The following is a 461,373-nucleotide window of genomic DNA, read 5'->3' as shown; positions in this document are numbered from 1 at the left end:
GTAATCTACACCATGAATGACGACTTTAAGAATTTCTTGAAAAGAAAGGGTAAAAGAAAAGCAACCCCAGAACCCAGTGAAACCGTCACAGCCTAGGTGAATGAATAATGGGTGAATAATGAGGACAGGTTCCTTGATTCACCCAAGTTAGCAAATTAAAGAGGAGGGCAAAGCGCCCTCCTCTTTAATTTGCCTATTTAAGCATTATTCTTCATCTTCCCGATACTTACCAAGTTCCAGCTCCACCTTGCGCAGGTGTTCATAAGTCAACTTACGGGCCATGTCTGCATTTTGGTCCCGTATCATTTCATAGATACTTCGGTGATCTTCAAAAAGCCGGGACGACGTCCCTTCGGTAGTTGCCGACATCCAGAGGGCCCGGGTTACTTGCAAAGTCTGTCCCATAATTTCCTGGACGGTATTCATCATACGGTCAAGGAGCGGATTCTCACTGGCCTTGGCCAAAGTCAGATGGAATTTTAGATCCAGGGTCTCACTGTTTTTAGCACCCGGCAAATCTTCTTCCATCTGCTCGATGAGCTCTTTAAGCGTTGCCAGTTCTTCCTCATTGCGGCGAAGTGCGGCTAAGCCCGCAGCCTCTACCTCCAAAGCCTTGCGGACCTCAAGAATATTTTGAAGTTTATCCTTTTCCAACAGGAGGATAAAAGTTAATGGTTCAATAATAGCGTTGGAGGGATTAGCCTTGACATAGATACCTCCCCCTTGGCGAATCTCCAAAATCCCCGTCAAGCTTAAAGCGGCTAAGGCCTCCCGGACCGAAGTTCTTGAGACCTGGAAACGTTCCGCTAATTCATTTTCTGTAAGGAGCTTATCTCCTTGAGAAAGTTCACCTTTCACGATAAGCCCCTTAATTTGATCTAAGATAATTTCGGTGGTTCGCTTGCTTTTAATTGGTCGAATATCCATATTTTCTACCTCACAAATTCAGATCGTTTGTTCGATATCATTGCTCGATTTTGTTTAATAATTCTTACTTGTGTAAAAATTATATCATATTGCATGGGGAAGAGGGTAGTTAATTAATCTTTATAATTCCGGAGGACCACGTTTCATCCTCTGCCGATGCCGCTTGCGGCATGGGGGGGCTACCCTGAAAAAGACCTGAAAGCTGATTCTCCAAGATTTTGCTTTCGGCGCTCACTCCATAAGCTGCGCGGAGCAATCTAATCGCTCAAGACCTCCACTGCGTCGGGTTCCCGGCTAAATCGGCTCCTCGAAAGCACTGCTTTCGCACTTGTTCTCATAGCCGGTTGGAAACGTCCTGTTTCCAACCCGACTCCGCTGCAGTCTTTTAGCGAAGATTGCTTACCTGCTCGCTTAAATTCGTTCCCTACCTTAAAGCAAAATCCTTGGGCTGTCTTTCGGGTCTGAGCGGTGCTGCTACCCGATCCAAACAAGCTTTTTCATCCTCTGCTGGTGCTAAAGCCCGAAAACAGAGCTGAAAAAGACCCGCAAGCGTAGCTTTACGCACAAAAGTGAACGGATTTCACTGTGTATAAGGCAGCTAAGTCTTCTGCTTCGCTTCACTCACCATAAGCCAAGCTTTCTTTAAGCGGAGGGGCGGTCGGGTTAACGAAAGCTTTCTTAACGTAGCGCAGCCACCGGTTCACATACAGAAAGCAGCGGGGTTTGGCGTAGCTGTTAAGAAAGCGAGTTGACCAGCCCCGGAGCTATAGAGTAAACGTTGTGCGTAAAGCTACGTGACCCGAGCCGTTTTTTATTCCTCTGCCGGTGCCGCCAGCGGCATGAATAGCTATCCTAAAACTTATAAGAAACTTAAAACCCTAAATGCTAATCTGAAAATGCTAATAAATGGGGTAAAATCAGAAAGTTTTTTTTAGTCACAAAGTTCTTTTTTTCCCAATGTAGGAATTTATCGAAGGATACCGAATAATATATAAAATAATACAACGTATCATAGGATGGTCAGACCAATGAATTTTTACTATTATAATCTCATTAGTTTAATTCCACATAAGGAGGATTTATTGTTATGTTAAAAGCGGAAGCTTTGAATGAACTCATCCAAGTCCTGGGCAAGGAGAATGTGGTCACGGAGCATGAAGAACTCCTGTCTTACTCTTATGACGCCACCGCAGCGATGCCTCGCCAAACCCCGGATGTCTTTATTACTCCAAAGACCACAGAACAAGTCTCTGAAGTCATGAAGATTGCAACTAAGTATGATCTTCCCGTTTATCCACGGGGATCAGCCACTAACCTCAGCGGCGGGACTATTCCTATCGAAAAAGGAATTGTCATGTCCATGCTTCACATGAACCAAATCATTGAGGTGGACGCTGAGAACCTGACGGCTACCGTCCAACCCGGTGTCATCATTCAAGACTTAAACGATGCGGCATTAGAGCATGGTCTTTTCTATCCTCCCGATCCCGGTACAGTAAAAACCGCGACCATGGGCGGTTCTGTTTCAGAATCCTCTGGTGGCCTTCGTGGACTGAAATACGGTGTGACCAAGCACTATGTTATGGGCATGAAGCTGGTTCGCGCTAATGGGGATATCATCAAATGGGGCGGCAAAACAGTGAAGAATGTTACCGGTTATGATCTGACCGCTTTATTCACTGGTTCAGAAGGAACTCTGGGTATCATCACCGAGATCCTTGTTAAACTTAACCCCGTACCCGAAGCCAGAAAAGCACTCCTCGGAGTATTTGATGATATCGATAAAGCAGGAAATGCGATCGCAGCCATTATCCGTAACAAGGTTATTCCCGCGACCCTGGAAATCATGGACAACATCACCATCCGCACAGTAGAAAACTTCACCCATGCCGGACTTCCTGTGGATGCAGAAGCAATTCTTCTTTGCGAAGTAGACGGATATAAGGAAGCAGTAGAACGTGAAGCAGCCCTGGTTGAAAAGATTCTTAAAGAACAAGGCGCTGTGGGAGTAAATGTGGCGAAGACCGACGAAGAGCGGGATAAAATCTGGCTTGCCCGCCGGAATGCTCTTCCTGCCCTGGCTCAACGGAGACCCACCACTGTACTGGAGGATGCTACCGTACCCCGCAGCAACATTCCCCATATGCTCAAAGCCATTCGTCAAATCGCCGACAAATACGATCTCCTCATTGGCACCTTCGGTCATGCCGGCGATGGTAATCTCCATCCCACGATTCTGACCGATGAAAACAATAAGGAAGAAATGGAGCGCGTCGATAAGGCTGTCGAGGAAATCTTCCAAGTCGCCGTATCCTTGGGCGGAACTCTTTCCGGTGAGCATGGTATCGGCATGGCTAAAGCCAAGTTCTTACCCTTGGAATTCGGTGAGGCCGGTGTAAAGCTTCTGAAAGATATCAAAGAAGCATGTGACCCTGATTATCGCATTAACCCTGGTAAAATGGTGAGGAGGGACTAAGGTGAGTATTTACAGTTCACTTGACTCCATCCAAGACGAATTAAATAAATGTATGAAATGCGGAAACTGCCAAGAAGTTTGCCCCATCTACAAAGAGAACCGCCGGGAGGTCTCGGTGGCACGGGGGAAAATCAGCTTGGTTCAGATGGTCATGAATGGTGAGGTAGAGATGACAGAAGGCATTGCCGACCGTCTATCCCTCTGTACCACCTGTATGGCCTGCAATAAGATTTGTCCTTGTGGAGTTCGCTTTGATAAAATTATTCTGGCAGCCCGGGCCGAAGCCGTTCGTAAAAAAGGCCTCCATCCAGTCAAAAAGATCGCCTTTACTGCCCTTAAAGCCAACCGTCTCTTTGACTTTGGCATGAAGATAGGAAGTACTTTCCAAGGGCTGGCCATGAAACGTGTTCATGGCAGTGATAAAGGAGCTCGTCTCCGTATTGATATCGGGATTGGCAAGGAAAAGATCCTCCCCAATCTTGCTCCCCGCCCCTTAAAGGATGAGCTTCCTGAAGTCACTAAAGTAAAAACGCCCAAAATACGGGTGGGCTACTATATCGGTTGTATGACCAACTATTTCTATACCGACATGGGTAAAGCTGTCGTCGATGTCTTAAAAGAAAACGACTGTGAAATTGTCGTTCCTAAAGACCAAGGCTGTTGCGGTACTCCCGCAGCCGTCAATGGGGATGTGGAATCTGCCAAAGCTTGCGCTCGCCGCAATCTGATGGCTTTTGAAAAGCTGAACCCTGATGTGATCATTTCTAACTGTTCCTCCTGTGGAGAAGCGTGGAAGCACACCTTCCCTCAGATTTACGAAGAGGATCCGGAAATGAAAGCTTTAGCAGACAAATGGGCAGCTCGAACCTATGATATAGCGGAATTCCTCATTCATAAGGTTCCCTATAAAAAAGAGGGCCTGGGACCTGTTAAACGCAAAGTAACCTATCACGATCCCTGCCACCTAAACCGTGGTCAAGGGGTCAACAAAGAACCGCGTGAGATCCTCAACTCCATTCCCGGTCTTGAATTTATCGAAATGAAAAAACCCGATCGTTGCTGCGGAATGGCAGGATCCTTCTACTTGGTTCATCCTGATCTGTCCAGTCAGATCGGCGAAAAGAAAATTGCGGACATTGCTCAAACCGGCACCGATACAGTGGTCACCGGCTGCCCGGCCTGCCGTTTACAACTGACCAGTGGTGTTATGAATGCCGGCTTGCATGAAAATGTTATGCACACTGTTCAAATTCTCGCTGAATCCTACAAAGCAGGTAAAAAAGGAGCAAAGCAAGCAGCCCGTTAAGGGCTCCCGGCCTTTGCCCTCCATAAAATATTCAATGAGCTGAAGACAATTCAGAGGAAAAAGTCGGAATTTAAGCAGTGCAAACTTCGGTTTGCACTGCTCTTTCGCTTGGCTGGAAAGTTATCAAACAGAACTGGACACAAACCCGAAAATATATTTAATTCGATAACAAAAAAGGAATATATAGAGTGTATCAAGAACTCTTTGACAAGAACTCTTTGAATAGAGTTCTCCATATGCTGGAATATACTTTAGAATATTCTTTATAACATGCATCAAGATCAGATGAAGGGGTGCAACGATGGAATTAACCTCGGCTATAGCCAATAAAATTGTAGATTTTATTTATGAACAAAGTGGATACCATAGTATAGTGTGCGATCCCTCCGCCCGCATTATTGCAGACTCAGCCAAAACCCGGCTGGGTGTGGTGCACGGAGGAAGCCAAAAGATTTTAACCGGTAATCAGGATACTGCAGTCGTTACTGCAGTAGATGCTGAACAGTCGGGAGGAAGCCTGAAGGAAGGATTCAGCCTGGCCATAAAGCTCAATGGAGCCAAGATTGGGAGCTTTGGCATTGCCGGACCTTTAGCTATTGTTACACCCATTGCCAAAGTGGCCACCGGTATGGTCATTACCACTATTCGTGATGAAGAAATAAAGGACACCATTCGGGATCAGGTCCAGAATCTTACGGCCTCAATTGATCAAGCAGCTGCAGCTATAGAAGAAATGGTCGCTTCCTCCCAGGAGGTAGCCTCGATTGGGATGTCGGTGGCAGAGGAAGCCCAGAGGGGCCATGAACAGGTTAAAGCGACGGAAGAAATTCTTGATTTTATTCGACGGGTCGCCAACCAAACCAATTTACTGGGGCTCAATGCCGCCATCGAAGCCGCGCGGGCGGGGGAGCAGGGACGGGGTTTCCAAGTGGTGGCAGGAGAGGTGCGAAAGCTTGCTGAGGACAGCAGCCGCTCAGCTAATGACATCCAGGTCATTCTGAAGAATTTTCGTGATACCATCGAAGCCGTCGCCGCAGGCGTGAGCCAAAGCGGCAAAATCAATCTGGAACAAGCCAGCAATACTCAGGATATTGCCGAAATGGTAGAAGGAGTAAAAAAAGTCGGGCATTATCTAAGTAAGCTTGCCGATGAGCTATAATTTTGTCGCTAATTTATATTTGACCTTTATTGACCTTTGTACTAAAATAAGAGTATCGGGAAAGGATATAGTGAGAACAACTAAAGAATACTGGTTAAAGAATTAGACAAGGGGGATTCTTAATGGGCTATTTAGTACCAATGGTCATTGAACAAACCAATCGTGGAGAACGTTCCTATGATATTTATTCAAGACTTCTTAAAGACCGAATTATTTTCTTAGGGGGACCGGTTACCGATGACGTAGCCAACCTAATCGTCGCCCAGATGCTCTTCCTGGAAGCTGAAGATCCTGAGAAGGATATTTTCTTATACATCAATAGTCCAGGAGGATCCATTTCTGCCGGTATGGCTATTTATGATACCATGCAATACATTCGTTCAGATGTCCACACCATCTGTGTCGGTTTGGCAGCAAGCATGGGGGCCTTCCTCTTGACTGCTGGGGCTAAAGGAAAGCGTTCCGCTCTTCCCAATGCCGAGATCCTCATTCACCAGCCCTTAATTGGCGGGGGAGGGATTTCCGGTCAAGCCACAGAGATCGAAATCCATGCCAAGCATTTACTCCGGGTCAAAGAACGTATGAACCGCATTCTCGCTGAACGTACAGGCCAAACCATCGAACGCATCGAAGCGGATACAGATCGGGATCGCTATATGACAGCAGAGGAAGCTAAGGAATACGGTCTTATTGATGAAGTCTTTGAAAAAGCCAACAAACCCGAAAAATAAAGACCACAGTAAAGCAAGGGAATAGTTCCCTTGCTTTACTTTTTTCGATCTTCTTGATGTTATTGGGTAAGATATTGGATAATATATACAAGATATCTAAACCTAGCTATAATTTACATAGACATAGCTGTTTATAATCATAGACAACTAAATCTGAAAAGGAGTAGAGGAATTGAGCAGACGACAGATCAGAAAAGCCATTATCCCGGCAGCAGGCTTGGGAACACGGTTTTTGCCCGCCACCAAAGCCCAACCCAAAGAGATGCTCCCCATTGTGGATAAACCCACCATTCAATACATCGTCGAAGAAGCCGTTAACTCTGGAATCGAAGATATCATCATCGTTACCGGACGCAATAAACGGGCTATTGAAGACCACTTTGACCGCTCCATAGAATTAGAGACCTTTCTTCAGAAGAATGAAAAGGAAGAACTTCTCGACATGGTTCAAGACATAGCGCGAATGGTGGATATTTATTATGTGCGGCAAAAAGAGGCTTTAGGCCTGGGCCATGCTATCTATTGTGCCAGAAAATTCATAGGAAACGAACCCTTTGCAGTCCTCCTGGGAGATGATATCATTCATTCCGAAGTACCCTGTCTCGGTCAGATGATGCATATCTATGAACGGCATGGTGCCAGTATCGTCGGCGTTAAACAGGTGCCTCTGGAAGATACTTCGAAATATGGAATCGTGGATGCAGTCCCCCTCGATGATTCTTTATACAGGGCTCAGGACCTGGTAGAGAAACCACAGCCCGAGGATGCTCCCAGCACCCGATTAGCCATTATGGGCCGCTATATTCTTAATCCTGAAATCTTTGGCACCCTGGAAAATATCCCTCCCGGCAAAGGGGGAGAAATCCAACTTACAGATGGCTTAAAGGAATTGGCTAAGTTCCAGGAGATTCTCGCTTACGAATTCGATGGCCAGCGCTATGATGTAGGGGATAAGCTAGGCTTTGTACAAGCCACCATCGAATACGCCCTGCGTCGAGAGGACCTTTCTGAGCCCCTTATGCAATACCTTAAACAACTGGTCAAGTAATATAGAATTTGCTGTTCTTTTTTCGCGAAAGCTTGTACCCCTAGGTAAACTCATGACAAATCGGACAAGCTGAGGGCGGAAAAAAGGTCGGGACTTTCAGGAAAAGCGACAGGTTTTACTCCTAAAAATTGGTAATATGATTAAGAACTATATTCCATTTTAAAGGAGGGAGATTCATGGAGTTCGACAAAAAGAAGGTCCTTACTCTGGCGGGAACCCTCGTATTGGCCGGTGCGGTGGTTGTCGGCGGAATCTATGGACCGAGTGCCTGGAAGGTCTTTATGAATAAGGCAGCGCCCGAAAAAGATTCTGTCGTTATTCAGACTCCTCCTGTTGAAGGCGCGAACCCTCAGGATCCTAATGTCACCGAAAGTCCGCCTGGACAATCCTCTGGGGTTAGCCCTGCTGTGACAGTGACTGAACCGCCAGGGATTAATGCCACTCCACAGGGAGATGTCTCAGGGCCAAAGAAATATAAAGAGCCCGATACAAAAGACATCAGCTTAGCCCCATCTGTCGCCGGCTTTTTTGGCGAGAATGGCTTGAGCCAAGATGCCCAGAACCTGGTTTTTGGTGCGGCTTGGAATGTCCATCAGTATGTGGATGGATATTTATTTGGACCTAATGCAGGTCCTCAGATGAATGAAGAAGATATCAAGCGCTACATCGTATTCCACAAATCCCTGTGGGATCAACGCTTAAAGAGTGAGACCAATCCAATGGCACAATTTAGTGAATACTTTAGTGCCTTGCTGAATCGTGGAGCCGATGCTTTTAATGCGAAGGACAAAGTTCGCATCGAGCAGTTCCATCAGGAGCTTCATGATTTGGACACCCATCTCATGCGTGATGATCAGAGTTCGAAGATTTACGGGGCCACTCCATTTGCCACGAAACGGTAAAGGATTCGACTTTTTACATGGACTATAGGAAGGAAATACACTATGGAAAAAGTAAAGAGTATGTCAAACACTGCGGCTGATTCTTCACGAAAGATCGAATGCAATACCGTGACGGGCAGAGGACCGTTCGACGTAACGATGAGCAAAAGCATTGAGATAGAGTTCAAATCAAGGGGACAACTGAATATGGCATGGGAAGAACGCTTTGTCGCGTGAAGAAAAGCCCTAAGGGGTTTTGGTCTGCAGCAGGATTCTGATTAAATCGATGCTGCAGGTATCTGGAAAAGCAACGAAAGTGCGCACCAGCCGGCGTAACAATAGGCTGCATCACTTAAGAAAGGATCTATGCTAAGTGAGAAGATCTTCTCCATGGGGCAAGACGGCTTTAAGCGCTTAAGACCGGAATGCTCACAATGGTTAGAGAGGTTGAAGCGGTGAAGTAGATTCGCTTCAGGGTGAATACAATGGAAATAATGCGCGCTTTAAAAAAAGAAGATCTGACCGACGGGTCAGGTCTTTTTTCTATTGAGAAGAATAGTGCTATAGTGGACCTTGTATTGACTTATACACGGTAATACTATATATTTAGATTTAGATATTTAGATAATTATCTAAATATCTAAATCTAAATATCTGAGGCAAGGGGGGATAATATGTCTCCACTCAACGAAACCTTCAAAGCTCTCTCAGACAAAACACGCCGTCAGATTCTTAAACTCTTGCGAGCAGAGGATTTAACAGCCGGAGAAATTGCCGATCACTTTGATATGACCAAGCCGAGCATTTCTCATCATTTAAATATACTGAAGCAGTCTGATTTGATCAGCGATCGCAGGCAAGGGCAGAATATCTATTACTCTCTTAATACTTCAGTTTTTGAAGGCATTATGAGTTGGATTCTGGAATTTACGGTCAAACAACCTGAGGAACCGGGGTTTCAGCATGATGAACATGACTTTGCAGAAACACCCAAAACATCCGAGACCAAGAAGTAGAGCATTCAAATCAAAGCCATAGGGGGAAAATGTATGGAAAATACAAACACCAATCACCAAGGAAGCCTTTCCAAAATCATTTCCGGCATACTTGTTATCATCAATATCATTGTTGGCATATGGGCCTATCCCCAACTCCCTGAGCAAGTTCCGTCCCATTGGAACTTTGCAGGACAAGTGGATGGTTATTCCGGTCCTTTTGCAGGGGCATTTCTTTTACCGCTGATCATATTAGGAGTCTACATTATATTTTGGATCATTCCCCGGATCGATCCCAAAAGGGCGAATTATCTTAAGATGGGAAGAGTTTTCTGGATTGTCAGCACCACCTTGGTCGTGTTCTTGTCCCTCATGTATTGGGGAACCATAGCCGTAGCAATAGGCTATTTTGAGACCTTGCCTCGCTGGTATTTCTCAGGAATAGGCATCATCTTTATTCTACTGGGCAACTATTTTGGAAAAATCAAATTCAATTATACTTTTGGTATCCGGACTCCCTGGACCTTGGCCAATGAAGAGGTCTGGGCAAAGACCCATCGTTTTGCCGGACCTATCTGGATAGTCGGAGGAATACTCATGGCTTTGACCGGACTTCTCCCCGCGGCGTGGACGGTCCCCCTTTTTGTCATCGTAATGTGTCTCATCGCTGTGGTTCCTATGGCCTATTCCTATCTCGTCTATCGCAAGCTTAACTTCTAAAATATTTTAGTGCTTGTGTCTAAAATCTCTTTTCCCTGGTCAAGCTATGAATAGAATCCAGGAAAAGGAGATTTTTGTTATGCGTAAGATGTATTTACTCATTGGATCTGTAGCCCTTGGAGTAGGCTTAGTCATCGGAATCGTAGGCTATGCCCTGGCAACAACACCGACGGATGGAAATTCACGACTGACTTTTTGGAATAAGGAGAACGGTTTGTATACTTCTGAATTAGGGGAGGGGGCTCCCCGGACTGGATTGGATGTACTATATCCCCATAGTCCGGAAGAAGAAGCCTTAGATCCCACAGAAGCAGGGTCAGAAGAGGTGACCATTCCCAGCACTGCCTCAAACAATGTATCTGAAGACTTAGCACAAGAAATCCTGGCCGACTACAAACTCAATGTAGCCGCATTGTTTGAAGCATGGAAATCCTCGGATATGGTCGCTTTCCGTAAACAACTGGAAGAGGCTTATACAGGAGAACTTTTTGAAAAGCATGCTCGCCAGGCAGAACCATTCATTGTCCAAGGAGTGGGGATGGAAGTCAGCTCTATCCTCTTTGATGAGGTAAAAGTGGATACCGCTACGATGACCTCCGCCACACTAACAGCCACTTACAATTATGTCGCCCATGACTATGATATCGGCAATCAAATGGCCATAGGTGAAAGCACCAAACATCAGGTCAAGGTACGAGTTAATATGGTAAAGAAAGATACCCGTTGGCTCATTACAGGGGAGACTGTTTTAGAGTCATAAACCTCTCTTACCTATAGAGAATAAGAGTTTAGCCCAGGCATCGATTTCTAAATTTAGGAATCGATGTCTGGGTCTGTTTCATTCGTTACAGGAATTTGCTAAAATAGAACTGAAAGACCACGAAATGTTAGGATGATGGGGAGGGCTTAAGGTTGGAAGAGAAAATCTTAAGCATCTTAGGTGAACTGCTTAAAGGCCAAGAGGAATTAAGAAGCGATGTAACAGCCTTAAAAGACGGGCAAGAGGAATTAAGGAGCGATGTAGCGGCCTTAATAGTTGGACAAGCGACTTTGAGGTCGGAAGTGACTCAAATTAAACTAACGTTAGAACATAAGACTAATGTTAAGATCCAAGCCTTATTTGATGCGCGAGAAGTCCAGAAGGATGTCAATCAACAAATTTTTGCCGAATTGGATGAGATTAAAGGAAAGATTGACCGTTTGCAGATAGAAACAGCACATGTAAGAGTTGCTAAATAATAAGTATGAAGGCTTAAATAATAAAGCATGCCATTTAATCGCATGGTTTTGTTCCCCGATTGAACAGAACCATGCGTTATTATTTTCCGCGAATCTCCGGCCCCGAGGAAGGAAACAAGGGGAAAATGTTGAAATAAGTACAAATCGACACGAATTAGGAGGAGTCGCTGTGATCCGACGCTATGCCATAACCGGTGTTATGATGTGTGCTTTATTAACTACTCAAACATTTGGTCAGCCTGTTGTTCTTTATGCTGCTACGGAAAGCACGGGGAGCTTATCCCAAGCAACGAGCACTACCTATGTCAATCCATCCTATGAGGACATCAATCAAATCATCGAAAACATTGCCAAGGAAAAAGAAATTCCCAGCATTATACTCAAAGCGATCGCCTTTAAAGAAAGCTCCTGGCGCCAATTTGATAAAGAAGGTAACCCCATACTTTCCAGGCTGGAGCATCCCGCCATTGGGATAATGCAGGTGGCAACCTATAATGATAATGACCAAGAAACCATCGATAAGCTTAAAACAGACCTTGAGTTCAATATCCGCATGGGTGCCGACCTTCTCAATGAAAAATGGCGCTTTACTCCAACCATCGGGGATGGGGATCGCAATAAACTGGAGAATTGGTATTTCGCCCTTTGGGCCTATAATATCTGGACGGACAAAAACAACCCCAATACTCTCGCAGCAACAAGTCCCGGCACCTTGACTTATCAAGAGAAGGTCTTTAGCATTCTGGCTCAGCCGGAAGGTTTCTTTGCTCAATACATCGAGCCTGTGGTAGTTACCCCCATTCCCACAGAGCTGCTTCCCGTTGCGGGAGTTCCGGCTAAGGATAGTGTTTGGGCCACCCCAGAACCTATCCATTACGGAGATCTCAATACTTCAGGAAACCCCGGCGATGAATCCACCGACCCTAATAATTCCGACAATACGGAAGAACCCCCCGGCGAAGAAGAAGTACCCGACCCACCTCAAACACCTGAATCTCTGGAGTTTATCCGTTTAGCTGGTGAAAACCGGATTGATACAGCTATTGAACAAGCGTTAAGCGGGTGGCCGGCCGGAGCGGCAACTGTCGTCCTGGCTCGGGCCGACCATTTTCCCGACGCCTTAGCCGGTGTTCCTTTGGCAGCTCACTATGATGCGCCTATTCTCCTGACTTCAAGTCAAACCCTTGAAACCCGGGTGGAAGAAACCATCATGGCCTTAGACCCGGAAAAAGTGATCCTGCTTGGCGGAGAAGGAGCCTTGAGCCAGGGCATATCAGACAAACTGAAAGACTTAGGCTGGGGCAGTGACCGACAAATACGGGTCAGCGGACTCAACCGCTATGGGACTGCGGCCGACATTGCCCTGGCTACAGTGGAAGTATCCCAGGACCGGTCGGCAGGTTCAATAGAAGCGGTGGCTATTGCCACCGGAGAAAACTTTCCCGATGCGCTCAGTATTGCTTCCATCGCCGGCATCAAACAAATGCCCATCCTCCTTACAGAAGGAAAGACCCTGCCCAAGGAAACCCTGGAAGCCCTAAGGACCTTAAACCCTCAAAAGGTGTACTTGATTGGGGGCGAAGGGGCTATTAACTCATCGATTCAAGATAAAATCCAGGAGCAGCTCAGTCTTTCCTCCTCACAGCTGGTTCGTTTATACGGAAATTCCCGGTATGATACGATGGCAGCAGTAACGGAGGCTTTTGCGGCCGAAAGTCAGGGCTTATGCTTTGCCACAGGGCAGGAATTCCCGGATGCTTTAGCCGGTGCTGCTTTAGCTGCCCGCCTGAAAGCCACGGTCATTCTTCTGCCCAAAAGCTCCATCGAGGATTATCCCCGACTCAAAAATGCTATCGCCCGGCACCCCCGTAACATAGAAGCCCAACCGTATATCTTTGGGGGAGATGGCGCAGTATCCCCTGAGCGGATTGAAGAGCTTAAAGAGCTATTAGGGAATACTTATTTAGCCGGTAATCTACTCGAAAAACCATAAAAATCGCCATGTGGAAGCCTTACGGAAGCTTGTACTCACCCCTTGATATCAGGGGTAATCTCTCGCCCGCATAGACAGGGGTATGTCATGTTGTAAAATGGCAGAAACTATAGTAAACTGAAGAACGGTGCAAATAGTTTGCAGGGAAGGGATTATTTTTACCATGAGATTGCGCAAAAGGACTCTACTACTAATGGCTATAGACGCTGTGTTAGTTAACCTCGCAGCGTTTTTAAGCTTTTATATTCGTTTTGCTGTTGATGGGGATGGAACTATACCTGAGGAGTATCTGCTCACACTGACTCACTCTGCGTGGACAGCCACCCTGATTTATTTAGCCGTGTTTTATGTCTTTGGCTTATATAACAAGCTCTGGCAGTATGCCAGCATCGGGGAGCTACTATCCATTATCTTTGCGGTCACTGTCGCTACAGCAGGGACGGTCACCATGGTGTATTTTATTGCTCCCATGCGTTTTCCCCATACGGTATCCGCCCTTATGTGGTTCAGCACCCTCTTCTTAATCGGCGGCTCCCGCTTCATCTGGAGAATTCTTCAGGATAATATTTTTACTCCCCATGTACCCGGTTCTCAGAATCAAGTCTTGATCATCGGAGCAGGGGATGCGGGAGTGATGGCAGCCCGGGAGCTAAAAAACAAAAACTACCGCGAAGGCCGTCCTGTGGGCTATATAGACGATGCAGCCACAAAGCAAAGACTCCAGCTCATGGGGATTCCCGTCTTGGGTACCCGCAAGGATATTCCTCGAGTCGTTAAAAACCATAATATTGATAAAATCATTATCGCCATGCCTTCGGTCTCAGGGGAGATTATCCGGGAGATCGTAGGAATCTGCGAAAAAACCGGTGTGGATCTAAAGATCATGCCTGGAGTGTTCGACGTGGTCAGCGGTAAGGTGGATACCACCGAAATCCGCCAGGTTCAGGTGGAGGATTTACTGGGACGTGAACCCGTTACCGTAGACCTGGAGGATGTAGCAGGTTATCTCACCGGTGAAGTGGTCCTGATTACCGGTGGGGGCGGGTCCATCGGCTCCGAACTCTGCCGGCAGGTCACCCGCTTCAACCCAGCCAAACTGGTGATCGTAGGTCATGGAGAAAACAGCGTCTTTGACATAGAGCAGGAGCTGCGCTCGGAAAACCCAAGTCTGGATGTAGTCACGGAGATTTTGGATATCAAGGACCAGGAAAAGGTCCATATCGTCTTCCAACGCTATAAACCGGGTGTGGTGTTCCACGCCGCTGCCCATAAACATGTCCCTCTCATGGAAAAGAACCCGGAAGAGGCTCTGAAGAATAATGTGATGGGTACCAGCAATCTGGCCGAGGCGGCTGACGCCGTCAAGGTCAAGACCTTCGTCCTGATCTCCACCGATAAAGCGGTCAATCCCACCAGCATTATGGGGGCTACCAAGCGGGTGGCAGAGATGGTGATACAGAGCATGGACAGGCGTTCCGACACGAAGTACGTTGCGGTACGCTTTGGTAATGTGCTGGGCAGCCGGGGAAGCGTTATTCCCACCTTTAAGCGTCAGATTGCCAAAGGGGGGCCGGTCACAGTAACCCATCCCGATATGGTTCGCTATTTTATGACCATCCCTGAAGCTTCCCAGCTGGTGATTCAAGCCGGTTCCATGGCTCAAGGGGGAGAGATCTTTATTCTTGATATGGGTCAACCGGTTAAAATTCTGGATCTTGCCCGAGATCTCATCCGTCTCTCGGGGTTTGAGCCGGAAGTTGATATCAAAATTAAATTCACAGGGATGCGCCCTGGTGAGAAACTCTTTGAAGAACTCCTTACCGCAGAAGAAGGGACTTCAGCGACGAAACATAAACGGATTTTTGTGGCTAAACCCAATAACATTAATGTTTCGCAGCTTGAGGAACTCATTCACCTCATCCGTGAGCGGGGCTCCTATCTCACCCGGGAAGAAGTTATCGGACAGTTACAAGCCATCGTGCCTACATTCAAAAAACAAGCTTCCAAGGCAGTTGCCAATCAATAAGGGGGAAAAATTTCATGTTGCGTATGAAAGAAGTTATTACCAGTGAAGATGTTTTAGCAAAAAACCTGAAAGAAAAAATCCAGGATCATTCCGCAACGGTGGGTGTCATCGGTCTTGGTTACGTAGGACTCCCCTTAGCCGTAGAAAAGGGAAAAGTAGGCTTTTCAGTCATCGGGTTTGATATTAATCCTGCTCGCGTAGCCAAAGTCAACGCTGGAGATAATTATATCGGCGATGTCAAGGACGAAGAACTCCGGGAACTGACCCAGAAGGGAGCCATTACTGCTACCACAGATTACGCAAGACTGTCCGAGTGCGATGTTGTCGTCATCTGCGTTCCTACCCCTCTAACCGTTACCCGGGATCCGGACATCTCCTATATTCAGGCCTCTTCCGAACAGATTGCTAAATACCTCAAGCCCGGACAACTGGTGACCTTAGAAAGCACCACCTATCCCGGCACCACTGAGGAAATCATTCTACCCATGCTCGAAAAAAGCGGTCTTAAGGTCGGTAAGGATTTCTTCCTGGCCTTTTCCCCGGAGCGGGTTGACCCGGGGAACAAACGCTTTACCACCAACAATACCTCCAAAGTTGTAGGAGGGATGACCCCAGTCTGCCTGGAAGTCGCTTATACCTTCTATGCTCAGACCATTGTCAACGTGGTTCCCGTATCCTCACCCGCCGCAGCGGAACTCACCAAAGTCTTTGAAAATACTTACCGTGCCGTTAACATCGCTTTAGTCAATGAGCTCATGCTCCTTTGCGATCGCATGGGGATCGACATCTGGGAAGTGGTGGAAGCCGCAGGAACCAAACCTTTTGGGATTCAAACCTTCTGGCCCGGCCCAGGGGTGGGCGGACACTGCATCCCCATTGACCCCTTCTACCTTACCTGGAAAGCCCGTGAGTACGACTTCCACACCCGCTTTATTGAGCTGGCCGGAGAGATTAATGTTGAAGTCTCCTACCATGTCATCAATAAAGTCATTCGTGCCCTCAACCAGGAAAACAAAAGTCTCAAAGATGCCAAAGTCCTCATCCTCGGGGTAGCCTACAAAAAAGACATTGATGATGTCCGTGAGTCCCCAGCCCTTAAGATAATGGAACTGCTTCGGAAAAATGGAGCCAATATTTCCTACCATGACCCCTATATCCCCGTCATCGAGCCCCACGGCGGCTCCACAGTTCATCTCGAAAACACTGACCTAACCGACGAAGCCTTGGCTTCCGCAGACTGCGTTCTCATCCTTACCGACCATAGCGCTATAGACTATGAGCGAGTCGCTGAAAAAACTGCCCTCATCGTCGACACCCGCAACGCCACCAGAGACGTAGAGAACAACAGAGAAAAGATCGTTAAAATATAAGCAGGTGCAGGGGAATCGTAAGATTCCCCTTTTAATACAAGCAGACTGCACTCTGGGAGTGCTATAATAGATAGAGTCAAACAGTAAGGAGTGAGATTATGGATAAGAAAATGCGTTTTGCCATTATCGGTTGTGGAAGAATCGCCCCCAAGCATGCTGAGTCCATCGTGGCCCTGGAAGAGGCTGAGTTAGTGGCAGTCTGTGATAGTGTCCCGGAAAAAGCTCAAGCTTTTGCCGATAAATATGGAGCCAAGCCCTATACCTCTTACCAGGAAATGCTGGAGAAAGAAGAACTTCATGTGGTGACTATTGCTACAGAGTCGGATCTTCACGCCCCCATCGGCATCACTTGTGCCAAAGCAGGTAAGCATGTCATGGTAGAAAAGCCTATGGCCATGACCTTAGAAAGTGCCGATGAGCTGATACGCATCTGTCATGAAGAAGGGGTCAAACTGTCGGTTATCCATCAAAATCGTTATAACAAATCCATCAAGCTTATGCGCAAAGCGCTGGAAGAAGGTCGTTTCGGAAAACTGACCCACGGACAAGCTACGGTGCGCTGGAACCGTAACGATGAATACTATGCTCAAGCCCCTTGGCGTGGGACCAAGCTCCAGGATGGGGGCGTTCTCATGAATCAATCCATCCATAATATTGACCTTCTCCAATGGACCTTTGGCCCCGTAGAGTCCGTCTTTGGCTTTACCCGCACTGCTCTGCGCAAAATCGAGATGGAGGATGTAGGAGTCGCTGTCCTTAAGTTTAAAAACGGTGCTCTGGGTGTCATCGAAGCCGCATCTACTATCTATCCCAAAAATATCGAAGAGACTCTGAATATCTTCGGGGAAACCGGCTCCGTCATGGTGGGCGGAATCGCTGTCAACCGCATCGAGACTTGGGAGTTCCCTGACAGTGAAGAGGAGAAAAAGCAGATCTTTGCCGGCCAGGAAAATGATCCCCCCAATGTCTACGGGTTTGGCCATCGGGAAGTTATGAAGGATATGATTGCTGCCATCCGCGAGGACAGGGCACCGGCTATTCCCGGGGAAGAGGGACGGAAAGCCTTGGAGATTATCCTGGCTATCTATAAATGCCAGGAGACGAAGGAGCCTGTGGTATTCCCCTTGTGTGAGTAGGGTTTATATAGTCATGGTTGGGTCGTGTAGCTTCTCTCATAACGCTCTCTCAGTAGCTCCGGGGCTGGCGTACTCGCTTCAGAAGCAGGATGCGCCAAACCTCAGGGTAGTACCTGATGTGAACCAGTGGCGATCCTAAGCTACTGAAGCATTGTTTGCCAGACCGCCCCTCTGCGAAAATCGTTCGCTTTTATGTGAGAAGCTACGCTCACGGGCCCAGATGGGATTGCTTTTAAAGACTCTGGAAATGAGGTCGTTTACATATGTCGGATCAAGATATAAGAGATGATGATAACAGATTATGCCCCCAAAGCCCTTTTGCCTCCATCGATCCTACAGCTACTATTCCTTCCGGTGTAACGGTTTCTCCCTTTTGCGTGATTCAGGCTAATGTTACATTGGGAGACCATGTCACCTTGGGTGTGGGCTGTGTTATCGAAGAGGGGGCTGTCATCGGTGCAGGTACTTCTCTCGGCCATCATGTTACGGTTGCCGCCGGAGCGACCGTGGGAGAAGGATGCCAGATAGCCGCTCATGTGAGCATCGGCTCCGGGGCTTCCATCGGAGCACGGACTCGCATCGGGGAGCATACTGCAATCTATCCTCGAGCAGAGTTGGGCGAAGAGGGGTTTATTGGGAGCAGTGCTTCCATCGGTCGTTTTCCTAAAGCGGCAGCTACCAGTACAGTGAAGGCACAGGCGGATCTGCCTCCCCTAAAGATGGGGAACGGTTACACTATAGGATGCTCGGCAGTCCTCTATGCCGGAACGGCCTATGGGGATCAGGTCTTTTTGGGAGACGGGGCTTTGGTTCGGGAACGCTGCACCATCGGCAGGAACGTAGTTATCGGCAGCGGTGCGGCAGTAGAGAACGATACTCGCATCGGAGATTATACCAAGATTCAGACCGGTTCTTACATAACCGCCTATATGGAGCTGGAAGAGCGGGTCTTCATCGCCCCTATGGTGACCACCACCAATGACAATTATATGGGTAGGACGGAAAAGCGGTTTGAATCCATCAAAGGAGCAAGCATCGGCCGCGGTGCCCGGGTGGGTGGCGGATCTATCCTTTTACCGGGAATCAGGGTCGCCCCTGAGACCTTTGTGGCAGCAGGAGCATTGGTGACCAAGGATACCGAGGCCAAGCGCGTGGTCAAAGGATTCCCGGCCAAGGATTTGCGGGAAGTGTCCGAGGACGAGCTTCTTCCGGAAGACTAGTATATCAATAAATAAAAAGTCAAGGGTTCTCACTTGATGAGGTGACACCCTTGACTTTTTTTAGTAGGCATTCTTTCCTAAAAGCACCACAAAAATGGTCTTCCAGAGAATCTTGATATCTGACCATAGGGACCAGTTCTTCACATACTGGACATCATAGTTTAAGGTCTCAGAGAGGGTCAGGGCACTGCGGCCATTGATTTGGGCCAGGCCGGTGACTCCGGGAGGCATATTCAGCCTTTGGCGCTGTTCAGAAGTGTATTGCTCCACGATCTCCGGCACCTCAGGACGAGGGCCTACCAAACTCATGGTACCATTGACAATATTGAGCAGCTGGGGAAGTTCATCCAGACTGGTCATACGCAAAAAGCGGCCACTTCCCGTAATCCTGGGATCATCTTTTTCTTGGAAGACGAATTCATCCGCGTTGAATTTGCCTTCCTTTTTTAATTGCTCAATCTTAGCTTTCATCACCCGATCCGCATCCGGTACCATGGTACGGAATTTATAAATAGTAAAGTGCTCTCCCTTAAGGCCCACCCGCTGTTGGCGAAAGATCGCCGGGCCCGGCGAATCAACCTTAATCCAAATCACAATGAAAAGCCAAAGTGGGGAGATGAGAATGAGCAACGGTATGGCTATGATGAGGTCTAAAAGGCGTTTAAAGCCCATCAATATGCCTCCTAACATCTATGATAATTCAGTTCTTTCCAGCTGCTTAAGCCAATTGCGAATGAGGCTGTCCCAGGAATAATGCTCTACCACATAGGCTCTGCCTTTGAGGGCGAGTTCCTGGCATAGGGAAGGATTATTCTTCAGCTCGAGGATGGTGCGGGCCAGAAGCTCAGGATTCTCGGGCTCCAGAACCACTCCGCCCCCGCTTTCCTTAACGATCTCAGCACCTTCTCCTTCGCCCACATAGATGAGAGGCTGCCCACTGGCCAGAGCAGGGAAGACCTTCGAGGGGCGTACCCCCTCAGAGAGCTTGTACCGTCTTAAGGTGGAGAGATTAATGCTGCTTAAGGAATAATAGCGGGGTATGACCTCCAAGGGCTGAAAGTCGATAAAGCGTACATTAGGCAGCTTTTTCTCCTGGGCTATGGCTTCCAGCTTGGGACGTTCCGATCCATCCCCCACGAAAAGAAAGAAGACCTCCTCATCATTGCGTAAGATGTCTGCCGCTTCCAAAGCCGTCTCTATCCCGTGGGCGTAGCCCATGGTTCCGGCATAGAGTATTACGGTCTTGCCTTCAAGTCCCAGACTCTTCTCCAGCTCCCGATCCTTTTCACGTGATTGAAAAAGCTCCGTATCCACGCCATTGGGGAGAAAGAGGATATCCTCGGGGGGGACGTTTTTGCGCCTCAGCCCCTGCACAATCCCTTGGGTTTGTGCAGATAGCTTATACGCTTTTTTGTAGAAATATCCTTCCAGCCATTCGGTGGCCCGGATGATGGTTTTATTGGTGACCAGACCCAGCTGCACAGCGGATTCCGGCCAAAGATCAGAGACATTGAAGATATAGGGGGCCTTTTTCAGCCAGGAGGCAGTCATCGCTGAGAAGCCGATAAAAAGAGGGGGGGACTCCACAATAATTAAATCCTGTTTTCCTGAGCGGACAATGCCATAGAGAGAAGAAAAGACAAAGGAAAAATAGTTGAGGAGACGCAGCCAGAACCGGCCCCTCCGCACCGGATAGATCCAGGTCCGGAGCACCTTGACCCCTTCCATCTCCTCCCGCATGAACCTCTTCCCTTGGTATTCTTCAGGGATGATTCCGGTGGGATGATTAGGGAAGGCAGTGACGACGGTGACCTCATGGCCTTGATTATGCAAGCCTTTAGCCAGTTCCCAAAGGCGTACTTGAGCGGCTCCTTTTTCCGGGGGGAAGTATTGGGTTAGCAGTAGAATGCGCATGGTGGGTATCTCCTAGATTCTTAAATTCGGGGGATAAGTACTTCTCCAGGATTTTGCTTTCGGCGTTCACTCCATAAGCTGCGCGGAGCAATCTAATCGCTCAAGACCTTCGCTTCGTCGGGTTCCCGGCTAAATCGGCTCCTGCCTCATAGCCGGTTGGAAACGTCCTGTTTCCAACCCGACTCCGCTGCAGTCTTTTCGCGAAGATTGCTTACCTGCTCGCTTAAAATTCGTTCTCTGCCTTAAAGCAAAATCCTTGGTGGTTTTTCAAGTATCTGTTTAAGTATTCTTTTCAAGATGTTTAAGTTAAAGAGACCCTTAAGCGTAGCTTTACGCACAAAAACGAACGATTTTCACTGTGTATAAGGCAGCTAAGGCTTCTGATTAGCTTCACTCACCATAAGCCAAGCTTTCTTTAAGCGGAAGGGCGGTCGGGTCAACGAGGTTTTCTTAACATAGCGCAGCCACGGTTGACATGCAGAAAGCAGCGGGGTCTGGCGACGAAAGTGTCCGGTGGACAGTTTCGCTCAAGGCGGTATTCCCCAAAGCATACTCATCCGCCGCAGATGCAGTTAAGAAAGCGAGTTGACCAGCCCTGGAGCTGATGGAGAGCGTTGTGCGTAAAGCTACACGACCTGAACGATCCTTTTCATCCTGCCGCTGCTCTCTTACTCACCGATACCCATACCGATAGCTTTCCTGCCGTAAGCGCAGGAAGACCAGTCCTGCACAGCTGAGCCAGAGGATGGGATCTTCGAAGAAGCGGCCTTCTCCTTGGGAGCTGATGAATACGGTCATGGCCCAGAGGAAGTAACCGGCGGCCACAGAGTATTTTTCGTTGGTTTCACTGAATACGCTGAGGTGGGCCCGATTTTGATTATATAAGGTATAAAGGCGGCCTAAGATGGCTACCCATATGGCACTTAAGACAAGAAGCCCCAGGATTCCCAGCTCAGAGGCTATGGTCAAGATGGTGGTATGGGATAAGGTCGCTCCATCCGGGATATTCTTCAGATGGATGTAATCCTGGAGAAAGACCGTTTGGAAACTCCCTAAGCCTGTTCCGATCCACGGATGGTCCGTAAAGATGGCGATACCGGCTTGCCACAGGTATAAGCGCTGCGGACTGGACACCGTAAGATCCTGAGTAAGCAAAAGCATTCGCTCCCAGATCTCAGGGCGAATCAGGAGAAGAACCCCGGCGCCTAAGGCACAGACACCCAAGAAGCCCAGAATGCTCTTTTTATTGGGCAAGAAGAAAAGGGCTAAGACCAACACCATTCCCAAGGTCAGGATACCTCCCCGGGAACCAGTCAAGAGAAGCTGGATGAGTAAAAGGGGGAAGCAAGCCCAATAAATAAGCTTAACCCGTCGGTTATGGGTAAAGATCTGAAGGACAAAGTTAGCCACGATGCCTAAAACGAGAAAACGGGCATAAATATTGGGATCGATAAAGGTGGTGTTAACCCGTAAGGTATGTTCTTTTAATAAGTTCTCTCCTTGCCAGATGAGATTTCCGGAGATTCCTTCATAAAGAGCCAGTGGCAGCAGGGCCAAGGCTGTGAGATGAATTCCGTGGAAAGGCAAAAGAATAGTGTCTTGATCCAGAAGCAGGGCAATCGAGAGAAACACGGCGAAAAGCACCAGGAGACGCAGGGTCTCTTTTACAGTATTGCCCATATCTGCCGAATATACTAAGCTCAAGGCCCCGCAGGCTATATAGAGCAACAGAAGCAGGGTTACCGGGTCCTTGAAGATGGTAGCAAGCCTTGCCCGTATCTCCACTTCAAAAAACAAGCGTAAAACAGCCGCCAGAATGATGCTGATGCTGGTAAAGCGCGTCAGAGAGACTTCCCCCAATACCTTTTCCAGGATACCGAGATCCGGATACCAGGTGCTGGAGATCTCCAGAGCCACTGCCGCACCCAGTAAGGGAATCAGCCAAAGGGGCTTTTTCACAATGAGAATACCAAGAGAGAGGAGGGTTAACAGCAGCACTGCCCACTGAATCATTGGTTATCGACCTCCTGTCACACGTCTTACAATGTACAAACCGATTCTTCGAAAATCCTTATCCAGGATGGCGATGGCTAGGCAAAACACGACTCCAGCCACGGAAGCGGAGAGCAAAGGGTGAAAATCAATCAAGAGCCAAGCAGTTCCTGCCATAAGCATAGAAGAGATCAAAGTGCCGGGCAGCTGCCGCCAGATGCGAATCTTATAGACATTCTTCCTGATCAGGTAATAATAGGCGAAGAAGATAAAGACTTCAGCAATGATGACAGCATAAGCAGCCCCATAAATCCCCAGCAGAGGGTTCAAAGCGTAGGTTAGAACCGTAAGAAGCAGCAAAGCTAACCCCTGGACCACTGTTCTTTGCATTTGGCGGCTGGTGGTGGTGAGAATATCCCCCAGAGAAAAGCTCATACACTCTAAAGCCAGAAGCCAAGCTACAATCATGAGGATAGGAATGGCTTCATTGAACTTCCCGTCATATAACCATTCCATGAGGGGGCCTGCCAGAACAAACATCAGCATACTACCGGCAATCCCCACAGCGGAGAGAACCTTAAAGACCTTTTCGATCACACCCTGATGTTGACTCCGGTCCGAATCCCCCAATTGATAGAGGATGGGGTAGAGAGCGCTGGTCATGAGACTGGGAATAAAAATCAAAATAAGAACCAGCTTATAGGCTGCCGAGAAAATCCCTACTTCTACATTGCTGACGGTTAAGGAGAGGATAAGAATACTAAACTGGGTAAAAAGATAATAGAAAATCCGATGAACACCGAAAGGAAGCCCATCCCGAACCATTCCAGTCAGGTTGGGGATATCCGTCCGGGGTCTGATTTCTTTCCTGAGAGCCAGATAAAGGAGTATTGTAATGATGATGTAACTGAACAGATGGGTAAAGGTAATGGATACCACACCTAATCCCGCTACAAGAACGATGATGGTAAAAAGGGCTATCAATACCGTGGTCAGGAATTGAAAGGACGCGGAGAGGTAGATTTTTTGCACGGCCTGATAATAATTATAGATGGATTGATTGACGGAGTTAAAGCATACGGCAATTCCCACAAAGACAATCATCAGTCTTACGGTTTCATTGTACCCTGCCGGAAACATAAAGACCAGCATGGCCAGGTAACATAAGATGCAGAGCAGGGTCTTCAGAAAAAGGGTGTTGCCGAAATACCGGGGCAGAACAGAAGGATTCTTGGCTCCTTCCTGAACCATCAGCTGGCTGATTCCCAACTCGGAAAAGAGGATGAAGGTTCCTACATAGGCATAGGCTGTGGAGTACTCCCCGTAAGATTCCGGGCCTAAATAGCGGGTAACCAGGATACCCAGGACAGCGGCGATGGATTTGGCCAGAATACTGGAAATTCCTAAAGCGGTAGCATTTTTAGCAATGAGGCGAGTATCCATTAATTTCACTTCCTCACTTCAAGACGAGCGTAGAGCTTAAGGAGCCGTTCCTCCATCTTCCCCCAGTTATAGGCTTCTCTAACGGCCTTGAGACCATTAGCTCCCATGTCATGACAAAGCTTGGGGTCGGAAAGCAAGGTGTTAAAGGCCTGGGCAATCTCCTCCGGTTGGGTAGGATCCACGATCATGCCGCTGTTATAACTGGTAAGGAATCGGGTGATAGGCGGCAGATTGCTGCCCACCACAGGGATTCCGCAGCTCATGTACTCAAATTGCTTGATAGGGATATTCTTGTAATACTTCGGTAAGGGGAGAAGGGTTACGGCACCGATACGGGATTTGCGAACATAATCTTCCACTTCCACATGGGGTACCTTACCAGTAAAGAGTATATTATTCTCCAGGTGATGTTTTTTGATATAGTCATCCACCAGTCTTTGGCCTTCCGGATCGTTAAAAGGACCGACGAAAATCATCTTGATTTCGGGGTAATCTCCTTTGAGGAGGTGAATGGCCTGAACCAGATGATAGGCACCGCGTTCTAAGGTGATGCCCCCTTGGTAAATGACATCATATTCCTTTTCCAGCTGGATGTCTTTTGGCTCAAATTCTGAGAAATTATAAATCACATCCACATGGGAGTTATAAGGATCAAAGCGTTCCTTTACCGCATCATCCGCCGTAATGATCTGATCGAACTTTTTGGCTAAAACGATCTCGCTTTTATCCACGACAAAGGTGGCTAAAGGTCGCAGCAGCCGGGGGACCTTCTTGGACATGCTCATCATATCAGGATAATGCTCGTGGACATCATAGATAAGCTTGCAGTGAGGAAGGGTCTTTTTAATCTTATTTACTTTATAAATTAATTCAAAATCATGAAAATGATAGATATCGGCTTTAACTTCAATGGCCTTTGCCACTACCGTATCTCCCAGTTGGAATCTGCCGTAGAGGGAATTGGCCCGTTTCACGCCCAGAATGCGAATTCCCTGTTCCATATACTCTTCGCGCTCATCCGGAACGATTAAGGTGATATCATCATACTTTTTTCTCAGGGTCAGGGCTTGCTTGTAGAATATCCTGTTATCCAGGGCTTGGTGCCCTGTGGTGAGAATACATAGTTTCAAAGGTGCTTACCTCCGTTTGTTTGGGGTCGTTAGTTCGGGTCGCGTAGCTTTACGCACAACGCTCACTCCATAGCTCCAGGGCTGGTGAACTCGCTTTCTTAACAGCATCTGCGGCGGATAAGTATGCTTTATAGCTTGCCGCCTTGAGCGAAACTGTCCACCGGACACTTTCGACACCAAACCTCAGAGTAATACCTGATGTGAACCAGTGGTTCCGCTATGTTAAGAAAGCCTCGTTCACCCGACCGCCCCTCCGCTAAATCCGTTCGCTCATGTGCGTAAAGCTACGCTTGCGGGTCCTTTTTCAGAGCTTTTCCCGGAGTAGCCGACCCTGCCGCTCAAGCGGCGTCGGTAAAGACGGAACAAGCGGCCCAGGTCAGGCGACTTGCCCCACACTTCCACAACGCCCCGCTTGCTCAGCCCCAAAAAGTAGCCCAAGGATTTTGCTTTAAGGCAGAGAACGGATTCTAAGCGAGCAGGTAAGCAATCTTCGCGAAAAGACTACAGCGGAGTCGGGTTGGAAACAGGACGTTTACAACCGGCCATTGAGCAGGAGCGATTTGGCCGGGAACCCGATGGAGCGGAGGTCTTGAGCGATTAGATTGCTCCGCGCAGCTTATGGAGTGAACGCCGAAAGCAAAATCCTGGAGAATCAGCTTCCTAAAAGACCTACTCCAACAGCCCTCTATATAGATCCAGTGTCCTCGCTGCATTATGCTCCCAAGTGAATCCTGCCAAGACCGTAGATTTACCGGCTAGAGCCAATTTCCGGGCATAGTCGGGAGACTTCAAGAGGGAGTCCAAGGCTTCCACCAGGTCACTCACTTCATGAGGGCGGACGAGAAGTCCGTTTGTTCCATGCTGGATGACATCTTCGATCCCTTCTCCTTTGACCCCTATGACCGGAATGCCTGAGGCCATGGCTTCGATATAGACAACGCCGAAGCCTTCCTGCCAGCTGGGCAGGCAGAAGATATCTGCCTGGACCATCTCTTGGAGAGCTTCCTGGTGAGGGAGCTTGCCAAGGAAGAGAACATTGCTTCCCAGATGAAGGCTTTCCGCCAAGGCTTCGAGACTCTTTCGCTCCTCCCCATCTCCCACGATCCTGTAGGTTAAGTTGGGATAGGTTTTCACCAAAGAAGCCAGGGCTCGGAGGTTTAGGTCGATTCCCTTGGTCTTTTTGAGATTAGAGACACTGAGGATGGTAAGTTTATCACGAGCTCCATTATCATGGGCTCCCAGTCTCACTTCGGCCTGGTTAAGTTCAGCAAGATGGATTCCATTGTTAATGATCTGAATTTTAGGGTAGTAAGGTTCATCCTTAACCAGGTTTTTCAATTTCGTGCTGACGGTAATCACTCTGTCCGTACCCTGCAAGACTTCCTCCAGCCTCTTCCGGGAGGGTTTTCCTCTATGCAAAGTGGATTGAAAGTCCTGCCCATGAATGGTAACTACTGTGGGAACAGGTATTTCTTTTTTCAGGCAATAAGCAGCATACCCATCAGGTAAAGCCACATGGGCATGGACCAGGTCGAATCTAAAGTCTTTATAAATAGTCTTAACCAAATCCCGCAGGCCCAGATACATAAAATATCCGGAATGCTCTAAGAGATAAGAACGGGGAAATTCTATATATCTAGGATAGAATACCTCAATCCCATCCACCCTGTCCTTTGACGGAATGGAGGCGTAAGCCTGCCACTTTTTTTTCAAAACAGGGAGAGGCCAAGGGGCATAGGGGACAGGAGAAATGACTTTGACCTCACAGCCTCCTGCTACTAAAGCCTTGACCTGCTCGTGGACGAAAATTCCGTAGGTGGGATTCTGGGTTGAAGGATACATATGAGAAAGTACTAAGATCTTCATAATGGAACCTCAGGCTTCTTTAGAATAATCCTCGTTGTTTCTTAAGGGAATTGTAGACCAGTCCGATCGTGATGCAAAAGAGAGTCATGAGCTGAAGATTGTAAAAAATACCTGCCATAAAATTATAGACAAAGATGGAAGGTAAGACGGCTACATAGGCAGCGATCAGCTTTGAGGGCAGGTCGAAGGATCGCCCTTGTGCCAGTAGGTGGCGTTGATCTCTAAGATAGATAAACCCTTTGATAAAGGGCAGAAGGAAGAAGCTCAGATAAACTGCCAACCCTACAAAACCATAGCGTCGGGAAAAGAGGGCATATTCATTATCCACCAGGGTGGTCATAACATATTTCTGGGTACCCCAGCCCAAAATAGGAGATTGGGTCATGGTTCCCACAGCTGTTCCCCAGCGGTCCATATGCCCTTGGAAAGAGGTGCTGTTGGAGAAGTTCAGTCCCTCTGTGAGCCGGTAGAAGAAATCTCCGGAGGCCGTTGTAAAGAGGATCATGGTCAGGAGAAACAAGGCCCCTATTTTAATGAGGACCTCTTTACTGTGTTGGTGATAGACAAAGGCCCAAGCACAAAGAACGATAAAAAGCAAAGCGATACCAAAGAGAGCCGTTCGGGAGATGGTGAGAAACTCCAGCTTGATGACCAAGCCGATGAGAATAAAGAGCAGCCAAGGGAATCTGCCCCTATGTTCCCCGAAGAAATAGTGAACCGTGAGATAAGACAGAGTGATCACTGTAAAGATACCGAAAACATTGGGGTTATCGAAAGTTCCCAGAACCCGGGCCGGGTTACCCAGGATGAGGGTATCCCAGTGGAGGGGATTGAAGAAAGGAGATATCCAGGTATTCATATTAAATAGGTTGAAATGTTGTCCCCAGCCAAACAGGATCAGAAAACCCAAAGCTCCTAAGAAGACATTCTTTAGAAAAGCGAATTCGCCTCTCTGTAAGTCAATGGACAGAACGAGAGTGATAATCAAGAAATGTTTGAAAAAGGTCACCAATTCCATCACATCTCTTAAACCATAGTAGCCGGCTCCCAGAATCACCACGCCATAAACATTGGAAATGGTATAGGAAAGGGTAAGAAGCCCCAAAAGTATCATAACCCATTTGAGTACCGGCTGCTGTGCCTGAATCTCTTCCCGGGCATCGGGGGAGAAACGAAAACCCCTAACCATAAAGGCTAAGAGATTGAAGCCGAAGATTCCAAACAAGAGTACTTCATCCACGCGAATATTGGGTAGAGCAGGGTGAACCTCAAAGGAAGGGAGAAGCATAGCAGATAACATAACCAGTACCAGTACAATCAAACGACTCTCATTTCGCCGGGTCAGTCCATTATTCCAAAACATAGGGCCTCCTCAATCATGTTACTTATTTTTTCTAATGTTAATTTACCCTAAATAAAAAATATCATGAAAATTAGCCTAACACCTCAAAAAGTATTGCGGCAATCTCCTCTTGCTGTCCTGAGGTCAACTCCGGATAACAGGGAATAGCCAGGGCTTGCTGACAAGCTTCCTCCGCTATGGGGAAGTCTCCGGCTTGATAGCCCAGATAAGCTAAGGCGTTCTGCAGATGAAGAGGGACCGGATAATAAATGGCGTTGGCCACGCCTTTCGACTTTAAAGCAGCCATGAGTTTTTCCCGCTGAGCAGTTCTCAGCACATAAAGATGAAAGACATGCTTCTTCTCCGCATCGGTATGAGGGAGGATGATCCTATGAGCGTCCGCCAAAGGAGCCAACAGTTGATGATAGAGAGCGGCCTTTTCAGCCCGGGCATTATTCCACTGATCGATGTACCGGAACTTAACTCGGAGGATGGCTGCCTGCAGCTCATCGAGACGGCTGTTGTACCCGATCTGATCATGATAATACTTGGTCTTGCAGCCATGAAAACGCAGCATGCGAACTTCCTCGGCCAAGGCATCGTCGTTGGTGACGATCATCCCGCCATCTCCATAACCTCCCAAGTTCTTGGTGGGGAAAAAGCTAAAGGTCCCCGCATCCCCAAGAGAACCGGCTTTCCGTCCTTGATATTCTGCCCCTATGGCTTGTGCCGCATCCTCGATTACTTTTAAATCGTACTTTTGAGCCAGAGCCAGGATGAGATCCATATCCGCCATCTGGCCAAAGACATGGACAGGGATAATTCCCTTGGTCCGTGGGGTAATCTTCTCTTCCAGCTTAGCCGCATCCATATTCAAGGTATGAGGTTCTACGTCTACAAACACCGGTGTAGCACCCACCAGAGCGATGGATTCCGCGGAAGCAAAAAAGGTGAAAGGACTTGTAATCACCTCATCCCCAGGGCCTATGCCACAGGCTTTTAAAGCAATTACCAAAGCATCCGTCCCATTGCCCACAGCTACGGCATGCTTGGTTCCGCAGTAAGCGGCCATCTCTTCTTCAAAGGTCTTCATCTCCGGACCAAAAATAAATTTACTCGAATCCAGAACCGCCAAGACAGCCTGGTCCATTTCCTCTTTAATAGAAAGATATTGTGCTTTCAAATCTAACAGGGGAATAGACATAGTATTCTTCCTTTCATCGTATAATGTATAATACGTCCAAAATTCTACACTTAAGGGTACAACGAATAAGAGCACATTTCAAGGCGTGAGCCAGGATTTTTAGACCAGAAAAGATGCTGGGTCGGTGTAGCTTTACGCACAACGAACCTTCGGGCGTGAGCTCCTGAAACCCTCCACCGGAGGCTTTCTTCATCGGAGCTCACGTACTCAATAGCTCCAGGGCTGGTCAACTCGCTTTCTTAACAGCTACGCCAAACCTCCGGGTAATACCTGATGTGAACCGTGGCTATGCTACGTTAAGAAAGCTTTGGTGACCCAGCCGCCCTTCCGCTAAAGCCGTTCGCTCTTGTGCGTAAAGCTACCTTTCAGGTCTTTTCTGGGCTATTCAGGATTGCAACGATTATTGACAAACGGCCCTGGAATGTAATACCGTTGTATTACAAAAGGGGGCAGCCTGATGATTATTTTTATAAGACTTAGTCCTGCTGAAGCCAAGCTTATTAAGGGATATGCAAAAAAGAAAAATCAAAGTGTATCAGATGTGATGAGAAAGGCGATCCTTGAACAGATAGAAGACGAATATGATCTTGAGTTGTATGAAAAAGCAATGACAGAATACCGAAAAGATCCTGTGACCTATTCCCTCGATGAAGTGGAAAAAGAATTAAAGTTTTTATAGAAAGCAATAGTATAAAGGGAGTGTCCAACTACTTGTGAAGTAGCCAATGACACTCCCTTATCTGTTTGAGTTATCCTTCTAGCGCAGATGCTGATGGAGCAGTGGATATAGCTCTTTCGCCGTATTCTCATCGACCCAGCCCATAGCCCAAGGCCCTACTCCGGCCAGTCCAAATTCATTGATGATGGAGAGCTTAGCATTCCAGCTGGTATAATCATCGAAAAATACGGTATGTTCCACACCCTTCCCATCAGTGTACTTAAAGGTCGGTGTCCCTACAGGATCCTGATCATTGTATTTGGAGTAAGTGATGGTCGCTCCATAAGAGTCAGCGATCTCTAGTGCCTTGGAATAACCAAAGGCTGTGGAATCATAGGTGGGATTGCCGTTGGCATCTTTTCCGGAAACCACCCAATCCCGTCCATAATAGGGAACTCCCATCAGGACCTTGCTCATGTCCACTCCTTGACCTTGGATATAGGTCAGAACCTGCTTAATCCAGGGATAAGGGGCGATGGGTCCGGGTGCGGAGGTCCGATAATGATGATCATAGGTCATTACATGCATATAATCCACGGCATGGGAGAGCGCTTTATAATCATAGACATCCAACCAATATTGAGAAGAAGACATGCGGGGCATGACGGCCATAACCACAAGTTTATTCATAGGATGTAACTCTGAGTAGAGGGATTCCATAAAGGCGGTCAAATCATTTCTTACGCCATCATAGGGATCCTTTGCATCCCCATAATCCAAAGGAGTCTCAAAATCGATGACCACTCCATCCGCGTTCGTGTTCTTAAGAAGGGTCACAATCTCTCCGATCAACTTTTCCCGGGCGGATGTGCTTTTCAGGAGAGTGTTTAAGGTTGCTCCGCTGCCATTAACCAAAGGGAGCACTTTCATGCCCAGTCCATGAGCCATATTGGTCAGCTGTTTATAATTGCTGGACCCTTCATCCCAGACCAGCTTCAGACTTCCATCCGTACCGATGGACCCGCGCCAGTTAGGAGAGACATAGTCTACATAGTCCGTGGCCTTATTGGGAATCAATGAGAGCTGGCGAAGATAGGTCTCATAGCTGGCATAACCATCCCAGTACTGCAGGGAAATCTTCGGATTCACATTCCCTGTACGAATGATGCTTTCCATCCCATAGCTGATAGCTCCCCAGCCCCCCAGGAGAGTGAAGGATGATCCTTCGTTACGGCGGGTACCTAGGTAGCTCATGCCCTCTTCGCTAAAGGCCTTTTGAGGAGCCAGGACGATAGGGTTATTGTTCTTTGCTGCCAAGGCTGCTCCCGCCAGGGCATCGGGGAATTTGGTCCCAGTAGCTACATAGACAACCTCTGTACTGAAGCTTAAGTTGTTGAGGATTTCCATATTGGTTTCGTAACGGTCGGCACCGGACAAACGGTCAACGGTGTAGCCCAAGCCCTTCAGTTGCGCTTCCACTTCGGGAAGGATGACTCCCTCTCCGCCGATTAAAGTCACTTTGGAGACGCCGAGGGTTTGCAGCGTTTCCAGAGTCACTTCAGGAACGGTTTTCTTCTCCGTTAAAAGAAGAGGAATCCCTTGAGCAGCAGCATAAGAGGAGATACTTAATGCATCGGGAAAATCACTGCCCGAAGCTAAGAAAACCTTTTCAGCCTGGGGAACGACTGCTTTAGCGATCTCGCCGGCAGTCCCATAACGATTCAGCCCTTCAAGGCGTTCCACCGTTAAGCCCTGATCAGTTAAGGTGTTCTCTACTTTCTTGGATACAGCCCCCGGGCTGCCCAGAATAGTGACCTTGCTTGCTCCCAGACGCTGGATCTCTCCCAGCACACCTTCTGTTAACTGAGCCGTCTCAGTCAGGAGAAGGGGGCCATTGACCAAGGAACTCTTCGCCAAGACCACACCGGACAGGGCATCGGGAAAATCATCTCCCCGGGCCAGAACCACCGCATCGGCATACTCCCAACCTGATTGGGAAACTTGAATGGCTGTATCATAACGGGAAGTCCCCGCAAGACGTAAAGGCTGAGTCATGATGGTCTCCGCTTTAACTTCCTCAGGTGCTTTGGGAGGTATCATTGGACTTGTGAATAAAAGGGTGAATGCCGTCAGAGTCACAACGGCTATCTTGATTTTCTTTTTCATCTTTCTCTCCTTCCATACTTCTCATCTCGTAAACTTAGCATCATATAAACTTGCGAACCCCAGTTGCCATCACTTCATCAGCGTACTCAATTAATGAGTGATGTTCTTAACATAGACTACAGCAGAACACAAAATCTGACAGGCACTTTAGTCCTTGCAAGTAATTCGTTATAAAAGGACAAATACCTTGTAGAAATAACAGGGAAATCACAAAGTTAATAAATTCTTAACATCTAAAAGAGGAAGAAAATCTTAATTTTTTCTGTCTATTACTTTATGGTAGACTGAGTCTATTGGTCGAGATTTCCAAGAGGATTAAAGTGAAACCTGTCGAAAGTCCCAAGGATACTTAGTCAAATAAGGAGGGTTTTTCTGTGTGGCCACGACGAAAAAAATGGAGCCTGGTACTGGGTGCCGCCTTCAGCCTCTGGCTGATGGGGCAGGCCAGTGTTGATGCGGCTCCTTTAACGGCAGATGTAACACGCATCTATGGAACAACACGTATCGAGACCGCCATACGGATTTCCCAAGAAGGTTGGAATGAGGCGAATACCGTCCTCTTAGCCCGCTACGATGATTTTCCCGATTCCTTAGTCGCGGTTCCTCTTTCCAAGCGCTATGACGCCCCCATACTCCTGACACCGTCCCGAGGTCTGGATGAAGGAGTTCTGGCAGAAATCAAGCGGCTCAACGCTCAGCATGTGATCCTTTTGGGAGGGACGGGAGTCATGGGAAATCCCGTAACAAAGGCCTTGGAAAAAGAGGGATTGACCTGGGAGAGAATCGGGGGTGCAGATCGTTATGAGACCGCCGTGATGGTAGCGGAGCGCTTAGGCGGGAACGGTCAAGTGATTCTCACCAGCGGGGAGAACTTTCCCGATGCTCTCGCTATCGGTCCTTACGCAGGGATGACAGAGACGCCCTTGCTGCTGACTAAGGCCAAAGGCCTCCCCGAGGCCACCCGGCTGAAGCTGGAGGAATTGGGAGCTTATCGGCTGAATCAGGAAGCAGAATCCGTGACCAGGACCACAGTAATCGGGGGAGAAAAAGCGGTTTCTTCGGAAGTGGTGGCAGGGCTGACGGGAATGACCCGTATCTCAGGGGACAATCGCTATGATACAGCGGCCAAAGTGTTCTGGTTTACCCAGGAGGAGTTTGGGCAGGACTTTGCTTCCGAGAATCAGAGAAGTTTTTTGGTGACAGGGGAAAATTTCCCCGATGCTCTGGTGACAGGGGCTTTAGCGGTTAAACAAAATGCCTACTTATTTATGTCTTACAAGGAAGATCTGCCGGCAGTGACTTACTCGGCGCTGGGCAATGCTGCAGCCGCTCAGCTCTTGGTGACCATCATCGGCGGGGATACAGTGCTTTCAGAACGGGTCAAGGGAATCGTGGAAGGGACCATACAACCCCCCTATCTCCTGGCGGGTCTCACCATCGTGGTCGATCCGGGCCATGGCGGCAAGGATGTGGGAGCGGTAGGCGCCAGCGGCTCTTATGAAAAGAACTCCACTCTGCCCGTGGGGCTTAACTTAGCGGATCTTTTACGGCAAGCAGGGGCTAAAGTAGTGATGACCAGGACGGGAGATACCTCGCCTGCCGGCGCCGATTATACGGAATTAAAAGATTTACAAGCCAGAGTAAAAATAGCGAATCAGATTCCGGCCGATCTCTACGTCTCTATACATAACGATGCCTTTTCCAACCCCGAAGCCGGTGGGGTGACCACCTATATCTCTGCAGATAATCCCAAAGCCGAGGAGGGAAGAAAGCTTGCTTCTGCTGTTCAGCAAGAATTGATCAAGCAGGTTGGGCTTCAGGATCGCAAGGTTAAAACCGCTAATTTTTACGTGATCAAGAATACCACCATGCCGGCCATCCTTGTTGAACTGGGCTTTATCTCCAATCCGGTAGAAGAGAAACTTATCACAGACCCGGAATTTCAGAAAAAATCTGCTCTGGGGATATACCGGGGAATTCTCATTCACAGGGGATATTAGCTTAATCAGAATGGGAATTAAGAAAAAGTTAATAAAAATATTTACAAAGGGTATGGAAAAAAACTTCGTTTTTAGTTAGAATTTAAACATGCGCTCGTAAAATGAACTTCTCCAAGATTTTCTAAGAAATTTTTTTGGAGAGATGCAGGAATATTAAATCCGGCATCGAATAGTTTATTACGAGTGTAGAAACTGTGAAAGGTTTCTTCATTAGGTTTGTCTAAAGGGTAAGCCACCCGCGAGGCGTAAGCTTCTCAGGGGGGACGCCCCCATTAAGGGGTGGGATGCCTTTAGATATTGCGCAATGTCTAAAGATTTGCGGCTTATTTAAGGGGGTGAGTGACGACCACTGATCAGCAAAGGTGAGGAGTCTGGCACATAGCTTCTTAGATTAAAAAACGTACATGAGCGCCGCGACTCCGGAAGACAAGAAAAACGTTACCACAAGAATGAGAGGAGAAATTCACTACATGAAGAAGACAAAAAAGGCTTTAGCCTCCTTAGCTATCGCCGGTATGGTACTGTCAATGGCTCCAGCCAGCGTATTCGCTGCTGACGATTTTGTTCGTCTTGCTGGTTCCGACAGATACCAAACCTCGATCAAAATTGCAGAAAAAGCGTATGCCTCTGCAGATACCGCAGTTGTTGCTGCTGGTAACCCCAATAACCTCGTTGACGCTCTTGCTGCAGCTCCCCTTGCAGCTCAAGAAGACGCTCCGATCTACCTGACCGACAAAGCTGACATGAATGACGATGTCGTCAAATCCATGAAAGCTCTCGGTGTTAAGAAAGTTGTTGTAGTTGGTGCTGCTGCTAGCAAAGCTGTCGTTGACGAACTGAAAGCTGCCGGCTTCGCAGTTGACGAAGTTAAAGGTGCTGACCGCATCGCTACTGCTAAAGCTATCAATGCTAAGTTGACTGCTCCTGAAGGAACCTTCGTTGTAGGTTATGACGGCGTTGCTGACGCTATGTCCGTTGCTTCCTACGCAGCTGCTAACAACTTTGCTATCGTTGTTGCTAACCAAAGCGGTACTGTAGACGCTGGTGTTAAAGCTGACTACATCGTTGGCGGAACCACTCGCGTTAAAGACATTGCCGGTGCAAAACGCTTAGCAGGTGCTGACCGTTATGACACCAACAAACAAGTTATCGCTGAACTCGATTTCGATTTCGGTACTGTCTATGTTGGTAACGGCCTCAGTTTGGCTGACGCCCTCGTAGGTTCTGTGCTTGCTGCACAAACCGATTCCCCGATTGCTTTGACTGATGGAAAAACTGTAAAAGCTGATATCGCTTCCAACCTGGAGAAAGACAGCGTTTTGGTTGCTCTGGGCGGAACTGCAGCTGTCAGCAATGCAGTAATGGATGCTGTGAAGAATCCTCCTTCCACTGGAGAGTTCAAAGTTGAGAGCATCACGGCATCTGCAGCTAATGCTGTAAAAGTAAAATTCAGCAAGGCTCCCGCTGACACCGCAAAAATTAATTTTGAAGTAAAACAAGGACAGTCATCTTCTGCGGTGGCAGTAAACGTTACCTGGAATGAAGCTAAGACAGAAGCTGTTCTGTCTAAGTCTTCCAACTTTGTATCCGGAACTTATACTGTCGGCGTTAAAGAAGACACTAAGGAACTCGCTTCCAAAGAAGTTACCTATACCGAGCAAAAAGTTGCTAAGATTGAGATTACATCCACTAAGCTGGGTGTGGTAACAAGCACGGTGAACAACCAGCAGGTACAAACCGGATATGCAACCTATAAGATCCTGGATCAATACGGAGTGGATATCACCAACTCCGCACTGGCCAATAATGTTGACTTCAAAACTGGTGTAGGTACGATTGAGGCCCGTAAAGGTTTAATCAAACTGGCTGCATCTAATAATCTGAACCTTCTCAGTTTTGCAGGTGGGATTGTGATTACAGCCAATGATATGACTTCTGGTGTATCCACCACCGCTACTCTGGCTGCTACTTCCCAAATCGGTACCTTAAGCGATATCACGCTCAACAAGCTGGTCAGCGCTGATGGAACAGAAAAGGAATTGACCGCAGCAAGCCTCACTGATGTATTCTATGTAGACTATACTGCTACGGATATCAGCGGCAATGCCACCAATAATTTTGAGCTTGTTAAAGAAGGCTTGATTTTGAGCGGCCAAGACAAAGATGAAATAACTACTTCCAACCCCGATGTAACAGTCAAAGTCGTCCAAGATCCCAAGGATTCCAATAAAGCGATGATTGAACTGAGAACTACCGATAAGACGATTACTGTGGACACACCTGTGATTATCACAGCCATGACTTGGACGGGCAAAACCTCTCAGCTTAACCTCACCCTGAAAAAGCAAGCCGAAGTCGCTAAGATTACCTTGCTTGCTCCGAACGAAGCGGTAGCTTCTAACGAGTCCGCAACCATCCCCTTTGTGGCTTATGATCAAAACGGCAAAGAAGTAACCAAGTTCGCTGATCTGAAACCTTATGTTCAACTCAATACAGATGCAGCCTACTGGGATGAGCAGATTGACGGTACTGCCGTAATCAAAACTGTAAAAAAAGAAAACAAAACCTCGAATCCTATTCCTCAGGTCATCACGGCTACCGTGAGCAGAACCGGTCACTACAGCACACTCACAATTAACATCCAAAAAGCAGCTGTAGCTGACGCTTTGGCACTGGATACCACTGTGCTTAAACCTCTGATGCAATCAGCCCAAATGACAACCAATGGCTCAATTGATGTTCCTAATGGAGCAGTGCAAAAGATTGACTTTGGTTACGATGCTGGCGGTTTAGCAGTGAAAGATCAATATGGTAGAGACATTGATATGACAACTGCTGATGCTGATAATGTCGCTAAAAATTACTATGTTAAAGCCGAAATAGCAAACAAAGACATTGTTACGGTAGTTAATGTTAATGATGATAAGCAGCTTGAGAATAGTACAGCTAATCCGGATGCTACTGTTGATGCCAACGGTAACTACACAGATGGTAGCTATATTGCAAAGCCAGGTGAAAATCAGATTGTATTAAGAGCTAAAAAACCTGGAACCGTCACTGTTCGTTTTGCGCTGTATGGTAAAGATATGAAGGTAAATGCGGATGGCTCTAAAGAAGATCTCCTCATTGACACCAAATCACAAACCATGACAGTGGTAGCAGATTCAGACATCAAGGGCTATACTATCGACAGTGTACCGAATGCTATCTATGCAGCTAATAATGTCATAGATACCACTGCTAATACAGCTCGGGTAGAAGCATTTGCAGCTAATCCGAAGATCTATGGTACAACAGCATCGGGTGCTAAGGTTGTTCTGAAAGGAACACCGATAATTGGTGCAACTGTAAACAGTCCTTACTTCACAGTAATAAAAGGTGAGAACGGCGGTGTAGGTTATAAAGGTGTCAAGGTCGTTGGTTCCAAACTGCCTGATACCATGACAGAAGCAAGTGCAACCCTTTCTGTTACTGTAAAGGGTGTAGATGGTGCGATTAAATCCGTATCAACCGATGTGAAATCCTCTAAGGTAGCTCCAGTTGCCAAAGACATTGTCTTTGTAGCTCCTACCGAATTACCTGGTGTCACACTTGATGGTGATACCCTCACTATTGATACTTCTAAGGGTACTACCTTAGCCACTCTGTTCGGAACTACTGGCACTGCACCTGTCAAGACACTGGCAAAATACGATAACGACGGCAAAGCAACTACCTCTAAGATCCATTTCTATGCTGTAGACCAATACGGCAAGAAAGGCATGAAGCTTTCACAAGTTCTTGTGACAGCGAATGACGATGGTGTAGTTACTAACCCAAGAAATGATGGCAGCTTCGATAGTGCCAGTGGCACAGGATCCTTTAAAGTTAGTGCTGTAGTCGGCGGTCTTGTCAAGACCATTAAGATCGTAGTTAGGTAAGCATTAACCTTAGCAAAACTCTAGTATTTTAATCTATGGAAAAGGGAACCTTGAATGCAGTAATGCGTTCAAGGTTCCTCTTTTAATGTGTATTTGCCCTGTTTGACAGATGACAAAATCTGATACATGTTCTTGCCAACCGGTTAGTAATTTTGTTTTTTAAATCGCCATTAAGCATTATTTCCATTACATATTTCATGTTTTCTGCCGCTGGATTTGTTTTTCTGCTATAATGAATTGAGTAGAGAATGATGGTATCTGTCATCAGGGGAGGAAAGCTGTGAAAACTCAAAAAAATACTAAACCAAGTGTGCAATGGTATTATCTGCTGCCCCTTATTTTCGTGATGGCTGCAGTTCCTTTAATCGTTCACTTGAAAGTTATCCCTCTGTCGGGAGTCAGCCTTGCCTATTGGAACGGTAGTGCGGAGAATTATGATTTTTTTTCTTACTATAAGGGAATCGGAGTAATTATTGCAGCGCTCTCAGGGGCTTTTCTGGTGATCGTACGGGTTTTTCAGAATACCCCCCGTTTAGTGAAAAAATCCCTTAGACCCTATTACACAGCAGCCGTACTGTATTTTCTTCTCATCACAGCTTCCGCTGTGGTTTCGGATTTCCGCAGTGTGGCCTTGAGTGGCTTTCCCGATCGTTATGAAGGAATGTATGTCTTAGCGGCCTATCTGCTGATCTTTCTGGTAACCACGGCGTTGGTATCCGATGAGAAGCAGGTCAAGCTGATTCTCGGCGGCTTGCTGGCGGGGGCTTTAGTGATCGGCTTGATCGGATTGTTTCAATACATAGGGTATGATGTTTTAAAGTCTGATATTGCGAAGAGCTTGTTTCTATCTGGAGAGCATAAACAGATTGGGGAGCAGTTGACTTTCAAATTCGACAAGAATGTTATTTACGCTACCTTATATCATTATAATTATGTGGGCAGCTATATAGCGATGCTCTTTCCTCTGTGCTTCGCCTTGTTGGTCTTAGTCAAAGATAAGCGCGCTAAGGCTGGCTTAAGTCTTATGACTGTTTTAATGGGTATTGTTTGGTTGGGGTGCAATGCCCGTTCAGGGATTGTGGGCGGTGGACTGGCCTTGCTGGTCTTTTTAATAGCTATCAACAAGATGATCAGGAAGCACTGGAAATATTTCGGAGCCGGCTTGCTGGTGATGATTGCTTTGGCCATAGGATTGAATCAGCTGTCAGGAGGGTATTTAAGCACCAGGGCCATGTCCCTATATACCGATACCAGGGCTTTGATCGGTCTGGCCGGGAACGCGGAGTCCCAGGAGGATAGTATCCCTTTAAAGGCTGTGAACATTAATGGGAAACAGGGAACGATAGTGACGGACTCCGAAACACTTAATTTTACATATGATGAGGACCGGCTTGTGTTTATGGATAGTGAAAACAAGCCTATCCTTTACACTTATGACCGGGATCAGGGTACAATGATGTTCAGTGACCCGAAGTATACAGATTATCTTCTGACTGTTGGGCAGTTGAATGGCAAAGGGGCTTTGAAAATTCAAAAGGGGGATATTCAACTCTTTTTCGGCTTAGAACCGGAGAAGCTCACTTTCCTCGGTCCAAATGGCAGGGAAATCAGCCTGGAGCCGATTGAATCCTGGGGCTTTACCGGCTATGAACGCATCGGTTCTTCCCGGGGTTATATTTGGTCTCGCTCCCTGCCTTTATTAAAAAATACACTATTTCTTGGCTATGGGCCGGATACATTTGCCATAGTTTTCCCTCAACACGATATTTTGGGGAAAATGTATGCCTATCATGGGGATATGTGGCAAATTGTAGACAAACCCCATAATCAATACTTACAGATTGCCATCAATACTGGCATTATTTCCCTTTTGGCCTTTCTCTTTATTGTAGTATACTACCTATATCAGAGTTTTCGCTTATATGTCTCTAATCCGTTTCGGGATTTCCTCTCCCAGGCGGGAGTTGCCGTTTTTATCGCTATTGTGGGCTATCTTGGTGCAGCATTTTTTAATGACAGTGTGGTTTCCGTCGCCCCGGTCTTTTGGTGCCTGCTGGGCTTAGGGGTAAGTATTAATCATATGCTCAAGGCAAAGCCAAGTGAAGGAGCCATGAGCTGGGAGGATGTGAAAAAGGTGATTAACATGAAGATTCTATCCAGAAAAATAACCGGCATTTTGCTTGGTGCGGTATTGCTCATATTTTCTTTAGACCAACAGGCCTATGCTTCCACAACGGTGTCCAGATTATCCGGCAGCGACCGTTATCAGACTGCGGTGGCTATCAGCCAGAGCGGCTGGCCCGATGGCGCTGATAATGTGGTTATAACGACCGGCCAAAACTTTCCCGATGCTTTAAGTGCGGCTACCTTGGCCGGTAAAAATGGGGCACCGATCCTTCTGGCCGGGCCCAAAGGATTTAGCCCGGAGACCTTGAGGGAGATCAAACGCTTAAGCCCGAAGAAAGCTTACATCGTGGGCGGATTAAGTGCGGTTCCCAACAGTGTAGAAAGTCAGCTATCTGCTAATGGGATTACTTCTACCCGTTTATCCGGTAAGGACAGGTATGATACGGCTATGGCGGTAGCACGATCGGTAGGTATGTCTAAGGGAATAATTATTGTTCCAGGGGAGAGCTTTGCCGATGCTTTGTCGGCGGCACCCCTTGCCGCTGCCGAAGGGATGCCGATTATTCCGGTTCCTTCAGACGATATGACCAAAAATCAAAAGAGTTACTTTGCCCGGGCTAAGCTTAGCAGAGTCATCATTCTTGGCACCGCAAAGGAAATTCCACAAGTCATCCGGAGCCAATTTGCCGCTGCTGAGAACATCACAGGAGCTGATCCCTATACTAGAAATATTGCTCTGCTGCAGAAATTCAGCGAGAGCCTGAGCAAGGATCGGGTCTTTATCGCCACCGGACAGGCTTACCCGGATGCTCTGGCTGCGGCGGCCTATGCACAGATGAACAATAATCCCGTTATACTGTTGAATGGCAATCAAATAAGTGCGGCTGCGGACAAATATTTTTCGACGCAGGTGATCGATGAAATTACAGTATTGGGAGGGGAGGGGGTCATTGCTTCAAGCACTGTCCAGCGCTTAGCTAACCTAACCCCGACTGTTAGCGAAGTAAAGAGTATCGATGTTGCCGTCAAGGAAAATCAAAGCTATACCTTGCCTAAAACGATTGAAGCTAAAACCAGCCAGGGAAATTGGGCACAGGTCCCGGTCACATGGAACTTAACGAATGTATCCACAGCCAAGACAGGAACTTATTATTATACTGGTTCCGTAAAGGGTTATGATGGTACCGTTGAGTTGGTCCTCACTGTTGAGGCAGGTCCGGTTAAAGTAGATACCTTCGGTGCCGAGGTCATTCGCGGTAGCGATTATTCCCTTCCGGAGACAGTAACGGTGAGCATGAGTGATCATAGTATCAAAAAGTTGCCAGTACAATGGAGCAGCACACCTACAGCAACGATCCTCAATAAAGCCGGTACATACACATTTCAGGGGACAGTAGAGGGAACTGATCTGACGACGACTTTAAGCTTGAAGGTTTCTGAGGATAAGGCGATTGAATTTAAAGACGGAAGTCTGGAGTGGGCCGTAAAATACACATTAGGCAAGCAATCTTCTCCACAGCCGGCCTATCTGAGCGAAGTACTGGAGCTTACCAGCTTGAACCTTGATGGCTATGGGATTAGAGACCTTACTGGACTGGAGGCATGCTCGAACTTGCGCACTCTGGATCTAAGAAATAATTTTCTAAAAGGGTCTAATTTATCTACCCTGCAGAGACTCCCTGATTTGGAGTACTTGAATCTGCGCAACAATGACCTGGAGCAAGTAGATACCGTAAGAAATCTGACTAAATTAACTTATTTGGATATAAGCCTTAACAAAATTAAAGATTTTGCACCTATCAGAGATTTAACCCGTTTGACGTCATTATTTCTGAAAAGCAATGAAACCCAGGACTTTAGCGCGACTCGCTCATACTACCCTATGCTTAAGGAGAAAGATTTCACATTATAAGTTTTTAACTAGCGAACTTCGCCCAGTGTGAAAAGACAGGATGAGAAGAGAGGAGATCATTGTGAGAAGGATTAAAAAAATAGGACTTCTGTGCTTGGTTCTTGCCCTGCTCATTTTCCCCGGGCAAGCGCTGGCGGCGAGTAATCCTGCTGTACCTACAGCGCTGAAAGCAGTGGTAATCAGTTCGAGTCAAATCAACTTATCGTGGGAGCCAGTCAGCTCGGCAGCCCAGTATTACATCTATCGGGCCAATTCCTCTTCGGGAACCTATACTTACATAGGAGCCAGCGATACCCCCAGCTATATCAGTGCGGGACTCAAAGCCAATACCCGTTACTACTATAAGGTTCAGGCCATTACAAACAGCGGATCCAGTGACTACTCTGCTGAAGCTTGGGCGGTAACGCATTCAGAGTCAGGACGTATCGCTCCGGTAGAAAATAATCGTCTTTCAGGAAGTGATCGCTATACGACCGCTGCTGAAATCGCTGAAGCAGGCTGGAACACTTCTTCTTATGCTATCATTGCCGGCGGCGAGAATTTTCCCGATGCTATCTGTGCTTCCCCTCTAGCGGCCAAATATAAGGCCCCCATTCTGTTGACACCTAAGAATAGTTTACATGTAGAAACAAAGAAACAATTATTGGCTCTTGATGTAAAGGATGCCATTATTATTGGCGGCACTGCTGTAGTCTCTGAAAAAGCAGCTGACGCTATCAGGGACTTAGGAATTAAGGTGACCCGGTTGGCAGGAGTGGACCGCTATGAGACCTCGCTCAAAGTGGCTGAGGCCATAGGTGATTTCGATGAAGCGGTTATTGCTTCCGGTTTGAATTTTCAGGATGTTTTATCTATAGCACCTATCGCGGCAAAAGAAGGCATGCCTATTCTCTTGACACCTAAAGATAGCCTGGGGAGTGATCTAAAGAAGCTTTTAGATAGACATTGCGAAAACACTTACGTTTTAGGTGACTCCGGGAGCATCAGTAATAATGTATATAGGCAGCTGCCCTCTCCGCAACGCTTGACAGGGACGAACTGGTACGACATGAATATCAATATCATTGAATTCTTCAGGGATAGGTTGGATTTGCACACTTGTTATTTAACGACAGGGGCAGCCTATCCGGACGCCTTAACCGGCTCAGCATTAGCCTCTTTACAGGGTTCTCCGGTTATCTTAGTGGGTAGCTCTTTAACTAAAGATGCCGCTGCTTTTTTCCAGGATTACTCCTCTGCGATCCAAAATGTCGTAGCTTTCGGTGGGGCGGAGGCTGTATCCGAGAAGCTTTTGGATACGATCAGCTCGGAGATTGGTACGGTCACAACAAGCAATCAACTGATTACCAATCTATCGGCGACACCCCAGAGCGCAAGCCAAATCTACCTAACTTGGAATAAGGTAAATGATGCTGTTGCTTACCATGTCTACAGGTCATCTTCCTTTTCCGGAACCTATACTAAGATTACTGCCACGACCACGCCTTACTACTTTGACACCTATCTTTCCACAGGGACCACTTATTACTATAAAGTACAGGCAGTCTATAATGGGGAAACCGGACCCTATTCGGATGCTGTCCCGGCCACCACTCTAACAACTAGCGCTGTCTTGATGCAGCCCACCAATGTCAAAGCGGAAATCAGGGATACGAATCAGGTTTACCTTACCTGGGATGTCGTAAGCAGTGCGCTCCATTATAATGTCTACAGGGCCACATCGCCGACTGGAAGCTATACAAAGTTAGTTTCAGTGAGTACACCCTTCTATACCGACTTGAATTTGGCCTCAGGGATCACTTATTATTATAAGATTCAGGCGGTAAATAATACTTCATCAAGCCTTTACTCCAATAGTGTTCAGGCTCAGACCTGGCTTGACCATAATGTCTTAACTGCGGCAACCAATGTGTCTGCGACGGGTTTGAGCCCGAGTCAGATCCATGTTAAATGGGATGCTGTGGACAACGCCACGTTTTATCATGTTTACCGTTCCACCTCCTTGACTGGGGCCTATGACCTTGTGGCCACTGTGGGAAGTCCTTTCCATGTCGATACCAACCTTACTTCGGGTACTGCTTATTTTTATAAAATTCAATCTGGGAATACAGTAGGAGTAGGTTATTACTCAGAGGCAGCCTATGCTTCGACGATGTACGGCTTCAGCACCCTGGGGGTGCCTGGGAATATCAAGGCGACGCCCTTGAGCTCTGAGCAGATCTTCCTGACCTGGGACAGCGTTGCCAATGCCAGTTATTACAATATTTACCGAGCCGCCTCAAGTACAGGAGCTTACAATTTGGTGGGCACAACAGATTCCCCCCATTTTACAGATACGCATTTAACAACTCAAACGACCTATTATTATAAGATTCAACCATGTAACAGTACCACCACCGGGGATCGCTCCGGCCCGGTGTCTGGAACGACGAAATAGCACCTTGATAAGGAGGAAATTACTTGAAGAAGGTCATAGCATCGATTGCCCTGGTCACATTGGTTCTGGCCAGCACGACTCAAGTCGCCTTTGCTGCTGCGGAAGAGAGCTTGAATATTGAAAAGGCGGCTATAAAAGCCGTTGAAAATTCTCAGCCCCTTAAAACCGTTAACCAGCAAGCCGAAGTCATCCAAAAGAATTATGTCAGCGTCAAAGGACAGATGAATCAAACCAAGTATCTTTTACCGTACAGCAATTCCTACTCCCTGGTGAAAGCGATTATCCTCTACCCCTTGCAATTGAAAAGTGCCCTTGAGCAGGTTAACAACACTCAAGTGGTCGTAACCAATGCCATACGCATGGGTGCCTATAGCGGGTATATCGAGCTTCTTAAGGCCGATTATGCCTTGAACACCCAAAGTGAGCTGATGAATTCCCTTTACGAAGATTACAAAAAAGCTCGTCTTCAAAAGGAACAGAGTATGCTTACGGATGCTCAGCTAAGGTTAGCGGAGATTGCTTACGAACAAACACGGTATAACTACCTGAACGCTCAAAACAGCAAAGATTCTGCCAAGATGGCTTTGAACAATATGATGAAAGAAGATATTGCCAAACAGTATGCTGTATTGCAGGACAATAACATCAAGCCATCGGCACAGGTGAGAGCGCTTGATGACTATGTTCAGCAAGCCCGGACGAATCGAGCCGAAGTCCTTAATGCCCAAAGCACCCTGGATATTTTAGAAGAGCAATACCGCCTCGGTATAGCTGAAATCCCGACGGATTATGAGTTCTATAAGCAACAGCAAGAATATGAGATAGCCAAAGCTGGAAACGATCTTGAGCTTGCCCGGATCAGTGTTCAGCAAAATGTCACCGACCTTTACGCCGGACTGGAAAGCTCTATGAAGAAGATGGAAGCAATGAGCTATCTTGCCGATCAAGCCGAGCAGAACTATCAAGCTGCCCAAATCCGCTATGAGAATTCGGAGATCACCTTTATTGAATTAAATAAGATAAAAGTAGCAAAGGCTCAGGCTGATATCAATTTAAAGAACGCTGAACTGGACGCCTGGCTTATGCAAGCCATGATGGAGTCAGCCTGCGGTGCGGGATTTCAACCTTAAACATTAGGACAACAAGGAATTAAACACGGGGGTGCCAAATTGAAAAAAATTAATAAAAAAACAATAGCCGCAATTTTAACGGCTTCAATGGTCTTTGCGGCCAGCAACGTAATTGCCAGTACCAATACTTCATCCAATAAGATCCTCCTGGCTGAGGCCGGTGAACCGGCTCAGACAACCCAAGAGCCCGATAAAAGCGGGGAAACAAACACAGTCCCCCCCAAAGCTGAGGATACTTCCACCCTAAAGCTTTCTCTGGAAGACGCCCTAAAATTGGTTGAGACAGGGAACAGCACCTGGAAGTTGACGAAGGACAAAATTGCTATCTACGAAAGACAATACGAACAAGCACTGGGGCTGCATAACGCCAATTATGATGAAGTGGATGAGGATTCAGCCAAAAGGAAATGGTTAAATCATAAAAAAGCTCTTTGGACCTTAGAAAATGCCAAACATGACCAGGAAGAACAATTGAAGGATCTTAAAGTACAGATCACGAATCAGTATCAGAATACTTTAGCCTCTCAACAGCAAGTGAAAACTTTAAAAGCCCAATTAGATAATGTGGATACCCTTATCGGGCAAGTCAAGCTGCAAGTGGATCTAGGGATGGGCATCCAATCTCAACTATCGACTTTGAGCGCTCAGAGAAGCTCGCTGGAAGCAGGTCTGAAAGCGGTTCAAAATAGCATAAACAGTTCTATGATAGCTTTGAAACGGGATCTGGGAATTAACGTCGACCGCGACGTTGTGCTGACCTCAGATCTGTCTCCCTACAGTAAATTCGACGATTCCAAACTTAAAGACCGAATTGCGAAAACGATTGAAAACGACTATGACAAAAAACGATATGAACAAGATATAGAATTGACCGAGATCGAGTATAAGATCGCCTTCCGCTACTCCAATATGACGGCAGCCGATCAGTTTCAAATCAGTATAGAAGACAAGAAAGCGACTCTGGAAGCTCTGCCTGTTACCAAGGAAGTCTCTTTGCGAACGGCGTATAATAATTTGAAGTCTCTGGAGAATACGATTCAAGCGGCTCAACTGACAGTTGAAGCGGATCAAATCGAGATGGATATCCTCCAGAAGAAAATTGAGGTAGGGACTGCCAGCCCCCTCGAAATAATTGAACCCCAAAACAAGCTGCTTAATGACCAGTATACATTGCTGCAAAATATCAACTCGTACATGACCGCAGCAGCCAGCTTTGAAAATAGTCTGAAAAAGTAGGACATATAATAACAGCCCCCTTGATAGATGCTTTTCCATCTATCAAGGGGGCTGATTATGTGAATTTGACAATTCCAAAGCGCTATTAAATTGTATAAATTATTTGCCAAATAGCTTATTTACCACAGTGTCACTGACAACCCCTTGGAGTCCAAACACGTAAACATCATTGGTTTGTTGAAGGGATTGAGTTACGTATTGAGTGGTTACAGATTTTAAACTATTATTATCCACCAGTACGATAGCGGAGGAAAGGTTCGCCGCAAGCGCTGAGCCGGAGAGAGCATCAGGAAAATCAGCTCCTGTGGCTATGCAGATTTTTTCCAGATCCAGGCTATCTTCAAACTTCTTGAGGATATTGATATTTCTTTCATATTTGTTAGTGCCGTCGATTCGCTCTGAACCGGGAAGTTGGTTTTTCACTTGATTGCTGATGAGGTCCGTTCCACCTAAGACATAGGTTGTATAAAAATTATTTGAGTTAACAAATGATTTGACAGAGTCGGGGAAAGCATTTTTATCCGTCAATAAGATAGGGATGCCTTTTTTGGCGGCAATGGGAGAGACAGATAAGGCATCGGACCACTCATAGCCGTTAACAAGGACTAATTCTCCTGACCCAGAGCCTAATTTCTTAGCGATCGCGACAGAAGTCTCATAGCGGTCTTTGCCTTCCAGTCTTTCCGTGAGGATTCCCATACCATTGAGTTGATTTTCGATAGTTTTAGATATCGCACCGGTACCGCCGCAGATAAAGATTTGGGTGGGTTTCAAACGGGTAATTTCATTTAAGGTCACCTGGGGAAGTGTTTTATCTGTAAGCAAAATAGGTGCATTATACTTCTGAGCTAATGGGGCAGCGCTCAAGGCATCAGGATAATTGTTTCCCGTTGCTAAAACTAGATAAGCTGAGCCGTTTGGCCACCCTTGTTTGGCGATTTGAACCGAAGTTTCATACCTGTTGGCTCCGCCCAGTCTGATGGGGTTGACACCGCTGGCGGTCACAGTAACTTTACAGGTGGCACTGCTTGAACCATCGGAAGCAATAGCCGTAATGACGGCAGTTCCCAGACTCACTCCAGTTATTACTCCTCCTGATACGGATACGATACCGGGATTAGAGGACTGCCACATTAAATAGGCATTGGTGGGGAGGGCTGGTGAAATGTTAGCGGTTAACGTTGTAGACTTGCCAATACCTAAAGTAGCCGTGCTTTTATTTAAAGTGATCGAGGTCGGGGCATCATTGATCGTCACAGTGCACGTCACGCTGCGCGAACCATCGGCAGCTGTCGCTGTAATCACTGCTGTGCCGAGTTTTTGAGCCATCAATACCCCATTGAACACTTGCACAATCTCGGGATTTGAGGATGTCCAATGGACGGCTTGACTGGGTGAAACAGTGACGGTTAAGGTCTCTGTAGAACCGACACTAAGCACAGCCGATGATTTATTGATTTCCATGGTTGAATCAGGTTTTTTGACAATAACATAACATGAAGCGTAGCTACTATTTCCGGAAGGATTCATAACGTTGATATAAGCTGTCCCTTCATTGAGAGCCATTAGAAGCCCATTAAAGACCTTGACTACATTCGGATTAGAAGATATCCAAGTTAAGTTTTGATTCGTGGTACCGGAGGGAAGGACAGTCGCAGTTATGGTATCGGTTTGGCCAACGGTAAGCACTATCGTACTTTTATCCAGACTTATTGACGTAGATGGAGTATCTGCTGATACAGGAATACTCATAGATAGAAGTGAAAAAACCAGCAAGAAACAGAGTAAAGACATTGAACATTTTTTCTTCATATAAATCCTCCTTGAATTGGGTGAGTGATATTTATCCATATCGTTGATTTGGCATGATATGGGTATTAAGAATTAAGCACTTCGATTTTTTGTCATAAGTTCGCCTCATCATAAAAGTCTTTCTAAGTATACTCGTAATTCCCCTCCTTGCGCTTAAGTTTATTTAGGCAATGGTTCTTGGCTCTTGCAAAATAATGATACAGTGTATGTTCTACGTAAAAAAGTTAAATCCTTCAAAAATCGACACATTTACTCTACCTAATATTTGCTACATAGAAAATTCAATATATATGAATAAAAATACATTTTAAAGTTGATCGTTTATTTTTGATGGCTTCCATAGTTTTCGTTTATTCCGACAGCAGAAGAATTCAGCAAACGGATAACCCACAGCTTTCAGAGAGTTCCAGATTTTTGAGTCTCTTGAGATGGTAATACAAACGAAAAAGAAAAGGACTTTTTATGTAATTGTCGAATAGGAAAGAAGTGTTGCTAAATGAAGAGGTATTAAAGACAATTATCGGAGAGAAGTAAATGATCAGGGAAAACCAGAAAACACTGAATAAGATTCAAGTCATTCTTGATCTGAGTATGGTAGTCATTGCCTTAGTTCTAGCTTATTGGCTTAGGTTTTTGAATTATGAAGGAGACCATCTGGAATTTGAAAGCTATATCCCTACTCTGGCCCTTCTGGTTCCGCTCCATTTCTTTCTTTATTACTTTTTGGGCCTTTATGAAGCAAGGCGTCGGAAGAGCTTGTCCTTTGAAGTAGGGAAGATCATACAGGCTAACTTCCTGAGCACCATGATTCTCTTTACACTTCTCTATATTATCAAAGAGATTCACTATTCCCGCCAGGTTCTTATCTATTTTGTAATTCTTACAAGTATCTTTACCGTAGCAGAGCGGGTGACGCTTAGAGCAATACTCAATAATATCCGTGAAAAAGGGTATAACAAAAAACACGTTTTAATTGTCGGTACGGGAAGATTGGCTAGAAGGCTTGCTAATGCCCTCAAAGAAAATCGATATCTTGGCTATGAGATTATTGGAATTGTTGATGAGACTACATCAGTAGGTAAAAAACTGGCTGGAGTCACAGTAATTGGTGGAATCAGCGATCTGGAAAATATTATTATAGAAAGCAAGATCGATGAAATCTTTATAACAATCAGTACAAAGGATTATGTCATCTTTAGAAATATTATTAAAATCTGTGAAAAAAGTGGTGTTCGTACCCAAATCGTTCCGGATTATGCCCGCTTTATCCCGGCAAAACCTCAGATAGATGAGGTGGATGGTATTCCTCTCATCAATATACGACATGTTCCCTTGGACAATTTTTTGAAGGCATTAGCTAAGAGATTTTTTGATATTGCCGTATCCTTTGTAGGATTAGTCATTTGCTTACCCGTATTTCTAATTATAATCATCGGTATTAAGGTCGATTCTCCCGGGTCTGTCATTTTCTCTCAGGAGAGGGTTGGGTTAAATAAGAAGAATTTTATGATGTACAAATTCCGTACGATGAGAGTGCAGACTATTGAGGAATCGGACAAGGAATGGACTACAAAGGAAGACAATCGCAAAACAAGGCTGGGAAATGTATTGCGCAAAACCAGTCTTGATGAACTGCCACAGCTTTGGAACGTCCTTAAAGGGGATATGAGTCTGGTGGGACCTAGGCCGGAGCGCCCTTTTTTTGTAGAGCAATTCAAGGAGAAGATCCCCCGATACATGATTAAGCATCATGTACGGCCGGGTATAACCGGCTGGGCGCAGGTTAACGGCTGGCGGGGAGATACTTCGATTCGCAAGAGGATTGAATGTGATATCTACTATATTGAGAATTGGACGTTTATGTTTGATTTAAAGATATTAGTTGTGACGGTATTTAAAGGGTTTGCGAATGAGAATGCGTATTAAAGAAAGCGAGAGATCAATGGTAAACGAACCGATTCGGATAGCGCAGGTCATCGGCAAGGCTAACTTAAGCGGAGTCGATACTGTTGTAATGGAATACTATCGACATATCAACCGCGAGAGGATTCAGTTTGATTTTATTATAGATGGATATGACGAGACCCCAGTCGATGAAGAAATCCTCCAATTGGGCGGATGTATCTATAAAGTAGCTCCTTATGAACAGAATGTGTTTGAAAGCGTAAACCAATGGTCTAAAATATTTAAGGAAAACCGCTACCAGATGGTCCATGCCCATTTGAATACTTTAAACGTGTTTCCGCTCTATGCGGCATGGAGAGCAGGTGTTCCTGTTAGAATAACTCATAACCACAGCACCGCTGCGTCGGGTGAAGGAAAAAAGACGAAAATGAAATACGTCTTGCGTCTGTTGGCCAGACTTTTTGCCACGCACTATTGCGCTTGCTCAGCTTTTGCTGGGAAATGGCTGTTCGGGGAGAGCTTTTATGACTCAGGGAAAGTGCGTTTGATTAAGAATGCTATTGATATAGAAAAGTTCTCGTACAATGAACAGGTGCGTAACCGAATACGGCGAGAGTTCCATCTTGATGGAAAACTTGTCGTTGGGCATGTAGGAAGATTTGTTTACCAGAAGAACCATGATTTTCTGATTGATATATTTAGTGAAATACATAAAGAAAATGCGGATGCAGTTCTGGTCATGGTTGGCTCTGGGGAGTTGGAACAAGAAATCCGACAAAAGGCTGAATCCTTCGGCTTGACAGGTTCAGCCTTATTCCTGGGAATACGAAACAATGTCAATGACATCCTGCAAGCCATGGATGTCTTTCTCTTCCCATCTCACTATGAAGGCCTTGGAATGGCGGTTATCGAAGCTCAGGCAGCCGGGCTACTGACAATTGTATCCGAAGCTGTGCCGAGAGAAGCGAAGATTACAGACCTGATGGAGTATTGCAATTTGTCTCAGCCTGCTTCTGTGTGGGCGGAGAAGGTGTTGGCGCTGATCAAAGCTGGATCTTATGAGAGACAGACACAGAACGAAGAACTGGAACAGGCGGGGTATGATATAATAGAAGAGGCAAACAGGCTGCAAGGTTGGTATGAAGCAGTTTCTATAAAACAGAATATATAGAGATTGGACGTGTTAGAGATTTGGGGTCAAAATTGAAATATATTGCAATATGGTCCATTTTAACGGCTTTACTATTGTTTATTTTCATTTACAATACATGGCTGGTTTTTGAGAATGAGACAGACCTGCACTGGAAAAGTATGCGGCTATTTACAATCAGTGGGTTTATGTCCTTGACAATTATTATTATTGTTTCGGCGATTTATAAATGGAAAGCCATAACACCGTATTTAGCTAAGCTATTTAAGTATCAACCTTTGCTTTATCAATTGGTCAGGAGGGACTTTAAGGCTAAGTACAAGCGTTCTGTCCTTGGAATATTGTGGACGATTCTTAATCCACTGTTTACCATGATCATCTTGACTATTGTATTCTCGACTCTGTTCCGATTTGATATTGAAAATTACCCAGTCTATTTATTAAGCGGGCAGATTGTTTTTTCTTTTTTTAGCGAGTCTACCAATATGGCGATGACTTCGGTCCTGAACGGGGCAAGTATGATAAAGAAGGTAAATATGCCGAAATATATTTTTCCGCTTTCACGATTATTGTCCAGCTTGGTGAACTTTACTTTATCGCTGGTGGCTTTGATACTAGTCATGGTACTCACGCAAAGCTCTTTTCATCTAACGATGCTTCTTATGATTGTTCCAATTATCTATATTTTTATCTTTTCTTTGGGAGTTGGGTTGATATTGTCAGCGGCAGTTGTTTTTTTTCGCGATATGATGTATTTATACGGAATTTTGATTACAGCTCTCACATATTTAACGCCGATATTCTATCCTATCAGTATTATTCCTGAACATTTCCGGCTGGTAATATCCTTGAACCCCATGTATCATTTTGTAGAGTATTTTCGAACAGTATCCATTTATGGCGGAATGCCTACTATCTGGCAGAATATTGTCTGCTTGACTCTTGCTTTTGTATCTGTCGCTGTTGGGCTTTTCGTTTTTTATAAAAAACAAGATCAATTTATTTTGCATATTTAGGGTGAACTTATGAGTAATGATATAGCTATAAAAATAGAAAACATATCTATGCGTTTTAACTTAAGCAGAGAACGTGTTGACAGTCTAAAAGAATATTTTATTCGTATGCTGAAAAGGCAACTGTTCTTTGATGAGTTCTGGGCACTGCGGGATGTATCGCTGGAGATAAAAAAAGGTGAGGTCTTCGGACTGGTTGGCTTAAACGGAGCTGGGAAATCAACCTTGCTTAAATTGGTAGCCGGGGTATTGAAACCTACGTTGGGAAATATAAAAATTGAAGGGACAGTCGCACCGCTTATTGAGCTGGGAGCTGGCTTTGATGCCGATCTTACTGCTAAAGAAAATGTTTTTATGAATGGTGCAGTAATGGGATACAGTGGGAAATATATGCAGAAACGATATAAGGAAATTATGAACTTTGCAGAGCTGTGGGAGTTTGAAGATGTTCCTCTTAAGAATTTTTCATCCGGTATGTATGCACGTCTTGGATTCTCAGTCGCTACAATGGTAAATCCGGAAATCCTAATTGTGGACGAGATTCTAGGTGTCGGGGATTATAAGTTCCAAGAGAAATGCAATCAACGTATCAATGAACTCATGAGTGGTGGGACAACAGTGTTGATGGTATCACATTCCAACGATATACTCAAAAAGTACTGCGCTAGGGTTGCCTGGTTGGAAAAAGGTATATTGAAGGAAGTGGGCCCGTCAGAAGAAGTCTGCAGTAAATATGAGGCGATGTGATTGAATGGGAAGTAGAGAAAGAGTTTTTACATTGGCTTGGGAGTTTCCCCCGATGATGTCTGGCGAAAGCGTGGTATGTTTCCGTACGCTGAAACATTCGAGACATACTTTTGATGTGTGCTGCGGCCAGGTACCCGGATTGGAAGAGGGGAAGATAACTGAAAATATTCAAGCTTACCCTATCAAAGGAAAATATTTTTTTTGGCCTATACGAACTGCAGTGCTCTTTAAAAAACTGGACAAAGAGAATGACTACCAGGTTATACTGTCCAGGGTAATGCCCCCCAATGGCCATCTTGCAGGCTTAATAATTAAATTGTTAAAACCTAAAATTAAATGGGCGGTATATTTTTCTGATCCTGTTTGGAATTCGCCGTTTATCCAGTTTCCTATTCCATGGAAAAAGGACAATAGGCATAGGCCAAGTTATTGGCTTATGAAACTATATGGAATACCAGCAAAGATAGCTGTGACAATGTCCGATTTGCTTGTTTTTAATAATGAGAGGCTTGCAAAGTATATCACTGGAGCTCAGTATGAAAAATACCGTTCTAAAATATGTATTGCTCCTTATGGACATGAGGGCGTTCGGCAAAAGCCACCTAGGAAACCGGACGGAACATTTGTGATAGCTCATGTGGGACAAGTTTACGGCAACCGCACATTAGCGCCCTTTGTAGCGGCTTTAGAGCTGCTTTTAGTGAAACACCCCAAGCTGTTCTCACGGCTAACCGTCCGCCAGATCGGTTTCCTCTGTAAGGCCGAAGCGCAATGCATTCGTAATTCTGCGGCAGCTTCCGCCTTTCAGATTGTGGGCCAGATTCCCTATGAAGAAAGTTTAGAGGAGATGTACCGAGCGGATTGTCTGCTGGCCGTCGACCCACTGTTTGACAGTCCGGAGAAAAACATATATATACCGTCCAAACTATACGACTATATGTCTACGGGAAAGCCTATTTTTGCCATCGGTGATGAGGATAGTGCGACGGGGGATATAATGAAACAGATCGGCGGGCGGTGTGTACGCTGTCAAACGAATGATATTTACTCACATTTGTTGCAGATTCTTCGAAACGGCTGCGAAAGCGGCGCGGAAAGATATGGCCGATTTCGGCTCGGGGATCGTGCCGCAGAGATGGACGGACGGATTCAAGATTTATTTTTGTAAATGGGGGGAACGAATTGAAGCTTCCGCAAAAAGATGCTGCACCTTTGTCAGAGGTAGAAGCGTTCGAGCAAACCTGTTGCGAGTTTACACGGTTGTTATATGAATATTCACAGGAAGAATATCGGCTCCACCAGGCTGAAGTGAAGGTGTACCAAAACCGTATCGCTGAGATGGAAACCCGGTGTCGTGAATATGAATCGCGATTGTTCGAAGGGGGAGCCTACAGGGGAGAGTTGGAGAAGAAATTCGCTAAGCAGGACCGCAAAAGGCAAAGATGTGCCTCCAGAAAAGAGCGCATTAGAAAATTTTTTTTTCAAATTGCTCAGTCAGTATTTAGACTCGGACGCAGGCTTAGCGGCCAGTGGGGAATAAAGGACCGCTTGAAAGGAACCACGCTGTTTAAAAGGCTTTACTTAAAAGGCACTATTGATAGACTGAGAGGGTAAGAATACCAGAGGAGAGATGCTATGAAGATTATGCTTTTTACGGATATACCTCCCTGCAAGAACTACACTGCAGGAATTGTGTTGGATATCCTATGTGGTTTTCTGCTTGACGCAGGGCATCAATTGTGCTGTTTTGTTGTTAAAAATCCCGGTGTTGATGCACGAATCCCCTCCGACAAGCTGGATAGAATGGACTTTGTCATCGTAGACAAACCGCGCGAAGATTGGGGAAACACTTCCTCAGATCCGGAGGTATCCCGCCAGGGAAATAGCCATGTAACTCATTTTGAGTTGCCTCCTATTGCTGAGAGGGCGGCAAATTTTGCAAAAGCCCAGGGGGTCGAGTTGATTTGGAGCGTCATACAAGGGCAGGTTATGATCCAGCTGGCGCAGCCCGTGTCAAAGTTGTCAGGCATACCATATGTATTTCAGACATGGGATCCGCCTGAATGGTGGCTCAGTGCCAATAAAGTAGATCCGGAAACCTCATGCATAACCATGGAAGCCTTCGCTAATGCTATTCGGGATTCAGAATGTTTCATCGCCGCATCTTGGGCCATGGGGGAAGCTTATCAACAACGCTATGGCTGCAAAAAGAGCATACCAGTCATCTTGGGATTTACGCCGGAAAAGGTTGTCCCTGCGGGTATGAAAAAAAAAGATGACTTTGTCATCGCTCTAAGCGGTCAGATCTATGCTACTGCGGAGTACGAAGCCTTAGTCGAAGGGCTGAATCGTCTGCGTTGGTCTTATCAAGGAAAGAAAATCGTACTTCGTCTTTATGGCAGGTACTTTCACTTACATTTCCAAAAGGGAACAAATATTGAAGTCCGGGGTTGGATGGAACAGGATGAATTGTTGCCGGAGTTGGCTGACACCGATCTGCTCTACTGTCCCTATTGGTTCAGCGAGGATTTCAGGGAAGCGAGCAGCCTGTCTTTCCCGAGTAAACTGTCCACTTATCTGAAGACTGGTGTCCCGGTGCTGATGCACGGGCCGGAGTATGCATCTCCTCGTCGCTTTTTAGAACGCTATGATGCAGGCTATATCTGCACAACACTCGACCCGGACGGAATTGCAGAACAGATAAGAACTATCATGGATGCCGGCGATCGAGATTTGGTGGCGCAGAGGGGATATCAGGCATTTCTTGATAATCTGACCTTAGATATTATGCGGCGAAATTTCTTTGAGGCTCTGGGTTTAGTATCGGCGGCTCCAGAATTTCACGTTCTTTTTTCGCGAAAGAGGCTTTCTTCCGTCGTGCATGTTAATAATATTGATTTGCTAGGAAATCGCTTTAATGGTTATGACATGATGCAGGTCATAAATCGTCTTCCCGGCATTTCTTGCCGCCAATTTGTTATGGAAAAAGAAAGCGAGAACAACAATGTCATTTCTCTTTGTGATCGCCCGGCGGATGTCTGGCTGAGAAATAGGATCCGCCTTAGTGAAAAAACGCTCAGTCTACGCGGCGTGCTGTATCCGTTCCTTTATAAAATGATGGACCATAGTGCTTTTCAGGATGCCGATATTGTCCACTACCATCTTATGCACAACGATATGGGCGCGCTACCGATCTGGACAGAGATAACGGCCAAGAAACCGTCAGTTCTTACAGTTCATGACGCATGGCTATTGAGCGGCCACTGCATTTATTCTATGGGGTGCGATAAATGGCTGACAGGTTGCGGTGGTTGCGAGAAACTCGACATTAATTTTTCTATGGAAAATGATAATACAGCGTTGATGTGGAAATTGAAAAAACTAACTATGGAGAAAGCTGATCTGGATATTGTCGTTGCATCCGATTATATGCTCGACCTGGTCAAAAGGAGTCCGATCACCCGTCATTTTAAGCATATCCATAAGATACCATTCGGTATCAATACTGATCTATTCTCTCCTGTCGATAATAAAGAGAACCTCCAGAAAATGTTCGGTGTGAAGAAAGATCATTTCGTTATTTCCTTTAGAGAAGACACTTCTCCTTACAAAGGATTGGAATGCATCAAAAAAGCACTTCGTCGTCTCAAACCACAAAAACCTATTACATTGCTTACGGTGGGCAATAAGAATCTTCTGGCCGAATTTAAATCCCAATATCAAATCATCGAGTATGGCTGGCTTAAAGATGATAGCTTGATGGCGCAGATCTATAAGGCGAGCGATTTGTTCCTTATGCCATCTGAGGCTGAAGCGTTCGGGATGATGGCAATTGAGGCCATGGCCAGTGGAATTCCAATTGTGGTATGCGACGGGACTTCACTACCAGGCGTAGCGTTTGCTCCGGAATGCGGCATCAGCATCCCTCAGGGTGATAGCGATGCCTTGTGCCGGAATATTGAGCGCCTGATTGCATCGCCTCAGGAATGTGAGGAAAGAGGTATGCTTGGCAGAAAGCTAGCACTAGAATATTATCGTTTTGAAGACTATGTGGAGCGGCATTTGAATCTTTATGAGGAAATTTTGGAACGAAAAAGCATGAAACAATAAGGTTAATAGAGGAGATGCCTATCGTGAATAAAGAAAAAGAGTATCTTGCGTTGAAAAAATGGGATGGTAAAGAAAATCTAAACTACCCTATACATGTAATGATAGAAGTAAGTAATGCATGTAACATCAGATGCGCCATGTGCAATATCTTTTCGCCGTTTTCCAGCTGTGATATTTATCCTTCAAAAGATGATGCATTCATCGATGTTTCATTGATAAAGAAAAACTTTAGCTTTATTAAGCATGCGTATTATATCTCTTTGTTTGGATACGGAGAACCATTAATTCATCCACATTTTACTGAAATACTGAACATATTGAGCAAAAGTAAAGCATTTATGACGTTTTTTACAAATGGCCAACTTTTGTCACCTGAAATGGCAAAATTATTAGTCGATAAAAATATAGGTAAGATTACTATTAGTTTTTCAGGGACAGATAAAGAAACATACGAGAATATTTATATAGGCGCAAGATTCGAAAAGACATTAGAGAACATAAAGTATTTATCTACCTATAAAAAAAGAGAAGGTAAGCTTTATCCAATTATAGAAGTGAGCAGTGTGGGCTTCCAAAAACATGTAGAGAAGTTGGATGAATTTGTAATTTTGATGAATGAGGCTGGAGTTAATCATATTAGATTAAACCCCCTGTATGAATATTCTGACTCTATTCCTGAATTATACCGCCAATCTTGTGTCGTGACGCCGAAAGAAAAATCGATAATCGATAAAGCAAAACAATTTTGCCAAGATCATAATATTTTTTTTGAGGATAATTTATCTGGATATTATAGCAGTATAAATAATACTTTTACTGAAGAAGAATTAAGGGATATTTTATCGGGCAGTACGAATGAGGACAAGGAAAAAACTGACCTATATTCATTTAAGAACAGCTTAAATCTGAGGATAAAGAAAAATACTATGCCGTTTCACGAATATTACAAGAGAGAAACACATTTTTCCTATTGCGATCCAGATGGTTGTTATACTGATTATAACTTTAAATGTTATGCTGAAGAAGAGTTACGGTGTACACAGCCCCATACGGTCATGTATATCAGACAAGATGGTTCTATAAAGCCTTGTTGCAATTTTCCGGTTCCGGAAAAAAGCGACAAGTATAAATTATTAGGAAGTTTAAAAAGCGAAAAGGCAAATAAGGTATGGCGAGGAAATAGTTTTAAGATATTAAGAAATAATGCGGATCATTTTTGCTATCCAGAGGCCTGTATGAATTGCATTAAAGTTAAGGCTCAGCCGCCTGAGAATGCATACGAAGATATACTTGCAACATGGAATGCTTATTATTCTTGTGTATATAAATCCAATTAAATGGACTGTACGAGATAACAATTTAGGTTATAGAGAGGTATAAAAATGTTTAGGAAAAAGACCTTGAATAATAAGCAAAAAGCTGCGATGGTGCTCCCAAATTCAGCAATTGAGAATTCTGCATGGTATAGCCACTACCTAAATTTAAAAGATAATATTATAAGGTTTCAACAACTTGGGCTCTTTTCAACATCTGATTTTGAAGGAAAAAGGGTTCTGGATTTTGGTGGATCAGCCGGCCAATTCGCCGTAGCACTCCTTGAGCAAGGGGCTTCGTCAGCAATAGTTGTGGATACAAGTTTACCCCTTGATATTTATCAAAAAACATTAAAGTCAATGAAAAATCTCAAAGCTTACAATATAACCATTGAGGATCTCGCGATAACTCAGCCAGCTTCAGTAGATTTTGTAGTTGCCCATACAGTCACTGAACATATCAGTAATCTGCCTTCAGTATTTACATCAATTAGGAAAATAATGGCCCCAGGAGCAGTTTTTCTTATCGTACATGATAATTATTACCATCCCTCTGGTGCGCATGATAATTTTATGCTCAATGTTGGGAGGAATGGACTTTATGAGTATTTGGGGCCTAAATGTTGGGATACTGAGGTCCGTTGTTCTTCTTCTTTGAGTTGGAGACAAAAGATGAGAGAACAATTACCTTGGGTATGGAATGATGAGAATGAAGCTTCTTTAGACCCGAGTGCCTGTGAAAAGTGTTCTTTTTATAGAAGGTCTCACCCATGGAGTCATTTGCTTTGGCAAAACGAGTTTCTCAATGTATTTCGTGAACCAGGTTTTTCAAGCGGAAAAGAAGAGTCAATTATCAATAAAGTTACGCCATTTCAATTAACCCAATACTTGATAGAATCAGGATTTATCATCGAAATATCGCAACGTATATATCATAATAATGAACCCCCCGAAGTATTGCTTAAAGAGCCTTACTGTTTTAGCTATCAAGATTTGAAGACCCTTAATTTACTCATAAGAGCTAAATAAAAACTATAATGGATTGGTTTTTTAAGCTGAGTACTTTTAGTACGTATTGCACTGAAGGAATTTTGCTGATTTATAAGCAGGGTATCTCGGTTATTGCAATAAAAAGCCGGCGGGATCAGTATAAGCTTCACATGTGGTATGAAAAGACACTAATACCGGGAATAAAGTGTGTGTAGGAGGTTCTTTTTTGTGGATAACCGAAAAGCTCGGATCGACAGTATTATCGCCGATAAACACAGCAGAGTCCTTGAAATTGGTCCATTAAACTGGCCACTAGTGACTAAGGACATATATCCGAACAGTTTTTATTGTGACATCCGCAGTACGCAGCAGGTCAAAGCGCTGTACTCAGGTAATGACTATCTGAATATCACGGGAATTCATGTGGACATAGACAGCATTGTCGATATTGATTACGTCCTTAAGGATAGCTACCGGGAAACGTTTGCGGGTGAAGAGAAGTTTGACTATATTGTAGCATCCCATGTTATTGAGCATGTTGAGGATATCCTCTCTTTTTTCCAGGACATTACTTCTGTGATTAAACCCGGGGGTAGCATCTGCATCTATTATCCGGACCTGCGCTACTGCTTCGATCATTTTCGGCAAAGCGCGTCTTTCAGAGATGCATACGATGTTTATATGCGAGGGTGCCAGGAAACATCGCGGATGGTTTTAGACTTTTATTTTAAATCTATTGCTGAAAATGATCCCGCCGTGTTTTGGAGGGCGGAAAATCTAGAAGAGTTGCTACCTGCGAACAGTGCCGTCGATGCCATAGAGGCATATCGCAAATCCCTTGCTGGCGTGCGCCCGGACGACGTGCATTTTTGGCCTTTTACAGACCAAGGTTTTTTATACTTTTTATGTGATTGCATCCGTGCGGGGCTCATGCCCTTTACCTGCGTGCAGTTTTCTCCCACACAGGAAAATACACAGGAATTTTTTATTGAGCTAAGGCTTGATACAGATCCAAAGAAAGATCGTGGACACGAAATCGCTGCGTTAAAAGCATGGATCGCTTCACTTCCTCCGGACTTTCAAAATTCAAAACAGCTGACCCTAAGTCGAGAAAATCCTGTACTAATAGCGCAGAACCAGGAGCTTTCCTCAACAAACGAGGCTTTGAGGAAACAGAATTTTGAGCTAGCTGCACAAAACCAGGAGCTTTCCTCAACAAACGAGGCTTTGAGGAAACAGAATTTTGAGCTAGCTGTACAAAACCAGGAGCAAGAGAGCAATATCGGATGGATCACAATCCAAATGCGTGAACAGGCGGCAAGAAACGATGAACTTGTCTCCTTACTTGAGGAAGAACGTGAACAGGGTTGCAGACTTTTACAGGAGCTCCAATCCGTTAGAAGTTCGTTCCATTCAATTGAAAACAGTACAATATGGCGTGTCACAAGACCGGCCCGCATAGTGTTAGACTTTATTAAGAAGCTTTTTAATAGAAATAAAGGTGAGTGATAATGATGTTTGAAAGGAAAACCTTATTGATAACAGGAGGCACTGGTTCCTTCGGTGAAGCGGTACTTCGCAGATTTTTGGATACTGATATTGGTGAAATTAGAGTTTTCAGTCGCGATGAAAAAAAGCAGGATGATATGCGCAATAGATATAAGAACTCTAAGCTTAAGTTCTTTATTGGGGATGTGCGGAATTACAACAGTATATCCCAAGCTATGGTCGGAGTTGACTATGTTTTTCATGCTGCGGCACTCAAGCAGGTTCCTTCCTGCGAATACTTCCCATTGGAGGCGGTTGACACTAATGTAATCGGAACTGAAAATGTTTTGAACGCTGCTATCAATAAGCAAGTAAAAAATGTTATCTGTCTTTCTACAGATAAAGCGGTATATCCCATTAATGCCATGGGGATTTCCAAAGCCCTTATGGAAAAAATCGTTGTTGCCAAAAATAGGATTGCCTCAAGTAGTAATACAGTTATTTCAGTAACACGCTATGGTAATGTCATGTGCTCAAGGGGATCTGTTATACCATTATTTATTAATCAGATTAAGTCCGGTCAGTTGATTACGATAACTGATCCGAATATGACTCGCTTTATGATGTCTCTGGACGATGCGGTTAATTTAGTTCTCTTTGCTTTTGAGAACGCTAAAGGCGGGGAGATATTCATCCAAAAGGCACCGGCCTGCACCATAGAGATACTTGCCCAGGCAGTTGGGGAGTTGTTTGATTACTCTGGGCAGCCACAAATTATCGGCACCCGTCATGGCGAAAAACTTTATGAGTCTCTGCTTACGCGGGAAGAGATGGCTAGAGCGGCTGATCTGGGAGATTACTATATGATCCCGCCGGATGACCGCGATTTGAATTACAACCAATATTTTACCGCAGGGAAAACGGAATTTTCCTTGGCGGATGATTATACATCCCACAATACAATAAGGCTTTCCAAACCCGAAATGATGGACATGCTGCTGGGATTGGATTATGTCAAACACGCAATAAAAGGCGAGCTTAACGAGGAAGGGTATTAAAATGAAGGTAATGACCATCGTGGGCACACGCCCCGAGATAATTAAATTAAGCTGTGTTATAGAAGAGTTAGATAAATATACGGAGCATATCCTTGTCCATACCGGTCAAAATTATGATTATGAACTTAATGAAATTTTCTTTGCAGGAATGGGTATCCGCAAGCCAGATGTTTTTCTTAATGCAGCAGGAGAAATGGCTGCAGAAACTATTGGGAATGTTATTATCAAATCTGATGAGATTATAAAAGAAATGCAGCCTGATGCCCTTTTGCTGTATGGGGATACCAATTCCTGTTTAGCTGTGATATCAGCCAAGAGAAACAAAATTCCCGTGTTCCATATGGAAGCCGGCAACCGTTGCTTTGACCAAAGAGTTCCGGAAGAGTTGAACCGCAAGATTGTGGACCACCTTTCCGATATAAATATGACGATCACAGAACATGCTCGGCGCTACCTGCTGGCGGAAGGGCTTAGCCCGGAAACGGTGATCAAAATCGGTTCCAGCATGAAAGAAGTCATCCAGCGCCAGAACGCGTCTATTCAGGCATCCACTGTACTTGAGGATTTATCTTTGAGCAAAGGGGAATATTTTGTTTTGTCTGCCCATCGGGAAGAGAATGTGGACTCCAGGGTGAATTTCCGCAATCTGGTTGATTCTGTTAATGCTGTAGCTGAGAAATATCAGAAGAGGGTGATTGTATCACTTCACCCTCGAACCAGAAAACTGTTGGAAAAAGAAGACTTTCAGTTCTCTCATCTGATTGAATTAATGAAACCCCTTGGTTTTGCTGATTATATCACCTTGCAGACCAATGCCTTCTGTGTCCTAAGTGACAGCGGGACAATTACTGAAGAATCTTCTTTGCTTAAATTCCCCGCGATTACAATCCGTCAGGTTCACGAAAGGCCGGAGGGAATGGATGAGGGAACGCTCATCATGAGTGGCCTGGAAAAGAATAATATTCTGAACGCGATTGAGGTGGTAACTTCGCAATATTCCTCAGGTATGCAAAATTTTCACATTGTTCCGGATTATGATACCGATAATGTCTCAAAAAAAGTGGTCCGCATCATTTTAAGCTATACCGACTATATTAACCGAACTGTCTGGGGAAGGGGATGACTGGAAATTGAAAAAAGTAGCGGTACTTGGTTCCACAGGAATGGCAGGCCATGTAATTGCCTTATACTTGGAAGAACAAGGTTTTGATGTCTATCGTATGTCACGCAGCGAAAAAAACTCCGATAAAAGTATTTCACTTGACGCCAATAATATTCCCGCGCTCAGCCATTGGCTGGATGTAATTTCACCGCAAATTATTGTCAACTGTATAGGTCTTTTGCAAAAGGAATGTGATAAATATCCGGAGAAAGCAGTTCTAATTAACTCCTATCTGCCTAGGTTTCTGGAAAGTAAATATCTCTCCACAGCAGTTCGCATAATCCACCTCTCTACGGACTGCGTTTTCTCTGGTAAGCGTGGCAATTATATAGAAAACGATTTTACGGACGGCCCAACGATGTATGACCGCAGTAAAGCTATGGGAGAAATCAATAATTCCAAAGACCTAACTTTCAGAATGTCTATTATCGGTCCGGATAATGATATTAATGGCGCAGGCCTGTTCAATTGGTTTATGAAACAAACAGGTACAATTAACGGATACGGCAAAGCAATCTGGAACGGTGTGACCACTATTGAATTGGCTAGAGGTATTGTCGCGGCAATAGGGCAGGGTCTCTCTGGTCTTTATCAACTGGTTCCGGAAGAGCCGATAGATAAATATAATCTTTTATTGCTTGTCAAGGAAGCTTTTCAAAAAGAAGACATTGCTATCGCTTGCACTGAGGATGTAAGAATAAACAAAAGCTTAATTAACACCCGGTCAGATTTTGATTTTTACGTAAGTAGTTATCCCGATCAGATTATGGACATGAAGGAATGGATTATGGCACATCAGCATTTGTATCCCCATTATGAGAGATATTTATATGGAAAGAAATAGCTTGGAGAAAAGGAATTTTATTAGTATAGCTATTGTAATGCCGGATATGGAACTTGGGGGGGCGGAAAAATCTTTTTTAACTTTTATTGAGATGTTTAAAGGAAAAAGTGTTTCTGTCTCTCTTCTTTTGTTTCATCGCACAGGCGCATTGCTTTCCCATGTGCCGGATTGGGTAAAGGTGATCGAGTTACCAGGAGCGGGAAGACTGGATAGATTAAGGAAAAAAGGTTCCAATTTCCTGGCTAGGTGTGGATTAACTCGTTTTTATGATATATTTAAACATTTTTACCATTTATTTGGCAGCGGAGCCAATTTTGGAAAGAAGTATAAGAACATTGATTATGATGTAGTAATTGCTTATAAGGATGGCACAGCCACCTGGTTTGCTAGAAATATTATCGCAAGGGTAAAGATTGCATTTTTCCACACTGATTTCGTAAGAGCAGGATATAATCCAATAAAAGAAAAAAAAGTTTATGATAGTTTTGATCAGATTTACTGTGTTTCATCTGCTGCCAAGAAAAGTTTCGTTCAAGCCTTACCAGCCCTTGCAGAAAAAACATCTGTTTTTTATACAATTATTGATCAGAAGAAATTACATAGCTCAGTAAAATTTGGCCCTTCCTTTTTAGATGATTTCAACGGTATAAGAATATTGACAGTAGGACGATTAAGTCACGAAAAAGGGTTGGACAAAGCGATAAAAGCTCTTTCTCTGCTAAAGGTAAATGGCTATTATGTAAGATGGTATATTGTAGGAGAAGGTTGTGAAAAAAGCAATCTATCCAAATTAATTGCTGCTAATCATTTACAGGATGACTTTATTTTTTTGGGTGAAGTAGAGAACCCTTATCGCCTAATGGCAGACTGCGATATTTATGTACAACCGTCAAACTATGAGGGGTACTGTCTTGCAATAGCTGAAGCACGTGCTTTATATTGTCCAATTGTTGCGTGTGATTTTTCAGGTGCTAAGGAGCAGATAGTAAATAGAGAAACTGGTATTATAACCGGAATGTCAGCCGAAAATCTATATGAGGGAATTTCTCAATTAATTAGAGACAATGACTTAAGGGAAAAGATAAAAAACAATTTGAAAAAACCTATAAGTCAAGACGCAAAACAGTTTGACGAGCTGTATGATTTTATAACTCGAAAATTAGGACTTTAAGACAAACCGTATAAATAGGCAAGCGAGCCAATCATTAAAGAAATTATCTTGGCCCCAGCTGCTAGGAAAACTCGAGTAGGTCAAGCCAAATTGCCGGTATTAGGCCATACCCGTGAGCAGCGATATCTGGCACAGGTAATCAAGGCAGGCGGAGCTGATATCATGGTGGTAGCCTGCATTTCGTCACTCTGCTTAGGACAACGTAGTAGTGGCACTGGTGAAAGGCGGGATACGTGCATATGCCTGACATGGAACAACGGATGAGGAATATAATTCATATATCAATCTGGTCTGGGCTGTAAATCAGATTTATATTATTGATGACGGTGGAGACATTGTATCGAAGCTTCGTACAAGTGAAAAATCAATGGATAAATATGAGCCTTTTTAGTTTTCTATGTTTACAATGACGTTCAAAAATCCTCTATTATAATCACTTAATTAACAAAATTATGGGGCGTTGCGCGATTAGTAGGCTGTGTTTTTTTAAAGTTAGATAATTGAATTAATAGGAGTGTATAGATTGAACAAAAAACTATTTACATCAGAATCCGTTACTGAAGGACATCCCGATAAAATCTGCGATCAAATATCGGATGCTATACTGGATGAAATCCTTAGGAATGACCCTATGGCAAGAGTTGCGTGTGAAACGTCAGTAACTACCGGCTTGGTTTTGGTCACCGGTGAAATTACAACGGCTTGTTATGTAGACATTCCCAGTATTGTGCGCAAGACGATAAAAGAGATCGGCTATACCAGAGCAAAGTATGGTTTTGATGCCGATACATGTGCCGTTTTAACGTCGGTCAGTGAACAATCGGCTGATATTGCTCTTGGCGTGGATAAGTCTTTGGAAGCAAAAACTGGAAAAATGAGCGATCATGACATTGAGGCGATTGGGGCCGGAGACCAAGGAATGATGTTTGGTTATGCCACCAATGAGACTTCTAGTCTAATGCCCTTGCCCATCGATTTGGCACATCGATTAGCTCTACAGCTAAGTTCGGTGCGTAAATCTGGACTTCTCGACTATCTCCGCCCGGATGGCAAGACTCAGGTTACTGTCGAATATGTAGATGACAGGCCTGTACGGGTGGATACGATTGTTATCTCTACACAGCATCATCCTGACGTAGCGCAGGAGCGGATTCGTAAGGATTTGCTTGAGCATGTAATTTATCCTGTGGTGGACCGTGATTTATTGGATGAGGGAACTCGATACTTTATTAACCCTACAGGTCGCTTTGTAATTGGTGGCCCTCAAGGAGATGCAGGTTTAACCGGACGTAAAATCATCGTCGATACCTATGGTGGAATGGCTCGTCATGGGGGAGGGGCTTTTTCCGGAAAAGATGCCACAAAAGTTGACCGCTCAGGGGCCTATGCAGCGAGATATGTGGCCAAGAATATAGTGGCTGCTGGGATTGCCGACCGCTGTGAGATTCAATTAGCTTATGCTATTGGTGTAGCTCAGCCGATTTCGATTATGGTGGACACTTTTGGAACGGGGAAAATCTCCAATAATGATATTATTACGTTAATTAGAGATAAGTTTGATTTGCGTCCAGCGGGTATTATCAACAGTCTGGGCTTAAGACGCCCCATCTATCGTCAAACGGCAGCCTATGGTCATTTTGGTCGGGCGGATATTGATTTGCCTTGGGAAAATACGGATAAAGCTAAAACACTATGCCAACAGATAACGTTGGATTAATGAAGCTTTTAGGGAAACACATTTCATTAGACTGAGGAGGTGTCCCGACGATGTCGGGAGAAATTATGGAATCATTAATTCGTGATATTTCCCTAGCTCCAATGGGGCAAATGAAAATTGATTGGGTTGCGGCGCATATGCCTGTTTTAAATGCATTAAAAAAAGAATTTGAAAGGGATCTGCCATTTACCAATCAACGGGTGGTAATTTGTTTGCATCTTGAGGCCAAGACGGCTTATCTTGCGAAGGTAATTCAAGCCGGAGGGGCTGAAGTAGCTGTGGTAGCCAGCAATCCCTTATCGACTCAGGATGATGTGGTAGCCGCTCTGGTTGCGGGTGGGATAAAGGCTTTTGCGTGGTATGGTGCGACGGATGAAGAATATCATAATCACTTGAATCGGGCACTGGATTTTGGACCAGATTTTATAATTGATGACGGTGGGGATCTTGTTTCTACCATTCACACCAAGCGCCGAGAATTATTGAGTAAAGTACGTGGTGGAGCAGAGGAGACAACCACTGGAATTTTACGTCTTCGGGCTATGGAAAGTGCCGGGGATTTGAGCTTTCCAATGATAGCTGTCAATGATGCTCAATGCAAATATTTATTTGATAACCGCTATGGAACGGGACAATCCGTATGGGATGGAATTATGCGGACGACCAATTTAGTGGTAGCAGGGAAGACAGTTGTAGTTGCGGGGTATGGCTGGTGTGGTAAGGGTGTAGCCATGCGTGCGAAAGGATTAGGAGCAAGAGTCATCGTTTGTGAGGTTAATTCAATCAAGGCGAATGAAGCATGGATGGATGGATTCGAGGTTATGCCGATGGTTGAGGCTGCCCCTTATGGAGATGTTTTTATTACTGTGACAGGAAATAAAGATGTGATAGTAGAGGAACACTTTCAAGTGATGAAACCTGGGGCGATTATGTGTAATGCCGGTCATTTTGATGTTGAAATCAATAAAGTGCATTTGAGCAGTATGTCAAAGTCTGTTCAGGTAGTTCGGCCTAATATCGAAGAATTTACCTTACAAGATGGGAAACGCTTGTATTTGCTTGCGGAAGGAAGATTGGTTAACCTTGCGGCAGGGGATGGTCATCCGGCCGAGGTAATGGATATGACATTTGCTTTACAGGCCCTTTCGCTTAAGTATGCAGCACAAAATGCGAACATATTAGCACATGTCGTTCACAATGTTCCGGAAGAGATTGATCAGAGAGTAGCCGAGCTAAGGTTGGAATCCCTTGGACTTAAGATTGATCATTTATCTGAAGGGCAAAAAGCTTATTTAGAGGCTTGGCATGATTAAATAGCGGGTCAAGAGTTGCGATCCAGTAACCATGAGAATTTGAGGTAGTTCGTAGAGCCTCAAATGGTGGGAGGAGTGGAGTTCAAAAGAAGAGTTTTTGAACTCCACTTTTGTTGTTAAGGATAGTATTTTCATCAAAAAGTACTTTTAGTGCCCTTGGTCTCTTTCTCTATAGCAAGACTTGATATGAGGGCAACGGATGCTACCCTATTGCTTGAGGATGTGTGCGATTTTGGGTGAGTTGTGAAGTAGATATCTCACTTGCCAAAGCATCCAAAATGAGTTACCCTAAAAAGGACTCGAAACCTAGTAAAGGATGTGAGTGGTACTATGCTAAAAAAACTATCGATGGGTTTAATTATCCTTGCCCTAATTTTTGGGATCGGCGGATGTGGCAAGTCTAATGTTGAAAATCAACCCCAAAATCCCGCCGCCGGGCAGACCCAGCAAAACGAGCCAGTGAAACCAGAGTATTTGACCCCCATTCCGGAAGGGACACCTCTTGGTGAATCCAATATGAAGCTATCGGAACAGATTATGGCTCAGAAAGATGTGTTGGGTACACAAATCTATGAACAACAGGAAACCGTCTTTGGGGATATTACCTTTAATGCTGGAGTGGACAAGGCCTATGCCAATCAGTTGATCAAAGAGCTTCTGACTCAGATGAAGACCAATTATCCGGGAAGGCCCATCATAGCTCAAGCGATCACTGACGGTCAGGTCATAGATTCTGTCAGTTTCAAACCATAATAATAGACCATAATGTTTATACACAAAAATTACCCAGCCACCTTGTGGTTGGGTTTTGAATATTTTTCTGAGGTGGAATATGAAAAAGATCTTAGTCTCAGGTGGTGCAGGGTATATCGGCAGCCACACGGTTCGGGCTTTATCCGAAGTAGGGTATGGGCCTGTGGTGCTCGATAGCTTAATCACCGGCCATAGAGAAGCTGTTCCCGGGAATATTCCCTTTTATCTTGGTAATATAGCTGATGAAGATCTTGTTTCAGATATTATAATGAAAGAAAAAGTTAGTGCAGTGATTCATTTTGCCGCACGGAGCCTGGTGGGGGAATCGGTACAGAAGCCGGATCTCTATTTTGAAGAGAATACGGCGAAAACCCATCGCTTTGTGAGTACTGTGCTTCAATGCGGCGTGAACAACATTGTTTTTTCTTCCACGGCTGCCACTTACGGCAATCCTGAAAAGGTTCCAATTCCGGAAGAGTCGAAAACAGAGCCTATTAACCCTTATGGGGCTTCCAAGCTTATGATTGAGCAGTCTTTTTATTGGCTGGAGCAGGCTTATGGCTTAAAGTGGATTGCGCTGCGCTATTTTAATGCGGCAGGCGCGGCTTTGGACGGCTCTCTGGGGGAGGATCATGCGACAGAGACCCATCTGATTCCTCTGGTTCTAAAAACAGCCCTGGGACAAAGAGAGGCGATCTCTATTTTCGGTACTGATTATGATACCCTCGATGGAACTTGTATCCGGGATTACATCCATGTTTTAGATCTTGCAGAAGCCCATATCCGAGCTTTGGAAGCTTTGGAACAAGGGGTGCCCTGTGGTGCTTATAATGTGGGAACAGGAACAGGGTATTCCGTGCGGGAAGTGATCGCTATGGCCAGGAGAGTTACCGGTATAGATATTCCTGTTCTGGAGGCTCCCCGAAGAGAGGGAGATCCGGATAGTTTGGTGGCCAAAGTAGGGAAGATTCAAAAAATACTGGGGTGGCAGGCTCGCTATAGCGATCTGGAGACGATTATAAAGTCAGCCTGGCAATGGCATCAAAAACATCCTCATGGATATGGAATTTGATCTTGGAGATAAAATTAAATGAAAGATAGAAAAACGAAAAGTAAATTGATTCTTATAGTATCATGGGCAGCGGTCTTATTTTGGATGGGCCTGATCTTTTATCTGTCGGCTCAAGTGGCATCACAGTCCGATGAGCTGAGTCAAGGGATTGCCGAGAGGCTTTTTGGTGTTATCGCTAAGATTATTCCAGGGGTGAATGGGGATTTTCTCCTATCGAATTTCGTCGTTCGAAAATCGGCTCATTTCCTGTCTTATCTGATGCTGGGTCTGTTGACCACAAATGCTTTAAGAAGAAGTGGAGTCAAGGGGGTAAGGCATCTTGTTATAGCTATAGGGATCTGTGTGCTCTATGCTATCAGTGACGAAGTGCATCAACTCTTTGTTCCGGGGCGCAGCGGTCAGATTAAGGATGTGCTTCTCGATAGCGGGGGAGCCATTGTGGGCACTGCCCTGCATAGGTTGTTCGAGAGGAGAGAATAAGGCATGTTCTTTAATTGGGGATTTATGAAAAAAAAAGTAAAGGAATTAAGGAAAAATCAGTACCTCACTGCCAAGGAGCTGGCCGATAAACTTCATATTGATACAATTGATGTCCTCAACATGGATGATAAGAGGCTCAAGGATATTGAGGAACCCCTTAAGTCGGAGATGATTCCCATCCTTAGAGGGGACTATATGGATAGGCTACCCAATTAAGGGTTTTTAGAATACTTAGCTAGGATATCGCCCCTTATGCAAAGAAACAAGCCTTTTGGCTTGCTTCTTACAACGATGGACTGTCACCATTCGTAGGTGGAATAGGTTTGGACACCTTTCATATTGGTAGTGACGACAGGGGGCCAGTCTTTGAGCCGTTCCACCATATATGAGGCCAGCTGTCCGGCGTTCTGGCTGCATTTCTCCTTAGTCTGGGGGTCAATTCTGGCGAGTTGCTTCAGAGCGTTCAGCAGCTCCTGGAAGGCGTCAGCGATGGTTTGGCAGCAGGCGGTGCATTTTTCCTCATAATTCGTGACGAGGGAGGGTGCGGTTGCGGGCGCAGGTGTAGGTGCAGATTCGTTTTTAGTACTGCTTTCCCACCGGGGCTTGACGGTTCTGGTGACATATTGGATTTGGATATCCCCTGAATTTTGGGGCGTGGGCCGGGCTGGGGATTCAACTTGGAGCTCAGACTGGGGTTCTGCCTGAGACTGGGGCTGTTCTTTGGCCGGAGTAGGTGCTCTCTGTTCTTTGACGGCCTGACTCAGCTGTCGGGCTGTCATATTGCCCACATCATTCTGCACTGCAAATTCTTCCCGCTCTTCTTCAGGGAGACCCAGGAGTAAGAGCGCTTGAGAGTAAGTCAAATTCCCAAACGTGGGTCTGTTGACAAAAGCACAGATGCTTGTCAGCCAACATCGAGATATGACAAGTAAGTTTAAGATTAGATCATTTCGAAATTACTCATCTAGATGACTCGTCTCAAAACCGGCGTTTTTTCACCATCACTCCCCTTGGACCCTGGAAAATCAAAGGGTATCTCCTTCGACATGGTATAATGGTGTAGGGGGTGGCGCCAATGATGAAAGAGGAAAAACAGAAACAAAACCGGATGCTTTGTGTCTTTATGGAGGACCTCGTGCCGAAAGGGCACTTTCTGCGCAAGCTGGACGCAGCCATAGATTTCAGCTTTGTCTATGACATCATGAGACCGTTATACAGCGATAAAGGACGACCCTCCATTGATCCGGTTGTTCTTGTAAAAATGCTCTTGATCGGCTACCTCTACGGAATAGACTCCGAACGGAAGCTGGAACAAGAGATCCTCGTCAATATCGCCTATCGTTGGTTTCTAGGTCTTGACTTAGAAGATAAGGTTCCGGATCACTCTGTCTTTTCTCAAAACCGCAGACGCCGGTTCAAAGATACGGAAGTGTTTCGGGAGATCTTTAACACCGTGGTTGAGCGTTGCGCCGAAGCAGGACTCATCGGCGGTGAATGCGTTGTCATGGATTCCACCCATATTAAAGCCAATGCCGCTAACGGACATGCAGAGAAAGTCCTTCTTGTGGAAGGTCCCAATGACTACTGGCTCAAGCTCAACGACGAGCATGGCGGTCATATCCGGCAAAAAACAGAAGAGGCAGACATGACCCTGACCGTTAAAAAAAAGTCTCTCTCTGATCCTGAAGCCGGGTGGATGCACAGACATCCCAAGCCGGCAGGCTTTCACTACCTGTGCCATCAAAGTTCGGACATCCGCTATGGTATCGTAACCGACGTCCATGTCACGCCGGGGGATGTGACCGACGCCCCCTATTGTGTGGAACGGATAGCTTACCAAAAGAAAGAATGTCGACTTCCTTTCCGCTATGCGGGATTGGATAGCGGCTATGATACAGTGGCAGTTCATCATGGATTACATCAGCTTGGAATAAGAGCCTATATCCCTGTCAATCCCGGTCATACAGCCCATTGGCGTAAAGAAAGAGGACTATTTACCATTGAGGATTTTCACTATGACGTTCAGAATGACCGTTATATCTGTCCTAACGACTGCACACTGCGTTACATAGGTGTAAGAAAAGCACATTACAGAGTGGGTAAAAACTATGTCACACGATCAGAAGATTGTAAAAACTGTCCTTTGAAAAGCCAATGTATTGCCGGGAAGGCGAATTACAAAGAAGTCAGACGGGATTTCTATCAAGAAGATCAGGAACGCCATCACGCCTTAGTTGGAACAGCCTTATACCGCTACGTCATGCGCAAGCGGCAGGTAATATGTGAAGGGAATTTTGCTCTTCAAAAGCGATGTCACAATCTAAGGTTCACTCGCAAGCGAGGCATTGAGAAAGTCCAGGAACAATGCCTCTTTTCGGCAATAGCCCTGAACCTGAAAAGATTGGTGAAGTATGGGACAGCACCGCTCAGGCCAGCTGTCTCCTATCCGCAAATTAAGCTGAGGATAGTAAGTCTGCAGAGAAATCTCTCAGTTAATTATTGTTGATGGTCCTTAATCGCTATGATTTACCCTATTTGTCAACAGACCCACGTTTGGGAATTTAAGTCGTCATCTGCTAGGGAGAGAAGTTTAGGTCCATATTCTTTATATAGGTTCATCAGATTTTCAGCCGTGCTCTTAGAATAATTGACCGACTCCTTAAGCCATTTCAGCCATTCCCCATGGTTGAGCAATTCTTTGGCTTCTTTCAGACGCCGGCCCACCTCGATGGCATTCTTCAGCAGCATTTTTCTGGACTCCTGGTTAATGGCGTTGATTTCCATCGCGATGACAAGGGGTGTGCGTTCAGTGCTTGAAGCATTCATGAGTCGGCCCGTCCTTTCCTTTGTGAATCTACTTATAAGGTATGTGGACGGGGTGGGAATGGTGAGGAATTTCAGTTTGTCCATCTTTTAAAACAGGAGAAACCATGATATACTTTTGCCTAGAAAGTAAAGCAACAAGGAATGCATGTTGCATGTTGTAGGCCTGCGAAGGGCAAAAGGGGGAAATATCGGATGTCGGATGAGGAGCTTGAGTCCTTTGTACGAAAGGAGCTAAGCGACATTAGACGGGATATAGCCCATATGCAGCAAATGACGACAGACTTGATTCGGATTGTAGGCAATACCAACGGGATGCTGGAAGAAGTTCAGCAGGATGTCAATGTGATGAAGCAGGATATTGATGTAATGAAGCAGGATATCGAAGCAATCAAGCAGGAGCAGAAGAGAATGAGCGATACCCAGGAGCAGCGGGGAAGAGTCTTGGAAATGCTGTCCTACCGTTCCTTAGCTCATGATGCGGATATCAGGGATTTGCGCAGGGTAAGGTAAATACCGACGCAGCCGACTTATTTTAAAAGGACAATTTGGGGCTTAACCTCCAAATTGTCCTTTTGCTCATTAAGAATCCTCTTTCACTAAGAGGAGATTAGCAGAAGTGTATAGAATATTCAGGCTTAGGAAATTTGTCAAATCTGACATAAACGCAGAATCGAAGGGAGTCTAGCAACTTTGATCTTTATACTGGATAATTTTGATTCCTTCACTTTTAACCTGTATCAATACTTCGGGGAATTGGGAGAAGAGGTTTTGGCACTGCGCCGTGATCAGTGCACCATTGAAGACATTGAAGACCTCAGGCCGGAGCTGATCGTTATTTCCCCTGGGCCGTGTGCACCCCGGGATGCGCAGTTTACTTTGACAGTGATTGATTACTTTAAGGGAAAGGTCCCTATCTTGGGAGTCTGTCTGGGGCATCAGGCTATCGGAGAGATTTTTGGGGGGGAGGTTATTCGAGCGAAAGCACCGGTTCATGGCAAAGTGTCTCAGATTCACCACGACGGACAAGGTGTGTTTTTCCAGCTTCCGAATCCTTTGACGGTTACCCGTTATCATTCCCTGGCTCTGCATCGGGAGAGCTTGCCTGAAGAACTCCTTATCACCGCAGAGACGGCTGATGGTGAGATCATGGGGATTCGCCATCGGGAGTCGCCCATTGAAGGAGTTCAATTCCATCCGGAAGCTATTCTGACGGAGAAGGGGCATGACCTTCTGGAAAATGCGGTCAAAAATGCCCGATCCTGGTGGAAGGCACAGCACAATTCACCATGGATCATTCAAGAGCTGGATATAGACCTTCAGCCTATTGAATTATTAGAGGCCTTTGAAGAAAGTGAGTATCCCTTTTTCCTGGATAGCGGGAAAAACTATGCCGGACTGGGGCGGTATTCCTTTATGGGAGCGTTTCCTTTCCTGCAAGCCAGTGCTTACGGGGATGCAGTAGAGGTGAAGCGCTTCGATACCGAAGGGGGAGGCGGCAAGGAAGGCCCAAGCCCCCTTATTTGGCAGGAATGGCTCGCCTACCCTGAGGGAGAGTCCTTAAAGATTCTGGATGATTTGGTGGAACGCTATCAGGTATCCAATCCCACAGAATTTCCTTTTGTGGGGGGAGCGGTAGGCTTTTGGACCTATGATTTAAAAGATGAGCTGGAAGAAATGCCCCAAAGTGGGGTCAATGATCTGGACCTGCCCTTATGGCGGTTTAGCTGGTATGACGGGATACTGGCTTATGATCATGAGAGCCATCGTTATACCTTACTTGCCTGCGGGATGACGGGGTCTGGAGAGTGCCGGAGGCCGGTGGCCCAGGCAAGGATGGATCGGCTCTTTAGAGTGATTGAAGGATTCCTGGAAGAGCGTGAATGGCAGGAAGGCAAGGAAGAGGCCATAGGAAATTATCAAGGATATGGTGGAAGCAAGGATATGGGGCAGCTGCATGATAGGGTTCATCACACGGTGAGTAAGGAACAGTATCTGCTGGATTTGCAGCGGGTTATCGATTATATCTATGCCGGAGATATTTATCAGGCCAATTTGACCCAGCGTTTTCAGATTCCTTACACCAGGGAGCCCTTAGAATTATATAAAGCCCTCCATGCCCATAATCCCGCTCCCTTTGCGGCCTTTTTACCTTATGAGGATTTCCAGATACTCAGCAGTTCCCCGGAGCGCTTTGTGCAGATTAACGCCCGGGGGGAGATTGAGACCCGTCCTATTAAAGGGACCCGTCCTCGGGGCAAGACTCCTGAAGAGGATGAAGCTTATGCCAGGGAACTAACAGAAAGCACGAAAGACCGGGCTGAGCTGACCATGATTATCGATCTCCAGCGCAATGATTTGGGCCGGATCTGCCGCTACGGTTCTGTAAAGGTTACGGATTTGATACGTCTGGAGCAATACCCTACCGTGTGGCATTTGGTCTCGACTATTGTAGGTAAGCTAAAGCCCAATCTGAAGGTCAGTGAGATTCTGAAAGCAATTTTCCCTGGAGGCTCCATCACCGGAGCACCGAAGATTCGGGCCATGGAGATCATTGATGAGCTGGAGCCTTATAAACGGGGGCTTTATACAGGAAGCATCGGCTATATCGGTTTTGATGGGGCCTGGGATACCAATATCGTGATCCGGACGATTCTTTTGAAGGATGGTCAGGCTTACTTTAATGGCGGCGGGGGCATTGTGGCTGATTCCGTCCCTGAGGAGGAGTATGAGGAGTCCTTGCAAAAGGTCAAGGCTTTGATAAAGGTATTATCGGGAGGATGTTAACTTGCTGGATAAAGATGATCGGCTGGCTCTCTTTGGTTATGGTATTTTTGAAACCCTAAGGGTCGATGGCCCACATATAGAAGTTCCCCGGCTCCATTATGAACGAATGAGCAGGGGAGCAGAACAGTTGGGGCTTAGTATGCCGGGTTATGAGGTTTGGCTGGCAGGGCTGGAGGAAAATGTACAAAAGAATACTCGAATAGCCGGCACTACCTTTGCTCTGAGAGTAACCCTAAGCGGGGGAGCGGGACAGGAAGTGCCTCCTCGGTGGCTTTATCATACTCGTCCTCTTCCCTATACGGAAAGGGATTATGATGAAGGAATACCTATCACCATTTTGAGTCATCCCTGCAATGAATATTCCCCTCTGGTACAGCTTAAAAGCACCAATTATATGGAGAATATCCTGGCCAAGAAGGAAGCTGAGGAGAAAGGAGCCAGAGAGGGGATTTGGCTTAATACCAAGGGTTACTTAGCGGAAGGGACCATGAGCAACTTGTTTTTCATCAGAGAAGGTATTCTCCACACTCCTTCTCCGGATTGTGGCTGCTTGCCGGGGACTCGCCGCCAAATGATCCTTGAATGTGCTCAGACGCTGGGAATTCCATGTGTGGAGGGGGAGTTTCCTCTGGAGTTCCTAGAAGATGCTGAGGAGGTTTTTTTGACGAATGCCCTAATGGGAATAATGCCCGTCAATCAAGTGGACAAACGAAGGCTTCCCTTGAAAAATTCAGTTGAAGAATCCCTAAGAATGCGGATCGGCGAGTTCTACCAGGAGATAAGATATGAATACAGAGTGTAAAGCGAAGAGCTCCTCTTGTCGAAGAGGAGCTCTATTTTCATTTCCTTATTCGGAGGATCACATCAATCAGTTCATTTAACAATTCAGGAGTCAGTCCAGCCTCCTTGGCCTTCCGGAGAGTCTGCAGATAGGCAAGATCCCCTTCTTTGAAGTAGAGGGAGGATTCCTGATTGCCATGTTTGGCTGCGTATGACGTAGTGACAGGCGTCTCTGCCAAAAGCGAAGCGACAGGAACATCCAAGGCTTTGGCTAAGCGGTAAACGGTATCTATGCTGGTAGATTGGCGCTTGCCGGATTCGAGCTGGCTGATCAGACTACGGGCGACACCGGATTGTTGGGACAACTCGGCAGCACTCAGGTTTTTGCTTTTTCGTATTTCTTTAAGTCTTTTTCCTAGTTCAAGCACAAGCTACCCCTCTTTAAATCACGGTAATGAGTAAAGATCAATGATACGCTTCCATTCTTGCTGAGGGTTCAATATCCTCTTATTATTTACAAGATTGAACATAGTGTGCTATACTATTCGCAAGATTATACATCGTGGAGGAGATATCATTTATGCAGAGGGATAACAACTTGCGGGAATGGCGTTTAGTCAATGGTATGACGTTGAAGGATCTGGCGAAGAGAACCGGCCTTGATTATGGGTATTTAAGCCAACTGGAAAAGGGATTGCGTAAGGGGACCCCCAATACCTGGATTAAAATCGCGAATGAACTCAAGGTGCCTGCTAAAGCCTTCTTTCCTGATGAAGTTAAGGAAGCCGGAGCTAAGTATTCCTGCTTTGGTTAATGAAGTTACAGAATGCCGTAAGCATTGTAATATCAATTTAAATCAGCAATAATGTATCCAATTTTAAAATGAAAAATAAGATTAAAAGGAAAGAATCCGACGACCTAGTGTATCGGATTCTTTCCTTTTAAAATATTGGCTTTATAGTATATTATACTTCCGCGTCCGCTTCAGTTCCTGATCCACTTTCAGGTTCATGGGGTTCGGGTTGGGGAGGTGTTTCCGTTCCCTGCGGAGTCTCAGGTGCCGGCTGCTCCGGGGTTGGGTCCGGTTTAGGGTCTGGTTTAGGGTCTGGTTTAGGCTGTACAGGCAGTGCCGGTCCTTTGACGATGATCTGGTTGGAGGGGATATAGGAACTTTTGCCCAGGCTTTGGGTCTCCACTACTTGTCCGTTGACCTTGACCGTGCGAGTAGCAGTAGCGATATAGCCATTCTGGCCGTTTTGCTTGATGATTTGGGTTCCGGGGGCCAGAGTCGGGTCCTGGATAATTTCGGTTTCAAAGGGAATCACTTTTTCCACTTGATTGGTGATGACGACTTCCTGCCCTGAGGTTTTTTTACCATAGAACTCAATGGTCACGGAGCCGTTGGTCAGTTTGGTTCGGAGGAGGAGATATCCGCCGGTATTATTCCTCATCTTTAGATCTATGGCCCCATAGACTACGGTGGCATCCTGGCCAAGGGGAACATAAGCCACAGCTAAACCATGGTTGACTCTTTCTTCGATCTTCAGATTGGCTAAAAGTCCAGTATTATAGAGAGTGCTGGAGACTTGGCAGATGCCGCCCCCCAGGCCGGGGACGAATTCACCGTTGACCACGATAAGGGCGTCCTGATAGCCTTTATCCCCGGTTCGTTCTCCGACGATTTCGTTAAAGGATATGATTTCCCCGGGTTCTATAAGGGCTCCATCCAAAGCCTCAGCAGCAAGACGAACATTGGCGGTACGCTCGGTATTGGAGGCATCAAACCAGGTAGTATGGCTGGCAATAAGCCCATCGATTTTGTTAGCTTCCAGATCCGCTGCCCTGAGGGCAGGGGCCACTTCTTGAAGTTCTACTTTGATAGGTGCGGGATCTTGCAAGATTTCCAGCTCTTTAATCTGGTTTAAGATGACATCTGTTTGGACGGCCTGTCCTGGCTGCTCGGGCTGAATCTCCATGAGATTTTTTTCGTTAATTCTAAAGGAAGCGTCCACGGGTTCTTTATTGAATACGGCAAGGCTTCCGGAGATGGTTTCAGAGAGGGTTTGCTCATCCCATTGCAGCCCCAGTTCAAAGCGGGAACCCTGAGCAGCGTTTACCTTTTGAGTTCTGGCAAAAAGGGAAGCTTTTCGACCAATCTTGTAGGCTTCATTAAGTGGAGTGTCCAGATCTACCTTAGGGTTCAGAGTGGCCAGGGGAAGGGAAGTGACTTCTCCACCTACTTGGAACTCTAAGGGTTCTCCTAACCACCTTTCGACAGTATCATTGATCTTGTTCTGGGCCTGTTCTTTGGTGAGGTTGCCCACGTCGATCCCTGAGATAGTGATTCCTTCACTAAAACGGTGATCATCCTTGGCATAGAGCATAAAGTTAATACCGAAAGTAATGGCCAGGGTGAGGCTGATAAACAGCAGGGCTAATACTACATATTTCTTGGTTTTCAAGTTTTTTCCCCCAAATTAGTTATAATTACTCCTCTATAATAATTCCACGCAAAAAAAGAATTTCCTCCATGCAAGTAATTCATGGGCTGCCTATTTTTGTAATGAATCATTCTGAGTTTCCGCACTATTATACTACCATGCAAAAGAGGAGTGTCACCAGACTAGCTTTAAAAGTAGTTGGTGACACTCACTTTACCTTCGACGGGATCTCGATTTTCCATAAGCAAGATTTTTGCTGAGGGAGCTGTTATCCGAGGAGGACTCAGTTTGCTCTTCCTCAAGGGGATCTAAGGGCTTCAAAATATCATCCATATCCATATCTGTTTCTGCTTCTTTGTCAGGACTTGCCGCAGCCGAGGCTTCTTCGGCGGCATGTGTGATTTGCTTTGCATCCTCTAAGAGGCGGCTTGTCCCAATAAACTGGGCCCCTTGGTCGATCTTAAGCTGCTTGCTGAAGATATTTCCTTTCATGCGGGCGCTGGAACAAAGTTCCAAGGTCTCCTGAGCGACGATATCTCCCCGGACCTCTCCTGAGATGCTGATAGCGCTGGCCTTTATATTGGCATCGATGACAGCACTGGGACCGATGATCAGGTCTCCGTTCAGGACAATGTGTCCTTCGATTTTTCCGTCGATGCGGGCATTTCCTTTTAAGGTCAGTTTGCCATTAAACTCTGCATCGGCGGCGATATAGGTGGTCTCACTTGAACTGGCTTGAAAAGTACTGGAACTGCGTTTCGGACTTTCTGGTTTACCCCACATGCGTTCATTGCTCCTTTGTAAAATCAGTAAATTGTAGAGGATCTACGGTCTTGCCATTGATCCGGGCACCATAATGAAGATGAGCGCCGGTGCTGCGACCGGAGTTTCCACTATAGGCGATAAGGTCGCCTTTTTCTACTTTTTCTCCCACTTTAAACAGCAAACGGGAGTTATGGCCATAGATGGTTTCGATTCCATCCCCGTGATCGATTTCGATTAAGTAACCGTAAACCCGATCATAACCGGACACTGAGACCACTCCGGAAGCCGTCGCATAGACCTCAGTACCGTAGTTACAGGGAAGATCCACCCCATTATGAAACTCTTTGGAATATCCGCCAAAAGGATTGCGGCGATAACCGAACTCTGAGGCTACGGCGGCTTCAATCTTTAAGGGAAAGATGCTGGGAGTGTGCTTGATTTCCTCTTGGTTGTCCAAGGCCAGGTTATAGTAATCCTGAAGCAGGCTCAATTCCCGGGAGATTTGTTCCGGATCACTGATGAAGGTCTGAGAAGCAAAAGGAGATGCCGTTCCCCGGCTTAATTCCGCGGATGCCGTAGTCTTCGTCCCGGTGGTGGAAAAGGAAGGGGTCTTACTGGGATCCAGATTCAAAATGGACATCAGCTTGAGCTCCAAATCTTGGATTCGGGAAATATCCTGAGTCACCTGGAGAGACTCCTCCTTAAGGCGGGCGATCTCTTGGTCCTTGGTCTTATTTTCTTGTTGTAACTGCTCCAGAGCGGCCAGTTGGGCTTGCTGGGACTGTACGGTATGCGAAAGGTAGAGATTATAGGAGAATAAGCCAACCATGAGCAGAGCAAAGGAGCACAATCCGGAGATGACGAGGCGTTTGCCCTTAAGGGTAATTTGAAATTGTCGAGCAGGGCCATGGTCTGGGGGTATCATTAAAAAGGTATACTTGTTCTTCACGAATACAGACTCCTCCATAACATGATAGTGAGACAAGGAACCTATCCTCTTGTCTCACCCTTGTTTCCTTGTCAACTCGGGGGAAGGGTTGTGTCTTCCCTGTCTGTGTGGATATTTTCTGAGGGGACCATATCCTTTGGTACGTTATGATCTTGAGGTTCGCTTTTGGCTTTGGCTTCTTCTTTAGCCTTGGCCTTAACTGTTCCTTTTAAGCGGAATTCACGCCAGATAGCCATGAAGAAGACGATGAGGGCCCCGGCTAAAGCCGACCCTAATATAATAAGTACTAAGGGAACCTCGGCTACATACCAAAATAAGTTTATGGCTACGGGGGCTGCATTCTGTACTGCAAAGATGGCGACCAATAAAGCAACCAGCAGGGTGAATATCAGGAAGATCATTTAAGCACCCCTTTCTTTAGTCTTATTCAGCATTCTATATAAAATTAGGAAACCATCCTTCATTTTCGACCTTATCCTTTGAGAATCCTGCCATAAGACGGAAAACCTGCAAATTTTTCTTCGATTCTGCTTAGTATGGCCTGGTTTTGGCTAAGAAATCAACTTAATAATAATTTACGAAATATTTCCCATGTTTTAATAAAGTGTGCAGGAATAACTATAAATTAGCGAGAAGATATAAGGTCAATAGCTATAGCTGACTTTTAATATAGAAGGCAGCCCAGTAAGGGAACACCGTTGGCTGCCCCTACGCTGTCTACCGATAAAAACCAATAGTTAATAACGTTATAGATAAGAAGTGGTACTGTGAGGAGTTTAGAGTGAAAGAGGAGAAGAAGCGAAGACCCTTGTCTTGGAACTGGACCTTGAATGTGATGGACTATGATGAATCCACCCGGCATATTTTTGCTCAAGTCTTTGAGTTTGCTCAGGAAGGTATTTGTATCACCAATCCTCAAGGAGATATCATCTACGTCAATCCTGCTTTTACGAAAACCACAGGCTACACCTTGGAAGAGGTTCTGGGGAATAATCCGCGAATACTCAAATCAGGACGTCATCCCCGCGAATTCTATACGGAGATGTGGAGGGATTTGACGGAGAAAGGTCAATGGCAAAGAGAGATTTGGAATAAGCGGAAGAATGGGGAGATCTACCCGGAATGGCTGAACATCCATGCGGTTCGCAATGACGAGGCTGTGCTCACCCACTATGTAGCTATTTTCCGGGATATCACCGAGGATATGCTGATTCGCAAAGAGGTTCAATTAGCGGGAAAGATTCAGAAAAACATTTTGAGGTCGGATTTCTCCAACGATAACCTTAAAATGAAGAGCATCTATCTCCCCTACCACCATCTGAGCGGAGATTATTACGATTATCGTTGGGATGAGAAGAACCAGATTCTTAAGGGGTTCCTCTTTGATGTCATGGGTCATGGAGTAGCCGCAGCGTTACAGGTGACCGCATTAAGAGTTCTCTTTCGCCAGGTGGTAGGACGCAAAATCCCTCTTGCAGAGAAGGTGGAATGGGTGAATCATGAGGCGAAAAGCATTCTCCCGGAAGATAGTTTTGCTGCTGCTATCTTTTTCGACATCGATATCGCTCAGGGTAAGCTCAGTTATGTCATGGCCGGGATCAATCATCTGCTATATTATTCTTCGGAGAATGGACAACCGGGTATCAGGGTTTTAAGTCAACCGGGCCTCTTCTTGGGAATTTCAGAGCATGCTGAGTTTGAAGAGCATGTATGTCCCCTTAAGATAGGGGATGGAGTGATTTTTCTTACGGATGGTTTTTATGATTTGGTTCAAGAGAAAGAATGCCCTCTTCAAGTGATGACCATAGAAAGCACCATGCATTGGCTGGATTCCTTATCCTTAAGAAATGAACTTAACGACGATGCCACTGCCTTAGGGTTTATGGTTAATGCCGGGTGCTGTCTAGAAGCATAAAGAAGATAAAAGGTGGGTGAGGGATATGCGGCATAAGCTTATGCGCAAGACCTTTCATTCAGAGCAGGAGTTTCGCCATTATCGGGGACAGTTGCATCAATGTTTGGAAGAGGCCTTAGGGTGTAGGGGTGAAAGGGCAACACTGTCTGAAAATGAAATAACCATGCTGGAGGTTGCACTGAATGAAGCAGTGAACAATGGGTTTAAGTACGCCCTGGACAAAGTCTCTGCCCCTGCAGTAACCCTAAGCATCTATGTGCTCCACTCCAAATTTCTTGTCATTCGGGTCAAGGATAATGGGAGCGGGTTCCGAGCGGATCAAGTGATGGCTAAAGTCTGGGCCTTAGAGGAAAATGAGGAAGAAGAATGGGAATGGGGAGAGTCCGGCCGGGGGATTTTTATCATGGAAGCGGTTATGGATAAAGTTCGTTATAATGCCAAGGGCAACTCAGTCATGCTTTTAAAAACACTGGCTTAAATGGGGAGGAAGGATCATGTCAATAGATATCCGGGTGGATAAGCAAGAGGTTTTTGTGGAACTAGAAGGTAAGATTTATGTAGAAGACGCTGCCGTCATGAGAGAGAAGCTTCTCCCCCTGATTGAACAGGGGAAGTCTCATTTTGTCTTTGACACTCACAGGCTGAACTATATTGACAGTTCAGGTCTGGGTGTATTGGTGGCAATTCATAAGCGGGCTATTGAGCGCGGCGGCGGGATTATTGTTCAAGGACTCCAAGGTGCAGTTAAGGAGCTTTTTCATTTAACCCGCCTGAATAAGGTGTTTGAGATACGCTAAGGGGTATAATGGCAGAATGAGGTGATAGCATGAAAATTGGGGTCCGGTTTCGCGTTTTGGGAGCATTTATTGGAATTATCTCCATCTTTTTAATATCCATCGTGATCACCAATTATTTGCAGATTAAGGTGAATGACGAGGTGGATGATATCTTCGGCCATACCACGTTGATGATCTCAGCTCAATCCATGAAGACTGAGGTTAGCCGTGCCCGGAATGAAAGTGAATTCATGGCTGCCAAGACATGGCTTGAAAAGATGAGGGAGAACGAGCATTTATCTACTGAGGATCAGCAGGATTTAGAGAGAATCGAAGCCATGCTGCTTACCTATGAGATCACACCTCTTACCCAAGCTTTGGATACCTTGATCGAGAGACAAGCGGAAGTTTTGAACACGAATGAAGAATTGATTCATAAGAATATGAATACGATGACTTTGGTAAGCTGGGGCGGGACCCTGGTTGCAGTCCTGGCGGCTTTGTTCCTGGCCTACTTAATAACTCGCTACATTTTAAGGTCGATTAACGAATTGCAAGAGACCATGAGCAAGGCAGGATTAGGAGATTTGACAGTTTTTGCTCCTGTGCACTCCAGTGATGAATTCGGGGATTTGAGTGCAGCCTTTAATGTGATGATTACCCGTCTATCCGATGTGGTGAAGAATGTCCGGGAACTGGCGGAGAACCTGGCGGCGACCTCAGAGGAATTAGCTGCCACCAGCGAAGAGGCGACGGTAGCCGTAGCTGAAGTCAGTGAAAGCATGCAAAGTGTCGCCGATGAATCCGATACGGGGGCTAAGTCCATCGTGGAAGCCTCTCAGGTACTGTTAGAGCTTTCATCCCTGACCCAGATCGCCAAAACCCAAAGTCAATCTGCGGCAGTGAATTCCCAGCAGACTATGGATACGGCTGAGCAGGGCAAAAGCACGGTGGATGATGCAATAAGCCGGATGCATACCATTCATTCCAAGACCTCGGAGACGGAAGAATTAATGCAACAACTCAGTGAACTTTCCAAACAGATCGATTCCATTACGGTAACCATTACTGGGCTTGCGGATCAGACCAATCTGCTGGCTTTAAATGCAGCTATCGAGGCTGCCCGGGCAGGGGAGTCCGGTCGTGGCTTTGCCGTGGTGGCGGAGGAGGTCCGGAAACTCGCCGAGCAGTCCACTCAAGGAGCCAAAGATGTGGCAGGTTTAGTCCAAAAGGTCCTGGTTGGAGTGGGTGATGTGGTCCAGGCTACAAATTTGACCCGCCAAGAGGTAGAAAATGGGGTTCAGATTATGAATCAAGCCGGTGATGCCCTGAATGATATCTATGGCGCCGTCCAAAAGACTGCTGCGGATGTTCACTCCAGTGTGGAAGTTACGGATTCTGAAGTGGCCAGCTCGGAAAGAATCGTGGCTTTGATTAACTCGGTGGCAACCGTTATTGAGAATACATCCTCTCATGCCCAACAAGTAGCCGCATCTTCTGAAGAGATTAATGCTTCACTGGAGACGGTGGCCACAAGTATCCAGGGTACCGCTTATATGGCTCAGGATTTGAATCAGAAGGTGGAACATTTTAAGCTGGCTGATTCCAACCTAACCACGGTGGAGATCTTGGAAAAAGCCAAAACCGACCACTTGCTGTGGAAATCCCGGATTGTCAACATGCTTAAAGGAATTGAAGAGGTGGCTCCTGAAGAGGTTACCTCTCATCAGCATTGTCGATTAGGGAAATGGTATTTCAAAGAGGACAATGCTCTAAAGGATTATCCGGAATTTAAGGCCTTAGATGAACCTCATCATCAAGTACATAAAATGGCCCAGGAGGCGGCTAAGGCCTACCATGAAGGCGACCTTAAGCTGGCTCAAGCCTGTCTGAAGAAGCTGGATAAGCACTCTGACAAGGTGATCAAATGCATCAATAGCCTGATTGAAAAGGAAAAAGCCAAAGGAAAATAAGGCCGTGCAAATGAGACAAGGAAAAAGTGCCTTGTCTCATTTTGATGAATAAGATAGGCTCATTTAGAAAAGGCTCAAGTGTGAAAGATAAAGTCGGAATTTTGAGCAATCATCCCCTGACGAGTCTTCTCTAAGCTTATTAATCTACAAATATCCTACGAAATGCGGCCTAATAACCGATAATCAGTGATTAGACATCGACAATATTTTCGATATTTATTTTCATATTTGGATTAAAATAGGTTTCAGCACTTGCGACTCCGCTCCAGGAAAAGGGATTCGCTCATAGGATAGGATTAAGAATTTGCCAATGCCAGTGTGACGAAAATTACTCTCATAATATGCATTGCATCAACATTCGTGCTTCTCCTATCTTGTAAACTGATTGTAAGAGAAAGGAGTGGTTCAGGTATGATGGCCAAAATAATTAGAGAGAGATGCATTGGTTGCGGAGCTTGTGCAAGTGTATGCCCCAAGGTTTTTGATATGGACGACGAAGGGTTGGCTATTGTCATAGCGACTCCTGTCCCTGAGGATGAGGAGATCAGCGCACAAGAAGCAGCAGATAGGTGTCCCGTAGAAGCTATTACCATCGGGTAGAAAGTGGTCGAATGCTATGGAACATACAAACTTACTCAATGAAATTGAAGATCTCAGACGTCAACTTTATGCCTTATCCTACGATAAGGAGCTGGCGGACCCTGCGGTGGTCCGGATGAGCCAGGAATTGGACGGTTTATTAAATCTATATTATCGAACCTGCCTTTCACGAGACTATCGGAAAGTTGGATGAAGGAATGATTGACTAGCCCCAGAGCATCGTGTGCTTTGGGGTTTTTTGTTTGCCTGATTGATTTTTGTAACAAGATACTTTTGATTTCCATATAGGTGAAAGAAGGATTGTTTCGGTTTTCCTAGAACTATTTTTCCTAGAACTATCTAGTATTTTACTGTGAAGAATAAGGAGACGATGAAGTATGTCAGATTATCCGGGAATCGCTTGGGTGAATGGTAAATTTTCCAGCTTGCAAGAGGCACAAATCCCCTTTTTGGATCGCGGGTATTTTTTTGGTGATGGAGTCTATGAGGCGGTCAAGGTCTGTGAGGGTAAGCTCTTTGCTTTAAAGGAGCATTTGGAGCGTTTCGAAAGGAGCATGAAAGAGATTCGTATCACCCCCCCTAAGACTACTGAGGAATTCGCGGCCCTAGTCTTAGAGAGTGTGGAAAAGGCAGGAATCCCCAATGCCATGGTGTATCTGCAAGTTACGCGAGGAGTGGGACCCAGAATGCATGCTTTTTTGCCGGAAAGTGAGCCCATGGTTACCTTATTTGTGGCCCCTATGGCCTCTGCCGAAGAAAAGGTCCGTGAGGATGGAGTAAGCTGCATTATAGTACCTGATGAGCGATGGGCTCATCCTCATATTAAAACCCTTAACCTTCTGCCCAATGTATTGGCCAAGCAGGCCGCTGCAGAGCAGGGTGCTTATGAAGCGATTTTAGTGCTGGGAACAGAACCGGGCGGAGGGCTGATTACTGAGGCCTCCAGCAGCAATGTGGCTGCAGTCATCGGGGGTAAGGTTGTGACACCACCTCTTAATGGGCGGATCCTACCCGGGGTAAGTCGGGCGATTATGCTCGAGACTGCCCGTGAAGCTGGAATCGAAGTGGAGGAAAGGGAGATTACTCTTGAAGAATTGCGTAGTGCTGAAGAGATTATGCTCACAAGCACAGGGTGTGAGGTCTTAGGGGTAGGGAAATTGGATGGTGTGACAGTAGGGAAAGGAGGAGCCGGTCCTATAACCAGAAGATTATACGAGATCTTTATGGCTGGATGGGAGAAAAGATTAACTTAAGAAAATGCCACCATTGATGTAAAGAGCCGTGAGAAGGGCACAACCTTTAGGGTTGTTTTTTCATCAAACAAGCTATAGACTAGGTCCCGGGGGTTAACCCTCGGGATTTCTTTTTGTACTGTCAGAAAGTATAACTTCGTTGTATACTTTCCTCCAGCATAAGTGCAACCAACGACTTCGCCTTTCTGGATGCATGTTTAAAAAGCACGGCGAAGCCGGGTTTTCTTTAAAAATAGAATGACAAAGAAGAGGGGATAGAGTGAGTGGAATAAACTCTTCAAAGCTGATCCAATGGTTCAATCAAGTCAAGAGGGATTTGCCTTGGCGGAAGACAAAAGAGCCCTATGCTATTTGGGTATCTGAGGTAATGCTCCAGCAGACTCAGGTAATTACAGTTATTCCATACTACTTACGGTTTATGAAACGGTTTCCCGATCTTTTTGCTCTGGCTGAAGCAGAGCAGGAGGAGGTGCTGGAGCTATGGCGGGGTTTGGGGTATTATTCACGGGCCAGACGCTTGTGGGAGGGCGCCCGCTATGTGGTGCAAATGACGGAGGGAAGAATGCCCGAGAACTATGATGCGCTCCTCACGATTAAAGGTGTAGGTGAGTATACCGCGGCAGCCATTGCCAGCATTGCTTATGAAGAGCGGGTTCCGGTGATGGATGGGAATGTAAAGCGAGTGCTGAGCCGCATTCTCCGTTGGGAGGAAGATGTGGAGAAGGCTAGGTCAAGGCGCTTTTTTCTTGAATATCTTAAGGAAGTGATACCCGGAGATTGTCCAGGAGATTTTAATCAAGGAATGATGGAGTTGGGAGCAACGGTATGCACTCCTAAGAATCCACGATGTGAGCAATGTCCCCTCCAAGAGGATTGTGAGAGCTTTGCCCTGGGTGACCCTCAAGTGTACCCTGTGAAAAAAAGCAAAGAGAAACCTACGGAAGCTTTTCGTCCCACCCTAATCCTTCTTCACCGAGGGCAGGTTCTTCTGAAAAAGAGGCCCACCACAGGGCTTTTGGCCAATCTATGGGAGTTCCCTGGAGAAGAGATGATGATACCCTCACTGGAAAAATTCAGAGAAGGTAAGGAATGGTATGGACTTTATAAAAATCAGATATCTGATCCAACCTATGATGAGATCGTCAAAGAACTGCTTAGCCGTAACCCAAGCGTGAAAGGTCCTTTAGTTCATACCTTCAGTCATCGACGCTGGCAGATGGTTTGGGTGGTTCTCGATCTTGACGATGTAATAGATAAGTCATCAGAGGTCAGGGCGGGTAAGGATTCCCAGCTGAAGGAAGATGGCTTGTGTTGGATGGATGTAAAGGAACTGGATAGAATCGCCTTACCCGTGGCTTTTCAAAAAATCTGGACTAAACTACAGGAAAGATGATGTGGAGGATATTTTTAGAGGAGACCCTCTTAGCTGACAGGATTCACAGAAGGTACGTCGAATTCTAGTTGAGATAAGGGGGATAAAGTGATGACTAAATTCAATATCTTTTGCAGCAAATTGAGTCAATCCAAAGCCAAAGTACGGAGAATGCTTACAGCTTCCGCTTTGGCGCTGATCTTAAGTATATCTGCTCCGGCTGTAGCTTTGGGGAGCCCTATAGACGATGTGCGCTACTTATTGGAGAATCAGTATGTTGATCCGGTGGATCCCTGGGTGCTCAACGCCACCAGTATTGAAGAGATGCTTAAGCGCTTAGATGATCCTCATACGGTCTTTTTTACGCAAAAGGAATACCAAAAATTCCTTGATTCCATGGAATTGAGTTTTACGGGGATCGGAGTATATATTCAGCTGGAGCCAAGGGGTTTGGAGATTGTCGGTGTCATTGAGGGATCACCGGCTAAGGAAGCCAGGCTCAAAACAGGGGATATTATTGTTGAAGCAGGAGGACAGAATCTGGCAGGACTTTCTCAGGATGCGGCTACCGGTTTTATCCGGGGGCCAGAGGGGAGTACTGTGGATATCGTGGTACTGCGGGGAGAAGAGCGCCTTAGTTTAAAGGTAGCCCGCAGGGCGGTTGAAGTCCCTACCGTGAGCGGAGAGATGCTCGGTGAGGATATCGGCTATGTGGCCATAGAGTCCTTCGGCGAGTCCACGGAGGTACTATTCGGACAGGTTGTCAAGGAACTGGATAAGCAAGGGGCGGATGCCTGGGTCGTGGATCTGCGCAATAATCCGGGAGGGTATTTGGACTCAGCCTTAAGTCTGGCAGGGTATTTTATTGGTGAGCAGACAGCCTTGCAGACGAAGGATCGCTCCCAGGAGTTTACTCCTTACAAGGCTGAAAAGCATGAATTTATCTTTACTGAACCGGTGATCTTTTTAACCGATGAGAATAGTGCCAGCGCCTCAGAGATATTAACGGCAGTAGTTAAGGACTACCAAAAGGCAGCGGTAGTAGGAACCAATACCTATGGTAAGGGTTCTGTACAGACGTTGTATCAGCTCTCCAATGGAGATGTTCTCAAGATCACGGTGGCTAAATTCTATTCTCCTTATGGAAAGGAAATCAATGGGGTAGGAATTCGTCCTGATGTGGAGATTCAGGAAAATGAGCCCCTGAAGATGGCGGTATTGATGTTGGACGGAGCTACCCAAGTGGATGCAGAAGGAAAGCAAGTTACGGACCTTATTCAATTCACTGCCGGGGGCAAGGATTGGAACCTCTCCCTCGAGCAAGCAAGAGAGCCTGAATACTGGTCAACTTATCGGGAGTTCATCCAAAACAACGCTTTCCCCGGAGGGTTTTCCTGGCGGAATAGCTCAGTGTGGACAACTTTTTCCCAAGGTGAACAGGATGCCTTATGGCCTTTATTTTATCCAGACTATCAGGGGATGAATGAACTTAAGGATCTTTCCGTGGATAAGACCTTTACTGTGCGGTTTACCGCTCCCCTAGATTTTAAGAGTGTGACCAAGAATGCCTTCGAACTGATTGAGAGCGAAAGCGGCAAGCGTATTCCCGTGAAATTCGAGAAAGTGGATGAACGCTCGGTTAAAGTGATTCCGGAAGGCCTTCTCGAACCTGAAAAAACCTACTGGCTTCTTACTCATCAGGGAATTGCCGCTCAGGATGGCTCCATTCTGAAAGAAGGAGTACTAACCGTCGGAACCACTGGAAAGGCTCATTAGGTTCCGGGTTATTGGTTATGATCGACAGGTGTGTTAACGGAGGAGTGAGTGGATGGAAAAGAGTCGTGGTAACGCAGGGGTGTGCAGCTCAAAAACGGTGACCTTACCCCGTTTAAACCGACTTAACCCCTCTTTAGAAAGTACGGCTCTGAAGATTATGGAGGAGTCGGGAGAACTGGCTCAGGCCATTGGGAAGTTTCGCGGACTCAATGGAGAGCGGTTGAGGGTCGAGGAGACTGAGGCGATGCATATGGTCGCTCAGGAGCTTATCGATGTGGCCCAGACGGCGGTAACGATGATGTTTGTTTTAGAGGAACAGTACGCTATCGATATTGAAAAGATTTTAAAAGAGCATGTGGAAAAGTTAAAGCAAAAAGGCTATTGTGATTAAAAAAAGAAACCGGATATCCTGACTACTGGTAGGTAACAGGAACATCCGGTTTCTTTTATTTTTAGCAGTGTTTTTGAGGTTTTTGGGCTGGTGTTATAAAAAACGTCCTTCTTGGGAAAGACTAGAAATAATTCATGAACTCAAGAGGTGATTTTGTTTGCCACACCGAAGATGCCGAAAAACCACGGCAATTTTCCTATGCTGGGTAATGACATTATTCTGGTGTCAGGGAATGGTGTATCCAGTCAATGGAGAATTAGGTACGAATACTTTTGAAATAGTCGATATTGAAGTTTTGGATGCGGCCCAAAAGGACATTGTGACAGTGCATTCCGGGGAGGAAGATAGTAAGGTTCAAAGCATTGATTTTCAAAGGGTTGGTGTCAACCAAGACGAAGCAAAAAATACTACTTTAGAAAATAATGATAGTCCAGCAATTGAAGAAACTGTAACAGCCCAGGAGACAACTGCTTCCAGTGATGAGTCAGCTCTCCAGGGAGATGCTCAGGTAATCGTAGTACAGAGTGGAGAGACGTTATCAGGAGTCGCTCATAGGTATGAGACAACGATTGCCGAGATCATGAAACTCAACAAGATCAGTGAACCCAATAGTATTATCGCAGGTCAAAAATTGCAGATTCCCGTCAAGGGAGGTGCAATTGCCAACATAACCACGGAACCATCCCGTGGGAAAACTCAAGTCACTCAAGAAGAGCTGGAGCTTCTTGCTCGTGTGATTCATGCTGAGGCAAGGGGGGAGGATTTTGAGGGTCAAGTGGCAGTAGGAGCAGTGGTGCTCAATCGTGTTAAAGATCATCGTTTCCCCAATACGATTCACGATGTGGTGTACCAGCCGGGTGCCTTTACAGCTGTCATTGATAAGCAAATCCATCTTACCCCCAACCAAAGTGCTTATCTTGCAGCAGAGGCCGCTTTAAATGGCGAGGATCCGACGGAGGGCGCGATTTATTATTATAACCCCAGGACAGCCACGGACCGTTGGATTAAGACCAGACCTGTGGTGAAAACCATCGGTAACCATACATTTAGTATCTAGGCGAGTAAAACAAAGGGTCATATACCTTGTCTCAATGGTTTAAAGTTAATGCAATCAAAAAAGACACTGTTGCAGAGAGGGTGTCGCAAAACTACTTTATTTTAAAGTAGCAGGCGACGCCCTCTTTTTATGTGTATTCGGGAATGGGGATTTTATATCTAACACCAAATATCAAGGTGGAACATATTCTAAAGGGAGAAGTTTGTCGTCGGGAGGGAGAAATGTGAGATTTACCTGGGATCAGGGAAATGGCTCTTATGGACAGACAGACCCCAGAGTACCCCGTCGGCTTGATACCTATCAGGGAATGCCTATGGGAGGGATGCCCGGACAGAGTTCAGGCTGGGGCCGAGGCGTTAGTCCAACAACTACGGCTGGGGGAGGGTATAATTATGGGGCGGCCCCGAGTGGGATGACTCCAGGTGGAATCGCTCCCAGGGGAATGCCTTCTGCCGGGATGCCTGGGGGAATTCCGCCGATGGGTACGCCGTCTGCTGGGATGCAAGGCATTGGTCCAATGGGTCCTGCGCCGGGAGGAAGCATTCGCAATAATTTGGGGGCGGGGTTAAAACAACGGGGCTTTTTCCAAAAGGATGGCCAAATCAATAACTTACGTGGAGGATTTTTTGGTGCCAAACCTTACAAACCAGTGACACAATCCCAAGGAGGAGGAAATATGGCAGGTCCTTTTGCATTCTTAGGCAGTGGGAATGGAGCAGGGGCTTCCGGGCAGCATCGGCAACTGGTTTTGGAGGCTGCCCAGGCGGGAATGAACGCTAATGGCATTGCTTCTATTTCGAGCGATAATGTATTTTCGTGTATAGCTAATTTGCCTTCGCCAAATGACTTGGTAGGACGCGGCGGCACGTATGCAGCGTATCTCGTGGATAACAAAGGCCAAACTGGATTCCTGGCCGGTGTCTTAAGACCCGTGGGCAATGGAGTATATCAGGCCCAGTTTCGCAGTCAAGTCCCTCTCCATCACTATAGCCGGGTTATTATTACAGCAGAAAACTCTCAGCAACTAGGCCATGTTCCGCAAGGGCCCATTGTCTTGCAGGTAAGACAAGCACCGGGACCGGTCCGTTTCCTGGCCCCGATTAAGAAAGCAGGAGGGTCCGTATGGAATAAGGTTACCGGGTTGGTTCAGAGGCGTTCCGCAGCTCCGGGGATTGTGGAGGGGGGTATCTCTCAAGGAGAAATGACTTCTTCCGGGGCAGAGTTTTCCGCCGGCATTCCGGAAGCCATTGGCGGAGGCAGTCCATTAGGAGATTCCATCATAGAACCCCTGCAGTAACGGGCAGCAAGATTAAAAGCTTATGTAGGATACCGCGGAGATGTAATTCCTGGCTTTTGGGTTAGTGGGGAGCTCGGTTATGCCTGAGCTCCTTTTTTGCGTATATGAACAATTCATAGGAAAAATGAGATCATAATGATCATGAGCAGAAAACCTATACTGCTTAAGCTGATGATTATCCCTAAAGTTCTAAAACTAGTTGAGGATAATATGGGGTTTGCGGAAAAAATAATGAGAAAAAAGAGGGAAAAGGCAATAAAGCTGGCTCCCGCTGCCGGTGTGTTGAAAACAAGACGAAGATTTCCTCCATTACTCATAAACTTTCCCCTCTATTGTTATTGATATTGGCTTGTTCGGTTAAGAACTGGGCTATTATAGTGATGAGAGCGATGATTAAATTACCTGGGACCCCGGGGATTTCAAATAAAGGAACGTTGAATACCGAATCCGGTGTGCCCTCGAAGTTTCCGAAAGGACCGCTTATGGAAAGGGAAAAGCTCAAATTGTCGGGGAAAAGGGGCTCACCCACCCCGGACGCCGCCGGGGGGGAGACTTGAGAGGCGTCACCGGGACGTATAACCTGACCTTGAGATGTCTTCTGGACGAGATCTGCCAGCTGTGCCAGAGTCAGGGTGATGGTATGGGACTCTTCCGGCGCCTTATGGGGGGAGGGGGGGTTAACCAAGGAACGCTTAACCAGGAAATTCATAAGAATATCTAAGCCTGCTACGACCAAACCAGCATAGGGCAGCCTTACTCTGCCTAGGGGGAAAAGGGCAGCGGTGATTGGAAGAAAGGGGAGATTTCTCTGTATAGGGCTAGTGACGAGCAGGGAGAAGGAGAGGGGAGTGACAGGCAAGGGGCGGATGGATTCATTTCCTAAGGCCAAATCACTCACCTCCTTTTCATGAATTGAGAGCTTAGAAGAACCAGGTGTTGAGGATAAGAAACCCCCCGAGGGCTATGACAATCAAAAATGCTAGGAGGGTGATGGGATGAACGATCTGGATTTCGAATTTGGGACCGCAATAATCTGGAGGCCGCATAAGTGAGGTCCCCTATTATTATTCGGACAGACCGGGAATTTTTAGTCCCGGGGGAAGCTTTAACCCTGGAGGCAGCTTCATATCCTTGGGAATTTCCAAGGTCTTGGACTGCTTACCCCCCCCTATGGATTCCAAGACCTTTTGAGCCATGTTCTTGATTTCGTCAGGTAGGGGGAGCTGATCAGCACTGGGCATACCATGGATGGTCGTGGTTATGGTGAGATTAACCATGGCCATAACCCGTTCAAAGCTTTGTTGGGCTTGGAAATAGGTGCGAATCAGGGAGTGTTTGTTCATGAGGCGGACTTTGAGGTCGATAAGGGCCAGGGCATCTTTTTCTGGAATTACTTTACTTATCATCTGAGTCGTAACGATTTGGCTTTCTTTTTCTTGATATTGGATAAATGCTTCGTTGGCTTCAGGGTCAGCTTTGATGGCTGCTTCTGCAGCGAGAATAGCTTGTACTTCGGGGGTTTGTTTGAGTGCTTCTCCAAGTTCCCTAGCCTTGTCAATGTAGCTCATTAATAGGGCACCTCCTTCGATTCCTTATACTAAAGTATGCTTTATAGGGAGTGAAGGTGAGAAGGAAGAATTTATCAACTAATTCGTGAAAAAACTCTTTATTACATATTGACAGATCAAAAGGAATCATATAAACTGAGCTCAGTGGTAACACCACATACAACATACCACCGAGACGAGTGGTAAAAAGTAAAAAGGAGGAAACGTGATGAGCAGCCATAAATTCTTATTGCATGAGGCTCAAGACGATGTTGGCGTCGCCGTGCAGGATATTAAGGCCGGCGAGGAAGTCATGGGTGTGGACATTCATAGTGGGAAAGAATGTCATGTCAAAGCAAACCATGACATCCAACTAGGACACAAGATTGCCCTAAAGGGCAAGAAACAGGGTGAAAGCTTAATAAAGTATGGTGAAAATGTGGGCAAAGTAACCCAGGATATTAAGGTAGGGGATTGGGTACATACCCATAACTTAAAGACTGCGAGGTGGGATTATGGAAACTAAGATCTTAGGCTATCGTCGGGACAATGGGCGTATCGGTATTCGTAACTATGTTCTTATTCTACCGGTCGATGATTTGTCCAATGCTGCTTGTGAAGCAGTTGCCAACAATATTGCCGGAACCCTGGCACTTCCTCATCCCTATGGCCGTATTCAATTCGGAGCCGACCTTGAGCTGCATTTCAAAACCATTATCGGAGCGGGACGTAATCCCAACGTAGCGGCTGTCGTCGTCATTGGTATTGAGCAAAATTGGGCGAAACGAGTCGCCGATGGCATTGCCGAAACCGGTAAACCCGTAACATACTTCGGTATTGAGGGTCATGGTGACTTAAAAACCATCGAAATGGCTTCCCGCAAGGCCCATGAATATGTAAAATACGCTACATCCTTGGAAAAAGTAGAGTGTGAATTGAAAGATCTGGTGGTGAGCTTCAAGTGTGGTGAATCCGATACCACAACCGGTCTCGCTGGAAACCCAACGGCAGGTGTAGTGGGTGATCGTTTGGTAGAAATGGGCGGAACGGTTATCTTTGGTGAAACGCCTGAAACAACGGGAGGAGAGCATATTCTTGCCAAGCATTTCGCAACACCTGAACTTGCTCAGGAATTTTTAAGAGTCCATAAGGATTACCTGGATATGATCGAATCCAAAGGAGCCGATCTTTTAGGAACACAGCCAACCCAAGGGAATATTGCCGGGGGTTTGACAACGATCGAAGAAAAAGCCATGGGCAATATCCAAAAGGCCGGCAAGGCCCCGATTATCGGTCTTTTGGAAATGGCAGAAGAGCCGACAAAACCAGGGCGTTATTTCATGAATACATCAGCAGCGGCAGCTGAATGTGTCACACTCATGATGGCGGCAGGAGCAACCCTCCATATTTTCATAACGGGTCAGGGCAATATTGTGGGCAACCCGATTGAGCCTGTGGTTAAAATGTCAGCAAATCCTAAGACTTGTGAATTTATGTCCGAGCATATCGATGTGAATATCAGTGGGGTGCTCAGCAGAGAGCTGACTCTGGATCAAGCGGCAGATAAAGTGATGGAATGTGTAGTGAAAACGGCACGTGGCTGCTTAACTGATGCCGAAGTGCTCAATCACAAGGAGTTTGTGCTTACCCGTCTCTATCCCAGCGCTTAAAAATATGGGTCATTTGTTCGAGAATGGAAAAGGGGAAATTTAACTCTGAGTGAGGCAGGGGTGAAAGTGTGAAAACAATTGAATTGCCTTATGGGCATGGGACACAATCTTGCTCGATACCGGATGATATTGACTGTGTCTATGGTAGATTAAAATCGGTAGAGCCTAGTGTTGAAGCCGGCGAACAGATTTCTGCAGCTTTACTAAATTTAATAGGAGATATCAATTTTGATAAACTAAGAAACGCGAAGTCAGTGGCTATCGCTGTGAGTGATATGACACGTCCTGTGCCCTCTCGCCTCATTGTGGAGAAGCTGTTACCCTGGTTAGCCGAATTTGGAATCTATGAAGACCAAATTACGGTGCTTGTGGGTGGCGGATTGCATCATCCTGCAACTCAGGAAGAGATGAATTATATATTGGGTGAGGAATTGTCAAAAAGAGTGGGGCAGGTTCTTCCTCACGATGCAGATGATAGGGCCGGTCTAACTTTTTTGGGCACATCTCCCTTAGGAACTCCTGTATATGTCAATAAACATTTTGCTCAGGCGGATTTTAAAATTGTTACCGGTATGGTTGATGCCCATCAATTTATGGGATTCACAGCAGGCGTTAAAGGTGCGGTCATTGGCTTAGGCGGGAGAGAGACGATTACAGGAAATCATGTCCGGCTTTTTCAACCCGGTGCTGAACTGGGGGAAATGAAAGGAAATCCTGCGCGAATCGATTTAGAGGATTGTGGCCGGATTATTGGTGTTGATATGATTGTCAATGTCGTACTCAATACTCAAAAAAAGGTCGTTAAAGCTGTCGCCGGTCATCCAAGAGCAGCCCATGGTGTTGCAGTTGAATTTGCTAAGAGTATTTTTGGTGTATCGATGAGTTCAGCTGACATTGTCATTGCATCCCCGGGAGGGTTTCCGAAAGATATCAATGCCTACCAGGCTCAGAAAGCCTTAACGCCTGCCTTACAGCTGGTTAAGCCGGGAGGAACCATCATATTAGTGGCTCAATGTATTGAAGGGGCTGGAGAAGAAAGCTTTGAAAAGACCATGTCCTTATATGATGATCCGTCAGACCTTGTGACCTCCTTTAAAGAAAAAGAGTTTGTTATTGGTCCCCATAAAGCCTATCTTTGGTCCAGAACGTTCCTAAAAGCGAAAACAATCCTGGTATCTGACAAAGTATCCCCGGAATTAGCCAAAACGCTCATGGTGAAGGTTACTAAGAGCCTGCAAGAGGCCATTGATGATGTTATCCCGGATTATACAGCTGATTTGAAAATAACGGTATTACCGAATGCCAACTCTGTCATTCCTATAAAGGCATGAGGTTTCATAGACTAAGTGCTTCATTCGGAGAAGCACTTAGTACTAAACTGTGGGCACTTTGTTTTAAGTAACGTGAAAGATAGTATTAGAACAAGTGCCTAAATAGGTAAGACTAAAAGGAGGAAGGGAATGGGTGAGAATAGTATCGCCGAATTTGACGACAAGAAGATGACTGGAAAGATTCCGTTTGCCAAAAAGACAGATTTTAAAGTAGGAATTACTTTTCTGATTTTATCAATCTTTATTATTGTCCAAGCGAGACAAATGCCTAAGAGCATGCCGGGTGTGGATTTCGGACCGGGGATCCTCCCCCTGGGGTTAGGTGTTGTTCTTACCGTTCTTAGCATTATCTTGCTTATTCAGTCCTTTGGTGAGAAGAATACGACAACTTCAGTGCTTCGGCGGAAGGATGTGCTTCCTGTTGCAGGATTGTTTTTGGTCTTGGTTCTTTACCTGGGGTTGATGGAGATCCTTGGATTTGGTATAGCTACATTTTTGCTTGTCACGTATCTGGCACATAAACTTGGCAAATATGCTTTATGGAAATGTGCCCTATTGGGTGCGCTTACAGGGATGCTTATCGTTTACCTGTTTCGGACTTTGCTGGACCTTCCTCTACCCATTGGCTTTTTAGGATTCTAAGGTTCAATCATAATAAAATGACTGCTTACGCGAATTTCACACAAGTGAGGTGAGTCTGTGGACTTTTCAATGTTAATCAATGGCTTTCTTACTGCTTTAACACCTGAAAACTTATTGTTTGGTTTCATAGGTTGCTTAGCCGGAACATTAATCGGGGTATTACCCGGATTAGGGCCTACATCAGGAATTGCCATTTTGCTGCCGTTAACAACAATTTTGCCACCGATTCCTGCGATTATCATGTTATCAGGGATTTACTACGGGGCAATGTATGGAGGGTCTACGACAGCTATCCTGGTTAACATTCCCGGCGAGGTAGGTTCTGTGGCAACGGCCCTGGATGGTTACCAACTGGCTAAGCAAGGGAAGGCTGGTCCGGCCCTGGCGACCGCGGCAATTTCGTCTTTTGTTGCGGGAACACTCGGACTGGTTGGACTGACTTTTTTCGCACCGACTTTAGCAAATGTGGCTCTTCGATTTGGTCCTCCGGAGTATTTCGCGTTGATGATTCTGGCTTTGAGTGTGGTCATTAATCTTACCGGTAAATCGCTGGTTAAAGGCTTGATTTCGGCTTTAATCGGGTTCCTGATTGCTATGGTCGGCATGGAATCTGTGACTGGCTATTCGCGCTTCACTTTTGGCAATATCAACCTCATGTCGGGGATCGATTTTATAAGCGTGATCATTGGTTTGTTTGCGGTAGGAGAAATATTTTCTAACCTTGAGCATATCGGTGCTCCTGTCTACAATGCAAAGCTGCAAAAGCTCTACTTAACGGCAAAAGAGTTCCTTTATATTTTACCGACAATGATTCGTTCAGCGGTTGTTGGGTTTTTCTTGGGATTATTGCCGGGATGCAGTCCGGGGGTTACCTCTTTCATGTCCTATGACATTGAAAAACGTTTCTCGAAGCATCCGGAGACCTTTGGTAAAGGTGACCTGAGAGGGGTGGCAGCTCCCGAGGGGGCAAACAATGCGACAACCAGCGGTGGCTTTGTACCATTGCTATCCTTTGGCATTCCTTCCGGGCCGGCCTTGGCTGTTCTTTTAGGCGGGTTCATGATGTATGGACTGCAGCCGGGTCCCACGCTTTTCGAGAAGAATGCTGATCTGGTCTGGGCTGTCATTGCTTCTATGTATATCGGCAATGTTATCTTGATTATCCTGAATCTTCCCTTGGTCCCGTTATGGGCCAAGCTTGTCAAGGTACCCTATGGGATCTTAGCGCCGATGGTCTTGGTCTTCTCTTTTATTGGTGCTTACAGTGTAAGATTCAAGCTGTTTGATGTCGGTGTGGCCATCCTCTTCGGTCTGGTTGGCTGGTTATTTAAGAAAATAGAGATACCCACAACGCCTTTGATTCTATGTTTGATTTTAGGAACGATTTTTGAAACCTCCCTTCGTCAATCGTTGAACATGTCTCATGGCAGCCTGGCAATCTTTTTCACGAGACCTATTTCTCTGGCTCTGCTTGCTGTTGCTGCGGTTTTACTGGCAGCCTCATTGTATACTCGCATTAAAAACCCGGAGGCCGTTCAAGACGCTTTGGCTGAGGAGTCTGAGTAATCATTATGCGGTTAAATAAATTAAGATATGGGGGTAAAAAGATGAAAAGATGGACCAAGTTGACAGCTGCCCTGATTACAATCGGTGCCTTGCTTCTATCAGGTTGCGGAGGTGGTACCCCGGTAACAACTACTGAAGAGAAGAAAGCAGACTTTCCCAAGAAACCTGTAAACATGATTATTGCCTTTACAGCTGGTGGCTCAAGTGATGTCCAGGCTCGCATCGTCGACAAGTATTGGAAAGAAAATTTCAATAATCAGCCCTTAACCTTCGATTATCAGGTGGGTGCCGGTGGACAAGTTGGTTTCACAGCGATTACGAAAGGGAGGCCGGATGGATACACCATTGGCGGGATCAATGTTCCCCACATCAATTTGCAGGCGTTAAGTCCTCAAGGCACCTATAAGATTGAAGACTTCGCCTTCATTTGCCAAGTTGTTAATGATCCGAATCTTTTGGTTGTTCAAGCCAATAGCCCGATGAATACTATTGCCGATTTCGTAGCTGAAGCCAAGAAAAAGGATGGCAAAATGACCATTGGAGTGGTGGGAACCTTTACCGCGCACCATATCGCAGCATTGCAGCTCATGGATTTGCTCGACATCAAATTAACCCTTGTTCCTTTCACCGGCGCTGCTGATGAGAATGTAGCGCTGATGGGCGGCCATGTGGACGCTATGATCGGAAACCTCAATGATGTGATGAGAGATGTGAGCAAGTATAAATTCTTGGCCATTGCCTCCGAAGAACGTCATCCATGGCTGAAAGATGTTGCCACTTTCAAAGAACAGGATGTTGACTTCATTTCCGATATTCGCCGTGGCTTTGCAGCACCGAAAGATATCGATCCGGCCGTATTAAAGGTGCTACGAGATGGTTTTGAAAAAATCTGTACGAACCCGGAATACATTGCAGAAATGGAGAAAATCGGACAACCCCATGAGTATCTGAATGGTAACGAATTCGCAGAAATTGTCAATACCTATACGGAGACAGTCACACCTCTTGTAGAAAAATATGGACTTAAATAAAAGCAATTAAACAATTATTGTTAATGAGAATGGATTATTGGGCAAAAATCCATTCTCATTCCTTTTGATCGTTACCCATGAAGTACGGCATTATTGAGAATTTAACCGTAAAGAATGGTTTAATGCTACTGTAATTTGGAAAAGAAAGTGGGATTAGTAGAGATGGGATGGTTTATTAATTTAAAAACAAGTAGAAAACTTTTTATCTGCTTTTTACTTATGGCCCTATTAATCCTGACTGTTGGCATAACCGGGCTGATTAACCTGGGTAAAGTCAACGATAACCTCAAAAGAATTACCCAGGATGGCATCCAGCCTATTCTAATTTTGGAAGACTTGAATAAGAGCTTTGCCAAAGGGGCTGCGGAGATGGTCAGCGTAGTCTGGGAGAGCCAGGTTTCGGAAGATCCTGCAGTGATCGGCGATTCCCGAAGGGTTATTGCCCAGTCCATCGAAGATAACGAACATAACGACCTGTTGATCCAGCAGTATCAAATGCTTAACTTAACCGAAGAAGAAAAAGAACTGTTAGCGGAATTCAAAAGTGAGGTAACTGTTTACCGGGACTTGAGAGAAAAGGCGATGACAGCAGTTGAACTGAAAAACTATGCCTTAGCCGGTGACTTTAATCAGCAAGCCGGTCTGCAGCAGGCTAAGGTGGAAGGAATCATCGAAAGCATGATTCGTTGTTCCTTGGCATACAACGAAGATCTTCAGCGTGCTTCGGAACAGGACTTTGCTGAAGCCAGAATGATTATTATGATACTGACGGCTTGCGGTTTTGCTTTGGCCTTGTTGCTCAGCCTGATCCTAGGCAGGATGATCAGCCGTCCGATTCTAGCTGCAGTTGAGCAAGCCAAATTATTTGCCCAAGGTGATTTTTCTACGGATCAACAAAAAAGTTTAATCAGGAGGAAGGATGAAATTGGCCGATTAGCCCGAGCCTATGATGATATTGACAGTAACATGAGCCGCCTCCTGGAACATGTTAAGGAAGCTGCCGAAGACCTTAAGACAGTGGGAGCGGAATTATCGGTTTCGGCTGAGGAACTGAACGCTCAGGGACAAAACATCAATGCCGGGGCAGAACAGATTGCGGCAGGAATGGAGGAGACGGCTGCCTCTGCGGAAGAAATGCTGGCCTCGGGGACGGAGATCAGCAAAGGTGCCGGTATGCTTGCCGGGAAAGCCTCTGAGGGCAGCAGAATCGTCCAGGAAATCGAGAAGAAGGCCCAGATGATGCGTGAAAATGCTGAAGCTTCAAGAGGAGCGACCCTGAGCATTTATCAGCAAAAACAAGCAGAAATCATCGCAGCGATTAAAAACGGTGAAGTGGTTCAGGAAATCAGGATCATGGCTGAAACCATCGACGGTATTGCTGAGCAGACCAATCTCCTGGCTTTGAACGCCGCTATTGAAGCAGCCCGGGCCGGAGAGCAGGGAAGGGGCTTTGCGGTTGTCGCAGAGGAGGTACGGAAGCTGGCCGAACAATCGGCACAGACTGTGGCTGGAATTCATGCAGTGATCAGTAAAGTAACCGAAGCATTTGGCCATCTTTCCCGAAATTCCTCGGAAGTTTTAAAGTTTATTGAGGAAAAGGTCATTCCTGATTATGAGATGCTTGTGGAGGCGGAAGGACAGCACGCTAAAGATGCCCATAAGGTAGGAACGCTGGTGGAAGACTTTGCTGCGACTTCAGAACAAATGCTTACCGCCATCGAACAAATGAGTAACGCCATCCAAACTGTTTCGGCTTCAGTCCAGGAAGCCACCGGCAGTTCCCAGGAAATCGCTCAAAATATGGGCCAGATGGCCAAAGTTATGGAGCACGTGGCCAAGGCCGCCCAGATTCAGGCCGAACACGCTATAAACTTGAATACCATGGTGGAGAAGTTCAAAATTTAATAATCTATTATGTCCATCATGGCCCAATAAAGCCCCTCGTTTGATTGATAGCTATAGCTTATCAATCCTCCTTAATCGTTAACTATCACATCAGATTAACTATAGTATATAATTTTTTTAAAATAGAATTTAAGGGGCAATAAACTCAAAAGTAAATCGTTTATTGCCCTTTTGTTGCGGGAAGTGGTATTATATATTACCAGAGAGTATTGTAAGGGTGGTATAGGTAGTGTTTGAACCAGTTAAAACACATGGTAATTTATCCGAGGAAATTGTGAAACAAGTTGTCCAGAGTATCAGTAATGGTGAACTTAAGCCAGGGGATAAGCTGCCTGCTGAACGCGAAATGTGCAATGTGTTTTCAGTAAGCAGAACAGTAGTTCGTGATGCCTTGAAAACTTTGGCAGGGCTGGGAATGGTTACGATCCGTCATGGCTTAGGGGCTTATGTTAATGAGGTGGACGAACAAGTCGAAGATGTATCACGGTTAGCAGCACTGCTTCAGATAACCCAGGGTACCTTTGATGAGATTTTTCAGGTTCGGGTAATATTGGAAGGGTATGCAGCGTTATGGTGTGCTCAAAATGCTGATGACAAGGATATCGAAGAGCTTGGGAAAATTGTCAAGAGGGGAAAAGAGCTGGGCTCTGCAAGTGGTGGCAAACTTGCTTTACTTGATGCAGAATTCCATCTTAAGATCGCTGAAGCATCGGGCAATAAAGTCCTCAAGCGTTTGATGATTAACATCCTAGACTTAACCGGAGAAATCAGAGACAGTAGCTTTAAGATTCCCGGACGTCAATATTTATCTGTTTTAGAGCATGAAACGATTTATGAGGCGATTAAACAGCGTAATCCGGATTTGGCGTTTCAGGAAATGATCAAACATATTGAAGCTGTAAAAGAAGATATCCATTCCAGCGCACAGATGAAGGAGAATGTCGGGAAGGAATAACAAGGATAGGATGATGGATCATGAGGCGGTTGCGGGAACTTAATGGGCTGGCTGAAAAATGGGGAATCTCTATACTAAAGTAACCCCTAAGGAACCCCCTCAACCGGAGGATAATTTGCTCACATGTACATGAGAGAAATTCTCTATGAATGGAGGGATTGGGGGAAGATTCGTAGAATACTGCCTTATTGAAACTTTACTAAAGGGGGATGACCACACGGTATGCGGACGTATCGGATTGAAATTCGTTTAATTCAATTCTCGGTGTTTTTGAGTGTGCTTATTGTGATTGCCGGCTTTTTGGGATTATGGAACGGTAAGGCCAATGAGCAGGCTTCCACTCCCCCCCAGCAGGAAGAGCCGGCCCCCACTTTGGAGAATACTAAGATTGTGGCCATAGGAGATTCCTTTACCTTTGGTTATCCTGGTAATGCAGAAAGTGCTTGGCCGGTGGTTTTAGGCCAAGCACTGCAGGTTGAAGTGGTGAACAAGGGGAAAACAAATCAGACCGCCCAGGACCTCTACTCCCGTTTTGATGCGGATGTGCTCAATGAAAAGCCGGGCCGGGTGATCATTTTTGTGGGGAACGGCGATGCCCTTCGGGACATACCGCTTGAGACCTTCCAACAATATATTCAGGCCATGGTGGAAAAGGCTGAGAGCAATCACATTATTCCGATTCTCGCCTTGCCCTTACCTTATACAGGGGTTCAAAACACGATTAAGGAATTCAGAGAATGGGAATCAAGCTATGCCCGAGAGAAGGATATCCTCGTTTTAGATTTTGCTTCGGTACTCATGGATACCGATAATACTTACCTGGAAGGCTTATCTCAGGACGGCAAATACCCTACCAAAGAAGGATATAAGCGTATGGGAGAATACGCCTCGCGAGTACTCCATTAGGGGGAACGAGGGGATAGGTAATCGTCCCGCAAAGAAAAGCTTCCGTCAGCTAGAACTGATGGAAGCTTTTTTAGTGAAGAAAGCTTATCCCTGCAAAGAAGAGGTACCCCAGGACTCCTCCCAAAAGAGCGTAGCGGGGATGGCGTTCACGGGAAAGAGGCCAGAGCTCTGCAAAGACCAGGAAGGTCATAGCCCCTCCTGCCAAAGCGAGAAAAAAAGATATGGAATTTTGCACTCTGTCAATGGCCAACAAACCGATAAGAGCACCTAGAGGGGTGAAAAAAGCGATACCAAAATTCAAAAGGAGTATTTTCCAGCTTTTCATTTCAGCCATTTTTAGGGGAGCTGTGGTGGCCATGCCTTCCGGCAGGTTGTGTAAGGTAATGGCAATTGCAATGAGAAATCCCAATTCCCCTGTGGCCTCTTGCCCGATGGCGATGGCCATACCTTCGGGGAGATCGTGAAGGGCAATCCCTGCAGCTACTAAGAGTCCGATGCGCTTTAGCCGTTGGCGTCGCGGAAGGGGTAAGGAGGGGGAGGAAGAGTTAAGTTGTTTATCGGCCAGCTTCATAAAAGCTAAACCGATGATAAAGCCAAGAATGACTTGTCTTAGAGGACCAATTTGCCAGGCGGTAGGGAGAAGGTCTAAAGAAACGACAGCAAGCATCACACCTCCGGCCCCGGCAAGTAAAGTTGCCAATACCTGCTCTTTAGGGCGCCCGAACATTAACACCAGAAGGCTTCCTAAAGTTGTGGCAAGTCCGGCAATGGTACTGACCCAGAGAATAGGGAGCCAATCCTCCATGATCTATTCCTCCTAAAAAAGTAAGAACCTAAGTCTACTTTATGAAAAAAGGGACTAAACTATGTCTAAACCCATACTCACCTTGGACATAATGGACATTAGAAGGATTTTGTTTAAAGAGGAGCGAGGGTTTTGAGTGTGAAAGGTTTTAATCATGCTGATGATCCGAAAATGGTAGAAATACTACTTATTGTTTTCCTGGCGGTTCTTTTTCAGGTGGAGGTTTTTCAATCGTCCTTTGCCTATGCCCGATCTGTCGAACAGTCCAAGGATTTGCTGGAGATAGCTCAGATGGCAGGGAGTGGAGAAGACCTTATTCGTTTTCATGTGGTAGCAAACTCAGATTCAGAGGAAGACCAGGCTCTTAAGCGGGCAGTACGGGATGCGATTCTTAAGAAGATATCCCCGCAGCTTGCCCAATCCCAATCCCTGGAGCAATCCCGCCGGATCTTGACGGAATTGCGTCCGCTTATGGAAGAAATCAGCCGAAAGGTTATTGGCGCTTGGGGCAGGGATTATGCAGTAAAAACGGAATATGGAAATTTTATTTTTCCGACGAAGTCCTACGGTTCTTTGATTCTTCCCTCAGGTGAGTATGAGGCAGTACGAGTGGTCATAGGTGAAGGAAAAGGTTCCAATTGGTGGTGCGTGCTTTTTCCTCCTCTATGCTTTGTGGATATCGATCATTCGACAGCACAGCCAGTGGATGGGAGACCTGGGATACCTTATGAGGAGCCAAAGGTAAGGTTCTGGATCGTGGAAAAGCTTGGTCAGCTCTTCAAGTCCATAAGGTTCTAAAAAAGAGGGCTAATTTACGCGTGTTGGCGTAATTAGCCCTCTTTTCCGTGCATTCCAGGCTTCTATGCAGCTTGGTCTATTGCCCTGTCCTCCTGGCCCCTCAGAGGCCGAGAATTTCTTTGAGTTTGCGGGATTGGGTACGGCTGACGGGAACTTCGCTGCGCTCATGGTCGTCCACCACGATAGAGTAGGTTCCGTTAAAATAGGGGATGAGTTCTCGCATGCGTTTAATATTGACCAAGTAACAACGGTGGGTACGGAAAAACATATTCGGGTTAAGACGAGCTTCCAATTCTCTCAGGGTAAAACGGGTGAGATAGGATTCTTTTTGGGTTTTGGCAAAGACATTGTCTTTATCTGTATAGATATAAATAATTTCCTCAGGACGGAGGAGAATAGTTTTACCCCGTTGCTCGACCGGGATGACTTCCAGAGGACGGGTGGCGCTATTTTCTTGAAGATGTTTGGGAGGATGGTTGTTGGTGGCGGGTTCGTCAGGATCTGACAGGGGTGATGAAACAGATGTATTAGCAGTACCATGTTGAATGAACAGTTTTTTGATGGCTTGATCAAGGCGTTTGGGATTAATGGGTTTTAATAAGTAATCCAGGGCGTTTACACAGAAGGCATCTACGGCGAATTCTTCATGGGCTGTGATAAAGATGATGGCTGGGGAATTCTCTTTCTCTTTGAGCTGTCGGGCAAGGTCGATTCCTTTAAGTCCAGGCATATCAATATCTAGAAAAACTACCGAATACTCCAGGTTATTGATCAGTTCCAGAGCCTCGATGGCGTTGGCGGCTTCTCCGATAACCTGAAGCTCCGCATAGTCTTGGAGTAAATAACGGAGCTCTTTGCGGGCGGGGGATTCATCGTCGACAAGTAATGCACGTAACTTCAAGAGTCCCACTCCTTTCTGAGGTGGTATAGGTAAAAACAGTTCTTTCTTTTTCATACTATTCTGATAATATTTCGAGATTCCTTCTTTCACTATGAAAATTAAAATAGGAAATTTGCTAGATGACGTGTACTATTTTTTGGGACAAAGCATAGCATTAAGTAGAAGAAGCCTATATCTAGTGAGCGCCATAGGGATCCATGAAGTCAGATAGGAGGAAAAAGAATGAAAAAATATTTTCTCTACTTAGGAGTGCTTTTAATAACGGCTCTGCTTGGAGGGTGCGGAACCCTGCAAACTCTGGTAAAAGAAAACAGTGAAACCACTTCTTTTGCTGATTGGATTGGTAATGCAAATGAAGAAGTAAATGTCCCGGCGACCAGTAATCTTGGGGATGGTAAAATGATCAGTCTTTATTTCCCTGATTCGACGGGCAAGCAACTTATTAAGGAAGAACGGAGTATTCCGAAAACCTTAAGTTTAGCCCGGGAAACGGTGAATCAATGGTTGATGGGACCTGCAGTTCAAGGAGAGGCTCAGGCAGCAGTGGATTCCGCCACAACCTTACTGGATATCGCCATAAAGGATGAAGTGGCCATCGTAGATTTGAGCCGGGAATTCACTCAAATCCACGGTAATGTCAATCAGGAGGTCGCGGTGTATGGCTTAGTGAATACTCTCACTCAATTTCCTACGGTTCGGGAGGTCACCTTCAGAATCGAAGGCAAATCCTTGACTCAGCTGGGCAGTCTTGATGTGACCCGATTATCTTACCGCGAGGGATTGGTCAAAGGCGGAGGAACTCTCTCGGGAAGCAGCAGTAATGTAGTATCTCCTGCACTACCCTCCAATACCGTAGATTCCCCCAGTGGGATCAATATTTTCTCTTCTCAGCTTAAGACCAGTTAAATACCTTAGAAGATGTTTCGGTATATAAAACCACGTTTCATTATTTTGGCAAAAAAGAAGAAATCGATAATTTAGTTTGAAAAATATTATAATACAAATTTTCCTTTTTGGGTAGTGCTAAAAGAAAATATTCTACTTATCCAGGCTTTAGGCGGCCTGGATTATTCTATATAGCCAATGATTTTTATAATCAGTAAAAGTGTAAAATTTCTTAAAAAGGGGCTTGGGGGCATGTTTTTTTTCTCCGATCTATGCTAGAATGAAGAAAATAAAAAGATTGAAAATTATAAATATTTGTACTAGGGGGTAGGGGAATGGAAGTTAATGAGGAGTTAAGTAGAGAACTTGAGGAGGCCATACGCCGTTCGAATACTGTCATCTATCGTAGAGGGCAAGCTCTTCTTGCCGAAATGGGAATTTCAAATCCTCAATTCAATACTTTGTTAGCCCTTTATGAATTTGGGCCATTAACCATGGGGGATTTGGGAAAGCATTTGTTTACTGCCTGTAGCACTGCCACGGATTTGGCTGATCGTTTAGAGCGGGATGGCTTAGTAGAAAGGATTCGCGATTCTAAGGATCGCCGTATTGTCAGGATGCATTTGCTTTCCAAGGGCAGAAAGATTGTTGAAGTGGTTATGAATGAACGCTATCGTTTCTTAGAAGAAGTATTAGCGGAATATGCCTTTGAGGAGCATCGCCTGATCCTTGCAAGCCTCAAACGCTTGATTGATAGGGTGGAAAGAACGGATAAGACCCATCCCGTAGAGCTTGAAGCAGTCCAGAATATGAAGAAAAAGTTAATTTTAAGTCCGTCCTAAAGGTTTTTTATAATTAGGTGTCGAATACTCCGATTCATGTAGTTTTCTCATGTAATTTTGAGATTGAACAACCATTCATTAAACAACCATTCGCAGAGAGCATCGTGTAACATACGGAGGAAATCGGCATGACAAGCTGGGACATCATCAAGTACATTGAATGGATTGAGAAGAAGGATCCTCTAACCTGCAGTCATTGCAATAAATCGGCTGAGTATGCAGTATTTCTGGGCAAGACCATAGCTCTCGCAGCTGATGAATTGGCGGTATTAAGTATTGCTGCACCCCTTCATGATTTAGGTAAGATTAAAGTCCCCGATGAAATTCTAGGGAAGCCGGCTTCTCTGACCCAGGAGGAATACAAGGTTATCCAATGTCATCCCCTTTGGGGCGCCGAGATGATCTTAGACAATGCGGGGAAGAATCTTGACTGGCTGCGTGTGGCTGAAGTTATCCTTAATCATCATGAACGATTTGATGGATGTGGATATCCGGCGGGTATAGGCGGAAAGCAGATTCCTTTTCTGGCTCAGATTGTTTCCATCGCCGATGCCTATGATGCGATGATATCAAATCGTCCCTATCGCAACGCCATGTCTGAGGAACAGGCTAAAAGGATTTTGCAGTATGAGAGCGGCAAACAGTTCCACCCCGACTTAGTGGAAGAATTTGTAAAGTTAATTGCATGAATTGAGTGAAAGCGAGGATGTAATCCTCGTTTTTATTTCGCTATCAGACTTTTATGCAGTGGTTTTTTAGATAAAAAGAGAGTAGCATATTAATGGAAGTTAAGCAGATAATTAGAATGAGACCAAGGGGAGGAATTGAATTGGGACAGCGTATGATTGGGATGTTTGATTCGGGAGTGGGCGGCTTGACGGTCATGAAGGAGATATTGGCCCAACTTCCGGATGTTCAGATCATTTACTTTGGAGATACGGCTCGTGTACCTTATGGGAATCGGAGTAGGGAAGAGCTGATTCATTTCGGAGAAGAAATTATATCGTTTTTGATTCACCAGGGAGCTGAAGCTATTGTGGTGGCATGTAATACCAGTTCGGCCAATGCGGTGCCGGTGTTAAAGGAATATTATAATTTGCCCTTGATTGGGACGATCGAACCGGGGGCGAGAGCAGCGGTTCAAGCAACTGCAACGGGGAACATCGGACTCATTGCCACGGAAGCTACAGTTCGCAGTAAAGCTTATTCCTCAGCAGTGAGACGGGTATTGACTAAGGGTATTTTACCTAAAAAGACTGAATTACGAGAGGCTTGGCAAAAGGGCGGACATTCCATTGAACTAGTGAAGGCCCAGGCTTGCCCTCTTTTTGTCCCTTTAGTGGAGGCCGGACTTTCCCATTCACCGGAAGCAAGAGGGATTGCCCGTACTTATCTGGCTCCTATTCAGGAAGCTCAGGTGGATGCGTTGATTTTAGGCTGCACCCATTATCCTTTCCTTGCACCTGTTATCCGGGAAATTCTCGGGGAAGAAATAACTTTAGTAGATCCGGCTCAGGCCATGGTGGAGGAGTTAAAGGAAGTTCTCGAACAGTTGGGACATAACCAAGAAAAAGGACAAGAGATGAATAAAACTTCTAACCATCATCGCTTTTTTGTAAGCGGAGATCCGGTGTTGTTTGAGCAGGTGGGGAATACTCTGCTTCCTGGTCAGATTCACAGTGTAAAACAGGTGAGCTGGCACCAATAGACCATCGGCCGCTCATAGGAGGGATGGAAAGTGGAACGGAAAACATTAGTTCTTGGGGTTATTGGAGCAGATGTCCATGCGGTAGGGAATAGAATCTTGGATTATGCCTTCACCCAAGCAGGATTTAAGGTTATTAATATTGGGGTGCTGGCATCTCAAGAAGAGTTTATCCGGGCAGCCATTGAGACAGCTGCATCGGTGATTATGGTGTCTTCCCTTTATGGACACGGAGAGTTGGATTGTCGGGGACTCCGGGAAAAGTGCCAGGAGTCAGGCATCGGAGATATTCTCCTCTATGTGGGAGGGAATCTCGTAGTAGGGAAGCAAGAATTTAATAAGGTTGAAAAGCGCTTTTTAGAGATGGGATTTAATCGCGTGTATCCCCCTGGGACTATGCCTGAGGTAGCTATTGAGGATCTGCGCAAGGACTTGGGGCTATAGGGGGGGATAAATATGCCTGAGATCCTTCTGATCGATTTTGGGAGCACGTATACTAAAGTCACCATCGTGAACCTGGAGAAAGAGGAAATCATCGGGACGGCGGCGGCTGGAACCACCATCGAAAGTAATATTATGGAAGGGCTCAACCATGCTTTAGCTCAGATCCCCGAACCTCCAGAGGGATGGAATTTTATTCGGAAGCTGGCCTGCAGCAGCGCTGCCGGTGGATTAAAGATGATAGCCAGTGGGTTGGTCAAGGAATTAACTGCCGAAGCCGCCCGGCGGGCTGCCCTGGGAGCAGGGGCCCGGGTGCTGGAGGTTTTTAGCTATGAATTAACTTCTGAGGATATCGGAAAAATTGCTCAGGCTCGACCAGATATCCTTCTCTTAGCAGGAGGGATAGATGGAGGCAATAAAGAAATTCTTTTAAAAAATGCGGAAAAGCTTCTGGAACTGCCTTTTTCACTACCTGTAGTGGTGGCTGGAAATAAGGCCGTCTCTTCCCAGGCGGCGGAGATACTGCGCTGTAAACACGATCCGGTGGTTGTGGCGGGAAATGTTATGCCGGAACTTAATGTGCTGGAGGTAGAATCCGCACGGGATGCTATTCGGGGGATTTTTCTGGATCGGATTATCCATGCTAAAGGACTGGACAAAGCGGAGGAACTTATTGAACGGGTGATGATGCCCACTCCTGCGGCTGTTCTTTCCGCTGCGGAACTGTTGTCTCAGGGCTATGGTGATGAAAAAGGTTTGGGTGAGCTTTTGATCATTGACGTGGGGGGAGCCACTACAGATATTCATTCCATTGCCGCCGGAGATCCCAGCAAGCCAGGAGTGATGCTTAAGGGGCTGCCGGAGCCATTTGCAAAGCGTACGGTGGAAGGGGATCTGGGGATGCGCTATAGTGCAGAAGCCTTAGTGGCAGCCTCAGGAAAACGGTTGAATCAGATTTTGGGTTGGAGGGATGAGGAGATACAAGAACAATTGGAGTTGTTCCAAGCTGATCCTTGGCGAGTTCCTCAGAATGAACGGGAAGCCTCTTTTGATACGGCTTTGGGAAGGATGGCGGTGGAACTGTCCATGAAGCGTCATGCAGGGACCCTTGAGGTAGTTTATACTCCCTTTGGCGCCACTTATGTTCAGCAAGGGAAGGATTTGACTCCTTTGCCGGTGGTAGTAGGAACCGGCGGAGTTCTTCTGCATCATTCTGAACCGTTAGAAGTCTTGCGCGGAGCCCTTTTTAATTCTATGGAACCTACTTTTCTTAAACCTCATAACCCGGATTTCTATCTGGATCAAGACTATATATTAGCTTCCATGGGGCTGTTGCGGGAGGTTAACCCCCTCGTTGCCTTGCGTATGCTGAAGAAATATTGTGTGAGACTCTAAGGACAGAGGAGGTTATACCGGTGGATTTAGCTAATCGAACTATAGACCCGGAAGAGTTTTTCCGTCAGCGTCAGGAGGTGCTGAACCAATGGACCACTGGGAAGGATGTGGATTTCGAAGAAGCGGTAGCTTACCATAAAAGCTTGCCCCAAAGTAAGGTCTTTGGCCACAAGCTGGCGGAGGGTAAAGCTAAGGGAATCACCTTTGCTCAGCCTCGGGCCGGAGTGGCCCTTCTCAATGAACATTTGGAGCTGCTGCGGTTTTTAGAAGAGGAAGGGGAGGCGGATTTTCTCCCTACCACGATCGATTCCTACACTCGGCAGAACCGATATGCTGAGGCTCAGACAGGAATTGATGAGAGTCGTATGGTGGGGCGTTCCATGCTCAATGGTTTCCCGGCAGTGAATCATGGGGTGGCCGCCTGCCGCCGGTTGATTGAACATCTCAAAGTGCCGGTACAGGTCCGTCATGGCACCCCGGATGCTCGCCTATTGGCGGAGATTACTTTAGCGGGAGGGTTCACCGCTTACGAAGGCGGAGGGATCTCCTATAATATTCCTTATGCTAAAGAGGTTTCTATCGAGAATACTATTAAATATTGGCAGTATGTAGATCGTTTGGTTGGGATGTATGAGGAAAAAGGTGTCAGTATTAACCGGGAGCCCTTTGGTCCCTTGACCGGTACCCTTGTGCCCCCTTCTGTATCTCATGGGGTGGCAGTGATTGAAGGAATCTTAGCGGTTGCCCAGGGAGTGCGGAGTCTGACCTTAGGATACGGTCAATGCGGTAATCTCCTCCAGGATGTGGCGGCGATTCGGACTTTACCCTTATTGGCAGCCGAATATCTCAATAAGCTGGGATATTCTGATTTTGATATTACTACTGTATTTCATCAATGGATGGGAGGCTTTCCTCAGGACGAGGCTAAGGCTTATGGGGTCATCTCTTGGGGGGCTGCAGCTGCAGCCTTAGGGAAAGCCACGAAGGTTATTGTCAAATCTCCTCATGAAGCCTTTGGTATCCCCACGAAGGAGGCTAATGCAGCAGGACTCCGAACGACGAAGCAAATTTTGAACATGCTGAAGGACCAGAGCTTGCCTATGACTGAGGATTTAGCCTTAGAGGAAAAGATGATTATGGAAGAGACCCGAGCTATTCTGGATCGAACTCTTGATTTGGGAGAAGGGGACATTGCTGTAGGTACGGTTCGTGCCTTCCAAGCGGGAGTTATCGATGTACCTTTCGCACCCAGCCGTTATAATGCTGGGAGGATCCTGCCGGCCCGGGATTCCCAAGGAGCTGTACGGATACTGGATTTTGGGAATCTGCCTTTCCATGAGGATATCAAGGAGTTCCACCGGGAGCGGATCGCCCTGCGTGGACGGGATGAGGGTAGGGATCCGTCCTTCCAGATGGTTATTGATGATATCTATGCCATTGGGAAGGGAATGCTGGTGGGGAGGCCAAAGATATGAAAATAGTTGAGGTTATCGCTTCGCCGGGTCTGACGGGGTTTTACTTTGATGATCAGAAGGCGATTAAAGCCGGGGCGGGTCATGATGGGTTTGCTTATAAGGGGGATCCGATGACCCCTGGGTTTAGCGCTGTTCGTCAACGTGGAGAATCGATTTCAGTGATGCTCATCCTGGAGGATGGGCAGGTGGCTTTTGGGGATTGTGCTGCGGTCCAGTACTCAGGAGCTGGGGGGCGTGATCCGCTCTTTTTGGCTAATGATTTTATCCCGATTATTATGGAAGAGCTTCGTCCCAAGCTTGTGGGGCAGGAATTGGATTCTTTCCGGAAGCTGGCGGACAGCATAGAATATTCTCAGCGGCCTAATGGGGAACGCTATCATAGTGCTATTCGTTATGGGGTAAGCCAGGCGATTCTGGATGGGGTGGCTAAGGCGAAAAAAGTGACGATGACGGAAGTGATTCTCGAGGAGTATCATCTGCCTTTGGTGGTGGAGCCGGTGCCTATATTTACACAGACCGGGGATGAGCGGTATGAAAATGCGGACAAAGCCATACTCAAACGAGCAGGGGTGCTGCCTCATGCTCTCATCAATAATGTGGAAACTAAACTGGGTAAGAATGGCGAGTTATTGCTGGAGTATGTGAATTGGCTAAGGGATCGGGTGATTGGTTTAGGGGACGGATCTTATCGGCCCATTCTGCATATTGATGTTTATGGAACCATTGGGATGGCTTTTGAGGATGATGTGAAGCGAATGGTGGAGTATTTTGTGGATCTGGAAAAAGCTGCGGAGCCCCTTCATTTGCGCATTGAAGGTCCCATGGATGCAGGAAGCAAAGAAGGACAGCTTAAGCAGCTTAAGGAATTACGTGAAGCCCTTAAAGGGGCGGGAGTAAAGGTCGAGGTGGTTGCCGATGAATGGTGTAACACCTATGAGGATATTGTGGAATTTGTGGATACTCAGGCGGCGGATATGGTTCAGATTAAGACTCCGGATCTGGGAGGGATTCAGAATACCATCGAGGCTGTGCTTTATGCCAAAAAGCTTGGGATAGGTGCTTATGTGGGGGGGTCCTGCAATGAGACGGATGCGGGTGGTCGAACTGCCGTCCATGTAGCGTTGGCGACCCGCCCCGATCAGATGCTGGCTAAACCTGGAATGGGTGTGGATGAAGGGTATATGATTGTGCATAATGAGATGAAGCGGACGTTGGAGCTTTTGCGGTATAAAACCGGATTGAAATCTTAAGACTAAGCAAAATCCTTGGTATTTCTTCCTGATAGTTATAAGATAATAATATAGGGCTTTATAGACTGTAGTTCATGAGGAGAGGCTTGGAATTAAATGAATAAAATTGGGTTGACCACGACAGTGCCGGTCGAGGTGATTTATGCAGCCGGAGATACGCCGGTGGATTTGAATAATATTTTTATCTCGGATACTAGGGAAGCCATGGCTCGGATTGCGGAGGCCGAGCTGGCCGGGTATCCGCGGAATGTGTGCGGATGGATTAAGGGCTTGTATGCGACGGCTCTGAAGAGTCCGGAGATTAAGAAGATCGTGGCGGTAACCCAGGGGGATTGCAGCAACACCCATGCCTTGATGGAGACTTGGTCGGAAGAGGGAATAGAGATTATTCCTTTTGCTTTTCCTTATGATCGGGATGGGGACATGCTTAGGCTCCAATTAGAGAAGCTGATAAAGACTCTTGGGACCACTTGGGATAAGGTGAAAGTGCAAAAGGTTCGTTTAGATAAGGTTCGTCGGCTGGCTTGGGAGATTGATCGATTGACTTGGGAAGAGAATAAGGTCAGAGGCTTTGAAAATCATCTCTACCTGGTTTCTTGTTCAGATTTTAATGGGAATCCGGAAGGCTTTGCCCGGGATATGGAGGGATTCATTGCCGAGGCAAAGGAACGGGAGCCCCTTAACCTTAAATACAAAGGACGTAAGAAAAGAGAATTACGGATCGGGTTCATGGGGGTCCCGCCGATTATGCCGGACCTCTATAATTTCTTGGAGGATCATGGGGCGCGGGTCGTCTTTAATGAAGTGCAAAGGCAATTCAGTATGCCCTTTGTAACAGAGGATATAGTAGAGCAATATCAACTTTATACCTATCCTTATAATGTCTTTGGACGTATCGAGGATGTGGCGCAAGAGGCAGAACGGCGGCAATTAGACGGGCTTATCCACTATACTCAGAGCTTCTGCTATCGTCAGATTGAGGATTTGATTGTCCGCAGACGTTTGGATTATCCGATTCTCAATCTTGAAGGTGAGAATCCTACGGGTTTGGATGCCCGGAGCAAAATGAGGTTGGAATCCTTTTTGCAAATGCTCCGCGACTAGTTCTTCTCTGGTGGTAAAAATTGTTATATAATTTAGGAGTAAGATCATGGCAACAGTATGTGGAACTGATCTGGGAAGTCGAAGTGTTAAGATTGCGGTGATGGAAAATTCTTTAGAGGGGTTGCCACCGCGGATTAAGCGCTTGGAACGACTGGATACCATTGGGTTTTATAGGGAATATGGCCGGAAGGTTCAGGAGAAACTGGCCGTTGACTTTAAAGCCTTGGGCCTTCCCGAGGTGGATTTTTTGGTCTCTACAGGCTATGGACGCAATACCTTGGAGGTAGCCGGTGGAGAAACTATACCGGAATTAAAGGCTCATGTGAAAGGGGCAATCTTTCAGACAGGGCTAAAGGATTTCACTTTAGTGGATCTGGGAGGCCAGGACAGTAAGATTATTGCCGTAAAAAAAGGCCGGATGCTGGATTTTCAGACCAATGATAAATGTGCGGCTTCCTCAGGGAGATATCTTGAGAACATGGCCAATGTTCTGGGGATGACTCTTGAGGAGCTGGGTGAGTATGCAGCAGATCCGGTGGAATTAAGCTCTACCTGTGCAGTCTTTGGGGAAAGTGAATTAATCGGAAAGATTGTCGAGGGAGAGCCTATGTCCCGCCTGGCGGCGGGAGTCAATGAGACCATTGTCAAACGTATCCTTCCCCTTCTTCGTTCTTATACCAGCGATGTCATCGTGTTCACCGGAGGAGTGGCTTATAATAAAGCTGTCCGCGAGCTCTTGCAGGAGGGGTCCGGTAAGGAGATCGTAGTTCCTCAGGAGCCTCAGTTCAATGGAGCGATTGGGTGTGCGGTCTATGGGATTGAGGAGCTAGAGGAAGAAGAGGAATAAAAGGGAAGTTTGTTTTAAAGAAGCGATGAAAAGGGGCAAAGAAGAAAGAGGATATGCGGGGGGCATAGGGGGAAGGAGTAAAAAAGGAGGTTACTAGGAAGATGCCAAAGGTTATCCATGTGGAGCAAATCACTGAGGCGGTGGAAAAGCTTTGTATCGAAGCCAACTATGATCTTGGGGACGATATGATGCTGAGGTTCAAGGAAGCTTTGAAGACTGAAGAATCTCCCTTGGGCTGTGAAGTGTTCGAGAGGTTAATCGAAAATGCCACTATTGCTCATGAGGAGAGGGTTCCCATGTGCCAGGATACGGGCATGACGGTGATCTTTGTGGAGTTGGGACAGGAGGTTATGGTCACCGGTGGAGCTTTAAAGGATGCTTTGAATGAAGGTGTCCGGCGTGGGTATGAAAAGGGATACCTGCGTAAATCCATGGTGAAGGATCCTTTTGAACGGGTGAATACCGGAGATAATACACCGGCTATTATCCATTATGAAATCCTACCTGGAGACCAGTTGAAGATTACTGTCGCACCCAAAGGGGCAGGCAGTGAGAATATGGGTGCTCTAAAAATGTGTAAGCCCTCAGAAGGGTTGGAGGGGGTTATACAATTTGTGGTGGATACTGTGGAGAAGGCCGGTGGGAATCCCTGCCCTCCCATTATCGTAGGTGTAGGTGTGGGTGGAAGCATGGAGAAAGCGACCTATTTGGCTAAAAAATCCCTCCTGCGCAAAGTGGGAGAACCCAATGAAGAAAAGCGCCTAGCAGATATCGAGCAAGAGATACTCAAAAGGGTGAACAAATTGGGCATTGGCCCTCAGGGATTTGGGGGTACGAATACTGCTCTTGGGGTTCATTTGGAAGTCTATCCTACCCATATTGCTTCTCTGCCTGTTGCGGTGAATATCCAATGTCATGCGGCCCGTCATAAAGAAATTGTCCTAATGGGCAGACAGGAAGGGGAGGAATGAAAATGAGTGAAACACTTTATTTAGAACTTCCACTAACCCAGGATAAAGTGGCTCAACTCAAAGTGGGTGATAGTTTGCTGCTTAGCGGTATAATCTATACCGGTCGTGACGCAGCCCACAAAAAGATGGTGGAGGCTTTATCCCGAGGAGAGGAACTCCCCTTTGACGTACGCAATCAGGTCCTCTATTTTGTGGGGCCCACTCCACCTAAACCGGGTCAAGTCATTGGTTCGGCAGGTCCCACCACCAGTGGCCGGATGGATGCTTACTCCCCTAAGCTGATTGAACGAGGACTGACCGGCATGATTGGCAAGGGATTGCGCTCTGAGGAAGTTATTGAGGCCATGAGGAAGCATGGAGCGGTTTATTTCGGAGCCATCGGCGGGTCAGGGGCTTTGTTAGCGAAACGAATTGTATCGGCAGAAGTTATCGCTTATCCGGAACTGGGAACGGAGGCCGTCCGCAGGCTGGTGGTCAAGGATTTCCCGGTGATGGTGGTCATTGATAAGGATGGCAATAATCTTTACGAGTCTGGAAAGGCACAGTATCGAAAAGAGTAAGTTGAGTTTGAATAAGTGGGAAATATGAATGCCCCAGGATTTGCTCCTGGGGCATTCCACTTAATTTTTTTCAGCATTATTGGAGTCGAAAAGAGAGCATTGCCGGCTATCTGGAGAGATTCTCCAGGATTTTGCTTTCGGCGTTCACTCCATAAGCTGCGCGGAGCAATCTAATCGCTCAAGACCTCCGCTGCGTCGAGTCCACCTGCGCCGCTAAGCAGCTTTCTATGGCATGGCGGCTTGGGCGAAACCCTCATCCGGCTTTCGTGCCCAAATCGCTCCTGCTCAATGGGCGGTTGGAAACGTCCTGTTTCCAACCCGACTCCGCTGCAGTCTTTTCGCAAAGATTGCTTACCTGCTCGCTTAGAATCCGTTCTCTGCCTTAAAGCAAAATCCTTGGGCTGCCTTTCGGGCTGAAGCGGCGCTGTGTGGGATAAGCTACACGACCCAGACAAGCTCCTTCATCCTTTGCCAGCGTCATCCGCGGCATGGGGATCAGGTCAACAGCCCGGATGGATGGTTCCATCCCTATGCTGTTCCTCGCTGTGATGTCCCTCTGATTCATGGGACCCTGCTTCAAGCTTTCTATACCACAGGACATGGCGGTGTTTCGCGTAGCCGCGGTCGATATAGCCTGTGAACATTCCAGGAAGGAGGGCGCGATTTTCCTTAAATATAAAGGCGGCTAGGTGACCGATTATACCAAGGATAAGCAATACGGTGCCAATATTGTGCAGCATGGTATTCCAAAAAAGAAAGGAATGAGGCAGATCTACACCCGGAACATTTTTATACATCTTAATCAAGCCGGTGATGATGAGCAAGAGTACATTAAAACCAATAAAAAAGTAGGCTAATCTCTGTTCGGCCAGGTATTTGTCGGAAGGAGGTTCCTGGCCTTTGGTAAACATGGCTTTAATGATCAGGTAGGATTCCTTGATATCACCACGGCGGGGGAAGATATCGAATTGCTTACGAATAAAGGCATTAACGATGTGGAAAAAGACGACAAAGATAAGGAGAACAGCTGCCAGGTAGTGAAGGCTGATGGTAATGAAGTAGTCACCCAGCCATTCTGCTCCGGGAAGCTTCGTGACATTATAGCGGTTATAGAGAGGCATTTGACCAAAGCCTGTCAGAATCAGCAAGAAGATTGCAAGAGCAGTTGTCCAGTGGACAAAGCGGTTAATCAAGCTTTGTCTCAAGATCGTTTCTCTTTTTGACTTACGGGTTGTTGTGGTCATGTTTTTCCTCCTCTCCTGGGTTGACAGGGTTTGGGGATGAGCTTTTGGCGCTATCACCGTTCAAAGTACGATAGGCAGTGATACCGGCTGCAGCTGCTCCGGCAAAAGGTGCCAGGAGTGCACTGTAGAATAATCCCTTTTCGCTTTCGAGATAATTATCGACCTTGACGGGCATGCCTGGCCGGCCAGGAGAATTGTCTTCCTTTTGTTTTTTATCGGCCTTTATGGCTTGGTCAATTTTTTCAAAGGGAACGCTGGAAATGTATAGGGTGGAGGTTCCTCCATTCTCCAGATCGCCATACACATAGCCGCCAATATCTTGAGCTTTCTTGCGGGCCAGGGCTTGTATCTCCTCACGAGGTCCGATGGTCAAGGCTTCCCGGGGACAGGCCTGGATGCAAGCGGGTTTCTTCCCTACGGCTAAAAGATCGCTGCAGAGATCGCATTTATACATGACCCCGCCCCCTGCCAAATCAGGAGCAACCTGGAGGTATAGTCCCACTCCCGCTTGGCGCTGGGGGATACCCCAGGGGCAGACATCACGGCATTTTGCCCCACCAAAGCAAACCCCATCATCGATGGAAACAGCCCCGGTGCTTTCCTTGGAAATAGCGCTAAAGGGGCAAAGTTTCATGCAGGTGGGGTTATCGCAATGCATGCAGCGCCTGGGCACATGGACCTCGTGTTGGATACCGTTATGCTCCACTTTGACTTTATCGACGAAGGTCCAATTATAGGGGGTGAGGCGGGTGGTGAGATCTCTTTTGTCAGACCAATCCTCCACCTTTTTTTGGGGCCAATAATACTTAAGCGGTTTTTGAGGTTCGGGGAATCGCTCTTGGTTGTGTTGACGACAAGCGGTCACACAAAGAGGGGTTGAACTGCCTGGACAGCCATCACACCGGGTTAGATCGATTAAGGTTCCAAGCTTTTCTCCATGAAGCTCTGCAGCTTTAGCTGGATTGCTCATCCCGGTTGCTGTCAATGCCCCCAGTAAGCCGGCCGCGGTAGCCCGCTTGAGAAAAGTTCGGCGGGAGAAATTGTTTTTCATACAGATACCCCCTATAGGTATATATTATCATTGTTTACTTTTTATCATACTTCAGGCAATATTACAAGGAAAAATTTAAAAACTGCCTGTCCTTTTTGACGGCTCTTATGACAAGAAGTTTGCCTTGCGGAAAGTCATAAATCAAATAAAGTGGATAAAATTTAATATTCAATAGATAAAAATAGCGCCTCGGATTTCTGCCGAAGTGCTATTTTTCTTCATAATAAAGTCATAAATCCAGATGATCTGCCATAGATATACACCAGTTGTGGAAATTTTAATTCCTCAACTGATGAAAAAGGCATTATTAAAAAGAGGTGTGTTTATGTTGTGCCAAAAAAATCTTGATCATGTGGATAGTGGGGTAATCCATGTCGAAGACAGTCGAGGGCTAAATTGGAGTAAAGATGCCGAGAGTATCATTATGGTGACCCAGGATAATACTGAACAAAAGTTTATCAGTGAAACGATGAAAAGAATGGAAGAACTGCATATAGTGGGTCAGCTGGCGGCCAGCTTAGGTCATGAGATACGTAACCCCATAAGCGTAGTTAAAGGTTTTTTGCAGATTCTAAGGGGGAAAAATGAACTATTCCGCTATACGGAATATCTTGATATGATGATTTCTGAGGTGGACCGGGTGGATTCAATGATGAATGAGTTCCTGGCCTTTGGGCGGTTGGGCGGAGGCGATCCAGCCCATTGTAACCTGAATGATATCATTCGATCCATTCTGCCCTTGCTGCGGGCTTACGCCAGTGAACTGGGTAAACGAATTTTAATAGAGTTGGAAGAGATTCCTGATCTTGAACTCAATGAGAAGGAAATTCGACAAATGGTTATGAACTTGGTGCGTAATGGCTTGGAAGCTATGGCTGTGGGAGGAGTACTCACGATTCGCACCTTTTACGCGGATAAGCAGGTTGTTTTGGCTGTTCAGGATCAAGGGGAAGGAATACCGCCCTATATTCTAGAGAAATTGGGGACTCCTTTTTTAACGACGAAGGACAATGGGACAGGACTTGGCCTTTCTGTGTGTCTGCATATTGTGGCTAAGCATCGGGGAAGTATTGATGTTCAAACAGGCGAAAATGGAACCGCATTCTTCGTGAGGTTTCCCTACAAATCTTAAAGAATTCGACCAAATACTCTAATTTGTTCACGAAAACTTCACACTTTCTTAAGAAGAAGTTAAGAAATGTTTGCTATACTTTTACTAATGATTGGATTCTGGGCAAATCAGGCTTAGAAGGGGCCGGAATGAGAGGAGATGGCTGGTTTGAATGTCTGCCCAATGTGTAATTCGAGAGAGATTGGTAAAATAAATCGGGGAAGATTTTTTTGTGGTGAATGTTGCCATGAGTGGACTATTGAGACTGAAGGACATATAACGGTATATAGAATCACCAGTGATGGAACCATCGTACGCTTGCGTAAGGGAAATAACCCTACCAATCTATCAACAGCTGCATGCTGATTAGCTTTTTGTTTTTTAAATGCTATTTGTTGTTATTGGTAAATTATAATAACAATCCTTTTAGAAAAAATCCTGTAGACTATATGTTCTGCAGGATTTTGGTTTTTTGAACAGAATGTTATATACCATAGTGCTGAACTGTTCGCACTCGAAAAATAAGATGCATGAAAGTTATAGGATAAGACTAAATTTTGAATGAAGAGGGGAAATATACATGATTAACCTCCATCAATTTGACCTGAATGAGTCCATAAAGCTCTTAAAATTAGAACAGGACCAATTGCAGTTGTTGAGAGAATTTAAGCCTATTATGGAGCAGGATGTGGACCAAATCGTAGAGCAATTCTATGCCCATATCACTAAGATTCCTCAACTCAATGGGATAATCAATGAGTTCTCTACTGTGGAACGGCTCAGAGGCTTACAGAGAAACTATCTCCTTTCAATTTTTCCCGATACCGTCGATGAGGAATATATCATGAGTCGGGTAAGAATTGGAAATGTACATAAACGTATTAATTTGCCACCCTTTGTCTATTTAAGCTCTTATCAGACATTTTTTGATTTGATTCTACCAAGGATTTTTGCTCATTATCGGAAAAAGCCGGATCAAGCTTTGCGGCTAAGCCTAGCCATTCTGCGTATCTTCAGCTTTGACCAGCAAGTGGTTATGGCCAGTTACATCCAGTCCTATATAGCGGATATTGATAAGAAAGAGGAATTGGAAAAAGCCTATGAGGAGATTGACCTTTTGCAGCGTCGGGTCAGTGAAGCAAGCCAGGCCCTAGCAGCCACTTCAGAACAGACGGCTGCTTCGGCAGCTCAGATGCATGAGGCTACTGAGCAGATTTCACAAAATGCCGGAGACGCAGCAGACTTTTCTCGTAAAGTGGATAGCTTGGCTGAGGAAGGGGCTCAAAAGATTCAACAGATTTCCGAGCGTATTTTGGGGTTAGCAGGGATGTCGGAAAAGATGCAAGAAAAGATGTCGGAGCTTGACCGCAGTTCAGCTCGGATCGCCAATATTACGGATGTCATTAAAGAAATTGCTTCTCAGACCAACCTCTTAGCCCTTAATGCAGCCATTGAAGCAGCCCGGGCAGGAGAGTCCGGCAGGGGTTTTGGAGTGGTAGCAGAGGAAGTGAAGAAGCTTGCCAATAATTCTGAGCAATCGGTTAAAGAAATCAGCAGCATGATTACTGTAACTCGGCAAAATACTACGGCGGTGAGCAAGGTAATTGAAGATACGACGAAGGCTATGCATGAAGCAGCTGCTGAAGCTCAGGAAGTAGTTGCTCGTTTTGGGGACATCATGACCGCCATTCAATCCAGTATTCAGCAAGTTCGTGAGATCGCCACCCAGATCGATGCATTGACCATGACTGCCGGTCAGATTGGGGCTGCTTCCGAAGATGTGGCGAATTCAGCAACTTCTCTGGCTCAGATGGGGTTAAGGGAATAAGGGGTAATAGAGGTTAAACTAAGCAATAAATGAGATATAAGGGCACTCAACTGGGAAAGAGGGATAGTGTGCGATCAGAGGCATTATATATTCGTAGAATGTGGAATTTTTCTAAAGCATTGGATCTTGCCTTGATTGACGAGGAGGTTGAGAAAGGGTTAAATATCCCCATTGGCTTAAGGCATGGGGAAAGAGTCGGATATATCTCTTTAAAGATTGGGATTGCTTTGGGGCTGTCCCACAAAGAGTTGATTCAACTTCTCATTGCGGGTTTGATGCATGATATTGGCGCTGTGGGAGGGTTTCATAAATTTCATGGTACTCCTTTTTGGGTGAGGGAACATACCCTTTTGGGGGCAGAGATTGTCCATCGTTTTCCGGACGGGGATGTTTTATCTGAAATTGTCCGCCATCATCATGAGGCTCCTCACTCAAACTATGGTGTGTTGAAGACTGAACCTTCTCAGGTCAGCATTAACTCTAAGATTATTTCTCTCGCTGATAAGGTAGACGTGAAGCTAAGTCGCAAGGTATTGAACCGTGAAGAACGTGAAAAGTTGATTCAGTGGGTCAAAGAGTATGAAGGAAAACTGTTTTATTCGGAAGTTATCCCTGCTTTTTTGGGAGTGGCAGCTACCGAGGCTTTTTGGCTTGATCTGGAGCATCAAGATCTGCTGCAGGTCTCCCTGGATCTTCTCTTTGATGAGTGGGATGTCTGGTCAACTCCTAAAGTGTGCAATCAGGATACCCGTGTCCTGGCCTCAACCTTTGCGGATTTGATTGACCAAAAAAGTTCGTTCACAGCCCGTCATTCCCGCTCAGTGGCCGACACAGCCAAAAAACTGGCAGAAGGTCTCGGATGGGAGAAAAAGGCCCTGAAAGAGATTTGGATTGCAGGTATGGTTCATGATTTGGGCAAGCTGGCTATACCAAAAAAAGTACTTGATAAACCGGGTCCGCTGGATTCCCATGAGATTGAGCTCGTCAGGACCCATACCTATCACACCTATCACCTTTTGGCTGGGGCAGGCTTCCCTCATCATGTGACTCAATGGGCCGCCTACCATCATGAACGTTTGGATGGGAAGGGGTATCCCTTTGGCATTGGTGCTGACAAATTGGACACAGGCGCCCGTTTGATGACCATAGCGGATATGTTTACAGCCTTAACTGAGGATCGGCCCTATCGGCAGGCACTCAGTCCAGACGAAGCCCTCGCCATTATCCAACGAGGGTCTGGGACTGCAGTGGATCCGGTTCTTGTAGAGCATGCCCGAAGGATGTTAACCTAAAATCAGTGGGACAAGGGAGGGACCCTTGTCCTATTTTTATTATGAAGATCGTCCCTTGTTGTGAATTGTTATTTTGCTAAATCCGGGTTATGATACCCATTGAGGAGTAATTTCTAGTGCGTATCCGTATGGCGAACTCCCAGTGATGAAGAAGGTGTCAATGTGTTTTATGCTTTTGAATTAGAGCAATTTCTCGGTGATCTGTTGCCTATGCGGGATGAATTATTCCTGGAGATGGAAGATCAGGCGCTCAAGGAGACGATTCCGGTGGTAACTCCCCCTGTGGGGAATTTTTTGTCCTGGCTAGTTAAGGTCAGCGGAGCATCCCAAATCCTTGAAGTGGGAACAGCCATCGGCTATTCTACCCTGTGGCTGGCTAAGGGGTTGGAGGGGCGAGAAGGAAAGATTGTAACCCTTGATATGAACATGGATCGGGCCACTCGGGCTATGGAGTATTTTAGGCGTGGAGGGGTAGCGGAGAAGATTCAGGTGGTCATGGGAGATGCACGAAAGATTTTGAAGGATTTTCCAAAAGGCGAATTTAATTTTATTTTTGTGGATGCGGCCAAAGGAGAATACCTTGATTATTTAGAGCTGGTAACTCCCTTGTTAGGTAATGGGGGTATTATGGTAGTGGATAATGTCCTGTTTCGGGGTTGGGTGGTACCCGGTTCCGAATATGCTCCGAAATATGAGCGTATGGTCAGCCATTTGCGGGAATTTTTAAAGCTGTTAACCCAGAATCCGGAATTGCAAACCAGCATTCTGCCTTTAGGGGATGGACTCGCCGTAAGCGTTCGCAAATCTCCTTAATGCGAAAACTATGCTTTTCAAATAGATGCTTCCTGTCTACAATAGAAGAGTAAGTATTGGTCTTGAGGGGTGGTGGCGAAAATTTCCAAACTTTTTGTCCATGACCATTTAATGCAGGCAGTATATTTTGCTCCGCGGGGGAAAAAGCGTTTGCTATTTTTGGGGATGAATCTCCAGCAAAGGTATCTAAGCCCTGAGGATCGATTGATTGGTTTTCTCGGTGATGCAGGGGCGGGAAAGTCTTTGCTCATTCGCGGTATGTTTCCTGGCTTGGAATTGACCAATGATGACAATGGAATTAACATACGTCCCCTCCCCTTGATGGATGATGCAGATCGCGGTCATTTTCGCGGTCACACTTACCATTTGGATGTGCGGTTTGAATCGGCTTTTACCCAGCCGTGGAAAATAGCCGAGGCTGTCAAGGCAGCCCTCGATAAGGGACGAAGGGTGGTTGTGGAGCATTTCGATTTGATCTATCCTTTTTTAGATATTAATGCAGAGGTGCTTATTGGGGTGGGGGAAGAGGTTATTGTAACCCGTCCCACGGTTTTTGGTCCGGAGCCTGCCAGTATAGCAGAGATTGTTTTTGAATCGATTAAATACCGACGCATGGCCCATAGTGCTGAAGATATTACTTCGATGATACTTGAGGAAATGGGTCTGGAGCGCCCTGAGGTTCATAGCGATATTAAGCATGGCTTTGTTTTGGAGTTTCCCGAAAAACCGGACATCGATTTGGATATTGTCGAGCGACGGGTGTTGGAGCTGATTGATGCGGATTGGCCCATTAGTTATTTTGATGATGAACACATCCGGGTAGGCGAGATGCTCTACCCTTGCACGGGGCCGCGGATTCATATTAAAAGAACATCAGAAATCAAGGGATTTCACTTGCTCAAGGAATTTCGCTTCGATCCGGTGGAACATCTCTATACCATAGCTGGAATTGTGGGGGAGGCTGAAGGCCCTAACCGTTCTCTCCTAACCTTATGAATTGAACGTTTAAATTTCTGTTAAAATAATTAGGATTTACCAATAGGTTTGTCATGATAGGTTAAAGCTATGGTGTCGGATAACGAATGAAAAGAGGACGAATGAATGAAGCGTTTTAATGGCCGGGAGGCCTTTGAACTAAGACCGGTTAAGCTGACCCGGGGGTTTACTCATATTCCCGAAGGCTCTGTGCTTATAGAGGTTGGTCAGACAAGAGTGATTTGTACCGCTACCGTTGAAGAGAAGGTGCCGCCTTTTAAAAAAGGCACGGGTACGGGCTGGGTTACGGCAGAATATTCCATGCTTCCCCGAGCTACTCAGACTCGGAATCCCCGTGAGTCCAGCAAGGGTAAGTTGACCGGCCGGACTATGGAGATTCAGCGTTTAATCGGGAGAGCCTTACGTTCGGTGGTGGATCTTAAAAAACTTGGGGAAAGAACCATTTGGCTGGATTGTGATGTGATTCAGGCTGATGGAGGGACCAGGACTGCTTCCATTACCGGAGCCTATGTGGCCTTAGTGGATGCGGTGAATCATCTGTTAGCAAAAGGAGTGCTCAAAGAAGACCCCATTCTTGATTCTCTGGCTGCGGTTTCTGTGGGAAAAGTTAATGGCATGGCCCTTCTGGATCTTGCCTATGAGGAAGACTCTAAGGCAGAGGTGGACATGAATGTGGTGATGACAGGGCAAGGGAAATTTGTGGAGATTCAAGGAACTGCTGAGGATATTCCCTTTGGCCGGGAGGAATTAAATCAGTTTTTAGAGTTGGCGGAGAAGGGTATTCAAGAACTAATGGAAATACAAAAGGCTGCTTTGCAAGTGCTTTAATCGCTGCTCTATCACTCTTTGATATTCATTGAGGAAGGGACCGTCCCTTGCTCAAAATTGAAAGCAGGTTTGTTTTATGAAAGTTTTGTTAGCGACACAAAATAGAGGGAAGGTCAAGGAACTTCAGGATTTACTTTCCGGAGAAGAAATTGAAGTGCTTTCCTTAGAGGATCTTGATCATTGGGAAGAGGTTGAGGAAACGGGGTCGACCTTTGCGGAGAATGCAGCCATGAAGGCAAGGATAGCTGCCCAACGTACGGGACTGGTATCTCTTGCCGATGATTCCGGTTTAGAAGTGGATGCTCTCCAAGGGGCGCCAGGGGTCTATTCGGCTCGTTATGCCGGAGAGCCCAAAGACGATGACAAAAATAATGATAGGCTCCTTCAAGAACTTGAGGGGGTGCCGGAAGAACAACGGACGGGGCGTTTCCGCTGCGCTTTGGTGATTGCCGCTCCGACAGGGGAAGAGTACTTGACGGAGGGAACGGTGGAAGGACGTATTTTAAACGAGCGTCGTGGGAAAGAGGGCTTTGGCTATGATCCACTCTTTTATTTGCCTGATTTTGGCCGGACCATGGCACAATTGAATCTAAGCCAAAAGAATAAAATCAGTCATCGGGCTGAGGCATTTCGTCAGGCTGTTCCCATACTTAAAGAGTTTGCACAGCGAAATGAAAAAGCTTAAGCTATCTTTTTTATCCTGAAGTTACATATTTTACAGCACTGCATGATGTTGACTTTTTTAAGATTGTGATATAAGATTATTCCTCAGTCAATGATTTCTTAGTGATTTGAAATTTAGAGTAAGCTATTGAAGCACTTAAAAACTTTAAAAAATGCTTGACTATGAAGAACGAATCGGATAGAATAATCATTGTCACGAAAACGGGGTATAGCGCAGTTTGGTAGCGCGCCTGCCTTGGGAGCAGGAGGCCGGGGGTTCAAATCCCTCTGCCCCGACCATTTTAATTTATGTTCGAGGTTCTAAGATCGAGGTTCGCAGGATGTTGGTTTGAGCCTTGACAGTTCGTATTCTTGGGCTTCGGAGAGTATCCCATTTTTGGGCGCCTGTAGCTCAGTTGGATAGAGCATCTGCCTTCTAAGCAGGTTGTCGGGAGTTCGAATCTCTCCAGGCGCGCCATTTTAATTTTGACATGGTGGTTGTGGCGAAGTGGTTAACGCACCGGATTGTGGCTCCGGCACTCGGGGGTTCAAGTCCCCTCATCCACCCCATATGATTATTCAGCACTGGAGGAATCCGGTGCTTTTTTGTATGAAATTATCTATTTAAATAATCATTACTTGACTTAAGTTTTTAAAAAAGTCATACTAAGCAATAGGTGGTAATTCGAAACGGAGTTTCGATTGATGAAACTTTAGCAGCTGATTGGAGGATTTTGCTGTGGCAGAAAAATATGTACAAACTTTAGAACGTTCGTTGGATATACTCGAGGTTCTTGCCCATACTGAGGAGCCTTTAGGGGTTACCGAGATTGGTAACCGTATTAGTCTCCATAAAAGTACGGTACATCGGATTTTGCAGACCTTGTGTTATCGGGGATATGTTGAGAAAGAAAAAAACAGTGAACGCTATAAGCTGGGGATTAAAATCGTGGAACTGGGGATTCGCTTCTTTAATGATCTGGAGATTCGTAAGGTGGCCGGACCTATCCTGGAAGATTTAGCGAAATCGCTGGATGAAGTGGTTCACTTAGTTCTTCACGATGACGGTGAAGTGGTCTATATCGACAAAAGAGAAAGTTCCCATGTGGTAAGTATGCGCTCTAAGGTCGGACGTAGAGCCCCTATGCATTGTACAGCTGTAGGGAAGGCACTTCTTTCGACAATGTCTGAGGAAGAAGTCATGAGAATTCTAGAGACTAAGGGAATGCCTGGCTTTACTCCCAATACCCTGATAGAGTCTGCAAAGCTCTTGGAAAATCTGGAAGAAATCCGCAACACTCAGATTTCGGTTGAGTTTGAAGAAAATGAGATCGGGATTATTTGCTTGGGTACTCCTGTCTACGATTTTTCGGGACGGGCCATTGGGGCTATTAGTGTCTCCGGTCCGGCAGCGAGAATGAGAGAAAAAGGCATTGAGCATATAGGACAAGAACTGAAACGTAGCGGGGAAATTGTGTCCGCAAAATTAGGATACAGCTACTATAAAAAGTAGTTATGACAGAATCCTCACGCGGGTCGGCGTCATTCGGCGAATACTGCCTCGTCAATATATCGTCGAATGCTTCGGCGCCCAATTTTCTTAAAATGTTTAGAAAATTTACTCTTGACGTTTAAGGGCATAGATGATAATATAACCACAAGAATTATTGAAACATTGTTTTGCATAATGAAACAAATTCAATAATTCTTACCACTATTTTTCTACACCCATTTTCTTTTTTTTAATGTATTTATGAAACGATGTTTCATAATGCGGGACAAAATAAAATAGGATTGAAAAGATTGAAAAAGAGGAGAGTGACGGAATGAATGCTATGAGATTACCTTTACCAAGCTATAACCCAGTGAAGCAATGCCAAGGATGTTCCCAATACGACGAGAATAAGGTAGCGGCACAGATTCTGTCCTACCAGCTTGCTTATTACTTGCTGAAGCGCTACTCGGGAACTTGGCAGGTTAAGAAAGATGAGATTCTCCTGCAATTAGAGGGTGCGGATTCCCCCATGCATTTTGAACTGCATACAGGCGTCTTAAGATATAAAACTCTGCGGACCTCCATCGTTTCAAGGTACAGCGTAGATCATGGTCTGAATGAATTAGCTGAAGACATTATCAAAGATTTTGCTTTGCCAAACAGCCATGGTGACGTTCAGGATTCTTTATTCGGTCTTTTCGTCAAATTGATTGAGATCTTTCACGCCCGCTGCGGTCTGAGAATAGCCCAATGTGAAAAGGGGCAGAATCTGGCGGGTTGGGAGTTAACTCTAGGTGATGAAACTCTCCGTGGTTGGATTAGCGCCGATGGGGTAGCGGAGAATCGTTTCGGAGAACGGTATAACCTCAAAGAATGGTTCAATCTGCGTCCTGAAAAAATGGCAGCTTATGCCTTTGGCTTCTATCGTTTCTGCGAAAATTATCCCTCACCCATCAAACATATAAAGTAATGATGTCAAAACGAGACAGGTGTATCCTTGTCTCGTTTTTTTGTTACACCAACTATGGGTTTTTCTAATAATACGACTAAATACAACAAAGCTTCTAAAATAAATAAACTTTTTCACAATGGGTTGAAAGAAAATACGGATGAGTTATAATAGTCTCAGTAACTTGAATTGTTACGCAATTTTAACTATTTGATTCGGTGGTCTGACCATCTAACAGTGAAGGGGGAAATTAAAAGTGGGGGTTTTAGCAGAAGTCTATGAAATGCTAAACACGTGTAACAGATGTGGTTTCTGCCATACTGCTTGTAAAACATACAAAGTGGATGGTGCTGAAACTATGGTTTCACGGGGAAGAGTCCAACTGATCAAAGCAGTCGCTGATGGTGTAATTGAGCCTGACGCAGATTATGAAGATTCCATCAACAGTTGCTTGCTTTGCGGAGAATGTGCAGTTGCTTGCCCAAGTGGCGTCAGTGCCAAAGAATTGGTCATGGCGGCCCGGCGTGATTTGAAACTTAAACATGGCGTTAAACCTTTCGTTAAGTCCTATGCACTTAAGACCTTAGCAAACCCGAATAAGCTGGAACGAGCCTTTAAACTCTTTGGTGGTCTTGGTAAAAATGTCCTTAATAAAGTCGACGGAATGGATTATTTCCGTGGTGTGGATATTAAAGGCATGAATGTGGCTAAAGTCCCATTTTTAAATCAAGTCCCCGAAAGAATTCTCGTAGCTCAACCCAAACATAAAGTTGCCTTTTATGTGGGTTGCTTCTTAAACTTTTCACTTGATGATACCGCTCATTCGGTAGTTAAAGTTTTAACTAAAAATGACTGTGAAGTCATTATTCCTAAAGAACAGGTCTGCTGCGGATTGCCCCAGTATGCTTATGGGGATTTTGAGACTGCAAAGGTGAATGCCCGCAAGACCATTGACACATTTATGGCCAAAAATGTGGATGCTATCATTACAGCCTGTGGTTCCTGTGCAGCAATGCTCAAGGAAGACTATCTTAAACTCTTTGCCGATGATGCGGCTTATCTCCCCAAGGTAAAGAGTTTCTGCGCTAAAGTCAAAGAATTCTCCGAGTATATGGCGGAAATCGGTGTTGATGAAAGCAAATTCCATAACTCTACTCCGGTTAAGGTAACTTACCACGATCCCTGCCATATGGTTCGGGGAATTAAAGTTACAGCACAGCCTCGTCAGATGTTAAAGAGCCTGCCAAGAGTAGAATATATCGAGATGTTTGAAGCCAACCGCTGCTGTGGAGCTTCCGGATTAGTTCAGGCATTCTACCATGAAATGTCCACCAAGGTTACTCGAGAGAAGGCCAAGAACATTCAAGACAGCGGAGCGGAAGTGGTGGCTACCAGCTGTCCAGCATGTATCATGAGATTGCAAGGCGGAGTCAGCATGGCCGGTCAAAGACAAAAAGTAATGCATGTAGCTGATTTGATGGCTAAAGCTTACGAGGACTAGAATCTTGAAGATAAGTCTGCTTCTAATGTAAATGAGTGGAAGGGCGGGTAGTCATGAGCAATACAATTAGTGAGTTAAAAGGGATTGTGGGCGATAATTACGTCTTGGACAATCCTGCAGATATGGCACAATATCTTAAGGGGGACGGTAAGCCGGTGGCTGTTGTTTTCCCTGGAGATGCCAATGAAGTATCGAAAGTTGTAAAATATGCTAACACACAAAATCTTAAGATCTCAGTTGCCGGACTGGTAGCTGATACGAAGGATTTAGAGGGCGGAATTGCTCTTATCATGAATCGCATGAATAAGATTCTGGAGATCGATAAGAAGAACTTCGTCGTCACGGTAGAACCCGGTATGCTTCATCAGGATTTTATCCAAAAGCTTGAGGCTGACGGATATTTGTTCCCGGTTGAGCCCTATGCTTTGGATACCAGTTCCGTGGGCGGCTGCTTTGCCATCGGGGATTCAGATTCCAAATCTTTTAACTACGGACCGACAAGAACATTTATGATGGGCTTTGAGATGGTTATGCCTACCGGTGAAATAATGTTTATCGGCAATAAATGCATTAAAAATGTTTCCGGTTATGATTTTATTCACTTTGCTGTCGGCAGCCAAGGGACCTTTGGTATCTTTACTAAAATTTTAATTAAGCTTTTACCCCAACCTGCTGCCAAGAGAGCCATTGTGGCCCGGTTTGATTGTCTTCAAAAAGCCAATGCCACCTTCAATACCCTGATTAAACGCCACATCCATCCGGATCGGATGAATCTTTTGAGCAAGGATCTGGCCCAAGAGGTTCTTCCGGGAGAAGGGCACCTGGTCCTCATCGATTTGGAAGGATTCAATAAATCCGGCACCAATTTAGCGAATGAAATCGTGGCTATCCTCACCCTAGGCGGTGGTACCGATGTCTCGATCATCGAGGATAAAGAAGCTTATGAGAAGGTTATTTGTGGCTGGCTTAAGGTTCGTCAAGCGTTGAACAACGCTCCGGAGAATGTACTGGAATTTGCTGTTGGTCCTATGAAAATGCCTCAGGCTTTGGCACAATTAAAGGGAATTCAAGGGGACCTGAACAGCGGAGTCGTGGTGGAGGGGCTCTTGGGAGTTGCACGTTTGGTTCTGCCAAAAGATGCCGACAAAATGGCTTTAGCTGCAAGTGTCAACAAAATGGCCATGTCCTTAGGTGGCAATGTTACCGGCCTCCTTGGTCATAAACTGATGTGTGAAATGTTCAATGACGGAGAGATGTGGTCGGAAACAACTGGTCTCCTCAGTGAACTTCGCAGAAAATTCGACCCCAACGGGATTCTTAATCCAGGTGTCAATCTGTTGGCTTAATAGAGAAGGAGGGCTGAAAATGTTATCTCAAACGATTGTTGATCGACTGAAAGAGATTGTCGGAGAGAAAAACGTGGTGACCAAACCAACAGAACTCTTCGCTTATGGTTATGATGGTACATTGCTCAGCGGCGATGCAATGGGCGCAGTTTTTCCGGAAACTACGGATCAAGTGGTTGAGCTCGTTAACTATATGAATGAGCAGGATATCAAGCTAGTTCCGCGGGGTGCCGGTACCAACGTCAGCGGCGGTACTATTCCCTCGGAAAAATCCATAGTCATTAACTTTACCCGCATGACCAAAGTTCTGGAGATCGATACGGAGAACTTCGTCGCCGTGGTTGAACCCGGGGTCGTTAACTTTGACCTTCAGCAAGAACTGGAGAAGGTCGGATTTTACTATCCCCCCGATCCGTCTTCTTGGAAAGCTTCGACTCTCGGAGGAAATATCGGGGAGTGCTCCGGCGGACCTCGTTGCTTCAAATATGGGGTAACCCGTGATTCTATTTTGGGATTGGAAGTGGTCCTTCCTAACGGAAAGGTGATTCGGACCGGCGGACGGAACTTCAAAAGCGAGCCGGGTTATGATTTGACTCGCATCATTGTAGGTTCTGAGGGTACTTTAGGATTGGTCACTAAGGCTTATCTTCGTATCTTACCGAAACCCATCACCAAGAAAACCATGCTGGCCATTTATAATAAAGTCGAAGATGCTTCGCAAACGGTTGCCGATATCGTAGCAGCCGGAATTATCCCTACGACTTTGGAAATGATGGATAATCTTCTGATCAATACGACTGAAGATTACTGCCATGCAGGACTTCCCCGGGATGCGGGAGCTATTCTGATTATAGAGATTGACGGATATCCGGAAGATATGGATGAGCAAATCGAAACCATCCGTGAAGTTACGAAGAAGGCCAACGCCAGAGACTTTAAGATTGCTCAAACTGCAGCTGAAGTGGATCAAATCTGGCTTTCCCGCCGGGTTGCTTTCGGTTCGGTGGCTCGTGTTAAACCTTGCTATTCGATTCAAGATATCACGGTACCTAGAAGTGAGTTCCCACAAGCTATTGAAGGAATCCTTAAGATCGCCAAAGATTACGATATGATCATCGGTCTGGTAGCTCACGCCGGAGACGGTAACCTCCATCCTTTGGTGCTCTTCGATCAACGGAATGCCGACGAGGTTGAACGGGTTCATGGTGCAGAAGAAGCCCTGAGTAAGCTGGCTGTTTCTCTGGGTGGAACCATGAGTGGTGAACATGGCATCGGTGTGGTCAAGAAAAAATATCTTGATGTTGAATTCACTCCGGAAGCCATGGAGGCTTTCCGTAAACTTAAGAGAACCTTTGACCCAGCCAACCGCTTTAATCCCGATAAGATTATTTCCATATAAATTAAGATCTCAAGGGAGCTGTCCCTCGATCCGGAAAGGATAACAAGGGCAGCTCCCTTTATTTCCCGAACATCTTAAAAATAAATTTTGTCTATCTTCTCTAAAGGATCTTTTACAAGAAGAGGAATGTGATAAAATACTCATAGAAGTATAGACACATCCTAAAGGCAGGAAAAATTCATCATGTAGGAGTTGATTATTATGGAAAAAAGACTGTATGATTTAACAAAATTAGCTAAGTTTGATCCTAACGTGCCTCAGAAAGTTGTTGTTTATCAATCGGAAAAAACTCTCGCGGCCATGTGGTGCCTGGAGCCTGAGCAAGAAGTGTTTCTACATATGCATCCCAATGCTGATGATGTGTGGATTTGCCTGGAAGGGGAGTCCGGCGTGTATTTTGCCGGGGATGGCAAAGAAGTTCCCATCTCGAAAGGTATGGCCGTTCTCGCTGAACCGGGACAAACTCACGGCATGAGGAACACCGGCAAGGATCGTTTTGTCTTTATCGGTGTGGCAGCTCCCGTTCCTGTTCAAACGGAAAGATTGGATAAGTAAAGAAAGAATATATTTGGTTTCGATGAAAGTGTCCATGATATTTATGCTCTCGGTGAGTGGATTAGGTAATCCATATACTCATCCGGGAGCATTTTTGCTTTTTGTGCCTGAGTGTGGTGGTAAGGATAAAGATTTGCATAGTTGTCCCCCTAAAAAAGCTATTAGGTTCCCGTAATATAAAATGAAAGCGCTGATACCGAATTCGGAAAAACAAATTAAATAGTAGGAGAGGGAAAAATGAAAAAACCAATAGCACTTGTCTTAGCAGCCGCCCTTTTGGCGCTGCCGGTGTCTCCGGCAGTGGCCTTTGCAGATACAGCTACAGAGAGCACTATAAAAGAAGATACTACTATCGTCGATTCCGATGGTAAAGAGATAGGGCCTGGAATTCTTCCGGACTCGCCTTTCTATTGGTTGGATGAACTTGTGGAAAAAGTACAGGTTGCCTTGACCTTTAATCCGGAAAAGAAAGTCAAGCTTATTGATAAACACGCTTGTGAGCGATTAGCAGAGATTTCGGCCTTGGCTAAAAAGGCAAGTGTTGAAGAGGTAAAGGATACTGCTTCGCAAGTAGAAAGCGAGACGGCTACTTCCGATGAATCAACTACCAAAGAGGATGGCGGATCAGTATCAGAAGACTCCGGTGAGGGAACCGCTGATTCAGCGAAGGAGTCGAATAATACTACAGATAAGGGTCAAGAGACCAAGGAAGAACAGACTGCCACAAACCCGAAACTTGAGAAGAAAATCAAGGCCTGCGAAAAAGCGCTGGATCGCTATAATAAAAAAATCGCGGATGCCCAAGGATTCTTGGAGCAGCTTGAAAATCCGGAATCAGAAGAGTATCAAAAACTTCAGGAAGCCCTGGCTAAAGTTAATGCTAACAATGTACTGGTCTTAGGCAGTCTCCTGGATAAACTTCCTCCCCATGCGGCACAAAGATTGGCCGTAAATATTGTCCGCTCCATGGAAAAGGCAGTGGAGAAGATGGAAAAAATGGAGGAAAAAAATCAAGAACCTGTGATGGAAAAGGATAATCAGGATGGAGAACCGTCCAATAATGATTCTGCTACCCCCGCGTCTAAGGAAAAAGCCACTCCAGTGGTGCCTACAACCGTTTTTCAAAATAAAGAGGATATCAAGAAAGCTGATAAAATAACCAAAAAAGAATATAAAGCACTGGCTAAGGAAGCCAAACAAGCTTTGAAGCAGTTTCAGGAAGAATTGGGTCTGCAAGGTCCGGATAAAGCAAAGACCAAGGATCACGACTTGAAGCAAGAACAAAAAAATGCTGTCAAAGATAAGACCAAGGAGAACACTAAAGATAAAGATACCAGCATAAAGTCTAAAGATAACGCCCCAAAAGATACCATACAGCCAGTAAAGATCCAATATCACAAGAATAACAACCCCTACGATCAAAAAAATCATAAGGATTGGCAAGACCACGGCCGTGACGACGGCTGGGGTAATGGAAAAAGAAATCTGAATCGGAATTAGGTGGTTCTTGTATGACTTTTTCCATAAGGTATATGCCAAACAAAATATAAGCTGTACAAATTAGACAAAAAGCGCAAAGTAAGCTGTCACAGCAAGATAGCTTGGAAAGTAACAAAGACGGCTTCCGGCAGATCAGGATCTGCCGGAAGCCGTCTTTTGTCCCTTTACGCAGAGCATAATGCATAGGAATAGAGGAGTTATAGTTCCTCTATAAAATAGTGCAATAGACTAAACTGAAAAGTAGCTGAACAAATGCTGATTACTTAATAACTAAAAACAACCATAGTATATACTATGGTTGTCAGATTTCAATATGGTGCGAGAGAAGGGACTTGAACCCCCACGGTTTCCCGCTGGAACCTAAATCCAGTGCGTCTGCCAGTTCCGCCACTCTCGCATTGAGTATTACTGTCTGATTATAGCTTAGTTTTTTCTAAATGACAAGCTTTTTCAAATCAATAATTAAAATTGCTAGAATATGGATTAAGAAAAACTTAAGTTTGAGATTTGCTGTTTATGAGTTAAAATGGGAATGTAAGTTAACCCAAAGGAGGATTTTGCGTGGGGGAGTTAAGGGTCTTAGTGTTTTCGGCAACCTTTGGAGCTGGTCATCTTCGGGCCGCCGAAGCGCTGATCGAAGCTATACGTGAAAAATCACCGAAAGCGGAGATTACTCATTTGGATTTTGGGGCATTTATCAGCAAAACATTAAATGCGATTGTCAAGAATACTTACATTGAGCTTATTAAGCATACACCAAAACTCTATGGCATGTTTTATTACCGAACCTCCAAGATACGGCCCCATTCCCTTATCCAGCGTCTTATAAATATATTAGGTCGCAAAGAATTTCTGGACTATATCAAGGAACTTAATCCTGATGTGATCATCTGTACCTATCCGGTGATCGCTGGTGTCTTGGGTGAGCTTCGTTTTAAGGGCGTGATTCATGCTCCAGTGGTCTCTGTGGTCACGGATTATGGGGTCCATAGTCAATATATCCAGCGGGGAGTGGACCTTTATATTGCAGGGTGCAAGGATGTCTATGAGGATTTGATCGCCGGGGGAATTGCTCCGGAACGGATCCGGATTACAGGAATCCCTGTCAACCCAAAGTTCGAGAAAGAACTTGACCGTTCAGAGATAACGGAGAGACTTAACCTCAAATGCATACGTCCGACCATCCTTGTGATGGGAGGAGCCTATGGAGTGCTGGGAGGCTCTAAGCACATCTGCAAGTTCTTACTGGATTCGTCATCTCCACTGCAAATTCTTGTGGTTTGTGGCCGTGACGAAAAGCTTTACCGCTCCTTGGAAAGTTTACAAGGGCGCAATCCCATGGTTTGTTATGGATATATTAATAATGTAGAGGAGCTTATGAGCGTTTCCGATTTGATTATCACCAAAGCGGGAGGGCTCACTGTATCGGAATCCTTGACGAAGAAATTACCCATGGTTATTTATAAGCCGATCCCAGGTCAAGAAGAGGAAAATGCACACTTCTTAGAGAGGATTGGAGCGGCCAAACTGGCAAAGACTGAGGAAGAGCTGGAAGAAACGATTCAATATCTTCTTAGTCATCCTGAGGAGATTGAGAGAATGCGTCGATCAGCGGCCAAGGCTTTGCCCGGTCACGCTGCAGATAGGGCTGTGGACGCGATCTTAGCTCTCGTCCAATAATCTCTGGGAACTGCCTTATAAGCCTTGATTTATCTTTCGCTGTCTGGTAGAATGGTCAGGTAAATTTGCTAATTTAAACCTTTGGAAAAATTCTCTCATGAAATGGATAACCCAATCTTTAGGTGTCTTTAGGTGTCTTTAGGTGGAGTAAACTTCATCGGAAGAAGTTTCCTTTATGGAAATACTTTGAGGGGGAACGCAAAGTTCCCCTTTTAGGTCATGTTCTAAAGGAACAGGGTGGGCATAAATGACGAAAAATGTCAAGTTTGCCTCAAGGGAATTTCGGACAAACTAGCTTCATCATATGTTTTCGGGAACGCAATTAGATTTTCCTTATACCATATATCTTATTCCAAAGGAAGTATTAAGGGGGAGCACATATGACAGTCAAAATGGAGAAAATAGAGAAGAATACTGTTGAACTCGAAGTTACCGTCGATGCGAAGGTATTCAGCGCTGCGGTAACAAAAGCGGCCAAAGCTTTGGCTAACAAAGTAAATATCCCTGGTTTCCGCAAAGGAAAAGCTCCTCGGAGCATGGTTGAACGTTACGTGGGAGCTGCTGCACTCTACAATGATGCAGTGGATGATATCCTTGGTGTCGAGTACATGAAGGCTGTTAATGAAGCTGGGATTGAACCGGTGGATCGCCCGGACGTGGATCTCGTTCAAATGGAAGACGGCAAAGATCTTATTTTCAAGGCCAAGGTCACTGTGAAGCCTGAAGTCGAGCTGGGGACCTATAAAGGTTTGGAAGTTGAGAAGACTGCGGCTACCGTTACTGATGAAGAACTTGAACAAGAGCTTAACCGCAAGCAAGAACAACATGCTAAAGTGCTTAACCTTGAAGAAGGCGCGGCTCAGGCTCAAGATACCGTGAACATCGATTTCGCCGGTTCTGTGGATGGTGTAGCTTTCGAAGGTGGAACGGCTGAGGGGTATGATTTGGTCATCGGATCCGGCTCGTTTATCCCGGGATTCGAAGAACAATTAATTGGCGCACAAATCGGACAGGAAGTTGATGTCAACGTTCGCTTCCCAGATGAATATCATGTTGCAGACCTACAAGGTAAGGATGCTTTGTTCAAAGTTAAGCTTAATAAGCTTAAGAGAAAAGAATGTGCAGCTTTGGATGATGAATTCGCAAAAGATATTAGCGAATTTGAGACACTTGATGAATTGAAAGCTGACTTGAGAGACAAACTTATGACAGCGGCAGAACAACGTGCAGAAATGGAATACAAAAATGCAATCGTTGCGAAGGCTGTAGAAAATGCAAGTGTTGAGATTCCGGAAGCCATGGTCAACAACCGAATCGATATGATGCTTGATGACGTGGCGCAAAATCTTTCTTATCAAGGACTGGATTTAGAAACCTATTGCCACTATACAGGAACCAGTATTGATACCATGAAAGAAGAACTTCGTCCTCGTGCTTCTGAAAACCTTAAAACCGAACTTGTTTTGGAAGCTATCGCTAAAGCAGAAGGAATTACAGTATCTGAGGAAGAATTAAACAGTGAGTTGACAAAACTTGCAGAACGTTATCAAACCAGTCCGGAAAATTTTAAACAGGCCCTCATGGCACGTGGTGAAATGGGCATGTATCGTCAGAGCTTAGTTTCCGAAAAAACGGTAAACTTCCTCGTCGAGCAGGCATAGCCTATGTGCAGAGGTATTCTGTGCTAAAGAGGTGAGAGGATGGCAAAGTACAACGACGAAAAGAACCAGCTTAAATGTTCGTTCTGTGGAAAGACTCAGGATCAAGTAAAAAAGTTGGTTGCTGGCCCCGGAGTTTATATCTGCGATGAGTGTATTGAACTCTGCAATGAAATCATTGAGGAAGAGCTCAATGAAGACTTGGGGATGGAGATAGGGGATATTCCAAAGCCTAAAGAAATTCGGGCAATTCTCGACCAGTACGTGATCGGGCAGGACGAAGCGAAGAAAGCGTTGTCTGTAGCCGTGTATAACCACTATAAACGAATTAACCTGGGTATGAAAATTGATGATGTGGAACTGCAAAAGTCTAACATCGTAATGCTGGGACCCACTGGATCCGGTAAAACTTTGCTGGCTTCAACCCTAGCCAAAGTTTTGAATGTGCCCTTTGCTATTGCGGATGCAACCTCCTTAACTGAGGCCGGTTATGTGGGTGAAGACGTTGAAAATATCCTCCTCAAGCTCATTCAAGCCGCAGATTATGACGTGGAAAAAGCTGAAAAAGGAATTGTCTATATCGATGAGATTGACAAGATAGCCCGCAAATCGGAGAATCCTTCTATTACTCGTGACGTTTCAGGAGAAGGTGTCCAACAGGCCCTTCTCAAAATCCTCGAAGGAACTGTAGCCAGTGTTCCCCCTCAAGGTGGTCGTAAACATCCCCATCAAGAGTTCATCCAACTGGATACCACGAATATCTTGTTTATCGTGGGAGGAGCTTTTGACGGGATTGATAAGATCATCCAGAATCGCATCGGGAAAAAGGTTATGGGCTTTGGGGCTGAGATTAAGAAGAAGAGTGAGCAAAACATCGGAGAGACCCTTAAGGAGCTTCTCCCTGCGGACCTCCTCAAATTTGGTCTCATTCCGGAGTTCGTAGGACGTCTGCCGGTCATGGTCAAACTGGATGCTCTGGATGAAGAAGCTCTGGTGCGCATCCTGACAGAACCCAAGAATGCTTTGGTCAAGCAGTATGAAAAGCTTCTGGAGCTGGACGGAGTAGCCCTCGAATTTAAAGAGGAGGCTCTGAAAGCCATCGCGGAGGAAGCGATCCGACGCAATACGGGAGCCCGCGGTTTAAGAGCTATCGTGGAAGAGATCATGCAGAATGTGATGTATGATTTGCCTTCCCGCAACGATGTGACCAAATGCGTGGTTACCAAGGATGTCATTCTGAAGAAGGAAGAACCTCTTCTGGTGACTATCGATAAAAGCAAGAAAAACAAAAAAGAAGAATCAGCATAATGCAGTGAGGCAAGGAGTTATCCTTGCCTCATTTTCATTTGAAGAGCAAAGTGGATAGATACTTGCTAGCTGTAAATCTGGGCGAGGAAGGAACGCAGGATATGTGGTCCTTCCGGGGTTAGGATACTCTCCGGGTGAAATTGTATCCCATAAAAGGGGTAATAGCGATGGCGAATCCCCATAATAAGATTGTTTTCAGTGCGGGCAGTGACGATGAAGAGGGGGCTCAGACCAAGGGGATCAATCATGAGTGAATGATATCTTCCTGCCAAAAACCCTTGTGAGCATTCCGAGAAAAGGGCTGCTTGATCATGATAAATGGGGGATTGCTTGCCATGAATAACTTCGGGAGCGACGGTTATTTCAGATCCAAAGGCCTGGGCAAGAGCCTGGTGTCCGAGACAAACTCCCAGCAAAGGGATGGGCCAACCTTTTTGGGCATGTTCATTGAGGAGGCGGATGACCTCGAGAGAGATTCCGGCTTCATTGGGAGTGCAGGGTCCTGGTGAGATGACCACCCCGTCAGGACTTGCGGAGAGAAATTCCGCCCCGGATAATTCATCGTTTTTATAGACTATGATTTTTTCCCCCAATTCGCCGAAGGCTTGAACCAGATTATAGGTGAAGGAGTCGTAGTTATCTATGATGGCCAGCATAAGGGGCCTCCTTTCCTAGATGACTGCGGATTTTACAAATCTTCCACGACCTTGAACAAGACTCTCGCCTTATGTAGGGTCTCCTCGTATTCCCGTTCGGGAATGGAGTCAAAAACAATTCCAGCCCCGCTTTGAACGCTGACTTGATCATCCTTGACAGTCAATGTTCGTATGGTGATACAGAAATCCAGATCCCCATTCCAGCGGTAGATGCCGAGGGCCCCGCCGTAGGGGCCCCGGCGGGTAGGCTCCAATTCCTGAAGGATTTCCATAGCCCGGACTTTAGGAGCACCGCTTAGGGTACCTGCAGGCAGAACCGCTTGCAAGGCGTCCAAAGAATCATAAGCGGCCCCCAGCCGGCCCTCAACAGTGGAAACGATGTGCATGACGTGAGAGAAGCGCTGGATGCTACAGAATTGACTGAGGCAAATGCTCCCATATTCAGAGACCCGGCCCAGGTCATTTCGCCCCAGGTCGACAAGCATGGCGTGTTCGGCCATTTCTTTAGCATCTTCCCGAAGTTCTTGTTCGAGCTGCTCATCTTCCAGAGGATCTTTTCCCCGGGGCCGTGTCCCGGCAATGGGACGGGTTTGAATTTGGGATCCCACCGAGGAGAGCATAAGCTCCGGGGAACTGCCTACCAAGGTTTCCTTTTCTCCGAACAGGCAAAAGAGCCAAGGGGAAGGATTGAGAATCCGCAGCTTTTGATAGGCAGACCAGGGATCGATACGCCTTTTCAGGGTAAAACACTGGGAGAGTACAGCTTGGAAAATGTCTCCGGAACGGATATACTCTTTGATCTTTTCCACATGGGATAGAAACTCCGAAGGTTTGAAATTGGCATGCCATTGGATCGGATCGGTCAGGGGATTGTGCGGTTGTTCCATGGAGATTTCCAGTGCCGTAACCTTCGACGGGGTGGTTTCCTGAAAGTGATTTTGGCTTAGATAGTGATTTTGAGAAATCCAGCGGTCAAGGTTTTTCGACCAATGATCATAGAGCTTGATCAGTTCCGAGTCATCTTTGGAGAATATCTCAAGGATGACTTTTTGTGAACCGGGAAGGAGGACCAGATTAATGGGACAAAGGCGAAAAAAGTAGTTGGGTTTCGCGGTAGTAGCTTTGGGCTTTTGCCAGAGAAGCCCCCACTCATAATCCAGGTAACCGATGATGCCGCTTTCACAGGTTTTTTCCGGGAAGCTTTTTCGGCAAAAATCCCTAAGGTGGTCTAGAGGATCGGGGGGGAGACCAGGTTCCCAGGTCTCGGGGGATAAAATCCAGCCCTCACCGAATCCATAATAGGTCCGTTGATGATCTTCCTCATTTCCTTCCAGGAGGGCATAGCATTTTTCGCCCAGGGTCTCTGAGAATTGGCGGAGATTCATTACCCAATCAGACCTTGTTGAAGGAAAGGGGTCGAGGATCCATTCTTTTTGGATCATTCGCATGCAATTTCCTCCTTAACCGGTGTCTTTCTCAGTGAACCAATCCAGGTGTAAATATCTTGTTCACGGCATCTTAACTCTTGCTCAGGGAGAGGGCGGGAATCAAGTTCAGCAAACTTTTTGACCAGAGCACTGCCTACAATGACTCCTTGGCAGGCTTGGCTCAATTTATGCACTTGGGCTGAAGATTGGATTCCGAATCCCACATAGCACGGGGTGGAAAGAACGGTCTGGAGAGAGTGAATGAATTGCAGGGTCTGCAATGGAATTTCCGCATCCCCTCCGGTTATCCCGTTACGGGATAGGACGTAGACAAAGCCCTTTTGTTCCTGGGCAAGGTCATGAATGTGGTTGGGCCGGCTGGTCTGGGCAATCATAGGGATAAAGGCCAATCGGTCTTGCAGAAGTTCATAGGCTCTTTGCCGGAAAGGTGTGCTTTCCCGCCAAGGCAGATCGGGCAGTATCAAACCATCGACCCCGGCTGTGAAAGCGTCATTGAGGAAACGGTCATAGCCGTAATGGAGCAGGGGATTGAGGTAGCTCATTAAAAGCAGGGGAGTGTCCTGATTTTCTTTGCGGAACCGGGCCACGAGGTTTAGGACCTTTTTAAGATTTATCCCCTGCTGAAGGGCTCGTAAGCCGGCAGATTGAATTACAGAGCCATCGGCGATGGGGTCACTGAAAGGAACGCCCAGTTCAAGGATATCGACCCCCACCTCCCCCAGGCCGGTTAACCGGCGCAGGGTTGTTTCGGAATCAGGGTCCCCGGCCATAAGATAAGTGATTAATCCCATGCCCATAGGGTTCATAGGTGTTTTAAGACGAGCTCTGGCAAGGGATGTTTCTAAGCGATCAGACACGGCATTCCCTCCTTAGTTAATCGTGAATGTATTGAGCAAAAGTTTCCATGTCTTTGTCCCCCCGACCGGATAAATTGACGATGATGTGTTTTTCGGGGGAAAGGGTGGGGGCGATTTTAATGGCGTAGGCAAGGGCGTGGGCGCTTTCGAGGGCGGGCAGGATTCCCTCTGTGCGGGCAAGGAGATGGCTGGCCTCCAGGGTTTCGGCATCTGTTACACTGACATAGTGGACGCGTCCAGTGTCTTTCAGGTAGCTGTGCTCAGGCCCGACGCCAGGGTAATCGAGACCGGCTGAAATGGAGTGGGTGTCGGGAATCTGACCATCCTCATCTTGCAAAAGATAGCTATAAGCCCCGTGAAGGATGCCGGGACGGCCTAAAGACAAGGTGGCTGCATGTTCTCCTATGCCCGGGCCTATTCCCCCGGCTTCAACCCCAACCAGTCCGACACTTTTGTCGACCAAAAAGGGATGGAAAAAACCGATGGCATTGCTCCCCCCGCCCACACAGGCGATGAGCAGATCAGGAAGGCGTCCCTGGAGATTTAGGAATTGAGAGCGGGTTTCTTCACCGATAATCCGCTGAAGATCCCGGACGATGGTGGGATAGGGATGGGGACCGGCGGCAGTCCCAAAACAGTAGAAAGTGCCCTGGGGGTGAGCAACCCAGTCTCTTAAGGCTTCATTGATGGCGTCCTTTAAGGTTTTTGATCCTGTAGTGACCGAGTGGACTTCGCTGCCCAACATTTTCATGCGCAAGACATTTAAATGCTGTCGTCCTACATCCTCCTCCCCCATGTAGATCGCACAATTCAAGCCCATAAGGGCACAGGCGGTAGCAGTGGCTACACCGTGCTGACCAGCCCCTGTCTCTGCGATGACTCGGGTTTTTCCCATTCGTTTGGCCAAGAGAATTTGCCCCATGGTGTTGTTGATTTTATGAGCACCGGTATGATTAAGATCTTCCCGTTTGAGATAAATCCTGGCCCCGCCCAGGGATTTACTGAGCCCTTGGGCATAGTAGAGGAGGGAAGGGCGCCCTACATAGTTGGCTAAGAGCTCTTCCAACTCTTTCTGAAAGCCGGGATCTTCCCGGGCTTCATAATAAGCCTGTTCCAGTTCATCCAAAACAGGGATGAGGGTCTCGGGGACATAAGCCCCCCCATAGCTGCCGAAACGGTTTGGTTGAGGTATAAAGTCTTGGTCCTTCAGAATCATGATTAAACCCTCCCTTTAGCTAAGCAGATGCTCTGAGTTTTTCCAGTATGCTTAGGGCTTTCCCGGAATCCAGACTCTCGGCAGCCAGGACAATCCCTTCTTGGATGCCGGTCACTTTGTTGGCGGCGTAGAGAGCGGTTCCGGCGTTAAGCAAAACAATATCCCGCTGGGGCCCTTTCTCCCCATGGAGAATGCGGAGGGTAATCTCCCTGTTTTCTGCGGGTGAACCCCCTTGAAGGTCACGAAGGGAACAGAGGTCGAGACCATATTCTTCAGGCCGGATAATAAAGGGCCGTATTTCCCCGCCATCAATGAGTATGGCTTGAGTAGCCCCTGTCAGAGTCACTTCATCCAGACCGTCCTCACCGACAGCCACGACAGCCCGTTTGATGCCGAGAATTTGGAGGGCTTTGGCCATTTTAGGGAGTAGAGAGGGAGAGGAAACCCCGAGCAATTGGTAAGAGGCACCGGCGGGATTGAGCAGGGGACCCAAGAGATTAAAAATAGTTCGGACACCGAGTTCGCGGCGTTCGGCGGCGACTTTTGCCATAGCGGGATGATAAATCTGAGCAAAAAGGAAGGTCATGCCGATGTGCTGGAGATGGCGTTCACTGGATTCCGGGGTGGTTTTGAGAGAAATGCCTAGCTGCTCTAACACATCGGCACTGCCGCAACGGCCGGAGGCAAAGCGGTTTCCGTGTTTGGCTACCGGAACTCCGGCCCCGGCGATGACAAAAGCTGTGGTTGTGGAGATATTAAAGGTACCGCTGCGGTCTCCTCCGGTTCCACAGGTATCCAGGGTCCCTTCAGGAGCTTTTATCTTAAGGCCGGCATCCCTTAGGGTTTGAGCAAAGGCCGCGATTTCTCCAGGGGTTTCTCCTTTAAGACTTAGCCCCAGGAGCAGTCCCCCAATCTGAGCCGGGGTTAGTTTCCCGGCCAAAAGGTCCTGGACTACGGTAAAAGCTAACTCTGCAGGGAGATCCTGCTTCAGGGATAGGAGGTTTAGGGATTGACGAATCGCCTGGGTCATAGTGGTGGCTCCTTTCTTATTCGTGAGATAAAGTGTTGGATTTTTTCACGATTTTTGCGACCATCTCGCTCTACTCCGGAGCTGACATCCACCCCGTAAGGCTGGGTTAAACGGATGGCCTCCAGGACGTTGTCAGGGCTGAGCCCCCCGGCTAGAATCAGAGGATAACCAAGGTTCTTGACTCTGCGTAGAAGATCCTGGAACTCTGGGGTATGCCAGGGGAGGGGGGCCCCTGTTCCACCTGCCATCCCCTGGAGGGCCGAGTCCAAGAGAATCCCATGGAGGGAGGCCGGGGGGAGCCCCCTGAACTGGGCAAGAAAAGATTGGGAGGTGGGATCCGCATCCGAGGCAGAATCAGGTACGGGGGGAAGAGAGAGTGCTTTGATCTTTATTACGGGCAGGTGGTGATAGAGTCTAGGATCCTCATTCCCATGCAATTGAAGGGTATCTAAGGGGCACCCGCGGATAATTTGGCTGACATTTTTGGGAGATTCCTGGGCGAAAACTCCAACTTTGCCTATCCAGGGGGGTAAGCGAAGGATAATCTCCCGAGCGGTCTCAGGTTTGATATAACGTTTGCTGTAGGGGACGAAGATGAATCCCAGGGCATCTGCACCGGCTTCAACTGCCCAACGGGCTTCTTCAAAAGTACGGATTCCACAGATTTTTATCCTGGGCATGTCCTCACCCCCAGACCTGCTTCACGCAGGGAGCGGATATGCAGGGCAGGATCAGGGGACAGGAGGCAGGATTCGCCTACGAGGACTGCCTGAGCGCCATACTTGGAGACGAATGCAGCATCTTCGGGAGTATGAATTCCACTTTCGCTAACCAGGATGCAATTAGGTGGAATCAGGGGGCTAAGGGTTTGGGTGCGTTCAAGATTTATCCGGAAAGTTCGCAGGTCCCGGTTGTTGATGCCGATGATCTTCGCTCCAGCTTTAAGTGCCTGGGAAATATCCTCTTCATCACGGCATTCTACCAGGGCTCTCAATCCCAGTTCGTGGGTCAGGTGAAGGAGATTGGATAGTGCGGCAGCGTCCAGAATCCCGGCAATGAGAAGAATTATATCCGCTCCCATGACACTGCTTTCGATAACCTGATATTCAGAGAAGATAAAATCTTTACGCAGGAGCGGAAGGGAGGTTAAGGAGCGGATTTTTTGAAAGTCCTCAGGTCCCCCAAAGAAGAAATTTTCCTCGGTGAGTATGGAGATAAGAGAGGCTCCACCGGATTCATAAGCCTGAAGAGTTTCTTCGAGGGAGAGACGCCAAGGTATAATCCCCTGGCTTGGGGAGGCGCGCTTGATTTCGGCAATGACATGGAAGGAATTGGGGGTAAGCCCTTGCTTTTCGGGACAGATGGCAGGGACTTTGTCCTTTAATTGCCGTTTAAGCTCTGAAAGGGGAGTTTGTTTTTCAAGATTCCGGAGCCTTTTTCTTTTCTCATTGAGAATTCTTTCGAGAATGTCCATGGGCAATCACCTCCGCAGGGGAATTTTTATACCAAAAAAAGCCTTCTATCCCAAAGGACAGAAAGCTTCTGTGGTGCCACCTTAATTTGTACTTGTGTGTCCACAAGTACCTCTATCAAGTACGGAGAAACATTGTCTTCATCTGGCCGCAAAGATAACGGACATGCAAGTTACCGTTATTCATCCAGAGGAGGGCAGCACTTTGTTTTAGGTAATAAAAAAACTTTCCGTCCTATGAAAAGGACAGAAAGTACTTCTGTGTTGCCACCTTAATTTATATGGGTCAGCGAAATCGACTGGAGTAAAAAAAGTTGTCCCATACCTCTAACCGGATGCGGAGAGAATTATCAATGCTCTCGATACCCGTGTTTCTGTAACGGGAAACCCCCGGCTTACCTACTGGACATCTCTATCCTGAGATTCAAGATAAAAAGTCGTTCAGCTTGCGCTTCAAAGACCCATTCCACCAAACAGTCTGTATCAGCTCCCACCAACGCTGACTCTCTTGGACATTCCGGCTAAGGTGTACTCTTTCTTGTCATTAGCATTTACTGGATAAATTTACTGTTATTATAGAGTGCTCAAAAATAAATGTCAAATAGTATTTTAAAAAGTTTTCAAAAACTATTCTCTGGCAATACTACCAAAGGTAAAGTATTTGCTTCAGGAGGGAATAGAAAGTATGGTTGGATTGACTGGAATTGTTATGATGGTGCAGCTGATCTTTGCTGTTATTATTGGCTTATATTTTTGGGGATTGCTTAAATCCCAGCAGGGGAACAAGGTCTCCATTGAGCGGGAGTCCAAAAAGGAACTGGAAAAGTTAGAAAAGATGCGCAAAATTGCTCTTACCACCCCCTTGGCGGAAAAGACCCGGCCGGCTCATTTTGAAGAGATTGTGGGTCAGATAGAGGGGATTAAGGCTCTCAGGGCAGCTCTATGCGGGCCCAATCCTCAACATGTTCTGATCTATGGTCCTCCGGGTGTGGGAAAGACGGCGGCTGCCCGCCTGGTTCTTGAGGAAGCGAAGAAAAACCCCATGTCCCCTTTTAAAGAGGATGCAAAGTTTATAGAAATCGATGGAGCCACCGCTCGTTTTGATGAGCGGGGAATCGCCGATCCTTTGATCGGTTCGGTTCATGACCCTATTTATCAAGGAGCGGGTGCCATGGGCATGGCCGGGATTCCCCAGCCAAAGGCGGGAGCTGTGACCAAGGCTCATGGCGGTGTTCTTTTTATCGATGAGATCGGGGAACTGCATCCGATTCAAATCAACAAACTGCTTAAAGTTCTTGAGGATCGAAAGGTCATCCTGGAGAGTGCCTATTATAGCTCAGAAGACACGAATATTCCGGTTCATATTCATGATATTTTCCAAAACGGGCTGCCGGCAGATTTTCGCATGGTGGGAGCGACCACACGGAGTCCGGAGGAGATTCCCCCGGCTATACGTTCCCGGTGTATGGAAGTTTTCTTTCGTTCTTTGCTTCCCGAAGAAATCGCTCAAATTGCCCGAGGTGCTGCGGCGAAAATGGAAACACCCATTACTCCCAGTGCTTTGAACGTAGCTAAGCAGTATGCTACCAATGGGCGGGAGGCAGTAAATATCGTTCAATTGGCAGCCGGTGTAGCCCAGACAGAAAAGAAATTGGAGATCAATGCGGCGACAGTGGAGTGGGTTGTTACTTCAGGTCAGTATGCACCCAGGCCGGAACGTAAAGCGCCCTTGGTGGCGGAAATCGGATTGGTCAATGGTTTGGCTGTTTATGGCCCTAATATGGGAATGCTTATCGAACTGGAAGTTACAGCTCATCCCGTAACTCCTGGCACCGGGGAGCTTTTGGTTACAGGAATCGTTGAAGAAGAGGAACAAGGAAGCAGCTTTAGGAAGACACGCCGTAAAAGTATGGCCAAAAGCTCTGTGGAAAATGTGCTTACAGTGATTCGGCGGCAATTAGGAATACATCCCCATAACTATGATATCCATGTCAATTTCCCAGGGGGAGTACCTATTGATGGGCCTTCCGCAGGGATTGCCATTGCCACAGCTGTGGTATCCGCTATTCGCAAAGAGAGGGTGGATAATTACTTAGCCATGACAGGGGAATTATCCATTCGAGGGGGAGTTAAGCCTGTAGGTGGAATCGCGGCTAAGATTGAAGCGGCCCATCAGGCGGGATGCCGCAGAGTATTTATTCCGAAGGAGAATTGGCAGGAGCGCTTCAAGAATTATGCCGAAGGGTTTGAAGTGATTCCTGTGGAGGCCCTTAATGAAGTGTTGGCAGGTGCTCTTTTAGTTGAGCAAGGCAACGAAAAACCAGAGAAGCATGCAGCGATCGATGAGATTTTATCTCGTCTGGATATTAATCCTAAAACCCCTTCCAACTCTGTTAATTTGCCTGACCAAGGGCACTCATGCTAGAATATATCTAAGGGAGAATGGCACACTAACGATAGTGTGCTTTTTTCGCACTACCAGAATGAATGAAGCTTTGCCTAAACGTATCATCGGGTAAAATAATAAAAGCAGGGTTTTCTTTAGGGAGGAAATTATATGAGCAAAGAGAGAGAATTACCATTGCTCCCCTTGAGGGGGATTTTAGTCTTTCCATATATGGTCATTCATTTAGATGTGGGGCGGGAGCGGTCTATGGCAGCCATTGAACAAGCCATGATGGATGAGCGGCTCATTTTGTTGTCTGCTCAGAAAGAGACTGAGATTGATTCTCCTAATCCTGACGACATCCATACCATCGGTACTTTAGCTGAGATTAAGCAGCTTTTGAAGCTGCCTGGGGGAACCATGCGTATCCTCGTGGAAGGAAAGAACCGGGGAAAAATTCTTGAGTTCATAACGGATGAACCTTATTTTAAAGTTCGGGTCGAAGAAGCGGAAGAGGGGGTCCAAGAGATCACCCCGGAAATCGATGCTCTGACCCATGGGGTGATACACCAGTTTGAAGAGTATGCCAAGCTCAGTAAAAAAGTTCCCCAGGAAACTCTGGGAACGGTTCTGGGGGTCAATGATCCTGGGCGTTTGGCGGATATTGTGGCAAGCCATCTGAATCTTAAGCTGGGAGATAAGCAGGCTATCCTGGAATCTCTGGAGGTTGCTGAACGGCTGGAGCGATTGGCAGAAATCATCATGCGGGAAAATGAGATTCTGGAACTGGAGCGCCGCATTGGTCTGCGGGTGCGCAAGCAGATGGAAAAAACTCAGAAGGAATACTATCTCCGGGAGCAGATGAAGGCTATTCAGAAGGAATTGGGAGATAAGGATGAAAAGCAGGCCGAAGTCGAGGAATACCGGGAAAAGGTCGCTCAGGCCAAGCTTCCGGAAGAAGTGGAAGAGCGGGCTTTAAAGGAAATCGATCGACTGGAAAAAATGCCCCAGGCTTCCTCGGAAGGGACAGTAGTACGTACCTATTTGGATTGGATTCTGGCTCTTCCCTGGACGAACATGAGCAAGGATAAAACAGATATTAAGCGGGCGGAAAAAATACTGAATGAGGACCATTATGGTCTGGAAAAGATCAAGGAGCGGATTCTCGAGTTCTTAGCCATTCGCAAGCTGACGCCCAAGATGAAAAGCCCAATTATTTGTTTTGTGGGACCGCCGGGAGTAGGGAAAACTTCCCTGGCTAAATCCGTAGCCCGTGCTTTGGATCGGAAATTTGTGCGTATGTCTTTGGGCGGTGTCCGGGATGAAGCAGAGATTCGTGGACACAGACGGACTTATATTGGTGCTCTTCCCGGACGGATTATTCAGGGAATGAGAACGGCGGGGACTGCCAATCCAGTCTTTCTGCTGGACGAAATCGATAAGATGGCTTCGGATTTCCGGGGCGATCCGGCGGCGGCATTGCTGGAGGTTCTAGACCCTGAGCAGAATTTCAGTTTCTCCGATCATTATTTGGATTTACCTTATGATTTATCTCATACTTTGTTTATCATGACGGCCAATTCTTTATACACTATTCCCAGGCCCCTTTTGGACCGGATGGAGGTTATCTCCTTAAGTGGTTATACAGAGGATGAGAAGGTCAACATCGCCAAACGATATCTTGTACCTAAGCAGATGAAAGCCCACGGCTTAAAAGCTAGCCAACTTGAGCTTGGTGACAGGGTTATCTTAAAGATTGTTCAAGGCTATACGCGGGAATCGGGAGTGCGTAACCTTGAGCGTCAAATCGCCAACCTGTGCCGTAAAGTAGCGACCCGGGTCGTGAAAAAGGAATGGAAGGCGGTGGAACTGACGGAGGAGATACTGGAAGAGCTTCTGGGAGCATCCCGTTATCAGTTCGAAAAAGCCAGGCTTAAACCGGAAATTGGCGCAGCCACAGGGCTGGCCTATACGGAAGTGGGCGGAGATGTTTTAACCATCGAGGTGATTCCTCTGCCCGGAAAAGGTCAGCTGACCTTAACCGGTAAGCTAGGGGATGTGATGAAGGAATCGGCTTATGCAGGCCGGACCTTTGTCCGCTCCCATTCCCGCGAGCTGGGTATTCCGGATGATTTCTATGAAAAGACCGATCTTCATATTCACGTTCCTGAAGGAGCGATTCCTAAGGATGGTCCATCCGCAGGAATTACAATGGCTACGGCTATGGCTTCAGCTTTAGCCAAACGAGCAGTGCCTTCCGATTTAGCCATGACCGGTGAAATCACCCTGAGGGGCAATGTTCTCCCTATCGGTGGAGTGAAGGAAAAAGTTCTTGCCGCTCACCGGGCAGGAATCAAACAGGTTATCTTGCCTGAGCAAAATAGCAAGGACTTAGAAGAAGTCCCGGAAAATGTGCGCAAGGAGCTGGAATTCCATTTTGTCAGTCGGATGGAGGATGTTATCAAGATCGCCCTTCTCCCGGTAGCGGAATCTGAAGAATACTTAAGCTCCATGAATCGCTTCCCGATGTTTGGGCAGGGAGATATTCCTCCCGACCCTACTCCTGAGGACCGCCCTATCTCCTAGTGTGGAGCATGGGGAGAGATTGAGGCCTTGTTTTATCTAAGGTCACAAAGAAAAATTGATAAAAATTATAAGGCAAAAAGGGTGGGACAAGGGAGTGAGCCCTTGTCTCATTTCCCTGACTGCTGTTGTGTGTGAATATAAAGCGGGACCTTTTGACCTGACCCCTTGGTCCCGGAAGGAGTATGTGTGTGATTACTATTCGCAAGGCGGAATTTGTTACTTCTGCAGTGGATATTAAAGGGTACCCGGAGTTGACCGGACCTGAGATTGCTTTAGCAGGTCGCTCTAATGTGGGCAAGTCTTCATTGATTAATAAATTTATCAACCGGAGGAATCTCGCTCGTACGGGGAACACTCCGGGCAAGACCCAAATGCTTAATTTTTACCGCATCAATGATGAGTGGTCCTTTGTGGATTTACCGGGGTACGGATATGCCAAAGTCTCCAAAGAAATCAAAGCGAATTGGGGCAAGATGATGGAAGAGTACTTCTCCCGACGGGAGAATCTGAGAGCCGTAATTCAAGTGGTGGATATTCGTCACGTCCCCAGTGTTGAAGATCAGGAGATGCATGCATTTTTACGGAATCGGGGTATTCCGGTGCTCGTGGTGGCCACCAAAGCGGACAAAATCTCCAAAGGACAATGGGGAAAGCACCTGAGTCAAATTGCTAAAGCGTTGCATATTCCTGATTGGCATATGATCATTACCTACTCTGCTGAGACAGGCCTGGGAGTTCCTGAGCTTCATGAAGCAGTCGAAGAGATTCTCTCTATGGATGATGGAACAGAAGAGTATGACGAGGCAGAAGACCGGCAACAAGATATCTAAAAATGTTTTATAGTATATGAGTGTTATTGATAATGAGAAGGCTTCTCTCCGAATATACATTATTGGGATCGATTACCCTCCACGGTAATCCCAAAAGCGTATGTAAGGAGCGGAAGCCTTTTGAGTGATTTAGTGATGTTATTAATCGGTCTGGGGATTATCTTAATGTCGGCCGAAGTGTTTACCAATGGTGTGGAGTGGTTGGGAAAACGTCTCCATCTCGGGGCAGGGGCGGTAGGGAGTGTGCTGGCTGCTGTAGGGACTGCTTTGCCGGAGACTATGGTTCCCATCATCGCTTTTTTGGGAATGGGAGGAGGAGATGCTGCTGAAGTGGGTATCGGAGCCATTTTAGGTGCTCCTTTCATGTTGATCACCCTGGCTTTTTTCATTTCAGGTGCAGCGGTTCTTATTTTTCGACGTAATAACAAGCCCTTGTTCATTAATACAGCGGTTATTAAACGGGATCTTTCTTTTTTTCTTTTGGTCTATAGTTTGGCTATATTCGCCTCTTTCTTGCCCGCCAGAGAGCTGAAGCTTGCTGTAGCCGCCCTTTTACTTCTGCTTTATATCAGCTATGTCATAAAAACTGTGCGCAACAGTCTCGGAACTGAAGACCACGGCCATTTGGCACCTCTTTACTTTGCCCAACGCAAGACGAACCCTTCCCTGGTCATTATTTTAACCCAACTGATGTTTGCCCTTTCAGGGATGGTGGCAGGGGCTCATGCTTTTGTGGATGCGGTTCAATCGGTTGCTCAAGCTACGGGAATTCCTGCCCTTGTGCTATCCTTAATCATTACTCCTGTCGCTACTGAGCTGCCTGAGAAATTTAATAGTGTCATCTGGTTAAAGAGAGGAAAAGATACTTTGGCCTTAGGAAATATCACCGGAGCCATGGTTTTTCAAAGCTCCACTATTCCAGCCTTAGGTATTGCCTTAACAACCTGGCAGCTGGAGCCTTTAGCTTTATGGAGCGCCATCCTGGCCCTTGGTTCTGGATTGTTTATCTACACCACCTTGCGTCGGCGGGGTACGCTTTGTCCTCTCCATCTTATGATGGGAGGCGGGTTTTATTTACTCTTTATCATAACGCTTCTCCGCTTCCCCCTTCATTGAAGGGAAGGGTTTGTGAAGACTCACACCCGCAGAACTGCATTTTTGCTTGGGCTAAACACTGATAGTGGCGTTCTTCGTCCGCAGCTAATTGAAGGAGGATAGTTTGGATTTCAGGCAGGGGGATTTTTCGTGCCAAATCTGTGTAATGCTTTACGGCAGCAGCTTCGTCCTTCATGTTATAGTCTAGAATATCACAAAGCTCTGTGGAGTAATTAAGATAACGGGAACGCCAGTCAAACCAACGTCCTTTGCTGAAGGATCCATAACGGGGATCCACCCCTAAAAAGCGAATGCACCAAGCCAACTGCTCAAGGTGGCGGAGTTCGTCATAGGCAATGGGGCGTAGGAGCTCATCAAACTCGGGCCGATCCAGGATGGCAGCTTGATATAGGTAAGTCGTAACTGCCGAGAGTTCAGAATCTTTTCCGGCATAGATATCGAATAACCACATAGCATAAGTAAAGTTGGGCTCAGATATTTCTCCAGGCACTGTATCCTTAAACTCATAAGTGGGGAGTAGAAGGACTTGACCGGGATAGATGCGATCAGGATGTTTAAGATGGTTGAGATTGATGATATCGGACATTTCGATTTTATAGGCATTAGCGATTTTATAGATACTGTCCCCAGGTTGTACAACATAACGGGTATAGTCCATGGAGATTCCCCCTTTCTGTTAATCACTATATTCTTAAGGAGGATTGGATGGGAGAAAAAGTTGATGACAAAAAACACCAATAATTTCTCTGGATGGTGTATTCAGGTATAAAGAGGACAGGTCCATCATAGATATGATGTAAACGAAGAGAAGGGAGCGAAAGGCTCATGGGCAATTCGATTCTCAAAGGAATTAGTGCCGCTCTGGGTGTGACCGTTATAACTTTATTTGCGGGGTTGATTTGGACAGCCCTGGAGGTCGGTGGATTATCCACAGGGACTTTGGTGGACATTGGATTGGTAGCAAGCTGTATCGCTGCAGGATATGTGACGGGAAGAGAAAGTGGACAATGGGTCCTTGGCGGAGTTTCTGGTTTAGGGTATGTCTTGTTTTGCGTGATTTTGGTGGCCCTTTTTTTGGAGTTAAGGGCCTGGGGAGTTATTCAGGTATTGGCTGAAGGAGGGTTGATCGGTATTCTTTCGGGTGCTTTCGGAGCGGGCAGTGGAGGTAAGTCCTCTCGCCCGGCCGGTTGGAGGAACCCGAATGTATCTTCATGGGGTAATAGTTACAGCAGCAGAGGAGCTTATAGCAGCGGTGAGATTTACAGAGGCTCTTATGATTATTCCCGGACTTATAGAGATGAGGATGACCATGGAAATGATTGGGATGATTTGCTTGGGGAAGATTGGGAGGCGTCTTATGAGGAACCGATTGTCAAGGGGAATAGAGCCAGGAAAGAGAGTCGATGGGGAGAAAAGCAAAAACCGGATATGGATTTGTGGGAAGAGGAGCAAGAGCGGAGTAGGAAAGGCAAACTTCCCAAACAGCTAGGATTAAGCTTTGACAGGGAAGCCGGTTCAGATGAGGATGAGTGGGAAGATTGGCTGCGGGGAGAAAAAAATAAATCTTCTTCCAGTTGCCGTAAAGCATGGTGGGAAGAAGAGGTTCTTTAGTATAGAATCTGACAAGGGTAATAAACTATAGATTATTAGAAACTGTGCGGTAAGGATAGTCTTTGAGATGGAGTACCGGCATGAGTAGAGGAATGGTCTTGTGGAAAATACCCTTTTCTTTTTTACCCTTGGGCTAGCGGTCAGCTTTTTAGGTTGGCTGCTTTTAGGATTTATTTTTTTCTTCTTAGGAAAGCGTTTTTTTCGAACTGGGGTGCAGAGAATTTTTGACCTCATCGTTAGGCGTTTGATGGAGGACAAATATTCTGAGAATCTTATGGAACTCTGGAGCGCTGTGCGGAGGACATCAGTCCAAAATATCCTTGAAATCGCTCTTAGAGCGGAGGAAGGAAAATTGATCGGCCGTCCTCTGGGAAGTCCTAAACCCTATAATAATTTTGATAACCTAATGTTTATACCGGCTCAATTGGTCAGACTGCCTGTGGAAAGCGATGTTCCCATTGATTCGGCGGTTACCCTGGGACCCAGGGCGGAAAAACCTATGCATTTGTCCATTCCTTTGTTAATTGGGGGAATGGGCTATGGTGTCGCCTTAAGTGAAGAGGCAAAAGTTGCTTTGGCTAAAGCGGCTAATGAGTGTGGCACAGCCACCAATTCCGGAGAAGGTCCCTTTCTTGTTGAGGAAAGAAAGGCTGCGGGTAAATTCATTTGGCAGATAAGCCGCTATGACTACGGCAGAAATCCCCAGGGGATAGCTGAAGCAGATATGATTGAGGTGCAAATGGGTCAAGGTTCACGACTCGGAGCTCATACCCTGTCTCCCCAGGAAATCAAGGGAAAAGCTCAGAAGCTCATGAAAGTATCACCGGTTGCTTCCCTAAAGGGATATGCCAATCTGCCGGGGATTAGCTCTCCGTCGGATTGGCCGCGCTATGTTCAGGAACTGCGCAATGAGGTCGGTGGTAAACCCATCGGAATCAAAATTATGGGTGGAGGAAGATTGGAGGCGGATCTGGCTGTAGCTATTGAGGCCGGCTTTGATGTGATTTGTATCGGTGGGGCGCAAGGTGGGACTGCGGCGTCTTCTCCTACGATCACCGACGATTTTGGTATGCCCAGTATTTACAATCTTGTACGGGCTCAACGCTATCTTATGGAGCAGGGGGTAAGGGGGGAGGTCAGCCTGATTGCATCAGGAGGATATGATACTCCGGGTAAATGCTTGAAGGCGATTGCTTTAGGTGCAGATGCTGTCAACCTGGGCACAGTCCCATTGTTTGCGTTGGTGCATAGACAAATCGGCAAAGTTATGCCTTGGGAGCCTTTGACACAGCTTGTTTATTATAACTCCAAATATAAGGAACAATTGAATGTGGATTTAGCTGCTCAAAGTGTAGTGAATGTTATTCAGTCGTTTATGCTTGAGATGGAAGAGGGAGTCAGGGCTCTGGGTAAGAAGTCCATACATGATCTTGGGCCTAATGATCTGGTGGCGTTGGATGATTGGACAGCAGAGATAACCGGAGTTCCAAGAGCGTGGTGAGCAAAATAAAAAACTGAGACAAGGAATCCCTTGTCTCAGTTAGTCTTTGGTGTTAATTTAGGATGAATTTGCGAGCTGCATGTTGGAGCTCTTGAGCCGTCTTTGAAAGTTCTTGAGCAGAAGCGTTGATCTCTTGCATGGCTAGCATTTGCTCAGAGCTGCTGCTGGCTACTTCCTCTGTCTGAGCGGTGGTCTCTTGACAGATAGCGGCAACTTGGGTTACCTCATGGGCGATGATATCTGAACTTTGAGTTATGCCACTGGATAGGGCAGAAATCTCTTGGATCTGCTCACTCAGGATTTGAGTGCTTTCCTTAATCCGTGTGAAGGCCTGTTGTGCATTTTGAATGGCATTGGCTCCGCTTTGAACCACTTCTTTTTCCGAATTCATACTGGTGATAGCTTCGTCAAGGCTGGTCTTGATATCGAAAATGATGGTTTCGATTTGGGCACTGGATAGGGTGGATTGTTCAGCTAGCTTCCGAACCTCTTCAGCGACAACACTGAAGCCCCGACCGTGTTCTCCGGCCCGTGCAGCCTCGATGGCTGCATTCAGTGCTAAAAGGTTGGTTTGATCCGATATGGCTTTGATAGTTTCCACGATGGAGCCTATGACGGTGGATTTTTCACCAAGGGCGGTGATGATCTGTCCTGTGTTATCCACAGAGTCGTGAATATGTCCCATCTGAAGATTGACCATGGTCATGGCGGTATCTCCGTCCTGAGCAAGCTGTAAAGACTGTCTTGAAGATTGATCCGCAAGATTAATATGCTCTTCAATCTGACGAATGCCATGGGCCATGGATTGGATGGAGCTCATGATATTTTGGACGCTATTGGCTTGTGTCTGAGATCCGGATGCCACTTGATGGATGGAGGATGAAACTAGTTGAGCTGATTCACTGGTCCCTCCCGATTGAGTGGACAGAACCTGAGAAGATTCGGCAAAAACGTCGGCGCTATGGGTGATGTCTCCGACCAAGGAACGAAAATTCTCAGCCATTTGATTCAGAGATTTACAGAGGGCCCCCAGTTCATCTTCCTGTCCCATGCTGTATAGGGTTGCAGTAAGGTCTCCTTGAGCCATTTTTTCAGCGAATTGTACACCGTGGCGTAGTGGAGTTGCTATTAAGTAAGATATGTAAAGTCCGTAAACAAAGATTATAAGTCCTGCTATAACAAGTAGAACTAGATATATAGTGATGTTTTGCTCCAGGTTGGCCCCTGTCTTAACCATAAAGTACACAACCCCGCCGGCTAAAAGAGTAATCAAAGCATTAATGCCGAAGGCCAGGCTGAGCTTTGCCGATACGGATAAGTTAAACCACCAGCGTACTATGCTGGAATGCTTAAAGAAGAACTCGCTTATTCTGTCTAAAAAACTGTTCATTTAATGCCTCCTTTACATGAATTTTGCCACGAAAAATTCAGGAATTATTACAATAAAATACAAGTGCCGAAGGTACTGCCAAAAATGATATGAAAGGAATTGAGAAGATGTAGGATTCTTTCACTATTAGTATACAGCGAGGTTATAGAAAAGAGAAAGGGAAAAAGTGGATTGGAATTATTGGAAAATTTAATCGTCTCTATTGTATCATAGGTTTTTGTAATTGTGGAGTACTGGTTTTGTTAATAGTTAATGACTTTTAGCACATAGGTATCTAGATTCGTAATGCAGAGTGCATCCGGAGAGTTTTAAGATGTATAATCTTAGCTGTGAGACAAGCGCGAACGCCGTACTTTTGGGGTTTTCTTTGACATGAGTGCTTCTGATGGATATAATAAATTATATTATAATTGAGTGTAATGAAACCCTAAGAGTGTGAGGAAAAGTTAACCAACGGTTCAGAGAGAAAGACACTTGCTGAGAGTCTTTTCCGCTTGGAGACTTGGGTCGTACAGGAGGGGCAAGGATGAACAGAGTAGTCCTTGACGGTTTGCCCGTTATAGCATTAAAGTGCAAGAACTTTGCTTGGAAGGCAGGGCTTCTTGAAAAAAGGTGGTACCGCGAGTCTTTCGTCCTTTATGGGATGAAGGGCTTTTTTGGTTGTATGGCTATGAATGCTGCTAAGGAATAAGTGGGATAGTCTGTCTTCAACCGTGGCAACCGGTGGGGCGGCAGTGTCTTCGGGAGTCTGTATATTTGAAAGGAGCGCTTACACATGTCGGAGGATTTCAAAATGGAAAAGGTATATGATCCAAGTCGGGTTGAGGGAAAATGGTATCCCTATTGGGAGGAGAAAGGGTATTTCCACGCGGACGTGGATAATACGAAGAAGCCTTTTAGTATCGTCATGCCCCCGCCGAATGTAACTGGGGCCCTTCATCTTGGACATGCCATCGATAGTACTATTCAGGATATCCTTACCCGTTTCAAACGAATGCAGGGCTACGATACCTTATGGCTTCCTGGTACGGACCATGCGGGTATTGCCACTCAGGCAAAGGTGGAAGAACAGCTGGCCAAGGAAGGGACCAACCGGCATGCCCTTGGCCGTGAAAAATTCCTGGATAGGGTGTGGGACTGGAAGAAAGAATATGGAGGACGAATTACTCAGCAGCTTCGCCGGCTGGGTGCCTCCTGTGATTGGTCGCGGGAGCGGTTTACTATGGATGAAGGATGCTCTAAGGCTGTACGTGAAGTCTTCGTGGATCTTTATCATAAGGGCTTGATATACCGGGGGAATTATATCGTCAACTGGTGTCCTCATTGCCATACCACTATTTCTGATATTGAAGTGGAGCATGTGGATCGAGAAGGACATCTTTGGCACCTTCGCTATCCTATTAAAGACAGTGACGAGTATTTAGTCGTAGCCACCACACGTCCGGAAACCATGCTGGGAGATACTGCGGTGGCAGTTCATCCGGAGGATGAGAGATATCGGCATCTCCTGGGCAAAACCATCATCCTGCCTTTGGCTAACCGGGAAATCCCCATTATTGCCGATGACTATGTGGATCGGGAATTTGGGACGGGTGCGGTAAAGATCACGCCGGCCCATGACCCTAACGACTTTGAAATGGGCTTGCGTCATCAGCTTCCTTCCATCGCCGTCATGGATCGGGAAGCCAAGATGAATGAACAGGCCGGCAAATATAAAGGAATGGAACGCTATGCTGCCCGGAAAGAGATTGTCAAGGATCTTGAGGCACAGGGTGTGCTGGTCAAGGTAGACAGCCATCAGCATGCCGTAGGGGAATGCTATCGCTGCTCCACGGTGGTGGAGCCCATGGTCAGCAAACAATGGTTTGTTAAGATGGAACCCTTGGCCAAACCGGCTATGGAAGCGGTACGGGAAGGGATCATGGAATTTGTGCCCGAGCGTTTTGCCAAAATCTATCTGGGTTGGCTGGAAAATATCCGGGATTGGTGTATATCTCGTCAGCTTTGGTGGGGGCATCGGATTCCTGTCTGGTACTGTGAAGATTGCGGGGCGGAGATTTGTGCTAAAGAAGATCCAGAGACCTGTCCGCAATGCGGATCCAAGCATATTGTTCAGGATCCCGATGTTTTGGATACTTGGTTCTCTTCAGGGTTATGGCCTTTCTCAACCATGGGGTGGCCAGAGAAAACTCCCGAGCTTAAGCAGTTCTATCCCACTTCCGTTCTCGTAACCGGACGGGACATCATCTTTTTCTGGGTTGCCCGTATGGTCTTCATGGGTCTGGAATTTATGAAGGATGTGCCTTTCCAAAAAGTCATGATTCATGGCCTGGTTCTAGATGCTCAAGGCAGGAAGATGAGCAAATCCTTAGGCAATGGGGTGGACCCTCTGGAGGTCATTGACCAATACGGTGCGGATACCCTGCGTTTCATGCTGATTACAGGCAACACTCCGGGCAATGATTTGCGTTTTCATCCGGAACGCTTGGAGGCGACCCGGAACTTTGCTAATAAGATTTGGAATGCTTCTCGTTTTGTTCTTCTTAATCTTCAGGATTATGAGGAAAGCCCCCGTGGCCAGCTGAAACTTGAGGACCGCTGGATTCTTTCCCGTTATGAAAAGACTGTAGGTCAAGTAACGGATGCCTTAGAACAGTTTGATCTGGGTGAAGCAGCCCGTCTTCTCTATGAGTTTATTTGGAATGAGTTCTGTGATTGGTATATTGAACTGGCTAAAGGCCGCCTCTATGATAAGGAGCACCCAGAAGCCCGTCATACGGTTCAATCCATACTTCTGGAAGTTCTGGAAGGTACCATGAGACTGCTCCATCCCTATATGCCCTTCGTCACGGAGGAAATCTGGCACAATCTTCCTACCTCAGGGGAGAGCATTATGATCCAGTCCTGGCCAAAGGTAGAAGGCTATCGGGAGGATGACATTGAGAAACAGATGAACCAAATTATGGATGTGATCAAAGCGGTTCGGAATATCCGGGCGGAGATGAGTGTTCAGCCGGGTAAAAAAGCCGAAATCATCTTGGTCGCACCTGAGAAGGCTGCTTTTGAGGTTCTGGAATTAGGCCGGGAAAGTATTCGGCTGTTAGCAGGTGGTTCTACTGTGGATGTAGTCCCAAGTCTGGAAGTCAAGCCTGCTCAGGCTGCCAGTGCTGTTCTTGAGGGAGTAGAAGTTTATCTTCCCTTGCGCGGACTATTGGATCTGGACAAAGAAATCGCCCGGGTTGAAAAGGAAATTGCCCAGGCCCAGCAAGAGCAAAGTCGTTTGGAAGGAAAGCTCAACAACCAGGGCTTTGTAGCGAAAGCGCCGGAGCAAGTCGTTGCTAAGGAGCGGGAGAAGCTGGAAGGGATCAATGGGCGGATCGCTGCATTGAGGGTTCGCCTGGTGGAGTTGAAAGAGGCGTAAGGCTCGGTTGGTGTTCCTTTGAGGAGCTTTAAGCGGGGCGAATAGTGAGATGAAAGTGAAGGCATGCTGGCTTCTAGTGAGGTTGGCATGCCTTTTTCATGGATGCTTGCTTGGACGTTCAGTAATCAAAGGGTCTCCAGGATTTTACTTTGCACCGGTCACTCAGTAAGCTGCGCGCAGCTGTTCTAACGCTCAAGTTTCCAACCGCCCATTGAGCAGGAGCGATTTGGGCGGGCACCCGACGGAGCGGAGGACTTGAGCGATTAGATTCCTCCGCGCAGCTTATAGAGTGAACGCTGAAAGCAGAATCCTGGAGACAACCTCTTACAAAGCCACCGCCAACTCTTGAAAATCTTCTGCAAAAATTGCAGGAAAACCATCCTTTATAGGGAATTACCGCATAGCAGAGATGTGCATAATAACCATGTACCCCTGTGTTTAAGATGAATGGAGAAGGACATATCAGCAATAGAAAGATTCAAAGGAGGACATAGAAGTGGGGAATAAGGAGATGACCGAGATAACTGAATATGAATTAAAGGGAGACCAGAAAGAGGTGTCCCCCTTAGATCTTGAATACCAGGAAGCTAAGGATTATCTGGTTAACCTCACGAAATTTGGTATGAACTTTGGATTGGGCCGGATTGAGGAGCTGCTGAAACGTGTGGGTAATCCGGAAGAACGCCTCAAGGTCGTTCATATCGGAGGTACCAATGGAAAAGGATCTACCACCATGATGATAGCTGAGATCCTCGAAGATGCCGGATATCGGGTCGGGGTGTTTACATCTCCTCATCTTCATGATTATAGAGAACGGATAACTATTAATGGTGAGATGATTCCTAAAGGTGAAGTCACCCGCCTGGTTCAGACTCTTCGCCCTCATCTGGAAGAACTTGTGCAAAAGGGTGTGGAACATCCTACGGAGTTTGAAGTGAATACGGCTATGGCATTGATGTATTTTGCAGACCAAAAAGTGGACTTAGTTCTCTTAGAGGTCGGTTTAGGTGGCGCCATTGATTCTACGAATGTGGTCAAGCCCCTGATTTCTGTGATAACCAATGTGGGTATGGACCATATGGATTATCTGGGTGAAACCTATGAGGAAATTGCCCGTGTGAAGGCCGGAATTATCAAAGCGGGTGCTATTACCGTAACGGCGGCTAATCGTTCTGAGGCTTTGAAAGTCATTCGTGAGAAGGCACAAGAGGTAAACTCTCCCTTATGGGTGGTGGGCGATGATGTACGTTGGGAGATCCGCTGGAGCGGGGAATTGGAGCAAGAATTTGATTTGATTGGGCTCCGAGGAGCTTATAAGAAACTGCGTTTACGTCTTGTCGGAGAGCATCAAGTGGTCAATGCTGCTACTGCTGTTACAGTCTGTGAGCTTTTGAAGTTCGAATGTGGAATGAACCTAGAGCGAAGAAATATTTATGAGGGACTTCGTACAGCAGTTTGGCCTGGTCGCTTGGAGTTGCTTTCCCTGAAGCCGAAGGTACTTATTGATGGAGCACACAATGTGGATGGAGCTAATGCTTTGGCAAAGGCATTGGAAGTTTTTCAGCGCCGGCGCTTAGTTCTTTGCCTTGGGATGCTGGGAGATAAGGAGCGGGAAAAAGTTGTGGATATCCTCGTCCCTTTGGCAGATGAGGTAATCATTACCAAGCCCAATTCTCCGAGATCCGGAAATTGGGAGTATCTCCATGAGTTAGTCAAAGAAAGAGGGAAGCCTGTCCTGACCATTGAAGAGCCTCGTCTAGCAGTCGAAGAAGCTTTCCAGCGACTGGATAAAGAGGATATGTTATGTGTCACGGGATCCCTCTATATGATTGCGGAAGCAAGGCAGGCTTTACTGGATGTTTTGCACAAAGTATAGAAAGAACTTATACAAGTAATAGTCAAGTTTTATTACGATTATGTAAAAAATTTAACAGAAACTTAACAATGGCGGTTAAAAAATTTGCTACAATACTACAGGAATTCCATGCAAAACGACTGGAGGAAAGAACATGTTTGGCTTATCTTCAAAAGAAGACAAATTTTACGCCTTGTTCAGGGAAAGTGCAGAAGTAGCCTGCATCACGACAAAAAAGCTTGAAGGGCTGATTTGTCAGAATTCTGTCTCTGATGCAGAGGCTGAAATGATGCATGATCTTGAGCATCGAGCGGACAAGATTACCACAGAGATTGTGGACCGTTTGAATTCGACCCTTATCACCCCATTGGATCGTGAAGATATCTATACCTTAGCCCAAAACCTTGACGATATCGTGGACTTAAGTCAAGGCGCAGTAGAGCGCATGGTTCTTTACCATACGAAAAAGCCCTCCATCGGAGCCCAGGAAATTGTTCGTACTATTGTTAAAGCCACAGAACAGCTGAAGACCGCTTTTTGCTGTTTGAACAGTATTCACTTTAAAAAGAGCGAAATTCTGGCGGCTACAGAAGAAGTTTATCGTCTTGAATCAGTAGGGGACAGCTTATATCGCCAAGAAGTGGCCCGGCTGTTTGAGCAAGAGAAGGACGCTATTGAGATCATTAAGTGGAAAGAAATCCTTGAACACTTAGAGGATACACTGGATCAGTGTGAGGAAATCGCAGACCTCCTCAAAGGAGTTGTATTGAAGTATGATTAGTTCCAGTGCGTTACTCATTGTTGTCGTATTTTTCGCGCTGGCTTTTGATTACATTAACGGTTTCCACGATACGGCTAACGCTATTGCGACAAGTGTGTCTACTCGTGCTCTCACTCCAAAAAGGGCAATAATAATTGCGGCAATACTCAATTTTGTTGGAGCATTAGTTAGTACAGGAGTAGCTCAGACCATTGCCAAAGATATTGTAAATCCTGAATTTGTTACTCAGGAAATTGTAATCGCAGCTCTCATAGGAGCGATATTTTGGAACTTAGCCACCTGGTATTTTGGAATCCCCAGCAGTTCCTCGCATGCTATTATCGGAGGAATGATTGGAGCCGCTGTATCTAAAGTAGGCTTCGGAGTGCTGCAGGTTCAAGGGATAATGAAGATAGTTGCAGCCTTATTGATTTCCCCCATTTTTGGTATTATTTTAGGTTTTATTATTATGAAAACTTTATATCTTATTTTCGGTAAGGTCGCACCTTCTAAAGTCAACCAGGGGTTTCGCAAGATGCAGGTGCTTTCTGCCGGGTTGCTGGCGTTTAATCATGGTTCCAATGACGCTCAAAAGTCCATGGGTATTATTACCATGGCCCTTATAGCGTCAGGTCTACAAGATCCATCCAATCTTAATCCGGCTTTATGGGTAAAATTTGCTTGTGCTTTGGCGATGGCTTTAGGTACTGCTGCAGGGGGATGGAAGATTATTCGGACCATGGGCGGAAAGATATTTAAGCTGGAGCCTATCAACGGATTTGCTGCAGACTTGACATCCTCTATTGTTATCTGGACTGCTACAGCCTTTCCGGGTTTGCATTTACCTGTGTCGACTACTCATGTTGTTTCCGGCTCAATCATGGGCGTAGGGAGTGCTAAGCGTATATCAGCCGTGCGTTGGGGAGTAGCCCAGCAAATGCTCATTGCCTGGGTGGTAACGATTCCTACAGCGGCTATAACCTCATTTTTGTGCTACAAACTTATAACATTAGTGCTATAGAAATATTATTATTCTATAGATTTTTAAAGGGACCGTAAGGTTCCTTTTATTATTAATTATTATTAATTGTTAATAAAATATTAATAAATTGCTAATCTATATAGCACGACGGTTTTTGATTTTTGAGTGCAGGTCTCTTTAATAGGCATGATAAGCGCTTTTTGTACATAAAGTGATACTAGCTTAGGTTGTCCGAAAGAATATGAAGTTTTTGTTAAATGTTATTGAATCGGGTGCTTTTGTGAAGCGGAGAAGTTGACAGCTATTATGGAGGATGATAGTATGTATAAATATAATCCCTGGATTAATAAGGGAATAGGACTAATTGGTTGTGCTGTCATTGTATGGATGACCTGGTTTTTTGGGTATACTTATGTTAAGTTAGTCACACAACCCAGGGGTCCAGACATACCTTCCCCGAGTCCTGTGGATCAGAACGAGTTTTTTCTAACTTTGGACACAATAGAGTTTTGGACATGTCAAACGGGGGTATTTAACTCCGAAAGCAATGCTCTCAGGGAAAAGGAGGAATTGCAGCAATTAGGCTGGGATGCCCAAATTATCTCGAGAGATCCATTTATTGTCGGAGTAGGTTTTGCCTACTCTAAGGAGGAAGTGCTTCCTATTCAAGAATTGTTGAAAGAGGGTGGAGTTGTTTCTATTCCTAAATCAGTTACCAGCCCTGAACGTGCTTTTCGTATTCGTGGTACAGGAGCAATTCAGACGGCCAAGGTTCTTGAGGGAGTCAATACCTTTTTGAAGACACCTTATACTGACCGGGAAAGCAGGCTTTCAGAGTTTGAGAACCTTATGGTTTTGACACCTCGTGCTTTAATTAATCTATACGAGGTTTCAAGATTATCGATTAAGGCCGAAAGAACTTTACCGGTGGACCTGCGAAAAATGATGTCATTGAACCTCTATGGTGAGTATCTTAATACCTTAGAGATGCTTCAAAAATAAATATATTTTTTGTTTTAAATAGTTTATAAAATCCATTTGTTAACATTAAAGCCTAGTGATATAATGTACTTACGCTAATTATTATTATCATTTAAAATTTAAGGAAATTGAAACGGGGGATTAGCTTGAAAACACTTAAAATCCCAGAGGCAACGATTATACGTCTTTCAGTCTATTCACGTCATTTAACAGATGTGGATCGTAAAGGAATCGTTACGATATCTTCTGGTGATATTGCAGAGGGAGTTGGAGTTAGTCCAGCTCAAGTTCGAAAGGATTTAGCATACTTTGGTGAATTCGGAACTCGTGGTGTGGGTTATAATGTTAAGGACTTGCACCGCCATATTTTGAAAATCCTTGGCTTAAGCCAGGATTGGAGTGTATGTCTGGTTGGTATGGGTAACTTAGGTTTAGCGCTGACTACATACAAAGGCTTCCGTGAGCGTGGATTTATTATCACTAGTATTTTTGATAATGATCCCCAAAAAATCGGGACCACGGTCAATGGCGTAGAAGTGTTGCCGGTGGATAGACTCGAGGAAGTAGCTAAAGCTAATAAGACTCAGATTGGCATCATTTCCGTACCGTCTCCCTATGCCCAGGAAATCGCTGATAAGCTTATTAGTGCCGGGGTTCAAGCCATTCTTAACTTTGCCCCTGTGGTACTCAATGTCCCACCGGAAGTTGAACTTAGAAATGTGGACTTAGCTGTGAATTTGGAAGTGCTGACATTTAATGTGGGAACCCGCCGCTCTTAAGAAGAATTGTCCCAATCTTATGGATATTTGTGCATAGGAAACTTTGTAGATGAGAATATAAAATGTAGATTCCCGAAAAGTAAGGCAGCAGTGTCTTACTTTTTCCTTATCATGATGATTATGTTTCTCATAAATCAATCCGTAAAAGAGGAGATATTATGTTACGTAAGGAAAAAGACCTGCTTGGAATTATGGAAGTACCGGAAGATGTTTATTATGGAATTCAAACGTTAAGAGCTATTGAGAACTTCCCTATTACGGGATATCGGGCTCACCATGAATTAATACGCGCCTTAGGTCTGGTTAAGGCTGCAGCTGCCCAGGCCAATATGGACATCGGTTCTTTGAACCGTGTGGTCGGCGAGTCCGTAATCAAAGCTTCGATGGAAGTTGCAGAAGGTGTCTTTAATGATCATTTTGTGGTGGATGTCATTCAGGGGGGAGCAGGGACTTCCATCAATATGAATGCCAATGAAGTGATCGCTAATCGGGCTATAGAGATTTTGGGAGGACAAAAAGGGGACTATTCCCGGGTTCATCCCAATGTCCATGTCAATATGGCTCAAAGTACCAATGATGTTTTCCCTACGGCCATCCGTATTGCTTGCCTTAATGTGGCCGATGATCTTCTTTATGCTTTAAACGAGTTAAAGGGTGCTTTCCAAGAGAAGGCCAAGGAGTTTGACGGAGTCATCAAGATGGGGAGAACCCATCTTCAAGATGCGGTTCCCATTCGCTTAGGACAGGAATTTGCAGCCTATGCACAAATGCTGAAGAGAGATATTCGCCGGATCGATGAAGCGTCGAGGTCCTTGCACATTGTCAATATGGGCGCAACAGCCGTGGGTACTGGGCTGAATGCTGATCCGGTTTATATAGAGAGAGTCTCCGAGAATCTGAAGAAGATTACGGGATTGCCTCTTTTACGAGCGGATAATCTAGTGGATGCTACACAGAACACCGATGCATTTTTAGAGGTATCCGGTGCACTTAAAACCTTGGCGGTCAACCTCTCTAAGATTGCCAATGACTTACGGCTGATGGCTTCTGGTCCTAGAACAGGTTTTGGAGAGATTAATCTTCCTGCCATGCAGCCGGGTTCTTCCATTATGCCAGGAAAAGTCAATCCCGTTATGGCTGAGGTGGTCAATCAGGTATCTTTCCAAGTTCAAGGAAATGATTTTACAATAGCTTTAGCCTGTGGTGCCGGACAACTGGAGCTCAACGTGATGGAGCCCGTAGTGGTCTTCAATCTGCTCCAATCCCTGGATATACTCCGAAATGTTATCAAAGTCTTTAAAGAGCGCTGTGTGGATGGGATAACCGCCAATGTGGAGCGTTGCCGTGACCTGGTTGAAAACAGTGTGGGTGTAGTCACTGCAATCAATCCTCATGTAGGATACGAGGTTGCCTCCCGGATCGCCAAGGAAGCCATCGTGACCGGTCGCCCGGTGAGAGAGATTGTCCTTGAAAGAGGACTTTTGACCCCTGAGGAGCTGGATATTATTTTGAATCCTTACGAAATGACCGAACCAGGTATTAGTGGCTCAGAGTTACTTAGAGGAATGCTTCCTCGTGGTCATTAATGGTAAATTATTAATATTAAGTTAATATTTTTGCCCGCCCGTCCCCTTGCGTATTATTAGTCGAAATGCTAAACTAAAAAGTGTCGAAAAATCAGCCAGGAGCAACAGTGCCCTGGCTACATTTCTATGGGTGAAAGGGGGCAAACTATGCCGGCAGGTCGAACTAATTCGGGGGCAGGCCGTACCATACTTCTTATTTTGTCAGGGGCGGCCATTGGAACATTAATAGGCTATGGGTTCGAAAAAATAGCTTTCTTAGCACCTTTTCTGCGCCCAGCCGTCATCGATTTCCCTTCTCATACCTATTTAGACTTCTTTTTTATCACCTTTTCATTTGGATTCCGTCTGAATATCACCTTTGCTACGGTTATAGGGGCATTGGGTGGTTACTATCTAGCTAGGAAGTGGTAGAATGCTCGTACTGGCTTCAGCCTCTCCCCGCAGGGGAATGCTCCTGAAAGAAGGGGGTTTTTCCTTTGTGCGAGTGGAAGCAGATGTTTCAGAAGTACTTTCCCAAGGTGTTTCTCCTGAATCAGCGGTAAAGGAGCTGGCTTTGCGTAAAGCTCTGGCTGGGTTGAATCATTGGCTGGATCGTGGCGGAAGTATGGAGGATATAATTCTTGGAGCCGATACGATTGTTGTCCTAGACCATCAGATTCTTGGCAAACCCAAGGATGCAGAAGAGGCGGAAGATATGCTGACAGCATTAAGCGGACGGGCTCATGATGTATACACTGGAGTGGCATTGATCAATGGAGCAGGCCGTCAAGAATGTGGTGCGGTACGCACAGCAGTTGCTTTTCGTTCACTGACCCATGAGGAGATACTGGAGTATATTGCCACGGGGGAGCCTATGGATAAGGCGGGATCTTATGGGATTCAAGGCTTGGGAGCCCGTTTAGTGGATAATTATCAAGGATCTTTAAGCAATGTGATTGGATTACCCATGGAGTATGTTAAAGAGCGGCTGAGTGTGTGGGGGATGGGACTTGGAGATATCGCCCTGCATGAGGTGAAGGATGGATTATCGCCGGTTGAAGGATCTTCCCGAGGAATTACTACCTCGTGAACGGTTGTTTCAATATGGACCAGATGCCCTCTCTAATCGAGAGATTCTGGCAATTTTGCTGAGGACAGGGGTCAAGGGCGAGAATGTCCTGGATTTTGCTGAACGTCTTTTAACTGAGACTGGAGGATTATCAGGATTAGCTCGCTTAACAGTTCATGAGTTGACCCGGTATCGTGGTATGGGAACTGCCAAAGCCGCTGAACTTAAGGCGGCGTTGGAATTAGGACGGCGTTCGGTATCTTCTGATCCTATGGTGCGTCCTGTTATCAATTCTCCTCAAGACATAGCCTATCTGGTCATGGAAGAAATGCGCTATCTGGATCGGGAGCATTTCCGAGTAGTGAGCCTATCGACCAAGAACCATGTGCTGGGGATTAGCTCCATTTCTGTGGGCTCTTTGAACTCTTCTTTGGTACATCCTAGGGAGTGTTTTAAAGAGGCTATCCGGCGTAATTCCAATGCGATTATTCTTTTGCATAATCACCCCAGTGGGGATCCAACCCCCAGTCGTGAAGATATTGATGTAACCCGTAGATTATCCGATGGGGGGCAGATCCTGGGCATCGAAGTCCTTGATCATGTAATTATCGGGGACAATCGGTACATAAGCTTGAAAGAACGAGGAATATTATAAAGGAAACTTAGGATTGAGGTAAGAAAATTTTGGATGGGCCGAAGGCCCCCGAAAGAATAGAATGCACCTCGTATTATTTGAATAGCAGATAGTATTTGCCCAGCGGGCGCAAAGGCCACGGTACTTTGCTTTCGGGCAGGTACAAATGCAAAGGCAGTACATGATATTGTTATAACGGAAGGGGATTAACCATGTTTTTTGGTAAGGATTTAGGCATTGATTTGGGAACCGCAAATACGCTGGTTCATATGAAAGGGAAAGGCATAGTTTGTAATGAGCCTTCTGTAGTTGCGATTGATATTGAAAAGAAGACCCCGCTGGCTGTGGGGGATAAAGCAAAAGAAATGATTGGCAGGACACCGGGCAATATTGTAGCTATTCGGCCTTTAAAGGATGGCGTTATCTCGGATTTTAATGTTACTCAGAAAATGCTGAAGTATTTTATTACGAGGGCCTTAGGTACTGAGTCCCCTTTTGCTCGTCCCAGGGTTGTAATTTGTGTGCCTTCAGGGGTAACTCCTGTGGAAGAACGTGCTGTCAAAGAAGCTGCGTTGGCTGCGGGAGCGAAGGATCCGGTTATTATGGAGGAGCCTATGGCAGCGGCTATCGGAGCGGGTCTTCCCGTAAGTGAACCCACAGGCAATATGATTGTGGATATCGGCGGGGGAACAACAGAAGTTGCGGTGATTTCTTTGGGTGGCATCGTTACCAGTCGTTCTATCCGCGTTGCTGGGGACGAAATGGATGATTCTATTGTCGCACATATTAAGCGCCGCTATAATTTAATGGTAGGGTATCGGACTGCAGAGGATATCAAGATGGAAATTGGCTATGCTTATCAAGCAGAGAAGGGTAAGACTTATCAAGTCAGAGGACGAGATTTGCTGACAGGACTGCCCAAAACCGTGGAAGTTACCGCTGAAGAAATCCAGGAGGCCCTGCAGGAACCTGTGGTGGCCATTGTCGAAGGGGTAAAGTCCTGTTTGGAAAAAACTCCTCCCGAGTTAGCCGCTGACATTATGGATCGAGGTATTGTCATGGCCGGAGGGGGATCCCTTCTCCGCAATCTGGACAAGCTTATCGCTGATGAGACGGGAATGCCGGTGCATCTCGCTGAGGATCCCCTGTCTTGTGTCGCCCTTGGTACAGGAAAAGTATTGGAAAATGCGGAAATTTTCCGCAGGATTGCTGCTTTGCAAAAAAGCTAGAGTTTGAAGCGGGGAGGAAGTCTTGGTGCGGAAAAGAGTGACTGGAACGGGAATTATGGTTCTCGTTTTCTTCCTCGTGTTAGGCGTCTTAGTAAGTATTCGGCTAACTGGACTAGGAAGCCAATTTCCTAACCCCATAGGCGGGGTGTTGCAGCGAGTTCTAAGCCCTGTAGAGGGTGTTATCCTGAGAGTGGGCAATAGCTTAAAGGAGAACACACGAGTTTTTTGGAATTTTGATGAAGTTCAAAAAGAGAATGAGGAACTAAAGACCAGAGTTGAACAGCTTACAGGAGATAATCTGAAGCTTAAAGAGCAGGTTTTAGCAGGGCTTCGCTATAATGAACTGGATTCGAAAATGTTCAGGGGTCCTAATGTGGATAAGTATCAAAAGATTGGTGCCAGTATTATTAATCGCAATCCTAATGCCTGGTATCAAACCATTACAATTAATCGGGGAATTGAAGACGGTGTATCGGTGAATGACCCGGTAATCGTTGCGTTAGGTTTGGTCGGAAAGATTGTGTCCGTGACCCCTACTACTTCAGAAGTTCTTTTAATCACAGATAGCGAAGGCCAAGTCAGTGCCTTGGTTCGGGGAAGTACCGGTTCGCCGACTTTTGGGATTGTTGAAGGGACGTACAAACGAACTTCGCGTTTAGAAGCGGAAGGAAATCTCCAGATGCTTTTACGTCGTGATGATAATGTCAATGTTGGCGACTTGGTGCTCACTTCGGGCTTGGGTGGGGTTTATCCAAAAGACATTCCTATTGGTAAGGTAGAGCAGATTCAATTGGACGGTTCGGGTTTGTTGAAAACAGCATATATATCGCCTTTGGTGAATTTTGATTCCCTGGAGGAAGTTTATATTGTAGAAAAGTCAGGGGGGCAGTGACGATGCGGCGAAATATCCTCATTATCGTTATGCTCCTTTTCAGCTTAATTCTTCCAGGAACTGTTTTTTATTTTTGGTCCTGGGGCGGGATAAAGCCTGACTTGGTGTTGTTATTTACCATTTACATGGCCCTCCATCATCGTACTTTATCGGGAGCACTTTGGGGGGGGGGAGCAGGAATGATCGCGGATTTTTATCTGGGCAGACATTTTGGTATGTATGCTTTAACCCTAACTGTGGTGGCCTTATTAACGGATTGGCTTTCCCAGCGCTGGTATCGAGAAAATTACTTTTTGATCGCTTTGTTGGTTTTTTTGGTTACCTTTGTGGGAGAAGGGGTTATTGCCTTTTTGAATATCCTGGCAGGAGCCCGATGGTCTTTAGGTGATGCGTTCCGTTTAGTTATTGGCGTTTCTGTGTATAACGCTGTTCTGGTGCCTCTTACCTATCCGTGGATTCATCGGTCATTTACACGGGGGTGGCTGAAGTACAGGCCGAAGTATGATCGGTAAGGGTTTGTATAAAATCCTAGAGACTGCTCTGGAAACTAATATTCAAGTAATTAAAGAGATTTCTTAAGGAGGCGAAAAAGATGGAAGAAGATAAAGAACGCAAACCCTATACGCGCCGTCTCTGGTGCCTTAGCGCCGTCGTGTTTCTCGTGTTTCTGATTCTCGGCTTTAATCTTTGGCGCTTACAAATCGCAAAAGCTTCCTATTACGAGACGAAAGCCCAGGGCAATATCATGAAGCTTGTATCCATTCCTTCCAATCGCGGAGACATTGTGGATCGTAATGGGGAGTTGCTGGTTACGAGTGTTCCTCAGTTTGCCCTGACCATTGATTGGATGGACCTGCAAACAGCTCCGATAGATAATTGGAAGGAAGTGGTTGCTCGTCTGGCAGGCTATATCAAGCCCTATTGGCCTATCAAAGAGCAAGGTGTGGAGAATATTACGGAAGATATTCTGGTCATGATGCAAAACCAGCAATGGGAGCGTTATCGATCGGTTACGGTTTTGAGCGATGTGCCGGATCCACTGAAGGCTATTATCGCTGAGCATAAGGATGAGCTTCCTGGTGTTAATATTGAAGCACTGCCTGTACGCGATTATCGCAAAGCTACCCTGGCCGGTCATATCCTGGGTTATGTTCGTGAAGTAAGCAGTGAGGAAGAAATTGCTTCATTTAACAAAAATCCGCAAGCTCAAGAGGATGGATTTAAATACACTCAAGGTGACCAGGTCGGAAAAATGGGCGTGGAGAAAAGTTATGATTACTGGCTTCGCGGCAAAGAAGGGGTCCAGCAGGTCATCGTGGACAATAATGCCCGCCCTATTGCCAAAGAAGTCATTCACCCTTCTGAGCCCGGCAAGACTCTTCAACTGACCATAGATGCCGGGCTGCAAGCTGTGGTAGAGAAGACCTTAGATGATGTCTTCAGAGAGTATGTGCATCCAGAGCATCCTGATTCTAATCAAGGTGCCGCAGTGGTCATAGAAGTTAAGACGGGAAAGATCCTGGCGATGACTTCCCATCCTAATATGGATCCTAATGATCTGACCGGGATTATCTCTGAGGAAATTGCCGAAAAATATTTCCAAGCGAAAGATGCGGCCTCTTATGACCGGGCTTTAGCCGGAACCTATGCGCCGGGTTCAACCTTTAAAATGATTACAGCAATGGCCGGTTTGCAATCCGGCGTGGTTACTCCCTATGAACAGTTTAACAGCTCCAATGTGGCAGCCACTTTAGGGACACAGCATGGTATTCAGGAGTGGTCTCCAGGGGGATTCGGATTAGTGAATTTGAATCGAGCCATGGCAAAGTCCTCCAATACTTATTTCCAAGCGGTTGGGCAAAGAGTATTTAATAAAAATGGAGAGTTGCTGAAGCAGATTGCCAACGAATTTGGGCTCGGTGTCTATTTGGGTGTAGATATCCCTGGTGAATCCAAAGGGAATGCTCCCTCACCTGAATGGAAAAAGGCAACCTTCGGGCCCCAATATGAAAAGAAAAGGGATAATGACATTGCTAAAATCGAAGAGGAATATAAGGTAAAGCTTGCGGAGGCTAAGGATGAGGCTGAACGGAAGAAGTTAGAAAGCCAGAAGAAGAGCAAGATCAATCAAGTAGAAGCGGATTATGCCTATAATATCCGCTGGTTTGTAGATTGGCAATATTTCGAGACCTTTAACACCGCTATCGGACAAGGGGATAATGCTTATACACCCCTGCAACTGGCTAATTTTGTGGCGACCATAGTCAATGGTGGAAAACGGATGCAGCCCTATGTTGTGGAAAAGATCCTGGATCCTGTGACAGGTGAAATAGTGTATCAGAACGAACCTATAGTTAGAAACACAGTCTCGGTTTCCCCGGAAGTATTGCAGTCGGTTAAAGAGGCAATGAGCAAAGTCACCAGTGGAGAAGGAACTGCAAACTGGCTTTTTGCTGATGTTCCGGAGTTCAGTGGTGGGGGTAAAACGGGTACGGCCCAGCTTGGCTCTAAAAACACAGTAGCCGGGGAGCTTTTTAATGGAGTCTTTGTGGCCTTTGCTCCTTATGATGATCCGCAAATAGCCTTCGCCGGGGTTGTTGAATACGGAGGTCATGGAGGGGAAACTGCCGGAGCTGTAGCTAAAGCTGCTTTTATGGAGTATTTTGGATGGAAATCTAACAAGTGAGATGAATTTGGAAGTAATATAACGAAACTATGGAAAAAAACGAGGAAATTCGCCTTCGTTTTTTTTCTTTAGGCGAGAGGGAAAACGGGAAGCACTGTAGAATTAGTATGAGCGTCAATAAATGGCGTGATTTTTCAATGCCCTTAAACTTTGGACAGGCTTTCAACAAGGCAGGGTGCCGGAGGCCTCAAAACATGGAACAATTGGGGGATTAACTGTTGACACGGACAGAGCATATTGCCTTAAAAGGCACTCGGGAAGGCCTCATTTTATATCTGGATCCCGAGGCGGATTTTTCGGTTTTGATGGATGAACTTAAAAAGCTGCTGGAGAACTCCGACCAATTCCTTCAAGGAGCAACGGTTCGATGCTACGGAGGGGAGAAGGAGTATTCTCCAGAACAACAGGAAGAGTTAACCTTTTGCTTGGCCGAGCATAGTCTTACTCTTAAAGGGTGGCTTACGGCCGCAGAAGTTTATTCTAGTGTCCGAAGGGCGCCGGCCGTTCAGGAAGAGCCTCAACGGGTTCTGGAAGAGGGTATGGAAGAAGGTCCAAGCTTATTTGTGGAGCGTACGCTACGTTCAGGGGCTAGCATTCAGTATGAGGGTCATGTAATCGTTATAGGTGATGTTAATCCAGGTGCTGAAATTGTGGCAAGTGGGAATATTGTTGTGATCGGTTCCCTAAAGGGAGTCGCCCATGCAGGTGCTAAGGGTAATCGAAATTCCACGGTGACTGCTTATCATTTAGTGCCAACTCAGCTTAGAATTGCGGACCTGGTGACTCGTTCTCCAGAAGGCGAACAGGAATGGAGGGGCCCAGAATGTGCTCGGATTAAAGATGGTCGTCTTGTCGTCGAAGGGATTCAGCTCAATGGACTCAGGGGAAAAGGAATTATTCGTTAATCATATTGATATGAGACTCCATTAATTTTAAGAAAATATGAAGGAAATATTGGAAAGGTAGGTTGAAATATGGGTGAAGTCATTGTAGTAACCTCAGGAAAAGGTGGAGTCGGCAAAACTACCACTTCTGCAAATATCGGAACAGGGCTTGCCGCACAAGGACTTAAAGTGGTTTTAGTGGATACAGATATCGGTCTGCGTAATCTGGATGTGGTCATGGGCCTTGAGAACCGCATTGTTTATGATATTGTGGATGTAACCAGTGGGACATGTCGATTAAAGCAAGCCTTGATTAAAGACAAGCGTTTTGAGAATTTATATCTCCTTCCGGCTGCCCAGACCAAGGATAAGACTTCAGTAAGTCTTGAACAGATGAAGGAGCTTTGTGACGAATTAAAGAGAGAATTTGACTATGCCATTATTGACTGTCCTGCAGGTATTGAGCAAGGATTCCGTAATGCCATAGTTGGTGCTGACCGTGCCGTAGTAGTTACAACACCTGAGGTTAGTGCCGTTCGTGATGCGGATAGGATTATTGGCCTTCTGGAGGCAGCCGATTTACGCAGTCCGCGCTTAATTATTAACCGGATCCGCCCCCATATGGTGAAACGTGGCGATATGATGGATATTTCCGATATCATTGATATCTTAGCTATTGAGCTTCTGGGAGTTATTCCTGATGATGAAAGCATCGTCATTTCTACAAACCGTGGCGAGCCAGCGGTCACGGATCATTCCTCACGTGCTGGAGAAGCGTACCGACGGATTACACGAAGAATCCAAGGGGAAGAGGTCCCATTGATGAATCTCGATGCACCTGATGGATTCATGGATAAGGTAAAAAAGTTCTTCGGTATGAAATAAGTGCTTGGCACTCAAGAGGAGGAATAGGCCATGTTAGAGTTTATTAGTCGAATATTAGGAAAGGAACCCGCTTCGAAAAACGTTGCAAAAGAACGCTTAAGGCTTGTCCTCGTACATGACCGGGCTACTATCTCACCTCACATGCTTAATCAGTTGAAGGAAGACTTGATCAAAGTCATTTCAAATTATATGGAGATAGACGAAGGCGCTTTAGAAGTCAACCTTAACCAAGATGACCGTGAGGTGGCCTTAATCGCCAATATTCCCGTTATAAAAATGAAACGGGATTATTCTGTTAAGGGGTAAGAGATTCCTGGCTGATAATAGAGAAAGTGCCGTAAGACAGTGGTCTTACGGCACTTTTTAATGCGTGCTGATCCCTCTTATCGTAAAGTTTGTGGCCAAGACTTTGGCATAGCTGCCCCTTGTGTTATAATGTAAGTTGTAATTTTGTGGTGAAAAAGGGGTACTTTATTTATGCTTGACCGTCGAATGTTGAAGAATATCGACTTTCTTTTTATCCTGTTTGTTTTTTTGCTCTTAGGTTCGAGTCTCCTCATTCAAAGTACAGCTTCGTATAATATCTACGAATCGCGGCCTTTCTACCTCCTGAAGATCCAATCAGTGTGGATTGCCACTGGACTTGTTTTATGTACAGCCATTGCTTTATTTGATTATCAAAAGCTAAGGCGTTTTTCCTGGTGGATTTATGCCTTTAATATTGTATTGCTATTAGCGGTTTTTGCTTTCGGAGAGGAAGCGAAAGGGGCTCAACGCTGGATTCCGATTACGTCTACTCAAAATATTCAGCCCTCGGAATTTGCCAAACTGTTTATTATTGTGACGTTTGCTGATTTTTTGTCTAAGCGTCAGGGAAAGCTCAATCGGTTCCGGGATTTCATTCCGCCCTTTTTGTATATGCTTGTTCCGATGCTCCTTATCTTAAAGCAGCCCGATTTAGGAACAACCTTGGTATTTGTGGCGATTTTTATTGGAATGATGTTTGTAGCGGGAGCCAATCCGTGGAAGTTTGGGGGATTAATCGCAGGTGGAGCAATTGTTGCAGCGGTTGCGCTATGGATTCATTTTTCCGACAATCTGCCCGGCTGGCTGCAGTTTGCCAAGGGATTCTCTTTACCCCTTCAAGATTATCAGTTGAAACGTCTTATGGTCTTTCTCGATCCGGCGGCCGATATCAGCGGGGATGGCTACCAAATTATTCAGTCCATATGGGCTATCGGGTCAGGAGGATTTTGGGGGAAGGGCTATCGACAAGGGACACAGGCTCAACTTGATTTCTTACCTGAGCATCACACAGACTTTATTTTCTCTGTAGTCGGTGAAGAATTCGGTTTCATCGGCACCATTACCCTGTTGTTTTGCTTCCTCATCTTTTTACTTAGGGCAATTAATATTGGGATGAAGGCAAAGGATGTTTATGGAACGCTGATTTCAGCCGGGGTAGTGTCCATGTTTACCTTTCATATTCTCGTCAATGTGGGTATGACCTCGGGAATTATGCCGGTGACAGGGATTCCTCTTCCTTTTATCAGCTACGGAGGTAGTGCCATGTGGACCAATCTTATGGCCATAGGCTTTTTGCTCAGCATCAATATCAGGCGACAGCGACTTATGTTTTAGAAAAAAGGTACTGACGGCTTATGGCTGGTCGGTACCTTTTTTGGTGCTCTGGGGGGCTGCGCCAGCAGAGGATGGAGGCTTTTGCCGGGCTGTGCCGTTTAGTTGGTCTGGGTCGCTTAACTTTAGTCGGCCCGGGTCGCGTAGCTTTACGCACAACGCGTACTCCATAGCTCCGGGGCTGGTTCACTCGCTCTCTTAACAGCCGAGCCAAACCCCGCTGTTTTCTGCATGTGAACTGTGGCTCGTCTAAGTTAAGAAAGCCTCGTTCACCTGACCGCCCCTCCGCTAAACCCGTCCGCTTTTGTACGTAAAGCTACGTCTTGCGGGTCTTGCGTTAGCTTTTCGTTAGGGCCCAGGGTTGCCGACCATGCCGCTCAAGCGGCTCTGGTCGGGCAACTTGCCCCGCATTTCCACAAAGCCCCGCTCGCTCAAACCCAAGAAGCAGCCCAAGGATTTTGCTTTACAAAAGGGAGCGAATTTAAGCGAGCGGAAACAAAACTTCGCGAAAAGCACGCAGTGGAGAAAGGTTGGAAACAGGACGTTTCCAACCCGCCATTGAGCAGGAGCGATTTGGCGGGGCACCTTTCGGAGCAGAGGGCTTGAGCGTTAGTTTTGTCCGCGCAGCTTATGGAGTAAACGGTGTAAAGCAAAATCCTGGAGAATCAGCTTTCAGGTCTTTTTCAAAATAGTTCTATGACGGGCCTTTACTGCATAGATTTAAGCAAGTGTACGAGCATGATTTTGGATAAGGCGGGGGAAAAGCATGAATCCATATGAGCGCTGGGATGATTGGGAATGGGAAAAGGCGGCTCGGGAGGTGGGCCGGGAAAAGGGATTTAACTACGGGGAGTGGCCTCGGAAGCGATCCTATACAACCAAAAAGAAGCGTTTGGGTCCCTTGTATCAATGGACCGACTTACAGAAAAAAGCGACTCTTTCTGTGGTGCTCTTCTTAATGATCTTCTTCGCTTCCAAGGGAGAAGATATATTATCTCAAGTGGTTTATTCCGCTTACCAGGGAACGGTGCAAAGCAGCAATTATTACGCATCCCTTAATGGGATGGCCTTACAGGTTTTAGGGATGAGCATGGGCAATAAGAGCACTCCCGTGGATGCAGCTATGCAGGGGAAATTCATCCCTCCCGTGTCAGGCAAAGTCATGGCCGGTTTTGGAGGAGGAGGGGAAGGGCAAGCCGGTCTGCACAATGGGATTGATGTGGCCAGCGCTTTAGGTATCCCCGTGGTAGCTCCTTATCAAGGAGTGGTCACCCATGTAGGGGAAGATCCGCAGCTGGGAAGGGTGGTTAAGCTCGATTTTGGCAATGGTTGGACTGGAGTGCTTGGCAATTTCGGAGATATTGCAGTGAATGAGGGGCAGAAGGTGGATATAGGGCAGGTGTTGGGCACAGTGGGGCTGTCAGCTCCCCTAAAGAAGACATGGTTGCATATAGAACTTCGTAAGGATGGAGTACCTGTAGATCCCTTGCCCTACTTAGTTCCCGCTAACTAGAAGTCGTGGAAGCTGAAAAAGAGATGCCGTGAGGGAAATGGAAAAGAGAAGGAAGAGAAAGTAATGGAGATTGCTCGTATTCAAGGGCTTAGCATAAAAGTACATCCGACATTTTGGTTGGTCCTGCTTGCTTACGGAGTCCTGGGATTGTTTACTCAGGCTCTTCTTATCTTCCTTCTGGTCATGGGGCATGAATTGGCTCATTTACTGACTGCCAAGGCCTATGGCTTTCAGGTTAATGGGTTGGAACTCTATCCCTTTGGTGGAGCAGCCCATTGCGAGGACCTCTTTGAGGGAAGGAAATTCGAAGAAAGCATGATCGCTTTAGCCGGACCCGTCTTTAACCTCCTTCTCCTTTTTGGGGCGCAGGCCTTGCGCTGGGAAGGAATCTGGACAGGGCCTGTAGCAGAAAATTTTGTCCAGTTTAATTTTTGGCTGGCTGTCTTTAATCTTACGCCGATTCTCCCTCTGGATGGGGGAAGAGTGATTCGCGCCCTATTCAGCGATGCCTTTGGATTTGTTCAAACCACGAAGTTCTTGGCACGGGCAGGTCAATTCTTTGGAATGATTCTTGCCATTTCAGGTTTGACCATGCTTGGGAAGGGGGCTTATGAGGGAATTGCCACTTGCTTCCTTTTGGCGGGCTTCTTTTGGGTATCCGGACAGAAGGAAATCTCCTCGGCCCGAATTACCTTCCTGCGTCAAATTACCCATAAAAAAGAGGAGCTTCTCCATAAAGGAATGATGAAAGGCAAAGCTGTCACCGTGACAGTAGAAACCCCCCTCATTCGTATTGTTGAAGAATTAACCCCTGACCGTTATGCCTTGATCCATCTGCCCGGAGGTGAAGCTTTTGGAATTGAGCGGACTTTAACGGAAACTCAAGTGGTGGAAGGAATGCTAAAGAAAGGCATACATTGTCCTGTGGGGAAGCTGTAGAAAGTAATTTTTATCCACGGTAAGGATAAGTCAATTAAACTTCAGGTTGAGTCAAAACTCCATCTGAACTTTCCTATATTGGTAGATAGTATAACTCTAAGATGTCCTGGTTTGTGCAAATCCTCCAACCTTGTGATATAATAAATAATTACCAACTAACTCGCAAAACAAGGAGGACTAGCTTTTATCATGACCGATTATAATGCGGCGGATATTCGTAAGCAGGTAGAACGCTTCCTGACGAAGGTATTAAAGCCGAGCAGATATCTTGGAACGGAGTGGAATGCGATTCATAAAGATTGGGATCAAGCCAAGGTTCGGATGGCTTTTGCTTTCCCAGACGTCTATGAAGTGGGAATGTCCCATCTTGGTCTGAGGATTCTCTATCATTTGGTAAACTCCGATGAGGATTTTCTTTGTGAACGAGTCTTTGCGCCTTGGGTAGATATGGAAGAGAAGATGAGGGAGGGTAATATTCCCCTCTACGCTTTGGAATCCTATCGTCCCTTGCAGGAATTTGATGTAGTAGGATTTACCTTACAATATGAGATGAGCTTTTCTAATATCCTCAATATGCTGGATTTGGCCGGGATCCCCATGCGGGCAAAGGACCGGGGACCGGAGCATCCATGGATTATTGCCGGTGGTCCTTGTGCCTATAATCCGGAGCCTATCGCACCATTTATCGATTTCTTCATGATCGGTGAGGCGGAGGAGACTCTGCCCCAACTCCTTCATCTAATTCAAAAGCAGAAGGAAAATCCAGTCTCCCGGGAAGAGTTTCTCTTAAAAGTAGCTCAAGTGGAAGGGGCTTATGTTCCGGAATTTTATGAGATTCATTACAAAGAGGACGGACGAATCCGGTCCATAGAAGCGGATATCCGTGTACCAAAGATTGTACAGAAGGCTATCGTTCGGGATTTGGATCAAAGCTATTTCCCCACCAGCCCCATCGTCCCTTATATGGAAATCGTGCATGATCGCATGATGCTTGAGGTCATGCGTGGATGTTCAAGAGGCTGCCGTTTTTGTCAAGCGGGAATGCTCTACCGCCCGGTGCGTGAGCGTTCGCCGGAAACTCTACTGAGGCATGCGGAAGAGCTGGTTAAGTCCACAGGCTATGAGGAAATCTCTTTAACCTCCCTTTCCACCGGGGACTATAGCTGTATTCAACCGGTTATTCGGGGAATTCTAGATAAATATAGCGAGGATAAAGTTAGTGTATCCCTACCTTCTCTTCGTTTGGATTCCTTCGATGTGAAACTGGCAGAAGAAGTTCAAAAGGTGAGAAAATCCGGACTTACCTTTGCTCCGGAAGCGGGAACCCAACGCTTGAGAGATGTGATCAATAAAGGGGTCACGGAAGAGAATCTCTTTGATGCGGCGGAATCCGCCTTCAAAGCGGGATGGTCCAGTATCAAGCTCTACTTTATGATTGGTTTGCCTTCGGAGACTCAAGAGGATCTGGACGGGATTGTGGCCATGGCCAAAAAGGTAGTAGAGCTGGGAACACGTTTAGGCCGGCGGAATGTGAATGTCACGGTGTCCACAAGTTCTTTTGTCCCCAAAAGCCATACTCCTTTTCAATGGGAACCTCAAGAAGGAACGGCTTCATTGGAACAAAAGCAAAAATATTTGCGTCAAAAGTTGCGAGATCACCGCATTAAGTATAATTACCATGATGTAGAAACAAGCTATTTGGAAGCAGTTTTTGCCAAAGGAGACCGACGTCTTGCCGATGTGCTGGAATTGGCCGTCCGGAAAGGCTGTAAGTTCGATGGTTGGAATGAGCATTTCAAATATGAAACTTGGCTGGAATGCATTGAAGATTTAGGGCTAAATCCTCATTTTTATGCTCATCGGGCTATGGATTATGATGATGTGCTTCCTTGGGATCATATTGAGAGCGGTGTGAACAAACGTTTCCTCATGAATGAACATCATAAAGCGCTGAAAGAGTCAAGGACACTGGATTGCCGGTATGTGGATTGCACAGGGTGCGGTATCTGTCCTGAACGAGGGTTACAGATTGATTTGAAAGGGTGAGGACCTTGAGGGTAAGAATCGCCTATACTAAAATTGAAGAAGCAAAATATATTGCACATTTGGACTTGGCCAGAGTTTTTGAGCGGGCTTTGCGCAGAGCAGGTGTCCGCTTGGCTTATTCGGAGGGGTTTAATCCTCACCCGAAGATCGCCTTCGGGTCCGCTCTTGCAGTGGGTGTTGAAGGTGAACAAGAGTATGTGGATATTGAATTAGCGCAGGAAATTGATTTAAAAGAACTCTTGGGTCGCTTGCAGGAACAGCTCCCCTCGGGTATCCGTCTCATTGAAGGCAGATATGTGACCCAGGCAGCCAAAGCTTTAATGGCGGTATTAAATTCGGCCAGTTATCAGGTCATTGTCTCCTTGGGACTGCCGGTGAGCGAAGAACGGCTGCAAGAGAGCATTGGGGCTTGGTTGGCAAGACAGCAAGTACCTTATATACGGTATAGCAAGAAGGGCAGAGTCGAAAAGGATATAAGACCTTGGGTTAAGGTGTTGACAGGCAAGATCCAAGGAGATGAAGCTATCTTTGATATAGAAGTTGAAGTGGGGAACCAAGGCAGTGTCCGACCGGAGGAGGTTCTGGGCAGTCTTTGTGATTTGGAAAACCTTCCCCTGGATTTGGAGCATCTGCGCATTAAGCGGACTGGAATTTATGTAAGCTATGAAGGACAAAAGTTCTCCCCTTTGGACGAGGCTTTCGGGAAGTGAGGAACCACCTGTGAAAGAGATTGTTCTGCAGGGCCAGGCCCAAAGGATGCGGGCGGCGGTGCTAGAGGATAGAGAACTGGTTGAGGTTCATGAAGAGGAAGGTTCGGTTTCCCGATTGGTCGGAAATATCTACCGGGGACGGGTCATTAATGTATTGCCAGGCATGCAGGCGGCATTTGTCGATATAGGTTTGGAGAAGAATGCCTTTCTCTATGTGGGAGATGCTGTCCCGTTTCAGTATGAGGAGGATGAGAAACTTCCCCTACCTCATGAGTTGCGGGTGGAACAGGTGCTTAAGCCCCGCCAAGAGATGTTGGTTCAAATTACTAAAGAACCGGTAGGCTCCAAAGGGGCAAGAATCACGACAAATCTCACCATCCCCGGCCGCTATGCCGTCCTGATGCCTAACACTGAATACGTGGGTGTCTCGCGGAAGATTACGGAAGAAGAAGAGAGAGAACGTCTACGGGAGATTGCCCGTGAAGCTTGTCCGGAGGGGAAAGGAATCATCGTTCGGACTTTGGCCAAAGGAATCGAAGGTAAGGAGCTGGCCGATGATTTCAGCGAGCTTGTGGCCTTATGGGAGCGCCTAGAGAAGAAAATTCCCCACGTCGCTATACCAGGTTTGGTTCATCAGGATGTGGATTTGGTTTCCCGGGCGATTCGCGATTGGGTGGATCAAGAGGTAAAAATCATTACGGTCAATCAACCCGACGTTGCAGTTGGGATGCACAACGCTTTACTAGAATTGGGCCATCCAGCTGCGAACCATGTGCAATTGGTTTATAAAGAGGATATCTTCTCTGATTACGGCATTGATGATAAAATCCGCCAGGCTCTTCGCCCTAAGGTATGGCTGAAAAGCGGCGGGTATTTAGTTATTCAGCAAACGGAAGCCTTGACGGTTATCGATGTGAATACCGGCAAATATGTCGGGGATAAATCACTTCAAGATACGATCTTGCACATCAATCAGGAGGCAGCCCTTGAGATTGCCAGACAACTGCGTTTGCGCAATTTGGGTGGGATTATTGTTATCGATTTTATCGATATGACTTCTGAGGAAGATAAAGAACAGCTTTTGAATGTGCTCGAAAAGGCAGTAGCACGGGATAAATTAAAATGCCAGGTTATGGGTCTGACTCAATTGGGATTGGTGGAAATGACACGCAAGAAAGTTGGACAAACCCTTGAGGTAAGGTATGGACATCCCTGCTCTCATTGTGATGGTTCTGGGAGGATATAGATGGTGCCTCGGATTAAAAAGTTAATTGCCCAAAAATAAGCATAGGAAAACTTAGAAGCGATTGACAGCAAAGACCATTTGGTGCTAAAATATCTAAATGTGGTGACTTCTCACCGCAACCGCACGAAACAGGCATTTTAACAGGTTTTTGTGTCAAGATTTCTTTTTTATAGAGAAATTGAAGCAGACCGGCCTGACAAGGCGAGTCTAGGCATGGGAGGTGTAAATAATGTACGCAGTGATTGAAACAGGGGGTAAGCAATTCCGTGTTGAAGAAGGCAAATTCCTCTTCGTGGAAAAGCTTAACGCAAATGTGGGAGATACCGTGACCATCGATAAAGTTCTCTTAGTAGAGAAAGACGGTGCTGTCAAAGTGGGTACTCCGGTTGTAGATGGTGCCAAAGCTCTTCTCAAAGTTGTTGAGCATGGTAAAGGCGAGAAGATAGTTGTTTTCAAGTATAAAGCTAAAAAGAACTATCGTCGCAAACAAGGACATCGCCAACCCTACACTAAGGTAGTGGTTGAAGCTATCCAAGCTTAAGATGAAACATCAGGGTATTACTTTGAATCTATGGTTGGACGACAATCAACAGATTCACAAGTTTGAATTGTGTGGGCACGCAGGATATGCCGAGTACGGATTGGATATTGTCTGTGCCGCCGTATCTGCGCTTGGTATCTCAGCGGTCAACGGCTTGGAGTTTTATCTTCCTTGTAAACCGGAGATTGAAGTGGACGACCCGCAAGGGTTTTTAAGCTGTACTCTCCCTGAATTAGAGCCTGGGACACTGGAACATGCCCAATGGATTTTAGGTACCATGGTTTTAGGTGTTGAAGGAATTCGACAAAGCTATGGTGAGCAATATGTAAAAATTAATCGGAGGAGGTGGACTCCATGTTAAAAATGAATCTGCAATTATTTGCCCATAAAAAAGGGGTAGGTAGTTCTCGAAATGGTCGTGATAGTGCTGCTCAACGTCTGGGCGTGAAGCGTGGAGACGGTCAATTCGTTACCGCAGGGAACATTATCGTTCGTCAACGGGGAACGAAATTTCACCCTGGAAAGAACTGTGGTTTGGGTAAGGATGACACCCTCTTTGCAACGATCGATGGTTATGTAAAATTCGAGCGTAAAGATCGTAGCCGCAAACAAGTTAGCATTTATCCTGAGCGCCAGGCTGCTCAAGCTTAACTTCGGAAATCACAATCGCACCCCTGGGAAAATCCCGGGGGTTTTTTGTTACATAGAAGCTGTTTTGAAAGTGGAGCTGGCAAGTAGAGTTACGTTACAGACGCTCGGAAATTACGTTCGCAGAGCAAACTAAGGGCGAGGCCAAGAGAACTAACCTGAGGATTTTGCTTTATAGCAGAGAACGGATTTAAGCGATTAGATTCCTCCAGCGCAGCTTATAGAGTGAACGCTGAAAGCAAGCCCTGGAGATACAAGCTCGACATACATAATAAACTTAGAAAGGATTGAAGATAGTGCCTGGTAAATCCTCCTTAGAACGAACCCTTCTGGCTGAACAATTGGACCACTACCGGCTGCAGCGCCACGACTTTCTCAACCATTGGCAGGTCATTATGGGATATCTGCAGTTAGGCAAGGCGGACCGGGCTTTGCTCTATATGCAGGAGGGAGTCTACGGGCTGGAAGCTGAGCAAAACATCGGGCAGATCCCTCAAGAGATTGTCGGCGCTATCTTGCTGGGCTTTGTTATAGAACTGCGCAAGGAAGGCCTTTGGGTTGAAGTTCAGCTCGATAGTGCTTTGAAAAAGAATGACTTTTGGCAAGGCTTTTGGCAAGAGGAATATGAAGAAGTCTTATACGGGTACACTAAGGAATGCTTAGCTGCAATTTTTCAGCGTTATAAAGGGTCAGAAGAGCCTGTCGTTGAGATCAAATTAGGGACCGGGGAAATATTTTGCAGGATTTCTTTGCTGGATGATGATAAAGTAGTATGGGAACAGAGCTGCTGCCATGAAAACTCTCAACTGGAATTTGTGGCACAATAGTATTACATAAGCTTAGGGATCAGAAGGGGATATAGCATGTTTTACGATCAGGCAAAAATCTATGTTAAAGGTGGAGACGGCGGAGCCGGAGCTGTGGCGTTTCGCCGCGAAAAATACGTTCCTGAAGGAGGTCCTAGTGGCGGCGATGGGGGTCGGGGCGGCAAGGTTATATTTGTTGCTGACGAGGGACTCAGGACTTTGGTGGATTTCCGCTATAAACGCCATTATAAGGCCGATCGGGGGGAGCATGGACAGGGGAAAAATATGCACGGGAAAAGCGGGGAGGATATGAGTGTTCGCATCCCTGTGGGTACCGTTATTAAGGATGCAGACACGGGGGAAATCCTCGCCGACTTGATTGAGCATGGGCAAAAAGTTGTCGTTGCCAATGGGGGAAGAGGCGGTCGAGGTAATGCTCGTTTTATGAGCAATACCAATAAAGCTCCCACCGTAGCTGAAAATGGGGAACCTGGAGAGGAACGGAATCTACTTCTGGAACTGAAGCTTTTGGCTGATGTAGGGCTTGTAGGATTTCCGAATGTAGGCAAGTCCACGATTATTTCCCGAATATCTGCGGCTAAGCCCAAGATTGCGGATTATCACTTCACTACCTTGGTACCTAACCTTGGAGTAGTTGAATTGGAGGATGGGGAAAGCTTCGTTGTGGCTGATATTCCCGGACTGATTGAAGGAGCTCACACAGGAGCCGGATTGGGCCATGAGTTTCTCAGGCATACTGAAAGAACTCGTCTGATTTTTCATGTCCTGGATATTGCAGGTTCTGAGGAGCGGGATCCACTGGAAGATTTTCGAATCATTACAGAAGAGCTTCGCCGATACAGCCAGGAGTTGGCCAGTCGCCCTATGTTGATCGTGGCTAATAAAATGGATATTCCCGGTGCTGAGGAAAATCTGCAGCGCTTGGAAGAGAAGCTGGGGGAAGACTACCGTATTTTCCCGGTATCTGCAGCTACAGGAGAAGGACTAAAGGAATTAATTTATGCAGCCGCTCAGATTCTGCCTGAAGTTCCTGCACCCCAGATTTTTGTGCGGGATGAGGAACAACATAAGGTGACCTATGCCGAGGCTCCTCATCGCTTCGAACTGACCCGCGAAGGGGATTTCTTTGTTGTTTCCGGTAAGGAGATTGAAAAGCATGTACAGATGACCATGTTCGATAGAGAGGATGGACTTTATCGCTTCCAAAATATTCTCAAGGCTATAGGAATTGAACGTGCTTTGTTGGATGAAGGAATAAAAGTTGGGGATAAGGTTCAGATTGCCGGAATAGAGTTCGAGTGGGAAGAATAAGACAAGATAAGTTAGGAGGTTTTGCAGTGTTAACCGGAAAGCAAAAAGGTTTTTTACGCTCCATGGGCAATGAGATGGATCCCATCTTACAGATTGGTAAGGGAGGAGTTACTGAGGCTGTCATTACACAAGCCGATGAGACCCTGGAGGCTAGAGAATTAATTAAAGGGAGAGTGCTCCCCAATAGTGTAGAAGATGTACAAAGGGCTGCTGAAGAATTGGCGGAACGCACCTCTGCGGAGTTGGTTCAAGTTATCGGGAGAAATTTTTTGCTCTATCGTGAGTCGAAAAAGAAACCCCTGATCGAGTTACCGCGGTAAAGGAAAGTCCAGGTGGAGTTTTAATTTCATCTGAAGTTTAGTTAACTTATCCTCCCAGAGGATAAAGTGCTATAATGGGGATAAAAGCAGTAGGCAGTCGAGGAAGCAGATGAACATGAATGTTAATGTTCAAACCAAAAGAATAGGAATTATGGGGGGGACCTTTGACCCTTTGCATTATGGTCATCTGGTGGCTGCTGAAATGGCTCGCCATGAATTTGCCCTGGGGAAAGTGATTTTTATCCCCACGGGTAATCCTCCCCATAAAATCGGTCGTAAGGTAACCTCTTCCGGGGATCGCTATGAAATGGTCAGACGTGCTATCATGGACAATGAATTTTTCGAAGTCTCTGATATAGAAATCCGGCGTGAAGGTTATTCCTATACGGTGGATACCCTCGAGGCTATGCATGGACTCTATCCGCAACATGAGCTTTATTTTATTACGGGAGCAGATGCATTTCGTGAAATTTTTACTTGGAGAGAAGTACAGTCCGTTTTATCTCTTTGTCATTTCATCGGGGCTTCCCGGCCTGGATTTGACCCCCATGACTTTCTTGAAGAATTGAAACGGGGTTATCCGGAATTTCTGTCCCGTATGCACCTTTTTGATGTACCTGCTTTAGCCATATCATCAACCGATATCCGTTCCCGGGTAAAAGAGGGGAAATCCATTCGTTATTTGCTTCCTGAATCCGTTCGTCTTTATATTGAAGAAGTAGGTTTGTATGGTGGTTAATTGCTGGATTACAAAATCAGGCAAGTATAGTTCTGAAGCTTTTGCTCATACTAAATTCGAATCCAATAAGCAAGAGGTGACAGCAAATATGGCAACCCTTTATGTCGGAAATTTACCCTGGAACACTACATCTGAAGATCTCAGCTCTTTCTTTGGCCAGTATGGTCAAGTGATAAGCAGTCGTATCATTACGGATCGCGAGACAGGGCGCTCACGAGGTTTTGGCTTTGTTGAGGTTGAAGATGAGGATGCAACACGCATGGCAGAAGACCTTAATGGGAAAGATTTCGGCGGCCGTCCTTTAACGGTCAATGAGGCACGTCCTAAGCAACAGATGTAAAAAATCATAGTTCTGGAAGACCCTCCTGCCCAAAAAGTCAGAAGGGTCTTCTCGCCGTATATTTATCTTGAAAGCGGGTTTTGGGAATTTGGATATTCAGGAAGCCTACAATCTAGCTTACAGTTCTATGTCGGAGAGACGGTTTAGCCATACCTTGGGTGTTGCCCAGTGGGCTCAAGAACTGGCCCTAAGGCATCAGGTGGATGGGCAGAGGGCTCAAATTGCTGCCTATTTGCATGATCTCAAAAAAGAAATGGATTTTGCCCAACAGATTGCTATGGCGAAAGAATGGAACTTGATTAACTATCCTGAGGATGAAGGCAATCCTCATATTCTTCATGGTCCCCTGGCAGCCTATTGGCTGGAGCATGAATATGGCTACAAGGATTTGGAAGTATTAGCGGCTATAGCTCATCACACTTTAGGAACCCCGGAAATGGGAAGCCTGGAGATGTTGATTTATAGCGCTGATTTAACGGAACCTCAGCGTTCCTTCCCCGGTGTAGACAAACTACGTCAATCCTTGTATGATAATCTTGAGAATGGAACACTGATGTGTGTTGAACATACCTTAAATTATTTAAGAAAGTGTAAGCGGGGCATACATCCTCAGACACAGCTTACCTATGAAGATTTAAAAAGGAGGCAAAAATTTGCTGACAGATAAGCAATTGCATGGCGCTGTAAACATTGTTGAAGAAAAAAAAGGCCGGGAGGCCATCCTGCTTGACCTCAAAGGGATATCCATGGTCACAGATTATTTCCTTATCGTAACCGGGAATTCCACCACTCAGATCAAAGCGATCACAGATAACCTCTCGGAGAAGCTTCCCGAATTGGGAGTGACTATTTTAAGGGTAGAGGGGCTGCAAGAGGCTAAATGGGTTCTTGTGGATTGCGGAGATTTAGTGATTCATGTTATGACTCCGGACCAGCGGGAATTTTACAATCTAGAGCGGCTCTGGGGAGATGCGAAAGTTGTCACCTTTAACTAGGAACACAGGTAGGGACCGCGGGGACGAAAACTTGACATTATGCCGAATTTTGGATTATTATATAGGAAACTTCCTTCAGGTGGATTTTTTACACCGTCTGAGGGCTTTAGTTGAGTTCCAGAAGGTTTGTGAAAGAACATAACCTGTTATACTATATTTAGTTCTAATTTTAATAGGTTTTTAAAAGCGATGAAGGGGAGCAAGCCCAAACTACCTCATTTTAGAGAGGCAACGGTCGGTGAGAGTTGCCGTGAGACTTTGGTAAGCACTCGCCCTGGAGCTGTACTCAGGTAATAATGAGTGCCGGTGCGAACCGTTACGATCGATAAAGTGCAGTTGAAATTGGGTGGTACCGCGGGAAGTTACTCTCGTCCCTTTAGGGATGGGAGTTTTTTATATCTTTATTTTCATCTCTATCATGCAAGTTCGGAATTTTTAAGGGGGAAAATGACAATGCAAGAGAAGTATCTTTTTTCAGAGATTGAACCCAAATGGCAAAAAAAATGGGTGGACAGAAAAGACTATAAAGCTGAAGATCATTCGGATAAACCCAAATACTATGCGTTAGCTATGTTTCCTTACCCTTCAGGAAATCTTCATATGGGACATGTCAGGAACTATTCTATCGTGGATGTCATCGCTCGCTTTAAACGGATGAGCGGTTTTAATGTTCTGCATCCCATCGGCTGGGATTCTTTTGGTTTACCGGCAGAAAATGCGGCCATTAAGAATCAGACCCCGCCAGCTGAGTGGACTTGGAAAAATATCGCCAATATGAAGGGGCAGCTTCAGGAAATGGGAATCTCCTATGATTGGGATCGGGAGGTTACCACCTGTCATCCCGACTACTATAAATTCACTCAATGGGTCTTTTTAGAGTTTTACAAACATGGCTTAGTCTATAAGAAAAAAGCTGGAGTCAACTGGTGTCCTTCTTGTGCCACCGTTCTTGCCAACGAGCAAGTGGTGGATGGAGCCTGTGAACGTTGTGACACCGCCGTTACCAAAAAAGATCTGGAACAATGGTTCTTTAAGATTACGGACTATGCTCAAGTGCTCCTGGACGATCTGGAAAAGCTCCCCGGTTGGCCTGAGAAAGTGAAAACCATGCAAAAGAACTGGATTGGCCGTTCCGAAGGAACCGAAGTGGAATTTTCAGTGGAGAACCACCCGGATAAAATTCGGGTCTATACCACCCGGGTGGATACGATTTTCGGTGTAAGCTATGTGGTCTTGGCACCGGAACATCCTTTAGTTCAAAGGCTGGTTGCAGGTACGGAATACGAAAAAGACGTTCAAGCCTTCATCAATCGGATGAAAGGGCTTAATGAAATCGCCCGGACCTCCACGGAAACAGAAAAGGAAGGCCTGTTTACCGGAGCCTACTGCATTAACCCTTATAGCGGGGAGAAAGTACCCATCTGGATTGCTAATTATGTACTTTTTGAATATGGAACCGGAGCAGTCATGGGTGTACCTGCCCATGATGAAAGGGACTTCGAATTCGCTAAAAAATATAAGTTTCCCATTAAGACGGTGATCCTTCCCGAGGGAACTCCTGTGGAGGAAAAGGATACCCCTCTTCAAGCAGCTTTTGTGGAAGAGGGAGTTATGGTTAATTCAGGGGAGTATAATGGTCTTAAGAATATGGATGCCTGGGGGAAGATGTGTGACAAAGCTGAGCAGAATGGCTTTGGGGAGCGGAAAGTGAATTTCCGCCTGCGTGACTGGCTTATTTCTCGTCAGCGCTATTGGGGAGCGCCCATTCCCATGATCTATTGCGACCATTGCGGAATTGTTCCCGTACCTCAAGATCAACTCCCTGTCCTGCTCCCGGATGATGTGGTCTTTAAAGCTGGGGAAAATCCCCTGACCACCTCGGAGAGCTTTAAACAAACCACTTGTCCCACCTGTGGCGGTAAGGCCCATCGTGAGACGGATACCATGGACACCTTTATGTGCTCCTCTTGGTACTTCCTCCGCTATACTGATCCTCAAAATGATGAGCTGCCTTTCGCTAAGGAAGCTGCGGATCATTGGATGAATGTGGATCAATATGTAGGCGGAGTGGAGCATGCTATTCTCCACTTGCTGTACTCACGTTTCTTTACTAAGGCATTGCGGGATTTTGGCTATCTTAAAGTCGATGAGCCCTTTGAAAATCTCCTCACCCAGGGCATGGTTTGTCTGGGCGGAGCAAAAATGTCTAAATCCAAGGGCAATGTGGTAAGTCCTGAGGAAATTATCTCTAAGTATGGTGCCGATACGGCCCGTCTCTTCATCCTTTTCGCAGCTCCGCCTGAGCGGGATCTGGAATGGAGTGATCAAGGGGTAGAAGGATGCTATCGCTTCCTCAATCGGGTTTGGCGCTTAGCGTCTCAATACGAAGAAGTCTTAAAAGAAAAGAACTCAGGGGCAGGGGATAACGGCTCCGTCTATGATTTTGGAGAGCTGGACAAGGCTGCCAAAGACATGCGCCGTCAAACTCACCAAACCATTCAAAGAGTTACTTCTGATGTCGGAGCGCGCTTCAACTTCAACACGGCCGTCAGCTCCATTATGGAACTGGTCAATGCTCTTTACCTCTACAAAGAGCAACCCAATATGAATTTCGCTGTGGCTCAGGAAGCATTGGAAAGCATTCTCATCTTGCTTGGTCCTTTTGCCCCCCATATTACGGAAGAAATCTGGAGCGAGTTGGGCCATGAGGAGAGCATTCACAGTCGGGAGTGGCCGAAAGTGGATGAAGGGGCTCTCGTCCAGGAAGAGGTCACCGTAGTCCTTCAGATCAACGGCAAGCTTAAGGACCGGATTCAGGTACCGGCCCAAATCTCCGCGGCGGAATTGGAAGCTCAGGTTCGGCAGCTGCCCAGGCTTGGAGAATGGACTCAAGGAAAGCAGATCGTTAAGATCGTAACTGTGCCGGGCAAGCTGGTTAATGTGGTTGTGAAGTAGGCTCAGAGGCCTGTTGGAAGCGTAACAGGGCATTATTTCAGGTGGATTACTGAAATAATGCCCTGTTTTTCTTTTTTTTAAAAATATAGCTTGTCTTCTTTCCTATGCCCAATTTTGTGCAGAAAGGAACAAGAAAGGGTGTTACTCTTAAGCTGTAATTGTGAATTGGGTTACAATTTGGAAGGAGGAAAACGATGAAAAAGTATGGAAAAGGATTTGCCTTGAAGACTGTAAAAATTACCCGGCGTACGTTCATTAAAGGGGTAGGGGCAGTCACGGTAACCAGCTCCTTGGGAATGTCCGGCGCCCTGAGAGGTGACACCCGGCGGGCAAAGGCCACGGAGGCAGATGAGTCGGTTAAGTATATCCATAGCTGCTGTACCGTGAACTGTACCTCTCGTTGCCATCTGAAAGGTCATGTGAAAAACGGCCGCATTGTTGCTGTAACTCCCGGGCTTTTACCGGGGCGGGATGATTATCCCAATGCCTGCCTTCGTTCCATGAGCTATGCCCAGCGTTTACAGGACCCTACGCAACGAGTACTCTACCCCATGAAGAGGGTTGGGGAGCGGGGAGAAGGAAAATTCAAACAAATTAGCTGGGATGAGGCATTTGAACTGATTGCATCTAAACTGCTGGAGACCAAAGAGAAGCACGGTGCCCATGCCGCATCCTTCTTTACGATGTCGGGAAATCTGGCGAAACTGGCCTGGGAATCCACAACCCGCTTAGGTGCTACCTTCGGAGGAACAACTTATATCACGGAAGGGTTAATGGGGGACCATGGTGCCAGTATGGGGATGAACTTGGTCTTCGGGCAAGCACGCGGAGGGCACGATACCCGGGATTATATGAATTCTAAGTTGATTATTTTGTGGGGACGAAATATAGCTGATACTCATACCAGTGAAATGCGTTATATTATCAAAGCCCGGGAAAATGGGGCAAAGGTCATTGTCATTGACCCCCGTCAATGCAGCAGTGCGGCTGTTGCCGATCAATGGATACCCATTCGTCCTCAGACAGACCCTGCTTTGGCTTTAGGGATGATGAATTATATGATTTCCCGAGACTTACATGACAAGGCCTGGTTGAAAGCCAATAGCTGCGGACCCTTGCTGGTACGGGAGGATGACGGTCAATATCTGCGGGTTAACGATGGCTATGCGGTATGGGATGAAAAGACTAAACGTGTTGTTCCGGCGGGAACAGCGGATGCTGAGCCAGCTTTGACAGGAGAATACGTCACAGCCGAGGGTGTGAAATGTCACCCTGCCTTTGTGGATCTGGCAAAAGAAGCGGCCAAGTATACGATCCCTGTTACTGCTGAGATTTGCGGGTTGGAAGAAGCAATGGTCGAACAATTGGCCTATGAATACGCTACCATGAAACCGGCAGGAATCCGTATGGGGCAAGGAATGCAGAGGGTATATAACTCATTTGCTCCTTTTCGCACGGTAGCCACTTTAGCGGCCGTAGCAGGTTATATCGGTATTTCAGGCGGAGGAGCTTCTCATATGGGTGGCACGGCTTCGATCAATCCTATTCCCGGGGTAACTGTTCCCGACTTTAATTTCGCAGAATGGTCCAATACCGGGGGTGCTCCTTTTATCGAGAAGAACAGTTCCCAACTTTATAATATGATTGAAAATGAGGAGGTAAAATTCCTCTGGATTGGAGTATCTAACTTTATTAATCAATCACCGGATGCCAATCGGGTGATCGGAGAAATTCTCCCGAAGGTTCCCTTCATCGTCAATGTGGATCCTTTCTGGACCTGGACTACGAAATATGCGGATCTCGTGTTGCCCGGTAAAACTCACTGGGAGGTTTGGGATATCCTGGTTCGTTCCCCGTGGGTCATGGTGGATCAACCGGCCATCGAAACTATGGGCGAAAGCAAATCCGATTGTGAAATTTGTTCTGAGGTAGCCAAACGGGTTGGTCTCGGTCATCTCTGGAACAAAACCGATGAAGAATGGATCCGTTCCTTTATGACCTCTGAGCATCCTGCCTTTGCCGATTTTGACTGGGATACCTGGGTGAAAGAGGGTATTTTTGCAAGGCCGGATGGGATATATGATGCAGTGTTTGCCTTTGAAGATCAAAAATATAAAACGCCTACAGGCAAATTCGAGTTTTATACAGAACGGTTGAAGAAATACGGTCAGGAGGTTCCCGCTTATACCAGGATGTTGGAAGATCCCCAGGGAGAATTGGGAAAAAAATACCCCTTAGTGTGCATCAACTACCACGACCGGGTAAATGTTCATACTCAGCAAATGCTCTACCCCGCTCTGAAGATTGTCGCCTCTGAACCAGAAATTCAGATCAATACTGTGGACGCTGAGGCCAGGGGAATTAAACATGGAGACATCGTCAAGGTCTTCAATGACCGGGGCTACTGTATGATCAAGGCCTTTGTAATGGAAGGGATTGCTCCAGGAATTACAGCTATCCCTAATGGATGGACACCGGATCAATATATCGAGGGAAATATGCAGAATCTGACTCATTTCACTATTAACCCTGTGGAAGAATTTATCAGCCAGACCAATTCAGCTTTTTACGACGTGTTAGTTGAAGTAGAGAAAGTATAAGGAGGAGTGAGACATGTCAGAAAAACAATATGGAATGGTTATAAACACAACCCGGTGCATTGGGTGCCAAACCTGCGTCGTAAGTTGTAAAATCAATCATCAGATTCCCGGCGAAGTCTATTGGAACAGTGTTGAGACGATTGGGAGTAAGAATATGTATCAACCGACGGGGAAATATCCCAACCCCGTATTAGCTTTCCGACCACGTATATGCAATCACTGTTCAGAGCCTGCCTGTGTCAAAAACTGTCCCACCGGGGCCATGCATAAAGACCAGGATGGTATTGTTTCTGTTAATCGGGATGTGTGTATCGGTTGCGGATATTGCAGTTGGGTATGCGGATATAATGCCCCGCAGTTGGATCCGGAGAAGAAAGTGATGAGCAAATGCACTTTCTGTTCTGAACGGCTGGAGAAAGGGGAGAAACCTTATTGTGTGGAAGCCTGTCCGGCAGAAGCACGTATTTTTGGGGTAATCAGTGATCCCCATAGCGAAATCTCCCGGCTTATTGCATCGAAGCATGCTCAACCCTTGTTACCCAATCTGGGGACAGTTCCTTCCATCTATTATATATAGGAGGTGTAAACATGGCAGAACTGAATTTTTCTTTGGTGATTTTCACCTTATTGATCGGCTTGTGCACAGGAACCTTCCTTATCTACGGTCTTGGGCGGCTTCGCAATAATAGCGCCCTGGCGGCTGTGGAAAAATCATCCCTACTGCTGATGGTTGTGCTTTTGATCTGTCTGGGGGTTGCTCTGTTAGCCTCTGCTACCCATCTGGGGAAACCCTTCCGCTTTATGAATGCGTTCCATAATCCAGGCTCGATGATTGCTCAAGAGGGGCTTTGGTCCATGGCTCTAGGGGTAACGCTACTCATTGCTGCCCTCATGGCCTTCAAGGGAAAAATCATACCTAAAGGGCTTTATCCTGTAGGAAGTTTGGTGTCTTGCGGCCTTCTGCTGGTTTGTTCTATGGTCTATGTCAAGGCCGTTGGGTTCCCTGCCTGGAGTAGTGGTGTGACCATCATCTATTATTTTGGCAGCGCAATCTTACTGGGAGCAGCCGTTGTGTTTTTGTTCAGTATGCTTCACGGCGAAGAAGGCACGGAAAAGAACTTAGCTTTCACGGCTCTCACCGCTGTATTTCTGCAGATGATTGTATCAGTGGCCTTTTTCGTCCATCTGAAGTTTGGAGTGATGGATGTCACTTTGCCCACAACTTTGGGTATGGATCTTCTGCGCTGGGGAATTGGCCTCATTGCCCCTGCAGTCATTGCTTACCTGACATGGAGCGGTAAGCTCAAAGGAAAAAGTGTAGCTTGGTCCTTTTTAGCTTGCGTGCTGGTTGGGGAGGCGATCTCCCGCGTCATCTTTTTTATGCAAGGAATACATCTGTGAAGAGATAGTCTACTTTTAATTAGAATGTGGAAGCAGGGACCTTTTTGGTCCTCTGTTTCCACATCCAGGATACTATTTTATCTTTAGTTGCATTAGGGCTTATCGCCTGGCTATGGCAAGAAATATGGTATAATCAAAGCAGCTAATGGTTTCTTTTTTGCATCAACTGCAATGTCTCAGCTGATGAGGCCGATAAGGAGGCAAGGATATGGCTAAGATTATGCGGCAGTTTCTTAAAGATGGAGATCTATGTCCAAGTATTCGTGGAATATTCTCGAATAAATTAATACCTTGTTCTGTCCGCCAATTAAGAGAAGGAGAAATTCTTTGGCATGATAATGAACCTCATCCCTATTGTTATCTTATTGAGAGGGGCATGATCAAGCTCCATGTGATTAACCGCGACGGAAAGGAAAAGGTCTTATTCTACTATACCAACGGCTCTCTTTTGGGATTCCAAAGTCTTTCCAAAGAAAAGATGACCATGACCACAGCAACGGCAATACTGCCTACGAGACTTTATGTCACTGAATTTGCTCTCTTTTATAATTTTATCTTGGAAAACCCTGAGTATTTGTCTGCTCTCACAAGTTATATTTTTCACCATATGGCTATAGAAGCGGAGGAAATTGTTAATATTTCAATCTATAGTGCAGCAGAACGGCTGGCAGCACTTTTTGTTCTTTTAGCGGAAGAGTACCCTGAAAATTCGAGAGGAGAAGTGGTCATCCCTTTTAAAAATGAGGATTTGGCAGCTATGATCGGTGCCTGCCGCAATAGTGTAAGCAATGCCTTATCAGCATTTAATAAAGATGAATTGATTGTCAGGCAAAGAGGGAGTGTTACCATCACAGATCTGAAGAGGTTGAAAGAGTACGCTCTATAGCCGTTCGGCATCAGAATGTACTGTAGGGCCATAAAAGGGGAGATGGCATGAGGACAGAAAGGGGAGGGGGAGGGTTCAAGGATTTCTTAATCCTTTTAGCTTCCGCTTTTCTTATATACACCTTCAATATTGTATTTATGGTTGTAACCCCGCTTCTTTTAACAGATTTGGGAGGGTCGGAGGCACTGGCAGGGCTTCAAGGGACCCTTTTTCTAGGTATGGCGATCTTGTTGCGCTTCTTTTGCGGTCCCTTGGCCGACACTTACGGCAGACGTATGGTTATGGTTTTGGGAAGTGGTGCCTTTTTCATTGGTGCAGTTTTGCTTATGCATGCTGTAGAGATATGGCAGGTGGTTGCCCTACGCCTGGTTCAAGCCTTTGGATTGGCAGCTTATTTTCCTGCCGCTTCAGCAACAGCTGCCGCTTGTGCCGGTGAAGAACGCAAAGGAACTTATATCGGTGTATTACGCATGGTATCCTCTTTGTCTATGATGGTGGGGCCGGCTTTTGGTATTATGCTTATCCAAAGATATAGCTATGACGGCTTTTTGAAAAGCATGGCTGTCTTTGCTCTATTGGGTATGGGAGCACTTTTTTTTATTTCAACAAATTTAATTGAACCACAGAAAAATATTTCTCAGAAGGACATCCAGTATAAAAAGAATCGAAGCTTCGGAACATGGTTCCAGGTTCTTTCGATACTTAGAAAATCTCCTTTGACCATAGCTTTGACTTTTGCCGCAGCTCTAAGCTATGGAATTTATATGACCTTCGCTGTTCCTTTTGTGATAATCCATACAACGATAGCTAATGGGGGCTTCTTTTTTACTCTTTTTTCTTTAGGGGGCCTTATGGCAAATGGAGTTTTTGGCTGGTTTTCAGACCGATTAGGACATTTTCGGTTGACTGTCAGTGCTTTTTTAGCTATGGGGAGTGGTATGATTTTATTTGCATTATTGCCATATGTCTCTTTATTTGTTTATCCGGCTGCCTTGTTAGGAGGGGTGGGTTATTATGGCTGCATCGCAGTTTTGATGGCTTGGTTTGCTGAAGAGGTAGATCAGGATAAACATACCACAGCTTTCTCGTTGCAACAGAACGCTTTGGACTTTGGGATCGCTGCGGGAAGCGGTGTATTTGGGATTTTATTGAGGGTTATAGGAAATACAAGCATCCTTTATGGTGCTTTAGGGGTCCTCTATTTGTTTTTGGGCTGGTTCCAGGCAGGAAAGAAAACAAGAAAAATCCATATCACTTAGGAGATGGTTAGTAATTCCGAGGATTGGGGTGTTTTTGTTGGAACGGAAAATCGCCGTTTACGTGTCTGGGGCGGTAGAGAGCCGGCCATCATGGAGCTGGCCAATGTAGTTGTGAAGTAATTTCAATTTCATCGGTGGTGCTGCTTAAGCTGCATCAGAGTCTGATAAGGGAAAAAGCTGTTGCAAAATGAACCGTAAGTTCGTTAAACAACAGCTTTTTTTTCTTCAATCTCTAGTTGGTGATTATGATAGGATAGCGTCAAAATAAGCAGAAATGCATTATTTATTAAATTCCTTATTTCTGTTATATTCAAGACATCAGAATTATTAGAATAGACGGAAAACAAGGAGGGCCAAGCAGCACACTATTTTGACAAAATCATAACACATTTTGCATAGGAGGAAGTCAGATGTTCAAATTTACTGCTCAACAACATGTTTATGACATCAACGGGGTTAAAGTTGGTGGTCAGCCGGGGGAATACCCAACAGTACTCATTGGTAGTATTTTTTATCGGGGTCATAAGATCGTCTCAGATGGTCAAAAGGGGGTTTTCGACAAAGAGGCAGCCAAAGCTTTGCTGGATCAGGAAGCCGAACTAAGTGCAGAAACAGGTAATCCATTTATCATTGATGTATTGGGAGAATCTGTTGAAGCACTTACGAAATACGTAGAATTTATTTTAAAAAATACTACTGCTCCCTTCCTCTTAGATAGTATTAGCCCAGAGGTTCGGGTAGGAACCTTGAAAAACCTGGGCAAGGATCCCGAGATTCAGAAAAGGTTGATCTATAACTCCATCGAAGAACATTATACCGAAGAAGAACTTGCCGCCATCAAAGATGCGGGAATCAAGACAGCCGTCATCCTGGCTTTTAGCAAGAAGGCTTTAAAACCCAACGCCAGAATCGATCTTCTCCAGGGCAAGGACGATAAAGAGGGACTGATTGCGGCGGCTAAACGGGCCGGCGTAGAGCAATTCCTGGTCGATCCGGGAGTGTTGGATGTGGCCAGTTCAAGCTGGACGACGGAAGCGATCAATGTGGTCAAAGAGCAGTTCGGCTATCCCGGTGGCTGCGCACCATCCAATGCAGTCTATCTCTGGAAGAAGATGCGTTCCAAAGGAACACCCTTCTTTGAAGTGGCTGGGGCTGCGGTCTTCACTTACCCGATCACACAGGGTGCGGATTTCATTCTCTATGGTCCTATGATGAACGCGCCTTGGGTTTATCGTGCTATAGCAACCACAGATGCCATGATTGCCTATAACAACAAGCTGACCGGGGTTAAGATGGGAACGACAGAGCATCCTTTGCTCAAAATTTTCTAAAACTTATTTTCTTGACTTAACTTGACTTAAAAATTTCAAAAAAGGGGTGGGTCAATTGTTACCTAAGTACAATATCCTGACCGAGGACCAAGTTCAAAAAATCCACGAAAATACCATGAAGATCCTTGAAGAAATCGGTATCGAGTTTGAATACGAACCGGCTTTGGAGGTTTTTCGCCGGGAGGGACAAAAGGTCGAAGGCAAGAGAGTCTATTTGACCCGTGAATTCGTGGAGTCCAAGCTCAAATCTGCACCTGCAGAGTTCATCCTTCACGCTCGCAACCCCGAAAACAATGTGGTAATCGGCGGAGATAATATTGTCTTCATGCCTGGTTATGGAGCACCCTTCATTTACGAATTGGATGGCAGCCGGCGTAAAACCACATTGCAGGATTATGAGAATTTCGCCAAACTAGCCGGGGCTAGCAAAAATATGCATCTCTCCGGCGGCACCATGGCAGAGCCCCAGGACATTCCAGATGGCATTCGCCATTTGAAGATGCTTTACAGTTCGATTAAAAACTCGGATAAATGCTTCATGGGAAGCGCTGAAGGAAGAAAAAGAGCAGAAGATTCCATTGAAATGGCAGCCATTCTTTTCGGCGGTAAAGATGTAATTAAAGAAAAACCGGTTTTAGTCTCCTTGATTAACTCCTTAACACCGTTGAAATATGATGAAAGAATGCTGGGGGCCTTGATGGCTTATGCAGAAGCAGGTCAAGCCGTGGTCATTGCTTCACTGGTTATGGCAGGATCTACCGGGCCTGCATCTTTAGCAGGCACCTTATCCTTGCAAAATGCCGAGGTCTTAGCTGGAATCTCTTTAGCCCAAAGCATTAACCCGGGAACCCCTGTTATTTATGGTTCTACTTCTGCTTTAAGCGATATGCGCAGCGGTAGTCTTTCCATCGGTAGCCCCGAATGCGCTCTCTTTATCTCGGCAAGTGCTCAATTGGCTCGTTATTATGGAGTACCCAGCCGTTCCGGAGGGGGGTTGAATGACTCCAAGGCCGTGGATGCCCAAGCCGGTTACGAGTCTATGATGACACTGATGGCAACGACTCTGACAGGTATCAATTTTGTTCTTCATACGGCAGGAATTCTCCAATATTTCATGGCTATGTCCTATGAGAAATTCATCATGGATGATGAATTAGCGGGTATGCTTCTCCATTATATGAAAGGCTATACCTTTGATGAAGATGGCATGGCCTATGACGTTATAGCCAAAGTAGGCCCTGGGGGACATTTCCTGACCCAGAAGCATACGCGCAAAAACCATAAGAGAGAGTTCTATACCCCAACTCTCAGCGATCGAAATGCCTATGATGGTTGGGCAAAAGATAAGTTAGAAGCGAAGCAGCGCGCTCATGCCCGCTGGCAGCAAATTCTGGCGAACTATGTGCCCCCTGCCTTGGACCAGGAGATAGATGCAAAACTTCAAGCCTTCATTGCCCAACGGAGTGAGGTCCTTGGAGGAGAATAAACAAGTCCGAAAAAATGAAAGATGACGGGAGGAATTATCATGAGTTTATTGGATGATCTGAAGCAAGCGATTATTGACGGAGATGAAGATATCGTAGCAGAACTTTCCCAAAAGGCTATTGATGAAGATCTTGACTTAGTGGATACAGTTCAGTCGGGCCTGGTTAAGGGAATTGAGGTTGTTGGCACAGCGTGGAAAGAAGGGGAGATGTTCTTACCGGATGTCATGATGTCGGCCGAAGCGATGAAAGTTGGTTTGGCTATCCTTGAACCGGAAATTGCTAAGAAAGGAGTGAGTGAAGGGGAATCTAAGGGTAAAATCGTCCTTGGCACTGTCGAGGGGGACATTCACGATATCGGTAAAAATATAACAGGAGCTATGTTCACAGCCGCAGGGTATAAGGTGATTGACCTTGGTACAGACATTAAAGCGGAAGGCTTTGTTGATAAGGCTCAGGAAGTAGGAGCTGATATCATCGGAGCCAGCGCCTTGCTGACCACCACCATGATCAAGCAAAAGGAGCTGATTGAATACCTGAAAGAGAAGAATTTAAGAGATAGCTATAAAGTGTTCGTAGGCGGCGGCCCCACCAGCCAGGTATGGGCAGATGAGATCGGTGCGGATGGATGGGCGGAGACAGCGGACGATGCAGTTGAGCTTGCCAATAGAATTTTAGGCAAATAGAGAGAGGGCATGGGTCAATATTCGTTGCTTCGATATCCGTTAGAACAAGGTAATCAGCGGCGTTGACTACACATCTGCCGCTGATTTTCTCTCAATAGCAAGTTTTTGCACATGTTGAGGAATTTGGAGAGGTGAGTGAATATGGGAGTTGACAAGAAGCAAAATACCGTATTATATATTTCTTCAGCCATTGCTCTGTTGTTTGTACTGTGGGGTGTACTTTTACCTGATAACATGGCGAATGTGGTCAATAAAGTATTTGGCTTATTAACCACGAATTTCGGTTGGCTTTATCTTTTAGCTGTTGCAATTTTTATTATCTTTGTTTTTGGTATAGCCATCAGCCGTTACGGAAGAATTAAGCTGGGTGCTGATGACGATAAACCGGAATTCAGTAATTTCCAATGGTTTGCCATGCTTTTTGGCGGGGGTATGGGCATTGGTTTGGTCTTTTGGTCCGTTGCGGAACCCATTATGCATTTTAACAGTCCGCCTTTCGGAGAACCTGGAACTGTAGAGGCTATGCAAACTTCCATGCGGGTCGTTTTCTTTCACTGGGGTATTCATGCCTGGGTTAATTTTGCAATCGCCGGTTTGGCCCTGGCTTACTTCCAATTCCGCAAAGGACTGCCCTTCCTGATTAGCTCGGCTTTCTATCCGCTCATTGGCGATCGGATTTATGGACCTATTGGTAAGGCTATCGATATTCTGGCAGTATTCGCTACTATTTTTGGTATTGCTACCAGTTTAGGTTTGGGTTCCAGTCAGATAGCCACAGGAATAGAGTATATTTGGGGAATCCCGGCAAGCTCCCTGACCATTTCACTTGTCATTGCCGTGATCACAGGTATCTTTACCTTGGCAACGGTTTCCGGCCTGCATAAAGCCATGCAGTCCATCGCTAATATCAAAGTCTGGTTATCCGTCGTATTTATGATTTTTATCTTCTACTTTGGCGGCAAAGTCTTTATCCTCAATACCTTTACGCAAAGTTTGGGGGATTATTTACAGAACTTCGTCGGTCAAACCTTCTGGATGACTAATACGGATTGGGTAGGCGGCTGGACGATCTTTTATTGGGCGTGGTGGATTGCCTGGGCACCTTTTGTCGGCCAGTTTGTGGCACGGGTTTCGAAAGGGCGGACCATTCGGGAGTTTGTCTTTGCCGTAACCTTACTGCCGGTTGGTTTCTCCTTTATCTGGCTGGGCATTTACGGCGGAGCGGCCTTTAACCTTGATCAGATTTCCGGAGGATTTATTCAGGCTGCTGTAAATGCCGATTATACCACTGCTTTGTTTGCCCTACTGCAACAGATGCCCCTTTATGCCATAACCGGTCCCTTGGCCATCCTGCTTATCGTGACTTGCTTTGTGGGTGCTGCCGACTCAGCTACCTACGTTCTGGCTATGCTGACATCCAACGGGGATATGGATCCCAGCAAGAAGCTGCGCAGTTTCTGGGGGATTATGCAAGGCGCTATGACGATTGTGCTCATTATTGTGGGCGGTACAGCTGCCTTGAAAGCTCTTCAGACCGCCTCGATTGCTTCGGCCTTTCCTTTTATGCTCATCATGCTGGTTATGTGTTATAGTATTCTTAAAGCTCTCAGGAGCGATCATCCTTAATGCTCCAAGGTAATAGAGCTTAAACCAAAGGTAAAACACTCAGATTTTGTATCTGGGTGTTTTACCTCATCAGGAGAATCACTATGAAAATTAAACTGATCGGCTGTCATTCCACAATGAACGAGGTCAAAGCTTTAAAGAACGATGGGTTGATGGATTGTGAATTTCTTGATTTTAATTATCATGCTCAACCGGCTGAACTCCATAGGAAAATTCAAGAGATTATTCACGCCAGCCAGGATTATGATCTTATTGTCCTGACCTACGGCCGCTGCTCCAATACCTTGGTAGGCTTAATTTCTCCGGCCGTTCCTATGCTGATACCGACTACTCATGATTGTATTGGCCTTTTGATGGGTTCCAATGCTCGTTATCTGGAGCTTTTCTGCAAAAATACCAGAACCTATTTCTTTAGCCAGGGGTGGCTGGACTATGGCCGTACTCCCTATGACGAGTACCTTGAATATGTGGAAAGGTATGGAGAGAAAAAGGCCGGGAAGATCATCCAGGCCCTTTATGGACACTACAATAAAGCTATGCTGATTAAATCGGTAGGTATGAAAATGCCGGATTCCTATTACGGAAAGCTTCAAAAAATAGCTGATTTCTTCGGCTGGGAGATTGAGGAGATGGAAGGTGATGCCGGTCTGCTGAACGCTTTGGTTCGGGGTGAGAAGCTTGAGGATGTCGTGTTCATTGAACCGGATCAGCCTGTGACCCTAAAACATTTTGCTGAGGGTGAGCCGAAGTAAGCAAAAAGCAGGGGAGGGAGACTGGTGATTATCAGGATAAAGAATTACGGAGAGGTAGAGATAGAGGACAGCAAGACTTTGTTGCTTAATTTGATAGAAAACCACATAAGAATCGATAATATTTGCAATGGTAAAGGAACATGCGGCAAGTGCAAGGTTCGCTTTATTCAAGGGGTGCCTGAAGCAACTCCCGCCGATTTAAGATATTTATCCACAGAGGAGCTTGAGGAGGGCATCCGCCTTGCTTGTCAGGTCAAGCCCCAAAAAGGGATGGAAATCAATGTGAATCTGCCTAACTCATTCGATCGGAAGAACACTGTGTTGCGTAGGGATGACCAAATTACTTTGGATCCCGGATTAAAAGGGATTTTCCTGACGATACCGCAGCCGAGTCTGGAAGATGAGCGAGGGGATTGGGATAGGATAGTTGATGAATATAGAAAGGTGATGCCGGAGCAGAGCTTAGCTCTTCCCTCTCTAGGAGTTCTGGAGAGACTTCCCAGGATTTTAAGGGAACAAAACTATAGGATAACCGTGGTCACTTGGCAAAATAGGGTGATCGATATTCAATCGGGAGATGGGGCGGCTCTGCATGGTCTGGCTATCGACATCGGTACCACCAGTGTCGCCGTGGCTTTGATTAACTTGAAGACAGCCGAAGTTTTGGGAAGTGTATCTACTGAAAATGGGCAAACGGCCTTTGGGGGCGATGTCATTTCCAGAATAGCCTATGCCGGAGAAGGGGTGAAGAACCGCCTTCAGCTCACCGAAGCAGTCCGCAGTACCATCAACACCCTGATCGATGGGCTGGTGCATCAACATAAGATTGCCCGTAAATCCATCTATAAAATGACGATTGTTTCCAACACAACCATGAGTCATCTCTTTTTGGGGCTCGATGTGTCCAATCTTGCTGTGTCACCTTATGTTTCTGTCTATAATCAGGCTCTCGAATTTTTTGCTCAGGATTTGGGCCTGGGAAGCAATCCGGAAGCTGTCGTTCAGATACTGCCCAACATTGGGAGCTTTGTGGGCGGGGATACCGTAGGAGCCCTCATTGGTGCGCCTGAAGTGCTGGCTCAGGGAAATCATCTCTTGCTCGACCTGGGCACCAATTGCGAATTGGTTCTAAAAACCGAAAAAATGATGCTGGCTTGCTCTACCGCAGCAGGTCCGGCCTTTGAAGGAGCAGGCATTTTCCATGGCATGAGGGCAAAGCCCGGTGCTATTGAAGGAATAAAGATCAGCGAAGAGGGTGTGGAGCTCAGAGTCATCGGGGATGAGGAGGCCCTCGGAATTTGTGGTTCAGGCTTGATCGATGGAATCGCCCAAATGCGCCAAGCCGGTATCATCAATAGAAAAGGAGCTTTCGTTGATCCTGCCCATAAGGATTGTAGCTTATCGGATGAGTTAAAGTCGCGAATATGCAAGAAAGAGGATTACTGGGAATTTGTGTTTGCTTTTGGCCAACAAAATAAAAAAGATATTTCTTTAGGTCAAAGAGATATCGAAGCCTTACAACTGGCTAAAGGTGCAGTATGTGCCGGGATCAAAACGCTGGTCAGCCTGGCCGGCATTTCGCTCCAGGATTTGGATTCCATCGTTATGGCGGGAACCTTTGCTACTTATCTTAAGAAAGAATCCATTCTCAGCATTGGGCTGACTCCCCATACGGATCCTGAGAAGATTAAGATGGCAGGAAATGCAGCCCACCTGGGAGCTATTTGCGCTCTTCTCAATCAGGGAACCTTTGCCGAGGGGGCAGAGCTTGCCCGCCGGATTCGACATGTCGAACTTGGCGGGGACAAAACCTTTACGAGTTTTTTCATGAGAAGTATGTATTTGGAACCAACCCTTCCTTAGTCTTTTCTAAGGAAGAGTTTATCATAATTTTCCTTGAGATAATCCCTTATCTCAAAGGCATTTTCAAAATAATAGTCTGCAGCAATTTCTTTGGCAAATTCCTCAGTAACCGGAGCACCGCCTACAAAGACCCTTACGCTGGGACTTTGTTTCCGTACCTCCTCTATGACACTCTTCATAACGCCCATAGTTGTTGTCAGCAGGGCAGAAATCATAACGATTTCGGGTTTTTCTTTGCGAACAGCATCGGCAAACCTTTTGGGAGTAACATCAACCCCAAGATCTATGACCTTAATTCTGAGGGACATGACCATGGTCTTAACGAGTGTCTTGCCAATGTCGTGCAAATCTCCGGCCACAGTCCCGACGATGACCTTGCCAGGCTTATTGGGGCTGCTGGAAATGAGATACGGCTCCAATAGACTTAGCCCGGCGTGCATGGAACGGGTCGCCATGAGGACCTCGGGGATGATCACGTTGCGCTCACGAAACTTATCTGCGATTTCGTTCATACCGGCAATCAATCCTTTTTCCAGGATGACTTGGGCTGGGTAGCCCATGGATAAGGCTTTATGAGTTAAATCGTAAGCCGTTTCAGCTTCTCCTTCCAGAATGGAATGCTTCAATTCATTAAGGATCATCGTTTACTTCCTTTCACCTCTTAGAATAGGCTGTTCCTATAGATTAAGGGCGTAACTCCTATATATTTGCGGAAAACTTTTGCAAAATGGCTCTGGTTTTGAAAACCGACGGCCAATGCTACATCTTTAACGCTGAATTCGGGTTTTTTCAAGAGTTCCACGGCTTTCTCCACACGGACGCGGGTTAAGTAATCATTAAATGTACAATCCAATTGCTGCCGAAAGAGCCTTGAAAGGTGAGAAGGACTGATAAAGAGGTGCTCGGCTGCATCCGTAATCGTTAAGGGCTTGGCATGATTGTGAAGAATGAAGGAACGAGCATCCTTGACCAGGCTTAAGTGTTTTTTATCGGCTAAGATAAAGATGTTTTCCAGAAATTCATTAACAATCTGCTTAATGAAGTAGATAATCTCCTCTACCCGCTCCACATTCTCAAGTTTTTTGTAGAATGAACTAAGAATGGTCACGGCTTGTTCAGCGTCGGTACCTCCCTCCACGGCGGCCCGGGATGTTAAAGCAGCTAACTCAATGATTCTGTCTTTGGTTAATTGGGGCTTACCTGTGGATTTCGTGTAGATTTTAATAATTAAGTTCTCCAAAGTAGAAAAGGCTCTTGATTTATCCCCGAGCCGAATGTATTGAAGAAATCTCCTTTCGTCTTTTAAGATGGATTCATAAGAAATATCCGTTCTCCCGGGGCCCTTTTTTCGCTTTAGTATTTGGTCATGGAGCTGTTGTTGTAAGACCTTGTAGGCCTTCTCTTCCTCTAAGGCACGAAGATTATTTTTGAGTATATGACTGACCACTACAAAGAGAAGGTTAGCAGCGGCTTGGGCCTGGTCAGCGGATATGATGGGGAGATTGGGAACAGCCTGATTTAATTCCTCTGGGTCGATTTTAATACCCTTGCTGATATCCTGTAATTCCTGAATAAAAAAGCGATCCGGCTTCCAGAGGAGAACTTGACCACAAATAATGCTTCCCAAAGTAATGTCTTTACTAAGGATGGGAACAGCCCAGATAACAAGGCCCGCATGGCAGCGGAAGAAATAGGGTTCATCCCATTTGACGGCTTCACTGGTTGCCCGTTTATAGGAATCGATACAGCGCTTATTGCCCCGGGGATTGTTACGGATGCATTGGCAGAAAGGGGACCTGTCTAAGCTCCCTGGAATGGAAAAGGTCTCGCCGCGATAGTTGACAGCCTCGATTCTAAGGCCTGTGGCCTGTGTAAAATTACCCAATATATTTTCCAGGTATGAAGGATCAAAGAAGCCTTCCAGACTTGACCGATTCATCTTGATCACCTATGTTTCTTGAAATTTCAAAATAGAATGACAACAGGTGTCTATAACATACTATAGGCTAGTTCAAGAGAAAAATCCAGAGATAGAGGGGAGAATTGATATGGAAACCGAAGCAAATCCTAAAAACAATAAGGTTCTCAATAGGCAGCCCAAAACCTCCAATTGGGCGCTATTGGGGAATATCGATCCCTATGTGTTTATCATTTCAGCTCTGTTAGCGGTGGGTTTTCTCCTTTGGGGTGTGGTTGATTCTGAAGGACTGAGCCATGTCTCGAATACCATTCTTGATTACATCATTCAGCAGTGGGGCTGGTTGTTCATTGTGGGCATTCTTTTTTTCTTGCTTTTTTGCCTTTACTTAGCCTTCAGCCGCTATGGCGATATCAAACTGGGAGGCCAGGATACATTACCGGAGTACAGCACCTTCTCCTGGTTTGCCATGCTTTTCGGTTGTGGCATGGGAGTAGGGTTGGTATTTTGGTCCATTGCTGAACCCATTAATCATTTTCTCAATCCTCCGGCTTATGTGAATGCCCTTAGCCCATCCCAATCAGCGGAATGGTCCTTAGCCATCTCTTTTTTTCACTGGGGACTCAGTGCCTGGGCTTCCTTTGTCCTAATCGGGCTTGCCATGGGGGTCATCATTTTCCGGAATAAGATGCCGATGCTCTTGAGCAGCTGCTTTTATCCACTGTTAGGGGATAGAATCTATGGTCCTCTCGGCAAACTGATTGATATTATTACCCTTTGGGCGTCGCTTTTTGGTATGACAACCACCATAGGCCTGGGTACCAAACAGCTTGCGGCAGGAATTACCTATAATTATGGCATTCCTCAGGGTATTCCCTTGTTGTTAGGGATATTAGCTATCGTCATTATCTGTTATCTGATTTCGGCTTGTACTCCCAACCTGAAAGGAATAAAAATAGGTTCGGATCTTAGTTTAATAGCTACCGGGGGTCTTCTTCTCTTTGTCTTTCTGTTCGGCCCCACGAAATTTATCATGGATATGTTTGTCAACAGTATGGGAGTTTATATCCAGAACTTTTTTTCGATGAGCCTCTGGACGGATCCCGTGGAGCAGAGCGGCTGGCTGGGGAGCTGGACAATATTCTATTGGGCTTGGTGGATTGCCTGGGCCCCCTTTGTAGGCATGTTCATCGCCAAGATCTCGAAGGGGCGCACTATCAAAGAATTTGTCTTAGGCGCTTTGATTGCCCCGACCCTTCTGGATATGATCTTTTTCGGTATTTTCGGAGGGACTTCCCTGCACTTTGAGCTTAATCAAGGGTCCCAGGGCATTTTAGCCAACGCCATTAGTGTGGATATTTCCAGTGCGGTATTCGTCTTATTCGAACAGTTTCCCTTCCGGGATATCACCTCAATCATTTTGATCTTTGTCATCTTTACCTTCTTTGTCGTATCTGCTGATTCATGTACCATTGTTCTGGGTATGCTCTCCAGCGGAGGGAACGAAAACCCAAGGATTCCCTTAAAGCTGTTTTGGGGAATAGCTATGGGAGCCGCTGCAGGGCTTCTGCTGATGCTCGGGGATGGAGGATTGGATGCCCTGCAAATGGCCTCGATCCTTGGCGGATTTCCCTTCTTGTTCATTATGTTTGCCATTTGCTACAGTATCATTAAAAGTTTAAAAAGGGAAAAATCGACAAACCTTGTCGGAATTCGAGAGAGGAATTGAAGTGAAATGTGGAGAAAAACCCCATATTACCTAGGAGATGGTGAGTAACTCCGAAGATTATGGGGTGATTTTGTTGGAGCGGAAGATCCGTTACATTTGGTGGGGAGTCTTAGGTCTTTTGATCGTGGCAGCGGCCTGGAAGTTTATCCTGCCTCACAACTCGACCGTAATTGCTGAGAAGGCTGGAGAAAATCGGGAAATCGTCGTTTACGTGTCCGGGGCGGTAGAGAAGCCGGGGTTGGTTCATTTGCCGGTTAATGCCCGATTAAATGACGCTTTGAAGCAGGTATGCCCTTTGCCTGAAGCGAACGTAGATCAGATCAATCCGGCTGAGAAGCTAAAGGACGGTCAGAAAATCATTGTGCCTTATAAACCGGTGCCGCAGCCTGTTGCTCCACCAGTGGCTGTGTCCCAGGGGCAGATGGCTGAGAGTAATCCCAATGCAAGTGACCTATCAAGCTCTACTGCGACAGCGAACTCCATGCAACCTGGGACCAATCAAAGCGGAAATACTCAATATGTCACACAAACGTCTTCCAACCTAATCAATATCAATACAGCGGATATTACAGAATTGGATAAATTACCAGGGATCGGACCTGTGTTGGCGGAACGAATTATTCAATATAGGACGGAGCACGGTCCCTTTCTTCAACCTGAGGATTTGAAAAAGGTTTCCGGTATTGGAAATAAGACCTATGCAAAGATGGCCGACCTGGTTACGGTGGGACCATGAGGGATCCGTGGATAAAAAAATTAACCGCCTCACTGATAGGCGGTTTAATAGGAGTTTACACCCCAGAACCCATGTGGTGGATGGTTCTGGGGATTTTTCTATGGGTGCTGCTTCGAATCGTCTTCTGGAGACCGCGGGATTTCTTTGGACCTGAGCTGTGGCCTGAAATACTAATCCTTTGTGCAAGTATCCTGGTGGGTTTTGGATTTGGGCAGACGGGAAAATTTGAATTGGCTCCCCCTCTTACCTTGAGTCCTGTTCAGGTTGTGGGGGAGTTGAAAGATTGGTCTCTTCATGAGGAAGGAGCGGCAGGGTTATTTGAAGTTCTGGAACCTATCACTGTCCAGGAGTCCGCCCTTGCACAAAAAAGTTATAGTCTTCGCGTGTATTTTGATTCCGAGGGGAATCTTCCTGAAGGGTGGGATCTTGTCCGACCGGGGGATACGTTGGAATTTACGGCGAAAATTGAGCAGCCCAAACCTCCGGGAACGCAGGGACAATTTGATTATCCTCTGTATAATGCTGTTCGTGGTCTCTCGGGATGGATTACAGCCCAAGGCGAGGCAGATATATTAAGGCCTGGGAATCCTGGCTTAAGCTGGCGGGTTCGGAACCATGTACAGGAACTTTTAGCACTCTATCCTCAAGACCAAACCGGGCTGTTAGAAGGAATTGTGTTTGGGGATACAAGCAGGATACCTGAGGAAGCCTTGGAAAGCTATCGGATTACGGGTGTATACCATGTCTTTTCAGCATCCGGTTCTAATGTGGCCTTTTTGCTTCTCCTTTGCTGGAACTTTATGTTCTTTCTGCCCCGCTCCTTGCGAGTGGGAATAACTATTGCCGTATTGGCTTTTTATGCCCTGATCTGTGGAGGTAACCCACCGATTCTGCGGGCAACGATCATGTCGGTTTTTGTTTTGTTAGGAAGATTAGGAAAGGGAAGAGAAACTGGAAGGGCAAATGGTTACCGGGGTCTCTTGATCGCGGCTTTTCTGCTCTTTATTTGGCAACCATTAATCCTTAAGGACATTGGGTTTCAACTTTCATTTATGGCCACCTGGGGAATTCTTGTCTTAAGTAATAAATTGGAAAAAGGGCAATGGGTTAAGGGCTGGCCCAAGTCTGTAAGGAGTGCTTTTTCCATGACCTGTGCCGCCCAAATTGCCACCTTGCCCTTGATGATTAGCGTTTTTCACCGATTATCCCTTATCGGCATCCTAGCCAATCTCCTGGCCTTATTTGTCCTGGGGAGTATCTTTGAACTGGGAATCCTCGCTGTTTTTCTATCCTTCATCCCTCAGATTGCACTGCCCCTATTTCAGGTCAGTCTTTGGCTGTTGAATGGAGTAAGTGAATTTCTTATTCAATTGGCCCGGCTTCCCTGGGCGGATGTATGGGTGGTGAATCCCGGTACTCTCTTTTGGGTATGCTGGTACGGCTGGCTTCTCGTGCTTCTTGTCGGGAAGGCAAAAATTGGCTTTATGCTCAGAGTACAGCTAGGGAATTTGTATCGGGACAGCCTGCCTTGGGTTGCACGAGGGCTTATTTTTATAAGGCCTCTTGTGGTAGCCATGCAAAAGGTAATGCCCCCTGGCTTGGTTAGAGTATTTGTCGCATTTAGAGAAAGAGCACAATTTGCAAGACTGGGGATCAAAGGGGAAAGGATCCTGGCAGTGCTTCTCCTGCTCCTTTTCTTATGGAGTCCCTGGAATGCGCCGGATGTTCTTCAAGTAACTTTTATTGATGTGGGTCAGGGTGATTGCATTCTCATTGAGACACCGGGAGAAACTCGAATTATGGTGGATACAGGGCCCAAGACCGGCACCTTTGATGCAGGGGAGCGGGTTATTGTACCCTATCTCCTTCAGCGAGGAATTAAACAATTAGATGCCCTTATCCTGACTCATCCTCATGCCGATCATGTGGGTGGGGCTGGTGCTATTTTTGAGACCATTCCCGTAGGTTGGGTCGGAATTCCTGAGGACGGGTTAGAATGGCTCAGCTATGAATCCTTTGAGGAGGATGGGGCAGGGGATAACCTGCGGAATGGTTGGGGAGAAGGCGGATTGGACTGGGATCTAATCAGGATGCTGGAGAAGATGACCATTAAAAGGTTGTCCCGTGGAGATAAAATGGCCTTGGATTCTAATATCACCCTTACCGTGATCGCACCCGGCAAGGTATTGAGGGGGACCAAATCGGATGAGAACAATAATTCTCTCGTTTTGCACTTGGAAAATTCAGCCGGACAGAGTGTGCTCTTGACGGGGGATATGGAAGAAGAACAGATGGAAGAAATTTGTAGATCGGGACAGAACTTTGAAGCGGATTTGCTTAAAATTCCCCACCATGGCAGCCGCTATTCCTTAATGACAGAGATGCTGGATCGGATTAATCCCCGGGCCGTGGTGATTCCCGTGGGGAAGAATTCTTTCGGACATCCCAGTCCCCAAGTTCTCGAATACTGGGGAGAGCGGCAGGTCCCCGTTTATAGGACGGATGAGGATGGGACCATTCAGATAAGATTCGATGAGATATCCATGGAGTTTATCATCGGAAGAGATTAACTTTGAACTCTTTGGTTTTTACAAGCTCTGACTAAGTTATTTAATAGAATGGCTGTCGTAACTGAACCGACCCCTCCCGGCACAGGAGTAATCCCTTTGACCCTGTCCCCAACAGCATCATAGTCAACGTCACCGCAAATCTTGCCATCCCCGGCATCATTAATTCCTACATCGATCACAATGCTGTTTTCTGAAACATACTTCTCATCAATCATTCTGGCCCTGCCCATGGCAGCAATGACAATATCCGCATTTTTAGCCACTTCTGGCATGCTTTTGGTCTTGGAATGGCAGATGGTTACGGTTGCATTTTCCTGTAAAAGCATCATACTCAAGGGTTTTCCGACAACTAAGCTTCTCCCCATCACCACTGCATTGGCACCTTTCAGCTCAATTTCATAATGACGCAGGATTTCCATGACGGCTGCCGGTGTACAGGGTAAAAGACCGCTCATATCCCCCTCAAAGACCTTTTCCAGATTGAGGGGGCTCATGCAATCGATGTCTTTTTCCGCAGAAATGAGATGTTTAATGACTTCTTCATCTAATTGTTGGGGCAGTGGCCGGAAAAGCATAATCCCATGAAGGTCAGAATCATGATTAACCTGAGTCATAACAGCAGTAAAATCGTTCATGCTGATATTCAGATCGAGAGGGTAGGTCTTAGTTGCAATTCCTACAGCTTCACAATTTTTAATGATGTTATTTTCGTAGTACACATCATCAGGACGGCTGCCGACCCGGATAATTCCAAGAGTCGGCTCGCTTCCTTTAGCTTTTAATGCCGCAACTTCCTGCCGGAGATTCTCCTTCATAGCCTGAACAACCGGCTTGGCATTAAGAATCTGGGTCATGACGATTTACCTCCCGTAATCGAATTTTGAACTTCAGCAAATATCCGGTCTGCTTTGGCTATATAGATCGCACAAAGATCAATCAGTTCTGTTTCAACTTTGCGTTTAAATTCCTGATCTTTCATGATTTGGGTATTGATCAGAACATTGAGTTTAGCCCCTTCCAAAGCCGCTTTCAAAAAGGCTACCCCCACACCTACATCACTGATGGCAATTCTTGTGCCCTTTTGAGCAAATTCCTCCTGAAGATCGATTCCCTCTGCACAGCAACGGGCGATCTCTAAAGGAACCAGGGTGGCATTGACTAAGGCTTTCTGCAGGGTTTCCTCTTTCCGGCGAATTTCTTCCTCGGTATTTTTAGGCATCCCATAAGCCTGAGATAATGGGTAAAAGGCTGCGGCATCTTCTGTGACGAGGGATTGGAATCTGGCGATGACTTTTTCTCCTTTTTCCATTAAGACCTTAACATCCGCTTCAACGTCAGCGTATTTCTTCTTACCCACTGTCAAGTTCCCGACCATTACCCCCAAAGCCATTCCCATGGAACCCACATAGGCCGACGCTCCGCCCCCTCCCGGTATAGGTTCCTTTGATGAAAGGGCCGATACAAATTCTTTAGCGCTTGACTCAAGCATCCCGCTCATCTCCTCTCCACAATATCTGTCTCAAAACATCATTTGTTTTTATTATCTCTACCTTTTTCACCCGGGTATTTCCTTAAAATCCTCTACCCTTTTGCCCAGGTCTCGTAGAACCCTCTTCCCTATACCCTGAGAGACCGAGACGGCAGGTTGACCGCCATCTCAGCCTAATCTAACAATGAAATAATCCAGATGGATATCGTATTAGAACAATCCGGAAATCTTACCCGTGTTGTCCACATCAATGCTTTCAGCTGCCGGAACTTTGGGCAATCCAGGCATGGTCATGATATCACCTGTCAGCGCAACAGCAAAACCGGCACCTGCCGACACTTTTACACTGCGGATGGATATTCTGAAACCTGTCGGACGTCCCAGCTTTTTCTGATCATCTGATAGAGAGTACTGAGTTTTGGCCATACAAACCGGGATGTTGCGATAACCAATGCTTTCAATATTCTCGATATCCTTGGCGCTGGAACCAATAAAGTCTACTCCGTCAGCACCGTAGATTTTGGTGGCAATGGCTGTAATCTTTTCTTTAAGGCCCAGATTGATGTCATATGCGAAAGTGAAGTTTTTGGATTCATCGACGAGCTTGAGAACTTCTTCAGCTAATTTTACGCCGCCGGCTCCGCCTTTTTCCCAGACCTCCGATAGGGCCACGTTGACACCCAGTTTCTTGCATTCTTCTTCGATAAGTTGAACCTCAGCTAAGGTATCGGTCGGGAAACGGTTAATGGCTACGACAGCAGGAAGTCCGAAATGAACGGTAATGTTCTCCACATGTTTCAGTAAGTTGGGGAGACCTTGCTTGAGGGCTTCCAGATTTTCTTGATTCAGATCTGCTTTGGCAACGCCTCCATGGGATTTAAGGGCACGGACAGTTGCGACGATGACCACAGCATCCGGTTCCAAGCCACTTAAGCGGCATTTAATGTCAAGGAATTTTTCGGCGCCAAGATCTGCACCGAAGCCTGCTTCCGTTACGACATAATCTCCGAGTTTTAAGGCCATCTTGGTAGCCATGACACTATTACAGCCATGGGCAATATTAGCAAAGGGGCCGCCATGAATAAAGGATGGGGTATGCTCGAGGGTTTGCACAAGGTTGGGTTTTAAAGCATCTTTTAAGAGGGCGGCAACTGCTCCTTGAGCCTTCAGCTGACCGGCAGTTACCGGTTCACCGTTTCGATTATAGCCAACGATGATTCTCTCTACTCGTTTCTTCAGATCGTCTAAGTCACTGGAGAGGCAGAGAATGGCCATAATCTCCGAAGCCACGGTAATATCGAAACCATCTTCCCGGGGCATGCCATTGGTTTTGCCGCCAAGACCATCATTAATGTATCGGAGCTGACGATCATTCATATCCATACATCTTTTCCAGGTGATTCGTCTCACATCAATGTCCAAGGCATTTCCTTGATAGATATGGTTGTCCAGCAAAGCTGCAATTAAGTTGTTGGCAGCGCCGATAGCATGAAGGTCACCCGTAAAATGAAGGTTGATATCTTCCATGGGGACGACTTGTGCATAACCACCGCCGGCGGCTCCGCCTTTAACCCCAAATACAGGTCCCAGTGAGGGTTCGCGTAAAGCAATGACGGTTTTTTTGCCCAGATAAGTGAGGGCATCCCCCAAACCAACGGTGGTTGTTGTTTTTCCTTCTCCGGCCGGTGTGGGATTAATGGCTGTCACCAAAATCAGTTTGCCATCGGGTGTGCTTTCTTTTTCTTTCAAGAGATTGTAGTTGATTTTTGCTTTGTACTTCCCATAGGATTCTACATAGTCCCCAGAAATCTCAAGTTTTTCGGCGAGCTCCAAGACAGGCAGCATTGTGGATTCTTGGGCAATCTCGATATCACTTTTAAAAGCCATGTTGATTTTCCTCCCTTGATTATTTAGGTCTATTTATTTAGATTTTGCAAAGGCGTTATCCAATTTTCCGGGCAGGAGGTGATCTGCTTTTTTAGCAGATGCCGTTCTTCCTTTGTACATGGTGCCCAGCCAATAAAATACGCCAACAAAAAGACCGCCGCCGATAATGTTACCCAAGGTTACCGGAATAAGATTATTGACAATAAAGCTTTCCCAATTAAGGTGGGCCAGCTTTGCCGCAGTAACACCTAAGGCCTCTGCCTGTTTAACCCATACTGGATTCATTTTGGCGATAATTCCAGCGGGAATATAATACATATTGGCGATACTGTGTTCAAAACCGGAGGTAATAAAGAGCATAATCGGAAAAAATATGGCCAAAACTTTTCCCGCGATATCCTTGGCGGCAGCCGCCATCCAGACTGCCAGACATACCAGCCAATTACACATAATCCCCATTAAAAGTGCTTGGCTGAAGGTTAATCCGGTCTTATAAACAGCCGTTTTGATAGTAAATCCTCCGAGGAGCCCTCCGGAAAAGTTCAATTGGCCTGAATAGATAATAAATAAAACAATGGTTATCGCTCCAATAAAATTACCGATATAGACGATCGACCAGTTCCTTAACATATCTACCCAGCGGGCTTCCTTTTCAATACACGAAATGACGATGAGGGTATTGCCTGTGAACAGCTCTGCGCCGGTAATGACAACCATCATAAGGCCTGTCCCAAAGATGATTCCAGCCAGCATTTTGCCTAAACCAACGGAATCCAAGGTGTGAATGGCAACATTTGAACCTTCTGACGCAAAAGCGATAAGGGCTCCGGCCAGTATTCCCAGAATAAACAGCTTGTAAGCCGGTGAACTTGCCTTCTTTTTTCCGATCGCTACATACTCCTCTGTTATCTCCTTGGGACTCAAGTACATATTAGCCATCCTTTGCCACTCCTTCCCCCAAAAGATCCGATATCCTATCTTCCCGTTCAGGATAGCACTTTTTAATTAAAGCGTCATTGTTCATAACTGACAGTCTTTTTTATGATTTTTCGATATTTTTCTACAAGTTTGATAGTTTAAAATTCTTAAACTCCGCTGAAGAAGTAATCGAGATTTGCTATTTTATTTGGAATCTTCTTTAAAATAGAGATATAATAACTCTATCGAACTTATGGGGAGGCATGAAATTGAATATAAATATGCATGTTCTACTGGACGAGCTAAGGGATCTGAACCCTCAATCTTATCTCAATGATTCAATTGACCTCACCATTCGCTCCATAGCGGTTTTTGACAAGACATCCGACGACTTTTCAGCTGACACGCTGTATTTAGCCACTACATCTGCCCTGGCTGCCTGTGAGGGAAAACTGGAAAACGTAAATCTGATCGCCGTTGGCTTATTCGATCCTGATTTTGCCAAACGCAACCGGTGCAATATAATCTGTTTCAATGATTCCCTTACACCCGTTGAGATCGCCGGTCATATTTTCGGTATTCAAAAGAAGTATGATGATTGGAACAACAAATTGCTTTCGGCGATGATAGCTAAGAAACCCATGAAAAATCTCTTTGATATTGCCTTGGAGGAGATTCACAACCCCATGATGTTGATAGGCCCTCTTAATACCTTGATCCTGGCAGCCGGGGTAATCCCGGAAAGTTGTACAGATACCATTTGGCGGGAACTGTTAGCTGAAGGCTATCTTTCCTATGAACACCCTTTATACAGTGAATTTCTCAAAATGGTAGAAAAAAAATATTCTGAACAGCAGCCTTTTATCGTTAAATTTCCTATGCACAATTATACTTATCTGATAGGAAATATCTTTCAGTCCGGAAAAAGATGTGGGGCTCTACAGCTTATTGAAGTCAATCAACCTTTTTCTTTAGGCCAGATCACTCTTGTGGCTCATTTTAAAAGCATTCTCGAGCAAGCAATAAAGACTATTCCAGATCTCCAAATCCTCTCATCCAATTCCAATGCCTTTGTTTACCAGTTATTAAATCACATCTATGTAAGAGAGAGTATTATCATCAATTGTCTTCAATCCAAAGGATGGAAGGTCTTTGATGAATTTTTCTGCTTGAATTTCATGCAAAATAAAATGCAGAAGGATGACATCTTCTTAAAAATTATTATGCAGGAGCTGAGCAGGGTTTTTCCTGCAGCTATAATTTTGGATTATAAAGATGGCGTGGTCGTGATCTTGCGTCATACCGATTTTGCCTTTGACCGTGAACATCTAAAAGGCAAACTATCCTTATTTGTTAAAAAGTTTTTCTTAACGATCGGCGTAAGTTCGGTATTCTATGATTTTAAAAACTTGAAACGGCATTATGATGAGTGCAGTTTGGCTATAAAATATGGTCTGGACCAAGATCATACTGTATCTATTCATTTCTTTAACGATCATGTGTTCAGACATCTCAGCCGATTTATATTTGTTGAGAATGGGAAGAATCAATTTATTCATACCAAGGTTGAATTACTGCATCAGTACGATCTGAAGAATGACACTGAGCTTGCTAAAACATTACTCACCTATTTTCAGTTCGGACAAAATAAATCTCTGGCAGCTGAAAAAATGCATCTTCATCGGAATACCTTGACCTACCGGCTAAATATCATAAAAAATCTCGTTGACATTGACTGCAGCAACCGGAATATGGATGAAAATGAGATTTTCCACATCATGTTGTCATGTAAATTCCTTGAATATATGTTATAAGATATAAAAAAATTATACATTCAAATGTATAAAAACATGGGGAGTGGAAAGAATAGGAAGGAACATCTCTTTTCTCCTCCTCTTTCTTTTGCCCCTTCAGTTTTTGGAGGGGTCTTTTCTTTTGCTTTCTTACTTCACCTTGGTTAAAATAGGAGGGTAGGAGGGGCAATTATGTGGGAAGTGGATAAAGTTCGGCAAGGGATTGCTAAAAATCAAATTCCTCCCGTCAGCCTTTGGTATGGTGAGGAACGTTTTTTTATTCAAGAAGCTCTTCATTTATTAAAGAACAGTTATCTCGCCCAAGATCCTTCGGGCAGTGGGATAGAAGTTCTATCCGGGAAAACCACCAACCCGGAACAGATTGTGGAAATCGCCAATATGGTCTCTTTTTTTGGCGGTAAGCTGATTATTGTAGAAGACATTCCGTATTTTCAGGATGGGCAGGGGGACGCTTTGGAGCCCTTCTATACCTATTTTGAAGATCCTAACCCAGGTACTTGTCTTGTTTTTCTTGCCCAAAATGTGAATCGTGGGCGTAAGTTCTTTAAAGCTATAGAGAAAAAGGGGGCGGTTCTGGAATTCGGCAGCCCTAAGCGGCAGCAGGAATGGATGACTTGGCTGGATCGGGAATTGGCCGCTCGGGAAAAAACCATGAAGCCTCAAGTCAAGGCTCTCCTTCTGGAATGGGGAGGACATCAAGTAGGGATCCTAAGTCAAGAGCTGGACAAACTTGCCTTATATGTGGAGGGCAAAGAAATTCGGGCTGAAGATATAAAGCTGCTGGTACCTCAGGCTGTGGAGGCTACTGTGTTTGAACTTCTGGATGCTGTAGCGGCCCGTTCCACAAAGGTGGCGGTCCAAAAACTTCATCAAGTGCTGCGGCAGGAACATTCTTTAAAAGTATTGACTCTGTTATCCCGCCAGGTTCGCTTACTCCTGGGAGCAAGTGCCATGCGCCGGCAAGGCCGGGGCGCTGAGGAAGCACCCCATCTTCTCGGTATAAAACCCTTCGAAGCTCAGAAAATATGGCAAAAATCAGCACTTCTGACTTGGGAGCAATTATCCGGGGCCTTACAAGCCTGTCTGGAGACTGATGTAGCCATCAAGACAGGAAAAGGGGAACCCGAGTTTTTGCTGGAGTTGATGATTACTGAGTTCTGTACAACATAAATGTATTTATCCACCCCTACTCTGATACAATCTGAAAAAATTAAAACTTGTCCTAGAATGGACAACGTTGTCTATTCTGGGACAAGTTTTGGGATGTAAAAAAAGAGCAGTCAATCTGCTCTCTTTCTATGTCGTTTTAGTTTATTCGTATTTGGAATAGAACGACTTAGCCCACTTGCGCAAAATGCTTCGCATAACGTTTGGTTAAGCGAGATTTTTTACGGGAAGCCGTATTTTTGTGCACTAAACCTTTGGAAGAAGCTTTATCCAAAGCGCGGGTAGCTTTATTTAACGCGATTTTAGCGGTTTCGGCGTCCGTGCTTAAAGACTCTTCAAAACGACGAATCGTTGTGCGTAAAGTTGATTTTGCAGCCGCATTTTTAATGGTGCGAGCTTTAGCAATTTCAACTCTTTTGATTGCGGACTTAATATTCGGCACTTATGGTCACCCCCTTTGGATCGAATCTTTCCATCAGAATACGCAAAGATTATTTTATCATTGAATCCTAAAATTTACAAGGATTAATGCGGGATAAATAATATTTATAAAAGTTGTTCAGACTATAAAGGATGCATTTAGGCTAAATGCCTAAAATTCAATTTGAAATGGAGGAACAACATATGTTAGGAATGATCGTCCGCTTTCTTGTTTCAGCCGTGGTCCTTCTCCTAGTCAGCTACATAGTACCCGGTCTTAAAGTCGCCGGCTTTACTGGGGCACTCATTGCAGCCGTTGTCATTGCTGTATTGGGATATGTAGTAGAGCTTGCTTTTGGACGGGATAAAGTTACCCGGGTGCATCGGGGAGTTGTTGGCTTCTTGGTATCTGCCGTAGTGATTTACGTCAGCCAGTTTATTGTACCCGGCTCGATCCAAGTCAGTATTATTGGGGCTCTCCTGGCATCCTTAGTCATCGGAATCGTTGATGCTTTTGTACCCACAGAATTACGCTAATTCAATACACAAAAGGTTCTAACAAAAACTTGTCCCTCATATTCCTTAAGTAAAGAAGGAAAGGGGGACAAGTTTTTTGTTGAAGGACGATATGTTTTCTCCGAAGAAGTGGCGATGGAGTTTTTGGCCCTCTACCCGATGGGCTCGCGGTTTCCTGCTTGTTTTACTGACCCTTCTTTTCCTGAGCTCATTTTTTTATGCTTTAGAAAAAGGAACCTCCCGCCAATTGGTTCGGGTCATGGCCCAGCAAAGTTTCCCTTTTGAAGCGATTATTTTGGAAGGAATCCCTGGCTATTCGCAGCCCGAGAGGGAGTATCTTAATCAGGTCAGAACTCAAGGGGTCTCCTTGGGAACTTTTTTATTGACTGGTGTCAATGTGGCCGATGCGCGTACCTATTTTTTCAGCTACTTCACGCCGCCGCCTGGGGGGCCGGCTTGGATTGGTTGGGCTTATAACCCAGGAGACCCTGAGTATGAAGGAGAAATCCCTGAGTTAGAGGAGATACAGCTAAACCCATCCAAGGGGCAAGCAGAAACCCAACCGGTTCTCCCCCTGGATGATAAGGTGCTTATTGGTATTTATCATACTCACAACTCGGAAAGTTACGCCGGTGACGGGGGAGAGGAACGGGATGATGGGGGGAACGGAGAGATAGTCAGTGTCGGAAAAACGTTGAAGGAATCTTTAGGTAAGCATGGTATTCGAGCTGTTCAAGCATTGGAACTTCATGATGTTGAAGATTTCAATAAAGCCTACAGTAAGTCAGTATATACTGCCGCAGCCTTGGTCAGGAATTATCCTTCTATAAAACTCCTCTTGGATCTTCATCGGGATGGGCTGCCTCCAGGGGTCAATAAGTCCACGGTTATGATCCAGGGCAAAGAAGTTGGACGGGTAATGATCGTCATCGGCCAAAAAAATCCTCATTGGGAAAAGAATGACGCCCTGGCCAAAGAGATTATTGCTTTTGCGGAGGAGAAATATCCGGGATTATTTATTCCCCGAATAACCTATGCCTCGGATGCCCGCTATAATCAGCATTTGCTGGATGGAGCTATTCTGTTTGAAATCGGTAGTCAACTGAATACCTATGAAGAGGCGGAAGGGACTGCAGAAATCTTGGGAAGCTTATTGGCGGATTGGTTGAAAGAATGATATAATTCCATATTAGAGAATTTTGGCATCAAGATGAGAGGCAAAAGGGGACGAAATTATGTCAGGTACGCGGACGGTAGCTATGGCGGCCGGACTCTTAATGCTTACACAGCTTGCTTCAAGGATTCTGGGCTTCTTAAGAGAATCCTTGATGGCGAATTTCTATGGAAAAACGGGAGTGACCGATGCTTATCAAACGGCATTTATTCTTCCGGATTTAATTTATTGGCTTTTAGTAGGCGGAGTTTTGAGCTCTGCCTTTATTCCTGTATTCTCGGAATATATCCATAAAGGAAAGGAAGAGGAAGGGTGGCGGGTAGCCAGTTCCTTCATTAATCTAATCCTCTTGCTTTTAAGTGTTTTAGTTATCATAGCCCTGATCTTTACTCCCCATTTTATTCGCTTGCAGGTACCCGGATTTACGGCGGAAAACCAAGCTCTAACGGTCCTTCTCACCCGAATTATCTTGATTCAACCCCTGCTCCTGGCTTTAAGCGGAATTACCATGGGAATCTTAAACTCCTATAAAATCTTTTGGCCCAGTGCCTTGGGTACGGTTCTATATAATGCCAGCGTCATTGTCTTCGGTGTGATTCTGGCACGACCCGATGATCCGGAATCCATCTCAGGCTTTGCTATCGGGGTCGTGGTGGGAGCCTTGCTTAACTTTGTGGTACAGATACCTGCTCTGCGCCGTCAAGGTCTTCGTTATTACCCTATCATTGATTGGCGGCATCCCGGAGTTCGCAAAATAGCGGTTCTAGCCGTTCCCATCATTCTCAGCTATTCCTTGAACCAAATCCAAGTGGTGGTAAACTCAAACTTAGGGTCCCACCTTATCGAAGGCAGCTTGACGGCAGTGTGGTACTCTTACCGTTTATACCAACTGCCGGTGGGTATTTTTGCCTTGGCTATTGCCGTAGCTGTGTTTCCAACCTTAAACGAACATGCTACACTGAATAAGTGGAAAGAATTTGTTCTGACTTCATCTCTTGCTGTGCGTATGGTAATTTTTATTACCTTACCCATTTCTGTGGGAATGATTGTTTTACGCTATCCCTTGATTCGGGTACTCTTTGAGCATGGTGCCTTTACCCCTGTAGATACTTTCGCTACGGCTATTCCTCTTTTGTACTTTGCTGTAGGGATCTCCGCTCAATCCGTGATTCAAATCCTGCCTCGGATGTTTTATGCTCTTCAGGATACCTGGACTCCGGTCATCATCGGCATTATCTCCATGTTAGCCAATGTGGCTTTCATGTTTCTCTTGGTCAAACCCCTGCAAAGCGGCGGTCTGGCTTTTGCTACTTCCTTAGCCGCCCTGCTTAATATGATCCTGCTCCTTTATCTCTTGCGCAAGCGGTTGAAATCTATCGACGGCTGGAGAATGCTCACAACCACCCTGAAGACGTTGCTGGCCTCCGGTGTGATGGGGATTGCAGTCTGGTTTGGGGGGCAGTGGCTGACCTCCCTTGTAGGAGTGGGAAAATTTGCTTCCGTCTTTGTCTTGCTGGTGGGAACCTTTATAGGCGCACTTATTTTTGCCGGTATAACAAAGATTATGGGGATGGAGGAATTTGACCAGACCCTAGGATTGTTCCAGAAACGCTTCAAGAGAGGGTAAGTCGGCACAATGAAAAAACCTAGGAATTATCTCAGCCTGGAAAAAACAATACTAATATTAATCTGCTTAGTGGTGGCTTTATCTTTATTGGTTACGAATGTTTTGGTAAGCGAAGAAGTAGCCACCGTTACGGAGAAAAATATTGCCAGTCGGGCAGTGAATATATCCCGGATCGTGGCCCATTCACCTATCGTTATTGAAGGCCTCGGTGATCGGCGGGATAAAAGCGAGATTCAAACCTATGCCAGTGAATTGATGGACTTGACTAAAGTAAATTTCATTGTGGTCATGGACATGGAAGGTATTCGTGTATCCCATCCCAATATTAATGAACTGGGAAAACCATTTATGGGAGGAGATGAAGGAGCGGTTCTGCAGGGCAAGGAACATATTTCCACAGCTGAAGGAACCTTAGGTTTGTCCATGCGGGCCTTCTCTCCCGTTTTTGATGAAGAGGGTAAGCAAGTGGGCGCCGTCGCTGTGGGTATTCTTATGAATACTGTTGAAGAGGCTGTGAAAGAAAGCCGGTCAAAAACATATTTCGGTATGGGCTTAGGGCTTATTGTGGGAATCCTGGGGGCGATCTTTTTGGCCAAGCGCATCAAGAAAATTATGTTTGGGCTGGAACCCTTTGAGATCGCTCGGATTCTTCAGGAACGGAGCGCTATGCTGGAGTCGGTGAGAGAAGGGATCGTAGCTATCGATGCTGAGGGAGAGGTCACGTTAACCAACGCTGAAGCGACGCGCCTCATGAGCCTGGCAGGAATCGGTGATGTAAAAGAAGTTGATATGGAGATGATTCCTAATCCAGTATTTAAACACGTCCTTGATAAGGGTGAGCCGGTGCTGGATTTAGAATATGATGTTCGGGGAGTTACTCTTCTTACTAATACGGTGCCTTTAAAAGTGAATGGGGAAATTGTGGGTGCTGTCTCAACCTTTCGGGACAAAACAGAAATTAAGCAATTAGGGGAAGAGCTATCCGGGGTAAAGATTTATGCGGAGGCATTAAGAGCTCAGGCCCATGAATTTATGAATAAAATCCATGTGATTCTGGGTTTGGTTCATATGAAGAATTATGATCAATTAGGACCTTATGTAAGTCAGATCGCCAATCAATATCAAACCAAGGGCGGACCAATTGTCCGTAATATCCGAGATCCTATCCTTGCAGGGTTTATCCAAGCTAAAATGAGTTATGCCCGGGAAAATGGCGGTGAACTGGTGCTCGACGAAGAGAGTTATTGTCCCCAGGCCAAAGATTCATCCATGGTTCATGACCTGGTAACTATTATCGGAAATCTTTTAACCAATTCCTTTGAGGCCGTAAAAGAGAAAGATTATAAAGAGGTAGAGCTCAGCCTTATATACAGTGAAGGGGAATTGGTCATCCGGGTTTCTGACCAGGGATCAGGAATTCCCACTCCTGTCATGAAAGATATCTTTGTTAAAGGCTATTCTACTAAATCCAATGGCCGCGGTTTTGGATTGTTTTTGGTTCAGAAAAGTGTGGAACAACGAAAAGGGCGAATTCATATTGATTCAGGAGATAATAAAGGTACCACCTTTAAAATTTTCCTACCTTACGACCCTTTGGAGGAGACGCTATGATTAAAGCACTAATTATAGAAGATGACCCGATGGTCGCTGAACTCAATCGTCTTTATCTGGAACAAGTCGGAGGATTTCAACTGGTTGCTAGTGCTGGATCGGCAGCTGAAGCTATGAAGGTGTTAAAAAAGAAAAAGGTTGATTTAATTCTTCTCGATATTTTTATGCCCGGCATTAATGGTCTGGAATTTCTCACTCAACTTCGAAAAAGCGAGATAGAATCTGATGTCATTATTGTGTCAGCATCCACGGATAGCCAAAGCATTCGCAAGGCTCTTCAGCATGGCGCGGTGGATTATCTAATTAAGCCTTTTGAGTATGAGCGTTTTCGGGATGCACTTAATGCTTACAAAAAAAGAGAACTGCTTATGAAAAACAAGGAAAAGCTCAGCCAAAAGGATCTGGATGAGCAGATTTTTAATAAGGAAGAGGAAGAGATTGTCGAGAAAAAACCTGATCTGCCAAAGGGCATTAGCCGAGACACCTTAAAATTGGTCTGGGATCATATCCTGGTAACTTGTGATACATCCTTCACCACAGAGGAAATGGCTCAGAGGGTAGGAATTTCTCGCGTTTCCATGAGTAAATATATAAGCTTTTTACGCGGGCAAGAGGTTTTGAATACAGAGATCAGTTATGGAGCTGTAGGTAGGCCGGTTAATTATCATCGAATCAATCAGTTGAAAGTAAAGGACTTCAAACAGTATTTAAAAGAAATTCAGTAGAATTAGCTATTTATCAGGAAAGAAAGTACTGGGGTGAATGCTCCGATACTTTCCTTTTTTTAGGCTTAATTGGACTATGTTCACTTTCATAAATTACATAACTCTTTTTAAACTTACTTAAACTGTTTAATATTTTGTGAAAGATTTATTATGGACAAAAGGAAGGTTAAATAGTCGGCAAAGGGCTTATTAAGCCTTCTAGACAAAAATTGAAAAGGAGAGGAAAAGGAGTATGAAAAAGATTAGCGTGTTGATTCTTGCCCTTTTAATGGTCGTTGGTCCTATCACAGGCTGTAGCACGGAATCTGCAACCAATGAAACTCCTGGAACGAGTACACTTGTCGTACAAGACAAAAGTGCGGATATCGTAGTTATCGGTGCCGGCGGAGCAGGAATGACTGCAGCTATTCAAGCGGTACAAGATGGTGCGAAGAATGTGGTTCTTGTGGAAAAGATGCCCATTACAGGCGGAAACAGTGTTCGTTCCACAGGTGGTTTAAATGCAGCTCCTACTAAGTATCAAGAAAGAGATGGGATTGAAGACTCCATCGAGCTTTTTGTGGAGGATACCATGAAGGGCGGACATAACCTCAATGATGAAGCACTGGTTAGAACTCTGGCTGAACACTCTGCCGCTGCGGTAGACTGGGTCAATGAAATCGGCGGCGATTTAAGCGTGGTCGGTATGTTTGGCGGAGCCAGTGTAAAACGGATTCACCGTCCCTCAGATACAAGTGCTGTTGGTCCTATGCTCGTTACTACCTTAAACAATAAAGTTAAAGAGCTAGGCATTCCCATTCTCCTTAATACCAAAGCCGAAGAAATTCTTGTCGATGTTAATGGAGCAGTAACCGGAGTTAAAGTAACAGGTGAAGAAGGAACCTATACCATTAATGCCAAAGCTGTGGTTTTGGCTACCGGTGGTTTCGGAGCCAATGCAGATATGGTGACCAAGTACAAATCGTCCCTGAAAGGTTTTGCAACAACCAATCATAAAGGGGCTACAGGGGACGGAATCGTCATGGCCGAAAAAATCGGTGCTGATTTCGTCGATATGGATCAAATTCAAACCCATCCCACTGTAAATCCTACTGACCAAACCATGTACACTGAAGGTGTTCGTGGTAATGGGGCAATTCTCGTGAATAAAGAAGGAAAGCGCTTCATCAATGAATTAGAAACTCGTGATGTGGTTTCAGAAGCCATCTTGAAACAAACGGGTGGTCAAGCTTATCTATTATTCGATCAAGAAGTCCGTGAAAGCTTAAAAGCTATCGAATCCTATATCAAGGGTGGAATCATTTTTGAAGCCGATACTATTGAAGGTCTGGCTGAACAAATCGGTGTCGACCCAGCTAATTTGAAAGAAACCATGGAAAAGTACGCCGGATATCAAGCATCTGGCAGCGACCCGGATTTTGGACGGGCTAGTATGGAGTTCCCTCTTACCCAATCTAAATACTATGCCGGATTATGTGCTCCTGCAATTCACCATACTATGGGTGGGGTGAAGATCAATACAGAGGCTCAAGTACTCAACACAGAGGGCAATCCCATTCCGGGACTCTTTGCCGGTGGTGAAATTACCGGTGGGGTTCATGGTGGAAACCGTCTTGGTGGCAATGCGGTTGCCGATATTGTAATCTTTGGTCGTATCGCCGGATCTGGTGCTCATGCTTATGTGATGGAGAACGGTGGAATCACTGAACCCACTATCCAAGCTGCTGCTAAACCTGCTGAGGCGAAACCGGAAGTCGAAGCTAACTACAAAGACGGCACCTACACTGGTGTTGGCCAAGGTAAAGGTGGCGAGATTAAGGTAGAAGTCGTGGTTAAAGACGGTCAAGTTATTAAAGTAACGCTGAAGGAGCATGCCGAAACCCCCGGTATATTCGAGAACGCTGAAGAGGGCGTGGTTGGTGAAATCATCAGAAAGCAAGTCACTGAAGTGGATGTCGTCGGTGGTGCCACTATGACCAGTAAAGGTATTATGGAAGCTGTAGCCCAAGCTTTAGAAGGAGCAAAATAAAGTTCCGTGTTATTCTGTTGATTAAACCTCATAGAAAATAAGAAGGAGCAAGTAATTGCTTCTTCTTTTTATATCGTAGGGGTGTTGAAAATCAGAGCAGAATGTGAAATGGAGCGAAATTTTCCTTGCCCTTCTCTTTCAATTCTTGCTCAAATAAGTAATTGGCAGTATAATATTAGTTTAGAATATATCTTAAAAATCGTTTTTTCTAATACAAAACTGGATTTTGTTGAAATGAGGGGTAAAAACTTGGCACAGGCCTCACAACGTATACGCAACTTTTCAATCATTGCTCATATTGACCATGGAAAATCCACACTTGCCGACCGTTTGATCGAATATACGGGAGCTCTCAGTAAGCGGGAAATGGAAGCCCAGGTCTTGGATAATATGGATCTGGAGCGGGAACGGGGGATTACCATTAAACTGCAGACCGTTCGTTTGCAATACCCAGCTAAGGATGGAGAAACCTATGAATTGAATTTGATTGATACGCCGGGTCATGTTGACTTCACTTATGAAGTATCCCGTAGTTTGGCAGCCTGTGAAGGAGCCTTATTGATTGTGGACGCTGCTCAAGGGATTGAAGCTCAGACCTTAGCCAATGTCTATTTGGCCTTGGAAAACAATCTGGAGATTATTCCTGTCATTAATAAGATAGATCTACCCAGTGCCGAACCGGAGCGGGTTAAGCAGGAGATCGAGGATGTTATTGGCTTAGATGCCGGTGAAGCCATCCTGGCTTCTGCCAAAGCCGGAATTGGAATTGAAGATATCCTGGAAGCCGTCGTCGCCAAGGTTCCACCGCCCCAAGGGGATGATAATGCACCTTTAAAGGCTTTGATTTTTGACTCGTATTTCGACGCTTATAAAGGAGCCATTTCCTATGTCCGAGTCATGGAAGGTCGTGTGGCTAAAGGAACCCAGATTAAGATGATGTCTTCAGGGAAAGTTTTTGATGTTACAGAAGTAGGGATGTTTACCCCGGCCTTAAGGATCGTTAATGAAATTAAAGCGGGTCAAGTAGGCTATATTGCTGCTAGTATCAAGAACGTAAGAGATACCCAGGTGGGGGATACCATTACCGATGCGGAAAATCCGGCACTTTATCCTCTGCCGGGGTATCGCAAGGCTACACCCATGGTCTTCTGTGGTCTTTATCCTGTGGATTCCAGTGACTATGGTCGGTTGAAGGACGCTTTGGAGAAGCTACACCTCAATGATTCCAGCTTAGTCTTTGAGCCGGAGACCTCCAGCGCTCTGGGTTTCGGTTACCGTTGCGGCTTCTTGGGACTTTTGCATATGGATGTCATTCAGGAGCGTTTGGAGCGGGAATACGATTTGAATTTGATCACAACTGCACCCAGTGTGGTCTATAAAGTGTATAAAACCGACGGAGAGGTTTTAAATATTGATAATCCCTCCAACCTTCCTAAAGTCGATGAGATAGAGACCATTGAAGAGCCTATCGTCAAAGCAAATATTATGGTGCCTTCGGATTTTGTGGGAGCTATCATGGAGCTGAATCAGGAAAAGCGGGGTAATTTCCTCAATATGGATTATCTGTCGGCTAACAGGGTCAGCTTAATCTACGAACTTCCCTTAAGTGAGATTGTCTATGACTATTTTGATCAGCTTAAATCCCGAACCAAAGGATATGCTTCCCTGGATTATGAATTAGCCGGATACAAAGCGGCTTCCCTGGTTAAGCTGGATGTTCTCCTCAACGGTGAGCTGGTGGATGCTCTTTCTTTTATTGTTCATAAGGAAAAGTCCTATGCCCGTGGCCGTCGCTTAGTGGAAAAGTTACGGGAGATCATCCCCCGTCAGATGTTTGAGGTGCCTATTCAAGCGGTTATTGGGCAAAAGGTTGTCGCCAGAGAGACCGTCAAAGCCATGCGCAAGGATGTCCTGGCCAAGTGCTACGGAGGGGACATCTCCCGTAAGCGGAAGCTCCTGGAGAAGCAAAAAGAAGGTAAAAAGCGCATGAAACAAGTGGGAAGCGTTGAGATTCCCCAGGACGCCTTTATGGCAGTGCTGAAGATCGACGACTAGTGAATCATGGGGACAGGTACTTGTGACATGTGCCTTAAGTCAAATGCCGTTCACATGCTGAAATTCGAATACTTGATAAGACATGGCGAACTGTCTGCCCTTTGAGGGCATGGAGTTCGCTGCCTCTTTATAATGAGGAATTTGGGGAGAGCCCCCCATGAAAGGGGTGAAGGTATGCCTTCTCTTTATGTCCATGTTCCTTTTTGTGTGAAGAAATGCAATTATTGTGCTTTTTATTCGGAACCTTTGCAACGATCTAAGGTTGAGGGTTATTTGACAAGCTTAAACCGCGAGGCTGACTTAAGGCAACAGAAGGTTCAAGAGGGGATGTCTACCCTTTTTATTGGGGGCGGGACTCCTACGGCTTTAAATGAGGAGGAATTAGATACTCTCTTAAGTATCATCAACAGTAATTTTAAGTTTAAAGATTCGGCGGAAAAAACAATGGAGGCCAATCCGGGTACCCTGACGACTGAGAAGCTCCAGACGCTCCGCAAACAAGGTATCAATAGAGTGTCTTTAGGTGTTCAATCCCTAAATGATGACTTATTGAGACAGATCGGCAGAATCCATCGATCCGAAGAGGTTAAGGATGCGGTACGCTTGATCAGGGAGGCGGGCTTTAAGAACCTTAATCTGGATTTGATGTTCGGGTTGCCAGGGCAGAACCTGGCGGACTGGCGGGATACTTTGGAAGAGACTCTTAGGATCCGGCCTGAGCATATTTCTGTTTATGGACTAATGGTCGAAGAGGGTACGCCTATTGCCCTAAATAAAGAGCTGATTGCTAATCTTCCTGATGATGATACCCAAGCCGAGTTGTACCACTTGACTAGAGAGATTCTGGGCAAGGCGGGATACCAACATTACGAAATTTCTAATTATGCACTTCCAGGCTATGAATGTCAGCATAATCTTGGCTACTGGCGAAGGATGGAGTATTTAGGGATAGGGCCAGGTGCCGTATCTTGTCTAAAAAACCGCCGTTTTAAAAACTTTGAAGATATTTTTTTATATGAGAAAATGCTATCCAAATGGGAACTTCCGGTGGATAGTAAAGAGAATGAATTTCTTTCAAAACGTGAGCAAATGGTAGAACTTTTAATACTGGGTCTGCGTCTTAAAGATGGGATTAATTTGCCTCAGTTCAAAAATGAATATGGTGCAGATCTTTTTGAGCTCTATCCTGCTGTTCTGGAGCGTTACCTTAAGGCTGGTGTCTTAAGGATCGAAGACGGCTCCCTTCTCTTAAAACCAGAGTATTGGTTTGTCGCTAATGGAGTGTTGCAAGAATTTGTGTGAAATTGTATCTTGCTCAGGGGAGAAAAACAATGAAAATCTCAGATAATGGCAAGTTGTTCATCCTCTTTCTTTTTATTCCTATTGTTGTTTTTCCAATTTTATTTGGTGCTTTAAATCAAGAATTTATGAAAAGGTCTTCTCCTATGGCCGAGAAGGGAATTCTTGATCTTTCGGCTTGGGATTTTTCGGATGATGGAATCATTGAACTCAATGGGGAATGGGAATTTTATTGGGGGCAGTTGCTTTCTCCCGATGATTTTAAACATTCCAACTATCCTGCCATGACCGGGTATTTGAATGTTTTGTCCGATTGGATAGGAAATCTGGATCAAACCCAATTAGCCGCAATGGGATCAGGAACCTATCGTCTATTAGTGAAAAATGTACCAAGTGAGGAAGTCCTCGCTATCAAAAAATCGAATATCAGAACGTCAAGCGCCGTATTCGTCAATGGAGAAAAAATAATACAAGATGGCCGGCCTGCCCTCTTAGAAAACGAGTATCTCTTTAGTAATATTCCTCGCGTGGGGTTCTTTGATCTGCACTCCTCGGATATTGAAATCCTCGTACAAGTGTCTAATTATGACTATATGTATGGAGGGATTGTTGCCCCCCTTCTCTTAGGGGAAACTCAGGATATTTTAGAGCTGAGCAACCGTAGGTCCATGGTAGAATTGATTATAGTAGGGATCATTTTTACAATCGGATGGATCTGTTTTCTATCCTACTTCTTTCTTTTTAGGCATAAAAAAAATAAAATGTTTATGAGTATGGCTGTATTTTGTTTTTTTCACGCATTGACCAATTCCATGTATGGGGAAAGAACTCTTTTATTTTTATTTCCCCACATCCCCTTTGATGCCGCCTATAAACTCCTTCAGCTTTCGCTGATTATAACCATTATGAGTTTGGCTGTGTTTCTTAAACAGCTGGATAAAAATTTTATTCCGATAAAAGTTTATCATATAATTTTAGGACTGTATGCTCTATTCGCCGTGGCCCTACTTCTTCTTCCTTTAAGCATATACGCTTATCTTTGTATCCTCGTCGGCATAATCGAGCTTATTATTTATATTGGAATATTCATAAGAGCGGTCTATATCTATAACATAGTAAAGGAGAATGAACAGGAAAGGACTAAATTTGGCTTCTTGGCTTGTGCCTTAGGGGTACTCAGTTTATACGTGGTGAATCTGGCATTTTTCAGCTTCGGATTAATAGAGGATATGTTTTTCGGGTTTATGCTTAGTTTGATTCTTGCACTCAAGTTAATGGTCTATTTAGCTGTCCAACTATCCGATCTCTATGTGAAGAATAGGGAGATATCTTTAAAATTAGCACTGCAAGAGAAAGAAAATATCGAAAAAGAGTATGCTTTCCTGCGTTCCCAGATTAAGCCCCATTTTCTTTATAATGCCTTAAACACCATCATCTCGTATTGTTATTCGGATAGCCATAAGGCGGGAGAGCTTTTAAGAAGCTTTAGCAATTATCTTCGGGGATCTTTTGATTTTGAGCATTCCAATGGCCTTATAAGCATTGAGCAAGAAATGATGATGGTTTATGGGTATGTGGATATCCAAAAGGCACGTTTTGGAGACAAAGTGGAAGTCCTCTTCGATATCGACCCTAAGCTGCTGCAATGTCAGGTTCCGGCTCTTTCCATACAGCCTTTGGTGGAGAACGCTATAAGACATGGCATAATCAAAAAAGAAGCAGGGGGAACCGTCCAAATCAAAATCAGTAAGAAATCAAGTCACATTATGATCCAGGTATCCGATGATGGTATAGGGATTCACAATCAGCGGAGAATGCAAATCCTTAATCATGGAAAAGGAGACACAGGTAAAGAGTCTTTAGGAGGGGTCGGTCTGTATAGTGTTCAAAAACGGTTGAAACATTCCTTGGGCAGTATCTTAAAGATTGAGAGTACCGAAGGTATGGGCACAAAGGTTTATTTTGAAATTGACGAGAGTGAGTAAGGCCTGATTAGGATTAGCCGGTAATTATGATATGGATTCTAGTGTTAAGGGGAGATTTAATGCTGAGAGTGATCTTGGTGGATGATGAGAAACCAGCCCTTGATCTCATGGAGCGAATGTTCAGCAAGAGGAAGGATGTAGAAATTGTCGGGAAGTTTCTGAAGCCTTCTGAAGTGTTGCTGAATGTTGAGAAATTGAAACCTGATGTGGTATATTTGGATATCGATATGCCTGGTACAAATGGAATTGAACTGGCAATGCAAATTGCCGAGATAAATGATCAAGTGGCTTTTGTCTTTGTGACTGCTTATGATCGATTTGCCCTTAATGCCTTTAATGTCAATACCCTGGACTATATACTGAAGCCCGTTGTCGAGGAAAAGCTGGATCGTTCTATAAACAGAGTATACAAACTAAAGGGGATAGGAAAAAGTAAACACAAGACTGAAAGCAATTCAATCGATATAAGGATGTTTGGTGGTTTTGAAGTAAAGATCGGGAGTCAAATGCCCATACGCTGGACGACCGCGAAGGCAGAAGAGCTATTTGCTTATTTATTGCTTAATGATTGTTCCGTGTCTAAATGGGTCCTGATGGATAGGCTATGGCCTAATACTGAAACTCATAAAGCTGAACAAAGTCTATATACAACAATATTTCGGTTGAAGCAATCCTTTAAAGAAAATAATTTAGGCTTTGAGATTCAAGCAGTAAAAAAGACCTATCGACTTATCTCTCTAACAGAATTGCATTGGGATGTAAAGGAGCTGCTTAATTCCCTATCCTTTGACGATGAAGGCTCTATGCAAAGAGCTATGAAAATCTATAAAGGGGATTTGCTGGCAGGAAAAGACTATTTCTGGTGTTATCAGATGAGAGTGGAAATGTTGGCGATCTACCAGAAGCTGGCATTAAAGCTTTTCTACTATTATTTTCAAGAAAAACGCTATCGTGAAGGTTTGGACGTTGTAGAAAGTGTTTTAAGACATACTCCCCTTAACGATGAATTCATGGAGAAGCTTGAATCTTTATTGGATACTAAACTGGATAAACGGATAGTCAGACGGATTTCCGCGATCATAGAAAAAGTGACAATGGAAGAATTGATCTACAAGCACGATTTAGATTCAAATTGATAACATTTTAACTATGATTTTAGAAAAATTATTTTGTGATAGAAGATAAAAGATAAGAATTATAAAGATGGTATTTAAGTATGAGAACCGATGCATGGCTGTTTTAGCAAGCCTTGCGGCGGTTTTTTTTTATATGGGGATGTAAGTTTTTTGTAAGGTAGCTCTCTTTATTATATAGAATACCCGTATTAATAGGTCTGTCTTATTAAACGAAATAGGTGGTGAGAGAAATGAGATGCTTAAATTCTGAATAAGTTAAAATGTATTCCTCAGATGATTTGCTTTTTTGGCTACATTAGGAAATGGCTGCTGGGAATTTAGACTGACCATTAGTATGGTGAGCTCATATGGAGCGAAAGGAGGCTTTACTATTAGTGAACAATAGATCTAACATGAAATTCAGGAGGAATGACCTGAAAAGCAGATTCAAGTTTTTAATAACTTGGTTATTAACCGCTTGCCTACTGGTGTATAGTCCATTTGGAGCTGTCTCAGTTGCCGCAGAATCTGATGGGGTTATCATGAACGATATACTGGATGACAACAATAGTCTCGAAGAACCATTCTTTCAAATCCAGTCGACTACTCCTTCAGGTATTACTGTGACTACCCCATCAGCAATCAACTACATAGAAGGTATTAGCGATAGAGTAATAGTCACAGATTTACTGCCCGGAGATATTGTAAAAGTATATGATCAGGCAACAGGGGGCGACATCCTTGGACAGGGCACAGTAGCTTCAGGTGAAACTTCAGTAACAATAGAGATTCCTCAGCTTGGTAAAGGGAAGGGAACGGTCTACGTTTCGGTTACCTCCAGCGGAATAGAGAGTGACAGGGTAGAAGTGGATTATGTAAGTGAGCCGATACCCTGGCAGATTTATGGTCACACGGGGAACTGGGGTGAAGATGTTAAGTTACCAAGAACGCCATTCAAGAAAGATAATGCCTCACCGCCCGCTTATCCTAAAGATGAGAACGGTGTTAGCGACGATAGTCCTCTGGGGCTTTATTATAATCAACATATTATAATAAAGGGAAGTGGAACCAGGGTTACGTTTTATGGTTACGCTACAAATGCATATAAGGACTTTGTTTTGTTACCCAGTGTATCCACGTCAAAGAAAACAATTACATTTGATATGGATCTATCCAAGGTTAACTATCACAGCATGGAAGGCGCAGGCATTTTGCTTAATAGCAAAATAGAGGCGGGAAAGCTATATGGGTATGCGATTCTCTTTACAGGTGCAGTGAAAAGTGATGATAGCGAAGATATAAGCAAAAGAAAAATCAGATTATTCCAGATAAATGGTGTAGACATAAATAGTTTCTACAATAAGACAGGTACCAGTGGTGGAGAATTAACTTCCTTCAGTGAGATCAAAGAGATTGTTGGGGCCGCAGTGACCCCTGCTTCTGGTGATCAACACTCACTGGAACTTGAAATAACTTCTGATAATGTTAAGTTAACTGATCAGGTAGAAGGTCAGCCCTCGGTTGTATTGGAACAAACGTTAAATCAGGTAAATAATGCTGGTAATGGGTTTGGCTTTATTGCTAGTCATATTGGACATCAATGCCACATGCTTTCTTACTTTACGATTACTGATGTGTCCATATCCGATGCTGATAAAACTCCCTATACTTGGCCTTTACTTGATTTGACGGCCAAACTTTCTAGCGAGGACCCCTATGGCTCCGTTGAGTTGAACTATACGGCACCGGAGAATGCTGAAGTAGTAATTCTTCAATATTCAACTGACAGTAACTTCCCGGAAGAGAGTACAGCTAGTATGCCCCTCGATCCGGAATCAGCTCAGACAACGGTCAATGGCTTGAAGGATAATACAAAATACTATTTTAGACTTTTGATAGGCGGAGGGGGAAATGGAGGGATTTCCAATACCGCCGATGCGACAACCCAGGAAAATCCCAACACAGCTCCGACTGCAACATCTGTAAGCATTACCGGCAAGCTTGAAGTCGGTCAAACCCTGACCGGTAATTATACTTACTCTGATGCGAACGGTGACCTGGAGGAGAAGGGGAAAGGGGGAACTACCTTCAAGTGGTACCGGGGCCAAAATCAGGATGGAACTGGCAAAGTTCCCATTGATGGGGCAACCTCCCAGACCTACACCTTAGGCATTGAGGATCAGGGCCAATACATTTTCTTTGAAGTCACCCCGGTTGCCCAAACCGGAGTTCTAAAGGGCTCACCAGTGGTCAGCCAAGGGCAAGGCCCGGTGCAGCTGCCCTCATCCATGAATCTGGATGGGATTGTGACTGATCAGAAGACAGATGAAAAAATAGCAGAGGCCACTGTTATCCTTAAGGACCTCAGCGGCAATGAAATCGACAGAACAAAGACTGACAAAGACGGAAAGTACTCTTTTAACAAAGTAAAATTGGGCAAATATAAGATCGTCGTGGAAAATCCCCAATACAGCACCAAGACTACAGATATTGATGTTATGCCCAATAGTTCCAATGGTACTGTCAGAGTAGATGCTTCCGGCAACTTAACCTTAACTAAAGATGTTGAATTGGTGGATTTTATTATCACCCTGGTTGCCGATCCCAGCAGTATTGTTGGAGACGGGAAGCAGACTACCACCCTCCATGCTCTGATTACTGATAAGGATAATAATCCGATTCCAGGTATTAAAGTAGACTTCAGCGCCCTTGATGGGAATTCCGCCATTGGAAGTTTCCCAGGTGGTTCTGAGGCAACTACGGATCATGAAGGAAAATGCTCTGTAGTTTATAAGTCAGCGAATTTGTCCGGAATTGAAAGCAAAACTGTTATTGTTCGGGCAGAGGTCGACGATGATATAAAGAATCTTCATGCTGCCAGTGAAATTATAGTAACCTTTGAGCCCAGCAGCATCCAAGGCATTGTTATGGATAATGCAACAGGAAAGCCTGTAGCAGGGGCTATCGTAGAGGTAGCAGAGGATTTTGATGGAGATGGCATCGTCGACTTCTACGCTAAAATGATTACCGGGTCTGACGGAAAATACAAAATTGCCGTACCCAAGGGAAATATGCCTTATAATGTGAACATTGCAAAACCTGTGATTGTAGATGGTGTACCATTGGGGGAAGTAACCTTTACTCACACCTGTATTGTCGGTGAGATTACAGGGGCAGCGAAAGAGAGCTTTGATTCTTCCAAAACCATTACCGGGGTAGCGTTGATGAAAGCCCCTGATGGCAGTGCTCATAGATTAAGTGGAAATAGCTATGAAATAGAGCTTGTCGACAGCAATCAAAACCCGGTTTCCCTTCCACCCGGTTCCAGTGCGCTAACGAGCGAGGGAATTTTCAAGGCTGATAACCTCCCACCTGGAACCTACACTATCAATTTGAAACATAATGTTGGCGGTACCGGCCAAAAGCTCACCATAGGAAAGGCCGTAGCCACTGTAACCGCTGATGGTGAGATCGTGATCAGCACAATCCTTATCGACCCTTATGGCACGGTCACGGATCGTGATACGGGGCTGCCCATCAGCGGGGTAACTATGGAACTCTACTGGGCGGATACTAAACTGAATAAGGATAACGGTCGTACCCCGGGGACATTGGTCGCTTTGCCGGCTGACCCGGCTGCAACCAATAATAATGCCAATCCCCAGCCTACATCAAGCACTGGATACTATGCCTGGATGGTCATCCCTGACGGGGATTATTACATCATTGCTAAAAAATCCGGCTATTACACCTACGATAGCCGTCGGGATAAGCGCCAGGAAACCATTGGGGACAGCTGGATCAAAGATGGTATAATCCATGTGGGAACCGACATTGTCCTTTATGATCTACAGATGGAATCGCGGGACAGGGATAGAGACGATGGCGGTGGTGGCGGTTCTGCTCCGATAGGCCCTGTTACTCCTCCAATCACTCCTCCTGCAGAGAATACTTCCAACCTTGTCAATCCTCAAAATCCGGCGCTGGTTGTTCCTGCTGATCGATTGACCAAAAAGGAGATTTTGATTGCGGCGATAAACCAATACAATGAGCGGGAAAAAGCCAATGCTCAAAAAGAAAACCGTACGCCCCGGTTGATTAGTGTAGGTCATCTAAATGAAAGTGCTTACGCAATCAGCAGCAGCAACTCTTCAATTGCCGATTTTGACACCAATGGCCTTCTCAATATTTCCGGAAAAGGGTTATTTGTGATCAGGATCAGTGAAAAGGGTACCAAAAATGTTTATGAATACCAAATGGTAGCCTCTCAAGGGCTGCAAAGACTTGCCGGAGCGAACCGGGTTGATACTGCTTTAGCCATTGCCCGGGGCAGCTATTACGGTAAAGTGAAAAGTGTGGTTGTAGCCAGATCGGATGAGTTTCCTGACGCCTTAACCGGAAGTGTGCTGGCCTATAAAAAAGAAGCGCCTGTCCTGCTGGTTGGACACAGTGAAACCGATTGTCAAAAGCTTATAGAATACCTAAAAGGCTATCTGGAGCCCCAGGGAACGGTGTATATCCTGGGAGGAACCAGGGCGGTAAGCCAATATGTGGAAGACAGTGTAAAAGACAATGGCTTCAGCAATATCATACGCTTGGGCGGGGCGGATCGCTATGGAACGGCTGCCAGGATCTCCGAGCATCTGGACGTTACCCAAGGCAGACCGGTGGTCATTGCTTCAGGGCAAAGCTTCCCGGATTCCCTGTCCGTAAGCAGTATTGCTGCGGCACAACAATTCCCTCTTCTTATCGTTAACCCCAATTCTATACCGGATGAGATCAGGGAAGAATTACTCCAGCGGAACCCCAGTAAGGTGTATATCATTGGCCTGCAAGGGGCGGTCAGCGATGGAGTCAGAGATGAAGTGGCACAGCTTACCGGGCTGGGACAAGAGAACATCGTTCGGATTGGCGGACAGGATCGTTATGCAAGTACCCTGGCCGTTGCCCAATACTTCGACCCAAGCGGACGGGGAGTAAGCATAGCAACTGGTCGGGATTTCCCGGATGCTTTGGCCGGAAGTGTTTATTCAGCCAAATTGAAAGATCCTCTAATCTTGGTAGGGGAGACCCTAAGTACCGATCTCAAAAATTATCTAAAGGTAAGAAAACCTTCTGATATTGTAATTTTTGGTGGACAGGGGGCTGTCAGTCCTGCTATAGAGGAGCAACTCAAGAGTTTGGTAGAGTAGTGCCTTAGAAAAAACGATTCGTATTGATTCCCAGCAAATAAATAGTCATGTGAGATGGGCATCATAAATAGGAATTACTATTTATGATGCTTTCTTTTTTAGTGCAATTTGGACGGCCTTTTTTAGCTTGCCTGATACTTGACAATCAAGAATGAGAGCGGTACTATAATATCATAAATCGTTAGCACTCATTGAGGTCGAGTGCTAACAAAGGAAAAACGAAGGTGGAAAGGTGGTTATGTTGATGCAGATGGACGAGCGAAAAAAGAAGATCCTGCGGGCTATCGTTCAGGATTATGTAAATACTGCTGAGCCGGTTGGTTCAAGGACCATCGCTCGGAAATTTGATTTAGGCATCTCGCCGGCCACCATTCGTAACGAAATGTCCGATATGGAAGAGCTGGGTCTTATCGAACAGCCTCATACTTCAGCAGGCCGCATTCCTTCGGATGCGGGTTATCGGTATTATGTGGATTGCCTCATGGAGAAATCCAATGTTACTGATGATGTAAAGGATGTTATCGAAAAGGAGACCACGAAGAGGATTGCGGAGATTCAGACTGTCATTGCTCATTCCAGCAAACTGCTTTCCGAGCTCACTCACTTGACCAGTATCGTGATAGGGCCGGACAAGGGGAAGAGTGCTTTTAATCAGATACACTTCCTTCCTTATGAACCCAGCAAAGCCATCATGGTAGTGGTCAAGGAAAATGGTGTGGTGGAGAATCAAATTGTAGATATTGGAGAAAATGTAACGGCCGAGGAACTTCAGAGAATTGCCAACGTATTTAACCATAAGATGCGTGGGCATTCTATGGAAGAAGTGAAAAGGGATATGCTTCACGAGATATATAGCGAACTGACTCGTCAACGCTTCCTGATCGACAATGCTTTGGAGCTTCTTTCCGCTATTCTGAGCAATGGCCCTGAAGAATCCAATAAGGTCTATCTGGGTGGAACTCTGAACATGTTGAACCAACCTGAATTCCGGGATGTGGAAAAGATCAAAAACCTTTTCCAGATTTTTGAAGAGGGAGATCAGATCATAAAAGTGCTCCATCCCCAGAAAGAGGGTCTGGCAGTTACCATTGGTGGAGAAAATAAACTAAAGGAACTTCGGGACTGTAGTATTATTACAGGGACCTATTGGATTGACGGAGAGCCTTTGGGTACCATCGGTTTGATTGGACCTACCCGTATGGATTATGGGAAGGCTATAGCCATGGTGGATTATATGACAAGAACGCTCACTGAGCTTCTTACTATACGACGAAGGAACTAGGAGAGGTGGTTTCAGAAATGATGAATTGGGGCGGGAAAACCCCTCCATCGGGTCATACCGAATGGGAAAATAAGAATGCTCAAGAGTCTAAGGAAAATTTAACGGATACCGTTGAAGAAATCCTAGAAGAAGTTGCCCAGGAGGACGAAATGAGTAATGAATCTTCCCGGGAGCAGGATGTTTCTTTAGAAGAAAAAGTGCTCACCCTTCAGGCGGAGCTTGACCAGACCAAGAACCAAGCGGATGAATACTATGCTCATCTTCAGCGGTTACAAGCCGAGTTCGACAACTATCGCAAGCGGACACAAAAAGAGAAAGAGGATTTTGCCAAATATGCATCGGAACGTGTCATGGAAGGGCTGCTGCCTGTATTGGACAACTTTGAACGAGCGATAGAGGCATCTAAGACCACTCAAGATATAAAGTCCTTTTCCCAAGGAGTGGAGATGATTTTCAAGCAGATGCAAAGCATTCTCGCCAAAGAAGGACTGGCGGCTATTGAGGCGGTGGGGCAGCCCTTTGACCCTAATATACACGAGGCAGTACTCCAAGTGGATTCAGAGGAACACCCGGAGAACACCGTTGTAGAGGAACTCCAAAAAGGTTATTATCTTAAAGAAAAAGTAATACGTCCTAGTATGGTTAAAGTGTCCCGCTAGGTGCGATAAGGAGGAAGTATTGAACATGGGTAAAGTGATTGGAATTGACTTAGGAACCACCAACTCTTGTGTAGCAGTTATGGAAGGCGGCGAAGCCGTCGTTATTACCAACGCGGAAGGGAATCGGACCACTCCATCTGTGGTTGGATTTTCCAAGACAGGAGAACGTTTAGCAGGTCAAGTGGCTAAGCGTCAAGCTGTTTCTAATCCGGATAAAACTGTGCTCTCTATTAAGAGACATATGGGAACGGATTACAAAGTGAAAATTGATGATAAAAACTACTCTCCCCAAGAGATTTCTGCAATGATTCTACAAAAATTGAAAGCAGATGCTGAAGCTTATCTGGGACAGACGGTCACCGAGGCCGTTATTACCGTCCCCGCTTATTTCACCGACGCCCAACGGCAAGCTACCAAAGATGCCGGAACCATCGCCGGCCTGGAGGTTAAGCGGATTATCAACGAGCCTACGGCTGCAGCTTTAGCCTATGGTTTAGACAAGCAAGAGGATCAGACCGTTCTGGTCTTTGACTTAGGGGGGGGAACCTTCGACGTGTCCCTTCTTGAGCTTTCTCAGGGAATGGTTGAGGTTAAAGCCACCAGCGGGAACAACAAGCTCGGTGGGGACGATTTTGACCAACGTCTGATTGACTATATGGCAGCTGAATTTAAAAAAGATCAAGGTGTGGATCTGACTAAAGACCGTGTTGCCCTCCAACGCTTAAAAGAAGCTGCAGAGAAAGCCAAAGTGGAGCTTTCCGGAGTGAGCACCACCAATGTGAATCTGCCCTTTATCACCATGACGGCCGAAGGACCCGCCCACTTAGATATGAATGTTTCACGGGCTAAGTTCGAGGAATTGACTGCGGATTTGGTAGAAGCGACCCTTGGACCTACTCGTCAAGCTTTAGCCGATGCTAAGCTGTCCTGGAGTGATGTGAATCAAGTCATTCTCGTAGGCGGATCCACCCGGATTCCCGCTGTACAGGAAGCCATTAAAAAGCTAAGCGGCAAGGATCCCCATAAGGGTGTTAACCCGGATGAAGTGGTATCCTTAGGTGCGGCGATTCAAGGTGGAGTTCTGGCCGGTGAAGTGAAGGATATTATTCTCGTGGACGTCACTCCATTGTCCCTGGGAATTGAAACCTTGGGCGGAGTATTTACCCGGATTATTGATCGCAACACCACAGTTCCGACCACAAAGAGCCAAGTCTTCTCTACTGCGGCAGATAGCCAGACCTCTGTGGATATCCACGTCCTCCAAGGAGAGCGTGAAATGGCGGCATATAATAAAACCTTAGGCCGGTTCCAACTTTCCGGAATCCCGCCTGCTCCCCGCGGCATCCCTCAAATCGAAGTAAAATTTGATATTGATGCCAATGGTATCGTCCATGTTTCTGCTAGAGATATGGCTACAGGTAATGAACAAAAGGTTACCATTACCGCTTCTACAGGTTTAAGTCAAGAAGAAATCGAGAAAATGAAAAAAGACGCTGAAGCCCATGCCGACGAAGATAAGAAACGCAAAGAATTGATTGATGCCAAGAACCAAGCAGACTCTATGGTTTACCAAACCGAAAAGACCCTGAAGGACTTTGAAGGTAAGATTCCTGAAAATGAAGTAGAGCCGATCAAGAAAGCTCTTGAAGAATTAAAGACCGCTGCTGCCGGAGAGAACGTGGAGCTGATCAAAGAAAAGACCGAAGGAGTAACCAAGGTGCTTTATCCCATCATTGAAAAAATGTATCAACAAACCGGTGGGACAGCACCGGGACCGGATATGGGAGCAGACCCCGGAATGGGTAGTGCAAAAGCAGATGACAACGTAGTCGATGCCGAATATACTGAAGTAGATAAGGATCAGAAATAATCGGAATGAAGGAAAAAGTTGGGTGCAGGTGTTTTCCCCTGTGCCCAATCATCATGTACTGAAGACGGATAAGGCTTCAAGAGGGAGAATCAGGAGTGATGGAGGAACAACATGAAACGGGATTATTATGAAGTACTCGGAGTCTCTAAGAACGCTGACGAACAAGAAATCAAAAAGGCCTATCGAAAACTAGCCCGCCAATATCATCCCGATGTTAATCCGGGAAATAAAGAGGCAGAGGAAAAATTCAAAGAGGCAACCGAAGCCTATGATGTCTTAAGCGATTCTGAAAAACGTACTCGATATGATCAAATGGGCCATTCCGCCTTCGATCCCAACCAGCAAGGTTTTGGCGGAGATTTTGGCGGCTTTGGGGATATCTTCGATATGTTTTTTGGCGGCGGTGGTGGTCAGCGTCGGCAAGGCCCCACTCGAGGGAATGACCTTCGTTATGACTTAACCATTACTTTCGAGGAGGCTGCTTTTGGTACCGAGAAAGAAATTCAAGTTCCTCGTCAAGAGGCCTGCACGGAATGTCATGGCTCTGGTTCAGCCCCTGGAACTCATCCTACCACCTGTACACATTGTCATGGAACAGGGCAGGTTAAGGCTACCCAACGAACCCCCTTTGGAGCGATTCAAACTGCAAGAACTTGTCCAAACTGTAATGGTTCAGGTCAATTTATATCTTCCCCATGTAAAGAATGCAGCGGAAAAGGAACCACACGGAAAGTCAAAACCATTAAAGTCAATGTCCCCGCAGGATCAGAGGATGGTCTTAACCTTCGTTTCAGCGGCAGCGGGGAAGCGGGACTGCGGGGGGGACCATACGGAGACCTTTATGTGGTCCTCAATGTCAAAGCCCATAAATTCTTTGAAAGAGAAGGGAACGACGTGTATTGCGAGATTCCCATAACCTTTGTACAGGCTGCCCTTGGGTCGGAGATCGATATTCCGACCCTGGATGGCAAAGTCAAAATGAAGATCCCCGAAGGAACTCAGACCGCCACGGTGTTCCGTCTAAGAGGTCATGGTATTCCTTATCGCCGTGGCAACGGGAGAGGGGATCAGCATGTGCGGGTGGTCGTAGCCACTCCGACTAAACTCACCGACCGCCAAAAGGAACTGCTTCGTGAGTTCGGAGAGGTTACCAGCGATCAACAACAAATGGGTAAAAAGTCCTTCTTCGAAAAGGTCAAAGAAAATATACGGGATGCCATCGATTTATAATTAAAAGGAGTTCTGAAGCATGAATTGGCGCGAAATTGCGGTAACTGTTTCATCGGCAGGAGAGGAAGCTGTTGCCGATCTTTTTTATCAGCTTGGCTGCCCTGGAGTAAGTGTGGAAGATCCGGAACTTCTGCGAAGTTATGTGGAATCCGGGAACTGGGATTACCATGATTTTGGAGAGATTGCATTAACCGGAACCTCTGTGGTAAAAGGATATTTCTGTGAAGATCACGAGCTTCAGTCCAAGCTTCAGCGACTTGATGAGGGACTGAAGGAGGTGCTTCATTGCTTTCCTGAATGGGTTCTTCAAGTGAAAGGCTTGACCGTACAAGAGGAAGATTGGGCCACCTCCTGGAAGGCTTATTTTAAGCCAGTTCGAATCGGTGAGCGTTTTTTGATCAAGCCCTCTTGGGAAGAGGTAACTCCTCAGCCTCAGGATATTGTCCTGGAGCTGGATCCTGGAATGGCCTTTGGTACGGGAACCCATGCCACGACATCTTTGTGTCTGGGGACCCTGGAAGAGAGGGTGAGACCGGATATGCGGGTCTTTGATTTGGGAACAGGATCGGGGATTCTCGCCATTGCAGCAGCAAAACTAGGCGCTCAAGTAGAGGCTATCGATTTAGACTCCGTTGCCGTTAAAGTAGCTCAAGAAAATGTGGAACTCAATCAGGTGGCCGGACGGGTCCGGGTACAGCAAGGGGATTTGGGGACGGTATTGCATGGACAAGCCGATTTAGTGGTAGCCAATATCATTGCCGATGTCATCCTGATGCTTATCCCCGACCTAAAGCGGATCATGAGAGAGGATGGAGAATTCCTCGCTTCAGGTATTATCGAACACCGTTCTCCAGATGTGGAAGCAGGACTGCGTGAGCACGGGTTGGAAGTTCTGGAAAAGAAAGAGGATTCGGGATGGGTCCTCTTACGAGCGGGGTGGCAGGGTGCATCGCTTTAAAATATCGGAACTGGGTAGAAATGTTTTCTGGCTTAAGGGTCCCGAAAGAGAACACCTTGTCCGGGTCTTGCGTCTTGCGGTGGGTGATCAGATCATCGGCTTTGATAACTCGGGAGCAGAGTACAAAGCAGTTATCAATAAAATAGAGGACCAAAGCGTGACCTGTGGAATCATGGAACAGGATTACCCGGAAGTAGAAGCCCGAACCCAGGTCTACCTGGCAGCCGGTCTCTCTAAAGGGGAAAAGATGGAGTGGGTCATACAAAAGGGAACGGAATTAGGAATGGCCGGTTTGATTCCCCTGCGCACGAAACGGGCTGTCATGAAGCTGGAAGGGAGCAAGGCCAAAGACCGGGTGGAACGTTGGCAGAAGATCTCCAGTGAGGCATCCAAGCAATCTCATCGGGTCCGGGAACCAAAGCTCTTCCCAGTCTCTGATTGGAAAGAGCTTAAGACTCTCCTCCCGTCAACCACTCAGTGGCTTATTCCTTATGAAAGCGAGAAAACCAAGACCCTCCAATCTGTGCTCAGGAATTTCAGCCCACAGGAACCTATAGCACTCTTAATCGGGCCTGAAGGAGGCTTCGATGAATCGGAAGTACTTTGGGCCCAGGAGAATCTCCAGGCTCAAAGTGTGTCCCTGGGGCCAAGGATTCTGCGGGCAGAGACTGCGGCCATTGCGACCCTTACTCTTGTGCTGGGGCATTATGGGGATCTGGGATAACCGTTCTTCTGCTAAATCGTCAATCAATTCCTAACGGGGGTGCCAAAATGGCAGATTCCATACAGCAAAGAAATCCGTCGTCTTTAGCCGGATGCAGCGGTGATCATTTAGAGCCGCGGGCCCTCGGGGTTTGTTTTGTTACCCTTGGGTGTAAAGTGAATCAGACCGAGAGTGAAGCCTTAGGGCAACTGTTTCGGAATAATGGATATCATGTGGTGTCTTCCACGGAGAAGGCGGATGTGGTCGTGGTCAATACATGTACCGTAACCAATACGGGGGATGCTAAGTCACGGCAAACCATTCGGCGTATGGTAAAGGCTCATCCGGATGCTTTTGTGGTGGTCATGGGGTGCTATGCCCAGACTGCTCCGGGGGAGATTCTTGATATTGAAGGGGTTGACCTGGTCTTGGGAACTCAGGATCGGGGGAGAATCCTGGAGCTTATTGCTCAAGTGAAGCAGGAGCAGCAGCCGAAGAACAGTGTACATGCTATTTGGGATGCTAAGGCCTTTGAAGAACTGCCTCTGATCGAAGAGGAAAGCAGGACAAGGGCGACTTTAAAAATTCAGGAGGGGTGTAACAAATTTTGCACCTATTGCATTATCCCTTACGCCCGAGGGCCCGTCAGAAGCAGAATCCCTGAGAACGCCGTCACAGAAGCGGAAAAGCTGGTTGCGGCAGGTTATAAGGAGATCGTATTGACAGGAATTCATACGGGCTCTTATGGAGAAGATCTGGGAGAGAATTGGGATTTGGCCCGGTTGGTCAAAGTGCTTGCTCAGGTTAAAGGGTTGCACCGCCTGCGCTTGAGCTCTATTGAACCCATGGAATTTACCCCTGAGCTCATCGATGTGATTATCAATCATCCTACGGTCTGCCCTCATCTTCATATTCCTTTGCAATGCGGCAGTGACGCCATTTTAACTCGAATGAAAAGACCCTATGCTGTCAAGGAATTTAAAGAGCTCATTCTACGGCTGAATGCTCTGCTGCCGGGGATCGCCATTACCACGGATGTGATCGTCGGCTTTCCGGGGGAGACGGAACAAAACTTCCGGGAGTCTCTGGAGACCGTTCGTTCCTGCGGCTTTTCCGGAGTTCATGTGTTTCCTTACTCCAAGCGCAAAGGAACACCCGCTGCTAAATACCCTGATCAGATTCCCAACAAAATCAAAGAGCAGCGAGTGAAGGATCTTATGCAGGTAGCCAGAAAAAGCCAGGAAGACTATGTCCGCAGATTTATCGGGCAGACGGTGGAAGTCCTGATTGAGCGGGTCAGCCCAGAGGGAGTAGCTGCAGGTCATACGCGAAATTATATTCAGGTTCACTTACCCCCTCGGGAAGGAAAAACCTGGACAAACGGCGAATTGGTGAATTGTGTGCTTGAAGAAAGTTTTGTGAATTAATTTAAATAAACTTCATAGTATTGGCCGATTTTTTAAGGACTCCGGCAATAATAGAGGCAGAAAGAAAACCTGGCGAAGGGGAGGTTCAATAAAGAACCATATGAAAAAGGATGGCTTTTTTTTAAAAGGACGGTTTTTTAAGGCAAAGCGGTGGAAGATAGCAGGTTTTCTTTTAGTTCTCGTTATCTTGCTGGGCATTGGCTCCTTTTTAATGATGCCCGCTGTGACATTTCATGCCCCCCGCACCGTGTTCAACCGACACACTATTCCCCCCTTCGTCGCGATGGTTGAATCAGGCGGAAAGGTTGCCACCTGGAATAAGTCCAAGGGTGAAATGACGATCGAAAAGGTTGGCGACAGTATAAAGCTTCATATCGATACTGAGCAGAGTCAGGGGATTCCAATTTATATCAATGGTAGCTATGTGGGCAAATCGCCATTGAATAAGCGTCTTTTTCCTGGAAAATATGAAATTGTAGCTAAACCTCCCGGATATTTGGGATCTATCCGGTATTTGAAACTGAGCACTGAATATCCGAAAGACAAACAGGTTATCTTGCCTGTGGACCGGCACCGTTATCAGGATTATTTGGATGAAATCCTCCGTCTCGGCTATACTCCCATAAAAGTGATGGATTATTATAACAATGTTCCCATAACGGACAAAACCCTCATCTTAAGACACGATGTGGATGAATCGGCGGATTATGCCTTAGAAATGGCGGAACTGGAAAAAGCCCGGGGAATCAAAAGTTCCTACTATTTCCGGTGGCGCACCGCTGATCCGGAAGTGATCCGAAAAGTGAGGGCAATGGGCCACGAAGTGGGTCTGCACTATGAGACCCTGGCTTTTTACGCTCAGGAAATGGGCTTAAAATCGGCCGAGGACATAACTCCCACTGTCCGACAAGAACTGAGGCGACGCCTGAAATTTGAAATAGCCGAATTTGAACGGCTCCATGGAGATATATATACGATTGCCTCTCATGGAGCGGAGGAGAATAGACGGCTGAGGCTTACCAATTACCAGGCCGTTATGGAAGGGGAAAATCCCTTGGATTATGGAATTATCGGGACCGCTTATGGACCGATAATAGAAAAATTCTCTTATATGAGTGATGTCGGCGGTATCTGGGAACCGTTCCCCTATCCGGAATTAGAAAATAATAAAGGACCGTTCTACTTCCTCATCCATCCTATTCATTGGGTCTCTAGTTTCACTGAATAAAATATAGGATAAAAGAAGTAACTCAATCATTAGCGAAGTGAGTAGCTTTTGCATATAAACATAAAGGGAGGGTTTTTATGTCGGAGTGCATCTTTTGTAAAATAATCAATAAGGAGATTCCCAGCCAGGTTGTTTTCGAGGATGAGTATGTGTTGGCGTTTAAGGATATTAATCCTGTAGCTCCGGTACATTTGCTTATAATTCCAAAGAAACATATGGAAAGCCTAAATGATATTGAAGTTGTGGATGAGGCCTTAATCGGGCATATTTTGATGGTGGCTAAAAAACTGGCTCAAGAGTCTGGTATAGCTGATTCAGGTTATCGTGTGGTTAACAATTGTGGTGACGATGGGGGCCAGGTGGTTAAGCATTTGCATTTCCACCTGATTGGCGGTCAGCCTTTAGGCATAAAAATTTGTTGATAAAGAAAACCCCTTAAAACATAGCCAAAACGACCTGTATGTCCGTCAGGAACTTGACGCACGCCATCTCATCCAGTATAATTATCTAGTATATCTGTACATGATCCAGTGGAGGGAGGGATAAGATAATGAGCGAAATTAAAGTCGGTAAAAACGAATCCCTGGATAGCGCACTCCGCCGGTTCAAGCGTACTTGTCAGCGTGCAGGCGTATTATCAGAGGCTCGTAAACATGAGCATTATGAAAAGCCTAGTGTTAAGCGGAAGAAGAAATCCGAAGCAGCACGTAAACGTAAGTTTAAATAAGGAGTTGCACTGAATTGTCCCTGAAAGATCGCCTCGTTGAGGATATGAAGGTTGCCATGAAGGCCAAAGAGGAGGGGAAGGTTAGACTTTCCGTCATCCGAATGACCCGGGCCGCCATTAAAAATGCTGAAATAGATAAGCAAGTGGAATTTAACGATGATCAAGTCATCGAAGTCTTAGCTAAAGAAGTCAAAATGCGTCGTGATTCGATTGAAGAGTTTTCTAAGGCGAATCGTCCCGATACAGTGAAAGCCCTGGAGGAGGAAATCTCCGTTCTCATGGAATACCTTCCTCAGCAGCTTTCTGAAGGGGAAATACGCCAGTTAGCCCAAGAGACTATTGCCGAAGTCGGTGCTCAAGGACCGAAAGATCTGGGTAAAGTCATGGGCAAGATTACTCCGAAGACAAAAGGACGCGCTGACGGCAAACTGGTTAACCAGATCGTGCGTGAACTTCTAGGATCTTAGCTCACTAAAAACCTGATTGCAAGCTTAGCAATCAGGTTTTTAACATTTTAAGGAGGTCACATGTCAGTTGAAACGGTGAAGAATTTTTTCCATATGAAGGGGAAAACAGTACCTATTCTGAAATTTGAAGATACCAGTACTGTTGCTAAAGCCGCAGAGTCCTTGGGTGTTACCCCAGGGGAAATTGCCAAGTCTCTCTTTTTACAGGTTCAGGGAGATTTTGTCATGGTGCTTATGGCAGGGGATAAAAGACTGGATAACCGAAAATTCAAGGATGCCTTCAACGGAAAACCCAAAATGCCTGAAGTAGAGCAGGTTTTGGAATTGACCGGACATCCGGTGGGAGGGGTCTGCCCTTTCGGATTAAGGCAGGAAATTCCTGTTTATTTAGATGAATCATTAAAGAAATACTCTGTAGTCTATCCGGCAGCAGGTGCCCCTGATGCAGCAGTAAAGCTGACAGTGGTAGAATTGGAAGAGCTTGTGGCAACAGGCTGGGTGAATGTGGCTCAGGATTAATCATTACCATATCGGACGCTTGATGCATAATTTATGTAAGAAGCATATGAAAGGTGGTAGCAAACCGTATGAATGGTATATACCTGGCATTAGGTGACTCATTAACGACAGGTTATGGAGTGGGGCTCAATTGTTCGTTTGCTACCTTGTATTATTCAACCTTGTTGTCCGGTTGTCCGAATCTAAGATACGAGAACCTTGGGGTTAATGGTCTGACAAGCAGCCAGTTGGTTGATGTGGTTGGACAGACTAATGTACAGCGTTTAATTTCTCAAGCCGGAATCATTACAGTGACCATAGGCTCAAACGATCTTCTTGCCCTTGGCAAAGGTTTGGTATCAGGTCGGTTGGTCAATCCGGAGCTGACTCTGCGAGACTTCCACCAAAATCTTATGTCACTGGGAGATAGGATAAGAAGTGTTAATTGTTCAGCAGTCCTCAAGATAGCAAGTATCTATAATCCCTTACCTCCCCTAGATAAACAAACCGATGCTCTCGCGTATACTTTGCTGAAAAGTGCCAACCATACGGTCACTCAAATGGCCAGACATTATAGAGGAATCGTGGTGCCGGTTGCCAAAGCATTTAAAGGCCAAGAAATGCTCCTTCTTAGCTCTGACCATATTCATCCTAATATTGCTGGACATCAAGTTATGGCTGAGCTCTTCGCACGATATTAAACTCTAATGTTAGAATTCCCTGACTAAATGGTTAGGGAATTTTTTTGTATAAAAAAATGTTTTACCCTCTGAGCATGGCACGGTTTTTACAATTATTGTGTTATCGAGCCTACAACCTCGAAAAGTCTGTGAAAAAACTTCACTTCCCTTTTGCTTTTAACGCATTTTAAAGGATTTGTTCCTTATAAACTTAAAGACTTTTGAAGAGAATTCTTGTTTTTTATTGTCAATAATGAGAATTGGAGGGGTTAAAGGCAAAAAGAAGGGCTAGTGAACGAAAGTATGGGGTAAATAAGGGTTAACTAGAAATCAGGCTAAATGAGGGAAAAAATGCATACTTATGCAACTTGTTTATAGAGGCAAAAAGGAGGTAAGATTAAAGAACGTGTTATAGAACAATTAGATACAGATTCCTAAAATAAACATAAGATTGCTTGTGTTATAGTACAATTATTTTCTGGGCTGGAAAGGATGAGACGATGATGGTGGGTATGGAGCGAGGTGTTAGGATAGGAACAATGAGCCTAACGCTAGTGATGGCAATCCTCGGAATTTTCTTTCTGGGCTGGAATTTTCCGGTTGGTGATCCTTCGGGTCAATGGAATGTGGCCGGTTTTTCTTTCGATGGATTGACCGCATTCTTCCTTTTTTTGCTTTTTCTTGGGCAAGGAGTGGCATCTCTTTACGGCCTGGGCTATATGAAGGAATATGAGGGAAAAAAATCTCTTATATCCTTTTCCTTATCCTGGGTGGCCTTTCTGGGTAGTATGGCTGGGGTTTTACTTGTCAATAACGGCTTTTATTTTCTCTTCCTTTGGGAACTTATGTCTCTTTTCTCATTTTTTTTGGTGGTCTATGAACATGAGGAGACTTCCAATCGCAAAGCGGCCTTCATTTATTTTGTTATGACCCATGTGGGAACGGTCTTTTTGATTGCGGCCGTTCTGTACCTCTACAGCAAGACCGGAAGCTTTCTTTATGGGGATTGGGCCGCCATAGCCTCAGAATTAAGCCCAGGAGAAAAAAATAGTCTCTTTCTATGTTTTTTGGTGGGTTTTGGAACGAAAGCAGGGCTGGTGCCATTTCATATCTGGCTGCCCTATGCTCATCCTGTTGCCCCCTCTCCGGTATCTGCATTAATGTCCGGGGTGATGGTAAAGATCGCGCTCTATATGATCATGAGGCTGGTTTGGTTAACTCTGGCCCCCATGGAGCTATGGTGGGGCGGGCTAATGCTGGCGCTTGGGGTGCTTTCGGCTTTTATCGGGATTCTCTACGCCTGTGTGGAACGGAATGTAAAACGCTTGCTAGCCTACTCGACAGTGGAGAATATGGGTATTCTGACTATGGCCTTAGGGACGGCTATGATCGCCCAAACCTTGGGTTATACGGAATTAGTGGTCCTTGCCCTGGCTGCCTTTTTCTGGCATGGGGTTCATCATCTCCTTTTTAAGTCCAATATGTTTATGGCCGCGGGAAATATTATTCAAGCAACCCATACAAAAAAGCTTGATCAGATGGGTGGTTTACTCAAGAAAATGCCCAGAACTGGCTTATGGGCAATGGTTGGCGCTGTCGGACTTGCCGCACTCCCGCCCTTGGGAGGTTTTTGGGGGGAATGGCTGTTATTTCATGCCTTATGGAAGACTTCCATTCAAGTGGGAGGGGGACTGCTCAAGCTGATGTTGCCTTTAATTCTGACAGCTTTGGCTTTTGTCTCTGCCTTGGCTTTGGCAACCATGGTGAAATGGTTCTCCGGGGCTTTTTTGGGGCAGGCACGGACGGCAAATGCTGAAAAGGCTCAAGAGCTGCCCTGGTCACAGACAGTATCCATGGGAAGTTCAATGATGCTAACCCTACTCATTCTGCTTTGGCCGCAAGGCCTTTTGAAACTCATGAGTGTCCCCATTCAAGTGCTAAGCTATCAAAGCTCTTCTTCATTAACCGACAGCTTAATTTCTCCGTTTTTTTCCGATTTCCTTAGCCTGATTACTCCTTATATTTTACTTCTGGGTCTTTTCTCCGGAACGCTCTATTTGTTATCAGGAGGAAAACGGAGGAGGGTAAGCGGAACCTGGAACTGCGGTGTTCCTTTAACCCCTCGTATGCAATACACAAGTTTAGGGATAACCATGCCTTTGCGGATTGTCCTGAAACGGATTTTGGCCTTTCATTCCATTATCGATAAAAAGTTTGGGGAAAACCCCTATGTATTACAGTCTTTAAAATATCGTGGCCGAACCCGTGAAATGGTGGAGGAAGCGTTCTATCGGCCTTCCATGAAACTGGTTTTGTGGTGTGCGGATCGGATTCGCATTCTGCAAACCGGCAGTATCCACACTTATCTGGCTTATATTCTGTTGACCTTAGTGGTTGTATTGATTTGGACTATGTAGGGGGGAAAGAGGATGCTGAACTTTGGAGAATGGAATGGGGGAGTAATCTTCTTTTCCATTGTGCACTTGCTCATATTTTTGCTCGCTGCTCCCTTGTTGCAGGGATGGATAAAAAAAGTAAAAGCCTTTTGGCAGATGCGTCAGGGACCATCTCTTCTCCAGCCCTATCGGGACCTTCGGAAGTATATGGGGAAAGAAGAAGTTATCTCAGAGCATGCTTCATGGATCTTCCTGGTTACTCCTTCCCTTGTCTTAGGTAGTACCTTCCTTGCCTGTTTTGTTGTTCCCGGTCCCTGGGGATGGGCACCCATCCACTCTCTGGGATCCCTTTTTTGGCTGGCGGCCAGCCTTGGTCTGGCTCGGTTTTTTCTTGCACTTGCCGGCTTGGATGCCGGAGGAACCTTTGGCGGTATGGGAAGCAGCCGTGAGGTTTTTGTAGCGGCCTTAGCCGAACCCGGATTTATTCTGAGTTTGGTCGTTCTGGCTCTGATGACGGAGACCACTTCACTCATGGGAATGATCACTGGGCTGCAGGGGATGTCCATCTTTGAGACGCCCCGAGTTCTTGCGTTATTGGCCCTTTTTATTATCGTCATCGCTGAGATGGGGAGGATTCCGGTGGATAATCCCGACACTCATCTGGAGTTGACTATGATTCATGAAGGTATGCTTCTGGACTACTCAGGTCGTTCTTTAGGCTTTTTACTTTGGGCAGAACAGCTGAAACAGCTGCTTCTGCTTCAGCTTCTGACTGTCTTGATTTTACCTGCCAATATAAATCTTATGAATCCCTCAGGCCAGGGCATCCCACTCGAGACGTTACTTATCCAGGGAATCCTCCAGATCGGCCTTATAGTTTTACTGGGTGCTTTCTTTGCCACCCTTGAAAGCATTAATGTTAAGGTTCGGCTTTTTCGGATTCCCAATATTCTAGCTATGGGTTTGGCTTCTGCTGTCCTGGCTCTGATAACTCTTTGGATTATGAAAGGAGGGATATGACATGGAAGGAACCTTGGAAAATCTTCAGCAGTTGGTGCTCTTTGCTCTTTTGGCTGTCGGTTTGTATATCGTTGGTTGTGTCAAACTGAAGAAAGTACTCGTGGGTTGGACTTGGCAGGCAGTATTTCTCGCGGCGCTTATTTTCTTGGAAGGGGTGAAGGAATCTGAGCTTGAGCTCCTTGCCATTGCTCTTCTCTCCTTATTGGTCAAAGGAGGAGTGATCCCCTGGGTGCTTAAGCGTACCGCAGATCTATCCCATACCCAATGGGTAGGTGAAGTGTTTCTGCACCGGCCCTCTTCTTTAGTGGTGGCTGCGGCCTTAACTATCCTTGCTTATGCCGTAACCCAACCGCTGCTGTCTTTAGTAGAGCCTGCTCTGCGCAATGGATTGGCTATTGCTTTTTCTTTGCTCTTTTATGGGCTGTTGCTTATGGTGATTCGCAAAGTAGCCTTGGTTCAAATGGTGGGGATTTTACTGATCGATAATGGTATCTTCCTGGTAGGTTTCCTTCTCACTAGCGGTATGCCTCTTTTAGTAGAAGTAGGAGTGATCTTCGATATTCTCATTGGGGTTTTGATCCTGGGGATCCTGGCCAAACGGATGATTCAGAAGTTCGATTCGCTGAATGTAGAGAGACTTAATTCTTTGAAAGGGTAGGAAAGCTGAATGTTTGTCCTTGTAGCTTTTATGGCAGCTCTTTGTATGCTCATCTCTTCAAGCAACCGGGTGTTGAGACTATGCAATAGTCTGGCTCTCATAGCGTTGCTTGTCTTGGTTGGAGAAATGGTCCTGCGGGTGTTCAGTCAAGGTCCTCAAAGTCTGTGGGGAGGTTTTTTTTCCTGGGATGCGTTAAGTGCCTTGCTTCTCGGAGTGATTGCGGTTATTGCTGCTTATGTGATTGTGTATTCCTTTTCATATATGGAGAAAGAGGTGGAAGAAGGAAAGATCCCCCAAAGCCGGCTGCCCTGGTATTACTTCTGGATTTGGATGTTTATCGCTACCATGCTTTGGGTGGTGAGTACTCCGAATCTGGGGCTATTGTGGGTAGGGATAGAAGGAACCACTTTGGCTACGGCCCTCCTCGTGGGGTTCTACCGGGAAAAAGCCGCTGTTGAAGCCGCTTGGAAATATATTGTTCTTTGTACGGTGGGTATCAGCTTTGCTTTATTAGGGACTATGATTCTCTATGCGGCGTCTGGGCGGATTAATGGTTATAGCCTGGCTGCTCTGGACTGGAGATGTTTAGTGGGGATGGCATCTCAGTTGGATCCAGCCTTAGTTAAGCTGGGCTGTGTCTTTGCTTTTATCGGGTATGGGGCTAAGGTTGGCTTTGTTCCCATGCATCCATGGCTGCCGGATGCCCATAGTCAGGCTCCTTCTCCGGTCAGTGCTTTATTATCCGGGGTTTTGCTTAATTGTGCTTTATATGCCATTCTGCGCTGGCATATCCTGGTCCGTCAAACAAGCCTGGGCCCGGGTTTTTCCGGGAAGCTGCTCCTTGTCTTTGGGTTGATTTCCTTAGGAGCCATGGTTGCTTTTATTCTTTTACAAAAAGATATTAAACGCCTCCTGGCTTACTCCAGTGTGGAGCATATGGGAATTATTGCTTTGGGCTTTGGACTGGATACCCCTCTTGCTGTATGGGGAGCCTCATTTCATCTCATTCTTCATGCTTTGACTAAGGCTAATCTTTTTGTGGCAGTTGGTCATCTCGTCCAGATGACGGGTACTCGTCAGATTCCCAAAATTCGGGGCGTTATGAGTTTATGGCCCTATACCGGTGGAATTCTCCTCATGGGTTTGCTGGCCATTACAGGAACACCGCCCTTTGGAACCTTCCGCTCTGAAATCAACATCATGGCCGGGCTTTTCCAGAACAATCATCCTATCTTAGGCTTTTTAACGGCCTTGTTCTTATCGGTTATCTTTGCGGGGTTCCTTTATCATTTTCTGGGGATGCTTTTTGGTACACCGGGTGAACGTCACCTGGAGGATAAGGGGGAAGGTAAGGAAGTGCTTTGGTTAGCCGTTCCCATGGTTCTGGTCCTGATTTTGGGAGTGTTTGTTCCGGAGTCTCTTGACCAGGCTTTGGGTCAGGTTGTGGAGCTAATTCTGGGAGGGGGTGGAGAGTATGGAGAATTCATTGAAATTACGCGAGTATTTTGAAGGGCGGGTACTTAAGCAACCGGAGGATTTTTCTTTGGATCTTTGGACCAAAAATGAGGGACTGGTTTGGCTGAAGTCCAATTACCTGCCCGAGGTGGTGGAGCACTTTTGGCTGGATGCCCAATCCCGTCCCGTGCTGATGACTCATATAGGAAATGATGAACGGGGCTTAGGTTATGGTTTTGTACTTTATCTACTCTTCCATTTTTCCAGCGATTTCACCCTAACTTTAGGGGTCCGGGGAATCGAAGAGAGCTTTCCTTCCCTGACCATAGTGTGCCCGGCCCTGAACTGGCCGGAACGCGAGGTAAGAGATCTGTTGGGACTTCGCCCCGAGGGACATCCCGATGATCGACCTTTGGTTCTTCATCCTGGCTGGCCCGAAGGTTTTTATCCATTGCGAAAGCTTGAGCCGGAATTATCATCAATGTCTGAGGAAAGATCCCCCGGATTCGATCCTCAACCCCTCTCTTTTACGGAGGCTAAAGGTGAAGGGACCTTCGAAATTCCGGTAGGACCTATTCATGCAGGGATTATTGAACCGGGTCATTTTCGTTTTCAAACGATCGGAGAAACCATTCTTCACCTTGATGCTCAGCTTTTTTATACTCATAAAGGGATTGAGAAACTTCTGGAAGGAAAAAGTCCTGAAGAAGGATTGGAAATCGTAGAGCGGGTCTGTGGAGTGTGTACGGTCAGTCACGCTCTTGCCTATTGTGAAGCGGTAGAGAAGCTTAAAGGGGTGCAGGTTTCCCGCCGAATATTAGGCTGGCGGACCGTGCTTGCAGAGCTGGAAAGGCTCTATAATCATGTAGGGGATATCGGCAATCTCTGCGCCGGAGTGGGCTTTGCCCTAGGTAGTGGAAATGCCTTACAGAGTAAGGAACAGCTCCAACGTCTCAACCATAAACTGTTCGGGCACCGTTTCCTGCGGGGAAATATCACTCTTGGTGGAGTTAGAAGGATCCCTGAGCAGGAGGAAACCGCCTGGCTGCAAAGGCGTCTGGCTGGGCTGGAGCGGGATTTTGAGGAATGGATTCCTTTGATTCTGGAGCATGATGGATTTCGTCAGAGAGCTATTGCCACCGGAGTACTAAGTAAACAAAGTGCTCTGGACTTAGGAGTTACCGGTCCGGCGGCTCGTGCCTCAGGAATCTCACAGGACTGGAGGGAACGTCACGCTCATCTTTTGTATGGGGAGCTGAAGGTGGAGCCTCAGGTGGAGCAGGAGGGGGATGTCTGGGCCCGACTTATGGTCCGGGTACGGGAAGTGAAACAAAGCTTTGCTTTGCTTGCCAAGCTTCTGGAAGGAGATTATTTACACGATTCTTTAGAACCATGTTTACCGCCGGCCGCTTATTCTTTCGCTTGGGGCTGTGCTGAATCTCCCCGGGGAACGGATGTCGTCTGGCTGATGCTGGATGACGAAGGGAAAATTTATCGCTGTCGGATTCGCTCCGCTTCCTATGCCAATTGGCCTGCTGTTCCTCTGGCTGTTCTGGGGAATATTGTTCCGGATTTTCCGTTGATTAATAAGAGTTTTGAACTATGCTACAGCTGCTGTGACCGTTAGGATGGAGGAGTAGAACTATGTTGAATTTACTAAAACGAAGCATGAAGATGGGACGCTTAACAGAAAAAAAGTTAGAGCAGAATGAAGCCTATCTCCGTTCCCTCCATCAATCCTGGCATATCCGGCATCTGGATTGCGGTTCATGTAATGGCTGTGACTGGGAAATGTCTGCTCTCCTCAACCCCATCTATGACCTGCAGCGTTTTGGTTTTGATTTTGTAGCCTCCCCGCGCCATGCGGATATTCTAATGTGTACCGGCCCCATGTCCGCTCATCTGATTCAGGCAGCGCTGGCGACCCAGGAAGGGACCCCAAATCCCAAACGGATTATTGCGGTAGGGGATTGTGCCATCGATGGGGGTGTGTTTAAAGGAGCCTATGCAGCTCATGATGGGGTGGGAGAGGTTTTAACCATGGATATCAGTGTTCCGGGATGCCCGCCTTCCCCTGACGATCTGTTGAAGGTCTTGTTTCAGTTAAGGAGAAAAGATTGAGATGTCTTAACCTAATCGGTCATGAACTTTTGCCTGCTTTGTCCTTCAAGCTTGGACTATTTGGCCTCCTTCCTTCATAAACATGGTTTAGAAGGGAGGAGGTTATTTATGTTGGATAAACTCACTAAAAATATAGGGGAAGCGCTGGATTTTCCCCCGGATGTTGCCGGAAATGGACCGCGTATTACCGTTACCGGTCGTCAGGAAGTTCTTGTGGAAAATTACATGGAAATCGTCGAGTTTACTCCAGAAGAGATTCTTTTACATACAACAGAAGGTCAATTAAGGATTACCGGAAAAGAACTCGTTCTCAAGACGGTGTTAGCAACGGAACTGCGGATTGTCGGAGAATTTATAGCTTTGGCCTATTTGGGAGTTTAAATTCTTTTTACACTATAGAGGAGGGGACTCCAAATGATTTCCAGATTCCAAGAATTTTTGCAAGGTCGTGTTCTTTTTGTAGCCCGGGGAGACCACCTTCCCCGATTTATTAATGAAGGGATACGTCAGGGAATCGTGTTTTTTAAGACTCAGCGCTCAGAAAAGGGCGTGAGAGCCCAAGTGAAAATTCAGGACTTTCATCGCCTAAGACGCCCTGCTCGAATGACTCATACCCGAGTGCGTATTGTGGCAAAATACGGGTGGCCTTTTATAGCTGCACGATGGTGGCGCCGGAAGTTTTTATTAGCCGGTATAATGGCCATTGGCATAGCGCTGGCTATTTTTTCCCAGATGATTCTTTCTATTTCCGTGTCAGGGAATACGACGATTTCCAGCCAAGAAATCTTTGACCGCGCCGAAAAGTATGGACTGAAAACGTGGACATGGCAGGATTCGGTGGATTTGAATGAGGTTGCCAAACTGTTGGTCGAAGAATTCCCGGATGCCGCCTGGGTTGGAATCAGCAGACATGGTACCCGTGTGGAGATTAAAGTGGTACAAAAGGTCCGCCCTCAGGTTCCGGGTGAAGCTGGGAATTTGGTGGCAAGCAAGGCAGGACTCGTCCAGCAAGTCATGGTAATCCAGGGGACTCCGCTGGTTCATGAAGGAGAAATTGTTAAGCCGGGGCAAGTGTTGATTCAAGCACCGAAAATTATTCAGAATCCCAGTGCTAAACCGCGGACGGATCGCCAGCTTCAACAAAAGGATTATATTCCTGAAACGGTTCCTGCGGCCAAAGGTTTTGTACGTGGTAGGGTTTGGTATAGTGCCGAAGCTGTGGTACCTTATTATGAAGAACGAATCATCGAGAGCGGAAATGCTGCCAAGGGATGGGGTATAAAATTCGGTGCACGAGTCATAATGGTAACAACACCGGAATCACCTTTTCCCCTAGTCAAAGAGGAAGTTCAATATCATGGAATAACCTTATGGAGGAATTGGCGGCTTCCTGTCGAAATAGTATCCGTACAGTATAATGAACTGCAAAAGAAGCAGATTGAACGAAATGAAGCTGAAGCTCGCCAAGCTGCAGAGGAATTGGCACGGACGGAAGTCCATAAGAAGATTTCTCCAGGGGCCCATATTCTGGAGGAAAAAGTTCGTGTCTTGGAAAATGCCGATGGCGAGTGCGTGCGCATTGAAGTAGAGTCGTATGAAGATTTAGCGGTTTACCCAGAGGAATAATTGATGTAAGGAGTTTTAGCACCAGGGGGCGAAAAATTGACGAAAGAATCAAAGATGTATTTGCAAAATGCCTCCGAAGCAATGAACTTGCTCGGAGCGGAAGATGCTCATTTGAAAGTATTGGAGAAACACTTGGGGACACGGCTGGTGGTGCGAGGAGAAGAAATGACCATTACCGGAAGTGCCGATGAGGTTGAAAAGACGGAGGTTGTGATTAAGGAGTTGCTGGACATGGTCCGGCAAGGGCACCTTTTGACTCCTGCAGGGGTTTCTTATGTTATTTCCCAAGTGGAAGAAGGCCATGGAAAAGGAATGGCCGATGCTCTCTCTAAGGTCATCGCCACCACTCACAGGGGGCGTCCCATCAAGGCAAAGACGTTGGGTCAGGCAAAGTATCTTGAAGCATTAGAAAAACAATCCATTGTCTTCGGAATCGGGCCAGCGGGTACGGGAAAGACCTATTTAGCTGTAGTGATGGCAGTGCTAGCCCTGCGTGCCAAGGAGATTAACCGCATCGTCCTGACGCGGCCAGCGGTTGAGGCCGGGGAAAAACTTGGTTTTTTGCCCGGTGATCTGCAGGAAAAAGTGGATCCTTATTTAAGGCCTCTCTATGATGCTCTTTATGACTTGCTTGGACCGGAGACGACCCAACGCTATGTTGAGAAGGGAACTATTGAAATTGCTCCTTTAGCCTATATGCGGGGCCGCACTCTGGATGATTCTTTTATGATTTTGGACGAAGCTCAGAACACTACTCCTGAACAGATGAAGATGTTCCTGACCCGTCTGGGGTATGGATCCCACGCCGTGGTGACAGGGGATGTGACTCAAGTGGATTTGCCCCGGGGTCATTATTCCGGCTTAAAAGAGGTCCAAAATATCCTCAAAGGTATACCGGATATTTCTTTTCATTACTTTACGGCTGCTGATGTAGTACGCAATCCTCTCGTTCAGAAAATCATTCAGGCTTATGAAAAGGCCGAAGAAAATTTGGAACCAGGTCAGTGAAAGAAGGATGCGTTTGAACATTCGTAGATTAGGCTCCTTAAAGCTTTTTTCTAATATAAGCACCACTTGGCGATATATCATTGCACTGGTGGTGTGCTTTGTGCTGTTTATAGGAATTTTATCTTCAGGGCTCTTTGTCTCCAAGCTCAATCTTGAGCTGGGGGATCCCAGCCCTCAGCTGGTGACGGCTCCTTATGAAAAAAATATCGAGGATTTGAAAAAGTACTACCAAGACCAAGAAGAGGCAGCCAATGCAGTTAAGCCGGTCTATAAGCACGATGAGGAATATCTGACAAGCATTGCTCGTGATTTAAGCACTGCCTTTATCGCTTTGGAGGAAGCAATAACCAGCAATGAGGATGAGGCGAGCATACTGAAAACATTGCGTCAGACGGCTCCTTTTAACACTTTGTCTCAGGAAGTGCTCCAAGGGCTTTTAAATTCTTCCTCTGAGCTTTTAGACGAAAAAGAACAAAGAGCCACGGAGATTATTTTTGGTAATGCCCGTAAAGATGAAACTGGAGCACGCAATCCTGAGGATGTTCCAACCTTGCGTCAACATATTAAGCGGGATATTGATGATGCTCCTTTTCCTAACGAGTTTAAGCTTTTTCTTAAAGAGTTCGTGGATGTAAAGATCACTCAGCCGACTTTAGAGGAGGATAGCGAAGCTACAGAGAGTTTAAGACAGAATGCGCGGGCTTCGGTGCGGCTGGAAGTGCACCGTTATAAAGCCCAGCAGAAGATCGTCGGACCGGGAGAAATCGTAGATGAGAAAATAATGCAAGTGCTTGCGGCCTACGGATTGGTTGAAAATCGGTCTCCTTGGCGCTCCGTCGCCGGTATCGCCCTGATTGTCTTGGCCGGTATGGCGACCATGATCTTCTATGCTTATCAATATCGCAAAAATGTCTCGGATATGACCAAGAAATTAGTGCTCATTGGCTTAATGATGTTCCTGGTCCTGGCTATGGGGAAGGGTGTAATCTCCCTGAATCTCGGGGATGCAGAATATAATGCCATGACCGGTATCTTGATCCCCGTGGCTTGGGCAACCATGACTATTGCTATTTTAGTGGATGTGGAGATTGCCTATCTTTCGGCAGCACTTTTGTCTGTGTTTGTCGGTTTGCTGGCTGACCCCACTATGTCGTCCGCCACGGGCTGGCAGATTTCTCTTATTGCCTTGTTTGGGGGCTTCATAGGTGTTCATAGTGTCTCCCTGTTAAGCCAGCGTTCCGATTTGGCTCGGGCAGGGCTTTATATCGCAGCCTTCAATGTGATTACGGCAAGTTGTATTGCCTTAGTGTCAGGTACGCGAATATCTACTTGGCTGGTCAGCATAGGTTTGGGGATTGTGAATGGGGTCTTTTCTTCAGTGCTTGCGGTAGGAACTCTTCATTGGTTTGAGACCGGGTTTGGAATTACCTCGGCAGTACGCTTACTGGAGCTTTCGAACCCCAATCGTCCCTTGTTAAAGCGGCTTTTGATGGAGGCTCCAGGTACCTATCATCATAGTGTGCTGGTGGGTAACCTCGCAGAAGCCGCAGCAGAAGAGGTTCAGGCCAACGCTATCCTGGTTCGGGTAGGAGCCTTATATCACGATATCGGCAAGCTGAAACGGCCCTATTTCTTTATTGAGAATCAATTCGCTCAAGATAACCCTCATGATAAAATAGCCCCGACTCTCAGTGCTTTGATCATCACTTCCCATATCAAAGATGGGCTGGAGATGGCCAAGGAAGAAAATCTACCTCAGGTCCTGCAGGACATTATCGCTCAACACCATGGGGATAGCGTGGTCAGCTTTTTCTACCATAAAGCTATGGAGGATAACGCCAATGTTCCCGAAGAGGCCTTCCACTACGAAGGGCCAAAGCCCCAGACCAAAGAGGCTGCTCTGGTTCTTCTGGCAGATAGTGTGGAAGCGGCAGTTCGTGCTATGAAACAGCCCACACCGGGACGGGTTGAAGGATTGGTTCGCAAGATTATCAAGGACAAGCTTAACGATGATCAGCTCAGTCAATGTAACTTGACCTTCCAGGATTTAGATAAGATCGCCACATCCTTTGTCCGGGTTCTGAGCGGCATCTTCCATTCCCGGGTAGAGTATCCCGATATGCAACCCAGACAACTGCCGGAGACTGATAAGATCGGGGAAGTCGGGGGCAGGGAGGAAGGTGAACTTCCTGCAGAAAAAGGACACGCTGCGAAAGAAATCGAAAAAACGGATAATTCGTAACGGAAGGGGGTGAGGGGTCGCTTATGCGGCTCCACACCAATGAATTTGGATATTAATTGGGAGGAAGAATCCATTCCTGAAGATGATCGCGGGGAACTTATAGGTCTTTTGGAGCAAGGAATTGAAAAGGCCATCCGCTTATCCAATGGGCCGGAAGAGGCTGAAGTCAGCCTGACCTTAGTGAATGATGCCAGAATCCATGAACTGAATAGGGATTACCGTGGAGTGGATCGGCCAACAGATGTTTTGTCCTTTGCCCTACAAGAGGAAACGGAAGATGAACCGGATATCCTGGATTACGAGGACGATCTTCTTGGAGATATTATCATTTCGGTGGAGCGGGCAAGAAATCAGGCTACTGATTATGGACACTCCTTTGAACGGGAGCTGGTCTATTTAGCGGTCCATGGAACTCTTCATCTCCTGGGCTATGATCATATGGAAGAAGAGGAAAAAGGGAAAATGCGTCAGCAAGAAGAAGCCGTAATGAGCCAAATCGGTCTTCTACGTTAAGCTGGTAAAGGAAGATGACTATGGGCCAATATCATAAGAAGCATTCTAACTGGGAAAGCTTTGGCAATGCTTTTAACGGGATTCTTTATAACTGCAAAACTCAGAGACATTTTCGCTTTCATCTATTCGCCGGAGCTTTAGTCCTTCTGGCCGCCGCTTGGCTGGGACTGGACCGCTGGGAATGGGGGATTTTATTGCTGACCATCAGCAGTGTCATGGCAGCAGAAGCTTTTAATACAGCTGTGGAACTTGCGGTTGATTTGGCCGAACCTAACTTCAACCCCCAGGCCGGCTTGGCCAAGGATGTAGCGGCCGGTGCGGTCTTGATCACGGCTATCGTGGCGGTTGCTGTCGGGATCGTTATTTTTGGGCCTCGTTTGGTTGGCTTTCTTGGGCTGAGTTGAAAAAGCTGTCAGAAGCGGGGGCTTTGGGGATTTTCGGGATTCACCGGATGTCTCCAGGATTTTGCTTTACACCGGTCGCTCAATAAGCTGCGCGGACAAAACTAACGCGAAAAGCCCTCCGCTCCGTCGGGACGCCGCCCAAATCGCTCCTGCTCAATGGGCGGTTGGAAACATCCTGTTTCCAACCCGACTCCGCTGCATGCTTTTCGCGAAGTTTTGTTTCCGCTCGCTTAAATTCGCTCCCTTTTGTAAAGCAAAATCCTTGGGCTGCTTTTCGGGTCTGAGCAAGTGGGGCGTTGTGGGAGCTGTTGTGGGGCAAGCGTCTTATCCGAGCCGCTTTTTCCGCCTTTGCCGACGCCGCTTGAGCGGCATGGTCAGCTACTCCAGGAAAGGCGCTGAAGTTTACATCAGGAATTCCTTAAGGGCCTGGAACCTTAAGAAAAAACTTAAAGAGCCCCAAGAGCAGGGCTGAAGGAGCCCTGAAAGTTGAGCTGAAAAGGCCCCAAGAGCTGGGCTGAAAAGAGTCCTGTAAGCAGTAGCTTTACGCACAAAAGGGAACGGCTTTAGTGGAGGGGCGGCTAGGTGAACGAGGCTTTCTTAACGTAGCGGAGCCATGGTTAACATGCAGAAAGCAGCGGGGTTTGGCGGGAGCTGTTAAGAAAGCGAGTGAACCAGCCCCGGAGCTACAGAGTGACCGTTGTGCGTAAAGCTACGCGACCCGGACAAGATCCAAGATCCAAGCAAACGAAAGGAGACCCTATGGACTTACTACAACAAATTCCTCCAGAGCTCATCGAAGAGCTAATTCGCCGGGCCCAAGAAGCCTATAAAAACGCCTATGTTCCTTATTCCCACTATCCCGTAGGAGCTGCTACCCTGTGGGAATCCGGGCGTATCATAGCCGGATGTAATGTGGAGAATGCCAGCTATGGCTTGACCATCTGCGCTGAGCGCAATTCTGTTTTCCATGCTGCCTATCATGGGGAGCGCCGCTTGAGGGCAGTGGCAGTTGCGGTGCCGACGGACGTATTTCCTTCCCCCTGCGGTGCCTGCCGTCAGGTATTACGGGAGTTTTCTCAAGATTGTTTGGTTATTTTAGTCAATGGAAAAGGACAAACTAAGATGACTCGCTTGAACACTTTACTTCCCGATTCCTTTGGCCCCGAATTTTTAGGTTAAGCGTTTGCTTGGCCTTTTCTAATACCTTTGCCAAGTTAGTTATAAGCCTATTAAGGCTATCGAATAGTGAACATTGAGGAAGTGAGCAAATTTGCACGGTGCTGAACCCAATAAAGATTTTCGCTCGGGATTTGTCACAGTGGTTGGCCGTCCTAACGCTGGAAAATCTACATTACTTAACCAACTTTTAGGACAGAAGATCTTAATCATGTCCGATAAGCCTCAAACTACTCGGAACAAGATTCACTGTATCCTGACGGAAGAAAGAGGACAGATCGTTTTTCTGGATACACCCGGAATCCACAAGCCTAAGCACAAATTAGGAGAGTTTATGGTGGATTCGGCTCTGGAATCTCTTCGGGAAGTGGATCTTATCTTGTACATGGTGGATACGACTGCTGATTTCGGTGCCGGTGAGGAATATATATTAGAAAATCTCAAGCAAGTAAAAACGCCCTGCATTCTGTTGTTGAATAAAATTGATCTGATTGAAAAAGATAAATTATTAAAGCTTATTAAAGACTATTCTGCCCTAAAAGATTTTCTGGCGATTATTCCTATTTCGGCTAAAACAGGGGAGAATAAGGACGAATTATTGAAGGTAATTTTCAAAGAAATGCCTCAAGGGCCTATGTATTACCCCGAAGATGAAGTCACCGACCAACCGGAACGCTTTATCATGGCGGAGCTTGTGAGGGAAAAGGTGCTTCAGCTTACACGAGACGAAGTTCCTCATTCCATTGCTGTAGTGGTGGAGAGTGTGGAAGAAAAGAAAACCTTAATCAAGGTCCGTGCCCTTATCGTGGTAGAGCGGGACTCCCAAAAAGGAATTATCATCGGTCAAGGGGGAAGCCTCCTCAAAGAAATCGGGCGATTAGCTCGCCAAGATATTGAGACTTTGCTGGGCAGTAAGGTTTTTCTGGAACTCTTTGTCAAGGTTGAGAAAGATTGGCGTAATCGGGGAAGAAGCCTTCGCGAATTCGGATATTCGGATCGGAGTTAGAACGAGGCTGATAATGATATGTGTTTTGGGAGACAATTGGAAAGGATGAGGACAATGAACTTAGCAGGTATGATTGATCATACACTTCTCAAACCGGAGGCTACTGAAAAAGACATCGTAAACCTATGCCATGAAGCCAAGCAGCACAAATTTGCGACAGTATGCATTAATCCGGCCTATATCTGTACTGCCGCCAAGCTTTTGCACGGCAGCGGCGTAGGAGTGGCCACAGTTATCGGCTTTCCTCTTGGAGCAACCATGACGGAGATTAAAGTTCAAGAGATTTTCGCGGCCAAAGCTCATGGTGCCCGGGAAGTGGATATAGTGATGAATATAGGCTGGGCAAAATCCGGAAATTGGGAAGCCGTGGAAAAGGATATAACACTGACTGTCGAAGGGGCCCATTCCTGTGGTGTCATAACAAAGATCATTATCGAGACTTCTTTGCTTACTGAAGATGAGAAACAAAAAGCTGCTGAGATCGTTAAAGCATCAGGGGCAGATTATATCAAAACTTCCACAGGCTTTGCCGGTGGCGGAGCCACCGTGGAAGATGTACGCAATCTAAAAGCCTGGGTGGGTCAATCCGTTAAAGTGAAGGCTTCAGGCGGAATACGTTCCCGTGATATTGCTTTAAAGATGGTGGAGGCCGGAGCTGATCGCTTGGGGACAAGTTCCGGAGTACAAATAATCAGCGGCTGATATGATAATGGCTTCCTTTCACTTTTGTATAAGAACAGGATATTTACAAAGACTATGAGGTGAAGATGTGGGAGTTTACCACGCCGATGCTTTGGTGATTCGAAGCCGGGAGTATGGAGAATCGGACCGTCTACTCACTTTGTTTTCAAGAGAATACGGGAAAATCCAGGCTGTTGCAAAAGGGGTGCGTAAACCTAAAAGCCGCCAAAGAGCTGGGGCTCAGTTGTTTACCTATGCGGAATACCTGCTACATAAGGGAAAATCACTGGATACCGTCAATCAGGCCAGCCCCAAGGAGAGCTTTCCTCATTTGTGGACGGACTTAGAAATGAGTATGGCAGCTACGGCAATGGCAGAGCTTCTTGATCTGGCAACCCTTCCCGGGCAACCCCATCCGGAACTCTTCACCCTCACTTTTTCTAGTTTATTCCTTGTGGAAAGCTGTGAACCGTCTTTAGTGCAGTGTGCCTATGCTTTAAAACTAATGAATTATCTCGGTTATCGCCCTCGCTTTATGGAATGTGCCGAGTGTGGGCAAAGGGTTCAAGGGGAGCGGTTATTATTTAGCCCAGATGCTGGCGGAGTGGTTTGTCGACAATGCCAAACTCAAGGAAGTCCCTCCATCATCGGAAGATGGGTTAGTGGGGGAAGTCTTGGGCTAATGCGTCAACTTCTTCAAGGAGAGCTGGAAAAATTGAACCGACTGCGCTGGAACCAATGGAGCAAAAAAGAAATTCTTGATACCTCACAATATTTTTGCGAACAAACCTTAGATAAACAATTGAGGTCTTGGAGTATGGGGAGCCGCTTGGTCAACGTGGGACAAAACCCAAGCGGAAAGGATGATTTAGATGAGCGAAGAGATGTGGACGGAACTTGAGAAAGTTGACATTCTATGTGATCGGTTAAATCTAAGCTATGAAGAAGCGCGCCGCGCTTTGCTAAGGTCCAACGGGGATGTGATTCAAGCTCTGGCGGATTGCGAAAGAGAGAAGGCCCTCGAAGATGGAACGGTAGGGAAGATGTGGAATGGCACAAAGAATCGATTCAACAAGCTATGGCAAACCCAGGTTAAGCTTAAGCATAATGACCGTACAGTATTCAGTATTTCCGCCCCTCTTGGTATTGCCATAGGGTATATGGTATGGAAACGGCCGACTTTGCGGGTACTCGGCTTGGCGGGAGCGGCAATGGCGGCTGTGCAAAATTATGAACTGGAACTGGAGTCCATGATGGATGATAACGAGTTTGAACCCTATTATCATGCATCCTATTCCATGAACTTTCATGAAAATGAAGCAGGCCTCCAATAAGAAAAAGACTTCGGAGAAAGATACTTTCCGAAGTCTTTTCTATATCCTAATTCCTATTTATCTAACCTGGAAAGGCCCCAAGAAGGGGAAGAAACAGAAGAGTTACTGAAAGTTCTCACTTTCTTTATTGTCTAAATTATTTGACAATTCACAAATGCTATGGCAGAATAGAAAATATATTTTTTCGTTATTAAAAATAAATCTAAATTTTCACAGGAGTGATGTTTAAAAATTCACATAAAGCTTTCTTTTTTAGCGATAAAGATTCTACCTTAGTGAGAGAAATTAATATACAGCTAAAGTAGGGTCTTACGTAATTTTTTGTTTCGGCAAAAGCCGGAACAATTGTAATAATAAGAGGGGGAGAGTAAATGGAAGTAACTCGTCGTGGGTTCCTTAAGCTTTCTGGGGCATCTCTATTTGCTTTGGCTTCCGGTCTTGGATTTGATCCACAGATCGCCCAAGCCCAGGGATTCAGCCTTAGAATTGAAGGAACTACAAAAATTCCAAGCATCTGCCATTTCTGTTCCGGCGGATGCGGCTTGCTGCTTCATATTAAAGATGAGAAGCTCGTTTATCTGGATGGAGACCCAGATAATCCGGTGAACTCCGGTACCCTGTGCCCGAAAGGTGCCAGTCTGGGTCATGTCGCCAACGCGACGGACCGGGTCACAAAGCCGAGATACAGAGCTCCTGGAACCAACGATTGGCAGGAAATTTCCTGGGATGACGCGATTAATAAGATTGCCTCAAAGATCAAAGAAGTTCGTGACACGACCTGGATGGCTACGGAAGAAATCGGCGGTACGACTTATGCCGTAAATCGCGCCGAGGGCATTGCCGTTTTAGGCTCAGCGGAAGTGGATAATGAAGAGTCTTACCTGATCAAGAAGCTGTCCGAGCTCATCGGAACACCCTATAACGAACACCAGGCTCGGATATGACACGCTCCCACGGTGGCAAGTTTGTCACCTTCATTTGGCCGCGGAGCTATGACCAACTCATGGACGGATATGCAAAACACGAAATGCTTCCTGATTGCGGGCAGCAACTGTGCAGAGAACCATCCCATAGCCATGCGTTGGATCAATAAGGCAAAAGAAAACGGCGCCAAGGTGATCGTGGTGGATCCACGGTTTACCCGTACCGCCTCACAAGCAGATATTTTTGCCCAGGTTCGTCCCGGAGCAGATATTGCTTATTTAAATGCAATTATCAATTATATTTTAGAGAACAAACTCTATGATGAAGACTATGTACTCAACCATACCAATGCGCTGTACAAGATCAGCAAAGACTTTAAATTTGCCGATGGACTGTTTTCCGGATTTGATCCCGAGACCAAAAAGTACAATTTTGATAGCTGGGCTTATGAGCTCAATGCTGAAAATAAACCGGTGATAGCCGAAAGTCTGGATGATCCTGATTGCGTATTTGGCAAACTTAAAGAGCATTTTTCTCGTTATACTCTGGAAGTAGGAGCTGATATCAGCGGTATACCTGCTGAAAAAATTAAAGAAATCGCTGATACCTTCTGCAATACCAGACCGGGTAGTATTCTTTATGCACTGGGCATGACCCAACACACCACCGGTGTTCAGGGAATCCGCAGCTACGCGATCATCCAGTTGCTTTTGGGTAACGTAGGTAAAGCGGGCAGCGGCATCCAAGCCTTGCGTGGTGAGCCCAATGTTCAAGGCTCTACCGATATGGCCAATCTCTTTAATAACCTGCCGGGTTATCTGGGGGCTCCAGTTCATACGGATAAAGATCTGCGCAGTTATCTGGTTCGCAACGGATCGGCTTTTGAAAGGCATATTGTCTCTCAACTCAAAGCTTGGTTTGGTGAAAATGCTACCAAAGAAAATGATTATTGCTTTAATTATCTGCCTAAGTACAACTCGGGCAAGAATTACAGCATGGTGAAACTTTGGGAGGCTATCAATGGCGGACAGTTTAAGATGCTGCTTAATTTTGGCTCGAACTCCATGGTATCCATCCCTAACCGGCAAATCGTCCGTGAGGGTTTGGCTAAGCTGGATATGCTGGTTGTGGCGGATGTTTACGAGATTGAAACCGCCCAATTCTGGCGTGAAAAGGATCCGACAACAGGTGAGCTTTTAGTCGATCCTGCTAAAATCAATACAGAAGTCATACTCCTTCCGGCAGCTTTTGTTTATGAAAAAGGGGGTACTTTATCCAACTCCGGTCGCTGGATCCAGTGGAAGGATGCGGCTCTGAAGCCTCCTGGCGAAGCTAAACCCGACTTGGATATACTGGACCATATCTACCACAAACTCAAGGAGCTCTATGCCGGCAGTACCGATCCTAAAGATGAACCCATTCTCAAGGCTCGTTGGGACTATGGTCATGAAGCGGATCCATTGAAAGTTCTCCAGGAAATCAGTGGTTATGATGAAACAACCGGTAAAGTGCTGCCTACTTTGGCTGATTATTTAAAAGCTCCCATCGGATCAGTCTCATCAGGCTGCTGGATTTATGCAGGTGTTACAGGTAACGGCAATCTTGCTGCCCGTCGTGATAACAGCGATCCTTCCGGGCTCGGATTATACCGCAACTGGAGTTTCTCCTGGCCGGGTAACATCCGAATCCTCTATAACCGTGCTTCCTGCGATATGAATGGTCAACCCCTTGATGAGAATCTCAAGCTGATTTGGTGGGATTCCGCCAAGAATTCCTGGGAAGGCCATGACGGTCCTGATGTACCTGACAAAACCAAAGGGCCGGATACCCCGGAAGGAAAACAGGTTTTTCGCATGAATCCAGAAGGAATAGGCCGCTTATTCACTGCGAAATATTTCAGTGGAATTCCTGCCACACCCTCTGTGGATGGTTTGCCGCACATTGGTGTCAGACCAGCCGGTCAATGTAACGATGGTCCGTTGCCGGAGTTCTATGAGCCGGTGGAAAGTCCGACGGTCAATGTTCTTCATCCGGAGGTAAGCTCTAATCCCACAGTGCCGATCCCGAACTTCCTTCCCGGTGTCACGAACCATGGAACCAAAGAGGATTACCCCTATGTTTTGACAACCTACGCCTTAGTTGAACATTTCTGCGCCGGCGGGATCACTAGAAATATTCCGATGCTCAACGAGCTGATGCCACAACCTTTCGCAGAGATCAGCAAAAATCTGGCCCAAAAGATTGGGGTTAAAGAAGGGGACATGGTAGAAGTTTCTTCTGCCCGGGGTAAAGTCCAAGTTGTTGCTCTGGTAACGGACAGAATTCAGACCTTAAAGATCAACGGCCAGGATTCCGAAACCATTGGTATGCCTTGGAGTTGGGGTTTTGCGACACTTAGTCCTGGACCAAGTGCCAACAACCTGACCATTGGCGCCATCGATCCTACTGCAGGCACACCGGAATATAAGTGCTGTCTGGTCAACATAAGGAGGGCGTAGACAAATGAGTAAAAAAATGATTTTAGTCGACACCTCTAAGTGTACGGGCTGTAAAGCCTGTTCCGCGGCCTGCAAGGAATGGAATGAGCTGCCGGCTGTTAAAACATCACTGGTTAAAAGTTATCAGTCAACCAAAGATTTTGATTATAACACTTACACCTATATTGCCTTCGATGAAAAGTACGAAAACAATAAAATGCTTTGGATGATGCGTAAAGCTCAATGTTTCCATTGTGCCGATGCAGCCTGTTTGAAGGCATGTTCTTCTGAAGCTATATCCAAAACAGAGACCGGATTTACGGTCATTGACAAGGACAAATGCATCGGCTGTGGATACTGTGTGACCAACTGCCCCTTCGACATTCCCAGAGTGGACCAGGCGACGCAAAAAGCTTCGAAATGTACCGGTTGTTGGGAACGTGTAGAAAATGGCCTTGAGCCTGCCTGCGTTGCCATTTGCCAGCCGGGAACCCTTACTTTTGGGGATGATGCCGAGATGATGCAAAAGGCTGAACAGCGTTTGGCTGAGTTAAAGCAGAATTATCCCAAGGCTAATATCTATGGCAAGGATATCGTAGGAGGAACGCTTTACAAATATATTCTCCTGGATAGTCCGGAGTCCTATGGCTTGCCGGTAAATCCTACGGTTCCCTTTACCCTGACCCTTTGGAAAGATATCGCCCGCCCATTGGGTGCGATTGCTTGCGGAGGTGCAGCTGCAGCCGTTCTTGTTGGAACTTTGGTCAATGTGGCTAAAGGCAATTACAGCAAAGAACATTTTGCAGATGATGACCGCCACGGGAAAGGAGGGGCACTATAATGGCACAAAACTCCAAACAAGTCCCTGAGGGAAAAGTTCTGAGATTCACCGGGGGGGAGCGATTCAGTCACTGGGTTCACGCGTCTTCCTTCCTGATTCTTCTCTTTACAGGTTTAGCCGTTCTGTCTGTGACGTTTCGGCCGGTTATGGCAATTGTTGGAGGTATCGAAAACGCACGCATGATTCATCGCGTCGTTGCCGTAATTTTTGTGGTCGTTGTAGGGCTGAAGTTCTTTATCGGTGACACGAAACATCACTGGCAATGGATTCGTTCCGTCTTTACCTGGACTAAGGCCGATGTTATGCACGTAAAGGCTTTTGCAACTGAATTCTTCGGCGGGCATGGTAATTACCCGCCCCAGGCAAAGTATAATGGCGGTGAAAAAATCAATTCTCTATTTACAATTTTCGGATCCATCTTTATTGCCATAAGCGGGTTTATTATGTGGTTCCCCCAGTTCTTCCCCATTTCTCTGGTGCGTATAGCCTATCCTGTTCATGACCTGGCCATGATTTTTATGACTACTGCTTTAATTGGGCATCTCTATCTTGCCTTGTTGCACCCGGAATCACGGGTTGCTTTGCAGGGTATGCTTAAGGGTTATGTACCCAAAGGTTTTGCTAAGTCCCATCATGGCGCTTGGTATGAGGAAATTCAAAAACAAGAAAAAGCCGGAAAATAGACCGGTCAAACTATAATTCCAATTATTGAAATTAATGATTCTAGTCTGTTGTAAACCTGATTCCTGGTTTTGGGTTAAGGGTTTGCAACAGACTTCCTTTAGGAGGAGAAATTGTGCAGACAAATAATCTGAATACTGAATTGGAAGAACAGCATTTGGCTGCAGTAAAAGACAACTATCTGAAATTACAGGCGGAAATAAAGCTTTGGCAGCGAGAGCAGGCTCCCGGAGCAGTGGCTGAGTTCCAGCTTGCCTCTGCCTCGCCGTTTTTTACTTTGGATAGTTTGCCCGAAGAAAGCATCATCGATTTGTGGCAAAGACTCAATCGAGTTGCAGACGAACCACAGGAAAAAGCTGACTTGCGCATCCTCCTGGATAAATTTAAGAATGGCGAGCCGCTGGTTAATCCAGCTGCTGCCCGATTGCAACTAGCCCTGGCAGGTGTTGCCCGGATGATCTGCCAACACTTAGTTCCGAACCCCGGAGAAGCGAATCAACCCTTTGGAACCTGTCCGGTCTGCGGAGAAAAACATTTTATGACCCTTTTGGCTCCGCCTGTAGGGAAGCGCTACCAGCAATGCCTCGTCTGTGGTTATCAGAGACCTGTTAATGCTTCCGGCTGTGCATGCTGCGGCAGCATGGAGGCCAAAAAACAGACATACCTTAAATCCGAACAGTATCCTGGGATTGAGGTGGCCGTCTGTTCTGACTGCGGCTCGTATTTCAAACAGGTGGATCTGAGAGAATTAAGTGTCGAAGATCTGGTCTGGGAGGATATACGGACGATGCCTCTCAACTATGCTGCTGAAAAATGGCTTGCCGGACAGAATGGATGGAATTAGAAAGATTTATAAGAATTTAAATTGCCTATTTGAAAATCATACCATGTATGATATATAATACAGTATGGGAATGGATGGATCCCGGTGGGTTCCGCGGACTTCAAATCCGTTGTCGGGTGGGTGATCCGGCCGAGGTAGGTTCGACTCCTACACATTCCCGCCATGTAATTTAACCAAGAATAGATAAATAGCCCGGAATACTATAGTTGCGATTTGCGGACATGATAAATGCAGTGTGCTTTCTGCTCAATTCATGTCCCTTTCCTATGAGGAGGCACTGTTTTTGGAGAATGATTTAGAATTATTAAAGGCGCTGAGAACCATCGCTCCCATGAATGAAATCATGGATGACCTTGAAGTTGCGGCTTTGACGGACAGGATTGGAAAAACCGTGCTCAGCGAAACACTAAAGCAGGTAATCGACGACTATCGAAAACAGTTGCTTGAGGACAAATTCTTCATGACATCCATGTCTCTTCTACCTCGGCAGGAACTCACATCATATTTGATTCAGAAGCTCAAAGAAAAGCTCAGCGAACAGAGAAACACAGGCTTACAAAAGTTGATTAATGCCACAGGAATTGTGCTTCATACCAATTTGGGCAGAGCCCCCCTGCCTGGTTCCGCTATTGGCTTAATTCAAGAAGTCAATGAAGGTTACAGCAACCTGGAGTTCGATCTTGAAACCGGCAGCAGAGGCTCCCGTCACGCACATATTGAGTCCCTGATTACCCGTTTAACCGGCGCTGAAAGTGCTATGGTAGTCAACAATAATGCTGCTGCAGTATTTATAAGTCTCCATACCTTGGCAAGCCGGCGGGAAGTCATTATTTCCAGAGGCCAACTGGTGGAAATCGGCGGAAGCTTCCGCATACCGGATATTATCGCCTCCAGCGGCTGTGCCATGATCGAAGTTGGCACAACGAACAAAACAAAAGTGCATGATTATGCCGAGGCTGTTTCCGAAAATACGGCTGTATTGTTAAAAGTTCACACCAGCAATTATAAAATCTCCGGCTTCACTGAAGAAGTTCCTCTTCAGGATTTAGTACAGTTGGGCAGAGAAAAAAATGTACTGGTGTTGGAGGATTTGGGCAGCGGCTGCCTTTATGATCTGACCAAAATCGGACTGCATCATGAACCGACCGTGCAGGAAGTCATCGCCGGCGGCGTGGATCTCGTCACGTTTAGCGGGGATAAATTGCTGGGCGGTCCTCAGATTGGTGTCATTGCCGGCAAAAAGGCATTGATTGATAAAATTAAGAAGAATCCTTTTGCCCGCATTGTCCGCTGCGATAAAAGTTCCATCGCGGCCTTGGCTGAGGTGCTGAGACTCTATATGAATCCTGAAAAAGCGATTGAGCAGATCCCGGCTTTAAACATGCTGGCATTAAAAGAAGAAGAGTTACTGCTCAGAGCACAGGAGTTGGAGCGACAGCTCCATGCTGCGCTGAATGAGCGATGCCAAACGGATATCGTAGATGTTTATGATGAAGCAGGGGGCGGTTCTTTGCCGGATGTCCTGTTAAAAGGCAAGGCGGTATCCTTAACAATTGACGATTTATCTGCAAACCAGCTGCAGGATCTTCTCAGAAAAGGGTCGACCCCGATTATTTGCAGGATTATTAAGGACAAAGTCCTGCTGAATGTTCGAACGATATCAGAAAAGGAATTTCCCCTTATTACGCAAACCTTGCAGAGCATCGTGGGGTGAATCAATGAAAAAGATTGTATTAGGAACTGCTGGGCATATCGACCACGGCAAAACATCCTTAGTGAGAAAACTGACCGGTATTGATACAGATCGTCTCGATGAAGAGAAACGCCGGGGCATGACCATTGAACTGGGCTTTGCCTCATTGACTTTGCCCTCAGGCCAGAATGTCTCCATTATTGATGTTCCTGGGCATGAGAAATTCGTGAAGACGATGGTGGCTGGTGCTACGGGTATCGATCTCGTCATGCTGGTCATTGCTGCTGATGAGGGAATTATGCCACAAACTAAGGAACATCTTGATATTTTAAACCTGCTCAATGTTAAGACCGGTGTTATCGCCTTAACAAAAACGGATCTTGTCGACGATGAGTGGTTGGAAATGATCCTTGAAGATATTCAAAACACACTGCAGGGGACAACTCTGGAAGAAAGCCCTATTGTCCATGTATCCTCCGTAACCGGCGAAGGGATTCCTCAACTGATGGAAACCTTGGATCAGCTCGCTCTTAAGGTACAGGTAAAAGAAGGTCAAGAACTATTTCGGCTGCCTATTGACAGGATATTTTCTATGGCAGGTCATGGGACTGTCGTAACTGGAACGATAACCAGCGGAATTGTCAACAAAGGAGAGACTCTGGCAGTCTATCCTTCAGGATTCACCGCAAGGGTCAAGGGAATTCAAGTCCATAATAGCGGTGTGGATGAAGCGATCGCCGGAGATCGGTGTGCCCTGAATCTCACCGGGATCGAAAAATCAGAAATCCAGCGAGGCGACACCATTGCCCGTGAAGGAACACTGAACCCGATCTGGATTGTGGACGCTCTGATTTATATTGTTAAAGGCAAAGGTAGTTTGGTACATAATCAAAGGGTCCATGTTCACACGGGAACCAAGGAGGTTCTGGCCAGGGTCAGACTCTTGGGAACGGATGAAATCGCTGAGGGGAGCAAAGGCTATGGTCAGCTGCGTTTCGAAGAACCGGTAGTCGTACTGCGTAAAGATCGGTTTATTATCCGCAGTTATTCACCGGCAGTTACCATTGGTGGTGGCTGGATCTTGTATCATGCCACGAAGAACAGACAGCGGTTTTCCCAAGAAAGCATGAATGCCATGGCCATCGGTGAAAATGGCACCTTGGAGGAGTTAATCTCCTTAGTATTAAATTCCTCGGAAAAACCTCTCAGCTCAGAGGAGCTATGGCGAGGGCTGAATACAGATCGGATTAAATTACAGGAAACCCTGGATAGGGAAGTTGTATCGGGAAAATTAATTATATTAAAAGAAACTCATAAATATTTAAGCCTTAACCAATATGAAAAATACTTCAATAAAATAACATCTGCATTTAGGAAAATGTATCAAAAATATCCCTATCGCTATCAAATCGATAAAGAAGAACTAAAAAGCGGAGCTTTTTCCGGGATAGATCCCAAAGATTTTGCCGCATTGCTAAATTATTTTGTTTTCAATCATCGTTTACTCACGGATGGAAATTATCTGTCTGAACTTGACGGAAAAGCCTTGGCAAGAATCCGGGCATCAAAGGAAGTAGCCCTGATTGAAACGACGTTTTTGAACTATGGCATTAATGCCGGAAGTATTCTGCAGGTTTCAAAAGATGGTAGTATAAAAATAGGCGACATTGAGGAAATAGTGAAATTCCTGCAAAAATCAGGTAGACTTTTTGATCTGGGGCAAGGAATCTTTGTCCATAAAGAGGCCTTCCAAAAGGTCTACCAAACCGTTCGCTCCTTAATGGATGTCAAAGGGAGCGTCAGTGTGATCGAAGTCAGGGATTCATTGAATATTGGCAGAAAAGCCGTCATTGCTTATTTGGAGTATTTCGATAGTGTTAAAATTACACTAAGAAAAGAAGATCAGCGCATACCGGGAATTCATTATCATGACTTCTTAGGTTAGGGCTCATGAAATTCAAAAGACTTCGAAGAGATGTTCTCCTCGAAGTCTTTTAATTCTATAAAACTATATGACTGAATTTGTCACAAGAGCTTTGTATTGCTCTTCGGTCAGGTCACAATGATAGAAAAGTTTATAGTATCTGGCTGTTTCTTTGTAAAGATCATATTGAGCTTGTTCAGGATAGAGCAGCTGAGTTATCCAAATCATGCCAATATAGCGATTGACTGAAGGGGGATTACCCATCCAATTATAGGGGCCCAGTGGAACCTGATAATACTTGCCGTTTTTAATGGCTTTTAATTCCTGCCAGGTTTTATCCTCAGACACTTTACTGTATATACTGTTCGGCGCAAAAACGATCACATCAGGATCCCATAAGATGATTTGCTCCATATCCACGGGGTTGCCGTCGCCTTTACTGGAGATATCATCGACAACGGCTACATTATTGCTTACTTGATCGAGGATTTCAGCGTGAAAAGAGCCCTTTGCCAGGACATTCAGGCCATTTTCGCCGACACAATAGACCAAATCGGCCTTTTCTTCTTCCCCAACCTTGGCCATAATATCCTGAGTTTCCTTAAACACTTCTTCACAATACTGGGCAAGAATTTCAGCCTCTGCCTCTTTATTGAGCAGCTTGCCTAAAGTCCTGTAGGCCTCGGGCATCGTTTCTGTTGTGGCTTCGATATGGACCGTGGGAATCCCCACTTGGTTCATTATATTGTCCATATCTTCGACAATGCTTGACTTGGATTCGCCGATGTCGATAATGATCTGAGGATCGGCCTTAGCGATTTCTTCAAGGTTAAGGTCGCCTTTGCCATAAAACTGCCCCAGTACAGGAAGGTTGAAATATTTTGGGTCCAGATATTGCTTGGCCGAAGGATCCCACTTGCCGGCTAAGCCTACAAACTGGTCGGCGGCTAAAGGAAAGAGCACGATTTGAGCCAGGGTGCCTGAGGCCGCAACTCGGGTAATGTTGGCAGGAATTTCGACAGTCCGTCCGGCAGAATCAGTAAAGCTGATCAATTCACCTTTGGGAAGTTCTGCCGGATTTGAGGTTGCAGGAACAGATGGGTTGTTGTTAGGGGTGTTTGCGTTCGTGCCGCAAGCGGTGGTAAACGTTAATAGAAGTGAAATGGCCAAGAGCATTGAGATGAGTTTTTTTCTCATAATGTGAAGTAATGCCTCCTTTTTTTAAATAGTTTAAGAGCAGTGCTCACGGAGATGATCCGTTTTAACGATGCCCTTAGGAATACAGACCCTTACCTGATCTTCATAGAAACTTTGAATCTCTACATCCACCCCGTAAAGGGTTTTGATCAGGTTTTCCGAATATATTTTATTAGGTTGTCCATAGGCGAGAACTTTGCCTTCCTTCATAGCTAATACCTTGTCGGAAAAGAGAAAGGTCTGATCGGGATTGTGGGTCGATTGAACAACAGTGTATCCGTCCTTTGCCAGAGCCTTTATCTGGTTTTGAACCCGGATTTGATTACCAAAATCCAAGTTTGCAGTCGGTTCGTCAAGAATAAGTATTTTAGCTTCCTGGACCAATGCACGGGCAATGAGCACAAGCTGTCTTTCCCCGCCGCTTATCTGGGTATAGCCTCTATGTTTAAGATGGGTGATTTCTAGCCTATCCAGAGCTGCCTCAGCAAGCTGAATTTGTCTTTTTCCAGGTTTGGAAAGGGTGGATATCTGTATGGTAGTTCCCATAAGCACCATGTCAAACACGCTGTAATTAAATAAGGGGTAATGAGATTGAGGGATATAGGCTACATATTTTGCCATTTCCTTTATCCCCATTTTTTTTATATCCAGGTTATTCAGAGAAACCTGCCCCTTGTACCCATGAAGCAAACCGAGTATGCAGCGAAAAAGCGTGCTTTTCCCTACTCCGTTTGGGCCTAAAATTGATAACAGCTCATTGTCCTCTGCTGAGAAACTAATATCATTGAGGATGAGCTGTTCATCATAGCCAAAACTAAGGTTGGATACTTCGATACTCAATAGCTCTCCCCCTTTCGGGTGATAAGGTAGATGAAGAAGGGAGCTCCGATAAAAGCGGTAAGAATCCCCAGAGGAATTTCAGTGGTGAGAAGGTTTCGGGAAAAGTTGTCGACGATAAGGAGAAAGATTGCTCCCAAAAGCATAGAGGCAGGCATTAATATAGTATAGTTATTCCCCACAAGTTTTCTGGTAAGATGGGGAATGACCAAACCTACCCAACCGATCATACCGCTTACAGAAACGCTGGCCGCCGTAACAAAAGTAGTACAGATGATGACAAGCAAGCGAATTTGTTTGGCATTGACTCCTATTGTCTTAGCCTCATCATCACCAAGGGTAAGAATGTTTAACCGCCAGCGGAGGAGAAGCAAAGGAGTTAATCCGATGGCCATAGGAATAATAGCAAAAGTAATATCACTCAATTTCGCCCCGGATAAGCTGCCCATAAGCCAATATGTAATTGCCGGAAGTTGATCGTTAGGGTCAGCGACTAACTTAATAAAAGATGTACCTGCCGAAAAAAGCGAGCTCACCATAATTCCTGCCAAGATCAGGCCAAGTATGTTTTTTCCTTTGGCGCGCTTACTGATAAAATAAACTATGGCCACCGTAAGGAGGCTGAAAGAAAATGCACTCAGGGCGATTAGGGTGCTGCTTGAATGATTAAGAATAGCTAGGGCAGCACCAAAGGCTGCTCCTGCTGAGGCTCCCAGAATATCCGGAGAGGCCATAGGGTTTTGGAAAACGCCCTGATAGGCAGCGCCGGCAGCAGATAGACAGCACCCCACTAAACAAGCCAAAAGAATCCGGGGTAAACGAATGTTTATTAATACAATCTCCAGACGGTCGGCCCAAAATTGTTCGATAGGAAAGACCTTGGAAAATAGAATCCCAAACAATTCCTTTGGCGGAATGGGGTAACGGCCAAGCTGAAAAGAGATAAGTATAGTAATCAGAAGAATCATACCAAGACCCATGACGATAGAGATGCCTTGTCCTGCTTGCTTCATTTCTTTACCGCCTTTAAATATGCTAAGATTTAGTGTTTAATAATTTGATTTAAATATTTCGGCGTTTAGTAAAATTATACAAGTATAAATAATTTAAGTCAATGAATATAAATGGACTTAAACTTATACAAACAAATTGGAAAAGGTAGAAATTGAATTTAGTTAGTTGTAAAATATAAGCAAGATTTATTTATGTATATTTCTCTTTGGTGATATCTAGTTATGTTTGGTTGTGTTGGTTACAACCTTTTTATTACGGTTATGCCCATGATTGAGGAGGTAATTCTGTGAAACTAATTAATGTGGCAGGGCCCCCGTCTTCGGGAAAGACTTCGGTCATCTTAAGGCTGGTTGAGTCTATGAAAGAAAAAGGGAGAGTCGGAGTCGTAAAATTTGACTGTTTAACTTCTTTTGATAACTTGAGCTATGAAGAAGCAGGGATCCCCGTGCAGATCGGCTTTTCAGGAAAAATCTGCCCGGATCATTTCTTTGTCAGCAATATTGAAGATGCTGTTCAATGGGGGATGCAATCGGGTTTCGAGATGCTTATAACGGAAAGTGCGGGGTTATGCAACCGTTGTTCACCATATATAAAGGGTATCCTATCCGTTTGTGTTATTGATAATCTCTCGGGTATCAATACCCCTCGCAAAATAGGGCCTATGCTGAAGTACGCAGATATTGTGGTGGTAACCAAAGGAGATATTGTCTCTCAGGCAGAGCGGGAGGTTTTTGCTTTTAATATCACTCAGGTTAATCCCACGGCGCAGATTGTATTTGTTAATGGAATCACTGGACAAGGGGCGTTTATACTTTCCAAGCATCTGCAACAGGCACGGGACATTGGAACTACACGGGATATGAAATTACGATTCACGACACCAGCAGCAGTCTGCTCCTATTGCACAGGTGAGACAAGGATCGGGGAATCCTATCAGATGGGAATGATGAAGAAAATGGAGTTTGGAAAACGATGAAAAGTAATGATTTTGTTCAACTGGTCCACAGCAAAAGCCTGGGGGATGTGCTGATGGAGTACCCTATTGGGGCTGACTTTCTGGTCAATCTGCGTTTGGACGGTATTGCCAAAGAACTCCCCTTGCTTGAAGCATTACAGGAGGCAGATGAGGAAATTCTTGTGGAATTCGGGTTGGAATCTTTTGAAGTCGTGCAAAGCTTTTGCCAATTTCTCGAGACATTTTCACTGAGGGGAAGTGCCCGGGAGGCCATTTCATCATTGACAATTCACGGAGGATACAACAAATTAAAAGAACCTGAAGCAATTAGTCTCACCATTTATCCCGGAGAAATTATCAGTATTGTGGGTCCCACCGGATCGGGAAAAAGCAGGCTGCTCAATGATATTGAATGCCTGGCTCAAGGGGATACCCCTACAGGCAGAATAATTCGGATCAATGGGTCTGAGCTGGATGATTCTCAACGCTTTGAGATGGAGGGGAAACTGGTGGCCCAGCTGTCTCAGAACATGAACTTCGTTATGGATTTAACGGTCCGTGAGTTTTTAGTAATGCATGCGAAGAGCAGGATGACACCCCATGCGGAGGATGTGATTCGGAGATGCTTTCAGTGTGCTAATGATCTGGCGGGGGAGAAGTTTTCAGAGGAAACAAAGGTAACTCAACTCAGTGGGGGTCAGTCAAGGGCGCTGATGATTGCTGATACTGCTTTTATCAGCGAGTCTCCCATTGTACTGATTGACGAAATTGAAAACGCAGGAATCGATAGGAAGCAGGCAATTACCCTTTTGGCTAACCGGGAAAAAGTTATTTTAGTATCCACCCATGATCCCCTCTTAGCCTTGAGTGCGGATAAACGCATTGTCATTAAAGACGGTGGAATCGCTAAAATCATCGATACCACGGAGGAAGAAAGGGAGAGTCTCAAAACCATAGAGAAACTGGATAATGTTTTGGGCGAATTAAGAAACCGCTTGCGTTCAGGAGATTATATTGCTGAGTTGCCGGCTTGGACTGTTAACTGATAAAAGATGAGACCATTGTGAAAGGAAGGCAGACTATGTGGGAAATCTATGATGCCATGATTAACGGGATTCCGGAGGACTACCTGGTCGATGAGCTGATATGCGGAACGACCCATTCCATGATTCGCAGCGGGGATGGTGGGGGGCTCGGTCCCAATCGTCTCTATGAAACGAGAATGCCTATGCTTACGCAAAACTTATTAGGCCTTCCTCTGCGAGAGGTAGCTGCTTGTGTTAAGTCATGGAATTATATTGAAGCTTCTATTGGTTTGGCGGCGATCAACGCTTATTACAATAATCCTCAAGTGGCCAGAGAAAATGGTGTAGTATTCTCGGAAGCCAAAAGAGTTGAGGATCGCATGAATGACCCATTTATTATGTCTCAGAATGAAGTGAAGGGCAAAAAGGTTGGAGTGGTGGGGCATTTCCCCCATCTGGAAAGCCTTCTGGAGCCGATCTGCGATCTTTCTATTTTGGAGTGGAGTCCGGAGGAAGGGGATTATCCCATGCCGGCAAGTGAATTTATTCTTCCGGAGTGTGACTATGTCTACATTACTTGTGCTTCTGTAGTGGATAAGACGTTGCCGAGGCTTCTTGAATTGTCAAAAAACGCAAAACGAACCACTTTGGTAGGGCCGGGGACCCCTCTGGCACCGATACTCTTTGATTATGGGCTTCAAGAACTTTCGGGATTTATGATTAAAGATAATGCCCGGGCTTTTAGAATCGTAGCCGGGGCTGAAAAAGTGAAGATATATACTACGGGACAGAAAGTGGCGATAAAAAAATAAGCAGGGAGGGGCAGGGGTGAATTTCGAATGGAATGAAAATACAGTAAGATGGTATGAAGATGCTGAAAGGCATACCGGCTTTTTCAAGAATATCGCTGAGTTGGTGGGGCCTAAATTGGCAGAGTACTCTACTTTATGTGATATTGGCTGTGGAATAGGGATGGTCGATTTAGAACTGAGCAGATACATTGACCGCATTACCTGCATAGACATTCATCCTTATGCTATTGAGACCCTTAAGAAAAGCATTCAGACAAGAAATCTTACCAACATTACCCCTTTAACGATGGATTGCAACTCCATTGAGGAGTGCTGGGATGTTATTTTCATCAGCTTCTTTGGCAGCCGTGAGCTGGAACAATTTTTGTCACACTGCAAAAAGCTCATTGCGGTGGTGGGTAGAAAGAGTCAAGCTGAGCTCTATCCCGAAAAGTATCGGAGATTCCAGAAAAACACGGCTAAAGAGGTTGAGGAAGGATTAATCCGCAAAGGAATACCCTATTCTCTCACCGAAACCGTCTTTGAGTTTGGCCAGCCCTTTCGGTCTGAAGAAGAGGCCCGGAATTTTGTTAGGACCCAATCCCATAATATCAGTCCTCATGATTTGGAGAATTTTATAACAGAGCGCCTTGTTGCAATAGGAAAAGGAGAATTTTCCCTCTATCTTCCGCGCCAAAAGCCCATAGGGGTATTTGAAATTGAAGGGAAACTATAAAGGCTATGCACATCTTTTTGATCGGTGAGATTCAAGTGGGTAAAAGTACGATCATTGATAAAACACTGAGGATTTGCAATGTAGCGTACGACGGTTTCAGAACCTACTTTGGCCCCGACAGAGGTTCTCCGAACCAGCGGCTTTATATGACTTCTGCTTCGGGAGAGAAGGTTTATCAGGAAGAGAATGTTATAGTCCGTTTTCGGGAAGAGGGTCTTCCACAAGTCCTTACGGAGCGGTTCGATGGTTATGGTGTTGAGCTTATTCATTTGGCTAGAATCAAAGCTCAACTCATTGTGATGGATGAATGCGGCAGCCAGGAACGCAATGCTTTTGCCTTTCAAGAGGAAATTTTGGAGGCTATAGCAGGCTCTATTCCTATACTTGGTGTGATAAAGCAGGCTAGCAACGGTTGGACAGATCAGATAAGGTATCATCAAAACGTAAAGCTGATTTCTGTGAACGAGGAAAACCGAGATGCCTTGCCGGAATACATAGCTTCACATTTGCTTCGGTACTTTTAATTCAATCTATCTCTTCAATAATTTGAAGCCTATTGAGACGTGACTAAAATCAATATATAATAAATCATAATATGGAGTAGTGTGTTCTAGTTAGTTTTGATCGAGAAGAAGTTTATAATTGTCTCCGAGCCGAAGCGACCTAAAGAGTAATCCATGGTTGGTCGGCCAGGGCGATATGCCCTCGGGTATACCCAGAAATGGATATGCCTTCACGTTTGAAAAGGAGGTGGATTCCCAATGAAGATAGCGATTATAGGCGGATATAATTTCGAGAGACATAGCAAATCCATAGGCAAGTTAAATAACATAGAATTGCGCTTCCATGATGGTGTGCCGAGAAGGAACAACAAAAAACTGTTGGAAAACATCATAAAAGGCGCAGATTGTGTGATTATCGTGCAAATGGTTTGCTCCCATCTCAGCATGTGGGATGCAAAAGATGTAGCTAGAAAGTGTAATAAGAAAGTATATTACTCCCAAGCTAAGGGGCTTGCCTCAGTTTTGAGTTTGATTGAAAAAGAAAATGAGATCAATACAGCATAGATTGACAAAACGATTAAGCCGTACTATAATTATTTCCAAATTAAATTTTTTCGTGCGATGATGAGAGGAAGATCCGTGTATCCCTTAAGCGAGTTTGGAAGAGGTGGAAGCCAAACGGGTAAGCGAATCAGGGCACTTGGAGTGCGTGTTAAAGAAGGAGGATCTCTTGGCTTTCCATGAGATCAAACAGGGTGGAACCGCGGGAAGAATACTCTCGTCCCTGTAGCAGAAGTGCTACGGGGGCGAGAGTTTTTTGACATATTAGCTGCCATGTCTCTTTTATGGGGCAGCTTATCCTTCATCTTCAACCCTCGGGCGCTTCCAATGCGGCTTCAGTTTAATAAAGTCCAAAAAAATTAAAACAGGAGGTTAATCATGAAATTTCAGGACATGATTCTTTCCCTGAACCAATTTTGGGGGGAGCAAGGATGCATCATTGCCCAGCCTTATGATATGGAAAAAGGTGCCGGAACATTTAATCCCAACACTTTTTTGCGTGCCTTAGGGCCTGAGCCCTGGAAAGTGGCTTATATCGAGCCTTCCCGTCGTCCTACAGATGGACGTTATGGAGAAAATCCCAACCGTTTACAGCATTATTTTCAATACCAAGTCATTATTAAACCTTCACCGGATAATATTCAAGAGCTCTATCTGCAAAGTCTGGAACGCTTGGGAATTAACCCCAAGGAGCATGATATTCGCTTTGTCGAAGATAACTGGGAATCCCCTACTCTTGGGGCTTGGGGGTTAGGTTGGGAAGTCTGGCTGGATGGCATGGAAGTCACTCAGTTCACCTACTTTCAACAATGCGGGGGGATTGACTGCAAACCGGTTTGCGCTGAGATTACCTATGGTCTTGAGCGTTTAGCTATGACTATTCAAAACAAAGAGAGTGTTTATGATATTGAGTATGTGGGAGATATCACCTATGGAGATATCTATCTTCAAAATGAAATCGATTATTCCCATTACAATTTTGAGGCAGCCGATGTGGAAGCCCTTCAAACTTGGTTTGATATGTATGAGAAGGAAGCCGTTCAGATCGTAGAGAAAGGGCTGGTTCTTCCTGCTTACGATTATGTCCTCAAATGCTCCCACACTTTCAACCTCCTGGATGCTCGCGGGGCCATCAGTGTGACGGAGCGGACGGGCTATATTGCCAGGGTGCGGAATTTAGCTCGTCTTTGCGCTCATGCCTACGTCGAGCAACGTGAAAAATTAGGATACCCCTTACTCAAAGTACAATCTGGAAAGGAGGCCGAATAAGATGGCTAAAGATTTTCTGCTAGAGATCGGTACGGAAGAAATCCCGGCGAAATTCGCCCCCGGTGTGCGGAACCAACTTCGGGAGCAAGTTCAGAAATATTGTCAGGAGCTGCGCCTGGATTATCAAGATCTGAAGGTCTACACTACACCCCGGCGTTTTGCTGTGCTTATTCAAGGCCTGGCCGAAAAACAAACAGACTTTACGGCAGAAGTCAAAGGGCCTGCAGTCAAGGCAGCTTATGATGCCGCAGGAAATCCCACTAAAGCGGCTCAAGGCTTTGCCCGTGGGCAAGGGGTGGAAACCAAGGATCTTTTTGTACTGGAATTAAACGGAGTGCCCTATGTCTATGCCCGGAAATCTGAGATTGGCCGGCCCACCTTTCAATTACTCCCCAAGCTTTGCTCAGATCTGATCACCGGACTTCATTTTCCCAAGCCTATGCGCTGGGCCGACCTGGAGTTCCGTTTTGCCCGTCCGATCCGTTGGATTGTCGCTTTATTTGGGAGTGAGGTCATTCCCTTTGAGTTTGTGGGATTGGAATCCGGAAAAGTCTCCCGGGGGCATCGTACTTTAGGGGGGGCTGTAACCCCGAACACCCCGGCAGAATATGTGGAAAAAATGCAACAAGCCTTTGTTATGGCGGATCCGGAGCAGCGTCGTCAATCCGTATTGGAACAAATCCATGCCCTCGCCGAAAAAGTAGGCGGAGAAGTAGAAAAGGATGAAGATCTTTTAGATGAAGTAACCCATATCATTGAATATCCGACCGCCCTGCTCGGTGAAGTGGCTCAGAACTATATGCATCTTCCGGAGCCTGTTATCACCACTCCTATGAAAGAACATCAACGCTATTTTCCCATCCGGGATAAGGAAGGGAAGTTGCTCCCCTATTTCATTACCGTACGCAATGGGGATGATTATGCCCTGGAGAAAGTAAAGGTCGGGAATGAGAAAGTTCTCAAAGCCCGCTTGGAAGACGCAGCCTTCTATTATCGTGAAGACCAAAAAACACCTCTTGCCGAGTTAGTCGAAAAGCTGGATAAGGTCACCTACCATGAGAAATTAGGCAGTGTCCGCCAGCGGGTCGACCGGGTTCGTGCTCTTTCCAGGGAGATTGCAGCACTATTAGGCATGGAAGAAGAAAAACAAGCTTTGGCTGAACGGACCGCTCTTCTGGCCAAAGCGGACCTGGTAACGTTGATGGTCTATGATTTCCCTGAGCTCCAGGGTATCATGGGAGCGGATTATGCTCGCATCAGCGGTGAAAAGCCTGAAATCTGCACAGGGATTCTCGAACATTATCAGCCGCGTTTTGCCGGGGATGAATTGCCGAAATCCTACACCGGGCAAATCGTCAGTGTGGCAGATAAGCTGGATGCTATCGTGGGCGCCTTTGGAATCGGGATTCAGCCTACCGGATCTCAGGACCCCTATGCCTTGAGGCGCCAAGCTCAAGGGGTAGTAGGGATCATTCTGGAAGCAGGTTGGGATATTCCATTGGAACGGCTTATTACTACCTCTTATGTGAGCTTTGTTTATCAAGGAATACATCTTCTCCCTTTGGTCGACCTTCAAAGCGCTCTGCAGGATTTCTTCCAACAACGGCTACGTTTTGTTCTTCAGGAGCAAGGGGTGCGCTACGATACTCTTGATGCTGTCCTTGCTCATGGCAGTAATCATATAACAAGAGCGGCAAAGAAGGTCCAGGTTCTGGCAGAAAAACGGGAAACAGCGGGATTTGTTCCCTACTCCCAAGCCTATATTCGCTGCTTAAACCTCAGCAAAAAGGCTCAAACCCAGCCTTTGGATACTAAGGCTCTTGTCGATCCTACAGAAATTGCCCTGGCTGCAGGTCTCGCCCAGAGAAAGGAAGCCTTCGCCGCTCTGATTGAAAAAGGTGAATATGAACAAGCCTATGCTCTGGCCTCCGAACTCATCCCTATGATTGAAGCACTATTTAACGCCGTCATGATCATGGTGGATGATGAAGCCCTCAAGCAAGCTCGTTTAGCCCTCCTCAGCCAATGCGTCACCATTCTCGGTTGCCTGGGGGATCTCAGCCTCTTAGCTTAATTGAATAAATCATCTTCGGCGTTTTTGCATAATTCCAGCAGAGCGCCGTTATTTTTTTTTCAATTGGATAATATAAGTTGAAGGAAATAGAAAAAATGTGTGGAATATTTATCTGTATTATGTGAATTAGTATGTCACATTCGACCTGTATAACGAATATATGGTTACACGAGTGAGAGATGAAGAGGTGAAAAGGGTTGGAGTTTACGGAACGTCAAGCAAGAATTGTAGAAATCGTAAAGAATTCAAGCCCAATTACCGGGGAACAAATCGCTGCAAAGCTTGATTTGACACGAGCGACCCTGCGTCCTGACCTGACAATTTTAACGATGGCAGGTGTTCTCGAAGCCCGACCGAGGGTGGGATATTTTTATAAAGACAAAAAGAAAACATCGCCCTATATGGAACGACTTCGCCAGCTTCGGGTGGGAGACTTCAAATCCCTTCCTATATCTATCCGGGAAAACATCAGTATTTATGATGCTATAGTGACGATGTTTACACAGAATGTAGGAAGTCTAACCGTTGTTGGGGAAGGCCAAACTTTAAGAGGAATGGTGTCCCGGAAAGATTTGCTTAAGTCTGCCTTAGGTAAAACTGATCTTCAACAGGTTCCCGTGAGTATCATTATGACCCGGATGCCCAATATTATTATGACCACAGCGGATGAACCGGTACTAGAAGCAGCGAGGAAGTTAACTCTGCACCAGATTGACACATTGCCTGTTGTGGAAGCCTTTATAGACGAAAAAGGCGAGGAGCGCTATGAAGTCATCGGCCGTTTTACCAAGACGAACGTCACGAAATTATTTGTACAGATTGGGTCATTAGGTGCTCAATAAAGCTCCTTTTTGACCTAAATAATTGACCTTGGAGGTGTGAAGTGGCTAAGGAAATGCCTGTTATATACATAATCTCAGATGCTTTGGGTGAGACAGCTGAATACGTCAGCCGGGCAGCGGCAGCTCAATTTTCAGGGATTCGAACCAAAATTCGCAAGGTACCCTATGTGCAGGATGAAGTTCATGTGGACGAAATCCTCGAAGAAGCTATGAAAGAGCAAGCGATTATTGCTTATACCCTTGTAGTAAAAAAACTTCGGAATTATTTAGAAGAAAAAGCCAAAGACTATGGATTGCATACAGTGGACATTCTCGGTCCCTTAATTAAAATCCTTGCCGATCAGACCGGCCTTTTGCCAAGCTATACCCCCAATGTGACTCATATATTGGATGAACAGTATTTCCGTAAAGTCGATGCCATTGAATTTGCGGTGAAATATGATGATGGCAAGGATCCGCGGGGAGTGCTCTTAGCAGATGTGGTACTTATCGGAGTTTCCCGGACATCAAAAACTCCCTTAAGCATGTATCTGGCCCATAAAGGAATCAAGGCAGCTAATATACCTCTGGTTCCTGAAGTTTCTCCTCCGCAGGAGCTTTTCAGAATTCCATCCCAAAAAGTAATCGGTTTGACCTTGAAGCCTGATCTATTGAATCAGATTCGAACGGAACGGCTGAGAACCTTAGGATTAGGATCTGGTGCGGATTATGCGAATTATGAACGTATCGTGGAAGAATTGGAATATGCCCGGGGAATTATGCGTAAAGTAGGTTGCCCGGTCATTGATGCCACCGGCAAGGCTATTGAAGAGACGGCATCAAGAATATTAGAGATATTGTATAAGGGGGAGCGAAATGTCTAAGAAGTTTGTTTATTTATTCCGTGAAGGCCAGGCTTCCATGCGAGATTTATTAGGAGGTAAGGGTGCTAATCTTGCAGAGATGACCAATATTGGGTTGCCCGTACCTCCAGGGTTTACCATTACTACAGAAGCATGCAATGATTACTATGCTGGAGGCCGCAACTTTCCGGAAGGGCTGTGGGAACAGATTGGTCCGGCCTTAGCGGATATCGAAAATGCCACAGGCAAGACATTCGGAGATAAAGACAATCCTCTCTTGGTCTCCGTTCGTTCCGGAGCAAAATTCTCTATGCCCGGTATGATGGATACTATTCTTAACCTCGGACTTAATGATGATACAGTAGAGGGTCTTGCTACTTCCACCCAGAATGAACGCTTTGCTTATGATAGCTATCGGCGTTTTATTCAAATGTTCGGAGATGTTGTTCTTGAAGTGGAGCATCATGAATTTGAGAAAATTTTGGAAGATGCCAAGGAAAAGCAAAGCGTACATTATGACTCGGAGCTTACGGCAGAGAGTCTTAAAGGAGTTGTGGCAGGGTATAAAAAGCTCATACAACGCCGTACAGGAAGTCCTTTTCCTTTAGATCCCATGAAACAGCTGGAACAGGCTATTTTAGCCGTATTCCGTTCCTGGAACAATGATCGTGCCAATGTGTATCGGCGAATCAATGGGATTCCAGATGACATTGGTACCGCAGTCAATGTGCAATCCATGGTCTTCGGAAACATGGGCAATGACTCAGGTACAGGAGTAGCTTTCACCCGCAACCCATCCACGGGAGAGAGAGCCCTTTATGGAGAATATCTTATGAATGCTCAGGGTGAGGATGTGGTAGCAGGTATCCGTACTCCTCAACCTATCAAAAGCCTCGAAGATGAGAACAAAGCGATCTATGCCCAATTTGTAGAGACTTCCAATAGCCTGGAAGCCCATTACCGGGATATGCAGGATATTGAATTTACCATTGAACGGGGACGGCTCTATATCCTCCAGACACGGAATGGGAAACGTACTGCTCCTGCAGCTATCCGCGTTGCTGTGGAGCTTTGTTGGGAAGGGGTTATCTCTAAGGAAGAAGCCATTGCCCGGATTGAGCCTGGTCAATTAGGCCAATTGCTCCATCGCCGCATGGACAGTGAGGCCAAATTAGAGGTTATCGCCAAAGGGCTTCCTGCTTCGCCGGGGGCAGCATCCGGCAAAATCATTTTTGATGCCGATGATGCTGAGCGTCTGGGTCACGCAGGGGAAAAGGTCCTCTTGGTTCGGACAGAGACTACACCGGACGATATCCATGGGATCCTGGCAGCTCAAGGGATTTTGACCAGCCGGGGGGGCATGACTAGCCATGCCGCAGTGGTTGCCCGTCATATGGGTAAACCTGCAGTATGTGGCTGTGAGGCACTAAGGATTGATTATACTCATAATACGGTAACCATTGATGGTGTCACTTACCCGGAAGGAACTTTGTTCTCTATTGATGGGGCAACAGGTCGTGTTATTAAGGGAGAGGTCCCCATGATTGACCCTGAGCTCAGCGAAGAGTTCAAGGAATTATTGGGCTGGGCTGATGAGATTCGCACACTTAAGGTCCTGGCCAACGCGGATAACCCCCGTGATGCACAAAAAGCCCGGGATTTCGGAGCACAGGGCATCGGACTTTGTCGGACTGAGCATATGTTTATGGACCCGGCCCGCATACCCATTGTTCAAGATATGATTCTCGCCCAGACCCTACCGGAAAGAGAGGAAGCTTTAGCTAAACTCCTTCCTATGCAGGAAGAAGATTTCTATGGGATTCTAAAAGTCATGGCAGGATTCCCGGTAACCATCCGTCTTCTTGATCCTCCCCTCCATGAGTTTCTCCCCAATGTAGAAGAGTTGGTGGTGGATATCACCAAGCTGAAAATGAAGGGAGATCATGAAGAAGAGCTTTATGAAAAAGAAGCCCTCTTAAGAAAAGTTCGTGCTCTATCCGAAATGAACCCCATGCTGGGGCATCGGGGCTGCCGTCTGGGAATCACCTTCCCTGAGATCTATGCCATGCAGGCACGGGCGATTTTCCAAGCATCTGCACATCTTGTCAAAGAAGGCTATGAGATTTATCCTGAGGTTATGATTCCTCTTGTTATCCATGTCAAGGAACTTGCGAAGCTCCGCAAGGTCACCGAGGAGGCGGCCCAAGCCGTCATGGCGGAACAAGGAGTAACCTTCTCTTACACAATTGGCACCATGATTGAAGTGCCCCGGGCTGCCCTAACCGCAGATGAAGTGGCCACAGCTGCCGACTTCTTCTCCTTCGGTACCAATGACCTGACACAGACTACCCTGGGCTTCTCCCGGGATGATGCCGAAGGTAAATTCCTTCCGGCTTATCTGGAGCAGAATATCCTCGAGAACAACCCCTTTGCCGTTCTCGATCGCAATGGAGTAGGCAAGCTCATGAAAATGGGAGTAAAACTTGGCCGGGAGGCCAATCCTGACCTAAAAGTGGGAATCTGCGGTGAGCATGGGGGAGATCCCTCATCCATCGAATTCTGCCATCAAATCGGTCTGAACTATGTGTCTTGTTCTCCCTTCCGGGTGCCCATTGCCCGTTTGGCCGCCGCACAGGCCGCTGTAATCAACAAAGACTAATCGAAGTAGGCTGAAAATAGGCTGGTCAAAGATAGAAAAGCCTTTTCTACCAAGGATTGAGAGACTTATTATAAAATAAGCAAGGGTATTATTTCTTATGATTTTAAGAAATAATACCCTGTTTTTGTTATCAACTGCATTGTAATTATTCTTTTTTTAGGAATTTAGTATTCGATCCGCTTGGTTGACAATGAAGTGCCCCGTATTGGGCAATAACTCGATCTTAGCTTGCTTTGAAAACGTTTGAAGCCGCTAATTCAAAAACCATCTTTCAGCTTCTTCTTTACTTTCATACATTCTAAAATGATTGCCTTTATTTGTTTCCATGACCATCTCTTTAAATCTGCCTTTTTGAATTGTCTCCTGAGGGATAATAACAGCAGCTTTTATACCATAGTTTATAAATTTTTGAATAATATTACCAGCTGCTTTGGTTTTAAGTTTGAAGAAGTCTTCTGATAAGGCTGCATAGTGTATCATAAGCACATGTGTCTCATGCTCCCAGCATAAAGCCACCAGATTAAGTGCATCATTCTCAGTACTTAATGGTTCAGTAGTAGAAATCAGTTCAATATATTTTTTATTCTCTATTTCTCTAATTTGATAGTTCATTTTATCTTTTTCCTCCACAGTTTCATTTTCAAACAACTTCTGACGGGTTCCACGGATCCAATTAAGTTCATTATTATAGGTTGAAATAATGTTCTCTGAAATCATCTCCCATATTAAACTTTCCCTAGTGTTTCTATTAGGAGAATGAATTGAACGTCTGTATTTCTCCTGCTGCATAATCAATTGCGATTTGATTTCATTTTCATATTTTGTGAGAATTTCACTTAATTCCTGATTACTTAACATGTCTGACCAGGCAAGTTGTACCAAGAACGTTTTTTTAATTTCAGGAGCCTCCGGTGATGATATAACCCACTCTTTTAGTTCTTTAAGTCCTTCTTCAGTTATGGTATATATTTTTTTTGAAGGAGAGTTATCCTGATGAATCACTTTACTTGTAACAAGCTCCTCATCTTCCATACTAATAAGAGCTTTGTAAACTTGATTATTATTACCAGACCAGTACATGAAGGAGGAATCCTCAAAAATCTTTTTTAGTTCATATCCTGTTGAAGGCTTCCAACTAAGTATACCTAATATTGCTGATTTAATTGACATTGAGCGCACCTCTTTTAATAATAACATAGGTTAACGATAACATATGTTATTACAGTTGTCAATTTAGGAAATTTATTTGCCATGTTGTTGATATCAATGATTACAAAAGTGCTCAGTGATGTGAAAAAGGAGATTAGTCTATTTAGATAGCTGTGGCCTAGGCCCTCTTGTTATTGTCAAATGGTTATAATAGTTTTGGATAATGGCGATAATGTTCAATTAGTTGAATCGGGAGGGCCTGTTGGTTGTGCAGCAATAGGACATATCAGTTATAATTGATGACAAAGGGGGTGCTGTAATGTCAAAAGAATCTGCTCAAACAGGTTCTGCTTTATACATTTGGGCAATATTCATTCGATGATTAAGACCTTAGGTCGTGGTGGTCTTAAATGGAGAGGAACCTTTTATTCTTTAGAAGAATTGAAAAAATAACCTTTTATAAATGATCAAAAATATAAAGAAACTATATGATGAATTTACAGTAGGCGTGCTCAACCCCAGCTCTGACTGGCATGATTCCGACAAAGTCCCTCCACCCGATACACAGGATGTTGAAAAGGAGAAAGAATGATGAGCGACGGAGCGGTTTTTTGGCTGATTGCTCTTGCTTTGTTTGGATTTCCTGCCATTGTACAGCTGCTGCTGTGCGTACTAGCAAAATCGAGAATAATAAAGATGGCACCTTCTGTTTTCGTCGGCATCACATGGATTGTTTGTGTGTTGGGTTCGTATAATGTCATTGATTTGCCGCAAACTTCAACACTAGCGAACGGTGGCTTTATAGCTTTTTATGACTATACAGTGATTGCGATGATAGGAATTGCCGTACTTCTTGGAATCGGGTTCGCGTGGCTTTCGTATGGCGTAATTATGTGGGCGAAAAAGAAGGCTTAGCTCGATTTAAAGTAATAAGGTATTGGAACTTGTTTCAAGTTAAAGTTCCAGTACCTTATTTTTATAACTTTTATTGCACACCGGTTCCGCCAAGGACAACTATTTTTCCAAGCGATTCTCTTTGTTAAGAATATGTTAATAAATTGTGATGAATTTGTTAATTGGTTTAATGGTCTATATTTTTTATAATTTTAATGAAGAGGTCCAGGCAGAATAGGACACCACGAGAGACTTTGAGAAAGGAGGTAAGCTATGAATAGCGGAGTGGAGCAAGAAAAAACCGGTGTCCCAAGCGGAAAAACTAAAAGAATATCCAAACTATCTCTAATCGTAGGTCTTTTTATAGGATTGTTCTCAATAGTCATTATTGGAGTTCAAGGAGTGCATGCTGTTACAAAAGATTCAAGTTTTTGTGTCTCTTGTCATGTTATGGAGCCTGTTTATGGGACTTGGAGCCATTCATCCCACCGGGAAATAGCCGGTTGTAACGAGTGTCATACGGATCAAACCAACTATGTGACCAAGACCTATACAAAGGTTACGGCAGGAGTTCAGCACCTTTACCACAATACATTCAGTGACCTGCCGGACAGTATTCGCATCGCAGAAAAGAATACGGAAATGGTACAGAATAACTGCTTAAGATGCCATCAAGACGTGGTAAGGAATGTTAATATGGATTCCAGTCGACGATGTTTTGATTGTCACCGCTATACCCCTCATAGCAACTATCGATAGAGAAAGGAAGGTAAAATTGTGAGAAAAGGTAAAATACTCATAGGATTGCTGGCTGCAATGGCCATCAGCATAGCCGCGGTTGGTTGTTCATCGAAAACCACGCAGCCTGTTGCTTTTCGGGCTGATATCGCTCCTGGAACCTTATCTGTAGACGAGTATGCCAAGTATTATCCTAAACAATATGATACATTCGTCAAAACAAAAGAAATGTCCAATGAAGGCAGTAAGTATGGCGGCTCCGAAGAATTTGACAAGCTGACCCAGTGGCCTTTCTTAAAAGAGATTTTTGCTGGGTATGGGTTTGCTATTGAATACAATGAAGATCGTGGCCATGCCTACACCATTGAAGACGTCACCAAAATCAAACGTATTAATGAAAAAAGTATTGCTTCTTGCTGGACCTGTAAATCTGCCAATGTAGCCGGTATCGTAGAAGAAATGGGTGATGCCTATTATGGAGCCAATTTCCATGATTTGAAGGGTAAAATGACGGAAGGCATTACTTGTGCCAATTGTCATGATCCTCAGACCATGAATTTGGTCATTGTCCAGCCCCCTTTACGGGACGCTCTTACTCGTTTGGGCAAGGATCCTGATAACCTGACTACCCAAGAACTTCGCACCATGGTATGTGCACAATGTCACGTTGAATATTATTTCGCAGGAGATAAGAAAATTGTCACCTTCCCTTGGGATAAAGGTCTTACCCCCAATGATGTCTTGGCTTATTATGAAGAAATAGGTTTCTCCGACTGGAAACATCCGAAAGCCGGTGTCGGTGAAATCAAGGCCCAGCACCCTGAATACGAAACCTTCATGGGCAGCACTCACGCTGAAGCCGGTTTATCCTGCGCGGATTGCCATATGCCTTACACCATGAACGGCGGAGAGAAAATCTCTTCGCACTGGTGGACCAGCCCTCTTAAGCATATGAACGAGAGCTGCATGACTTGTCATCGAGAAGGCGAAGAAAAACTCAAAGAAAGAGTATTCTATACTCAGGACAAAGTCGCCGATATGATGGGTAAAGTAGGAAATATCAATGTCGAAGCGATTGAAGCCATTGCTGAAGCTGATGCTAAGGGCGCTAATCAGGATGTTCTCAACGAGGCCCGTGCATTGCAACGTAAGGGTCAATTCTTAGTGGATTGGGTCGGAGCGGAGAACTCCATGGGCTTCCATAATCCTCAGTTAACCATGGAAACTCTGAATACATCCATGGACTATGCTTACCAGGCCATCAGCAAGGCTACAGAAGCTGTAACCGGTGTCGCAACTCCTAAGTGGGATGTCGAGGCACCTAAAACCAACACAGAAACAATGAAAATAATGCATGAGAAGGAAAGTGCTCCTAAGTCATAAGCAGAATCACTGGATACCCTTTAGAAAATGCCTTCGCTACCCAAAATGTGGTAGCGAAGGTTTTTGTTTATTTTTACACATTGAATATTTTCGCTATCGTTATTATAATTAAGCGTAGTTATACATCTCGTCTATGAAAACTTAAATAAGAATATTGAGATTCTGAGCCAAAAGGGTTACAATCTATATAGATAAAGATATCGATAATTCAAAATTATTGTGCATCAAAATGTTGAGGCCCTTAAAGGTGGTGATAATTTTGCTTGACGAAGAAAAAGGCCTTTACAGCATTGGTACCGTAGCGGAGCTAATTGAGGAGCATCCTGAAACCTTAAGAGTGTGGGAGAGAAATGGTTTAATTCACCCTAACCGGGATAAGTATCAAAGAAAATATTCAAATAACGATCTCTTGCGTTTAAAATTCATTAAGTTTCTTATGAATGAAAAGGGGTTGAATATTGCTGGAGTAAAGCAGATCACGTCTATGTATTCCTGTTGGTACAATCGAAATTGCAAAGGTGGAGGGATGAGAAGCAGTTCCACACCCATTAATGAATCCAAACCTTGTTGGAAGGTTGAAGGGACTTATTGTTTTATAGCTAGTGATAAAAGTGAGCTTTGCAGTACTTGTGAAATGTTAAAGACTTGCGCCAGCTCTTCAGATGGCAAATAGCTTGAAGAGCAGATTGCTTTTTGCCCGGAATCTCAATAAGAACATTGAATTTATATAAATAATAATAATTAGAAATTGAGCTTGCTCTTTTTTCTTTGAGAACCGTACCAGGGTTCTCTTTTTTTACGTCCGGTATTATCCCTTCAATTCAAGGCAAAATGATGATATAATGTATGCAGAATTTTCAGACTTCTAATGAGGCAGGTCTGTATTTGAATGAAATTTACTTAATAAGGAGTGATAGAATATGCTCCTCGAGGAAGGTACTAATACGCGGTTTGCTTATTTGAAGCTGGGCGATACTATAGCCAAGGCAGTGCGAATTTTTCTTGATTTAAAGATCGCCATAATTCCGGTGCTAGATCAAAACGGAAGACTGCTGAGCATTTTCAGCAGAAGCAGTCTCTACCGTGCTGTCCTAAACGGCGCAACATCCAAGGACGTTGTAGACCCTTATCTCATTACCAATGTGATTAGTATTTCTGACGATCTTTCCGATGAGCAGTTGGCGAGTTTTGTAAAAGTGAGTTCCGTAGGTTCAGTTCCGGTCCTGGATAGAGAAGGAAAGGTTATTGGACTCTTATGTAAGGCCAACATGGTGGTGACTTTATTTAAACATTCCGAACTTCTTAATGTTCAATTAAAAGCTATCTTGGATTCAATGCATAATGGTGTCATTGCCGTAGACGGTAGAGGCTTTATCACCCATATCAGTATAGGTGCGAGGCGGATCCTGGGTATAGATTCCGCTTCTTTGATGGGAAAGCCATTCCACGGTTTATTGCCCAATTTGGATATTACCCCTTCCCTTGTCCATGGTGTCGTTCAAATCGGGAAAAAATATAGATGCCGCAATGTGACTATGGTGGTGAATATGACCCCGCTGAATATTGAAGGAAGTATCGAAGGGGCCATCGTGATCTTCCAGGATCTCACGGATTTAGAGCATACGGCAAAGGAGTTAGAAACCGTTAAAGCTTTGAATAAAACCTTTGATACGGTACTCAACATCATTCGTGACGGCATCGTTGTGATTGACGAAAGAGGAAAAACAACCCTTGTCAATCAAGCTATGGCCAATTTTTTAACCCTTCCTCCGGATAAAATCATAGGAAGGCCTATTACGGAGATTTTGGCGTCAAGCCGTTTGCATCATGTAGCCAGTACCGGATTATCCGAATCCAGTGAAGTTCTGACTATACAAGGAAAGCCAATCATTGTTTCCAGTTCACCCATCATAAAAGAAGGAAATGTGGTCGGCGCTGTAGGGAAAGCTGTATTTCCTCACCTTGCCGAGGCCCAGGAGTTGGCGGAAAAGGTACGCTGTTTAGAACATAAAGTCTCGTTTTTTCAGGAAGAATTGCAAAAGAATATGACCGCTCAAACAATCATGAAAGATATGATAGCTGAAAGCCCGCAAATGAAAAGGCTTAAAGATGAAATATCCATTGTTGCTTCCAGCAGCTCAACGGTTTTAATTACTGGTGAAAGTGGAACTGGCAAAGAAGTTGTAGCCCATGCAGTCCATCTTTGCAGTGAACGTTACCAAGGCCCTTTTATTAAAGTAAATTGCGCAGCTATTCCAGAGAGTCTTATGGAAGCAGAGATGTTTGGTTATGAGGGGGGGGCCTTTACAGGTGCCTCCAGGAGTGGTAAGCCCGGACGAATTGAGCGGGCTGATGGAGGGACCCTTTTCTTGGATGAGATTGGGGAAATGCCCCTGGCTCTGCAAGCTAAGTTATTACGAGTATTGCAGGATCGCGAAGTGGAACGATTAGGAAGTACTGAAAGTATAAAAGTCAATGTACGGATTTTAGCAGCCACGAATAAAAAGCTAATTAATGCTATTGCTAATGCTGAGTTCCGATCGGATCTCTACTATCGGTTAAATGTCATTAATCTACATATACCTCCCCTCAGGGAACGTCTTGAGGATATTAAACCCTTAACTCATTTTTTCATTACCAAATTCAACACTATACTGAAAGCTAATGTAATGGGTATAACCAATAACGCTATGGCTGCATTACTTAACTACTCCTGGCCGGGAAACATTCGTGAATTGGAAAATGTGGTGGAACGGGCAGTCAATTACGCTCCCAGCGGTTTAATTGAGCTGCTGCATCTGCCCCATAATATAATTAGCTGTAATCCGCCTATGATCCATGCTGAGAATGACGGAATACGGCATCAGGATAAAATTGGCCAGATTGAGCGGGAGATGATTATGGCGGCGCTTGAAAAAGCAGGGGGCAATAAGACGAAAGCTGCAAAGCTTCTAAACCTTAGTCGGTCGAGACTTTATGATAAATTAAATAAATATAACCTGAGGCCTTAGATGCGTGTTCAACCTGCAGAAGCGTCCTGAAAGCGGTCAATTTTCCGACAGATATGTCCGCTTTCAGGACGCTTTGTGGTCTGGTGCCCTTGATGCCTTTCATATTACTAACATAATTTTGAACTCTTATTTGAAATAAAGCCTGAGTATTAAACTTCTTAGCCAGCCATTGGCACAGAAATTGCTACAATAATCAGAATATTATAAATACCATTCAAAGGAGGGCAGTGAGGTAGTATGACCCGAAAGGGTTGATTTGAGGGGGAGATATAAAAAATGTTAAGAAGTAAGGAAGACTTAACCCATCAACAAGCGTTGGATTTGCTTGGGGATTTTGCCAAGCGCTGGTTGGCTCATGACGGACTTTGGTTTCAGTCCATAGAACGAGAAAGAGGGATTGGAGAAGCAATCCATCATGACATTGAGGCTTGGCGGCATTTCACAGTAGTCGAAGCAAAGCGTATTCAGGAGTTCTTGAAACTGCCTCCTCAGGGTGGGCTTGACGCTCTTGAGCGGGCCTTAGCTTTTCGGCTGTACGCATTTCTTAATCAACAGACGATAGAGCGGCCGGATGAAAAAACATTGATTTTTAAAATGACGGATTGTCGGGTTCAAAGTGCTCGAAGAAGAAAACAGTTGCCTGATTTTCCGTGTAAGCCAGTGGGTGAGGTAGAGTACTCCTTATTTGCCGCCACCATCGACCCGCGAATCTCAACCCGTTGTTTAGCTTGCCCTCCAGATCAGGATTCTCGGGACTATTACTGTGGTTGGGAATTTACCCTGGTGGAAAATGAATGAGATCATCACAGGAAGAAGGTGAGAGAATATGAAAGGGCTTTTGCTGGCCTATACCGGTAATGGCAAAGGGAAGACCACAGCGGCTTTAGGGCTGAGTCTCAGGGCCTTGGGGCACGATCAGAAGGTGGGCTTTTTACAATTTATGAAAGGAAGCAAAAATTACGGAGAGGTGAAGATCTCTGAGAAGCTCCCCAACTTAACCTTGGTACAGACCGGTAGGGATTGTTTTGTTTCCTATGAAAATCCCGATCCGGTGGATATTGCCATGGCCCATGAAGGGCTAGAAATTTTATCCCAATGGTTTAAAGAGGATCGCTTTGACCTGATTGTTGCGGATGAACTTTTGGTCGCCTTAGACTTTAAGTTGGTCACAGTTCAAGAAGTCATGGAACTCTTGGAAAAGCGTCCCCCGCGTTTGCACCTCGTCTTAACCGGACGCTATGCGCCGGATGAAATTCTAGCCATTGCCGATACAGTAACAGTCATGCAGGAGCATCGGCATGCATATCAACAAGGGGTTGAGGCAAAGGAAGGGATGGAATTTTGAAAACCCACGATTATGAGCTTTGGTTGGAACGCCTTTGGAAAGGGGAGCGGCGTGCTGCAGCCCGGCTTATTTCTCAAGTCGAGAATAACCGGGGACGAATCGAAATTATGTGTCAAATCCTTCCGAGGACTGGCCAACGCATGATACTTGGTATAACCGGGCCGCCGGGTGCCGGTAAAAGTTCCTTAGTCGGAGCCATGACCCATCTCTATCGGGATCAAAAGGAGAAAGTCGGCATTGTTGCGGTTGATCCAAGCAGCCCCTATTCGGGAGGAGCCATTCTGGGGGATCGGATTCGTATGCAATCCCATAGCACAGACCCCGGGGTGTTCATACGAAGTATGGGTACCCGGGGACATTTAGGCGGCGTGGCCCGCTCCACGGGGGATGTCTTAAGAATATTGGAAGCTGCCGGATATGAACGCCTTCTTCTGGAGACTGTGGGCGTTGGACAATCAGAATTAGAAATTATGGAACTGGCGGATACGGTCATTGTGGTCTTGAATCCAGGAACGGGAGATGGAATCCAGGCTATCAAAGCCGGGATTATGGAAATTGCGGATATTTTTGTCGTCAATAAAGCCGATTTACCGGGAGCTGAACACCTTAAAAATGATATTGAAATGGTTCTGGGCCTCAATGGAGAAAAACCCTGGCGTCCCCCTGTCATCCTGACCAGTGTCCTTGACCAGCGGGGACTCTCCGAACTTCGCGATCAAATCGCGCTTCACCAGAACTACCTGATCCAATCCGGGAAAAATCTCTTGCGCCGTAAACAAGCCTTTGCACAAGAAGTTTGGTATCATTGGGAAGAACTTGCCAGGCAGTCCTTTGCTATAGCTTGGGAGAATTTACGAGATGCTGAGAAGGACCTGGAACAGGAAAATCCGTATCGGCTGGCCGAGAAAGTTTGGGCATCTATAGTTACTGAAGAAACAGTAAAGCATGTTTCCTTTTCAAAATAGGTTGATAGAGATAAGGGTGGAAGGGTTAAGGAGTGATTCTGAAAAAGGTTAGGTGAATCAATATGAACGATGATTTTTTGCGTTGGCAAAAATCCTACCAAGAGCAGAAAGAGCGTAAAGGACCTTTTATGACCGTATCCAGTGTCCCTATCGATCCTCTTTATACTCCAGATAACACTCCGGAAATTGCTTTTATGAAAGATATTGGTTACCCGGGTGAGTACCCCTATACCCGTGGCGTTCGCACCAATATGTATCGGGGAAGACTTTGGACTATGCGGCAATTCGCCGGTTTTGCCACAGCGGTTGAATCCAATCAGCGTTATAAATTCCTGCTCAGCCAGGGTCAAACGGGTTTAAGTGTTGCTTTTGATATGCCAACGATTATGGGCTACGATTCCGATCATCCCCGGGCTTATGGTGAAGTGGGCAGGGTCGGAGTAGCCATCGACTCCCTTCAGGACATGGAAACCTTATTTAAGGATATTCCCCTGGATAAAGTCAGCACTTCCATGACAACCAATGCTCCGGCATCCATCTTATGGTCCATGTATATTGTGGCCGCAGAAAAACAAGGGGTTCCTGCGCACAAACTTACCGGAACAATCCAGAATGATATCTTAAAAGAATATATCGCACAAAAATCCTGGATTTTTCCACCTGAACCGTCCCTCCGTTTGATCACGGATATTTTTGCCTTTGCCCGTGACTATGTTCCAAAATGGAATACCATTAGTATCAGCGGATACCACATCCGGGAAGCCGGTGCCACAGCTCTCCAGGAACTGGCCTTTACGTTGGCGGATGGCTTCGCTTATGTGGAAGCAGGTATTAAAGCGGGGCTGAATGTTGATGATTTTGCACCCCGACTCTCCTTCTTTTTTAATTCCCACACTGACTTTTTTGAAGAAATAGCGAAGTATCGGGCTGCCCGGCGAATTTGGGCCCGGCATATGAAAGAAAAATATAAAGCTGAAAAAGAGGAAAGCCTTCTTCTTCGTTTTCATACCCAGACTGCAGGGTGCTCCCTCACAGCACAACAACCCGAGAATAATATTATTCGTACAGCTTATCAAGCAATGGCGGCGGTCCTGGGAGGGACCCAGTCCCTGCATACCAACTCTATGGATGAAGTGCTTGCCCTGCCTACGGAAAAAGCCGTGCAGATCGCTTTGCGGACTCAACAGGTTCTGGCTTATGAGACAGGTATCGTCAATACCATTGATCCCTTAGCAGGCTCCTATTTTGTTGAAGCTTTAACCAATCAAATGGAAGAGGGAGCTGAGGAATACTTCCGAAAGATTGAAGAACGGGGAGGAGTGCTCGCAGCCATTGGGCAGAACTTCTTCCAGCAGGAAATAGCAGATGCGGCCTATCGCTATCAAAAAGAAATTGAAAATAAGTCTCGGATCATCGTCGGTGTCAACGAGTTCCAAATTCAAGAAAACCATGAGATGGAACTCTTAAAAATTGATCCGGAAATAGAAAGAAGTCAGGCACAGCGGGTTAAGGAATTGAGGGCGGGCCGTGATAATCTACATGTTATGAATACTCTTGATGCCTTAAAAGAATCGGCTCAGGGTTCGGATAATCTTATACCGAAAATTATTGATGCCGTTCGTGCTTATGCTACGGAAGGGGAAATTGTCGCCGTTCTCAAGGAGGTTTTTGGAGAGTACAAAGAGCAGTCCGTATTTTAGGAGAATAAGGGAGGGTCAATCGTGGAACAAGCGCGTATTCGTGTTTTGGTGGGTAAACCAGGTTTAGATGGTCATGACCGGGGGGCGAAAGTCATCGCCCGGGCTTTACGTGATGGGGGGATGGAAGTCATCTATTCCGGGCTCCATCAAACCTCAGAAGAAATCGTGGAGGCAGCGATTCAAGAAGATGTGGATGTCATCGGACTGAGTATACTATCCGGATCCCATATGACAGTCTTTCCTAGAGTTAAAGAGCTTCTCAAAGAACAAAATGCTGAAGATATTATAGTCATGGGTGGAGGGACCCTGCCTGAAGAAGATATTGAAGCTTTAATTAAGGGAGGATATGCCGAAGCCCTTTTCACCCCCGGTACACCGACAACAGATATTATCCAGTGGATAAAAAATAGAGTCTACTCTAAAGGAATATAATATAAATCCCGGTCAACTATGAATTTAGAAACTGTCCCGAAAGCAGACACATTCGAACACATCTGTCTGCTTTCGGGACGTTTTTTTCATGCTGCTCTTACAACTTTTATTAATTCTTATCCTTCTGAAGTATTGTGAATAAATATTTTAGCTGGCTGACCTTTTGGCGCAATCCTTGATCTTATCTTTATCTGCTAAATAGTGTGGTGCATGTCTTTTTAATTAAGAACAAATAAAGATAAGTCTTGGCATGTTATTTGCTAAATATTCAAAATATTTGAACGCATTAATGCTGAAAGACAATAAAGGAGGGATTTGTAAATCAGCACATTTGCTTAACAAATTACCAGGCACACCTTTGCAATAAGTGCGCAAAAATGGAGGGTAAAAATGAAAACGATCATGGTCATTGGTGCTGGACAGATGGGTGGCGGGATAGCCCAGGTGGCTGCCCAGGCCGGCTATTCCGTAATTCTTAATGACATTAAGGAAGAATTCGTAACCCGCGGGTTGAGCATTATTGAGAAAAACCTCAAGCGAAGTGTTGAAAAAGGAAAGCTTGAGGTTACGGAATCCAGGGCAATTTTAGAACGCTTATCAAAATCTACCTCTCTGCAGGATGCTGCTTCCGCTGACCTGGTCATTGAGGCAGCAGTAGAAAATGTGGCGATCAAAAGTCAAATCTTTACCCAGCTCGATGGCATTTGTCCGGAGCATACCATTCTGGCAACGAATACCTCATCTCTTCCGATTACGGAGATTGCCGCTTTTACTCAACGTCCGGATCGAGTCATCGGAATGCATTTTATGAACCCGGTCCCGGTGATGAAGCTGGTTGAAATTATCCGTGGTCTAGCCACAAGTGATGAGGTCTATACAACCATTGAAGGCTTAAGCCTGGAAATGGGGAAAACCCCTGTGGAAGTAAACGACGCTCCGGGTTTTGTCGCCAACCGAATCCTGATTCCTATGATCAATGAGGCTGTCTACACACTCTATGAAGGGATAGCTACTGTTGAAGATATTGATCAGGTGATGAAGTTGGGTATGAATCACCCCATGGGCCCCTTGGCCTTAGCCGATTTAATCGGACTGGACACGGTGTTGTCCATCGCGGAGGTTCTTCATGAAGGGTTAGGGGACAAATATCGTCCATGTCCTCTTCTTCGCAAATACGTAAAAGCCGGTTGGTATGGCCGGAAATCGGGTCGTGGTTTTTACACATACCAATAAAAAGAAAAGATTCAGTTTAAGCCGGTGGCAGGGGAGGAGTAAATCATGTCGGCCAAAGTCGTTCAAAGCCTGGAATTGATCAGGAAAAAATATTACAAAGACGCCAAAATTAGTGCTTATGGAGAAAGAAAACCGGATTATTCAACCATGGGAAGGAAAATTGAGAACACCTATGCCAAACAGCGGGAAGTCGTATGTGTAGAAGCGTCAAGAACACCTTACGGCAAATTATCGGGAGCCCTGGAGGAGTATGATGCAGCTCAATTAGGGGCCCTTGCCATCAAGGAGGTTCTCCGCCGGACGGAGGGAAAAGTTGCCCCCGGGGATGTGGATTACGTCATTATGGGGCATGTGGTGCAGGCAGGGAGCGGTCAGGTACCCAGCCGTCAGGCGACACTTTTGGCCGGATTGCCGGAGCATGTCCCTTCGATTACGGTCAATAAGGTATGTTCTTCAGGTGTTAAAACCATCGACCTGGGTGCTCAAATGATTGCCTTAGGAAGGGCGGAGATTGTCATTGCCGGCGGGCAGGAGAGTATGAGCAATATCCCTTTCGCATTGCCGGATATGCGCAAAGGGAAGAAGATGGGTTTGCCCAAGGCAGACTGTGTGGATTTAATGGTCCATGACGGGCTCTGGGATTCCTTTTATGATCGTCATATGGCCATTCACGGCTCCGAAGTGGCCGACGAATTCGGCTACAGCCGTGAAGATCAAGATGAATGGGCACTGCATTCCCAACAAGCGGCCTCGGAGGCGATTGCATCCGGAAAACTGGATGAGGAGATTTTCCCGGTGGCTATTAAGAGAGGTAGGGAAATCTTGGAAAAGGATGAAGGACCCCGTGCCAATACCACAAGGGAAGGGTTAGCCAAACTTGGCCCTGTCTTTGACCATATTAGTGCCGTAACCGGAAAACCAGGCAGCGTAACCGCCGGCAATGCACCCGGAACCAATGACGGCGGAGATGTGTGTCTCCTGATGAGCCGGGCTAAAGCGGAGGAACTTGGCCTCAAACCCCTGTTCACCATCGTCGACTATGCTGAAGTATCACAGCCGACCAAAGATATCGCTACGGTACCGGGCCTTTCCATAAAGAAAGTGCTGGAGCAAAATAATCTGACCCTGGATGATATGAAGCTCATAGAGATCAATGAAGCTTTTGCCGCAGTGGCTTTGGTAAGCGCCCGCAGTATTCTTGGTATGACCAAGGAGGAAATGTTTGCCAAGGTTAATGTCAATGGGGGGGCAATTGCCTACGGCCATCCTATTGGTGCCACAGGAGCCCGGATTGTGATGACCTTAGCCTATGAACTGAAGCGCCGGGGCGGGGGCTACGGGGTATGCGGTATCTGTGCGGGCAATGCCCAAGGGGATGCTATGCTTATCCGTGTCGATCCCGATTAAGGTCAAGATGGAAAACACTTGGAGTAAGGGAATAAAGATCAGATAAATTGAGGGATGGAGCCGATGAGAAATGGAATTTGAATTAAGCAGTGAAACCTTGATGCTCAGAGATATGGTCAGGAAATTTGCGCAGAACCAACTGGCGCCACTTGCCCCTGAATTGGATAAATCTCATGAATTTCCGACGGATACATGGAATAAAATGAGGGAATTAGGACTTACGGGCTTTCCAGTTCCGGAGGAGTGGGGCGGCGGCGGGGGTTCTTATTTAGACTTCGCCATTATCGTTGAAGAACTCGCCAAGGCATGTGCTTCAACTGCAGTTATTACAAGTGTTCATACTGGATTGGGCTGTATGAGTATGTACCTTTATGGCAGTCAGACCTTAAAAGAAAAGTATCTATCAAGACTGGCTGCAGGGGAGATTATCGGCGCTTATGCACTGACCGAGGCCAATGCCGGATCCGATGCCGGGGCTTTAAAATGCAGAGCGGAAGATAAGGGCGATCATTTTCTAGTCAATGGCAGCAAAATTTTTATTACCAATGGAAGTGTAGCAACAACTTTTTGTACTTTCGTCAAGACGGATCCGACTCAGCCTAAGGGCAAAGGGATTACCTGTCTAATTATTGAGAGGGATACTCCGGGATTCACCATGAGTAAGCCTGTAGATAAAATGGGGATGCATGGTTCACCGACAGTGGAGTTGAACTTCGATAATGTAAAAGTTCCCAAGGAAAATGTCTTGGGTGAAATTGATAATGGGTTTGCTGTAGCCATGGGACTGCTGGCCGGAGGGCGGATCACCATTGGTGCTCAGGGATTAGGGATCGCTGAAGGCGCTCTTGACTATACCATCAATTACATCAAGGAGAGAGAACAATTTGATAAACCTCTTGCCGCCAATCAAGGAGTCCAGTTTATGATTGCGGATATGGCAACAAAAATTGATGCGGCTAAACTCCTTATCTATAGGGCTGCCTGGCTCAAAGATCAGAAAGAACCTCATAACAAAGAGGCATCTATGGCCAAACTCTTTGCCACAGACGTTGCTATGGAAGTCACAACCAACTGCGTGCAATTGCTTGGCGGATATGGTTACTGTTCCGAATACCCAGTTGAACGAATGATGAGAGATGCCAAGATTACGCAAATTTATGAGGGATCCAATCAAATCCAACGGATGATTATCGGTCGTGAAGTCATCGGCCGTTTTTGAGGAATAGAAAGATAAGAATAATAAGGGGGGTATTCTTCTATGGCAAGGCCAAAAATTGTCAGCCTGGCGGAAGCCATCGGACAAATCAATGATGGGGATATGTTAACCTTTGGGGGCTTTACGGTTTGGCGTCGCCCTATGGCGGCCATCTATGAGCTGATCCGTCAGAAAAAAAGGAACCTTCATCTGATGGAGGTCAACGGCGGAACCCATGATGACATGCTGGTTGGGGCAGGATGCGTCGGTGTATGGGAGTCCAGTTGGTGCGGTCATGAACTCTATGGTAAATTTGGCGGCAATCTGGCCCGGAAAATTGAAAATAAGGAAATATTCTACGAAGACTGGGCCCATATTCATGCTTTATATCGCTTGGCCGCCGGCGCAAAGGGAGTTCCCTTTTTGCCCACCTATTCGGCAATGGGCAGCGATATACTCAATCCTGAGAATGATAATCTCGGGAAAGCCGGTCTCCGGGATGGGTCTAACCGCCATATCGGAAAACACAAAGTTATTACTTATAACGAGCCCTTTAATAACTCGGAAATCCTCCTAATCCCCGCGGCACATCCGGACTGGTGTATTACCCATGTTCAGATGGTGGGGCAGGAAGGAACCGTTCGGGTTGATGGATTGCGATTCAGTGACGAAGAAGCGATCAAGGCGTCGAAGCACAATATTATTATCGCTGAGCAAGTGGTTCCTGAGGAATATTTACGGCGTGAGCCGACCCGCAATATGCTCCCGGGCTATTTCGTGGATTATATCGTCGAATTGCCATGGGGTGCTCATCCCACAGGACTATACGGCGCCTATGAACCCGATGGTCCCTTCATCAGCAATTTCTTTAAATCCACCCGTACCCAGGAAGGGTTCGACCAATGGGCCGAGGAATGGGTCTTCGGGATAAAAGATCACCAGGAATATCTAAGTAAACTGGGGATTACACGTCTCGAAGCCCTACGGGCTAATCCTGCTTTGGGTTATTCCTCAACACTGAAAAGGGGGTAAGATCATGGAGAGCAAGAAAAGTTATTCGAAAATCGGGGAGTTCAAGCCTATGGATCTTTTGGCTTGCGCGGCAGCCCGTGAGGTTAAAGATGGTGAAGTTGTTTTTGCGGGAACAGGGTTGCCTATGTTAGCCATCATGTTAGCTCAAAAAACCCAGGCACCTACTTCGGTCTGTATTTATGAATCCGGTTCCATCGATGGTCGTCCCATCGACTTACCCACTTCGGTCGCCGATGCCCGCTGCAGTTATCAGGCTGCTGTGGCCGATGGCCTGATGGACGCCTTCGGGCAGCTTCAATCGGGAAGAACCGATCTGGCTTACCTGGGGGGAGCGGAGGTTGATATGTACGGCAATGTGAATACCACCTTTATGGGCGGCCCCACGGGGAAACGCCTTACAGGGAGTGGCGGCAACACGGATATTCATTCCTTAGCCAAAAGAAGTGTATTGATTATGCCCCAGATCAATCAGAAGCGCCGCTTTGTGGAAAAGGTGAGTTATATTACTTCTCCTGGATGGAGATTTCCCCATGGGCCCAATCGAGAGTGGGTTCATAAAAAAGAAGTGTATGGATCTGCTTTTCGAGGCGGACCGGCTGCGGTTATCTCCGACATGGGAGTGTATCGTTTTGATGAAGAGGGTGTGATGTATCTGGATACCGTTCACCCTGGTTTTACCCCTGAGGATTGCCGTGATAATTGTTGTTTCGAGCTGAACATCTCCAGGGTTAGTGGGGAGACCCTTACTCCCACTTATGAAGAGCTGGACCTTCTGCACAAGGTAATCGACCCCGAAGGAATTATCATAAAATAACAGCTGAAAAGTGCACCCCAAATGTCAGTATCGCATTTGGCGGTGCACTTTTTTGCATAATTTTTTTGACCATATAGTCATTTTGACAATATAAAATTTTTAATTTAATTAATAGATTATTTTACTTTCATCTAATAGATACTCGTTGATTTTTTTTGAATTATAGACATAGATATGTGTCTTGGTTTTTTTGATAATTTTTTCTTTTTCTAACCCGGTAATAAGCCGATTGCATGTGGTGAGATGGATGAAGAGCAAGTCGGCAATTTGCTGCTGAGTTAAATCGCATTCAATAATGTGATGACCATTCCTATCGGGAGTATTGATGCGGCATAATTTGTCCAGCCAAGTAAGGAATCTTTGACTGGAGGATAAACAAGCGGTGTTCATCAGGCGATGGCATAACGTGGCGTAAAACATGTGGACTACATATAAAAGGTCATCCATGATTTGCCGATCTTGTTCCATGAGGTCAAATAGCTGTTTTTTCGTAAAAGAAATAATGACAGAGTTTTCCACAGCGATAAATCTTAGCCTATCTCCCGCTATAGAAGCAAATCCGCGGTATTCCGATTGAAAGACGTTGCCTGCCTCGCGGGTGGCGATGACTAATGAAGAACCATCAGTGCGTAGAAAGCAGATATTGATTTTACCACTTAAAATATAGTAAAGATAGGGATCCTCTTCATTATTGCAGATGCTATTGATGAATTCACCCTGAAATAGCTTATGGCTTTTACCGAGATGAAGGTATTGATTAAAATTCAGCGGTCGTATGGAATAACTCGGCATTAAAATTGAACTATAATCCCTGGGTGTGCCCAATTCAATCGACTTCCTTTCATTCAGTCTATGAAAATAATCGGATGCCTAAAGGTTTTTTTAGTATAGGATAAACGCGCTATATAGCCATCTTGTAAATTCCGGATTGTTCCTTACCTATATATTAGCACAGAATATATTGTTATAGTTAACTCAATCACAAACTTCCGAGTTATTGAAAGGAGGGCAGAAACATTAAAAAGTAAGAGTAGATAAAAGTGGCTAAAGGGAGGGAAAAATCTTGGCAAACCTTGCAATGCTGTTAGACATGACTCGATGTGCAGGCTGTTATGGATGTGTGGTATCGTGCAAAATGGAAAATGGCTCAAGACCAGGAGTCAACTATAATGGAGTTCAGCCCTTAGAATGGGGCGAATATCCCAATGCGAATCAAAGATTTCTCTTAACTTTGTGTAATCATTGTGAGGATCCGGAATGTGTTTCTGTGTGTCCTGCAGGGGCAACGACCAAGTCAGATAACGGAGCGGTTCTGGTCGACCACGAAAAATGTATCGGATGTGGAATGTGCGTCAGCGCTTGTCCCTATGGACAACGGCATCTCGTGAAAAAAGACGAGACCAGTTTTCCAGGGGAAATTGCCCCGTATGAAGAGGAAAGTGTAAAACGGTTAAATGTAGTAGAAAAATGTACCTACTGTAACCAGCGGGTATCACAAGGCCTGATGCCCGCTTGTGTGCAAAACTGTCCGGGCAAATGCCGGATTTTCGGTGATGTGGCAGACCCGGAAAGTGAAATATCGAAATACATTACAACCCATAATGCCATCAAAGTTAAGGGGACCAGCACTTATTACGTGATACCGGAGAATATGGATGAAGCTCTGTTGCCAGCGGCTTATATCGCAAGTGCCAATGCACCGGTAGCGCCTCCTGAAGAGGATAAGTCTTCTTCCAGTGGTATTATAACCGGCGTGGCAGTTGCTACTGTAGCAGCGGTGGCCGTCGGAGTCGGAGTTGGTGTTGCGAAGTCAAGATCAGGCAAAGGAGGAGATGATAATAATGGCTAAGAATATTTCGAGACGTACGTTCCTGAAAGGGAGTGCTGCCCTAACCGGTGCAGCTGCTTTGGGAAGTGCTTTTAATATTTATCATCCTGAAGGAGCCTTTGCTGCTGAAGATAGTCCCTTATCCTATGGATACTCTTATTGTGATATGTGTAATCACACCCCCAAATGCGGTATCAAGGCTACGCTAAAGGAAGGTAAGATAATCCGCATAGAGTCCCGGGAAAATTACCCGAATGGGCGGCTTTGCGCCAAAGGGGTCTCAAGCATACAGGAGCTATACGATCCGGAGCGCTTACTCCACCCGGTGATCCGTACCAATCCTAAAGGATCCCCTGATCCCGGCTGGAAGCAGATCAGCTGGGAAGAAGCTTATGAGACCATTGCTAAGAAGTTTAACGGGATCAAGGCCCAGGATGGTGCGGATAAAGTCATGTTTTATTGTGGAGATCCCAAGGAGCCCCGCTCGGCTGTGCAGAGATTGGCCTATACTTTTGGCTCACCCAACTATGGAAATGAAAGCTCCACCTGTTTCAGAGCGGAGGCGATGGCCGGATTCCTCACCATGGGCAAAGTTTCTATGGGAACAGACCCCGGTCCCAAGACTAAGACATGTTTAATCTGGTCGTTAAACCCTGCCTGGTCTTTGCCCACTCGGTTCGGTAAGCTCTGTGATGCCAAAGCCAATGGAACCCAATTTATCGTCGTGGATCCCCGGGTGACCCCGACGGTCAGCAGCCTTGCGGATATACATTTACAGTTGCGTCCCGGGACCGACGGAGCCCTGGCTCTGGGGATTGCGCATGTGATGCTGAGGGATGGCTATTATGATCAAGGATTTGTAGAAAAATGGACTCACGGCTTTACGGAATTCGCTGAGTATGTCAAAGAATTTACTCCGGAAAAAACCGAAGAAATCACTTGGGTACCCAAAGAAAAGATTGAAGCGGCAGCGAAGATGTTTGGCCAGGAAACCCCAGGTACCTGGATAGGGAGTGCTTCTCCCACGGTTCATAGCACAAACGGAACTCAAAATACCAGAGCCATTCTTTCGGTGGTTGCTCTTTCGGGGAATATCGATGCTGAGGGCGGCCTGGAAATGCCCGATGGACTTCCTTTTGACTTATTTGCAGGCAATCCGGCATTTAATCGGGAAACGGATTTATTCCAACAGATCAAAGAGAAGAGAGCAGACAAGGAAGATTTTCCAGTGTGGGCTCACTTTGTGAATGATATGCAAGTGAATCGTTTCCCGGAATACGTGGACCAAGGTAAAATTAAAGCCATGTTCATGGTCGGAGGTAACGCCATGATGTGGCCGCAGACAAAACTTTACCAGCAGGCCCTGGAAAAGATGGAATTTACCGTAGCAGCAGACTACTATATCCGTCCCATGACCCATAATACTATGGATATGGTTCTGCCGGCGGCCATGTGTTTTGAAAGAATGGCCCCCTTTGCCATCTTCGGCCGTACAATCTATTTCCGGGAGCCCATTGTTAAACCTATGGGAGAATCTCGTTCCGACTGGCAGATCTGTTTTGAATTAGGTACCAAGCTGGGTTATGGGAAAGAGTTCTTTAATGGAAGTGAAGAAGAAGGCCTGGAGGAACTGCTGAGAATTACTAAGTTGGGCATCACCTTGAAGGATTTGCGGGCGAATCCGGAGGGTTTAACCATTCCTCCTAAGGAACCAAATTCCTTTAAAAAATATGAAAGTGGGAAATTCCGGCCCGATGGAAAAACCGGGTTTCCTACGACCAGCGGGAAGTTTGAATTTACTTCAGAAATCCTTAGAAAATATCAATTCGATACCTTACCCACATATAAGGAACCGGTGGACAGTCCGAACAGCAACCCTGAATTGGCAAAAGAATTTCCCCTTATTCTTAACACAGGCTCACGCATTCCCTACTACACCCACTCCAAGTTAAGGCATATGCCTTGGTTGAATCAGTTCATGCCGGAGCCCATCGTGCGTATGAATAAAGTGGACGCAACGGCTCGGGGTCTTAAAGATGGGGATGATGTGAAACTTTCCACCAAGTTTGGTGAGCTGCAATTCAAGCTTGAAGTGACCAATATTATTCTGCCTGGAATGATTGATGTATTCCATGGGTGGGAAAAAGCCGATATCAATCTCTTGATTGCCCGTGATTTTGACCCGATTTCAGGATTCCCTCCCTATAAAGAAGGATTATGTCAGGTTTCCAAAGGATAAAGAGCAATATACTAGAAAAACTGCCGACCAAGTCATTGGGCGGCAGTTTTTTTTAGTCTGTTCTGAATTAAGCTGTTTAGCGCCAGAATATTAAGTGATAATTGGCGATAAAAATGATTTTAGCCATATATGTATGGTAATATGACAGAAAGAAGGAGACGCTGGAAGTTTTTATTCTATTGATGAGGGGGAAGGGATCTTGATCGAAACAATGATAAAGGCGGCGCAATCCCTAGAGAATACTCTTATAGCCACACGAAGAGAGCTTCATAGGTATCCGGAATTGGCCTTACAGGAATATAAAACAGCACGATACATTGCGGAAAAACTCCGATCATTTGGTTGTGAAGTGACTGAAAATGTAGCGAAAACCGGAGTTGTGGGACTTCTTAAAGGAGGACAACCAGGAAAGACCTTAGCCATTCGCGCGGATATGGATGCCTTGCCCATAGAAGAGGAAACAGGTCATGAGTTCTGCTCTATGACTAAAGGAGTTATGCATGCCTGCGGTCATGATGCCCATGTAGCCGTTGTTTTGGGAGCCGCAGAGATCCTTTCAAGCATGAGAAACTCGTTTAAGGGCAATATCAAGTTGATTTTTCAGCCCAGTGAAGAATCTCCCAGCGGAGGAGCAGATGTGATGATCCATGAAGGAGTGATGGAAGCTCCTCAAGTCGATGCGGCAATATCCCTTCATGTTTATCCTGGGCTGACCACGGGTCAGATTGGATACAAAGAAGGGCCCTTCTTTGCCTCGGTGGCCTTCTTTGATATCGAAATTATCGGTAAAGGCGGCCATGGGGCTATGCCTCACCACTCCGTCAATCCTATCCTTATAGCCGCAGAGTGCATACAAGCTCTGCAGACCATTTCCTCAGCAAGAGTGGATCCCATCGAGCCTTTTGTGTTAACTATTGGATCCATACATGGGGGTCAGAAGTCCAATATTATCCCTGAGAGAGTACGCATGGAAGGGAGTGTTCGCTGTTTTGGGGATGAATTGATGGACAAGACAGCCAAGACCATGGAAAATATGCTTCGTTCGATTACGACAGCTCATGGAGCCACTTTTACGCTGGAGTTCCGTGCAGAAGTCCAGACGTTGATAAACGATAAAGGAATGATCGAGCTCATCAAGGAAGCCAGTGAAGAAATCGTCGGAAAAGAGAATACGATAGCTGTCCCTCCGGTTTTATTAGGTGATGATTTTGCTTCTTTCAGCCAGCTTGTGCCCTCTGCGTACGTGTATTTGGGTGTTGGCTTTCCAGGGCAGCAGAACTACCCCCTTCACCACCCGAAATTTAATTTAGCTGAGCAGGCTTTGCCTATAGGGGCAGCCTTGCTCAGCTGCACTGCTCTTAAATTTATGAGTAAGTAAGATAAGGGATAAAGTTGATATGAATATAAAGGAAGCAGGCCGAAAATAGAGTGTACTGAAAGCAAAGTGACACAGGACAATGATAATTGTTTCTGTGTCACTTTTTGTAGATATCTTTCATAGCCCGGGCTACAGTAATCCGGCTGACCCCTGTAATGAGTGCCAAATCTTCTTGGGTGATGAGATTCATGTCCACATCTAATTTCTGAAGGGACTTATAGATAAAGGCGACTTTCTCCGGCCCGCTTTTAGAGCGAAGAAATGCCCAGTGGGAAAGATTGTTGGTATGGTCCAAAGTAAGATTCTTCATCAAAGCTTGGGCGAATTCCCGGTTTTCGTTAAAAAGTTTCTCAATGAAATGAATAGGAAAATTGCATCGTATGACATCCGTCAGCGAAAGAGTATGAGTTACTGGAAATTGAAGCCTTTCAAATAAGAGATGAGTACCTAAGATCTCTCCTTTTTTGACTAATTGTATGCCTTCTTGAGAACCGTCTTCCGAAATAGTAAAGGTAAAGAGAACTCCTTTGACAATAATCTCAAGATTGGCATTCTCAGGATTAACCACTTGAATTTGTTTGGCCTTCTGATAGGTGATTGTAGCATGAGCACATAGGCGCTCCCGGGTTTTGAGATCCAAGGATTGACAGAAGGGGTTATTTATGCATTCTTTCATGATGAGCTCCTTGTTAAGGATTAAAGTACATTGACTCAGCTTGAGGAAGTTAGATTCATTTATGTGAAAAAAATTACTTTAAGCTATTATATCATAAGGTATTTGCTCGTTTTGTATCAAATGAGATAGGACATTGTATCATTTGATATGTATCTGGTATCAAATGAGATAGAAGTCAGAAGCACGGACCTGTTACAATCAAAATGCATTCGTGATAAAAAGTTTAAATACAAAGTATTCTGCGCTTTAATAAATAAGGGGGTAAGCACATGGACACAAAGGGAAATTCCAGACTGAATCCGAAACTGTCACGCCGCACTTTTGTTAAGGCTTCTGCAGCTACTGCTGTAACTGTAGGAGCGGTGGCAGGAAGCCCTTGGGGACCCGCTATGACAGCCTTGGCTGAAGGAGAGAAGGTTAGTACCACTGAAAGCAGTGAGGAGAGAATCTTCAGTGGGGCTTGTCGGGGCAACTGTGCCGGGGGCTGCTTTTTAAATATTCACGTACGTAATGGGAAGGTTGTACGGACCTCAATGCGGGAAATGCCCAATCCGGATTACAATCGGATCTGCGTTAAAGGGTTGACCCATCTCCAAAGAATCTATCATAAGGACCGCTTGAAATATCCCATGAAGCGGGTCGGTGAACGAGGTGCCGGTCAATGGGAGCGTATTACATGGGATGAAGCGATCACGACGATAGCGGATAAGTGGAAAGAGTATCAAGAAGAGTATGGTAAAGAAGCTTTTGCGATTTACTGGGGCTCAGGAAATTACGGAGTTTTGAGCGGTCAAGGGATGGGGTGTACCACCAATCGCTTGCTTAATGTTACGGGTGCATCCAATATCTCTATGACTGTTGATGCTGCCCATGGCCATAGTGCGGGTAACGCCCTTGGGTGGGGACCGAACTTCACCCTTAATGAACTGGCCGACCTTAAGAATGCTAAAACCATCCTTTGCTGGGGTGCTAATCCGGTCATTTCACAGCAGCAAAGTGCCCATTTTTTGATGGAAGCCAAGGAAAACGGAACGACGTTCATCGTTATTGATCCGATCTACAATATTACTGCCTCCAAGGCGGATAAGTTCGTCCCGGTGCGCCCTGGCACAGACGGAGCATTGGCTTTGGGTATGATGAATATCGTGATAAGAGAAAACTGGATTGATGTCCCCTTTTTGAAAGCTTCCACTGTAGCTCCTTTCCTGGTTAAAGAAGCTGATGGTCAATATTTGCGCCTTAGCGATTTAGGCCCGCTCGCTGAAGGGCAAACGGACGCTATTGTCGTGCGTAGTGCCGATGGAAAGGTGGGACTTCCTCAAGAGATTACCGATCCGGTTATTGAAGGCTCCTTTGAGATCAATGGTCATAAAGTCAATACGGCCTATACTTTGCTTCTTCAGCGTGTTGCGGAATACCCTCCTGAGAAAGCCGCAGAGATCTGTAATATTTCCGTCAACCAAATTGAAGAAATCACTAATATTTACGCCACCAACAAGCCTTCAACAATTTATCAATATTTCGGTATTGATCACTATGTTAACGGTCACTATAGTATCTTTGATATTTACGCTCTTGCCATGATTACAGGAAATTTGGGTAAACCCGGAGCCGCCTGCGGCATGGGCGAAACCTTGGGGATTAATTTTACCAATCTGGCAGGTACTCTTTTTCCCGCCGGCGCCACAGGTCCATCCCTGACTATGTCAGCCACGCAAATGGATTTGGTAATGAATGAGCATAAGTATGGTAACAAGGATGTTAATGTGAAAGGCATCTATATTACCAATGCCAATGTAGTTTCTAACAGTGCTGAGAGAAAATACACCTTGGATTGGCTCAATAAAATGGAGTTCATCGCTGTGGCAGATATGAACATGAATGAAACTGCTCAGTATGCAGATATCTTATTGCCTGTGTCCCATTGGTTTGAGCAAGAGGAAGCATTTTGCAACTACAGCACTCACCCTTATGTGATCTTTCAGGAAAAGGCTATTGATCCTTTATATGAATGTAAATCGGATTTCGAAATCAACAAACTTATTGCACAAAAGCTGGGGTATGGAGAGCAGTTTAATATGACTGAGATGGAATACCTGGATTTGTGGCTTAATAACGATGAAGCCAGAAGATTAGGAATTACTCTGAAGAACCTTAAGGAAAAGAAAATTCTTAAGTGCCTGCCTGGTGAAATGTATATTAATGGTGAAAACGGCGTGTTTGGCACTCCCACGGGCCGTGCCCAGTTCTATGTGGAAAGTCCTGCCCCAAATATGAACTATGATCAGGAATGGGATATAGAAAAAGAACGCTTACCCTATTGGGAGCCGCCTAATGAAGTATGGCATGAGAACCCATTGGTTAAAAAATATCCCTTTACGATGATTTCTGATCATGTCCGTTTCCGCACCCATACCCAATGGTGGGATGTACCCGTATTGCTGGAACTTGATCCTGAGCCTATCCTTAAAATTAATTCGGAAGATGCCGCACACTATGGCATTAGGACTAATGATATAGTTAAGATCTATAATGACCGGGGCTATGTCGTTATGAAAGCGGCAATCAATGATGGGTTGCCCAAAGGGGTCCTGACAGCACCAAAGGGCTGGGAAAAAGATCAATTCATCGAAGGACATTTTGCTGACTTAAGCTCTCGGGTGGTCAATAAAGTCTGTGCCAACAGTGCCTTCTTTGACGTCTTAGTTGCCATTGAAAAGTTATAGAGGAGGAATGAGATAATGCGTTATGCCATGGCAATCGATTTAAAACGCTGCGTAGGCTGTCATACCTGTTCCGTAGCATGTAAAATGGCCAACAATTTGCCCAACGAAATTTGGTGGAACCGGATCCTCACCGTGGGTGGGGAGGCTATGGATACGGCAGCCGGTACCTTTCCCAATAATACCCTGGAATATCTGCCGGTGAATTGCCAGCACTGTGACAACCCGGCCTGTGTGAAAGCCTGCCCAGTTGGTGCTACCTATAAACGGAAAGAAGATGGACTGGTCATTCAAGACTATGATAAATGCATTGGCTGCCGTTACTGTATGGTGGCTTGCCCTTATAGCGGCGTTCGTCAATTTAACTGGAAAAAGCCGGACTATTACGTGGACTTTGCGATAGGGGATGCCAACATCACCCCCCATCAATACAATACCGTATCCAAATGCACCTTCTGTGTTCATCGACTGGCTGAAGGGAAAAGACCGGCCTGCATGGAGCTATGCATCGGTCGAGCCCGCTACTTTGGGGACCTTGATGATCCGGAAAGTGAAGTAAGCAAAGCGCTCCAAGGTCGCAGTTATTTCCACTTGCTCGAAGAAAAGGGTACCAAGCCCAATATTTACTATTTAACTTAAGGGGGTGCGAATATGGCACTTGTAACCAATACCAAGAAATCGACTTCAATAAATCGATGGAATATTATTTTCGCTGCCTTAGCTGCCCTGGGGGGCGTATGCTGGGGACTCCAGCTTACCAAAGGATTGCAGATGACTAACCTGGGCGTAAACACTATGTGGGGTCTTTATATCGTTGGCTTCATGATCTTCACGGGAGTTGCGGCGGGAAGTCTGCTCTTTGCTGCTGTGCCTTATCTGTTTAAACTGGATGAGTTTAAGCCGTATACCCCAATTGCTTCATACCTGGGGGCGGTGTCCAGTATCGTCGCCGCATCCCTCTTTATCGTCGTGGACATCGGAAATCCAGAGCGGGCCTGGCTCTTTGTCACCAGCGGGAACCTCACTTCCCCCATGTTTTGGGACTTTCTCATGCTGGCTTCCTATATGGTGATTTCAATAATCTTCACTCGTCAGCTCATTCAGGTTAAGGAAGGCAAGAAAGAGGAAGCCGGAGTTAAGCTCATCGCCTGGATCGCCTTCGCCGCAGGGATTCTGGTCACGGTAACCTCTTTTGTCTTCTGCTTCCAAATCGCTCGCCCTTTATGGAACACCCCGGTTCAACCCTTATCTTTTCTTGCTGCAGCTTTAGTAGCGGCTCTATCGGTACTGATGATCTTAGCCACTCTCTTAAATAGAAGCGGTTATTTGCAAATGCCGGTGAACTTATTGGGCAAAATGGGTAAAGCAGCTGCAGTGCTTTTGTGTATCGAACTTATCATTGTGGTAGGGGAGGCTCTCATTGGTCTCTACCCTGGCGGTGGAGAAGAGTATGCCGCCTTCAGCTGGCTGGTTTTCGGCAAGGGAGCCATAGGTTTCTGGCTAGAGTTAGTGGCTTTGGCGGCTGCCATCCTGCTTTTGGTCAAGCAAGGTGACGCAGGGAAAGCAGGCGGTATCGTTGCAGGAGCAGTCATTGCCTTAATCGCTATCTATCTGATCAAATCCAACCTGTTACAGGCCCAATTGTTCAATCCTCTGCTGACTTATGCCGGACCGCCGGTTTATGGGGGAACATCAGGACCTTATGTTCCTAGTTTGATCGAAATCGGATTGTCATTAGGTATTGTTTCCTTAGGGGCTCTGCTCATGAATTTGGGATTAAGTAAATTAAAGCTGTAAGCTCTTGAAATTCTTTGGATAAAAGTATAGAATTCATATATAAATACTATTTTTTATTCTTTTGGAATTTAAGAGAAAGCTGAAGGTGCACAAGGGCAACCAAGGACTTCGCCGCTCTGGGATGTATAGGTAAGGATGGGTGGGTCGGGCTTTCTGTATGTAATTAAAGGAGTTATGCATATGGCCTACAACTTTGATGAATACATCAATCGCTCCGGAACTGAAAGCCTCAAATGGGACGGTTTTGAGAATCGTTTTCCTGGCCTGGATGCCAAGGGCTGTATCCCAATGTGGGTTGCTGATACGGATTTTCGAGTTCCTCAAGAAGTGATTGACGCCATCGTAACGAAAGCCCAATTTGGCATCTTTGGTTATCCGAAAGCCAAGGGAGCGTCCTTCGATAATGCCGTAATAAATTGGATTTACAAGCGCCATGACTGGCAGCTTATGCCGGAGTGGATTGTCCCTACGGCTGGGATCGTTCCGGCAGTTACCTACGCCATTCAAGCTTTGACCGATGAAGGAGAGGGAGTTTTGATCCAACCGCCGGTCTATTATCCCTTCAAGCAAACCATAGAGTTAAATAAACGGAAAACCATAGAAAACCCTTTGCGTTTAAATAAAGAAACCGGCCAATATGGAATTGATTTTGAAGATTTGGAGATGAAGCTTAAAGATCCTAATACCAAGATATTTATCCTCTGTAATCCTCACAATCCCGTGGGCAGAGTTTGGTCTGTAGAGGATCTGACCAAAATAGGCGAACTATGCCTTGAGTACGGAGTTATAATATTCTCCGATGAGATCCACTCGGATCTTGTTTTAAAAGATAACAAGCATATTCCCCTGGGCATGCAGGATCCTCATATTAATCAGAATGTGATTACAGCCTATTCCCCGAGTAAAACATTTAATCTGGCGGGCCTGCAAGCCTCAGCCATCATTCTCCCCAATAAGGAGATACGCAAAAAATACCTCAGGCAATTGGACCTTAATCAAGTGAATGGCTTGAATGCTTTCGCTGGTATTGCCTTAGAAGCTGCCTACAATTATGGGGAAGGGTATCGGAGAGAATTCCTTGCTCATGTGGAGAGTAATATTGATTATGCTTTGGATTATGTGGATAAGCATCTGAACGGAGTTCGGATCATTAAACCCCAGGGGACCTATCTGGTCTGGTTTGACTTCCGTGGCACAGGCATGTCTGCTGATGAGATCGATGCCTTCATTATTGAAAAAGCTAAGGTTGCTGTGGACTTAGGCCGTTGGTTTGGAGAAGAGGGAGCCGGTTTCCTGCGTTTCAATTTTGCCTGTCACCGTTCCATATTGGCCAAAGCCCTTGAACAGATCAAAGACGCCCTTTAAATCAAAAAGACATGAGCCAGAGGCTTCGGCCTCTGGCTTATATATTAAGAAATAAGTGTGCTTTCAATGGGGTGACACTGCTAGACACACTGTTATTTATAGGGGTATATCAGTGGCAGAGATGGACAAAGATTACGCAGTGAGTTGGTTCGGAATATGAAATACTCAACAGGTGTTGTATTGATATCTTTTTATATTTAAAGGGGGGCTTAAAAATGTGTGAACAACCATTGTATTTGCGTCCGATAGAAGACGGGGACATTGCTTTACTGGAAAAATGGCTGAATAAACCATATATTCTGCGCTGGTACGAAGATCCGGCAGCATGGATTGATGAGATTGAGCAAAGAAACGGTTCCTTCGCTTTTATCAATCATTTTATTGTGATGGATGGCAGCAGGTCAATTGGCTTCTGCCATATTATGACTGCTATAAAGCGGGAGAAGAGTGGTATTCTGTCAGCAACCCTAATCAAACATACAGCATCGATTATTTGATTGGCGAAGAAGCCTATCTTCGGAAAGGATACGGGAAACGCGTGATCAATTTGCTAATGGAGCATATTCACGCAAATACACAGGCAAAAGAGATCATCGTGAAGCCAGATGAAGATAATCCGGCCTCCTATAAGGCGCTGACTTCGTGCGGTTTTCAATATGATAAAGCTGCCGCTTACTACAAACGGGGATTTGAGAAAGACTATATTTAAACCCCAAACAGGTCTGTCCCAAATACGAAGGCGCATTCGTATTTGGGACAGGTTCGCACTATAGTTTATATTTCTTCAGTTTAACATCAAGCTCTTGGGTGATTTTATCCAATTTACGGGTAACTTCATTCATCTCCTCCAATATGGATAGCTGGCTGCTGGCTGCGGCAGCTATCTCCTCACTTGAAGCAGCAGCCTCTTTCGTAACGGCGGAAATATTCTCAATAACATTCAGGACTTCATTGCGATGATTCTGAATAGAGATCATTCCTTGATGGATCATTTCAATTTTTGAACTTATTGATTCAGTTGCCTCAGTTATATTTTGAAAAGCATCATTCGTATGTAAGACAGCTTCATTCTGTTCCTGGGAGACGGCCTGAACCCGCTGCATGGAAGCTATAGTCAGTGTTGACTGATTTTGAATGGTGTGTACCAAGCTGCCAATTTCTACAGTGGACACCTTGCTCTGTTCGGCTAATTTCCTGATTTCCTCGGCCACTACGGCAAACCCCCGCCCGGATTCACCTGCTCGGGCTGCTTCAATCGCTGCATTTAAGGCCAGCAAGTTGGTTTGTTCAGCAATACCTTCCACGGACTCCAGAAGCTGTTCAATATTCTTAGTGGAGTCCGTCAGACTCTCGATGGTTTGATAAATCTGTGCCAGCGCCTCATTGGTTTCCAGGGATTTTTTCTGAAGAAGGCTGACAGACCGAAGCCCAATCCCGTTCAGTTCATTGATGTCTTTCGTATCATTGCTTACTCCGCTGAAACGATCCGATAATAATTCGATTTCCTGGGAGAGGTTTTCCATTTTCTCTACTCCATGCTGAACCTCATCCGCCTGCATAGAGGCACCCTTGGCAATTTCTTCAATGGATTCGGAAATCTGTCCGACTGAGCATAAGGCTTCTTCAGCTTTGTCTCTGGTTTCTTTCGAAATTTGAATGATAGAAAGAAAAACCTCTACAAAACTCCGAATCAAATTCCGAATGTCTTCAATAATATCATTAAAAGATGAAGAGATTTTGCCGATAAAGCCAAGATCCTTAAATTCCGCCAGGCTGGAATAATCCCCTTCTTTGAACTGGAGGATTTGTTTTTCAAATTTGACTAACAATTTTTTGTTGGCAAAGCTTGTGAAAATGGAAATGATGCCGTAACCCACTATACCTATCAGCAGAAGCAAAGGGATCATGTACCAAATACCAAGAATTCTCCAAAGGATAAGCCCTAAACTTAGGCTCAATAAGAGGTTGACAATGAATGAGATGAATTTAAAATTTCCTATCAATTTTTTGTAATTCAATTTTAAATCCCCTTTCATATTTCCTTACTTAATAAACACCTGTATCGCAGATAATGAACCTACGGCATCTTCCTGATTTTTTGCCAACATAATATGAATGGAAGTGCCAAATAAAGCACCCAGGGTAATTCTGGATAATATTGACGGCGAATAGTTGTCTCTATCCCTCGTTTGAGAGAAATCCTTCATAATGTATTCTTCAATTAAGGCCGTTGAGTCATCGAAAAGCTGACGAAGGGGTTCCTTAAAGGTATCGGACCAAAGGGCCATGCTGGTCATATCAAAGAGCATCTTGATCAATCCCGGATTCTTTAAAAGCGCGTCCTGAAAATACTCTATCAGGTATGCTGTTTTCTCATCCGCTGATTTGCCCTGCTTTAATTTATCTTCTATTTCCTGCAAATAGTGCTGTGCTAAAACCCTAATAACCTCGATGAATAAGCCCTCTTTATTTTTATAGTAATAATTGACCTGACTTAACACAACACCTGCCTCATCAGCTATATCCCGCAGGGAAACACTGGCATAGCCCTTTGTGGATATACATTGAATTGCTGCATTGAGTATTTTTTCAGACTGACCAATTTCTTTTTTATCATTCATAGCTTTCGCTCCTCAGATTAAACTTTAGTTCGGACGTTCGTACGAATTCATATTACCATGAAGCTATCAGTGAGTCAATTCGGCAAAAAACGGGTGTCGGGGCTTAAAATTAAGTCCAGACACCCGTTTTTAAATTCAACTTTTTAAGTGTTCCGTCTGTATACAGGCTTAGTGCAAGTCAATTTTTCTTATAGATATCCTTCATGGCTCTGGCGACAGTGATTCTGCTGACTCCGGCGATGAGGGCCAAATCATCCTGAGTAATCATAGTCATATCGATATCCAAGTCCTGGAGCAATTCATAAACTTGCTGAACCTTTTCCGTGCCATTCTTGGAACGCATACTGACCCAACGAGTGAGATTATTCATCATATCGAGAAGGTTTTCCGTCAGAGCTTGGGCAAAGTCCCTGTTTTCGTGGTAAAGCTTCTCCGCAACCTTAATGGGAATGCTGCATTTATGCACCTCAGTGAGAGTCATTAAATTATATTCGGGAATGGCCAGTCGATCAAAGAAATGGCGAGTGCCCAGAACATCGCCCTTTTTGATAAGATGTATAAATTCCTGGCTCCCGTCTTCCAATAAATTAAAAGTAAAGAGCACTCCCTTATGGATAATCTCTAAACGCGGATTTCCCAAATCCGTAGATTGGATTTGCCGAGGCATTTGCACAATAAAAGTGGAGTTTTCACAGAGGTAAGCTCGGGTACCCGAATCCAAAGCATCACAGAAAGGATTGCCTTCACACTGTTTTTTCATCCCAACACCTGCATTGCTTTAATATTAGGCAGATGAATCTGCTATCGAAGAATAAATAGAGGAACGGTCTGTGGCAAAGCTCTTATGGACTGGAAATAGCTTTGTGAAATCAGTGTTTTACATGACGATGTTAATCTGTAGTATGCACCCAGTTTGAACTTATCATAACATATCCTTAATCCAATTAATCAATCAAATGATACAATTCCGTGTATCATTTGAAATAGTAAGATATAGCAAATGAAAAGTCAGAAACTATCAGATGGTATCGAAGGCTATTTCCTTCCTTGATAAAATATACACAAACAATCATTTTATGTGGGAGGGAGCAAAATGGCTCAAGAAAAGAGTAGACTTAACCCTGATCTGTCCCGCCGTACATTTCTTAAAGCTTCGGCAGCAACTGCGGCAACGGTCAGTGTTGTGGCAGCCAATCCCTGGAGTTCGGCCATGACTGCTTTAGCGGAAGAGGAAAACACCGATAGGGCCACCATCAATGATGAGCAAATCTTTAGCGGTGCCTGCCGCGGCAATTGTGCCGGCGGATGCTTTTTGAACATTCATGTCCGCAACGGTAAAGTGGTAAGAACTTCTGCCAGGGAAATGCCCAATCCGGAGTACAACCGGATCTGTGTTAAAGGCTTAACCCATGTGCAACGAATCTATAGTAAAGACCGCCTCAAATATCCCATGAAACGTGCCGGGGAGCGCGGAGAAGGGAAATGGGAACAGATCACCTGGGATGAAGCGATCAATACCATCACCGAGAAATGGAAAAGGTACCAGGACCAGTATGGCAAATATGCTTTTGGCGTGATGTGGAGCTCAGGAAGCTACGCCACATTAAGCGGTGCAGGGATTGGCAGTGCTATGAATCGTCTGCAAAATGCCAATGGAGCCCTGAATATTACGGCGGCGGTGGACATGGCACGGGGACAAGGGACAAAACCGGCTCTCGGTCAAGGAACCTTTGTTACGGCGAATGAACCGGCAGACCTGAAGAATTCCAAAACCATTTTCTGTTGGGGAGCGAACCCTGTGGGAGCTCAGCAACAAAGCACGCACTTTTTCCTGGAAGCCAAAGAAAAAGGGGCAAAGATTGTAGTCATTGACCCCAATTTCAATGCTTTGGCTGCCAAAGCGGACATCTTTGTCCCCGTACGACCTGGTTCCGATGCCGCTTTAGCGCTGGGTATGATGAATATTGTGGTCAGAGAAAATTGGGTGGATGAGCCCTTTTTGAAGAAATCTTCAGGAGCACCTTTCCTGGTTAAGAAATCCGATGGGAAGTTCCTTCATCAAAGTGATTTAGGCATTACCCTTGCTGAAGGGCAAAAAGATCAGCCCATCGTTTGGGATGCCCTGACCAACTCTTATGGGGCAGTCAATGCCGTTGAAGACCCGGCCCTGCGGGGAACCTATACAATCAATGGTATTAAAGTAACCACCGCTTATGAATTGCTTTTGACGCGCATTGCGGAATACCCACCGGAAAAAGCGGCAGAAATCTGCAATATTCCCGTGGAGCAGATCGAGGAAATCACGAAACTCTACGCGACCAATAAACCTTCTGCAATCTATGAATTTTTCGGCATAGACCACTATGTCAATGGCCATTACGGTTATTTTGCCATGGCTGTGTTGGCTATTCTCACAGGGAACCTGGGCAAATCCGGAGCGTTCTGCGGCATGGGTGAAAACCTGGCCACCGACTGGATCAATATGGCGGGCACCATGTTCCCGAACGGGGCAAAGCCTTCCCTTTCCGTACCGGTGAATATGCTAACTGAGGTATTGGAGACTAAAATGTACGGTGAAACTCCCATCGATCTCAAAGGGATATACTTTACCCATGTCAATCAAGTGGGTAATGGTGCTGAGCGGAAAGCCACCCTGGAAGTCATGAAAAAGCTGGAATTCATCGTCGTTGCCGATATGAACATGAACGAAACGGCACAGTACGCGGATATATTATTGCCGGTAGCCCATTGGTTTGAAGTGGATGATGTCTTTGTTAACTATAGCACCCATCCTTATGCCATTTTGCAGGAGAAGGCCATCGACCCCCTCTATGAATGTAAATCTGATTATGAAATCTACAAATTGCTGGCCGATAAGCTGGGCTGCGGTGATGCCTTTGACATGGATGAAGAGGGCTATATGAAGCTCTGGATGGATACTGACGGAGCAAGGAAATTAGGAATAACTTTAGAAAATCTTAAAAAGGAGAAAATTCTCAGAGCTTTACCTGGAGATCCCTATATTTATGCTGAAGGAGGGGTTTTTGCTACTCCTTCCGGAAGAGCGCAGATTTACAACGAAAGCCCGGCCCCCAATAATAACTATGGTCAGACTTTTGATGTGACTAAAGAACAGCTTCCCTATTTTGAGCCTCCTCACGAAGCATGGCATGAAAACCCTCTCCATGAAAAATATCCTTTCTCGGTGATTCAGGATAAGGGAAGATGGCGGACTCACTCCCAATGGTGGGATGTCCCCATCTTAAAGGAATTAAGCCCGGAACCTTTTGTCAGAATCAATCCTTCCGATGCTGCCGCCCGGAATATTAAGACCGGCGACATCGTCAAGCTCTATAATGACCGGGGCTATGTCAAAATCAAAGCCGTTGTGGACCGGGGGATTCAACCGGGAGTGTTGAGCCTGCCTAAAGGTCGGGAAAAGCATGAATTCATTGAGGGACATTATCAGGATCTGACATCCAGAGTCATGAATAGTGTCTGTGCCAACAGTGCCTTTTTTGATGTATTGGTTCAAGTGGAGAAAGCTTAAGAGGAGGAATGAAATATGCATTATGCCATGGCAATTGATTTGAAACGCTGCGTAGGCTGTCATACCTGCTCGGTAGCATGTAAAATGGCTAACAACCTGCCCAATGAGATCTGGTGGAACCGCATCCTTACCGTCGGTGGGGAGGCCATGGATACAGCGGCAGGCACTTACCCCAACAATACCTTGGAATACCTGCCGGTGAATTGCCAACACTGTGATAATCCAGCTTGTGTTAAAGCCTGTCCGGTAGGAGCCACCTATAAGCGGGAGGAAGACGGAATCGTCATCCAGGACTATGATAAATGTATCGGCTGCCGGTATTGCATGGTAGCTTGCCCCTATAGCGGAGTGCGTCAGTTCAACTGGAAAAAACCAGAGTACCGTGTGGATTTTGCTGTGGGTGATGTCAATACAACCCCACATCAATATAATACAGTCTCCAAGTGCACTTTTTGCGTCCACCGACTGGCGGAAGGGAAAAAACCGGCCTGTATGGAGTTATGTATTGGACGTGCCCGCTACTTTGGGGATATCGACGACCCGGAAAGCGATGTCAGCAAGGCGATTAAGGGCCGGAGCTATTTCCACTTGCTCGAAGAAAAAGGCACCAAGCCGAATGTCTATTATTTAACTTAAGGGGGTGTGAAGTATGGCAGTGCAAACAAATACCACCGTAAAAAACACCAAACAGACCTCGTCAAATCTGTGGAACATTATCTTCGCAGTCTTTGCCGTCCTCGGTTCAGTCTGCTGGGGACTGCAGCTGACCCAAGGTCTACAAGTGACCAACCTTGGTGTGAACACTATGTGGGGCCTCTATATCGTGGGCTTTATGATCTTCACAGGGGTTGCTGCCGGAAGCCTGCTCTTCGCAGCAGTACCTTATCTCTTTAAGTTCATTGAATTCAAACCCTATACCCGGATTGCTTCCTATCTGGGAGCAGTCTCCAGTATCGTAGCCGCCTCCTTGTTCATCATCGTGGACATCGGTAACCCGGAACGGGCCTGGCTGTTCATTACCAGCGGCAACTTGACCTCTCCCATGTTCTGGGACTTCCTCATGCTGGCCTCTTATATGGTCCTTTCCATCATCTTTACCCGTCAGCTGATACTGGTCCATGAAGGGAAAAAGGATGAAGCCTCAGTGAAGCCTGTTGCCGTAATTTCCTTTATCGCCGGAATTTTGGTCACGGTGACCTCCTTCGTCTTCTGTTTCCAAATTGCCCGTCCTCTCTGGAATACCCCGGTACAGCCCCTATCCTTCCTGATCGCCGCCTTAGTGGCAGCCCTGTCTGTGCAAATGATTCTGGCCACCCTTTTAAAAAGAAGTGGTTACATCCAAATGCCGGTGAAACTACTGGGCAAGATGGGGAAAGTGGCTGCCGTGCTCTTATGTATCGAACTCATCGTAGTGGTGGGGGAAGTCTTCATTGGCCTTTACCCCGGCGGCGGAGAAGAATATGCTGCCTTCCATTGGCTGGTGTTTGGTGAAGGAGCTTTAGGCTTCTGGGTGGAGTTGGTGGCTCTAATCGCAGCCATCGTGCTCCTGTCTAAACCAGGAACATCAGGGAAGGCAGGGAGCATTGTTGCAGGTGCAGTACTCGCCCTGGTTGCCATCTACCTTATTAAGTCGAATCTCCTCCAGGCCCAATTATTTAACCCTCTCATCACTTATGCCGGACCACCGGTATATGGCGGAACAACAGGTCCCTATGTACCCAGTTTGATCGAAATAGGTTTATCTTTGGGCATCGTCGCACTGGGAGCATTGCTTCTGAATTTGGGTTTGAGCAAGTTGAACCTCGGGGTAAATGCCCGGAAGTAGGAATAGGGGAGATGCATTTAACTAAAGCTCGGGAGCAATCCCGAGCTTCAAATATCTAGTTAATCGGAAAGCATAAACCAGCAGGCATAAGGCGACTATGGCTACTGCTTCGCATAAGCCAATCTTCTCTGTAGTGTTTTTTCGGGACAAAACTCCATAAGTATTCCTGACAGCTTTATCGGGAGCCTTATTATAAAATTATTGAGAGCTAGATAAAAATGAATAACACTAAATCAGAAGAGAATGAAATGTGAAACGTATATCAAATGATATAGAAGAATCCATTAGAGCTTTGTTAAAATGAAACTAAGTAGAGGTCAAGAAAAAGGAGAAAAAAATGAGTAATAACGTTCAGGTACAAGATGTTATGACTGCTTTTGCAATTTCAGATTTTTATCAAATGCTCTCTATTTCCCTGCGGCTTCCCAATCATGAACTGGCTGAGGCCATGCTGGATGGGAGCTATGGACAAGATGCGGTAAACATTCTTGAGGAACTTTCCTGCAGTCAGGAAGATATAGCGAAGATGAGAGAGGCCTTAAACGCCCTTATCTCTGCAGAGGAAGATGCTACAACCCTTTTAATCCGGATGAGGAGAGAGTATACAAGACTGTTTGATGATCCGAAGAAACCTGCACTTAGCATTTATGAAACCCTTTTTCTCCATAATCCCGAAGAAGCCAATGGGGGAGTCATGCTCTTTATGAGTCCGGCAGCTCTTGACGCGGAACGCTGTTACCGGGAAGCCGGAGTCAGAGTGGTAAAGCAGTCTGCAGAACCGGCAGATCATATGGCCACAGAGCTGGAATTTATGATGTATCTCTATGCCAGGAAGGGTAAGGCCCTCCAAGAGCAAAACGCTGAAGAAATAACCCAAATTGAAAAGCAGATCAAAGGGTTTGAAGAGCTCCATCTTAAAAAGTGGGGCCAGGAATTTTTTGAGATGTTACAAACTGAGACAAATGAGGCAACTTATCTCGCAGTGGCTCAATTGGCTTTGCTGGGGTTAACAAAAATTATACAGGTGTAAAGAAGAAGTTGTTCCGAATTTTGTGATGAGGAGTGGGAGGCATGCTTTTTAATCACGGTGCTCATGTGCAAGTTGACACAAAGCGATGTTTGAATCAGCGGCACAATGGTGTGGAATGCAACCATTGTGTTTCCCATTGTCCAGGACAAGCATTAATTTTATCTGATCACCAAATTTATCTCATTCAAGATCAATGCCTGGGTTGCGGGCTGTGCTTCTCGGATTGCCCTACTCAGGTCTTTGGTTCCACGCAATGGGATGAGACGACGATAAGCTCAGACGTGAAAGAGCAAGGGGCAAAATCCACCCAGATTTTCTGCGGTTATCATCCCGCCCCCTATCTTAGTAAAGAGGAAAAAAACAAAGGGGCGGTGCAGGTTCACACCTGCTTAAGTGCAATTTCCAAAGGAATGTGGTATGAATTGGGGTTACTCACCGGGGTGGAGCTGCGCCTGGATGAATGCCAGAATTGCCCCATGAAAGATTGCCTGGAGCGCATGAAGTTTGCTGTAGAAACGGCTATGGAATGGTTGTCAGCTTCCGGGCATACCCCCGACTTCTCCCTGATTTACACGGCAGAGAAGGCGAAGAAGAAAAAGAAACTCCAAGCTGTATCCTCAGGCTTGAAAGTAACTTCCCGCCGTGATCTTTTTCTAACCTTGATGGGCCGGAAACCTGGGAGCGAGCTCATGGCCAAAGAGAAAAAAGCACCCCCCGGCAGTGATGAAAGGGCGAAAAGGGCCAGAATCAATGTCCTGCCTGATTGGCAGAAGCGTCTGGAAGATAGTTACTCTAGTCACTTTCAAGAGGGGGGAAGCCCAGCCTATTGGCCATCTATCCAAATGAGTATGGAATGTGTTAACTGTGGGATGTGTGCCCGGTATTGTCCTACGCAAGCCTTGAAGATTCGAGTGGAAGTGAAGGAATGTATTCATGACTTTACCAGTGGGCACTGCTTAGATTGCCGCATATGCATGCTGTCTTGTCCCACGCGCTCTATTCTCCGGGATCGACAACCCAATGCTCAACCTTACAAGGAGCAGTCCATATTTAAAGCTCCGGTCGGAAAATGTAGGATTTGTGAAGCGGAAACCATCACTAGTCAGGATGATCTGTGTTACTGGTGTAAGGAAGAGCCTTCTGAAGAGGATATACTCTCAGATGTTCGCAAAAAACTATTCGGAAAGTTAGTGTAAAACAATGTTTAATACTCAATTCAATAAAGCAAAAGGGAAGACAGGCGTCATTGTTTTCGCCTGCCTTCTCTTGCTCATGACATTTATTTATCAACAGAGTACCAATAAGCAGGATCTCTTGGGTCTTTTGCAGCAAGGAGAACCGTCGGCAAGCCAGTTTAAAGAGGTGGAGGGCGCCTATAAGAGCTATGCCTTATATAACCAGGAGGGGACATTTTTAAGTTATGGGGTGATTTCCAGCGCTTCCGGTTATGGCGGGCCGATCACTATGCTAACCATAGTGAGTGAGGAAGGAAAGATTGCCAATGCAGTACTATTGGATGATTCCGAAACTCCTCTTTATCTAAAGAAGGTCCTGGTAGCCGGTTATCCGGAAAATTTTCTGGGGAAAACGGTCTCCGAACCCTTAGAAGCCCATGAAGATATCGATATTGTCAGTGGAGCCACACGAACTGCTAAAGGGATGATGCTGGCCGTTGAAAAAGGGATGTACCAAGTGGGAGAAAATCACCTGGGATTAAAGGTTCCCCCGTTAAAAACCTTCCATTTTCAATGGCAGGATGGTCTCGTCGTTCTTATGCTGGCTCTTGCCATTCTCGCTTCCTCCCGCAATATGAAGAAGCTTAGACTCTGGATATTGGTAGCAGCGGTCTTTGTTTTAGGGTTCATGGAGAACGTTTCCTTGACCATCGGCAATTATATGAGTATTATCGCTCTCAAGATGCCGACTTTTTCGGAACGTCCCATCTGGTATGTGATGGTCATCGGGGTGTTCCTGATTACGTTGTTTTGGGGCAGAAATTTTTACTGTTCCTGGCTCTGCCCCTTCGGAGCTGTTCAAGAAGGAATCTATAGGGCCTTGAACTTAGCCAACTATCATCCGCATCCCAGGCTCGTTACGATAGCCCGAAAAAGCCGCTGGTTCTTTCTCTGGCTGGCTGCATTATTGGCTTTATTGTTAAACAACCCGGGGATAGCCAGCTATGAACCGTTTTCAGTGTTCTTTGATGCTGACGGCAACACTTCTCAGTGGATTATTATGGGGATCATCTTGCTCTTCTCCATTTTTATCCTCCGCTTTTGGTGTCGTTGCTTTTGTCCTGTAGGCGCATTTTTGGATTTCACAGCCCTGTGCAAACGAAAGGCCAGCGCTATTTTAGGACGGAAATCTATCCCCCCCAAATCAGATAAAAGGGAAGAGGGGTGCCCAGGACAGTGTGCCGGCTGCCTAAAAGAAGAAGCGCAGCAAACGTCTCTGTTGATTTCATCGGATAAGATCCTGGCTGCCGGAATTGGCGTCTTATGGATACTGATTATTGGAGCTTTGTTGCAAAACATCGGATTATTTTAAAAGATAGATGTTTCCTTGCGTAATAAATTACACGGATTTTTTATAGGTTATATTTATGTCCAGACCTCATGCTATAATATAAGAGATTGACCCAGCCTCAAAGGAGGAGTGAGTATGGTGGAAAATATTCGGATCCGTACAGAAAGAGAAGAATGGGAGCGACTTTCACCTCATGCTGCTAAAAGCAGTGAGGCTAAACGATCGCGGGAAGAAGCGGAGTGTGACATTCGGACCAAGTTCCAAAGGGATCGGGATCGTATTTTGCACAGTAAGCCTTTTCGCCGGCTTAAGCATAAGACGCAAGTTTATATTGCACCTGCGGGGGATCATTACCGGACGCGGATGACCCACAGCCTGGAAGTCTCACAGATTTCCCGCACCATTGGCAGAGGTTTGCGCTTAAATGAAGACCTCATCGAAGCCATTTCCCTCGGGCATGATGTGGGGCATACTCCCTTTGGCCATGTGGGAGAGGAGGCCATCGTCAAACTTATCGGAGGTTTTGAGCATAATGAGCAATCCGTTCGCATCCTCACAGTTCTCTCTGGGGAGGGAAAAGGGCTGAATCTGACCCAGGAAGTTCTGGATGGGGTGCTTCATCATACAGGAAAAGGAATCCCCTATACCCTCGAGGGGCAGATCGTCAAGACAGGGGATCGTATTGCCTATCTTTGTCACGATTATGATGATGCCTTGCGGGCAGAGCTCATTCACAAAGGAGAGCTCCCCGAGAAGGTGGTGTCTACTTTGGGGGATAATCCCAGCCGCATGATCACCACTATGGTGGTGGACATGATCGAAAGTTCACAGAATCAAACCTCTATCCAACAATCTCGCCCTGTTACAGAGGCTATGCAGGAGTTTCGACTGTTTATGTTTGAACGAGTCTATAACAGCGAGGCCCTCCGTGAAGAGCGGCGTAAAGGTGAATACGTTGTCCAGGCTTTATTCCATTATTATATGAAAAACTTACAGTTTCTCCCTCAGGAATACCTTGTTTGGGCTGATGGAGATGCGGTCAAAGCCGTGGTGGACTATATCTCCGGGCTAACCGATAATTATGCCATTGATCTCTTTCAAAACTTCCTAGTTCCCAGACATTAAGAATTTATGCAAAAATAATCAAGGGTCTGTCGCCGTAAGACGGACCTTTTTTTATAAAAAAGAGTATCGCCAACTACTTTAAAAAAGTAGTTTATGCGACACTCCCTTAAACATTCTTTAATATGTCTTTGTTGATGGATAATAGTAAGAACCTTTTATTTTAGGATTAAACTCTCATTGGCCGTTACAGGGGTTGAAGTATCCAAACCGCCGAGAATAGCAGCCTTCAGTTCCCCTTCCAAAAGGAATTCTACAGAGTCCACATCCTTAAGGGTGGTTAAGGAGTTGACGATGCTGTAAAGGACCATCTGTTCTCCTGTGGCGCCCCCCTCAAAGTTTTCTCTGAAGGAATTGGACAGATTAATGGTGGCGACACCGTCTTTAATCTTAACATCCAGAAGTTTTGTTTCCTTGGGGAGGGGAGCCACCAAACCCGAAGGGGGATTCGCGAACTCTTTGAACATCTCAGCAATGACTTCCTCGCTCGATTTTTTTGCAACGTTTACCGTCCGGTCAGTTGGGACCAGCCCTGTCGCATCCGATGTAGGGAAATACATCGTAACCTCCACAGTCTCCGTAGGAGCCGGTTCAACTGGGTCAGGGTTTTGGGGATCTGTTACATTGGCAGGAGGGGGAGATGGAGGCGTATTTTTCGTGGTGTCATCGGATCCACAGCCTACTAAGCCAAAGGTTAAAAAGAATATGGAAAATGCGATAATCAAAGAGCGGAATTTAGCGTTACACATAGGATCGTCCACCTTTCTGAGTCATTTTTTAGTTTAGCATAATGTTGTGACTTGACTCATCTATGTATAAAAATTAGCCATTAATTCATTTTAGCACGAAAAGAAGAGGAGGAAAAGCGATCAGCCGCGGCTGGCGGTAAGAAGGAAAGAAAAAGTCGAAATGAAGGAGGAAATAGTTAAGGAAGGTAGAATAATATTTATAGACCCTAAATATATCTAGAATATATATTGTACACCAAAAAAGTCTGATTTTAAAGAAAGATTTTATAGAAAACTTGGCTGGTGGCAAGCCTCTGGCGCAGACAGCTGCCTAGTTGCACTTATTCAGGAGGAAAGTATGCAACGAAGTTATGCTTTACGAAAGTGAAAAAGAGGATTCTTGAGTTTTTTGGCGAAACAATAAATGTATTATTATCTTGACAATCTGTCAAAAATATGGCATAGGGGTGGCGAATTACAATCAGTGGACTATAGAATTCCTGAGGAAATCGTTGAAGAAGTCAGATTGCGTTCCGATATCGTGGATACAATTTCCGAATATGTACGACTTCAACGGAAAGGGAAGAATTACCTAGGCCTCTGTCCGTTTCATTCGGAAAAGACCCCGAGTTTTACGGTAACCCCGGATAAACAGATTTTTTATTGCTTCGGTTGCCATACGGGTGGTAATGTATTTTCTTTTTTAATGAAAAAAGAAAACTGGAATTTTGTCGAAACGGTGGAGCATTTAGCTCAAAAACACGGTATTGTTCTCCCGGAGAAAGAGCTTTCACCCCGTGAGAAAGAACAACAAACCCGTCGACGTCGTTGGGAAGAGATTCACGATTGGGCAACGGGTTATTTTCATGAAGTCCTATTGCATAAACCTGAAGGAGAGCCTGGAAGGCTGTACTTTAAGCAGCGAGGGATAGATGAAGAGACCATAAAGCAATTTCGTTTAGGGTATGCTCCCGAACGATGGGACGGACTGATTGAGGCACTCAGTGCCCGGGGAGTAAACCCCCAGGAGTTGGCTCAAGCCGGACTTGCCTTGGAACGAGACCATTCGGAAGGGAAATCCCGCGGCTTCTATGACCGTTTCCGGAAAAGGGTAATCTTTGCAATACTTGACTCGCGTCAAAAGACCATTGGCTTTGGAGGGCGAGTTTTAGATAATTCTACACCAAAATATCTGAATTCACCAGAGACTGCTTTTTTTAACAAGGGACATCATTTATATGGAATGCACCGAGCTCACCAGGGGATCCGGGAACACGGATTCGCTCTTCTGGCAGAAGGTTACATGGATGTTATCGCCTTACAAAAAGCAGGCTTCAAAAACGCAGTAGCCTCTTTGGGAACAGCCTTAACCCGGGAGCAGGCAAAATTGATCCATCGCTACACTGGGCGGGTAGTGATCGTTTATGATTCGGATCAGGCTGGAACTCAAGCAACACTTCGAGCGGGTGAACTATTGCGGGATATGGGTTTTCGGGTAGATATCTTAAGTCTGTCCGGAGCTAAGGACCCGGATGAATACCTAAAAACCTTCGGAGTGGAAGAATTTAATAAAGCGTTAGCTCAGGCAGAGCCCTATATTCAGTTTAAATATCAGATCCATGTCAAGACGAAACCAACTCTATCGGCTCCGGAGAAAGCAGAATTGGTCCGTGAATTAGCCTCGGATATTATAAAAGTGCAAAGTCCTGTGGAGCGGGAAGGGTATGAGCGGTTTCTGAGTCTGGAGTTGGGTTTAACTTTAGATAGGGTTCAAGCGGAAATTGCAGGATTTGACCGAAAACCTTCGAAAAGGGCCTCTGAAGAGGAATTATTTCCTAACAAACAGGATATTTCTGTAAAAAAAAGGGATAATATCAATAGGTGTGCAAATCCGACTCAAACTGGAGCATCAGTACCTGATGGAGTGATTCGAGCTGAGCAAGTTCTGTTACGTCTTTTGCTTGAACAATTGATTCCTGTCTCAGAATTCAAGGAACAATTCGAAGAGGGATTTTGGAAGGTAGCTTATCATCAGCAGATATTTGATTATATTGAAAAAGCACGCTGTATTGGAAAAGGAGCTATGCCCAGTATGGAATCCGACGCTTTGCAAAGCAAGGTAGCCCAACTCATGCTGGAAGATATGGAGCTATCCAATCCAGAACGACTTTTCCATGATTGTATTAAACAGATTCGTTCGATAAATGAAGAAGAAACTGTGGAAGAGCTTCAGGCTCGAATGGTTGAATTAGAAAAATCCGGCGATTTGACAGGTGCTTTAGCCCTGTTAAAAGAGATAGGAGAGCGGTTGAGAAGTGGCGAAAAGTAAGGTCATGAGCACACAGAAAAATGAAACCAAGAAGGGAGGGGAATCTATGAATGATGACCAACTAAAGGTCGATGCGGTGAAAGAGCTGATACAAAAAGGCCAGAAAAAAGGTTCTTTAACCTACCGGGAGATCATGGATACCCTCCAAGGAATTGAGCTCACAGCCGAACAGATTGACGAAGTGTATGAACAGATCGGCCGGATGGGGATTGATATCATCCCTGAAGCGGGTGAAGTGGAAGCATTGGAAAAGGCCACTGATGAAATCCCCGACGATGTGGATGACCCTGATGCTGAGGAAGAGGTGGATGTGGATGTGGATCTTTCCATTCCCGAAGGGGTAGGGATTGATGATCCTGTCCGTATGTACCTTAAAGAGATTGGTCGAGTTCCCCTTCTTACGGCAGAAGAGGAGATTGAACTGGCCAAACGCATGGAACAAGGGGACGAAAGTGCTAAACGCCGTTTGGCAGAAGCCAATTTGCGTCTTGTTGTCAGCATCGCCAAACGTTATGTAGGCCGGGGGATGCTTTTCCTGGATTTGATTCAGGAAGGTAACCTGGGACTGATTAAGGCTGTGGAAAAATTTGATTATGTAAAAGGCTTTAAGTTCTCAACCTATGCCACATGGTGGATTCGCCAGGCTATTACTCGAGCTATTGCCGATCAGGCAAGAACTATTCGAATTCCTGTGCATATGGTGGAAACCATCAATAAGCTGATTCGGGTATCACGCCAGCTCCTGCAGGAATTAGGACGTGAACCAACCCCCGAGGAAATTGCTGTTCAAATGGATATTTCAGTAGAACGGGTCCGGGAAATTATGAAGATTGCCCAAGAGCCGGTATCCTTAGAGACGCCCATTGGAGAAGAAGAAGATTCCCATTTAGGGGACTTCATTCCTGATGAGGATGCCCCGGCGCCCTCGGAGGCGGCTTCCTTTATCCTGTTAAAAGAACAGCTGGAGGAAGTATTAGAGACTCTGACTCCCCGGGAAGAGAAGGTTCTGCGTTTGCGTTTTGGTCTTGATGACGGTCGTACCCGGACTTTGGAGGAAGTAGGCCAGGAATTCGGCGTAACTCGGGAACGGATTCGTCAGATTGAGGCCAAAGCCCTGCGGAAACTTCGTCATCCCAGCCGCAGCAAGAAGCTTAAGGATTACCTTGAATAAGAACCAAGGGGATAGGTCAAAGGCTTCTCACTATTTAGAACAAAAAAACATCAAATATAAGCTTGACTAGCTAATACGAATCTCGTATAATAAACTCTGCAAAGGGCATTCCTCGATAGCTCAATGGTGGAGCAACCGGCTGTTAACCGGTAGGTTGCAGGTTCGAGTCCTGCTCGGGGAGCCATTTTTTTATTGGGCCTATAGCTCAGCGGTAGAGCGGCCGGCTCATAACCGGTTGGTCCCAGGTTCGAATCCTGGTGGGCCCACCACTATAACAATGGCCCGTTGGTCAAGCGGCCTAAGACACCGCCCTTTCACGGCGGTAACACGGGTTCGAATCCCGTACGGGTCACCACTTAAGAACGAATGTAGCGAGATGTATTAAGCATCTCGCTATTTTTGTTGAAAGGAGTTAACCTATGGCTGTTTCCGTAAATTTGGGACCACGCCTTCAACGTGTGGCGGCATTTGTTCCTGAAGGTTCCCGGCTGGGGGATATCGGGACCGATCATGCTTATTTACCGATTTTCCTATGGGAGAATAAAAAGATTATAAAGGCTGTGGCAGTGGATGTTCATGAGGGACCTTATCGCTCCGCTTGCTCAGCTATCGAAAGCCGAGGGTTGCAATCGGTCATTGATGTCCGGTATGGGGATGGATTAAAGCCCATTCAGGTAGGGGAAGTGGATACTCTCACTTTAGCCGGAATGGGCGGGAATACGATGCTGGAGATTTTTGCCGCCCGGCCGGAAGTTTTGTCTCAGGTTAATGACCTCATTCTCCAGCCTCAAGGAGCTGAGGGGAAAGTGCGCCTGACCTTGCTGCAAGCAGGCTGGCAGATGAAGCAGGAAGAGTATGTAGCTGAAGAAGGCCGAATCTATGGGGTGATGCATTTCTCGCGTCGGGAAGGATATGCCTTGGAGGAGCTGCAGCGCAAAGTACAAAAGTGGCAGGATCTGGTTTGGGGGGCGTTAGGTGATTCCCAGTGGAGTGAAAGCCTTCTTACAAAGTGGATCTGGGAATTTGGTCCCCTTGCTTTAGATTCTCCCAGTGAAGAACTTAGAGTGCTGATACTGGAGCAGATACAAACACTGCGGAGAACTAACCATGAAATGCAAAAGTCCAACCAGGAGAAGGTGCAAAAGCGCATTCAGGAGTACGTCATGTCCATCAAAGTATTGGAGGAGTTGGAAAAATGCCTGTTTCCGTTGGTTTAATTGCTCAAACCATTGAAAAGATTGCCCCCAAGGCTTGGGCCGAGGAATGGGACAATGTAGGGCTGTTGGTGGGGGATTTTGCTGCCCCTGTAGAGCGAATTCTGGTAACCCTGGATGCTACTCCGGAAGTCCTGCAGGAAGCCCGGGAAAAGGATGTACAACTGATCATAGCCCATCATCCCATCCTGTTTAGAGCCCTGAAAAATCTCCGCTCTGACAATCAAGGAGCAAGATTACCTATCCAAATGATTCAATCGGGAATCGCCTACTATGCAGCCCATACTAATTTGGACCAATCTTCCTTGTCTTCCAGCTGGAGTCTGGGAAGGGCTTTAGAACTGGAAAAGATGGAGCATTTTAAAATATCACATACAGAAAAGCTTGTTAAATTGGTTGCCTTCATTCCTAAAGACCATGCCGAGGAGGTTCGCCAGGCTCTCGTGAAAGCAGGGGTTGGGGAAGGGATCACAGACGGCCCCCATGCTTCTGAGTATGCCGAGTGCTTCTTTGCCGGAGAAGGAACGGGAATGTTCCGGCCTCTAGGAGAGGCTCAGCCCATCATCGGTGAGATTGGCGAACTGACGCGAGTAGAGGAGATAAGGCTGGAGAGCATTATCCCTGAGCACCGCATAGACCGCGTGGTGAAAGCTTTGAAAAAAGCACACCCTTACGAGGAGCCCGCTTATGATTTAATCCCTCTCTATAACACGGGAGCAAGCCGGGGCTATGGTATTATGGGTTATTTAAAAGAGCCCGAGAGTCTGGGTAGTTTTTCTCTTAAACTCTCTGCGAGTTTAAAAAAACTTGCTCCTATCTCCTTGGCAGAGGAACCTACCGTACGCATTTCTGGAAGTCCTGAGCAGACTCTTCGCAAAATAGCCATTGTCAATGGGAGCGGAGGGAGCTTTATCTCCAAAGCACTATTCAAAGGGGTCGACCTCTTGATCACCGGAGATGTGAGTCATCATGAAGCGTTAGATGCTCTTGAAGCAGGACTGTCCATCATGGATATGGGGCACTTCTGGGGCGAAATCCCTATGGTGAAGGCCTTGGCAGAGTATTTAAAAGGGGAAAAAGCTTTGGCAGAGGTTGAAGTGATCATCAGTGAAAAAATGAAAAATCCATGGAGAACGCTGAATACTTAGATTTTGTAAAGGCATTTCTATTGTTAAATAGAAGTGCTTTTTTTAACTCTAAAATCTTCTGTAATTGCTAATAACTAAAAAGAAATAAATAGCAAAATGCGAAGCATTCTATTAGCAAGAAAAGAGGGATTATTCTGAATATAAATTATTGACACACAAAGTCTTTTGTTGTAGAATAATGTCGTAAGGAAGTTGAAATTATTCCAAATGTTATAAAAAGAAAAGCAGTATTGTCTGGGTATTTTTAATAGAGTGATTGGAATCACGGATTTAAATACGAAAGCATGCTAAAGTGTAATTACTGAAAATTTCCTTTAATAACAATTCATTGTTTTCACTGCATTAAGTATATGGAATGGAAATATAAGGGGGACTACATTATGAGCCGTACAGAATTTTTACGTCTAGAACGGGACCGCATTTTGAAACAACTCTCTCAAGGTCCCGAGAATAAAGCAAAGTTGCTTACATCTCTGATGGATATTGATGCTGAAATGGAACAAATTCGTCAACCACAGAAGAGTTTTGCCAAAAGCTAAGTAGGTTGGAAATCAATCCATTTAAATCTATTTGACCAAAAGGTCAGAATCAAGTAAGATAGTTAAGCAAAGCCAATTGGATGGTCGCGGAAGTAAGAACCGAAAGGTTGCTTCTGAGGAAAGTCCGGGCTCCATAGGGCAAGGTGCTGGGTAACACCCAGTGGGAGAAATCCTAAGGACAGTGCAACAGAGATATACCGCCGATAGCGGAAGTTAGTCCTGAGACTGACTTTTCGAGTAGGTAAGGGTGGAAAGGTGAGGTAAGAGCTCACCGGCAGCCTGGTGACAGGCTGGCCCTGCAAACCCCACTTGGAGCAAGACCGAATAGGGAGACTATGAAACGGCCCGTTTTTGTCTCCGGGTAAGGTCGCTTGAGGCCGTTGGTAACAACGGTCCTAGATAGATGATCATCACCTTCTGAAAGGAAGGTACAGAACCCGGCTTACAGATTGGCTTTGCACTGCATTTTACCGATGAGTTTAAAAACTTTCGAAAATAGTCCTCTTCGTGAGATTTCACGCTGGAGGGCTTTTTTGTATTGGAATGCTTGATTGGCATGCTTAATTGGTATGGGTATAAATATTAAGGCGCAGAAGTTTAGGTCTTGAATAGATCCACGCCAGCGGGAGAAAGCTATGTGCAACTATCTTTCTGGAAGGTGTAATTAATATGAAAGCAATCGTCTATGAAGGAGTTCGAGATGTGAAGGTCAAGAATGTTGGGGACCCGGAAATACAAAAACCCGACGACATCATTGTCAAGGTTACATCCACAGCCATATGCGGCTCGGATCTCCATCTTATTCATGGTATGGTCCCTAATATGCCTGAGGGATTTGTCCTTGGCCATGAGACCATGGGTATCGTGGAAGAGGTAGGCAAGGATGTCTATAAGGTCAAAAAAGGAGAACGGGTCATCGTTCCTTTTCCTATCGCATGCGGGCATTGTTGGTACTGTGAGCATGACCTATGGAGTCAATGTGATAACGCGAACCCGGAAGTGGAATCGGGAGCGTATTTTGGCTATAGCAGCACCTTTGGGGGTTATGATGGAGGACAGGCAGAGTATCTGAGAGTTCCTTATGCTAACGTGGGACCCAGGGTGGTTCCGGAGGAGTTAACCGATGAGCAGGTCCTCTTCTTAACAGATATCCTACCGACCTCTTACTGGGGAGTGGAAATCGGTGGGGTAAAAAAGGGTGATACAGTGGTAGTTCTGGGGTGTGGACCGGTAGGTCTATTGACTATCAAATGGGCCATTTTCCAGGGGGCCAAACGAGTCATTGCTGTAGATCACATTAGCTACCGGTTGGATCATGCCTATAGGCATTACGGGGTGGAGACTATTAACTTTGAGGACCACGACAACACTGGAGAGTATATTAAGGAGATAACTCACGGAGGTGCGGATGTGGTTATCGACTGTGTGGGTATGGATGGAAAAGCATCCACCCTAGAGAAAATCGAGACCTTGCTTAAACTCCAGGGGGGATCTAAATCTGCCATTGAGATTGCCACTCAAGCGGTAAGAAAAGGCGGGACCGTAGCTTTGGTAGGTGTCTATGGGTCAAAATACAATCTATTTCCTCTAGGGGATTTCTTCTCCAGGAATATCACCTTGAAGATGGGGCAATGTCCGGCTCACTCCTATGTGGATTCTATCTTGGGATTAATCAAAACAGGCCGATTCGATGCAACGGATATCATTACTCATCGGCTTTCTTTGGATAAAGGAGAACATGCTTATGAGATTTTTGATGAGAAAAAGGATAACTGTATTAAAGTTGTGTTGAAACCATAGGAATGGAGATTTAACTCAAAAGTTAATATAAAAAGGGACGGACCAAAGTTTTTTTGCTTTGAGCCGTCCTTGATTTTTACTTAACCTCAATCTTATCTACATCCACGGCATGGTCAGCGACCACGACTAAACCTGCATTGCCTTTAAGGCTGGGATCATTGACCACAGTATAAGGCTTGCTGTGCTTGCGAGCGATTTTTATATATTTATCACGATATCTATAAGCCAAATCCCCGTTAAGGAGAAGGCGTATGGCACGAGGGTCCTTAAGCGCTTCCTCGATTTCGGGATAGACATGATTATCCTCCACTTGGTTTTTCGTCAGCAACCGTATTATCCGTTCGCGGAACTGACCAAGGTGCTGCACTTTCTCATGATGTTTGAGTTCAGGCGTTCCGTGCAGGCCCACCATAAGACGTTGTTCGAGTTCGCTTTGCTTCTCACTCATACATAGATCCCCCCTTACACAGGATAAATAACCTTCTATAGAGTGCCCTGATTATCCTTCTTCTATAGGAAATCTAAATGATGGATTCAGAAATCTTGCGATGGACTTTAGCCAGACGGCTATTGCGAAGGTAGAGAAGAAAGTCTGCCGAGACCATAAGAAGGTTCAGTATATAAAGGTAGATTACCAGATCATACTGGTAAAAGAGCTTGTGCAGGATGCCTGCGATATAACCGAAGATGATGATAACGAGAAAGAAAGGGCTTTTTCCTTCCATGGACCGGGATATATAGGATTTGTAAATGGAAAAAGGCCATGCGGCTCCAAAACTAAGGAGCATAAGGGCTTCAAAGATACTCACACAAACGCCTCCTAGGGGAATAGTATGCAGTTCATGCTTATTTTCATAGAACTCATTCTTAAATTATACACTTGTTCCAGAGAACTGTCTCCGGAATTTAGATATTCGAAATATTGCGAACCTTCCTGAAAACCTATATTCTATTGTCAAAGTGGGAATGACAGGTTTACACTTAAAAAAGATAGTGCGCACATATTGCATAAATGATGGCAAGAGCATGCAATACTTAAGAGGTGTAAGGAGGGAATTTCTATGAAGATCAGCACTACTGCACAGGCAGGGGCACTGGAATCCAACGATGTACTGGTGACAGTGATGCCCAATGACCAAGGTGGAGTTCAAATTCAATTAGAAACCAAACGAGTCATCTTCAAGCAATTCGGTAAACAAATCGAGGAAGTTGTGCGAGGCAAGGTGTCTGAAATGGATGTGGATGATGTCATCATTAAAGTCCAGGACAAAGGCGCTTTGAACTATACCATTCGGGCACGAGTTCAGACGGCTTTGGAAAGGGCGCTTGCTTCTGGAACGCGTGATTAATTTTTATAGCCTGATTTTGAAACGATGTTTAGCTTAGCTTTTTAGGGTTTTCTTATGAAGGGAGACGCTTTTAATGATGAAGAGAAGAAGAAGCCTTTTGATACTATCCGGAAACAGTCCGAAAAGCATGCAGGATGCACCTGTGTTTGAACCTGATGTGGTTTTGTTCGATTTGGAAGAAAGAGTCCTTCCCCAAGAAAAGGATAGTGCCCGTCATCTGGTCAGAGAAGCACTCAGCTTCTTGGACTACTCTAAGGTCGAGGTCATGGTCCGGATCAATCCTCTGGACACAGAAGAAGGGCAAAAGGATATGGAGAGTATCCCCCGGGTAAAGCCGGGGGCGCTGGTTATCCCTAAGGCCAATCCGGAAATCATCCGACAAGTGGATAGTATACTTGCGGCTATAGAAAGTGAAGAGGGATTTCTTAAGGGCGGTATTGAATTGATTCCTGTCCTGGAAACGGCTCTTGGTATAGAGACTATGAACACCCTTATCAGGATTTCTCCCCGGGTTACCGGGGTATGGCTTAATGCCGAGGGTCTCATGGCCGAGTTTGGAGCAAAACGCACAAAAGAAGGGGATGAACTTCTTTATGTCCGTGGCCGAGTGGGCATCGCCTGCCGGGCAGCTGGTATCCATGCCATCGATACCTGTTTTACTGATAGCAATGATAACGAGGGTTTGGAGAAGGATGCCTTAACGGCGAAAAGACTGGGCTTTACAGGCAAATTAGCCCTGGATGGCCGCCAGATTGATACCCTGAATACCATCTTCTGATACAAAAGGATCTAGAGAAGGGAAGAAAATGCTATGAAGAATAACCTTGGAAGAGAGATCCCGGATTACATAGAAGGCTACGGAACAGTCAGACCATTCATGGGGGCCTTTGCCAATTATGGTGAACGGGCTAAGGCTTCAGTGACTCTGCGCTCGGTTAAACCTGGCGAGAAGAAGCTGCTGGCCACTATTGAAGAAGCTCTGGATAAAGTGGGAATCCAGGATGGGATGACTGTATCCTTTCATCATCATTTAAGGAATGGAGATTATGTCCTTAACCAGGTGATGGCTGCTATCGCCAAACGTGGGGTCAAAGATATCCATGTGGCGGCAACAGGGATTTTCCCCATTCACGAGCCCCTTGTGGAGTATATAAAAAAGGGAATCGTGACTAAGATTTCCGTCAACTATATTTCCCCTGGGCCTGTGGCTAAAGCTATTTCCCAGGGTTTCCTGCAAAAGCCCGCCGTGTTTATGAGCCATGGAGGACGTCCTCGGGCGATTGAAAGCGGGGACCTTCATATTGATGTAGCCTTTATTGCAGCTCCCACAGCCGACGCCTATGGAAATATCAATGGAGTGGGCGGACCTGCCGCTTGTGGTACCTTATCCTACGCTGTGGCCGATGCCTTCTTTGCGGATAAGGTCGTGGCGGTTACCGATCATTTAGCTCCATACCCGGCCTGTCCTATTGAGATTACCCAAGACTTTGTCGATTATGTGGTCCAGGTGGATTCCATCGGTGATGCCAATGGTATCGTTTCGGGAACTCTTACCGTGACCAAAGATCCTGTGGGGCTGCGGATTGCCAAAATGGCCGCTCAACTTATCAATGAAGCCGGTTATATCCAAAATGAAATGTCCTTCCAAACAGGAGCCGGTGGGACATCCTTAGCTGTAGCTGCTGAAGTACGCAAATTCATGAAGGAAAAGAAGGTGGTCGGGTCCTTTGCTGCCGGCGGAATCACAGGCTATATCGTAGACATGCTCAATGAAGGGCTGTTTCGAAACCTTTTCGATGTGCAATGCTTTGATCTGAAAGCAGTGGCATCCTATAGGGAAAATCCTCGCCATCAGGCCATGTCCGGTTCGCTCTATGGGAATCCTCATGACAAAGGAGCCATCGTTAATAACCTGGATATCATGATCTTAGGAGCCACAGAGATCGACACGGACTTTAATGTGAATGTGGTTACCGGCTCCGATGGGATCATCATGGGAGCTTCTGGGGGGCATAACGACACAGCAGCGGGCTCCAAGATCGCCATTATCGTAACTAATCTGACCAAGGGGCGGCTGCCGGTAATTAAAGATAGAGTCACGACAGTGACCACCCCTGGGGAAACCATTGATGTCTTAGTGACAGAGCGTGGTATTGCCATCAATCCCAGACGAACCGATCTTTTGGAAAAACTCAAGGATAGCAAACTTCCCATCATAACTATTGAGGAACTCAAGAAAATATCGGAAAGGCTGACAGGGGTTCCTGAAACTATCGAGTTCACTGAGCGGGTGGTGGCTGTGGTGGAATACCGTGATGGGACAGTCATTGACGTGGTAAGAGAACCCAAAGATTAAAGGAAAAAAATCAACAACTCTGGGTGGAAATGCAAGTTGCATCGCCCCGGTGAATAGGATATTATTATCTTAACGAAGGGTCGACAAAGTGCTAACAAGCACTGATATTGACTGGAGTTAGTCTTTCTAAAAAAGACTTAAAGATTCAAAAAGAATTGGAAAACTGAATACGTACTCCAAACTCCCGAGATTTACCTAAAAGAGAGAAAAAACGGTATAAGGGGCGTGTGCATTATGAAATTTCAAGACATGGGACGAAGCGCGCGTATTGAACTGGCGAAGATGGCGAAGCAATTGGGGATGAAGTATATCGGCTATAATCCCACAGCCCAGCAGGTTTCGCTGGAGTACAAAGGTAAAGGGGTTACTTACCATGTGGATGAGTTGGTTGCAGCCTACCAACAATCCAATCATATGACTTCATGAAAACTTAAATAATAATACAAAAAAGGGACTCTAAAAGTCCCTTTTTACGTGCAAATTAAAAGGCGCATACGGTTTTCAGCTCTTTTCACAATTAGCCATGAGCAAGCATGGGCTGTTGCATTAAATAAGCTGATTTGCGTTTGCGCCTCAAATGCATATTAATAGGCATACGTTTAACATTGTATGTGGTGGAGAAGGTAACAGGAAGTGGACGATAGGGTTCGACCACATCCAGGGCACGTGCTTCCTCAAAGGCACGGTACTCCTGCCAATGGGCATAGAATTCCTCCTTGCTTACATCGCATACCTCCCCTCCTGTCAGCTGGAAGAGATAACGATCGTTATCGGGGTCTTGGACATAACAGATGATAAGATTATCGTGGAAGTACAATAGAAATCCCACCTTCCTCTTAGTTTTAGTTAGCCTTTTGACCAATTATTCCTCTCTTGGTTTTAACATTAGTTTAACAAACTATTGATGAATTGAAAAGTGAAATATCCGACAAAATCAACCCACCCTTAAGCACTGTCCACTCGTAAGATTAAACTTCCGGGAAGAAAACTTCAAATAAACGGATTAATACTCGATTCCTGACGAACGATTTTTTTAAAAACCCCTGTGTCATCCCGAAAGAGTATCACTACCTTCAGATGACACAGGGGTAAATTCAATAGCTGTTTTCCCGCAGGTTTTGCACACGACTAAATAATTTATGCTGCAACGGCATCCTATTCAGTTATAATGGGATAGTGTTTGTTTATACCTTTACTTGCTTTTCGTAGAAGAATGAGGAGATCAGCTTAAAGCCCAGATGGTTCATACCAAAGAGATGTTCCGTGCTTCCGGTGAAGAGAATTCCTCCAGGATTCAAGGAGTTGGCGAACTTACGATAGAGCATGTCTTTGGCTTCTTCAGTAAAGTAAATGACCACATTGCGGCAGGCCAGAAGATCGAAGCCTGAATCAAAGCGATCGGTGAGAAGGTTTTGCCTTTGGAAGGTTACAGAGCGTTTGACCTGTTCTTTGATTTGGTAGCCGCCATCCACAGGGGTAAAATACTTCTTGATAATCTCCGGGGGAGTGCTGGCGAAATCAGCTTCCTTATAAATGCCTTTTTTCGCTTGCTCCAGGACATTGACATCAATATCAGAAGCCAAAATACTGAAACGAGCCTGAGGGAAGTACTCCATTAATGTAATGGCCATGGTATAAGGTTCCTGCCCGCTGGAACATCCTGCGCTCCAGATTTTTAAGGAGGGCTTCTTCTCAAGAAGCTTCGGGAGAATCACTTCTCTTAAGGTCTTCCATTGGTTGGTGTCCCGGAAGAACTGGGTGACATTGATGGTTAAATGTTTAAAAAAGGCGTCATACAATTCCTTATCCTGATCCAATGCTTTAATGAAGTCCGGGAAGGTCTTGTAACTATGAGAGGTCATAAAGCTCCTGATACGCCGCTCCATTTGATTTTGCTTATAAAAATTAAGATCGAGTCCGCTTTTCGGGTGGAAAGCTTTGATAAACCACTCATAAGTATTGGTATCTAAGTTTGCCAAGGAAGCACCTCTTTTCATCTCTATTAGCCTATTTAAATTCTAACTTTAAGCATAAAGAAGGAATTTTGCCCGGTCAAGATGAATCATCCAAATAGGTCAATGATAAGTCCGCGAATTTCATCGATTTGATTAAGAATCTCTAAAGGCTTAGCCTGTGTATCCAGCACTTTCTGCCCGAGTTCTTCAAGGGCTTTATCAATATCGTTGATTCGTGAGAGAACCTTAGGCCGTCCTTGGAAATCCCAAAAGGATTCTTCAGAGACCCGACGGCTTTGCCCGAAGGTTGAGCGTAAAAAGGATTTGACCAACTCTTTAAAATCAGATAAATCTCGCAGGGAGAAGCTTTCGGCCAATTGCTGGCCCTTCTTCTCCAGGCGGGTCAAAAACTCCTGAAGCTCCTGACCTTGCAGCTTCCGAGTCTGGCTCATAATTTGATTGAAATCCAGCTCCCCTTTTTGGGATGAGGGGCTGGGGCGGGTCAGGGACTCGGGTTGTTGAGCTCCGTTAATTCGTATAGGCATTGCCATTCCCCCTGTAAAAGACTTGAAAGGACGCTGTACATGCAAACACGACGCTTTTTTTTGAAAATGTTATTTGGTCTTGGAGCCTTTACTTTACCATGGATTGGCTTTGACAACAAGTTAAAAGCAGCTATTGAACCCTTAATGAAGCAACCCAGAGCCAAGCTCTATGTGGTCCCGCCGGAAGCTCAAACGATTTATGAGTATTTCCAATCGGCAAGCCTCAGCAAAACAGCTATGGATGATATCCTCGCTTTGAGTTCTCCGGAGATGGAGGGCAGACGGACCGGTCAAGCCGGTGAGGGAAGAGCTTCCCAATATCTGTCCAGGGAACTGAGCATGCTGGGCCTGAAGCCCATGGGAGATAGCAATAAGAGCTTTGCTCATGCCTTTACGATTCATGAAGTGAAAGAGACTGTCGTCGGTAACCGTTTAACCTTTGCTGTGGGTAACCCTGACACTCTCCGGGCTCCCAGCCTGAACATTCTTGGCGGCCTTAAGGGGGAAACGGAGGAAGTTATCCTGGTTTCTGCCCATTATGATCACCTGGGAATTTTTGAAGGACAGTTGTATCCGGGGGCCAATGACAACGCTTCCGGAGTGGGCTGTGTCCTTGATGTGATTAGACGGCTGGTTCGGGAGAAGGCGGCTCCCAAAAAGACTTTGGTCTTTGCCTTCTGGAGCGGCGAAGAGATGGGCTTTTTGGGTTCTAAAGCGTTTGTAAGGAATCCCAGTTTTCCCTTAGATAGAATAAAGGCCGTTATCAACGTAGATACCATTGGTAACGGCATGATTGGAAATTTCGGTCTTTGGGCGGATGATAAGGCCAAGATAGCTGCTGAGGCTGTTCAAAAGGCGGCCGCTGAGGTAGGAGCCAGTGCGATGATAGTTCAAAGCAATGGTCATAACAGCGACCAAATCACCTTTGCCAAAGCGGGTATCCCCGCGGTGACCCTTCTGGCTCGGGAGTGGCTGGAGAATAATCACACCACCCAGGATACGATTGGGATAGTTAAAAGAGAACAGGTTCAGCTGGCTACGGAAATCGTGTATCGAGCGGTCAAGAGCCTTGCTTTTTAGAAGTCTAATTTGACGGAGTTGCGGATGTTCCTGAGGTCGGATCGGCTGCCAGGGACTGTCCGGGCTCCGTTAAATCATATTTGGAGCGGAGGATGACCAGGTCGACGCGACGATTTCTTGCCCGGCCGGCTTCGGTGTTATTTGATGTGATAGGACGGTACTCCCCATAACCGGTAGCGGAGAGCTGTTCGGCAGGGATGATCTCCTGCATGATGCGAACCACGTTGGTGGCCCGTAGTACGGAAAGCTCCCAGTTGCTGGGGAACCGGCCGGTGTTAATGGGAAGATTATCCGTATGTCCTTCTACTTTAATGTAGTTCGGAGCCGAGGCCAGGACGTTGTTGATTTTATCGAGGATTTCCCGAGCTTTGGGGGTGATTTCCGCAGCTCCGCTCTCGAAAAGGAGGGTGTCCTGAATACTAATGACCAGCCCGCGCTCTTCAATGGAGGAGACCAGCTTAGCCTCGATGCCATTGTCTGAAGCAAATTTATCCAGCTTTTGCTTAATGGCTTCAATAGTCATATTCTCCATATCGGTACCGTCACCTTTGCCATTTCCTTCGCCATTCTCGGGCCCTTTTCCTTCCTTCGGCTTGTTGACGGGGTAAGTTTCAATCAGGTTCGGCCCGGAGGGAGAGGTGCCGATTTCTATCTGAGCAGGGGTGCCTCCACCTAAAGCGATGCTGAGGGACTCAGCGATGGCTTGGAATTTATTCGCATCCACCTGGCTCATGGAATACATAACTACAAAGAAAATCATGAGCAGAGTGATGAGGTCCGAATAGGTCAGGAGCCAGCGTTCGGAACTATCTTTTTCAGGTTCTTCAGTTCGTTTTCTCGCCATGTGTTCACCTTAATTCTATACTATGTTTGGTTACAGTGTTATTCTGAGCTTATGCGAAAGTTCTTTCCCCTGACTCATTTCGTGGGATCGCCGGCTCAGGCATATTACCAAGATGGGTTTTTAACTTTTCTTTGAGAATAGAGGGGTTTTCCCCGGCTTGAATGGAGAGAATTCCATCCATAATCATTTCCATAGAGGCTACTTCGATTTTATCCTTTTGCTTGAGTTTTGTGGCAATGGGTAGATAGAGAAGATTGGCAAAGCATACACCATACAAGGTTGCCAAAAATGCTCCTGCGATGGATTTAGAGAGGGACTCCGGGTCCGTAAGATTACCTAAGACGTGGACCAATCCCATGACAGTACCGATAATCCCGAGGGTGGGGCTATAACCCCCTGCGGCTTCGAAGACGGAGATGCCGACTTTATGGCGTTTTTCCATCACGGCAATATTGGATTCAAGGATTTCCCTGGTAATATCCGGATCCGTGCCGTCGATGACCAGCTGCATCCCCTGACGTGTAAAACGATCCTCCACCTCTTCAAGCTCTTGCTCAAGACTGAGCAGACCTTCACGACGGGCCTTTTCGGCAAAGCGAATGAGAGTCTCATAAGCTTCTATCGTGCCATAGCTTTTATCAGTAAAAGCAATCTTCATCCAAGTGGGAAATTTCTTCATTTCCTTCAAGGGAAAACTGGCAAAGACTGCTCCGAAGGTGCCGCCGAAAACAATAATGGCCGGAGGGAGAAGAAAGAGCGCGCTGATATGCCCCCCTTCGAGGAGAAAGCCCAGAATTAATGCTCCAAAACCGATGAGAATCCCTAATAATGTTGAAATGTCCATCATACTTGGCCGGTGCTTACTCTTAAAGACACAATAAACTAAAGTACCGGCTACCCCCTTTGCTAAGATTTTTGCATAGAAATTTTTAGTAAAAAAAGACACCATTCTATTTATCGAAAAAAAAGGCATAAAACTTTATAGGGCTAAAGGCCTATAACATAAGAATAAGTACGCTTTAAGATGTCGTCCGAGTCGATGTTATTGTTATATATTATTATAGTAGAAAAGGTAGTGGACTCGTCAAGGCCAAGGCCCAAATTTCCAAGCGCGGGTCTGTTGACAAATAGGGTAAATCATAGCGATTAAGGACCATCAACAATAATTAACTGAGAGATTTCTCTGCAGACTTACTATCCTCAGCTTAATTTGCGGATAGGAGACAGCTGGCCTGAGCGGTGCTGTCCCATACTTCACCAATCTTTTCAGGTTCAGGGCCATTGCCGAAAAGAGGCATTGTTCCTGGACTTTCTCAATGCCTCGCTTGCGAGTGAATCTTAGATTGTGACATCGCTTTTGAAGAGCAAAATTCCCTTCACATATTACCTGCCGCTTGCGCATGACGTAGCGGTATAAGGCTGTTCCGACTAAGGCGTGATGGCGTTCCTGATCTTCTTGATAGAAATCCCGTCTGACTTCTTTGTAATTCGCCTTCCCGGCAATACATTGACTTTTCAAAGGACAGTTTTTACAATCTTCTGATCGTGTGACATAGTTTTTACCCACTCTGTAATGTGCTTTTCTTACACCTATGTAACGCAGTGTGCAGTCGTTAGGACAGATATAACGGTCATTCTGAACGTCATAGTGAAAATCCTCAATGGTAAACAGTCCTCTTTCTTTACGCCAATGGGCTGTATGACCAGGATTGACAGGGATATAGGCTCTTATTCCAAGCTGATGTAATCCATGATGAACTGCCACTGTATCATAGCCGCTATCCAATCCCGCATAGCGGAAAGGAAGTCGACATTCTTTCTTTTGGTAAGCTATCCGTTCCACACAATAGGGGGCGTCGGTCACATCCCCCGGCGTGACATGGACGTCGGTTACGATACCATAGCGGATATCTGAGCTTTGATGGCAAAGGTAGTGAAAGCCTGCTGGCTTGGGATGTCTGTGCATCCACCCGGCTTCAGGATCAGAGAGAGACTTTTTTTTAACCGTCAAGGTCATGTCTGCCTCTTCTGTTTTTTGCCGGATATGACCGCCATGCTCGTCGTTGAGCTTGAGCCAGTAGTCATTGGGACCTTCCACAAGAAGGACTTTCTCTGCATGTCCGTTAGCGGCATTGGCTTTAATATGGGTGGAATCCATGACAACGCATTCACCGCCGATGAGTCCTGCTTCGGCGCAACGCTCAACCACGGTGTTAAAGATCTCCCGAAACACTTCCGTATCTTTGAACCGGCGTCTGCGGTTTTGAGAAAAGACCGAGTGATCCGGAACCTTATCTTCTAAGTCAAGACCTAGAAACCAACGATAGGCGATATTGACGAGGATCTCTTGTTCCAGCTTCCGTTCGGAGTCTATTCCGTAGAGGTAGCCGATCAGGAGCATTTTTACCAGAACAACCGGATCAATCGACGGTCTTCCTTTATCGCTGTATAACGGTCTCATGATGTCATAGACAAAGCTGAAATCTATGGCTGCGTCCAGCTTGCGCAGAAAGTGCCCTTTCGGCACGAGGTCCTCCATAAAGACACAAAGCATCCGGTTTTGTTTGTGTTGTTGCTCTTTCATCATTGGCGCCACCCCCTACACCATTATACCATGTCGAAGGAGATACCCTTTGATTTTCTAGGGTCTAAGGGGAGTGATGGTGAAAAAACGCCGGTTTTGAGACGAGTCATCTAGATGAGTAATTTCGAAATGATCTAATCTTAAACTTACTTGTCATATCTCGATGTTGGCTGACAAGCATCTGTGCTTTTGTCAACAGACCCGCGCTTGGAAATTTGGGGCAAGTCCGATTTACGGTCGGTCTTAATCTGGTAAAAGGAAACACAAAATTATCTGGGTCAAGGGATAGCCTTGATATTCGGAGAGAAATGGAGAAATTCTAATGCTGATGAACATAATCCTGCTAAATAACCTCTCATCTTTCCGGAGAGAATGTCGATAACAAAGATAAGATAGTGTGTACGGGAGTGAATTCGAAATGAAAATAGATGGAACGTCAATGTCCTCGATCGGTAGTATCCAAGCGACCAACCGAGTGGCATCCATCGCTAAAAAAGCTGCAATACCTGGTCAGGAACAAGACGGCATCAAAGTCTCCGACAAGGGACAGCTCTATCAAAATCTTTTACAGAAAGTCAAGGAGATTCCTGAAGTTCGTGAAGAACGGATTCGAGAAATTACAGAGCAGATCAATAAAGGTGAATTCAAGATCGATGCGCAGTCCATTGCCGGTAAGCTGCTCGGTCAAGAATGATCCGCATTCTTTGCCCCAAAAGGAGGTTTTATTGTGCCTGATATTAAGCAGTTGAATGAAAACTTAAAGCAACAAGCGTCTCTCTATAAAGAACTCAAACATTATGCTCAGATGAAGCAACAGGCACTGCTCAAAAACGATCTCCATGAGATTGAAGCCACGACAATTCAGGAAGAGCAGCTTCTTCTCGAAGCCTCCCGTCTGGAAAAGGAGCGGCTTCTATGGGCAGAGCAGATCGCCCAGCACTTAGGGAAAGCTCCCGAAAGCATTACTTTAAAAGAATTAGCAGAGCGTTTTCCGGAACTGACCGATGTTAAGACTGAATTGGAAAACGTTGTGATGAATTTGAAAGAAGTCAATGAACTCAATAATCAACTTCTTAAGCAGGCCATGAAAGTGATCGACCTAACCCTTAGCGTGATTACCGCACAACCCAGCGGCAGTACCTATAACCGCCCTGGGGGGAAAGAGAGCGAAGCGAAGACGGTTCACTTTCTCGATCGAAATATTTAGAGGAGGATTCGTATGCGCTCCACATTTTCTGGTTTAGAGTTAGCGAGGCGGGCACTGGAATCTCAGCAGATCGCTTTGGATACCACGGGGCATAATATTGCCAACGCCAATACCAAAGGCTATACCCGCCAAGTGGTTAATTTGCAGGCAACATTATCCGATAGAATCCCCGGCATGGGGAACTACTTGAGCATTGGTACAGGGGTCACCGTCAAAAGCATCGAGCGGGCCCGGGATATCTTTATCGATCGGCAATTCCGTTGGGAGAATTCCAAATACTCCTATTGGGCAGCCCGTGAAAATACCCTGATGAAGATCGAAGGGCTCCTCAATGAGCCTTCGGATAACAGTTTAAGCAATGATTTGACTCAATTTTGGAATGCTTGGAGTGTGCTTGCCAATAATCCGGAAAACTTAGGCGCCCGTTCCGTCATTTTAGAAAGAGCGGCCACTCTCGCCGACACCCTCCATCATATCGACCAACAGATTACCGAGTTGCAAAAAAGCCTCGACTCCAGCGTGCGGGTCCAGGTCGGCCAGATTAATAACTATGCCAAGCAAATCCAGGAACTGAACCATCAGATTAAGAAGGTCCAAGTCTCCGGGGACAATCCCAATGACCTGTTGGATCAACGGGACGCCTTGGTGGATGAGCTTTCCAAGCTGGTCAATGTCCGGGTTGTGGAAAGCCGGGATCCTAACTTTACAGATCGAGAGGTCAATATCTTTAAGCTTTATATCGGCAATGAAAAAGCAACCGACCAGATCCTTGTCGATGATACGAAGGCCTATCAGCTGGCGACACCTGAGGCGGCCGGAGCGGATGGGGAGCCTTTTGCTGAAGTAAAATGGGGTGCGGGACATCCTTTAGCCGGTGCTTCCGTTAATTTGGGTGAAGGCTCGGGAGAGCTCCATTCCAGCATCTTATTGCGGGGTTCCGGATTTGATTATGATACCGCTAACGGGGATACCAAAGCTACTGCGCATCTGGCCTATTTGCGGGATCAGTATAACCAGCTGGCCAAAGGTATTGCTGAAGCGGTGAATGCAATTCATAAGACAGGGATAGATAGGGATAATAATTCTGGTCTCGATTTTTTCGATACCAGTGTAGGAACGATCACTGCCGCTAATATTAAAGTGAATGCAGCACTGATAAGTGATCCCTGGAAAATCGCCACCGGAAAAGTTACAAAAGATGAAAACGGAAACCCGGTGGGAGCTTATGGTAACGGAGAAGTTGCTAAAGCTATTAGTTCTCTGTCCACAGGCTGGACCGGGCTTGCTGGTTTGACAGACCCTGTGACCGGGGCTCCTATAACAACTCCGCCCCCTCCTCCTTTATCGGCAGCTTCTATTGGTGATTATTATGGGGCAGCTCTCGCCGAGCTGGGGGTCGATGCCCAGCAAGCGACCCGGATGAAGGAAGGCCAGGCAGTCCTTGTCACTCATATGTATAATCAACGGGAATCCGTGGTCGGAGTAAACATGGATGAGGAAATCACAAATCTGGTCAAATTCCAGAAGAGTTACACTGCGGCAGCGCGGATCGTGACCATGCTGGACAGTATGCTGGATACTATCGTCAATGGAATGGGTATTACTCGTTAGAATAAGAAAGAGTGGTGAACCGCTTTGCGAATTTCCAATAATATGCTTTCCCGCAATCTGCTCCTAAATCTCCAGGCGGCACAAGGTCGCTTGGATAAACTGCAGAATCAGTTGTCATCAGGACAAAAGATTAACCGCCCCTCCGATGATCCCGTGGGGACGGAGAACTCCCTGCGCTTTAAAAGTAACATTTCCTACCTGAACCAACTGAAGGCCAATGCCAAGGAGGGCATAGCCTACATGGATACGACAGATGATACTATGGGTGAGATGAGCCTTATGATCCAACGGGCTAAAGAGTTGGCCATTCATGCTATGAATACATCCACGGTGAATGATGAGGACCGCAAAAAGATCGCCATTGAAATCGATCAAATCCGGGAGCATGTCATCGAGTTAGCCAATACCAAAGTAGGTACCAAATATATTTTTGGCGGGACAGCCAACGTGGAACCTTTCCCCAAAGGAGCTACCGGATGGCAAGGCTCCGATGATACGAAGAAATTCCAGGTAGGCAGTGATTTAAGTATCGAAGTCTCGGTCAATGGGAATGATTTATTTGGAGCAGGCTGGGAATATCTCGAAAAGACCCCTTCCACCGATCCTCCCACCTATGAGTACAAGAAGACCGGTGCTTCAGGCATTGCCATGTTTGATACTCTGGCCCAATTGAGCAAAGCTCTGAACGAATCAAACATCTTTGGAGTGGATGATGGCACAGGGACAGAAGAAGACGGCGTACAGGTCTTAATCGCTAAAATGGAACTTCAAGCGGATCACATCTCTGATGTACGCGCTCAACTGGGTGCGCGGCAAAATCGTATGGATTCGGTCTATACCCAGCTGGATTCCACCTCTGCCAATCTCGGAGATTCACTCGCTAACGTTCTTTATGCCGATATCGCGGAGACTCTGGTGAACTTTAAGACCCAGGACAGCATTTATCAGGCCGCCCTTTCTGTGGGAACGAAGATTATTCAGCCCTCCCTGGCAGATTTCCTGAGATAAACCGGACTCAAATAAAATTGAAATAAAATGATATAGATGATAAAAAAGTGACCGCTTAAGGGGGGGTGCCGGATGCTCCGACTCAGCATGAGGAGTTACCCCATTCGCTTGGAGTATACGATACAGAATGCCCGGTTAGATATGAAGAAACGTCTTCCCATGGTTGAGATGGAGAACATCCGTCCTCAGCTGCAAATCACCCAACCGGCCGGGAAATTGACCATTGACAATACGGAGTATTATCATTCCATAGGCATCAAAACCAGGGCTGCCCTTTCCCAGGAAAACTACGATCGCGGCAGAAAGGCTGCCCTGGAAGGTATCGCCGCCATCGTGGAAAAGGGAAATCGTCTGGCGCAGATTAGTAATCCTGCCACCAATGCCATCGCCGACATGGCTTTTGAATCCTGTTTTGAGGAAAAAGGTGAGCTCAGCTTTGAGCCCATCGTCCCCCCCTCTGTCCGCTATGAAGCCAGCCCGGCTCAGATCGAAGTCATTCCGGGCAAAATTAACTACAACCTGGTGAGGGGAAAAGTAGATGCGGATTACCGGCCCGGAAAGGTGGACATCCAGGTGACTCAGTATCCCAGACTCGATATTTCCGTAGTAGATGTTAAAGTGTAGCAGTCATTTTCTGCATATATTGCAACCTTATTTCCAAGGAGGAAACGAAATGAAGATAGAATCCACACGATTTGGAACCCTTGAAGTGGCCCCTGAGCAGATCATTCATTTTCCTCATGGAATTCCAGGCTTTCTCGATGAGAAAGCCTTTGTCCATTTACCCCATGATGAAAATAGTCCTTTCTCCTTCCTTCAATCCACTGCAGAAGCGGATTTGTCCTTTCTGCTGGTTGATCCCTTCCCCTTTATTCCGGAGTATGAGTTTGTCCTCGATGATGAGCTGGCCGGGGAATTGGAACTTTCGGAAGAAAACCCTCCTCAGGTTTTTCTGATTGGCACCGTAAGAGAAAAGATAACCGACATGACAGTCAATCTCTTGGCTCCCATCGTTGTCAATAGGGATAAGGGAATCGGCAGACAGATTATCCTGGATAAAACGGAGTATTCCGTCCGCCACAAGCTTTTTCCTGAGGCCCAAGCTCAGGGAACTCCTGAAGGAGGCGAGTAAGATGCTGGCACTCACCCGTAAAGCTGGAGAGCGCATCGTGATCGGTGATAACATCGTCGTAACCGTCGTCGCTATTAAAGGGGACAGTATCCGCCTAACCGTTGATGCGCCGAAAGAGATCAAAATCTACCGGGGTGAGATCTATGATGCTATCGCGGCTGAGAATAAAGAGGCCGCTATCCCCGTAGATCTATCAGAACTAACTGTTTTAAAGGGGTTTCACATCAAAAAGTAGATTGAGAGAGGGGAATTCAGGCAATTGCCTGAATTCCCCTCTTAAGTATTGTTCTTGCTTTGCCGATAATCTATATAAAGAATATTGTGTCAAAAGGAGAGAGGATAGACATATGGATATGACTGTAGTAAAACAGCCTCCGGTTCAAGCGACTGCGAATAACTATGCGGCGAATCCAGAGATTGCAAAACCCGATGATCTGACGCTGAATAAACCCACAGCGGCCAATAAATCGGAAGCTGGGAGAAATCAATCCCAGTCTGAGGGTAAGGAAGAACTTACTCGTGAGGATGTTAATAAATTGACCGAACGTCTGAATCAATTTATCGTAACTATCGATGCCGATTTGCAATTTGAATTGCATCAAGAAACTCAGCGGCTGATCGTTAAATTTATCAACAAGAAGGATAATCAGGTCATCAAGGAATTCCCCCCCCATGAATTGCTGGACACCTTGGCGGCCATCCGGGATTATGTGGGACTGCTTTTGGATAAGAAAGTATGAAGTAGGAATAAAGATTTAGAAATAAGGGCTTAATATCGAGAAAACGAAAGATATATTGAAGAAAAGAAACAAAACAAGTGATTGTTGACCACAATCGTCCTAAGGAAAACCTCCGAATCTAACGATATAAAAGATAAGCAGGAAAAAGTAGAATACTTCTCCCCTACCGGCCGGAGGGCGGAAATTTTCTACCCGCATTATTAAAATGCACGGGCAAGGATGCCCGGCATCACAATCAAGGAGGAATACACTTATGATTATTAACCACAATATGTCGGCGATTAACACCTATCGTCAATTGACCACCAACAACACCAATAATGCCAAATCTTTGGAAAAGCTCTCTTCCGGTCTCCGCATCAACCGTGCTGGTGACGATGCTGCAGGTTTGGCTATCTCTGAAAAAATGCGTGGTCAAATCCGTGGTTTGGACCAAGCCGGACGTAATGCTCAAGATTCCATTTCCATGATCCAGACTGCAGAAGGCGCCTTGAACGAAACCCACAGCATTCTCCAGCGGATGCGTGAGCTGGCTGTTCAAGCTGCTAATGATACCAACTCTACATCAGACCGCGGTGAAATCCAGAAAGAAATTAACCAGTTAACTGATGAAATCGACCGGATTGCCAACACCACCGAGTTCAACACCCAGAAGCTGATTGACGGGAGCAAAAAAGGTCTTGTCGAAGCTGCAGCCTCCGAGACTAAGATCCAACTTAATACTCGGGCGGAAATTGGAATTTCTAGTGCTAGCGCGACCGATCTTGCTAATAGTGGTACCATTATCATAACCCGCACCTTGGTTTCATCGGCAGCAGGTGACACTTTAGATTTCAGAATTGACAGTGCCGATGCAAGTATTACCGGAGCTGTAGTTAATGGTACTCAAATTACGTTCAAGGGTGAAACAATCGAACTTAGTGGCGATTCGTTGTTTAGCCTTGCTGTCGGTGAAAGCATCACGATCAGTGTAAAGGCAACTGTGACAGCAGAGACTAATCTTGGCAACTCTTTCAGTATGCAGATCGGGGCCAACAGCGGCCAAAGCATTCTGGTCGGCATCAATTCCATGAAGGCTCAGGACATTGGTGTCCGCAATGCGGATGGGAAATCACTACAAGTGGATGACTATTTCAAAGCAACTGCCGCCGTTACAACCATTAACGACGCGATTGAGCGGGTATCGGCAGAACGCTCCAAGCTGGGTGCCATCCAAAACCGTCTGGAACACACCATCAACAACCTGGGTACTTCCAGCGAAAATCTCACCGCCGCTGAATCACGGATTCGTGATGTAGATATGGCGAAAGAAATGATGAACTTCCAGAAGAACAACATTCTTTCCCAAGCTGCTCAAGCCATGCTGGCCCAAGCGAACCAACAGCCTCAGGGCGTACTGCAGCTTCTCCGGTAATCCATAGTTTGCCAGGTATAGGGGCCAGAGTATTCACTCTGGCTTCTATTTTACACCTAATAGAACATAAGGGGTGGGCAGGGACGGTTTCAGTGCTGTCCCTCTCTGCTATAAAAATGTGACGAAGGAAGGATATATACCTATAATGAAGATTTCGGCCTGCATGATTGTAAAAAATGAAGAAAAGGTCATTGCTCGCTGTATCGAGAGCTATCGCGGGGCGGTGGATGAAATCATTGTCGTGGATACCGGCTCTACCGATCAGACGGTGGCGATTGCCCAAGCTCTGGGAGCGAAAGTTTTTCACTTTGCCTGGATCGATGATTTTGCCGCGGCGAAAAATTTTGCCATTGCCAAGGCCAAAGGGGACTGGATCGTCTTTTTGGATGCCGATGAATACTTCGCCGGCGGCACCGGCGGCAATCTCCGGACTTATCTGGAAAATCTGGACAAAGCGTATGGTGCCGTAGCATGCAGAATGATCAACATTGATGAAACCAGCGGGAAGATCATCAATGAAATTGTCCATGTGCGGATCTTTAAAAACGATAAAGAGCTCCGCTATCTCAACCCGATTCATGAAGCGCTCCATTATAGCCGCAAAGGAGGAAAACTGCAGGCTCATCTGGCAGATCGGCGGAAGCTACTCATCTATCATACCGGCTATTCAAAAGATATTAATCAGGATAAAGCCCACAGAAACCTGAAGCTCTTACTTAGGCAGGTGGACGGCGATACTGTTGCTAAGCCGGAATATTATTATTACATTGCGGACACATATTTCACTTTGTCCCAGTGGGACAAGGTCATTACTTATGTCCGCTTGTTTAGAGACTGCGGCGCTAAGCTGACCAATCTTAATGTACGGTTACATAACATTTTAATCGATGCTATGATGAACCTGCATTATCCTGTGGGTGAGGTAATGGAGGAAGTGGAGATTGCCATCGGTAAATTCCCACGGCATCCTTTATTTTATTTTTATAAAGCCAAGTTCTTATATGATGACCAACGCTACGACGCCGCCTTCCTTGAACTGCGGCGAGCGTTGCAACTACACGAAAATTATGAGGATATCGAAGTCAATCCCCTAGCCGTAAATCTCGGCAACCTGCACAGTATGATGGGAGTTATCAGTGAATTCCGCAGTGACTCCGGCGAGGCAGTTGAATATTATATAAAAACTTTGCAAATAGACAAATATGATGCAACCGCTTTTGACCGTCTGCTCAGGCTGATCCGGCCCCAGCCGCTAGAGGAGATTATTGGTTTTTTAAATGCGCTATTTGATGTGGAAAAGGAAGCCGATCTGGACTTTTTGGCTACAAATTTGGTCAATCACCCACTGCCAAAGGTTTTGGCATATTATACAAGCTTAAGGGAAAAAAAATACCCGAAAGAAGATTATGTGGTTCTGCAAATGCTGGTGGCCAACGGCTATTATGATAAAGCCTTTGCCGCATTATTGGATTGCTATGGCAGGGATAAGGATGAACGGCTGGCCTTGGTATCGGCAACGGCGGCCGCCTTAAGCGGCAATGGTGGGTATGTGGCTCAAGCCACGAAACAATTGCCCTCTGCCTATGCGAGGATCCTCAAAGCTTATCATGGGGATATCATGCTGTTTAGCGAAGAAGATAAACCGGCCTTTCTTAGTATGGTGCGCACCTTTTTTCTCTGGGCTGATGATACCGCAAAGGAGAAGTTGCTTAGGCTGGCTGACCAATTTCCGGACGATATGACCGCTCCATTAGGCAGTCTCTTTATCATGGAAGGATATTATCAGGATGGGTTGAATTATTATAATTATGCCGTACAACGCTCAGTGGAGGCAGGTATCTTGGTACATCCGGCTTTGTACTATAATCAGGGCTACTGCCTGAACCGCCTGAATAGTCCTATTGCTGCTTCCGAGGCTTTTATCAAGGCCTATGAGGCAGGCTATCGTGTTAACGACATCTATGAGTTCTTGCGTTGGAATGTTGACAAATTGAATGCGTCCAGTAGCGTGAGAGCAAAGGCCAACGAAGTATTGCGGGATAGGGCTGAGAGTAAGCATGCCGAAAGATATGAAAGAAAGCCATCTAAGACATACAAATAGTCGATATGGATTTTTTTCTCATATTCATAGAAATAATAAAAGAAGGACGTTCGCGACGATAATTTGGTCAAAAACTACAAATTTGTTTTCAGGGAAACCACTTACTTGCCAACAGAAGAATAACAGCGATTGTAATATTCAAGTAATGGAGTCTGTAAAGCTATTCTCTGTTCATTACCTCGGCGCATAGTACTTGAACTGACGAATGCATGCAATCTAGATTGCGTTATGTGTGGAAGAAATGCAGCATCATTTAGCTTGATACGTTTAGATATGAGATGGTTTTACTCTCTAGAGCCCTTATTTGATATACTTGAGGAAGTAACCCTTATGGGATGGGGCCAACTTCTTGACGCAATTTTTGACAATCATGTTGATGTTTTCGCAGTCAGTGTTGATGGTGCTAATCAAGAAACAAATGATGCCATTCGCAGAGGTTCTGATTTACGTGAGATAAACAGAAATCTTAGAAAAATTGTTAGTAGAAAACACAATCTTAACCTTAAGTATCCTTATATAAATTATGTTTTTTGTGCTATGCACCGCAGTCTTCATGAGTTGCCGGAGCTTATAGATTTAGCGGCTGATATAGGGCTTGAGGAAGTTAAGGTAGTATTCCGATCGTAATTTCCGGGAGATGTGGAATGCTTCGCAATACCAAGAAAATCGAAGAACAGTTAATACCCCGCAGATGATGAAATGCTGTAAAGATTGTTATCAGTCTTCTCATTGTAATTGGAATAATAAAAAATCATACATTAAAATCGGCGAAGAATTTGCTCCAAAATGGGAAATCTCAGATTTGAGAAGAAAAGAATAGCTTCTAATCTTAATTTAAAGTTCTGTATTTAAAAGGAATGAAAATCGATGAATGAAAAATCAAATCAAATAATTCAAATTAATACTAATGATAAGAAAATGCCAGAACCGGGTGGGGATATATACATAGCTAGAGATAATGTATCAATGACCATAAGTGAATTAAATGCTCCTTTAGTGAGTGTTATTGTAGTAGGTTATAACAATCTTTATAAACATACAAAAATTTGTGTGGAGTGCATCTTAAATTATACCTTAGATGAAGATTATGAGCTTATATTAGTAGATAATGGCTCTACAGATGGTACACTTGAGTTCTTCGAATCTGTAAAACATCCAAAAAAGAAAATTATCAAAATCACTAAAAATATAGGGCTTTTCTTTGGCATTAATTCCGGCATAGAAATAGCTAGAGGAAAATTTATTGCAGTAATAAGCAACGATATTTATGTCACAAAAAATTGGCTAGCAAACCTATTGAAATGTGCCTTTTCAGATGAACGTATTGGTATGATAGTTCCTGTATCCGATAATGTTAGTAATCTTCAAGCTGTAGATTTGGATTTTAATGATTTTGAAGATATGCAAAAAAAAGCTGCTGAATTCAATAAATCAAATCCCAGAAAATGGCATGAGCACCTTCGCTTGATAACCGCAATGGCTTTTTACCGTAGGACTTGTTTAGATATGCTTGGTAAGCAGGATTATGGTTTTTTTCATGACTTTGGAGATGATGACATAACTTTCAGAGTGAGAAGAGCAGGTTATAAAGCAATTCTTTGCAAAGATGTTTTTGTTCAACACGCTGGCATTGCAACCAGAGACCCGGAAGTCATTCGGATGTCTCTTGAAAAAGGAAGAACCGCCTTTCAAGAAAAGTACTATGGAATTGATGCTTGGGACGATGTAAATAATTTTGAAACTTCGATGATGTCTTTTGTTAAAGCCAATAAAGTGAGTTCAAAGTATGCTCCAAATATATTAGGGGTTGATGTCCGATGTGGTACGCCTATACTCGAGTTGAAAAACACTCTTCGGGAACAAGGTTCTTTTAATGCAGAATTATCAGCCTTTTCAACCAAGGCAAAATACTGGTTTGATTTAAAAACTATTTGTAATGGTAGGGTGGAAACAGATCGTCCGGAATATATTCTTCAGCACTTTGAGGAAGGCTATTTTAATTATATTGTTGTAGGTCAACCTTTAAATTCATACGGTGATCCCTTCTTGATGTTAGGATATTTTTTAAGATTGCTTAAAAGCGATGGACAATTATTATTAAAAATTCGTAATACTTATGATATTGGAACGTTTCTGAAGATAATGGGATTTGATGTGACAACTAAAGATATACATAACTTGCATCACATTTCTATTGAGGAGCTTAGTGAGCACCTGAACACTCAGGGGTATTTTGTAAAGGATGTTAGTATTGAACAGCATTCATTTAATAAAGAAATAAAAGAGTTACTTGATAGTTTTAACTTTACAGATAATAATGCTTATATTAAAGCAACGGCAAAGGATTTTGTTATTAACATTAAAAGGAGCTAAATAGCATTAATTTGGTAGAAAAAGCTGCTGGAGGAGCAGTATGAAAAGCAATTGCCCGATCTGTGGTCACAATAGAAATTATTCATTCTTAGAAAGAGATGGAGTACCTATATTTCAAAATATAGTTTATTTCAGAACAAGATGTAGCTGCTCAAATAAGTAAGGGGAAGATCAGCATGCCCAAAATGTTAATTTGTTTATAATCAAAATTATAACGAACATAAAGTCATATATAATCAATCCTATGATAATTGTCAATTATATTCAACATGTTTTGGGGGAATATGTGGTTTTCTAACTTATCATTTAAAGGAAGAATGTAAGATTCAAAATTCAAGAATTATTGAAATTGGATGCGGTCAAGGCGAGTTTCTAAAAAGAATGGTGAAAAATCCCAAGTACGGAAATAGTGGAGTTGGCTTTGACCCTAGTTATTGTGGAGAAGACAATCTGTTTAGGGACGCCTTAAATTTTCAAAAGTTATTTTAATGGAGAATTCGCTAGAAGCGGATGTGATCATTTGTAGACATGTAATTGAACACATTTCGGATCCTATTGTTTTATTGAAGAGTATTCGAAAAGCCCTGGGAAAAGGATAATTGATAATTTTGGGGCAAGAGAGGAATAGATGTTAGCTGCCTGGCGCAAGTATCTTATTTCTATGAATAGAGAAACTAATCATATTGCGATTTGGGGAACGGGGGCAAAAGGTGTTACATTTGCTAATATGCTAATCATGAGCGAAGGTTGATAACTGTATTATTGATATTAATCCTAATAAACAAGGTAAGTTCTTACAAGGTACAGGGCGCTTGATCACAGATATAGAAACTGCAATTCGAAGAGAAGTAACACATGTCATCGTTATGAACCCTAATTATAAAGCAGAGATTCAGAAAAGAATAAAGGATATAAACGCTAATTTGCAATTACCCGAGGAGCACGAATTAGGAGTGCAATAGCGCGGAATTTTAAATGAACTGCAATAAGTATTGATAAACTTATTAGGGTGCAAAGTTCATATTGTTTTGGAATTGAAAGGAATAGTAATATGAAAGTAGTAATACTAGCTGGTGGTTATGGAACCCGTATTAGTGAAGAATCACATTTAAAGCCCAAACCCATGATTGAGATAGGGGAGCGCCCTATCTTATGGCATATTATGAAGACTTATTCTCACTATAGTTTCAACGATTTTGTGATTTGTCTAGGTTACAAAGGATACATGATTAAGGAGTACTTTGCGGATTATTTTTTACATGGTTCCGATGTAACTTTTGATTTAGCTAAGAATAGTTTGAAGATCCATTCCAGTGAAGATGTTGAGGAGTGGAGAGTGACTTTAGCTAATACAGGAATAGATACAATGACAGGTGGACGTATTAAGAGAATTAAGAAGTATATTGGCGATGAAACCTTTATGCTGACTTATGGTGATGGAGTGGCTGATATTAATGTCCATGAACTACTGGCCTTTCACAAATCTCATGGCAAACTAGCTACCGTGACTGCTGTTCAGCCCAGTGGCAGATATGGCGTATTGGGCTTGAATGACGATGCCACAGTACTGGAATTCGTTGAAAAGCCCAATACATTAAATACTTGGATTAATGGCGGCTTTTTTATCCTTGAACCGGAAGTGTTTGACTATATTGATGGAGATGATATCGCTTTTGAAAAGGAACCGTTAGCAAAGTTGGCGGAGGAAGGAGAAATTGTGGCTTATCATCATAGCGGATTCTGGAAATGCATGGATACGCAAAGAGATAAGGTAGCTTTAGAAAGATTGTGGGAAAGCGGTGAAGCTCCTTGGAAAGTATGGTGAAAAACCCTGAGGAACCTTTTTTTAGTTTAGAATTCTTCGATGGCAAGAAGATTTTCATTACAGGTCACACCGGATTTAAAGGATCTTGGTTATGTCAAATGTTGAAAATGGCCAATGCATCCGTTTGTGGATATGCTCTAGAACCTGCTTCCCGTCCAAACTTATTTGAAAAAGCGAGAATCTCACAGGAGATTCTTTCAGTTATAGGTGATATACGAGACCTAGACTATCTGAAAAAATGTGTAGAAGAGTTTCAGCCCGACATTATGGTTCATATGGCAGCTCAACCTTTGGTAAGGGAGTCGTACAATGCTCCAGTCTATACTTATGAAACAAATGTTATGGGGACGGTTCACTTCTTGGAAGCAGCGCGTCAGTGTAGAAGTGTTAAGTCTGTTCTAAATGTTACAACAGATAAGGTCTATTTAAATAGAGAAACAGAGCGAGGATATGTGGAGCATGAGCCATTAGATGGGTTTGATCCTTATTCAAACAGCAAGTCTTGTTCAGAGCTTGTCACACACTGTTATTATCATTCGTTTTTTCAAGGACAGGGCGTTTCAGTGTCTACAGCGCGTTCCGGTAATGTAATTGGTGGAGGAGACTTTGCCAAAGATAGAATTGTTCCTGATTGTATTAGGGCCATAGGGAGTGGTGAGGAAATCATTGTTCGTAATCCACATTCTATACGCCCCTATCAGCATGTTCTTGAGCCTCTTAAGGTATATTTAATGATTCTTCAAAAACAATACGAAAATCCCCAGTATTCAGGGTATTATAATGTTGGTCCGAATGAAGAAGACTGCATTACGACAGGAGAGTTAGTTGAATTATTTTGCCGGACTTGGGGCGTAGGGGCTTCGTGGAAGGTGCAAAATGATAGAGGTCCCCATGAAGCGAATCTGTTAAAGCTTGATTGCACTAAATTGAAGAAGACATTTCGCTGGGAACCCCGATGGAATATTAAGCAAGCTTTGGAAAAAACGATTGAATGGACAAAAACATACTTTGTCGAAGAAGATGTTACTGCGATTATGGATAAACAGATTCGAGAATATCTGAGTTAATGAGAATTAAGATTATCTTTAACGGCTAATCAAGTCAAAGGTTGTGGAGATGCAATGAAAAAGGTAGTTGTTACTGGTGCAAATGGATTTGTAGGCAGTGCATTGGTTGAGGAACTAGTAAAAAGCGGTGTTGAGGTTACAGCAATCGTCCGTAATGAACAATCTAATTGCTCAAGAATTAAAGATTTACCCAAGCTTAAAATAGTGTTTTGTCCTCTTGATGAGATAAGAAATTTAGCAAAGATAATAGTCGAACGTCATTTTGACGTCTTTTACCATTTTGCTTGGGAGGGTTCTGCCGGAACCTTGCGTTCAAATTATGAATTACAACTAAAAAATGTCCAATATAGTTGTGATGCAGTGATTGCAAGTCGAGATATTAGTAGTAAGAAATTTGTGCTTCCCGGCAGTATTATGGGATATGAATGTGCTCAAATTATGTCTACACAGAATGTACCAGGATCAGGAAATGTTTATAGTGCAGCGAAGTTAGCCGCAAATTATATGGCTCGAACTGTTGCCGCAGAAGTTAATATTGATTATGTTGTAGGGACTATCTCTAATATTTATGGGATGGGCGAGATTTCTCCCCGTTTTGTCAATACAACATTGAGAAAATTTCTATCAGGAGAAAGAACAGCGTTTACATCTGGTGAACAAATTTACGACTTTATATATATAACCGATGCAGCAAAAGCCTTTAATGCTATTGGTGAATGTGGACAGGCAAACAAGAACTATTATATTGGCAGTATCGAACCAAAGCCATTAAAGGATTTTTTGAAAGTAATGCGAGATCGAGTGGATCCTAGGATTCCGCTGAACCTTGGGGAAATCCAGTACAGCGGTGTTCCCCTTGACTATTCGTTATTTGATCTGCATTTGCTTAATGAAGATACCGGGTTTGTCCCTGAAGTAAGTTTTGAGGATGGAATTGATAAGACCATAGCATGGCTGAAAGATAGGAAAGGCGTATAAGGTGACAGAACTATCGGCAACGCTGAATCGTCCGACCTTATGCATCAAGGATTATTGAGTTAAAGCTATCGGGAGGTAATTGTGTGAAAATCACAGCGACAAAAATAGCCGGGGCTTATATTGTAAAACGTGAGCCATTTGCTGATGAGCGCGGGACATTTTCACGTATGTTCTGTCGCCGTGAACTGGAAGCAGTGGGACTATGTGGCGAAATCGCGCAAATGAATCTATCAACCAATCGATATAAGGGGACGCTTCGGGGATTGCACACTCAATTCGGTGATGCGGCGGAAGACAAATTGGTGATGTGTATTCAAGGCGAGATATTTGACGTATGTGTGGATGTTCGCAAAGACTCACCGACGTATTTGCAATGGGTCGGTGAAACACTTTCAGCGGAGAATGGGATTGGTCTGTATGTTCCGAAAGGGTGTGCTCATGGGTATCTGACGCTGACGGACAACACACAGGTGTTATACTTAGTAACTCAATATTATACGCCAGATACGGAAGTTGGATACAGGTTTGACGATCCTGCATTTGGGATAGTATGGCCCATGGTCCCGCCCTATATCATGAGTGAAAAGGATAAAAATTGGGGGTAATTAAGCAATCTACAATTGTGAATGATTATTAGAGATGAATGAGGAGGCTGTTTAAATGGCGGCGCAAGAAATAAGGCAGATAATCTCAGTACTTACTACAGCTAATGAGGGTATTGATTGTTTGGCTAGTAATGGTATTACAGGAAATGAGTATTTAGTCGAGGATATCTTAGAAGCTGTTTCAGCTTGCGTTGAGCATCTTGAATCAGTTGAATTTTATGCCGGAAGAGTTCCGGATGCCACAAAGGTACTGCATTATATAGCCAAATTAAAATATGAGAATTGTTTTGCAAAATTAAAGCCATTGTTTGATGCTTGGTTTGAGGATATAGTTGTTTTACTGGTATCGGACAAATCTTATAAGAAGAAGCCTTCCATTATTCCTAAGTATAATAGCGTGGATTATGAGTTTTTCAACTATATAGATTTTATTAAAAAAACGAGCTTCGAAGACTTATGCCGGTTTGCCTTTGATAATCTGAAAAAGGTTCAGGAGCAAAATAAGACCTTATATAATGATCTCACTGTAAAATATAGAGGTTGGTATTTTGAAAACAATATTCTTGACGGTCTAGACGGTTCTAACAATTCATTACTGATTAATAGAATGAAAGTTTTAAAAAACCGAGCAGCTGATTTTGAATGGTTTTATGGCAGGCTGTGTGATTACCGGTCGAAAAATGCGCTAAATGCTATTATTAATAATTGGCTGACATTTTCTATAGAAGGAATAACAAAGGCCGGAGATGACATATTTCCAGTAAATTTTGATTTGGATATAATAAAGTATCAAAAGGAAGAGGTATTTGTTGACGCAGGGGCGTATATTGGCGATACGGTCGCATCCTTTGTAAATACATATGGAAATGATTATAAACGAATTTATACCTATGAGATTTCTAAAGAAACATTTGATGTGTTGGAGAAAAATCTTGCACCACTTAAAAATGTGGTGAATAATTGGAAAGGTGTGTCTGATAAATACGGTGAACTGTATTTGAACGGAGTGCCAGGTCCTTTCCATGGCAACAAACTAGGAAAAGAGGGACTATATAGGGTAGAAATAGTCCCTTTAGATGAAGACATTAAAGAAGAAATTACTTTTTTGAAAATTGATGTGGAAGGCGTTGACAAAGAGGCCATTGTTGGTGCACAAAAACATATTAAGAATGAGCATCCTAAGATAGTAGTGGACAGCTACCATAAGCTTGCGGACATTGTTGATATACCCCTTTTGATTAACAGAATTGATTCTTCCTATCAGTTTTATTTAAGGTACCCACCATTTGAACTGCCATTTGCGATGTCTTATTGCATATATGCCATATAGAGAAGCAATAGGGGCATCCAATTTGCTTTTCTTATTAAAATAGACAAAGTGTCGAATCTTAAGGGGGATGCCTAAGGAGGGAAACCAAAATGATAGTGAATTTTCAAGTAAACCCTAAAACGATTAATAGACTTACCACTGTAAAGGTTAATTTAAATAATGTTGGAGAGTTTCCGTTATTAAACATTGGTGTTGATTCTTATATTGTTTCCTCAGAGGTACAGTCCCGTTTAGATCTAGATTCAGAGTTTGCACATAGCATTCAAATCGGCAATTATTGTTCAATCGCAACGAACTTAACATTAATGGTAAATTTGAACCACGATTATAAATCGGTAACAACTTCGGCAGCTTCATTTTTATCTCAATCTGACTTATCTCAATCTGAGCCCAAGATTCGAAAAAAAGGGCAAATTATTATTCAAAACGATGTTTGGATCGGTCATGATACGCTAATTATGTCGGGAGTGAAGATAGGTAACGGGGCAGTTATTGGAGCAGGGTCAGTGGTAGCGAAAGATATTCCTCCCTATTCAATCGCAGTCGGAAACCCATGCCGGGTGATTAATTATAGGTTCACTCATGAACAGATCGAAAAGCTTCAACTGATACGATGGTGGGATTTCGATATAAAAGTGCTTAATGAGCATGCGGCATTATTTACAGAGAGCATTGATAAATTTATAGATGTTTTCTATCCGGAAGCTCTTCGACATAAGCAGAAGTTATTTGACCTCAAATTAGAAAGGAAAGACAATTCATTCTTGCTATTCTCTGATTTCGAAGAACCATTTTCTGTTTGGAAAAAAGTATTAAAGGAATATTGTTCAAAGTTTACCAATAGTGATAGTGTCACTTTAATAATTTATATGTCAAATAGGATTGATATCCAAAAACATATCAGTGAGGTAGAAAGTATTACCCAATCTTTTGTAAATTGTCCAGATGTTCTAGTATATAACTGTGAAGTGTTTGATGAACGACTACTTTTTATGCAAGCAGATTATTTTATTACTACTAGGAGCATTAACACAGTACGTTGGACAACATATGCTGATGAATTTGGGTTGAAAATTCTTGCAGGAGTGGATCCGCTGGTTTTTTAGTTGTGAGTTTTACGGATCAGAATTACGAAGTGATCTACCATACCCTAAATCTGCTGCCGGCGCTTGAAGAAGCCTTGTATCACATGAAGGTGCAGCTTGAGGAACTTCGTCTGGAAGAGTCGGTACTTCTATTTCAGGACGTAGTTCTGGCAATTGAAAAATCGCCTATTATACCTTGTCGATGATAAGCCCAAGCTGGGGAACTGAATCTATACAGTAAGTCCATCCGAGATATCCGGGAAAGTATTGCAAAGGTAATTGATGGGTACGAGGAAAATAATCTCCTAGCGATACAAACATCCTTGACAAAGACCCTTATACCGGCCTTTACAAGCTGACAGCAAGACCTTGAACGGATCTAAGGCCATCGTTGCTCAACTGATTTGATGAGTGTCGATGCTAAGAGGAAATAGAGGAGAGCACCATGTGTGAACCAGCCATTCGTAAAGCCCTGACTGCTGAAAAATTCCTAAAGCAGGATAAAGAAAGATATTTGTATGAAATGCGGGAGAATGCCTTATTGGATCATGTCTCCGTCATTGAAGGAGTCTAGGAAGAGGGCAGAGCCGAGGAAATAGAATAAGGGATAGAATGCAGCAAAGTTGAAGCAAAACGGAAATGATCTTATCCATGCTGAAAAAGGGATGTTCCTTGAGATAACGAAACTGCCTGTAGAGCAGATTGAAAAAAATATAAAATCTCATCTGAACTAATAATTGCAGAATCTTTAGCAGAGATTTGTTACACCTTCAGATGGATTAGCTCTTTGGTGCACCATTTGAGTTTAGCCATTTTAATCGCGTATATTGGGACTTGTTGTCGTCCTGATTAGCAGGCTATAATATAAGAAAAGAACAGCAACTCACGGCAAGGAGGTACTGTCATGACCAATGAAGAGTTTCAAAAGCTGGTACTTGAAAAACTGACGGGTCTTGAGAAAGGACAAACCAAGCTGGAGAAAAGGGTCGATGAGGTTGAATCTACGTTAACAATAAGAGTTGATGAGGTCGAATCTACATTAACGAAGAGAATCGATAAGGTCGAATCTGCATTAACGAAAAGAATCGACGAGGTCGAATCTACACTAACTGCCAAGGTAGATGCATTGGATACCAAAGTCGAGCGGTACGGTCAAAGTCAGCAGGACGATGTGAAAGCTCTTCTGGAACTGATGGATAAAAAGCTGGATCGCATTAGTGAGAATCAAATCATTCAAGGAGAATCCATCAATATTTTGGCTCTTCGCCAGTTGCAGACGGAATCCGAACTCGCAGCTTTTAAAAAAGCACTCTAAAAAAAGCAAAGCAAGTAACAATAGAGAACTTAGGCATATAGCCGCAGGTCTCTTATTTTTTATTATCCTTTTTAACGTTTTGGGACTAAAGTCTTATCTCAATTAATCCGATAACTCATATATAGAGAAGATTCAGCAGTTAGGAGTTTTGCACCAAGTGAATCACGATAGAGAGATTTAAAGTGTAATATAAAGGAGGACTATATATGGCAATACGTACCTATGGTTTAAGCGGTTCAGGCATGGATGTAGATCAAATGATTAAGGACATGATGTCGGCCCGGCGGGAGCAATACGATAAACTCTGGCAAAAGAAAACTCAGCTGGAGTGGAAAAAAACCGATTATAATACCATGTACAATACAATAGAGAACTTCCGCAATACCACAGCTTTTAACTATCGGCTGTCCAGCACCACAATCCCTAAGATCGTGACCTCATCAGCAGATAGCATTGTTACCGCTACAGCCAATGCCGACGCGGCCAATGTAAGCCGCAGTATCAACGTGATCAATCTGGCGGAGGGAGCGAAAATCACCAGTGGGCAAATGGGTTCAGGAGCTATTAAAGACAGCCTGGTTTCTCAGCTTAATATGGCGGAGGAAAAGTTTAACCTGGTGCTCAGCGATGGTGTTGGATCGAAAACCATAGAAGTGGATCCAACCAAAAGCATCTATGACTTTGTCAGTGACTTGAATAAATCAGGTTTGAAGATTAGAGCCAGCTATGACGCTGCCCTGGATCGCTTTCAGATAAGCACGACAGGAACAGGGAAGGATGTGGCTATTGATTTTGGAGAGACAACGGATCCTGCCGGTATAGATTTTCTTACTGATAAGTTAAAGCTAGATATTGCGAGGGTAGAGGGTAAAGATGCTAAGGTCGAACTAGATGGCGCTGAAATTACCCATTCCGGCAACACCTTTACCGCCTTTGGCGTGACCTATACTCTAAAAGCAAAAGGCGAGGCTAACATCCATGTCTCGGCCGATAATGGGAAAGCCGTATCTGCAGTCAAGGATTTTGTTGAACAATACAACAGTTTGCTGGAAACGATCAATAAGGAACTGAATGAGGCCAAATACAAAAGTTACATGCCCTTAACCAATGAGATGAAGGGTGCGCTAAGCGATTCTCAGATTACTCAGTGGGAAGATATGGCGAGAAGTGGCCTGCTGCGCAATGATTCTACTCTGCAGTCCTTGATCTATAGGCTGCGCAATGATATAGCGAGTCCTATCAGTGGAGTTGCAGGCAAATATAATTCTTTATCTTCTATAGGTGTGACCACAGGAAAGGATTATCTGGAAGGCGGCAAGCTTTATCTTGATGAAACCAAGTTGAAGAAAGCTCTGGAAGAGGACCCGGATATTGTGAACAAACTGTTTGGTTCTTCCGGAGAGGATCGAAATAGCCAAGGGGTGGCGGTGCGCCTCTATGATTCCTTGAAATCAACTATGGATAACATTAAGGAAACAGCAGGCGTCACCGGTACCATTAAAGGTGATACCGAAAGTACTTTGGCAAAGCAAATTCGCGATTACGAAAAAAGTTTAGATCGCATGAACGACCGCCTTGCCCAAATGGAAGATCGCTATTATAAACAATTTAATGCTATGGAGTTAGCTTTGAGCAAATTAAGTCAACAAAGCAACTGGCTGGCGAATATGTTTAGCAGTGGAAATTAAAAGGGAGTGAAAATATGTTAAATTCCCAAATGGCGGCCGCTTACAAAAACCAGCAGATCATGACAGCTTCCCCGGAGCAGTTAACCTTGCTGCTTTATAATGGCGCCTTAAGATTCCTTAACGAGAGCATCCAGGCCTTGGAAAGCGGCGATAAGGAAAAATCTCACCACTCCAACCTCCGCGTGCAAGCGATTATTCGCGAATTCATGGGTACCTTGGATATGAATTATGAGATCGCCAAGAATTGGGCAGCTCTTTATGAGTATATCGAGCACTGCTTAATTGAAGGCAATATAAAAAAAGACGTACAGCAGCTGCGTAACGCCAAAGCAATCCTGGAAGATATGCGCAATACCTGGCAGGAAGCCATGAAGCTGGCCCAACAAGACAAAGTGGCCGGGGTTTAGAGGAGGAAAAAGGGTATGACTGAGAAAACTCCGGAATCCTTATGGCAGGACTACCTTTTCCTCACCAAAGAAATGCTGAAATTTCTTGACAAAAAGGATATGGAGCTGTTCCATGATTTGATGAGCCAGCGGGAACGGATGCAGACTCTCATTGAGGAGACTCCGGACCAAGGTTTCAGAAGTTCCCCTGAGGGGAGAAAGCTCCTGACTGAGATCCAGGGGGAAGACCAAATCCTCATGAGTCACTTTCAAGCGACTCATAGTAAAGCAAAACACCATCATCAAGTAGCGGAAGCCTACTCAGGTGGGAACCAGCGTCCTGTGAACCACAGAAACTGGGTGCGCTAACCTGACTACCCAGTCCAGTGCTGAAAGGAGGAATTCTCATGATCGTTATTGAGCCAATTCAGCCTAATAATCAGAAGACCATGATGCCTGTGGATGCCTATCCCGGTCAAAAACTGGAACGATCTCAAGAAATACCCCGGCCGGTAGTCGAGCGTAAAAACGAGATTCCCAATGCCCGGGAAGAGATTCCCCGTGAGGAAGTTGAGAAGGCAGTGGATAAATTGAACCGCTTTATGGGCTTGATTAATAAAGGAATGCGGTTCGAGGTTCATGAAGAGGACTCGGAGGAGATCCTGGTGCGGATCGTAGACCAGGACTCGGAGCAGGTTCTTAAGGAATCCACACCGAAATGGGTGATGGAGCTACTTCATAATCTAACCGATGCTGCCGGATTATTTGTTGATCAAAGAGTTTAACAGGTTCATTGTTAAAATGCCTCCATCCTTGGTGTTCTAAAGGATTGAGGCGCTTTTTGTGTCTGTTGTGCCATCGAATAAGGGCTCCGTCAGGAAATACTTTCGGAAAGCTCAAAGCAGTATAATCTAATCACTTAGTTGTTCTTTTTTAAATACTGGTTGAATACATTCATATTATTTCTTCGTAAATTCCATGTATGATTCTTTCTGTTATCCAGAAAATCTCAATTTATATCAGGTGTCGTCATCATAATAATAGTCGAAAGCAAAAAACACTTCGATTTTCGGAGTGTTTTTTGCCTGACTGGGAGAAATTAGGATGAAAGTCCTATATAAACAGGACACGTTTATAAGTAAAATAGAATTTGTATTCCAAAGAAAATGTAGTAATGTTTTATTTACACTTGGATTAAGGGAATGTTAGTATAATTAAAGCGGAAAAAAAGATATATTTGGGAAAAGCAAAGATTTCTTGATAGACTCCTTGCTTGGAGGAATTACAAAAAGCGTGGCGAATAAAGAACAATGGATGCCTCTGCCCATGGGGCTTCCACCGATTACATAATGGATTGGGTACAGTGTTTGGCTTATTTTTTCGCATATCTGAAAGTCATATCTGCGGTGCACTGAGGCAACCGGCGACTTCAGTCAGGTTTTTCCGTGTACAATGAAGAAGCAAAAGTTAGGGGTGGAGCTGCATATGAGCCAGGAAGATAATCAAAACTTGGGAGTCGATTTGGGAGAGTTTCTGGATTTTTATCTTCTCGATTCACAAGAGCAAATTGAAAAGCTTGCAGCGGGTTTGCTGCAACTTGAGAAAGAAGGCAATAATGTCGGGCTGATTAATGATCTCTTTCGTTCTGCACATAGTTTAAAAGGAGCCTCCGGAACCATGGGGTTTACTTCCATAGTAGCATTGACTCATTCTGCTGAGGATTTACTGGATCGGCTGCGTCAAGGCAAGATGGAAGTTTCACTCTCCATGGTTGACGTTCTTTTAGCGGTTACGGACCGTGTCAAAGAAATGTTAGGCCAGGTGGAAAAGCGAGAGGAAATCACCGTCGAGTATCAAGACTTGGTGGATGAAATGCGGGCACTCATGGATGGCAGAACCCCGGCTGCGATTAAAGAAGACAGTGACAGCCGGAATGAGGGTTCGGCCTCGGCCTCGAATTATACACGGGTAGATTTTCAACTGTCTGATGAAGTAGCGGAACAGGTTGAAGATTCTCAGGATATGGGACATGGAGTGTATCAAATCGATATCAAGTTTGCTCCCAATACTTTGATGAAAGCAGTCCGCGCAGTCATGGCGGTGCAACGGATGGAGAACTTGGGTAAAGTAGTCAAGCTTCGTCCCAGCGTGGAAGAACTGGAAGTGGGCGGCCAAGACGGCTTTGCGATGCTGATTTTATCCGATGATCCCCCTGAAGAGATTCGTTCGGAAATTCTCTTGGTCTCCGAGCTGGCAGAGGTAGAGATTCATCCTTACCTCATGGGTGAGGCGGTTAATAGTCCTGTTGTCGAAGAAGTGGCGGCTGCAGCTCAGGCGGCTGAACTACTCCCGGTAGTGGAACCGACTCCTTCCCAGCCTGTGCAGCCAGAGGTAAAGCCTGTTCAAGAAATACCGGTCAAGGCGGTAGCACCGGCTTCCAATAAGCCTGCTTCCGGCAACGGAAACAATGCTGCCGTTGATGGGAATAATCAAGTACATACGATTCGGGTCGATACTGTGCGTATGGATAATCTGATCAATTTGGTGGGCGAGATGGTGATTACTCGTACTCGCCTGGTTCAAATCGGCCAGGAGCTTAAGGAACAGTATCGCATGGATGCTTTAGTGAATAATCTTAATGAGACTACAGTGTATCTTGGGCGCTTGATGAGCGATTTGCAGGAAAGTGCTATGCGTTTGCGCATGGTTCCTATCGGCACTGTATTCAGCCGTTTCCCCCGTTTGGTTCGCGATCTCGCCCGTAAGACTCAAAAGGAGATGGAACTGGTCCTCCGGGGGGAAGACACAGAGTTGGATAAGACGGTAGTGGAAGTCATCGGCGATCCCTTAATGCATTTAATCCGCAACTCCGTGGATCATGGCATTGAGACTCCGGAGGAACGCCGGGCAGCCGGTAAACCGGAAGTGGGCACCATCACCTTGGATGCCTATCATGAAGGGAATCATATCGCCATACTGATTTCCGATGATGGAAAAGGCTTGGATCTGAACAAGATCTACGAAAAGGCTCTCAACCGTGGGCTGGTTAGTGAGAGGGAAGGCCTCTCGGATCGGGATATTGCCAATTTAATTTTTATGCCGGGATTTAGTACAGCGGACAAAGTGACGGATATTTCCGGTCGGGGCGTGGGCATGGATGTGGTTAAAAAGGCCTTGAATAATTTGGGCGGAATGATCGATATTACTACCCGCCAGGGCCAAGGGACCACCTTTACCATTCGTCTTCCCTTAACCTTAGCTATTATCCAAGCCTTATTGGTTGAAGTGGGTACAGAGATTTATGCTGTTCCCCTATCCTCTGTCTTAGAGACCTTGCTGGTTGAGAGCAAAGACATCAAGAATGTGGGCGGATTGCCCATGGTTCAGCTTCGTGGCAACACCCTTCCCCTCATCTCACTTCGGGACAAATTCGCACTTCCTGCACCTGAGGCAGAAGCTGAAGAAGTCTTTGTGGTGGTAGTAGGGCTGGGAGATAAGGCTCTGGGTCTGATTGTGGACGGGTTGCGCGGTCAGCAAGAAGTAGTGATTAAATCTTTAGGCGACTTCTTGAATAACTTACCGGGTATTGCCGGAGCAACGATCCTAGGGGATGGAAAAGTTACCTTGATTCTTGATATCGGGAGTTTGATTCAGGATATCCTTGTAGCAAGGAAAGGCTAAATATGACTACGTAACTTGGTATTAGAATATAATGGTACATCTGATTATAGAGGAGGAGACTAGGATGGCGGAAGAACAATTAGTGACATTCGGTCTGGGTTCAGAAGAATTTGGTGTAGATATTATGTGTGTACAGGAAATTATTCGTATTCCTCCCATCACCCGAGTGCCTAAGGCCCCGGAATATGTGGAAGGGGTCATCAATCTGCGGGGCAATGTTATTCCTGTGGTGAGCCTACGGACCCGTTTTGGGATGGAACGTGTGGAAGAAAGCGATTTAAGCCGGATTATTGTCCTTCAAGTACAGAATAAAGTTTTTGGAATTCGGGTGGATGCTGTGACAGAAGTTCTGCGTTTGGATACCGAATCCATTGAGCCGCCACCGCCTGTCGCCTTAGGGATGGACTCACATTTTATCCGCGGAGTAGGCAAGATAGGAGAACGTTTGCTGATTCTTCTCAACCTCGATCACATCATGGGTGGAGAGATGAATCATGAATCAGCCTAAATCCCCAATCACCGTTTTGATTGTGGATGACTCACCCTTTATGCGCTTAACTTTGCAAAAAATATTAAGTCAGGATCCGGATATTAAGGTACTGGATACGGCTCGGGATGGCAAAGAGGGAATTGAAAAGCTACAAGTTCTTCGCCCTCAAGTGGTGACCATGGATATTGAGATGCCTCAGATCGACGGACTCCAGGCTTTGAGTGAAATCATGCGTTGGCAGCCTACCCCTGTCATTATCCTCAGCGCTTTGACCACAGAGGGAGCCCAGGCCAGTGTTAAAGCCTTAGAAGCCGGAGCCTTCGATGTGGTTGCCAAACCCTCCGGGGGACCGGGTGCGGATATCCAGGCTTTAGCTCGGGATTTAATCGACAAAGTTAAAGCTGCTGCTCAAGTGGATCCGGGACGATTAAATAAAAAAGGATCCGTAAGCAGAACTCCGACTAACCCAGGAAGCCGGCCGGCCTGGACAGCTGGAACCGCTGGTGAAAATGTTCCTCGTGCCGGTACGAGTACTTATCAGAGTTCTCCCCAAGGATTACCATCCCCAGGGAATGCGGGTTCTATCTTAGGAAGTCCGAAAGGACGCTCCCTGGATGGCGGAGAGGGCTTGCCCAGATATCCAGTCGAGATTGTCGCGATTGGTACCTCCACCGGAGGGCCATCCGCTTTGCAAGCTGTATTAACCCAGCTTCCAGGTAATTTTCCGGTACCGGTGCTGGTGGCACAGCACATGCCTCCTGGCTTTACCGCCCCCTTGGCCCAGCGCCTTAATGGGATGTCCCCCCTCACCATACGAGAAGGGGTTCATGGGGAGGTTTTAAAAGCAGGAACCATTTATTTTGCTCCCGCCGGTAAGCAGATGCAGGTTCAAAGCCGTGGCTCTCAGCTCTTTCTACATATCGGCGATGAATCTCCGATTACCACCCTCTATCATCCATCGGTGGATGTGATGTTTCTGTCCTTAGCGAAAGAGGTAGGTAAAGGTACCCTGGGTGTGGTCATGACCGGAATGGGAAATGACGGGCTCAGGGGAATGCGGGAGATCAAGGAACGGGGAGGCTATGCTATCGCAGAAGCTGAAGAGACTTGTGTAGTTTATGGTATGCCCCGGGCCATTGTGGATGCAGGATTAGCCAACCGGGTGGTTCCTTTGGGGGAGATCGCCCGGCATATTGTTGAATGTGTGCAAAGGAGGTAACGACCATGGGTATTTTCGGGTCGATGGATATTAGTGCTTCAGGATTAACCGCTCAGCGGTTGCGCCTGGACGTCATATCCAATAATATTGCCAATATCAATACCACACGAACAGGACAGGTAACCGAAGCAGGAAACCAAATCCCTTATCAGCGTCAGATGGTTGTGTTTAAAGCAAGAGGTGTGGAGTCAAGTTTTGCTGAGACTTTGAATCAAGCCTTGCAGGGCAGAAATGTAAGTTCCGCTGCTTTACTTCAGGGGCAATCCACTCTGGGTGCCACCGGCAACGGTGTAGAAGTTCAGGCGATTGCTGGAGATACCCTGCCATTTCGATTTGAGTATAATCCGGAATCCCCGGATGCCGCGCAAACTCCTGAAGACGGGATTCCCGCCGGTTATGTGCGCTTGCCCAATGTGAATATCGTTACCGAAATGGTGGATATGATTTCGGCTTCTCGGGCCTATGAAGCCAATGTTACAGCATTGAACGCTTCCAAATCCATGATGAGCAGAGCTCTTGAGATTGGGAAGGGGTGATTAATCCATGGCTATTAATCCAATTGTTCCTGTCAATCCTTTAATGATGAACCAAACCATGCATTCCATCCAGGAGAATAATCCTGTCGGGGATAAAGGGTCTCAAGTTCCTGCCGGGGCAGGTAAAGTGGGGGCTGATTTTAGGCAGTTTTTGCAGGAAGCCCTTCATAAAGTAGACAATCTTCAAAAGGAAGCCGATGTGGCCAGTCTCGGCTTAGCCACCGGACAAATTCAGGATCTTCATACTGCGGTGCTTGCGATAGAGAAGGCCGGTCTTTCGTTATCCTTAACTGTGGAAGTTCGCAATCGGGCTTTAGATGCCTATCATGAAGTCATGAGGATGCAAATATAATCTATGTACATTAATTTATGTACATATGTTAATACGGTTTTCCATGAAGGAAATTTGGGGTCTAAGATGAGTCAATATATAAAAATATTATCTATTTATGAGGGTTCTATTAACGGATAATTAATGTTTGAGGAAAGGAGGAGCGATGTTGAATTTTTCGTGGGCTGAAATCAAAAAATCAATTCTTGAATTTTGGGGCAAACTCTCTCGCCCACAAAAGGTCATTACCGTTGCCGCTCCTCTGGCAGTAGCAATTGCACTGATATCATTGCTTTATTGGGCAAGCCACCCCAGCTATGTAGCCATTTTTACGGAATTGACAGATATCAAAGCCGGAGAAATCACTTCGGAATTAGAAGACTTGAAGGTTAATTATAAATTGGGAAGTAATGGTTCTGCTATTTTGGTTCCTGAAAAAGAGGCGGCGGCGATTCGCCTGAAGCTGGCTAATGCAGGTCTGCCTAAGGGGAGCCAGTTTAGCTGGAGTGAGAGCTTAGACAAGACGCGCGTCGGGGAGACGGAATCCGACCGGCGGCTGCGTTACAACCTCGGTTTACAAACTGAGCTGGAGACCACCCTGAAGACCTTAAGCAGTGTCAAGGACGCCCGGGTCCATTTGGTCATACCTGAAGAGACCTTGTTTATCGAGCAACAGGAAGATACTAGGGCAGCAGTAACTCTGACCCTTAAAGAAGGCAGCTCCATTAGTGAAGATCAGATCCGGGGGATCGCCAATTTATTGGCCGCTTCGGTGAAGGGTTTAAAATTTGAAAATGTGACCATCGTGGATTCCAATGGAAATACTCTTTCCGATGTTCTGAACGAAGACAGTCAGCCGGGAAAAATGACCGCTACCCAAATTCAGCTTAAGCAGCTTACAGAGGAAAATATTCGTAAATCTGTGCAAAGTATGTTGGATAAAGCATTTAGTGCAGGAAAAACCATCGTCAGGGCTAATGCCACCTTAAACTTTGATCAAGTTACTACAGACACCGTAACTCATGGTCCCGGCGCAGTGCTCAGTGAATCCCATACCACAGAAACGACGACCAATACCTCACCCGGAGGAACAGCTCCGGGAGTCAACACCAATGTGCCGGGCTATTTGGCGCCGGACGGGACATGGATTACTTCATCCTCCGAAAAAACTTCGGACACTATTAATCATCAAGTGGATACGACCCAGGAACAACGGATTAAAAACCAAGGAGACATCGGACGCCTCACTGTTTCCGTGCTCCTGGATGCTGACAGCATAAGTGAAGATCAGATAGAGCAGATCGAAGCCATCGTCGCTTCCGCTGCCGGAATTGATCGTAATCGCGGAGATGAGATTCAAGTGGCTGCTTTGCCTTTTGATAAGACAGGTGCCCTGGAGCAAGAGCAGGCATTGGCGGAAGCAGCTCGTAAAGAACAAATGCGTACCTATATCGAATGGGGTGTAGGGGCACTTTTAGCCTTAGGGTTCATATTGGTTCTTTTCCGTATGCGCTCCAAACGCAAGCAAGATTCAGAGTCCATGGGGCTTGGTCAAGAGCTTCAGCCTGTTCCACTGGCAGCAGCCGAAGAGCTTCTTCTTGCTCAGCAGGAAGCTGAGAGGGAAGTCGAGCTTAAGCTTGCCCAACAAAAGCAGAAGTCTGCTGAAGAAATTCAGCGCCAGAAGATCAAGGAATCTGTGGATATCTATGTGCAGAATAATCCTGATGAAGTGGCACGTCTTGTTAAAACTTGGTTAGCGGAGGAAAAGTAAGATGACCCAGCAGCTTACTGGAATTCAGAAAACGGCCATCCTTATGATTGCATTAGGGCCAGAAAAATCAGCGAAGGTGGTACAGCATTTAGCGGAGAATGAAATCGAACAGCTGACGCTGGAAATGGCCAATGTACGTAAGATTTCATCAGAACAGCGGGATAAGGTCATAGACGAGTTTTATCAGATGTGTGTGGCCAATGATTATATCGCTCAGGGTGGTATTGATTACGCCCGGGAGGTTTTGGAGCGGGCACTCGGTGAGCAGCGGGCCTTTGAGATCATCACACGTCTCTCTTCTTCCTTGAAGATGCGTCCTTTTGATTTAGTACGACGCACAGACCCCAAACAATTGCTTTCCTTTATCCAAGGAGAGCATCCCCAAACCATCGCCCTGATTATGACTCATTTACCGCCGGATAAAGCGGCCATTCTCTTATCAAGCCTACCCCAGGAAAGACAAGCAGATGTAACCAAACGGATTGCCTTAATGGGAAGAACAAGTCCTGAGGTCTTAAAAGAGATTGAGAAGATACTTGAACGCAAAATATCCAGTCTCGCTCCTACGGATTACACTACATCCGGTGGGATTCAAAGTGTGGTGGATATTCTTAACCGCAGCGATCCCAGCACCTTGAAGGTGGTCATGGATTCTCTGGAAGTGGATGATCCCGAACTGGCTGAACAGGTTAAACGTCAGATGTTTGTCTTTGAAGACATCGTTATGCTGGATGACCGGGGAATTCAGCTGGTGCTTCGTGAAGTGGATATGAAAGACCTGGCCCTTTCCCTTAAGGGCTCCAATCCGGAAGTGGGACAAAAGATCATGGCCAATATGTCATCCCGGGCATCCCAAAACTTGCGGGAGGATATGGAATTTATGGGTCCGGTCCGCTTAAGAGATGTAGAAGAAGCCCAACAGCGTATTGTCAAAGTAATTCGCCGACTCGAGGAAACAGGTGCAATCGTCATTTCAAGAGGTGGCAGTGATGAGATTATATACTAGGTCGAGAGTGGTCAAAAGCCATACCGTAGAGGTCAGCATGCCCTGTATCGTGGAATCTCAGACAGAGGTCTTTCAATTCCTAAGCAATCGTCTTTCCGTAGTTCGTGATCGGAATGAAAGTCTATCTCAGGGAGAGGAATTTCCCCGGCTTAAGGGGGAGGAAAAATGGGAACCTTCAGCCGCCGCGATCCATGACGAAGACGAAGCCTTGACAAAGGCTCGACTTGAGCAGGAAGCCAGAGCTAAGGAAATCCTTGCCGAGGCTGAAGCCCTCCGTGCTCAGGCTCAAACAGAACTTGAAAAGGCCCAGGAAGAAACGGTTAAGATTCTGGAAAGAGCACGAGTGGAAGGGGAAGAAGCTGCTCTGAAGCTTCGCGAGGAAGTCTCTCACCAGGCTTATGAAGAAGGGCTCGCCCAGGGATTAGCCCAAGGGCTTCAGGAAGGCATAGCCCAGGGAAAACAGGAAGCTGAACAGATGAAGATAGAAGCCCGGAACATCCTTGCCCTTGCTCAAAGGGCTGCTCATGAGGAATGGAGTAAAGTGGATGAAACACTGCTCCAGATGGCGTTGAAGGTTGCTGAGAGAATTCTTCGTGTCCATATTCTGGAGCACCCCAAGCAGTTGCTTCAGCGTATTCGTGCCCTGTCCCTGCTCCCCGAAGAGCGGGAGGGGTGGAAGCTCCATGTATCCACCGCGGACTACCAGTGGCTCTCCCAATGTTCAGAAGAAATTAACATCCCCCTTTTGGAGGATCAAACCTTAACCTCTGGAGACTGTTTCCTCGAATGCACCGAAGGTATTTTTGATGCTCGTGTAGAGGCTCAGCTGGAACGCTGTGAACAACTCCTGAGAGAGGAGCTAAGGCATGACCGATTGGAATAATCTGCTTCATAGAATAGATGATTTGGATTTGATCGTCTCTCATGGCCGGGTGGCCAAAATCGTGGGGCTGATGATTGAATCCGACGGTCCTCGTGTCAGTGTGGGAGAATACTGTAAGATCCATACCCGGCAGGGAAAAGAAATTCCGGCTGAGGTGGTGGGCTTTCGCAATTCCACCACCCTGCTGATGCCTCTAGCTGAATTAGAAGGAATCGCTCCGGGGGATCGGGTGGTTCCTCAACAACATAAGCTGGAAGTCGGAGTCGGGCAGGCCCTTCTGGGTAGAATTCTCGATGGACTGGGCCGGCCCTTGGATGGGCGTCCTATGGTTACTCATAAGGATTATCCATTGCAAAATTCTCCTCCCAGTGCTTTTCTAAGACCAAGAATTCGCGACCCTCTCAGTGTGGGGGTTCGCACGGTGGATGGGATGCTAACCATTGGCCGGGGACAGAGAATTGGGATTTTCGCTGGTTCAGGAGTGGGTAAAAGTACCCTGCTGGGAATGATGGCAAGGAATACCACAGCCGATGTGAATGTCATTGCTCTGGTTGGAGAACGGGGAAGAGAACTTCGGGACTTTATCGAGAAGGATCTCGGCGAAGAGGGCTTAGAGCGTTCCGTACTCGTGGTAGCAACCTCTGACCAACCCGCCTTGGTTCGCCTCAAGGCTGCTTTCACAGCCACGGCCATCGCCGAATACTTCCGGGACCAAGGCCAGGATGTACTCTTAATGATGGATTCCGTGACCCGCTTTGCCATGGCTCAACGGGAAGTGGGGTTGACCACCGGGGAACCGCCGGCAACCCGTGGCTATCCGCCTTCAGTATTTGCTTTGCTGCCCAAACTTCTTGAGCGCTCCGGCATGAGCGAGGTCGGAAGCATTACAGGGATTTACACAGTCCTTGTGGATGGGGACGATCATAACGAACCTATCGCCGACACAGTCCGTGGAATCCTGGACGGACATATCGTCCTAACCCGGGAATTAGCCATGCAGAACCATTATCCGGCCATTGATACGCTCCAATCCGTAAGCCGGGTCATGAATGATATTATCTCACCGGAACATAAAGAGCTGGCCGGAAAACTCCGGGAGCATCTTGCTATCTATCATGATGCTAAGGATTTAATTGACATCGGAGCCTATGTGGCAGGAAGCAACCCCCGTATCGATGCCGCAATCCAGCATATAGAAGGAATCAATGGTTTCCTCCGTCAGGACGTGGAGGAGAAAGTCTCCTTCGACGAAATGATCCAGCAACTTCATCAGGCCCTTATGTAAGATAAGGAGGCGATCCGATTGGCCAAATTCAGATTTCGCCTCGAAGCAGCACTTAGGCTCGCCGAACGCAGCCTCGAAGAACAGCAGCGGCTCCTTGCTCAGGAAATCCAAAAGCTGTCCTCTCTCCAAAAGGCCTGTCAAGACCAGGAAAAAGTGTGGCAGTTTGCTTTGCAAGGTCAAGAGGAGGCGTGCAGAACCTCACCTCAGGATCTAAGTCTATGGCAGATTTTTAGTCAAAAGCAAATTGAACTTCTACGGCAAATAGAAAAGGAAGTTTCCCAACAGGAGTGGGTGGTCGCTCAGCAGCGGCAAAGGCTCCTTGAAGCCCATCAGGATGCCGAGAAGTTGAAGAAATTGAAGGAAAAACAAAGAGTGGTATTCAACCTTAAGGAACAGCGGCGTGAACAAGCTGTCCTGGATGAAGCAGGCCAAATAATTTTTGGACGGAGGAATAGCTTATGATCGAAGTCACCCGCATCAATGGCAAAAGGTTGGTTCTTAATTCAGACCTGATCGAAAGCATGGAAGCAACCCCGGATACGGTTATTACCTTAACGGGAGGAAATAAATACGTTGTCACTGAAACAACAGAGGAGCTCATTCGCAGAGTGACGGAATATAAGAGGCATTGTCATCCGTTATTTCGGGAAGAAGGGGAGATATCAGAGTAATGGACCGTAAGTTAATTATTACAATTTTTATCGCGGGATTTTTGGGATCTACTATTGGTGTCGTTGGAACACTGGGTGCCCAGAAAATATTCTTCTCAGAAAGCCCTACACATCAAGGAGTAATAAAAAAGGAAGAAGGCCCGGTGATACCTGTTGGAGAATTTACCGTCAATCTCCGGGGAGGAGCCTTCCTTAAGACTGCTATAGCACTCGAAGGGATGAACGAAAAATCGGAAGCAGCGATCACTGCCAAGGATGCCTTTATCAAGGACCGGATTAATACCGTTCTTTCCAGTAAAACACTAGAGGATATGCAACCAGAGGTTCGTGAAGATCTGAAATTCGAGCTAATTAACCAACTTAATGAAGTAACAGGCAATCAGGTTCAGAGCATTTTCTTCTTATCCTTTGTTTATCAGTAAATACTTACCCCGGAAATGCTGCTCACCAGCGAAAAATACTATGATTTATAACCTAACTGCTTTAATATAAAAACATAAAAATAAGAATGTTTGGAGAGGGGGGATCTTATGGGAGAGGTATTGTCACAGGAAGAAATTGATGCCTTACTGAACGCGCTTTCTGATGGACAAGTGGATGCTGAGGAAATTAAAACAACAAAAGTACAAAAGAAAGTCCGAGTTTACGATTTTAGACGACCGAACAAATTCTCCAAAGATCAGATTCACTCCCTCCAGAATATTTATGAGAATTATTGCCGGTCATTGACGACTTACTTATCGGGACATCTTCATTCTATTATTGAGACTAAGGTGAGCTCCATTGAGCAAATAACCTATGATGAGTTTATTCGTTCCCTGCCTAATCCGACAATCCTCAGTTTATATGCTCTGAATCCCTTGGAAGGGACTCTTCTGATGGAGATGAGTCCGGCACTGGCCTTTGCTATCATTGACCGGCTGCTGGGCGGGCAAGGACAAGGTTCGGAGAAGAATCGGGATCTGACAGAGATTGAACGGACGATCATTTCCCATCGAGCGGAACAGATGATTACCTTAATTGGGGAGGCTTGGACTGAGGTTCTTCCTACTGAGCCGGAATATATGGTCTTAGAAACCAATCCTCAGTTTACTCAGATTGTTGCGCCCAATGAAATGATTATCCTTGTCACCTTAGAGGTTAAGGTCGGCGAAATGGTAGGAATGGTCAATATGTGCCTGCCTTATCTGGTACTGGAGCCTGTCTTGGATAAACTCAGTACATTATTCCTTTTTTCTACTCAGTCCAAAGTAACCTCGAAAGAACAGGTCAACGCTATTCGCAGGAAAATTGAATGGGCGAAAGTGGATATGACCACCATGCTGGGACATTCGGAGATTTTAGTTCGTGACCTCTTGGAATTGGCACCAGGGGATGTTATCCCGCTGATGCAAAACGTTAAAGAAGCGCTCCCTGTTTACGTTGGGAATTTTAGAAAGTTTAAAGGAATTCCTGGTCTGCATGGGGAACATCTCGCTGTTCAAATAACAGAAATCGTTGAGGAAGGAAGGGATCAGGATGGGTAACGGGATGCTTTCCCAGGAAGAAATCGATGCCCTGCTGGGAGGGAATCTTGAGACGGATCCCCCAGCGGAAAATGAACCCAAAGTAGAGTTTAGCGATATGGAAAAGGATGCCATAGGAGAAATAGCCAATATCTCCATGGGAACTGCAGCGACAACCCTTTCCCAGCTCTTGGGAAAGAAAGTTGAAATCACCACCCCCAAGGTGGATATGGCAAGTGCGGAGCAAATCCGCAAGGATTATCCGATTCCCTCGGTCATCGTCGATGTCCGGTATAAAGCGGGGATTGAAGGATCTAATCTTCTCATTCTCTCCCAACGGGATGGGGCAGTCATTGTGGATCTGATGATGGGAGGAACAGGTGAAAACCCGCCTTCAGAACTCTCAGAGCTTGGAATCAGCGGTATTGCCGAAGCTATGAATCAGATGATGGGTTCGGCGGCGACCTCCATGTCTACCATGTTTAATTCCGTCGTGGATATCACACCACCCCAGTTAGTCTTAAATGATATGTCTCCCAAAGATGATGATATCATTACCAATGTGCTCCAATCCCACGAAGAACTCGTCAGAATTTCCTTTAGGATGGTCGTGGAAGATGTCATTGACAGCATTTTAGTTCAAGTGATTCCGATTCATGTGGCGAAGGGAATGGTTAATAAGCTTCTCGGAACAATGGGTGGAACCGGTTCCAAACCAGAAGCAAAGCCCACTCCTCCTCCCCGGGTGGAACAACCCCAGGCGCCCAACACCGGCTATGCCCAACCCACGGCACCAATCCCCGGTCCTTCTATGCCGTCACCACAAGGAGCCTATGGAAACCAACCTCCTCAAGTTCCTTACATACCTCAGCCTCAGCCGGAGTATCCTCAGCAACAACAAGGATATGGCGGACCTGCCTATGGACAAAATCAAGGAGGTTACTACGCTTCAGGATATGGGGCTCCCCCGACATCGGTACAACCGGCTCAATTCGTCCCCTTAAGGCCTGCTGATCCCATTCACGGGCAAGAGAATCTCGAGCTTATTCTGGATGTCCCCTTACAGGTCAGTGTAGAGTTAGGGAAAGCTAAGAAAACCATCAAGGAAATCCTTGAATTAGGACCTGGATCGGTTATTGAGTTGGATCGCCTGGCTGGGGAACCGGTGGATATGATCGTCAATGGTAAGCTTGTGGCAAAATGTGAAGTTGTGGTCATCAATGAGACCTTTGGGATACGCATTACGGATATTATACAGCCCAGTGAACGTATGACTAAGGCCATTGGACTTTAGTAGAATTCAGGAAAGATTAAGATTTATTCCGTTTTTATTAAGGAGGAAATAGTGTGGGTGCTAATGTTTTAATTGTTGATGATGCTGCATTTATGCGGATGATGGTCAAGGATATCTTAACAAAGAACGGCTTCACAGTGGTTGGCGAGGCTGAGAATGGGGCTGTGGCCGTCGATAAATTTGCTGAGCTGACTCCAGATTTGGTCATCATGGATATCACCATGCCTGAGATGGATGGACTACAGGCCGTTCGTGAGATTCGCAAGCGCGACCCTCAAGCCAAGATCATTATGTGCAGTGCCATGGGCCAGCAAGCGATGGTTATCGATGCCATTCAATCCGGCGCCAAGGACTTTATTGTGAAACCCTTCCAAGCAGATCGGGTGGTTGAGGCTGTAAAAAAGGCGCTGAAGTAAAATGCCAAAAATAGATAATACCACGCCCTATCCAGACACAATTCCTGCTTCCGCAGATCTGTCAGGAGCCGATCCTTCCTACTGGGGGGGGATCATAGGGACGATTCTTGTCTTTCTCCTTATTCTGGTGGTTGCTTTATGGGTCATCCGCAAAATGAACCAGGCTTCTTTCCGGGGCATGCAGGCGCCTTGGGCGAGAGTTCTGGATCGGCAAATGCTCAATGCCAGCCAATCTCTCTATCTGGTGGAAATTGCGGGAAAGCTCCAGATCCTGGGGGGAACGGATCATCATTTGACGAAGATCGATGAGATCGATGACCCTGAGCTGGCGGCTGAGATCCTGGATGAGCTTGCCCACCGGCCCACTGAGCGTGTGGAGGGCATTCTATCCGGAATTGCCCAGCGCACCTTTGGCGGTAAACGGCGCCGGGGGAAAGAACCCTTTGCCGATGAGCTAGAACGTTTGCTTGAGGAGGTGGACCAATGATAGCCACCGTGAAGGCATTGGGTTCAGCAAAGAAGCGAAACCTAAAAGCTTTGCTGCTGTTCTTCTTGATTTTGGGCGGAATACTGGTGAATACGGATTCAGTTTTGGCCGCAGGATTAACCCTTGATTTCGGGACGACAACGGCTGAGCAAACCAGTTCAACCCTGCAAATCCTGCTTTTATTGACCGTACTCTCCATCGCTCCGGCGATTCTTGTTCTGATGACCTCTTTTACCCGGACGATTATTGTGCTCTCCTTTGTACGCAATGCCCTTGGTACACAGCAGCTGCCGCCGAATCAGGTGATTATTGGGCTTTCATTATTTTTAACCTTTTTCGTCATGGCACCCACTTGGAATGAGATCAATACCCAGGCTCTTCAGCCCTATATGCAAAATCAAATGACTCAGGCAGAAGCTCTGCAGCAAGCGGAAGCCCCTTTAAGGCAATTTATGTTTGAGCAGACCCGGGAAAAAGATCTCAAGCTTTTCGTCGGTCTGGCCAGAATGGAACAGCCTCAGACTTATGGGGATATCCCCACCTATGTCCTCATTCCTGCTTTTGTAATCAGTGAGTTAAAGACAGCTTTTCAGATGGGCTTTGCAATCTTTATCCCCTTTATGGTGATCGATATGTTGGTGGCTTCTGTTCTCATGTCCATGGGTATGATGATGCTTCCCCCCATGATGGTTTCATTGCCCTTTAAGATTCTTTTGTTTGTTTTGGTGGACGGTTGGCATCTTGTAGTCCAGTCACTTGTCACAAGCTTCTACTAACCTAAGGATGTGTATTGATGAATCAAAGTGACGTACTTTATCTGGCCAAAGAAGCCTTGATGACAGCCTTGATGATTGGGGGTCCTGTACTGGGTGTGAGCTTGCTTGTGGGTTTAATGGTCAGTGTGTTTCAGGCCATGACTCAGATTCAAGAGCAGACCCTCACCTTTATTCCCAAAATCCTGGCCATCGCTCTTGTCATGCTTTTATTGGGCCCGTGGATGCTTAATGTGATTACAGGTTTTACTACCAATCTCTTTAATGATCTGGCTATTTTTGGTAAATATTAATCATCTCGGAGGAGTGACATGGGCTTAGCAGAATTTTTGCAATGGAATCTCACGTTGTTCCTCCTTATTCTCTCACGTTGGGCGGGCATGATTATGCTGGCCCCGGTGTTTGGAGCCCGCGGGGTTCCTGCCATGGTCAAGTTGGGCTTGGCGGTAAGTATTTCGCTCATCCTCTATCCGATCATCATGGCCGGCGGACCGCAGATTCCCAGCGAAACACTGCCCTATGCGGCACTATTAATCAAGGAGATTGTGGTTGGCCTTGTGATCGGTTTTGTCATTTATGCCATTACTGCCGTGTTAGAAGGAGCAGGTCAATTGATTGACATGCAGATGGGCTTTAATATGAGCGGAGCCATCGACCCGATTTTTGGTGTGCAAAGCGCTATGATGGGTAATTTTCAAATGATTTTGGCCATTATGCTGCTCCTTGCCACCAACTCCCACCATTATCTTATTGCGGCCATGGTCAAGAGCTATACTTATGTCCCTATTAATCCGGGGGCTCTCCCTCAAGGACTTAATTATTATATCTTTCTCATTCGGGAAATCTTCACCTTGTCGGTGCAACTGGCTCTCCCCGTCATAGGTGCGTTGGTTCTGACGGATATCGGTGTGGGACTCTTGATGCGCACTGTGCCCCAGATGAATATTTTTACGGTCATCTTTCCGGTAAAAATCATCTTTGGTTTTATCATTCTTTTTTTGGGAATCGGCTTTTTTGGAGAAACAGTCAACATGCTCTTTGGGCGGGCCATGACCTGGCTCTTAGAGTTGTATAAAGGGTGGCAGGGAACATGAGTGAAAAAACGTTTCAGGCCACGCCCAGGCGAAGGCAGGAAGCACGTAAGAAAGGCCAGGTCTTTAAGAGTACGGAAATGGTTTCCGCACTCATGCTGGTCAGCTTTATTGGGCTGTTAAAGTACTATGTACCCACCATGGTGGAAAAGGTTACCCAAATCTTTCCTTATGTCTATGGGCTCTCTACTGAATGGACGGCCCGCTCCATTTCCAGCCTGATGGTGGATCTTCTCTGGCTGGGTATTCAGATTGTAGCTCCTTTGTTAGTGGTGGGTGCTGTCGTCGCCACCGGCGCCAATTACCTTCAGGTGCGCTCCCTTTTTACCGTGGAGCCCTTAAAGCCCCAATTGAGCCGAATTAGCCCGATTAGCGGCGCTAAACGGATGTTTGGGGTGAAAGCCTGGGTGGAACTTCTCAAGTCCCTGCTCAAAGTCATTTTTATAGGCTATTTCCTCTACGCCACCATCCGGGATAATTTCGAAGTCTTTCCGACAATGGCTCGTTTCACAGTAGGCCAAGGGGCAGTCTTTATCGGCGGATTAATCATCAACCTGGGCTGGAAAATCGCCTTATCCTTCTTCATCATTGCGGCCATCGATTTTCTCTATCAGTGGTGGGATTATGAGAAAAATCTTAAGATGTCCCACGAAGAGTTGAAGCAGGAATATAAGCAAACGGAAGGGAATCCTCAGCTTAAAGGGGAGATTAAAAGAAAACAAAGGGCCATGTCCATGCGCCGTATGATGCAGGATTTAAAAACTGCCGATGTGGTGGTGACCAACCCCACTCACTATGCTGTAGCCCTGCGTTATGACCCCAAAGAAAGTTCGGCCCCGGTCGTGGTGGCCAAAGGTGCCGACGAAATCGCCCAACGGATTAAGCAGCTGGCCAAGGAATATGGGATTGTAACGATGGAAAATAAGCCGCTGGCCCGGGCCCTTTTCGCGCAAGCGGAAATAGGTCAGGCTGTGCCTGCGGATCTCTATAAAGCCGTGGCGGAGGTCCTCGCCTTCGTGTACCGGCTTAAGCGCAAGAAATATACCGGGTAAGAAAGGAGGAATCCACTCATGGCCACAAACGTAAGCCGCCGCTGGTACAGCAACATTGACGTCCTCGCAGCTATTTTCATCGTCTCCATTGTTGTCATGATGGTTGTACCCATTCCTCCACTGATGTTAGATATTCTATTGACCATTAGCATTTCTGCCGCCGTACTTACTTTGATGATTGCGGTCTTTACCAAAGACCCTTTGGAATTTTCGGTGCTTCCTTCCTTGATTCTGATTTTAACCCTGTTTCGTCTCTCCCTTAATGTGTCCACCACCCGCTTAATTCTCTCAAATGGTCATGCCGGTGAAGTCATTCAGCAGTTCGGCGAGTTTGTCGTCAAAGGCAGCGCTGTGGTCGGCTTTATCATCTTTGCCATTTTGGTCGTCGTGAACTTCATTGTTATTACCAAGGGTTCGGAACGGGTATCTGAAGTAGGGGCCCGCTTCACCTTGGATGCAATGCCGGGGAAGCAAATGAGCATTGATGCCGACCTGAATGCAGGGATGATTACCGAAGTGCAAGCCCGAGACCGCCGCAAGAAGATTCAAGCTGAAGCTGATTTTTATGGGGCCATGGATGGAGCCAGTAAGTTCGTCAAAGGAGATGCCATCGCTGCCATTATCATCCTCTTTATTAATATTATCGGAGGATTTGTTACCGGGGTCGTTATACGGGACATGGACATGATGGAAGCCTTGCATACCTATACTCTTTTGACCATTGGGGATGGACTTGTAACACAAATTCCAGCCCTTTTGATGTCTACAGCCACAGGTTTGGTGGTCACTCGGGCAGCTTCAGAAACCAACTTAGGTGAGGACCTCTCCCGACAACTTTTTCACACCCCGAAAGCTCTCTACATAACCGCAGGGGTAGCCTTAATCCTCGCTCTATTTGGACTTCCTCTCTTGCCCTTACTTATTGTTGCCATTGTTCTTGTGGTGCTGGGAAGGGTTATGGATAAAGGCAGTCAAAAAGCAGTGGTGGAAGAGTCCGCGGCGGCGCGGGAAACAGCTATTGAAGAAAGTAAAAAGCCGGAGAATGTCCTTAACCTTTTAAATGTGGATAATATGGAGCTGGAACTGGGATATGCCCTTATCGCCTTAGTTGATGTCCAGCAAGGGGGCGATCTCTTAGACCGTATCGTCTTGATCCGGAGACAGGTGGCCAGCGAACTGGGCTTTATCGTTCCGGTAATTCGCGTCCGGGATAATATGAACCTGCAACCCAATCAGTATTCAATTAAAATTCGCGGTGCCGAGGTGGCCGGGGGAGAAATTTTGGCCGATCACTATCTTGCCATGAGCAGCGGCCTGGGAGATGATACTATTCCGGGCATACCCACAAAGGAGCCTGCCTTTGGGCTGGACGCCAAGTGGATTAATGCCGTTTATAGAGAAGAAGTGGAGATGAATGGCGGGACTGTGGTGGATGCTCCTACAGTCTTAGCGACTCATTTGACAGAAGTCATTAAGAGCAATGCCTGGGAAATCTTAAGCCGTCAGGATGTCAAAACCCTTCTGGATCATGCTCGTGAGCAAGCACCGGCTGCGGTGGATGATGCTATGGAGCATTTGAATCTGGGACATTTACAGAAGATCCTCTCAAATTTGCTGAGAGAACGGGTTTCCGTCCGGGATATGGTGACCGTCCTGGAGACTTTAGCCGATTATGCCTCATCCACAAAGGATTTGGATCGCTTAACTGAGTATGTTCGTCAGTCCTTAGCCCGACAAATTGTCCAGCCTCTCCTGGGAATGGACAAACAATTGCCGGTGCTTACCCTGGAGCCGAAGCTGGAACAGCAGATTCTGGATAGTATTCAGCCTTCGGATTTCGGGAGCTATCTGACTCTGGATCCTCGTGTGTTGCAGGAACTTATGCAATCCTTAGTCCGGGAAATAGAAAAAATGGCCTTTAAAGGATATAACCCTATCTTGGTCTGTGCTCCGGTCGTGAGGATTAATCTAAAACGGGTTACGGAGCGTCAGTTACCACAGCTCATTGTTTTATCTTATAACGAGCTTGTTCATGGTGTACAAGTTCAGGCAGTAGGGATGGTGACGACTGGAAATGCGAGTTAAACGATTTGTTGGAGATACAGTGGCCGAGACCATGGGCAAGGTGAAGAAGGAATTGGGAGCCGATGCTGTCATCCTTCAGACACGGCAATTCAAGGAAGGCGGGTTGTTAGGGCTTTTCGGTAAGCCCAAAGTGGAAGTTATGGCTGCCATTGAAGAGGAACCTGTGAACAAAAAACAAGTTCCTGTGAAATCTTTATACCCGTCGAATCCATATACAGTCCGGAAAGAAGCCCCTTTGGCGCATAATGAGGAAAAAGAGATTTACCCACATCGGTTCGTCGAGAGCATTCCTACGGAAAGAACTCCCAGAGTTGAGGTAAGCACTCTCAAAAATGGAGAAGTCAACACCTTAGAAGTAGAACTTCAATCCATGCGTAAATTACTGGAGAGCATGAACCGCCAAATTGAAGGTTTGGATGGTGAACAGGGAGTATGGCCCGTACCCCTGCAAAAATGGGCCGATATGCTCAAAGAGCGGGGAATAAACCCAAAGTTAATCAAGAGACTTCTTCGCTCAGTCCAGCAAAATGTCCGTGAAGAAGACTGGGTGGAGGACCATCGGGTCAGATCCTGTATAAAAGAAGCCGTGCGTCAGATTTGCGGAAATACGGCGGCTATTCAGCCAGGAGTCCGTAAACCACGGATAGTTGCCTTAGTCGGACCCACAGGGGTAGGAAAAACCACCACCATCGGAAAACTAGCGGCGGGCTTTAGTATCGTGGATAAACGGCGAGTTGCTCTGATCACTGCAGATACCTATCGGGTCGCTGCCGTGGAGCAGCTGAAAACCTTTGGGGAGATTATTGGGGTACCTGTAGAGGTGGTCATGACTCCCTCCGGACTGCGGGAAGCCATCCAACGCCATGAGGATAAGGAACTTATTTTTATTGATACGGCGGGGCGTAGTCCTCATCATGATCTTCATATGTCTGAATTGAAAGCGTTTCTAGAGAAGGCTCAGCCGGAATTAACCATGCTCGTCATGAGTGCCGCCACTCAGGCTCCGGATCTGGCCAAGATTTACGAACGCTTCGAAGCGTTGACGACTCATCTGATTTTTACCAAGATGGATGAAACAATCAGCGGGGGGACCATTCTTAATCTTTTGGAAAGAACAGACCTGCCTGTTGCATATATTACCAATGGGCAAAATGTTCCTGATGATATAGAAGTTGCGACCCCAGAGCGTCTGACTCGGTATATTCTGGGGGAGGGGGATCGACGTGAATGACCAGGCAAAAGTATTGAAGCGTATCGCCTCTCGACATAAATCGAACTCTACCTCGAACCCGAATTCCCAACAAGGTCTTCGTGTATTTGCAGTGACCAGCGGCAAGGGTGGAGTAGGGAAGACCAATTTCAGTGTGAATTTGGGCTTGGCATTAATCGATTTAGGCTATCGGGTCATCCTTTTGGATGGTGATCTGGGACTTGCGAACCTGGATATAGCTTGTGGCGTTACTCCCCGTTATACTTTTGAGCATCTTCTCAATGGTGAAAAGGATATTGAGGAAATCCTTATCTATGGCCCTAAAGGGATAGGAATATTACCGGGGGGCTCAGGGGTCCAGGATCTGGCTAACATTGAGAGGGATCGGTTGGAAGAGGTAGTTAGAAATCTGGGACGCTTAGAAGGCTTGGCTGATATTATTATCATCGATACAGGCGCAGGTTTAGGATATACTGTACTCAATTTCCTGAGGGCGGCGGATGATATCATCTTGATCACCACTCCAGAGCCAACCTCTTTAACCGATGCATACGGTCTGCTGAAGGCTTTGCAGAAGGTTAAGGATAATTTCACTGTCAATGTGGTAGTGAATCGGGTACAAAAGGAGTCGGATGCTAAGGACACCTATGAGCGCCTGGAAAGTGCTGCGAAACGGTTCCTGAATGCTTCGGTCAATTTGTTAGGATGGGTCTATGAGGATATGTCCGTGGGCAGAGCCATTATGAAACAAGAACCCATCGGGGTCTCCTATCCTCGAAGTACGGCCTATCAATGTATCCAATGGATTGCCAGCTCGGTGTCGGGACTTTATCTTAGTCCACCGAGACAAGCGGGGGGAATTCGTGGCTTTTTGACCAATCTTTTACGGACTTTTTAAATATTCTGCTTTCACAATTTTGCTTAGGGGGTGAGGACAGTGCAATATCTCGATAAATTAGTTTCCGGATTAGCAATTGAGTTGCACGTTCCAGAGGGCGACTATCAGGGGAATTACAAAACACATATCGATGAAGTCGGCAAAACACGCATATCCGTATATGCACCCCATCAGCAAGGAATGATCATTCCCCTGCAAGAGGGTACTCTTGTAGAAGTTACCTTTTGGGATGAAGTGGCTTCATACTCTTTCAATTCCTCTATTCTTCAGCGTATCGCGGTACCCATACCGGTGTTTGTCCTGAAGATGCCGGAAAGTATTAAAAGGGTCCAAAGGAGGAACTATGTTCGAATTCCTGCCTTTTTTCCCATAACCTATCAAGTGGTGGAAAAAGAAGGTTTAGGGGATATACAAAAGGGGAGTATGTTGGATCTAAGCGGTGGAGGAATGCGTTTCCAATCCAAGGTCAAGTTGGAGAAAGGCACCATCCTCTATGCCTATCTTGAATTTCCCTTTGGTACTATAGGGACTCCGGGTCGGGTATGTCGGATGGAGGCTATCGAAGATACCAAGTTCTTTTCCGTGTCCGTAGATTTCTATCAAATTTCCGAACGAGATCGCGATCGCATCATACGATGTGTTTTTGATATTCAAAGAGACCTGCGTAAGAAAGGATTGATCTAAATTATGGAAATCGATCAAATGCAATTGGATGCATTGCGTGAGATTGGAAATATTGGCTCCGGACATGCTGCTACAGCATTATCCACCATGCTCAACCGCCGAATTGAAATGTCCATTCCTGAGGTTAGAGCGATAGAATTTGAGAATGCTCCCACGGTGATCGGTCATCTGGAGATTCCTCAAGCTGTTATCTACGTTAAGGTCGAAGGGGATGCCCCTGGTAAAGCGGTGTTTTTCTTTCCCTTGGAAAGCGCTGAAATATTGGTACAAGCCTTATTCGGTTCCAATGAACCCTTTAATCTCTTTGATAATGAGATGGCTCAATCTGCCCTTAAAGAGATAGGGAATATTATGGTGAGCTCCTTCCTCATCGCCATAACTGAATTTTCGGGAATCCCCCTTCTGCCTTCGGTACCTGCCTTAGCAGTGGATATGGTGGGGGCGATTTTTGATGCGATTCTTCTGGAAGACGGAATACTTGAGGATACGGTTCTCTTTATTAATACTCAGCTTTCCGGAATACCGCAAATTGAAGGAAAGTTCGTTTTCTTACCAGATGAGGGATCGTTGAGAAAGTTGCTGGGAGCTTTGGGACTATGAGCAATGTAATTAGTGTTGGAATGGCTGATTTAAAAACGACAAAAGCACCTAATATTTTAATGACAGCAGGATTAGGTTCTTGTATTGGTATATGCATTCATGACCCCATTCAAAAGGTGGGGGGCATGGCGCATATTATGCTGCCCACTGCTGGGAGTGCCAATGGCGGAAATCCTGCCAAATATGCTGATACAGCTATGGACGTTCTGGTAACGGAGATTCTCCGTCTAGGTGCCTCTAAATCACGCCTGCGTGCCAAAATGGCCGGAGGCGCTCAAATGTTTTCCTTCCCAGGGAAGCCTCCTGTCTTAAAGATCGGGGATCGTAATGCTGAACAAGTGATTATAGAGTTAAAGCGCCTGGGGATCCCTCTCCTTGTCTCTGATGTGGGGGGAAGTTTTGGACGGACCATTCATTTTGATGTCGGCACAGGGGACCTTAAGGTTCGGACCATTAACCACGGCGAAAAGGTGATTTAGTAGATGATGGATAAATTACGTCTCTGGGCATGGTATTTTGCACTTGTCGTTTCAGCTGTCTTAGCACTGATTAGTTTCTATACAGGGGAAAGCCTTATCCACGTTGTCCTCAGTGCCATTATTGGCTTTACCCTTATTTATGGCATCAGTATAGCCAGCATAACGATTTTTGAAAAGACCGGCATTGAAATGGATCCGGGTAAGTTGGGCGGCCTTTTAGACATTGCCGTAGGACAGGAAGATGACTTGGATTTGGGCGACCTGGAGCAAGAGGCCCGGAATTTAGAAGGAATGGGTCCTGAACAGGCTCTCTATACGAAAAGCGGCCAAATTCCCCCTGCCAGAGCCGGTCAATTGAATCAGGAATTTGCTGAAGGGGAGCCCAGTGTTGAGAAGCAGGCAGAAATAGTGAGAAGAATGGGTTGGGGAGAGTAGATGATTGTAAGGGAGGGGGGCCAACAAGATGTCGAATCCTTATGAAGCGGCCAATCGAGGATCATGGAGAACCGAGCAAATCGAAATGTATTTGTCGCTAGTCAAGCGTATCGCCGGTCGGTTGGCTATTTCCTTACCTCAACATGTGGATGAAGACGATTTAATCGGCTATGGTGTGTTTGGATTGCTGGATGCTTTAGATCGGTTTGACCCCGTCCGGGGAGTGAAATTTGAAACCTATGCTACCCTGAGAATCCGGGGAGCTATTATCGATGGTTTGCGGACTATGGACTGGGTACCTCATTCAGCTCGGCAGAAAATTAAACGCATCCAGGATGCTTTTACTGAAGTGGAAGCACAGCATGGTCGTCCTGCCCGCAACGAAGAGGTGGCGGCCTTACTGAAGATGGATCTGCGGGATTTGGAAGTCGCTGTGCATCAAGGGCAAATGCTGACCTTGACTTCGCTTGATGAAGTGGCTGTTGGTGAAGAAGGAGAAGTCCATACCCCCAGGACACAATTGACGGACCCCATAGCCCAGGAAGCCTTCCAGGAAGTCGAACTCAATGAACAAAAAAAGATACTGGCTGACGCCGTCGAAAAGCTCCCTGAGAAGGAAAAGCTTGTCGTGGCCTTGTATTATCAGGAGGATCTCACCCTGAAAGAAATCGCAGTCATTATGAAGCTTTCGGAATCAAGAATATCTCAGCTTCATTCCCAAGCTATACTACGCTTAAGGGGACGCCTCAGTCGCCAAAAAAAGAATTTGTTCTAACCTAAAGTTCCGAGGAACTTTTGTCGATAACCTATATAGATTCAGTATAGTGGAGGTGATGCCATGACAGGAATTAATGCCCTATCCACGAGGGGAGCCATCACAAGCACTGAAGATGGAGCTTCCTTCACAGGTAGTTCACTGCCAGGTGCAGACTCAGCTGCGATGATGTTTGCAGCAATCTTTGGCGGTTGGCTTAACCAAATTGGACAGGGACAAGACTCTGGCAACCAGAGTAATGAACCGGCAGGCAAGGATGCCAATTCCGGACGTCACGCCTTATTGGGTTTGGATGGGTTACAAGGACTTATGGGGATACTTCAAGGAAACGGAGGTTTCCAAGGGGAAGGGGAACAGGGAGCCGATTCGGAGCAACTGAAGATTCTTCTGACTCAGCTCGATGCCCTACGGAGTCAAACGCCCTCATCAAATTCTTCAGGCATAGTAGAGGATGTACAGCTGTCAGGGATGACAGAACAGCCTCAGGGGAAGGCTTCCCCCCAGTCGGAGTTGGATTTATATAAAAACGTGATATCCAATTTACTTAAAGAAATGTCAGGGGAAATGAGGATTAAATCACCGAATCAGGCGGAGTTTAATCCTTTAGATCAGCAGAAATCGGAAATTGCTGTGCAACGCTATAACAGTGGTTTATTTATCCCTATGGATGAAGAAGCACAAGCAACAAAGGCAATGACCGGTACCGCAATGACGGATTCGGCAAAGACACAAGAGCATAGCGCTGTCGAGGTTAATCAGGGCACATTGCTTGCAGCCTTATTAGGTAAGTCAAAGCCCGGTTCCGGTGAGACAGGATCGGATGAGAATCTGGTTAAGCATAGGACAGGTAATGGACTTGAAGGGGCAGGGAAGAACCCGGAAATTAGTACGCTTCTAAAACAAGATGAAGCAAAGAACACAGCAATGCATGGCGTACTGGAAGAAAAGCCGGCAGAAGGCGAATCCCTCCTTTTAAAAGAGAGAGTTACTAAAGGGCTTCAAGAAAATGAACGTCCTGCGGAATTGAGCAAGGCGAATAAATCTACCATTCAAGATGTTGCGGCAGGCAATCTAACCCATCAAGCCAAAGATATCGCTCAAGTTCAAGGGAAAGTTGCCGACAAGAGCAATCAGCCCATATGGGCCCAAGTGGCTCGAGACATCTTTGACAAGGCTTATCTGGCTCGTCCCCAACTTCGCGAATTGACCATCCAATTGCACCCTGCCCATTTAGGAGCAATTAATATCTCCATGAGTTGGGATGAGGGACAAGTTCATCTGCGCATGGTGGCTTCGGATGGGGGAACAGGACAGATCCTCCAGCAGAATCTGTCTGAACTGAGAGACAATCTGACTCAGCTAGGCATCCAATGCGGACAGATGGAGATGGGCTTGGGAGAGCAAAAAGAAGGTGCTCAGGAGCATCAGGGCCGGGAAGGTTCAGGCCGCTCTCAGGAGAGCGGGGATGACACTTTAGAGTCGCTTAATAGTGAAGAGCTTGAGAGAATACTGGGTAATGATGAAGTGATCCCAGGCGCTAATCGGATTAATATCAAGGCCTAGGAGGGAACTATGGGGAATACAGTAGATACAAATTATAAGGGTTATAGTAAATACTCCTCCACCTCAGAATCCAAGCAAAGCAATGCAGTCTCTAACGCTACAAAAGATGTTCTGGGTAAGGATGATTTTCTAAAGCTGTTGGTTGCTGAACTAACGAACCAGGATCCTCTTTCGCCTATGGATAACAAAGATATGATTACCCAGATGGCTCAGTTTAGTTCACTGGAGCAAATGAATAATATGTCCAAAACTATGGAAAATCTGACCGCTGGCTTTACGGCATTGTTTCAGAATTCTTTGCTCAGTCAAGGAGCCGCTTTAATCGGCAAGCATGTAGAGGGAATGAATCTTGAAGGAACCGGCTTTGTGAATGGGATCGTCGAATCCGTTCAATGGCTGAATGGCAATCCTCAGTTGATACTGCGTTTAGAGGATGGGAGTAAGGCTGCCGTAGAGATGAACGAAATCACCTTTGTGACGGACCCTAAGGAGAAGGATCCTGTGCCTGATCCGGATAAAGAAGCGGATGATACTTCTAAGGATGATATTCCCAAAGATTAACGCGGATATCAATGGAACGAAAAAGTTTAAATAAAAGAAATGGGGGAATACCTCGATGCTACGTTCTTTGTATTCAGCTATCTCAGGTTTAAAAAACCACCAGATAAAAATGGACGTGATCGGCAATAACATTGCCAATGTCAATACCACAGGCTTTAAGCGCAGCCGTGTCACCTTCTCCACCATGCTGAGCCAAACCATGAAGGGTGCCGGCTCTCCCTCAGCGAATCAAGGGGGAACTAACCCCGCCCAGATCGGCCTGGGTTCCATGGTGAGTTCCATCGACCAGATCATGACTCCCGGAAGCTCACAGAACACAGGCAAAAGTACGGATGCCATGATCCAAGGAAGAGGCTTCTTTGTCTTTAGGAATGCAGGACAGATCGTTTATGGCCGGGCCGGTGCTTTCTCTCAGGATCAAAATGGCTACCTTATTGATCCGGGGACAGGAGCTTTCGTTTTGGGCCAAATGTGGGGAGCTAATGACAGGGAGGTTCTCGAATGGGGAAGCACACCTTTGACACCCTTAAGGTTCAATATAGGCTCATACCCTCCTGAACCTGAGGGGAAAAAGATTGATATTAATCTCGGAGATTTTGTGCAGAACGGAAGCAACTATGAATATGTCAATCCGGCATTAATCGGTGCTTCAGCAACAGTTCCCACTGGTGGAACTCTTGATCCTACGACGGGAAAAATAACCTTTACTGCGGCTCCGACGGGTACTGGGACGCCTCCCGTTGTTAGTATTACCAACATTGACTATGATAAGCTTACCCTTACGCCGGGGGATTTTGTGCAAAAGGGAAATGTTTATGTTTATGAGAATCCGGACTTAGTCGGTGCTACACTAGGTGCGATAACAGGAGGCTCCTTTGATCCAAAAACGGGAACAATAACCTTGAATGCGGCTCCGCCATCTGCCGGTGTTGCGATTACCGGTGTAGATGGGAGACTCCGGGCAAAATTAGATGAAGTCACTATAGATGGCAACGGTATTATTACCGGGATATACAGCAATGGCAAAGGATCTGCGTCCCGTCGTATCGGTCAGCTGGCCATTGCTAACTTTGCCAATGACGCTGGCTTGCAGAACGTAGGTAACAATTTCTATTCGGCTACCAACAACTCCGGTATAGCAGACATCGGTGCTGCCGGAACAGCGGGACGGGGAAATATTATCCCCAATTCCGTAGAGATGTCCAATGTGGATCTCTCTCAGGAGTTTACAGATATGATCGTCACCCAGCGGGGATTCCAGGCCAATTCCCGGGTAATCACCGTATCCGATTCCCTGCTTCAGGAACTGATCGACCTTAAACGCTAATCATACGCCTAGGACTTAGGTATAAGGGTAAAGCCTTATACCCAAGTCCTTTTCGGCATTTCTTTTCTGAGAGGAGGCGCAGGATTTGCGCATTTTGAATACGGCGGCTACCGGGGTCCGGGCTCAGCAGACAGCTTTGGATATACTGGGCAATAATATGGCTAATGTCAATACGCCGGGATATAAGGCTCAGCGGGTGAATTTCGCCGAAGCTTTGGCTGCGGAAATGCGGCCGGCTGAACGTGAATTTAACGGACAGCCTGTGGGAGAGCGGATCGATGTGGGGGCCGGTGTGATTTATCCGGCTATAAGTACGGATTATCGGCAGGGAATCATCCGGGAGACGGAGAACCCCTTTGATCTGGCTATTGACGGGGAAGGCTTCTTCCCTGTGCGGACAGCTAATGGGGAGAGCCGCTATACCCGGGTGGGAAACTTTGAGCTGGACGGTCAAGGCAAATTGGTTAATTCCGACGGCTATATTTTGGAAGTAAAGATTCCAGCCGACGCTATGGATTTGTATGTTGATGAGACAGGCAATATCACGGGATTTATCGATGAAGAGGAAAGAGTGTTGGGTCGGGTTGTGGTCAATGACCCGGAAGGAGAAGGGTATCCGGTAGGGCCGATTGATATGGATGAATTGGGCCGTCCCTTGGATTGGAATGGAGATATTTTACCCACAGCCTTTGCCGTTCCGGAAGGGGCTGAAGACATCCAGATCAGCACGGAGGGCGTTCTTAGTGCCACCATCGATGGCAACCGGGAGATCCTTGGACAAATCAATATAATTACCTTTGCTAATCCGGAAGGGTTAGTCAGGGACGGGGATAATCTCTATTTTGCTCCCGACGCGGCCGGGGTGACCGGGGACGAATTGGTTGGTGCGCCGGGCAGCCAAGTGGAAGAACGGACCTTGGGTAAGCTCAAGACCCAATCCTTGGAGCAATCCAATGTGAACCTTGCTTCAGCCATGACGGAGATGATCCAGGTGCAGAGAGCCTATCAGCTCAATGCTCGTATGATTACCAACGGGGACCAAATGTGGAGCATGGCTAACTCCTTAAGGAGGTAAATTAGATGTCGGATTGGTTGAATACACCGGTTATGAGTATTTTGGAAAAGAGCCTTGATGCGTCCAGTCTGAGGTATAAAGTCCTGGCGAATAATGTTGCCAATGTGGATACCCCGGATTTTAAACGTTCTGATGTGGATTTTGACCTGCTTCTTGGCGAAGCTATGGGTCAGACTGGAGAGGAACTTCCCCTTAAAGTGACATCAGAGCGCCATCTCCAAAAACCTGGATTTAATTCCAGTGGGGTTGTGCAAGATCAAGGAACGACCTATCGAAACGACGGCAATAATGTGGATATCGATAAGGAAATGGTCAATGTGGCTGAAAATGGGATTTATTATAATTCCGTCACCCGGGCAATTTCTGCTCAATTGTCCCATCTGCGTACCGTGATCACCCAAAAGTAAAACGATTTGTGCTATAGAAAGATGATGAAGGTGACGATCCATGATTAAAGGATTATATACAGGGGCAGCGGGAATGCTTGCTGCTCAAACCCAAAGCGAGATTATCGCGGATAACGTCGCAAATATCAGGACTCCGGGTTATAAAAGGGAGGAGTCCAGCAATAAAGCCTTTCCCGAAATGCTTATGATGAGAACAAGCACGCAAAACGAAATCCCGGGCAATACACTAATCGGTGGTATAGGTACCGGGGTTGTCGTCGATCAGGTTACTAGGATGAATGTTCAGGGAGTTCTGCAAACTACGGGCATCCCTACAGATCTGGCCATCATTTCGGAGGAAGCTTTCTTGGTGGTGGATACCCCTAACGGTGAGCGCTATACCCGTAATGGACAGCTGCAACTGAATTCTGAAGGAATTCTGCAAACAGCCGATGGCTATCCTGTTCTTGGTGAAGAGGGACCTATTGGACCGTTAAGTAAGGATTTCCAAGTGGATGCTCAGGGGAGAATTACCGATCAGGGAGTCACTATAGATCGCTTGCGATTGGTGCAAGTCCCGGCGGTCGGCCTTCTTCGTGAAGGGCAGTCCCTGTATGCCTCTAATCAGCCGGTACAAGAGTTTGCCGGTAATGAGGCCGTGCTTCAGGGTACTCTGGAGGGCTCCAATGTGAATTTGCCAAGCCAAATGGTTAAGATGATCACGGTAATGAGAGCCTATGAAGCCAATCAAAAGGTGATCCAAACCCATGATGCAACTTTAGAAAAGGCTGTTAATGAAATTGGTAGAATTGTATAAAGTGAGGAAGTGGCTATCATGGGAAATCAAGTGGTCATATTCGGACTAGGCCAGGAAGAGTATGGAATGCCCATTGAGATCGTCAGAGAAATTACCCGGTTGGGGGATATTCGCCCGATTCCCAAGGCACCCGACTGTGTCAAGGGATTAATCAATCTGCGGGGGTCGGCGATTCCATTGATTGATTTACATGTTCGTTTTGGTGTGGAAAAGAGCCGGACCGTTGCCAAGGACGCGGAAGCCGCCAAGGAAGACTTTGCCTTGATTACAGAAGTTAATGGCGAGCTGGTGGGATTTGCGGTCGACCAGGTGAGAGAGGTTCGTATCTTAGACAATATAGCACCGCCGCCTCCCTTAGTGACAGCTCCATTTATTGGCGGTATCGTGAATCTTCCCGACCGTATTATCATGGTGTTGATTCCTGACAAGATTTTAGACAAAGATGAGCTTGAGGGAATTGCTAAGCTCGTTTGATATCAGGAGGGGATAATCAGTGAATACGGCAGAACTATTGCTGCTTTACCAGCTTCAAAGCATGAATCAGGCCTGGCAGGATACTTCAAGGAGTGAGTTTGGAAACAAGGATGGCTCCCAAGCCCTCCTCTTTGCCACATTGCTCCAGTCCGCCCTTTCAGGAAATGATGGCTTCGGCTCCAGCTCAGGATTAGCATTGGAAGCTTTTGCTGGACAAGAATTAGGGTCCGGTTCTGAGCAAGGGTCTCAGTCAACTGAGAATTCACAACTTCTTGCCGCAATGTTACTCGGAAATCTTTTTTCCGGAAAGGATTCTCTTTTATCTGAAAATCTTCTCTCATCCATGAGCCTTACCGGAATGGGGCAAAATTCATGGACCTCTTCGACTTCGGCATATAATCCTTACTCCGGTATAATGAACTCTCTCCAAGTGAACTCCTTAAGTTCTCAGCGGAGTTCGGATTACCGTGCTGATCAGCCGGCCATGGAACAGCTTATCGCGGAAGCAGGTCAGCGGCATGGGATTGATACGAACCTGATCCGGCAGGTGGTCATGGCCGAATCCAGTTTTAACCCCAATGCGGTGTCCTCAGCGGGAGCTATGGGTTTAATGCAGCTGATGCCTGGTACGGCAAAGACTTATGGCGTGACGGATCCTTTTGATCCGGCCCAGAATCTTGATGGGGGTACCCGTTTTTTAAAGGATTTGTTGGAGAGATTTAAGGGAAATATCGCCTTTGCTCTAGCGGGCTACAATGCAGGTCCAGGAGCGGTGGATAAATACAACGGGATTCCGCCTTATAAAGAAACGCAAAATTACGTGAAAAAAATACTCTCTGCACTAGGAAAAGTAGATACACAAGCATAAAAAAATCAGGCGCATGTACATCATGCGACCTGATTTTTTTTTACTATCAGAAAGTATAAGCTTGCGCTATATACTTTCTAAGCATAAGGGCAACCAACGACTCCGCCTCACTGGAGGTATGCATTAAAGGCTCAGCGAAGCCGGGTTTTCTTTAATACTAATCACTGCTGCTCTCAGTGGTTTAAAGAGTAACGCTCGTCACGAAGAGATGGTGAGGGAATTTTTATACTTTTATAGCCGAGTAAATAGATAGAAATTATTATATTTTTTCCAAAACCTATTGACTTGGTTAAAAGTTCCTATTAGAATTTAACAAAATCTATAGGAATACTATATATTAGTAAATCTAAGGGGGAAGTAAAAGTGGAAAAATTCGAGAACCTGAAAGCAAAATCTGTGGCCAGGAAAAAATTCGGCACAGGCGTCCTGATTGCGGCGTTGATTGTTGCTCTGACCGGCTGTGGCGGCAACGCGACACCTGCCGATACAGCCGCCGGCAGCAAACCGCCGGTGTCCCTGCTTAATGTCTCCTATGATCCTACCCGTGAGCTTTATCAGGAATACAATACGGCTTTCAGCAAGTACTGGAAAGAGAAAACCGGCCAGGATGTGACCATCCAGCAGTCCCATGGCGGCTCGGGCAGTCAGGCCAGAACGGTTATTGACGGCAATGAAGCGGATGTGGTCACTTTGGCGCTGGCCTATGATATCGACTCCATCAACTCTCAAAAGGGCCTGCTCAATCCGGAATGGCAAAAACGTCTGCCCGACAATTCGACGCCCTACACCTCCACCATTGTCTTTCTGGTGAAGAAGGGCAACCCTAAAAACATTAAGGACTGGAATGACCTGGTGCAGCCGGGAGTATCCGTGATCACTCCCAACCCGAAAACCTCCGGGGGTGCTCGTTGGAATTACCTGGCGGCCTGGGCCTATGCCTTGGAACACAATAATAATGATGCTCAAAAAGCCAAAGAATTTATTAAAGCTCTCTATAAAAACGTACCGGTACTGGATTCAGGGGCCCGGGGCTCCACCACAACCTTTGTGGAGCGGGGGATCGGTGACGTGCTGCTGGCCTGGGAAAATGAGGCCTTCCTCTCCTTGAGGGAATTCGGGGAGGATAAATTTGAAATTGTGGTTCCTACCCTCAGCATCCTGGCTGAGCCGCCGGTAACGGTAGTGGATTCCGTGGTAGACAAGAAAGGCACCCGGGAAGTGGCGGAAGCTTATCTGGACTATCTCTACAGTGATGAAGGCCAGGAAATCGCCGCCAAGAACTTCTACCGACCCAGAAATGAAGCTGTGGCCCAAAAATATGCCGATCAGTTCCCACAAATCAATCTCATCACGATTGATGATGTGTTCGGTGGCTGGGCCAAAGCCCAGCAGGAGCATTTCGCCGACGGCGGCGTCTTTGATCAAATTTATGTAGAAAAATAAGCCTAAGGCGGTTCCGGACCAGGAGTCCGGAACCGGCCCATCCTGTTTGATGAGGTGAAACCATGCGGACATCGTTCTCCCGCTTCAGTCTGAAACACTACAGCGTCCTTCCGGGATTCGGGATCACCATGGGTTTGTCTTTGATGTATCTCAGCTTCCTGGTCTTCATCCCCATCACCATGGTGTTCCTGAACAGCTCTCAGCTGGGTTGGGGGAAATTCATGGAGATTGTCCTATCAGCCAGAGTCCTGGCCTCCCTGAAGGTATCCTTCGGCGCTTCCTTTTTGGCGGCCGCAGTTAACGCGATCTTCGGACTGCTGTTGGCCTGGGTTCTGGAACGGTATACCTTTCCGGGCAAGAAAATCGTCGATGGCTTGATCGATCTGCCCTTTGCGCTGCCCACGGCAGTGGCCGGTATTTCCCTGACCACTCTTTATGGCCCTAATGGCTGGATCGGCCGGCTCTTTGAGCCCCTGGGACTGAAAATCGCCTATACCCCTTTGGGAATTACCATCGCCCTGATTTTTATCAGCCTGCCCTTTGTAGTGAGGACTGTTCAGCCGGTTCTGCAGAGCATGGACCGGGAAGTGGAAGAAGCGGCAGCCTGTTTGGGAGCTACCCGGTTTCAGACCTTCCGCAAAGTGATTTTACCGGTTCTGCTGCCGGCGGTCATCACCGGCTTCGCCCTGGCTTTTGCCCGCTCTCTGGGGGAATATGGCTCTGTGGTCTTTATTTCCGGCAATATGCCCATGTATACGGAAATCACCCCCCTGCTGATCCGGACCAAGCTGGAACAATACGATTATGCCGGTGGTACGGCCATCGCCGCCGTGATGCTGGTGATCTCCTTTCTCATGCTGCTGGTGATCAATCTCATTCAGTGGTGGGCGGGCAACCGGGATAAAGGCTGATAAGGGGAGAGAAGGATGAAGAGTAATAAGGACGGGATTCAGTGGCTGCTGACCGGCATTGCTTTGTTGTTTTTTATCACCATGCTGATTTTGCCCCTGATCCTGGTGTTCACCAGGGCTTTTGAAAAGGGAGCGGGGGTCTACCTGGCCGCTATTCAGGACCCGATGGCCCTGAAAGCCATTCAGCTGACCCTTCTCACCGTAGGGATCGCGGTGCCTGTCAATACAGTTTTTGGCTTGGTGGCCGCCTGGGCAGTGGCTAAGTTTCAGTTTAAAGGCAAAAATTTGCTCCTAACCCTGATCGATCTGCCCTTTGCCATTTCCCCCGTGGTTGCGGGCCTGATCTTCGTGCTGCTGTTCAGCACCACTCATAGCCTGCTGGCTCCGTTTTTGACGGCCTGGGGACTGAAGATCATTTTTGCCCCCCCTGGGATCATTTTGGCGACCTTGTTTGTCACCCTGCCTTTCGTGGCCCGGGAGTTGATTCCGCTGATGGAGGCCCAGGGAACAGCGGAAGAGGAAGCGGCTTTGACCCTGGGGGCCAGCGGCTGGCAGACCTTTCTGAGCATTACCCTGCCCAATATCAAATGGGCTCTGCTTTATGGCATCATTCTGACGGCAGCCAGAGCGGCCGGGGAATTCGGGGCGGTCTCTGTGGTCTCCGGACATATCCGGGGACTGACCAATACCATGTCCCTCCATGTGGAGATCCTGTATAACGAATATCAGTTTTCCGCTGCTTTTGCGGTAGCCACCCTGTTAACCGTGATCGCCATCATCAACCTCCTGGTGAAAAATATTGCCGGCTGGAAAATCAAACGGATGGAGGAAAAATCATGAGTATCGAAGTTTGCCAGGTCAGCAAGACCTTTGATTCTTTTACGGCTTTGCACGAACTCAATCTGAAGATCAATACTGGAGAGCTGGTGGCTCTGCTCGGCCCTTCCGGTTCCGGCAAAACCACCCTGCTTCGGATTATCGCTGGCCTGGAACCTCCGAACACCGGCAGCATTATTTTTGACGGAGAGGACAATACGGAGAAAAGCACCCAGGACCGCAAAGTGGGCTTTGTGTTTCAGCATTATGCCCTTTTTAAAAACATGACCGTCTTTGAAAATATCGCCTTTGGCTTAAAGGTTCGACCGGCCAAGCTCCGCCCCGGCAACGAAGTGATTCGCCAAAAGGTTCAGGAACTGCTGGCTCTGGTGAAGATGGAGGAACTGGCTAACCGCTATCCGGCTCAGCTTTCCGGAGGTCAGCGCCAAAGAATCGCCTTGGCCCGGGCTCTCGCGGTGGAGCCCAAGGTTTTATTGCTGGATGAACCCTTCGGAGCCCTGGATGCTAAAGTCCGCAAAGACCTGCGGCGCTGGCTGAGAAAGCTCCATAATGAATATCCGATCACCAGTGTCTTCGTGACCCACGATCAGGAGGAAGCCCTGGATGTGGCCGACCGCATCGTCATTCTTAATGAGGGGAAGATCGAGCAGATCGGAACCCCGGAAGAGGTTTATGACAACCCGGCCAATCCCTTTGTCTACAACTTCTTGGGCAATGTCAATTTGTTTCACGGCCGGATGCACGACGGCAAAGTGGAGCTGGGCTCCCTGCAACTGGAGGCACCGGAGCATGCCGGAACCGGCACGACTGATGTTGTCAGCTATATCCGCCCCCATGATATTGAAATTTGCCTGGAGGATGAAGGACAAGGCTTTATTGCCGCTGAGATTTTTTTTATCCGGGCGGTGGGACCCATCGTCAACCTGGAACTGAAGCGCCTGGATAACGAGGAGTATATCGAAGTGGAAATCAGCAAAGAGGTCTATAGGAGCCTGGAGCTGAAGGCCAAGCAGAAAGTCTATCTCCGGCCCCGGGATTTCAAGGTGTATGTTCCTGAAGATTATGTTATTTGATATCTCAAATGACATACATCAGATGTGTCATCTAAAGCGGGTGGCACCGCCATATTTTTTTGCGGACTTGTTGCTAATTCGGTTAAAAGTTCTGGAGAAAAGAGATGAGGACAGGAGTGCTGATTTATAAAGATTTTTTAAGCAGCCTGAGTCCGGAAGCTAAAAAGATATTGGGCCTGATCATGCATAAGGGAGCGATGACTAAAAGTCAGCTGGCCAAAGTGGCGGGATTAAAACTTACCACCTTGAACCGGATGATGCTCCCTCTGGAGAAGGCGGATCTCATTGTCCGCACGGAAACCGGTGAGTCCACCGGCGGTCGGAAACCGGTCATCTATGATGTAAATTCCCGCCGATATTATGTGATCGGGATTGATATTTCCCGTCTCTACTCCCAAGTTGTTCTGACCAATCTGAAAATGGAGCTTCTGGAGAAAGATCGCTTTGATATGGACCGAAACTCTTCCCCGGAAGCCACCCTGAACCGGATTCTGGACTGGGTGGGAAGGGTTCTGGAAAAGCGGGAGCACGGATATGTGATCGGCGTTGGGATCGGTACGGTGGGGCCTTTGGACCGCAAAAGCGGCATCATCCTCAACCCGGAAAACTTTGAGGCCCAGGGTTGGGAGAATATCCCCCTCAAAGCCATCATGGAAGAACGAACGGGCTTGCCGGTCATAATCGATAACGGCGCCAACGCAGCGGTTCTGGCAGAAACCCGTTACGGAAGAGGCAAAGGGATAAAAAGTGTGATCTATCTGAACTGCGGGGTGGGAATCCGAACCGGTGTCATCTCCTCAGGAACCCTGGTCAGGACAATCAACGATGCGGATGATACCTTTGCCCATATAGTGATCGATGTAAATGGCAGACCGTGTCGTTGCGGCAATCAGGGCTGCGTTGAGCGCTACTCCTCGATTTACGCTATTATGGAAGCCTTTGCAGAGGAAATGGCCCAAGGAAGGGACCGTCGGAATCCCAATGCCGACCTCCCGGTCTCCTATCTGGAGCTCTGCCGGGAGGCTGAGGAGAATGACACCACCGCCCGGCAAGTGCTGCAAAATGCCGCTGTACGGATGGGTACGGGTTTGGCTAATTTCATCCAGTTGCTCAATCCAGGACTTGTGGTTCTGAGCGGGCCCCTCATTTTGCATTCCAAGCTCTTCTATGAGGTCTGTGTGGAAGCCGCCAATCGAAAAAGATATTGGGATAAAGGGGGGCACTTGGTGTTCAGCCGAGGCGGAGCCTTTGAGGAGAATGCCATCTCCATCGGTGCGGCCGCTTTGGTGATGGAGCATTATTTGGAACCGGAGGCTCTCGGGTGAAGGGCCGGGCAGCTTTATGATTGTCTTTCACAGTAGGCAGTCATGCTGCGGGGCGGCACCAGCAGAGGATGAAAAGTGTTGTCCGGGTCGTGTCGCTTTACGCACATCGCTCACTCAGTAGCTCCAGGGCTGGTCAACTCGCTTTCTTAACAGCTCTGCCAAACCTCCAGGTAATACCTGATGTGAACCATGGCTTCGCAACGTTAAGAAAGCCTCGTTAACCCTACCGCCCCTCCGCTAAAATTGTTCGCTCCTGTGCGTTAAGCTACGCTTGCGGGTTTTCTCGTGTAAAGACTCCCCTACCACAGACAGTGCGGACTGAGGATGGGGGAATACAGAAAGAGAGAAGGAGAAATGAAATGGACAGACTGGATCATAATTTGGATCTGAATGAAATAAACCGAGCCTTTGCCGGTGAAGATCCCCGCAGGCTTTTGGCCCATGTAGTGGAAAAAATCGGTCCGGCGCGGATTGCTCTTGCTTCCAGCCTTTCCATCGAAGATCAGGTGCTGACCCAGATGCTGCTGAAGATCGATGCCCGGGCCCGGATCTTCTTTATCGATACAGGCCGGAATTTTCAGCAGACTTATGATCTGATGGAAGAGACCATGGGTCGCTATGAGTTTCATTATGAGGTGTACGCGCCGGAGAATTCGGAGCTGGAGCCGTTTCTAGCGGAATATGGCCCCAACGCTTTTTATGACAGGGTCGAACTGCGCCAAAAATGTTGTGAGCTGAGAAAAGTCAGGTCCTTGCAGCGGGTCCTATCAACCGTAGATGGCTGGATTTGCGGGCTGCGCAGGGAGCAGAGCCCCACCCGCCAGGAAATCGATTTGCTGGAATGGGATTCTCACCACGCTATCTATAAAGTGAATCCTCTGGCCGCCTGGAGCGAAGAGCAGGTTTGGGCTTATATCCGCCGGGAAAACATTCCCTACAGCTCCCTGTACAACAAAGGTTTCCGCAGCATCGGCTGTCAGCCCTGTACCCGGGCGGTGGCTCCTGGGGCGGATGTACGCAGCGGAAGATGGTGGTGGGAAGAGCCGGGAAAAAAGGAATGCGGGCTGCATCCAGTGGACATCCAGTCCTTAGATCAGACCCTGAACCCGTCGCAAAGGAGGAAAAAAAGCCATGAACCATCTTGATAAACTGGAGGCTCAGAGTGTCTATATCCTGAGAGAGGCTTACCGGGAATTTAAAAATATCTGTATGCTCTGGTCCATCGGCAAGGACAGCACCGTCCTGTTATGGCTGGCCCGCAAGGCTTTTTTCGGGCATGTACCCATTCCCCTGGTGCATATTGACACCCACTATAAAATACCGGAGATGATCCGTTACCGGGACGAATTGGCCCGGCAATGGCATCTGACCATGATTTACGGGGAGAACAAAGAGGCCTTGGACACGGGCAGGACTTTTCCGGACGGGAAAACGGACCGGATCAGCTGCTGTCAGGCGCTGAAAACGGAGGCCTTGAAAAATACCCTTTCCGGGGAGTGGCCCCGCTATATTCTGGATCTGGAAACCGGCAAATATCGGCCCGATCTTAACCGGGAAAAGTACACCGGGGTGATTGTGGGGGTACGGGCGGATGAAGAAGGAAGTCGTTCCAAAGAGCGGTATTTCTCCCCCCGGGATAAGGAAAATGACTGGGATGTAGGGGATCAGCCCCCGGAATTCTGGAATCAGTTCAAAACCGATTTTGCCCCCGGCACCCATATCCGGATCCATCCCCTTCTGGACTGGACGGAGCTGAATGTCTGGGAATATATCGAGCAGGAGAAGATCCCGGTGACATCTCTTTATTTTGATCAGGGGCAGGGCAAACGCTACCGTTCCCTGGGCTGTTATCCCTGCACCTTACCGGTGGAATCCCCGGCCCGCAATGTGGAAGAAATTATTGAGGAGCTGCGCAGCGGCAAGTTTGCCAACATCGCCGAACGGTCGGGACGGGCCCAGGATAAGGATGACGGGGGCGGGCTGGAAACCTTGCGGAGAGGCGGGTATATGTAAGATGGACAACAGAGAACAGATGAACATCGTTATTGTAGGCCATGTGGACCACGGCAAAAGCACGGTGATCGGCAGGCTGCTGGCGGATACCGGTTCCCTTCCCGAGGGCAAGCTGGAAGCGGTACAGGAATATTGCCGCAAGAATGCCCGGCCCTTTGAGTATGCCTTTCTACTGGATGCTTTAAAAGACGAACAGGCTCAGGGGATTACCATCGATACGGCCCGTAGTTTTTTTAAAACCGGCAAAAGGGACTATATCATCATTGACGCCCCCGGGCATATCGAATTCCTGAAAAATATGGTGACGGGAGCTTCCCGAGCGGAGGCCGCCCTGCTGGTCATCGACGCCAAGGAAGGAATCCGGGAGAACTCCAAACGCCACGGCCATATTGCGGCTATGCTGGGCATCCGCCAGGTGGTGGTGCTGGTCAATAAAATGGATCTGGTGGATTTTGACCGGCAGGCGTTTGAGACTATCCGCCGGGAATTCGGTGAATTTTTGCATAAGCTCAACATCCAGCCGGTTAATTTTATTCCCCTCAGCGCCTTTAACGGAGACAATATCGCGGTTCGCTCCCAGCGCACTACGTGGTATGAAGGGCCGACCGTCCTGGAACAGCTTGACAGCCTGAACAACCGCAAAGGCAACCAGGAACTCCCTTTCCGAATGCCAGTTCAGGATATATATAAATTTACGGCGGCCGGAGACGACCGGCGCATTGTGGCCGGGACGATCCTCAGCGGCACCATCCGCAGAGGGGATGAAGTGGTCTTTCTCCCCTCCCGGAAAAGAAGCGTGATCCAGAGCATAGAAGGATTTAATGTCCCTCATCGGGATATGGCCTATGCCGATGAGGCTGTGGGGCTGACTCTCAAGACCCAGATTTATATCAAACCTGGGGAATTGATGGTCAAAGCCCAGGATAAACAGCCCCTGGTGGGGTCCCGTTTTAAGGCCAATATCTTTTGGGTGGGCAAAGCACCCCTGATTAAAAACAAAACCTATAAGCTGAAAATCGGCACCCTGAAGATCGGGGTGAAGATGGTGGAAATCCTCAACATCATTGACGCGGCGGAGTTGAATATCGACACCTTCAAAGATCAGGCGGAAAAGCATGATGTGGCGGAATGTATTTTTGAGACCGCCAAGCCTATAGCTTTTGATCCGGTGGTGGAAATGGAGCAGACCGGGCGCTTCGTGATTGTGGATAATTACGAAATCTCCGGCGGAGGAATTATCCTGGAGCAGGCTGATGACGACCGCAGCAGTCTGCAGGAGCATGTGCGGCAGCGGGAGACCCAATGGGAAAAAGGGCTGATTCAGCCGGCACAGCGGGCGGGGGTCTATGGACATAAAGCCAAGTTCATCGTCCTGACCTCCGGCAGTGCCGACCATGCCCCAGTGATCGAAACCATAGCCCGGGACCTGGAACAAACTCTCTTCCGGCTTAATTACAAAGCCTATTATCTAGGGGTCAGAAATCTTCTGCACGGTTTGGCGGCGGAAGAGACAGTAAAAGACTGGAGCAGGGACCGGGAGATTAGGCAGGTAGGTGAACTGGCCAGAATTCTCACCGACTCCGGGCAGATCTTTATCACCACGGTCTTTAATTTGGATGATGATGAAGCGGAAAAATTAAAGCTGCTTAATCAGCCCAGTGAGATTCTGGTCATCAACATCGGGGAATCACCATTCTATTCTTTTCAGCCGGATGCCAGCCTTGAGGTGGAGGGGGCTGTGGCGGCCGTAGGCGGCCTTTTGCAGAAGCAGGAGATTATTTTGGATTATTATTTGTAGGGTTTCTACGGCTTTTTCACGGGTCATTTTCAGAGTAGTCGGTCATGCTGCGGGGCGGCAAAAGCATTTTGATCAAAAAAGATGTAGTAGAAGTAGAGGAGATCATTTTAGAAAAAGAGTTTAATTTATGCGAGGAGGAGTAAGCTGTGGCAGAGGTTGATTACAAGGCTCTGAAAAAAGGCGGCTTTATGCAGCAGGTCCAAAAGGACCATTTTGCTCTGCGGCTGCACATCGTGGGCGGTCAGATCCCAGCGGGACAGTTGCAGAAAGTAACGGAGGTTGCCCAAAAATACGGGCAGGGTTATATCCATATGACCTCAAGGCAGAGTATCGAAATTCCTTTTATCCGGCTAGAAGACGTGGAGGCTGTGATAAACGAGCTGAAGAGCGTCGGGCTGGAACCCGGTGCCTCCGGCCCCCGGGTCAGGACGGTTACAGCCTGCCAGGGAGCGGCGATCTGTCCCAGTGGTCTGATCGACACCACCCGCTTGGCTAAGGAGTTGGATAACCGCTATTTTGCCAGAGGACTTCCCCATAAATTCAAGCTGGGAGTAACAGGTTGCGGTAATAATTGCCTGAAGGCGGAGGAAAACGATCTGGGTATCAAAGGAGGAGTCAGACCCCGATGGCAGCAGGACCTGTGCATTTATTGTGGTTTATGCCAGGCGGTTTGCCTGGCCAAAGCCATTGAGGTTCGGAAGGAAGATAAGGCCCTCAGCCTGGATCGCGACTTGTGCACCTATTGCGGCAAATGCGTCAAGTCCTGCCCCACTTTGGCCTGGGGGGGAGAACGGGGATTCCTGCTTTTCTTTGGCGGACTGTTCGGCAACCGGATTGCTATTGGTAAGCGCATCCTGCCTCTGGTCATTGCCGAGGAGCATCTTTACCAGGTGATCGACAAAACCTTTGAATTTTTCCAGACTTACGGCAAACCAAGGGAGCGGTTCAGAAATACCCTGGATAGAGTAGGCTGGGAAACCTTTACTAAAGAGCTGGAGGGATTAGGCCTTGAACACTAAAAAAGCGGATCTGACGGTGGATATCACCGGCGTGGTCCTGCCCGATCAGCCAAGCTAACATCAGCTCCGATCAAGAGCGTGCATTTGAAAATTCGGCTGTTTGAGATTAACTAAGCTAGCTTAGAAGATCTAAAAGAGTCGGATTTTGCTTTTGATAAAGGTCGGGACTACATGCTGGAGTATACGAAATGAACGTATCAAAGCCTCATTGCAGTAGGCCCATTTGGGGTACCCTGGCAAGCTAGCTTAGTCAATTTCAAAACAGCTGATTTTAACCCAAAGGATTTTTGCAATAATTTTTAGATTGTAAAAGTTGTTTCTATCACATATAATAATAGTGAAAATAAGAATATTTAATGCTTGCGTAGATAGAGATAAGCAAGATTTTCCTTCAAAATGAACATAAAGGAGGAAAAGGGATGAAAGCAGAGTGGATTGAATTAAGTGAGGAATGTCAGTCTACCCCATGGATTGTAAATCGTTATCTGTCAAAAAATCACAGCCTAAAAAGACATTCTCAACGGGTGTCCTCCTTATGCCAAAGTATGGGGCGAGTCTTAGAATTAAGTGAAGAAGAAGCTGCCCAGCTGGAAAAAGCGGCTCTCCTTCATGATATTGGTAAAGCCTTCATTGATTCCAGTATTATTGATAAACCGGGTCAGCTCAATGAAGAGGAATGGGTGGAGGTCAAAGGCCACCCCGGGAAAGGTTTTGACATACTTTGTGCTTTTGGGGATATGGAAGTCACAGCACCGCTTATTCTGGCACATCATGAGCGCTGGGATGGGAGAGGTTATCCCCGAGGACTAAAAGGGGAAGAAATCCCCTTCCTGACCAGGATAATCTCCATCGCAGATACATATGATGCTATGACCAGTTCACGCAGCTATCGGAAGCCCTTATCAAAACGTAAAGCCATTGAAGAATTGAGACGCAATGCAGGAACGCAATTTGATCCTGATCTGGTACATATCTTCATTAATAAAGTTGTCGTAGGTGAAAGAGAGAGAGTCCGATAAGAAAAATATAGAGTAAAATATGAAGTTCATAGGCTTTAACTAGTGAAAAACCGATCATATACAATGATCGGTTTTTTTGCACGACAATAATCGGATAAGAAGTATTGTTTGACCTTAAATGAAAGAGAATTTATAATAACTCTAATGGAAGAACTTTCTGTCGTAGGGGGAACAATGGTAAATTATTATCAGTATTTATGGAAGACGACGTGGATTGAGGCTTTAGGGATTCTTGTGCTGGGCTTATTTATCTTAATTCAATATACTTGGAAGGTCTATGCCAAGGCACAGAATCCGTTACGACCCCTGGATAAATGGATGCTGGCGTTCAAAGGTATAGGGTGGCTCCTCATCTTCGGGACTTATCTTCTCATCTTCAATACCAGCGAGCCGGATTGGTTTGCTAAGCCTGTTCAGGTGCAGGGGGAGATACAAGGGAAGAGCATGGTTTCCAACAGCCTTTATCCCTATAATGTTGAGATTGAATGGGATTCAGGAAGAGAGGTATTCCATTTAGATCCTTATACATACCAAGAGCTGAAAACCGGTCAAAGAGTGAATGTGACTTTTCTCCCCCATCGTATGCAGGTGATATCCTGCGAAATCCTTCCGCCCGATGAGGATGAGAATGAAAAAAAGCTGCTGAATCCAGTCAAAAGAATGGAGGGGGATTATGATATCTGAAGTCTACTTTACCAGTATGAAAATCAATCAGGGTCAAAGCCTGCTGACTAAACTCGAAAAGCTAATCAATCGGTCAGGAATCTTGCAAGGAATTGAGAAGAATGACATGGTCGCCATCAAGGTGCATTTTGGAGAACGGGGTAATTTAGCTTATATCAGACCACAGTTTATGCGGAGAGTCGTGGATCAGGTTAAAGAAAGAGGAGGCCGCCCATTTTTAACCGATGCCAACACTCTCTATGTAGGATCCCGGTCCAATGCCGTTGACCATTTGGAAACAGCCATAGAAAACGGCTTTGATTATTCTGTAGTGGGGGCCCCCCTGGTGATTGCCGATGGACTGAACGGGAAAGACTATGTATCGGTACCTGTGAATTTGAAGCATTTTCAAGAGGTTAAGATCGGGAGCGCTGCGGTCCATGCGGATGCCCTCATTGCTGTCTCTCACTTTAAAGGCCATGAAGCCACAGGCTTTGGGGGAACATTGAAAAATCTTGGGATGGGGTTGGGCAGCCGGGCCGGTAAACAACAACAACATTCGGATATCCTGCCTAAAGTCAATGAGGAGCGCTGTACAGCTTGTGGAAAGTGCAGAAACTGGTGCCCTGCCTCCGCTATTACCGTCGAAGGCAAAGCCCGGATCGACGCCAATCTTTGTATCGGTTGTGGGGAATGTGCAGTTACCTGTACCTTCAAAGCCATCGCTGTCAATTGGAAGACGACACCGGATGTGATCCAGGAGAAGATTGTAGAATATACAGTGGGTGCCTTAAAAGGGAAGGAAGGAAAGACGGGGTTCATTACCTTTGTTAATAATGTCTCACCCTTATGCGATTGCGTGAGCTGGAATGATGTCCCCATCGTTCAGGATATCGGTATACTTGCTTCCAATGACCCTGTAGCTATCGATCAAGCGGCCGTTGACCTTGTGAACCAAGCTCATGGGAATCCCCATTCTGTTTTGGGTGAGCGTCATCATGAGACAGACAAGTTCCGCGTGATTCATCCCGAAGTGGATTGGTCTGTTCAACTGGAGTACGGAGAAAGGATCGGCTTAGGGTCACGTCAATACAAGCTTATTACCTTAGATTAAATGCAAAGACTGCAGGCAGAACTACCCAATACTTGTAAAAATCTACAAAATATTCTCGCCTTTTAGCAACACAGAAGTGTCGTAATATGATATCATAAGAAATAAACTAGTGATAAGACTGGAAAGGAGAGGTGGGGTTATGCGTATTCAAAAAGTCAATGAAAATACAATCCGCATCTTCATCTCCTTTGCCGAACTTGCCGACAGAGATATTACTATGGCAGATTTATTTCAACGTTCGCAAAGAAGTGAGCAGCTGTTTTGGGAGTTAATCTCTCAGGCAAGGGAAGAAGTGGAGTTTAACCTAGATCAGCCCTTTTGGATACAGGCCACGGCGTCATCCAATGAAGAATTCGTGATTACTGTAATCAAACAAGAAGATACAGCAGAGACCTCAACAAAAGAAAAGGAAAACAAACGACCAAGTCGTTCCAAGGTGATGGAGTGGGTGTATGCATTTGCCGATATTGAGGATGTTTTAGCTGTTGTTCAGCGTATTCCCGATTTTTCCCGTGTGCGTTCCAGCCTTTTTGAATTTGATGGGGAATATTATCTTACGGTCAGTCATCTGGGTACGGGTAAGAAAAAACAAGTGGCAGAGGCTTTATTTGACGAGTATGGCGAGCTTGTGGATGTAGCTAAGCTCTTCCTGGAAGAGCACGGAAAAGTTATATTGAAAGAGCGCGCTCTGCAAACCTTAAAAACCCATTTTAAGTTTTAATTTGTAATGTATAAAAGGAAGTCTGGGGACTTCCTTTTTCCATGCACATCCTATGTAATTCTAATCGGATTTAAGCATAAAGTTGTTAATGACTTTTCTAAGGGTAAATTATGTGACATAATGGGAATGTATTGAAAATAATTCAGGAATATTCTGCAAGCAATGGGAACAGACAGCTTTTCCTTTGAAATTTTGTAAGGGAGATGTAGCGTTACAGAAAATACAGTGCTGAACTTCTTTTTGGCGCTTAAAGGTATCAAAGAAGAGGAGTGCCCCTTGATTGGGATTGTTTTTTTGTTCTTTGGTATTTTGAAGTGGCAGAAGACTAGAATGCATTAATACTCGTACCTCCTGTTTAACGATATTGCTATAATATGCTATATCGGGTGTCGAAATCCTAAAAAGCCTGCGGGAAGATTATTAGAGATTCGGTCGGGAAATAGATAGTGTTTGCTATGAGTAAAGGACAGGAAATAAGAGTACAAAGCCTGGTTAAAACAATTGTTCAAGGATCAAGGGATTAAAGTATTTGAAAAAATCAGTCCAATAATGCCGAATAAAAGGTATAATAAGTTGTAAGATGAGATTTTTTTATTAACTACTTGTGGAGTGATATTGTGCGAAAAAAATCTGCTTTCAAAAAATCGGCTTTCAGGAGATTAGGTTTAGCCCTAGTGGTTATGGTACTACTCGTAGGAGGAATCCTTCTTGGCTTCAGTGAATTCAGCATGTCCAAATCGAAACCCCTGCCAGGTAATCAAGCGCTGACGGAAGAGGAGCTTAAAAATCGTATCAGTGTCCTTTTAATTGGTGCAGATCAGCGTCCCGGAGAAAAATCATTCAATACTGACACGATCATACTGGCTACGATTGATCCCAAAAGCGCTCGGGTCAGTTTGTTGTCCATTCCTCGCGATACTCGTGTTTCTATACCAGGGCACAAAGATATTAAGATTAATGGGGTAGCACCTTTGACGGATTTGGAAAACCTGGTGGATGTGGTTTCCGATCTGGTAGGCATACCTATCTCCGGCTATATTCAAACGAATTTTAATGGTTTCAAGAAAATTATCGATACTCTAGGCGGAATCACCGTGGATGTAGAGAAGAATATGTATTATGAGACCGGAGATGATGAAGACGGCTATATTAATCTAAAAAAAGGTCTTCAGAAATTGGATGGCTCCAAGGCTTTGCAGTACGCACGTTTCCGCAATGATGCCTTAGGAGATATCTCACGCACCGCCCGGCAGCAGGTTGTTCTCAAGGCTGTAGCCGGGGAAATGCTCAAGCTGAGCACCCTGCCCAAGCTGCCTTGGCTTATTCCACAGTTGAATGAAGCAGTCAATACTAACCTTCAGTTAGGAGATATGCTTAAGATTGCCAAGACCGCTGTTAAATTTAAAGATGTGGAAATCCACACTCAGACCTTACCGGGGAGTTTCCATGATATGAATGGTATCAGTTATTGGGATGTGGATCCTGAAGAAGTGAGAGAGGTGGTTAGCAATCTTCTTCGGGGCATCACTACGGATAAGGTCATCGGGGACACGATTATCGACTTGCTTAAACCTATAGAACCCAGTAAAGAACCCGGCAAAGAGCCCCCTTTGCCCCAAGTGCCGGGAAATGCTAATGATCCGAATGGACAGGAGTCTCCCGATTATCACGAAACCAACCCTGATAATGAGACTGAGAAGCCCGTGGATGACGGTATAGATGATGCATCCGGAAAGAAACCGGGAGTTGAATCAGGAGAAGGTTCGGGAGAACAATCAGGAATACCTGAAGAACCCAAAGCACCAGGGGGATCAGGTCATAATTCAACACAGGAATAGGTCGCAAAGATAGTGAGGAAAAAATCTTAAAGGATGAGTGAGGTGACGGATATGTCGGATATAACAGATAATTATCCATCGAATGTCTGCCCCGTCTTCTGGAAACCAGAAGACAATAAATTTCTCATCAGAGTAGGAGATTCTGTCAAATTTGTTGTGCCTTTTCCCCAAGGGGGTATGCTTTACCATAAAGGCGAAAGTCAAGAAACTGCTTTTAAAGTGGATGACGGTGACATCCTTGAGTTTTATCCGAAGTTCTTTCAGGGAGAGTTGACTTGGGAGATCGAAGTTCGGGACCAAGGATTGAGTGCGGTCGCTAAGGTGAGTCATCTGGAGCCAGGATTCTATGCTCTTCCAGAGACCCTCCCCGATAGCATTACCCTTCGCTTGCAGGACCTCCTGATCTGGCAGGATGGCAAGCCCCAAGGCATATACTGGGATCAAACGAAGCTCCAGGGAGACCTCCTGGCTCAAGGGATCGTTTATGGGGTTTTGCCGGGGGTATGGCAGAGCATTTCTAAGGTGCAAGGAAGAGGAGAAGTGGTCATTGCCCAAGGGAAGCCGCCTACCTTATCTGTTGACGCGCGGCTGATTGACTTGTTAGAGAGCAAAAAACCCGAAGTCAAAGAAGAACAGCGGGTTGACTATTTTGCATCAAAGTTAAAATTAGTTCATGAAGGGCAGGCTTTAGCCAGGAAAATTCCTGGTGTACCGGGGGTTCCGGGGAAGAATGTAAGAGGGCAGGAGATACCGCCACCAAGGCCTAAGGATTTTCAATTTAAACTGAAAAAGAATGTCCGATTATCGGAGGATGGGCTGGAAGTTCTGGCCACGGCGCCTGGATTACCACTTCGCATGGATGAACTGACTTTTGGCGTGGAGCCCGCTTATGTTCTGAATCAGGATGTGGATTTGGCTGTGGGCAGTATTGAATTTCCGGGGGATGTATTTATTTCAGGAGATGTCCATGATGGGCTGCATATTTTCTCCGGGGGAAAGGTGGAAATTCGTGGCTCCACCTCCCGGGCAGAGATTCGGGCAGAGAAGGGACTGTTCATTTATCGCAATGCTTTGGCGGGCAAGCTGGTCGTTGGAGCGCGATATGTGGTCCGCTCCAAGCTTCTTCATGATTTACAAGCCCTTCATGATGATTTATTAGCTTGTTTAATGATTACGGATGATTTTGTTAATTCACCTCATGGCAGGAATTTGAAGGCGGGTCAGTGTCTCAAATTGATTATTGAACGCAGGTTCCCTGATTTGCCCAAGATGGCTAACGAACTTGAAAAATTCCTTTTATCCACCAAGGATGAACTGATTCAGCAAGATTTAATCATTTCTGTTCGCACGGCCAAGCATTTTTTAAGCGGTTTAGGGCCTCTTGACCCTCAAGCTCTTCCTCTTCTTGGACGAGTAAGTCAGGCTTTAGAACAAATCATCGGTAATATTACCCTGGATGTTCCGGAAAAGCTTGAATGTCATGTGGACTATGTTCAAGGTGCTTTAATTGAGTGTGCGGGTAATTTTTTCTGCAGAAAAGGAACCTACAACTCGATTATTCAAGCCGCCGGGGACATTAGTATCGAAGGGGTTTGTCGGGGGGGAAGGATTATTTCCGGAGGGAATGTTGAAATCAAAGAACTGGGAGGATCCGGAATTACTGCTACGACCGTACAATTCCCAGGAACTAAACGGTTAAAAGTGGGCTATTGTTATGCTAATGTAGTTATTGTTGTGGATAAGGAGATCATAACTATTGACGAGCCTTATAAATCCCTCGAGATTTACCGTGAGCATGGCAGGGTGGAAATTGAGCGGTTAAAGGGTTAAAATGCCACGGATGGAATCTCTAAAAGGGGTGGAAGTTATGGAAACAATGATTTCTCTGGAACGGGCCTTGGAGGTTGTCCTCCAGCGGGTAAAGGCCCTTGGGGTTGAAAAAGTGGGTTTAGGACAGGCCTATAACCGAGTGATAGCAGCTGATGTTCAAGCGCCAATGGATATGCCGCCTTTCGATCGTTCTCCCTTGGATGGGTATGCTTATTGCGCTCAGCCAACAGACAAAGCTCCCTTGACCCTCAATATCGTCAGTGAGATTCCTGCCGGGACATGGTCTGAGCGGGAAATTCAGCTTGGGGAATGTGCCCGGATTTTTACCGGGTCACCACTTCCTAAGGGTGCGAATTGCGTGGTAAAACAGGAAGATACGGAACGCCTGGGAGACCGAGTGAGAATCAATCAACCTGTTGCCCCTCAAGCCAATGTAGTCTATCAAGGGGAAGAAACAAAATGCGGTGATATCGTTTTAAAAGTAGGGGACTACCTTTCTCCTGCCGCCGTAGGGTTATTAGCTTCCTTAGGTGTTGAGGCGGTTGAAGTGTATCGCCGTCCCAAAGTAGGAATTCTGTCCACGGGCTCAGAGCTCCGGGATGTGGGCAGTCCATTGCCTCCAGGGAAAATCTATAACAGCAATACTTATACCCTCAAAGGCCTTCTCCTGGAAGCGGGATGTGAGGTGAAGGTAGCCCCCTTTGTGGAGGATGATTTGGGGGAGACCATTGAGGCTTTAAAGACTTTGGAAGACACGGATCTTGTGGTTACTACCGGAGGAGCTTCAGTGGGCGAATACGATCTCATCCGCGATGCCTTGGCAGGTGTGGGCTGTGAACTCCTCTTCTGGAAGGTTAACTTTAAACCTGGAACCCCTGTGGCCCTTGGAGTCAAGGGGGAAAGGCTATATTTCTCTTTATCGGGAAATCCCGCGGCGGCGGTAGTGAATTACGAACTCTTAGTCCGCCCTGCCCTGCGCAAACTTATGGGCAGAACATCTCATGAACGGGTTTTTCCCGTCTATATGGACGGTGATTTTGGGAAATCCGGCAAACAGAGAAGATTCTTACGGGCTCGGGCTGTCTTTCGCAACGGGGAGATATGGGCGGATCCCAGCTTTGCTCAAGGTTCCGGCGTCCTCCGCTCAATGAGGGGAAGCCATCTCCTGGTGGATGTTCCTGGTGGACATGGACCGGTTCAAAAGGGCGAGCGCCTGCAAGGCCGCTGGATTGCTTCATGGGAGGAAGATTAAATGATTCCAGTGGTATCGATCGTCGGGCAACGCTCGAACTCAGGTAAAACCACCTTGCTGGTTAAGCTCTTAAAAGAAGCCAAAAACCGGGGCTGGAGAGTTGCCGCAGTTAAGCATGATGTTCATGGATTTGAGATGGATAAGCCGGGGAAAGATACTTGGCGGTTTGCCCAGGCAGGGGCGGATGTGGTCGCCATATCGTCCCCGGAAAAGATGGCTATCCTTGAAAAAGTCCAAGAGGAGCAGACCTTGGCGCAAGTACTGGAGCGCATAAATAATGTGGATCTCATTTTTACTGAGGGGTATAAGCACGGGAATCAGCCTCGTATAGAGGTTTTTCGCTCAGAGGTCCATCAGGAGCTCCTATCCAAGCCGGAGCAGCTGATCGCCATTGCCAGTGACGTCCAATTTGAGCTGGGGGTACCTTGCTTCGACTTGGATGATGCCCGGGGAATCTGTGATTTTCTGGCAAGTAAATATGGATTAAAGTGAGACAGGGAAGGTCCTGTCTCACTTTTTTTGGAGGGGCTGACCATGCCGCTCAAGAGGCGTCGGCAGAGGGGGAAAAGGCTCGCAGAGGTCGTGTAGCTGAATGCAGAGTAGGCGCAGGTCGTGTAGCTATACGCACAACGCTCACTCCATAGCTCCGGGGCTGGTCCACTCGCTTTCTTAACAGCCGAGCCAAACCCCGCTGTTTTCTGCATGTTAACCGGTGGCTCGTCTAAGTTAAGAAAGCCTCGTTGACAAGACCGCCCCTCCGCTAAATCCGTTCGCTTTTGTGCGTATAGCTACGCTTGCGGGCCTCCTTTCAGCACTGTTTTTTGGGTCCTGGGGCCTTTTGTGAGGAATTCCTAGGGTCATCTTCAGGGTCCTTCTTAAGGTAGCCGACCCTGCCGCTCTAGCGGCGTCGGTAAAGACGGAAAAAGCGGCTCGGGTCAGGCGACTTGCCCCACATCTCCCACAACGCCCCGCTTGCTCAGACCCGAAAAACAGCCCAAGGATTTTGCTTTACAAAAGGAAGCGAATTTAAGCGAGCGGAAACAAAACTTCGCGAAAAGCACGCAGCGGAGTCGGGTTGGAAACAGGACGTTTCCAACCGCCCATTGAGAACAAGTGCGAAAGCAGTGCTTTCGAGGAGCGATTTGGGCGGGGACCCGACGGAGCGGAGAGCTTGAGTGTTAGTTTTGTCCGCGCAGCTTATGGAGCGACCGGTGTAAAGCAAAATCCTGGAGATTTAGCGTATCCGCTCTAAAAGCCGGGCCGCCAGAGGCAGAAAAGGCATGGCAATGAGAGAAGACAGCACATTGAAAAGGGTATGGGCGTTGGCTACCTGGAGGCTGACAGGTCCCCCGATCCATTGCAAGAAAAGAGCGAGTGGCGTTAGGAAGGGAAAGAAAAGAAGCGCGCCGAAGAGGTTTAAAAGGACGTGGAAAAGGGCTACCCGTTGGGCTGCCCGGTTAGTGGCTAATGAAGCGATGACGGCTGTAAAGCAGGTGCCGATATTGGCTCCGAATACGAAGGCAATGGCTGTAGGAAGAGTAATCCAACCATCTGAAGCCAGAATCATGACAATCCCGGTGGTGGCTGATGAGGAATGGAGGACGGCGGAAAGCAGAGTACCTGCGATAATGCCTTGGAAGTGATGATCTCCCAGTTGATGGAGTAATTCCTGCACCCTCTCTACCTCGGCTAAAGGAGCCATACCGCTTTCCAAAAGATTTAAAGCAAGAAAGAGAAAAGCTAAACCTAAGCAGGAGAGGGCAAGATAACGCCAGCGATGGGGAAAGAAAAGATAGCCTAGCCCACCAATCAAAAGGGCATAGGGTATCATGGGTTCCAAGGGTAGGGCCAGAAGCTGGGTGGTCACGGTTGTGCCGATATTGCTTCCTAAAATCAACCCTAAGGCGTTTCGAAAGGAAATAAGGCCGGAATCCACAAAAGAGACGGCCATAACTGTCAGGGCAGTACTGGATTGAAGAGCAGCCGTAGCAAGGGTTCCGCTCCAGAAGCCCCGCCAGGGGGTGGCGGTCATTTGATGGAGAAGATCGCGGAAGGTGTCTCCGGCAAACGCTTGAAGTCCGTAACGCAGAATATGCATACCATAAAGCAGAAAAGCAAGTCCCAGGATTAAGGCAAGGAGAATGGTCAACATCGCGGCCTCTCCTTTCTTTTATAGCTTACCTCCATCCGCCCCCGCACAGGCGCTCCCTAAAAGTATATGGGTAAATTTCGTGGTCCAGAACAGGAGCATCTCTTCCAGTAGGAGCGTAAATTAACCCAAGGGGTGATGGTATGCTCATTCGCCAAGGGACGGTAAAGGATTGGCCATTTATGTATGAATTAGCTAAGAAAGTTATTCCTGTGAATATTTCTCCATGGCGTCAACAGCCCATGGAAGAAACAATGAAGTACCGAATAAAAATGTTGAAAAACTTTTGGACATGGATCCAACAAAGTAACTCCAAAGTGTTTATTGCCGAGATGGACCCAGGAAAGCCGGCAGGCTTTTTGGTCCTTTATCCAGATGCTCAGGAAGAGCTGACGGGGTTACATCAGGGATGGGTTATGGATATTGCAGTTCTCGAAGAATACCGTAACCATGGAATCGGAAAGGTTTTGATGGAGGAAGCGGAAGCCTATTGCCGGGAGAAAGGTATTCAATATCTTGGTTTAGCAGTAAGTTCTCACAACGTCCAGGCCTTAAGGCTTTATCAGAACCTGGGTTTTGCAGAAGAGCGTAAGCTTATGGTTAAGGTTCTAAAGGACTAAACAGAAAAAATGCAGGGAAATTACTAGACTTCCCTGCATTTTACTGGTTTTGTTAAAGAAAACCCGATAGCACTGAGAATAAAAAAAGCTTGCGACAATGAGCCGCAAGTGAAGTAAAAGAGAGGAGTGGGGATAAAAAATAATTGGAAAACGTGAGACTACTTAAAGTGTTTCCCAGGAAATTTGCCAATATACATGCCGGTTGAAATTTTCTGATAGAGAAAAGTATTTCTCAGAATTATCATTATGAAGATTATGTTCATGAAGGAGAGTGGTATAATAGAGAAAAGTTTGTTAATGGAGGAATAGTGTGGATCGGAAAGAAATATCAGAAATTGTGCAAAAGATCCTGCATGACACTCAAGCCCAGGAAGGTAGTTATTGCATTATCCGTGCCCAATCGAGGCGTGAATGGTCCCTAAGACTTAACAATGGGCGTTTTGAAAGAGTGTCTACCGCCAGAGAAAGCGGAATCGGGGTCCAAGCCTTTACTTCGGAAGGAGCCTCAGGATTTGCCTCAGTGAATTCGTTGACGGTGGAGGCCGGAAGGGAGGCAATGAAGCGGGCAATTTCTCTTGCTGAGCATAACGCAAGGCTCGGAGCAGAATTAAACCGCGCCATCTATAGCGCATCCCCTTTAAAAGCTGAAGGCCCAAATCCAGCCAAACTGGAGTTTGACCATTTCTCTTTAACAGAATTGCAAGAACAGGTTATGTTTTTACATAAGCGCTTGCTGAGCCGAAGTTCAGAAAACTCCTGGCAGACCAGTTATCGTCAAGTGGAGGATATCTGGTGTATCGGACGAACCGATGGAACCTTAGTCTCCTATGTCGTTCCACGGGCAGTGCTTATGCACCAGGGGACAGTTAGGGTGCAGGGACGGGCTAAAAACACTCTTGTTCAACGAAGCGGCGTGGATGCTGGTCTTCTCCTTTTAGAAAAAGAAGATTCCAGCCTGGAGAAAAGAGGAATTGAACGAGGGGATTTTGCCAAGAAGGTTTGTGTGGCGCCGAATTTGCCAAGCGGACATTATCCTTTGATTATTGACTATGGCTTGGCAAAGGGATTAGCCCATGAAGCCTTTGGACATGCTGTGGAATCGGATCATATGAAGGAGTCCGTGCTGGGGGAAAAAGGGAAGTTGAAGAAAGGTCTGCAAGTAGCTCGCCCCGGTGTACATATTATCGACGGTCCCTTAGAGGGGGATTGGGCTTATCAGCCTTTTTCCGCTAATGGTCTGGTGCGGGAAACCGTTGAGATCGTAAAAGATGGTGTGCTGCAAGCAGGCCTGGGTGATATATTTTCTGCTCAAGAGGCTGGAATGCCTGTCTCAGGGGCGGGGAGAGCGGAAAGCTATGGACATATTCCTCTCCCAAGGATGACCAATATCCGGTTGCTGGTGGATGATGTTCTTCCCTTAGCCCATACCTCCGGTTTGATGGAAGAGGTCTCCCAAGTGCGCCGGACTCTGATGGAGGCAGGTGAACTTCAAAAGGAAGGAAAGCATCTCTTGCTTTTAGGGTACCGGGGAGGTCAGGTTAACCCTAAAACCGGTGATTTTGTCTTCCAATGTGACGGAATCATCGATGTTGCTGATCCCAATTTAGCCATCTACCAGCCCAGCATTTTTAGTGGCAGGATTCTCTCGGCTCTGCAAGCGATTCGTGCAGGAGTGGGCGGGGGATGCTATGACGCGATTGGAACATGCGGCAAAGGAGGACAATCGGTTCCCTCCAGCGGAGGAAGTCACCGCTATCTTCTTCTCGATCGGGACGAAAATGTTACTTTGGGAGGAGAGCAATGATGAAACTTGTGACACAGCTTGAGGGATTCCTCCAAAAGGCAAAAAGGACCCCCGTAAAAGATGAACTAAGAATCCGGGATTGGAGATTCATGGTCCAAGAGGCCAAGCTCATATCCCTGGGAATTAAAGAAAACTCACCGGGCAGTGTCTATACTCCTCCGAGCAACCGTCAGGGAGAGAGTGGAGAAGTCTATATTATCTGGGAAGATGGACGATTGACCCAGGCTCAGGTTCAGGCCCCTCCCCCACATGAGGGCAGTGCATATTGGCAGAATCAGCTGGAGGAGTGGCGTCAGGCTTCTTACGAAGATCCTGAGGGAGCAGACATCCCAACCCCCGAGCCTTTGCCATTAGTTACTGTAGAGGATCGGGAAATAGAGAGGATCTTGGCTGGAGAGGATGGAATTCTATTCGAGCAACTGGCCAGGCTGTTAGGGGATACTCCGTCGGGAGTTCATCTCAATGCCGGTCTTCAAGCAGGTTGGGGGTATCGGCACAATCGGAATTCCCAGGGCTTGGCTGTCAGCTACCAGCAGTCCCAATATACACTTTCTTATTCTTTTGATAGTTTGGTCGGAACAGGATTTGCTAAACGCAGGCTGATTCGTCCTGAAGAATGGGATACACTTTGGAAACGGACCCTTGGCTATTATGAGGCATTGCTGAAGGAGTCCTTCGGGATTAATGACCAAACGGTGGTGGTATTTTCGCCAAGCGTTGTAGGGGATCTCTTTGGACAATTTATCTACCCAAATCTTATGGGACAAAGCATCCTGGAAGGTCAAAGTTCTTTTAAAGTCGAAGATTTCAGAGATCATAAGATGATTTTTCATGAGGATTTGAGCCTCTATGTGGATCCTCTTCGCCCCTTTGAATGGAGTTCCTATCTTTTGACACCTGAGGGAGTGCCGGCTAAGAAAACGGTACTGATTCAGCAGGGAAGCCTGCAAAGCCCCATACTGCGGCTGAAGGATGCAAAGGCTTGGGGAGCACCTCCAACCGGTGTTTCCTATGGAACTTCAGGTCTCTATCTTAAGTCCTCTCGGGAGAAGCCCTGGGGAGAGGTCCTTGACCGTATTGACGATGGAATTCTTATCCTCTCAGTCTTAGGGATGCACACCCAGAACAGTGTCTCAGGGGATTATTCCCTCAGTGCCCCGCAAAGCCTGCGTATCCGGGAAGGAAAAATTGTTGGCAAGAGGGATGTGAAGCTCAACGGGAACTTTTTTAAGGATCTGGCTTGTGCTGAGACCATCCTGGGGAAAGCGGAGATTGAGCTGAAGCCTTATCTTGTGGTGAAGACTGGGGTTCAGAATAGTTAAACGGAGGACCAAGGGATGTTAGATATGCACGTACACCTTACCGGCCACGCAGACCGCTTGGCAACTGCCGGGAATATACGGGAGTTTCTGGACCAAGCCCGGAGGATGGGCCTGAAACAGATAGGCTTTGCAGACCATGACTATTATTATAAAGATCTGAATCTGCCACTGATACGGGAAGTGGCTGAAGAGTATCCTGATCTGAAGGTTGCCATCGGCTTGGAAGTGGATTATCGACCGTCGGATGAAGGCAAAATCAAAAACCTTCTGGAGCAATTTCCTTTTGATTTTGTCATTGGCTCTGTTCATGAGATGAATGGATGGGTTTTTGATTTTCCCGAGGAAGAAGCTGTCCATCATCAGAAAGATCCGGACAGGATGTATAAGGAATATTTTCATTGGGTAGAGATGGCGGCTGCCAGCGATCTCTTTACCACCATTGGTCATTTCGATCTCATAAAACTCTTTGGAGTCCGGCCCCAGACGGATATCCTTCGTTTAGCAGATGCTGCATTGGAGCAGATTCAAAAAAAGGGACTGGTCATCGAGCTTAATACGGCTGGACGTTATAAACCGGTAGGAGAATATTATCCTGAGGTAAAAATAATTCAAGAGATTAAGCGTCGGGGAATTCCCATGACACTGGGCTCAGATGCCCATGGAGCAGAATATGTAGGACGTGATTTGGAGAGAGCCGCTCAACTTCTGAAAAATCTGGGGATAAAAGATATAATCGGATTCAATCATGGACAAAAGGAATATTACCCGCTGTGAAAACCGATCGGCAGCAGTGGGCGAAATGGGGCAAGGAGCCTCCCCTGTTTCGGAATGGCAGAAAGGAAATCATGTATGTACAGTAATGAAATTCGACAGCTTCTCAATGATTTGGCGTGGGTCGATGATATAAGCTATTACCATAGCTTAAGGGTAGGCTATCTTATGAGCCGCTTTGGGGAGGTGGACATAGGAAAGCAGTTTGTAAAGCAGGCTTGGGTTACTCGAAATGAATTTGTAGCGGCAGGACTTTTGCATGATATCTCCAAAATCCGCTGGCCCAAAGAAATACTTCTTTCAGGTGAAAGCCTAAAAGACATCGAGCGGGAGATGCTGCTCAAGGTATGGGGCTATATGATCGAGCATCCTCTCGTCTCAGAAGAGATAGTTATGGACTATTATAAAAAGACCGGCAATCGCTTCTGGGAGAGAATTGCTAAAGGAGTGGTATCCCATCACGAGAACTATTCCGGAGGCGGCTATCCCTATCGCCTGAAAGGCACAGAGATACCGCTATTGGCACGGGGGCTGCGGGTTTTTGACCATTATGTCACGGATATTGAGGTCCGCCGGCATAAAAATAAATCTCAGGACCCCGGAGCAGTTATTAAAGAGATGCGGTCAGCGTTAGGAATACATTTTGATCCCTATTGGGGTGAAAAAATATTGGACTATTTGGAGACCATTTCCGTCCTTCCCGGTAATCTCGACGAATGGTTCGATGAGGAATTAAAGAAGAATTTTTAGCCACGGTGAATTCTCGGATAGAAATCCTGATCCTAAGCCAAACTATGGAAAACATATGATCAGGATAGGTGAGAGTGTATGCCGTGGATGGAATTGTCCTTAAATCCCTTGCGGGATTGGGATGAAGAAGGCCTGACCGATTGGGCTGAAGCCTTGGGGGCGTTTTTAACGGAGCGGGGAAAGGAAATAAAAACCTCCTTACAGCTGCTCCCTGGATATCAGATTCTTCGCATGGGGGAAGAAGAAGAGGCGGGGGAGCTTCTGATTAGTTCTTCGGAACGATTAATCGTCATGATGGGATTATCTGTCAAGAATTCTGCTGAGCGTGAATTCGCCGAGATGGTCACCCGATTTGCTCGACAAATGGGAGCTATGGCTTTGCGAGCTCCGATAAACTATGTTGCTGAAAAGGAGTTTTGGCGAGGGCTCGGTGCTTGGGATGTTCAGGAACCTATTCTTTTGCGGGAAGAGGTTCAAAGAGAAAGAGTAGGGGTAGAGCCCTTATATAAACAAAGTTTGCTAGTGACTTACAAAGATAAACCAGCACTATGTTTGGAGCCGATTTTTTGTACGGCTCGCCCCAATGGTCCTGTAAGTTTGGCAGCCCGAAGGCTGGAAAAGCTTTTTGGCGGGGGGCGTCCTATAGGATTTGCCAGCCGGGTATCGGCCTATTCACCCTGGGAATTCGAAAGAAGGAAATGGGATGATCTTCTGGCTTACAGCCGCCTTAAGGCCTATGAAGTGCTGGAGCAGCTCATTATCCAAAGCCTTCCCATGGAGTATACTGCCCCTTTTAATGGCTAGGCGCAGGATTTTAAAAGGGGAATATTGAATATTAAGGTTAAAGAGGAACAGGAGAGGGGTTGGGAAGATGTCTATTTATGAGACAGCCCAGCAATTGGCTCTACAAATCAAAGAATCCGATGAGTATCGTGACTTTATAGTCGCAAAAGAGTCGATGAAAGCTGATGAAGGCCAATACAAAATGATTCGCGATTTCCAGATGAAGCAATTTGAAATCCAACAAGCACAGCTTTTTCAACTGGACATTTCACAGGGTAAGCAGCAGGAGCTTGAGCGCTTATATAGTTTATTAAGTCTTAATCCGGCGGCTCGGGAGTACTTAGAGGCGGAATTTCGTATATCACGGATGATCAATGATGTACAGAAAATCATCGGAGAAGCCATCATCGATGTCTTGCCCATAGGCTTTGATGACAATGATCAACCCCAAATATTGGCTTAAAAAAGAAGATTAATTACGAATCATAAAAATCCGTAAATTCCTTTGGGGAGTTACGGATTTTTCACTAAGGCAAATTAAAAGTAAAAGTTTCACGATGAAGTTTCTGAATTTTCATAATGTTGGTTTCGTGCTATGATAGGAACATGGAGGAGGAGAACTCATGAAATTGGATATTTCGCTGGATCAATTTGAAGAGGAATTGACAAAACAAGGCTATATAACGGAGAAAGAGGACCGAATCGCTCTTACAGCCTATTTAGCCGCCCAACTGGAAAAACCAATTCTGGTCGCCGGGCCCCCTGGTGTGGGAAAAACGGAAATTGCAAAAGTGTTGAGTCAGGTGTTTTCGGCTCCTCTCATTCGTCTCCAATGCTATGAGGGGCTGGATGAGAACAAAGCTCTTTATGAATGGAATTACCAAAGACAGCTGCTCAGAATTCAGATGAAAGAGGAGAGCCTAAAGGAAGAGGATTTATTTGGGCTGGATTATCTCTTGCCCCGTCCCCTTTTGCAAGGGCTAATGAGCGATGAGCTTACCATTCTGCTTATTGATGAGATCGACAAGACCGATGCAGAATTTGAGGCGTTTTTACTGGAAGTCTTAGGTGAATTCCAGGTAACTATTCCCGAAATGGGAACGGTCAGAGCCCGAAAGCGTCCCTTTGTGATTCTAACTACCAATGGTGAACGGGAATTATCTGACGCTCTCAAACGGCGCTGTATTTTTCTCTATGTCAATCCTCCCACAGTGGAGAAGGAAGTTCGAATTCTTCGTGCCAAATATCCGGAGTTGCCGGATAAGTTGGCCTTTCAAGTGGCTAAGGCAGTCAGTATTCTTCGGGAAAAGCTGGCTTTGCAAAAAATTCCTTCCATTGCCGAGACCATGGATTGGGCTAAAGCCTTATTGGTCATGGGAAAAACTGACCTTGACCCTGCCTGGGTGGATGCTACCCTGAATCTGCTTCTCAAAAGCAAGGAAGATCTGGAACTTTTCTATCGTGAGATGGGAGCAGAGCGGCTCCTTTGGGAGACGAAAGGAATGTAAGGAGGGGCCCTGAGTGCAACGAAGCGAACTGGATCGTCATCTGCTGGAGTTTATTGGTCTTCTTCGTGAAGGGGGCATCTCGGTCAATCTCACTGAGGTTCAGGATGCATTGCAAGGATTAACTCTCATCGGGATGGAAGATAAGTCCCGGGTGGAGGGGATTTTGCAGAGCACTTTAGTAAAGTCTGTGAATCAGCTTCCTTGGTTCCATGAGGTCTTCCGCGTGTTTTTTGCGCCACCTGAGGCTAAGTCGACCTGGCAAAAGGAAGCTCAAGAGAAGGTGGAGAGTTGGGAAAAAGGAGTGGCTCAGAGTCGGGAAGAATTGCGTTTCCAGGGGGAAGAGCTGAAGTTTTCCGATGAACAGCTGGCAACGTATATGAATCTTCCGGAAGAGGAAAAAGAGCGGCTGAAGCAGTTTCTTGAACGTTCGGAAGAGGGCACGAGAAATGGGATGCAGCTGGATCACTCTTTTCAACCCATGGTGGAAAAAATGCTCCACGGCTCCCTGGAATACTGGAAGCGCAAGCTGGGGGAAGATTTTCCGATGTCACCTCCGGGGCAGGAAGGATTATTGAGCGAAGCCCAGCGGGCCATGCGCCAAAAGGAGATGCATTACCTGACCAAGGACTTGAAGGATATACCCCCTGAGGAATGGCCAGAGGTCAGTAAACTAATTCGGCGCCTATCCCGCAGGCTTGCTTCCCAGGTCTCCCGCAGACTGGGACAGGGAAAACGAGGAAGTCTGGATATGCGGCGCACCGTTCGGGAAAACCTGCGTTACGGAGGAGTATTATTAAAGCAAAGTTATCGTAAACGGCGCAAAGGAAAGCCTAAATTTGTGCTGGTTTGTGATATGTCGGGATCCATGCTGAAATACACGGAGTTTATTTTGCAATTTGTCTATGGCTTAACCAGCTTAGTTTCTGGAATTGAGACCTATGTCTTTGCCAATCATTTAGTTAATATTACTTCCAAACTAAGAGGTGCCCAAACCTTTCAAGGGATGCTTAATACTTCAATGACGGACCTGGTGGGGGAATTTGGCGGGGGTACTAATTTTGCAGTGTCCCTGGAGGAACTTCACGAGCATTATGGGAGTTCCCTTAACCGCCGAACCGTTCTCTTTATCCTCAGTGATGCTCAGACTCTCGAGGGGGAGAAGGCTGCTTTAAATTTGAAGAAGACCCGCGGCAAGGTTAGGGAAATCATCTGGTTGAACACCTTACCTGAGAAACGGTGGAAAGATGTCAAAACCATAGAGCTTTTCCGACCCTATTGCCAAATGTTTGAATGTAATACTTTAGGTCATTTGCAGGATATCCTGAAGAAATCGCCGGGGTTTGTTTAAAGACTGGATTTGTGAGGCATACTATAGGTATAAACACATCGTTCATAAGCTCACAAACTAGGAGGTTAGTCAGGGTGTTAGAAAAATGTCGTTCCTGCGGATTTGAACATGAAGATTTGGACAGAGTACTTTTTCGGAGAAATCATGTCAGCAATCGGATGCTGCCCTATTGTGCCCAGTGCATGAGGAGACTGTATCAGGTTCCTTATCGGCCGGATCGGGATCTGTAAGATTCTGATTGTTTGGGATATTAGAAAAAGAATATGTTCTTCTTGTGCTGGACAAAATATTAAATTACATATTGCCTAACTTTCTTTCTTTATGTTATAGTGACAATTGAGAATGGGGAGAAAGGGGTTGTATACAATGGCATATGTAATTAATTCTGAGTGCATCAGCTGTGGAGCTTGTGAGGCAGAATGTCCGGTAGGTGCTATCAGTGCCGGAGATGATCTTTACGTCATTGATGCCGATACTTGCACTGATTGTGGTTCTTGTGCTGGAGTTTGCCCAACTGGCGCTCCAAATCCAGCTTAACTCATGTTCTAAAAAAGGGAGTCCCAAAAGACTCCCTTTTTAATTGGCTTTCTAAAGCCCAATGAAGACACGATCATGTATACACAGAAATAATCTTGGTTCAAGATACTCCCTTTATCCCTTTGCTAAGAAAAAAATCAAAACAGCATTTCATCCTGTTGCATGTACCAAACAACTTAATAGGACTAAAGTCCTATTTTAATCAAATATTTCGTTTTTTGTATTGACAGTCTCTATTTTTTTTACTAGACTGAAAGTAATAATCATTTTAAAATGCAAGGAGATGAGTTTATGACTGCCATCGAAATTCTTAAGCAGCTAAAGGACAAAGGGGTACGTTTTACGCCCCAGCGTCAAGCTATTTTAGAGTTTCTTTTGGGTACGGATACTCATCCGACAGCTGAGGAGATCTATCATCATGTCAAGGCGAAATTTCCCGGTGTAAGCTTGGGAACCATATATAATACCTTAAACATGCTGAAAGAACATGGGCATATCTTGGAGCTTTCCTACGGAGATATGTCAAGCCGTTTTGATGGGAATCCTAGCAATCACTATCATGTGGCGTGTACTGAGTGTGGGAAAATTGTCGATTTCCATCGCCCCCTGCTGGAGTTGGAGAGAGAAGTAGAATCCCATACAGGCTTCCAAGTCCATGGACACCGTCTGGAGTTCTATGGGGTATGTCCCGAATGTGCAGTACGCGACGTAAAAAAGATGAATTAAGAGAAGGTATTAATTAAAGTCTGGTCATTGATCGGGCTTTTTTTATTTTACAGATTTTTCTTAATAACGATTCTTTGAAGGAATTTAACAGATTGCCTAGAAATTAAAAACGAACAAAATGAAAGGTTCACACCGACTATGTTTAATAGACGTCTTTACTTATTGGTTTTGACTTTTGCTATAGCTCTGGGGCTATTGATTTGGAATTGGAATTCTACCCCCGGGGTTTTCCTGAAATCCTCCTCTTCCTTAGCTAGTGTCGGACGATGGGAAATGGACCTAGGGGGGCAGTGGAAGATGTATCCTTCCTTGCGTCAAGCCTGGATGACAGAGACGGAGCAGGAAGGGAAGGGGATCGACTCGCCCATCACGGGTGGGGGATATGGTTATCTTCCTTCAAGCAAGGAATTTGAGGTTGCGCTGAAAAACTTTAAAATTCCGGCTGAGTGGAATGCCCGAAGTCTTATACTCCAGATCAATGGGGTATATGGCCATTGTGATGTTTATCTTAACGGGATGGAAAGCAGCCAGCGAATTGGCAGTGTAGTCAGCGAGGGCGGGAGTGGGCGACTCCAAATTCCCATTACAGCGTTAAACTATGGCCAAGATAATCTGCTGCTGCTTGAGCTTACGGCACCTTCTTCTCAGAAAACCACTTTTTTGGGATCCGGCTATCCGGACAAAGGCAGGATTACAGGGGGTATTTCTTTACAGGCAGTCATGGAGACCAGTATTGAAAACCCCCGTACTCAAGTGACTTGGGAGGAGCATATTGCTCAGGTTCAAGTAGATTTTCAGCTGAGTCATCATGGGTTCTCCGAATATGGACCATGGACTGTTCAGGGTGTGATTTCAGATGGCTCTGCAGAGATTGCTCAAGCCATAACTCAAGTTCATTCCGATGAAAGCTCTGTACAGCCTGTGAGCCTTACCTTTCAGGTTCCTGATGGGCATCCCTGGACTCCGGAAGACCCTTATCTATACCAAGTGTATTTGACCGTTAGCAACACGAAAGGGGATCGTGACGATATTGCCTTTGCTTTAGGTCTTGCCTCCTTGGAGTATCGGGAAGGACTATTTCTTTTAAATGGGAAGGAGCTGCCCATCAAAGGGTTGGCCCTGTCTCCGGAAAAGGAATATGAACTGAGAAATCGCGGCGATGTTGCGGACTGGCTAAACGAATGTAAGACCCAAGGCTATAATCTCATCTATTTTCTCGGACATCGTCCGGATGAGTATTGGCTGCAGGAGGCAGATCGGGCAGGGATAGGACTGTGGGTAGAGTTGCCCGGCAGTGCCATGGTCCCAGCTCAGCGCCTTCCCGAGCCTAAGGTGTGGGAGGAATGGACAAAAGTATCCAGCCTTCACCCATCAGTGTGGGCTTATACTTCCGGAATTGGCTTGGAATATAATTCCCAGTCCTTGGTAAGGGCATATGAGGAGGAAGTGCGGTCCATAACTGCTCCAATACCCGCATTCAATTTGAATTTGACAGATGGAGACTCAATTGTTGGACCTTGGGGAGAAATCGAGCAACCCAAGGAGGTCCAAGAGCTTCGAGAGGGATTATGGCCGGAAGAAAAGTGGGTAAGTATTACTTGGGCTGTCCTTTTGGTCATCGTAGCATGGTCAAATTTGGCAGCGGTGAATTGGCGTTACAAAGAGCTCCATAATAAAAAGCCCAAACGAGCCTTGCGTAAGGCATGGTTCTGGCAAGGCTTTGCTATGGTGACCCGGCAAATGACCCTGGCCGGTATACTGACAGCCCTTCTTTTTAACACTAAGGCACCCTGGGCTCAATGGATTCCCAATCAATGGCCTTTATGGGAAGGAATAAAGCTTCAATCCCCTTGGTTGATCTGGTTGATTATGGGCAGTTTGTTTACTTTATTGCGTTTGCTTCAAGTGGGCGTGGTGGCACCACACATGCCTGGAACCCCTGATACAAAAGGTCTGGCAGCATGGCTGGAAAGAAGATACTTCTGGAATTGGACGGTTGGTGTGTTGTGGGCATTGCAATCCTGGGGGATACCCCGCGCCGTACCTATCTTAGTCTATATGGGTTTTAATCTTCTTTTCCTCCCTCTAAAAGTCCGGGATGTACATCGTATTGGCGGTGGCTATGCCGCTTTTCTATGGGTACCGGGTATCATTTTCTTGATATTGGGTGTGGTAGCGGCTTTCCGCTGGGAAGATATCTTTTATGCTATACAAATAGTCCAGCAATCCCATTGGCTGAAGCTGATCTTGTTTGGCAGCTGAAAGGGGGCCGAAAGCTGATTCTCCAGGATTTTGCTTTCGGCGTTCACTCCATAAGCTGCGCGGAGCAATCTAATCGCTCAAGACCTCCGCTCTGTCGGGTGCCCACCCAAATCGCTCCTCGAAAGCACTGCTTTCGCACTTGTTCTCAATGGGCGGTTGGAAACGTCCTGTTTCCAACCCGACTCCGCTGCAGTCTTTCGCGAAGATTGCTTACCTGCTCGCTTAGAATTCGTTCTCTGCCTTAAAGCAAAATCCTTGGGCTGCCTTTCGGGTCTGAGTGGCATGACCGGCTGCTCCGCAAGATGGGTTTCCACAGACACCACAGACATAAAAAGTTGAACAAGTCAGCAAAATAAGTTATAATAAATCCGACCATTTTAGTGAGAATTGTAAGAGGGAGCTAGGAGGTTTTGGCATTGATCACTAAGGACATGACAGTGGGTCAGGTTTTACGCAGCTATCCCCAGACTGTACAGACCTTTCTGGAGTTAGGCATGCATTGTTTAGGATGCCCTTCATCCACGATGGAAAGTATTGAAGGAGCGGCGCTCACCCATGGAAAGAAACCGGATGAATTGGTAGAGAGGTTAAACCAAGCGATTGCATCAAATTAATATAGATTAGTCTAGATGGAATAGGAGAGCCTATTTTGTGTTGTACAGAATAGGTTCTTTTTGTAGGAAAGACTGTGGGAAGTTTGGGATAGCAACTAAAAATATTCAGAAATTTTAGTCTATTGGAGGAAAAATAAAATTCAACGAGAATCATTTAGACAAAAGAATAAGAAAAGTCTGGGATAAAATCACAGACCTAGGGGGGGTATCTCAAATGAGCCTTGCGATGAATGGCTCCAAGGATTTGAAACAGGTTAGCCTTTTTAAGTACATCGGGCAGACCTTGAAGGTTGTGATTCCTTCGGTCGTCTTGATTGCAGCAGTGATTCAATTTATTCTAAAATTACCTCAGTTTGAAATGTTAGTGGTTTCTGGGGGGTATCTGATAGCAGGTCTGGGAATTGCTGTGGCGGCCTCTTTTCGGAATTATAATCGTTTTTTAAAGCCTATTCAGCAGATGGAAATTGGGATATTGCATGTGGCAGAAGGTGAACTCAATACCCAGATTCAGGTTACCAGTGTGGACATGGCAGCAGTGGCCAATGCCTTTAATACCATGACCAGGAACTTCCGGGAGATTATTCATAAGATCAGAACCATGGCCAATGAATGGGTTGAAGCTATCGATGAACTTTCCGCAAACTCTGAGGAGATAGCGGCTAAGAATGAAGAAGTCAACCTACATATAGCGGGAATGTCCAATGGAATGGCTCAGCAAACCATGATTGTCTCCCAGGCCATGGATTCCTTCAGGGGTCTGAGGAATACCATTCAGATTATTGCAGAGCGGGCCAATTCTGTGTCCCAGGAAGCGGGCATCTCCCAGGGAAATGCCGAAAAAGGCTTGGAAGGTCTATCAGGGATTGTTAAGGCTATGCAAGATACCAATACCACGGTGGATGAAGCTTCCGGGAGTATTAAAAAATTGGATGAACAATCCCAGCAAATAGTGTCTATTACAGCGACTATCGCCTCCATCGCGCGCCAGACGAATCTTTTGGCACTCAATGCCGCCATCGAAGCAGCCAGGGCCGGTGAGCATGGCCGGGGCTTTGCTGTTGTGGCGGATGAGATTCGTAAGTTAGCGGAAGGGGTATCGGTCTCTACCGATGAGGTAGCCGAGATCACCAATGGTATCCAGGAAACCATTACGGCCACGGTGGATGCGATGAATTTAGCCGACTCGAAAGTGGAAAACTCATTACAACTGACCTTAGAAGCCCGGCAGGCACTAGAAATTATTGTGAAGTCCACCAAACAGGTGTCCAGTGATATTTCAGAAATTGCCGTTTCCGGTGAGCAAATCTTAAGCTATATGGAGGGGGTTTCCAGTCAATCCCAGCAAGTGGAACATATTGCGGCAGAGGCTGAAGCATCCACCAAGGAGATCGAACAGGCTTCCGCAGAGGTTGCCGCTAGTATGCAAAATATTGCCGGGGCTGCCCAAAGTTTGGTAAGTATGGCTATGGAACTCAGGGAACAGGTCGTCCGTTTTAAGGTATAGGGAGGAAGAATAAATGCAACACTATCAGGTTGGCATCTTAGGCGGAGGCCCCGGGGGTTATGTCTGTGCCTTACGCGCTGCCCAGCTTGGCTTATCCGTCGTTTTAGTTGAAGGAGAACGTCTTGGGGGAACCTGTTTGAACAAAGGGTGCATCCCCACCAAGACCCTAGTTAAAAGTGCGGAACTCTGGCGGGAAATAAAACATGCTGAAGAATTTGGTATTAATCTTGGGGATAGAGGAATCCATTACCCCCAAATTGCGGCAAGAAAGAATCAAGTGATCAATACCTTAGTAAGCGGGATAGAGCAACTGATGAAGGCCAAAAAAATCACAGTACTTAAGGGCTGGGGAGAAGTAAGAGAAGCCCATCGAATTGAGGTCACTACCGAAACGGAAAAGATTGAACTTCATGTGGAGAATTTGGTTTTGGCCACGGGATCTTTTCCAGCAAGGATTCCCGTACCGGGGGTGGACCTTCCCGGGGTGGTAACCAGCGAAGAAATTCTCGAACAGGAAAATCTACCGGATAGCCTGGTCATCATTGGTGGTGGTGTCATCGGTTTGGAATTTGCGTCCATTTACCATGAATTTGGAGTTAAGGTTAGTGTGGTAGAAATGCTTCCTTCCCTTCTTCCGAATATTGATGAAGAAATACCCAAACGCTTAACCCCCTTACTAAAAAGAAGTGGGCTGGAGATTCTGACCAAAGCTTCTGTAAGAGAGATCAATTCTAAAGAAGATGGTCTGGTGGTTACGGTAGAAGATGGAAAAGGATTGAAGGAACTCCCGGCCCAGCAGGTGCTCTTGGCCACCGGCAGAAGGCCAAATCTGCGCGGCATCCATACGGATGCCTTAGGACTTGAACTGGACCGGGGAGCCATTAAAGTTAACTCCCAGATGCAAACCTCAGTTCCCAAGGTGTATGCGCTTGGAGATGTGGTGGGGGGAGCAATGCTTGCCCATGTTGCCTCCATGCAGGGTATGGTAGCAGCTGAGCATATTGCGGGGCATCAGGCTAGTATGGAAGGGCGTACAATACCCAGTGCCATCTTCACCTATCCGGAGATTGCCACCGTAGGTGAGACGGAACAAGCCTTAAAGGCCTCAGGAAAACCCTATAAGGTCAGTAAATTTCCTTTCAGCGCCAATGGCAAGGCCTTAGCTCTTGGGGAAATAATGGGGCTAGTGAAGCTGTTGGCTGATGAAGATGGAATCGTGTTAGGTGCCAGCATTATGGGGCCTCAGGCCAGCAGCCTGATTCAGGAATGCGTTCTGGCAGTGGAGAAAAAAATAAAGGCCGAAGACTTGGCTAAGATCATCCACGCTCATCCCACCTTACCGGAGGCAATTATGGAGGCCGCTCATGGGATCGTGGAAAAGCCTCTTCACTTAGCCTAAGAAAGCACATATACAAAAAGTATCGGATCAAAATACGGATTGAGGAGTATAGGATGTGGGCATAGCCCCCTGACTATACTCTTTTAATTTTTCTAAGTAATAGGGATCGAGAAATATCCGAACGAAAGAAAAAAACTGTGGACTAATGTTCGGGGTTGAAGTATAATACATTCATCAAATTAAATGCTGTTGGAAGTCTTTTCTTGACAAAAAATGGCAAAGATAACACTAAAACAGGAGGAATCAGAGTGGAAAATTTCTTCAAACTTAAGGAAAGCGGCTCCAATGTCCGTACGGAGATCGTTGCCGGAATCACTACATTTTTCGCAATGGCCTACATCATCATGGTCAATCCGGCTATGCTCTCTCAAGCGGGTATGCCTTGGGGCGCAGTATTCCTGGCTACAATTGTTGCATCCGTCATCGGTACTTTAGTCATGGGCTTATTCGCTAATGTCCCTTACGCTCAAGCACCTGGTATGGGTCTTAATGCTTTCTTTGTTTTTACTGTGGTTTTTGGTATTGGTTTTACTTGGCAAGAAGCACTGGCTATGGTTTTCTTATGCGGTCTTATTAATATTTTAATTACAGTGACAAGCATTCGGAAAAAAATTATTACTTCCATTCCTTTAAGTCTGCAAAACGCTATCGGCGGCGGTATTGGTATTTTTATTGCTTATATTGGAATCAAGAACGCCGGCTTGCTTTCTTTTACCTCCGACCCTGGAAACTATATTCAATTGGGTGAAGGCGGAACTGTGATCGCGAACTCCAGTGCCGTTCCGGCTCTTGTTACTTTAAATTCTCCTTCCGTACTTCTGGCTCTCTTAGGACTTGTTCTTACCGTTATCTTGCTTGTTCGCAATGTTAAGGGCGCTATTTTGATTGGTATTATTGCTACCACTTTGGTAGGTATTCCTTTAGGCATTACTCATATGGGATCCTCCATGAGCTTCAGCGATGCCCTTGCTGAATTGCCTCAAACCTTTATGGCAGCCTTTGGAAATCCGGGATTAGTTTCCCTCTTCAGCGATCCCGCTAAGATTCCTCTCGTTTTGGTCACTATTTTTGCCTTCAGTTTATCCGATGTTTTTGATACGATTGGAACCTTTATTGGAACCGGCCGCAGTTCAGGGATTTTCTCTGAAGCTGATCTGAAAGCCATGGAAACCAGCAAAGGCTTCAGCTCCAAAATGGACAAGGCCCTCTTTGCCGACGCTATCGCTACCTCGGTAGGTTCCCTCTTCGGGACATCCAATACAACCACTTATGTGGAGAGCGCAGCCGGTATCGGCGCCGGTGGACGGACCGGATTGACCAGCATTGTGGTGGCTGTTCTCTTTGCAGCAAGTGCTTTCCTGGCACCGGTGGTCAGCGCGGTTCCCAGTGTGGCCACGGCACCCGCTTTGATCATCGTTGGTATCATGATGCTTTCTTCCTTTAAGGAGATTAAATGGGGAGATCTAAGCGAAGCAATTCCTGTTTTCTTTGCCGGTATCTTCATGGCTTTTTGTTACAGCATCTCCTATGGTATTGCGGCAGGCTTTATTTTCTATTGCATCGTCAAGGTGTTCAAAGGGGAAGCCAAAAAGATCAGTCCGGTATTGTGGATCGCCACTTTGCTCTTTGTCCTTAACTTTGTGCTTTTAGCGAGAATTTAATTACCGGAATTTAATTATTGTGAAAAGAGGGGATAGGTACCGTTATTCAAATAAGTTAATTTGAATAATAGGACTTGTCCCCCCTTTTCGTTTTCTCTGCTCTTATGCAAATTTCCAAACGTTTGGAAATTTGCATAAGAGCTTTTCTCGTTTTCAATAGGACTTTCTTCCCTATTTTCGATTTTCTCAAAAAAAGCTCTTGCAGTAAGAAGGAAAATCCTTATAAATGGAGAATAAGTGGGGTAAAGTGGGTTGAAGTGGGGCGAAGTGACGCGCTTGTGGGGTGACAAAGTATGTTCATGGGGGAATACCTCCATACGATCGATGGAAAAGGCCGGCTGATTGTACCGGCAAAATTCCGGGAAGCCTTAGGGGAGCGATTTATCGCCACCAAAGGCTTAGATCACTGTCTCTTTGTCTACCCATTAGACGAATGGAAAATTCTCGAAGAGAAATTACGGGCCTTACCTTTTACTCAACCTGATGCACGAGCTTTTGTCCGTTTCTTTTTTTCCGGGGCTACTGAATGTGAGTTGGATAAGCAAGGGAGAATTCTTTTGCCGGCTAACTTACGGGAATATGCTCAACTTGATAAGGATGCGGTGTTGGTGGGAGTCTCCTCTCGTGTGGAGATTTGGAGTCAAGCCCTTTGGGCAGACTATTCCCGTCAGGCTGAAGATGCTTATGCCAGTGCTGCAGAATCTTTGGTGAACCTGGGAATATAGAGAAGGGGTCGAATAGTTTGGAATTTCATCATATCACAGTGTTGCTCAAGGAAACGGTGGACGGGGTTGTCAAGGATCCTTCGGGAACCTATGTGGACTGCACCTTAGGGGGAGCAGGGCATAGTGCTTTCTTATTAGGGATGCTGAGTGAAAAGGGAAAGCTGGTGGGATTCGATCAGGATCCCTTAGCCATAAAAAACGCTCAGGATAAATTTAAGGGAGACCCTCGGGTTCACCTTGTTAATCGCAATTTCGAGAGTTTGGAGGAATCTCTTAAGTCCCTGGAACTTCTTCCTGTTCAAGGCATTCTTTTTGATCTGGGAGTATCTTCCCCCCAACTGGATGAGGCTGAACGTGGGTTCAGCTATATGCAGGATGCGGAATTGGATATGCGGATGAATCCTCAGAATCCACTGTCTGCGAAGGTTCTGGTCAATGAAGGGAAGGCTGAAGAACTGGCTGAGATTCTCTGGAAATACGGAGAGGAAAAATGGTCCAAACGCATTGTTGAATTTATTGTGGAGGCCCGTAAACAGAAACCTATCGAAACCACGGGCGAATTAGTGGATATTATCAAAAAGGCGATTCCGGCAGGGGCACGCCGAGAGGGGCCTCATCCCGCTAAGAGAACCTTTCAGGCCCTGCGCATAGCCGTCAACGATGAGCTGGGAGTCTTGGAGAGAGCTCTGGACCAAGTGATACGCTGTCTGGCTCCTGGGGGAAGGGTAGGAGTCATAACCTTCCACTCTTTGGAGGACCGGATCGTCAAAGAAAAGATGAATTCCTGGTTAGGCCGCTGCACTTGCCCACCGGTCTTCCCGGTTTGCCAATGCGGCGCTAAGGCGATGGCTCGTTTAGTCCATCGTAAACCGATTCTGCCCAGTCCCCAAGAGGTTGATGCCAATCCTCGGGCACGCAGTGCCAAGCTAAGGATTGCGGAAAAACTTTGATTCTAAAGAGAATGGAGGAGGAATACCTTTGGTATTAGCGCAGGAAAAAATTGAATGGGAGCAGCCCATAGAGAAACAACCCCGCAAAGCAAAAAAGCCTGTCCATAGGAAAAAGCCTCGTTCTCATTGGAAAAGTGTACTTATCCTGAGTTTAGTGGTTGCCGCATCGACAGTCTTTGCCGCGGAAACCATTAATCTGACGGTGGTCAAAGGAGCGCAAATCCGGGCGACCCAGAAGGAGATTGCCGACCTGAAGGCAAACAATGATCTTCTGCAAGCCCAAGTGGATAAATTGCGATCGGTAAGCCGGATTGAAAGTGCTGCACTTGCCATGGGCATGGAAAAACCTGCGGGAACGGTCTATGTGGCTGGAACCTTGCCTGTCGCCAAGATTGAAATGGGCGTCCAGTCAACACCGGCCAAAGAGGAAGAGGTCGTTAAGGAACCTTCCGCATTGGAACAGATTTCGCAGAAATTTACAAGCTTTTTTGCTTCCACACAACGATAAATAATAAAAGGCGGTAGAGTTCGCGGTGACGCCCTAGAATAGGGGGTGGGACGATGAGTCCTTATGTTGTCATGCGCAAACGTATCGCCTTTCTTTTTTTCTGTGTCAGTGCCTTTTTGGTGGTGCTGATCGTACGACTGGCTTTTGTACAGCTGGCTCAGGGTGCAATTTTAAGTGATAAGGCTGATGAAAGCCATTATCGGGGAGTCCCTGTAGCGGCCAAGCGGGGAAATGTTGAAGATCGCAATGGAGAGGTCCTGGCCATGAGTGTCAGTACTGAGACCGTGTATGCTGTTCCTGCCCAAGTCCGCTCTTCAGGAAGAGGGGAAGAGATCGCTCGTGCTTTATCCGGTCTATTGGAAATGGAGCCAGAACAGGTGCTGGAAAGGATAACCAAGCGTTCTGCTTTGGAGTATGTTAAGAAGAGAGTTACGGCGGAGGTGGCGGCTCAAGTTCGGGCCTTAGAACTGCCTGGGATTGGAATTACTGAGGATAGTGTGCGTTATTACCCCAATGGCACTTTAGCTGCCCATATTATTGGGTTTGCGGGGATTGACAACCAGGGGTTAGAAGGAATAGAGTTGACTAGGGATTCTGAGTTGAACGGAGTCCCGGGTGCAGTGTTGACAGAGTTTGCTGCCAATGGTATTCCCTTGCCCTTTGCTAATCAGATGTATGTTTCCCCTAAGAATGGAAATACGGTACGCCTGACAATCGATAAAAATATTCAGGCCTTTGCGGAGCGTGAACTCCAGAAGCTGATGTCCGGCCAAGGGGATAATATGAATGGCCAAGTCCCCAAGAGCGCCTCCATCCTGGTTATGGATCCCAATACCGGGCAAGTCCTGGCACTTGCCTCCGCGCCTACCTATGATCCTAATTATTACAATAACTATGACCAGAGTACTCGGCGCAATATTGCTATTCAAAATGGCTATGAACCAGGGTCTACTTTTAAGATCATCACGTTGGCAGCTGCCCTTGAGGAGAAAAAGATCCATCCCCAGGAAGGGTTTTTCGATCCGGGAGGAGTGACCATCCTGGGTAAGACCGTTCATTGCTGGAAGCGTGGAGGTCATGGCAGCCAGACCTTCACTCAGGTGGTTGAAAATTCCTGCAACCCAGGGTTTGTCGCCATGGGTCAGCGTTTAGGTATGGATAAATTCTATGAATATCTGTATAACTTCGGCTTTGGAAAGAAAACGGGAATCGAAATGTCCGGTGAGGCGGTGGGCATTTTAGCCGGTAAAAAGAGAGCCACTGCTTTGGATCTTGCCACTATGTCCATTGGGCAAACCAATAATGTAACGGCCATTCAGCTGCTTACAGCGGTTTCCGCAGTGGCTAATGGCGGGACGCTAATGAAGCCTCAACTGGTTAAAGAGATCGTCGGGCCTACCGGGAAAGTGGTGGAGTCCTTTGAACCTCAGGAAGTACGACGTGTTATTAGTGAGAATACCTCGAAAACTGCCCGGCAGATGCTGGAGTCCGTGGTCACCAACGGCACAGGGTATCGGGCCTTTTTGCCCGGATATCGGGTAGCAGGTAAGACCGGAACCGCCCAAAAAGTCGCCAATGGAGCGTACATACAAGGGGAGTATATTGCTTCCTTTATGGCCTTTGCCCCGGCTGATAATCCCAAGCTGGCCATCCTGTGCGTCATCGATGGTGTCCCCTTTTACGGGGGATCTGTTGCGGCTCCGCCGGTAAGAGGAGTGCTGCAGGATTCTTTAAAATATTTAGGGGTGGAAATGGATCTGAAAGCCCCCTTGACTCTGGGTAAACCCCGCTTGGATATGCAGATACCACCCGTAAAAAAAGCGGTAACGGTTCCTTCTGTTCTTGGGCTGCCCCTTGCCGAGGCCGAGAAATCCCTGAGGCAAGCCGGCTTTACCGTCCTAACGGAAGGCAGTGGGCAGGTTGTTCTGGATCAAATTCCTCATGGGGATTCTAAAGTGGAAGAAGGCTCTTCTGTGCTGCTTTATCTTGGCTCAGAGGCGGGAGCTCCTACTTCAGGAAACTGGTGGGCTGTGGAAGAAGAAGTGGATATTGACATAGAAGCCATGCTGCAAATGCCCTGGCGGCAGCCCTTGATCGAATGATTGCAATAGATTTTAACTGTCTATAATAGAGTTGAAAGGTAGTGATGAGGGTGAAGTCTGTTCGCAAAAGACTCTCAGAAATTATACCCGGAATTGAAATCACGAATACTGTTGGAGATCAAGAAACCCTGATCCAAGGAATGGTTATGGATTCACGCCAGGTTCAACCCGGAGACCTCTATGCTTGTGTACCCGGAATGAATGTTGACGGCCATGATTTTGCGGTCCAAGCCATTGCCAAAGGAGCAGTCGCTTTACTGGTGGAACGGATTCTCCCTCTTGATATTCCTCAACTCCAAGTAAACAATGTGCGGGAGGTGATGGGGTATCTCGCAGCCAATCTTTATGATCACCCTGCCGGCAAACTGGAAGTGGTGGGGGTAACAGGTACTAACGGAAAAACAACAATCACACATCTTGTGGAGCATATTGCCGCAGGGGAAGGAAAAAAAGTGGGCTTAATCGGTACTTTAGGAGCCCGCATCGCGGGAAGAGAGCTGCCGGGAAGCCGGACCACCCCGGAGGCTATTGATCTCCAGAAGCTTCTGAGGGAAATGGTGGACGAAGGGGTTCAATATGCCGTCATGGAAGTCTCTTCCCATGCCTTAGTCTTAGGACGGGTTAAAGGATGTGAATTTGACGCAGGTATTTTCAGCAATTTGACACAAGATCATTTGGATTATCATAAAACAATGGAGGAGTACCTTCAGGCTAAGGCCATACTTTTCAGCGGCCTTACAGGGGCCAAAGAGCCTAAGGTGGGGGTTATCAACGGGGATGACCCGGCTGGGTCGACCTTAATCCGGCTTTCTGCCGCTCCTGTGGTGACCTATGGGGTCAAAGCCGAACATTTGGATTATCGGGCGGAGGACATCCAGTTGACTGCCGATGGGGTGAAATTCACGGTTCGTTTTAAGGGACAATCGGTGCAGGTGGAGTACTCAACTCCTGGAATGTTCAGTGTTTACAATGCTCTGGCGGCTTTTGCCTGGGGAGTGGAGAGCGGAAGAAGTCCCCAACAGGTTCGCGAAGCCCTGGCATCGGTCCTTGGAGTCCCAGGACGCTTTGAAAGCGTGCGGATGGGGCAGCCTTTTCAAGTCATTGTCGATTATGCCCATACTCCGGATGGGCTGGAGAATGTCTGTAAGACAGCTCAGGAGTTTACTCAGGGACGCCTGATTACAGTATTTGGCTGCGGCGGGGATCGGGATAAAGGCAAACGGCCTCAGATGGGAGCCATTGCCGAGGAGCTCAGCGACCATGTGATTGTAACTTCAGATAATCCCCGTACCGAGGATCCCCGGCAGATTATCCGGGACATTTTAGAAGGGATTGAAGGGATCGATTATACCGCTAATGTGAACCGCCGGGAGGCGATCGAATGCGCCTGCCTTCTTGCCAAGGAAGGGGATACAGTGCTGATTGCCGGAAAAGGTCATGAAGATTATCAGATCATCGGCAAAGACGTGTTCCCCTTCGATGATCGGGAAGTAGCTCGGGAAGCCTTAAGGAGGCTCGGTTATGTGGGATAGCCAAAGGATTGCGGATTTGCTCCAAGGGGAATTGCTGGGCGACTTCCGGGTCCAGGCCCGTGGCTGCGCGATCGACAGCCGGGAGGTTAGAGAAGGAAATATCTTCTTTGCCTTATTGGGGGAAAAGGTGGATGGACATGATTATATTGAGGGGGCCTGGGATAAAGGCGCCTCAGTAGTTATTGGCGAGAAAGAGCGGCTGCAGCTTCGCCAGGAAGTCCGGGTTCCTGAGGGTAAAGCCCTTATCCAAGTGGGGTCCGGCCTTATCGCTATGCAAACTTTGGCTCAGGCCTGGCGCAAGGAGCTGGGGGCAAAAGTCGTTGCCATCACAGGGAGCAATGGAAAAACCACGACAAAAGATATGGTTGCGGCGGTATTAGGTGAAAAATACTGTGTGCATAGAAATTTAGAAAATCAAAATAATGAATTAGGTCTTCCTATGACCATTTTGAACGCGACCGAGAATACGGAAGTTCTTATTTTAGAGATGGGCATGCGTGGATTGGGGCAAATCGCTTTTTTATGTGATATAGCCCATCCAGATATCGGTGTAATAACCAACATTGGCACAACCCATATGGAGCTTTTAGGCACACAAGAAAATATCGCACGGGCTAAGTGGGAGTTAATCGAAGCCCTTCCTGAGACAGGGAATGCTGTCCTGAACGGGGAAGATGAGTGGAGTGTGAAACTAGCCAAGCATGACTCTCATCAGGCCTTCTTCTATGGCCTGGAAGGAAAATTCCACAAACCCGATCTGCGGGGAACGGATCTTACTCCCTTCGGCACCCTCGGAACCCGCTTCCAGGCAGAGCTTGAAAAGAACAGTTTTTCTTCAGGGAGCCCTTTGAGTTCGGGGAAAGCTGTGGAAAGGCTGGACACTTTACCGGTTACAGTTCATCTGCCTCTGCCGGGAGAGCACAATGTGCTGGATGCTTTGTCAGCACTTAGTGTAGGAGTTCTCTTGAATGTACCCTTGCAAGAGGGGTGCAAGGGTCTGGCTGCCATGGAGTTATCCAGGATGCGCCTGGAGCTTCATCCGGGAATAGGCAATAGCACCTTAATCAGTGATGTCTATAACGCTAATCCAACATCCATGAAAGCATCCCTGGAAGTATTACGGGAAAGAGGAGGGGTATCCACTCTTGCTATATTAGGAGAGATGTATGAACTCGGGGAAGCCAGCCGGGAGGGGCATTATGAAGTAGGGCAGGCGGTAGCCGACCTGGGAATCTCAGAACTGATCACCGTTGGCATACTTGCTGAGGAGATTGCCCGGGGAGCCCAGGAAAAGGGGTTATCACTCCAAAGGATTCATTCCTTTCCTGACCGCGAGGGGGCTATAAAAAAAGCCCAAGAGATACTTGCGGGTTTAAACCAAGGCACTTGGGTCTTAATCAAAGCCTCTCGTGGTATGAAAATGGAAGAAGTGACAAGGGCACTTCGCAAAGGTTAAGAGTAAAGGAAGGAATTAATCCATGTCAGAACGCATATTTTTGGCTGCTGCTTTAGCGCTGATTATCACTTTAATACTTGGACCATTGATGATTCCCGTTTTACGGGTGTTGAAATTTGGCCAAACTATACGTGAGGAAGGCCCCAAGCGGCATTTAGCTAAGGCTGGAACTCCCACCATGGGTGGCATTATCTTTTTAGTGGGAATTGTGGTTAGTGCTCTGGTCATGGCGGAAAAACCCACGTCTCTGGAAATGGTCATGGTGATTAGTGCCATGCTGGGATATGGTCTTATCGGTTTTATCGATGATTTTATCAAAGTGGTGATGCACCGCTCCTTAGGGCTGAGAGCATACCA

At 46.0% G+C, this 461,373-nt stretch carries 421 protein-coding genes, 8 tRNA genes, 1 other RNA gene, 2 pseudogenes, 1 riboswitch and 2 other annotated features (2 of these 435 cut by a window edge); of the genes and pseudogenes, 370 read left to right on the top strand and 62 right to left on the bottom strand.

What is annotated here, in order from left to right:
* A protein-coding gene (locus tag DESDE_RS18860) for an efflux RND transporter permease subunit (RefSeq protein WP_014795619.1) crosses the window boundary here: on the top strand, positions 1-96 show its final stretch. The gene continues 3,036 nt to the left of window position 1, outside the view; only the last 96 of its 3,132 coding nucleotides appear in the window; the start codon falls outside the window, past its left edge; the stop codon is at positions 94-96.
* A gap of 108 nt (positions 97-204) precedes the next feature.
* Here the strand turns inward: DESDE_RS18860 and DESDE_RS18855 are convergent, their stop codons facing one another.
* Together DESDE_RS18855 and DESDE_RS21875 are read right to left on the bottom strand one after the other, a co-directional pair.
* Positions 205-927, bottom strand: coding sequence for a FadR/GntR family transcriptional regulator (locus DESDE_RS18855; protein WP_014795618.1), 723 nt, complete (start codon positions 925-927; stop codon positions 205-207).
* Positions 928-1,184: 257 nt separating this feature from the next.
* A complete protein-coding gene (locus DESDE_RS21875; RefSeq protein WP_041917300.1) occupies positions 1,185-1,418 on the bottom strand; it encodes a hypothetical protein in 234 nt (77 codons plus the stop codon).
* A gap of 596 nt (positions 1,419-2,014) precedes the next feature.
* Between DESDE_RS21875 and DESDE_RS18845 the strand changes: the two genes are divergently transcribed.
* From DESDE_RS18845 to DESDE_RS18775, 15 genes are all read left to right on the top strand, one after another.
* Complete coding sequence (locus tag DESDE_RS18845) at positions 2,015-3,403, top strand: FAD-binding oxidoreductase (protein WP_014795617.1); 1,389 nt, start codon at positions 2,015-2,017, stop codon at positions 3,401-3,403.
* A 1-nt stretch (position 3,404) separates the two neighbouring features.
* On the top strand, positions 3,405-4,709 hold the full coding sequence (locus DESDE_RS18840; RefSeq protein WP_014795616.1) for a (Fe-S)-binding protein: 1,305 nt from the start codon (positions 3,405-3,407) through the stop codon (positions 4,707-4,709).
* Positions 4,710-5,010: 301 nt separating this feature from the next.
* Positions 5,011-5,868 (top strand): methyl-accepting chemotaxis protein, encoded by an 858-nt coding sequence (locus DESDE_RS22925; protein ID WP_014795615.1) that lies wholly within the window; start codon positions 5,011-5,013, stop codon positions 5,866-5,868.
* A 122-nt stretch (positions 5,869-5,990) separates the two neighbouring features.
* Positions 5,991-6,599, top strand: coding sequence for an ATP-dependent Clp endopeptidase proteolytic subunit ClpP (clpP, locus tag DESDE_RS18830; protein ID WP_014795614.1), 609 nt, complete (start codon positions 5,991-5,993; stop codon positions 6,597-6,599).
* A gap of 172 nt (positions 6,600-6,771) precedes the next feature.
* Entirely contained in the window at positions 6,772-7,647 is an 876-nt protein-coding gene (gene galU / locus DESDE_RS18825; protein ID WP_014795613.1) for a UTP--glucose-1-phosphate uridylyltransferase GalU, read from the top strand.
* Between the two features lie 176 nt (positions 7,648-7,823).
* On the top strand, positions 7,824-8,549 hold the full coding sequence (locus tag DESDE_RS18820) for a hypothetical protein (protein WP_014795612.1): 726 nt from the start codon (positions 7,824-7,826) through the stop codon (positions 8,547-8,549).
* A gap of 653 nt (positions 8,550-9,202) precedes the next feature.
* The gene (locus tag DESDE_RS18815) at positions 9,203-9,544 is read left to right on the top strand and encodes an autorepressor SdpR family transcription factor (RefSeq protein WP_014795610.1); all 342 of its coding nucleotides are present in this window, start codon (positions 9,203-9,205) and stop codon (positions 9,542-9,544) included.
* Between the two features lie 33 nt (positions 9,545-9,577).
* The gene (locus DESDE_RS18810) at positions 9,578-10,243 is read left to right on the top strand and encodes an SdpI family protein (protein WP_014795609.1); all 666 of its coding nucleotides are present in this window, start codon (positions 9,578-9,580) and stop codon (positions 10,241-10,243) included.
* Between the two features lie 79 nt (positions 10,244-10,322).
* Complete coding sequence (locus DESDE_RS18805; RefSeq protein ID WP_014795608.1) at positions 10,323-11,003, top strand: hypothetical protein; 681 nt, start codon at positions 10,323-10,325, stop codon at positions 11,001-11,003.
* A gap of 152 nt (positions 11,004-11,155) precedes the next feature.
* On the top strand, positions 11,156-11,482 hold the full coding sequence (locus DESDE_RS18800) for a hypothetical protein (protein ID WP_014795607.1): 327 nt from the start codon (positions 11,156-11,158) through the stop codon (positions 11,480-11,482).
* 169 nt (positions 11,483-11,651) lie between these two features.
* Positions 11,652-13,475 carry a cell wall-binding repeat-containing protein gene (locus DESDE_RS18795; protein ID WP_014795606.1) on the top strand — a complete coding sequence of 608 codons (1,824 nt, stop codon included), beginning with the start codon at positions 11,652-11,654 and terminating at the stop codon, positions 13,473-13,475.
* Between the two features lie 163 nt (positions 13,476-13,638).
* Complete coding sequence (locus tag DESDE_RS18790) at positions 13,639-15,501, top strand: polysaccharide biosynthesis protein (protein WP_028305636.1); 1,863 nt, start codon at positions 13,639-13,641, stop codon at positions 15,499-15,501.
* A 14-nt stretch (positions 15,502-15,515) separates the two neighbouring features.
* Positions 15,516-16,871: a nucleotide sugar dehydrogenase gene (locus DESDE_RS18785; RefSeq protein ID WP_014795604.1), complete on the top strand. Its 1,356-nt coding sequence runs from the start codon at positions 15,516-15,518 to the stop codon at positions 16,869-16,871.
* A gap of 98 nt (positions 16,872-16,969) precedes the next feature.
* Positions 16,970-18,007, top strand: a complete 1,038-nt coding sequence (locus DESDE_RS18780; protein WP_014795603.1) for a Gfo/Idh/MocA family protein — start codon at positions 16,970-16,972, stop codon at positions 18,005-18,007.
* Between the two features lie 263 nt (positions 18,008-18,270).
* Complete coding sequence (locus DESDE_RS18775) at positions 18,271-19,227, top strand: N-acetyltransferase (RefSeq protein ID WP_014795602.1); 957 nt, start codon at positions 18,271-18,273, stop codon at positions 19,225-19,227.
* Between the two features lie 60 nt (positions 19,228-19,287).
* Here the strand turns inward: DESDE_RS18775 and DESDE_RS18770 are convergent, their stop codons facing one another.
* The 8 genes from DESDE_RS18770 to DESDE_RS18735 all read right to left on the bottom strand — a co-directional run bounded on the left by DESDE_RS18770 (position 19,288) and on the right by DESDE_RS18735 (position 30,118).
* On the bottom strand, positions 19,288-19,899 hold the full coding sequence (locus DESDE_RS18770; RefSeq protein WP_014795601.1) for a sugar transferase: 612 nt from the start codon (positions 19,897-19,899) through the stop codon (positions 19,288-19,290).
* Positions 19,900-19,917: 18 nt separating this feature from the next.
* Positions 19,918-21,141: a glycosyltransferase family 4 protein gene (locus DESDE_RS18765; protein ID WP_014795600.1), complete on the bottom strand. Its 1,224-nt coding sequence runs from the start codon at positions 21,139-21,141 to the stop codon at positions 19,918-19,920.
* Between the two features lie 672 nt (positions 21,142-21,813).
* The gene (locus DESDE_RS18760) at positions 21,814-23,154 is read right to left on the bottom strand and encodes an O-antigen ligase family protein (RefSeq protein WP_014795599.1); all 1,341 of its coding nucleotides are present in this window, start codon (positions 23,152-23,154) and stop codon (positions 21,814-21,816) included.
* Positions 23,155-23,157: 3 nt separating this feature from the next.
* The gene (locus DESDE_RS18755; protein ID WP_014795598.1) at positions 23,158-24,576 is read right to left on the bottom strand and encodes an O-unit flippase Wzx; all 1,419 of its coding nucleotides are present in this window, start codon (positions 24,574-24,576) and stop codon (positions 23,158-23,160) included.
* 5 nt (positions 24,577-24,581) lie between these two features.
* On the bottom strand, positions 24,582-25,706 hold the full coding sequence (locus DESDE_RS18750; protein WP_014795597.1) for a glycosyltransferase family 4 protein: 1,125 nt from the start codon (positions 25,704-25,706) through the stop codon (positions 24,582-24,584).
* A gap of 669 nt (positions 25,707-26,375) precedes the next feature.
* Positions 26,376-27,572 carry a glycosyltransferase family 4 protein gene (locus tag DESDE_RS18745; RefSeq protein ID WP_014795596.1) on the bottom strand — a complete coding sequence of 399 codons (1,197 nt, stop codon included), beginning with the start codon at positions 27,570-27,572 and terminating at the stop codon, positions 26,376-26,378.
* Positions 27,573-27,591: 19 nt separating this feature from the next.
* Entirely contained in the window at positions 27,592-28,935 is a 1,344-nt protein-coding gene (locus DESDE_RS18740; protein ID WP_014795595.1) for an O-antigen ligase family protein, read from the bottom strand.
* Positions 28,936-29,005: 70 nt separating this feature from the next.
* Positions 29,006-30,118 (bottom strand): DegT/DnrJ/EryC1/StrS family aminotransferase, encoded by a 1,113-nt coding sequence (locus DESDE_RS18735; protein WP_014795594.1) that lies wholly within the window; start codon positions 30,116-30,118, stop codon positions 29,006-29,008.
* 457 nt (positions 30,119-30,575) lie between these two features.
* Between DESDE_RS18735 and relB the strand changes: the two genes are divergently transcribed.
* Positions 30,576-30,797, top strand: coding sequence for a type II toxin-antitoxin system RelB family antitoxin (gene relB, locus DESDE_RS18730; RefSeq protein ID WP_014795593.1), 222 nt, complete (start codon positions 30,576-30,578; stop codon positions 30,795-30,797).
* A 78-nt stretch (positions 30,798-30,875) separates the two neighbouring features.
* Here the strand turns inward: relB and DESDE_RS18725 are convergent, their stop codons facing one another.
* Entirely contained in the window at positions 30,876-32,942 is a 2,067-nt protein-coding gene (locus DESDE_RS18725; protein WP_014795592.1) for a cell wall-binding repeat-containing protein, read from the bottom strand.
* A gap of 374 nt (positions 32,943-33,316) precedes the next feature.
* Between DESDE_RS18725 and DESDE_RS18720 the strand changes: the two genes are divergently transcribed.
* From DESDE_RS18720 to DESDE_RS18690, 6 genes are all read left to right on the top strand, one after another.
* Complete coding sequence (locus tag DESDE_RS18720) at positions 33,317-34,942, top strand: N-acetylmuramoyl-L-alanine amidase (protein ID WP_014795591.1); 1,626 nt, start codon at positions 33,317-33,319, stop codon at positions 34,940-34,942.
* A gap of 470 nt (positions 34,943-35,412) precedes the next feature.
* Positions 35,413-38,862 carry a cell wall-binding repeat-containing protein gene (locus DESDE_RS18715; RefSeq protein WP_014795590.1) on the top strand — a complete coding sequence of 1,150 codons (3,450 nt, stop codon included), beginning with the start codon at positions 35,413-35,415 and terminating at the stop codon, positions 38,860-38,862.
* Positions 38,863-39,142: 280 nt separating this feature from the next.
* Positions 39,143-42,901, top strand: coding sequence for a cell wall-binding repeat-containing protein (locus tag DESDE_RS22630; RefSeq protein ID WP_014795589.1), 3,759 nt, complete (start codon positions 39,143-39,145; stop codon positions 42,899-42,901).
* Between the two features lie 61 nt (positions 42,902-42,962).
* Positions 42,963-45,338 (top strand): cell wall-binding repeat-containing protein, encoded by a 2,376-nt coding sequence (locus DESDE_RS18700; RefSeq protein WP_014795588.1) that lies wholly within the window; start codon positions 42,963-42,965, stop codon positions 45,336-45,338.
* A 23-nt stretch (positions 45,339-45,361) separates the two neighbouring features.
* A complete protein-coding gene (locus DESDE_RS18695) occupies positions 45,362-46,468 on the top strand; it encodes a TolC family protein (RefSeq protein WP_014795587.1) in 1,107 nt (368 codons plus the stop codon).
* 39 nt (positions 46,469-46,507) lie between these two features.
* The gene (locus DESDE_RS18690) at positions 46,508-47,704 is read left to right on the top strand and encodes a TolC family protein (RefSeq protein WP_014795586.1); all 1,197 of its coding nucleotides are present in this window, start codon (positions 46,508-46,510) and stop codon (positions 47,702-47,704) included.
* A 99-nt stretch (positions 47,705-47,803) separates the two neighbouring features.
* Here DESDE_RS18690 and DESDE_RS18685 read toward each other — a convergent pair whose 3' ends face one another.
* Entirely contained in the window at positions 47,804-49,516 is a 1,713-nt protein-coding gene (locus tag DESDE_RS18685; RefSeq protein ID WP_014795585.1) for a cell wall-binding repeat-containing protein, read from the bottom strand.
* Between the two features lie 534 nt (positions 49,517-50,050).
* Here DESDE_RS18685 and DESDE_RS18680 point away from each other — a divergent pair.
* The 20 genes from DESDE_RS18680 to DESDE_RS18585 all read left to right on the top strand — a co-directional run bounded on the left by DESDE_RS18680 (position 50,051) and on the right by DESDE_RS18585 (position 72,018).
* The gene (locus DESDE_RS18680) at positions 50,051-51,442 is read left to right on the top strand and encodes an undecaprenyl-phosphate glucose phosphotransferase (protein WP_014795584.1); all 1,392 of its coding nucleotides are present in this window, start codon (positions 50,051-50,053) and stop codon (positions 51,440-51,442) included.
* Complete coding sequence (locus DESDE_RS18675; protein WP_014795583.1) at positions 51,426-52,592, top strand: glycosyltransferase family 1 protein; 1,167 nt, start codon at positions 51,426-51,428, stop codon at positions 52,590-52,592. The genes DESDE_RS18680 and DESDE_RS18675 overlap by 17 nt, the downstream gene beginning before the upstream one ends.
* A 32-nt stretch (positions 52,593-52,624) precedes the next feature.
* Positions 52,625-53,587: an ABC transporter permease gene (locus DESDE_RS18670; protein WP_242831282.1), complete on the top strand. Its 963-nt coding sequence runs from the start codon at positions 52,625-52,627 to the stop codon at positions 53,585-53,587.
* A 9-nt stretch (positions 53,588-53,596) separates the two neighbouring features.
* Complete coding sequence (locus tag DESDE_RS18665) at positions 53,597-54,331, top strand: ABC transporter ATP-binding protein (protein WP_014795581.1); 735 nt, start codon at positions 53,597-53,599, stop codon at positions 54,329-54,331.
* Positions 54,332-54,806: 475 nt separating this feature from the next.
* Positions 54,807-55,499, top strand: a complete 693-nt coding sequence (locus DESDE_RS21730; RefSeq protein WP_148269933.1) for a glycosyltransferase family protein — start codon at positions 54,807-54,809, stop codon at positions 55,497-55,499.
* Positions 55,500-55,513: 14 nt separating this feature from the next.
* Positions 55,514-55,945: a hypothetical protein gene (locus DESDE_RS18655; RefSeq protein WP_014795579.1), complete on the top strand. Its 432-nt coding sequence runs from the start codon at positions 55,514-55,516 to the stop codon at positions 55,943-55,945.
* Between the two features lie 21 nt (positions 55,946-55,966).
* Positions 55,967-58,441, top strand: coding sequence for a glycosyltransferase (locus tag DESDE_RS18650; protein WP_014795578.1), 2,475 nt, complete (start codon positions 55,967-55,969; stop codon positions 58,439-58,441).
* Positions 58,442-58,464: 23 nt separating this feature from the next.
* On the top strand, positions 58,465-59,778 hold the full coding sequence (locus tag DESDE_RS18645) for a radical SAM/SPASM domain-containing protein (RefSeq protein WP_014795577.1): 1,314 nt from the start codon (positions 58,465-58,467) through the stop codon (positions 59,776-59,778).
* A 45-nt stretch (positions 59,779-59,823) separates the two neighbouring features.
* Positions 59,824-60,783, top strand: coding sequence for a class I SAM-dependent methyltransferase (locus tag DESDE_RS18640; protein WP_014795576.1), 960 nt, complete (start codon positions 59,824-59,826; stop codon positions 60,781-60,783).
* 189 nt (positions 60,784-60,972) lie between these two features.
* On the top strand, positions 60,973-62,253 hold the full coding sequence (locus tag DESDE_RS18635) for a methyltransferase domain-containing protein (protein WP_014795575.1): 1,281 nt from the start codon (positions 60,973-60,975) through the stop codon (positions 62,251-62,253).
* 5 nt (positions 62,254-62,258) lie between these two features.
* Positions 62,259-63,290, top strand: a complete 1,032-nt coding sequence (locus DESDE_RS18630) for a polysaccharide biosynthesis protein (RefSeq protein ID WP_014795574.1) — start codon at positions 62,259-62,261, stop codon at positions 63,288-63,290.
* A gap of 1 nt (position 63,291) precedes the next feature.
* Positions 63,292-64,413, top strand: coding sequence for a non-hydrolyzing UDP-N-acetylglucosamine 2-epimerase (wecB, locus tag DESDE_RS18625; RefSeq protein WP_014795573.1), 1,122 nt, complete (start codon positions 63,292-63,294; stop codon positions 64,411-64,413).
* 7 nt (positions 64,414-64,420) lie between these two features.
* Positions 64,421-65,296, top strand: coding sequence for a sugar nucleotide-binding protein (locus tag DESDE_RS18620; protein WP_014795572.1), 876 nt, complete (start codon positions 64,421-64,423; stop codon positions 65,294-65,296).
* Complete coding sequence (locus tag DESDE_RS18615; protein ID WP_083838573.1) at positions 65,268-66,467, top strand: glycosyltransferase; 1,200 nt, start codon at positions 65,268-65,270, stop codon at positions 66,465-66,467. Before DESDE_RS18620 ends, DESDE_RS18615 begins: the two co-directional genes overlap by 29 nt.
* A gap of 523 nt (positions 66,468-66,990) precedes the next feature.
* Complete coding sequence (metK, locus tag DESDE_RS18610; protein WP_014795570.1) at positions 66,991-68,184, top strand: methionine adenosyltransferase; 1,194 nt, start codon at positions 66,991-66,993, stop codon at positions 68,182-68,184.
* A gap of 50 nt (positions 68,185-68,234) precedes the next feature.
* Positions 68,235-69,497, top strand: a complete 1,263-nt coding sequence (locus DESDE_RS18605; protein WP_014795569.1) for an adenosylhomocysteinase — start codon at positions 68,235-68,237, stop codon at positions 69,495-69,497.
* A 330-nt stretch (positions 69,498-69,827) separates the two neighbouring features.
* Positions 69,828-70,250, top strand: a complete 423-nt coding sequence (locus tag DESDE_RS18600; protein WP_014795568.1) for a hypothetical protein — start codon at positions 69,828-69,830, stop codon at positions 70,248-70,250.
* A gap of 79 nt (positions 70,251-70,329) precedes the next feature.
* On the top strand, positions 70,330-71,322 hold the full coding sequence (gene galE / locus DESDE_RS18595; RefSeq protein ID WP_014795567.1) for a UDP-glucose 4-epimerase GalE: 993 nt from the start codon (positions 70,330-70,332) through the stop codon (positions 71,320-71,322).
* Between the two features lie 18 nt (positions 71,323-71,340).
* Positions 71,341-71,802 (top strand): VanZ family protein, encoded by a 462-nt coding sequence (locus DESDE_RS18590; protein ID WP_014795566.1) that lies wholly within the window; start codon positions 71,341-71,343, stop codon positions 71,800-71,802.
* A gap of 3 nt (positions 71,803-71,805) precedes the next feature.
* Positions 71,806-72,018 (top strand): hypothetical protein, encoded by a 213-nt coding sequence (locus tag DESDE_RS18585; protein WP_014795565.1) that lies wholly within the window; start codon positions 71,806-71,808, stop codon positions 72,016-72,018.
* A gap of 83 nt (positions 72,019-72,101) precedes the next feature.
* Here the strand turns inward: DESDE_RS18585 and DESDE_RS18580 are convergent.
* A pseudogene (locus DESDE_RS18580) lies at positions 72,102-72,677 on the bottom strand (DUF3102 domain-containing protein); the annotation flags it as partial.
* Positions 72,678-72,877: 200 nt separating this feature from the next.
* Here DESDE_RS18580 and DESDE_RS18575 point away from each other — a divergent pair.
* Positions 72,878-74,308: a transposase gene (locus DESDE_RS18575; protein WP_041917299.1), complete on the top strand. Its 1,431-nt coding sequence runs from the start codon at positions 72,878-72,880 to the stop codon at positions 74,306-74,308.
* 47 nt (positions 74,309-74,355) lie between these two features.
* Here the strand turns inward: DESDE_RS18575 and DESDE_RS18570 are convergent.
* Positions 74,356-74,628, bottom strand: a pseudogene (locus DESDE_RS18570) (DUF3102 domain-containing protein); the annotation flags it as partial.
* A gap of 192 nt (positions 74,629-74,820) precedes the next feature.
* Between DESDE_RS18570 and DESDE_RS18565 the strand changes: the two are divergent.
* The 3 genes from DESDE_RS18565 (at position 74,821) to DESDE_RS18555 (ending at position 78,214) form a co-directional block, all read left to right on the top strand.
* The gene (locus DESDE_RS18565) at positions 74,821-75,138 is read left to right on the top strand and encodes a hypothetical protein (RefSeq protein ID WP_014795563.1); all 318 of its coding nucleotides are present in this window, start codon (positions 74,821-74,823) and stop codon (positions 75,136-75,138) included.
* A 180-nt stretch (positions 75,139-75,318) separates the two neighbouring features.
* Entirely contained in the window at positions 75,319-77,412 is a 2,094-nt protein-coding gene (pabB, locus tag DESDE_RS18560) for an aminodeoxychorismate synthase component I (protein WP_014795562.1), read from the top strand.
* Between the two features lies 1 nt (position 77,413).
* On the top strand, positions 77,414-78,214 hold the full coding sequence (locus DESDE_RS18555) for an aminotransferase class IV (protein ID WP_014795561.1): 801 nt from the start codon (positions 77,414-77,416) through the stop codon (positions 78,212-78,214).
* A gap of 37 nt (positions 78,215-78,251) precedes the next feature.
* Here DESDE_RS18555 and DESDE_RS18550 read toward each other — a convergent pair whose 3' ends face one another.
* Positions 78,252-78,620: a helix-turn-helix domain-containing protein gene (locus tag DESDE_RS18550; RefSeq protein ID WP_014795560.1), complete on the bottom strand. Its 369-nt coding sequence runs from the start codon at positions 78,618-78,620 to the stop codon at positions 78,252-78,254.
* 152 nt (positions 78,621-78,772) lie between these two features.
* On the opposite strand from DESDE_RS18550, the gene DESDE_RS18545 reads away from it, so the two are divergent.
* Positions 78,773-79,006, top strand: a complete 234-nt coding sequence (locus DESDE_RS18545; protein WP_014795559.1) for a helix-turn-helix domain-containing protein — start codon at positions 78,773-78,775, stop codon at positions 79,004-79,006.
* 151 nt (positions 79,007-79,157) lie between these two features.
* Here DESDE_RS18545 and DESDE_RS18540 read toward each other — a convergent pair whose 3' ends face one another.
* From DESDE_RS18540 to DESDE_RS18525, 4 genes are all read right to left on the bottom strand, one after another.
* On the bottom strand, positions 79,158-80,654 hold the full coding sequence (locus tag DESDE_RS18540; protein WP_014795558.1) for a VanW family protein: 1,497 nt from the start codon (positions 80,652-80,654) through the stop codon (positions 79,158-79,160).
* Positions 80,655-80,846: 192 nt separating this feature from the next.
* Entirely contained in the window at positions 80,847-81,416 is a 570-nt protein-coding gene (locus DESDE_RS18535) for a bactofilin family protein (RefSeq protein ID WP_014795557.1), read from the bottom strand.
* Between the two features lie 4 nt (positions 81,417-81,420).
* Positions 81,421-82,347 (bottom strand): M23 family metallopeptidase, encoded by a 927-nt coding sequence (locus tag DESDE_RS18530; protein WP_014795556.1) that lies wholly within the window; start codon positions 82,345-82,347, stop codon positions 81,421-81,423.
* 71 nt (positions 82,348-82,418) lie between these two features.
* Positions 82,419-82,748: a LapA family protein gene (locus tag DESDE_RS18525; protein ID WP_014795555.1), complete on the bottom strand. Its 330-nt coding sequence runs from the start codon at positions 82,746-82,748 to the stop codon at positions 82,419-82,421.
* Between the two features lie 434 nt (positions 82,749-83,182).
* Between DESDE_RS18525 and DESDE_RS18520 the strand changes: the two genes are divergently transcribed.
* The 12 genes from DESDE_RS18520 (at position 83,183) to DESDE_RS18465 (ending at position 94,757) form a co-directional block, all read left to right on the top strand.
* Positions 83,183-84,262 (top strand): SpoIIE family protein phosphatase, encoded by a 1,080-nt coding sequence (locus DESDE_RS18520; protein WP_041917428.1) that lies wholly within the window; start codon positions 83,183-83,185, stop codon positions 84,260-84,262.
* Between the two features lie 25 nt (positions 84,263-84,287).
* Positions 84,288-84,740, top strand: a complete 453-nt coding sequence (locus tag DESDE_RS18515) for an ATP-binding protein (RefSeq protein WP_014795553.1) — start codon at positions 84,288-84,290, stop codon at positions 84,738-84,740.
* A gap of 16 nt (positions 84,741-84,756) precedes the next feature.
* Positions 84,757-85,059, top strand: a complete 303-nt coding sequence (locus tag DESDE_RS18510) for an STAS domain-containing protein (RefSeq protein WP_014795552.1) — start codon at positions 84,757-84,759, stop codon at positions 85,057-85,059.
* A gap of 29 nt (positions 85,060-85,088) precedes the next feature.
* A complete protein-coding gene (locus DESDE_RS18505) occupies positions 85,089-87,011 on the top strand; it encodes a methyl-accepting chemotaxis protein (RefSeq protein WP_014795551.1) in 1,923 nt (640 codons plus the stop codon).
* Positions 87,012-87,422: 411 nt separating this feature from the next.
* Positions 87,423-87,611, top strand: a complete 189-nt coding sequence (locus DESDE_RS18500; RefSeq protein ID WP_014795550.1) for a ferredoxin — start codon at positions 87,423-87,425, stop codon at positions 87,609-87,611.
* 16 nt (positions 87,612-87,627) lie between these two features.
* Entirely contained in the window at positions 87,628-87,804 is a 177-nt protein-coding gene (locus tag DESDE_RS18495) for an aspartyl-phosphate phosphatase Spo0E family protein (protein WP_014795549.1), read from the top strand.
* A 184-nt stretch (positions 87,805-87,988) separates the two neighbouring features.
* Complete coding sequence (locus tag DESDE_RS18490) at positions 87,989-88,864, top strand: D-amino acid aminotransferase (protein WP_014795548.1); 876 nt, start codon at positions 87,989-87,991, stop codon at positions 88,862-88,864.
* A gap of 259 nt (positions 88,865-89,123) precedes the next feature.
* Positions 89,124-90,257, top strand: coding sequence for an A/G-specific adenine glycosylase (gene mutY, locus DESDE_RS18485; RefSeq protein WP_014795547.1), 1,134 nt, complete (start codon positions 89,124-89,126; stop codon positions 90,255-90,257).
* Between the two features lie 90 nt (positions 90,258-90,347).
* Positions 90,348-92,012, top strand: coding sequence for a S41 family peptidase (locus DESDE_RS18480; protein ID WP_014795546.1), 1,665 nt, complete (start codon positions 90,348-90,350; stop codon positions 92,010-92,012).
* 52 nt (positions 92,013-92,064) lie between these two features.
* Positions 92,065-92,403, top strand: coding sequence for a MazG nucleotide pyrophosphohydrolase domain-containing protein (locus DESDE_RS18475; RefSeq protein ID WP_014795545.1), 339 nt, complete (start codon positions 92,065-92,067; stop codon positions 92,401-92,403).
* Between the two features lie 157 nt (positions 92,404-92,560).
* Entirely contained in the window at positions 92,561-93,460 is a 900-nt protein-coding gene (locus tag DESDE_RS18470) for a cell wall hydrolase (protein ID WP_014795544.1), read from the top strand.
* A gap of 223 nt (positions 93,461-93,683) precedes the next feature.
* On the top strand, positions 93,684-94,757 hold the full coding sequence (locus DESDE_RS18465; protein ID WP_014795543.1) for a hypothetical protein: 1,074 nt from the start codon (positions 93,684-93,686) through the stop codon (positions 94,755-94,757).
* 313 nt (positions 94,758-95,070) lie between these two features.
* Here the strand turns inward: DESDE_RS18465 and DESDE_RS18455 are convergent, their stop codons facing one another.
* Together DESDE_RS18455 and DESDE_RS18450 are read right to left on the bottom strand one after the other, a co-directional pair.
* Positions 95,071-95,655 carry a hypothetical protein gene (locus DESDE_RS18455; protein WP_172637630.1) on the bottom strand — a complete coding sequence of 195 codons (585 nt, stop codon included), beginning with the start codon at positions 95,653-95,655 and terminating at the stop codon, positions 95,071-95,073.
* A gap of 166 nt (positions 95,656-95,821) precedes the next feature.
* Positions 95,822-96,325, bottom strand: coding sequence for a YlbF/YmcA family competence regulator (locus DESDE_RS18450; protein WP_014795540.1), 504 nt, complete (start codon positions 96,323-96,325; stop codon positions 95,822-95,824).
* A 208-nt stretch (positions 96,326-96,533) separates the two neighbouring features.
* On the opposite strand from DESDE_RS18450, the gene DESDE_RS18445 reads away from it, so the two are divergent.
* From DESDE_RS18445 to DESDE_RS18405, 9 genes are all read left to right on the top strand, one after another.
* Entirely contained in the window at positions 96,534-96,830 is a 297-nt protein-coding gene (locus DESDE_RS18445; protein WP_014795539.1) for a UxaA family hydrolase, read from the top strand.
* Complete coding sequence (locus tag DESDE_RS18440) at positions 96,820-97,974, top strand: UxaA family hydrolase (protein WP_014795538.1); 1,155 nt, start codon at positions 96,820-96,822, stop codon at positions 97,972-97,974. Before DESDE_RS18445 ends, DESDE_RS18440 begins: the two co-directional genes overlap by 11 nt.
* Positions 97,975-98,042: 68 nt before the next feature.
* Positions 98,043-99,305, top strand: coding sequence for a nickel-dependent malate racemase, LarAH5 family (larAH5, locus tag DESDE_RS18435; RefSeq protein WP_014795537.1), 1,263 nt, complete (start codon positions 98,043-98,045; stop codon positions 99,303-99,305).
* 129 nt (positions 99,306-99,434) lie between these two features.
* Positions 99,435-99,947, top strand: a complete 513-nt coding sequence (locus tag DESDE_RS18430) for a tripartite tricarboxylate transporter TctB family protein (RefSeq protein ID WP_014795536.1) — start codon at positions 99,435-99,437, stop codon at positions 99,945-99,947.
* A 69-nt stretch (positions 99,948-100,016) separates the two neighbouring features.
* A complete protein-coding gene (locus tag DESDE_RS18425; protein WP_019851297.1) occupies positions 100,017-101,513 on the top strand; it encodes a tripartite tricarboxylate transporter permease in 1,497 nt (498 codons plus the stop codon).
* A 41-nt stretch (positions 101,514-101,554) separates the two neighbouring features.
* On the top strand, positions 101,555-102,544 hold the full coding sequence (locus DESDE_RS18420) for a tripartite tricarboxylate transporter substrate binding protein (RefSeq protein ID WP_014795534.1): 990 nt from the start codon (positions 101,555-101,557) through the stop codon (positions 102,542-102,544).
* 162 nt (positions 102,545-102,706) lie between these two features.
* Positions 102,707-104,449 carry a methyl-accepting chemotaxis protein gene (locus DESDE_RS18415; protein ID WP_014795533.1) on the top strand — a complete coding sequence of 581 codons (1,743 nt, stop codon included), beginning with the start codon at positions 102,707-102,709 and terminating at the stop codon, positions 104,447-104,449.
* 229 nt (positions 104,450-104,678) lie between these two features.
* Positions 104,679-105,404 carry a FadR/GntR family transcriptional regulator gene (locus DESDE_RS18410; RefSeq protein ID WP_014795532.1) on the top strand — a complete coding sequence of 242 codons (726 nt, stop codon included), beginning with the start codon at positions 104,679-104,681 and terminating at the stop codon, positions 105,402-105,404.
* A 222-nt stretch (positions 105,405-105,626) separates the two neighbouring features.
* The gene (locus DESDE_RS18405; RefSeq protein ID WP_014795531.1) at positions 105,627-106,310 is read left to right on the top strand and encodes an SGNH/GDSL hydrolase family protein; all 684 of its coding nucleotides are present in this window, start codon (positions 105,627-105,629) and stop codon (positions 106,308-106,310) included.
* 70 nt (positions 106,311-106,380) lie between these two features.
* Here the strand turns inward: DESDE_RS18405 and DESDE_RS18400 are convergent, their stop codons facing one another.
* On the bottom strand, positions 106,381-107,115 hold the full coding sequence (locus DESDE_RS18400) for a ZIP family metal transporter (RefSeq protein WP_014795530.1): 735 nt from the start codon (positions 107,113-107,115) through the stop codon (positions 106,381-106,383).
* A 138-nt stretch (positions 107,116-107,253) separates the two neighbouring features.
* On the opposite strand from DESDE_RS18400, the gene spoIIR reads away from it, so the two are divergent.
* Entirely contained in the window at positions 107,254-107,913 is a 660-nt protein-coding gene (spoIIR, locus tag DESDE_RS18395; RefSeq protein WP_174270183.1) for a stage II sporulation protein R, read from the top strand.
* Between the two features lie 100 nt (positions 107,914-108,013).
* On the opposite strand, the gene DESDE_RS18390 is transcribed toward spoIIR, so the two are convergent.
* The gene (locus tag DESDE_RS18390) at positions 108,014-108,814 is read right to left on the bottom strand and encodes a LytR/AlgR family response regulator transcription factor (RefSeq protein WP_014795528.1); all 801 of its coding nucleotides are present in this window, start codon (positions 108,812-108,814) and stop codon (positions 108,014-108,016) included.
* Between the two features lie 222 nt (positions 108,815-109,036).
* On the opposite strand from DESDE_RS18390, the gene DESDE_RS18385 reads away from it, so the two are divergent.
* The 12 genes from DESDE_RS18385 to DESDE_RS18330 all read left to right on the top strand — a co-directional run bounded on the left by DESDE_RS18385 (position 109,037) and on the right by DESDE_RS18330 (position 120,289).
* The gene (locus DESDE_RS18385) at positions 109,037-109,720 is read left to right on the top strand and encodes a GerMN domain-containing protein (RefSeq protein ID WP_014795527.1); all 684 of its coding nucleotides are present in this window, start codon (positions 109,037-109,039) and stop codon (positions 109,718-109,720) included.
* A gap of 314 nt (positions 109,721-110,034) precedes the next feature.
* On the top strand, positions 110,035-110,541 hold the full coding sequence (locus DESDE_RS18380; protein WP_014795526.1) for a MarR family winged helix-turn-helix transcriptional regulator: 507 nt from the start codon (positions 110,035-110,037) through the stop codon (positions 110,539-110,541).
* A 128-nt stretch (positions 110,542-110,669) separates the two neighbouring features.
* Positions 110,670-111,230 carry an HD-GYP domain-containing protein gene (locus tag DESDE_RS18375; RefSeq protein WP_014795525.1) on the top strand — a complete coding sequence of 187 codons (561 nt, stop codon included), beginning with the start codon at positions 110,670-110,672 and terminating at the stop codon, positions 111,228-111,230.
* A 116-nt stretch (positions 111,231-111,346) separates the two neighbouring features.
* Positions 111,347-112,249 carry a glutamate racemase gene (murI, locus tag DESDE_RS18370; RefSeq protein ID WP_371200597.1) on the top strand — a complete coding sequence of 301 codons (903 nt, stop codon included), beginning with the start codon at positions 111,347-111,349 and terminating at the stop codon, positions 112,247-112,249.
* A 30-nt stretch (positions 112,250-112,279) separates the two neighbouring features.
* Positions 112,280-112,690 carry a methylaspartate mutase subunit S gene (glmS, locus tag DESDE_RS18365; protein ID WP_014795523.1) on the top strand — a complete coding sequence of 137 codons (411 nt, stop codon included), beginning with the start codon at positions 112,280-112,282 and terminating at the stop codon, positions 112,688-112,690.
* 12 nt (positions 112,691-112,702) lie between these two features.
* The gene (gene glmL, locus DESDE_RS18360; RefSeq protein WP_014795522.1) at positions 112,703-114,082 is read left to right on the top strand and encodes a methylaspartate mutase accessory protein GlmL; all 1,380 of its coding nucleotides are present in this window, start codon (positions 112,703-112,705) and stop codon (positions 114,080-114,082) included.
* A 20-nt stretch (positions 114,083-114,102) separates the two neighbouring features.
* Positions 114,103-115,557, top strand: a complete 1,455-nt coding sequence (locus DESDE_RS18355; RefSeq protein WP_014795521.1) for a methylaspartate mutase subunit E — start codon at positions 114,103-114,105, stop codon at positions 115,555-115,557.
* Positions 115,554-116,807 carry a methylaspartate ammonia-lyase gene (locus tag DESDE_RS18350; protein ID WP_014795520.1) on the top strand — a complete coding sequence of 418 codons (1,254 nt, stop codon included), beginning with the start codon at positions 115,554-115,556 and terminating at the stop codon, positions 116,805-116,807. Before DESDE_RS18355 ends, DESDE_RS18350 begins: the two co-directional genes overlap by 4 nt.
* A 96-nt stretch (positions 116,808-116,903) precedes the next feature.
* Positions 116,904-117,911: a 2-hydroxyacyl-CoA dehydratase family protein gene (locus DESDE_RS18345; protein WP_014795519.1), complete on the top strand. Its 1,008-nt coding sequence runs from the start codon at positions 116,904-116,906 to the stop codon at positions 117,909-117,911.
* A gap of 46 nt (positions 117,912-117,957) precedes the next feature.
* Complete coding sequence (locus DESDE_RS18340; RefSeq protein ID WP_014795518.1) at positions 117,958-118,758, top strand: acyl-CoA dehydratase activase; 801 nt, start codon at positions 117,958-117,960, stop codon at positions 118,756-118,758.
* A 101-nt stretch (positions 118,759-118,859) separates the two neighbouring features.
* Positions 118,860-119,729: a fumarate hydratase gene (locus tag DESDE_RS18335; RefSeq protein ID WP_014795517.1), complete on the top strand. Its 870-nt coding sequence runs from the start codon at positions 118,860-118,862 to the stop codon at positions 119,727-119,729.
* A 2-nt stretch (positions 119,730-119,731) separates the two neighbouring features.
* Entirely contained in the window at positions 119,732-120,289 is a 558-nt protein-coding gene (locus tag DESDE_RS18330) for a Fe-S-containing hydro-lyase (RefSeq protein WP_014795516.1), read from the top strand.
* Between the two features lie 170 nt (positions 120,290-120,459).
* Here DESDE_RS18330 and DESDE_RS21720 read toward each other — a convergent pair whose 3' ends face one another.
* The 3 genes from DESDE_RS21720 to DESDE_RS18315 are packed head-to-tail and all read right to left on the bottom strand — an operon-like array spanning position 120,460 to position 122,584.
* On the bottom strand, positions 120,460-120,744 hold the full coding sequence (locus DESDE_RS21720) for a hypothetical protein (protein WP_019851284.1): 285 nt from the start codon (positions 120,742-120,744) through the stop codon (positions 120,460-120,462).
* Positions 120,745-120,789: 45 nt separating this feature from the next.
* Positions 120,790-121,533, bottom strand: coding sequence for a formate dehydrogenase subunit gamma (locus tag DESDE_RS18320; protein ID WP_014795515.1), 744 nt, complete (start codon positions 121,531-121,533; stop codon positions 120,790-120,792).
* Positions 121,514-122,584: a 4Fe-4S dicluster domain-containing protein gene (locus tag DESDE_RS18315; protein ID WP_014795514.1), complete on the bottom strand. Its 1,071-nt coding sequence runs from the start codon at positions 122,582-122,584 to the stop codon at positions 121,514-121,516. The genes DESDE_RS18320 and DESDE_RS18315 overlap by 20 nt, the downstream gene beginning before the upstream one ends.
* 325 nt (positions 122,585-122,909) lie before the next feature.
* Here DESDE_RS18315 and DESDE_RS18310 point away from each other — a divergent pair, with 325 nt between their 5' ends.
* From DESDE_RS18310 to DESDE_RS18230, 17 genes are all read left to right on the top strand, one after another.
* Positions 122,910-123,716, top strand: a complete 807-nt coding sequence (locus tag DESDE_RS18310; RefSeq protein ID WP_014795513.1) for a two-component system sensor histidine kinase NtrB — start codon at positions 122,910-122,912, stop codon at positions 123,714-123,716.
* 559 nt (positions 123,717-124,275) lie between these two features.
* Positions 124,276-125,523 carry a globin-coupled sensor protein gene (locus DESDE_RS18305; RefSeq protein WP_014795511.1) on the top strand — a complete coding sequence of 416 codons (1,248 nt, stop codon included), beginning with the start codon at positions 124,276-124,278 and terminating at the stop codon, positions 125,521-125,523.
* A gap of 68 nt (positions 125,524-125,591) precedes the next feature.
* The gene (locus DESDE_RS18300) at positions 125,592-126,815 is read left to right on the top strand and encodes an HD-GYP domain-containing protein (RefSeq protein WP_014795510.1); all 1,224 of its coding nucleotides are present in this window, start codon (positions 125,592-125,594) and stop codon (positions 126,813-126,815) included.
* A 162-nt stretch (positions 126,816-126,977) separates the two neighbouring features.
* Positions 126,978-127,628, top strand: coding sequence for an O-methyltransferase (locus DESDE_RS18295; protein WP_014795509.1), 651 nt, complete (start codon positions 126,978-126,980; stop codon positions 127,626-127,628).
* A gap of 111 nt (positions 127,629-127,739) precedes the next feature.
* Positions 127,740-128,624, top strand: coding sequence for an alanyl-tRNA editing protein (locus DESDE_RS18290; RefSeq protein WP_174270182.1), 885 nt, complete (start codon positions 127,740-127,742; stop codon positions 128,622-128,624).
* 105 nt (positions 128,625-128,729) lie between these two features.
* A complete protein-coding gene (rph, locus tag DESDE_RS18285) occupies positions 128,730-129,452 on the top strand; it encodes a ribonuclease PH (protein WP_014795507.1) in 723 nt (240 codons plus the stop codon).
* A 76-nt stretch (positions 129,453-129,528) separates the two neighbouring features.
* Positions 129,529-130,137, top strand: a complete 609-nt coding sequence (locus DESDE_RS18280; RefSeq protein WP_014795506.1) for an XTP/dITP diphosphatase — start codon at positions 129,529-129,531, stop codon at positions 130,135-130,137.
* 201 nt (positions 130,138-130,338) lie between these two features.
* Positions 130,339-130,415: transfer RNA gene (locus DESDE_RS18275), tRNA-Pro, on the top strand.
* Positions 130,416-130,516: 101 nt separating this feature from the next.
* Positions 130,517-130,593 (top strand) — tRNA-Arg (locus DESDE_RS18270).
* Positions 130,594-130,609: 16 nt separating this feature from the next.
* Positions 130,610-130,685: transfer RNA gene (locus tag DESDE_RS18265), tRNA-His, on the top strand.
* 169 nt (positions 130,686-130,854) lie between these two features.
* The gene (locus DESDE_RS18260; protein WP_014795505.1) at positions 130,855-131,628 is read left to right on the top strand and encodes an IclR family transcriptional regulator; all 774 of its coding nucleotides are present in this window, start codon (positions 130,855-130,857) and stop codon (positions 131,626-131,628) included.
* Between the two features lie 313 nt (positions 131,629-131,941).
* Positions 131,942-132,580, top strand: coding sequence for a hypothetical protein (locus DESDE_RS18255; RefSeq protein WP_014795504.1), 639 nt, complete (start codon positions 131,942-131,944; stop codon positions 132,578-132,580).
* Between the two features lie 235 nt (positions 132,581-132,815).
* Positions 132,816-134,060 carry a (Fe-S)-binding protein gene (locus DESDE_RS18250; protein WP_014795503.1) on the top strand — a complete coding sequence of 415 codons (1,245 nt, stop codon included), beginning with the start codon at positions 132,816-132,818 and terminating at the stop codon, positions 134,058-134,060.
* A gap of 53 nt (positions 134,061-134,113) precedes the next feature.
* Positions 134,114-135,406 (top strand): FAD-binding oxidoreductase, encoded by a 1,293-nt coding sequence (locus tag DESDE_RS18245; protein WP_014795502.1) that lies wholly within the window; start codon positions 134,114-134,116, stop codon positions 135,404-135,406.
* Between the two features lie 19 nt (positions 135,407-135,425).
* The gene (locus tag DESDE_RS18240) at positions 135,426-136,805 is read left to right on the top strand and encodes an FAD-binding oxidoreductase (RefSeq protein ID WP_014795501.1); all 1,380 of its coding nucleotides are present in this window, start codon (positions 135,426-135,428) and stop codon (positions 136,803-136,805) included.
* 201 nt (positions 136,806-137,006) lie between these two features.
* Positions 137,007-137,360 carry a cupin domain-containing protein gene (locus DESDE_RS18235; protein WP_014795500.1) on the top strand — a complete coding sequence of 118 codons (354 nt, stop codon included), beginning with the start codon at positions 137,007-137,009 and terminating at the stop codon, positions 137,358-137,360.
* A 237-nt stretch (positions 137,361-137,597) separates the two neighbouring features.
* Complete coding sequence (locus tag DESDE_RS18230) at positions 137,598-138,860, top strand: DUF5667 domain-containing protein (RefSeq protein WP_014795499.1); 1,263 nt, start codon at positions 137,598-137,600, stop codon at positions 138,858-138,860.
* A gap of 314 nt (positions 138,861-139,174) precedes the next feature.
* Here the strand turns inward: DESDE_RS18230 and DESDE_RS18225 are convergent.
* A tRNA-Leu gene (locus DESDE_RS18225) sits at positions 139,175-139,257 on the bottom strand.
* Positions 139,258-139,421: 164 nt separating this feature from the next.
* Between DESDE_RS18225 and DESDE_RS18220 the strand changes: the two genes are divergently transcribed.
* The 3 genes from DESDE_RS18220 (at position 139,422) to clpX (ending at position 143,506) form a co-directional block, all read left to right on the top strand.
* Positions 139,422-140,540, top strand: a complete 1,119-nt coding sequence (locus tag DESDE_RS18220; RefSeq protein WP_014795498.1) for an MGDG synthase family glycosyltransferase — start codon at positions 139,422-139,424, stop codon at positions 140,538-140,540.
* Between the two features lie 380 nt (positions 140,541-140,920).
* The gene (tig, locus tag DESDE_RS18215; RefSeq protein WP_014795497.1) at positions 140,921-142,201 is read left to right on the top strand and encodes a trigger factor; all 1,281 of its coding nucleotides are present in this window, start codon (positions 140,921-140,923) and stop codon (positions 142,199-142,201) included.
* A 39-nt stretch (positions 142,202-142,240) separates the two neighbouring features.
* Positions 142,241-143,506 carry an ATP-dependent Clp protease ATP-binding subunit ClpX gene (gene clpX, locus DESDE_RS18210; protein ID WP_014795496.1) on the top strand — a complete coding sequence of 422 codons (1,266 nt, stop codon included), beginning with the start codon at positions 142,241-142,243 and terminating at the stop codon, positions 143,504-143,506.
* 65 nt (positions 143,507-143,571) lie between these two features.
* Here the strand turns inward: clpX and DESDE_RS18205 are convergent, their stop codons facing one another.
* From DESDE_RS18205 to trpC, 7 genes are read right to left on the bottom strand one after another with little or no spacing between them, the layout of a single operon-like run.
* On the bottom strand, positions 143,572-144,162 hold the full coding sequence (locus DESDE_RS18205) for an anthranilate synthase component II (RefSeq protein WP_014795495.1): 591 nt from the start codon (positions 144,160-144,162) through the stop codon (positions 143,572-143,574).
* Between the two features lie 32 nt (positions 144,163-144,194).
* On the bottom strand, positions 144,195-145,610 hold the full coding sequence (locus DESDE_RS18200; RefSeq protein ID WP_014795494.1) for an anthranilate synthase component I family protein: 1,416 nt from the start codon (positions 145,608-145,610) through the stop codon (positions 144,195-144,197).
* Positions 145,601-146,467: a tryptophan synthase subunit alpha gene (gene trpA, locus DESDE_RS18195; protein ID WP_014795493.1), complete on the bottom strand. Its 867-nt coding sequence runs from the start codon at positions 146,465-146,467 to the stop codon at positions 145,601-145,603. Before trpA ends, DESDE_RS18200 begins: the two co-directional genes overlap by 10 nt.
* A gap of 16 nt (positions 146,468-146,483) precedes the next feature.
* Entirely contained in the window at positions 146,484-147,683 is a 1,200-nt protein-coding gene (trpB, locus tag DESDE_RS18190; protein WP_014795492.1) for a tryptophan synthase subunit beta, read from the bottom strand.
* Between the two features lie 19 nt (positions 147,684-147,702).
* Complete coding sequence (trpD, locus tag DESDE_RS18185) at positions 147,703-148,713, bottom strand: anthranilate phosphoribosyltransferase (RefSeq protein ID WP_014795491.1); 1,011 nt, start codon at positions 148,711-148,713, stop codon at positions 147,703-147,705.
* Positions 148,710-149,393, bottom strand: a complete 684-nt coding sequence (locus DESDE_RS18180; RefSeq protein ID WP_014795490.1) for a phosphoribosylanthranilate isomerase — start codon at positions 149,391-149,393, stop codon at positions 148,710-148,712. Before DESDE_RS18180 ends, trpD begins: the two co-directional genes overlap by 4 nt.
* The gene (trpC, locus tag DESDE_RS18175) at positions 149,381-150,187 is read right to left on the bottom strand and encodes an indole-3-glycerol phosphate synthase TrpC (protein WP_014795489.1); all 807 of its coding nucleotides are present in this window, start codon (positions 150,185-150,187) and stop codon (positions 149,381-149,383) included. Before trpC ends, DESDE_RS18180 begins: the two co-directional genes overlap by 13 nt.
* 682 nt (positions 150,188-150,869) lie before the next feature.
* Here trpC and lonB point away from each other — a divergent pair.
* From lonB to DESDE_RS18155, 4 genes are all read left to right on the top strand, one after another.
* The gene (gene lonB, locus DESDE_RS18170) at positions 150,870-152,609 is read left to right on the top strand and encodes an ATP-dependent protease LonB (protein WP_014795488.1); all 1,740 of its coding nucleotides are present in this window, start codon (positions 150,870-150,872) and stop codon (positions 152,607-152,609) included.
* A 132-nt stretch (positions 152,610-152,741) separates the two neighbouring features.
* Entirely contained in the window at positions 152,742-155,156 is a 2,415-nt protein-coding gene (gene lon, locus DESDE_RS18165; RefSeq protein WP_014795487.1) for an endopeptidase La, read from the top strand.
* A 188-nt stretch (positions 155,157-155,344) separates the two neighbouring features.
* Positions 155,345-155,986, top strand: coding sequence for a ribosome biogenesis GTP-binding protein YihA/YsxC (gene yihA / locus DESDE_RS18160; protein WP_014795486.1), 642 nt, complete (start codon positions 155,345-155,347; stop codon positions 155,984-155,986).
* A 120-nt stretch (positions 155,987-156,106) separates the two neighbouring features.
* Positions 156,107-157,102: a sodium:calcium antiporter gene (locus DESDE_RS18155; RefSeq protein WP_014795485.1), complete on the top strand. Its 996-nt coding sequence runs from the start codon at positions 156,107-156,109 to the stop codon at positions 157,100-157,102.
* Here DESDE_RS18155 and DESDE_RS18150 read toward each other — a convergent pair.
* Positions 157,071-157,760, bottom strand: coding sequence for a LysM peptidoglycan-binding domain-containing protein (locus DESDE_RS18150; protein WP_014795484.1), 690 nt, complete (start codon positions 157,758-157,760; stop codon positions 157,071-157,073). The genes DESDE_RS18155 and DESDE_RS18150 overlap by 32 nt on opposite strands.
* Positions 157,761-157,927: 167 nt before the next feature.
* Here DESDE_RS18150 and DESDE_RS18145 point away from each other — a divergent pair, with 167 nt between their 5' ends.
* Together DESDE_RS18145 and DESDE_RS18140 are read left to right on the top strand one after the other, a co-directional pair.
* On the top strand, positions 157,928-158,713 hold the full coding sequence (locus tag DESDE_RS18145) for a TIGR04086 family membrane protein (protein ID WP_014795483.1): 786 nt from the start codon (positions 157,928-157,930) through the stop codon (positions 158,711-158,713).
* Positions 158,714-158,813: 100 nt separating this feature from the next.
* The gene (locus tag DESDE_RS18140; RefSeq protein ID WP_014795482.1) at positions 158,814-160,214 is read left to right on the top strand and encodes an FMN-binding glutamate synthase family protein; all 1,401 of its coding nucleotides are present in this window, start codon (positions 158,814-158,816) and stop codon (positions 160,212-160,214) included.
* Between the two features lie 52 nt (positions 160,215-160,266).
* Here the strand turns inward: DESDE_RS18140 and DESDE_RS18135 are convergent, their stop codons facing one another.
* Positions 160,267-161,604 carry a methyl-accepting chemotaxis protein gene (locus tag DESDE_RS18135; protein WP_014795481.1) on the bottom strand — a complete coding sequence of 446 codons (1,338 nt, stop codon included), beginning with the start codon at positions 161,602-161,604 and terminating at the stop codon, positions 160,267-160,269.
* Between the two features lie 420 nt (positions 161,605-162,024).
* Positions 162,025-162,244: a binding site (T-box leader), on the top strand.
* Between the two features lie 135 nt (positions 162,245-162,379).
* Between DESDE_RS18135 and DESDE_RS18130 the strand changes: the two genes are divergently transcribed.
* From DESDE_RS18130 to DESDE_RS17910, 46 genes are all read left to right on the top strand, one after another.
* The gene (locus DESDE_RS18130) at positions 162,380-165,025 is read left to right on the top strand and encodes a valine--tRNA ligase (protein WP_014795480.1); all 2,646 of its coding nucleotides are present in this window, start codon (positions 162,380-162,382) and stop codon (positions 165,023-165,025) included.
* 496 nt (positions 165,026-165,521) lie between these two features.
* Positions 165,522-166,901 carry a bifunctional folylpolyglutamate synthase/dihydrofolate synthase gene (locus DESDE_RS18125; RefSeq protein WP_014795479.1) on the top strand — a complete coding sequence of 460 codons (1,380 nt, stop codon included), beginning with the start codon at positions 165,522-165,524 and terminating at the stop codon, positions 166,899-166,901.
* A gap of 133 nt (positions 166,902-167,034) precedes the next feature.
* Positions 167,035-167,661 carry a DUF47 domain-containing protein gene (locus DESDE_RS18120; protein WP_014795478.1) on the top strand — a complete coding sequence of 209 codons (627 nt, stop codon included), beginning with the start codon at positions 167,035-167,037 and terminating at the stop codon, positions 167,659-167,661.
* Positions 167,654-168,661, top strand: coding sequence for an inorganic phosphate transporter (locus DESDE_RS18115; protein WP_014795477.1), 1,008 nt, complete (start codon positions 167,654-167,656; stop codon positions 168,659-168,661). Before DESDE_RS18120 ends, DESDE_RS18115 begins: the two co-directional genes overlap by 8 nt.
* Positions 168,662-168,943: 282 nt before the next feature.
* Positions 168,944-169,624 (top strand): SPOR domain-containing protein, encoded by a 681-nt coding sequence (locus tag DESDE_RS18110; protein ID WP_014795476.1) that lies wholly within the window; start codon positions 168,944-168,946, stop codon positions 169,622-169,624.
* 125 nt (positions 169,625-169,749) lie between these two features.
* Entirely contained in the window at positions 169,750-170,382 is a 633-nt protein-coding gene (locus tag DESDE_RS18105; RefSeq protein ID WP_014795475.1) for a redox-sensing transcriptional repressor Rex, read from the top strand.
* Between the two features lie 158 nt (positions 170,383-170,540).
* Positions 170,541-171,968, top strand: a complete 1,428-nt coding sequence (gene aspA / locus DESDE_RS18100; protein WP_014795474.1) for an aspartate ammonia-lyase — start codon at positions 170,541-170,543, stop codon at positions 171,966-171,968.
* Positions 171,969-172,115: 147 nt separating this feature from the next.
* Positions 172,116-172,379, top strand: coding sequence for a DUF4321 domain-containing protein (locus DESDE_RS18095; protein ID WP_014795473.1), 264 nt, complete (start codon positions 172,116-172,118; stop codon positions 172,377-172,379).
* Between the two features lies 1 nt (position 172,380).
* On the top strand, positions 172,381-173,037 hold the full coding sequence (locus DESDE_RS18090) for a Maf family protein (protein WP_014795472.1): 657 nt from the start codon (positions 172,381-172,383) through the stop codon (positions 173,035-173,037).
* On the top strand, positions 172,988-173,671 hold the full coding sequence (gene radC / locus DESDE_RS18085) for a RadC family protein (protein WP_014795471.1): 684 nt from the start codon (positions 172,988-172,990) through the stop codon (positions 173,669-173,671). Before DESDE_RS18090 ends, radC begins: the two co-directional genes overlap by 50 nt.
* Positions 173,672-173,862: 191 nt before the next feature.
* Positions 173,863-174,879 (top strand): rod shape-determining protein, encoded by a 1,017-nt coding sequence (locus DESDE_RS18080; RefSeq protein WP_014795470.1) that lies wholly within the window; start codon positions 173,863-173,865, stop codon positions 174,877-174,879.
* Positions 174,880-174,904: 25 nt separating this feature from the next.
* Complete coding sequence (gene mreC, locus DESDE_RS18075; protein WP_014795469.1) at positions 174,905-175,771, top strand: rod shape-determining protein MreC; 867 nt, start codon at positions 174,905-174,907, stop codon at positions 175,769-175,771.
* Positions 175,772-175,773: 2 nt separating this feature from the next.
* On the top strand, positions 175,774-176,283 hold the full coding sequence (mreD, locus tag DESDE_RS18070) for a rod shape-determining protein MreD (protein WP_014795468.1): 510 nt from the start codon (positions 175,774-175,776) through the stop codon (positions 176,281-176,283).
* Between the two features lie 80 nt (positions 176,284-176,363).
* Complete coding sequence (mrdA, locus tag DESDE_RS18065; RefSeq protein WP_014795467.1) at positions 176,364-178,457, top strand: penicillin-binding protein 2; 2,094 nt, start codon at positions 176,364-176,366, stop codon at positions 178,455-178,457.
* Positions 178,458-178,675: 218 nt separating this feature from the next.
* Positions 178,676-179,362, top strand: coding sequence for a septum site-determining protein MinC (gene minC, locus DESDE_RS18060; RefSeq protein ID WP_014795466.1), 687 nt, complete (start codon positions 178,676-178,678; stop codon positions 179,360-179,362).
* A gap of 69 nt (positions 179,363-179,431) precedes the next feature.
* Positions 179,432-180,226 (top strand): septum site-determining protein MinD, encoded by a 795-nt coding sequence (gene minD, locus DESDE_RS18055; protein WP_014795465.1) that lies wholly within the window; start codon positions 179,432-179,434, stop codon positions 180,224-180,226.
* 30 nt (positions 180,227-180,256) lie between these two features.
* A complete protein-coding gene (gene minE / locus DESDE_RS18050) occupies positions 180,257-180,532 on the top strand; it encodes a cell division topological specificity factor MinE (protein ID WP_014795464.1) in 276 nt (91 codons plus the stop codon).
* Positions 180,533-180,703: 171 nt separating this feature from the next.
* The gene (gene rodA, locus DESDE_RS18045; protein ID WP_014795463.1) at positions 180,704-181,867 is read left to right on the top strand and encodes a rod shape-determining protein RodA; all 1,164 of its coding nucleotides are present in this window, start codon (positions 180,704-180,706) and stop codon (positions 181,865-181,867) included.
* A gap of 527 nt (positions 181,868-182,394) precedes the next feature.
* Positions 182,395-182,556: a hypothetical protein gene (locus DESDE_RS22150; protein WP_019851264.1), complete on the top strand. Its 162-nt coding sequence runs from the start codon at positions 182,395-182,397 to the stop codon at positions 182,554-182,556.
* 74 nt (positions 182,557-182,630) lie between these two features.
* On the top strand, positions 182,631-183,377 hold the full coding sequence (locus DESDE_RS18040; protein ID WP_014795462.1) for a murein hydrolase activator EnvC family protein: 747 nt from the start codon (positions 182,631-182,633) through the stop codon (positions 183,375-183,377).
* A 63-nt stretch (positions 183,378-183,440) separates the two neighbouring features.
* On the top strand, positions 183,441-184,316 hold the full coding sequence (locus tag DESDE_RS18035; protein WP_014795461.1) for a M50 family metallopeptidase: 876 nt from the start codon (positions 183,441-183,443) through the stop codon (positions 184,314-184,316).
* A 189-nt stretch (positions 184,317-184,505) separates the two neighbouring features.
* Positions 184,506-186,362, top strand: coding sequence for a TIGR03960 family B12-binding radical SAM protein (locus DESDE_RS18030; protein WP_014795460.1), 1,857 nt, complete (start codon positions 184,506-184,508; stop codon positions 186,360-186,362).
* Positions 186,359-187,072 (top strand): TIGR03936 family radical SAM-associated protein, encoded by a 714-nt coding sequence (locus tag DESDE_RS18025; RefSeq protein WP_014795459.1) that lies wholly within the window; start codon positions 186,359-186,361, stop codon positions 187,070-187,072. The genes DESDE_RS18030 and DESDE_RS18025 overlap by 4 nt, the downstream gene beginning before the upstream one ends.
* 10 nt (positions 187,073-187,082) lie before the next feature.
* Positions 187,083-188,318, top strand: a complete 1,236-nt coding sequence (locus DESDE_RS18020) for an Rne/Rng family ribonuclease (RefSeq protein ID WP_014795458.1) — start codon at positions 187,083-187,085, stop codon at positions 188,316-188,318.
* Between the two features lie 229 nt (positions 188,319-188,547).
* Positions 188,548-188,859, top strand: a complete 312-nt coding sequence (gene rplU, locus DESDE_RS18015) for a 50S ribosomal protein L21 (protein ID WP_014795457.1) — start codon at positions 188,548-188,550, stop codon at positions 188,857-188,859.
* Between the two features lies 1 nt (position 188,860).
* On the top strand, positions 188,861-189,220 hold the full coding sequence (locus DESDE_RS18010) for a ribosomal-processing cysteine protease Prp (protein WP_028305624.1): 360 nt from the start codon (positions 188,861-188,863) through the stop codon (positions 189,218-189,220).
* Positions 189,214-189,510 carry a 50S ribosomal protein L27 gene (rpmA, locus tag DESDE_RS18005; RefSeq protein WP_014795455.1) on the top strand — a complete coding sequence of 99 codons (297 nt, stop codon included), beginning with the start codon at positions 189,214-189,216 and terminating at the stop codon, positions 189,508-189,510. Before DESDE_RS18010 ends, rpmA begins: the two co-directional genes overlap by 7 nt.
* Before the next feature lie 293 nt (positions 189,511-189,803).
* On the top strand, positions 189,804-190,334 hold the full coding sequence (locus tag DESDE_RS18000; protein ID WP_014795454.1) for a Spo0B domain-containing protein: 531 nt from the start codon (positions 189,804-189,806) through the stop codon (positions 190,332-190,334).
* A 36-nt stretch (positions 190,335-190,370) separates the two neighbouring features.
* On the top strand, positions 190,371-191,645 hold the full coding sequence (obgE, locus tag DESDE_RS17995; protein ID WP_014795453.1) for a GTPase ObgE: 1,275 nt from the start codon (positions 190,371-190,373) through the stop codon (positions 191,643-191,645).
* 26 nt (positions 191,646-191,671) lie between these two features.
* A complete protein-coding gene (yhbY, locus tag DESDE_RS17990) occupies positions 191,672-191,965 on the top strand; it encodes a ribosome assembly RNA-binding protein YhbY (RefSeq protein ID WP_014795452.1) in 294 nt (97 codons plus the stop codon).
* A 115-nt stretch (positions 191,966-192,080) separates the two neighbouring features.
* Positions 192,081-192,704, top strand: a complete 624-nt coding sequence (gene nadD / locus DESDE_RS17985) for a nicotinate-nucleotide adenylyltransferase (protein ID WP_019851258.1) — start codon at positions 192,081-192,083, stop codon at positions 192,702-192,704.
* Positions 192,705-192,792: 88 nt separating this feature from the next.
* Positions 192,793-193,044, top strand: coding sequence for an RNA-binding regulator (locus DESDE_RS17980; protein ID WP_028305622.1), 252 nt, complete (start codon positions 192,793-192,795; stop codon positions 193,042-193,044).
* Positions 193,045-193,132: 88 nt separating this feature from the next.
* The gene (gene yqeK / locus DESDE_RS17975; protein WP_014795449.1) at positions 193,133-193,711 is read left to right on the top strand and encodes a bis(5'-nucleosyl)-tetraphosphatase (symmetrical) YqeK; all 579 of its coding nucleotides are present in this window, start codon (positions 193,133-193,135) and stop codon (positions 193,709-193,711) included.
* Complete coding sequence (rsfS, locus tag DESDE_RS17970; RefSeq protein WP_014795448.1) at positions 193,698-194,039, top strand: ribosome silencing factor; 342 nt, start codon at positions 193,698-193,700, stop codon at positions 194,037-194,039. The genes yqeK and rsfS overlap by 14 nt, the downstream gene beginning before the upstream one ends.
* Before the next feature lie 180 nt (positions 194,040-194,219).
* Positions 194,220-194,418, top strand: a binding site (T-box leader).
* 74 nt (positions 194,419-194,492) lie between these two features.
* A complete protein-coding gene (leuS, locus tag DESDE_RS17965; RefSeq protein WP_014795447.1) occupies positions 194,493-196,994 on the top strand; it encodes a leucine--tRNA ligase in 2,502 nt (833 codons plus the stop codon).
* 194 nt (positions 196,995-197,188) lie between these two features.
* Complete coding sequence (locus DESDE_RS17960) at positions 197,189-199,594, top strand: molybdopterin-dependent oxidoreductase (protein WP_014795446.1); 2,406 nt, start codon at positions 197,189-197,191, stop codon at positions 199,592-199,594.
* Between the two features lie 13 nt (positions 199,595-199,607).
* Positions 199,608-200,171: a 4Fe-4S dicluster domain-containing protein gene (locus DESDE_RS17955; protein WP_014795445.1), complete on the top strand. Its 564-nt coding sequence runs from the start codon at positions 199,608-199,610 to the stop codon at positions 200,169-200,171.
* An 11-nt stretch (positions 200,172-200,182) separates the two neighbouring features.
* Complete coding sequence (locus DESDE_RS17950; protein ID WP_014795444.1) at positions 200,183-200,995, top strand: dimethyl sulfoxide reductase anchor subunit family protein; 813 nt, start codon at positions 200,183-200,185, stop codon at positions 200,993-200,995.
* Between the two features lie 208 nt (positions 200,996-201,203).
* Positions 201,204-201,881 (top strand): Crp/Fnr family transcriptional regulator, encoded by a 678-nt coding sequence (locus DESDE_RS17945; RefSeq protein ID WP_014795443.1) that lies wholly within the window; start codon positions 201,204-201,206, stop codon positions 201,879-201,881.
* A gap of 47 nt (positions 201,882-201,928) precedes the next feature.
* Entirely contained in the window at positions 201,929-203,140 is a 1,212-nt protein-coding gene (locus tag DESDE_RS17940) for an MFS transporter (protein WP_014795442.1), read from the top strand.
* Between the two features lie 410 nt (positions 203,141-203,550).
* Positions 203,551-204,471, top strand: a complete 921-nt coding sequence (mtgA, locus tag DESDE_RS17935; protein ID WP_014795441.1) for a [methyl-Co(III) glycine betaine-specific corrinoid protein]--tetrahydrofolate methyltransferase MtgA — start codon at positions 203,551-203,553, stop codon at positions 204,469-204,471.
* Between the two features lie 46 nt (positions 204,472-204,517).
* Entirely contained in the window at positions 204,518-205,957 is a 1,440-nt protein-coding gene (gene mtgB, locus DESDE_RS17930) for a glycine betaine--corrinoid protein methyltransferase (protein WP_148269932.1), read from the top strand.
* A 39-nt stretch (positions 205,958-205,996) separates the two neighbouring features.
* Positions 205,997-206,641: a glycine betaine-specific corrinoid protein MtgC gene (gene mtgC, locus DESDE_RS17925; RefSeq protein ID WP_014795439.1), complete on the top strand. Its 645-nt coding sequence runs from the start codon at positions 205,997-205,999 to the stop codon at positions 206,639-206,641.
* Between the two features lie 141 nt (positions 206,642-206,782).
* The gene (locus DESDE_RS17920) at positions 206,783-208,267 is read left to right on the top strand and encodes a glycine betaine uptake BCCT transporter (RefSeq protein WP_014795438.1); all 1,485 of its coding nucleotides are present in this window, start codon (positions 206,783-206,785) and stop codon (positions 208,265-208,267) included.
* Positions 208,268-208,350: 83 nt separating this feature from the next.
* The gene (locus tag DESDE_RS17915; protein ID WP_014795437.1) at positions 208,351-209,019 is read left to right on the top strand and encodes a DUF1638 domain-containing protein; all 669 of its coding nucleotides are present in this window, start codon (positions 208,351-208,353) and stop codon (positions 209,017-209,019) included.
* 24 nt (positions 209,020-209,043) lie between these two features.
* Positions 209,044-210,882 carry an ASKHA domain-containing protein gene (locus DESDE_RS17910; protein ID WP_014795436.1) on the top strand — a complete coding sequence of 613 codons (1,839 nt, stop codon included), beginning with the start codon at positions 209,044-209,046 and terminating at the stop codon, positions 210,880-210,882.
* Here the strand turns inward: DESDE_RS17910 and DESDE_RS17905 are convergent.
* Entirely contained in the window at positions 210,879-211,523 is a 645-nt protein-coding gene (locus DESDE_RS17905; protein ID WP_014795435.1) for a corrinoid protein, read from the bottom strand. The two genes, DESDE_RS17910 and DESDE_RS17905, sit on opposite strands and share 4 nt — an antisense overlap.
* A gap of 20 nt (positions 211,524-211,543) precedes the next feature.
* Positions 211,544-212,821: a PocR ligand-binding domain-containing protein gene (locus DESDE_RS17900; RefSeq protein WP_014795434.1), complete on the bottom strand. Its 1,278-nt coding sequence runs from the start codon at positions 212,819-212,821 to the stop codon at positions 211,544-211,546.
* Positions 212,822-212,930: 109 nt separating this feature from the next.
* On the opposite strand from DESDE_RS17900, the gene DESDE_RS17895 reads away from it, so the two are divergent.
* From DESDE_RS17895 to DESDE_RS17885, 3 genes are read left to right on the top strand one after another with little or no spacing between them, the layout of a single operon-like run.
* Positions 212,931-214,529, top strand: a complete 1,599-nt coding sequence (locus DESDE_RS17895) for a BCCT family transporter (protein WP_014795433.1) — start codon at positions 212,931-212,933, stop codon at positions 214,527-214,529.
* Positions 214,530-214,566: 37 nt separating this feature from the next.
* Complete coding sequence (locus DESDE_RS17890) at positions 214,567-215,265, top strand: ComEA family DNA-binding protein (RefSeq protein ID WP_041917297.1); 699 nt, start codon at positions 214,567-214,569, stop codon at positions 215,263-215,265.
* On the top strand, positions 215,262-217,835 hold the full coding sequence (locus DESDE_RS17885) for a DNA internalization-related competence protein ComEC/Rec2 (RefSeq protein ID WP_014795431.1): 2,574 nt from the start codon (positions 215,262-215,264) through the stop codon (positions 217,833-217,835). The genes DESDE_RS17890 and DESDE_RS17885 overlap by 4 nt, the downstream gene beginning before the upstream one ends.
* On the opposite strand, the gene DESDE_RS17880 is transcribed toward DESDE_RS17885, so the two are convergent.
* The 4 genes from DESDE_RS17880 to DESDE_RS17865 form a co-directional block, all read right to left on the bottom strand.
* Positions 217,832-218,689, bottom strand: a complete 858-nt coding sequence (locus DESDE_RS17880) for a bifunctional 5,10-methylenetetrahydrofolate dehydrogenase/5,10-methenyltetrahydrofolate cyclohydrolase (RefSeq protein WP_014795430.1) — start codon at positions 218,687-218,689, stop codon at positions 217,832-217,834. The genes DESDE_RS17885 and DESDE_RS17880 overlap by 4 nt on opposite strands.
* A complete protein-coding gene (locus DESDE_RS17875; RefSeq protein ID WP_014795429.1) occupies positions 218,686-219,324 on the bottom strand; it encodes a cyclodeaminase/cyclohydrolase family protein in 639 nt (212 codons plus the stop codon). The genes DESDE_RS17880 and DESDE_RS17875 overlap by 4 nt, the downstream gene beginning before the upstream one ends.
* Before the next feature lie 210 nt (positions 219,325-219,534).
* Complete coding sequence (locus tag DESDE_RS17870; RefSeq protein WP_014795428.1) at positions 219,535-221,211, bottom strand: formate--tetrahydrofolate ligase; 1,677 nt, start codon at positions 221,209-221,211, stop codon at positions 219,535-219,537.
* Positions 221,212-221,244: 33 nt separating this feature from the next.
* Positions 221,245-222,150 (bottom strand): formate/nitrite transporter family protein, encoded by a 906-nt coding sequence (locus DESDE_RS17865; RefSeq protein WP_014795427.1) that lies wholly within the window; start codon positions 222,148-222,150, stop codon positions 221,245-221,247.
* A 248-nt stretch (positions 222,151-222,398) separates the two neighbouring features.
* On the opposite strand from DESDE_RS17865, the gene DESDE_RS17860 reads away from it, so the two are divergent.
* Together DESDE_RS17860 and holA are read left to right on the top strand one after the other, a co-directional pair.
* Positions 222,399-223,943: a PucR family transcriptional regulator gene (locus DESDE_RS17860; RefSeq protein WP_014795426.1), complete on the top strand. Its 1,545-nt coding sequence runs from the start codon at positions 222,399-222,401 to the stop codon at positions 223,941-223,943.
* 171 nt (positions 223,944-224,114) lie between these two features.
* Positions 224,115-225,113, top strand: coding sequence for a DNA polymerase III subunit delta (gene holA, locus DESDE_RS17855; protein ID WP_014795425.1), 999 nt, complete (start codon positions 224,115-224,117; stop codon positions 225,111-225,113).
* 166 nt (positions 225,114-225,279) lie between these two features.
* Here the strand turns inward: holA and rpsT are convergent, their stop codons facing one another.
* A complete protein-coding gene (gene rpsT, locus DESDE_RS17850) occupies positions 225,280-225,552 on the bottom strand; it encodes a 30S ribosomal protein S20 (protein ID WP_014795424.1) in 273 nt (90 codons plus the stop codon).
* Between the two features lie 182 nt (positions 225,553-225,734).
* On the opposite strand from rpsT, the gene DESDE_RS17845 reads away from it, so the two are divergent.
* The 48 genes from DESDE_RS17845 to selB all read left to right on the top strand — a co-directional run bounded on the left by DESDE_RS17845 (position 225,735) and on the right by selB (position 283,632).
* Entirely contained in the window at positions 225,735-226,067 is a 333-nt protein-coding gene (locus tag DESDE_RS17845) for a phage holin family protein (RefSeq protein ID WP_014795423.1), read from the top strand.
* Between the two features lie 76 nt (positions 226,068-226,143).
* A complete protein-coding gene (gene spoIIP / locus DESDE_RS17840) occupies positions 226,144-227,223 on the top strand; it encodes a stage II sporulation protein P (protein ID WP_014795422.1) in 1,080 nt (359 codons plus the stop codon).
* A gap of 58 nt (positions 227,224-227,281) precedes the next feature.
* The gene (gene murJ, locus DESDE_RS17835; RefSeq protein ID WP_014795421.1) at positions 227,282-228,847 is read left to right on the top strand and encodes a murein biosynthesis integral membrane protein MurJ; all 1,566 of its coding nucleotides are present in this window, start codon (positions 227,282-227,284) and stop codon (positions 228,845-228,847) included.
* A 9-nt stretch (positions 228,848-228,856) separates the two neighbouring features.
* The gene (dcuS, locus tag DESDE_RS17830) at positions 228,857-230,458 is read left to right on the top strand and encodes a DcuS/MalK family sensor histidine kinase (protein WP_014795420.1); all 1,602 of its coding nucleotides are present in this window, start codon (positions 228,857-228,859) and stop codon (positions 230,456-230,458) included.
* Positions 230,455-231,183 (top strand): response regulator, encoded by a 729-nt coding sequence (locus DESDE_RS17825; protein WP_014795419.1) that lies wholly within the window; start codon positions 230,455-230,457, stop codon positions 231,181-231,183. The genes dcuS and DESDE_RS17825 overlap by 4 nt, the downstream gene beginning before the upstream one ends.
* A 232-nt stretch (positions 231,184-231,415) precedes the next feature.
* The gene (locus DESDE_RS17820) at positions 231,416-233,212 is read left to right on the top strand and encodes a flavocytochrome c (protein WP_014795418.1); all 1,797 of its coding nucleotides are present in this window, start codon (positions 231,416-231,418) and stop codon (positions 233,210-233,212) included.
* A 249-nt stretch (positions 233,213-233,461) separates the two neighbouring features.
* The gene (gene lepA, locus DESDE_RS17815; RefSeq protein WP_028305619.1) at positions 233,462-235,267 is read left to right on the top strand and encodes a translation elongation factor 4; all 1,806 of its coding nucleotides are present in this window, start codon (positions 233,462-233,464) and stop codon (positions 235,265-235,267) included.
* A 174-nt stretch (positions 235,268-235,441) separates the two neighbouring features.
* Complete coding sequence (gene hemW / locus DESDE_RS17810; RefSeq protein ID WP_014795416.1) at positions 235,442-236,569, top strand: radical SAM family heme chaperone HemW; 1,128 nt, start codon at positions 235,442-235,444, stop codon at positions 236,567-236,569.
* Between the two features lie 29 nt (positions 236,570-236,598).
* A complete protein-coding gene (locus DESDE_RS17805; protein WP_014795415.1) occupies positions 236,599-238,551 on the top strand; it encodes a sensor histidine kinase in 1,953 nt (650 codons plus the stop codon).
* 59 nt (positions 238,552-238,610) lie between these two features.
* A complete protein-coding gene (locus DESDE_RS17800; RefSeq protein WP_014795414.1) occupies positions 238,611-239,687 on the top strand; it encodes a response regulator in 1,077 nt (358 codons plus the stop codon).
* Between the two features lie 392 nt (positions 239,688-240,079).
* Positions 240,080-244,858 (top strand): cell wall-binding repeat-containing protein, encoded by a 4,779-nt coding sequence (locus DESDE_RS17795; protein WP_041917296.1) that lies wholly within the window; start codon positions 240,080-240,082, stop codon positions 244,856-244,858.
* Positions 244,859-245,102: 244 nt separating this feature from the next.
* Positions 245,103-246,140 (top strand): heat-inducible transcriptional repressor HrcA, encoded by a 1,038-nt coding sequence (gene hrcA, locus DESDE_RS17790; RefSeq protein ID WP_041917295.1) that lies wholly within the window; start codon positions 245,103-245,105, stop codon positions 246,138-246,140.
* Between the two features lie 17 nt (positions 246,141-246,157).
* Entirely contained in the window at positions 246,158-246,799 is a 642-nt protein-coding gene (gene grpE / locus DESDE_RS17785; protein WP_014795411.1) for a nucleotide exchange factor GrpE, read from the top strand.
* Positions 246,800-246,824: 25 nt separating this feature from the next.
* Positions 246,825-248,669, top strand: a complete 1,845-nt coding sequence (gene dnaK / locus DESDE_RS17780; RefSeq protein ID WP_014795410.1) for a molecular chaperone DnaK — start codon at positions 246,825-246,827, stop codon at positions 248,667-248,669.
* A 111-nt stretch (positions 248,670-248,780) separates the two neighbouring features.
* The gene (gene dnaJ / locus DESDE_RS17775) at positions 248,781-249,899 is read left to right on the top strand and encodes a molecular chaperone DnaJ (RefSeq protein WP_014795409.1); all 1,119 of its coding nucleotides are present in this window, start codon (positions 248,781-248,783) and stop codon (positions 249,897-249,899) included.
* A 19-nt stretch (positions 249,900-249,918) separates the two neighbouring features.
* The gene (prmA, locus tag DESDE_RS17770) at positions 249,919-250,857 is read left to right on the top strand and encodes a 50S ribosomal protein L11 methyltransferase (RefSeq protein ID WP_014795408.1); all 939 of its coding nucleotides are present in this window, start codon (positions 249,919-249,921) and stop codon (positions 250,855-250,857) included.
* On the top strand, positions 250,844-251,581 hold the full coding sequence (locus tag DESDE_RS17765) for an RsmE family RNA methyltransferase (RefSeq protein ID WP_014795407.1): 738 nt from the start codon (positions 250,844-250,846) through the stop codon (positions 251,579-251,581). The genes prmA and DESDE_RS17765 overlap by 14 nt, the downstream gene beginning before the upstream one ends.
* Before the next feature lie 47 nt (positions 251,582-251,628).
* Complete coding sequence (mtaB, locus tag DESDE_RS17760; RefSeq protein WP_014795406.1) at positions 251,629-252,987, top strand: tRNA (N(6)-L-threonylcarbamoyladenosine(37)-C(2))-methylthiotransferase MtaB; 1,359 nt, start codon at positions 251,629-251,631, stop codon at positions 252,985-252,987.
* Between the two features lie 100 nt (positions 252,988-253,087).
* A complete protein-coding gene (locus DESDE_RS17755) occupies positions 253,088-254,215 on the top strand; it encodes a PEGA domain-containing protein (RefSeq protein WP_014795405.1) in 1,128 nt (375 codons plus the stop codon).
* 77 nt (positions 254,216-254,292) lie between these two features.
* Positions 254,293-254,637 carry a histidine triad nucleotide-binding protein gene (locus tag DESDE_RS17750; RefSeq protein WP_014795404.1) on the top strand — a complete coding sequence of 115 codons (345 nt, stop codon included), beginning with the start codon at positions 254,293-254,295 and terminating at the stop codon, positions 254,635-254,637.
* Positions 254,638-254,765: 128 nt separating this feature from the next.
* Positions 254,766-254,942 (top strand): 30S ribosomal protein S21, encoded by a 177-nt coding sequence (gene rpsU / locus DESDE_RS17745; protein WP_005816464.1) that lies wholly within the window; start codon positions 254,766-254,768, stop codon positions 254,940-254,942.
* A gap of 14 nt (positions 254,943-254,956) precedes the next feature.
* Positions 254,957-255,409 carry a GatB/YqeY domain-containing protein gene (locus DESDE_RS17740; protein ID WP_014795403.1) on the top strand — a complete coding sequence of 151 codons (453 nt, stop codon included), beginning with the start codon at positions 254,957-254,959 and terminating at the stop codon, positions 255,407-255,409.
* Between the two features lie 60 nt (positions 255,410-255,469).
* Positions 255,470-255,928: a YbaK/EbsC family protein gene (locus DESDE_RS17735; RefSeq protein ID WP_014795402.1), complete on the top strand. Its 459-nt coding sequence runs from the start codon at positions 255,470-255,472 to the stop codon at positions 255,926-255,928.
* 68 nt (positions 255,929-255,996) lie between these two features.
* Entirely contained in the window at positions 255,997-256,608 is a 612-nt protein-coding gene (locus tag DESDE_RS17730; protein WP_019851224.1) for a GDSL-type esterase/lipase family protein, read from the top strand.
* Between the two features lie 482 nt (positions 256,609-257,090).
* Complete coding sequence (locus DESDE_RS17725) at positions 257,091-259,004, top strand: proton-conducting transporter transmembrane domain-containing protein (RefSeq protein ID WP_014795400.1); 1,914 nt, start codon at positions 257,091-257,093, stop codon at positions 259,002-259,004.
* A 12-nt stretch (positions 259,005-259,016) separates the two neighbouring features.
* Positions 259,017-260,003, top strand: coding sequence for a respiratory chain complex I subunit 1 family protein (locus DESDE_RS17720; RefSeq protein ID WP_014795399.1), 987 nt, complete (start codon positions 259,017-259,019; stop codon positions 260,001-260,003).
* 1 nt (position 260,004) lies between these two features.
* On the top strand, positions 260,005-260,661 hold the full coding sequence (locus DESDE_RS17715) for a hydrogenase (protein WP_014795398.1): 657 nt from the start codon (positions 260,005-260,007) through the stop codon (positions 260,659-260,661).
* Positions 260,662-260,670: 9 nt separating this feature from the next.
* Positions 260,671-262,170 carry a hydrogenase 4 subunit F gene (locus DESDE_RS17710; protein ID WP_014795397.1) on the top strand — a complete coding sequence of 500 codons (1,500 nt, stop codon included), beginning with the start codon at positions 260,671-260,673 and terminating at the stop codon, positions 262,168-262,170.
* Positions 262,136-263,743 carry a hydrogenase large subunit gene (locus tag DESDE_RS17705; protein ID WP_014795396.1) on the top strand — a complete coding sequence of 536 codons (1,608 nt, stop codon included), beginning with the start codon at positions 262,136-262,138 and terminating at the stop codon, positions 263,741-263,743. The genes DESDE_RS17710 and DESDE_RS17705 overlap by 35 nt, the downstream gene beginning before the upstream one ends.
* A gap of 17 nt (positions 263,744-263,760) precedes the next feature.
* Positions 263,761-264,237, top strand: a complete 477-nt coding sequence (locus DESDE_RS17700; protein ID WP_014795395.1) for an NADH-quinone oxidoreductase subunit B family protein — start codon at positions 263,761-263,763, stop codon at positions 264,235-264,237.
* Between the two features lie 108 nt (positions 264,238-264,345).
* Positions 264,346-264,618 carry a YabP/YqfC family sporulation protein gene (locus DESDE_RS17695; RefSeq protein WP_014795394.1) on the top strand — a complete coding sequence of 91 codons (273 nt, stop codon included), beginning with the start codon at positions 264,346-264,348 and terminating at the stop codon, positions 264,616-264,618.
* 33 nt (positions 264,619-264,651) lie between these two features.
* The gene (yqfD, locus tag DESDE_RS17690; protein WP_014795393.1) at positions 264,652-265,863 is read left to right on the top strand and encodes a sporulation protein YqfD; all 1,212 of its coding nucleotides are present in this window, start codon (positions 264,652-264,654) and stop codon (positions 265,861-265,863) included.
* Between the two features lie 36 nt (positions 265,864-265,899).
* Complete coding sequence (locus tag DESDE_RS17685) at positions 265,900-266,871, top strand: PhoH family protein (RefSeq protein ID WP_014795392.1); 972 nt, start codon at positions 265,900-265,902, stop codon at positions 266,869-266,871.
* Positions 266,872-266,884: 13 nt separating this feature from the next.
* The gene (locus DESDE_RS17680) at positions 266,885-269,113 is read left to right on the top strand and encodes an HD family phosphohydrolase (protein WP_014795391.1); all 2,229 of its coding nucleotides are present in this window, start codon (positions 266,885-266,887) and stop codon (positions 269,111-269,113) included.
* Positions 269,114-269,152: 39 nt separating this feature from the next.
* A complete protein-coding gene (gene ybeY, locus DESDE_RS17675; RefSeq protein WP_019851217.1) occupies positions 269,153-269,626 on the top strand; it encodes an rRNA maturation RNase YbeY in 474 nt (157 codons plus the stop codon).
* Between the two features lie 20 nt (positions 269,627-269,646).
* Positions 269,647-270,030, top strand: coding sequence for a diacylglycerol kinase family protein (locus tag DESDE_RS17670; RefSeq protein ID WP_014795389.1), 384 nt, complete (start codon positions 269,647-269,649; stop codon positions 270,028-270,030).
* 759 nt (positions 270,031-270,789) lie between these two features.
* The gene (locus tag DESDE_RS17665; protein WP_014795388.1) at positions 270,790-271,209 is read left to right on the top strand and encodes a cytidine deaminase; all 420 of its coding nucleotides are present in this window, start codon (positions 270,790-270,792) and stop codon (positions 271,207-271,209) included.
* 91 nt (positions 271,210-271,300) lie between these two features.
* Positions 271,301-272,212 carry a GTPase Era gene (gene era / locus DESDE_RS17660; protein ID WP_014795387.1) on the top strand — a complete coding sequence of 304 codons (912 nt, stop codon included), beginning with the start codon at positions 271,301-271,303 and terminating at the stop codon, positions 272,210-272,212.
* 45 nt (positions 272,213-272,257) lie between these two features.
* Positions 272,258-272,914 (top strand): deoxyribose-phosphate aldolase, encoded by a 657-nt coding sequence (gene deoC, locus DESDE_RS17655; protein WP_174270152.1) that lies wholly within the window; start codon positions 272,258-272,260, stop codon positions 272,912-272,914.
* A 67-nt stretch (positions 272,915-272,981) separates the two neighbouring features.
* Positions 272,982-273,794 carry a DNA repair protein RecO gene (recO, locus tag DESDE_RS17650; RefSeq protein WP_014795385.1) on the top strand — a complete coding sequence of 271 codons (813 nt, stop codon included), beginning with the start codon at positions 272,982-272,984 and terminating at the stop codon, positions 273,792-273,794.
* Entirely contained in the window at positions 273,766-274,227 is a 462-nt protein-coding gene (locus tag DESDE_RS17645) for a UBA domain-containing protein (RefSeq protein ID WP_014795384.1), read from the top strand. The genes recO and DESDE_RS17645 overlap by 29 nt, the downstream gene beginning before the upstream one ends.
* Before the next feature lie 371 nt (positions 274,228-274,598).
* Positions 274,599-277,649, top strand: a complete 3,051-nt coding sequence (gene fdnG / locus DESDE_RS17635) for a formate dehydrogenase-N subunit alpha (RefSeq protein ID WP_014795383.1) — start codon at positions 274,599-274,601, stop codon at positions 277,647-277,649.
* A 4-nt stretch (positions 277,650-277,653) separates the two neighbouring features.
* Positions 277,654-278,469, top strand: a complete 816-nt coding sequence (locus DESDE_RS17630; protein ID WP_014795382.1) for a 4Fe-4S dicluster domain-containing protein — start codon at positions 277,654-277,656, stop codon at positions 278,467-278,469.
* The gene (locus DESDE_RS17625; RefSeq protein WP_014795381.1) at positions 278,469-279,152 is read left to right on the top strand and encodes a formate dehydrogenase subunit gamma; all 684 of its coding nucleotides are present in this window, start codon (positions 278,469-278,471) and stop codon (positions 279,150-279,152) included. Before DESDE_RS17630 ends, DESDE_RS17625 begins: the two co-directional genes overlap by 1 nt.
* A 113-nt stretch (positions 279,153-279,265) precedes the next feature.
* Positions 279,266-279,994: a formate dehydrogenase accessory protein FdhE domain-containing protein gene (locus tag DESDE_RS17620; RefSeq protein ID WP_014795380.1), complete on the top strand. Its 729-nt coding sequence runs from the start codon at positions 279,266-279,268 to the stop codon at positions 279,992-279,994.
* A 66-nt stretch (positions 279,995-280,060) separates the two neighbouring features.
* Positions 280,061-280,157: transfer RNA gene (locus DESDE_RS21710), tRNA-Sec, on the top strand.
* Positions 280,158-280,277: 120 nt separating this feature from the next.
* Positions 280,278-281,708 carry an L-seryl-tRNA(Sec) selenium transferase gene (gene selA, locus DESDE_RS17615; RefSeq protein WP_014795379.1) on the top strand — a complete coding sequence of 477 codons (1,431 nt, stop codon included), beginning with the start codon at positions 280,278-280,280 and terminating at the stop codon, positions 281,706-281,708.
* A gap of 4 nt (positions 281,709-281,712) precedes the next feature.
* Complete coding sequence (selB, locus tag DESDE_RS17610) at positions 281,713-283,632, top strand: selenocysteine-specific translation elongation factor (RefSeq protein ID WP_014795378.1); 1,920 nt, start codon at positions 281,713-281,715, stop codon at positions 283,630-283,632.
* Between the two features lie 63 nt (positions 283,633-283,695).
* Here the strand turns inward: selB and DESDE_RS17605 are convergent, their stop codons facing one another.
* From DESDE_RS17605 to DESDE_RS17595, 3 genes are read right to left on the bottom strand one after another with little or no spacing between them, the layout of a single operon-like run.
* A complete protein-coding gene (locus DESDE_RS17605; protein WP_014795377.1) occupies positions 283,696-284,808 on the bottom strand; it encodes an ABC transporter substrate-binding protein in 1,113 nt (370 codons plus the stop codon).
* 33 nt (positions 284,809-284,841) lie between these two features.
* Positions 284,842-285,648: an ABC transporter ATP-binding protein gene (locus tag DESDE_RS17600; RefSeq protein WP_014795376.1), complete on the bottom strand. Its 807-nt coding sequence runs from the start codon at positions 285,646-285,648 to the stop codon at positions 284,842-284,844.
* The gene (locus DESDE_RS17595) at positions 285,645-286,658 is read right to left on the bottom strand and encodes a FecCD family ABC transporter permease (RefSeq protein ID WP_014795375.1); all 1,014 of its coding nucleotides are present in this window, start codon (positions 286,656-286,658) and stop codon (positions 285,645-285,647) included. Before DESDE_RS17595 ends, DESDE_RS17600 begins: the two co-directional genes overlap by 4 nt.
* A 287-nt stretch (positions 286,659-286,945) precedes the next feature.
* On the opposite strand from DESDE_RS17595, the gene DESDE_RS17590 reads away from it, so the two are divergent.
* The 11 genes from DESDE_RS17590 (at position 286,946) to ppdK (ending at position 298,916) form a co-directional block, all read left to right on the top strand.
* Positions 286,946-287,635, top strand: coding sequence for a GTP-binding protein (locus tag DESDE_RS17590; RefSeq protein WP_014795374.1), 690 nt, complete (start codon positions 286,946-286,948; stop codon positions 287,633-287,635).
* A complete protein-coding gene (locus tag DESDE_RS17585) occupies positions 287,632-288,660 on the top strand; it encodes an ATP-binding cassette domain-containing protein (protein ID WP_014795373.1) in 1,029 nt (342 codons plus the stop codon). Before DESDE_RS17590 ends, DESDE_RS17585 begins: the two co-directional genes overlap by 4 nt.
* A gap of 35 nt (positions 288,661-288,695) precedes the next feature.
* Positions 288,696-289,451: a DUF364 domain-containing protein gene (locus DESDE_RS17580; protein ID WP_014795372.1), complete on the top strand. Its 756-nt coding sequence runs from the start codon at positions 288,696-288,698 to the stop codon at positions 289,449-289,451.
* 16 nt (positions 289,452-289,467) lie between these two features.
* The gene (locus DESDE_RS17575; protein WP_014795371.1) at positions 289,468-290,166 is read left to right on the top strand and encodes a class I SAM-dependent methyltransferase; all 699 of its coding nucleotides are present in this window, start codon (positions 289,468-289,470) and stop codon (positions 290,164-290,166) included.
* A gap of 5 nt (positions 290,167-290,171) precedes the next feature.
* On the top strand, positions 290,172-290,690 hold the full coding sequence (locus DESDE_RS17570; RefSeq protein ID WP_014795370.1) for a nucleoside-triphosphatase: 519 nt from the start codon (positions 290,172-290,174) through the stop codon (positions 290,688-290,690).
* Between the two features lie 110 nt (positions 290,691-290,800).
* Positions 290,801-290,932: riboswitch (molybdenum cofactor riboswitch) on the top strand.
* Positions 290,928-291,233, top strand: a complete 306-nt coding sequence (locus DESDE_RS17565; protein ID WP_014795369.1) for a DUF2325 domain-containing protein — start codon at positions 290,928-290,930, stop codon at positions 291,231-291,233. (Overlaps the previous riboswitch by 5 nt.)
* 375 nt (positions 291,234-291,608) lie before the next feature.
* Entirely contained in the window at positions 291,609-292,499 is an 891-nt protein-coding gene (gene glyQ, locus DESDE_RS17560; RefSeq protein ID WP_014795368.1) for a glycine--tRNA ligase subunit alpha, read from the top strand.
* A 1-nt stretch (position 292,500) separates the two neighbouring features.
* Positions 292,501-294,573: a glycine--tRNA ligase subunit beta gene (gene glyS / locus DESDE_RS17555; RefSeq protein ID WP_014795367.1), complete on the top strand. Its 2,073-nt coding sequence runs from the start codon at positions 292,501-292,503 to the stop codon at positions 294,571-294,573.
* Between the two features lie 197 nt (positions 294,574-294,770).
* Entirely contained in the window at positions 294,771-295,415 is a 645-nt protein-coding gene (gene ccpN / locus DESDE_RS17550) for a transcriptional regulator CcpN (protein WP_014795366.1), read from the top strand.
* A 41-nt stretch (positions 295,416-295,456) separates the two neighbouring features.
* The gene (locus DESDE_RS17545; RefSeq protein ID WP_014795365.1) at positions 295,457-296,278 is read left to right on the top strand and encodes a pyruvate, water dikinase regulatory protein; all 822 of its coding nucleotides are present in this window, start codon (positions 295,457-295,459) and stop codon (positions 296,276-296,278) included.
* Positions 296,271-298,916: a pyruvate, phosphate dikinase gene (gene ppdK, locus DESDE_RS17540; RefSeq protein WP_014795364.1), complete on the top strand. Its 2,646-nt coding sequence runs from the start codon at positions 296,271-296,273 to the stop codon at positions 298,914-298,916. The genes DESDE_RS17545 and ppdK overlap by 8 nt, the downstream gene beginning before the upstream one ends.
* 252 nt (positions 298,917-299,168) lie before the next feature.
* On the opposite strand, the gene DESDE_RS17535 is transcribed toward ppdK, so the two are convergent.
* Positions 299,169-300,086, bottom strand: a complete 918-nt coding sequence (locus DESDE_RS17535; RefSeq protein ID WP_014795363.1) for a PadR family transcriptional regulator — start codon at positions 300,084-300,086, stop codon at positions 299,169-299,171.
* A gap of 442 nt (positions 300,087-300,528) precedes the next feature.
* Between DESDE_RS17535 and DESDE_RS22825 the strand changes: the two genes are divergently transcribed.
* The 16 genes from DESDE_RS22825 to DESDE_RS17460 all read left to right on the top strand — a co-directional run bounded on the left by DESDE_RS22825 (position 300,529) and on the right by DESDE_RS17460 (position 316,214).
* On the top strand, positions 300,529-300,657 hold the full coding sequence (locus DESDE_RS22825; protein ID WP_282433503.1) for a hypothetical protein: 129 nt from the start codon (positions 300,529-300,531) through the stop codon (positions 300,655-300,657).
* Positions 300,654-300,980: a hypothetical protein gene (locus DESDE_RS17530; protein WP_242831278.1), complete on the top strand. Its 327-nt coding sequence runs from the start codon at positions 300,654-300,656 to the stop codon at positions 300,978-300,980. Before DESDE_RS22825 ends, DESDE_RS17530 begins: the two co-directional genes overlap by 4 nt.
* A gap of 252 nt (positions 300,981-301,232) precedes the next feature.
* Positions 301,233-301,718: a cytochrome c nitrite reductase small subunit gene (gene nrfH / locus DESDE_RS17525; RefSeq protein WP_014795361.1), complete on the top strand. Its 486-nt coding sequence runs from the start codon at positions 301,233-301,235 to the stop codon at positions 301,716-301,718.
* 18 nt (positions 301,719-301,736) lie between these two features.
* Positions 301,737-303,080 (top strand): ammonia-forming cytochrome c nitrite reductase subunit c552, encoded by a 1,344-nt coding sequence (locus DESDE_RS17520; protein ID WP_041917294.1) that lies wholly within the window; start codon positions 301,737-301,739, stop codon positions 303,078-303,080.
* A gap of 229 nt (positions 303,081-303,309) precedes the next feature.
* Positions 303,310-303,753 carry a MerR family transcriptional regulator gene (locus tag DESDE_RS17515; protein ID WP_033422392.1) on the top strand — a complete coding sequence of 148 codons (444 nt, stop codon included), beginning with the start codon at positions 303,310-303,312 and terminating at the stop codon, positions 303,751-303,753.
* Positions 303,754-304,000: 247 nt separating this feature from the next.
* Positions 304,001-306,091, top strand: coding sequence for a sigma-54-dependent Fis family transcriptional regulator (locus DESDE_RS17510; protein ID WP_014795358.1), 2,091 nt, complete (start codon positions 304,001-304,003; stop codon positions 306,089-306,091).
* A 276-nt stretch (positions 306,092-306,367) separates the two neighbouring features.
* Positions 306,368-306,889, top strand: a complete 522-nt coding sequence (locus DESDE_RS17505; protein ID WP_014795357.1) for a DUF6125 family protein — start codon at positions 306,368-306,370, stop codon at positions 306,887-306,889.
* Positions 306,890-306,917: 28 nt separating this feature from the next.
* Entirely contained in the window at positions 306,918-307,436 is a 519-nt protein-coding gene (locus DESDE_RS17500) for a cob(I)yrinic acid a,c-diamide adenosyltransferase (protein WP_014795356.1), read from the top strand.
* Entirely contained in the window at positions 307,433-308,401 is a 969-nt protein-coding gene (gene meaB, locus DESDE_RS17495; protein WP_014795355.1) for a methylmalonyl Co-A mutase-associated GTPase MeaB, read from the top strand. Before DESDE_RS17500 ends, meaB begins: the two co-directional genes overlap by 4 nt.
* 62 nt (positions 308,402-308,463) lie before the next feature.
* The gene (locus DESDE_RS17490; protein WP_014795354.1) at positions 308,464-310,101 is read left to right on the top strand and encodes an acyl-CoA mutase large subunit family protein; all 1,638 of its coding nucleotides are present in this window, start codon (positions 308,464-308,466) and stop codon (positions 310,099-310,101) included.
* A 21-nt stretch (positions 310,102-310,122) separates the two neighbouring features.
* Positions 310,123-310,533, top strand: coding sequence for a cobalamin B12-binding domain-containing protein (locus DESDE_RS17485; RefSeq protein WP_014795353.1), 411 nt, complete (start codon positions 310,123-310,125; stop codon positions 310,531-310,533).
* A gap of 390 nt (positions 310,534-310,923) precedes the next feature.
* Positions 310,924-311,766: a 3-hydroxybutyryl-CoA dehydrogenase gene (locus DESDE_RS17480; protein WP_014795352.1), complete on the top strand. Its 843-nt coding sequence runs from the start codon at positions 310,924-310,926 to the stop codon at positions 311,764-311,766.
* 45 nt (positions 311,767-311,811) lie between these two features.
* Complete coding sequence (locus tag DESDE_RS17475; protein ID WP_014795351.1) at positions 311,812-313,173, top strand: thiolase family protein; 1,362 nt, start codon at positions 311,812-311,814, stop codon at positions 313,171-313,173.
* Positions 313,174-313,243: 70 nt separating this feature from the next.
* Positions 313,244-314,392 carry an acyl-CoA dehydrogenase gene (locus DESDE_RS17470; protein ID WP_014795350.1) on the top strand — a complete coding sequence of 383 codons (1,149 nt, stop codon included), beginning with the start codon at positions 313,244-313,246 and terminating at the stop codon, positions 314,390-314,392.
* 39 nt (positions 314,393-314,431) lie between these two features.
* A complete protein-coding gene (locus tag DESDE_RS17465) occupies positions 314,432-315,400 on the top strand; it encodes a CoA transferase subunit A (RefSeq protein WP_014795349.1) in 969 nt (322 codons plus the stop codon).
* Positions 315,401-315,404: 4 nt separating this feature from the next.
* A complete protein-coding gene (locus DESDE_RS17460) occupies positions 315,405-316,214 on the top strand; it encodes a CoA-transferase subunit beta (RefSeq protein WP_014795348.1) in 810 nt (269 codons plus the stop codon).
* Between the two features lie 108 nt (positions 316,215-316,322).
* Here DESDE_RS17460 and DESDE_RS17455 read toward each other — a convergent pair whose 3' ends face one another.
* On the bottom strand, positions 316,323-317,006 hold the full coding sequence (locus DESDE_RS17455) for a Crp/Fnr family transcriptional regulator (protein WP_242831277.1): 684 nt from the start codon (positions 317,004-317,006) through the stop codon (positions 316,323-316,325).
* Between the two features lie 271 nt (positions 317,007-317,277).
* On the opposite strand from DESDE_RS17455, the gene DESDE_RS17450 reads away from it, so the two are divergent.
* The 3 genes from DESDE_RS17450 (at position 317,278) to DESDE_RS17440 (ending at position 321,659) form a co-directional block, all read left to right on the top strand.
* Positions 317,278-318,063, top strand: a complete 786-nt coding sequence (locus DESDE_RS17450; RefSeq protein ID WP_014795346.1) for a 4Fe-4S dicluster domain-containing protein — start codon at positions 317,278-317,280, stop codon at positions 318,061-318,063.
* The gene (locus tag DESDE_RS17445; RefSeq protein WP_014795345.1) at positions 318,056-320,281 is read left to right on the top strand and encodes a molybdopterin-containing oxidoreductase family protein; all 2,226 of its coding nucleotides are present in this window, start codon (positions 318,056-318,058) and stop codon (positions 320,279-320,281) included. Before DESDE_RS17450 ends, DESDE_RS17445 begins: the two co-directional genes overlap by 8 nt.
* Positions 320,282-320,480: 199 nt before the next feature.
* Complete coding sequence (locus DESDE_RS17440) at positions 320,481-321,659, top strand: M20 metallopeptidase family protein (RefSeq protein WP_014795344.1); 1,179 nt, start codon at positions 320,481-320,483, stop codon at positions 321,657-321,659.
* 97 nt (positions 321,660-321,756) lie between these two features.
* Here the strand turns inward: DESDE_RS17440 and DESDE_RS17435 are convergent, their stop codons facing one another.
* Positions 321,757-322,335 (bottom strand): Crp/Fnr family transcriptional regulator, encoded by a 579-nt coding sequence (locus DESDE_RS17435; protein ID WP_014795343.1) that lies wholly within the window; start codon positions 322,333-322,335, stop codon positions 321,757-321,759.
* A gap of 269 nt (positions 322,336-322,604) precedes the next feature.
* On the opposite strand from DESDE_RS17435, the gene DESDE_RS17430 reads away from it, so the two are divergent.
* From DESDE_RS17430 to DESDE_RS22620, 6 genes are all read left to right on the top strand, one after another.
* The gene (locus DESDE_RS17430) at positions 322,605-325,061 is read left to right on the top strand and encodes a molybdopterin-dependent oxidoreductase (RefSeq protein ID WP_014795342.1); all 2,457 of its coding nucleotides are present in this window, start codon (positions 322,605-322,607) and stop codon (positions 325,059-325,061) included.
* A gap of 15 nt (positions 325,062-325,076) precedes the next feature.
* Entirely contained in the window at positions 325,077-325,697 is a 621-nt protein-coding gene (locus DESDE_RS17425; protein ID WP_014795341.1) for a 4Fe-4S dicluster domain-containing protein, read from the top strand.
* Between the two features lie 12 nt (positions 325,698-325,709).
* Positions 325,710-326,855 (top strand): NrfD/PsrC family molybdoenzyme membrane anchor subunit, encoded by a 1,146-nt coding sequence (gene nrfD / locus DESDE_RS17420; protein WP_014795340.1) that lies wholly within the window; start codon positions 325,710-325,712, stop codon positions 326,853-326,855.
* A 180-nt stretch (positions 326,856-327,035) separates the two neighbouring features.
* Positions 327,036-328,220, top strand: a complete 1,185-nt coding sequence (locus tag DESDE_RS17415; RefSeq protein ID WP_014795339.1) for a MalY/PatB family protein — start codon at positions 327,036-327,038, stop codon at positions 328,218-328,220.
* A gap of 215 nt (positions 328,221-328,435) precedes the next feature.
* Positions 328,436-328,717, top strand: a complete 282-nt coding sequence (locus DESDE_RS22625) for a hypothetical protein (protein ID WP_242831276.1) — start codon at positions 328,436-328,438, stop codon at positions 328,715-328,717.
* On the top strand, positions 328,633-328,929 hold the full coding sequence (locus tag DESDE_RS22620) for a GNAT family N-acetyltransferase (RefSeq protein WP_242831418.1): 297 nt from the start codon (positions 328,633-328,635) through the stop codon (positions 328,927-328,929). The genes DESDE_RS22625 and DESDE_RS22620 overlap by 85 nt, the downstream gene beginning before the upstream one ends.
* Before the next feature lie 58 nt (positions 328,930-328,987).
* On the opposite strand, the gene DESDE_RS17405 is transcribed toward DESDE_RS22620, so the two are convergent.
* The 3 genes from DESDE_RS17405 to DESDE_RS17395 all read right to left on the bottom strand — a co-directional run bounded on the left by DESDE_RS17405 (position 328,988) and on the right by DESDE_RS17395 (position 331,601).
* Positions 328,988-330,238, bottom strand: a complete 1,251-nt coding sequence (locus DESDE_RS17405) for a methyl-accepting chemotaxis protein (protein ID WP_014795338.1) — start codon at positions 330,236-330,238, stop codon at positions 328,988-328,990.
* A 24-nt stretch (positions 330,239-330,262) separates the two neighbouring features.
* Entirely contained in the window at positions 330,263-330,841 is a 579-nt protein-coding gene (locus DESDE_RS17400) for a TetR/AcrR family transcriptional regulator (protein ID WP_014795337.1), read from the bottom strand.
* A 178-nt stretch (positions 330,842-331,019) separates the two neighbouring features.
* Positions 331,020-331,601 carry a Crp/Fnr family transcriptional regulator gene (locus tag DESDE_RS17395; protein WP_014795336.1) on the bottom strand — a complete coding sequence of 194 codons (582 nt, stop codon included), beginning with the start codon at positions 331,599-331,601 and terminating at the stop codon, positions 331,020-331,022.
* A 333-nt stretch (positions 331,602-331,934) separates the two neighbouring features.
* On the opposite strand from DESDE_RS17395, the gene DESDE_RS17390 reads away from it, so the two are divergent.
* From DESDE_RS17390 to DESDE_RS17360, 7 genes are all read left to right on the top strand, one after another.
* Positions 331,935-334,391: a molybdopterin-dependent oxidoreductase gene (locus DESDE_RS17390; RefSeq protein WP_014795335.1), complete on the top strand. Its 2,457-nt coding sequence runs from the start codon at positions 331,935-331,937 to the stop codon at positions 334,389-334,391.
* Between the two features lie 15 nt (positions 334,392-334,406).
* Positions 334,407-335,027 (top strand): 4Fe-4S dicluster domain-containing protein, encoded by a 621-nt coding sequence (locus DESDE_RS17385; protein ID WP_014795334.1) that lies wholly within the window; start codon positions 334,407-334,409, stop codon positions 335,025-335,027.
* Positions 335,028-335,040: 13 nt separating this feature from the next.
* Positions 335,041-336,216, top strand: a complete 1,176-nt coding sequence (gene nrfD / locus DESDE_RS17380; protein WP_014795333.1) for an NrfD/PsrC family molybdoenzyme membrane anchor subunit — start codon at positions 335,041-335,043, stop codon at positions 336,214-336,216.
* Between the two features lie 337 nt (positions 336,217-336,553).
* The gene (locus DESDE_RS17375; RefSeq protein WP_014795332.1) at positions 336,554-337,246 is read left to right on the top strand and encodes a TorD/DmsD family molecular chaperone; all 693 of its coding nucleotides are present in this window, start codon (positions 336,554-336,556) and stop codon (positions 337,244-337,246) included.
* A 41-nt stretch (positions 337,247-337,287) separates the two neighbouring features.
* Positions 337,288-338,442: an NADH-quinone oxidoreductase subunit I gene (locus tag DESDE_RS17370; protein WP_014795331.1), complete on the top strand. Its 1,155-nt coding sequence runs from the start codon at positions 337,288-337,290 to the stop codon at positions 338,440-338,442.
* Positions 338,443-338,446: 4 nt separating this feature from the next.
* Positions 338,447-339,793 carry a 4Fe-4S binding protein gene (locus tag DESDE_RS17365; RefSeq protein WP_014795330.1) on the top strand — a complete coding sequence of 449 codons (1,347 nt, stop codon included), beginning with the start codon at positions 338,447-338,449 and terminating at the stop codon, positions 339,791-339,793.
* Positions 339,794-339,907: 114 nt separating this feature from the next.
* Entirely contained in the window at positions 339,908-340,897 is a 990-nt protein-coding gene (locus tag DESDE_RS17360) for a deoxyguanosinetriphosphate triphosphohydrolase (RefSeq protein WP_014795329.1), read from the top strand.
* Between the two features lie 155 nt (positions 340,898-341,052).
* On the opposite strand, the gene DESDE_RS17355 is transcribed toward DESDE_RS17360, so the two are convergent.
* Positions 341,053-341,643 carry a GerMN domain-containing protein gene (locus DESDE_RS17355; RefSeq protein WP_014795328.1) on the bottom strand — a complete coding sequence of 197 codons (591 nt, stop codon included), beginning with the start codon at positions 341,641-341,643 and terminating at the stop codon, positions 341,053-341,055.
* A 403-nt stretch (positions 341,644-342,046) separates the two neighbouring features.
* Between DESDE_RS17355 and dnaG the strand changes: the two genes are divergently transcribed.
* The 10 genes from dnaG (at position 342,047) to DESDE_RS17315 (ending at position 349,823) form a co-directional block, all read left to right on the top strand.
* On the top strand, positions 342,047-343,951 hold the full coding sequence (gene dnaG / locus DESDE_RS17350) for a DNA primase (RefSeq protein ID WP_014795327.1): 1,905 nt from the start codon (positions 342,047-342,049) through the stop codon (positions 343,949-343,951).
* Entirely contained in the window at positions 343,938-345,122 is a 1,185-nt protein-coding gene (gene rpoD / locus DESDE_RS17345) for an RNA polymerase sigma factor RpoD (RefSeq protein WP_014795326.1), read from the top strand. Before dnaG ends, rpoD begins: the two co-directional genes overlap by 14 nt.
* Before the next feature lie 109 nt (positions 345,123-345,231).
* Positions 345,232-345,306, top strand: a tRNA-Asn gene (locus tag DESDE_RS17340).
* A gap of 10 nt (positions 345,307-345,316) precedes the next feature.
* A tRNA-Ile gene (locus tag DESDE_RS17335) sits at positions 345,317-345,391 on the top strand.
* 10 nt (positions 345,392-345,401) lie between these two features.
* Positions 345,402-345,477, top strand: a tRNA-Glu gene (locus DESDE_RS17330).
* Between the two features lie 64 nt (positions 345,478-345,541).
* Positions 345,542-346,339, top strand: a complete 798-nt coding sequence (locus DESDE_RS17325) for a tRNA (adenine(22)-N(1))-methyltransferase (RefSeq protein ID WP_014795325.1) — start codon at positions 345,542-345,544, stop codon at positions 346,337-346,339.
* On the top strand, positions 346,318-347,484 hold the full coding sequence (locus DESDE_RS17320; RefSeq protein WP_014795324.1) for a Nif3-like dinuclear metal center hexameric protein: 1,167 nt from the start codon (positions 346,318-346,320) through the stop codon (positions 347,482-347,484). Before DESDE_RS17325 ends, DESDE_RS17320 begins: the two co-directional genes overlap by 22 nt.
* Positions 347,485-347,864: 380 nt before the next feature.
* Positions 347,865-348,023, top strand: coding sequence for a hypothetical protein (locus DESDE_RS22145; RefSeq protein WP_014795323.1), 159 nt, complete (start codon positions 347,865-347,867; stop codon positions 348,021-348,023).
* Between the two features lie 68 nt (positions 348,024-348,091).
* An RNA gene (gene rnpB, locus DESDE_RS20850) (RNase P RNA component class A) lies at positions 348,092-348,484 on the top strand.
* A gap of 208 nt (positions 348,485-348,692) precedes the next feature.
* On the top strand, positions 348,693-349,823 hold the full coding sequence (locus DESDE_RS17315; RefSeq protein WP_014795322.1) for a zinc-dependent alcohol dehydrogenase: 1,131 nt from the start codon (positions 348,693-348,695) through the stop codon (positions 349,821-349,823).
* Positions 349,824-349,899: 76 nt separating this feature from the next.
* Here DESDE_RS17315 and DESDE_RS17310 read toward each other — a convergent pair whose 3' ends face one another.
* Both DESDE_RS17310 and DESDE_RS17305 read right to left on the bottom strand, forming a co-directional pair.
* A complete protein-coding gene (locus DESDE_RS17310; protein WP_014795321.1) occupies positions 349,900-350,271 on the bottom strand; it encodes a YueI family protein in 372 nt (123 codons plus the stop codon).
* A 73-nt stretch (positions 350,272-350,344) separates the two neighbouring features.
* Positions 350,345-350,632 carry a hypothetical protein gene (locus DESDE_RS17305; RefSeq protein WP_014795320.1) on the bottom strand — a complete coding sequence of 96 codons (288 nt, stop codon included), beginning with the start codon at positions 350,630-350,632 and terminating at the stop codon, positions 350,345-350,347.
* Positions 350,633-350,884: 252 nt separating this feature from the next.
* Here DESDE_RS17305 and citD point away from each other — a divergent pair, with 252 nt between their 5' ends.
* The 4 genes from citD to DESDE_RS17285 all read left to right on the top strand — a co-directional run bounded on the left by citD (position 350,885) and on the right by DESDE_RS17285 (position 353,954).
* Positions 350,885-351,172 (top strand): citrate lyase acyl carrier protein, encoded by a 288-nt coding sequence (citD, locus tag DESDE_RS17300; RefSeq protein WP_014795319.1) that lies wholly within the window; start codon positions 350,885-350,887, stop codon positions 351,170-351,172.
* A 73-nt stretch (positions 351,173-351,245) separates the two neighbouring features.
* Positions 351,246-351,950, top strand: coding sequence for an HpcH/HpaI aldolase/citrate lyase family protein (locus tag DESDE_RS17295; protein ID WP_014795318.1), 705 nt, complete (start codon positions 351,246-351,248; stop codon positions 351,948-351,950).
* Between the two features lie 33 nt (positions 351,951-351,983).
* A complete protein-coding gene (gene citF, locus DESDE_RS17290) occupies positions 351,984-353,528 on the top strand; it encodes a citrate lyase subunit alpha (RefSeq protein ID WP_014795317.1) in 1,545 nt (514 codons plus the stop codon).
* Positions 353,529-353,762: 234 nt separating this feature from the next.
* The gene (locus DESDE_RS17285; RefSeq protein WP_014795316.1) at positions 353,763-353,954 is read left to right on the top strand and encodes a Rossmann-fold NAD(P)-binding domain-containing protein; all 192 of its coding nucleotides are present in this window, start codon (positions 353,763-353,765) and stop codon (positions 353,952-353,954) included.
* A gap of 91 nt (positions 353,955-354,045) precedes the next feature.
* On the opposite strand, the gene DESDE_RS17280 is transcribed toward DESDE_RS17285, so the two are convergent.
* The 3 genes from DESDE_RS17280 to DESDE_RS17270 form a co-directional block, all read right to left on the bottom strand.
* Positions 354,046-354,345: a hypothetical protein gene (locus DESDE_RS17280; RefSeq protein ID WP_014795315.1), complete on the bottom strand. Its 300-nt coding sequence runs from the start codon at positions 354,343-354,345 to the stop codon at positions 354,046-354,048.
* Positions 354,346-354,712: 367 nt separating this feature from the next.
* Positions 354,713-355,507 (bottom strand): CheR family methyltransferase, encoded by a 795-nt coding sequence (locus DESDE_RS17275; RefSeq protein WP_014795314.1) that lies wholly within the window; start codon positions 355,505-355,507, stop codon positions 354,713-354,715.
* Positions 355,508-355,590: 83 nt separating this feature from the next.
* Complete coding sequence (locus tag DESDE_RS17270; RefSeq protein ID WP_014795313.1) at positions 355,591-356,028, bottom strand: YaaR family protein; 438 nt, start codon at positions 356,026-356,028, stop codon at positions 355,591-355,593.
* Between the two features lie 39 nt (positions 356,029-356,067).
* On the opposite strand from DESDE_RS17270, the gene DESDE_RS17265 reads away from it, so the two are divergent.
* Entirely contained in the window at positions 356,068-357,108 is a 1,041-nt protein-coding gene (locus tag DESDE_RS17265) for a M28 family metallopeptidase (RefSeq protein WP_014795312.1), read from the top strand.
* Between the two features lie 4 nt (positions 357,109-357,112).
* Here DESDE_RS17265 and DESDE_RS17260 read toward each other — a convergent pair whose 3' ends face one another.
* From DESDE_RS17260 to DESDE_RS17250, 3 genes are all read right to left on the bottom strand, one after another.
* A complete protein-coding gene (locus DESDE_RS17260; RefSeq protein ID WP_014795311.1) occupies positions 357,113-357,952 on the bottom strand; it encodes a flagellar motor protein MotB in 840 nt (279 codons plus the stop codon).
* Between the two features lie 49 nt (positions 357,953-358,001).
* Positions 358,002-358,796 (bottom strand): flagellar motor protein, encoded by a 795-nt coding sequence (locus DESDE_RS17255; RefSeq protein ID WP_028305617.1) that lies wholly within the window; start codon positions 358,794-358,796, stop codon positions 358,002-358,004.
* A 312-nt stretch (positions 358,797-359,108) separates the two neighbouring features.
* Positions 359,109-360,539: a transposase gene (locus DESDE_RS17250; protein WP_014794560.1), complete on the bottom strand. Its 1,431-nt coding sequence runs from the start codon at positions 360,537-360,539 to the stop codon at positions 359,109-359,111.
* Positions 360,540-360,954: 415 nt separating this feature from the next.
* On the opposite strand from DESDE_RS17250, the gene flgM reads away from it, so the two are divergent.
* The 81 genes from flgM (at position 360,955) to DESDE_RS22215 (ending at position 435,237) form a co-directional block, all read left to right on the top strand.
* A complete protein-coding gene (gene flgM / locus DESDE_RS17245) occupies positions 360,955-361,230 on the top strand; it encodes a flagellar biosynthesis anti-sigma factor FlgM (RefSeq protein WP_014795309.1) in 276 nt (91 codons plus the stop codon).
* Between the two features lie 33 nt (positions 361,231-361,263).
* Positions 361,264-361,743, top strand: coding sequence for a flagellar protein FlgN (locus tag DESDE_RS17240; protein WP_014795308.1), 480 nt, complete (start codon positions 361,264-361,266; stop codon positions 361,741-361,743).
* 12 nt (positions 361,744-361,755) lie between these two features.
* Complete coding sequence (gene flgK, locus DESDE_RS17235) at positions 361,756-363,354, top strand: flagellar hook-associated protein FlgK (protein WP_014795307.1); 1,599 nt, start codon at positions 361,756-361,758, stop codon at positions 363,352-363,354.
* Positions 363,355-363,378: 24 nt separating this feature from the next.
* Entirely contained in the window at positions 363,379-364,362 is a 984-nt protein-coding gene (flgL, locus tag DESDE_RS17230) for a flagellar hook-associated protein FlgL (protein WP_014795306.1), read from the top strand.
* A gap of 72 nt (positions 364,363-364,434) precedes the next feature.
* Positions 364,435-364,986: a DUF6470 family protein gene (locus DESDE_RS17225; RefSeq protein WP_014795305.1), complete on the top strand. Its 552-nt coding sequence runs from the start codon at positions 364,435-364,437 to the stop codon at positions 364,984-364,986.
* 49 nt (positions 364,987-365,035) lie between these two features.
* Positions 365,036-365,494, top strand: coding sequence for a flagellar assembly protein FliW (gene fliW, locus DESDE_RS17220; RefSeq protein WP_014795304.1), 459 nt, complete (start codon positions 365,036-365,038; stop codon positions 365,492-365,494).
* Position 365,495: 1 nt separating this feature from the next.
* Positions 365,496-365,729: a carbon storage regulator CsrA gene (csrA, locus tag DESDE_RS17215; protein ID WP_014795303.1), complete on the top strand. Its 234-nt coding sequence runs from the start codon at positions 365,496-365,498 to the stop codon at positions 365,727-365,729.
* 112 nt (positions 365,730-365,841) lie between these two features.
* Entirely contained in the window at positions 365,842-366,234 is a 393-nt protein-coding gene (locus DESDE_RS17210; RefSeq protein ID WP_014795302.1) for a flagellar protein FlaG, read from the top strand.
* 253 nt (positions 366,235-366,487) lie between these two features.
* Positions 366,488-367,648, top strand: a complete 1,161-nt coding sequence (locus tag DESDE_RS17205; RefSeq protein ID WP_014795301.1) for a flagellin N-terminal helical domain-containing protein — start codon at positions 366,488-366,490, stop codon at positions 367,646-367,648.
* Positions 367,649-367,811: 163 nt separating this feature from the next.
* Complete coding sequence (locus DESDE_RS17200; protein WP_242831273.1) at positions 367,812-369,749, top strand: glycosyltransferase family 2 protein; 1,938 nt, start codon at positions 367,812-367,814, stop codon at positions 369,747-369,749.
* Between the two features lie 258 nt (positions 369,750-370,007).
* Positions 370,008-370,376 (top strand): hypothetical protein, encoded by a 369-nt coding sequence (locus tag DESDE_RS22615; RefSeq protein WP_242831272.1) that lies wholly within the window; start codon positions 370,008-370,010, stop codon positions 370,374-370,376.
* Between the two features lie 240 nt (positions 370,377-370,616).
* A complete protein-coding gene (locus DESDE_RS17190) occupies positions 370,617-372,122 on the top strand; it encodes a glycosyltransferase family 2 protein (RefSeq protein WP_014795299.1) in 1,506 nt (501 codons plus the stop codon).
* A 488-nt stretch (positions 372,123-372,610) separates the two neighbouring features.
* The gene (locus DESDE_RS23050; protein WP_427846202.1) at positions 372,611-372,721 is read left to right on the top strand and encodes a methyltransferase domain-containing protein; all 111 of its coding nucleotides are present in this window, start codon (positions 372,611-372,613) and stop codon (positions 372,719-372,721) included.
* Positions 372,722-372,750: 29 nt separating this feature from the next.
* Complete coding sequence (locus DESDE_RS22820) at positions 372,751-372,873, top strand: hypothetical protein (RefSeq protein ID WP_014795298.1); 123 nt, start codon at positions 372,751-372,753, stop codon at positions 372,871-372,873.
* A gap of 300 nt (positions 372,874-373,173) precedes the next feature.
* The gene (rfbF, locus tag DESDE_RS17185; RefSeq protein ID WP_014795297.1) at positions 373,174-373,947 is read left to right on the top strand and encodes a glucose-1-phosphate cytidylyltransferase; all 774 of its coding nucleotides are present in this window, start codon (positions 373,174-373,176) and stop codon (positions 373,945-373,947) included.
* Positions 373,941-375,014 carry a CDP-glucose 4,6-dehydratase gene (gene rfbG, locus DESDE_RS17180; protein WP_041917425.1) on the top strand — a complete coding sequence of 358 codons (1,074 nt, stop codon included), beginning with the start codon at positions 373,941-373,943 and terminating at the stop codon, positions 375,012-375,014. Before rfbF ends, rfbG begins: the two co-directional genes overlap by 7 nt.
* A 54-nt stretch (positions 375,015-375,068) precedes the next feature.
* Positions 375,069-375,992, top strand: a complete 924-nt coding sequence (locus DESDE_RS17175; protein ID WP_014795295.1) for an NAD-dependent epimerase/dehydratase family protein — start codon at positions 375,069-375,071, stop codon at positions 375,990-375,992.
* Positions 375,993-376,075: 83 nt separating this feature from the next.
* On the top strand, positions 376,076-376,597 hold the full coding sequence (gene rfbC, locus DESDE_RS17170; RefSeq protein ID WP_014795294.1) for a dTDP-4-dehydrorhamnose 3,5-epimerase: 522 nt from the start codon (positions 376,076-376,078) through the stop codon (positions 376,595-376,597).
* A 55-nt stretch (positions 376,598-376,652) separates the two neighbouring features.
* Positions 376,653-377,927: an FkbM family methyltransferase gene (locus tag DESDE_RS20840; RefSeq protein WP_014795293.1), complete on the top strand. Its 1,275-nt coding sequence runs from the start codon at positions 376,653-376,655 to the stop codon at positions 377,925-377,927.
* An 89-nt stretch (positions 377,928-378,016) separates the two neighbouring features.
* Complete coding sequence (locus DESDE_RS17160; protein WP_014795292.1) at positions 378,017-379,033, top strand: CatB-related O-acetyltransferase; 1,017 nt, start codon at positions 378,017-378,019, stop codon at positions 379,031-379,033.
* Between the two features lie 2 nt (positions 379,034-379,035).
* Positions 379,036-379,218, top strand: a complete 183-nt coding sequence (locus DESDE_RS23055) for a DUF8042 domain-containing protein (protein ID WP_041917292.1) — start codon at positions 379,036-379,038, stop codon at positions 379,216-379,218.
* 239 nt (positions 379,219-379,457) lie between these two features.
* Positions 379,458-379,586 (top strand): Rpn family recombination-promoting nuclease/putative transposase, encoded by a 129-nt coding sequence (locus DESDE_RS21705; RefSeq protein WP_242831271.1) that lies wholly within the window; start codon positions 379,458-379,460, stop codon positions 379,584-379,586.
* A gap of 330 nt (positions 379,587-379,916) precedes the next feature.
* Positions 379,917-380,327 (top strand): hypothetical protein, encoded by a 411-nt coding sequence (locus DESDE_RS17150; protein ID WP_014795291.1) that lies wholly within the window; start codon positions 379,917-379,919, stop codon positions 380,325-380,327.
* A 206-nt stretch (positions 380,328-380,533) separates the two neighbouring features.
* Entirely contained in the window at positions 380,534-382,015 is a 1,482-nt protein-coding gene (gene fliD / locus DESDE_RS17145) for a flagellar filament capping protein FliD (protein ID WP_014795290.1), read from the top strand.
* Between the two features lie 14 nt (positions 382,016-382,029).
* Positions 382,030-382,422, top strand: coding sequence for a flagellar export chaperone FliS (gene fliS / locus DESDE_RS17140; protein WP_014795289.1), 393 nt, complete (start codon positions 382,030-382,032; stop codon positions 382,420-382,422).
* A 15-nt stretch (positions 382,423-382,437) separates the two neighbouring features.
* Positions 382,438-382,770, top strand: coding sequence for a hypothetical protein (locus DESDE_RS17135; protein WP_014795288.1), 333 nt, complete (start codon positions 382,438-382,440; stop codon positions 382,768-382,770).
* Positions 382,771-382,808: 38 nt separating this feature from the next.
* Positions 382,809-383,186, top strand: coding sequence for a flagellar protein FlaG (locus DESDE_RS17130; protein ID WP_014795287.1), 378 nt, complete (start codon positions 382,809-382,811; stop codon positions 383,184-383,186).
* A 700-nt stretch (positions 383,187-383,886) separates the two neighbouring features.
* Positions 383,887-386,082, top strand: coding sequence for a chemotaxis protein CheA (locus DESDE_RS17125; RefSeq protein WP_014795286.1), 2,196 nt, complete (start codon positions 383,887-383,889; stop codon positions 386,080-386,082).
* Between the two features lie 64 nt (positions 386,083-386,146).
* The gene (locus tag DESDE_RS17120; protein ID WP_014795285.1) at positions 386,147-386,590 is read left to right on the top strand and encodes a chemotaxis protein CheW; all 444 of its coding nucleotides are present in this window, start codon (positions 386,147-386,149) and stop codon (positions 386,588-386,590) included.
* The gene (locus DESDE_RS17115; RefSeq protein WP_014795284.1) at positions 386,577-387,791 is read left to right on the top strand and encodes a protein-glutamate methylesterase/protein-glutamine glutaminase; all 1,215 of its coding nucleotides are present in this window, start codon (positions 386,577-386,579) and stop codon (positions 387,789-387,791) included. The genes DESDE_RS17120 and DESDE_RS17115 overlap by 14 nt, the downstream gene beginning before the upstream one ends.
* A gap of 5 nt (positions 387,792-387,796) precedes the next feature.
* On the top strand, positions 387,797-388,327 hold the full coding sequence (gene flgC, locus DESDE_RS17110; RefSeq protein ID WP_014795283.1) for a flagellar basal body rod protein FlgC: 531 nt from the start codon (positions 387,797-387,799) through the stop codon (positions 388,325-388,327).
* A gap of 7 nt (positions 388,328-388,334) precedes the next feature.
* Positions 388,335-388,679 (top strand): flagellar hook-basal body complex protein FliE, encoded by a 345-nt coding sequence (gene fliE / locus DESDE_RS17105; RefSeq protein WP_014795282.1) that lies wholly within the window; start codon positions 388,335-388,337, stop codon positions 388,677-388,679.
* Positions 388,680-388,827: 148 nt separating this feature from the next.
* Positions 388,828-390,429, top strand: coding sequence for a flagellar basal-body MS-ring/collar protein FliF (gene fliF / locus DESDE_RS17100; RefSeq protein ID WP_028305616.1), 1,602 nt, complete (start codon positions 388,828-388,830; stop codon positions 390,427-390,429).
* 1 nt (position 390,430) lies between these two features.
* A complete protein-coding gene (gene fliG / locus DESDE_RS17095; RefSeq protein WP_014795280.1) occupies positions 390,431-391,435 on the top strand; it encodes a flagellar motor switch protein FliG in 1,005 nt (334 codons plus the stop codon).
* Positions 391,419-392,318: a FliH/SctL family protein gene (locus DESDE_RS17090; RefSeq protein WP_014795279.1), complete on the top strand. Its 900-nt coding sequence runs from the start codon at positions 391,419-391,421 to the stop codon at positions 392,316-392,318. The genes fliG and DESDE_RS17090 overlap by 17 nt, the downstream gene beginning before the upstream one ends.
* The gene (gene fliI, locus DESDE_RS17085) at positions 392,302-393,603 is read left to right on the top strand and encodes a flagellar protein export ATPase FliI (protein ID WP_014795278.1); all 1,302 of its coding nucleotides are present in this window, start codon (positions 392,302-392,304) and stop codon (positions 393,601-393,603) included. The genes DESDE_RS17090 and fliI overlap by 17 nt, the downstream gene beginning before the upstream one ends.
* Before the next feature lie 18 nt (positions 393,604-393,621).
* The gene (locus DESDE_RS17080) at positions 393,622-394,065 is read left to right on the top strand and encodes a flagellar FliJ family protein (RefSeq protein ID WP_014795277.1); all 444 of its coding nucleotides are present in this window, start codon (positions 393,622-393,624) and stop codon (positions 394,063-394,065) included.
* Positions 394,062-394,274 (top strand): flagellar FlbD family protein, encoded by a 213-nt coding sequence (locus DESDE_RS17075; protein WP_014795276.1) that lies wholly within the window; start codon positions 394,062-394,064, stop codon positions 394,272-394,274. Before DESDE_RS17080 ends, DESDE_RS17075 begins: the two co-directional genes overlap by 4 nt.
* Positions 394,274-394,696 carry a flagellar basal body-associated FliL family protein gene (locus DESDE_RS17070; protein ID WP_014795275.1) on the top strand — a complete coding sequence of 141 codons (423 nt, stop codon included), beginning with the start codon at positions 394,274-394,276 and terminating at the stop codon, positions 394,694-394,696. The genes DESDE_RS17075 and DESDE_RS17070 overlap by 1 nt, the downstream gene beginning before the upstream one ends.
* A gap of 108 nt (positions 394,697-394,804) precedes the next feature.
* Positions 394,805-395,800, top strand: coding sequence for a flagellar motor switch protein FliM (gene fliM, locus DESDE_RS17065; protein WP_014795274.1), 996 nt, complete (start codon positions 394,805-394,807; stop codon positions 395,798-395,800).
* A complete protein-coding gene (fliY, locus tag DESDE_RS17060; RefSeq protein WP_014795273.1) occupies positions 395,793-397,073 on the top strand; it encodes a flagellar motor switch phosphatase FliY in 1,281 nt (426 codons plus the stop codon). The genes fliM and fliY overlap by 8 nt, the downstream gene beginning before the upstream one ends.
* Before the next feature lie 53 nt (positions 397,074-397,126).
* Positions 397,127-397,489, top strand: coding sequence for a response regulator (locus tag DESDE_RS17055; protein WP_014795272.1), 363 nt, complete (start codon positions 397,127-397,129; stop codon positions 397,487-397,489).
* A 1-nt stretch (position 397,490) separates the two neighbouring features.
* Positions 397,491-397,976 carry a flagellar biosynthetic protein FliO gene (gene fliO, locus DESDE_RS17050; RefSeq protein WP_014795271.1) on the top strand — a complete coding sequence of 162 codons (486 nt, stop codon included), beginning with the start codon at positions 397,491-397,493 and terminating at the stop codon, positions 397,974-397,976.
* Complete coding sequence (fliP, locus tag DESDE_RS17045; protein WP_014795270.1) at positions 397,973-398,752, top strand: flagellar type III secretion system pore protein FliP; 780 nt, start codon at positions 397,973-397,975, stop codon at positions 398,750-398,752. The genes fliO and fliP overlap by 4 nt, the downstream gene beginning before the upstream one ends.
* A gap of 17 nt (positions 398,753-398,769) precedes the next feature.
* Positions 398,770-399,042 (top strand): flagellar biosynthesis protein FliQ, encoded by a 273-nt coding sequence (fliQ, locus tag DESDE_RS17040; RefSeq protein WP_014795269.1) that lies wholly within the window; start codon positions 398,770-398,772, stop codon positions 399,040-399,042.
* A gap of 18 nt (positions 399,043-399,060) precedes the next feature.
* On the top strand, positions 399,061-399,843 hold the full coding sequence (fliR, locus tag DESDE_RS17035) for a flagellar biosynthetic protein FliR (RefSeq protein ID WP_014795268.1): 783 nt from the start codon (positions 399,061-399,063) through the stop codon (positions 399,841-399,843).
* Positions 399,840-400,892 carry a flagellar biosynthesis protein FlhB gene (flhB, locus tag DESDE_RS17030; protein WP_041917291.1) on the top strand — a complete coding sequence of 351 codons (1,053 nt, stop codon included), beginning with the start codon at positions 399,840-399,842 and terminating at the stop codon, positions 400,890-400,892. Before fliR ends, flhB begins: the two co-directional genes overlap by 4 nt.
* 18 nt (positions 400,893-400,910) lie before the next feature.
* A complete protein-coding gene (gene flhA, locus DESDE_RS17025; protein ID WP_014795266.1) occupies positions 400,911-402,977 on the top strand; it encodes a flagellar biosynthesis protein FlhA in 2,067 nt (688 codons plus the stop codon).
* A complete protein-coding gene (gene flhF / locus DESDE_RS17020; RefSeq protein ID WP_014795265.1) occupies positions 402,967-404,208 on the top strand; it encodes a flagellar biosynthesis GTPase FlhF in 1,242 nt (413 codons plus the stop codon). The genes flhA and flhF overlap by 11 nt, the downstream gene beginning before the upstream one ends.
* Positions 404,201-405,085 carry a MinD/ParA family protein gene (locus DESDE_RS17015; RefSeq protein ID WP_014795264.1) on the top strand — a complete coding sequence of 295 codons (885 nt, stop codon included), beginning with the start codon at positions 404,201-404,203 and terminating at the stop codon, positions 405,083-405,085. Before flhF ends, DESDE_RS17015 begins: the two co-directional genes overlap by 8 nt.
* Positions 405,086-405,124: 39 nt before the next feature.
* Positions 405,125-405,769: a flagellar brake protein gene (locus tag DESDE_RS17010; protein ID WP_014795263.1), complete on the top strand. Its 645-nt coding sequence runs from the start codon at positions 405,125-405,127 to the stop codon at positions 405,767-405,769.
* Between the two features lie 3 nt (positions 405,770-405,772).
* Positions 405,773-406,369, top strand: coding sequence for a chemotaxis protein CheC (locus DESDE_RS17005; protein WP_014795262.1), 597 nt, complete (start codon positions 405,773-405,775; stop codon positions 406,367-406,369).
* On the top strand, positions 406,366-406,848 hold the full coding sequence (locus tag DESDE_RS17000; RefSeq protein WP_014795261.1) for a chemotaxis protein CheD: 483 nt from the start codon (positions 406,366-406,368) through the stop codon (positions 406,846-406,848). The genes DESDE_RS17005 and DESDE_RS17000 overlap by 4 nt, the downstream gene beginning before the upstream one ends.
* 3 nt (positions 406,849-406,851) lie before the next feature.
* Entirely contained in the window at positions 406,852-407,283 is a 432-nt protein-coding gene (locus tag DESDE_RS16995; RefSeq protein ID WP_014795260.1) for a hypothetical protein, read from the top strand.
* Between the two features lie 28 nt (positions 407,284-407,311).
* On the top strand, positions 407,312-408,058 hold the full coding sequence (locus DESDE_RS16990) for a FliA/WhiG family RNA polymerase sigma factor (RefSeq protein ID WP_014795259.1): 747 nt from the start codon (positions 407,312-407,314) through the stop codon (positions 408,056-408,058).
* Positions 408,059-408,121: 63 nt separating this feature from the next.
* A complete protein-coding gene (locus DESDE_RS16985) occupies positions 408,122-409,621 on the top strand; it encodes a flagellar hook-length control protein FliK (RefSeq protein ID WP_014795258.1) in 1,500 nt (499 codons plus the stop codon).
* Between the two features lie 9 nt (positions 409,622-409,630).
* A complete protein-coding gene (locus DESDE_RS16980) occupies positions 409,631-410,182 on the top strand; it encodes a flagellar hook capping FlgD N-terminal domain-containing protein (RefSeq protein WP_014795257.1) in 552 nt (183 codons plus the stop codon).
* Between the two features lie 55 nt (positions 410,183-410,237).
* A complete protein-coding gene (locus tag DESDE_RS16975) occupies positions 410,238-411,509 on the top strand; it encodes a flagellar hook protein FlgE (RefSeq protein WP_014795256.1) in 1,272 nt (423 codons plus the stop codon).
* Positions 411,510-411,594: 85 nt separating this feature from the next.
* A complete protein-coding gene (locus DESDE_RS16970) occupies positions 411,595-412,584 on the top strand; it encodes a flagellar hook-basal body protein (protein ID WP_014795255.1) in 990 nt (329 codons plus the stop codon).
* 5 nt (positions 412,585-412,589) lie between these two features.
* Complete coding sequence (flgB, locus tag DESDE_RS16965; protein ID WP_014795254.1) at positions 412,590-412,991, top strand: flagellar basal body rod protein FlgB; 402 nt, start codon at positions 412,590-412,592, stop codon at positions 412,989-412,991.
* A gap of 40 nt (positions 412,992-413,031) precedes the next feature.
* Complete coding sequence (gene flgF, locus DESDE_RS16960; RefSeq protein WP_014795253.1) at positions 413,032-413,787, top strand: flagellar basal-body rod protein FlgF; 756 nt, start codon at positions 413,032-413,034, stop codon at positions 413,785-413,787.
* An 18-nt stretch (positions 413,788-413,805) separates the two neighbouring features.
* Positions 413,806-414,261 carry a chemotaxis protein CheW gene (locus DESDE_RS16955; protein ID WP_014795252.1) on the top strand — a complete coding sequence of 152 codons (456 nt, stop codon included), beginning with the start codon at positions 413,806-413,808 and terminating at the stop codon, positions 414,259-414,261.
* A gap of 19 nt (positions 414,262-414,280) precedes the next feature.
* Positions 414,281-415,129 carry a lytic transglycosylase domain-containing protein gene (locus DESDE_RS16950; RefSeq protein WP_014795251.1) on the top strand — a complete coding sequence of 283 codons (849 nt, stop codon included), beginning with the start codon at positions 414,281-414,283 and terminating at the stop codon, positions 415,127-415,129.
* Positions 415,130-415,492: 363 nt separating this feature from the next.
* Entirely contained in the window at positions 415,493-416,572 is a 1,080-nt protein-coding gene (locus DESDE_RS16945; protein ID WP_014795250.1) for a sulfate ABC transporter substrate-binding protein, read from the top strand.
* A gap of 62 nt (positions 416,573-416,634) precedes the next feature.
* Complete coding sequence (cysT, locus tag DESDE_RS16940) at positions 416,635-417,483, top strand: sulfate ABC transporter permease subunit CysT (RefSeq protein WP_014795249.1); 849 nt, start codon at positions 416,635-416,637, stop codon at positions 417,481-417,483.
* 15 nt (positions 417,484-417,498) lie between these two features.
* A complete protein-coding gene (cysW, locus tag DESDE_RS16935; protein WP_014795248.1) occupies positions 417,499-418,323 on the top strand; it encodes a sulfate ABC transporter permease subunit CysW in 825 nt (274 codons plus the stop codon).
* Positions 418,320-419,393, top strand: coding sequence for a sulfate/molybdate ABC transporter ATP-binding protein (locus tag DESDE_RS16930; RefSeq protein ID WP_014795247.1), 1,074 nt, complete (start codon positions 418,320-418,322; stop codon positions 419,391-419,393). Before cysW ends, DESDE_RS16930 begins: the two co-directional genes overlap by 4 nt.
* A gap of 104 nt (positions 419,394-419,497) precedes the next feature.
* The gene (locus tag DESDE_RS16925; RefSeq protein WP_014795246.1) at positions 419,498-420,718 is read left to right on the top strand and encodes an ROK family transcriptional regulator; all 1,221 of its coding nucleotides are present in this window, start codon (positions 419,498-419,500) and stop codon (positions 420,716-420,718) included.
* A gap of 359 nt (positions 420,719-421,077) precedes the next feature.
* Positions 421,078-421,863 (top strand): phosphoadenylyl-sulfate reductase, encoded by a 786-nt coding sequence (locus DESDE_RS16920; RefSeq protein ID WP_014795245.1) that lies wholly within the window; start codon positions 421,078-421,080, stop codon positions 421,861-421,863.
* A complete protein-coding gene (cysD, locus tag DESDE_RS16915; RefSeq protein ID WP_014795244.1) occupies positions 421,850-422,731 on the top strand; it encodes a sulfate adenylyltransferase subunit CysD in 882 nt (293 codons plus the stop codon). The genes DESDE_RS16920 and cysD overlap by 14 nt, the downstream gene beginning before the upstream one ends.
* 1 nt (position 422,732) lies before the next feature.
* Positions 422,733-424,529 carry a GTP-binding protein gene (locus tag DESDE_RS16910; RefSeq protein ID WP_014795243.1) on the top strand — a complete coding sequence of 599 codons (1,797 nt, stop codon included), beginning with the start codon at positions 422,733-422,735 and terminating at the stop codon, positions 424,527-424,529.
* A gap of 146 nt (positions 424,530-424,675) precedes the next feature.
* Entirely contained in the window at positions 424,676-425,548 is an 873-nt protein-coding gene (locus DESDE_RS16905; protein ID WP_014795242.1) for a 4Fe-4S dicluster domain-containing protein, read from the top strand.
* Between the two features lie 419 nt (positions 425,549-425,967).
* Complete coding sequence (locus DESDE_RS16900) at positions 425,968-426,567, top strand: HD-GYP domain-containing protein (RefSeq protein ID WP_014795241.1); 600 nt, start codon at positions 425,968-425,970, stop codon at positions 426,565-426,567.
* Between the two features lie 144 nt (positions 426,568-426,711).
* Positions 426,712-427,251, top strand: a complete 540-nt coding sequence (locus tag DESDE_RS16895) for a hypothetical protein (protein WP_242831270.1) — start codon at positions 426,712-426,714, stop codon at positions 427,249-427,251.
* Positions 427,241-428,344, top strand: coding sequence for a DUF362 domain-containing protein (locus DESDE_RS16890; RefSeq protein WP_014795239.1), 1,104 nt, complete (start codon positions 427,241-427,243; stop codon positions 428,342-428,344). The genes DESDE_RS16895 and DESDE_RS16890 overlap by 11 nt, the downstream gene beginning before the upstream one ends.
* Before the next feature lie 139 nt (positions 428,345-428,483).
* Positions 428,484-429,065 (top strand): adaptor protein MecA, encoded by a 582-nt coding sequence (locus DESDE_RS16885; protein ID WP_014795238.1) that lies wholly within the window; start codon positions 428,484-428,486, stop codon positions 429,063-429,065.
* Between the two features lie 617 nt (positions 429,066-429,682).
* On the top strand, positions 429,683-430,903 hold the full coding sequence (locus DESDE_RS16875) for an LCP family protein (protein ID WP_014795236.1): 1,221 nt from the start codon (positions 429,683-429,685) through the stop codon (positions 430,901-430,903).
* 33 nt (positions 430,904-430,936) lie between these two features.
* Positions 430,937-432,733 (top strand): flagellar assembly protein A, encoded by a 1,797-nt coding sequence (locus DESDE_RS16870; RefSeq protein ID WP_028305615.1) that lies wholly within the window; start codon positions 430,937-430,939, stop codon positions 432,731-432,733.
* A gap of 37 nt (positions 432,734-432,770) precedes the next feature.
* Positions 432,771-433,985: a molybdopterin molybdotransferase MoeA gene (locus tag DESDE_RS16865; protein WP_019851116.1), complete on the top strand. Its 1,215-nt coding sequence runs from the start codon at positions 432,771-432,773 to the stop codon at positions 433,983-433,985.
* Complete coding sequence (gene mobB / locus DESDE_RS16860) at positions 433,986-434,477, top strand: molybdopterin-guanine dinucleotide biosynthesis protein B (protein WP_014795233.1); 492 nt, start codon at positions 433,986-433,988, stop codon at positions 434,475-434,477. It begins immediately after the preceding gene.
* 583 nt (positions 434,478-435,060) lie between these two features.
* Positions 435,061-435,237: a hypothetical protein gene (locus tag DESDE_RS22215; protein WP_174270151.1), complete on the top strand. Its 177-nt coding sequence runs from the start codon at positions 435,061-435,063 to the stop codon at positions 435,235-435,237.
* Here the strand turns inward: DESDE_RS22215 and DESDE_RS16855 are convergent.
* Positions 435,220-436,137, bottom strand: coding sequence for a Na/Pi cotransporter family protein (locus tag DESDE_RS16855; RefSeq protein ID WP_014795232.1), 918 nt, complete (start codon positions 436,135-436,137; stop codon positions 435,220-435,222). The genes DESDE_RS22215 and DESDE_RS16855 overlap by 18 nt on opposite strands.
* 140 nt (positions 436,138-436,277) lie before the next feature.
* On the opposite strand from DESDE_RS16855, the gene DESDE_RS16850 reads away from it, so the two are divergent.
* The 24 genes from DESDE_RS16850 to mraY all read left to right on the top strand — a co-directional run.
* On the top strand, positions 436,278-436,754 hold the full coding sequence (locus DESDE_RS16850; RefSeq protein WP_019851114.1) for a GNAT family N-acetyltransferase: 477 nt from the start codon (positions 436,278-436,280) through the stop codon (positions 436,752-436,754).
* Between the two features lie 310 nt (positions 436,755-437,064).
* On the top strand, positions 437,065-438,558 hold the full coding sequence (locus DESDE_RS16845; protein ID WP_014795230.1) for a TldD/PmbA family protein: 1,494 nt from the start codon (positions 437,065-437,067) through the stop codon (positions 438,556-438,558).
* Positions 438,555-439,880 (top strand): metallopeptidase TldD-related protein, encoded by a 1,326-nt coding sequence (locus DESDE_RS16840; RefSeq protein WP_014795229.1) that lies wholly within the window; start codon positions 438,555-438,557, stop codon positions 439,878-439,880. The genes DESDE_RS16845 and DESDE_RS16840 overlap by 4 nt, the downstream gene beginning before the upstream one ends.
* Before the next feature lie 15 nt (positions 439,881-439,895).
* Entirely contained in the window at positions 439,896-440,654 is a 759-nt protein-coding gene (locus DESDE_RS16835) for a histidinol-phosphatase HisJ family protein (protein WP_014795228.1), read from the top strand.
* Positions 440,655-440,729: 75 nt separating this feature from the next.
* Entirely contained in the window at positions 440,730-441,401 is a 672-nt protein-coding gene (locus DESDE_RS16830; protein ID WP_014795227.1) for an HD-GYP domain-containing protein, read from the top strand.
* Positions 441,402-441,479: 78 nt separating this feature from the next.
* Positions 441,480-442,205 (top strand): hypothetical protein, encoded by a 726-nt coding sequence (locus tag DESDE_RS16825; RefSeq protein WP_014795226.1) that lies wholly within the window; start codon positions 441,480-441,482, stop codon positions 442,203-442,205.
* A gap of 67 nt (positions 442,206-442,272) precedes the next feature.
* Positions 442,273-442,647, top strand: coding sequence for a YlbF/YmcA family competence regulator (locus tag DESDE_RS16820; RefSeq protein ID WP_014795225.1), 375 nt, complete (start codon positions 442,273-442,275; stop codon positions 442,645-442,647).
* A 160-nt stretch (positions 442,648-442,807) separates the two neighbouring features.
* Positions 442,808-443,692 carry an AAA family ATPase gene (locus DESDE_RS16815; RefSeq protein WP_014795224.1) on the top strand — a complete coding sequence of 295 codons (885 nt, stop codon included), beginning with the start codon at positions 442,808-442,810 and terminating at the stop codon, positions 443,690-443,692.
* A 13-nt stretch (positions 443,693-443,705) separates the two neighbouring features.
* Entirely contained in the window at positions 443,706-445,040 is a 1,335-nt protein-coding gene (locus tag DESDE_RS16810) for a vWA domain-containing protein (protein ID WP_014795223.1), read from the top strand.
* Positions 445,041-445,114: 74 nt separating this feature from the next.
* Positions 445,115-445,270, top strand: a complete 156-nt coding sequence (locus DESDE_RS22135; RefSeq protein ID WP_005809802.1) for a hypothetical protein — start codon at positions 445,115-445,117, stop codon at positions 445,268-445,270.
* A gap of 136 nt (positions 445,271-445,406) precedes the next feature.
* Complete coding sequence (locus tag DESDE_RS21355; RefSeq protein ID WP_005809805.1) at positions 445,407-445,577, top strand: DUF362 domain-containing protein; 171 nt, start codon at positions 445,407-445,409, stop codon at positions 445,575-445,577.
* A gap of 291 nt (positions 445,578-445,868) precedes the next feature.
* Positions 445,869-446,303 (top strand): Fur family transcriptional regulator, encoded by a 435-nt coding sequence (locus tag DESDE_RS16805; protein ID WP_014795222.1) that lies wholly within the window; start codon positions 445,869-445,871, stop codon positions 446,301-446,303.
* A gap of 138 nt (positions 446,304-446,441) precedes the next feature.
* On the top strand, positions 446,442-448,565 hold the full coding sequence (locus tag DESDE_RS16800) for a glycoside hydrolase family 2 protein (protein ID WP_014795221.1): 2,124 nt from the start codon (positions 446,442-446,444) through the stop codon (positions 448,563-448,565).
* 416 nt (positions 448,566-448,981) lie between these two features.
* Positions 448,982-449,179, top strand: a complete 198-nt coding sequence (locus DESDE_RS16795; protein ID WP_014795220.1) for a DUF1858 domain-containing protein — start codon at positions 448,982-448,984, stop codon at positions 449,177-449,179.
* Positions 449,180-449,393: 214 nt separating this feature from the next.
* On the top strand, positions 449,394-450,683 hold the full coding sequence (locus DESDE_RS16790) for a methyl-accepting chemotaxis protein (RefSeq protein ID WP_014795219.1): 1,290 nt from the start codon (positions 449,394-449,396) through the stop codon (positions 450,681-450,683).
* A gap of 13 nt (positions 450,684-450,696) precedes the next feature.
* On the top strand, positions 450,697-452,082 hold the full coding sequence (lpdA, locus tag DESDE_RS16785; protein WP_014795218.1) for a dihydrolipoyl dehydrogenase: 1,386 nt from the start codon (positions 450,697-450,699) through the stop codon (positions 452,080-452,082).
* Between the two features lie 248 nt (positions 452,083-452,330).
* Complete coding sequence (locus DESDE_RS16780; protein ID WP_014795217.1) at positions 452,331-453,743, top strand: NCS2 family permease; 1,413 nt, start codon at positions 452,331-452,333, stop codon at positions 453,741-453,743.
* Between the two features lie 293 nt (positions 453,744-454,036).
* A complete protein-coding gene (mraZ, locus tag DESDE_RS16775; RefSeq protein WP_019851107.1) occupies positions 454,037-454,468 on the top strand; it encodes a division/cell wall cluster transcriptional repressor MraZ in 432 nt (143 codons plus the stop codon).
* 17 nt (positions 454,469-454,485) lie between these two features.
* A complete protein-coding gene (rsmH, locus tag DESDE_RS16770) occupies positions 454,486-455,418 on the top strand; it encodes a 16S rRNA (cytosine(1402)-N(4))-methyltransferase RsmH (protein ID WP_014795215.1) in 933 nt (310 codons plus the stop codon).
* 28 nt (positions 455,419-455,446) lie between these two features.
* The gene (locus DESDE_RS16765; RefSeq protein ID WP_014795214.1) at positions 455,447-455,926 is read left to right on the top strand and encodes an FtsB/FtsL family cell division protein; all 480 of its coding nucleotides are present in this window, start codon (positions 455,447-455,449) and stop codon (positions 455,924-455,926) included.
* Positions 455,927-455,979: 53 nt separating this feature from the next.
* Positions 455,980-458,028: a stage V sporulation protein D gene (locus DESDE_RS16760; protein WP_014795213.1), complete on the top strand. Its 2,049-nt coding sequence runs from the start codon at positions 455,980-455,982 to the stop codon at positions 458,026-458,028.
* Positions 458,029-458,072: 44 nt separating this feature from the next.
* On the top strand, positions 458,073-459,560 hold the full coding sequence (locus DESDE_RS16755) for a UDP-N-acetylmuramoyl-L-alanyl-D-glutamate--2,6-diaminopimelate ligase (protein WP_014795212.1): 1,488 nt from the start codon (positions 458,073-458,075) through the stop codon (positions 459,558-459,560).
* On the top strand, positions 459,550-461,016 hold the full coding sequence (locus DESDE_RS16750) for a UDP-N-acetylmuramoyl-tripeptide--D-alanyl-D-alanine ligase (protein WP_014795211.1): 1,467 nt from the start codon (positions 459,550-459,552) through the stop codon (positions 461,014-461,016). The genes DESDE_RS16755 and DESDE_RS16750 overlap by 11 nt, the downstream gene beginning before the upstream one ends.
* Before the next feature lie 22 nt (positions 461,017-461,038).
* Positions 461,039-461,373, top strand: the 5' end (the start) of a protein-coding gene (gene mraY, locus DESDE_RS16745; RefSeq protein WP_014795210.1) for a phospho-N-acetylmuramoyl-pentapeptide-transferase. The gene runs 673 nt beyond the window's last position; the window shows 335 of its 1,008 coding nt (coding positions 1-335); it begins with the start codon at positions 461,039-461,041; the stop codon falls past the right edge of the window.

It is taken from the genome of Desulfitobacterium dehalogenans ATCC 51507 (assembly GCF_000243155.2).
GTDB lineage: Bacteria > Bacillota > Desulfitobacteriia > Desulfitobacteriales > Desulfitobacteriaceae > Desulfitobacterium > Desulfitobacterium dehalogenans.
The sequence above is the reverse complement of the archived record's forward strand: the minus strand, read 5'-3'. Positions and strand labels throughout refer to the sequence as shown.

What these genes read in the sequence shown, in the direction of transcription:
- DESDE_RS18035 (WP_014795461.1), top strand. Translation starts at nt 183,441, where the DNA reads ATGGAGATTGCTCGTATTCAAGGGCTTAGCATAAAAGTACATCCGACA.
- DESDE_RS18235 (WP_014795500.1), top strand. Translation starts at nt 137,007, where the DNA reads ATGGAAAAAAGACTGTATGATTTAACAAAATTAGCTAAGTTTGATCCT.
- glyS (WP_014795367.1), top strand. Translation starts at nt 292,501, where the DNA reads ATGGCTAAAGATTTTCTGCTAGAGATCGGTACGGAAGAAATCCCGGCG.
- DESDE_RS17565 (WP_014795369.1), top strand. Translation starts at nt 290,928, where the DNA reads ATGAAGATAGCGATTATAGGCGGATATAATTTCGAGAGACATAGCAAA.
- DESDE_RS17895 (WP_014795433.1), top strand. Translation starts at nt 212,931, where the DNA reads ATGGAAACCGAAGCAAATCCTAAAAACAATAAGGTTCTCAATAGGCAG.
- DESDE_RS21355 (WP_005809805.1), top strand. Translation starts at nt 445,407, where the DNA reads ATGGCATATGTAATTAATTCTGAGTGCATCAGCTGTGGAGCTTGTGAG.
- DESDE_RS16910 (WP_014795243.1), top strand. Translation starts at nt 422,733, where the DNA reads ATGGACAACAGAGAACAGATGAACATCGTTATTGTAGGCCATGTGGAC.
- DESDE_RS22625 (WP_242831276.1), top strand. Translation starts at nt 328,436, where the DNA reads ATGTGTGAACAACCATTGTATTTGCGTCCGATAGAAGACGGGGACATT.
- DESDE_RS17980 (WP_028305622.1), top strand. Translation starts at nt 192,793, where the DNA reads ATGGCAACCCTTTATGTCGGAAATTTACCCTGGAACACTACATCTGAA.
- DESDE_RS17000 (WP_014795261.1), top strand. Translation starts at nt 406,366, where the DNA reads ATGAGCAATGTAATTAGTGTTGGAATGGCTGATTTAAAAACGACAAAA.
- DESDE_RS17940 (WP_014795442.1), top strand. Translation starts at nt 201,929, where the DNA reads ATGAGGACAGAAAGGGGAGGGGGAGGGTTCAAGGATTTCTTAATCCTT.
- DESDE_RS18765 (WP_014795600.1), bottom strand. Translation starts at nt 21,141, where the DNA reads ATGCGCATTCTACTGCTAACCCAATACTTCCCCCCGGAAAAAGGAGCC.
- DESDE_RS17960 (WP_014795446.1), top strand. Translation starts at nt 197,189, where the DNA reads ATGAAAAAGTATGGAAAAGGATTTGCCTTGAAGACTGTAAAAATTACC.
- DESDE_RS17070 (WP_014795275.1), top strand. Translation starts at nt 394,274, where the DNA reads ATGGACCGTAAGTTAATTATTACAATTTTTATCGCGGGATTTTTGGGA.
- clpX (WP_014795496.1), top strand. Translation starts at nt 142,241, where the DNA reads ATGGCAAAGTACAACGACGAAAAGAACCAGCTTAAATGTTCGTTCTGT.
- rfbG (WP_041917425.1), top strand. Translation starts at nt 373,941, where the DNA reads ATGGTGAAAAACCCTGAGGAACCTTTTTTTAGTTTAGAATTCTTCGAT.
- DESDE_RS18400 (WP_014795530.1), bottom strand. Translation starts at nt 107,115, where the DNA reads ATGGAGGATTGGCTCCCTATTCTCTGGGTCAGTACCATTGCCGGACTT.
- DESDE_RS17730 (WP_019851224.1), top strand. Translation starts at nt 255,997, where the DNA reads ATGAATGGTATATACCTGGCATTAGGTGACTCATTAACGACAGGTTAT.
- DESDE_RS18715 (WP_014795590.1), top strand. Translation starts at nt 35,413, where the DNA reads ATGAAGAAGACAAAAAAGGCTTTAGCCTCCTTAGCTATCGCCGGTATG.
- DESDE_RS17955 (WP_014795445.1), top strand. Translation starts at nt 199,608, where the DNA reads ATGTCAGAAAAACAATATGGAATGGTTATAAACACAACCCGGTGCATT.
- DESDE_RS17075 (WP_014795276.1), top strand. Translation starts at nt 394,062, where the DNA reads ATGATCGAAGTCACCCGCATCAATGGCAAAAGGTTGGTTCTTAATTCA.
- DESDE_RS17175 (WP_014795295.1), top strand. Translation starts at nt 375,069, where the DNA reads ATGAAAAAGGTAGTTGTTACTGGTGCAAATGGATTTGTAGGCAGTGCA.
- clpP (WP_014795614.1), top strand. Translation starts at nt 5,991, where the DNA reads ATGGGCTATTTAGTACCAATGGTCATTGAACAAACCAATCGTGGAGAA.
- DESDE_RS17210 (WP_014795302.1), top strand. Translation starts at nt 365,842, where the DNA reads ATGGATATGACTGTAGTAAAACAGCCTCCGGTTCAAGCGACTGCGAAT.
- murJ (WP_014795421.1), top strand. Translation starts at nt 227,282, where the DNA reads ATGTCAGGTACGCGGACGGTAGCTATGGCGGCCGGACTCTTAATGCTT.
- fliR (WP_014795268.1), top strand. Translation starts at nt 399,061, where the DNA reads ATGGGCTTAGCAGAATTTTTGCAATGGAATCTCACGTTGTTCCTCCTT.
- DESDE_RS17795 (WP_041917296.1), top strand. Translation starts at nt 240,080, where the DNA reads ATGAAATTCAGGAGGAATGACCTGAAAAGCAGATTCAAGTTTTTAATA.
- DESDE_RS17455 (WP_242831277.1), bottom strand. Translation starts at nt 317,006, where the DNA reads ATGCCGAGTTATTCCATACGACCGCTGAATTTTAATCAATACCTTCAT.
- DESDE_RS17915 (WP_014795437.1), top strand. Translation starts at nt 208,351, where the DNA reads ATGAAAATTAAACTGATCGGCTGTCATTCCACAATGAACGAGGTCAAA.
- flgK (WP_014795307.1), top strand. Translation starts at nt 361,756, where the DNA reads ATGCGCTCCACATTTTCTGGTTTAGAGTTAGCGAGGCGGGCACTGGAA.
- mreD (WP_014795468.1), top strand. Translation starts at nt 175,774, where the DNA reads ATGCGGCGAAATATCCTCATTATCGTTATGCTCCTTTTCAGCTTAATT.
- DESDE_RS17510 (WP_014795358.1), top strand. Translation starts at nt 304,001, where the DNA reads ATGCTCCTCGAGGAAGGTACTAATACGCGGTTTGCTTATTTGAAGCTG.
- DESDE_RS17885 (WP_014795431.1), top strand. Translation starts at nt 215,262, where the DNA reads ATGAGGGATCCGTGGATAAAAAAATTAACCGCCTCACTGATAGGCGGT.
- DESDE_RS16975 (WP_014795256.1), top strand. Translation starts at nt 410,238, where the DNA reads ATGCTACGTTCTTTGTATTCAGCTATCTCAGGTTTAAAAAACCACCAG.
- DESDE_RS17725 (WP_014795400.1), top strand. Translation starts at nt 257,091, where the DNA reads ATGGTGGGTATGGAGCGAGGTGTTAGGATAGGAACAATGAGCCTAACG.
- DESDE_RS18115 (WP_014795477.1), top strand. Translation starts at nt 167,654, where the DNA reads ATGATTAGTTCCAGTGCGTTACTCATTGTTGTCGTATTTTTCGCGCTG.
- flgM (WP_014795309.1), top strand. Translation starts at nt 360,955, where the DNA reads ATGAAAATAGATGGAACGTCAATGTCCTCGATCGGTAGTATCCAAGCG.
- DESDE_RS16790 (WP_014795219.1), top strand. Translation starts at nt 449,394, where the DNA reads ATGAGCCTTGCGATGAATGGCTCCAAGGATTTGAAACAGGTTAGCCTT.
- wecB (WP_014795573.1), top strand. Translation starts at nt 63,292, where the DNA reads ATGAAGGTAATGACCATCGTGGGCACACGCCCCGAGATAATTAAATTA.
- DESDE_RS17375 (WP_014795332.1), top strand. Translation starts at nt 336,554, where the DNA reads ATGAGTAATAACGTTCAGGTACAAGATGTTATGACTGCTTTTGCAATT.
- DESDE_RS16850 (WP_019851114.1), top strand. Translation starts at nt 436,278, where the DNA reads ATGCTCATTCGCCAAGGGACGGTAAAGGATTGGCCATTTATGTATGAA.
- DESDE_RS16895 (WP_242831270.1), top strand. Translation starts at nt 426,712, where the DNA reads ATGGAAGAACTTTCTGTCGTAGGGGGAACAATGGTAAATTATTATCAG.
- DESDE_RS16760 (WP_014795213.1), top strand. Translation starts at nt 455,980, where the DNA reads ATGAGTCCTTATGTTGTCATGCGCAAACGTATCGCCTTTCTTTTTTTC.
- DESDE_RS17875 (WP_014795429.1), bottom strand. Translation starts at nt 219,324, where the DNA reads ATGCTTGAGTCAAGCGCTAAAGAATTTGTATCGGCCCTTTCATCAAAG.
- DESDE_RS17625 (WP_014795381.1), top strand. Translation starts at nt 278,469, where the DNA reads ATGGCACAAAACTCCAAACAAGTCCCTGAGGGAAAAGTTCTGAGATTC.
- DESDE_RS16920 (WP_014795245.1), top strand. Translation starts at nt 421,078, where the DNA reads ATGGACAGACTGGATCATAATTTGGATCTGAATGAAATAAACCGAGCC.
- cysD (WP_014795244.1), top strand. Translation starts at nt 421,850, where the DNA reads ATGAACCATCTTGATAAACTGGAGGCTCAGAGTGTCTATATCCTGAGA.
- mtgC (WP_014795439.1), top strand. Translation starts at nt 205,997, where the DNA reads ATGAGTTTATTGGATGATCTGAAGCAAGCGATTATTGACGGAGATGAA.
- DESDE_RS18080 (WP_014795470.1), top strand. Translation starts at nt 173,863, where the DNA reads ATGTTTTTTGGTAAGGATTTAGGCATTGATTTGGGAACCGCAAATACG.
- DESDE_RS18740 (WP_014795595.1), bottom strand. Translation starts at nt 28,935, where the DNA reads ATGTTTTGGAATAATGGACTGACCCGGCGAAATGAGAGTCGTTTGATT.
- DESDE_RS18590 (WP_014795566.1), top strand. Translation starts at nt 71,341, where the DNA reads ATGAAAGATAGAAAAACGAAAAGTAAATTGATTCTTATAGTATCATGG.
- csrA (WP_014795303.1), top strand. Translation starts at nt 365,496, where the DNA reads ATGCTGGCACTCACCCGTAAAGCTGGAGAGCGCATCGTGATCGGTGAT.
- DESDE_RS17805 (WP_014795415.1), top strand. Translation starts at nt 236,599, where the DNA reads ATGAAAATCTCAGATAATGGCAAGTTGTTCATCCTCTTTCTTTTTATT.
- DESDE_RS17285 (WP_014795316.1), top strand. Translation starts at nt 353,763, where the DNA reads ATGAAATTTCAAGACATGGGACGAAGCGCGCGTATTGAACTGGCGAAG.
- flhA (WP_014795266.1), top strand. Translation starts at nt 400,911, where the DNA reads ATGGCCACAAACGTAAGCCGCCGCTGGTACAGCAACATTGACGTCCTC.
- DESDE_RS17490 (WP_014795354.1), top strand. Translation starts at nt 308,464, where the DNA reads ATGAACGATGATTTTTTGCGTTGGCAAAAATCCTACCAAGAGCAGAAA.
- DESDE_RS17415 (WP_014795339.1), top strand. Translation starts at nt 327,036, where the DNA reads ATGGCCTACAACTTTGATGAATACATCAATCGCTCCGGAACTGAAAGC.
- DESDE_RS18305 (WP_014795511.1), top strand. Translation starts at nt 124,276, where the DNA reads ATGATTAACCTCCATCAATTTGACCTGAATGAGTCCATAAAGCTCTTA.
- DESDE_RS18575 (WP_041917299.1), top strand. Translation starts at nt 72,878, where the DNA reads ATGATGAAAGAGGAAAAACAGAAACAAAACCGGATGCTTTGTGTCTTT.
- DESDE_RS16825 (WP_014795226.1), top strand. Translation starts at nt 441,480, where the DNA reads ATGCCGTGGATGGAATTGTCCTTAAATCCCTTGCGGGATTGGGATGAA.
- galE (WP_014795567.1), top strand. Translation starts at nt 70,330, where the DNA reads ATGAAAAAGATCTTAGTCTCAGGTGGTGCAGGGTATATCGGCAGCCAC.
- DESDE_RS17705 (WP_014795396.1), top strand. Translation starts at nt 262,136, where the DNA reads ATGGAGAATTCATTGAAATTACGCGAGTATTTTGAAGGGCGGGTACTT.
- mobB (WP_014795233.1), top strand. Translation starts at nt 433,986, where the DNA reads ATGATTCCAGTGGTATCGATCGTCGGGCAACGCTCGAACTCAGGTAAA.
- DESDE_RS18665 (WP_014795581.1), top strand. Translation starts at nt 53,597, where the DNA reads ATGAGTAATGATATAGCTATAAAAATAGAAAACATATCTATGCGTTTT.
- DESDE_RS18525 (WP_014795555.1), bottom strand. Translation starts at nt 82,748, where the DNA reads ATGATCTTCCTGATATTCACCCTGCTGGTTGCTTTATTGGTCGCCATC.
- minE (WP_014795464.1), top strand. Translation starts at nt 180,257, where the DNA reads ATGTTAGAGTTTATTAGTCGAATATTAGGAAAGGAACCCGCTTCGAAA.
- DESDE_RS18785 (WP_014795604.1), top strand. Translation starts at nt 15,516, where the DNA reads ATGTTGCGTATGAAAGAAGTTATTACCAGTGAAGATGTTTTAGCAAAA.
- DESDE_RS17715 (WP_014795398.1), top strand. Translation starts at nt 260,005, where the DNA reads ATGGAAGGAACCTTGGAAAATCTTCAGCAGTTGGTGCTCTTTGCTCTT.
- DESDE_RS18120 (WP_014795478.1), top strand. Translation starts at nt 167,035, where the DNA reads ATGTTTGGCTTATCTTCAAAAGAAGACAAATTTTACGCCTTGTTCAGG.
- DESDE_RS17585 (WP_014795373.1), top strand. Translation starts at nt 287,632, where the DNA reads ATGAAAAGTAATGATTTTGTTCAACTGGTCCACAGCAAAAGCCTGGGG.
- cysT (WP_014795249.1), top strand. Translation starts at nt 416,635, where the DNA reads ATGCGGACATCGTTCTCCCGCTTCAGTCTGAAACACTACAGCGTCCTT.
- DESDE_RS17820 (WP_014795418.1), top strand. Translation starts at nt 231,416, where the DNA reads ATGAAAAAGATTAGCGTGTTGATTCTTGCCCTTTTAATGGTCGTTGGT.
- prmA (WP_014795408.1), top strand. Translation starts at nt 249,919, where the DNA reads ATGAATTGGCGCGAAATTGCGGTAACTGTTTCATCGGCAGGAGAGGAA.
- DESDE_RS17125 (WP_014795286.1), top strand. Translation starts at nt 383,887, where the DNA reads ATGAGCCAGGAAGATAATCAAAACTTGGGAGTCGATTTGGGAGAGTTT.
- ppdK (WP_014795364.1), top strand. Translation starts at nt 296,271, where the DNA reads ATGTCTAAGAAGTTTGTTTATTTATTCCGTGAAGGCCAGGCTTCCATG.
- DESDE_RS18515 (WP_014795553.1), top strand. Translation starts at nt 84,288, where the DNA reads ATGCGGCATAAGCTTATGCGCAAGACCTTTCATTCAGAGCAGGAGTTT.
- DESDE_RS17390 (WP_014795335.1), top strand. Translation starts at nt 331,935, where the DNA reads ATGGCTCAAGAAAAGAGTAGACTTAACCCTGATCTGTCCCGCCGTACA.
- DESDE_RS17755 (WP_014795405.1), top strand. Translation starts at nt 253,088, where the DNA reads ATGAAAAAGGATGGCTTTTTTTTAAAAGGACGGTTTTTTAAGGCAAAG.
- DESDE_RS18150 (WP_014795484.1), bottom strand. Translation starts at nt 157,760, where the DNA reads ATGGACTATACCCGTTATGTTGTACAACCTGGGGACAGTATCTATAAA.
- yqfD (WP_014795393.1), top strand. Translation starts at nt 264,652, where the DNA reads ATGATTTCCAGATTCCAAGAATTTTTGCAAGGTCGTGTTCTTTTTGTA.
- DESDE_RS18535 (WP_014795557.1), bottom strand. Translation starts at nt 81,416, where the DNA reads ATGTGGGGTAAACCAGAAAGTCCGAAACGCAGTTCCAGTACTTTTCAA.
- DESDE_RS18430 (WP_014795536.1), top strand. Translation starts at nt 99,435, where the DNA reads ATGGGTGAGAATAGTATCGCCGAATTTGACGACAAGAAGATGACTGGA.
- DESDE_RS17310 (WP_014795321.1), bottom strand. Translation starts at nt 350,271, where the DNA reads ATGAGTGAGAAGCAAAGCGAACTCGAACAACGTCTTATGGTGGGCCTG.
- DESDE_RS18505 (WP_014795551.1), top strand. Translation starts at nt 85,089, where the DNA reads ATGAAAATTGGGGTCCGGTTTCGCGTTTTGGGAGCATTTATTGGAATT.
- DESDE_RS17470 (WP_014795350.1), top strand. Translation starts at nt 313,244, where the DNA reads ATGGAATTTGAATTAAGCAGTGAAACCTTGATGCTCAGAGATATGGTC.
- radC (WP_014795471.1), top strand. Translation starts at nt 172,988, where the DNA reads ATGGATTATCGCCGGTTGAAGGATCTTCCCGAGGAATTACTACCTCGT.
- DESDE_RS18200 (WP_014795494.1), bottom strand. Translation starts at nt 145,610, where the DNA reads ATGCGAATGATCCAAAAAGAATGGATCCTCGACCCCTTTCCTTCAACA.
- selB (WP_014795378.1), top strand. Translation starts at nt 281,713, where the DNA reads ATGAAAAAGATTGTATTAGGAACTGCTGGGCATATCGACCACGGCAAA.
- deoC (WP_174270152.1), top strand. Translation starts at nt 272,258, where the DNA reads ATGAGGACAATGAACTTAGCAGGTATGATTGATCATACACTTCTCAAA.
- DESDE_RS18145 (WP_014795483.1), top strand. Translation starts at nt 157,928, where the DNA reads ATGGGCAATTCGATTCTCAAAGGAATTAGTGCCGCTCTGGGTGTGACC.
- DESDE_RS17385 (WP_014795334.1), top strand. Translation starts at nt 334,407, where the DNA reads ATGCATTATGCCATGGCAATTGATTTGAAACGCTGCGTAGGCTGTCAT.
- DESDE_RS18510 (WP_014795552.1), top strand. Translation starts at nt 84,757, where the DNA reads ATGTCAATAGATATCCGGGTGGATAAGCAAGAGGTTTTTGTGGAACTA.
- DESDE_RS18010 (WP_028305624.1), top strand. Translation starts at nt 188,861, where the DNA reads ATGAAACATCAGGGTATTACTTTGAATCTATGGTTGGACGACAATCAA.
- DESDE_RS18280 (WP_014795506.1), top strand. Translation starts at nt 129,529, where the DNA reads ATGAAAGTTTTGTTAGCGACACAAAATAGAGGGAAGGTCAAGGAACTT.
- lonB (WP_014795488.1), top strand. Translation starts at nt 150,870, where the DNA reads ATGGTTGGATTGACTGGAATTGTTATGATGGTGCAGCTGATCTTTGCT.
- DESDE_RS17630 (WP_014795382.1), top strand. Translation starts at nt 277,654, where the DNA reads ATGAGTAAAAAAATGATTTTAGTCGACACCTCTAAGTGTACGGGCTGT.
- DESDE_RS17800 (WP_014795414.1), top strand. Translation starts at nt 238,611, where the DNA reads ATGCTGAGAGTGATCTTGGTGGATGATGAGAAACCAGCCCTTGATCTC.
- DESDE_RS18760 (WP_014795599.1), bottom strand. Translation starts at nt 23,154, where the DNA reads ATGATTCAGTGGGCAGTGCTGCTGTTAACCCTCCTCTCTCTTGGTATT.
- mrdA (WP_014795467.1), top strand. Translation starts at nt 176,364, where the DNA reads ATGGAAGAAGATAAAGAACGCAAACCCTATACGCGCCGTCTCTGGTGC.
- DESDE_RS17090 (WP_014795279.1), top strand. Translation starts at nt 391,419, where the DNA reads ATGAGATTATATACTAGGTCGAGAGTGGTCAAAAGCCATACCGTAGAG.
- DESDE_RS17720 (WP_014795399.1), top strand. Translation starts at nt 259,017, where the DNA reads ATGCTGAACTTTGGAGAATGGAATGGGGGAGTAATCTTCTTTTCCATT.
- DESDE_RS18725 (WP_014795592.1), bottom strand. Translation starts at nt 32,942, where the DNA reads ATGAAAAAGAAAATCAAGATAGCCGTTGTGACTCTGACGGCATTCACC.
- DESDE_RS16830 (WP_014795227.1), top strand. Translation starts at nt 440,730, where the DNA reads ATGTACAGTAATGAAATTCGACAGCTTCTCAATGATTTGGCGTGGGTC.
- DESDE_RS18245 (WP_014795502.1), top strand. Translation starts at nt 134,114, where the DNA reads ATGAGCAATACAATTAGTGAGTTAAAAGGGATTGTGGGCGATAATTAC.
- DESDE_RS21705 (WP_242831271.1), top strand. Translation starts at nt 379,458, where the DNA reads ATGTGTGAACCAGCCATTCGTAAAGCCCTGACTGCTGAAAAATTCCTA.
- flgC (WP_014795283.1), top strand. Translation starts at nt 387,797, where the DNA reads ATGGGTATTTTCGGGTCGATGGATATTAGTGCTTCAGGATTAACCGCT.
- DESDE_RS18380 (WP_014795526.1), top strand. Translation starts at nt 110,035, where the DNA reads ATGGAAGTTAATGAGGAGTTAAGTAGAGAACTTGAGGAGGCCATACGC.
- DESDE_RS17535 (WP_014795363.1), bottom strand. Translation starts at nt 300,086, where the DNA reads ATGTCAATTAAATCAGCAATATTAGGTATACTTAGTTGGAAGCCTTCA.
- rodA (WP_014795463.1), top strand. Translation starts at nt 180,704, where the DNA reads ATGCTTGACCGTCGAATGTTGAAGAATATCGACTTTCTTTTTATCCTG.
- DESDE_RS18615 (WP_083838573.1), top strand. Translation starts at nt 65,268, where the DNA reads ATGAGAGATATTTATATGGAAAGAAATAGCTTGGAGAAAAGGAATTTT.
- DESDE_RS18340 (WP_014795518.1), top strand. Translation starts at nt 117,958, where the DNA reads ATGGCAACAGTATGTGGAACTGATCTGGGAAGTCGAAGTGTTAAGATT.
- DESDE_RS17355 (WP_014795328.1), bottom strand. Translation starts at nt 341,643, where the DNA reads ATGTGTAACGCTAAATTCCGCTCTTTGATTATCGCATTTTCCATATTC.
- DESDE_RS17900 (WP_014795434.1), bottom strand. Translation starts at nt 212,821, where the DNA reads ATGAATCGGTCAAGTCTGGAAGGCTTCTTTGATCCTTCATACCTGGAA.
- nadD (WP_019851258.1), top strand. Translation starts at nt 192,081, where the DNA reads ATGAATGTTAATGTTCAAACCAAAAGAATAGGAATTATGGGGGGGACC.
- DESDE_RS18335 (WP_014795517.1), top strand. Translation starts at nt 118,860, where the DNA reads ATGCCAAAGGTTATCCATGTGGAGCAAATCACTGAGGCGGTGGAAAAG.
- DESDE_RS17265 (WP_014795312.1), top strand. Translation starts at nt 356,068, where the DNA reads ATGCAAACACGACGCTTTTTTTTGAAAATGTTATTTGGTCTTGGAGCC.
- DESDE_RS17905 (WP_014795435.1), bottom strand. Translation starts at nt 211,523, where the DNA reads ATGATCCTTAATGAATTGAAGCATTCCATTCTGGAAGGAGAAGCTGAA.
- ybeY (WP_019851217.1), top strand. Translation starts at nt 269,153, where the DNA reads ATGAATTTGGATATTAATTGGGAGGAAGAATCCATTCCTGAAGATGAT.
- DESDE_RS18495 (WP_014795549.1), top strand. Translation starts at nt 87,628, where the DNA reads ATGGAACATACAAACTTACTCAATGAAATTGAAGATCTCAGACGTCAA.
- DESDE_RS17865 (WP_014795427.1), bottom strand. Translation starts at nt 222,150, where the DNA reads ATGGCTAATATGTACTTGAGTCCCAAGGAGATAACAGAGGAGTATGTA.
- DESDE_RS17735 (WP_014795402.1), top strand. Translation starts at nt 255,470, where the DNA reads ATGTCAGTTGAAACGGTGAAGAATTTTTTCCATATGAAGGGGAAAACA.
- fliP (WP_014795270.1), top strand. Translation starts at nt 397,973, where the DNA reads ATGATAGCCACCGTGAAGGCATTGGGTTCAGCAAAGAAGCGAAACCTA.
- rpsU (WP_005816464.1), top strand. Translation starts at nt 254,766, where the DNA reads ATGAGCGAAATTAAAGTCGGTAAAAACGAATCCCTGGATAGCGCACTC.
- hrcA (WP_041917295.1), top strand. Translation starts at nt 245,103, where the DNA reads ATGCAGATGGACGAGCGAAAAAAGAAGATCCTGCGGGCTATCGTTCAG.
- DESDE_RS16990 (WP_014795259.1), top strand. Translation starts at nt 407,312, where the DNA reads ATGTCGAATCCTTATGAAGCGGCCAATCGAGGATCATGGAGAACCGAG.
- DESDE_RS18475 (WP_014795545.1), top strand. Translation starts at nt 92,065, where the DNA reads ATGGAAAAGAGTCGTGGTAACGCAGGGGTGTGCAGCTCAAAAACGGTG.
- glyQ (WP_014795368.1), top strand. Translation starts at nt 291,609, where the DNA reads ATGAAATTTCAGGACATGATTCTTTCCCTGAACCAATTTTGGGGGGAG.
- DESDE_RS17465 (WP_014795349.1), top strand. Translation starts at nt 314,432, where the DNA reads ATGGCAAGGCCAAAAATTGTCAGCCTGGCGGAAGCCATCGGACAAATC.
- DESDE_RS18815 (WP_014795610.1), top strand. Translation starts at nt 9,203, where the DNA reads ATGTCTCCACTCAACGAAACCTTCAAAGCTCTCTCAGACAAAACACGC.
- fliM (WP_014795274.1), top strand. Translation starts at nt 394,805, where the DNA reads ATGGGAGAGGTATTGTCACAGGAAGAAATTGATGCCTTACTGAACGCG.
- DESDE_RS18680 (WP_014795584.1), top strand. Translation starts at nt 50,051, where the DNA reads ATGATCAGGGAAAACCAGAAAACACTGAATAAGATTCAAGTCATTCTT.
- DESDE_RS18565 (WP_014795563.1), top strand. Translation starts at nt 74,821, where the DNA reads ATGTCGGATGAGGAGCTTGAGTCCTTTGTACGAAAGGAGCTAAGCGAC.
- DESDE_RS16835 (WP_014795228.1), top strand. Translation starts at nt 439,896, where the DNA reads ATGTTAGATATGCACGTACACCTTACCGGCCACGCAGACCGCTTGGCA.
- fliW (WP_014795304.1), top strand. Translation starts at nt 365,036, where the DNA reads ATGAAGATAGAATCCACACGATTTGGAACCCTTGAAGTGGCCCCTGAG.
- trpC (WP_014795489.1), bottom strand. Translation starts at nt 150,187, where the DNA reads ATGGACATTCTCGAAAGAATTCTCAATGAGAAAAGAAAAAGGCTCCGG.
- DESDE_RS17255 (WP_028305617.1), bottom strand. Translation starts at nt 358,796, where the DNA reads ATGGACATTTCAACATTATTAGGGATTCTCATCGGTTTTGGAGCATTA.
- fliS (WP_014795289.1), top strand. Translation starts at nt 382,030, where the DNA reads ATGTTAAATTCCCAAATGGCGGCCGCTTACAAAAACCAGCAGATCATG.
- DESDE_RS18500 (WP_014795550.1), top strand. Translation starts at nt 87,423, where the DNA reads ATGATGGCCAAAATAATTAGAGAGAGATGCATTGGTTGCGGAGCTTGT.
- DESDE_RS18440 (WP_014795538.1), top strand. Translation starts at nt 96,820, where the DNA reads ATGGAAACTAAGATCTTAGGCTATCGTCGGGACAATGGGCGTATCGGT.
- DESDE_RS18810 (WP_014795609.1), top strand. Translation starts at nt 9,578, where the DNA reads ATGGAAAATACAAACACCAATCACCAAGGAAGCCTTTCCAAAATCATT.
- DESDE_RS17515 (WP_033422392.1), top strand. Translation starts at nt 303,310, where the DNA reads ATGTTGAGGCCCTTAAAGGTGGTGATAATTTTGCTTGACGAAGAAAAA.
- DESDE_RS17825 (WP_014795419.1), top strand. Translation starts at nt 230,455, where the DNA reads ATGATTAAAGCACTAATTATAGAAGATGACCCGATGGTCGCTGAACTC.
- DESDE_RS18330 (WP_014795516.1), top strand. Translation starts at nt 119,732, where the DNA reads ATGAGTGAAACACTTTATTTAGAACTTCCACTAACCCAGGATAAAGTG.
- DESDE_RS16930 (WP_014795247.1), top strand. Translation starts at nt 418,320, where the DNA reads ATGAGTATCGAAGTTTGCCAGGTCAGCAAGACCTTTGATTCTTTTACG.
- rpmA (WP_014795455.1), top strand. Translation starts at nt 189,214, where the DNA reads ATGTTAAAAATGAATCTGCAATTATTTGCCCATAAAAAAGGGGTAGGT.
- DESDE_RS17425 (WP_014795341.1), top strand. Translation starts at nt 325,077, where the DNA reads ATGCGTTATGCCATGGCAATCGATTTAAAACGCTGCGTAGGCTGTCAT.
- DESDE_RS17320 (WP_014795324.1), top strand. Translation starts at nt 346,318, where the DNA reads ATGCCTGTTTCCGTTGGTTTAATTGCTCAAACCATTGAAAAGATTGCC.
- minD (WP_014795465.1), top strand. Translation starts at nt 179,432, where the DNA reads ATGGGTGAAGTCATTGTAGTAACCTCAGGAAAAGGTGGAGTCGGCAAA.
- DESDE_RS18545 (WP_014795559.1), top strand. Translation starts at nt 78,773, where the DNA reads ATGCAGAGGGATAACAACTTGCGGGAATGGCGTTTAGTCAATGGTATG.
- DESDE_RS18450 (WP_014795540.1), bottom strand. Translation starts at nt 96,325, where the DNA reads ATGAGCTACATTGACAAGGCTAGGGAACTTGGAGAAGCACTCAAACAA.
- DESDE_RS18240 (WP_014795501.1), top strand. Translation starts at nt 135,426, where the DNA reads ATGTTATCTCAAACGATTGTTGATCGACTGAAAGAGATTGTCGGAGAG.
- DESDE_RS18490 (WP_014795548.1), top strand. Translation starts at nt 87,989, where the DNA reads ATGTCAGATTATCCGGGAATCGCTTGGGTGAATGGTAAATTTTCCAGC.
- DESDE_RS16870 (WP_028305615.1), top strand. Translation starts at nt 430,937, where the DNA reads ATGAGTGAGGTGACGGATATGTCGGATATAACAGATAATTATCCATCG.
- rfbF (WP_014795297.1), top strand. Translation starts at nt 373,174, where the DNA reads ATGAAAGTAGTAATACTAGCTGGTGGTTATGGAACCCGTATTAGTGAA.
- DESDE_RS17700 (WP_014795395.1), top strand. Translation starts at nt 263,761, where the DNA reads ATGTTGAATTTACTAAAACGAAGCATGAAGATGGGACGCTTAACAGAA.
- DESDE_RS16925 (WP_014795246.1), top strand. Translation starts at nt 419,498, where the DNA reads ATGAGGACAGGAGTGCTGATTTATAAAGATTTTTTAAGCAGCCTGAGT.
- lpdA (WP_014795218.1), top strand. Translation starts at nt 450,697, where the DNA reads ATGCAACACTATCAGGTTGGCATCTTAGGCGGAGGCCCCGGGGGTTAT.
- DESDE_RS18230 (WP_014795499.1), top strand. Translation starts at nt 137,598, where the DNA reads ATGAAAAAACCAATAGCACTTGTCTTAGCAGCCGCCCTTTTGGCGCTG.
- DESDE_RS18385 (WP_014795527.1), top strand. Translation starts at nt 109,037, where the DNA reads ATGAAAAAATATTTTCTCTACTTAGGAGTGCTTTTAATAACGGCTCTG.
- DESDE_RS17460 (WP_014795348.1), top strand. Translation starts at nt 315,405, where the DNA reads ATGGAGAGCAAGAAAAGTTATTCGAAAATCGGGGAGTTCAAGCCTATG.
- trpB (WP_014795492.1), bottom strand. Translation starts at nt 147,683, where the DNA reads ATGATTCTGAAGGACCAAGACTTTATACCTCAACCAAACCGTTTCGGC.
- DESDE_RS18320 (WP_014795515.1), bottom strand. Translation starts at nt 121,533, where the DNA reads ATGACCACAACAACCCGTAAGTCAAAAAGAGAAACGATCTTGAGACAA.
- dnaK (WP_014795410.1), top strand. Translation starts at nt 246,825, where the DNA reads ATGGGTAAAGTGATTGGAATTGACTTAGGAACCACCAACTCTTGTGTA.
- DESDE_RS17430 (WP_014795342.1), top strand. Translation starts at nt 322,605, where the DNA reads ATGGACACAAAGGGAAATTCCAGACTGAATCCGAAACTGTCACGCCGC.
- DESDE_RS18845 (WP_014795617.1), top strand. Translation starts at nt 2,015, where the DNA reads ATGTTAAAAGCGGAAGCTTTGAATGAACTCATCCAAGTCCTGGGCAAG.
- DESDE_RS18855 (WP_014795618.1), bottom strand. Translation starts at nt 927, where the DNA reads ATGGATATTCGACCAATTAAAAGCAAGCGAACCACCGAAATTATCTTA.
- DESDE_RS18135 (WP_014795481.1), bottom strand. Translation starts at nt 161,604, where the DNA reads ATGAACAGTTTTTTAGACAGAATAAGCGAGTTCTTCTTTAAGCATTCC.
- DESDE_RS17120 (WP_014795285.1), top strand. Translation starts at nt 386,147, where the DNA reads ATGGCGGAAGAACAATTAGTGACATTCGGTCTGGGTTCAGAAGAATTT.
- DESDE_RS22825 (WP_282433503.1), top strand. Translation starts at nt 300,529, where the DNA reads ATGATCAAAAATATAAAGAAACTATATGATGAATTTACAGTAGGCGTG.
- DESDE_RS16750 (WP_014795211.1), top strand. Translation starts at nt 459,550, where the DNA reads ATGTGGGATAGCCAAAGGATTGCGGATTTGCTCCAAGGGGAATTGCTG.
- DESDE_RS17670 (WP_014795389.1), top strand. Translation starts at nt 269,647, where the DNA reads ATGGGCCAATATCATAAGAAGCATTCTAACTGGGAAAGCTTTGGCAAT.
- DESDE_RS16755 (WP_014795212.1), top strand. Translation starts at nt 458,073, where the DNA reads ATGAGGGTGAAGTCTGTTCGCAAAAGACTCTCAGAAATTATACCCGGA.
- DESDE_RS18745 (WP_014795596.1), bottom strand. Translation starts at nt 27,572, where the DNA reads ATGAAGATCTTAGTACTTTCTCATATGTATCCTTCAACCCAGAATCCC.
- DESDE_RS18770 (WP_014795601.1), bottom strand. Translation starts at nt 19,899, where the DNA reads ATGGGCTTTAAACGCCTTTTAGACCTCATCATAGCCATACCGTTGCTC.
- DESDE_RS17160 (WP_014795292.1), top strand. Translation starts at nt 378,017, where the DNA reads ATGATAGTGAATTTTCAAGTAAACCCTAAAACGATTAATAGACTTACC.
- DESDE_RS21730 (WP_148269933.1), top strand. Translation starts at nt 54,807, where the DNA reads ATGTCCGATTTGCTTGTTTTTAATAATGAGAGGCTTGCAAAGTATATC.
- DESDE_RS17870 (WP_014795428.1), bottom strand. Translation starts at nt 221,211, where the DNA reads ATGGCTTTTAAAAGTGATATCGAGATTGCCCAAGAATCCACAATGCTG.
- DESDE_RS18255 (WP_014795504.1), top strand. Translation starts at nt 131,942, where the DNA reads ATGAATGCTATGAGATTACCTTTACCAAGCTATAACCCAGTGAAGCAA.
- DESDE_RS17370 (WP_014795331.1), top strand. Translation starts at nt 337,288, where the DNA reads ATGCTTTTTAATCACGGTGCTCATGTGCAAGTTGACACAAAGCGATGT.
- DESDE_RS17505 (WP_014795357.1), top strand. Translation starts at nt 306,368, where the DNA reads ATGTTAAGAAGTAAGGAAGACTTAACCCATCAACAAGCGTTGGATTTG.
- DESDE_RS17005 (WP_014795262.1), top strand. Translation starts at nt 405,773, where the DNA reads ATGGAAATCGATCAAATGCAATTGGATGCATTGCGTGAGATTGGAAAT.
- DESDE_RS22925 (WP_014795615.1), top strand. Translation starts at nt 5,011, where the DNA reads ATGGAATTAACCTCGGCTATAGCCAATAAAATTGTAGATTTTATTTAT.
- relB (WP_014795593.1), top strand. Translation starts at nt 30,576, where the DNA reads ATGATTATTTTTATAAGACTTAGTCCTGCTGAAGCCAAGCTTATTAAG.
- DESDE_RS17395 (WP_014795336.1), bottom strand. Translation starts at nt 331,601, where the DNA reads ATGAAAAAACAGTGTGAAGGCAATCCTTTCTGTGATGCTTTGGATTCG.
- DESDE_RS18790 (WP_028305636.1), top strand. Translation starts at nt 13,639, where the DNA reads ATGAGATTGCGCAAAAGGACTCTACTACTAATGGCTATAGACGCTGTG.
- DESDE_RS18205 (WP_014795495.1), bottom strand. Translation starts at nt 144,162, where the DNA reads ATGCTGGCCATCATAGATAACTACGACTCCTTCACCTATAATCTGGTT.
- DESDE_RS18820 (WP_014795612.1), top strand. Translation starts at nt 7,824, where the DNA reads ATGGAGTTCGACAAAAAGAAGGTCCTTACTCTGGCGGGAACCCTCGTA.
- holA (WP_014795425.1), top strand. Translation starts at nt 224,115, where the DNA reads ATGTGGGAAGTGGATAAAGTTCGGCAAGGGATTGCTAAAAATCAAATT.
- DESDE_RS18735 (WP_014795594.1), bottom strand. Translation starts at nt 30,118, where the DNA reads ATGTCTATTCCCCTGTTAGATTTGAAAGCACAATATCTTTCTATTAAA.
- DESDE_RS17645 (WP_014795384.1), top strand. Translation starts at nt 273,766, where the DNA reads ATGAGCGAAGAGATGTGGACGGAACTTGAGAAAGTTGACATTCTATGT.
- DESDE_RS18350 (WP_014795520.1), top strand. Translation starts at nt 115,554, where the DNA reads ATGAAAATAGTTGAGGTTATCGCTTCGCCGGGTCTGACGGGGTTTTAC.
- DESDE_RS16805 (WP_014795222.1), top strand. Translation starts at nt 445,869, where the DNA reads ATGACTGCCATCGAAATTCTTAAGCAGCTAAAGGACAAAGGGGTACGT.
- DESDE_RS18585 (WP_014795565.1), top strand. Translation starts at nt 71,806, where the DNA reads ATGTTCTTTAATTGGGGATTTATGAAAAAAAAAGTAAAGGAATTAAGG.
- DESDE_RS23050 (WP_427846202.1), top strand. Translation starts at nt 372,611, where the DNA reads ATGGAGAATTCGCTAGAAGCGGATGTGATCATTTGTAGACATGTAATT.
- citF (WP_014795317.1), top strand. Translation starts at nt 351,984, where the DNA reads ATGAAGAATAACCTTGGAAGAGAGATCCCGGATTACATAGAAGGCTAC.
- DESDE_RS20840 (WP_014795293.1), top strand. Translation starts at nt 376,653, where the DNA reads ATGGCGGCGCAAGAAATAAGGCAGATAATCTCAGTACTTACTACAGCT.
- nrfD (WP_014795340.1), top strand. Translation starts at nt 325,710, where the DNA reads ATGGCACTTGTAACCAATACCAAGAAATCGACTTCAATAAATCGATGG.
- DESDE_RS16955 (WP_014795252.1), top strand. Translation starts at nt 413,806, where the DNA reads ATGGGAAATCAAGTGGTCATATTCGGACTAGGCCAGGAAGAGTATGGA.
- DESDE_RS18315 (WP_014795514.1), bottom strand. Translation starts at nt 122,584, where the DNA reads ATGAAAAACAATTTCTCCCGCCGAACTTTTCTCAAGCGGGCTACCGCG.
- obgE (WP_014795453.1), top strand. Translation starts at nt 190,371, where the DNA reads ATGTTTTACGATCAGGCAAAAATCTATGTTAAAGGTGGAGACGGCGGA.
- DESDE_RS17115 (WP_014795284.1), top strand. Translation starts at nt 386,577, where the DNA reads ATGAATCAGCCTAAATCCCCAATCACCGTTTTGATTGTGGATGACTCA.
- DESDE_RS17150 (WP_014795291.1), top strand. Translation starts at nt 379,917, where the DNA reads ATGACCAATGAAGAGTTTCAAAAGCTGGTACTTGAAAAACTGACGGGT.
- DESDE_RS16800 (WP_014795221.1), top strand. Translation starts at nt 446,442, where the DNA reads ATGTTTAATAGACGTCTTTACTTATTGGTTTTGACTTTTGCTATAGCT.
- DESDE_RS17920 (WP_014795438.1), top strand. Translation starts at nt 206,783, where the DNA reads ATGGGAGTTGACAAGAAGCAAAATACCGTATTATATATTTCTTCAGCC.
- murI (WP_371200597.1), top strand. Translation starts at nt 111,347, where the DNA reads ATGAGACCAAGGGGAGGAATTGAATTGGGACAGCGTATGATTGGGATG.
- DESDE_RS17205 (WP_014795301.1), top strand. Translation starts at nt 366,488, where the DNA reads ATGATTATTAACCACAATATGTCGGCGATTAACACCTATCGTCAATTG.
- glmL (WP_014795522.1), top strand. Translation starts at nt 112,703, where the DNA reads ATGCCTGAGATCCTTCTGATCGATTTTGGGAGCACGTATACTAAAGTC.
- DESDE_RS17360 (WP_014795329.1), top strand. Translation starts at nt 339,908, where the DNA reads ATGGTGGAAAATATTCGGATCCGTACAGAAAGAGAAGAATGGGAGCGA.
- DESDE_RS18650 (WP_014795578.1), top strand. Translation starts at nt 55,967, where the DNA reads ATGAAGATTATGCTTTTTACGGATATACCTCCCTGCAAGAACTACACT.
- DESDE_RS17750 (WP_014795404.1), top strand. Translation starts at nt 254,293, where the DNA reads ATGTCGGAGTGCATCTTTTGTAAAATAATCAATAAGGAGATTCCCAGC.
- DESDE_RS16890 (WP_014795239.1), top strand. Translation starts at nt 427,241, where the DNA reads ATGATATCTGAAGTCTACTTTACCAGTATGAAAATCAATCAGGGTCAA.
- mtaB (WP_014795406.1), top strand. Translation starts at nt 251,629, where the DNA reads ATGGCAGATTCCATACAGCAAAGAAATCCGTCGTCTTTAGCCGGATGC.
- DESDE_RS17695 (WP_014795394.1), top strand. Translation starts at nt 264,346, where the DNA reads ATGTTGGATAAACTCACTAAAAATATAGGGGAAGCGCTGGATTTTCCC.
- citD (WP_014795319.1), top strand. Translation starts at nt 350,885, where the DNA reads ATGAAGATCAGCACTACTGCACAGGCAGGGGCACTGGAATCCAACGAT.
- DESDE_RS18675 (WP_014795583.1), top strand. Translation starts at nt 51,426, where the DNA reads ATGAGAATGCGTATTAAAGAAAGCGAGAGATCAATGGTAAACGAACCG.
- DESDE_RS17950 (WP_014795444.1), top strand. Translation starts at nt 200,183, where the DNA reads ATGGCAGAACTGAATTTTTCTTTGGTGATTTTCACCTTATTGATCGGC.
- DESDE_RS18780 (WP_014795603.1), top strand. Translation starts at nt 16,970, where the DNA reads ATGGATAAGAAAATGCGTTTTGCCATTATCGGTTGTGGAAGAATCGCC.
- DESDE_RS16985 (WP_014795258.1), top strand. Translation starts at nt 408,122, where the DNA reads ATGACAGGAATTAATGCCCTATCCACGAGGGGAGCCATCACAAGCACT.
- DESDE_RS18640 (WP_014795576.1), top strand. Translation starts at nt 59,824, where the DNA reads ATGTTTAGGAAAAAGACCTTGAATAATAAGCAAAAAGCTGCGATGGTG.
- DESDE_RS18415 (WP_014795533.1), top strand. Translation starts at nt 102,707, where the DNA reads ATGGGATGGTTTATTAATTTAAAAACAAGTAGAAAACTTTTTATCTGC.
- mtgA (WP_014795441.1), top strand. Translation starts at nt 203,551, where the DNA reads ATGTTCAAATTTACTGCTCAACAACATGTTTATGACATCAACGGGGTT.
- DESDE_RS16885 (WP_014795238.1), top strand. Translation starts at nt 428,484, where the DNA reads ATGCGTATTCAAAAAGTCAATGAAAATACAATCCGCATCTTCATCTCC.
- dnaJ (WP_014795409.1), top strand. Translation starts at nt 248,781, where the DNA reads ATGAAACGGGATTATTATGAAGTACTCGGAGTCTCTAAGAACGCTGAC.
- DESDE_RS17605 (WP_014795377.1), bottom strand. Translation starts at nt 284,808, where the DNA reads ATGAGAAAAAAACTCATCTCAATGCTCTTGGCCATTTCACTTCTATTA.
- flhF (WP_014795265.1), top strand. Translation starts at nt 402,967, where the DNA reads ATGCGAGTTAAACGATTTGTTGGAGATACAGTGGCCGAGACCATGGGC.
- DESDE_RS18445 (WP_014795539.1), top strand. Translation starts at nt 96,534, where the DNA reads ATGAGCAGCCATAAATTCTTATTGCATGAGGCTCAAGACGATGTTGGC.
- DESDE_RS18290 (WP_174270182.1), top strand. Translation starts at nt 127,740, where the DNA reads ATGCAGGCAGTATATTTTGCTCCGCGGGGGAAAAAGCGTTTGCTATTT.
- DESDE_RS18405 (WP_014795531.1), top strand. Translation starts at nt 105,627, where the DNA reads ATGCGGACGTATCGGATTGAAATTCGTTTAATTCAATTCTCGGTGTTT.
- DESDE_RS17845 (WP_014795423.1), top strand. Translation starts at nt 225,735, where the DNA reads ATGTTAGGAATGATCGTCCGCTTTCTTGTTTCAGCCGTGGTCCTTCTC.
- DESDE_RS18600 (WP_014795568.1), top strand. Translation starts at nt 69,828, where the DNA reads ATGCTAAAAAAACTATCGATGGGTTTAATTATCCTTGCCCTAATTTTT.
- trpD (WP_014795491.1), bottom strand. Translation starts at nt 148,713, where the DNA reads ATGACCCAGGCGATTCGTCAATCCCTAAACCTCCTATCCCTGAAGCAG.
- DESDE_RS17880 (WP_014795430.1), bottom strand. Translation starts at nt 218,689, where the DNA reads ATGACCCAGATTCTTAATGCCAAGCCGGTTGTTCAGGCTATGAAGGAG.
- DESDE_RS17445 (WP_014795345.1), top strand. Translation starts at nt 318,056, where the DNA reads ATGGCTAAGAATATTTCGAGACGTACGTTCCTGAAAGGGAGTGCTGCC.
- DESDE_RS16815 (WP_014795224.1), top strand. Translation starts at nt 442,808, where the DNA reads ATGAAATTGGATATTTCGCTGGATCAATTTGAAGAGGAATTGACAAAA.
- fliD (WP_014795290.1), top strand. Translation starts at nt 380,534, where the DNA reads ATGGCAATACGTACCTATGGTTTAAGCGGTTCAGGCATGGATGTAGAT.
- DESDE_RS17945 (WP_014795443.1), top strand. Translation starts at nt 201,204, where the DNA reads ATGGCTAAGATTATGCGGCAGTTTCTTAAAGATGGAGATCTATGTCCA.
- DESDE_RS16865 (WP_019851116.1), top strand. Translation starts at nt 432,771, where the DNA reads ATGGAAACAATGATTTCTCTGGAACGGGCCTTGGAGGTTGTCCTCCAG.
- DESDE_RS18375 (WP_014795525.1), top strand. Translation starts at nt 110,670, where the DNA reads ATGACAAGCTGGGACATCATCAAGTACATTGAATGGATTGAGAAGAAG.
- DESDE_RS18605 (WP_014795569.1), top strand. Translation starts at nt 68,235, where the DNA reads ATGTCGGGAGAAATTATGGAATCATTAATTCGTGATATTTCCCTAGCT.
- DESDE_RS16980 (WP_014795257.1), top strand. Translation starts at nt 409,631, where the DNA reads ATGGGGAATACAGTAGATACAAATTATAAGGGTTATAGTAAATACTCC.
- DESDE_RS17530 (WP_242831278.1), top strand. Translation starts at nt 300,654, where the DNA reads ATGATGAGCGACGGAGCGGTTTTTTGGCTGATTGCTCTTGCTTTGTTT.
- nrfH (WP_014795361.1), top strand. Translation starts at nt 301,233, where the DNA reads ATGAATAGCGGAGTGGAGCAAGAAAAAACCGGTGTCCCAAGCGGAAAA.
- rplU (WP_014795457.1), top strand. Translation starts at nt 188,548, where the DNA reads ATGTACGCAGTGATTGAAACAGGGGGTAAGCAATTCCGTGTTGAAGAA.
- DESDE_RS18630 (WP_014795574.1), top strand. Translation starts at nt 62,259, where the DNA reads ATGTTTGAAAGGAAAACCTTATTGATAACAGGAGGCACTGGTTCCTTC.
- DESDE_RS17130 (WP_014795287.1), top strand. Translation starts at nt 382,809, where the DNA reads ATGATCGTTATTGAGCCAATTCAGCCTAATAATCAGAAGACCATGATG.
- dnaG (WP_014795327.1), top strand. Translation starts at nt 342,047, where the DNA reads ATGTATTATTATCTTGACAATCTGTCAAAAATATGGCATAGGGGTGGC.
- DESDE_RS18090 (WP_014795472.1), top strand. Translation starts at nt 172,381, where the DNA reads ATGCTCGTACTGGCTTCAGCCTCTCCCCGCAGGGGAATGCTCCTGAAA.
- fliG (WP_014795280.1), top strand. Translation starts at nt 390,431, where the DNA reads ATGACCCAGCAGCTTACTGGAATTCAGAAAACGGCCATCCTTATGATT.
- DESDE_RS16900 (WP_014795241.1), top strand. Translation starts at nt 425,968, where the DNA reads ATGAAAGCAGAGTGGATTGAATTAAGTGAGGAATGTCAGTCTACCCCA.
- fliI (WP_014795278.1), top strand. Translation starts at nt 392,302, where the DNA reads ATGACCGATTGGAATAATCTGCTTCATAGAATAGATGATTTGGATTTG.
- DESDE_RS17400 (WP_014795337.1), bottom strand. Translation starts at nt 330,841, where the DNA reads ATGAATGATAAAAAAGAAATTGGTCAGTCTGAAAAAATACTCAATGCA.
- DESDE_RS18480 (WP_014795546.1), top strand. Translation starts at nt 90,348, where the DNA reads ATGACTAAATTCAATATCTTTTGCAGCAAATTGAGTCAATCCAAAGCC.
- lon (WP_014795487.1), top strand. Translation starts at nt 152,742, where the DNA reads ATGAGCAAAGAGAGAGAATTACCATTGCTCCCCTTGAGGGGGATTTTA.
- DESDE_RS18310 (WP_014795513.1), top strand. Translation starts at nt 122,910, where the DNA reads ATGTTGTGCCAAAAAAATCTTGATCATGTGGATAGTGGGGTAATCCAT.
- DESDE_RS17480 (WP_014795352.1), top strand. Translation starts at nt 310,924, where the DNA reads ATGAAAACGATCATGGTCATTGGTGCTGGACAGATGGGTGGCGGGATA.
- DESDE_RS18425 (WP_019851297.1), top strand. Translation starts at nt 100,017, where the DNA reads ATGTTAATCAATGGCTTTCTTACTGCTTTAACACCTGAAAACTTATTG.
- mraZ (WP_019851107.1), top strand. Translation starts at nt 454,037, where the DNA reads ATGTTCATGGGGGAATACCTCCATACGATCGATGGAAAAGGCCGGCTG.
- DESDE_RS17570 (WP_014795370.1), top strand. Translation starts at nt 290,172, where the DNA reads ATGCACATCTTTTTGATCGGTGAGATTCAAGTGGGTAAAAGTACGATC.
- flgB (WP_014795254.1), top strand. Translation starts at nt 412,590, where the DNA reads ATGTCGGATTGGTTGAATACACCGGTTATGAGTATTTTGGAAAAGAGC.
- DESDE_RS18110 (WP_014795476.1), top strand. Translation starts at nt 168,944, where the DNA reads ATGTATAAATATAATCCCTGGATTAATAAGGGAATAGGACTAATTGGT.
- DESDE_RS17315 (WP_014795322.1), top strand. Translation starts at nt 348,693, where the DNA reads ATGAAAGCAATCGTCTATGAAGGAGTTCGAGATGTGAAGGTCAAGAAT.
- DESDE_RS17295 (WP_014795318.1), top strand. Translation starts at nt 351,246, where the DNA reads ATGATGAAGAGAAGAAGAAGCCTTTTGATACTATCCGGAAACAGTCCG.
- DESDE_RS18130 (WP_014795480.1), top strand. Translation starts at nt 162,380, where the DNA reads ATGTCGGAGGATTTCAAAATGGAAAAGGTATATGATCCAAGTCGGGTT.
- fliQ (WP_014795269.1), top strand. Translation starts at nt 398,770, where the DNA reads ATGAATCAAAGTGACGTACTTTATCTGGCCAAAGAAGCCTTGATGACA.
- DESDE_RS17890 (WP_041917297.1), top strand. Translation starts at nt 214,567, where the DNA reads ATGGTGAGTAACTCCGAAGATTATGGGGTGATTTTGTTGGAGCGGAAG.
- DESDE_RS18685 (WP_014795585.1), bottom strand. Translation starts at nt 49,516, where the DNA reads ATGAAGAAAAAATGTTCAATGTCTTTACTCTGTTTCTTGCTGGTTTTT.
- DESDE_RS18520 (WP_041917428.1), top strand. Translation starts at nt 83,183, where the DNA reads ATGGACTATGATGAATCCACCCGGCATATTTTTGCTCAAGTCTTTGAG.
- DESDE_RS17475 (WP_014795351.1), top strand. Translation starts at nt 311,812, where the DNA reads ATGTCGGCCAAAGTCGTTCAAAGCCTGGAATTGATCAGGAAAAAATAT.
- DESDE_RS18345 (WP_014795519.1), top strand. Translation starts at nt 116,904, where the DNA reads ATGAATAAAATTGGGTTGACCACGACAGTGCCGGTCGAGGTGATTTAT.
- DESDE_RS16855 (WP_014795232.1), bottom strand. Translation starts at nt 436,137, where the DNA reads ATGTTGACCATTCTCCTTGCCTTAATCCTGGGACTTGCTTTTCTGCTT.
- tig (WP_014795497.1), top strand. Translation starts at nt 140,921, where the DNA reads ATGACAGTCAAAATGGAGAAAATAGAGAAGAATACTGTTGAACTCGAA.
- DESDE_RS22820 (WP_014795298.1), top strand. Translation starts at nt 372,751, where the DNA reads ATGTTAGCTGCCTGGCGCAAGTATCTTATTTCTATGAATAGAGAAACT.
- DESDE_RS18030 (WP_014795460.1), top strand. Translation starts at nt 184,506, where the DNA reads ATGACCGATTATAATGCGGCGGATATTCGTAAGCAGGTAGAACGCTTC.
- DESDE_RS17250 (WP_014794560.1), bottom strand. Translation starts at nt 360,539, where the DNA reads ATGATGAAAGAGCAACAACACAAACAAAACCGGATGCTTTGTGTCTTT.
- hemW (WP_014795416.1), top strand. Translation starts at nt 235,442, where the DNA reads ATGCCTTCTCTTTATGTCCATGTTCCTTTTTGTGTGAAGAAATGCAAT.
- fliE (WP_014795282.1), top strand. Translation starts at nt 388,335, where the DNA reads ATGGCTATTAATCCAATTGTTCCTGTCAATCCTTTAATGATGAACCAA.
- DESDE_RS17260 (WP_014795311.1), bottom strand. Translation starts at nt 357,952, where the DNA reads ATGGCGAGAAAACGAACTGAAGAACCTGAAAAAGATAGTTCCGAACGC.
- dcuS (WP_014795420.1), top strand. Translation starts at nt 228,857, where the DNA reads ATGAAAAAACCTAGGAATTATCTCAGCCTGGAAAAAACAATACTAATA.
- fliO (WP_014795271.1), top strand. Translation starts at nt 397,491, where the DNA reads ATGCCAAAAATAGATAATACCACGCCCTATCCAGACACAATTCCTGCT.
- DESDE_RS18775 (WP_014795602.1), top strand. Translation starts at nt 18,271, where the DNA reads ATGTCGGATCAAGATATAAGAGATGATGATAACAGATTATGCCCCCAA.
- nrfD (WP_014795333.1), top strand. Translation starts at nt 335,041, where the DNA reads ATGGCAGTGCAAACAAATACCACCGTAAAAAACACCAAACAGACCTCG.
- DESDE_RS17270 (WP_014795313.1), bottom strand. Translation starts at nt 356,028, where the DNA reads ATGCCTATACGAATTAACGGAGCTCAACAACCCGAGTCCCTGACCCGC.
- DESDE_RS17595 (WP_014795375.1), bottom strand. Translation starts at nt 286,658, where the DNA reads ATGAAGCAAGCAGGACAAGGCATCTCTATCGTCATGGGTCTTGGTATG.
- rph (WP_014795507.1), top strand. Translation starts at nt 128,730, where the DNA reads ATGAAGCGTTTTAATGGCCGGGAGGCCTTTGAACTAAGACCGGTTAAG.
- DESDE_RS18755 (WP_014795598.1), bottom strand. Translation starts at nt 24,576, where the DNA reads ATGGATACTCGCCTCATTGCTAAAAATGCTACCGCTTTAGGAATTTCC.
- DESDE_RS17665 (WP_014795388.1), top strand. Translation starts at nt 270,790, where the DNA reads ATGGACTTACTACAACAAATTCCTCCAGAGCTCATCGAAGAGCTAATT.
- leuS (WP_014795447.1), top strand. Translation starts at nt 194,493, where the DNA reads ATGCAAGAGAAGTATCTTTTTTCAGAGATTGAACCCAAATGGCAAAAA.
- DESDE_RS16995 (WP_014795260.1), top strand. Translation starts at nt 406,852, where the DNA reads ATGATGGATAAATTACGTCTCTGGGCATGGTATTTTGCACTTGTCGTT.
- grpE (WP_014795411.1), top strand. Translation starts at nt 246,158, where the DNA reads ATGATGAATTGGGGCGGGAAAACCCCTCCATCGGGTCATACCGAATGG.
- DESDE_RS18180 (WP_014795490.1), bottom strand. Translation starts at nt 149,393, where the DNA reads ATGCCCAGGATAAAAATCTGTGGAATCCGTACTTTTGAAGAAGCCCGT.
- fliY (WP_014795273.1), top strand. Translation starts at nt 395,793, where the DNA reads ATGGGTAACGGGATGCTTTCCCAGGAAGAAATCGATGCCCTGCTGGGA.
- DESDE_RS17500 (WP_014795356.1), top strand. Translation starts at nt 306,918, where the DNA reads ATGAAAGGGCTTTTGCTGGCCTATACCGGTAATGGCAAAGGGAAGACC.
- DESDE_RS17435 (WP_014795343.1), bottom strand. Translation starts at nt 322,335, where the DNA reads ATGAAAGAATGCATAAATAACCCCTTCTGTCAATCCTTGGATCTCAAA.
- DESDE_RS17190 (WP_014795299.1), top strand. Translation starts at nt 370,617, where the DNA reads ATGAATGAAAAATCAAATCAAATAATTCAAATTAATACTAATGATAAG.
- DESDE_RS22145 (WP_014795323.1), top strand. Translation starts at nt 347,865, where the DNA reads ATGAGCCGTACAGAATTTTTACGTCTAGAACGGGACCGCATTTTGAAA.
- DESDE_RS18095 (WP_014795473.1), top strand. Translation starts at nt 172,116, where the DNA reads ATGCCGGCAGGTCGAACTAATTCGGGGGCAGGCCGTACCATACTTCTT.
- DESDE_RS17325 (WP_014795325.1), top strand. Translation starts at nt 345,542, where the DNA reads ATGGCTGTTTCCGTAAATTTGGGACCACGCCTTCAACGTGTGGCGGCA.
- DESDE_RS16820 (WP_014795225.1), top strand. Translation starts at nt 442,273, where the DNA reads ATGTCTATTTATGAGACAGCCCAGCAATTGGCTCTACAAATCAAAGAA.
- DESDE_RS17365 (WP_014795330.1), top strand. Translation starts at nt 338,447, where the DNA reads ATGTTTAATACTCAATTCAATAAAGCAAAAGGGAAGACAGGCGTCATT.
- flhB (WP_041917291.1), top strand. Translation starts at nt 399,840, where the DNA reads ATGAGTGAAAAAACGTTTCAGGCCACGCCCAGGCGAAGGCAGGAAGCA.
- DESDE_RS18805 (WP_014795608.1), top strand. Translation starts at nt 10,323, where the DNA reads ATGCGTAAGATGTATTTACTCATTGGATCTGTAGCCCTTGGAGTAGGC.
- DESDE_RS18040 (WP_014795462.1), top strand. Translation starts at nt 182,631, where the DNA reads ATGAATCCATATGAGCGCTGGGATGATTGGGAATGGGAAAAGGCGGCT.
- DESDE_RS17225 (WP_014795305.1), top strand. Translation starts at nt 364,435, where the DNA reads ATGCTCCGACTCAGCATGAGGAGTTACCCCATTCGCTTGGAGTATACG.
- cysW (WP_014795248.1), top strand. Translation starts at nt 417,499, where the DNA reads ATGAAGAGTAATAAGGACGGGATTCAGTGGCTGCTGACCGGCATTGCT.
- DESDE_RS16840 (WP_014795229.1), top strand. Translation starts at nt 438,555, where the DNA reads ATGATGAAACTTGTGACACAGCTTGAGGGATTCCTCCAAAAGGCAAAA.
- DESDE_RS17580 (WP_014795372.1), top strand. Translation starts at nt 288,696, where the DNA reads ATGTGGGAAATCTATGATGCCATGATTAACGGGATTCCGGAGGACTAC.
- DESDE_RS17710 (WP_014795397.1), top strand. Translation starts at nt 260,671, where the DNA reads ATGTTTGTCCTTGTAGCTTTTATGGCAGCTCTTTGTATGCTCATCTCT.
- DESDE_RS18420 (WP_014795534.1), top strand. Translation starts at nt 101,555, where the DNA reads ATGAAAAGATGGACCAAGTTGACAGCTGCCCTGATTACAATCGGTGCC.
- flgF (WP_014795253.1), top strand. Translation starts at nt 413,032, where the DNA reads ATGATTAAAGGATTATATACAGGGGCAGCGGGAATGCTTGCTGCTCAA.
- DESDE_RS17135 (WP_014795288.1), top strand. Translation starts at nt 382,438, where the DNA reads ATGACTGAGAAAACTCCGGAATCCTTATGGCAGGACTACCTTTTCCTC.
- aspA (WP_014795474.1), top strand. Translation starts at nt 170,541, where the DNA reads ATGTTACGTAAGGAAAAAGACCTGCTTGGAATTATGGAAGTACCGGAA.
- DESDE_RS17200 (WP_242831273.1), top strand. Translation starts at nt 367,812, where the DNA reads ATGATTGTAAAAAATGAAGAAAAGGTCATTGCTCGCTGTATCGAGAGC.